Source organism: Enterococcus sp. AAFC-DPL-5146, assembly GCF_058216635.1.
Window position 1 is genome coordinate 2,133,325 of record NZ_CM177103.1, and the last position, 431,676, is coordinate 2,565,000.

387 protein-coding genes, 14 tRNA genes, 1 other RNA gene, 1 pseudogene, 3 riboswitches and 8 other annotated features (2 of these 414 cut by a window edge) are annotated in these 431,676 nt (G+C 34.9%); of the genes and pseudogenes, 76 read left to right on the forward strand and 327 right to left on the reverse strand.

Translation table 11 applies throughout. The annotated features are described in order from the left end of the window. On the forward strand, nucleotides 1–1,304 hold the 3' portion of the coding sequence (locus tag AC4BB2_RS09760) for a PTS sugar transporter subunit IIC (RefSeq protein ID WP_490472745.1). It extends 40 nt beyond the left edge of the window; 1,304 of the gene's 1,344 nt are visible here — the last part of the coding sequence; its start codon lies beyond the left edge, outside the window; its stop codon occupies nucleotides 1,302–1,304. A gap of 21 nt (nucleotides 1,305–1,325) precedes the next feature. Here the strand turns inward: AC4BB2_RS09760 and AC4BB2_RS09765 are convergent, their stop codons facing one another. The 13 genes from AC4BB2_RS09765 to AC4BB2_RS09825 form a co-directional block, all read right to left on the reverse strand. Next, entirely contained in the window at nucleotides 1,326–2,114 is a 789-nt protein-coding gene (locus tag AC4BB2_RS09765) for an ankyrin repeat domain-containing protein (protein ID WP_490472746.1), read from the reverse strand. Between the two features lie 84 nt (nucleotides 2,115–2,198). After that, nucleotides 2,199–2,933, reverse strand: a complete 735-nt coding sequence (locus tag AC4BB2_RS09770) for a MurR/RpiR family transcriptional regulator (RefSeq protein WP_490472747.1) — start codon at nucleotides 2,931–2,933, stop codon at nucleotides 2,199–2,201. A gap of 173 nt (nucleotides 2,934–3,106) precedes the next feature. After that, nucleotides 3,107–4,876: an aspartate--tRNA ligase gene (aspS, locus tag AC4BB2_RS09775; protein ID WP_490472748.1), complete on the reverse strand. Its 1,770-nt coding sequence runs from the start codon at nucleotides 4,874–4,876 to the stop codon at nucleotides 3,107–3,109. 34 nt (nucleotides 4,877–4,910) lie between these two features. After that, the gene (hisS, locus tag AC4BB2_RS09780; RefSeq protein WP_490472749.1) at nucleotides 4,911–6,209 is read right to left on the reverse strand and encodes a histidine--tRNA ligase; all 1,299 of its coding nucleotides are present in this window, start codon (nucleotides 6,207–6,209) and stop codon (nucleotides 4,911–4,913) included. 323 nt (nucleotides 6,210–6,532) lie between these two features. Further along, nucleotides 6,533–6,741 (reverse strand) — a binding site (T-box leader). A gap of 127 nt (nucleotides 6,742–6,868) precedes the next feature. Further along, nucleotides 6,869–7,564 (reverse strand): metal-binding protein ZinT, encoded by a 696-nt coding sequence (locus AC4BB2_RS09785; protein WP_490472750.1) that lies wholly within the window; start codon nucleotides 7,562–7,564, stop codon nucleotides 6,869–6,871. A gap of 213 nt (nucleotides 7,565–7,777) precedes the next feature. Next, nucleotides 7,778–9,538 (reverse strand): choline/carnitine O-acyltransferase, encoded by a 1,761-nt coding sequence (locus AC4BB2_RS09790; RefSeq protein WP_490472751.1) that lies wholly within the window; start codon nucleotides 9,536–9,538, stop codon nucleotides 7,778–7,780. A gap of 229 nt (nucleotides 9,539–9,767) precedes the next feature. After that, nucleotides 9,768–10,214: a D-aminoacyl-tRNA deacylase gene (gene dtd, locus AC4BB2_RS09795; protein ID WP_490472752.1), complete on the reverse strand. Its 447-nt coding sequence runs from the start codon at nucleotides 10,212–10,214 to the stop codon at nucleotides 9,768–9,770. A gap of 12 nt (nucleotides 10,215–10,226) precedes the next feature. Further along, nucleotides 10,227–12,440: a RelA/SpoT family protein gene (locus tag AC4BB2_RS09800; protein WP_490472753.1), complete on the reverse strand. Its 2,214-nt coding sequence runs from the start codon at nucleotides 12,438–12,440 to the stop codon at nucleotides 10,227–10,229. Nucleotides 12,441–12,615: 175 nt separating this feature from the next. Then, entirely contained in the window at nucleotides 12,616–13,263 is a 648-nt protein-coding gene (locus tag AC4BB2_RS09805) for a beta/alpha barrel domain-containing protein (protein WP_490472754.1), read from the reverse strand. Between the two features lie 17 nt (nucleotides 13,264–13,280). Further along, nucleotides 13,281–14,030 (reverse strand): 16S rRNA (uracil(1498)-N(3))-methyltransferase, encoded by a 750-nt coding sequence (locus tag AC4BB2_RS09810; RefSeq protein ID WP_490472755.1) that lies wholly within the window; start codon nucleotides 14,028–14,030, stop codon nucleotides 13,281–13,283. Between the two features lies 1 nt (nucleotide 14,031). Continuing rightward, nucleotides 14,032–14,979 (reverse strand): 50S ribosomal protein L11 methyltransferase, encoded by a 948-nt coding sequence (prmA, locus tag AC4BB2_RS09815; RefSeq protein WP_490472756.1) that lies wholly within the window; start codon nucleotides 14,977–14,979, stop codon nucleotides 14,032–14,034. Between the two features lie 12 nt (nucleotides 14,980–14,991). Continuing rightward, nucleotides 14,992–15,477 (reverse strand): DUF3013 family protein, encoded by a 486-nt coding sequence (locus AC4BB2_RS09820; protein ID WP_490472757.1) that lies wholly within the window; start codon nucleotides 15,475–15,477, stop codon nucleotides 14,992–14,994. Next, nucleotides 15,474–16,115, reverse strand: coding sequence for a DNA-3-methyladenine glycosylase (locus AC4BB2_RS09825; RefSeq protein ID WP_490472758.1), 642 nt, complete (start codon nucleotides 16,113–16,115; stop codon nucleotides 15,474–15,476). The genes AC4BB2_RS09820 and AC4BB2_RS09825 overlap by 4 nt, the downstream gene beginning before the upstream one ends. A 190-nt stretch (nucleotides 16,116–16,305) precedes the next feature. Between AC4BB2_RS09825 and AC4BB2_RS09830 the strand changes: the two genes are divergently transcribed. The 4 genes from AC4BB2_RS09830 (at nucleotide 16,306) to AC4BB2_RS09845 (ending at nucleotide 18,773) form a co-directional block, all read left to right on the forward strand. Next, complete coding sequence (locus tag AC4BB2_RS09830) at nucleotides 16,306–17,595, forward strand: replication-associated recombination protein A (protein ID WP_490472759.1); 1,290 nt, start codon at nucleotides 16,306–16,308, stop codon at nucleotides 17,593–17,595. Between the two features lie 62 nt (nucleotides 17,596–17,657). Further along, nucleotides 17,658–17,851, forward strand: a non-coding RNA gene (ssrS, locus tag AC4BB2_RS09835) — 6S RNA. 67 nt (nucleotides 17,852–17,918) lie between these two features. Then, a complete protein-coding gene (locus tag AC4BB2_RS09840; protein WP_490472760.1) occupies nucleotides 17,919–18,197 on the forward strand; it encodes a hypothetical protein in 279 nt (92 codons plus the stop codon). 99 nt (nucleotides 18,198–18,296) lie between these two features. After that, nucleotides 18,297–18,773, forward strand: coding sequence for a universal stress protein (locus tag AC4BB2_RS09845; RefSeq protein WP_490472761.1), 477 nt, complete (start codon nucleotides 18,297–18,299; stop codon nucleotides 18,771–18,773). A gap of 66 nt (nucleotides 18,774–18,839) precedes the next feature. Here the strand turns inward: AC4BB2_RS09845 and AC4BB2_RS09850 are convergent, their stop codons facing one another. The 17 genes from AC4BB2_RS09850 to ulaG all read right to left on the reverse strand — a co-directional run bounded on the left by AC4BB2_RS09850 (nucleotide 18,840) and on the right by ulaG (nucleotide 32,758). Beyond that, on the reverse strand, nucleotides 18,840–20,027 hold the full coding sequence (locus AC4BB2_RS09850) for an acetate/propionate family kinase (RefSeq protein ID WP_490472762.1): 1,188 nt from the start codon (nucleotides 20,025–20,027) through the stop codon (nucleotides 18,840–18,842). A gap of 25 nt (nucleotides 20,028–20,052) precedes the next feature. Beyond that, a complete protein-coding gene (locus AC4BB2_RS09855; RefSeq protein ID WP_490472763.1) occupies nucleotides 20,053–21,060 on the reverse strand; it encodes a class I SAM-dependent methyltransferase in 1,008 nt (335 codons plus the stop codon). Nucleotides 21,061–21,284: 224 nt separating this feature from the next. After that, a complete protein-coding gene (comGG, locus tag AC4BB2_RS09860) occupies nucleotides 21,285–21,632 on the reverse strand; it encodes a competence type IV pilus minor pilin ComGG (RefSeq protein WP_490472764.1) in 348 nt (115 codons plus the stop codon). Continuing rightward, a complete protein-coding gene (comGF, locus tag AC4BB2_RS09865) occupies nucleotides 21,622–22,098 on the reverse strand; it encodes a competence type IV pilus minor pilin ComGF (protein ID WP_490472765.1) in 477 nt (158 codons plus the stop codon). Before comGF ends, comGG begins: the two co-directional genes overlap by 11 nt. Then, nucleotides 22,064–22,387, reverse strand: coding sequence for a competence type IV pilus minor pilin ComGE (gene comGE, locus AC4BB2_RS09870; RefSeq protein WP_490472766.1), 324 nt, complete (start codon nucleotides 22,385–22,387; stop codon nucleotides 22,064–22,066). The genes comGF and comGE overlap by 35 nt, the downstream gene beginning before the upstream one ends. Further along, nucleotides 22,362–22,814 carry a competence type IV pilus minor pilin ComGD gene (gene comGD, locus AC4BB2_RS09875; protein ID WP_490472767.1) on the reverse strand — a complete coding sequence of 151 codons (453 nt, stop codon included), beginning with the start codon at nucleotides 22,812–22,814 and terminating at the stop codon, nucleotides 22,362–22,364. The genes comGE and comGD overlap by 26 nt, the downstream gene beginning before the upstream one ends. Then, a complete protein-coding gene (comGC, locus tag AC4BB2_RS09880) occupies nucleotides 22,811–23,101 on the reverse strand; it encodes a competence type IV pilus major pilin ComGC (RefSeq protein ID WP_490472768.1) in 291 nt (96 codons plus the stop codon). The genes comGD and comGC overlap by 4 nt, the downstream gene beginning before the upstream one ends. Beyond that, on the reverse strand, nucleotides 23,098–24,144 hold the full coding sequence (comGB, locus tag AC4BB2_RS09885; protein ID WP_490472769.1) for a competence type IV pilus assembly protein ComGB: 1,047 nt from the start codon (nucleotides 24,142–24,144) through the stop codon (nucleotides 23,098–23,100). Before comGB ends, comGC begins: the two co-directional genes overlap by 4 nt. After that, on the reverse strand, nucleotides 24,098–25,060 hold the full coding sequence (comGA, locus tag AC4BB2_RS09890) for a competence type IV pilus ATPase ComGA (RefSeq protein WP_490472770.1): 963 nt from the start codon (nucleotides 25,058–25,060) through the stop codon (nucleotides 24,098–24,100). Before comGA ends, comGB begins: the two co-directional genes overlap by 47 nt. Nucleotides 25,061–25,531: 471 nt before the next feature. Next, complete coding sequence (locus tag AC4BB2_RS09895; protein WP_490472771.1) at nucleotides 25,532–26,854, reverse strand: APC family permease; 1,323 nt, start codon at nucleotides 26,852–26,854, stop codon at nucleotides 25,532–25,534. 169 nt (nucleotides 26,855–27,023) lie between these two features. Next, nucleotides 27,024–27,737, reverse strand: a complete 714-nt coding sequence (locus tag AC4BB2_RS09900) for an L-ribulose-5-phosphate 4-epimerase (protein WP_490472772.1) — start codon at nucleotides 27,735–27,737, stop codon at nucleotides 27,024–27,026. Next, nucleotides 27,724–28,584: an L-ribulose-5-phosphate 3-epimerase gene (locus AC4BB2_RS09905; RefSeq protein ID WP_490472773.1), complete on the reverse strand. Its 861-nt coding sequence runs from the start codon at nucleotides 28,582–28,584 to the stop codon at nucleotides 27,724–27,726. The genes AC4BB2_RS09900 and AC4BB2_RS09905 overlap by 14 nt, the downstream gene beginning before the upstream one ends. A 6-nt stretch (nucleotides 28,585–28,590) precedes the next feature. Then, a complete protein-coding gene (locus AC4BB2_RS09910) occupies nucleotides 28,591–29,229 on the reverse strand; it encodes a 3-keto-L-gulonate-6-phosphate decarboxylase UlaD (protein WP_490472774.1) in 639 nt (212 codons plus the stop codon). Between the two features lie 52 nt (nucleotides 29,230–29,281). Beyond that, the gene (locus tag AC4BB2_RS09915; RefSeq protein WP_010763025.1) at nucleotides 29,282–29,581 is read right to left on the reverse strand and encodes a PTS sugar transporter subunit IIB; all 300 of its coding nucleotides are present in this window, start codon (nucleotides 29,579–29,581) and stop codon (nucleotides 29,282–29,284) included. Nucleotides 29,582–29,725: 144 nt separating this feature from the next. Next, a complete protein-coding gene (gene ulaA / locus AC4BB2_RS09920) occupies nucleotides 29,726–31,204 on the reverse strand; it encodes a PTS ascorbate transporter subunit IIC (RefSeq protein WP_490472775.1) in 1,479 nt (492 codons plus the stop codon). A gap of 15 nt (nucleotides 31,205–31,219) precedes the next feature. Continuing rightward, nucleotides 31,220–31,678 carry a PTS sugar transporter subunit IIA gene (locus AC4BB2_RS09925; RefSeq protein WP_490472776.1) on the reverse strand — a complete coding sequence of 153 codons (459 nt, stop codon included), beginning with the start codon at nucleotides 31,676–31,678 and terminating at the stop codon, nucleotides 31,220–31,222. Nucleotides 31,679–31,693: 15 nt separating this feature from the next. Then, nucleotides 31,694–32,758, reverse strand: a complete 1,065-nt coding sequence (gene ulaG, locus AC4BB2_RS09930; protein WP_490472777.1) for an L-ascorbate 6-phosphate lactonase — start codon at nucleotides 32,756–32,758, stop codon at nucleotides 31,694–31,696. 196 nt (nucleotides 32,759–32,954) lie between these two features. On the opposite strand from ulaG, the gene AC4BB2_RS09935 reads away from it, so the two are divergent. The 3 genes from AC4BB2_RS09935 to AC4BB2_RS09945 all read left to right on the forward strand — a co-directional run bounded on the left by AC4BB2_RS09935 (nucleotide 32,955) and on the right by AC4BB2_RS09945 (nucleotide 35,598). Continuing rightward, nucleotides 32,955–33,719: a hypothetical protein gene (locus AC4BB2_RS09935; RefSeq protein ID WP_490472778.1), complete on the forward strand. Its 765-nt coding sequence runs from the start codon at nucleotides 32,955–32,957 to the stop codon at nucleotides 33,717–33,719. Nucleotides 33,720–33,734: 15 nt separating this feature from the next. Further along, nucleotides 33,735–34,502 (forward strand): DeoR/GlpR family DNA-binding transcription regulator, encoded by a 768-nt coding sequence (locus AC4BB2_RS09940; protein WP_490472779.1) that lies wholly within the window; start codon nucleotides 33,735–33,737, stop codon nucleotides 34,500–34,502. Nucleotides 34,503–34,668: 166 nt separating this feature from the next. Beyond that, on the forward strand, nucleotides 34,669–35,598 hold the full coding sequence (locus AC4BB2_RS09945) for a LysR family transcriptional regulator (protein WP_490472780.1): 930 nt from the start codon (nucleotides 34,669–34,671) through the stop codon (nucleotides 35,596–35,598). 63 nt (nucleotides 35,599–35,661) lie between these two features. Here the strand turns inward: AC4BB2_RS09945 and rlmN are convergent, their stop codons facing one another. The 8 genes from rlmN to AC4BB2_RS09985 form a co-directional block, all read right to left on the reverse strand. Next, nucleotides 35,662–36,738, reverse strand: a complete 1,077-nt coding sequence (gene rlmN, locus AC4BB2_RS09950; protein ID WP_490472781.1) for a dual-specificity RNA methyltransferase RlmN — start codon at nucleotides 36,736–36,738, stop codon at nucleotides 35,662–35,664. Between the two features lie 188 nt (nucleotides 36,739–36,926). Next, complete coding sequence (locus AC4BB2_RS09955; RefSeq protein WP_490472782.1) at nucleotides 36,927–38,750, reverse strand: FtsX-like permease family protein; 1,824 nt, start codon at nucleotides 38,748–38,750, stop codon at nucleotides 36,927–36,929. Beyond that, on the reverse strand, nucleotides 38,740–39,489 hold the full coding sequence (locus AC4BB2_RS09960; protein ID WP_490472783.1) for an ABC transporter ATP-binding protein: 750 nt from the start codon (nucleotides 39,487–39,489) through the stop codon (nucleotides 38,740–38,742). Before AC4BB2_RS09960 ends, AC4BB2_RS09955 begins: the two co-directional genes overlap by 11 nt. Nucleotides 39,490–40,014: 525 nt before the next feature. Beyond that, entirely contained in the window at nucleotides 40,015–40,716 is a 702-nt protein-coding gene (locus tag AC4BB2_RS09965; RefSeq protein WP_490472784.1) for a GntR family transcriptional regulator, read from the reverse strand. Between the two features lie 265 nt (nucleotides 40,717–40,981). Next, the gene (locus AC4BB2_RS09970) at nucleotides 40,982–43,354 is read right to left on the reverse strand and encodes a DNA translocase FtsK (protein WP_490472785.1); all 2,373 of its coding nucleotides are present in this window, start codon (nucleotides 43,352–43,354) and stop codon (nucleotides 40,982–40,984) included. 106 nt (nucleotides 43,355–43,460) lie between these two features. Then, on the reverse strand, nucleotides 43,461–44,849 hold the full coding sequence (nhaC, locus tag AC4BB2_RS09975; RefSeq protein ID WP_490472786.1) for a Na+/H+ antiporter NhaC: 1,389 nt from the start codon (nucleotides 44,847–44,849) through the stop codon (nucleotides 43,461–43,463). 330 nt (nucleotides 44,850–45,179) lie between these two features. Further along, on the reverse strand, nucleotides 45,180–46,391 hold the full coding sequence (locus tag AC4BB2_RS09980) for an NAD(P)/FAD-dependent oxidoreductase (protein WP_490472787.1): 1,212 nt from the start codon (nucleotides 46,389–46,391) through the stop codon (nucleotides 45,180–45,182). A gap of 31 nt (nucleotides 46,392–46,422) precedes the next feature. After that, on the reverse strand, nucleotides 46,423–47,328 hold the full coding sequence (locus AC4BB2_RS09985) for a prenyltransferase (RefSeq protein ID WP_490472788.1): 906 nt from the start codon (nucleotides 47,326–47,328) through the stop codon (nucleotides 46,423–46,425). Nucleotides 47,329–47,446: 118 nt separating this feature from the next. Here AC4BB2_RS09985 and AC4BB2_RS09990 point away from each other — a divergent pair, with 118 nt between their 5' ends. Beyond that, on the forward strand, nucleotides 47,447–48,427 hold the full coding sequence (locus AC4BB2_RS09990; RefSeq protein WP_490472789.1) for a polyprenyl synthetase family protein: 981 nt from the start codon (nucleotides 47,447–47,449) through the stop codon (nucleotides 48,425–48,427). Nucleotides 48,428–48,522: 95 nt separating this feature from the next. On the opposite strand, the gene cydC is transcribed toward AC4BB2_RS09990, so the two are convergent. The 7 genes from cydC to AC4BB2_RS10025 form a co-directional block, all read right to left on the reverse strand. After that, nucleotides 48,523–50,283, reverse strand: a complete 1,761-nt coding sequence (gene cydC, locus AC4BB2_RS09995; protein WP_490472790.1) for a thiol reductant ABC exporter subunit CydC — start codon at nucleotides 50,281–50,283, stop codon at nucleotides 48,523–48,525. Then, entirely contained in the window at nucleotides 50,283–52,013 is a 1,731-nt protein-coding gene (cydD, locus tag AC4BB2_RS10000; protein ID WP_490472791.1) for a thiol reductant ABC exporter subunit CydD, read from the reverse strand. Before cydD ends, cydC begins: the two co-directional genes overlap by 1 nt. Next, nucleotides 52,010–53,035 (reverse strand): cytochrome d ubiquinol oxidase subunit II, encoded by a 1,026-nt coding sequence (gene cydB, locus AC4BB2_RS10005; protein WP_490472792.1) that lies wholly within the window; start codon nucleotides 53,033–53,035, stop codon nucleotides 52,010–52,012. The genes cydD and cydB overlap by 4 nt, the downstream gene beginning before the upstream one ends. Beyond that, nucleotides 53,032–54,447 (reverse strand): cytochrome ubiquinol oxidase subunit I, encoded by a 1,416-nt coding sequence (locus tag AC4BB2_RS10010; protein WP_490472793.1) that lies wholly within the window; start codon nucleotides 54,445–54,447, stop codon nucleotides 53,032–53,034. The genes cydB and AC4BB2_RS10010 overlap by 4 nt, the downstream gene beginning before the upstream one ends. 381 nt (nucleotides 54,448–54,828) lie before the next feature. Beyond that, nucleotides 54,829–58,869 carry an Ig-like domain-containing protein gene (locus tag AC4BB2_RS10015; RefSeq protein ID WP_490472794.1) on the reverse strand — a complete coding sequence of 1,347 codons (4,041 nt, stop codon included), beginning with the start codon at nucleotides 58,867–58,869 and terminating at the stop codon, nucleotides 54,829–54,831. A 381-nt stretch (nucleotides 58,870–59,250) separates the two neighbouring features. Then, nucleotides 59,251–59,550 (reverse strand): nucleoside triphosphate pyrophosphohydrolase family protein, encoded by a 300-nt coding sequence (locus tag AC4BB2_RS10020; RefSeq protein WP_490472795.1) that lies wholly within the window; start codon nucleotides 59,548–59,550, stop codon nucleotides 59,251–59,253. A gap of 26 nt (nucleotides 59,551–59,576) precedes the next feature. Further along, nucleotides 59,577–60,047, reverse strand: coding sequence for a nucleoside deaminase (locus AC4BB2_RS10025; RefSeq protein ID WP_490472796.1), 471 nt, complete (start codon nucleotides 60,045–60,047; stop codon nucleotides 59,577–59,579). A 299-nt stretch (nucleotides 60,048–60,346) separates the two neighbouring features. On the opposite strand from AC4BB2_RS10025, the gene AC4BB2_RS10030 reads away from it, so the two are divergent. Continuing rightward, nucleotides 60,347–60,979 carry a DUF1266 domain-containing protein gene (locus tag AC4BB2_RS10030; RefSeq protein ID WP_490472797.1) on the forward strand — a complete coding sequence of 211 codons (633 nt, stop codon included), beginning with the start codon at nucleotides 60,347–60,349 and terminating at the stop codon, nucleotides 60,977–60,979. A gap of 199 nt (nucleotides 60,980–61,178) precedes the next feature. Here AC4BB2_RS10030 and AC4BB2_RS10035 read toward each other — a convergent pair whose 3' ends face one another. Further along, entirely contained in the window at nucleotides 61,179–63,260 is a 2,082-nt protein-coding gene (locus tag AC4BB2_RS10035; protein ID WP_490472798.1) for a DNA topoisomerase III, read from the reverse strand. A gap of 187 nt (nucleotides 63,261–63,447) precedes the next feature. Here AC4BB2_RS10035 and AC4BB2_RS10040 point away from each other — a divergent pair, with 187 nt between their 5' ends. Beyond that, nucleotides 63,448–64,161, forward strand: coding sequence for a DsbA family oxidoreductase (locus AC4BB2_RS10040; protein ID WP_490472799.1), 714 nt, complete (start codon nucleotides 63,448–63,450; stop codon nucleotides 64,159–64,161). 58 nt (nucleotides 64,162–64,219) lie between these two features. Here AC4BB2_RS10040 and AC4BB2_RS10045 read toward each other — a convergent pair whose 3' ends face one another. Beyond that, nucleotides 64,220–64,585, reverse strand: a complete 366-nt coding sequence (locus tag AC4BB2_RS10045) for a DUF1033 family protein (RefSeq protein ID WP_490472800.1) — start codon at nucleotides 64,583–64,585, stop codon at nucleotides 64,220–64,222. A gap of 212 nt (nucleotides 64,586–64,797) precedes the next feature. Between AC4BB2_RS10045 and AC4BB2_RS10050 the strand changes: the two genes are divergently transcribed. Further along, a complete protein-coding gene (locus AC4BB2_RS10050; RefSeq protein WP_490472801.1) occupies nucleotides 64,798–65,184 on the forward strand; it encodes a hypothetical protein in 387 nt (128 codons plus the stop codon). Nucleotides 65,185–65,401: 217 nt separating this feature from the next. Here the strand turns inward: AC4BB2_RS10050 and AC4BB2_RS10055 are convergent, their stop codons facing one another. The 8 genes from AC4BB2_RS10055 to AC4BB2_RS10090 form a co-directional block, all read right to left on the reverse strand. Further along, nucleotides 65,402–67,333: an Ig-like domain-containing protein gene (locus AC4BB2_RS10055; protein WP_490472802.1), complete on the reverse strand. Its 1,932-nt coding sequence runs from the start codon at nucleotides 67,331–67,333 to the stop codon at nucleotides 65,402–65,404. A 665-nt stretch (nucleotides 67,334–67,998) separates the two neighbouring features. Then, nucleotides 67,999–68,403 (reverse strand): Ig-like domain-containing protein, encoded by a 405-nt coding sequence (locus tag AC4BB2_RS10060; protein WP_490472803.1) that lies wholly within the window; start codon nucleotides 68,401–68,403, stop codon nucleotides 67,999–68,001. Between the two features lie 422 nt (nucleotides 68,404–68,825). Then, nucleotides 68,826–73,466 carry an Ig-like domain-containing protein gene (locus AC4BB2_RS10065; RefSeq protein ID WP_490472804.1) on the reverse strand — a complete coding sequence of 1,547 codons (4,641 nt, stop codon included), beginning with the start codon at nucleotides 73,464–73,466 and terminating at the stop codon, nucleotides 68,826–68,828. Nucleotides 73,467–74,647: 1,181 nt separating this feature from the next. Beyond that, entirely contained in the window at nucleotides 74,648–75,772 is a 1,125-nt protein-coding gene (gene mnmA, locus AC4BB2_RS10070) for a tRNA 2-thiouridine(34) synthase MnmA (protein WP_490472805.1), read from the reverse strand. Nucleotides 75,773–75,969: 197 nt separating this feature from the next. Continuing rightward, nucleotides 75,970–76,311: a DUF1831 domain-containing protein gene (locus AC4BB2_RS10075; RefSeq protein ID WP_490472806.1), complete on the reverse strand. Its 342-nt coding sequence runs from the start codon at nucleotides 76,309–76,311 to the stop codon at nucleotides 75,970–75,972. A gap of 82 nt (nucleotides 76,312–76,393) precedes the next feature. Then, the gene (locus tag AC4BB2_RS10080; RefSeq protein WP_490472807.1) at nucleotides 76,394–77,539 is read right to left on the reverse strand and encodes a cysteine desulfurase family protein; all 1,146 of its coding nucleotides are present in this window, start codon (nucleotides 77,537–77,539) and stop codon (nucleotides 76,394–76,396) included. A gap of 77 nt (nucleotides 77,540–77,616) precedes the next feature. Next, nucleotides 77,617–78,513: an EamA family transporter RarD gene (gene rarD, locus AC4BB2_RS10085; RefSeq protein WP_490472808.1), complete on the reverse strand. Its 897-nt coding sequence runs from the start codon at nucleotides 78,511–78,513 to the stop codon at nucleotides 77,617–77,619. A gap of 121 nt (nucleotides 78,514–78,634) precedes the next feature. Further along, nucleotides 78,635–79,600, reverse strand: a complete 966-nt coding sequence (locus AC4BB2_RS10090; protein ID WP_490472809.1) for a ribose-phosphate diphosphokinase — start codon at nucleotides 79,598–79,600, stop codon at nucleotides 78,635–78,637. Between the two features lie 241 nt (nucleotides 79,601–79,841). Here AC4BB2_RS10090 and AC4BB2_RS10095 point away from each other — a divergent pair, with 241 nt between their 5' ends. The 4 genes from AC4BB2_RS10095 (at nucleotide 79,842) to efaA (ending at nucleotide 83,713) form a co-directional block, all read left to right on the forward strand. After that, a complete protein-coding gene (locus AC4BB2_RS10095) occupies nucleotides 79,842–81,035 on the forward strand; it encodes a serine hydrolase domain-containing protein (protein WP_490472810.1) in 1,194 nt (397 codons plus the stop codon). Between the two features lie 142 nt (nucleotides 81,036–81,177). Continuing rightward, the gene (locus AC4BB2_RS10100; RefSeq protein ID WP_490472811.1) at nucleotides 81,178–81,933 is read left to right on the forward strand and encodes a metal ABC transporter ATP-binding protein; all 756 of its coding nucleotides are present in this window, start codon (nucleotides 81,178–81,180) and stop codon (nucleotides 81,931–81,933) included. After that, nucleotides 81,930–82,787, forward strand: a complete 858-nt coding sequence (locus AC4BB2_RS10105; RefSeq protein WP_490472812.1) for a metal ABC transporter permease — start codon at nucleotides 81,930–81,932, stop codon at nucleotides 82,785–82,787. The genes AC4BB2_RS10100 and AC4BB2_RS10105 overlap by 4 nt, the downstream gene beginning before the upstream one ends. Then, nucleotides 82,784–83,713, forward strand: coding sequence for an Mn/Fe ABC transporter substrate-binding lipoprotein EfaA (efaA, locus tag AC4BB2_RS10110; protein WP_490472813.1), 930 nt, complete (start codon nucleotides 82,784–82,786; stop codon nucleotides 83,711–83,713). Before AC4BB2_RS10105 ends, efaA begins: the two co-directional genes overlap by 4 nt. Nucleotides 83,714–83,761: 48 nt before the next feature. Here efaA and AC4BB2_RS10115 read toward each other — a convergent pair whose 3' ends face one another. The 6 genes from AC4BB2_RS10115 to AC4BB2_RS10140 form a co-directional block, all read right to left on the reverse strand. Then, on the reverse strand, nucleotides 83,762–85,300 hold the full coding sequence (locus AC4BB2_RS10115) for an ABC-F family ATP-binding cassette domain-containing protein (RefSeq protein ID WP_490472814.1): 1,539 nt from the start codon (nucleotides 85,298–85,300) through the stop codon (nucleotides 83,762–83,764). A 502-nt stretch (nucleotides 85,301–85,802) separates the two neighbouring features. Next, a complete protein-coding gene (locus AC4BB2_RS10120; RefSeq protein ID WP_490472815.1) occupies nucleotides 85,803–87,005 on the reverse strand; it encodes an amidohydrolase in 1,203 nt (400 codons plus the stop codon). Between the two features lie 14 nt (nucleotides 87,006–87,019). Next, on the reverse strand, nucleotides 87,020–87,853 hold the full coding sequence (locus tag AC4BB2_RS10125; protein ID WP_490472816.1) for a MetQ/NlpA family ABC transporter substrate-binding protein: 834 nt from the start codon (nucleotides 87,851–87,853) through the stop codon (nucleotides 87,020–87,022). Nucleotides 87,854–87,877: 24 nt separating this feature from the next. After that, on the reverse strand, nucleotides 87,878–88,558 hold the full coding sequence (locus AC4BB2_RS10130; protein ID WP_490472817.1) for a methionine ABC transporter permease: 681 nt from the start codon (nucleotides 88,556–88,558) through the stop codon (nucleotides 87,878–87,880). 37 nt (nucleotides 88,559–88,595) lie between these two features. Continuing rightward, entirely contained in the window at nucleotides 88,596–89,666 is a 1,071-nt protein-coding gene (locus tag AC4BB2_RS10135; protein ID WP_490472818.1) for a methionine ABC transporter ATP-binding protein, read from the reverse strand. After that, nucleotides 89,663–90,511 carry a MetQ/NlpA family ABC transporter substrate-binding protein gene (locus tag AC4BB2_RS10140; protein WP_490472819.1) on the reverse strand — a complete coding sequence of 283 codons (849 nt, stop codon included), beginning with the start codon at nucleotides 90,509–90,511 and terminating at the stop codon, nucleotides 89,663–89,665. The genes AC4BB2_RS10135 and AC4BB2_RS10140 overlap by 4 nt, the downstream gene beginning before the upstream one ends. Nucleotides 90,512–90,572: 61 nt before the next feature. Further along, nucleotides 90,573–90,823, reverse strand: a binding site (T-box leader). Nucleotides 90,824–90,917: 94 nt separating this feature from the next. After that, nucleotides 90,918–91,152 (reverse strand) — a binding site (T-box leader). Nucleotides 91,153–91,415: 263 nt separating this feature from the next. On the opposite strand from AC4BB2_RS10140, the gene AC4BB2_RS10145 reads away from it, so the two are divergent. Beyond that, a tRNA-Thr gene (locus tag AC4BB2_RS10145) sits at nucleotides 91,416–91,488 on the forward strand. A gap of 261 nt (nucleotides 91,489–91,749) precedes the next feature. Here the strand turns inward: AC4BB2_RS10145 and AC4BB2_RS10150 are convergent. Continuing rightward, a complete protein-coding gene (locus AC4BB2_RS10150; RefSeq protein WP_490472820.1) occupies nucleotides 91,750–92,877 on the reverse strand; it encodes a hypothetical protein in 1,128 nt (375 codons plus the stop codon). A gap of 483 nt (nucleotides 92,878–93,360) precedes the next feature. Here AC4BB2_RS10150 and AC4BB2_RS10155 point away from each other — a divergent pair, with 483 nt between their 5' ends. Next, a complete protein-coding gene (locus tag AC4BB2_RS10155) occupies nucleotides 93,361–93,855 on the forward strand; it encodes a GNAT family N-acetyltransferase (RefSeq protein WP_490472821.1) in 495 nt (164 codons plus the stop codon). A gap of 92 nt (nucleotides 93,856–93,947) precedes the next feature. Here the strand turns inward: AC4BB2_RS10155 and rpoN are convergent, their stop codons facing one another. After that, the gene (gene rpoN, locus AC4BB2_RS10160) at nucleotides 93,948–95,270 is read right to left on the reverse strand and encodes an RNA polymerase factor sigma-54 (protein ID WP_490472822.1); all 1,323 of its coding nucleotides are present in this window, start codon (nucleotides 95,268–95,270) and stop codon (nucleotides 93,948–93,950) included. 59 nt (nucleotides 95,271–95,329) lie between these two features. Between rpoN and AC4BB2_RS10165 the strand changes: the two genes are divergently transcribed. Continuing rightward, a tRNA-Arg gene (locus AC4BB2_RS10165) sits at nucleotides 95,330–95,401 on the forward strand. Nucleotides 95,402–95,933: 532 nt separating this feature from the next. On the opposite strand, the gene AC4BB2_RS10170 is transcribed toward AC4BB2_RS10165, so the two are convergent. From AC4BB2_RS10170 to AC4BB2_RS10190, 5 genes are all read right to left on the reverse strand, one after another. Continuing rightward, nucleotides 95,934–96,911: a tetratricopeptide repeat protein gene (locus AC4BB2_RS10170; protein WP_490472823.1), complete on the reverse strand. Its 978-nt coding sequence runs from the start codon at nucleotides 96,909–96,911 to the stop codon at nucleotides 95,934–95,936. 136 nt (nucleotides 96,912–97,047) lie between these two features. Then, a complete protein-coding gene (locus tag AC4BB2_RS10175) occupies nucleotides 97,048–97,338 on the reverse strand; it encodes a hypothetical protein (protein WP_490472824.1) in 291 nt (96 codons plus the stop codon). Nucleotides 97,339–97,504: 166 nt separating this feature from the next. Continuing rightward, on the reverse strand, nucleotides 97,505–98,176 hold the full coding sequence (locus AC4BB2_RS10180; RefSeq protein WP_490472825.1) for an ABC transporter ATP-binding protein: 672 nt from the start codon (nucleotides 98,174–98,176) through the stop codon (nucleotides 97,505–97,507). Nucleotides 98,177–98,180: 4 nt separating this feature from the next. Further along, entirely contained in the window at nucleotides 98,181–99,272 is a 1,092-nt protein-coding gene (locus AC4BB2_RS10185) for an ABC transporter permease (protein WP_490472826.1), read from the reverse strand. 137 nt (nucleotides 99,273–99,409) lie between these two features. Then, nucleotides 99,410–99,991: a TetR/AcrR family transcriptional regulator gene (locus AC4BB2_RS10190; RefSeq protein WP_490472827.1), complete on the reverse strand. Its 582-nt coding sequence runs from the start codon at nucleotides 99,989–99,991 to the stop codon at nucleotides 99,410–99,412. Between the two features lie 401 nt (nucleotides 99,992–100,392). Here AC4BB2_RS10190 and AC4BB2_RS10195 point away from each other — a divergent pair, with 401 nt between their 5' ends. Further along, complete coding sequence (locus tag AC4BB2_RS10195) at nucleotides 100,393–101,289, forward strand: C40 family peptidase (protein ID WP_490472828.1); 897 nt, start codon at nucleotides 100,393–100,395, stop codon at nucleotides 101,287–101,289. 278 nt (nucleotides 101,290–101,567) lie between these two features. Here the strand turns inward: AC4BB2_RS10195 and AC4BB2_RS10200 are convergent, their stop codons facing one another. Beyond that, nucleotides 101,568–101,909, reverse strand: a complete 342-nt coding sequence (locus AC4BB2_RS10200; RefSeq protein ID WP_490472829.1) for a hypothetical protein — start codon at nucleotides 101,907–101,909, stop codon at nucleotides 101,568–101,570. A 123-nt stretch (nucleotides 101,910–102,032) separates the two neighbouring features. Between AC4BB2_RS10200 and AC4BB2_RS10205 the strand changes: the two genes are divergently transcribed. Beyond that, nucleotides 102,033–102,725: a response regulator transcription factor gene (locus AC4BB2_RS10205; RefSeq protein ID WP_490472830.1), complete on the forward strand. Its 693-nt coding sequence runs from the start codon at nucleotides 102,033–102,035 to the stop codon at nucleotides 102,723–102,725. After that, entirely contained in the window at nucleotides 102,722–104,221 is a 1,500-nt protein-coding gene (locus tag AC4BB2_RS10210) for an ATP-binding protein (protein ID WP_490472831.1), read from the forward strand. Before AC4BB2_RS10205 ends, AC4BB2_RS10210 begins: the two co-directional genes overlap by 4 nt. Before the next feature lie 54 nt (nucleotides 104,222–104,275). On the opposite strand, the gene glmS is transcribed toward AC4BB2_RS10210, so the two are convergent. From glmS to map, 38 genes are all read right to left on the reverse strand, one after another. Beyond that, a complete protein-coding gene (gene glmS, locus AC4BB2_RS10215; RefSeq protein WP_490474690.1) occupies nucleotides 104,276–106,087 on the reverse strand; it encodes a glutamine--fructose-6-phosphate transaminase (isomerizing) in 1,812 nt (603 codons plus the stop codon). Nucleotides 106,088–106,554: 467 nt separating this feature from the next. Next, nucleotides 106,555–107,391 carry an energy-coupling factor transporter transmembrane component T family protein gene (locus AC4BB2_RS10220; protein ID WP_490472832.1) on the reverse strand — a complete coding sequence of 279 codons (837 nt, stop codon included), beginning with the start codon at nucleotides 107,389–107,391 and terminating at the stop codon, nucleotides 106,555–106,557. Then, entirely contained in the window at nucleotides 107,388–109,097 is a 1,710-nt protein-coding gene (locus AC4BB2_RS10225; RefSeq protein WP_490472833.1) for an ABC transporter ATP-binding protein, read from the reverse strand. Before AC4BB2_RS10225 ends, AC4BB2_RS10220 begins: the two co-directional genes overlap by 4 nt. Nucleotides 109,098–109,230: 133 nt before the next feature. Beyond that, on the reverse strand, nucleotides 109,231–109,782 hold the full coding sequence (locus AC4BB2_RS10230) for an ECF-type riboflavin transporter substrate-binding protein (protein WP_490472834.1): 552 nt from the start codon (nucleotides 109,780–109,782) through the stop codon (nucleotides 109,231–109,233). A gap of 12 nt (nucleotides 109,783–109,794) precedes the next feature. Next, nucleotides 109,795–110,652, reverse strand: a complete 858-nt coding sequence (locus AC4BB2_RS10235) for an SAM hydrolase/SAM-dependent halogenase family protein (protein WP_490472835.1) — start codon at nucleotides 110,650–110,652, stop codon at nucleotides 109,795–109,797. A 228-nt stretch (nucleotides 110,653–110,880) separates the two neighbouring features. Then, entirely contained in the window at nucleotides 110,881–112,236 is a 1,356-nt protein-coding gene (gene glmM, locus AC4BB2_RS10240) for a phosphoglucosamine mutase (protein ID WP_490472836.1), read from the reverse strand. An 87-nt stretch (nucleotides 112,237–112,323) separates the two neighbouring features. Continuing rightward, complete coding sequence (locus tag AC4BB2_RS10245; RefSeq protein WP_490472837.1) at nucleotides 112,324–113,469, reverse strand: CdaR family protein; 1,146 nt, start codon at nucleotides 113,467–113,469, stop codon at nucleotides 112,324–112,326. Beyond that, entirely contained in the window at nucleotides 113,466–114,353 is an 888-nt protein-coding gene (cdaA, locus tag AC4BB2_RS10250; protein ID WP_490472838.1) for a diadenylate cyclase CdaA, read from the reverse strand. The genes AC4BB2_RS10245 and cdaA overlap by 4 nt, the downstream gene beginning before the upstream one ends. Nucleotides 114,354–114,642: 289 nt before the next feature. Beyond that, nucleotides 114,643–118,320 (reverse strand): pyruvate:ferredoxin (flavodoxin) oxidoreductase, encoded by a 3,678-nt coding sequence (nifJ, locus tag AC4BB2_RS10255; protein ID WP_490472839.1) that lies wholly within the window; start codon nucleotides 118,318–118,320, stop codon nucleotides 114,643–114,645. A 216-nt stretch (nucleotides 118,321–118,536) separates the two neighbouring features. Further along, nucleotides 118,537–119,646, reverse strand: a complete 1,110-nt coding sequence (locus tag AC4BB2_RS10260; RefSeq protein ID WP_490472840.1) for a DUF3114 domain-containing protein — start codon at nucleotides 119,644–119,646, stop codon at nucleotides 118,537–118,539. Nucleotides 119,647–119,772: 126 nt separating this feature from the next. Further along, nucleotides 119,773–121,113: a type I glutamate--ammonia ligase gene (gene glnA, locus AC4BB2_RS10265; protein WP_490472841.1), complete on the reverse strand. Its 1,341-nt coding sequence runs from the start codon at nucleotides 121,111–121,113 to the stop codon at nucleotides 119,773–119,775. 43 nt (nucleotides 121,114–121,156) lie between these two features. Continuing rightward, on the reverse strand, nucleotides 121,157–121,540 hold the full coding sequence (locus AC4BB2_RS10270) for a MerR family transcriptional regulator (protein ID WP_490472842.1): 384 nt from the start codon (nucleotides 121,538–121,540) through the stop codon (nucleotides 121,157–121,159). Nucleotides 121,541–121,803: 263 nt separating this feature from the next. Then, the gene (hflX, locus tag AC4BB2_RS10275) at nucleotides 121,804–123,042 is read right to left on the reverse strand and encodes a GTPase HflX (RefSeq protein WP_490472843.1); all 1,239 of its coding nucleotides are present in this window, start codon (nucleotides 123,040–123,042) and stop codon (nucleotides 121,804–121,806) included. A 3-nt stretch (nucleotides 123,043–123,045) separates the two neighbouring features. Then, nucleotides 123,046–123,966 (reverse strand): tRNA (adenosine(37)-N6)-dimethylallyltransferase MiaA, encoded by a 921-nt coding sequence (miaA, locus tag AC4BB2_RS10280; RefSeq protein ID WP_490472844.1) that lies wholly within the window; start codon nucleotides 123,964–123,966, stop codon nucleotides 123,046–123,048. A gap of 5 nt (nucleotides 123,967–123,971) precedes the next feature. After that, nucleotides 123,972–124,712, reverse strand: a complete 741-nt coding sequence (locus AC4BB2_RS10285; protein WP_490472845.1) for a glycerophosphodiester phosphodiesterase — start codon at nucleotides 124,710–124,712, stop codon at nucleotides 123,972–123,974. Between the two features lie 220 nt (nucleotides 124,713–124,932). After that, nucleotides 124,933–128,331, reverse strand: a complete 3,399-nt coding sequence (locus tag AC4BB2_RS10290; RefSeq protein ID WP_490472846.1) for a GBS Bsp-like repeat-containing protein — start codon at nucleotides 128,329–128,331, stop codon at nucleotides 124,933–124,935. Nucleotides 128,332–128,636: 305 nt separating this feature from the next. Beyond that, nucleotides 128,637–130,076, reverse strand: a complete 1,440-nt coding sequence (locus AC4BB2_RS10295; protein WP_490472847.1) for a lipopolysaccharide biosynthesis protein — start codon at nucleotides 130,074–130,076, stop codon at nucleotides 128,637–128,639. Nucleotides 130,077–130,288: 212 nt separating this feature from the next. Then, on the reverse strand, nucleotides 130,289–131,290 hold the full coding sequence (locus AC4BB2_RS10300; RefSeq protein WP_490472848.1) for a glycosyltransferase family 2 protein: 1,002 nt from the start codon (nucleotides 131,288–131,290) through the stop codon (nucleotides 130,289–130,291). Next, nucleotides 131,283–132,383 (reverse strand): glycosyltransferase, encoded by a 1,101-nt coding sequence (locus AC4BB2_RS10305; RefSeq protein WP_490472849.1) that lies wholly within the window; start codon nucleotides 132,381–132,383, stop codon nucleotides 131,283–131,285. The genes AC4BB2_RS10300 and AC4BB2_RS10305 overlap by 8 nt, the downstream gene beginning before the upstream one ends. 2 nt (nucleotides 132,384–132,385) lie before the next feature. Continuing rightward, nucleotides 132,386–132,736, reverse strand: coding sequence for a DUF2304 domain-containing protein (locus AC4BB2_RS10310; RefSeq protein WP_490472850.1), 351 nt, complete (start codon nucleotides 132,734–132,736; stop codon nucleotides 132,386–132,388). Further along, the gene (locus AC4BB2_RS10315; RefSeq protein WP_490472851.1) at nucleotides 132,736–133,467 is read right to left on the reverse strand and encodes a glycosyltransferase family 2 protein; all 732 of its coding nucleotides are present in this window, start codon (nucleotides 133,465–133,467) and stop codon (nucleotides 132,736–132,738) included. The genes AC4BB2_RS10310 and AC4BB2_RS10315 overlap by 1 nt, the downstream gene beginning before the upstream one ends. A 21-nt stretch (nucleotides 133,468–133,488) precedes the next feature. Continuing rightward, on the reverse strand, nucleotides 133,489–134,283 hold the full coding sequence (locus AC4BB2_RS10320) for a glycosyltransferase (RefSeq protein WP_490472852.1): 795 nt from the start codon (nucleotides 134,281–134,283) through the stop codon (nucleotides 133,489–133,491). 238 nt (nucleotides 134,284–134,521) lie between these two features. After that, nucleotides 134,522–135,772 carry a glycosyltransferase family 4 protein gene (locus tag AC4BB2_RS10325; protein WP_490472853.1) on the reverse strand — a complete coding sequence of 417 codons (1,251 nt, stop codon included), beginning with the start codon at nucleotides 135,770–135,772 and terminating at the stop codon, nucleotides 134,522–134,524. Between the two features lie 2 nt (nucleotides 135,773–135,774). Continuing rightward, a complete protein-coding gene (locus AC4BB2_RS10330) occupies nucleotides 135,775–137,130 on the reverse strand; it encodes a DUF2142 domain-containing protein (RefSeq protein WP_490472854.1) in 1,356 nt (451 codons plus the stop codon). Continuing rightward, nucleotides 137,114–140,212: a rhamnan synthesis F family protein gene (locus AC4BB2_RS10335; protein WP_490472855.1), complete on the reverse strand. Its 3,099-nt coding sequence runs from the start codon at nucleotides 140,210–140,212 to the stop codon at nucleotides 137,114–137,116. The genes AC4BB2_RS10330 and AC4BB2_RS10335 overlap by 17 nt, the downstream gene beginning before the upstream one ends. A gap of 75 nt (nucleotides 140,213–140,287) precedes the next feature. Continuing rightward, on the reverse strand, nucleotides 140,288–141,517 hold the full coding sequence (locus tag AC4BB2_RS10340; RefSeq protein ID WP_490472856.1) for an ABC transporter ATP-binding protein: 1,230 nt from the start codon (nucleotides 141,515–141,517) through the stop codon (nucleotides 140,288–140,290). 2 nt (nucleotides 141,518–141,519) lie between these two features. Beyond that, the gene (locus AC4BB2_RS10345) at nucleotides 141,520–142,320 is read right to left on the reverse strand and encodes an ABC transporter permease (RefSeq protein ID WP_490472857.1); all 801 of its coding nucleotides are present in this window, start codon (nucleotides 142,318–142,320) and stop codon (nucleotides 141,520–141,522) included. Between the two features lie 311 nt (nucleotides 142,321–142,631). Further along, a complete protein-coding gene (locus AC4BB2_RS10350) occupies nucleotides 142,632–143,801 on the reverse strand; it encodes a nucleotide sugar dehydrogenase (protein WP_490472858.1) in 1,170 nt (389 codons plus the stop codon). Nucleotides 143,802–144,053: 252 nt separating this feature from the next. Next, on the reverse strand, nucleotides 144,054–144,884 hold the full coding sequence (gene rfbD, locus AC4BB2_RS10355) for a dTDP-4-dehydrorhamnose reductase (protein WP_490472859.1): 831 nt from the start codon (nucleotides 144,882–144,884) through the stop codon (nucleotides 144,054–144,056). A gap of 111 nt (nucleotides 144,885–144,995) precedes the next feature. Then, nucleotides 144,996–146,024, reverse strand: coding sequence for a dTDP-glucose 4,6-dehydratase (gene rfbB / locus AC4BB2_RS10360; RefSeq protein ID WP_490472860.1), 1,029 nt, complete (start codon nucleotides 146,022–146,024; stop codon nucleotides 144,996–144,998). Between the two features lie 24 nt (nucleotides 146,025–146,048). Next, nucleotides 146,049–146,621, reverse strand: a complete 573-nt coding sequence (rfbC, locus tag AC4BB2_RS10365; RefSeq protein ID WP_490472861.1) for a dTDP-4-dehydrorhamnose 3,5-epimerase — start codon at nucleotides 146,619–146,621, stop codon at nucleotides 146,049–146,051. 14 nt (nucleotides 146,622–146,635) lie between these two features. Continuing rightward, nucleotides 146,636–147,505, reverse strand: a complete 870-nt coding sequence (gene rfbA / locus AC4BB2_RS10370; protein ID WP_490472862.1) for a glucose-1-phosphate thymidylyltransferase RfbA — start codon at nucleotides 147,503–147,505, stop codon at nucleotides 146,636–146,638. A 120-nt stretch (nucleotides 147,506–147,625) separates the two neighbouring features. Continuing rightward, entirely contained in the window at nucleotides 147,626–148,342 is a 717-nt protein-coding gene (locus AC4BB2_RS10375) for a glycosyltransferase family 2 protein (RefSeq protein WP_490472863.1), read from the reverse strand. After that, nucleotides 148,343–149,176: a glycosyltransferase gene (locus AC4BB2_RS10380; protein WP_490472864.1), complete on the reverse strand. Its 834-nt coding sequence runs from the start codon at nucleotides 149,174–149,176 to the stop codon at nucleotides 148,343–148,345. Next, nucleotides 149,176–149,958: a glycosyltransferase family 2 protein gene (locus tag AC4BB2_RS10385; protein ID WP_490472865.1), complete on the reverse strand. Its 783-nt coding sequence runs from the start codon at nucleotides 149,956–149,958 to the stop codon at nucleotides 149,176–149,178. Before AC4BB2_RS10385 ends, AC4BB2_RS10380 begins: the two co-directional genes overlap by 1 nt. 218 nt (nucleotides 149,959–150,176) lie before the next feature. Next, nucleotides 150,177–151,313 carry a glycosyltransferase family 4 protein gene (locus AC4BB2_RS10390; RefSeq protein WP_490472866.1) on the reverse strand — a complete coding sequence of 379 codons (1,137 nt, stop codon included), beginning with the start codon at nucleotides 151,311–151,313 and terminating at the stop codon, nucleotides 150,177–150,179. 133 nt (nucleotides 151,314–151,446) lie between these two features. Beyond that, nucleotides 151,447–152,361, reverse strand: coding sequence for a YihY/virulence factor BrkB family protein (locus AC4BB2_RS10395; protein ID WP_490472867.1), 915 nt, complete (start codon nucleotides 152,359–152,361; stop codon nucleotides 151,447–151,449). 24 nt (nucleotides 152,362–152,385) lie between these two features. After that, nucleotides 152,386–153,150, reverse strand: coding sequence for a type I methionyl aminopeptidase (gene map, locus AC4BB2_RS10400; protein WP_490472868.1), 765 nt, complete (start codon nucleotides 153,148–153,150; stop codon nucleotides 152,386–152,388). 194 nt (nucleotides 153,151–153,344) lie between these two features. Between map and AC4BB2_RS10405 the strand changes: the two genes are divergently transcribed. Then, nucleotides 153,345–153,788 (forward strand): flavodoxin, encoded by a 444-nt coding sequence (locus tag AC4BB2_RS10405; RefSeq protein WP_490472869.1) that lies wholly within the window; start codon nucleotides 153,345–153,347, stop codon nucleotides 153,786–153,788. 52 nt (nucleotides 153,789–153,840) lie between these two features. Here AC4BB2_RS10405 and AC4BB2_RS10410 read toward each other — a convergent pair whose 3' ends face one another. Beyond that, the gene (locus AC4BB2_RS10410) at nucleotides 153,841–154,413 is read right to left on the reverse strand and encodes a TetR/AcrR family transcriptional regulator (protein WP_490472870.1); all 573 of its coding nucleotides are present in this window, start codon (nucleotides 154,411–154,413) and stop codon (nucleotides 153,841–153,843) included. Nucleotides 154,414–154,669: 256 nt separating this feature from the next. On the opposite strand from AC4BB2_RS10410, the gene AC4BB2_RS10415 reads away from it, so the two are divergent. Both AC4BB2_RS10415 and AC4BB2_RS10420 read left to right on the forward strand, forming a co-directional pair. Next, nucleotides 154,670–155,908, forward strand: a complete 1,239-nt coding sequence (locus tag AC4BB2_RS10415; protein WP_490472871.1) for an aminopeptidase — start codon at nucleotides 154,670–154,672, stop codon at nucleotides 155,906–155,908. Between the two features lie 67 nt (nucleotides 155,909–155,975). Beyond that, nucleotides 155,976–156,617 (forward strand): uracil-DNA glycosylase, encoded by a 642-nt coding sequence (locus AC4BB2_RS10420; protein WP_490472872.1) that lies wholly within the window; start codon nucleotides 155,976–155,978, stop codon nucleotides 156,615–156,617. A 111-nt stretch (nucleotides 156,618–156,728) separates the two neighbouring features. Here AC4BB2_RS10420 and AC4BB2_RS10425 read toward each other — a convergent pair. Together AC4BB2_RS10425 and AC4BB2_RS10430 are read right to left on the reverse strand one after the other, a co-directional pair. Then, nucleotides 156,729–156,802 (reverse strand) — tRNA-Arg (locus AC4BB2_RS10425). A gap of 511 nt (nucleotides 156,803–157,313) precedes the next feature. Next, complete coding sequence (locus AC4BB2_RS10430; RefSeq protein ID WP_490472873.1) at nucleotides 157,314–157,436, reverse strand: hypothetical protein; 123 nt, start codon at nucleotides 157,434–157,436, stop codon at nucleotides 157,314–157,316. Between the two features lie 167 nt (nucleotides 157,437–157,603). Here AC4BB2_RS10430 and AC4BB2_RS10435 point away from each other — a divergent pair, with 167 nt between their 5' ends. Beyond that, nucleotides 157,604–157,750, forward strand: a complete 147-nt coding sequence (locus tag AC4BB2_RS10435; protein ID WP_490472874.1) for a hypothetical protein — start codon at nucleotides 157,604–157,606, stop codon at nucleotides 157,748–157,750. A 52-nt stretch (nucleotides 157,751–157,802) separates the two neighbouring features. Here AC4BB2_RS10435 and AC4BB2_RS10440 read toward each other — a convergent pair whose 3' ends face one another. The 15 genes from AC4BB2_RS10440 to sfsA form a co-directional block, all read right to left on the reverse strand. Continuing rightward, complete coding sequence (locus AC4BB2_RS10440) at nucleotides 157,803–158,996, reverse strand: GNAT family N-acetyltransferase (protein WP_490472875.1); 1,194 nt, start codon at nucleotides 158,994–158,996, stop codon at nucleotides 157,803–157,805. Between the two features lie 535 nt (nucleotides 158,997–159,531). Next, nucleotides 159,532–159,945: a DUF3284 domain-containing protein gene (locus AC4BB2_RS10445; RefSeq protein WP_490472876.1), complete on the reverse strand. Its 414-nt coding sequence runs from the start codon at nucleotides 159,943–159,945 to the stop codon at nucleotides 159,532–159,534. Then, nucleotides 159,945–160,145: a DUF3188 domain-containing protein gene (locus AC4BB2_RS10450; RefSeq protein WP_490472877.1), complete on the reverse strand. Its 201-nt coding sequence runs from the start codon at nucleotides 160,143–160,145 to the stop codon at nucleotides 159,945–159,947. The genes AC4BB2_RS10445 and AC4BB2_RS10450 overlap by 1 nt, the downstream gene beginning before the upstream one ends. 22 nt (nucleotides 160,146–160,167) lie before the next feature. After that, the gene (locus AC4BB2_RS10455) at nucleotides 160,168–160,386 is read right to left on the reverse strand and encodes a hypothetical protein (protein ID WP_490472878.1); all 219 of its coding nucleotides are present in this window, start codon (nucleotides 160,384–160,386) and stop codon (nucleotides 160,168–160,170) included. Nucleotides 160,387–160,459: 73 nt separating this feature from the next. Beyond that, nucleotides 160,460–161,914: a PTS sugar transporter subunit IIC gene (locus tag AC4BB2_RS10460; protein WP_490472879.1), complete on the reverse strand. Its 1,455-nt coding sequence runs from the start codon at nucleotides 161,912–161,914 to the stop codon at nucleotides 160,460–160,462. A gap of 129 nt (nucleotides 161,915–162,043) precedes the next feature. After that, complete coding sequence (locus tag AC4BB2_RS10465) at nucleotides 162,044–162,364, reverse strand: PTS lactose/cellobiose transporter subunit IIA (protein WP_490474691.1); 321 nt, start codon at nucleotides 162,362–162,364, stop codon at nucleotides 162,044–162,046. A 21-nt stretch (nucleotides 162,365–162,385) separates the two neighbouring features. Further along, nucleotides 162,386–162,706 carry a PTS sugar transporter subunit IIB gene (locus tag AC4BB2_RS10470; RefSeq protein ID WP_490472880.1) on the reverse strand — a complete coding sequence of 107 codons (321 nt, stop codon included), beginning with the start codon at nucleotides 162,704–162,706 and terminating at the stop codon, nucleotides 162,386–162,388. 208 nt (nucleotides 162,707–162,914) lie between these two features. Next, nucleotides 162,915–164,312, reverse strand: coding sequence for a glycoside hydrolase family 1 protein (locus tag AC4BB2_RS10475; RefSeq protein ID WP_490472881.1), 1,398 nt, complete (start codon nucleotides 164,310–164,312; stop codon nucleotides 162,915–162,917). 123 nt (nucleotides 164,313–164,435) lie between these two features. Next, the gene (locus tag AC4BB2_RS10480; RefSeq protein WP_490472882.1) at nucleotides 164,436–165,728 is read right to left on the reverse strand and encodes a PTS sugar transporter subunit IIC; all 1,293 of its coding nucleotides are present in this window, start codon (nucleotides 165,726–165,728) and stop codon (nucleotides 164,436–164,438) included. Nucleotides 165,729–165,857: 129 nt separating this feature from the next. Further along, nucleotides 165,858–166,178 (reverse strand): PTS lactose/cellobiose transporter subunit IIA, encoded by a 321-nt coding sequence (locus AC4BB2_RS10485; protein ID WP_490472883.1) that lies wholly within the window; start codon nucleotides 166,176–166,178, stop codon nucleotides 165,858–165,860. 32 nt (nucleotides 166,179–166,210) lie between these two features. Next, nucleotides 166,211–166,531: a PTS sugar transporter subunit IIB gene (locus tag AC4BB2_RS10490; RefSeq protein WP_490472884.1), complete on the reverse strand. Its 321-nt coding sequence runs from the start codon at nucleotides 166,529–166,531 to the stop codon at nucleotides 166,211–166,213. Between the two features lie 154 nt (nucleotides 166,532–166,685). Beyond that, nucleotides 166,686–169,394 carry a sigma-54-dependent transcriptional regulator gene (locus tag AC4BB2_RS10495; protein ID WP_490472885.1) on the reverse strand — a complete coding sequence of 903 codons (2,709 nt, stop codon included), beginning with the start codon at nucleotides 169,392–169,394 and terminating at the stop codon, nucleotides 166,686–166,688. Nucleotides 169,395–169,435: 41 nt separating this feature from the next. Then, nucleotides 169,436–170,716, reverse strand: a complete 1,281-nt coding sequence (locus AC4BB2_RS10500; protein WP_490472886.1) for a DEAD/DEAH box helicase — start codon at nucleotides 170,714–170,716, stop codon at nucleotides 169,436–169,438. 26 nt (nucleotides 170,717–170,742) lie between these two features. Next, entirely contained in the window at nucleotides 170,743–171,744 is a 1,002-nt protein-coding gene (locus tag AC4BB2_RS10505; protein ID WP_490472887.1) for a Gfo/Idh/MocA family protein, read from the reverse strand. 8 nt (nucleotides 171,745–171,752) lie between these two features. Next, nucleotides 171,753–172,490 carry a DNA/RNA nuclease SfsA gene (sfsA, locus tag AC4BB2_RS10510; RefSeq protein ID WP_490474692.1) on the reverse strand — a complete coding sequence of 246 codons (738 nt, stop codon included), beginning with the start codon at nucleotides 172,488–172,490 and terminating at the stop codon, nucleotides 171,753–171,755. A gap of 243 nt (nucleotides 172,491–172,733) precedes the next feature. On the opposite strand from sfsA, the gene AC4BB2_RS10515 reads away from it, so the two are divergent. Further along, nucleotides 172,734–173,117: a DUF4828 domain-containing protein gene (locus tag AC4BB2_RS10515; RefSeq protein ID WP_490472888.1), complete on the forward strand. Its 384-nt coding sequence runs from the start codon at nucleotides 172,734–172,736 to the stop codon at nucleotides 173,115–173,117. Between the two features lie 311 nt (nucleotides 173,118–173,428). Further along, nucleotides 173,429–174,175, forward strand: a complete 747-nt coding sequence (locus AC4BB2_RS10520; protein WP_490472889.1) for a TraX family protein — start codon at nucleotides 173,429–173,431, stop codon at nucleotides 174,173–174,175. A gap of 53 nt (nucleotides 174,176–174,228) precedes the next feature. Here AC4BB2_RS10520 and AC4BB2_RS10525 read toward each other — a convergent pair whose 3' ends face one another. From AC4BB2_RS10525 to AC4BB2_RS10545, 5 genes are all read right to left on the reverse strand, one after another. Next, nucleotides 174,229–174,597 carry an MmcQ/YjbR family DNA-binding protein gene (locus AC4BB2_RS10525; RefSeq protein ID WP_490472890.1) on the reverse strand — a complete coding sequence of 123 codons (369 nt, stop codon included), beginning with the start codon at nucleotides 174,595–174,597 and terminating at the stop codon, nucleotides 174,229–174,231. Nucleotides 174,598–174,601: 4 nt separating this feature from the next. Continuing rightward, nucleotides 174,602–174,985, reverse strand: coding sequence for a VOC family protein (locus tag AC4BB2_RS10530; protein WP_490472891.1), 384 nt, complete (start codon nucleotides 174,983–174,985; stop codon nucleotides 174,602–174,604). Between the two features lie 44 nt (nucleotides 174,986–175,029). Continuing rightward, nucleotides 175,030–175,827 (reverse strand): AraC family transcriptional regulator, encoded by a 798-nt coding sequence (locus AC4BB2_RS10535; RefSeq protein ID WP_490472892.1) that lies wholly within the window; start codon nucleotides 175,825–175,827, stop codon nucleotides 175,030–175,032. A 32-nt stretch (nucleotides 175,828–175,859) separates the two neighbouring features. Continuing rightward, nucleotides 175,860–177,365 carry a glycerol kinase GlpK gene (glpK, locus tag AC4BB2_RS10540; RefSeq protein WP_490472893.1) on the reverse strand — a complete coding sequence of 502 codons (1,506 nt, stop codon included), beginning with the start codon at nucleotides 177,363–177,365 and terminating at the stop codon, nucleotides 175,860–175,862. Between the two features lie 155 nt (nucleotides 177,366–177,520). Next, a complete protein-coding gene (locus tag AC4BB2_RS10545; protein ID WP_490472894.1) occupies nucleotides 177,521–177,712 on the reverse strand; it encodes a hypothetical protein in 192 nt (63 codons plus the stop codon). A gap of 410 nt (nucleotides 177,713–178,122) precedes the next feature. Between AC4BB2_RS10545 and efaR the strand changes: the two genes are divergently transcribed. Both efaR and zwf read left to right on the forward strand, forming a co-directional pair. Continuing rightward, the gene (gene efaR / locus AC4BB2_RS10550) at nucleotides 178,123–178,770 is read left to right on the forward strand and encodes a transcriptional regulator EfaR (protein ID WP_490472895.1); all 648 of its coding nucleotides are present in this window, start codon (nucleotides 178,123–178,125) and stop codon (nucleotides 178,768–178,770) included. An 85-nt stretch (nucleotides 178,771–178,855) separates the two neighbouring features. Continuing rightward, complete coding sequence (zwf, locus tag AC4BB2_RS10555) at nucleotides 178,856–180,376, forward strand: glucose-6-phosphate dehydrogenase (RefSeq protein WP_490472896.1); 1,521 nt, start codon at nucleotides 178,856–178,858, stop codon at nucleotides 180,374–180,376. A 44-nt stretch (nucleotides 180,377–180,420) separates the two neighbouring features. Here the strand turns inward: zwf and ileS are convergent, their stop codons facing one another. The 17 genes from ileS to AC4BB2_RS10640 all read right to left on the reverse strand — a co-directional run bounded on the left by ileS (nucleotide 180,421) and on the right by AC4BB2_RS10640 (nucleotide 199,021). Continuing rightward, the gene (ileS, locus tag AC4BB2_RS10560; RefSeq protein ID WP_490472897.1) at nucleotides 180,421–183,210 is read right to left on the reverse strand and encodes an isoleucine--tRNA ligase; all 2,790 of its coding nucleotides are present in this window, start codon (nucleotides 183,208–183,210) and stop codon (nucleotides 180,421–180,423) included. A 755-nt stretch (nucleotides 183,211–183,965) separates the two neighbouring features. After that, nucleotides 183,966–184,667: a DivIVA domain-containing protein gene (locus tag AC4BB2_RS10565; RefSeq protein ID WP_490472898.1), complete on the reverse strand. Its 702-nt coding sequence runs from the start codon at nucleotides 184,665–184,667 to the stop codon at nucleotides 183,966–183,968. Between the two features lie 19 nt (nucleotides 184,668–184,686). Beyond that, nucleotides 184,687–185,469: a YlmH family RNA-binding protein gene (locus AC4BB2_RS10570; protein ID WP_490472899.1), complete on the reverse strand. Its 783-nt coding sequence runs from the start codon at nucleotides 185,467–185,469 to the stop codon at nucleotides 184,687–184,689. 22 nt (nucleotides 185,470–185,491) lie between these two features. Continuing rightward, the gene (locus tag AC4BB2_RS10575) at nucleotides 185,492–185,764 is read right to left on the reverse strand and encodes a YggT family protein (RefSeq protein WP_490474693.1); all 273 of its coding nucleotides are present in this window, start codon (nucleotides 185,762–185,764) and stop codon (nucleotides 185,492–185,494) included. Between the two features lie 10 nt (nucleotides 185,765–185,774). Next, complete coding sequence (locus AC4BB2_RS10580; protein ID WP_490472900.1) at nucleotides 185,775–186,374, reverse strand: cell division protein SepF; 600 nt, start codon at nucleotides 186,372–186,374, stop codon at nucleotides 185,775–185,777. A 13-nt stretch (nucleotides 186,375–186,387) separates the two neighbouring features. Next, complete coding sequence (locus AC4BB2_RS10585) at nucleotides 186,388–187,065, reverse strand: YggS family pyridoxal phosphate-dependent enzyme (protein WP_490472901.1); 678 nt, start codon at nucleotides 187,063–187,065, stop codon at nucleotides 186,388–186,390. 15 nt (nucleotides 187,066–187,080) lie between these two features. Then, nucleotides 187,081–188,331, reverse strand: a complete 1,251-nt coding sequence (ftsZ, locus tag AC4BB2_RS10590; protein WP_069634444.1) for a cell division protein FtsZ — start codon at nucleotides 188,329–188,331, stop codon at nucleotides 187,081–187,083. 26 nt (nucleotides 188,332–188,357) lie between these two features. After that, nucleotides 188,358–189,680 (reverse strand): cell division protein FtsA, encoded by a 1,323-nt coding sequence (gene ftsA, locus AC4BB2_RS10595; protein ID WP_490472902.1) that lies wholly within the window; start codon nucleotides 189,678–189,680, stop codon nucleotides 188,358–188,360. 162 nt (nucleotides 189,681–189,842) lie between these two features. Continuing rightward, a complete protein-coding gene (locus tag AC4BB2_RS10600; RefSeq protein ID WP_490472903.1) occupies nucleotides 189,843–190,835 on the reverse strand; it encodes a cell division protein FtsQ/DivIB in 993 nt (330 codons plus the stop codon). Between the two features lie 60 nt (nucleotides 190,836–190,895). Beyond that, a complete protein-coding gene (gene murG, locus AC4BB2_RS10605; RefSeq protein WP_490472904.1) occupies nucleotides 190,896–191,987 on the reverse strand; it encodes an undecaprenyldiphospho-muramoylpentapeptide beta-N-acetylglucosaminyltransferase in 1,092 nt (363 codons plus the stop codon). A 9-nt stretch (nucleotides 191,988–191,996) separates the two neighbouring features. Beyond that, nucleotides 191,997–193,367: a UDP-N-acetylmuramoyl-L-alanine--D-glutamate ligase gene (gene murD, locus AC4BB2_RS10610; RefSeq protein ID WP_490472905.1), complete on the reverse strand. Its 1,371-nt coding sequence runs from the start codon at nucleotides 193,365–193,367 to the stop codon at nucleotides 191,997–191,999. A gap of 269 nt (nucleotides 193,368–193,636) precedes the next feature. Beyond that, on the reverse strand, nucleotides 193,637–194,602 hold the full coding sequence (gene mraY / locus AC4BB2_RS10615; protein ID WP_490472906.1) for a phospho-N-acetylmuramoyl-pentapeptide-transferase: 966 nt from the start codon (nucleotides 194,600–194,602) through the stop codon (nucleotides 193,637–193,639). A 60-nt stretch (nucleotides 194,603–194,662) separates the two neighbouring features. Continuing rightward, nucleotides 194,663–196,543 carry a peptidoglycan D,D-transpeptidase FtsI family protein gene (locus AC4BB2_RS10620; RefSeq protein WP_490472907.1) on the reverse strand — a complete coding sequence of 627 codons (1,881 nt, stop codon included), beginning with the start codon at nucleotides 196,541–196,543 and terminating at the stop codon, nucleotides 194,663–194,665. Then, complete coding sequence (gene ftsL, locus AC4BB2_RS10625; protein ID WP_490472908.1) at nucleotides 196,544–196,945, reverse strand: cell division protein FtsL; 402 nt, start codon at nucleotides 196,943–196,945, stop codon at nucleotides 196,544–196,546. Nucleotides 196,946–196,961: 16 nt separating this feature from the next. Next, on the reverse strand, nucleotides 196,962–197,921 hold the full coding sequence (gene rsmH / locus AC4BB2_RS10630; RefSeq protein WP_490472909.1) for a 16S rRNA (cytosine(1402)-N(4))-methyltransferase RsmH: 960 nt from the start codon (nucleotides 197,919–197,921) through the stop codon (nucleotides 196,962–196,964). 13 nt (nucleotides 197,922–197,934) lie between these two features. Further along, nucleotides 197,935–198,366: a division/cell wall cluster transcriptional repressor MraZ gene (gene mraZ, locus AC4BB2_RS10635; protein WP_490472910.1), complete on the reverse strand. Its 432-nt coding sequence runs from the start codon at nucleotides 198,364–198,366 to the stop codon at nucleotides 197,935–197,937. A gap of 283 nt (nucleotides 198,367–198,649) precedes the next feature. After that, nucleotides 198,650–199,021, reverse strand: coding sequence for a DUF3397 domain-containing protein (locus AC4BB2_RS10640; protein ID WP_490472911.1), 372 nt, complete (start codon nucleotides 199,019–199,021; stop codon nucleotides 198,650–198,652). Nucleotides 199,022–199,205: 184 nt separating this feature from the next. Here AC4BB2_RS10640 and AC4BB2_RS10645 point away from each other — a divergent pair, with 184 nt between their 5' ends. Both AC4BB2_RS10645 and AC4BB2_RS10650 read left to right on the forward strand, forming a co-directional pair. Then, the gene (locus tag AC4BB2_RS10645; RefSeq protein ID WP_490472912.1) at nucleotides 199,206–200,162 is read left to right on the forward strand and encodes a magnesium transporter CorA family protein; all 957 of its coding nucleotides are present in this window, start codon (nucleotides 199,206–199,208) and stop codon (nucleotides 200,160–200,162) included. Nucleotides 200,163–200,232: 70 nt separating this feature from the next. Next, nucleotides 200,233–200,346 carry a DUF4044 domain-containing protein gene (locus AC4BB2_RS10650; RefSeq protein WP_086280105.1) on the forward strand — a complete coding sequence of 38 codons (114 nt, stop codon included), beginning with the start codon at nucleotides 200,233–200,235 and terminating at the stop codon, nucleotides 200,344–200,346. Between the two features lie 74 nt (nucleotides 200,347–200,420). Here the strand turns inward: AC4BB2_RS10650 and recN are convergent, their stop codons facing one another. The 10 genes from recN to AC4BB2_RS10700 all read right to left on the reverse strand — a co-directional run bounded on the left by recN (nucleotide 200,421) and on the right by AC4BB2_RS10700 (nucleotide 209,464). Next, nucleotides 200,421–202,118 (reverse strand): DNA repair protein RecN, encoded by a 1,698-nt coding sequence (gene recN, locus AC4BB2_RS10655; RefSeq protein WP_490472913.1) that lies wholly within the window; start codon nucleotides 202,116–202,118, stop codon nucleotides 200,421–200,423. Between the two features lie 17 nt (nucleotides 202,119–202,135). Beyond that, nucleotides 202,136–202,585 carry an arginine repressor gene (locus AC4BB2_RS10660; protein ID WP_490472914.1) on the reverse strand — a complete coding sequence of 150 codons (450 nt, stop codon included), beginning with the start codon at nucleotides 202,583–202,585 and terminating at the stop codon, nucleotides 202,136–202,138. A 168-nt stretch (nucleotides 202,586–202,753) separates the two neighbouring features. Next, the gene (locus AC4BB2_RS10665) at nucleotides 202,754–203,569 is read right to left on the reverse strand and encodes a TlyA family RNA methyltransferase (RefSeq protein WP_490472915.1); all 816 of its coding nucleotides are present in this window, start codon (nucleotides 203,567–203,569) and stop codon (nucleotides 202,754–202,756) included. A gap of 13 nt (nucleotides 203,570–203,582) precedes the next feature. Then, the gene (locus AC4BB2_RS10670; protein ID WP_490472916.1) at nucleotides 203,583–204,473 is read right to left on the reverse strand and encodes a polyprenyl synthetase family protein; all 891 of its coding nucleotides are present in this window, start codon (nucleotides 204,471–204,473) and stop codon (nucleotides 203,583–203,585) included. Continuing rightward, nucleotides 204,473–204,712, reverse strand: coding sequence for an exodeoxyribonuclease VII small subunit (locus AC4BB2_RS10675; protein WP_490472917.1), 240 nt, complete (start codon nucleotides 204,710–204,712; stop codon nucleotides 204,473–204,475). Before AC4BB2_RS10675 ends, AC4BB2_RS10670 begins: the two co-directional genes overlap by 1 nt. A 4-nt stretch (nucleotides 204,713–204,716) precedes the next feature. Beyond that, a complete protein-coding gene (xseA, locus tag AC4BB2_RS10680) occupies nucleotides 204,717–206,060 on the reverse strand; it encodes an exodeoxyribonuclease VII large subunit (RefSeq protein ID WP_490472918.1) in 1,344 nt (447 codons plus the stop codon). A 9-nt stretch (nucleotides 206,061–206,069) separates the two neighbouring features. After that, nucleotides 206,070–206,915, reverse strand: coding sequence for a bifunctional methylenetetrahydrofolate dehydrogenase/methenyltetrahydrofolate cyclohydrolase (locus AC4BB2_RS10685; protein ID WP_490472919.1), 846 nt, complete (start codon nucleotides 206,913–206,915; stop codon nucleotides 206,070–206,072). A gap of 122 nt (nucleotides 206,916–207,037) precedes the next feature. Beyond that, nucleotides 207,038–207,487, reverse strand: a complete 450-nt coding sequence (gene nusB / locus AC4BB2_RS10690; protein ID WP_071876619.1) for a transcription antitermination factor NusB — start codon at nucleotides 207,485–207,487, stop codon at nucleotides 207,038–207,040. Further along, on the reverse strand, nucleotides 207,480–207,905 hold the full coding sequence (locus AC4BB2_RS10695) for an Asp23/Gls24 family envelope stress response protein (protein ID WP_490472920.1): 426 nt from the start codon (nucleotides 207,903–207,905) through the stop codon (nucleotides 207,480–207,482). The genes nusB and AC4BB2_RS10695 overlap by 8 nt, the downstream gene beginning before the upstream one ends. Nucleotides 207,906–208,399: 494 nt before the next feature. After that, complete coding sequence (locus AC4BB2_RS10700) at nucleotides 208,400–209,464, reverse strand: M24 family metallopeptidase (RefSeq protein ID WP_490472921.1); 1,065 nt, start codon at nucleotides 209,462–209,464, stop codon at nucleotides 208,400–208,402. A 175-nt stretch (nucleotides 209,465–209,639) separates the two neighbouring features. Here AC4BB2_RS10700 and AC4BB2_RS10705 point away from each other — a divergent pair, with 175 nt between their 5' ends. After that, nucleotides 209,640–210,449: a metallophosphoesterase gene (locus tag AC4BB2_RS10705; RefSeq protein ID WP_490472922.1), complete on the forward strand. Its 810-nt coding sequence runs from the start codon at nucleotides 209,640–209,642 to the stop codon at nucleotides 210,447–210,449. A 70-nt stretch (nucleotides 210,450–210,519) separates the two neighbouring features. On the opposite strand, the gene AC4BB2_RS10710 is transcribed toward AC4BB2_RS10705, so the two are convergent. The 3 genes from AC4BB2_RS10710 to AC4BB2_RS10720 all read right to left on the reverse strand — a co-directional run bounded on the left by AC4BB2_RS10710 (nucleotide 210,520) and on the right by AC4BB2_RS10720 (nucleotide 211,931). Further along, on the reverse strand, nucleotides 210,520–210,666 hold the full coding sequence (locus tag AC4BB2_RS10710; RefSeq protein WP_490472923.1) for a hypothetical protein: 147 nt from the start codon (nucleotides 210,664–210,666) through the stop codon (nucleotides 210,520–210,522). A gap of 230 nt (nucleotides 210,667–210,896) precedes the next feature. Further along, nucleotides 210,897–211,301 (reverse strand): pyridoxamine 5'-phosphate oxidase family protein, encoded by a 405-nt coding sequence (locus AC4BB2_RS10715; RefSeq protein WP_490472924.1) that lies wholly within the window; start codon nucleotides 211,299–211,301, stop codon nucleotides 210,897–210,899. 153 nt (nucleotides 211,302–211,454) lie between these two features. Further along, nucleotides 211,455–211,931: a DUF2798 domain-containing protein gene (locus AC4BB2_RS10720; protein WP_490472925.1), complete on the reverse strand. Its 477-nt coding sequence runs from the start codon at nucleotides 211,929–211,931 to the stop codon at nucleotides 211,455–211,457. Between the two features lie 862 nt (nucleotides 211,932–212,793). Between AC4BB2_RS10720 and AC4BB2_RS10725 the strand changes: the two genes are divergently transcribed. After that, on the forward strand, nucleotides 212,794–213,267 hold the full coding sequence (locus AC4BB2_RS10725; RefSeq protein ID WP_490472926.1) for a hypothetical protein: 474 nt from the start codon (nucleotides 212,794–212,796) through the stop codon (nucleotides 213,265–213,267). A 546-nt stretch (nucleotides 213,268–213,813) separates the two neighbouring features. Here the strand turns inward: AC4BB2_RS10725 and rpmA are convergent. From rpmA to rplU, 3 genes are read right to left on the reverse strand one after another with little or no spacing between them, the layout of a single operon-like run. Continuing rightward, on the reverse strand, nucleotides 213,814–214,104 hold the full coding sequence (gene rpmA / locus AC4BB2_RS10730) for a 50S ribosomal protein L27 (RefSeq protein WP_069634418.1): 291 nt from the start codon (nucleotides 214,102–214,104) through the stop codon (nucleotides 213,814–213,816). Nucleotides 214,105–214,116: 12 nt separating this feature from the next. Beyond that, nucleotides 214,117–214,461: a ribosomal-processing cysteine protease Prp gene (locus AC4BB2_RS10735; RefSeq protein ID WP_490472927.1), complete on the reverse strand. Its 345-nt coding sequence runs from the start codon at nucleotides 214,459–214,461 to the stop codon at nucleotides 214,117–214,119. A 34-nt stretch (nucleotides 214,462–214,495) separates the two neighbouring features. Then, nucleotides 214,496–214,804 (reverse strand): 50S ribosomal protein L21, encoded by a 309-nt coding sequence (gene rplU, locus AC4BB2_RS10740; RefSeq protein WP_069634416.1) that lies wholly within the window; start codon nucleotides 214,802–214,804, stop codon nucleotides 214,496–214,498. A 19-nt stretch (nucleotides 214,805–214,823) separates the two neighbouring features. Then, nucleotides 214,824–214,902, reverse strand: a sequence feature (ribosomal protein L21 leader region). A 172-nt stretch (nucleotides 214,903–215,074) separates the two neighbouring features. Between rplU and AC4BB2_RS10745 the strand changes: the two genes are divergently transcribed. After that, a tRNA-Arg gene (locus AC4BB2_RS10745) sits at nucleotides 215,075–215,148 on the forward strand. A gap of 100 nt (nucleotides 215,149–215,248) precedes the next feature. Here AC4BB2_RS10745 and AC4BB2_RS10750 read toward each other — a convergent pair. The 12 genes and pseudogenes from AC4BB2_RS10750 to AC4BB2_RS10805 form a co-directional block, all read right to left on the reverse strand. Then, nucleotides 215,249–215,452: pseudogene (locus AC4BB2_RS10750) on the reverse strand (ABC transporter ATP-binding protein); the annotation flags it as partial. 107 nt (nucleotides 215,453–215,559) lie between these two features. Further along, nucleotides 215,560–216,090: a hypothetical protein gene (locus AC4BB2_RS10755; RefSeq protein WP_490472928.1), complete on the reverse strand. Its 531-nt coding sequence runs from the start codon at nucleotides 216,088–216,090 to the stop codon at nucleotides 215,560–215,562. Next, a complete protein-coding gene (locus AC4BB2_RS10760) occupies nucleotides 216,090–216,374 on the reverse strand; it encodes a collagen-like protein (protein ID WP_490472929.1) in 285 nt (94 codons plus the stop codon). The genes AC4BB2_RS10755 and AC4BB2_RS10760 overlap by 1 nt, the downstream gene beginning before the upstream one ends. After that, nucleotides 216,371–216,601 (reverse strand): hypothetical protein, encoded by a 231-nt coding sequence (locus AC4BB2_RS10765; protein WP_490472930.1) that lies wholly within the window; start codon nucleotides 216,599–216,601, stop codon nucleotides 216,371–216,373. The genes AC4BB2_RS10760 and AC4BB2_RS10765 overlap by 4 nt, the downstream gene beginning before the upstream one ends. Next, the gene (locus AC4BB2_RS10770) at nucleotides 216,601–217,476 is read right to left on the reverse strand and encodes a phage baseplate upper protein (RefSeq protein ID WP_490472931.1); all 876 of its coding nucleotides are present in this window, start codon (nucleotides 217,474–217,476) and stop codon (nucleotides 216,601–216,603) included. The genes AC4BB2_RS10765 and AC4BB2_RS10770 overlap by 1 nt, the downstream gene beginning before the upstream one ends. Before the next feature lie 26 nt (nucleotides 217,477–217,502). Beyond that, complete coding sequence (locus AC4BB2_RS10775) at nucleotides 217,503–220,310, reverse strand: phage tail spike protein (RefSeq protein ID WP_490472932.1); 2,808 nt, start codon at nucleotides 220,308–220,310, stop codon at nucleotides 217,503–217,505. Continuing rightward, on the reverse strand, nucleotides 220,307–221,074 hold the full coding sequence (locus AC4BB2_RS10780) for a distal tail protein Dit (protein WP_490472933.1): 768 nt from the start codon (nucleotides 221,072–221,074) through the stop codon (nucleotides 220,307–220,309). The genes AC4BB2_RS10775 and AC4BB2_RS10780 overlap by 4 nt, the downstream gene beginning before the upstream one ends. Before the next feature lie 13 nt (nucleotides 221,075–221,087). Beyond that, complete coding sequence (locus AC4BB2_RS10785; RefSeq protein WP_490472934.1) at nucleotides 221,088–223,265, reverse strand: phage tail protein; 2,178 nt, start codon at nucleotides 223,263–223,265, stop codon at nucleotides 221,088–221,090. Nucleotides 223,266–223,280: 15 nt separating this feature from the next. Further along, on the reverse strand, nucleotides 223,281–223,583 hold the full coding sequence (locus AC4BB2_RS10790) for a hypothetical protein (RefSeq protein WP_490472935.1): 303 nt from the start codon (nucleotides 223,581–223,583) through the stop codon (nucleotides 223,281–223,283). 38 nt (nucleotides 223,584–223,621) lie between these two features. Next, nucleotides 223,622–223,963: a tail assembly chaperone gene (locus AC4BB2_RS10795; protein WP_490472936.1), complete on the reverse strand. Its 342-nt coding sequence runs from the start codon at nucleotides 223,961–223,963 to the stop codon at nucleotides 223,622–223,624. A gap of 66 nt (nucleotides 223,964–224,029) precedes the next feature. Next, on the reverse strand, nucleotides 224,030–224,539 hold the full coding sequence (locus tag AC4BB2_RS10800) for a phage major tail protein, TP901-1 family (RefSeq protein ID WP_490472937.1): 510 nt from the start codon (nucleotides 224,537–224,539) through the stop codon (nucleotides 224,030–224,032). Nucleotides 224,540–224,563: 24 nt separating this feature from the next. Beyond that, nucleotides 224,564–224,758 (reverse strand): hypothetical protein, encoded by a 195-nt coding sequence (locus tag AC4BB2_RS10805; RefSeq protein WP_490472938.1) that lies wholly within the window; start codon nucleotides 224,756–224,758, stop codon nucleotides 224,564–224,566. 400 nt (nucleotides 224,759–225,158) lie between these two features. Between AC4BB2_RS10805 and AC4BB2_RS10810 the strand changes: the two genes are divergently transcribed. Next, nucleotides 225,159–225,911 (forward strand): MurR/RpiR family transcriptional regulator, encoded by a 753-nt coding sequence (locus tag AC4BB2_RS10810; protein ID WP_490472939.1) that lies wholly within the window; start codon nucleotides 225,159–225,161, stop codon nucleotides 225,909–225,911. A 26-nt stretch (nucleotides 225,912–225,937) separates the two neighbouring features. Here the strand turns inward: AC4BB2_RS10810 and AC4BB2_RS10815 are convergent, their stop codons facing one another. The 4 genes from AC4BB2_RS10815 to AC4BB2_RS10830 form a co-directional block, all read right to left on the reverse strand. Further along, nucleotides 225,938–227,266 (reverse strand): 6-phospho-beta-glucosidase, encoded by a 1,329-nt coding sequence (locus AC4BB2_RS10815; RefSeq protein WP_490472940.1) that lies wholly within the window; start codon nucleotides 227,264–227,266, stop codon nucleotides 225,938–225,940. 161 nt (nucleotides 227,267–227,427) lie between these two features. Then, a complete protein-coding gene (locus tag AC4BB2_RS10820; protein ID WP_490472941.1) occupies nucleotides 227,428–228,762 on the reverse strand; it encodes a MucBP domain-containing protein in 1,335 nt (444 codons plus the stop codon). 152 nt (nucleotides 228,763–228,914) lie between these two features. Next, complete coding sequence (locus AC4BB2_RS10825; protein ID WP_490472942.1) at nucleotides 228,915–230,528, reverse strand: Ig-like domain-containing protein; 1,614 nt, start codon at nucleotides 230,526–230,528, stop codon at nucleotides 228,915–228,917. Nucleotides 230,529–230,553: 25 nt separating this feature from the next. Beyond that, nucleotides 230,554–232,311, reverse strand: coding sequence for an Ig-like domain-containing protein (locus tag AC4BB2_RS10830; protein WP_490472943.1), 1,758 nt, complete (start codon nucleotides 232,309–232,311; stop codon nucleotides 230,554–230,556). 311 nt (nucleotides 232,312–232,622) lie between these two features. On the opposite strand from AC4BB2_RS10830, the gene AC4BB2_RS10835 reads away from it, so the two are divergent. Further along, the gene (locus AC4BB2_RS10835; protein WP_490472944.1) at nucleotides 232,623–233,315 is read left to right on the forward strand and encodes a Crp/Fnr family transcriptional regulator; all 693 of its coding nucleotides are present in this window, start codon (nucleotides 232,623–232,625) and stop codon (nucleotides 233,313–233,315) included. Between the two features lie 101 nt (nucleotides 233,316–233,416). Here AC4BB2_RS10835 and AC4BB2_RS10840 read toward each other — a convergent pair whose 3' ends face one another. The 4 genes from AC4BB2_RS10840 to AC4BB2_RS10855 form a co-directional block, all read right to left on the reverse strand. Then, nucleotides 233,417–233,941 (reverse strand): GNAT family N-acetyltransferase, encoded by a 525-nt coding sequence (locus tag AC4BB2_RS10840; protein WP_490472945.1) that lies wholly within the window; start codon nucleotides 233,939–233,941, stop codon nucleotides 233,417–233,419. Then, complete coding sequence (gene tsaE / locus AC4BB2_RS10845; RefSeq protein ID WP_490472946.1) at nucleotides 233,938–234,411, reverse strand: tRNA (adenosine(37)-N6)-threonylcarbamoyltransferase complex ATPase subunit type 1 TsaE; 474 nt, start codon at nucleotides 234,409–234,411, stop codon at nucleotides 233,938–233,940. The genes AC4BB2_RS10840 and tsaE overlap by 4 nt, the downstream gene beginning before the upstream one ends. A gap of 126 nt (nucleotides 234,412–234,537) precedes the next feature. After that, the gene (gene pta / locus AC4BB2_RS10850) at nucleotides 234,538–235,518 is read right to left on the reverse strand and encodes a phosphate acetyltransferase (protein WP_490472947.1); all 981 of its coding nucleotides are present in this window, start codon (nucleotides 235,516–235,518) and stop codon (nucleotides 234,538–234,540) included. A gap of 152 nt (nucleotides 235,519–235,670) precedes the next feature. Beyond that, nucleotides 235,671–236,354: a uracil-DNA glycosylase gene (locus AC4BB2_RS10855; RefSeq protein ID WP_490472948.1), complete on the reverse strand. Its 684-nt coding sequence runs from the start codon at nucleotides 236,352–236,354 to the stop codon at nucleotides 235,671–235,673. 191 nt (nucleotides 236,355–236,545) lie between these two features. Here AC4BB2_RS10855 and AC4BB2_RS10860 point away from each other — a divergent pair, with 191 nt between their 5' ends. Together AC4BB2_RS10860 and AC4BB2_RS10865 are read left to right on the forward strand one after the other, a co-directional pair. Beyond that, entirely contained in the window at nucleotides 236,546–237,415 is an 870-nt protein-coding gene (locus AC4BB2_RS10860; protein ID WP_490472949.1) for a Cof-type HAD-IIB family hydrolase, read from the forward strand. Between the two features lie 42 nt (nucleotides 237,416–237,457). Continuing rightward, nucleotides 237,458–237,973: an LURP-one-related/scramblase family protein gene (locus AC4BB2_RS10865; RefSeq protein ID WP_490472950.1), complete on the forward strand. Its 516-nt coding sequence runs from the start codon at nucleotides 237,458–237,460 to the stop codon at nucleotides 237,971–237,973. Nucleotides 237,974–237,997: 24 nt separating this feature from the next. Here AC4BB2_RS10865 and AC4BB2_RS10870 read toward each other — a convergent pair whose 3' ends face one another. The 3 genes from AC4BB2_RS10870 to AC4BB2_RS10880 form a co-directional block, all read right to left on the reverse strand. Then, entirely contained in the window at nucleotides 237,998–238,567 is a 570-nt protein-coding gene (locus AC4BB2_RS10870; protein WP_490472951.1) for a GNAT family N-acetyltransferase, read from the reverse strand. A gap of 178 nt (nucleotides 238,568–238,745) precedes the next feature. Further along, the gene (locus tag AC4BB2_RS10875; protein ID WP_490472952.1) at nucleotides 238,746–239,897 is read right to left on the reverse strand and encodes a 3D domain-containing protein; all 1,152 of its coding nucleotides are present in this window, start codon (nucleotides 239,895–239,897) and stop codon (nucleotides 238,746–238,748) included. 225 nt (nucleotides 239,898–240,122) lie between these two features. Next, complete coding sequence (locus AC4BB2_RS10880) at nucleotides 240,123–240,968, reverse strand: putative ABC transporter permease (protein ID WP_490472953.1); 846 nt, start codon at nucleotides 240,966–240,968, stop codon at nucleotides 240,123–240,125. Nucleotides 240,969–241,220: 252 nt separating this feature from the next. Here AC4BB2_RS10880 and AC4BB2_RS10885 point away from each other — a divergent pair, with 252 nt between their 5' ends. Together AC4BB2_RS10885 and AC4BB2_RS10890 are read left to right on the forward strand one after the other, a co-directional pair. Next, a complete protein-coding gene (locus AC4BB2_RS10885; RefSeq protein ID WP_490472954.1) occupies nucleotides 241,221–242,939 on the forward strand; it encodes an ABC transporter ATP-binding protein in 1,719 nt (572 codons plus the stop codon). 2 nt (nucleotides 242,940–242,941) lie between these two features. After that, nucleotides 242,942–244,705, forward strand: a complete 1,764-nt coding sequence (locus AC4BB2_RS10890; protein WP_490472955.1) for an ABC transporter ATP-binding protein — start codon at nucleotides 242,942–242,944, stop codon at nucleotides 244,703–244,705. A gap of 54 nt (nucleotides 244,706–244,759) precedes the next feature. On the opposite strand, the gene AC4BB2_RS10895 is transcribed toward AC4BB2_RS10890, so the two are convergent. Further along, nucleotides 244,760–245,296: a folate family ECF transporter S component gene (locus tag AC4BB2_RS10895; protein ID WP_490472956.1), complete on the reverse strand. Its 537-nt coding sequence runs from the start codon at nucleotides 245,294–245,296 to the stop codon at nucleotides 244,760–244,762. A 165-nt stretch (nucleotides 245,297–245,461) separates the two neighbouring features. Beyond that, nucleotides 245,462–245,560: riboswitch (THF riboswitch) on the reverse strand. Nucleotides 245,561–245,633: 73 nt separating this feature from the next. After that, entirely contained in the window at nucleotides 245,634–246,056 is a 423-nt protein-coding gene (gene mgsA / locus AC4BB2_RS10900; protein ID WP_490472957.1) for a methylglyoxal synthase, read from the reverse strand. Between the two features lie 186 nt (nucleotides 246,057–246,242). Between mgsA and AC4BB2_RS10905 the strand changes: the two genes are divergently transcribed. Further along, nucleotides 246,243–247,352, forward strand: a complete 1,110-nt coding sequence (locus tag AC4BB2_RS10905; RefSeq protein ID WP_490472958.1) for an ABC transporter ATP-binding protein — start codon at nucleotides 246,243–246,245, stop codon at nucleotides 247,350–247,352. A gap of 43 nt (nucleotides 247,353–247,395) precedes the next feature. On the opposite strand, the gene AC4BB2_RS10910 is transcribed toward AC4BB2_RS10905, so the two are convergent. The 11 genes from AC4BB2_RS10910 to AC4BB2_RS10960 form a co-directional block, all read right to left on the reverse strand. Further along, complete coding sequence (locus tag AC4BB2_RS10910; protein ID WP_490472959.1) at nucleotides 247,396–248,028, reverse strand: hypothetical protein; 633 nt, start codon at nucleotides 248,026–248,028, stop codon at nucleotides 247,396–247,398. A 162-nt stretch (nucleotides 248,029–248,190) separates the two neighbouring features. Continuing rightward, complete coding sequence (locus AC4BB2_RS10915) at nucleotides 248,191–249,855, reverse strand: formate--tetrahydrofolate ligase (RefSeq protein WP_490472960.1); 1,665 nt, start codon at nucleotides 249,853–249,855, stop codon at nucleotides 248,191–248,193. 46 nt (nucleotides 249,856–249,901) lie between these two features. Continuing rightward, the gene (locus AC4BB2_RS10920; protein WP_490472961.1) at nucleotides 249,902–251,089 is read right to left on the reverse strand and encodes a M20 metallopeptidase family protein; all 1,188 of its coding nucleotides are present in this window, start codon (nucleotides 251,087–251,089) and stop codon (nucleotides 249,902–249,904) included. Nucleotides 251,090–251,241: 152 nt separating this feature from the next. Continuing rightward, nucleotides 251,242–252,624, reverse strand: a complete 1,383-nt coding sequence (gene lpdA / locus AC4BB2_RS10925) for a dihydrolipoyl dehydrogenase (RefSeq protein ID WP_490472962.1) — start codon at nucleotides 252,622–252,624, stop codon at nucleotides 251,242–251,244. 17 nt (nucleotides 252,625–252,641) lie between these two features. Beyond that, entirely contained in the window at nucleotides 252,642–254,081 is a 1,440-nt protein-coding gene (gene gcvPB / locus AC4BB2_RS10930; protein ID WP_490472963.1) for an aminomethyl-transferring glycine dehydrogenase subunit GcvPB, read from the reverse strand. Next, nucleotides 254,078–255,394 (reverse strand): aminomethyl-transferring glycine dehydrogenase subunit GcvPA, encoded by a 1,317-nt coding sequence (gene gcvPA / locus AC4BB2_RS10935; RefSeq protein WP_490472964.1) that lies wholly within the window; start codon nucleotides 255,392–255,394, stop codon nucleotides 254,078–254,080. Before gcvPA ends, gcvPB begins: the two co-directional genes overlap by 4 nt. Before the next feature lie 3 nt (nucleotides 255,395–255,397). Further along, nucleotides 255,398–255,781 carry a glycine cleavage system protein GcvH gene (gcvH, locus tag AC4BB2_RS10940; protein ID WP_490472965.1) on the reverse strand — a complete coding sequence of 128 codons (384 nt, stop codon included), beginning with the start codon at nucleotides 255,779–255,781 and terminating at the stop codon, nucleotides 255,398–255,400. A 22-nt stretch (nucleotides 255,782–255,803) separates the two neighbouring features. Next, nucleotides 255,804–256,889 (reverse strand): glycine cleavage system aminomethyltransferase GcvT, encoded by a 1,086-nt coding sequence (gene gcvT, locus AC4BB2_RS10945; RefSeq protein ID WP_490472966.1) that lies wholly within the window; start codon nucleotides 256,887–256,889, stop codon nucleotides 255,804–255,806. A gap of 198 nt (nucleotides 256,890–257,087) precedes the next feature. Then, nucleotides 257,088–257,192: riboswitch (glycine riboswitch) on the reverse strand. A 343-nt stretch (nucleotides 257,193–257,535) separates the two neighbouring features. Beyond that, on the reverse strand, nucleotides 257,536–258,417 hold the full coding sequence (rsmA, locus tag AC4BB2_RS10950) for a 16S rRNA (adenine(1518)-N(6)/adenine(1519)-N(6))-dimethyltransferase RsmA (protein ID WP_490472967.1): 882 nt from the start codon (nucleotides 258,415–258,417) through the stop codon (nucleotides 257,536–257,538). Beyond that, entirely contained in the window at nucleotides 258,414–259,010 is a 597-nt protein-coding gene (gene rnmV / locus AC4BB2_RS10955) for a ribonuclease M5 (RefSeq protein WP_490472968.1), read from the reverse strand. Before rnmV ends, rsmA begins: the two co-directional genes overlap by 4 nt. Next, complete coding sequence (locus tag AC4BB2_RS10960) at nucleotides 259,010–259,777, reverse strand: TatD family hydrolase (RefSeq protein ID WP_490472969.1); 768 nt, start codon at nucleotides 259,775–259,777, stop codon at nucleotides 259,010–259,012. The genes rnmV and AC4BB2_RS10960 overlap by 1 nt, the downstream gene beginning before the upstream one ends. Before the next feature lie 152 nt (nucleotides 259,778–259,929). Between AC4BB2_RS10960 and AC4BB2_RS10965 the strand changes: the two genes are divergently transcribed. Both AC4BB2_RS10965 and AC4BB2_RS10970 read left to right on the forward strand, forming a co-directional pair. Beyond that, nucleotides 259,930–262,101: a HelD family protein gene (locus AC4BB2_RS10965; protein ID WP_490472970.1), complete on the forward strand. Its 2,172-nt coding sequence runs from the start codon at nucleotides 259,930–259,932 to the stop codon at nucleotides 262,099–262,101. Nucleotides 262,102–262,200: 99 nt separating this feature from the next. After that, nucleotides 262,201–262,791, forward strand: coding sequence for a hypothetical protein (locus AC4BB2_RS10970; protein WP_490472971.1), 591 nt, complete (start codon nucleotides 262,201–262,203; stop codon nucleotides 262,789–262,791). A 55-nt stretch (nucleotides 262,792–262,846) separates the two neighbouring features. On the opposite strand, the gene AC4BB2_RS10975 is transcribed toward AC4BB2_RS10970, so the two are convergent. From AC4BB2_RS10975 to AC4BB2_RS11030, 12 genes are all read right to left on the reverse strand, one after another. Continuing rightward, on the reverse strand, nucleotides 262,847–264,073 hold the full coding sequence (locus AC4BB2_RS10975) for a hypothetical protein (RefSeq protein ID WP_490472972.1): 1,227 nt from the start codon (nucleotides 264,071–264,073) through the stop codon (nucleotides 262,847–262,849). A gap of 190 nt (nucleotides 264,074–264,263) precedes the next feature. Beyond that, entirely contained in the window at nucleotides 264,264–266,273 is a 2,010-nt protein-coding gene (gene metG, locus AC4BB2_RS10980) for a methionine--tRNA ligase (RefSeq protein WP_490472973.1), read from the reverse strand. Nucleotides 266,274–266,435: 162 nt separating this feature from the next. Further along, the gene (locus AC4BB2_RS10985) at nucleotides 266,436–267,614 is read right to left on the reverse strand and encodes an NAD(P)-dependent malic enzyme (protein ID WP_490472974.1); all 1,179 of its coding nucleotides are present in this window, start codon (nucleotides 267,612–267,614) and stop codon (nucleotides 266,436–266,438) included. A 28-nt stretch (nucleotides 267,615–267,642) separates the two neighbouring features. Further along, nucleotides 267,643–269,007 carry a class II fumarate hydratase gene (fumC, locus tag AC4BB2_RS10990; protein WP_490472975.1) on the reverse strand — a complete coding sequence of 455 codons (1,365 nt, stop codon included), beginning with the start codon at nucleotides 269,005–269,007 and terminating at the stop codon, nucleotides 267,643–267,645. Between the two features lie 133 nt (nucleotides 269,008–269,140). After that, the gene (locus AC4BB2_RS10995; RefSeq protein ID WP_490472976.1) at nucleotides 269,141–270,529 is read right to left on the reverse strand and encodes an amino acid permease; all 1,389 of its coding nucleotides are present in this window, start codon (nucleotides 270,527–270,529) and stop codon (nucleotides 269,141–269,143) included. A gap of 86 nt (nucleotides 270,530–270,615) precedes the next feature. After that, the gene (locus AC4BB2_RS11000; RefSeq protein ID WP_490472977.1) at nucleotides 270,616–271,479 is read right to left on the reverse strand and encodes a GRP family sugar transporter; all 864 of its coding nucleotides are present in this window, start codon (nucleotides 271,477–271,479) and stop codon (nucleotides 270,616–270,618) included. Between the two features lie 314 nt (nucleotides 271,480–271,793). Further along, on the reverse strand, nucleotides 271,794–272,819 hold the full coding sequence (gene sapS, locus AC4BB2_RS11005) for a two-component system sensor histidine kinase SapS (protein ID WP_490472978.1): 1,026 nt from the start codon (nucleotides 272,817–272,819) through the stop codon (nucleotides 271,794–271,796). Between the two features lie 13 nt (nucleotides 272,820–272,832). Beyond that, nucleotides 272,833–273,507, reverse strand: a complete 675-nt coding sequence (gene sapR, locus AC4BB2_RS11010; protein ID WP_490472979.1) for a two-component system response regulator SapR — start codon at nucleotides 273,505–273,507, stop codon at nucleotides 272,833–272,835. 110 nt (nucleotides 273,508–273,617) lie between these two features. Next, on the reverse strand, nucleotides 273,618–273,827 hold the full coding sequence (locus AC4BB2_RS11015) for a hypothetical protein (protein ID WP_490472980.1): 210 nt from the start codon (nucleotides 273,825–273,827) through the stop codon (nucleotides 273,618–273,620). A 957-nt stretch (nucleotides 273,828–274,784) separates the two neighbouring features. Then, the gene (locus AC4BB2_RS11020; RefSeq protein ID WP_490474694.1) at nucleotides 274,785–275,264 is read right to left on the reverse strand and encodes a MepB family protein; all 480 of its coding nucleotides are present in this window, start codon (nucleotides 275,262–275,264) and stop codon (nucleotides 274,785–274,787) included. 139 nt (nucleotides 275,265–275,403) lie between these two features. Beyond that, nucleotides 275,404–275,760 (reverse strand): DUF7006 family protein, encoded by a 357-nt coding sequence (locus tag AC4BB2_RS11025; RefSeq protein ID WP_490472981.1) that lies wholly within the window; start codon nucleotides 275,758–275,760, stop codon nucleotides 275,404–275,406. Nucleotides 275,761–275,974: 214 nt separating this feature from the next. Next, complete coding sequence (locus AC4BB2_RS11030; protein ID WP_490472982.1) at nucleotides 275,975–276,784, reverse strand: LysR family transcriptional regulator; 810 nt, start codon at nucleotides 276,782–276,784, stop codon at nucleotides 275,975–275,977. Nucleotides 276,785–276,890: 106 nt separating this feature from the next. Between AC4BB2_RS11030 and AC4BB2_RS11035 the strand changes: the two genes are divergently transcribed. After that, nucleotides 276,891–277,937: a YeiH family protein gene (locus AC4BB2_RS11035; RefSeq protein WP_490472983.1), complete on the forward strand. Its 1,047-nt coding sequence runs from the start codon at nucleotides 276,891–276,893 to the stop codon at nucleotides 277,935–277,937. A gap of 57 nt (nucleotides 277,938–277,994) precedes the next feature. On the opposite strand, the gene psiE is transcribed toward AC4BB2_RS11035, so the two are convergent. The 11 genes from psiE to opp1B form a co-directional block, all read right to left on the reverse strand. Continuing rightward, nucleotides 277,995–278,429, reverse strand: a complete 435-nt coding sequence (gene psiE, locus AC4BB2_RS11040; RefSeq protein WP_490472984.1) for a phosphate-starvation-inducible protein PsiE — start codon at nucleotides 278,427–278,429, stop codon at nucleotides 277,995–277,997. A gap of 224 nt (nucleotides 278,430–278,653) precedes the next feature. Next, nucleotides 278,654–279,013, reverse strand: a complete 360-nt coding sequence (rplT, locus tag AC4BB2_RS11045; protein ID WP_010763962.1) for a 50S ribosomal protein L20 — start codon at nucleotides 279,011–279,013, stop codon at nucleotides 278,654–278,656. Between the two features lie 77 nt (nucleotides 279,014–279,090). Further along, on the reverse strand, nucleotides 279,091–279,291 hold the full coding sequence (gene rpmI / locus AC4BB2_RS11050; protein ID WP_010771140.1) for a 50S ribosomal protein L35: 201 nt from the start codon (nucleotides 279,289–279,291) through the stop codon (nucleotides 279,091–279,093). Nucleotides 279,292–279,402: 111 nt separating this feature from the next. Further along, nucleotides 279,403–279,924 carry a translation initiation factor IF-3 gene (gene infC, locus AC4BB2_RS11055; protein ID WP_010762696.1) on the reverse strand — a complete coding sequence of 174 codons (522 nt, stop codon included), beginning with the start codon at nucleotides 279,922–279,924 and terminating at the stop codon, nucleotides 279,403–279,405. A 68-nt stretch (nucleotides 279,925–279,992) separates the two neighbouring features. Continuing rightward, nucleotides 279,993–280,125, reverse strand: a sequence feature (ribosomal protein L20 leader region). 107 nt (nucleotides 280,126–280,232) lie between these two features. Continuing rightward, complete coding sequence (locus AC4BB2_RS11060) at nucleotides 280,233–281,033, reverse strand: Cof-type HAD-IIB family hydrolase (RefSeq protein WP_490472985.1); 801 nt, start codon at nucleotides 281,031–281,033, stop codon at nucleotides 280,233–280,235. Nucleotides 281,034–281,047: 14 nt separating this feature from the next. Then, nucleotides 281,048–281,833 carry a Cof-type HAD-IIB family hydrolase gene (locus tag AC4BB2_RS11065; protein WP_490472986.1) on the reverse strand — a complete coding sequence of 262 codons (786 nt, stop codon included), beginning with the start codon at nucleotides 281,831–281,833 and terminating at the stop codon, nucleotides 281,048–281,050. 258 nt (nucleotides 281,834–282,091) lie between these two features. Then, the gene (locus AC4BB2_RS11070) at nucleotides 282,092–283,213 is read right to left on the reverse strand and encodes an RNA-guided endonuclease TnpB family protein (RefSeq protein WP_490472987.1); all 1,122 of its coding nucleotides are present in this window, start codon (nucleotides 283,211–283,213) and stop codon (nucleotides 282,092–282,094) included. A gap of 405 nt (nucleotides 283,214–283,618) precedes the next feature. Further along, entirely contained in the window at nucleotides 283,619–284,578 is a 960-nt protein-coding gene (locus tag AC4BB2_RS11075; RefSeq protein ID WP_490472988.1) for an ABC transporter ATP-binding protein, read from the reverse strand. Beyond that, nucleotides 284,578–285,639, reverse strand: a complete 1,062-nt coding sequence (gene opp1D / locus AC4BB2_RS11080; protein ID WP_490472989.1) for an oligopeptide ABC transporter ATP-binding protein Opp1D — start codon at nucleotides 285,637–285,639, stop codon at nucleotides 284,578–284,580. Before opp1D ends, AC4BB2_RS11075 begins: the two co-directional genes overlap by 1 nt. Nucleotides 285,640–285,644: 5 nt before the next feature. Then, nucleotides 285,645–286,697, reverse strand: a complete 1,053-nt coding sequence (gene opp3C, locus AC4BB2_RS11085) for an oligopeptide ABC transporter permease (protein ID WP_490472990.1) — start codon at nucleotides 286,695–286,697, stop codon at nucleotides 285,645–285,647. Further along, nucleotides 286,697–287,638, reverse strand: a complete 942-nt coding sequence (gene opp1B, locus AC4BB2_RS11090) for an oligopeptide ABC transporter permease Opp1B (protein WP_207111369.1) — start codon at nucleotides 287,636–287,638, stop codon at nucleotides 286,697–286,699. Before opp1B ends, opp3C begins: the two co-directional genes overlap by 1 nt. Before the next feature lie 82 nt (nucleotides 287,639–287,720). Here opp1B and AC4BB2_RS11095 point away from each other — a divergent pair, with 82 nt between their 5' ends. Then, nucleotides 287,721–288,071: a DUF3899 domain-containing protein gene (locus tag AC4BB2_RS11095; protein WP_069634351.1), complete on the forward strand. Its 351-nt coding sequence runs from the start codon at nucleotides 287,721–287,723 to the stop codon at nucleotides 288,069–288,071. 77 nt (nucleotides 288,072–288,148) lie between these two features. On the opposite strand, the gene AC4BB2_RS11100 is transcribed toward AC4BB2_RS11095, so the two are convergent. Further along, on the reverse strand, nucleotides 288,149–289,825 hold the full coding sequence (locus AC4BB2_RS11100) for a peptide ABC transporter substrate-binding protein (RefSeq protein ID WP_490472991.1): 1,677 nt from the start codon (nucleotides 289,823–289,825) through the stop codon (nucleotides 288,149–288,151). Between the two features lie 329 nt (nucleotides 289,826–290,154). On the opposite strand from AC4BB2_RS11100, the gene AC4BB2_RS11105 reads away from it, so the two are divergent. From AC4BB2_RS11105 to fni, 6 genes are all read left to right on the forward strand, one after another. After that, nucleotides 290,155–291,213: an FUSC family protein gene (locus tag AC4BB2_RS11105; RefSeq protein ID WP_490472992.1), complete on the forward strand. Its 1,059-nt coding sequence runs from the start codon at nucleotides 290,155–290,157 to the stop codon at nucleotides 291,211–291,213. A 27-nt stretch (nucleotides 291,214–291,240) separates the two neighbouring features. Then, nucleotides 291,241–291,876 carry a pentapeptide repeat-containing protein gene (locus AC4BB2_RS11110; RefSeq protein WP_490472993.1) on the forward strand — a complete coding sequence of 212 codons (636 nt, stop codon included), beginning with the start codon at nucleotides 291,241–291,243 and terminating at the stop codon, nucleotides 291,874–291,876. Nucleotides 291,877–292,153: 277 nt separating this feature from the next. Beyond that, complete coding sequence (mvk, locus tag AC4BB2_RS11115) at nucleotides 292,154–293,098, forward strand: mevalonate kinase (protein ID WP_490472994.1); 945 nt, start codon at nucleotides 292,154–292,156, stop codon at nucleotides 293,096–293,098. Beyond that, complete coding sequence (gene mvaD / locus AC4BB2_RS11120; RefSeq protein WP_490472995.1) at nucleotides 293,098–294,096, forward strand: diphosphomevalonate decarboxylase; 999 nt, start codon at nucleotides 293,098–293,100, stop codon at nucleotides 294,094–294,096. Before mvk ends, mvaD begins: the two co-directional genes overlap by 1 nt. Then, the gene (locus AC4BB2_RS11125; RefSeq protein ID WP_490472996.1) at nucleotides 294,093–295,190 is read left to right on the forward strand and encodes a phosphomevalonate kinase; all 1,098 of its coding nucleotides are present in this window, start codon (nucleotides 294,093–294,095) and stop codon (nucleotides 295,188–295,190) included. Before mvaD ends, AC4BB2_RS11125 begins: the two co-directional genes overlap by 4 nt. Then, a complete protein-coding gene (fni, locus tag AC4BB2_RS11130) occupies nucleotides 295,174–296,220 on the forward strand; it encodes a type 2 isopentenyl-diphosphate Delta-isomerase (protein ID WP_490472997.1) in 1,047 nt (348 codons plus the stop codon). The genes AC4BB2_RS11125 and fni overlap by 17 nt, the downstream gene beginning before the upstream one ends. A 40-nt stretch (nucleotides 296,221–296,260) precedes the next feature. On the opposite strand, the gene AC4BB2_RS11135 is transcribed toward fni, so the two are convergent. The 6 genes from AC4BB2_RS11135 to AC4BB2_RS11160 form a co-directional block, all read right to left on the reverse strand. Beyond that, entirely contained in the window at nucleotides 296,261–297,121 is an 861-nt protein-coding gene (locus AC4BB2_RS11135) for a VOC family protein (RefSeq protein ID WP_490472998.1), read from the reverse strand. A gap of 170 nt (nucleotides 297,122–297,291) precedes the next feature. Beyond that, on the reverse strand, nucleotides 297,292–299,889 hold the full coding sequence (adhE, locus tag AC4BB2_RS11140; RefSeq protein WP_490472999.1) for a bifunctional acetaldehyde-CoA/alcohol dehydrogenase: 2,598 nt from the start codon (nucleotides 299,887–299,889) through the stop codon (nucleotides 297,292–297,294). A gap of 191 nt (nucleotides 299,890–300,080) precedes the next feature. Continuing rightward, nucleotides 300,081–300,383, reverse strand: a complete 303-nt coding sequence (locus tag AC4BB2_RS11145; RefSeq protein ID WP_490474695.1) for a post-transcriptional regulator — start codon at nucleotides 300,381–300,383, stop codon at nucleotides 300,081–300,083. A gap of 59 nt (nucleotides 300,384–300,442) precedes the next feature. Further along, nucleotides 300,443–300,814 (reverse strand): preprotein translocase subunit YajC, encoded by a 372-nt coding sequence (yajC, locus tag AC4BB2_RS11150; RefSeq protein WP_490473000.1) that lies wholly within the window; start codon nucleotides 300,812–300,814, stop codon nucleotides 300,443–300,445. 82 nt (nucleotides 300,815–300,896) lie between these two features. Further along, nucleotides 300,897–302,042, reverse strand: a complete 1,146-nt coding sequence (gene tgt, locus AC4BB2_RS11155) for a tRNA guanosine(34) transglycosylase Tgt (protein WP_490473001.1) — start codon at nucleotides 302,040–302,042, stop codon at nucleotides 300,897–300,899. 169 nt (nucleotides 302,043–302,211) lie between these two features. Continuing rightward, on the reverse strand, nucleotides 302,212–303,303 hold the full coding sequence (locus AC4BB2_RS11160) for an iron-containing alcohol dehydrogenase family protein (protein ID WP_490473002.1): 1,092 nt from the start codon (nucleotides 303,301–303,303) through the stop codon (nucleotides 302,212–302,214). Nucleotides 303,304–303,525: 222 nt separating this feature from the next. On the opposite strand from AC4BB2_RS11160, the gene AC4BB2_RS11165 reads away from it, so the two are divergent. The 3 genes from AC4BB2_RS11165 (at nucleotide 303,526) to AC4BB2_RS11175 (ending at nucleotide 306,955) form a co-directional block, all read left to right on the forward strand. Continuing rightward, nucleotides 303,526–304,992, forward strand: a complete 1,467-nt coding sequence (locus AC4BB2_RS11165) for an ABC transporter substrate-binding protein/permease (RefSeq protein WP_490473003.1) — start codon at nucleotides 303,526–303,528, stop codon at nucleotides 304,990–304,992. Further along, the gene (locus AC4BB2_RS11170) at nucleotides 304,985–305,707 is read left to right on the forward strand and encodes an amino acid ABC transporter ATP-binding protein (RefSeq protein ID WP_490473004.1); all 723 of its coding nucleotides are present in this window, start codon (nucleotides 304,985–304,987) and stop codon (nucleotides 305,705–305,707) included. The genes AC4BB2_RS11165 and AC4BB2_RS11170 overlap by 8 nt, the downstream gene beginning before the upstream one ends. Before the next feature lie 96 nt (nucleotides 305,708–305,803). Beyond that, nucleotides 305,804–306,955, forward strand: a complete 1,152-nt coding sequence (locus AC4BB2_RS11175; RefSeq protein WP_490473005.1) for a pyridoxal phosphate-dependent aminotransferase — start codon at nucleotides 305,804–305,806, stop codon at nucleotides 306,953–306,955. 139 nt (nucleotides 306,956–307,094) lie between these two features. Here AC4BB2_RS11175 and metF read toward each other — a convergent pair whose 3' ends face one another. The 6 genes from metF to AC4BB2_RS11205 all read right to left on the reverse strand — a co-directional run bounded on the left by metF (nucleotide 307,095) and on the right by AC4BB2_RS11205 (nucleotide 318,394). Continuing rightward, a complete protein-coding gene (gene metF / locus AC4BB2_RS11180) occupies nucleotides 307,095–307,982 on the reverse strand; it encodes a methylenetetrahydrofolate reductase [NAD(P)H] (protein WP_490473006.1) in 888 nt (295 codons plus the stop codon). After that, a complete protein-coding gene (metE, locus tag AC4BB2_RS11185) occupies nucleotides 307,983–310,247 on the reverse strand; it encodes a 5-methyltetrahydropteroyltriglutamate--homocysteine S-methyltransferase (protein ID WP_490473007.1) in 2,265 nt (754 codons plus the stop codon). It lies immediately after the preceding gene. Nucleotides 310,248–310,416: 169 nt separating this feature from the next. Further along, a complete protein-coding gene (locus AC4BB2_RS11190) occupies nucleotides 310,417–311,136 on the reverse strand; it encodes an epoxyqueuosine reductase QueH (protein ID WP_490473008.1) in 720 nt (239 codons plus the stop codon). Between the two features lie 282 nt (nucleotides 311,137–311,418). Next, nucleotides 311,419–312,717 carry a hemolysin family protein gene (locus tag AC4BB2_RS11195; protein WP_490473009.1) on the reverse strand — a complete coding sequence of 433 codons (1,299 nt, stop codon included), beginning with the start codon at nucleotides 312,715–312,717 and terminating at the stop codon, nucleotides 311,419–311,421. A 128-nt stretch (nucleotides 312,718–312,845) separates the two neighbouring features. Then, nucleotides 312,846–314,855 carry a KUP/HAK/KT family potassium transporter gene (locus AC4BB2_RS11200; protein ID WP_490473010.1) on the reverse strand — a complete coding sequence of 670 codons (2,010 nt, stop codon included), beginning with the start codon at nucleotides 314,853–314,855 and terminating at the stop codon, nucleotides 312,846–312,848. A gap of 902 nt (nucleotides 314,856–315,757) precedes the next feature. After that, nucleotides 315,758–318,394 (reverse strand): calcium-translocating P-type ATPase, PMCA-type, encoded by a 2,637-nt coding sequence (locus AC4BB2_RS11205; protein WP_490473011.1) that lies wholly within the window; start codon nucleotides 318,392–318,394, stop codon nucleotides 315,758–315,760. A 683-nt stretch (nucleotides 318,395–319,077) separates the two neighbouring features. Here AC4BB2_RS11205 and AC4BB2_RS11210 point away from each other — a divergent pair. Together AC4BB2_RS11210 and AC4BB2_RS11215 are read left to right on the forward strand one after the other, a co-directional pair. Beyond that, nucleotides 319,078–319,332, forward strand: coding sequence for a helix-turn-helix transcriptional regulator (locus AC4BB2_RS11210; RefSeq protein ID WP_010762625.1), 255 nt, complete (start codon nucleotides 319,078–319,080; stop codon nucleotides 319,330–319,332). Between the two features lie 19 nt (nucleotides 319,333–319,351). After that, nucleotides 319,352–319,684, forward strand: a complete 333-nt coding sequence (locus AC4BB2_RS11215; RefSeq protein WP_490473012.1) for a hypothetical protein — start codon at nucleotides 319,352–319,354, stop codon at nucleotides 319,682–319,684. A gap of 44 nt (nucleotides 319,685–319,728) precedes the next feature. Here the strand turns inward: AC4BB2_RS11215 and AC4BB2_RS11220 are convergent, their stop codons facing one another. From AC4BB2_RS11220 to AC4BB2_RS11235, 4 genes are all read right to left on the reverse strand, one after another. Continuing rightward, on the reverse strand, nucleotides 319,729–319,905 hold the full coding sequence (locus AC4BB2_RS11220; protein ID WP_490473013.1) for a hypothetical protein: 177 nt from the start codon (nucleotides 319,903–319,905) through the stop codon (nucleotides 319,729–319,731). A gap of 81 nt (nucleotides 319,906–319,986) precedes the next feature. After that, a complete protein-coding gene (gene lanM, locus AC4BB2_RS11225; protein WP_490473014.1) occupies nucleotides 319,987–322,884 on the reverse strand; it encodes a type 2 lanthipeptide synthetase LanM in 2,898 nt (965 codons plus the stop codon). 203 nt (nucleotides 322,885–323,087) lie between these two features. Further along, nucleotides 323,088–324,092 carry an alpha/beta hydrolase family protein gene (locus AC4BB2_RS11230; RefSeq protein ID WP_490473015.1) on the reverse strand — a complete coding sequence of 335 codons (1,005 nt, stop codon included), beginning with the start codon at nucleotides 324,090–324,092 and terminating at the stop codon, nucleotides 323,088–323,090. A 109-nt stretch (nucleotides 324,093–324,201) separates the two neighbouring features. Beyond that, nucleotides 324,202–324,939, reverse strand: coding sequence for a MerR family transcriptional regulator (locus tag AC4BB2_RS11235; protein ID WP_490473016.1), 738 nt, complete (start codon nucleotides 324,937–324,939; stop codon nucleotides 324,202–324,204). Nucleotides 324,940–325,370: 431 nt separating this feature from the next. Here AC4BB2_RS11235 and spx point away from each other — a divergent pair, with 431 nt between their 5' ends. Continuing rightward, on the forward strand, nucleotides 325,371–325,769 hold the full coding sequence (gene spx, locus AC4BB2_RS11240) for a transcriptional regulator Spx (protein WP_490473017.1): 399 nt from the start codon (nucleotides 325,371–325,373) through the stop codon (nucleotides 325,767–325,769). Nucleotides 325,770–325,899: 130 nt separating this feature from the next. Here spx and queA read toward each other — a convergent pair whose 3' ends face one another. Beyond that, nucleotides 325,900–326,931 carry a tRNA preQ1(34) S-adenosylmethionine ribosyltransferase-isomerase QueA gene (gene queA / locus AC4BB2_RS11245; RefSeq protein WP_490473018.1) on the reverse strand — a complete coding sequence of 344 codons (1,032 nt, stop codon included), beginning with the start codon at nucleotides 326,929–326,931 and terminating at the stop codon, nucleotides 325,900–325,902. A gap of 161 nt (nucleotides 326,932–327,092) precedes the next feature. Between queA and AC4BB2_RS11250 the strand changes: the two genes are divergently transcribed. Beyond that, complete coding sequence (locus tag AC4BB2_RS11250; RefSeq protein WP_490473019.1) at nucleotides 327,093–327,983, forward strand: VOC family protein; 891 nt, start codon at nucleotides 327,093–327,095, stop codon at nucleotides 327,981–327,983. A 1,031-nt stretch (nucleotides 327,984–329,014) separates the two neighbouring features. Here the strand turns inward: AC4BB2_RS11250 and AC4BB2_RS11255 are convergent. From AC4BB2_RS11255 to AC4BB2_RS11280, 6 genes are all read right to left on the reverse strand, one after another. Continuing rightward, nucleotides 329,015–329,527: a hypothetical protein gene (locus tag AC4BB2_RS11255; RefSeq protein ID WP_490473020.1), complete on the reverse strand. Its 513-nt coding sequence runs from the start codon at nucleotides 329,525–329,527 to the stop codon at nucleotides 329,015–329,017. Between the two features lie 99 nt (nucleotides 329,528–329,626). After that, a complete protein-coding gene (locus tag AC4BB2_RS11260; RefSeq protein ID WP_490474696.1) occupies nucleotides 329,627–331,174 on the reverse strand; it encodes a DUF4097 family beta strand repeat-containing protein in 1,548 nt (515 codons plus the stop codon). A gap of 8 nt (nucleotides 331,175–331,182) precedes the next feature. Continuing rightward, nucleotides 331,183–331,500, reverse strand: a complete 318-nt coding sequence (locus tag AC4BB2_RS11265; protein WP_490473021.1) for a PadR family transcriptional regulator — start codon at nucleotides 331,498–331,500, stop codon at nucleotides 331,183–331,185. A 215-nt stretch (nucleotides 331,501–331,715) separates the two neighbouring features. Beyond that, nucleotides 331,716–332,234, reverse strand: a complete 519-nt coding sequence (locus AC4BB2_RS11270; RefSeq protein ID WP_490473022.1) for a hypothetical protein — start codon at nucleotides 332,232–332,234, stop codon at nucleotides 331,716–331,718. A 38-nt stretch (nucleotides 332,235–332,272) separates the two neighbouring features. Further along, complete coding sequence (locus AC4BB2_RS11275) at nucleotides 332,273–332,962, reverse strand: hypothetical protein (RefSeq protein WP_490473023.1); 690 nt, start codon at nucleotides 332,960–332,962, stop codon at nucleotides 332,273–332,275. An 18-nt stretch (nucleotides 332,963–332,980) separates the two neighbouring features. Further along, on the reverse strand, nucleotides 332,981–334,969 hold the full coding sequence (locus tag AC4BB2_RS11280) for a glycosyltransferase family 2 protein (protein WP_490473024.1): 1,989 nt from the start codon (nucleotides 334,967–334,969) through the stop codon (nucleotides 332,981–332,983). A gap of 414 nt (nucleotides 334,970–335,383) precedes the next feature. Here AC4BB2_RS11280 and AC4BB2_RS11285 point away from each other — a divergent pair, with 414 nt between their 5' ends. The 4 genes from AC4BB2_RS11285 to AC4BB2_RS11300 are packed head-to-tail and all read left to right on the forward strand — an operon-like array spanning nucleotide 335,384 to nucleotide 338,811. Next, complete coding sequence (locus AC4BB2_RS11285) at nucleotides 335,384–336,571, forward strand: betaine/proline/choline family ABC transporter ATP-binding protein (protein ID WP_490473025.1); 1,188 nt, start codon at nucleotides 335,384–335,386, stop codon at nucleotides 336,569–336,571. A 4-nt stretch (nucleotides 336,572–336,575) separates the two neighbouring features. Then, on the forward strand, nucleotides 336,576–337,211 hold the full coding sequence (locus AC4BB2_RS11290; protein ID WP_490473026.1) for an ABC transporter permease: 636 nt from the start codon (nucleotides 336,576–336,578) through the stop codon (nucleotides 337,209–337,211). Next, nucleotides 337,211–338,143 carry an osmoprotectant ABC transporter substrate-binding protein gene (locus AC4BB2_RS11295; protein WP_490473027.1) on the forward strand — a complete coding sequence of 311 codons (933 nt, stop codon included), beginning with the start codon at nucleotides 337,211–337,213 and terminating at the stop codon, nucleotides 338,141–338,143. The genes AC4BB2_RS11290 and AC4BB2_RS11295 overlap by 1 nt, the downstream gene beginning before the upstream one ends. Beyond that, nucleotides 338,143–338,811 (forward strand): ABC transporter permease, encoded by a 669-nt coding sequence (locus AC4BB2_RS11300; RefSeq protein ID WP_490473028.1) that lies wholly within the window; start codon nucleotides 338,143–338,145, stop codon nucleotides 338,809–338,811. The genes AC4BB2_RS11295 and AC4BB2_RS11300 overlap by 1 nt, the downstream gene beginning before the upstream one ends. A 234-nt stretch (nucleotides 338,812–339,045) precedes the next feature. Here AC4BB2_RS11300 and AC4BB2_RS11305 read toward each other — a convergent pair whose 3' ends face one another. From AC4BB2_RS11305 to AC4BB2_RS11335, 7 genes are all read right to left on the reverse strand, one after another. Beyond that, nucleotides 339,046–339,948 carry a prenyltransferase gene (locus tag AC4BB2_RS11305; protein WP_490474697.1) on the reverse strand — a complete coding sequence of 301 codons (903 nt, stop codon included), beginning with the start codon at nucleotides 339,946–339,948 and terminating at the stop codon, nucleotides 339,046–339,048. 148 nt (nucleotides 339,949–340,096) lie between these two features. After that, the gene (locus AC4BB2_RS11310) at nucleotides 340,097–341,920 is read right to left on the reverse strand and encodes an APC family permease (RefSeq protein ID WP_490473029.1); all 1,824 of its coding nucleotides are present in this window, start codon (nucleotides 341,918–341,920) and stop codon (nucleotides 340,097–340,099) included. Between the two features lie 234 nt (nucleotides 341,921–342,154). Beyond that, the gene (locus tag AC4BB2_RS11315; protein ID WP_490473030.1) at nucleotides 342,155–342,487 is read right to left on the reverse strand and encodes a hypothetical protein; all 333 of its coding nucleotides are present in this window, start codon (nucleotides 342,485–342,487) and stop codon (nucleotides 342,155–342,157) included. 137 nt (nucleotides 342,488–342,624) lie between these two features. Beyond that, complete coding sequence (locus tag AC4BB2_RS11320) at nucleotides 342,625–343,788, reverse strand: cation diffusion facilitator family transporter (RefSeq protein ID WP_490473031.1); 1,164 nt, start codon at nucleotides 343,786–343,788, stop codon at nucleotides 342,625–342,627. A 229-nt stretch (nucleotides 343,789–344,017) separates the two neighbouring features. After that, nucleotides 344,018–346,684: a YhgE/Pip domain-containing protein gene (locus AC4BB2_RS11325; protein WP_490473032.1), complete on the reverse strand. Its 2,667-nt coding sequence runs from the start codon at nucleotides 346,682–346,684 to the stop codon at nucleotides 344,018–344,020. Between the two features lie 241 nt (nucleotides 346,685–346,925). Beyond that, a complete protein-coding gene (locus tag AC4BB2_RS11330) occupies nucleotides 346,926–347,153 on the reverse strand; it encodes a hypothetical protein (protein WP_490473033.1) in 228 nt (75 codons plus the stop codon). Nucleotides 347,154–347,366: 213 nt separating this feature from the next. Continuing rightward, nucleotides 347,367–348,710 (reverse strand): FAD-dependent oxidoreductase, encoded by a 1,344-nt coding sequence (locus tag AC4BB2_RS11335; protein WP_490473034.1) that lies wholly within the window; start codon nucleotides 348,708–348,710, stop codon nucleotides 347,367–347,369. Nucleotides 348,711–348,894: 184 nt separating this feature from the next. On the opposite strand from AC4BB2_RS11335, the gene AC4BB2_RS11340 reads away from it, so the two are divergent. Next, nucleotides 348,895–350,376 carry a helix-turn-helix domain-containing protein gene (locus AC4BB2_RS11340; RefSeq protein WP_490473035.1) on the forward strand — a complete coding sequence of 494 codons (1,482 nt, stop codon included), beginning with the start codon at nucleotides 348,895–348,897 and terminating at the stop codon, nucleotides 350,374–350,376. Between the two features lie 221 nt (nucleotides 350,377–350,597). Here AC4BB2_RS11340 and lepB read toward each other — a convergent pair whose 3' ends face one another. From lepB to udk, 28 genes are all read right to left on the reverse strand, one after another. After that, a complete protein-coding gene (lepB, locus tag AC4BB2_RS11345; protein WP_490473036.1) occupies nucleotides 350,598–351,440 on the reverse strand; it encodes a signal peptidase I in 843 nt (280 codons plus the stop codon). A gap of 266 nt (nucleotides 351,441–351,706) precedes the next feature. Continuing rightward, nucleotides 351,707–352,090 (reverse strand): LysM peptidoglycan-binding domain-containing protein, encoded by a 384-nt coding sequence (locus AC4BB2_RS11350; RefSeq protein ID WP_490473037.1) that lies wholly within the window; start codon nucleotides 352,088–352,090, stop codon nucleotides 351,707–351,709. Between the two features lie 32 nt (nucleotides 352,091–352,122). Continuing rightward, a complete protein-coding gene (locus AC4BB2_RS11355; RefSeq protein WP_490473038.1) occupies nucleotides 352,123–353,475 on the reverse strand; it encodes a hypothetical protein in 1,353 nt (450 codons plus the stop codon). Between the two features lie 32 nt (nucleotides 353,476–353,507). Further along, nucleotides 353,508–354,212 (reverse strand): hypothetical protein, encoded by a 705-nt coding sequence (locus AC4BB2_RS11360; RefSeq protein ID WP_490473039.1) that lies wholly within the window; start codon nucleotides 354,210–354,212, stop codon nucleotides 353,508–353,510. A 399-nt stretch (nucleotides 354,213–354,611) separates the two neighbouring features. Then, nucleotides 354,612–354,992: a type II toxin-antitoxin system PemK/MazF family toxin gene (locus AC4BB2_RS11365; protein WP_490473040.1), complete on the reverse strand. Its 381-nt coding sequence runs from the start codon at nucleotides 354,990–354,992 to the stop codon at nucleotides 354,612–354,614. A 15-nt stretch (nucleotides 354,993–355,007) separates the two neighbouring features. Then, nucleotides 355,008–356,126, reverse strand: coding sequence for an alanine racemase (gene alr / locus AC4BB2_RS11370; RefSeq protein ID WP_490473041.1), 1,119 nt, complete (start codon nucleotides 356,124–356,126; stop codon nucleotides 355,008–355,010). Between the two features lie 166 nt (nucleotides 356,127–356,292). Continuing rightward, the gene (acpS, locus tag AC4BB2_RS11375; RefSeq protein ID WP_490474698.1) at nucleotides 356,293–356,646 is read right to left on the reverse strand and encodes a holo-ACP synthase; all 354 of its coding nucleotides are present in this window, start codon (nucleotides 356,644–356,646) and stop codon (nucleotides 356,293–356,295) included. Between the two features lie 306 nt (nucleotides 356,647–356,952). Beyond that, a complete protein-coding gene (gene cshA / locus AC4BB2_RS11380) occupies nucleotides 356,953–358,494 on the reverse strand; it encodes a degradosome RNA helicase CshA (protein ID WP_490473042.1) in 1,542 nt (513 codons plus the stop codon). Nucleotides 358,495–358,828: 334 nt separating this feature from the next. Continuing rightward, nucleotides 358,829–360,196 carry a UDP-N-acetylmuramoyl-tripeptide--D-alanyl-D-alanine ligase gene (locus AC4BB2_RS11385; RefSeq protein ID WP_490473043.1) on the reverse strand — a complete coding sequence of 456 codons (1,368 nt, stop codon included), beginning with the start codon at nucleotides 360,194–360,196 and terminating at the stop codon, nucleotides 358,829–358,831. Nucleotides 360,197–360,316: 120 nt separating this feature from the next. Next, nucleotides 360,317–361,393 (reverse strand): D-alanine--D-alanine ligase, encoded by a 1,077-nt coding sequence (locus AC4BB2_RS11390; protein ID WP_490473044.1) that lies wholly within the window; start codon nucleotides 361,391–361,393, stop codon nucleotides 360,317–360,319. Between the two features lie 329 nt (nucleotides 361,394–361,722). Continuing rightward, nucleotides 361,723–362,178, reverse strand: a complete 456-nt coding sequence (locus AC4BB2_RS11395) for a YaiI/YqxD family protein (RefSeq protein WP_490473045.1) — start codon at nucleotides 362,176–362,178, stop codon at nucleotides 361,723–361,725. A 28-nt stretch (nucleotides 362,179–362,206) separates the two neighbouring features. Next, nucleotides 362,207–363,217: a DNA topoisomerase IV subunit B family protein gene (locus tag AC4BB2_RS11400; protein ID WP_490473046.1), complete on the reverse strand. Its 1,011-nt coding sequence runs from the start codon at nucleotides 363,215–363,217 to the stop codon at nucleotides 362,207–362,209. Nucleotides 363,218–363,543: 326 nt separating this feature from the next. Continuing rightward, complete coding sequence (locus AC4BB2_RS11405) at nucleotides 363,544–364,554, reverse strand: sugar kinase (protein WP_490473047.1); 1,011 nt, start codon at nucleotides 364,552–364,554, stop codon at nucleotides 363,544–363,546. Nucleotides 364,555–364,684: 130 nt separating this feature from the next. Then, nucleotides 364,685–365,428, reverse strand: coding sequence for a 2-dehydro-3-deoxy-phosphogluconate aldolase (dagF, locus tag AC4BB2_RS11410; protein ID WP_490473048.1), 744 nt, complete (start codon nucleotides 365,426–365,428; stop codon nucleotides 364,685–364,687). A 29-nt stretch (nucleotides 365,429–365,457) separates the two neighbouring features. Next, nucleotides 365,458–366,552: a DgaE family pyridoxal phosphate-dependent ammonia lyase gene (locus AC4BB2_RS11415; protein WP_490473049.1), complete on the reverse strand. Its 1,095-nt coding sequence runs from the start codon at nucleotides 366,550–366,552 to the stop codon at nucleotides 365,458–365,460. After that, the gene (locus AC4BB2_RS11420; protein ID WP_490473050.1) at nucleotides 366,542–367,651 is read right to left on the reverse strand and encodes an amidohydrolase/deacetylase family metallohydrolase; all 1,110 of its coding nucleotides are present in this window, start codon (nucleotides 367,649–367,651) and stop codon (nucleotides 366,542–366,544) included. Before AC4BB2_RS11420 ends, AC4BB2_RS11415 begins: the two co-directional genes overlap by 11 nt. An 8-nt stretch (nucleotides 367,652–367,659) precedes the next feature. Further along, nucleotides 367,660–368,748, reverse strand: a complete 1,089-nt coding sequence (locus AC4BB2_RS11425; protein ID WP_490473051.1) for a DUF871 domain-containing protein — start codon at nucleotides 368,746–368,748, stop codon at nucleotides 367,660–367,662. Between the two features lie 41 nt (nucleotides 368,749–368,789). Next, on the reverse strand, nucleotides 368,790–369,053 hold the full coding sequence (locus AC4BB2_RS11430) for a hypothetical protein (RefSeq protein ID WP_490473052.1): 264 nt from the start codon (nucleotides 369,051–369,053) through the stop codon (nucleotides 368,790–368,792). Between the two features lie 26 nt (nucleotides 369,054–369,079). Next, nucleotides 369,080–370,402 carry a PTS sugar transporter subunit IIC gene (locus AC4BB2_RS11435; protein ID WP_490473053.1) on the reverse strand — a complete coding sequence of 441 codons (1,323 nt, stop codon included), beginning with the start codon at nucleotides 370,400–370,402 and terminating at the stop codon, nucleotides 369,080–369,082. A 121-nt stretch (nucleotides 370,403–370,523) separates the two neighbouring features. Beyond that, a complete protein-coding gene (locus tag AC4BB2_RS11440) occupies nucleotides 370,524–371,189 on the reverse strand; it encodes a DUF4310 family protein (protein WP_490473054.1) in 666 nt (221 codons plus the stop codon). Between the two features lie 26 nt (nucleotides 371,190–371,215). Next, the gene (locus tag AC4BB2_RS11445) at nucleotides 371,216–371,998 is read right to left on the reverse strand and encodes a DUF4311 domain-containing protein (protein ID WP_490473055.1); all 783 of its coding nucleotides are present in this window, start codon (nucleotides 371,996–371,998) and stop codon (nucleotides 371,216–371,218) included. Next, nucleotides 371,999–372,373 (reverse strand): DUF4312 family protein, encoded by a 375-nt coding sequence (locus tag AC4BB2_RS11450; protein ID WP_490473056.1) that lies wholly within the window; start codon nucleotides 372,371–372,373, stop codon nucleotides 371,999–372,001. Between the two features lie 43 nt (nucleotides 372,374–372,416). After that, nucleotides 372,417–372,770, reverse strand: coding sequence for a glycine-rich SFCGS family protein (locus AC4BB2_RS11455; RefSeq protein ID WP_069634184.1), 354 nt, complete (start codon nucleotides 372,768–372,770; stop codon nucleotides 372,417–372,419). A 184-nt stretch (nucleotides 372,771–372,954) separates the two neighbouring features. After that, complete coding sequence (locus AC4BB2_RS11460; protein WP_490473057.1) at nucleotides 372,955–373,287, reverse strand: PRD domain-containing protein; 333 nt, start codon at nucleotides 373,285–373,287, stop codon at nucleotides 372,955–372,957. Nucleotides 373,288–373,292: 5 nt separating this feature from the next. Beyond that, the gene (locus tag AC4BB2_RS11465) at nucleotides 373,293–375,161 is read right to left on the reverse strand and encodes a BglG family transcription antiterminator (RefSeq protein ID WP_490474699.1); all 1,869 of its coding nucleotides are present in this window, start codon (nucleotides 375,159–375,161) and stop codon (nucleotides 373,293–373,295) included. Nucleotides 375,162–375,683: 522 nt separating this feature from the next. Next, nucleotides 375,684–376,649 carry a Gfo/Idh/MocA family protein gene (locus AC4BB2_RS11470; RefSeq protein ID WP_490473058.1) on the reverse strand — a complete coding sequence of 322 codons (966 nt, stop codon included), beginning with the start codon at nucleotides 376,647–376,649 and terminating at the stop codon, nucleotides 375,684–375,686. 426 nt (nucleotides 376,650–377,075) lie between these two features. Further along, nucleotides 377,076–377,417, reverse strand: coding sequence for a type II toxin-antitoxin system PemK/MazF family toxin (locus tag AC4BB2_RS11475; protein WP_025873157.1), 342 nt, complete (start codon nucleotides 377,415–377,417; stop codon nucleotides 377,076–377,078). Nucleotides 377,418–377,951: 534 nt separating this feature from the next. Next, entirely contained in the window at nucleotides 377,952–378,581 is a 630-nt protein-coding gene (udk, locus tag AC4BB2_RS11480) for a uridine kinase (RefSeq protein WP_490473059.1), read from the reverse strand. A 141-nt stretch (nucleotides 378,582–378,722) separates the two neighbouring features. Here udk and AC4BB2_RS11485 point away from each other — a divergent pair, with 141 nt between their 5' ends. Further along, nucleotides 378,723–379,175 carry a GNAT family N-acetyltransferase gene (locus tag AC4BB2_RS11485; RefSeq protein WP_490473060.1) on the forward strand — a complete coding sequence of 151 codons (453 nt, stop codon included), beginning with the start codon at nucleotides 378,723–378,725 and terminating at the stop codon, nucleotides 379,173–379,175. A gap of 50 nt (nucleotides 379,176–379,225) precedes the next feature. On the opposite strand, the gene AC4BB2_RS11490 is transcribed toward AC4BB2_RS11485, so the two are convergent. Then, the gene (locus tag AC4BB2_RS11490) at nucleotides 379,226–379,912 is read right to left on the reverse strand and encodes a YjjG family noncanonical pyrimidine nucleotidase (protein WP_490473061.1); all 687 of its coding nucleotides are present in this window, start codon (nucleotides 379,910–379,912) and stop codon (nucleotides 379,226–379,228) included. Next, entirely contained in the window at nucleotides 379,902–380,657 is a 756-nt protein-coding gene (locus tag AC4BB2_RS11495) for a 16S rRNA pseudouridine(516) synthase (protein ID WP_490473062.1), read from the reverse strand. The genes AC4BB2_RS11490 and AC4BB2_RS11495 overlap by 11 nt, the downstream gene beginning before the upstream one ends. A gap of 503 nt (nucleotides 380,658–381,160) precedes the next feature. Here AC4BB2_RS11495 and AC4BB2_RS11500 point away from each other — a divergent pair. Beyond that, nucleotides 381,161–381,772 (forward strand): 50S ribosomal protein L25/general stress protein Ctc, encoded by a 612-nt coding sequence (locus tag AC4BB2_RS11500; protein ID WP_490473063.1) that lies wholly within the window; start codon nucleotides 381,161–381,163, stop codon nucleotides 381,770–381,772. 181 nt (nucleotides 381,773–381,953) lie between these two features. Further along, nucleotides 381,954–382,274 (forward strand): DUF960 domain-containing protein, encoded by a 321-nt coding sequence (locus tag AC4BB2_RS11505; RefSeq protein WP_490473064.1) that lies wholly within the window; start codon nucleotides 381,954–381,956, stop codon nucleotides 382,272–382,274. A gap of 54 nt (nucleotides 382,275–382,328) precedes the next feature. Here AC4BB2_RS11505 and AC4BB2_RS11510 read toward each other — a convergent pair whose 3' ends face one another. The 6 genes from AC4BB2_RS11510 to AC4BB2_RS11535 all read right to left on the reverse strand — a co-directional run bounded on the left by AC4BB2_RS11510 (nucleotide 382,329) and on the right by AC4BB2_RS11535 (nucleotide 386,559). Further along, nucleotides 382,329–382,577 (reverse strand): GlsB/YeaQ/YmgE family stress response membrane protein, encoded by a 249-nt coding sequence (locus AC4BB2_RS11510; protein ID WP_490473065.1) that lies wholly within the window; start codon nucleotides 382,575–382,577, stop codon nucleotides 382,329–382,331. A gap of 37 nt (nucleotides 382,578–382,614) precedes the next feature. Then, nucleotides 382,615–383,085 (reverse strand): Asp23/Gls24 family envelope stress response protein, encoded by a 471-nt coding sequence (locus AC4BB2_RS11515; protein WP_490473066.1) that lies wholly within the window; start codon nucleotides 383,083–383,085, stop codon nucleotides 382,615–382,617. 36 nt (nucleotides 383,086–383,121) lie between these two features. Further along, nucleotides 383,122–383,337: a DUF2273 domain-containing protein gene (locus AC4BB2_RS11520; RefSeq protein ID WP_490473067.1), complete on the reverse strand. Its 216-nt coding sequence runs from the start codon at nucleotides 383,335–383,337 to the stop codon at nucleotides 383,122–383,124. 13 nt (nucleotides 383,338–383,350) lie between these two features. Continuing rightward, entirely contained in the window at nucleotides 383,351–383,914 is a 564-nt protein-coding gene (amaP, locus tag AC4BB2_RS11525) for an alkaline shock response membrane anchor protein AmaP (RefSeq protein ID WP_490473068.1), read from the reverse strand. A gap of 258 nt (nucleotides 383,915–384,172) precedes the next feature. Continuing rightward, on the reverse strand, nucleotides 384,173–385,819 hold the full coding sequence (locus tag AC4BB2_RS11530; protein WP_490473069.1) for a peptide ABC transporter substrate-binding protein: 1,647 nt from the start codon (nucleotides 385,817–385,819) through the stop codon (nucleotides 384,173–384,175). A 17-nt stretch (nucleotides 385,820–385,836) separates the two neighbouring features. After that, on the reverse strand, nucleotides 385,837–386,559 hold the full coding sequence (locus AC4BB2_RS11535) for a gamma-glutamyl-gamma-aminobutyrate hydrolase family protein (RefSeq protein WP_490473070.1): 723 nt from the start codon (nucleotides 386,557–386,559) through the stop codon (nucleotides 385,837–385,839). A 254-nt stretch (nucleotides 386,560–386,813) separates the two neighbouring features. Beyond that, nucleotides 386,814–387,042 (forward strand) — a binding site (T-box leader). A gap of 122 nt (nucleotides 387,043–387,164) precedes the next feature. Beyond that, nucleotides 387,165–387,404 (forward strand) — a binding site (T-box leader). 107 nt (nucleotides 387,405–387,511) lie between these two features. Here AC4BB2_RS11535 and AC4BB2_RS11540 point away from each other — a divergent pair. From AC4BB2_RS11540 to AC4BB2_RS11550, 3 genes are all read left to right on the forward strand, one after another. Continuing rightward, on the forward strand, nucleotides 387,512–388,153 hold the full coding sequence (locus AC4BB2_RS11540) for an amino acid ABC transporter permease (RefSeq protein WP_490473071.1): 642 nt from the start codon (nucleotides 387,512–387,514) through the stop codon (nucleotides 388,151–388,153). A 167-nt stretch (nucleotides 388,154–388,320) separates the two neighbouring features. Then, nucleotides 388,321–388,956 carry an amino acid ABC transporter ATP-binding protein gene (locus AC4BB2_RS11545; protein WP_490473072.1) on the forward strand — a complete coding sequence of 212 codons (636 nt, stop codon included), beginning with the start codon at nucleotides 388,321–388,323 and terminating at the stop codon, nucleotides 388,954–388,956. 13 nt (nucleotides 388,957–388,969) lie between these two features. Continuing rightward, complete coding sequence (locus tag AC4BB2_RS11550; RefSeq protein ID WP_490473073.1) at nucleotides 388,970–389,788, forward strand: amino acid ABC transporter substrate-binding protein; 819 nt, start codon at nucleotides 388,970–388,972, stop codon at nucleotides 389,786–389,788. Nucleotides 389,789–389,936: 148 nt separating this feature from the next. On the opposite strand, the gene AC4BB2_RS11555 is transcribed toward AC4BB2_RS11550, so the two are convergent. The 10 genes from AC4BB2_RS11555 to AC4BB2_RS11600 all read right to left on the reverse strand — a co-directional run bounded on the left by AC4BB2_RS11555 (nucleotide 389,937) and on the right by AC4BB2_RS11600 (nucleotide 404,976). Next, on the reverse strand, nucleotides 389,937–390,542 hold the full coding sequence (locus AC4BB2_RS11555; protein ID WP_490473074.1) for an NAD(P)H-dependent oxidoreductase: 606 nt from the start codon (nucleotides 390,540–390,542) through the stop codon (nucleotides 389,937–389,939). Nucleotides 390,543–390,689: 147 nt separating this feature from the next. After that, nucleotides 390,690–391,007 carry a rhodanese-like domain-containing protein gene (locus AC4BB2_RS11560; RefSeq protein ID WP_490473075.1) on the reverse strand — a complete coding sequence of 106 codons (318 nt, stop codon included), beginning with the start codon at nucleotides 391,005–391,007 and terminating at the stop codon, nucleotides 390,690–390,692. A gap of 341 nt (nucleotides 391,008–391,348) precedes the next feature. Next, the gene (locus AC4BB2_RS11565) at nucleotides 391,349–392,815 is read right to left on the reverse strand and encodes a glycoside hydrolase family 1 protein (protein WP_490473076.1); all 1,467 of its coding nucleotides are present in this window, start codon (nucleotides 392,813–392,815) and stop codon (nucleotides 391,349–391,351) included. Nucleotides 392,816–393,115: 300 nt separating this feature from the next. Then, nucleotides 393,116–393,436 (reverse strand): hypothetical protein, encoded by a 321-nt coding sequence (locus tag AC4BB2_RS11570; RefSeq protein ID WP_490473077.1) that lies wholly within the window; start codon nucleotides 393,434–393,436, stop codon nucleotides 393,116–393,118. A 24-nt stretch (nucleotides 393,437–393,460) separates the two neighbouring features. Then, complete coding sequence (locus AC4BB2_RS11575) at nucleotides 393,461–394,117, reverse strand: hypothetical protein (RefSeq protein ID WP_490473078.1); 657 nt, start codon at nucleotides 394,115–394,117, stop codon at nucleotides 393,461–393,463. A 65-nt stretch (nucleotides 394,118–394,182) separates the two neighbouring features. Next, entirely contained in the window at nucleotides 394,183–394,722 is a 540-nt protein-coding gene (locus AC4BB2_RS11580; RefSeq protein WP_490473079.1) for a hypothetical protein, read from the reverse strand. Between the two features lie 11 nt (nucleotides 394,723–394,733). Next, on the reverse strand, nucleotides 394,734–397,382 hold the full coding sequence (locus AC4BB2_RS11585; RefSeq protein ID WP_490473080.1) for a fibronectin type III domain-containing protein: 2,649 nt from the start codon (nucleotides 397,380–397,382) through the stop codon (nucleotides 394,734–394,736). A 363-nt stretch (nucleotides 397,383–397,745) separates the two neighbouring features. Further along, nucleotides 397,746–399,347, reverse strand: coding sequence for a ribosomal protection-like ABC-F family protein (gene abc-f, locus AC4BB2_RS11590; protein ID WP_490473081.1), 1,602 nt, complete (start codon nucleotides 399,345–399,347; stop codon nucleotides 397,746–397,748). A 579-nt stretch (nucleotides 399,348–399,926) separates the two neighbouring features. Further along, nucleotides 399,927–402,440, reverse strand: coding sequence for a leucine--tRNA ligase (gene leuS, locus AC4BB2_RS11595; RefSeq protein ID WP_490473082.1), 2,514 nt, complete (start codon nucleotides 402,438–402,440; stop codon nucleotides 399,927–399,929). A gap of 148 nt (nucleotides 402,441–402,588) precedes the next feature. Next, nucleotides 402,589–402,831, reverse strand: a binding site (T-box leader). A gap of 51 nt (nucleotides 402,832–402,882) precedes the next feature. Beyond that, a complete protein-coding gene (locus tag AC4BB2_RS11600; RefSeq protein ID WP_490473083.1) occupies nucleotides 402,883–404,976 on the reverse strand; it encodes a LysM peptidoglycan-binding domain-containing protein in 2,094 nt (697 codons plus the stop codon). Between the two features lie 304 nt (nucleotides 404,977–405,280). On the opposite strand from AC4BB2_RS11600, the gene AC4BB2_RS11605 reads away from it, so the two are divergent. The 5 genes from AC4BB2_RS11605 to mnmM all read left to right on the forward strand — a co-directional run bounded on the left by AC4BB2_RS11605 (nucleotide 405,281) and on the right by mnmM (nucleotide 409,303). Then, nucleotides 405,281–405,937 (forward strand): DUF1700 domain-containing protein, encoded by a 657-nt coding sequence (locus tag AC4BB2_RS11605; RefSeq protein WP_490473084.1) that lies wholly within the window; start codon nucleotides 405,281–405,283, stop codon nucleotides 405,935–405,937. 1 nt (nucleotide 405,938) lies between these two features. Beyond that, complete coding sequence (locus tag AC4BB2_RS11610) at nucleotides 405,939–406,970, forward strand: DUF4097 family beta strand repeat-containing protein (RefSeq protein ID WP_490473085.1); 1,032 nt, start codon at nucleotides 405,939–405,941, stop codon at nucleotides 406,968–406,970. A gap of 136 nt (nucleotides 406,971–407,106) precedes the next feature. After that, nucleotides 407,107–407,757, forward strand: a complete 651-nt coding sequence (locus AC4BB2_RS11615; RefSeq protein ID WP_490473086.1) for a phosphatase PAP2 family protein — start codon at nucleotides 407,107–407,109, stop codon at nucleotides 407,755–407,757. A 14-nt stretch (nucleotides 407,758–407,771) separates the two neighbouring features. Continuing rightward, entirely contained in the window at nucleotides 407,772–408,740 is a 969-nt protein-coding gene (gene mnmL / locus AC4BB2_RS11620) for a tRNA modification radical SAM protein MnmL/YtqA (RefSeq protein WP_490473087.1), read from the forward strand. Continuing rightward, nucleotides 408,740–409,303, forward strand: a complete 564-nt coding sequence (mnmM, locus tag AC4BB2_RS11625; RefSeq protein WP_490473088.1) for a tRNA 5-(aminomethyl)-2-thiouridylate-methyltransferase MnmM — start codon at nucleotides 408,740–408,742, stop codon at nucleotides 409,301–409,303. The genes mnmL and mnmM overlap by 1 nt, the downstream gene beginning before the upstream one ends. Before the next feature lie 76 nt (nucleotides 409,304–409,379). On the opposite strand, the gene AC4BB2_RS11630 is transcribed toward mnmM, so the two are convergent. Further along, the gene (locus AC4BB2_RS11630) at nucleotides 409,380–411,149 is read right to left on the reverse strand and encodes an ABC transporter ATP-binding protein (RefSeq protein ID WP_490473089.1); all 1,770 of its coding nucleotides are present in this window, start codon (nucleotides 411,147–411,149) and stop codon (nucleotides 409,380–409,382) included. Continuing rightward, the gene (locus AC4BB2_RS11635) at nucleotides 411,142–412,863 is read right to left on the reverse strand and encodes an ABC transporter ATP-binding protein (protein WP_490473090.1); all 1,722 of its coding nucleotides are present in this window, start codon (nucleotides 412,861–412,863) and stop codon (nucleotides 411,142–411,144) included. The genes AC4BB2_RS11630 and AC4BB2_RS11635 overlap by 8 nt, the downstream gene beginning before the upstream one ends. 224 nt (nucleotides 412,864–413,087) lie before the next feature. On the opposite strand from AC4BB2_RS11635, the gene AC4BB2_RS11640 reads away from it, so the two are divergent. Continuing rightward, the gene (locus tag AC4BB2_RS11640) at nucleotides 413,088–413,735 is read left to right on the forward strand and encodes a TetR/AcrR family transcriptional regulator C-terminal domain-containing protein (protein WP_490473091.1); all 648 of its coding nucleotides are present in this window, start codon (nucleotides 413,088–413,090) and stop codon (nucleotides 413,733–413,735) included. A gap of 66 nt (nucleotides 413,736–413,801) precedes the next feature. Here the strand turns inward: AC4BB2_RS11640 and AC4BB2_RS11645 are convergent, their stop codons facing one another. From AC4BB2_RS11645 to AC4BB2_RS11770, 26 genes are all read right to left on the reverse strand, one after another. Continuing rightward, a complete protein-coding gene (locus AC4BB2_RS11645; RefSeq protein WP_490473092.1) occupies nucleotides 413,802–414,590 on the reverse strand; it encodes an alpha/beta hydrolase in 789 nt (262 codons plus the stop codon). Nucleotides 414,591–414,835: 245 nt separating this feature from the next. Next, nucleotides 414,836–416,299 carry an MDR family MFS transporter gene (locus AC4BB2_RS11650; RefSeq protein WP_490473093.1) on the reverse strand — a complete coding sequence of 488 codons (1,464 nt, stop codon included), beginning with the start codon at nucleotides 416,297–416,299 and terminating at the stop codon, nucleotides 414,836–414,838. An 80-nt stretch (nucleotides 416,300–416,379) separates the two neighbouring features. Then, nucleotides 416,380–416,544: a hypothetical protein gene (locus AC4BB2_RS11655; protein ID WP_490473094.1), complete on the reverse strand. Its 165-nt coding sequence runs from the start codon at nucleotides 416,542–416,544 to the stop codon at nucleotides 416,380–416,382. A gap of 83 nt (nucleotides 416,545–416,627) precedes the next feature. Continuing rightward, complete coding sequence (metK, locus tag AC4BB2_RS11660) at nucleotides 416,628–417,815, reverse strand: methionine adenosyltransferase (protein WP_490473095.1); 1,188 nt, start codon at nucleotides 417,813–417,815, stop codon at nucleotides 416,628–416,630. Next, a riboswitch (SMK box riboswitch) is annotated at nucleotides 417,813–417,910 on the reverse strand. Its footprint overlaps the gene before it by 3 nt. 179 nt (nucleotides 417,911–418,089) lie before the next feature. Further along, the gene (locus tag AC4BB2_RS11665; protein ID WP_490473096.1) at nucleotides 418,090–418,776 is read right to left on the reverse strand and encodes a winged helix-turn-helix domain-containing protein; all 687 of its coding nucleotides are present in this window, start codon (nucleotides 418,774–418,776) and stop codon (nucleotides 418,090–418,092) included. 656 nt (nucleotides 418,777–419,432) lie between these two features. After that, the gene (locus AC4BB2_RS11670) at nucleotides 419,433–419,864 is read right to left on the reverse strand and encodes a hypothetical protein (RefSeq protein WP_490473097.1); all 432 of its coding nucleotides are present in this window, start codon (nucleotides 419,862–419,864) and stop codon (nucleotides 419,433–419,435) included. 364 nt (nucleotides 419,865–420,228) lie between these two features. Further along, nucleotides 420,229–420,657, reverse strand: a complete 429-nt coding sequence (locus AC4BB2_RS11675) for a GNAT family N-acetyltransferase (protein ID WP_490473098.1) — start codon at nucleotides 420,655–420,657, stop codon at nucleotides 420,229–420,231. Nucleotides 420,658–420,739: 82 nt separating this feature from the next. Beyond that, entirely contained in the window at nucleotides 420,740–421,456 is a 717-nt protein-coding gene (locus tag AC4BB2_RS11680; RefSeq protein WP_490473099.1) for a DUF1003 domain-containing protein, read from the reverse strand. Between the two features lie 188 nt (nucleotides 421,457–421,644). Next, on the reverse strand, nucleotides 421,645–423,282 hold the full coding sequence (locus tag AC4BB2_RS11685; protein ID WP_490473100.1) for a peptide ABC transporter substrate-binding protein: 1,638 nt from the start codon (nucleotides 423,280–423,282) through the stop codon (nucleotides 421,645–421,647). Between the two features lie 20 nt (nucleotides 423,283–423,302). After that, nucleotides 423,303–423,620 (reverse strand): cupin domain-containing protein, encoded by a 318-nt coding sequence (locus tag AC4BB2_RS11690; RefSeq protein WP_490473101.1) that lies wholly within the window; start codon nucleotides 423,618–423,620, stop codon nucleotides 423,303–423,305. Nucleotides 423,621–423,781: 161 nt separating this feature from the next. Next, on the reverse strand, nucleotides 423,782–424,264 hold the full coding sequence (locus tag AC4BB2_RS11695; protein WP_490473102.1) for a nucleoside deaminase: 483 nt from the start codon (nucleotides 424,262–424,264) through the stop codon (nucleotides 423,782–423,784). Between the two features lie 26 nt (nucleotides 424,265–424,290). Further along, nucleotides 424,291–425,052, reverse strand: a complete 762-nt coding sequence (locus tag AC4BB2_RS11700) for a tyrosine-protein phosphatase (RefSeq protein ID WP_490473103.1) — start codon at nucleotides 425,050–425,052, stop codon at nucleotides 424,291–424,293. A gap of 141 nt (nucleotides 425,053–425,193) precedes the next feature. Then, nucleotides 425,194–426,012, reverse strand: a complete 819-nt coding sequence (locus AC4BB2_RS11705; RefSeq protein ID WP_490473104.1) for a histidine phosphatase family protein — start codon at nucleotides 426,010–426,012, stop codon at nucleotides 425,194–425,196. Between the two features lie 17 nt (nucleotides 426,013–426,029). Then, nucleotides 426,030–427,463 (reverse strand): 6-phospho-beta-glucosidase, encoded by a 1,434-nt coding sequence (locus AC4BB2_RS11710; protein ID WP_490473105.1) that lies wholly within the window; start codon nucleotides 427,461–427,463, stop codon nucleotides 426,030–426,032. 79 nt (nucleotides 427,464–427,542) lie between these two features. After that, nucleotides 427,543–429,441: a beta-glucoside-specific PTS transporter subunit IIABC gene (locus AC4BB2_RS11715; RefSeq protein WP_490473106.1), complete on the reverse strand. Its 1,899-nt coding sequence runs from the start codon at nucleotides 429,439–429,441 to the stop codon at nucleotides 427,543–427,545. A gap of 156 nt (nucleotides 429,442–429,597) precedes the next feature. After that, entirely contained in the window at nucleotides 429,598–430,437 is an 840-nt protein-coding gene (gene licT, locus AC4BB2_RS11720) for a BglG family transcription antiterminator LicT (RefSeq protein WP_490473107.1), read from the reverse strand. A gap of 245 nt (nucleotides 430,438–430,682) precedes the next feature. Continuing rightward, nucleotides 430,683–430,754, reverse strand: a tRNA-Glu gene (locus tag AC4BB2_RS11725). Nucleotides 430,755–430,768: 14 nt separating this feature from the next. Continuing rightward, a tRNA-Ile gene (locus AC4BB2_RS11730) sits at nucleotides 430,769–430,842 on the reverse strand. 12 nt (nucleotides 430,843–430,854) lie between these two features. Next, a tRNA-Gly gene (locus tag AC4BB2_RS11735) sits at nucleotides 430,855–430,925 on the reverse strand. Between the two features lie 17 nt (nucleotides 430,926–430,942). Then, a tRNA-Phe gene (locus tag AC4BB2_RS11740) sits at nucleotides 430,943–431,015 on the reverse strand. A 15-nt stretch (nucleotides 431,016–431,030) separates the two neighbouring features. Next, nucleotides 431,031–431,104 (reverse strand) — tRNA-Asp (locus tag AC4BB2_RS11745). A 51-nt stretch (nucleotides 431,105–431,155) separates the two neighbouring features. Further along, a tRNA-Met gene (locus AC4BB2_RS11750) sits at nucleotides 431,156–431,229 on the reverse strand. Nucleotides 431,230–431,367: 138 nt separating this feature from the next. After that, nucleotides 431,368–431,457, reverse strand: a tRNA-Ser gene (locus AC4BB2_RS11755). Nucleotides 431,458–431,479: 22 nt separating this feature from the next. Then, a tRNA-Glu gene (locus AC4BB2_RS11760) sits at nucleotides 431,480–431,551 on the reverse strand. A 9-nt stretch (nucleotides 431,552–431,560) separates the two neighbouring features. Then, a tRNA-Ser gene (locus AC4BB2_RS11765) sits at nucleotides 431,561–431,648 on the reverse strand. A 20-nt stretch (nucleotides 431,649–431,668) separates the two neighbouring features. Continuing rightward, nucleotides 431,669–431,676 (reverse strand) — tRNA-Ile (locus tag AC4BB2_RS11770); it runs 66 nt beyond the window's last position.

Consider the following 431,676-nt stretch of genomic DNA (forward strand, 5'->3'; position numbering starts at 1 on the left):
CAATTGCTCAAAAAATGAACGGTAGTAAATTTTTCAGTGCATTGTCAGAAGCATTTATGCGAACCACCCCAATTACATTAGGTGTTGCTTTGTTGATGATTATTGGTAATTTCCCCATTCCGCAATGGATTGAGTTTTTAGCTAAAACAGGAATGACAGCTCATTTTAATGCTGCTTTAGGTGCGACAATTAGCTTGCTTTCTGTTTATGTAACCTTCAACTTTGCTTATATTTATTCTAAAAAAGAAGGGCTTGATCCACTGCCGGCGGGACTTTTAGCCATTGGTTCATTTTTCATTTTAATGCCACAAATGATCCAAACCTACACCTTAGAAAAAACGGTTACTGAATTTCCAGCTCAAGCAACTGTCACAGCAAGTACTAATGTAGAAGCTTTCGCCAGTCAATATACTGGAGGAACTGGATTATTTGTTGCCATCATTGTTGGTTATTTGACAGCTGTTATGTATGCTTTATTTATCAGAAAAAATTTATCGATTAAAATGCCTGACACTGTTCCTTCAAATGTTTCTGAATCCTTAAGTCCAGCAATTTTGTCAGGTCTAATTCTAGCGGTATTTTTTGTTATCAGGGTACTTTTCTCATTCACACCCTTTGACAATATTTTCGCTTTTATTACAACATTGATTCAAGCACCATTACAATCTTTAACTGGTTCGCCAATTGCAATCATCATTATTTTTACCTTAGCAAATATGTTATGGTTTTTCGGGATTCACCCTAATATGGTTTATGGAGTTGTGATGCCAGTTATGACTGCTAATATGCTAGCGAATATGGCGGCTTATCAACAACATCAAGAACTTCCTTTTTTGGCAATGGCCGTTGTTTCATTTGTTTGCGGTAACTCTTTTGGAGGACAAGGCAGTACGTACGGCTTAGTTATTTCGATGTTCACGGCAAAATCTGAACGATATAAACAATTGTTCAAATTAGCCGGTCCACCAGTGATTTTTAATGTGAATGAACCGTTGATTTTCGGAATGCCTTTGATGTTAAATCCTTTCTTCTTTGTACCAATGGTTGCTTCGCCTATTTTGATGGGTGGTATTACTTGGGGAATGTTGTCGATTCTTGATTTTTCTAAATACAATCCGTTAATTGCGTTACCTTGGACAACACCCGCACCAATTGTTATGGCTTTGAAGGGCGGCTTTAATTATTTATTAATCTTTATTGTATTATTGATTGTTAATGTATCCGTTTGGTATCCATTCTTTAAAATGGCAGATAAAAAAGAATATCAACTTGAACAAGAAAATGCAAAAACCGCAGAGAATTAATCTCTGCGGTTTTATTAGTATCTACTTCGAATTTAGCAGGTTTAACATTTCAGAATAGCCTAAACTTCTCGCATAATCTTCAGCTGTTCGCCCTGTATTATCCTTCAGGTTTTTATTTGCTCCAGCATCTAACAAAACCTTAACGATTTGTTGATAGACGGATGAACCATCTGTTAGAGCTACTGCTTCAATCAACGCTGTGTAACCATAATTATTTTGATGATCTATAGCAGCTCGTCCATCGGTTAATAAAAGTTGAACGTTTTCTATATGGCCTTTTTCAGCAGCTGGAATCAATGCATTGCCGCCAAAACGATTAAATTTTTGCTGATCTGGAACTTGCTGCTCCAACATATATCTCAAGATTTCTGTTTTGCCTTGCGCGCCTGCATAGAGATAGGGGCTGTCAGAAATATGATCTTGCTGATTGATATCTGCTCCTCTATCAATTAACAGTTTAGCAATTTCTATAAAATTTTGATGGGTAGCAATCAACAGCGGTGATTCTCCTTGAGCGTTCACTTCATCGATTGGATAGTTTTTATCTTGAAGTATCTCTTGGACTTTTGCCGTATCATTTTCATTCACAGCCTGAATCAATGTTCCTGCTGGAAATGATTTACTGACTGACTCTGATGTCTGAGACTGGGGCTCACTGAATTGAGACTTGCTTGTATCACTTTTTTCACTTGTCATACTCGTACTCTCCTTCATTGTTTGTTTTGACTCAGTTTTCTTCGTTTGACAGGCTGAAAAAATAAGTAATAAAGAAAATAGTACAGTTATCTTTAGCATAGATGTTTTTTTCATTCTATTTATCCTCCTAACTGGGTTCTACATTCAGTATAAAGCATAAATATAAACGAATTATAAATTCCATAGTTTCGGTAAGCTTTATTTCTTATTAAAACAAAAAGCAACTAAATACTCAATCAACGCAACCGTTGGAATCTGTGAGGATAAATCGAAATTATAAGGCAGTCGCTGATTTTCAATATAATAAGGAATATTGATCGTTGAAAGTTTGGCTAAAGTATTATCATGAGTATTGGTGATGCTGATAATATGCTTGTTATTTGATTTTAATAAACGAACCAGTTCAATAATTTCAGCTGTTTCTCCAGAAGTGGAAAAAATAATAATCACGCTGTCTCCGTCTTTCATTTGTGTAGAAAGAAATGGCGCATATGGTTCATTGGAATGCATGGCTTTATAACCGATCGTATTGAATTTTCTAGCAGCATAATTCGCCATAACTCCTGATGAACCCATACCAACACAATAAATAAAACTTGATTGTTGCAATAAATCACTGACCATCTCAACTTGTTCCAGAACATTTTCAGCAAAGACTTGATTTACAAAAATTTCTTCAAGTGAAATCGTATTAGTCATTCCTTCACCAGCAAGTTTACTTACTTCATTTTTGACGTAGCGTTGAAAATCATGGTAAGAATCAAATCCACACTTTCTCACAAATCGTGTCACGGTTGAAGGAGAACAAGGAATTTGAGCTGCAATTTCTCTGGCAGAAAGGGTAAAAATAGTTTCTAAGTTTCTAAAAATGTAGTTTTGCAGTACTTCATCGGAGTCAGATAGATGTTTGACTGCTGATATTTTTTCTAGCATCGACTTAACCTACTTATTGTTAAAATTTATGTGTACATTATAGTGGAAGCGTAAACATAAGTAAAGCATGCTATTCAGTTATCCATTGAACAAACAAAAAACGAGCCCAAAATAAACTCAAAAAGTTTACTGGGAACTCGTTTTTTTATCTAAATCAAGTGTTCGTTCTTTTTTTACTCATCAATTGCTGTTACATCAATATTTAATTCAAACAATTGTAGTGGTGAAACAGTACTTGGTGCACTAGTCATTGGATCTGAAGCTTTCCCGTTTTTAGGGAAGGCGATTACTTCACGAATATTGTTTTCTCCTGCCAATAACATCACTAAGCGATCTAAACCTAATGCAATTCCGCCATGTGGAGGGAAACCGTAATCTAAGGCATCCAACAAGAAACCAAATTGTTCTTGTGCAGATTCTTTCGTAAATCCTAATGTCTCAAACATTTTTTCTTGTAAATCACGCTTATGAATACGTAATGAACCGCCACCTAATTCGTAACCGTTTAAGACAATATCATAGGCTTCGGCGTAGACTTTAGATGGATCTGTAGAAAGTAATTCTATATCAGATTCTTTAGGTTGAGTGAATGGATGATGTGCCGAAACATAACGACCAGCTTCTTCGTCGTATTCAAACAATGGCCAGTCAATAACCCATAAGAAGTTGAATTTAGACTCATCAATTAAACCTAATTCTTTTCCTAAACGAGAACGAATCGCTCCTAATGCTGCTGCAACCACTTCTGGCTTATCTGCACCAAACATCAAAATATCACCAACCTCAGCATTTGTTGCTTTGATCAATTCATCTGAAACATCCGTCAAGAATTTAGCAATTGGACCTTTTAGCCCATCTTCTTCGACTTTCAACCAAGCTAGACCCTTGGCGCCAAATTGGCTAACATACGTACCTAAATTATCCATGTCTTTTCTTGAATATTTATCCGCTGCACCTTTGGCATTTAAAGCTTTAACTTGTCCGCCATTTTCTAAAGCCATTTGGAATACTTTAAAGTCGACATCTTTTACAACCTCAGCAATATCGATTAATTCCATATCAAAACGTGTATCTGGTTTGTCACTACCATAACGAGCCATAGCTTCATCATAACTGATACGTGGAAATGGTAATGTGACTTCGATTCCTTTAGTTTCGCGCATTACTTTGGCTAACATTTCTTCTGTCATTGTTTGGATTTCTTCCGGTGTTAAGAAAGTTGTCTCAATATCCACTTGGGTAAATTCAGGTTGGCGATCTCCACGTAAATCTTCATCACGGAAACAACGAACGATTTGATAATAGCGATCGAAACCAGCATTCATCAATAACTGTTTGAAAATTTGTGGTGATTGCGGCAATGCGTAAAAATGTCCAGCATGTACGCGAGAAGGAACTAAATAATCACGGGCGCCTTCAGGTGTTGATTTACCTAAATATGGCGTTTCAATATCCATAAAATCAGTATCGTCTAAATAATGACGAATTGTTTTCGTTACTTCATGACGTAATTTTAAGTTTGCTGTCATTTGTGGACGGCGTAAATCTAAATAACGATATTTCATACGAATTTCATCACCGACATTATTTTCATCTTCAATTAAAAATGGCGGTGTTTTAGCCGTATTTAAAATCGTGATACCTGTTGCCATTACTTCAAATTCCCCAGTTTTCATTTTAGGGTTGATAGCTTCTGCATCACGATATGTTAGTTCACCAGTGATTTCGATTACATATTCACTACGGCATTTATCCGCAATTTCCCATGCTTCTTTTGAATGTTCTGGATTGAAAACAACTTGTGCAATCCCTTCACGGTCACGTAAGTCGATAAAGATAACTCCGCCTAGGTCACGACGTTTTTGTACCCAACCTTTTAAGGTGATTACCTGTCCTACTAAATCTGCTGAAACTTCTCCGCAGTATACTGTTCTTTTTGTCATTGATTATTGCTCCTCTTCATTTTTTTACTATTCATTAATCAAACATCACTGTCATCATTTCATCATAGACTTCATCAAATCTCTCATAAATATCAGCTAGTGGAAATGCTTTTTCTTTACGACTAGCCATTGATTTTACATTTACAATACCTTCTGCTAACTCCGTTTCGCCTAGAGTTAGTGCAAGTTTTGCATTTAATTTAGCGGCTGTTTTAAATTGAGCTTTTGCTTTACGATCCATAAAATCACGATCGGCTGAAAAACCAAAATTACGAATAGCTTGAACTAGTTTTAATGATTCGATATTCGTCTGTTCCCCAAGTCCTACAACAAATGCATCCACCTCATTGATTACCGGAACAACTACACCTTCTGCTTCCATTGTAATCAAGACACGTTCGATTCCCATTGCAAAACCAAAACCAGGTGTTGCTGGTCCACCAAGTTCTTCAACTAACCCATCGTATCTGCCGCCTGCACAAATCGTTGCTTGAGCGCCCATGCCAGGTGCTTCACTCATCACTTCAAAAATTGTATTTGTATAGTAATCAAGTCCTCGAACCATATTGCTGTCGACTTCAAAAGGAATATTTAACTCATTCAGCATTGTTTTGACTGTTTCAAAATGCTCTTTTGACGAGTCACTTAAATAATCTAAAATCGATGGTGCATCTGCTACGATTGCTTGGTCTTTCTTATCTTTACTATCTAAAACACGTAAAGGATTTTCATGTAGACGACGTTTGGAATCTTCACTTAACTCAGCAGATTTTGGCTCTAAATAATCGATCAATGCCTGACGATAAGCAGCCCTTGTTGCTTTGTCGCCTAAAGAGTTAATCACCAATCGAATTTGTTGGATGCCTAACTGTTTGAAAAAGTCTAAAGCCATTGCCATACTTTCAACATCTACCGCTGGATTCACACTTCCAAAAGCTTCCGCTCCAATTTGGTGAAATTGTCTTAGACGTCCTGCTTGTGGGCGCTCATAACGGAACATTGGTCCCATGTAATAAGTTTTATAAGGTTTTGCAAATTCAGGACCAAATAATTTATTTTCAACAAATGAGCGGACAATAGGAGCTGTTCCTTCTGGACGCAATGTCACGTGACGATCGCCTTTATCATAAAAATCATACATCTCTTTTGAAACAATGTCCGTTGTATCTCCTACACTACGGGAGATCACTTCATAGTGTTCAAAAATGGGGGTGCGAATTTCTTCATATTGATAATCACGGAAAATCAAGCGGGCCGTTTCTTCAACAAACTGCCACTTTTCAGAAGTTCCTGGTAATAAGTCATTGGTGCCTTTTGGTTTTTGATAACTCATTTTGTCATCTCCTACTTTATTGTTTGTTATTTTTAAGGTATTTTGGTATAGAATGATTGAGATCATAGTGTTTGGTGATTCACTAGTAAGGTAACTTCTCTCTCTTCGTTCGCCAAGTATTGCTTATCATCCACTTTGGTGAAGCTAGTCGTAGTCCTTCAATTCTTAGAGCTTTAGCTCTTAGAAATTGATGAAATCGAAACAAAGTGGCGTGATTCACTAGCACGGTAGCTTCTCTCCCTTTGGTCGCCAAGTATTGTTCATCATCTGCTCTGGCATAGCCAGTCGCAGTGATTCACAACAAAAACTCGCCCTTGTATAATTACAAGGGCGAGTGAATAGACACACGCGGTACCACCTAAGTTTTGAAAGATTGCTCTTTCCTCTAACGATTAACGCTCGCAACGGAACGGTTTTTCCCCCGTTCATCTCCAGAATGTCTTTCGAATTTCCTAATGAAGTTGCTTTCAGCCACGGCAACTTTCTCTTATACAATCAGATTGAAATCTACTCGTTCTTTCATTGATTTTTAGATATTACATATAAATTACTAAAATTTCCCAGTAAAGTCAAGGGAATTCAATAAATTTCAGTCTATGAATCAAAAAAGAATCTGAATGACGTCATGACCGTTTTCAATTCACTTCATTTGCATTTTCTTAATGATGATGGAGCATATCATGAACGATCTCTGAACCTGATAAATCACTCTTATAATAGGTCGGCCAGTTCTCCAATTCTTTTAGTAACTCCTCTTGACTCTCATCACCAAAATATAAATGAAAATGCTCCGCTTTCGTTGGTTTAATATTGTGATCACTAAATTGAATATTCTTTGGTGCACCGCTACTGTTATCCTCTGTACTGAATAAATAACGTACGCCTCTTTTACCAGATTCATAGGTTAAAATGCGATATCCATCATAGCGATAGTCAGCTTTTTGAGAAGTGCCCTCTTTAAAAAACTCTACTGTATTTCCAGTAATAACAATTCGATCAGTATTCGTTTTATATCCTGTCATATAATATTGTTTATACTCTTCCAAACTTTTATCTTTCTTTTCTTTTGCCTTATGTTCAAGCACTTCATCTAATGTACCATCCATTAAATATGGATAAACTGATTGCCAATCACCTGCCCAATCTTGCAATGTTCTATTTTCAATTTCATCATCTTTAAATTCTCCATCATGGCTGTGAGAGTGTTTATGCTTGCGTGCTTGTTTTTCTTTTGAAGATTGAATCGTTGTTTCAACTGTTTTTGTGGTACTTACTTTTGTACAACCACTAATAATTAGGACGCTCAACAAAAGAACACCTAATCCTGTATACAACTTTGCATTTTTCTTTTTCATCTTCTAACCTCAATTCTAATTTTATTGACTAAATCCAATAATAGCTTATTAGCATTTCTGGTTTGCAACCAACAAAACGTAATCATTACGATTTAATCAAGTTATTTTATACTACCTTACGAAAAAAAACAATAGAAAATAAAAAAATATTGCAAGCAATGATAGAGAAGTTGGACATTCCTATCTATTACTTACAATATAAAAAATTTTGGATCAAATACCTAATAGCTCTGTTAATGAAATAAGCGCCTTATGAATAGCTTCAAGCAATTGGTTGGCTTCATTTTCATTGGCTTTTTTTGATGAAATCGTCAGAATTATTTTTTCATCTAGAATACCATAATAAAGACCAAAACCAGCTTTATTTACTGGACCAAAGCTAAATGACTCCAATAAATCGTAAGGGATTCCTGTTGTTGATATAAAATCTTCCCCTAAAATTTTAAGTGCTTCTGCTGAAAAAAATCTTGATCCTTCTTCAGGATTGAGTACCATTTTTTTCAGACCGAAAAGATGCCGTTCTATTCCATTACCCTTTTGGCATTGGCTGATTCGATTGGAATGAGCTGATGCGGCATCATTAAATAGTTCGACTAATTCTTCTTTAGAATTAACTTCATTTTTTTCATAAAATGCTTCTACAAATACTTTTTTCTCTGTACTAATGGAACGGGCACTTTCTGTTCGTCCCTCATAAAACATTCGCATAGCGACTGGCTCATAAACCGATCTTAACTTTCTAAAAACCTTTTGTTGCGCCATTGCTAAAGCAATATGGAAAAATGCGTCTGGACTGATTTTGGCCTTTTTCATCCGTTCTTTTCCGATATCAGAGATCACTTGATGTTTAATGCTATAAGAATTATTTTCTTTCACAACGCTTTTTTGTACATTTTCAAAATCAGCGATTATTTCATCTGTTAACACCCATTTAACTCTCTCCACTAAATGATCAGAGCTATTTTCAGAAGCTACCCAATGCGCATCATTGAAGGATTTAAATACATTGGTAAGCAAATTCATGGTAGGTACACCATCGATTGCTGTATGTTCCATATTAAATCCAATATAACCGTTTTTTGTAATGATTGCCTGTGTTGTTTTTGCTAAAAATTGATGGCTTGTATTTAATAGAATATCATTAATTCGTGCATCCTCGGTATCATCATTGCCTTTGGAAAAGCTTAGAATAAATAAGGCGTCTTCAATCTGTTTTAAATTATGACTATTTCTTTCATCCAGTTTTAGTTGTTCATAAATCAACGCTGATTCTTCTCTTTTAACACCTGTAAAATAAGGAATCAAGTCTTCTCCTTTTTCAGGTAAATGTTCCTTTGATAATAGATACTGTAGATTTTCCAATAATTGTTCAACGGGATAAATTTCTCCTGACGCATTTGTCACCTCTAAACGGAAATAGATACCGTTTGCAAAAATCACAACATAATTATCTTCCGACTTCACTTCTCCTCTATAAAAAGAATCAATCTCTCTGCCAGGAATTCTGCAGCTTTTGAAAAAATTCATATAAAATGACATATCCACAGGTTTATTTTGCTTCGTATACTCAATTGGATATGTACCGTTAACTAATTGAAGATAACTATTCGTCATTTGATAAATCAATTGAGCCGCTTTTGCTTCTTTAGATGTCAATTGATCATAATAGCTTGGGTCAATGACCAAAGCAAAGTTTGATTCACTTTGTAAATAGCCTCGGCTTTCTAAATAATTCTGTTCCCAAAGGGGCGCTAACCAACTACCTGTTGTTTTCTCGGCGTAATGAACTAAATCCTTTTGCAACAGTAACCCATCAGAAAAACCAAAAGCTACAACACTTTTTTGAAAGTCTTTTAACTCTTCTAATGTCACCAAAGGTCTCATCCATTCACTACATTCACCTAAGGTTTCAAGTAAATCAGGTACAGGAAGCTTTTTTAACTTAGGTAATAGTTGTTCTTTGTATTTTTCCATTTTACACCTCAAGGCTCTCTTTTTCTTTCATTATACCAATCATTTCTTGTTTATATGTCTATTTTCTAAAAATAAAGGACAGATTGTTATAAATCAAGCATTCAAACATAGCTTTACTTGAGCCCAATAAACATTTATTCTATAAAAAAAATAATCTTGATTTCGACAATTATTATCAAAATCAAGATTATTTTCTTTTTGAGCAAAGCTATTATGCCAGACTCACCTTTTATCTATTCTTTGTATCAATAATAATAGTCACAGGCCCATCATTAATCAATGAAACAGCCATATCAGCCCCAAATTCTCCAGTTTCCACAGGAATCTCCAGTTCTTTCAACTGCTTATTAAATAGCTCATATAACGGGATCGCAGTCTCAGGTCTAGCAGCCTCAATAAAACTAGGTCGATTGCCCTTTTTAGTATCTGCATATAAGGTAAACTGGGAAACACTCAAAATACTTCCTTGAATATCTTGAATACTTAAATTCATCTTACCAGCCTCATCTTCAAAGACACGAAGCTTGCTGATTTTACGAATTAAGTAAGCCACGTCTTCTTTCGTGTCCGTTTCATGAATTCCTAACAAAATCATGAACCCTTGATCGATTTTCCCTACACTTTTTTGATCGATCATCACCTCAGCTTGGGTTACTCGCTGAATGACAGCTCTCATAATTTACGCCTCCTAGCCATTGGTACGACGGACATTATAAACGTCCGGTATATTCTTGATTTTATCCACGATGGTTTTTAAATGCGCCAGATTTTGGATTTTTACCGTCACGTGAATCATTGCCATTTTATTTTTAGTTGGTTTTGCTTCCACGCTAACTAAATTTTTAGTCATTGAACTAATGACTTGAAGGACATCATTCAACAGTCCGCTGCGGTTATAGCCATAAATTTCTAAGTCGGCATCATATTCTTTATTTGAATTATCGGTATCTTCCCATTCAACTTCAATTAAACGCTGAGCAAGTTCTTCTTGATGCTGCACATTTGGACAATCTGCGCGATGGATCGAAACGCCTCGCCCTTTGGTGATATAACCGACGATTTCATCTCCCGGCACTGGATTACAGCAACGGCTTATTCTAACAAGTAAGTTTTCTACGCCCTGAATCACGATTCCGCCTTCGTGACGAACCTTCATTTTATCCGATTCTTTTTTGACAGGTTGTGTCATCAACTCTTCTGCTTCTTGTTTTTGACGCTCCATCTCTTGTTCTTTACGTTCTTTTTCAGTTAAACGATTGAACACCACTTGCGCACTGATTTCACCATAACCAACAGCTGCGTAAAGATCATCTTCTGTCTGGAAATTAAAACGCTCCAATGCTTCCGCCATTTTGGCTTTACCTAAAAATTCTTTTGGCGCAAAACCATGTTCTAACAGAAATTTACTAATGGCGTCATGTCCTTTGATGATGTTAACTTCACGATCTTGAATTTTGAAAAATCGTTTGATTTTATTTCGTGCTTTACTTGTTGCTACCATTTTTAGCCAATCACGGCTTGGTCCAAAAGAATTAGGTGACGTTAAAACTTCAATAATATCACCATTTTTCAGTGTATAATCCAACTGAACCATTTTTCCATTGACTTTAGCACCTGTTGTTTTGTTTCCGATTTCCGTATGCACGCTATATGCAAAATCAAGCGGCCCAGAGCCTTTTGGTAATTCCGTTACTTCACCTGTTGGTGTAAAAACATAAACTTTATCGCTGAAAATATCGCCTTTGACGCTTTCCATAAAATCAGAAGCATCATAACTTTCATCTTGCAATTCAAGAATTTCACGGAACCAGCTTAATTGTTTCGTATCATTATCTTCATCTACTTTTTCAGTCTTGCCTTCTTTATACGCCCAGTGAGCAGCAACCCCAAATTCAGCAATTTGATGCATTTCATGCGTTCTGATCTGTACTTCTACTGGATTTCCTTTTGGCCCAATAACCGTCGTATGGATTGATTGATACATATTTGCTTTAGGCATAGCAATATAATCTTTAAAACGGCCTGGCATCGGTGTCCATTTCGTATGGATTGCACCTAAAACAGCGTAACAATCCTTGATAGAATCAACAATTACTCGGATAGCTAATAAATCATAAATTTCATTAAATTGTTTTTTATGATCCTTCATCTTCCGATAGATGGAATAAATATGTTTAGGACGTCCATAAATTTCGGCATAGATATCTAAATCTTCTGTTGCAACTCGGATATCCTCAACGGCTTCTTCAACATACGCTTCACGTTCGTCTCGCTTGCTTTGCATCAAATTAACGATTCGATAATATTGATTCGGATTGATGTAGCGCAATGCTGTATCTTCCAATTCCCACTTAATTCGGCTAATCCCTAAACGATGGGCAAGGGGAGCATAAATTTCAATCGTTTCTTGAGCAATTCGACGCTGTTTATCTTCTCTCAGATGTTTTAATGTACGCATATTGTGCAGACGGTCAGCTAGTTTCACCATGATTACACGCAAATCTTGCGCCATTGCTAAAAGCATTTTCCGGTGATTTTCGGCTAACTGTTCTTCATGTGATTTATACTTTATCTTCCCTAGTTTCGTCACACCGTCTACTAACATAGCAACATCTGCACCAAATTCATTCTTCAAGTCTTCCAATGTTACATCTGTATCTTCTACCACATCATGTAAAAAACCAGTTGCAACCGTATGTGGGTCCATCCGTAATTCAGCTAAAATTCCTGCTACTTGGATTGGGTGAATAAAATAAGGCTCTCCGGATTTTCTAACTTGACCTTCATGAGCTTTCTCAGCATAATCACACGCTTTTTGAACAAACGCAACATGTTGTGGCGCCATATATTTTGATACAAGTTTAATGACTCCTGGAGCAGTCATAATTTCCTCTTTTGGCATTGTTATCACTCCTTTGTCCCTATGTCAGACACTTTTACAGCGTGCCCGATTGATTTATGTAAATCACTAAAATGCGTTATGTTTTCTTAAAAAAAGAAAAGTACCACTTGAAACAGTAGCACTTCCAACATCTTTTATTATACTAAATTTTACTAGATTTTCAATTCTTCACGATTTAATTCCACTTTGAAATTAAAGGTAAAATCTCCCGACCATTACTGATTCCTATTTGAGAGGCGCCCGCTTGAAAAAGTAATTCGATTTCAAGTAAGGTTGGTGCTTTTACATTGACTTGGAAGGTCATTTTTTTTCGTCGACCTGTTCGAAAAATACTCATATCATAGATTGCCTGTTCCATCGTCAAATCTAGCCCTAAAGAAATCCTGCTAACATCCAACGCTGCAATATCCATTATCAATCCTTGTTTTTGATTATCCGTTAAATTATTGCTATCTATATAGAATCCAAGTGCATTTCGCCCAAATGATAGCGGTCCTAATGCTTGAAAATTCTGATTGCCATAACTGTTCAACTGTTCAGGCGGCATAGTTACAAAAACATCCGATGCACCATCTCTGTATAGTTGTGCTGTTTCAAATGCTTTTTTAGCCAACGTTCCACTACCTAGCGGAAAATCAACAAAACTACCTACTTGAATCATCGTTCCAGTCAATAGTTGTTTTGCTCTTGCTACATTATGAGGCAAAACCAAAATTACCCCTATAGGAAATTGTTTTAAAAAAATAATTTCTTCTGTGAACACTTGATCCGTAAGGTTTGGATCCATTAACATAACTGAAAGCTTCTGCAACCTTAACTCCATAAATAGCCCCCTATAACTTACACTAATTCAAATTGATAACTAATGGCACCAAGCGCATACAAAGGCGCTGTCTCAGCACGTAAAATCCGCGGTCCCAAACCACAAAGAATACCGCCATGTTCTTGGAATAACTCTATTTCCTTTGGTGAAAAACCGCCCTCAGGACCAAATACAATTAGAATTGAATCCCCCACAGCTAGTTCATTAAGTGCTGTAGCAAAGCTGCTACGTTCCCCAGTTTTCGCAGATTCTTCATAGGCAATCAAGACTTTATCATAGTTGGAAAAAGTCTCCATCAGTTCTTGTTCTTTTTCTAATAATACAATATCAGGTGCAAACTGGCGATGAGATTGCTCAGCTGCCTCTGTGGCAATTTTTTTCAGGCGATCTGTTTTTTTCGCCAGTTTTTTGTGATCCCATTTTACAACAGATGCTTGTGCAGGAAAGCCAATAAATTTATGACTGCCAAGTTCAGTTCCTTTTTGAACAACCCACTCCAGCTTATCGCCTTTTGGATACCCACAAGCAATCGTGACATTGACGGGCAGCTCTTTTTCTGCCTGTTCTTTTCTGATTTCTTTTAAATAAACAGTGTCTTCCGTAATATCAGTGATTTCTGCAATGATTGCCAAACGATCACTAAAGGCCAAATACACTTGCTGTTCCGGCTCCATTCGCATTACTCTTACAATATGATGATAGTTTTCTCCAGTAATTGCGTATTGTTCTTTGGTTTCATAAGGTTCAGTTAAAAAATAACGCTGCATCTTACTCTTCCTCTGTTTTCTTTAAAATAATCGCATACCAGTCTCCCTGTTGGAAAATTTGATCCACAAGAAAACCCGCTGCCGTCATTTTTTCTATAATCATCGCTTTTTTATCTTGAATAATGCCAGAAACAATCAATGTTCCATCATTTTTCAACAAACGCCAAGCATCATCAATCATCAATGTAATAATATCCGCTAAAATATTCGCTACGATTACGTCAGCTTCAATCGTTACTTCTTTTAATAAATCATTAGCTGAGACAAAAACATCACTAGCAATCGGATTCATATCCATATTTTCTTTAGCTGCCGTCACAGCTACATCATCTAAATCGTAGGCATGAACTTCTTTAGCCCCTAGATACTTACTAGCTATACTTAATACACCAGATCCTGTCCCAACATCAAGCAATGTCTCACCACCACGTAAAACAGTCTCCAGCGCTTGTAATGTTAAACGCGTTGTTGGATGCGTTCCTGTTCCAAAAGCCATGCCTGGATCTAATGTAATAATTTTTTCAGTCGTATCTTGTGGCTCATATTTTTCCCAACTTGGAACGATTGTTAGAAAACGAGTAACCCGCACTGGATGATAGTACTTTTTCCAAGCTGTTGCCCAATCACTTTCAGCTACTTCGCTAACAGTCACTTCATTCTTACCAATTTCTAGTCCAAACTCTGGTAAACGAGTAATGCTTTCTTTAATAAAAGGCAAGATTTCCGGTAAAAATGTTGTTTCAGGAAAATAAGCCATTACCAATGCGCCATCTTTAATATGGGTAAATTGCTCTTTGTCTAACAATTCGCCGTAAAGATCACTTTGAAAATTTTCAACATCTAAGGAATCTTCAATGGCGACACCACTTGCTCCAGCTTCCATCATAACATTTGAGATTGCTTCCACGGCTTCACTTGCAGTTTCAACTTTTACTTCTGTCCATTTCATATAGAAGCCTCCTTAATAACTTGGGTAAGGGATATATGTATCGCCCTCAGTTTTTTGATATTTTTCAACAGATTCATTAAAAGACTCTTGTGACCATTTCAACTCAAATACTTCTTGTTCTTCATTCGTTAAAAAGTCTAATAAATCACTTTGACCTTCTGCTAATACTTCATTTAAATAGTCTACAAAACCATCTAGAACTGACTGTTTGATTCCTTTTTTTCCTTCATAAGGAATAACAGCTAAGTAATCGTCTTCATCTACAGATGTTTTTTCAGGATTATAAAATAAAATCCCATCTTCAAATTCAATGATTTCTTCTTCTGAAACGATTCCTTGTGCATCATCGATTTTTGCCTGTTCTTTATTTTCTGCGAATAGTCGAAAAACAACTTCAATTGAATGGTTTTTCGTATTCCAATCCAATGCTACATCATACTCCGTGATTTTCTTTGTCATTTGTTCATCTAGATAAGTTAACATCGTTGCTTTTTTCATTTCTTTTCTTCCTTCCATCCAAAGGCCTTTTGATCGATATCACTTCTTCTTTGCTTCGAAATATAAGGGTTTCCTGAAACAGCATACCTCAAGGGTAAGTCCGTCCAGATCCCTTTATTTGGAATGCCGATACGAGGAAGTGAGATGATTTTCTTCGGTGTTTTTCTTTTTTCTGGAACAATTCTAAGCTTGCTGTCAAAGATTGATTGACCATATAAATCTCTAGTGATTCCTAGAGCAGAAACAAGTTTACCTGGACCGTTAGATAATTCAATTCCTATGCGGCCTTTACGATTTTCTTCCATTTTTTCGATTCCTTCAATTGGCTCGATAGCACGAATCATTACACCTTGAGGTTTGCCTTTTTCTTGGGTTACCATATTCAAGATTAAATGAGTATGCATGGTATAGAGATAGATCGTTCCAGGGTGCTCATACATGGCTTTTAATCGTGGAGTATCTCTTAGACCAAAGCTGTGGGCGGCTTCATCTTCTGGCCCTAAGTAAGCTTCGGTATCAACGATATATCCTGAAAGGATCATCCCATCTTCTGTTTCATGTTCTAAATACATGCCCAGTAGATACTGAGCAATTTCTTCTGTCGACTTTGTATTAAAAAAATGTATCATTTCATTCATTCGTTTTCACCACTTCTTATCATACACGAATCGAGCCTCATTATCCATTGAAATAACACACAATTAGTAAGGTGCGTCCATGTTTTTTTCTACTTTTAATTATCTCACATCTGTAAATCCACAACCAGATACAAACGTACGTTCTTTATGGTATAATACACTTATGAAGAACTGAAAAGGAGGTCCAACGATGCAACAACCATTAGCTTATCGTATGCGGCCGCGAAATTTAGATGAAGTCGTAGGTCAACAACAACTTGTTGGTCCCGGAAAGATCATTCGCAGAATGGTGGAAGCTCGGATGCTTTCATCAATGATTTTATACGGTCCTCCTGGGACTGGTAAAACCAGTATTGCCAGTGCAATAGCCGGTTCCACAAACTATGCATTTCGTTTGTTGAATGCCGCAACAGATACAAAAAAAGATCTACAAATCGTCGCAGAAGAAGCAAAAATGAGCGGCACTGTAATTTTACTACTAGATGAAGTCCACCGCTTAGATAAAACAAAACAAGATTTTCTACTGCCTCATTTAGAAAGCGGTCGAATTATTATGATCGGTGCTACAACAGAGAATCCTTATATTACGATCAATCCTGCGATTCGAAGCCGAACACAAATTTTTGAAGTTAAGCCACTTACTGAAACAGACATCCAAAAAGCAATTAAAGAAGCACTATCTGATTCAGAACGTGGTTTAGGAGAATACCCAGTTATTCTAGAAGAAAAAGCTCTCCAGCATTTATCTCGTGCAACAAATGGAGATTTACGGAGTGCTTTAAATGGTCTGGAGCTTGCAGTAAAATCAACACCAGAAAATGAAAATAAAGAAATTGAGATCACTCTTTCAATCATTGAAGAATGTGTACAACGTAAAGCATTGACTCATGATAAAAATGGTGATGCTCATTACGACGTCATTTCAGCTTTTCAAAAATCAATCCGCGGCAGCGATGTGGATGCCGCACTTCATTACCTAGCAAGATTAGTAGAAGCTGGTGATTTGCCAATTATTTGCAGACGCTTAATGGTCATTGCCTACGAGGATATTGGTTTAGGTAATCCCCCAGCTGCAGCTCGCACCATCACCGCAGTTCAGGCAGCAGAAAAGCTTGGTTTTCCGGAAGCAAGAATCCCTCTTGCCAGTGTCGTAATTGATTTATGCTTATCACCAAAATCGAATTCTGGTATTGTTGCGATTGATGCTGCGCTAGCAGATATTCGCGATGGAAAAGCAGGCGATGTTCCTGATCATTTAAGAGATAGTCATTATTCAGGTGCAAAAGACCTAAATCGAGGAATTGGTTACCAATATCCTCATAATTTTGAAAATGCGTGGGTCAATCAACAATATCTTCCTGACAAAATAAAAAATGCCCATTATTACAAACCAATCGATACAGGAAAATATGAACAGGCTTTAAACCAACAGTATCAACGGATTCAAGAGTGGAAAAAAGAAAAGAATCCTAAAAAATAATCCGCTTCCAAACGCAAGCGACCTCGTTGCTGTTTGCACTAGGTTGTGCTATTATAAAGATGGTAAATCTGTGATGTACGAGTTGTCTTTTTTCTGTGTTGACCGAACATTTTATTGATATCTAGGGATCCTTCTGGTACTTAAGCTGGTAACATGCCTTATCATTTGGTAGTTCGAAGCTGTCAGTCGTGGAACCCACCTGCTTTGTTTGCGGGTTCAATACTATAAGACGAATAACGGCATCGACGGATTTTACCATTTTTATTAGATTACCGAACAATTTGCAACATGCAAATTGTTTTTTATTTGATGGAGGGGCTTATATGGTTCGAGTACTTATTTTTATAGCTGTCATATTATTGCTTATTATCGGCGTTTATCTATTAAAGAAAGCAACTGTTTTTCTACCTATCATGCATAATGGTGAACCAGAAGAAAACAAACAGTTTTTACATCAGTTTGGTGTTTTTTATTTGATTCTAGCTGGTATCGGCATTTTAGTAGGGCTTTTTAACTTGAAGTTTTTTTCATTGTTCTACATATTCGGTTTACTAGTAATTTCAGCCGTGTTTAGTATTATGTTTGCTAAGAAGATTCTATAACAGTCTCTTCTTTTTTTGTTTTCCTTTTTTAAGTTTTTGTTCTACAATTAAGTAAGTAATAAGATTATCGTTTCAAAAGATTTGAAAGGAGTGGTCACAATGTTACAAAATTATCGTAAAATCATGGTTGCTGTAGATGGATCATCTGAAGCTGAACTAGCGTTTCAAAAAGCAATGAATGTTGCAATGAGAAATGATGCAGAATTATTATTAGCTCATGTTATTGATACACGAGCATTTCAATCTGTTTCTTCTTTTGATGGTGTCTTGGCAGAACAAGCAACCGAGATGGCAAAACAAACGCTTGAAGGATATAAAAAGCAAGCAAAAGAACATGGTTGTGAAAAAGTATCTAGTATCATTGAATACGGTTCTCCAAAACCATTAATCGCAAAACAAATACCTCAAGATCAAGAGGTCGATTTAATCATGCTAGGCGCTACAGGATTAAATGCTGTTGAACGATTATTTATTGGCTCAGTTTCTGAATATGTTATTCGAAACGCTGCTTGTGATGTGTTAGTAGTTAGAACTGATTTAAAAAATAAAGTTCCCGTTCAAAAGGACGAAGACTAATCATTTAACAAACATCAAAAAAAGAAGCAACTCGACAAAAAATCGAATTGCTTCTTTTTCTATTAATTATTTTCTTAAACGCTCAACGTCACGAGCAATCATCAATTCCTCGTCTGTTGGAATCAATAAGACTTTAACTTTTGAATCTTCTGTAGAAATCACTGATTCTTTTCCACGAACGTTATTTTTCTCAGCGTCTAATTCGCAACCAAACCAAGTCATACCTTTGATTACTTCACTACGTACGTGTGAATCATTTTCACCGATTCCAGCAGTAAAGACAATTGCATCTACACCATTTAAAACAGTTACATAGCTACCGATATATTTACGGATACGGTCAGTAAAGATATCATAAGCCACTTGAACAGCTTCATTATCCATGTTTTCTTCTAAATCACGCATATCACTAGAAATACCAGTTAAACCAAGTAAACCTGATTTTTTATTTAAAATATCAATCATGTCTTTGATATCAGTCAATTCAAGTTTTTCCATTAGGTAAGCTAGTAAAGAAGGATCAATATCCCCAGAACGAGTGCCCATTGTTACACCTGCAAGTGGTGTGAAGCCCATTGATGTATCAACAGATTTACCACCATCAACAGCTGTGATTGATGCTCCGTTACCTAAGTGACAAGTAATGATTTTTAGCTCTTCAATCGGACGTCCTAACATTTCAGCTGCACGATTAGCAACATACATATGGCTTGTTCCATGTGCGCCATATTTGCGAGCTGCATATTTTTCATAGTATTCAGTTGGAATACTGTATAAGTAATTATGTTTTGGCATTGTTGTATGGAAAGCTGTATCAAAAACAGCAACACTGATAATCTCAGGCAAGATTTTCTTAAACGCTTTGATTCCCATTGCATTGGCTGGATTGTGTAATGGTGCAAGATCTGCTAATTTTTCGATTTTTGCTAAAACTTCGTCATCGATAATAACAGACTCTTTGAAGTCTTCTCCACCAGCAACCACACGGTGCCCAACACCAGTAATCTCATTATAAGATGCTAAGATATTTAACTCAGTTAATTTATCTAATAACATTTTTACAGCAACATCATGATTATTGATGTCAATTACTTCTTCATATTTTTCGCCATCTCCATACTTGATTGTAAAGATCGAATCATTTAAACCGATACGTTCAACGATTCCTTTAGCGATTACTTCTTCATTTGGCATTTGGTATAATTGCCATTTTAAACTTGAACTTCCAGCATTGATTGCAATTGTTTTAGACATAATACTCTCCTCTTTGTCAGTTGTTTTATTTTAAATTTGAAGACTTCCAAGCCTCAAATTGTTGAAAAAATTGTGTCACTTTCGCAGGATCTTTCAATGAACCTAATTTTGCAACAAGTACTTCTTTTACCTGTTCACTGTTTGCGCCTTTATTTTGTACAAACAAAATACTCTTTCTGGACTGAACAGATTTGAACAACTCATCAGGCAATTGAATCATGCCTTGTAGGTACACATTTTTTTGCAACCAATTTTTGAAAAACTCGCTCTGTTCTGTTTCTAAAATATTGGTTGGTATTAGAAATAATCCGTAGCCATCTGGTTTTACAAACTTCATAGCCTGTTCCATCAATAAATGATGTGCATAGCTATGCCCTTCTTTTGCCACTGAATCAAATTCTTTAGCTTTTTCATCATTTGGATAATAACCAATTGGCAGATCACTAACAGCTACATCAACAGGATCAACAAGTAAATCTTGCAGCCCATCTTGATGGAATAACTGTATCGAAGCCTTGGTCCATTCATTATTAGTAGCTGACACAGATAATAATGTATCATCAATATCTACTCCAAAACCTTGAACAGTATATTTAGCTAGATCCAAGTTAAGAATGATCGTCAACAAGAGATTCCCCATACCTGTTGCAATATCTAATATTTTTAACGGCTTTTTGGAACTATAAAGCTGTTCAATCAAATAGACAAATAAAAAGCCAATACTGTCTGGGGTCAACTGATGATTTGCTTGTAGGGACTCTACTTTATTGCCTTTAAGTAAAATCAACTGGGATAAACGTCTGATTTCTTCTGGTTCCAATTCGATTGCTTGGAGTTGTTGATAAATGGTTTTAAGTTGTTGAACGGTTTGCTCATCCGGCACTCCATCTAATACACGTACTTGATAATTATCGATGATGTTTTCACCATTTTCAGTATATGCATCCAAAAAAGAAGTGTCTAACGATTGTTTAAGCAGTTGAATAGCCTGCTCCATCAAATCGAAAGCCTTTTCTATTTTCTCAGGGAACAAAAGAAACACCTCAATCTCTATCTATAATATAACAATTTTCATACCTGTTCTATTTTAACGAAAAAATGGACAATAATCAATCAATTTCCCATGAATATTTATAAAACACTGAACTAATCTTATTTTTACAAAAATATTAAAAAGAATCTTCTTTCTCAACTTATCATCTGTATTAGTTTATATCAGTATTAATTTGATACACAATTCACAGATTTTTAATTTGTTCACTGAATACTTATTTTATTATCCCCAACTTTTGGATAGTTTTCTTGAAATTTATACGTTGTTTGCCTTAGATTCAGCGTAAATTTTAATGTTGTTTGGTCATATTCATAATACAACATTCCTGTTGAATATTTTTGTTGACCTACTTTTTCAAGTCTACCTTTTTCCTGCTTAACATCATGAAGAAACATACTTACCATTGTTTTGGCAATATAATAATCTCTAGTCTTTTTCGAGAAACGTTGTGTCAATTGAAAATCTTTTAAAACAAGCTGAAATATAAAACTAAATAAAAATAGAAATAGTAAAGTAGTAAGCAAAATACTACCATTATATTTATTGTTCATTTTCCTTCTCCTTGGGAATAATCCATTTTGCTGCAACATTTGAATTATTTTCAAGGGTTGCTTTTATCTCGACTGAGTTATTTTCCTCTGAAAAGCTTGCTTCTTTTACTCCTGTTAAAAGAGGATGATATCCACCATTTTCGACTTTTACAAATTTCCCTAATTTATATTCAATCCAAACCTTCTTGTTATTCCTTTTATTTTTAAGAATAATTTTATTTTTTTGCGTTTCTTCATAGCGACAATCCTTTAATTCATTTTCTAATTGAATCATAAATATTTGCCATTCTTTCTTCCTTTCACGCTCTAAATGATTTGTTATCACAGATGCATATTTAACTGCGGCTGAAAAAAGCATACAAATGACGGATAACACAAGAAGAGCAAGCAAACATTCTACTAAAGTAAAAGCTAAATAATTTTTTTGAAAACTACTCTTTTTTAACTGTAACACTCTCTTCCCCATCTGTGATCTCCACTTCCATCAACGTATCATTGGTTTGATAAAATTGTAGCTGATAATTTTTATTTTCTGAGTGTACTTCTTGAAAAGACTGTCCCCCATAATTTTCATAACGTTTTATTTCTTCATACAAAATTTGATGCATCACTAGTTTATCTTCTATTTCTTTGTTCTTCGTTAACAAAAATACATTCAAGGACATATAGCTACCTAAAATCAGACATAACAAGCCTAATGCAACCAAACTTTCCAACAAAATATAGCCTTTATAATGGTTTGATCTTTTTAACATAGCGACCGCTTCCCAGTTGAAATTGGAATTCAATTAACTGCTTTTTTTCTGTCCATGAAAAAGAAAATTTTGATAACAATCCATTATTTCCTGAACCTTTTTTAAAAATAATTTTGTTTGGTCCAGTAGCTTTTAAAGAAGTTGGAACTTCTAATACTTCCTCTATCATTTCTTCGTTTTGAGGAAATAAAAAATAAAGTTGTTGCTGCTCTTCCAAAAAGGTAACTTGTGTATCAACTACATTTACAATTGCCATCTGCTGTGTAAACAATAGTTGCTTTTCGAAAAACGATAGAAATTGTTCGACTTCTAATACTTGCTTCCATTTCTTAATTGCAAGGGTAGGAAGTAAAATAAAAATCATGCAAATAAATAAAACCACCAACGTCTCTATTAACGTAAAAGCTTTCATATTTTTTAAGATCATTTCTTACTAGCCTGATATTTTTCATATTGTTCTTGTGTAATGTATTGCTCTTTTAGCAGCTGATCAATTGTTGGCGTTTGATTTTTTTCCATGGTGTACAAGTCCATTTGTGTCTCTATAATTTTGACAATCGCTTCGTTTCCTTTTTTATCGACACCTTCTTTGTGTTTTGAAAGATTTGGAACGAATAATAAGATTAAAACGGAAATGATCAATAGTACAACTAACATTTCTAATAAGGTAAAGCCATAATAATTCATTCGTTGTTTTTTCTTTTTTATATTCATAAAAACTCCTCCATTCCGCCATAAATCGGCAACAACATTGCAGCATATACACTAACAACCAGTAATGCAACGATTAAAAAAATAATTGGTTGAATCCATTGAATCACCTTTTCCATCCGCTTAAAAAAACGTTGCCAACACAACTCACTATATAACATTAACTCCTTACCTAAATTGCCTTTCACCTCTCCTTGTTGGATGATTAAAGATAACTCAGGAGAAAAAAATGGAAATGTTGGTAGCTGTTCATAGAATGTATGACCTAGTATTGACTGCTCCTCAATCATTTTAGCAAGTTCACTCATAAGAGAACGTTGCTCTACAACTTGCATCAACTGAATAACCATCTTGATTTCCATTCCTTGAGAAAATAGCTTCCCCCATTCAAGTGCAAAAAAAGCAGAGCTGTACTCCTTATAAAACGTTCCTATAATGGGCAACCTAGAAAAAAATGTAGCTCTTTGTAAAAACGTTCTTTTGCTTAACTGCCAACGCAACAGGCCAAATGTCAATCCTGAACTACTCATGAATGCAAGTAAGTAATAAGGACTTTTCTGAATAAAATGAATCCCTATATTGTCCGCTTGAACCGCTCCGTTTGTCATAAGTTGAGGGAGCAAAACTTGACGAATACTTATTAAAACAACCGTTAAAAAAAGTAAAAGTAACAACGGATAGCTGATTACTTTATAAAAGTTTTGCTGCTGTTTATCAACCATACTCATATGTTGATTGATTTTTTTTAGCGTTCCTGCCAAATCTCCATGAGTTTGCGCAAATTCAATTTGTGTAATAATTACCGTCTTAAATCCAAGATGAATTAAACCACCATGAAGCGGCACTCCTTGTTCCATCAATGTAATCAAATAATTAATCGCTGATTCTGAAATAGAACGAGATTTTTTCATAAACAGCAAACTCTCTTTAATAGTAAATCCATTCCTCAATAAATCTGCCAGTAAATGAATAAATAGTTGCTGTTGTTGTTTCGATAATTTAATACTCTTTTTCTTCTTCAAATGTTTGATCATCAATAAATCCATACGCCCAAACCTTTCTTAATTCTTGCGACCACTTAGAATCCATTTTTCTAGAGAAATCATAATCCATAAGTAATCCGCTAATTTCTTCATCACCTCTAGTCAGAAAAGGCAATAATCTCTGATAAATAACTCCTGCCAAACATTCAGCAATCTCTCTTTTCTTTACACCTAATTCGGCTAAGCGTTCATAGACTCCATTGATACTCCTAGCATGAATTGTTGCAAATACCGTGTGTCCTGTAAGTGCTGCCCTGATCGCAGCTTCAGCAGTAAGTCCGTCTCGGATTTCTCCAATAATCAAAATATCTGGTCGATGACGCAAACAAGCTTTAATCAATGCGTCATAGGTCAAATCAATTTTGGTATTCGTTTGTAACTGAAGAAACGATTCTTCTTCAATTTCTACTGGGTCTTCTATTGTAATCACTTGCTGAAATTGATCTGTTTCTTTCGCTAATTTATACATCAATGTTGTTTTTCCTGAACCAACAGGTCCACAAAATAAATGTAAACCGCGCTGTTTAACATGATCCCTAATAATTGTTAGTTGTTGTGGCAAAAAATAGTTTTCACGGCTGTTTCCAAAAACATGCAAAAAACGAATAACCAAACTTTCCCTTTGCCTAAAATCACCTACTGTGGACAAACGCAAACGGATATCATCCCCATCAATCCTATAAGTTGCTGCTCCAACCTGAGCCTTCCTACGTTCACCAACATCCATGCTGCCAATAAACTTAAAATGGAAAATCAATTTCTCACCTTCATTTTCATTTAACTCTTGGAAAAGCACCCTTTTTTTGCCTTTTCTTCCAAATATTTGAATCCTGTTCTCAGTAGGTAAAACATACACATCTTGTAAACATTCATTTATCCCCCATTCGATTAAATCAAGAGATAACTGCTTAATATCCATCCTCTTCCCTCCTCAAAGTAATATACGCAGTTAAATAGAAAATTAATAAAAAAACAGAAACAAAACTAAAAAAAGTTTTGTTTCTGTTTTTAATGCTAAACCAACTTTAGTTGGTTCCTATTTCAATGGCAATAAATGCGTTCCCACTGAGTAATTGAAAAAAAAATAAAGCTATAAGCGTAAAAAATACGCTTATAGCTTTATTAAGAGTTCTGATGCACTATCTTCCCCAAAATAGTTTATCGTTTTGATATATTCATTATACTAAAAAATTAGCCGGAATAACTTTCAGAAATTGTGAATTTTATTAAAATTTTTGAGAAAAACAAACTCCTACTTAAAAGGGTTAAGTAGGAGTTCGTGCTTTGTCAAAAGACAAAGACTTAGATCATATTCATTATAGCAAATAATTCCTCGTAAATCTCTAAAAACTCAACCAAAAAGAGATATTTTTTAATCAATAAATAAAATTTATTTATTTTTCGATTTTATATTCATCATATATACCGGAATCCCTAATAAAGTAATCCCGATACCAATACTAGCTAAAAGGGTTTGCGTAAATAATGTAGTAACTAGAATAAATAAACCACCTAAAATTGCTATGATAGGAATAACAGGATAAAAAGGGACTTTATAAGGACGATTTAGTTCTGGTTCTTTTTTTCTCAAAATCAATACTGCAATAAAAATCAATAAACTGAAAAGCCACATGACAAAAATCAACATATCAGTTAATAAATCAAAACTTCCTAAAAACATCATAATCGCCGCAATACTAAATTGAAAGATCCCAGCGATATAAGGGACAACAAACTTTTTAGATAGTTTTTGAAATTGCTGACTAAATGGAATCATATCTTCTAAAGCTAATGCATACGGTACACGAATACCAGTCATCGTATAGCCATTTAAAGCACCATATACTGAAATCAAAATCCCAATCGTTACTAATTTACCACCCATTGAACCGAAAATTTGATTAGATGCTTCTGAAGCTGCATTTAAATTTCCGGAAAGTTGCTCGATTGGCAAAGTTTTAAGAAATACAATATTGATTAAGATATAAACGATAGTAATAAACGTTAGTCCAAAAAAAATTGCTTTAGGCAAATCTTTTTCTGGTCTTTTCATTTCACCAGCTACAGTACCAACTCCCAACCAACCATCGTAGGCAAACATGGTTGCCAGTAACGAACCACTAAGTGCGTGGATAAACCCACTATCCCCGCCAGTCTCAACAGGAAATAATGATACCTCGACATTAGCTGGCATGAACAAACCAACTACTACAATTAATGCAATTGGAATCATTTTTATGATTAATGTAAATGATTGTAAATGCGATGCTATTTTAGCGCCTAATAAGTTAACTAAGGTCACGCTTAAACCAGTTCCTAAAGCTATCGGTAAAAGAAATTCACTGGATAAATGAAATAAGTGAATAAACTGTGTACTGAAAATAATTGACAACGCAGCAATATTAGCTGGAAAGTAAATCACACTTTGAGCCCAGCCTAATAAAAATCCAGGTAACTTTCCATATGTATATTCAATATATTTGACTGCCCCACCAGTCTTTGGAATAGCAGTTGCTAATTCTGCACTTGTCAAACCAGCACATACTGTCAAAACACCACCTAACAACCAGGCAAAAATCGTTAAACTTGGTGACTGAGCGAAGCTAACCACACTTGCAGTTTTAAAAAATACGCCCGCACCAATGACAGTTCCCATAACTGTTGAAAAAGCGCCAAATGATGAAATTTCCCGCTTCAATTGATTTTCTCCCATGATCATCCTCTTTCCCATTTTATGTTATTTTTCTAGTATAGCTTTTCTGAAATTAAATTCAAGTATTTCAGAAAATAATCATCGTTTTCTTTCAAAAATAAAAAAAGTGTGAATAAAGTCAGTATTAGACTTATCCACACAATTACTTCAATCAACCTATTTTATATTCCTATGCTTGCCCATAGTAAGCATTTTTTCCATGCTTTCTAAAAAAGTGCTTATCTAAAAGATATTGAGGAATTGACTGACTTGCGTTGTTCACAACTTCTGTTGCACAAGCCATCTCAGCCACTTCATCTAAAACAATACTATTTTCCACAGCTTTTTGCGGTGTTTGTCCCCATGTAAACGGACCGTGACCATAAACCAATACCCCTGGAACAGCTAAATGATCAAGCTCTTTTTCTTCGAAGGTTTCAACGATCAATTTTCCTGTCTCATATTCATATGCAGAAGAAACTTCTTCTAATGTTAATTGACGAGTACAAGGAACAACACCATAAAAGGTATCCGCATGAGTCGTGCCATATGCTGGAATTTCTCGTCCTGCTTGTGCCCACATCACTGCATTTTTTGAATGAGTATGCACTACTGAATTGATTTCTTTAAAAGCTTTATATAATTCAACGTGAGTTGCTAAATCAGAAGAAGGTTTCATGTTGCCTTCTAAAACTTCACCATTTAAATCTGTTACAACCATATCAGAAACTATCATCTGGCTATAAGGAACGCCACTAGGCTTGATAACAATGACTCCTGCCTCTCGGTCGATTTCACTAACGTTTCCCCAAGTAAGCTTTACCAACCCTGCTTCTGGCAAGGCCAAATTAGCAACGAATACTCGTTGTTTCATCTCATCTATCAGTCGTTTATTTGATAACATATCCAACCTCCTTTAAATAAGGCAAAAGAAACGTTTTCGCTTGTTCAATTTCTTTTTCAGGTGACTCACTATTTTCACTCCACATTTCTATTAGAAAAGGTCCATTGTATTCTAAACGCTTTAATGTTTTGAGACATCCTAAAAAGTCAACACAACCTGAACCAAAAGGAACTTCTTTAAATTTACCTGGAAACACATCAGTCACAGCAAGCGTATCTTTCAAATGAATGGCAGAAATCTGATTGATTCCGATTTCTAATTCATAACCAACATCATTTTCAGGCCAAGCAGACAAATTTCCTAGATCAGGATATACCTGCAAATAAGGTGAAGAAATCTGTTTCTTGATTTTTAAAAATTTTGAGATCGAATTAATAAAAGGATCGTCCATAATCTCTATTGATAAAACAACCTCTTTAGCAGCAGCCATCGCTACCGATTTTTTTAAATTCTCAATAAAATATGCTCGTGATGACAATGTCTTCTCTTCATAATAAACATCATAGCCAGCTAGTTGAATCGTACGGATTCCTAAATCCGAAGCCAAATTTATCGCTTTTTCCATAATCAACAACGCTTCGACACGCTTTTGTTGATCCATTGAACCCAATGGAAAGCGACGGTGTCCACTTAAACAAATTGATAATATCTGCACATTGGTTTCATGAATTGCTTCTCTCACTTCTTTTCGCTCTTCATTTGTCCAATCTAGTCGTTTAAGTCGCTCATCTGTTTCGTCAATAGACATCTCAACAAAATCAAAATTTAGCTTTTTTGCTAATAATAATCTCTCTTTCCAACTAATATTTTTTGGGAGTGCTTTTTCATAGATTCCTAATGTAGTCATATGTTTTTACCCCCAAATACGCTGGATTTCATCTTGAAAATCTTGTGCTGCTTTTTTGGGATCTGTAGCGGCTGTAATCCCTCGTCCCGTGATAAAGGTGTACACATCAATACCTTTGAATAATGTTAATGTCTCTACACTTAATCCACCTGTAACAGAAACTCTAAATCCCATTTCAATTAATTTTTTAACTTTCGCTAAATCTTTTTCTCCCCATGTTTCGCCTGCTAAAAGTGCATCTCTGCTTTGATGATAAATCACCTGAGAAATCCCTGCATCCAACCATTTTTGAGCTTGCTCATATGTCCAATCTCCATAAAGTTCCACTTGAACTTCATCAACTTCTTTTGCAGCAGCTTTCATTGTTGGAATTGTCGCACAACAAATCACCGTCATCCAATCTGCTCCAGCATCTCGACAATTTTTTGCTACCGTTCCACCTGCATCGGCGCACTTAGTATCAGCAACGACTTTTTTATCAGGATATAATGCACGAATACAACGAACAGCCTCTGCTCCTGCCTGCAAACAAAGAATCGTTCCAACTTCTAAAATGTCTACAATCTTACCCACTGCAACAACATCTTTTATTGCACTAGGTAAATCTGAATGATCCAAAGCTACCTGTAAGTTAGGTCTACTCATTTATTTCTCTCCTTTCTTTTTATCCATAAAGATTCACGTTATTGGGACATAACTATTTAAATTTTGCAGCTAATTCTGTTTCTTGTACTCGTTCACTAATTTCTTTAGCTGACATAACATTTCTTACGCCAACAACAGTAATCCCTTTTTTCTTCGCATCGTCAAACATATTCAAAAAATTCATTGGACAAAAAACAACATCATATTGCCCTGCTGTACTTTTTCCTTCTGAAATCGCACAATGGTGGATATTGGTAATATTAAATCCTAGTTCTTTCAATGCTTTTTCCACACTTTTCTTCATCATTAAACTTGTTCCTGATCCATTTGCACAAGATACTAATACTCTCATTTTAATTTCCTCCTAAATTTAAAAATGTTGTGGGGTTATCCAGACTCGTAGAAAAATAGGAAAATACGTTTGTGATACTTTTTGTTACAAGCAGATTTTATCTTTTTCCCAGAGACTAGTCCCTATAGTTAGTTAATAATATGATTAAGCACCTTTAGCTGCCATTTTCTTTACATACTCATCATAATCTTCCGCAATCAAGAAATACCCTTGTGGATTTGCTCGATATTGTAATTGTGGGATTGCTAATAGCAAAACGACAACTAGCCCAACACCAAAGTATCCTAGATATTTCATTAATATTGTCATGACTGGCCAAACAGTTGCCCAGTCAAACATACCGATGTATCCTCCATACTGAGATAATCCGATAAACGCTGCAATCAACGCAGAACCCAAAACTTGAACAACACCTGAAATGAAGGGGAAGATACATGCTGCTTTAAAACCACCACGGTTATTAGCATAAACAGCAATCACAGCATTATCAAAGAATAACGGAATGAATCCTGCGATAACAATTACAGGAGATTTAAATAGAATCAATAAGCCAATTGTAATAAATTGTCCTAAAGCTCCAAACAAGAACCCAATTGTTACAGCATTCGGAGAGCCAAAACCAAATGTAGCTGCCACATCAATCCCAGGAACAGCACCAGGTAACAACGTATTGGAAATTCCTTGGAACGATTCTGTCAGTTCTGAAACGAATGTTCTTACACCTAATTGTAAGATAGCTAAATAAACAGCAAAATATAAAGCCGTTTGTAAAATATAGAAGAAGAAACTCTGCCCTTCTACCATAAACCCTGCTTCAATCAAATAGTCAGGCCCTAACACAATTAAAATAATCCCAAAGAAAAAGAGCATTAAAATTGACGTTGCGACCATATTTTCGTTAAAAATTGACAAGAATCCAGGAAGTTTTACATCTTCTAATTTCCGATTATTCTTATCTTTTTTCATTTTTTCAGCCAATCGAGCAAAAATATAAACACCAAACATCTGTTGATGGGCGATTGCAAATCCTGCGCCTTCAGTCAAATCTTGTGTAATATCAACTGTTAGATTAGACCCAACTGCCCAATAACACCCTAATATAAGTCCCATGATTAATAAAATTTGAATTTGTCCTAAATCAGGAAAACAAAACAACAAAATCCAAAACGCTGTTGCGGCTTGTTGAATTTGAACGTTCCCAGTAGTGAACACTGCCCGTAATTTTGTATACTTTTTAAAACGAACCAATAAAATATTCATGACAAACGCAATTAGTAACAAGATCATCGTATCGCTAAATGTTCGTCCAAAGGTCTCTTCAATCCCAGCGGTCACAGCATTCTGACCAAAATAAGGATCAATGACCATGGCATCTAAATCAAAACGTTCTTTCAGCCCAACTAAAATTGGACGAAAATTATCAACTAAGCCTCCTGAACCCACAGTTAAAATCAAATAACCGACAGTTGCTTTTAGAAAGCCAGCGATACTTTCGTATATCGGTTTTTTCAATAGAACATAGCCTAACAGAACAATAAACCCAATTAAAAATGCTGGTTGAGTTAAGATATTTGCGGCAAAATAATCCCAAATTCCCATTAGAAAATCTAACACTTGTGTCATATACTCCCCTTCTTTCTACAGATCAAAAGTAGCCATTACTTTTTGATAATCCTCCATTGTTTCTATAGTCATCAATGCATCAATCAACCCGTCGGTCATCAACATTTCAGATAGCTTTGAGATATTTTCTACATGCTCTTCACTATTTTTAGCAGCCAATGTAAAAAATAGACGTGCATTTTTTTCATCATTTCCTTCTTCGAAAACTACATCGTCATTCATTTTGGTAAATGAGACCGCAGTTCCTAAAACACCTTGACTGTCTTCTGAAGAATGAGGCATAGCAACACCAGGAACGATGACAATGTAGGCACCATATTTTTGAACGCACGACACTATCTCATCTACATATTGTTGAGTAATAATATTTTTTTCCAGTAAATTCTGACAACTAAGTGTAATCGCTTCTTCCCAATTAGAAGGTGTTTTTTCACAAAGTCTGACTAAATCGTTCTCATAAAAATACTTTAGCATCTGCTTTCTCCTTTCTTATAAAAATGATGGAAATGGTGTGTCATTATCCGTTGTAAAGACATCATCGAACCCACGATAAAAATTAAATTCTAGCTTGTCTTTATCATTTGGATACGTAAATTTCCCGCCAACTTGCCAAATAAATGGCTTAAATTGATAATTTAAACGATCTTTTTTAAACTTCCATATTTCAGTAATTTCTTTTGGGTCCGCCATAAAGTTAGCCCAAATATCATAGTGAACTGGAATAACAACATTCGTATTTAATGACTCTGCCATCCGCAACATATCAACAGAGGTTACTTTATCAGTGATCCCTCGTGGATTTTCTCCATATGCTCCCAAGCAAACATCGATTTTATGTTCATTTCCGTGCTTAGCAAATAAGTTAGAATAGTGAGAATCTCCCGCATGATAAATGTTACCGCCACTTGTTTCAAATAAATAATTTACAGCGATCTCATCCATATCTTGTGGTAATTTTCCTTTTAATGTTACTTCTGGATCTTCACAAGTAACTAGGGCAGTTCTATCAAAAGCTTCTAAAGCCACAATTTCTATATCTTTAATCGCTACTCGATCACCAGGTTTTACAATCATCGTTTTTGCTTCTGGAATTCCCCACTTTAACCAAGTATTAACAACTTCTTTTGGTCCGATAAAACGAGCATCCGGACAATTCTGATGAACCGCAGCTGCAGTGTTGATATCTAAATGATCTGAATGAATATGGGTAACAACTAAAGCATCAACATTTTTCACAGCAAATGGGTCAATAACGAAAGGCTGTGTTCTTAGATTAGGCTGCATGTTTTCACAACCACTCATTCGCATCATTTGATGCCCTTTTTTCATTTTGCCATCACCATGTGCTCTTTTTCCTGTGCCACACCACAAATCACATAAAATATTCGTACCTTCATGAGATTTCAGCCAAATCCCTGTACATCCTAACCACCACATGGAGACAGTCCCTGCTTTGACTTTTTCTTGCTCGATTTCTTCATTCAAATAAGTTCCCCATTCAGGAAATGTACTTAAAATCCAACTTTCTTTTGTTACATCATGAATTGTTGCCATATGATCCCTCCGTAGTATCTTAATCTTGATTACACTTTTCATTCTACAACAAAATAAACCGTTTTCAATCGTTTTATAAGATTGTTTAATCCATTTTAAGATCGTTTGTAACTTAAAAAGATTTTTTTAGTTAAACATAGTATATTTTATGTTCATATAATCATTTTTATGATATAGTTGCGGTGAGGTGATGACTATGAATAATTTTTTTTGGAAAAGTATTTACTTTGGTAAAAAAGGACTCTTATGGCTTGTTTACTTACTCTTTTCAATGTACATTGGATACCTGGTACTTACAGCGCAAGAATTAGGAACAAAGCTTATTTTTGGCAGTATCGGCTGTGTCGTTTTAAGTATCACTTTTCTTTTTGAATACCTAAAAAATATATACGAAAAAATGATTTATGCCTTAACTGTTAATTGTGATTTAAACGCAGCAATCGAACTTAAAACAATACTAAAGAAAAAAGATTTGTTTAATGGCTTTAAACAGTCTATTATTATTTTTGACAGCTTACTTTTGCTAGATAAGGGAAAGTATGATCTTTGTTTAGAGCATTTACATAAAAATCAATTGTTTTTTCATTCCACACTTGATTACCTCTTCATCTATTATCATACGCAAATGTACTGCTATTCTTTTTTAAATGATGAAGAAAATGTAAAAATAGCGATAGAACATTTATCTAAGTTGAAGAATGTGAAAAAGAAACAGATGCGAGGTCTATTTTCATGGCACGAAATTGCAGGAATAAAATATTTCCATCAAAAAAGAAATAAAAAATGTTTAAGTGAATTAGAGTTAATTGATAAAAACCGACTGAATAATCGAGAATTGACGTATCTTTTGTATCTAAAAGGTCAATGTTTACTTAAATTAAATGAAACATCCGAAGGTCATCGTTTATTGAAAAAAGCAAAAGAGCTGGGAAATACACTTGCGGTTACCCAAGTGATTTAGAGTGGAGGAACTTAAATGAAGAGCTCACACAAAACAATCAAAGAACGTCGCGATAAACTTCTCAAATTATTGACTGCCCAAAAAAGCTTGCTAGTAAAAGATATAAGCCGCGAATTGGCAGTTTCTGAAATAACCGTACGCCGTGATTTGAGTGCTTTAGAAAAAATGGGATTAGTCCAAAGAGAACACGGAAAAGCCCGATCAGTTGAAAAAACTGGAACAGAGGATTATAACGAAGAAATTGAAGTTTTAAAAAATACCCTTGCTAAAAAAGCGGCGGAATTTGTCAAAGACGGAGATACCTTATTTATTAACACAGGTTCAACCGCCTTGTCATCATTGAAACATTTAGGAAACAAGCGTGTGACCATCGTCACTAACAACGTAAAGGTTGCTAGTTTGGATCATAATCCAAATGCGACCGTCATTTTATCCGGTGGTGAGATTCGTTTTCCAAAAGAAGCTTTGGTTGGTGATATTGCAATTGATTCATTTTCAAAAATGTCTTCTGATATTTCAATTATCGGCTGTTCTGGTCTCAGTGTTGAAAACGGCATTACAACCCCAGTTTTACATGAATCTAAAATCAACTCGCTGATTATTGAACGGACGAACGGTTTAGTGATCGTCGTAGCTGATTACCGGAAAATCGGTTTTTCTTCTAATTTTACCAGCGGAAATATTAAAGATATCAATTATTTAATCACGGATACATTTGCTCCACCTGAGGTTATTCGTGAAATCGAAAAGCAAGGAGTTCAAGTGATTCAAGTAGAAATTTAAAAATGAGTGCGAAACAAAACTGATCTTTAGTTTTGTCCCGCACTTATTTTTAATTAATAAAAAAACAGAACTTATGATACAATTTAGTTGCAAATAACTTACATATTCAAAAACAAATCAGCAACAGTTTATTTAACTTCAGCTTCTAAAACCAAGGAGAGATAATATGCAAATCAAACAATTGGATTATATTATAAAAATCGTTGAATTTGGTTCTGTCAATGTTGCAGCAAAACATCTTTTTATCACTCAACCAAGTCTTTCGAATGCGGTTAAAGAACTCGAACAGGAAATGGGCATTCAAATTTTCCAGAGAACACAAAAAGGAATGGTTCTGACTACAGAAGGAACGGAGTTTTTATCCTATGCCCGACAAATTTTAGAACAAGTGGATTTGATGGAAGAAAAATATAAAGGTACTGAAACAAGACGAAGACTATTCTCTGTTTCTGCTCAACACTATGCATTTGCTGTTCATGCTTTTGTTCAGTTAATTAAATCTTTTGAAAAAAATGAATATGAATTTACCTTTCGTGAAACCCAAACAAACAATATTATTGAAGATGTTAGTAATTTCCATAGCGAATTAGGCATTCTCTATTTGAATACATTCAATGAAAAAGTAATTCGTAAACTATTAAAAGAAAAACAACTGACCTTCCATCCCCTATTTACTGCCCATCCTCATGTTTTTGTGAGTAAAAAAAATCCTTTAGTCGGGAAAAAATCGGTAAAATTAGCAGATCTAGACGACTTTCCTTATCTTTCTTTTGAGCAAGGACAGCTAAATTCTTTTCATTTTTCCGAAGAAATTTTAAGCACGCTTTATCATAAAAAAAGCATCCGTGTGAGTGATCGAGCTACGTTATTTAATTTTTTGATTGGACTGGATGGATATACAATTAGCTCTGGTGTTTTAAGTCGTGAATTAAACGATGAAAATATTGTTGCTCTCCCATTAGATGTCGATGAAACTATGGAGATTGGCTGGATCCAATCGAATCAACTGTCTTTATCTCCATTAGGGAAAGAATATTTACGTTATTTAAAGGAACACATTATTGATTATGGGTTTACCATCGCCAAAGAAAAATAAAAAGCACGGATAAAATCTATTCGATTTTATCCGTGCTTTTTATTTTTTTAATCTTATCAGTGTTTAACGAATTTTCGTTTTCTTCTCTTTTTTTATTTGCTTGCTTCTTAACTGTCCACAAGCAGCATCAATATCTGTACCGTATTCTTTTCTGATTACACAGTTGACCCCATTTTTCTTCAAAACATCGTAAAATTTTAACACGTCTGCTTTTGTACTACGGCTATATTGATCATGTTCACTTACCGGATTGTAAGGAATCAAGTTGACAAATGTTAACTTTTTCTTGTCCTTCAATAAATCCGCTAGCTGTTGCGCATGTTCTGGTCGATCATTTACATTACTCAACATGATATATTCAAATGTGATTCGGCGATTTGTTTTCTCCAAATATTCATCTACAGCATCCATCAATTTTTCAATTGGGAAACTACGATTGATTCGCATAATGGATGTTCGAACATCATTATTTGGAGCATGTAAAGAAATGGCTAAATTGACTTGCAAGCCACTGTTGGCAAATTCTTTAATTTTTGGCACTAAACCACTTGTAGACACTGTAATGTGACGAGCGCCAATTGCCAAACCTTTTGCATCGTTAATTGTATGTAGGAAATTCATTAGATTGTCATAGTTATCAAACGGCTCTCCAATCCCCATTACAACAATATGACTTACTCGTTCCCCTTCACCACGTTCATCAAAATAGTGTTGAACTAACATAATTTGAGCAACGATTTCTCCTGCAGTTAAATCACGTTGTTTTTTCAGTAAACCACTTGCACAGAAGGTACACCCAATATTACAGCCAACTTGTGTTGTTACACACACAGACATTCCATATTCTTGACGCATCAATACTGTTTCAATCATATTTTTGTCAGGTAACTCAAATAAGTATTTTACAGTACCATCATTAGCTTCTTGAATAATCACTTGACGTAATGGATTGATAATAAAATTTTCTTCTAATAGCTTAATTGTCTCTTTTGATAGGTTCGTCATTTCATTAAATGACATTACACGCTTGATATAAAGCCATTCCCATACTTGGGTAGCTCGGAACTTTTTCTCATCGTGTTCAATAAACCATGAAATAAGTTCTTCTTTTGTTAAACCATAAATGGATGCTTTTTCCACTAGTTTTCTTCCTCATTTCTTCTAAACATTCGCTTCATACTATAACTTATTGTACCTGATTTGTCCATACACTGTCTAGGTTATATCTTTGTCGCTGTAGTTAAAGATTGAAGGCTCTCATAAAGAAAAAAAACATTCAGATTGATTCCTAAAGAACCTGAATGTCTTTTCTCCTACTCTTTTATATTTTATGCTTGAACCAAATGATAGACCTTTTTAAAATAGAACACACGAGCAACCAGATAATAGACTATCTGAATCAGGATAAATACCCCCAATACTTGCCAACCAGCCATTTGCATCCCTTGGTTAAACATGTGATACATAGCCGTCAATGCTACTGCTCCATGAATAACAGAAACAATAATTGGTGTAAAGAACAGAATTCCAACTTGCTGATAAATCATTTTTTTCAATTCTTTTTTGGTCAAACCCATTTTATAGATCATCTTGAATTTTTCTACATCCACATCCATGTCGCTATATAACCTGAAATATAAGAAACTTCCAGCAGAAACAAAGAAGACGATTCCGATAAAAATTCCAACAAGTAAAATTGGTGCAAAACTATCCGTGATGGATTGTTTTGTATAGCTTTTTGCCATGAAAGGTCTATTTTTTTCTTCAAATTTACCAATTGATACTAATTTATCGTAACTTGCATTTTGTGGTTGCCAAACAGTCATTGTTGTATTTTCCATGTTTTGTACATTTGTCTCATCTGGTACAACTACCATCGCTCCATAGGCAGAGACGACTGCAGTTTTTTCCTTTTTATTAACCGTTAATATTGACCCATCCGATAATTTCACTTCATTTATATAGGGGGCTTCTACTCCGATCGTATTTGTTGATAATAACTGAACGGCTTGTCCTTTTGTTTGAATAGGCGCTTTTTTGATTATTTTAGCTAAGCGATTATATTCAGACTCTTTAATAAAATTAACTTGGTCTGGATTTGTATAAGTGGTTAATTCCCCTTCATCCACTTGAATACCCTTATTGGCCAGTAATTCCGTAAATTTCTCTTTTATTGGTGCTGTTTCTTCAACAGTTCCTGAAATTTGAAACTCATAAGGTACTTGATTTATTCCATCTAAAATCATATTTTGAAATCCGTACAATGTACCAATCGCGGCAAAAGCAACTGTCGAAATGATTGATACCAAGAAAAATGAACGGGCATTATCCTTCATTCGGAAAGCCAAATCAGAAAAAACGACCATATTCGTTTTTTTCCAAAAAATAGACTCTTTCTTTTTTAACCGCTCAATAACTGAAACACTTAACTGATTGAATAAAAAACGTGTACCTACCACAACTAGAAAAATCACAGGGATCATGACCACTGGCACTAACATTCCTTGCACCAGTAAAGCAATCCCATAGCCGATACCAATCAGCAAAATAGCCAAAATAGTTTTGGCACGAGAGCTTTTGATTGTTCCTTTCCCTAAATCCCCAGCCTTTAATAGGTCTTGTAAACTTAGTTTTGGCAAACGGAATTGAATGAAAAACGAAATAGCTAAAAATAAAACCACAAAAGAAATCACGGTTAATACGAAGGCTTTTGTCGGAAAATAAAAGCCAAATCTTACATGCATTAATTTATTACTTAGCCATAAAATAACTTGTGAAAAACCAATCCCTGCAAGGCTACCGATAATCGTAGCAAAAAAACCAATGACTAAATTTTCAATAAAAACCATTTTTTTCAATTGTTTAGGACTCATTCCTTGAATCATTAACAAACCAAATTCCTTTTTCCGAGACTGAATAAAAACATCCATGGAATAAAGAACGAAAAAGAATGCAAAGCCATAAATAATGATTGCTGCAGCCAACATTCCCATTTGAGCATTTTTATTTAATCCACTTGATAAGGCTGGATGAAAAGCAAATACTGTAAAAGTGAAGAAAACCATCACAGAGAACAATGTACTTAGAAAGTAAGCCATATATAAATGCTTATTTCTTAAAGTATTTCGAATAACAAATTGACTAAAACTCATTATCGACACCTTCAATCTCAGATAATTTTATCATGATCTCATCATAAAACATCTTTTGATTTCCATTGTGGTGGATTTCATCAACTAATTCACCATCTTTAATAAAGACAATCCGTTTGCAATAACTTGCTGCTAAAGGATCGTGAGTCACCATTAAGATTGTAGCTTTTTCTTCTTCATTTAATTGTTGTAAAAGCTGCATAACATCTTTAGATGATTTAGTATCTAAATTACCTGTTGGCTCATCTGCTAATAATAATTGTGGTTGATGAATCATTGCTCGCGCTACTGCTACACGTTGCGCTTGTCCGCCAGAAATTTCTGCAATCCGTTTTTTTAACAAACTAGCAATTCCTAATCGTTCAGCTAAAAGATTAAGCTTTTTCTTCATAACCGAGATTTTTTCTCCATCCAATGTTAACGGCAAAACTATATTTTCTTCTACTGTCAATGTTGGCATTAAGTTAAAACTTTGGAAAATAAAACCTAGCTCTCTGCGTCTAAATTTAGCAATTTCTTCTTGGTTTAACTGATTTGGGTCTTTTCCATTCATTAAAATTTGTCCTGAAGTGGGTTGATCAATTGTTGCTAAAAGGTTCAAGAAGGTACTTTTCCCACTTCCAGAAGGTCCCATAATCCCTATAAATTCACTGTCATTAACGGTTAGGTTTAACCCTTTTAGCGCGTCATATTTTATTTCAGATCCGTATGTTTTTGATAAATTTTCAACTTGTAACATCATTATCGCTCCTTCTTTTCTACTGTATCAGTTTAGTCTAAATACAACTATCACACCATAGAAAAAAATAACAAGTTGCTTACACTTTTGTAAGCAACTTGTTATAAAAAATGGTACGTATTTTATTTAAGGTTTAGTATTAATCGGATGAATTGATTTTACTGCAATACTTTGTTCCTCGTAACCTGCTATTTATTCCATCGTAATCGTCGTTTCTCCAACTTTTTTCTAACCAACTATCTGATACAACAATGATTCTACGTTATTTGTTGATTGATTTGGCTAACATCCTTCTCCTGGGATAAAAAAAGTATCTACGCGTTACAAAAATAAGGTTGAAGTGCATGTTTTCCTTTTTTAGAAGTACATTTATTGAAAAAATTCTCTCTCTTCTAACTATGAACTAATGGAAGAACTACCTGAAATGTTGCTTTAAAACAGTAAAATAAGGAGCATATATCTATTCTAATCCATGGATACAACATGAATGAAGACAAGTTTAATGTTTACTTTGTTTAACTGATTCTATGCTTCATACTCAATAACATAAGGATAAAGTGCTGTATTATAAATTGCTTCTGAATACTCAACTACTTTTCCTGATGGACTCATTGATTTTCGTATTCTTTTTAACCCGTTTTGTTCAGAAGTATCTAGGATTTTTCGTTGCTCCGCTGTCAATTCAATCGTTTGGAAACTATCTTCAAACTTAACAATCTCAATACCATTTTGATCCATTAAACGGTACAATGATTCATTTTCAAATTCTTTCAAGGAAACATCTGCTAACGTATTCGGTAAAAAGTAATTAAAATAAATATATGGTTGGTTATCCAGAGTATATAAGCGTGAAACTTTCACTGCTTTTTCTCCCAAATATTGATATACTGGGGAATCAGGACTTACTATCACATTTTCTAAATTTAAAATTTTCTTTGCCACTTTTTGTCCTGATTCATTTAGATATTCCGTAAATGTCCCTGCTTTTGATAGTCTATTATATGGACGATTACTTAAAACAGTCGTACCTTTTCCACTTTTTTTCTCTACCAACTCTTCTGAAGATAATAATTCAATTGCTCGACGAACCGTGATTTTACTCACGTCAAACAATTGTTCAAGTTCAGCTTCTGTCGGTAATAATGAACCCACTGGATATGTACCATTCATAATATCTGCTTTAATTTGATCCGCAACATCTAAATATAATACGCTTTTTCTTCTCATATCATCCATCCTTATATTTTTTTGTCTATCTTTTCATTTTTTTTATTAGTTATTGAATTAAATTACTCTAATTTTAATCGCATTTATGATTTTATTCAACTTTTCATCTGTCTTTACTTGTTTAATAGTATTTCATACATTATACCAAATTTTACTTTTGTAACAACTATCTTTAACGATACAATAAAAATATGCTTTATTTTAACTATAATACAAAATGGAACAAGCTTTTTCAGCCTGCTCCATTTCTTTAATAATTATCTTTTTACTCAGAATCATAATCCATTGATGCATCATCCAAAGCAGGCTCTAGGAAAACTTTTCTTGGCTTACTACCTTCTGAAGGTCCTATCACACCATGTTCTTCCAACTCATCAACCAAACGAGCCGCTCGGTTATAACCAATTCTAAAACGTCGTTGCAGCAAGGATATACTGGCCGTTTGCATTTCTACCACCAAGGATTTAGCTTCTTCATACAATTCATCCTGTGGCGCTTCACTATTGCCACTAGTGGTTTCTTCTGTCGGCATCATACTCTCCTGATAATCCGCTTCTTGTTGCTCGGTTACAAAGGAAACAATTCGTTCAACTTCATGATCCGAGATAAAGGCTCCTTGAACTCGGATCGGCTTATTCTCACCCATTGGCAAGAACAACATATCTCCACGTCCTAAAAGTTTCTCCGCTCCATTACTATCTATAATTGTTCTTGAATCCGTACCACTAGAAACGGCAAAGGCCATTCTTGAAGGCACGTTTGCTTTGATGATCCCAGTAATAACATCCACACTTGGACGCTGTGTCGCTAGAATCATATGGATTCCTGCCGCTCGTGCCATTTGCGCTAAACGAATAATCGCATCTTCCACTTCATTACTGGCAACCATCATCAAATCAGCTAACTCGTCAACAATCACCACAATAAACGGTAATATCGGTCGATTTTCACCGTCTTCTAAATTTTTTTGAATGACTAATTCATTGTAGCCAGAAATATTACGAACCCCAGTTGCTGCAAATTTTTCATAACGGAATTCCATTTCTTGAACAACTTTTTGTAAAGCTTGTGCTGCCTTACGTGGGTTTGTAACTACTGGTGTTAATAGATGTGGAATACCATTATAGACATTCAACTCCACCATTTTCGGGTCAATCATCATCAATTTTACTTCATGAGGTTTTGCCCGCATCAGAATACTAGAAATAATGCCGTTAATCGCAACAGATTTCCCACTACCAGTTGATCCAGCGATCAACAAGTGAGGCATTTTAGCTAAATCGGCTGACTGAACCATACCAGAAATATCTCGCCCAAGGGGTACTTCCAGTAGTTTATCAGGATGACTTGGCTGAGCTTCAATAATGTCTCTAAATGAAACCGTACTTACCGTACTATTAGGCACTTCAATCCCAATCAATGATTTTCCTGGAATCGGAGCTTCCATCCGTACATCTTTTGCAGCAAGTGCTAATGCAATATCATCTGTCAGACTAACTACTTTACTAACTTTTACACCCACTGCTGGCTGAATTTCAAACTTTGTTACAGCAGGTCCTAAACTAGCTTTTACAACTTTCGCATCTACCCCGAAACTTTTGAATGTTTGTTCCAGTACACCAATATTTTTTTCGATTTTTTGATACTCCCCGCTTTGGTCTGCAGAAGGAATCGAATCTAATAAAGTTGATGGGGGTAGCTCGTAATCACGATCTTCAGCTTCTTCTGAAATTTCAAAATCTAAATCATTGCCTTCTTCATCCATCTCTGGTTCAGCAATTGGTTTTGGTTGGACAGGCGGTGTTTGTGCCTGACTTTGAAAACTATCGATAGGAACCAATGTTAACTGTTCTGGTTCTTGCACTTCTTTTTCTTCTTGCTCCCATGCTTCTTGCGCTAATTTTTCACCTGGAGTTAACTCTCGGACATCATTTTTCAAACGTTCTTGAGCCATTTGTTCCAATTCAGCTTGTTTAGCTGCACGTTTTTCTGCACGTTTCGCTTCTTTTTCTATCTGACGTTCTTCACTTCTAGCTGTTAACCCACTGAGTTTTTCACGAATGAACTGCAAGCCATTCATCACTTGTTGAAAATCAAGCATACTCATTAAAAATACACCCATCAATATCAGCAGTCCAGCAATCAAGTAACTGCCAAATTGTGCCACTAAAAAGAACGTCATACTATAAAGTGCTGCACCAATCATGCCTCCACCAACATTTTCAGCTACGGTACTTGCTCTCAGATCTATTCTAAGAAAATCCCATGTCGTACCTAAAATATCTGGTGTCTGGGTGCCCACATTACGAAACATATATGCTTGTAAAAATAGTAAAACACCTAAATATACAAATATACCACCAAAAATAGGACGAGCTTTTTTGATAGGAAATTCTTTTCCATAAATAACCAAAGAAAGACCATACAGCATTAGTAAGATAGCAGCAATTGGAAAGGTATTTCCTATAACTACACGTAAACCATTGGCAATCAAAGTGCCAAGAAATCCTAATTTTAATAGTCCGAATAATCCGAAGAAGATAAAAAAGATACCAAGAAAAATGAAATTAAGATGTTCTTGTTGTTGTTGCTGTTTTTTTGTCTTTTTCTTTTTTGCACTTTTCCTTTTTTGTGCCATATAACATCCCTCTTTTCAATCAGTATCCATTATACCTAAAAATCGAGCCGAACAAAAGTACCCCCATTGTTTCTCTTACAATTTTAATGAATTGGTTTATTTTTTTCTATTTATTTGACTCTATCTTAGCTTTCTTATGAATACCAATACCAGTCATTCCAGAAAGAATCGATAAAATCGGACATAATAGAATAAAGAAACTAAAAGGTGCATAACTCAATGTAGAAACTTGCAGCGTACTTGCCATAAAAACACCACTTACGCCCCAAGGAATCAATGAATTTAAAACAGTTCCTGAATCCTCTAATGCCCTAGATAAAACTTCTGGCTGTAGGTCCGCTTTATCGTAACTTTCTTTAAAAGCGCGCCCAGGAAGAATAATTGATAAATATTGCTCACCAATCATCACATTTGCTAATGCGCCACTAAAAACCGTAGCGGCAACTAAACTGCCAGTTGATCTTAGTTTACGCGCAAGAGGTGCCATCAGAACTGTAATCACATCCATTTTCATCAGTAAACCACCTAATGATAAGGTCAAAAGAATCAACGAGACTGACCACATCATACTTTGGATACCTCCTCGAGTCAACAAAGCATCAATTTGCTCCATCCCAGTTTCCGAAACAAAACCATTTTCTAAAATCGTGCTTAATTGTTTTAAATCAACGTTCCCCGTTTGAATCATGTACATTATACTTGAAACAAAGATTGTGACTAGTAATGAAGCAATGGCTGGAACTCTCTTTATTGAACAAAATACTAGCAAGAGAATTGGTATAATTGCCCACCAACTAATCGAAAAATTTTCTTTCAATACTTCTAAAAATTGCTTCGTTTCTAACTCAGTTTGTCCAATCTTCGTTTGAAATCCAATAACTGCGTATAGAACAAAAGAAATAATAAATGCCGGAACAGTTGTCCACATCATATTTCTAATATGTTTAAATAAATCCGCGCCAGCAACTGCTGAAGCTAAATTGGTGGTATCGGAAAGAGGAGACATTTTATCGCCAAAAACTGCACCAGAGATAATCGCACCTGCTAATATAGCAGAGTTAAATCCCATAGAAATCCCCATTCCCATCAAAGCCAAACCAATCGTCGAAACAGTCGTAAATGCACTTCCAATTGAAATCCCTACAACTGCACAGCTGACAAACGCAGAAGGTAAAAATATTTTCGTGCTAATGACTGAAAATCCAGCGTACATCATTGTTGGGATTACGCCGCTTGCAATCCAGACGGCAATCAATGCACCGATTAAAATAAAGATGACCATAGGAATGATTCCTGTTTTTACACCATCTATGATTCCTTCGTGGATTTTATCCCAAGATGCTTTTTTCCATTTACTCCAACCAATTAATAAACCTAATGCGCATAAGACTGGGAAAATCGGACTCATACCAACCCCAATCACACAAACACTAATAATCAATAACAATGACAAAAATACAACTAGTGCTTCTTTTACACTCAATTCTTTTTCCATTTACTTTCCTCATTCTTCTTATAAATTTAATTGTTGAATACAAAAAATCCCTGACAATCAGAAATAGACTGTCAGGGACGAATAAACGATGAAACAAACGTTTTGTTTTTGTCTCATACGCATAAATACACGCGGTACCACCCATAGTTGAAATTAAAAAATAATTTCCTCTCAAAAGACGCTAACGGATCTTACCCGAATATGGCAATCATGCTCTAGATTTGTAATTCAAGAATTTGCTTTGGTTAACTTTCATCAGCCGTTAACTTTCTATTAGTTCAAAACAAGTCTCTACTGTGAATCCTTCATAGCATTTTTTTATTTTTAATTTTAACGGTAAAAATCAAAGCGGCCTTTTGCCAGCATTTCTTTGATTCCACCTGTTTCAAATAATGAACGATCCATGATTACTTTTTTGATAACAGATGCTGGATATCCTTTGACTTCCATTTTTCCAACTTCACCAAAGGCATGGCTGTTTCCGATTGAAGCAACAGAACCTAATGATTTAAAGGTAAATTCTTTGGTCGCTTCACCTTTTAATTGTGCTTTGATATTTTTCCCTGCATGTTCACCCATTTTAAGTGAAATTTGTGCTGTTGTTGCATAAGGACGGTTTGCTTCTTTATCCATAACTGCAGAACAATCTCCGATGATGTACACATTACTGTAGTTAGCATCAGTTAAATCAGGCTGCACCATTACACGTCCGCGTTTCGCTGCAAAACCAGAATCACCTACTACATGGCTGCCGCTGACACCAGTCGTCCAAATAATTGTTTTAGCTGCTAATTCATTCAATTCATTTGTTTCTTGGTTATCTAAATAAACAACTGTATCTTGCTTGATTTCTTTGATTGGTTTTCCAACTAAGAAATTTACACCCCATTTTTTCAAATGATCGATTCCATAGCCGCCTAATTTTTCACTAAACATTGGTAATAAACGAGTCACAGCTTCAACACAGTATAATTGAATCTTCTCAGGTTCAACTCCTGCGATTTCAGCTAATTTTTTCTTACCTTCATGCAATGAACCTAATAATTCAATCCCAGTAAAACCAGCTCCACAGACAACGATTTTCAGACAATTTTCGTCTTTCGTTTCCTTATAGGCTTCCATTTGCTCTGTTAAATGTTGATAGACCTTTTCAGATGTTGGAATATCTACCATTTTTAATGAAAAGTCTTCAACACCTGGTATGCCGAATGATTCTGATTCATAACCTAATGCTACAATCAAATAATCGTAAGAAATCGCTTCTTGATCTTTCAAATGAACCAATTGGTTTTCACTATCAATTTTCTCTACTCTTCCTTGTACAAATGTCGTGCATTCTTTTTTTACAACATCTTTGATTGGATAAGTAATTCTTTCTGATGTTTGAATTCCTGCGGCCACTTCGTGAATGTCCGTTGCTTCAAAGTGGTAATCATTTTGATCTACCAATGTGATTTTTATATCATTGTTGCCTTTTTGTAACTCATGTAACGCTCTTAAACCGGCATAGCCAGCGCCTAAAATAACGACGTGCTTACTCATTTTAAAATCCCCTCTTGACCTTTTTATTTTATTATTTAAGCCACAATCCTATGGCAAAAAATACAACTTGTGCAAGTGCACCGACGGCTAAAATCCGTATGGCACAAATAAATGTTTTTGTTTTGACCTGTTCTTTTAAAAATAACTTCGTTTGTTTCCAGACAAATGGTAAAACCAAAATAGTCAGTAACATCGTAATCGGCGTTAATCCTAAAACAACACTCAAAACAATCGAAGCAAAAGCAATTACAATTAAACCAACAAACAATCTAATTGATACTTGCTTCCCTAAATAATGAACCAATGTAAAACGATGATTTGTCTCATCTTCTTCTAAATCACAAATATTATTAGCTAACATTAGATTAGCAATTAAACAAGTATTAGGCAACGAAACTAAAAAGATACTACCAATATTACTCATTGTCCACTGAAAAGAATCATACGTATTGATATAAACACAAATCAGCATAATCATAAAGCCCATTGTAAATCCAGAAAAAATTTCACCCAAAGGTAAGCTCGATAGTGGTTTAGGCCCAGAAGAATAAAAAATTCCAATCAGGTAACAATACAAGCCAAGCCATAACAAAGGCCAACCTACAACCATTGATAAGCCAATTCCCATTAACGCTGAAATAACTACCATCCAGATGATCCAACGGCGAATCATCGACAACGATAAATTCTCCCGCCCAATAATATTAGTTTTCTCTTTATAATCATGCCCTTCCTTGGCATGGTGGTAATCATTATAGTTATCTAAAATATCAACAGCCATATTAAAAATAAACATCGCAATAAAATAAATAATAACATAAAATAAGTGTACATTTCTATAGTGATACCAACTAAAACAAATCCCTAAAAGAAAAGGTAAAACACTGGCTGTCTTTGCTTTTAGTTCTACTAATTCAAAAAATATTGCTCTATTCAAATTATACTCCTCCCTCCTTTCAAAATTTAGTTTTATGCTCACAGAATAATTTACTGTATTTCTTCGCCAAATTCGTATACAATCAATAGTATTGAACTACTGAAAGGAATATTGTGTTATGAATGATTTTTGGAAAGAGTTTCCTATTATCCAACAACAATTAAATGAAACCTGCGAATTGATCCAGCACCAAGTCAAAATACGAAATAAAGATATTGAACAAGCATTGATCGAGCTAACCTATTCAGGTGGAAAATTATTGCGACCAGCTTTCTTTTTTTTGTTTACTCAAATTGGTGATGAACAAAAACAAAATCATGAACAATTGATTAAGATTGCTGCTTCAATTGAAATCTTGCATATGGCAACACTTGTACACGATGATATTATCGACGACTCTCCTTTAAGAAGAGGAAATGTAACGATTCAATCTCGCTATGGAAAAGATATTGCTGTTTACACTGGTGACTTATTGTTCACCGAATTCTTTAAATTACTCGCTGAAACAATGAATGGCTCTGATTTCTTACATACGAATGCATCAGCCATGAAACGTTTACTACTTGGCGAATTAGATCAAATGCATACACGCTACAAAAAAGATATGACTGTTACTGATTACTTACGAAGCGTCAACGGAAAAACCGCTGAATTATTTTCTTTAAGCTGCCTCGAAGGTGCACATTTTGGCTACGCATCATCAGAAGTGCAACGTTTGGCAATGCGTATTGGCCGTCATATTGGTATCGCTTTTCAAGTCTATGATGATATCTTGGATTATACAGCCGATATAGAAACCTTGAAAAAACCTGTTTTAGAAGACTTAGCCCAAGGTGTTTATACACTCCCGTTAATCTTTGCCATGGAAAAAGCACCGGAACGCTTCTACGATTATCTAGAAAAAGGTGCAGCGATAACAAATGAGCAAGCAGCTGAAACTGCACAATTGGTTCACGAGCTAGGCGGTGTTAACGATGCAAAAGCCTTTGCTAAAAAAGTAACTGAAAAAGCCTTGACTGATATCGAAAAACTGCCTGATTGCTTAGGCAAAGAGCACTTGACTCAGTTGACTCAATTATTACTGCAACGTTCTTTCTAAAATAATACAATAAATTCATAAAAGATTGAGGCAAAGCTTTCAGAGTTTTGCCTCTTTCTTTTTTTATTTTATTCTCCAACAAGTACTTTCGTCAATCAATTCTTATTGCTTCCACGATCAATTGCATATAATTGTTGGTAATGCTCATTTGTTGCTAATAACTCTTGAGGTGATCCACTCATTTCCAACTGACCATCCTCAATGAAAATCACACGATCCATCATATGAACCCCTTGCAGATGGTGAGTGATCCAAATAAGAGTCTTGTCTTCCAATGTACTGAAAAATGTATTCAATAATTGTTGCTCTGTAATCGGGTCAAGACCAGTTGTTGGTTCATCTAACAATACGACTGGTGTATCTTGTAGTAAAATACGAGCCAAAGCCAAACGATGACGTTCGCCGCCAGAAAAACGTAAGCCAGCTTCATCCACCATTGTCTCTAAGCCATCTGGCAGCCCTTCAATCATTTCTTTTAAACCAACTTTATCTAAAACTTGCCAAACTTCTTCTGTAGATGCTTCTTCCCGTCCAATTCGCACATTATTTAGAATCGTCGTTCTAAATAAATACGGTGCTTGATGAATCACACCAATTGATTTTGTGATTTGATCACCAAAATCAGTGGTTGGAATGCCTCCTAAAGTAATACTTCCTTTATCTGGTCGCAAATCCCCACGAATTAAAGTTGCTAACGTGCTCTTACCTGAACCACTTCGACCTAAAATCGCTAATTTTTCTTTTGAATGAATCGTCAAATTTAGATCTTCTAGCACATTTTTTGATGTACCATCATAAGCAAAAGATACATCACTAATGTTGATTTCAGTACTTGTAATCGTTAAATCTTCCAGCACTTCTTTTGCTTCTTCTGGTTCTGGCAAATCATTTAAACGTTTGATGGAATCTTTATAAATGTTCGTTTCTTGCGCCGCATCAGGTAGTGGAGCAAAAGCATCAATCAATGGAAAAACAGTCAAAGTGAATGCTGCAATCCAGTTAGCCGCGCCACCATGATTACCAGGAAAACGTACGCTAGTCCATGCTAATATTGCTAGCGTGATTACACCAAAAGTAACTTGTAAAATAAAATCTCGAAAACGATTAAACCCTTTGATTTTTTCGTCTAGCTGACGTAATTTTGCTTCTTCTTTTTCATAAGAATGAACAAACTCATGTCCCCGTTGGCTAAACACCCAATCAGAAACGCCTAAAATATTATCTGTTAACGTTTTATACAATTCATTTTTAGACACTTTTTGTTTCTCTTGTCTGGCACCATTCACTAAAACGGAGACCAAAGGCAATAGAAAAACAACCACGCCTAACATCAATAACATGCATAAACCGAACCACCAAGAGAAAAATCCTAAACCAATAATAATGAAGATATACAATAACCAAGCAATTACTGTAGGAAAAACCGTACGTAGATATAAATTCTGCAAATGATTGATATCTTCTGATAATAGACCTAAAATATCTCCTGTTTGATATTTTGATTTAAAGAACATCGCATCTTTTTCTAAGACTAAATACAATTTTAATCGTAAATCAGACGTCATCTTCAAAACCCAATTGTGGCTAACCAATCGCTCTATATAACGAAAAACTGGTCTGCTGATTCCAAAAGCACGAGTCAACACAATTGGAATATAAATCATTAAAATATTTTCTGGAAGAGAGGCCGCTCGGCTAATTAAATAACCTGAATTAAACATCAAAGCTCCCGCACTGAAGAAGGTCAAAAAACCTAAGAACAGCGCTAAGTACAATAATCCTTTATACTTTTTCAAAAAGGGTTTGACCCATTGATCTTTTTCATATAATTCTTTATTTGTTGGGGTATTTTCCATTATTCGTTCCCCCTCATTTGATTCATTAATTTCACATAGTAACCATTTTTAGCGATTAATTCATCTAATGTTCCCGCTTCAACAAGTTGACCCTTATCCATGACTAAAATATAATCCATCTCCGCCATCCAATGTAGTCGATGTGTGGCAAAAAAGACAAGGTGGTCTTCCATTAACGGTAACATTTTCTCTTTTAATTCAACTTCCGTTTCGATATCTAAGTGAGCTGTAGGTTCGTCAAACAGTAGAATCCGTCGCTCTTTGTCTAAAAAGGCTCTAGCTAACGCTACACGCTGTGCTTGACCTCCACTTAACATTCGACCACTTTCACCAATCACCGTGTTTATACCGTCTCTAAGACCTGTTACCAACGTTTCTAGCCCAACCAGTTGAACAGCCGCTAAAACTTGTTCATCTGTTGCTTCTGGTGTATAAAAACGCACATTATTAGCTAAAGTATCTTGGAAAATATAAGGTGATTGCGGAATATAGAGTACTTGCTTTTGCCATTCTTTTTGTAGAAAATGTGGAATCACTTGTCTATCAACTTCGATTGTTGTTGACTCAGCATTTGGCTCTAGAAAACCACTTAATACGTTAATCAATGTAGACTTCCCTGAACCACTAGCACCAATGATCCCAATTTTTTGATATCCTTTTGCTTTAAAATCTAACCCTTTCAAAGCTGGCAGAACTGCATCTTCGTATTGGAACGTTAGTTGTTCAGCGGATAATTCGCTTAATGCTGTCCAATCCCCTAATGAAAGACGATCTGTTTCTGCCATTTCAGGTAGATCTAAAACTTCTTGGATTGCTTGAAACGAGTTTTTCCCATCTAAGGTCGCATGATAATCACTAGCAAAATCTCGAACGGGTAAAAAGAATTCCGGAGCTAAAATCAAGGTCGTTAAAGCTGGAAATAATAATATCCCGCCTTCTAACAAACTTAATCCCAAGAATACCGCTACAACAGCAACCGATAACGTAGTAAAAAAATCTAATGCAAAGGTAGATAAAATAGCAATTTTCAACGTGCTCATCGTCGCTTCTCTAAAACGCTCACTGGTATTATAAATACTGCTGGCATATTTTTTACTTAAACCAAACAATTTTAATGTATCTAATCCTCTCAATGAATCAATAAAGTGATTAGACAAAAGTTGAAAGGCTTTATATTGTTTGTCCGCTTTACTTTGAGCTGCATAACCTAAAATAATCATAAAGATGATAATCATAGGAAACACAACTAGCAAAACAACACCTGAACGAATATCTAAGGTAAAGACAAAGATTAAAATAATCCACGGAATAATCATCATATTCATGATTTTCATCAAAATCAAGTGAAGATAGTTCTCTGCCTGACTGATCCCTTCAAGTGCCATGGTAATCATGTTTCCTGTCCCGTTTTTTTGAACAACAGTTGGGCCTAAACGGAAAATCTTTTGCAATAATGCTTCTCTCAATTCACGAGAACGATCATAACTAAATTGATCCAGCATTTTCTCACGAAGATAAGTAACCACATGTCTGCCAGTATAAAACAAAAAGAACACCAAAATATTCAACAGCTGGTCGTTTAGCTGACCACCTTCCCATAACCCAACAACGGCTTTAGATAAATAAAATGCTTGTCCTATAATAAATACTGCTTGCAGGAAAGAAAAACCTGCAAGCAAGATCATAATATTTTTGATTTTCGGCATTTTTAAGATGGCTTTGTCAATCATCCTTCATACCCCTCAGCAGCAATTGCTGGATGTTTGATACGTTTTCTAAAGACATAATATGACCAACTAGTATAGGCTAAAACAAATGGTAAAATTGTTAATGATAACCAAGTCATTGTTTTTAGCGTATAAGGAGTACTTGATGCGTCTTTGATCAAAATGTCATAATAACCCTCGCTACCAATCATTACACGCGGGAATAAACCGCTGAACAATAAAGCAACTAGAAGAATCAATGTCAAACCACTAGCAATAAAAGCTGTCATTTCTTTTTTCTTAAAGACACTTACATTGGCAATAACCGTCAATACAACGATCCCTACAACTAATAATAAAGTCACTAAGAAGTGATTATCAAAGAAGTCTGTTTTAAAGTACAATAACGCTGCAAACACAACTAATCCAACATATAAAATCCAATAAAAGAATGACGCATAATTACGTGCACGTTCTCTAACTGGTCCTTCTGTTTTCAAAGTGATGTAGTTTAAACCATGTAAGTAGCATAATAATGTCAGAGCAACACCACCGACAACTGAAAACACATTAATGTAATCAGTAAATGAAGCAGTCATATCTCCATTTGCATCAATTGGCATTCCTTGAACTAAACTAATAAACAAAATACCAAAGAAAAATGGAACAATAAAACTACCAATCGATAATGTCCAATTCCACATTCTGCGTCTTTTACCATCCGGCATACGATGACGGAATTCAAAAGAAACACCACGAATGATCAAACCAACTAAAATAATAAATAAAATCAAGTAAAACCCACTAAATAATGAAGCATACCAGTATGGGAAAGAAGCAAACATTGCCCCACCAGCTGTTAACAACCACACTTCATTACCATCCCAAACCGGTCCAATTGTTTGGATGATTTGTTCTTTTTCTTCTTCATCATGAGCTAATGTTTGAACCGACATACCCACGCCAAAGTCAAAACCTTCTAAGAAGAAGAAGCCTGAGAATAAAATACCAATTAGTACAAACCAAAGTAATTGCAACGTACTCATTCGCCAAAGACCTCCTTATCAAATGGATCTACATCAGTAGAGTTTGCCTCTGCTAATTTTTTTTCTTCGTAATCTGGCCCTTTTTTTAGTTCAACAGTAATCAAGTAAACCATCACTGAACCAAGACCTGCAAATAAAATAAAGTAAATAATATTCGATGTTAATAATGAAGCTACTGATACATTTGGTGACACGCTATCTTCAATCGTAAATAGACCATAAACAGTCCAAGGGTAACGACCAAGTTCTGTAATCAACCAACCAGTTGTATTAGCAATGAATGGGGCAAATGTGCATAATGCCACGATCCAAACCATCCAACGTTTTTCATAAAGTGATGGTTTCTTCTTCCGAGTAAAGAATAATCCTAAAGCTGAAACCAATAACATTAATACACCAAATCCAGCCATTAATCTAAAACTCCAGAATAATGTATTAACTGGCGGGAAGTAATTTCTATCGCCATATTTTTCGATTAATTCTTTATTTACTGTATCCATTCCATCAACAGAACCAGAAAGACTGTTGTAAGATAAAATACTTAATACATATGGAATTTCAATACCAAATACCTGTTTGTGCTTGGCTTCATCCGCCCAAGCAATCAAGGTCCAAGCTGCTGGATCTCCTGAATCTTCATATGCGCCTTCCATAGCTGCAAATTTCATCGGCTGATCTTCGATCAGTGCTTTCATTTGTAAATCTCCAGCAAGTAATACACCTAGAGAACCAAATAATCCAACCCACAAACCGATACGCATAGAAACTTTATGAAAGCTAACATCGCGTTTTTTCAGAATTTGGAACGCAGCAAGACCTGCTACGATCATTCCTCCCATTACAATTGCGCCAGCTAATACGTGAGAGAATTCATACCAAACTTTTGGATTGGCAATTACCGCACCAAAATCAATTAATTCTGCACGACCATTGTTTAATGTGTAACCAACTGGATGTTGCATGAAACTGTTTGCCGCTAAAATCCAGAATGCTGACATCATAGAACCAAATACAACCAACCAAATAAATGTTAAGTGCAGTTTTGAACTTGCTTTATCCCAAGTAAAAATCCATAACCCCAAGAATGTTGACTCTAAAAAGAATGCCAATAGGGCTTCAATCGCTAATGGAGCACCAAAAATATCCCCAACAAAACGTGAATAATCCGACCAGTTCATACCAAACTGGAATTCTTGAATAATACCTGTTACGACTCCTACTGCAAAACTTAGTAGAAAAATATTTCCCCAAAACTTCGCCATTTTACGATAACGTTCATCTTTTTTTACAACATACAACGTTTCCATGATTGCTACAACAAGAGCTAATCCTATTGAAAACGGTACGAAGAAGTAATGAAAGACTGTCGTCATTGCAAATTGGAACCTTGCTAATGTTACAATATCAAACATCAATAATCCTCCTTGTTTTTTAGCGTTTCCACAAAAAGAAAGAAGCTGATTTTATTCAAAATAATTACTCATTTGCACAGTTGGTTGGCGCTGCAAAAATGAATCCAAATCAGGAATAAAATAAACCTATATACATTATTATGTGTGGAAACTCTTTTTATTAAATTTAGAATGATTCCAATTAAAGTATACTCTTTTATTTGCAAAATACAAATGTTTCTGTGCTTTTTTCATTAAAATTTCCAATGATTCTTGGGGAAAAATAAGAAAAGTGGGGTTAAATGATGATATAGACAAAAAGCACTTCATAATGAAGTGCTTTTTGTCTATGGTGAAATTTTGTTTAAGTTACTAATACGTTGCGTTATAAAAATAAAATTATTATTTTGTTTCTCGGATATACGTTCCACCTGTACCGTCATATGTTTCCAAAAATTCCCTGGAGGTTTCATAGACTTTTTCTATTTCGCCACCTTCGGTTTGTTTCACCCATCTTCCTGTATAAGGCAGGTTTCTTTTTTCCGGAAGTGTTGTTTCTTCTTTATCGTATAGCTTGAATGTATCATTGAGTACTAGCTTATCTAACGCTTGATTATTCTCGAATATTCTTCTATTTTGAGTCACTGCACTCGTATCCCAATTTGATAGGTTTAGTTCCGTCACCTGTTTCATTCCGGAAAAAATTAAATCCATTTGTTTTAAACTGGTAGTCTTCCACTTCTCTACATTCACAGTTTTTAATGCGCTTGCGTTCCAGAACATACCGCTCATCGACCATGCTTTTTCTACATTCCATTTACTTACATCTACCGAACTTAAGGCAGTATCATAATAAAACATATACCCCATATTTGTTACTTTACTTGTATCTAGGTAATCGGCTCCTTCAATTGTTTCTAGTTCATATAAGTGGGCAAATAAATTACTTGAACTTTTTGCTAACTCAATCGGTTCTGTAAAGATTATTTTCTTGATTTTTTTCCCTTCTAGTTGTGTTTGTTTCTCTATTCTATTTTTAATAGTATAATCATTATCTGTATCGAAGAACTTTCCACCTTTAAAGGTTACAGTCTGACTTTCTTTGTCCCAAGCCCATGGAACATTTCCAAATATTGTGCCTTGTTTTTCTCTAGTATACGTTCCACCTGTACCGTCATATGTTTCCAAAAGTTCCTTGGAGGTTTCATAGACTTTTTCTATTTCGCCACCTTCGGTTTGTTTCACCCATCTTCCTGTATAAGGCAGGTTTCTTTTTTCCGGAAGCGTTGCTTCTTCTTTATCGTATAGCTTGAATGTATCATTGAGTACTAGCTTATCTAACGCTTGATTATTCTCGAATATTCTTCTATTTTGAGTCACTGCACTCGTATCCCAATTTGATAGGTTTAGTTCCGTCACCTGTTTCATTCCGGAAAAAATTAAATCCATTTGTTTTAAGCTGGTAGTCTTCCACTTCTCTACGTTCACAGTTTTTAATGCGCTTGCGTTCCAGAACATACCGCTCATCGACCATGCTTTTTCTACATTCCATTTACTTACATCTACCGAACTTAAGGCAGTATCATAATAAAACATATACCCCATATTTGTTACTTTACTTGTATCTAGGTAATCGGCTCCTTCAATTGTTTCTAGTTCATATAAGTGAGCAAATAAATTACTTGAACTTTTTGCTAACTCAATTGGTTCTGTAAAGATTATTTTCTTGATTTTTTTCCCTTCTAGTTGTGTTTGTTTCTCTATTCTATTTTTAATAGTATAATCATTATCTGTATCGAAGAACTTTCCACCTTTAAAGGTTACAGTCTGACTTTCTTTGTCCCAAACCCATGGGACATTTCCAAAGGGTTCATTTTTTTTCTCTACTTGAACAATACATGTTGCTATTTTATTGCCATCAGCCGTTGTTACAGTAATTTTAGCACTTCCACTTTTATGAGCTGTTACTTTTCCTTCTTGTGAAACTGTTGCGATTGATTCATCACTTGACTTCCATACTATTTTCTTATTGGTCGCATTATCTGGGCTAATTTTCGCTGTCAATTGTTGACTAGCTTTTTCTTCCATCTCAATTTTATTGGGCTCAATCGTCACTTCTGTTACTGGAATTGAGGTTTCAATTACAGTAACTTCTGACGTCGCTGTTTTTTTACCATCTTCAGTCGTAGCTGTAATTATAGCTTTACCAACTTTTATTGCTTCAATTTTCCCTTCTGAATCAACTCTTGCAATTGATTCATCCGAACTAGTCCATACTATATTCTTATTTGTCGCATTTTCTGGACTGATACTCGCCTTTAATTGCTGACTAGCTTTTTCTTCTAACAGAATATTTTGGGGTTCCATAGTTATATCTGTAACGTGAATTAAAGGTGCTGTAACTCTTAATCTATAAGTACCTGTTCGGGATTTAAATCCATTTATGCCAATGTAATATTCATTCCCTTTTTCTAACTCTTTTATCAACTTAAATTGAGCATTACCGTTACCATCGTCATCGTACCCTATTATCTGTTCTTTAGAATCATATAAAGTGCCTTGAGTGTCCGTACTTCCTTCAGATACTATCGTATAAGTTCCTGTTTTAGTTGCTTTGAATTTGAAAAAGTCTTTATCCTTAGAATAGGCTAAATTCCCCTCTGTCAGACTATTGTCTTCCACCGAAGTTGCTGTTATAGCATTACCACCATGATCATCTATAATTACTGTACTCGTAGCTGTTTTCCCACCATCCTCTGTTGTTATAGTGACAGAAGCGGTCCCTTTACTTCCAGCCCTAATCCAGCAATTATCTGAAAAATATTTAGCAACAGATTCATCTGAGCTTTTCCAACTTACTCTTTTGTTTAATGCATTAGATGGTTCAAAAACTGTTGCTACATAATTAAAAACATCTTTTTCCAAATATATTGGATTCGGAAGACTCACCTTAGAAACAGCAATATCTTCTTCTACACGTATTTCATAGGATCCAGGGTGATGACCGGTCACACGAATATAGTACGTTTTCCCCTTTTCTAGTTCATGAGAAATATTAAATTGCTTATTTTTAACATCAATATCATCCTGCTCTTTTATTAATTGGTTCTGGTCATCTAGTAACGCTCCCACTACATCGGTTTTTTTCGTAGATTCAATAAAAAAACGTGTTGTTTTTGTTGCTACAAATTTAAAGTAATCAACATCACTGTCATCAAGTAATTCACCTTTTGTATTGCTTCTATCGGTTACAATCGTGGCTGTTTCAGGAATATTTCCATGATCGTCTACAGTGATTATACAACTAGCTGACTTAGTATCATTTTTTGTTTGGACTTTAATAGTTGTTTTTCCTGATTTTAACGCTTTAATAGTGCCGTTTTTTACCGTAGCTACTTCTTCATCTGAACTACTCCAAATGAGATTTTCATTAATAATCTCATTCTTTTGAATAGATGCTACTAGCTGTTTATTCTGTCCCTTTTCCATTACTGAATTTCCAGAATCTAGTTCTAACCCATTATTTAACGGGTCGTTAGGATTCCATCCGTTAGCAAATTGATACAGCATAGAAAACTTTTCTCTAGAAATCCGCGCCGCCCCACTACGATCTTTCCAATGTATAGAATGCACACCGTGTATTCTATTTTGACTATCATATACAGGAGACCCACTACTTCCTAATATACTATCAAAAGTATACAGTAAAAAATCCTTATTCCATGCAGATTCGCCAACAACCGTTTCAGAAAGCTTATCTGATTGAGTATACATGAATCCATTCTTATCGCTATGATAACCAGTCAAACTAAATATATCTTCTTTTCGGTCTAAATAACTCATGCCAAAATACCCTGCTTGATTCCCTAAAGGTCTATCCAATTTTAAAACAGCAATATCAAATTCTGCATCTTCGGTTTCATAATACTTCTTCATTATATATATTTTGACAACCTTAGCTTTTCCAAATGGTGCTTCGTAAGTAGCGTTTATACCTCCTATAGTAGATGGTTTATTCGCATAGGCTGGAACCACTACCAAAGCTGGTGGATATTTGGATTTTGACAATGCACCCGTCACATGAGCATTCGTTATCACTGTATCACTCCCTATTAAAGCTCCACTTCCTCTCCAAACTCCACCATCATTTGAAAATCCTTCTATCCTAGCTACTGCAGAATAAGGAAATTTTTTTGCATCTTCTACGAGATGTCGATCATCTGCCCCTATTATATCTCTAAAACTTGGACTAGACCTTCCTCTATAAGGATTTGATTCTTCAGGTAGTCCTTCCATGTAACTTTCACTAAAAGAAACTAATTTTTTCTCATTCGTTTTAAAATCATACTCTACAAAATCATATTGACTTTCCGCCCTATTTATTTCCGGACATAAATATAAAACTCCAATAAAAACCATTATTCCCAACATTAATCGCTTCATTTTTACCTCTCCCAAACATTCATTTTTTTCTACTATATTGTAACATGTTAAATACTTTTGTTTTTTTCATTTTTTACTATTTTCAAATGATAAAATAACATAATCAGAATTTTCAACACATAAAAAGTAATATGCAAACCCTCTAAGAAGCGTCGAAGGAAACTATTTACCTATGTTGTAAATTTTCTGATTTAAAACTTAAAAGTTCTTTATAGTTTGGCAAAATTCTTTTTCAACTAAAAGAAAATCCCAGAGGTATTTCCCTCTAGGATTTACAATGATTATCTAATTGAATTTTTTTGTATTAATTTACAATAAATGAAAAGGATAGTTATACATCGATGTATCTCTGTTAAGATCTTATAATTGTTGTTCCTTCTCTCAATCCAACAGCCCAATTCCCTCAGAATACTCCATATATTTATAAACTTTCTTAATTTTATTCTGTTTCACTCTTTCAATTCTATCTTGTGTAAAACCTTGAATAATCCCTTGTTTTTGCAACTCTTCGATCATTGCAGTCAGTTGATAAAATTCTGTCAACATTTGTTCTTCATTGGTTTCATCTGCCCTAGAAGGATGATGATCGTCAAAGCCAAATCTAAGGGCTTTTGACAATGCTTGTTGTATCTCAGCACACTCTTCCATCGCAACTAAAGCTAGATATTCATTTTTTTTCATCGTGATGTTCCTTCCTCTTCTTGTTGCTACTTTTGGAAGTAATTGACATAAACAGGTACTGCTTCTTTCTTTAACACACCTTTAGAAACCTCAGGTCTATTTGGGCTTTTGGAAAAAATCTCTTCACTGCCAATCATAATATTAAATCCTGCAATCTCTGCTAGTTCATCATGTCCTAGACTGAACACCATTCTACCCAAACTGCTCCAAACCATCGCTCCAGCACACATACAACAGGGTTCACAACTTGTATAAAGTGTGTATTCCGATAGATCTGTTATTTTTTGACTAGAACAAAAATCGCGAATAATTCCTAATTCAGCATGATACGTAGGGTCACTTTCCGTATGAATCTGATTTTCACCAGTCAAAACAACTTTATTGTCTTTTACAAGTAATGCACCAAATGGTTCGTTACCATTTTTTGCAGCTTCTTTGGCAAGTTCTAATGCTTGTTTCATGAATTGATTATCAAATTCTACCTGATTATGTTTCATTATCCTCGTCCTTTCCCAATCGTGTTACTATTATTATTTTTCTATCAATAAATTATAACATGGATTCGCATTCATTCCTGCCTATCTAAAATATATTCATTTTAAACAGCAATAGTATTGAACTAAGAATATATTTATATATATTTTTGTTATAATTAGATGCATAATTTTTTTATGTTGTGGTATATTCGCATATCGAGTGGCTTGAGTAAGTCAGGAATATTTCTTTTATTTGGGGGAGTGTTACTTTTTTAGGCATTACAAAAGATACGTTTGTTGATTGGAACACTGAATATGCATTGTATGTTTTCATTGGCGGTGGTCTATCGCTTTTTACTGATTCAATATCAAGTGATGAAAATCAACAAGAAGATTTTCTCTTTAAAAACATTGCTCCTGAGAACAAACGCAAGTATTTAGCTGTCAGTGCTTTGTATTCTCTTCATCCTTATCGAACCATTGAATGTTTAAGCAAATTCTTTTTACAAGACCCTGATGATAGTGAAAATGGTAAAAAAAACATTGAAGAATCTTGGGGAATTGTAGACACAATTTCTGCCAAAAATAAACTTGAGTGGTTATTGAATTCTGGTCATAGAAATGATATTGCTATGCTTAAAGAAAAGGAAGCAATTATCACTCAATTAAATAATCCTAGTGAATTGACCGATGAAATTTCATTATTGATTGAAAATGTAAATAAAATTACTTATTCGATTCACAAGAAACACACTGATTTTATTAATCCTAATGAAGTTTATACTTTTAAGAATCTTAGTTGTTGGGATTACCTTCGTGGAGCAAGCATTGCGAAAGATTGCTATAATTTAGGTTACTTAACTACAAATGAGGTTTGGGAATACATTATTTCTTTTTGGGGTTGGTTAAAGAAGACTTTTCTTCTTGGGAAGAGCTTGCAGTATCTTTTTTAATCGGTCGTTACATCTGATCTGGAGATCCCATTCAAGAATGGTATATTGAACATTTTTCATAGCTATTCTCTTTTTATCCAGAAGAAGAAGAAGTTAACGAATTCAAAGAAAATATTTGGAAAAAATATTCGATTAGTGAGCTATAAAATATAGCAAAACATACTAAGTTTATCCTCTAAACTTAGTATGTTTTGCTATATCAATCTTGTTTCATAGCCGCTTTTAGCGCTTGTGCTAACGCACTTTCTTCCGGTTCTTCTTTTTGTGAATATTTCTTCATCAACTTACGTTCTTCATGTTTCGTAAGTTTCTTATTGCGCTCTTTTTTATCCTGCATTTTCTCAGTGATTGAGCAGTATTTACATTTGAAATAAGCTCCATTTTTCCCATCAATGATTTCCATTTTCCGGTGACATTGTGAACAACGGTGATTAGATACTTTGGGATCTTTTCTACGGCGGTAGCTACAATCTTGATTAGAACAAACATAGATTTTCCCGTCTTTGGTATTTTTCTCCCGTAAGTTTGAACCGCATTCTGGACATTTCTTTTGCGTAATTGAAAAATCCTGGTATTTACTTTCACTTTGTTTGATTTCGTTAACTAATTTTTTGGTATCCTGCTCGATTTCTTTTAAGAAAACCGTACTACTTTGTTTGCCTTTTGCAATTGCTTCAAGTGTTTTTTCCCATTTTTCGGTCAGTTCAGGTGTGACTAATGATGGGTTAACCAACTCTAGTAGCTGCTTTCCTTTTGGTGAAACATTTAGTCCGTTTGTTGTACGTTCCATCAACTCTGATTTGATTAGTTTTTCAATAATTTCTGCACGTGTAGCTGGTGTACCTAAGCTATGCTTTTCCATCAAACCTAACAGTGTTCCTTCAGTTAATGGCTTTGGCGGTGCGGTAAGTTCTTTGTTAATAGTGAAGTTTGGCGGTATAATCATACCTAATTTCCAATCAACAGATGGGACAATCTCTTCTTTTTCTTGCTTCCAACCAGCAACTTCCACTTTACTTTGACGGAAGATAAATTGTTCTTTACCAAAGCTTACGGTTACTTTTGTTTGTTTTGTACGATGAGATTCAGCAAACATCCCTAAAAATCGTGTGACGATCATATTATAAATCTTTTGCTCATCTCCACTTAATTTTTCATAACGTGGACGTTGTTCAGTTGGAATTAACGCATGGTGGTCTGTGACTTTCTCATTTTGGAAAACTTTTGTCAGTTTGACTAGGCCGCCATCTTTGATATAGGTTTTGACCTCTGGAGCAAAATCACTTACTGCTTGCAAACGTTCTTTCATTGTAGCTTTCATATCAGTCGTTAAATATTTACTATCTGTTCTTGGATAGGTTACGATTTTATGGAATTCATAGAGACTTTGAACTAGTGAAAGAGTTTTCTTCGCTGAGAATTGATAGCGTTGATTGGCTTCTCTTTGGATTTCGGTCAAATCATAGGGTAATGGCGCTTGTTCTGTCTTACTTTTTTCTTGAATATCCGTTACTTTTCCTTTGCCTTCACTTAACTTTTTCACAAAAGATTCTACATCATTACGCTCTTTAAACGCATATGGATTACTTTGAACTAGCTTGGCTTTTTCTTTTTGAACTTGCAGCTCTACTGAAAAATACGTTTGAGGTCTAAACCCTTCAATTTTCTTTTCTTGTTGACGAACTAAAGACAATGTTGGTGTCTGCACTCGTCCTGCTGAAAGACTATCTTGATACTTTACAGTCAAAGCTCTCGTAACATTTAAGCCTACTAACCAATCTGCTTTTGCACGAGCTAAGGCTGAATAATACAGATTATCATATTCTTTTGCTGGTCTTAATTTTTTAAAACCATCTTTGATAGCTTTGTCTGTTTGAGATGAAATCCATAGTCGTTTAACTGGTTTATTGAAGTGGACATATTCTAAGATCCAACGTGCAACAAGTTCTCCTTCTCGCCCAGCATCAGTCGCGATAACAGCTTCCGTAACATCTTTGCGGTTTGCTAATTGTTTGATTGCCTTTAATTGATGACCCGTTTTTGGTAAAGGTTTGATTCCTAGATTTTTTGGAACCATAGGCAGAGTCTCCATTTGCCAAGATTGCCATTCTTTGTTGATATCTTCTGGCATTTTTAAACCTAAAAGATGTCCTAATGCCCAGGTAACAATGACAGTTGGACCTTCATAATAATTTTTATTTTTTTGATTTGCTCCTAGTACTTTACTTAAATCTTTGGCAACACTAGGTTTTTCAGCAATGATTAGTTGTTTATTTGCCATTTATTTCACTCGCTTTCTATGCTTCTATATGTACATGGATGTAATTTTAAATGCGTCAATAAGATAATTTTACCACATTCTCCTTGTTCTTCGCGCCTTTATTTAAAGCATTTTTATTGAAATGCGAAAGAAAGAGTTTTATACTTACGAATAGTAAGTGTAAAATAATGCCTATCAAGGAGAAACTATGATTACAATTGAATTTTTTCACGATGTTATTTGCAGTTTTTGTTTTCCAATGTCTTACCGAATGAGACAAGTCCAAAAAGAATTACCTGAAATAAAGATCATTCATCGTTCCTTTGCTTTAGCTAGAGATGAAGAAGATCATGTTCAAATGTTTGGTTCCAGAGAGAATGCAAAAAATGAAATTTTATCTCACTGGGTTCATGCTAATCAAAATGATGATCTCCACCGTTTTAATATAGATGGAATGAAAAAAACTGACTTTCCCTTCCCTACCTCTATGAATGGTTTACTTGCTGCAAAAGCTGCTGGCATTGTTGCTGGAGATACTGGTTATTGGGATGTATTTGATGCGTTACAGGAAGCACTATTTGTGAATAGCCAAAATATCGATGATTCTGCTGTAGTTGAATCAATTATAAAAAACAGTTCTATCGATTTTCAAAAATGGCAAACAGCCTTTAACGATCCTGCAACCTTAACAATGGTAGAAGATGACTTTGGCATAGCAAACGCTTATCAACTTACTGGTGTCCCTGCACTAATTGTGAATGGAAAATATCTAATTAATGGCGCACAGCCTTTGGAACAGATCATCCAAGCAATTCAAACAATCAAAGAAAAAGAAACAACTATTATCGAAGTCATTGATAATGACCAAACAAAAAAGGGTTCCTGTGATATGGAAGATGGAAAATGGGTTTGTAAAGATTGATAAAAAAGTTATGAGGGTAAGATACGTATCTTACCCTCATAACTTTTTTCAACACCATTTAAACAAGACTAGATTTACAACATTTTGGTTTGGCACAATCATTATGCCGTTCATGAAAGTCATCGCCACTTTCAAAGGTAACAGCTTGTTGATCTTTTAACATAGCTAGTCCTTTGTACTGTTGCAAATCTTCATCACATTCTTCGCACCAGCGTTCATCACCATCATTCCAGAATGCTGCCAAATAATTAACTTTTGTATTTATGTACTCGTGCGCTGAAGAAAGCTCTCGCCATTTTTTTATGTAGTAACGTTCTGCATCTTCTAGACAATCAAATGATTTTTCTTCTTCGATATCTTCTTGCCAATCTTCAAAAAACCACCAAGGCTCATTATCGCCATACATGGTAACAACTTGGTACATTGATCAATCACTCCAATTCTTTCTACAAGAGCTATTCTAGTCACTTACAGTAAAACTTTCAACTTAACTGCTTGTGAAATACTTTTATATTAACGTTCCTTTATTTTAATTTACCATACCTTACACCCGTTAGAAGTGGAAATTTTATTTCATTGCGAATAAAACTGACTTTTGCTACACTATGGGATGAATAGAAAGGAATGTTGCTTCGTATGAAAAAACCTGTATTTTGGAACTCTATTGGGATTTATTTACTCCTGTATAATAATATTTTAATCATTATCGCTTTGATTATAGCTTTAAAAGCAGTGGTTGAAGGTCATGCTTCTTTCACTTCAGAAATTTGGTACCAAATATTTATTTTTCTTGTATACATTCTTGTAATTGCGGGAATATTATCTGGAGGAAAAAAAGGGTATGTTCTATCAATTCTTTTCATTCCATTTATTTTTTTACAATACTTTTATCCACCAATCATGGTCGGTATGTTTCCAAAATCCATCATGTCCGCTTTTCGTGTAATTGAACTAGGTTCGTTTATTTATTTAATTTTTTCCTCTGAATCAAGAGCTTACTTAAGTAATTACAATAAAAAATAAAGATTAAATTAACTCCTTTTTCTACAGACCCACCAAAATTAGTGTGCATAAATAATGGAAGTAGAAGCGATAAATCCCATCTTATTTCTCGGGATTTATCGCTTCTGTTCCAACCTCATTTTAGTTCAAATCTATGATCGGTATATTAATCACATAGACCTACTAATTTTTCTTCTTTTATTACTTTTTACTTCTACTTAACATCAAATATGTTTTTCTACACTACTTCAACTAAAATATTTAATGAATAGTTATTGTCTTCTGCTGTTACCGTCACATATGCTAGTCCAGGAGTGCGGCCACGTAAAATATTACCATTTCTAACTGAAATGAAAACTATATTATTAGTTGACCAAGTAACCTTTTTATTTGTTGCATTAGTTGGTATAACAAATGCATGATCTGGGGTTTTTAACTCTATTTCTTCCCCTGCTTTAACTCTAATTCTATTTACTGAAGGCATTACCTCCCATACTCCAATGTACTCTTTAACTGTAACTTCAGTTGTTGCTTTATAGCCACCATCTTCTGTTTCAACTGTTACTGTAGCCGTTCCTGATTTCAAGCCTTTTACTTCACCAGTACTTGTTACACTAACTACCGATGCATCACTTGATGACCATTTCATCTTTTTATTTGTTGCTGTTGTCGGTTGAACTTGTGCGTTCAATTTCGCTGTTTTATTTTTATCAAGACTCAATGTTTGAGGTTCTAATGTTACTCCTGTTACAGGAATTGTTTTATCTTCTTCTATAACTGTGATTTCACTTGTTGCTTTAAAGCCACCATCTTCTGTTTCAACTGTCATTGTCGTTTTGCCTGCTTTTAAGGCTGAAAATATTTCACCAATTATAACTTCGGCTATTGTAGGGTCAGCTGATGTAACCTTGAACTTTTTATTTGTCGCTGTTGCTGGTAGAACGGTTACGTTTAATGATGATGCTTCACCTTTTTCAACAGTCAGCGTTGGTGACACTATTACTCCTGTTACTGGAATCTTTTTGTCAGTAACTGTAATATCAGTTTTAGCTGTTTTTCCACCATCATCTGTCGTAACTGTCACTGTTGCTTTTCCAACTGCTAGAGCTTTCACTTCACCAGTATTGCTTACACTCACTACAGCGTCATCACTTGATGTCCATTTAACGCTCTTGTCTGTTGCATTATCCGGTTGGATTTTCGCGTTCAATGTCGTCATTTGATCTTTCTCAAGGCTTAACGTTTGAGAATCTACTGTTACTCCTGTTACAGGAACCTTCTTGGCAGTAACTGTAATATCAGTTTTAGCTGTTATTCCACCATCAGCTGTCACTGTCACTGTTGCTTTTCCAACTGTTAGAGCTTTCACTTCACCAGTATCGCTTACACTCACTACAGCGTCATCACTTGATGTCCATTTAACGCTCTTGTTTGTTGCATTATCCGGTTGGATTTTCGCGTTCAATGTCGCTGTTTGATCTTGCTCAAGGCTTAACGTTTGAGGATCTACTGTTACTCCTGTTACGGGAATATTCTCTTTCCAAACTGTAATTTTACTTGTTCCTGTCTTACCATCTGCTGTTGCAGATATAATTGCGTCACCTTCTTTTAAAGCTGTTATTTCGCCAGTATCGCTGACACTCACTACACTGTCATCATCTGATGTCCATTTGACTTCCTGATCAGTCGCATTGTTAGGAGCGATAATTGCATTCAATCCAATTACATCACCTTTGTCAAGTGTCATAGCTTTAGGAGATACTTTTACTCTAGTAACTGGAATTTTTTCTACAACGGTAATTTCGCTTGTTACTTCAGTGCCATTTATTTTGGCTTTAACTGTTAATGTCATTTTTCCAGCACTTAATCCTGTTACCACAAAGGTATCACCTTCTCTTTTCACGCTAGCTACTTTTTTATTATCGGTTGTAAAGGTAGTAGGATTCCCAGGATCAGCTGTTAATTCTATGTTAGTTTCTTCACCTATGCCAATTGTTTTACTAGATGGAGCCAATTTAAGATCGTCTGTAGTGTCGGACTCTTTTGACATTGATTTTGTAACTTTTACTCCATTTTCCTCAGCTAATGCAACGTTGCTTAATGTAGCTGATGTAACTCCACCCGCAATAACTAAACTAAAAAATAATTTTTGCAACCTTTTCTTATTCATTTAATTTTTTCCTCCTAATTTTTACTATTTGAAACTTACTTTCTTCTATCCTCCTTTTCTAGACCACTCTATATTTTTAGTAATAAATAATCCACATTCTTACGTTAACTATTTTAAATGAAAAATTATTTATTATACTAAAACCCAAAAATATTCACCTTATAAAAATATAAGTTACACAAAGTTTATTTTAACATATTCAAGATAAAATAAATATAATAAAAAGATAAATGTATAAATCTTATTGAATTTTAATCCATTCTTAAAAAAACACAAAAGATAATATCGATAAAATATGGTACAAAATATCAAAAAAATTTATTTTATATTATAGTCCAATTCGGGATAAACAGCAGAAAGCACTGGGTGATGGGATATCCACCCCTATCGAAATAAATATAGAAACATGTCAAACTGAGTTCGTCTTGATTTATTTCGATAAACGAAAATCATAACTATCTTCTTAATCACACAGAAATGTTTTTTATCTTACTATTTATCTAAACCACTAAAATGACCGTATAACTGCTTTAATATCCATTCAAAAGTATACGGTTATTTTTATTTTTCACCAATGCTATCAATTAATTTCTAATCTAGAATCTTCTTCTGTTGTTATTATTTTTCCTGTATCAAGTGTTAACGTTTAGGTTCTTTCTTGCTCCCTACGGATCAACAGTAACTGAACATTCCGCTGTCTTGTGACCATCTTCTGTTGTCATAGTAATGAGTACTTCTCCCTCTTTCAAGGCTTCGATTTCACCTTCTTGTGTCACACTCACTACGGTTGGGTCATCTGATTCCCATTTCACTTTTTTATTTGTTGCTGTCTCTGGCTTGATTTCACCTTTTAAACTTGCCGTATCACCTTTATCAAGTGCTAGAGCTCTAGGTAATATTTTTACTCCTGTTACTGGGACTGAGTTGACTTTGCTTGTTGTCGTCTTTTCATCATCTGCAATAGTTGGATCATTTTTTCCAGCTAGTGCAAAGTAACCAAAAATAGCTACTATTATTCCACCAACAATAATTAAACTAAAGAATAATTGTTTTACTTTTGTTCTTTTCATCTAATTTACCTCCTATTTCTTTAATCTTTAAAGCCTTCTTACTTTTTCTATCCTTCTTGAATAATCCTGAAGATAATATTTTATGCCTAAATAAAATCCTTTTTTGAGTTCATAATCATTACAATTAGAAGCATTAATGATTTTTCTTCGTGCTATTTCATTTAAATCAATAAAATAACCGTATAACAGATTTAATGTCCATTCAAAAGTATACGGTTATTTTATTTTTTACTAAATACTGCTAATTAATTTCTAATCAAGATACGTATTGCTTCTCTGTTAACCAACTTACAGTTCTATTTTGTGCATTTATAAGTCTGTTTCACTTATTTATTTTCAGCGTTTACAGACTTAACTTTCTCTCTCAACATCGTTGCTTTTCTTACTATCAAGCGTTAACGTTTTAGGCTCTTTCTTACTTCTTATGGATCAACGGTGACTTTGCATTCCGCTGTTTTCTTGCCATCGTCTGTTGTAACAGTAATGATTGCTTCTCCTACTTTCAAAGCTTCGATTTCACCCTCTTTTGTCACACTCACTATAGTTGGGTCACTTGATTCCCAGGTTACTTTTTTATTTGTTGCATTGGTCGGATTGATTTGCGCTGTCAATGTTACTACCTCTTCTATATCAAGTGATATAGATTTAGGCAATACTTTCACGCCCATTACTGGGATTGGATCTACAACAGTAATTTTGCTTGTTGCTGTCTTTTCACCATCTTCTGTTGTCACAGTTACCGTTGCTTCTCCGGCTTTCAAACCTTTCACTTCACCCGTTTGGGTTACGCTAATTATGCTCTCATCACTTGATGACCATTTCACCTGTTTATTTGTAGCATTTTCAGGATTAACTTGCGCTTGCAATGTCGTTGTTTTTCCTGTATCAAGTGTTAATGTTTTCGGATCTACTGTTACTCCTGTTACATTGATTACTTCAACATCCGAATCAACGGTGACTATACTTTTCGCTGTCTTTCCACCCTCTTCTGTTGTAACAGTAATAATTGCTTCTCCAGCTTTCAAGGCTTCAATTTCACCCTCTTTTGTCACACTCACTATAGTTGGGTCACTTGATTCCCAGGTTACTTTTTTATTTGTTGCATTGGCAGGCTGGATTTGCGCTTTCAATGTTACTATATCACCTTTATCAAGTGACATAGATTTAGGTAGTACTTTTACTCCTGTTACTAAGACTGGATCTACAACAGTAATTTTACTTGTTGCTGTTTTTTCACCATCTTCTGTTGTCACGGTCACAGTTGCTTCGCCAGCTTTTAAACCTTTCACTTCACCCGTTTGGGTTACACTAACTATGCTCTCATCACTTGATGACCATTTCACTTTTTTATTTTCAGCATCTTCAGGCTGGATTTGCGCTTTCAATGTGGCTGTTTTGCCTGTATTAAGTGTTAATTCTTGAGGATCTACAGTTACTCCTGTTACCTTGATTGTTTCATCTTCTATTGGATCAACTGTAACTTCACTTTCCGCTTTCTTTTGACCATCTTCTGTTGTCACAGTAATGGTTGTTTTTCCAGCTTTCAAGCCTTTGACTACACCCTCTTGTGTCACACTCACTATAGCTGGATCAGTTGATACCCAGGTTACATTTTTATTTGTTGCTGTTTCTGGCTGGATTTGTACTTTCATAGTTGCTGTCTCATCTACATCAAGTGATAGCGATCTTGGTAGTAGTTTTACTCCCGTTACTTTGATTGTTTCATCTTCTATTGATTCAACTATAACTTCACTTTCCGCTTTCTTTTGACCATCTTCTGTTGTCACAGTAATGGTTGCTTTTCCAGCTTTCAAGCCTTTGACTACACCCTCTTGTGTCACACTCGCTATAGCTGAATCACTTGATTCCCAGGTTACTTTTTTATTTGTTGCTGTTTCTGGCTGGATTTGTACTTTCATAGTTGCTGTCTCATTTACATCAAGTGACAGCGATCTTGGTAGTAGTTTTACTCCCGTTACTTTGATTGTTTCATCTTCTATTGATTCAACTATAACTTCACTTTCCGCTTTCTTTTGACCATCTTCTGTTGTCACAGTAATGGTTGCTTTTCCAGCTTTCAAGCCTTTGACTACACCCTCTTGTGTCACACTCGCTATAGCTGAATCACTTGATTCCCAGGTTACTTTTTTATTTGTTGCTGTTTCTGGCTGGATTTGTACTTTCATAGTTGCTGTCTCATCTACATCAAGTGACAGCGATCTTGGTAGTAGTTTTACTCCCGTTACTTTGATTGTTTCATCTTCTATTGATTCAACTATAACTTCACTTTCCGCTTTCTTTTGACCATCTTCTGTTGTCACAGTAATGGTTGCTTTTCCAGCTTTCAAGCCTTTGACTACACCCTCTTCTGTCACACTCGCTATAGCTGAATCACTTGATTCCCAGGTTACTTTTTTATTTGTTGCTGTTTCTGGCTGGATTTGTACTTTCATAGTTGCTGTCTCATCTACATCAAGTGACAGCGATCTTGGTAGTAGTTTTACTCCCGTTACTTTGATTGTTTCATCTTCTATTGATTCAACTATAACTTCACTTTCCGCTTTCTTTTGACCATCTTCTGTTGTCACAGTAATGGTTGCTTTTCCAGCTTTCAAGCCTTTGACTACACCCTCTTCTGTCACACTCACTACAGCTGGATCACTTGATTCCCAGGTTACTTTTTTATTTGTTGCTGTTTCTGGCTGGATTTGTGCTTTCATAGTTGCTGTCTCATCTACATCAAGTGATAGCGATCTAGGTAGTAGTTTTACTCCTGTTACCTTGATTGTTTCACCTTCTGTTGGATTAACTGTAACTACACTTTTCGCTGTCTTTTTACCGTCTTCTGTTGTGACAGTAACATTCGCTGTTCCAGCTTTTAATCCTTTGACTTCACCCAGTTCTGTTACACTTACTATGTCCTCATCACTTGATGTCCATTTTATCCGTGGATTGCTAGCATTTTCAGGCTGGATTTTTGACTTCAAAGTCATTGTTTTTCCTATATCAAGTGTTACTTCTTGAGGATCTACCGTTACTCCTGTTACATAGATTGCATTATTTTCACCTGTAACTGTCACTTCACATGTCGCTACTTTCCCACTATCTACACTTTTCACAGTAACTGTCGCTTTTCCTGGTGTAACTCCTTCAATTATTCCATAATCGTACACTCTAACAATATTTTCATCACTTGATTCCCAGATCAATTCCTTATTCGATGCATTCAATGGTAAAACTTTTGCGTCCAAGGCTCCCGCTTTTACTGTGTTTATCGTTATTTCTTTTGGCGTCAGTTCCACGCTGGCTACAGGAACACTTTCTTTATCTCTAATTCTTTGCCATTGATACATCAAATGATCTTTTTGTTCACTAGTAACTTTCTCAATTCTACCTCTTAATTCTTCTAATTTTTCTGGTGTCGCTTTTTCTGATATTGCCCCAGATTTCTCAACTAAGTCTTTTAATTCCTTCGCTATCTGATTGTTTTTCTGTGTGCTATCAAATAGTACTTGGGTTCCATCAGCACCTCTTAATTCAATTCGAATATTATCATCTGGACTAACAGAAATCTCTGTTGCCCATTTATTATCTGTAAATGAACTGTAATAAGAGCGTCCTTTAGTCAATTCGCTAATATAGCTATCATTTTTAAGTAGAACAATTTTTTCGTTTCTATATGGCTTTGTCTCATATCCAGCCATGTCAATTTCAATTTTATCATTCTTAATTTGAACATCATTAATCATTCTCACTGGCAATTTATGCTTAACATCTTTATCATTTTCCCAAATTTCTTTTTTCAATGGATTCAAATACATTATTTTGTTTGTCGTGAGTGGATCATCTAAAATCCCCCATTTTTCAAAGTACGGAGTTAAATCGAATCCTGTAGTTTCAGAAGTTGTCACAATCAGGTCTTGTATGATTTCGTATTCCCGCTCTTCTTCTAATTCACTATTTAACATTTTAGTTGATTCACGGTAAGCTTGATGTAAAATCGGATAAAAATCATCCCCAAAGCTATTTCCTAGTTGAGCAAACAAAGTAAGTTTTACAAAATCTTCTAATTTACTGTAATTTTTATCTTCTTTATTTTGATTAAGGTAGTTATGCATTTTTTCATAATATGCATCAACTCTTGGTGAACCACCTTGAACTTTTTTTTCAGAAGCTAATGAATAAATATTTACCGTTGTCTCACCAACAGCATTCCATAACATTGGCGTCAATTGTCTTTGATGGCCCGCTTCATGCCACGGTCCCCAAGCTTCGTTTGTCGTTAAAAGTCTTTTTACAGCTGCGTCTCCATTAAATCCTAAAAATTCATTGGTAGCATACATATACAGCTTATTAGTCTCAACAAAATGCTGATAGTGTTTATCTGGTGCGTGAATCCCAGCACCTTCAACAATGCCTGATACATCATCTTGCGCTGTAAGAAATGCGTCAAAATACTCCATCAAAGTTTGAGGATTTCCCATGTATTTTTTTGCCTTCTCATAACTTACAGAAACAATTGCTTTTTTACTAACTAATTGAACCTTTTCAGCATCTTTGTAATTTTCCATTTGATTATTAAACTCATCTACGGATGTGTTTCCAAGTTCAAAATAAGGCATCTTACCTGTTGCTCCTGAAACGGAAACATTCGAATTTCCATCTTTGTTACTATTTATAATAAAAATTGGTCCATCATTTTCTGCAATAATAGTCTGTGTACCAACAGTTAAAGAATAAGTATTTTGTATTTCTTCTGGTAAGCCAATCTGCATTGAAAGATTACTTTGTCCTTTTACCTCAACAGTCAGTTGATCCCCTTTTTTTGCATATACACCAACTGGATCTAAAGAACTAAATTTTAATCTGCGCTTTAAGCGCTCCATATCATCAGCTACATTTCCTCTACCAATAAATTCTTTCGTAATCACTTTCTTAGTCTTAGCATCTGTAATAGCTGAGTCATTTTTTTCAGCCAACGCAACATCACCAATAATAGCAGAAGTTACTCCACCAACAATAACTAAACCAAAAAATAATTTTTTTAACTCTTTTCTTCTCACGTAACTTTCCCCCTTAATTTTTAGTTTTCTCTTTCCTTACTACCTTTGTTCCTCCTTCATACTAATTTCAAATATATATATGTAATAAATATCTATTTTTGGCAGACATTACCAAACCACTCCGTAAAAACAAAATAAAGAACTTTTTATAATCTATTTATCACATATAAATATAATATTAACACAAAACAACGATATAACAAAGATATATATTTCTTTTTTATATCGTTATTATATTTTGGAATCATATATACGAAGCTAAAACTAAATTATACCGTCAACTACCTTCTTATAATCAGTTCAACTTTCTTCGCTCGCATATTATAATAACCCCTCTTTTTTCATTTTATGACTCACTTGATTTTTTAACAGTTATCCATAATTACTTCATTTTTTATACCGTCCTACCTAGGATAGTCGTCCCTCTGGATAAAGTTTCATTTTTTATACTAAAATTTCAGTTTCATGAATATGAGGATGGAACATGTCAAATTACACTGTTCAGTTTTTTGTGATATGATTAACAAGTTAGAATTTCCAATACTGTCTTTTCGTATCTTGACTAATGTTGACAAGATACAACTTTTTTTCTTATTTTTATCAAAATTTTTAATTATTTTTTTCATTCATATTGTTAACTATTATTAACCTTCAATAACTGTACGTTACTTTTAATATGTCTCTAGTCCATTATTTACTGGTGCTGCTTCGCTATAATAACTACCCTGAAAAAAATATAATATCTTTCAAAAATCAAGGTTTTTCTTCAATATGTAAGATAAAACCGTTTCGCACGATAAAATTTGTTTAATTTCTTTTTAAGGTTTTTATCGGAAACCGTAACCTACCTTTGCATAAGCTGGTATTGTTGCTGTCGTTAACGAGGGATAGTAAAAGAACCATCAATTCTTTGAAAGTAATCATTCCTGTCGAAAAATCAAACGCTATCCAGATCATCGGTACCGAAAACCTTGTATCTTGTTTACATCATAAGCATGCAGTGCTAATCGTATTGTCTTTACGAGTGACTTTACTTGTTGCTAGCTTTGTTATCTTTACGATGTTTCCAATTAATAACAGAAAGTCGATAAAAAAACAGATAGTGATACACACTATCTGTTTGATAAACGTTTGCTATTATATTATGTCTAGTATAAATATATTTAGTTTAATAACTAAAATTAAATATACTGTAAAAGCTTTTCTTCTTGATATGCTCGATCAATCAATCCACCGCCAAGACATTCCATGCCATCATAAAAAACAACTGCTTGCCCCGGAGTAATTGCTCGAATAGGTTCAGAAAAAATCACTTTTGCTGTCGTTCCATCGTCGGTTAAAATAACTTTGACTGGTACATCTTGTTGACGATAACGAAATTTTGCTGTACAGTCAAATTCTTTTGGCATCTCTGTATCAACAGTAAAGTGGATCTCACTGGCATCCAAATGCGTAGCATATAATCGTTCATGATGGAATCCTTGTCCAACATATAACGTATTTGTTGTCAAATCTTTTCCAACTACAAACCATGGTTCTTGTGATCCTTTACCACCGCCTATGCCTAAGCCTTGGCGTTGACCAATGGTATAGTACATTAATCCATCGTGCTGCCCTTTGATTTCTCCATCTAAAGTTACCATGTCACCTTTGTTAGCAGGTAAATAATTACTTAAAAATTGTTTAAAGTTTTTTTCCCCAATGAAACAGATCCCTGTTGAATCTTTTTTCTTCGCTGTGGCTAAATCAGCCCGTTCAGCAATCGCTCGAACTTCTGACTTTTCCATACCACCTAAAGGAAACATTGTTTTTGCCAATTGAGCTTGAGATAATTGACTCAAGAAATAGGTTTGATCTTTATTATTATCGACACCACGTAACATGCGTACGCTTCCGTCTTCTTTTCGTTCTACTTGAGCGTAATGTCCAGTTGCGACATAGTCTGCTCCTAATTGCATTGCGTAATCCAAAAAAGCTTTGAACTTAATTTCCTTGTTACACATTACATCAGGGTTCGGTGTGCGGCCTAGACGATATTCTGAAAGAAAATATTCAAATACTCGATCCCAATATTCCTTCTCAAAATTTACCGAGTAATAAGGAATACCGATTTGATCTGCAACCTTAGCCACATCTTTGTAGTCTTCGGTGGCAGTACACACACCGTTTTCATCCGTGTCATCCCAATTTTTCATAAAGATACCCACGACATCATAGCCTTGCTCTTTTAAAAGCAACGCTGTAACAGAAGAGTCTACACCTCCGCTCATGCCTACAACGACACGAGTTTTGCTGTTATCTGTCATTTGATCACCATCATTTCAACTTAGATTCTGAATGCATCTACGATTTGAAGGTCGTAACTTTTCAGTGATTCTTATTATACTAGGATTTTAAAAGAAGTAAAGGTATTAAATGTGAACAACTTACTTCTTATGAAAACTTTTCTTCATAAAAAATAAGGATGACTCTTTTAAGCCATCCTTATTTTTGAATTGAGACATTAGACTCTTTCTAGTACTCCGCGGCTAATCATGCCATCCATCAAGAAATAAAACTTCTCTTGACTCATTCCATGAGATTCGCTTTTGAAAATATTCATTGATTTTAAACCATTTGCTGTTGTTACTGACATTTTCAGTGTTTTTAAATCTTCAGCAATTGTAATTTTCAGTTTGAACCCTTCCTTACTTTGCGGAGTTGCATCCAATGGACGAATCAATTGGAAATTCCCTGAATTTGTTTCAGTAAAGCCATTGTCTTTCAATGTGTATTTCTTTGCTTGTTCATTTACTTTATAAAATACCTCAGAACCTTCTACTGTTGCTTTTTCTTTAAATGCCATTTTTCCACCTCTTTATTTATTGTCTCTTTTATTATAGTAGTTACGCTTTCTTTTTGCTAGTTCTAATCGTTGTTTCTTTTGATTATTGTTTGATTTTTTTGATTGTTTCAATCAATATTGTCACAAATCGTTGAATTTGTTCTTCATCATTGTACAGACCAAAGCTGATTCTCACTGATTCTTTGATTGCAGGATGTTCTTTACCATACATCGCTTCTAAGACATGAGAAGGATCAACAGTTCCTGCTGTACAAGCTGATCCTGTGGAAATTGCTATCCCTTGAAGATCCAAATGCATCAATAATAAGTCACTTGATACACCTTTAAACCATAAATTCAAAATATGTGCCAATTTATTTTCAGGATTACCATTGATTTGATAATCAACCTCAGCTTTATCCAATTGACTTAAAATGACTTGTTGAAAATAATCATATTTATCATGGCGTTGTTTTTTTTCACTTTCGGTCAAAAGCGCAACAGCTTTACCCATACCGGAAATGCCAGCTAAATTTTCAGTTCCTGCCCGACGTTTTTCTTCTTGCTCACCACCATGAAGAAATGAAGGTAAAGAAATCTCATCATTTTTATATAAGAAACCGACCCCTTTTGGACCATTAATTTTATGAGCAGAAATGCTTAATAAATCAATCCCAAATTCATGAGGTAAAATCACTTCAGAACCATAAGCTTGTACAGCATCTGTATGAAAAAATGCTTGATGTGTCTTAAGGAGCTCCCCTATTTCTTTGATTGGTAACAGATTGCCTATCTCATTATTGCCGTACATCACAGAAACTAAAATCGTATCTTCACGCAAGGCTTTCTTCACATCAGAAAAAGCTACATCACCTTTCTCATCAACAGGTAAGTATGTGACTTCAAATCCTAGACTTTCCAAATACTTCATTGTTTCTAAAACAGCTGGATGTTCGATTGCTGTGGTAATCAAATGCATTCCTTGATCTTTTCTAGAAAGAGCCGTCTCAATGATTGCTGTATTATCTCCTTCTGTGCCTCCGCTGTTAAAGATAATTTCATGGGGCTTGACTTTTAAACTGGCTGCAACTACTTGCCTAATATCTTCTAATTTCCGATGGGCTTGTCTACCAAATGTATGGATGCTGGAGGGATTACCAAAAGTATTCGCCATTTCATCTGCCATTATCTCAATAACCGCTGGATGAGCTGGTGTTGTTGCTGCATGATCTAAATAAATCGATTTCACGAAACTCGTCCTCTCTGAATCATTTTCATTGGCATTAGTTTACCATAACTGGAAGTGTTCCTCAAAGATTGATTCTTTCACTTTTCAAAACGTTTTCCTTTTCGATAAGTATAAATATTTCCATACGTAAAAACAGCAATTCCCAACCAAATAAAACTAAATGCTATAAATTGGTCTACCGAATAAGGCTCATGATATAAAAAGATGGCAGATATTAACATTAATGTTGGACCTACATATTGAATGAAACCTAAAATAATATAAGAAATTTGTTTTGCAGCTTCTGCAAAAAGTAGCAATGGGATTGCTGTAACAATTCCCGCGCCAATCAACAACAAATTAGTAGTTATTTCAAAACTCATAAATCCTTGCTGTGAAAAAAATAGCAGATAAATCATGGCGATTGGTAAAATGACAAATGTTTCAATCGTCAAACCAGTATATGAACTGACAGAAACACCTTTTTTAATCAATCCATAAAAACTAAATGTAACAGCCATAATCAATGGTGCAAAAGGTATTTCTCCTGTTTGAACCGTTAGTAACGTTACACCGACCAAAGCTAACCCACAAGCAATCATACCTGAACGACTTAATTTTTCTTTTAATATCAATGTTGCCAACAACACATTTACTAACGGATTCATGTAATAGCCTAAACTAGCTTGAGTAACATGTCCTTGACTGACTGTATAAATAAATGTAAACCAGTTTACTGAAATCAAAATAGCGGCACAAATAATAGCAAATAATTTTTTCTTATCTTGTAATACAATCTTAACCTCTGATAAAAATAAAGACCATTTTCTTGTAATTAAAATGTAGACCATCATAAATAAAAATGACCAAACAATCCGGTAACATAAAATATCCAACGGATCAACAGTAGGCATCAACTTCCAATAAATTGGAATGATCCCCCAAAATACATAAGCAATAAATCCTAATAAAACACCTTTCTTCTGTTCTTTCACACATATAACCTCTTTCTTTTATCAGTACGTAACTTACTCATTTGATTAAGTTAAATGAGAAAAAGAAGTCCAGAATAAAATACTAGCTGAACTTCTTTCTTTATTTAAGCAGATTGATTATTTATTTTTCTTCTAAACGAAATAACGGGCTCATTGGAGTATTTTCATGGATTCGTTTTACTGCTTCCCCCATCAACTCAGCACAAGAAACAATGCTTAAAGCTTTTGGTTTACGTTCTTCAGAAATGAAGACGGAATCAGTCACACAGATTTGTTCAATTGGAGAGGCATCTAATATCTCTTTTGCTCCTTTTGATAGCAAACCATGAGACGCACAAGCATAAATACTTTTTGCTCCATTTTCTTTTAAAATTTCTGCAGCGGTCGCAATTGTTCCACCAGTATTTAAAATATCATCAACTAAAATACATGTCTTGCCTTTAACTTCGCCAATCACATAGCCTGAACGAACACCATCGATTTCATCTTGATCAACAATCGCTAATGTGGCATCTAAATATTCAGATAAACTTCTAGCGCGTTGAACGCCGCTGTTTTTTGGAGAAACGACAACTATATCTTCTCCTGTTAATTTCTGCTGACGATAATTATGCGCAAAAAGAGGCATTGTAAATAAATTATCTACTGGGATATCAAAGAAACCTTGTACTTGAACTGTGTGCAAGTCAAGTGTCAAAACACGAGTTGCTCCTGCTTCTTCCAATAAATTTGCGACTAATTTTGCTGTAATGGGTTCTCTTGGTTTCGCTGTTCGATCTTGTCTAGCATAACCATAATATGGTAATACCACATTAATTGTTTTGGCACTTGCTCGTTTTAATGCATCAATCATAATCAACAATTCCATTAAATGATCATTCACTGGAAGGTTGGTTGACTGCACAAGAAAAACATGGTCCCCACGAATACTCTCTTCAATATTAATTTGAATCTCTCCATCACTAAATTGACGCACCGTACTTTTTCCCAGTTCAGTCCCGACAACTTCAGCAATTTTCTCTGATAATGGGCGATTGGCATTCAAACTAAAGATTCGTAATGTTTTATCTTGGTATTTTTGGGTCATGATTTCCTCCGTGATCTAGATATTTTCTATTCATATAATTGAAAACTTCAATTTACATTCTAACATTGATTCGCTAAAAAATCATTGATCTTTTGCTTTCCTGTGATAATTTTTTGAAACTTCAGCAACTTTTAAATGAAGTTTTCTATACTTACAAAACTGTTCGTTAAATCAGCCTAGTTTCACCTTGCTTTTATCTCCTTGACGAGTAAAATTAAATAATAATCGGAGGTAACTGAATATGAATCATAGAAAACATCAGAAAAAAAATAACCCATGGATACCTACATTAGTCATTTTATTGTTGATTATTCTTGTCGCATTGGAGCTATATCTTTTATTTTTCCAAAGTCATTCTAATTCTATCTCCGAAAAAAATACAAACGAGACAACATCTGAAACCTCCCAATCAAGCGAACCTCTCACAAAAGATGCGCAACGTTTGGAAAATTTCAATCAAGAGGTAAAACCGACTTCTGATTTAGCAAAACAAATAAATCAACAATTAGATGATAATCAATTTATTGGGACAGCTTTAGTCATCCAAAACGGACAGATTATTTTGCAAAAAGGATTCGGCTATGGAAATTTCGCAAAAAATCAGCCAAATACTTATCAGTCTCTTTTCCAAATTGGCTCGATACAAAAAGCCTTGACAGCTGAACTAGTTCTACAGCAAGTTCAGGCTCAAAAACTTTCGCTAGATGAAACTTTGGATCGTTTTTATCCAAATGTTCAGGATAGTCAACGGATAACCATTCGACAGCTACTTTCGATGTCTTCTGGTCTGTATCAAAAAGTAAAACCTGAGTTCATGATGACTGATGATGCCTTTCTCCAATTTGCAATCTCCAATGCTCAAATGAGTACATATGGGCAGTATAAGTATGATGCGATTAACTATTACCTTTTAGTTGGTATTATAGAGCAATTAACTGGAACTTCTTATCATACATTATTCAATCAAACATTTATCCAAAGATTACAACTCTCCCATACTCTTTTTTATAATGATTTCTTAAATTCATCCAATCGAACATACGCCTATGAAAAAGTAAATGGTAAAAACTATGGTTCTGAAATTGCTGATAAGCCTATCCTTTTCAGACAGGAAGTTGGGACTGGTAGTGTGGGGATGACTGTCGGTGATTTATATTTATTTTTCTCTACTTTTTTATCAGGAAATACTATAAATAAAAATACATTTAATTCACTCTGGACACCTGCAACACAAGATAAATATATGGGTGGTTTTTACAACTATAGTAATTATATTCGCGGTCATGGAGTTGAAGAAGGTTTTGAACCTAACGTCTATATTTCAAAAGATAGACAAAACGCAGTAATTTTGTTCACTAATCAAAACCCTAAAAATGGTGCCTATACACAATTAGGTAAAACTATTTTCAATCGGTTAGGTTCTTATCTGAACTAAATACTCTACGCTAAAACTAGAAAGTGGTTGACCGCTTTCTAGTTTTTTTATTTATTTTTAGGCTAACCTAAAAAATGGATTGATTTTAATCTTAATTTATCATATACTAATTTTAAGGTAAACCTAAAAAGGAGGTTTTTTTATGCCTATAAATAAAAATAATCTTACAATAGAACATTTAACGGTTAGTTATCAAGGTCAAAAGGCCTTAATTGATATTTCTTTACAAATACCCGCTAGAAAAATCACTGGCATCATTGGACCAAACGGTGCAGGAAAGTCAACTTTCCTAAAAGGAATGTTGGGATTGATTAAAACGGATTCCAGAACAGTCCTTTTAGGAGATCAAGCAATTGATACTCAAAAAAAGCGTATTGCTTATGTAGAGCAACGCAGTGCTTTAGACCTTTCGTTTCCAATCAACGTATTGGAGGTTGTTCTTTTAGGAACATATCCTAAGTTAGGTTTATTGAAACGTCCAAAAAAACAGGAGAAAGAAAAAGCTTTAGCCGCTCTTAAAACCGTTCAATTGGAAGACTTTGCTAAACGACAAATTGGTGAGTTGTCTGGTGGTCAGCTACAACGGGTCTTTATTGCCCGAGTCCTTGCTCAAGGAGCGGATGTTATTGTCTTGGATGAGCCTTTTGTTGGCATCGATATGACAAGTGAGAAAGTAATTATGGACATTCTCAAACAATTAAAAGATGCTGGAAAAACGATTGTGATCGTTCACCACGATCTCCACAAAGTAGCTCATTATTTTGATGATGTCATTATCTTAAAGAAAAAATTAATCGCTTGCGGTCCTGTTATAACAACATTTACGAACAAAAATATCCAACTAGCTTATGGAGAAACAATGGGTGACATTATTATCAAAGGAGTGGCTGATGCATGATTGCAAATTTTATTGACGGATTGGTTCGCTACCAGTTTTTACAAAACGCTTTGATTACTTCTATCATTGTAGGATTGGTTTCAGGAATCATTGGTTCATTTATTGTTTTACGAGGAATGTCTCTGATGGGAGATGCGATTTCACATGCAGTATTACCAGGGGTTGCGGCATCTTATATGTTTGGTGTCAATTATATCTTTGGTGCTTCTATTTTTGGTATTTTGGCGGCTTTATTGATTGGCTTTATCACACAAAAAAGTCAGTTGAAAAATGATACAGCTATTGGCGTTGTTTTCAGTTCCTTTTTTGCTCTAGGGATTATCATGATCTCATTTGCGCAAAGTTCTACTGACCTTTACCATATTCTCTTTGGTAATGTATTAGCTGTTCGTGATTCTGATATTTTGATTACTATAATTGTTGGAATTATTGTGCTGATTTTTGTTGGTCTTTTCTATAAAGAATTACAAATTACATCCTTTGATCCAACGATGGCACAAGCCTACGGATTAAATGTTCAATTTTTCCACTATGCCTTAATGTTTTTATTAACCTTAGTTGCTGTTTCGTCTTTACAAACCGTTGGAACGATTTTAGTAATTGCTATGTTGATTACCCCTGCAGCTACTGCTTATCTATTAACGAATCATCTACCTACAATGATTGCTTTAGCTTCTCTTTTTGGAATATTAAGTTCAATCATTGGTCTATTCTTTAGTTACTCATATAACTTAGCATCAGGAGCAACAATCGTTTTGACTGCTGCCGCATTTTTCATTTTAGCCTTTCTATTTTCACCTAAAAAAGGATTATTTTTTGTTAATAAACAGAAAACGGAGGAATCTACATTATGAGAAAAAAAATACTGATTATTTCAGCTTTAGCTAGTTTATTTCTACTAGCTGCCTGCCAAGGCAAAACTTCTGACAAGTCAGATAAAGAAAAAATCAATGTCGTTGCCACCAATTCGATTCTTGCTGACATGGTAGAAAACGTTGGAAAAGAATTAGTCAATTTGCATAGTATTGTCCCAGTTGGAACAGACCCACACGAATATGAACCTTTACCCGAAGATGTTGCTAAAGCCTCAGAAGCGGATGTTTTATTCTTCAATGGGTTGAACTTAGAAACTGGCGGTAACGGCTGGTTTAGTAAATTAATGGAAACGGCGAAGAAAAAAGAAGATCAAGACTATTTTTCTGTAAGTAAACAAGTAAAACCAATGTATTTAACAAGTGCAGGGCAAGAAAATCAACAAGATCCTCATGCTTGGCTAGATATTCAAAATGGGATTTCTTATGTAGAATCAATCAGAGATACCTTAAGTGAAAAAGATCCTAAAAACAAAGAAACCTACGAAAAAAATGCCAAGGAGTATATAGAAAAACTGTCAGCCTTAGACAAAGAAGCAAAAGAAAAATTTGCTGACATTCCAGAAAACCAAAAATTATTAGTTACTAGTGAAGGGGCCTTTAAATATTTCTCTAAAGCATACGGTTTAACCGCTGCTTACATTTGGGAAATCAACACAGAAAACCAAGGAACCCCAGACCAAATGAAACAAATCATAGATAAGATTCATACAACTAAAGTTCCTGCCTTATTTGTTGAAACAAGCGTCGATAAACGAAGTATGGAAAGAGTATCGAAAGAAACTAAATTGCCAATTTACAGTACGATTTTTACTGATTCCATTGCTAAAAAAGGTGAAGACGGCGATAGTTATTATGCCATGATGAAATGGAACTTAGATAAAATCCATGATGGATTAACAAAATAAAAGAAAAACTGCGACTCACACCTTAAACAGTGTAAGCCGCAGTTTTTCTTATTGAATCATTTCTTCAATGTTAATCACACGATCTGTAATATCGGTATAAAATTCTTCCTCATGGGAAACAATCACAATCGTTCCTTGAAATTGCTGAATTGCTTGACGTAAGCTTTCTTTGGCTGTGATATCAATATGATTTGTAGGTTCATCTAAGAAAATAATATTGCTGGTGTCCATCGTCAACTCACACAATTTTACTTTTGTTTGCTCTCCCCCGCTTAATAATCGCAGTTGTTGATTCACCAATTTATCAGGTAAACCACATTTAGCTAAATAGGTACGAATTTCTTTAACTGTTTTTTTAGGAAAACGGTCACTTAAATAAGCTAAGGGCGTCAAATAATCATTTTCCCAAGTTAAATCTTGAGAGAAATAGGCGATTTTAGTGTTGGCTGGATATTGATATTCACCACTAATAGGTTTGATTTTTCCTGTCAGCGTTTTGATCAATGTTGATTTACCAATTCCATTAAACCCTTTAATAGCAACTTTTTCTCCACTATGAACAGATAAATTGATTGGTGCTAACAATGGTTTAGTATAGCCAATGACTAAGTCATTAGTAACTAATGCCAGACTTGCCACAATCGATTGATATGGAAATAAGATTTGCGGTTTCATCAAACTTCCCGGAGGAGCCATTCGCTCCACTCTATCCAGTTGTTTTTGACGACTTTTCGCCATGGTTGCCCGATTTCCAGCTTTATATTTGCGTATATAAGCTTCGGCTTTTTCAATTTTTGCTTGTTGGGCGTGGTACTGTTTTAAATAACTTTCTTTGTTTTGCTCTTTTTGCGCAAAGGATTTTTCAACATTTCCAGTATATTTTGTCAATTTACCAAACTCAATATCACAAATACAATTGGTTACAGCATTTAAGAAATGATAATCATGAGAGACGATGATGAATGTTCCGTCAAAGTTGTTTAAATAATCAATCAACCATTGGATATGTGTATCATCAAGATAATTTGTTGGTTCATCTAATAGTAAAACATCATGCTCTTCTAAAAGTAGTTTTGCTAAAATCACTTTTGAGCGTTGGCCACCACTTAACTCTTTCATCGACCGATCTAGTCCAATTGCTTCAATGCCCAAACCATTAGCAAGGTCATTGATAATTGTATCAATTTGATAAAAGTCACTTTCATCCAATTGTGTTTGTAGATTTCCTGCCCGTTCTAGTAGTTTGTTTTCACCAGTCTCACCAAACTCAGCATATAATCCATTGATTTTCTTTTCTATCTCATAGAGTGGTTTGTACGCTTGGTGCAAAAATTCATTAATTGTACTATTTCCAATAACTTCCACATATTGATCTAAGTAACCGATTTTGATATTATTTTGCCAAGTAATGGTTCCATCATCTGCTAAAATTTCACCTGTTAAAACTTTGACTAACGTTGATTTCCCGACACCATTTTGACCTGTTAATCCCATATGGTCACCTTTATTGACGCGAAGTGATGCATCTTCATACAAGATTTTTTCACCAAATCGTTGCGTTAAGTGTTCAATTGTTAATAAACTCATTTTTTCTTCCTCTTTCCTTTATCTTTATTGTAAATTTCATTAAGTACCTGCTTGTCTTTTCCGCAATTTAAGTTGCTTTAAACAACGTTTTAGTACGTTTTATGTAACAAGTCTCATTATCAAGACAAAAAAACAAGCGATCAAATAGGCTTCCCCATCTTATCCCTCGTTTTATATCAACAAAGGACAACGTACGAAACACGTTGTCCTTTAATCAGCGCTATTAAAAATTCATGATCCACCGTTAAAACAACACTAAATAAGACTACTTGATAGTCTAAAAAAATTTAGTATTCGCCTTAAACGATGAAGCGTTCATTTTATTAGGCTCCGCAACAATGCTTCATCACATTCATTTGTCGGGAGCTGATTCTTTTTACAAATTTATCTGAAAGAACAAACATTCTTAATCACCTTTCTTTACAGAAGATATTTTAACATAATTATTTTGAAAAGCAAGAATTGCTAGCGAATTTTTTTAACTTCATTCTTCCCCTTTTTATCATTCTTCAAATGAATTCAAATACGTCAACGCATAACCTACATGAAATTCTGTCGCTAATACTAATCCAGCTTCATCAATATCAAATTTTTCATGATGATGACCATATTGAGTGTCTGGATTATCTACGTTTCGAGTACCAACACGTCCATATACACCTGGTGCTTTAAGTAAAAAATCTGCAAAATCATCTGCGCCTAAACTCTTTGTATAATCCGTTATCACATTATCACTACCAACGATTTCAGTTGCTACTTTTTGCGCTAATTCTGTTGCTGTATCATCATTGATTAATGGCCCTGCTGCATCGTGAATATGAAATGATGCAATTTTTGTTCGATGCGCTTCAGCAATTTGTTTAGCAATTTCTTCCACACGTTTTAAAACAAACGCTCGCGTTTCATGACTAAATGCTCGAACTGTTCCTTCTATTTTTGCATGATTTGCTACAATATTATATCTAGTTCCAGCATCCAACACACCAATACCCACAACAACAGGATCTAGCGGACTGATTTCTCGTGACGCTATTTTTTGCAGCTCCACGACAATACTTGCAGCAGCTAAAACAGCATCTCGTCCAACATTCGGTTGAGCCACATGACTGCTTAATCCTTCTACTTCGATTTTAAAAATATCACAAGAAGCATTGGTCGCACCTTTCGTTGCGACTAGTTTTCCAACAGGAACAGTTGAATCCAAATGAATACCAAAAACTTGATCGATATTTTCTACAAAACCACCTTCTACAAATTGACGGGCACCAGCACCGATTTCTTCTGCTGGTTGAAACGCGAGCTTTATTGTTCCAGAAAATTCGTCTTCACGGTTTTTTAACACTCTGGCAGCTCCTAATAATGCCGCGGCGTGTCCATCATGACCGCATGCGTGATTTAATCCTGGATTTTTAGATTGGTATTCTTTTCCTGTAGCATCCTCTAATTCCAGTGCATCGATATCCGCTCTTAAGATGATCGTTTTTCCAGAACCATTTTTACCTTCGATCGTCCCTAGAACGCCTGTTTCTCCTACTTCTTCAAAAGGAATGGCCAACTTATTCAATTCTTCTTTAATTCGTTTGATTGTTTCAAATTCTTTCAAACTTGCTTCTGGATATTGATGAAAATGGCGTCTTAAGGCAACCACATCAGCTGAATTTCGTTTAATCTCTTCTTGAATCGATTCTCTTATTAATATAGTCATTACATTCCCCCCTTTTATTTTCTGCCAAATGTTTCCCAAGCTGGAATACTCGAACCTTTTGACGTTTTCTCAATGACTTTTTTTGTTTCTTCCTGTTGATAAGCATCAATTACTTTGTTGTATGTTTTATTGTCTTCATCCGCCTTACGGGCAACGATAATATTGACATACGGTTTAGATGTGTCATTTACCGGTTCTAAGAAAATGGCATCTTTTGTTGGTGTAAAACCAGCATCGACAGCCATGCCGCTATTAATTACAGAAGCATCAATATCTTGAAGTGCTCTTGCAGTTTGTGATGCATCCAATTCAGTGATTTTCAAATCTAACTTATTTTCTGTAATATCATTCACTGTAGGCGTTTGTTTTTTTGCTGAATCAACTTTGATCAAACCCGCAGTCTGTAATAATAGCAATGCTCGTCCACCGTTTGTCGCATCGTTTGGAATAGCGATTTCAGCGCCTTGTTTTAACTCTTTCACATCTTTGATTTTGGAAGAATAAATTCCTAAGGGCGCGCTGACAGTATTACCGATTGAAACAAGATCTGTCTTGTGTTCTTTATTGTAATTATCTAAAAATATTTGATGCTGAAATGAATTCAAATCGATTTCTTTTTCGGCTAAAGCTGCATTTGGTTGCGTATAATCAGAAAATTCTACTAGTTGAAGATCAATCCCTTCCCCTTTTAAACGTTCTTTTACAGATTCTAACACTTCATTATTTGCACCAACTACACCTAATTTTACAACTTCATTTTTTTCACTTTTCGCACTTCCGGTAGAGCATCCTGCTAATACAAACCCGATTGTTACTGCTAAACCGATAATTTTAACTATTTTTTTCATTATAAATTCCTCTTTTCTTATTTTTTAATGTGATATTTTTTTGATTAATGTATTACTAATAAACTGGCTGGCAAATACTAAAACTAAGATAATCACTGTTGCAACAACTGTAACATCTGTTTGAAAACGATTATAGCCTCTTGTGATTGCTAAATTTCCTAACCCTCCAGCACCAATTGCACCAGCCATAGCCGTTAAACCAATCAAATTAATGATTGTAACCGAAGAGACCCGAATAATACTTGGTAAGCCTTCAACTAAATAAACTCTAAAAATAATGCCCAACGGACTGGTTCCCATTGATTCTGCTGCTTCAATTACACCAGGATCAACTTCTAATAACGCATTTTCAATCTGTCGCGCAAAAAATGGAATTACCCCTATCACCAGCGGCACCAAAGCAGCCGTTGTCCCAATCGTTGTTCCTGTTAAAAAACGAGTGATTGGCTGAATCAGTGCCAGCATGATGATAAAAGGAATGGATCTGCATACATTGATGATTTTTTCTAAGATACTGTAAATGAAACTACTTTTTAAAATACCTTGCGGACCTGTTGCCACCAGAATTACACCAAGAAGTGTTCCCAGCGCCCCCGCGATAATCGCTGTCCAAAAAACCATATAAAGTGTTTCAATCGTACTGTTGATAAATTCTTGTTTTAACTGTAAAACATTTGGAAAATACTGTTGTAAAAAATTTTGCATGTAGGACACTCCTTTTCTTATTCCGTATTTACTTTTTTTAAATCACATGTAACGGTACAATTTTTTCTTTCGATTCCACTGCTTTTAAAATTTTTATTTTTACTCCTTGTTCTTGTAAAAAATCCAATGCTTTTTCCCTTTGATGTTCTTCTCCCGAAAGAATTACAATTAAATTTCCAATAGGCACTTGCTGTAAAATTTCAACATTTCCGTATAAAATATTCGTCACAACATGATACTTACTGTATAACTGAGCAATCAGCGGTTCACTTGTCTGCTCGCCTACATAAGAAAATTCAACTAACACTTCATTTCCACCTAAATCAGTCAAACTAGGATGTTGAACAATCGTTTCTAACGCTTGATCAATATGTGTTGCCGTGCGTATGAAGTCCTTCGTCAAGGCTTCTTTTGGTTGACTGAATATCGATACGATATCATTTTTTTCAATGACCTGTCCGTCTTCCATCACAGCTACTTTATTACAAATTTCTTTAACCACCTGCATTTCATGGGTAATCAAAACAATTGTTAACCCTAACTCTTTATTTAATTTCTTTAATAAGTCTAAAATTTGAATCGTTGTTTTAGGATCTAAAGCACTAGTCGCTTCATCACATAATAAAATTTCAGGATCATTGGCTAACGCTCTAGCAATTGCTACTCGTTGTTTTTGTCCTCCAGATAGTTGGCTTGGATAGGCTTCTATTTTATCTGAGAGGCCGACAAGTTCTAGTAATTCTTCAATTTTTTTCCTTCGTTGTTCTTTACTTAATCCAGAATATTTCAATGAGAAATCAATATTCCCAAAAATCGTACGTTCTTTCATTAAATTAAAATGTTGGAAGATCATGCCAATTTTTTTACGTTGTCCACGTAACTCTTTTGCTGAAAAGTCTAAAATATTCTTGTCATTAATAATGACCTCACCAGAACTTGGACGTTGCAATAGATTAATGACACGAACCAACGTGCTTTTTCCTGCTCCTGAATAGCCGACAATTCCAAATACGTCTTCTCTTTCAATTGTTAGTGAAACATCCCTTACTGCATTGATTTGCTGTTTTTTCTGATAAAAGGTGACATCTATATTTTTTAATTCAATCATTTTTTCTCCTCCTCTAATTCTTTTGGAATAAACCAATAATTTTCTTGATTATGTTCATTTAAATATTTTTTAAACTCATTGGATTGGTAGGCTTTGACTACTGCATCAGCCCAGTGACTCTCTTTATTTTTTTCATCAACTGTCACAACTAGTTCGTAGTCTTTTAACACATCTTCTGAAAGTAAGCTAGTTTTAGGATCAAGCTTGGCACTGTAAACGATACTTCCTGGAATCACCGCAAAGTCTAAGTCTTCTAGACTCCTAGGAATTTGTGCTGAAGCCATGGGTATGAGTTTCAAATTTTTAGGATTACTGACAATGTCTTCTTTCGTTGCCTTAACTGGGTCAATCCCTTCTTTTAATTGTATCCATCCGGCTTTTTGTAATAAGTTGAATGCCCGAGCAGTATTTGAAGGATCATCTGGTATACCTATTTTGTCACCTGACGAAATGTCGTTTAATCTGTTTTTCCCCCCTGAAAAAAGTCCTGCTGGAACGGTGGGGATTGGTATGATTCCAATCAAGTTAGCTCCTTTGTTCTCATTAAAATTATTAATATAGGCAGTATGCTGATCGACATTTAGATCAATTGCTCCTTCTGTCAATGCAACATCAGCTTGAATTACTTCTGTGAACTCTGTTTGTTTTATTTGATAACCATCATTTTCTAAGATTGGCTTTATTCCTTCTAAAAATAATTCACTGTAGGGACCTGGTGATGTCCCAACTCGAATAATTTTATTTTCTTTTTCTGTATTTATAGCAGAGCCACCACCCTTGCCACAAGCTGAGATTGTGAACATACCTATCAAAACTAAGAATGTAATCCACACACTTTTTTTCATCTACTATCCCTCCATTTATTTATAAAAAAGAAAAAGCGTCCTCAAATGTAAAAACTATACATTTGAGGACGCTTTTGCGTGCTACCACCTCTATTTGATATCTACTCACATAGATATCCTTATCAAGTACGTCAATGAAAATTGATTATACTCTAGCATGTTAACGGGTGCATCCGTCGCTTTCTTATGAACTATTCACTCGAAGCGCTGCTCAATGGCCATTTTCCAGATTTCATTTATCGCTTGTTTTCAGCTACCCAAGCTCTCTGTTAGATAACATTCCATCTGTACTTTCCATCTCATTGCTTTATTTATTTAATTGTATTACTTAGTATTTATAGACTTGTCTCGTTCACTAGCTAAATTAGTTATGAACAAACAAAAAGCCCTCTACTAGTCTACACTAGTAAAGGGCGAATAATCGCGGTACCACCTTTGTTTTAAAGTAATCGTGATTACTTTTCTTAAACCAAGTCTTCTAACTTGTCGCTTTGATAACGGGTGCTTTCCCGAAGCTGCTTACTTATCAACAGCTTATCCTCTTGAGGCCATCTTCAACTCTTTTGCACTTGTCTCTTTTCACCAACCGAGACTCTCTAGTAAAGCACATCCAAATTTACTCTTCTCTTCAACGGATTATTATTCATTTGTTGTTAAGATGTATTCTACTGGAAAATAAAATTCCTGTCAAATGTTTTTTTAATTATTTCCTGCAGCTTGACTATTGTTCTCAAAAAAACTTTAGATAGTTCTTTTTTTCAACTGCAGTTATAGTCATCTTTATTCCTTATGGGTATTTTAAATCCTGTACATACACCTAAGCAAGTCTATTGATTCTACTCACGAAAATTTATTGACAAACTATAGTATCTGCGGTAATCTGGTATCTGTGTTACATAATTATGCCGCCTTAGCTCAGCTGGTAGAGCACCACCATGGTAAGGTGGGGGTCGACGGTTCGAATCCGTCAGGTGGCTCTTAGGGAACCTTGATATATCAAGGTTCTTTTTTCTACATAATTTTCTATAGAACAACATCCTCTTGAAAATCATTGTATTGATTTTTGGTGAAAATTTTTATTTATTGTATGGTTCAATAAGCTATTCCTTCATCTAGGGTATTATGGAATATAAAATAAACCATGTACGTTTCCCATTTTAGATCAAGTAACGTACATAATTTATTTTACACTTTCCAATCAAAGTTTATTCATGACGTAAAACTTTGCAGCCTATTGATTATTTTGTGGGTAATTTTGCTTCGTAGTCCTCTAGTAATATATCAAGTAACAATTCACCCTTCTCTACTCTTTTCTGCCAATCTAAATTATCGTTATGCTTTTCTAATAACATACCAGCAAATCCACCTAGTTCATAAGATTCATCCGGTCCTCTTAAGTCTTTTTCTTCTGTAAAGTCTAGCTTTACCATCTTCTGATAGGCTTTAAATATCTCGTCTTTCGATGCATTCATACCAAGAACAGAGCGTACACTCATTGCATCATCAAAATACCTTGCTGATCCTTCATGTAAATCAGTTCCTCTTACAAATTCGGCATCCTCACTATGTTCTGTCTGATATTTTGTGTGCCAATATTTTGCCTCATCTAGATATTCTTTTTCTTTTTCCGGAAGTAAAATTGCTTTTCGTAAACTATGCATCAGGTTCGCTCGTATTTTTCTCGCTTCTTTATTTGCAGCAGATTTTTCCATTTTCTCTGAAAAATCTGCATCCATAACATTAGCATAATTATTTTTCTTCAACTCCCAAGTTCCTTGAAATCCATGGAACAATTCATGGGTATTGATTGCAAAATGAATGGTTGATTTTGGTAATGCTTCCAATTCATTCTTTTGATAGGGTTGATCAAAATAGTTATCTTTTTCAATCGTTGCAGCAAGAGGTTGTCCATTGTAGGTATCCTCTATGAACAGTAATGGTATCTCTATTTTCTTACGTATATCATCCGGTAAATCCTTCGTATAGATTTTTTCAATCGTTTGATCAGGATGGGCAATCCAAGTGTATGTCTCAGTTGCAAGCCCATACCCATATTTAGTATAGTCAGCACCTTGCCAAACTTCACCTGCGTGTGGCCAAGCTTCCCATGCTTGTTGAGCACCCATCAAAAAATAACGATCAAAATCCATTGAATCCCAATCTTTCTTCAAATCTTTAAATGGAGGTTTGTTTTTATCTAAAGTAAATTTTAATGAAGAGGCTTTCTTTTTAGAACTTGGGGTAGAAGATTCTTCTGATTGAATTTTTGAAGGGTTAGTTTTATTCTTAAAATTATAAACTGTAAGTGTCCCAATCGATATAACTAATATTAAAAGTAAAACCAGATATATGTTTCTTTTTTTCATAATAACGTCTCCTTCTATTGTGTATTTTAGAATGATAAACAAGATTTTTAAATGTTCAAGAATAAACGTACTCTACTTCGATATGATTACCCTTATGATGAAATCGTTATCATTTAGAAGTTTAATCTTCGATTAGAGGAAACCTTTTTAATAGAACTAATTTTCTGAATAAAATAGGATCAATACATTCTTTCCATGAAACTATTTCGTAAAACTATATCATACCAATCCCTCCTTTTAACCACTCATTACTGACAGACAAGTCTATAATAACAATTCCAGTGTTAGATTATGGTTAGTTTTTTTAGAAAATAGCAATAATTTATCTATAATAAGTTAATCCTTTGTTATACTATTTTGATTAAATCTAAATTCATTCTTTTATACAACACTTGGCTGTCAAAGAATCCTTATACTTTTTCATATTCTATTTTTCTTGAAAACAAGTATAATAAAAATAAAGACTTTCAAAGAGGTGAAAAAATGTTTGTAAATAGCAATATAACTATTGATTTTTATCAAGAACAGGATCAATCACTTTATTCCATTCTCACTAAAGATATTCGTGTTATGCGTTACATCACAGAAAAAGCCGAAACGGAAACTGAAGTTGCCGAAAATTTCAAAAAAATTCTTGCATACAATGCCTCTCATAATGATCAAACTGGCTACTATAAAATCTTTGATCAAGAAACCTATATCGGCTTTGGTAAACTTTCTTGGGATGAGAATCATAAAATAGAAATTGGCTATATGTTGTTACCGGAAAAATGGGGTAAAGGCTATGCCACTCAAATTATTGTTACTTTGTTGAGCCTAATAAAACAGTCAAAGGTATTATCTAAATCTACCGTTTATGCCATTATTGATCCAAGCAACAGTGCATCAAAGCACCTATTAAAAAAATATCATTTTGTTTCTGTTTGGCAAGGAATTGAAGATGGTTTACCTTCTGAACATTTGGTTTGGCGTCCATAATTTTTTTACAAATCACTAACAGAGGTTGCTATTTCCACTATAGATAAAAAAAGAAGAGCTGCTAGCAGCTCTTCTTTTTTTATCCTATCTAATCAATCATATCTCTTTCGCTTAGAAGATGATGGGATTCCTAGTGCTTCCCTATATTTTGTAACGGTACGGCGAGAGATTTCGATTTCCTGTTCTTTTAGTAAATCAACTAATTTTTGGTCGGATAAAGGTTTTGCTTTATTTTCATTATCGACTAGCGCTTGTAATTGTTTTTTTACACTGCCTGTCGAAGTTTCTTCACCAGTACTTTCATTTGATAAACCGTGTGAAAAAAACGACCGAAGTTCAAAAACACCAAAATCTGTTTCTAAGTATTTTCCATTAACCGTGCGGCTAACTGTTGATTCATGAACATTCAATGCTTCTGCAATTTCTTTTAAAGTCATTGGTTTTAGTGGCCGATCCTCTTTAAAAAAGAATTCCTGCTGGCGTTTAACAATCTCTTTACCGACTCTTAAAATCGTGTCCCCACGTTGAATAATTGTTTTTTCTAGCCATTCAAATTCATTTTTCTTTTCCTTGATATACGCTTTAACTTCTTTGTCATCAGTTGCTTCCATTCGTTCAAAATAAGCTTGTTGAAACTGAATCGTTGGTGCACCGGTTTTATTAGAAAGGATCGATAACTGATTTTCTTTAATCCTCACAGTTAAATCAGGGCGTATATAAAGTCCTGACGTAGATTCAAATATGCTTCCAGGAGCTGGCGTCAAAGTTTGAATATAGTCAAAAATTGTCTGAATATCTGACAATTCCACTTCAAATTTTTTAGCAATCAATCCCCACTTACGATTCGCTAAATGATCAAACTCTTCTTCAATTACGATATAGGCTAAAGCTGGTGCAGTATCATCACGCTCAACTTGCAACATTAAACACTCTCGTAAGTCTTTAGCACCCACACCTGCCGGATCTAATTGCTGGATCAAGGTCAAAGCGTCCAGCATTTCGATTAATTTTGCTCCTGTCTTTTCCGCCGCTTCATCTAAGTCAATCATCAAATAACCGTTCAAATCGATATACTCAACTAAAAATAACACTAAAGTTCGAAGATATGTATCTCGATAGTTCAAATGGATTTGATCAATCAAATACTCAAAGAGCGACATATGATTATCAGGAATCTGATTTATATAATTATTTTCTTCATTAGTATACGTTCGACTGCCAGAACTTGCATAATCTCCATAGTTTGTCTCTGACTGAATATCAATTAAAGGATTTTCCAATGCTTTGGCTTCTATATATGAATAAAGTTCTTCTGAATTATATTGTAAAATTTGGATAGATTGCTGTAATTGTTGGGTCATTGCAAGTTTTTGGACTTGTTTTTGTTGTTGGGATAAATGTTGTTCAAATTTCATTATTTTTGTCCTTCCCCTTGTAATTTATCAAAATATCAGCTAAACTAATAAACGTGCTTGCGCCCTTAGTGTAGTGGATATCACGTAAGATTCCGGTTCTTGAGACGGGGGTTCGATTCCCTCAGGGCGCGTCATTTTCAACTAATAGTAGATTGCTATATATAGAATTATAGCATAATTTAAAAGTTGATGTATCTATAGTATGTTATATTAACAAGATAATTAAAACCTAATCACTATAAATAAAGTAGTGATTTTTTATTTATTCCAACTATAATTTACCATGATTTTCTACATGATTACACCCATCTATAGAATTCATCTAAAAATCAAATTTTTTTGTGTTATTATACTTTTCCAACAAATAATTTTAGTTAGGGTAGTTGATCTTATTGAGTCAGTATCATTCAAGGCTATTAGTTGTATCCCTTCTTTTAGCTTGTTCAGAATTTATTTTCAGTCATTATTTAAATCAGTTTACGACTATTGATTACCAGTTTTTATTTTTAGTCATCACCTTTTTGCAAGGAGGAATTCTCTTGTATTTTATTCTTTCATTTGCCCTCCTAGTATTTATTAAACTTAGGTCTAAAAGATAGATTTATCCATCATTTCTAGATAAAAAGAGTATAGGAATTTTACTTTCCTTTACTCTTTTTCCATCTATAAAGCCATTTTTTCAAGCTCAATGCGAATTTTGCTTTGCAACTTCTGGATTTTTTCTATCTCCGTTTGCTCTTCGTCCAATTCATACTTTTTTGCAATAGACTGATTATAGGAAATAATATAAGTAATCGCCCATAGTTTCGGATTTTCAATGATTTCGTCTGCTAAAGGATATAATAAGGCAAAATGTAACCTGATTTCTTCCATAATATCTACTAATAAAATAGGATCATCATTAATCAGTTCTTTCTCTAAAAACAATAAGATTCTTTGATAAGCTGCACTGTCTAACGGTGTACCCACAGTAGCTGGGATAATTGTATATTTTTTGTTATCTCTCCAAAGAAAGTTGATTTCTTCTTTAACATGGAGATTGGCCAGTTCTTCTAATACCCATGACCGAACCAAATTATGTACTCGAGCGTCTAACACAATCTTTTTTCCCATCATAATAAATTCGTCTTGAGGGAGCTTTCCAGCTTTTTTTAAGATAGCTAACTGTTCATAGTAATTATGTGTATTTAAGTAGCTCATTTCTTCTTTTAATTCTTTGATTTTACTAACTTCATATTGTTGGTACATCAATTCAACATGACGAACCTTCTTTTTCAAAGAAATCAATTTCCTCATTTCTCCACTTTTCTCCATCATGATGCGCTCATTGATTATGCTATGTGCCTGAATAAACATATGATTTTTGATCAAAATTTGTATATAAAGTTCCAAATAATCTAAATAAGCAAAATAATTTTCTTTCATCTCAGATGCTAAAGATAAAGCTTTCTCATTTTCATTCACTTGTAAATACGTATTTACAAGCACCAAATTCAGTGGAAAATCCTGTTGAATTGCATAAGCTTGTTCAAAATAGCCTACTGCTTCATTTAATTTATTCTGTTTCATAGCTTCTTGTCCCAACTCAATAAACCGCTCATAATTCTTTGGAAATGGAATTTTATTTGTCAATAGAAACACCACCTTCCTAATGGTTATTTCTCATGATATAGCACTTATTCTAAGTAAATGACATCGAAAAGAAATAGTGTGTATACTTTAAAAAGGGAAAACTTTTACTTCAAGCTTGATATATTCTAACGAGAACTACTATTTTTTAATATAAGTTTCTTATAATAATAGCCGTTTCCTCTTGTCCTTGTGCCTGCATACGCTCTGCTTTTTCTATCAAAGTAAAACCAACGTAAAATTCTTTTGTTAGCTCATCTTGTACTTTAAATTCTACAACTTCCTCCACATGAAAGGCATTTGGTTCAACCTCTTGAACACTGTCCCAACCAGTATCAATAAATATTTTTGTGTCCTCACTGATAAGCTCATTTGCCTCTAACTCACTCACAAGATTCTTTAATTGCGAAAAAGTCATTACCTCTACTCGATTATCCATTGCCTTGCCTCACTCTCTGCTATTTAATTCTTTTTACCAACTAAAATTTTTCAACCATTTACTTTTTCTCCACTCTCATCATAACCTAAAATTCAATTTTATAACACTTAAAATTAAAAAGAAAAGAAATAAACTTTTCGTCTATTTCTCCTCTCATAATTTCTTATTATTCCTTTGTTAATTCACCATCTTCAATACGATAAACGTTGTCACTCCACTCAATCATTCTAGGATCATGTGTAACCATTATCGTGGCTTTTTGTTTTTCGTGTGCTTCTTTTGCTAAAAGTTTTACAACCTCATACGCATGCTCTGTATCCAAACTAGCAGTCGGTTCATCGGCTAAAATCAAACTTGGTTCATTGAACAATGCACGAGCAATAGCCACTCGTTGACGTTCTCCACCAGATAAATCTCTTGGAAATTTATGAATTAAATCTGCGATATCTAACGAAGACAATAACTCGTTGATTCGTTGTGTTTCTGTTTTTTTCTTTTCAATTTTATCTACTAAGGTAAATTGTTTTTCCACCGTAAGAAAAGGAATCAGATTAGATGCTTGTAAAATAAAGCCAATTTCTTCAAATCTTAGTCTTGAACGTTTTTTTTCATTTAAATTGGTAAAATCTTTGCCGTTAATTCTAATAGTGCCCGATGTAGGGGTTTGTAATCCTCCAGCAATTGTTAGAAACGTACTTTTGCCGGAACCAGAAGGACCAATGATACTGACAAACTCTCCTGCTTCAACTTTTAAATCAATTCCTTTTAGCGCCTCAACTTTTGCATGTCCTTTGCCAAAAGTTTTACGAATATCATCCATTACTAAAATATCAGTCATTTTATTACCCTCCTATCGCTTTCATTGGGTCAACATGAGTAACTGTACGAATTGAGAAAACTCCGCCTAATACAGCAACAAAGACCAACACAATACTGTATATTCCTAAATTAACACGATCTAATTCAAATGGCATAGCAGATGGTAATACTAGATTTGTAAGCAGTGTTAAAACGACACCAATTGCAACGCCAATCACTCCTAAAATAAATGTTTGAGCAATAATTGATTTTATAATGTATCCATTAGAAATCCCTTGTGCTTTCATAACACCGAATAAACTAATTTTTTGTAAGGTCATTACATAGATAAATATCCCAATAATCGCCGCTGTGATCACAAATAGGAAATAGATCATTGCATTCAACGTAAGATTTTGTTCACTGTATCCAGGTAATTTTTGGATAAACGCTTCAATATCGTATTTAGTTAAATTATCGTTATCATTTTTAAACTTAATTTTATTTGTTGGAGTAGATCGAACAACAATTCCATTGATAGGTGCTTGATCTCCTTCGATAATTTTTCCAAATTTAAGTTCTTGCCATTGATCTATAGACGTGTAGATTAATGGTACGATACTAAAACTATTTTGTTTGGTGATGCCGACAACTTTTAGTTCTTTATCAAATTTCCCGATTTTTACAGTATCACCTAACTTGATTCCTTTATCCACTAAATTTTTGGGAATAATGATTTCTCCCATATTTTCAAAATAACGGCCCTCTACTAGTTTGGGTTTGATTGAACTATTCTCATTCACACCAAACAGAGAAATATTGATTTTATCAGACTCTTTATTTTGACCGACTTTATTCAAAGCACCTGCATATTGTCCCAGTGCTTCTTTCTGTTTTGCTTCGACTTGATTCAAATCACCCATAACTAAACTTGATGCATTCAAACTTTTATTTGCATCTTCCGATAAGATGATACTTGTCGCATTCCAATTGTCTACACCTTGTCGTACACCTTGAGCAAGACCATTCGCTAACCCAGACAACATAAATGCAACATAAGCCACTAAAACAATAACACCCACCACTAAAGTATAGCGAAGTTTAAAATATTTCATCTCTTCTAAACCTAAAAACATAGATTCCACCTCTTTTTTATCAACTGATAAAAAAATGACCAAAAAAAAGCACTTTTTTATCGCTTGATAAAAATATTACCATGAAAAAAAGAATTAAACAACTTTTTTATCAACTGATAAAAACATTGATTAATTCTTTAAGATAATACACCATGTAAAACCATTTCCATTAAATCTGCGATTTGTTCGGATCGTTCTTTTTCTGTAGAAATTTGGTGAATGGTTGAAAACAATAAGGACAAGCTCATCAGATAAAACTGCGCAGCCTTTCGTGACGTAATTTTAGCACTCAATGTACTTTGGCTTGATTCAAAAATAGACTGCAATGGTTCTAGATAATAATCATTTAGTATATGAAACAATTGATTTTTATTTTCCTGTTCCATTTCAGCAGCACTTTGATGAATAAAAGAAAAAATATCTCTATGATATACATTTAATAGTGTGTTTGTACATTTAATCAATTGATTTTCCAAAGAATCTGGACTTTGCCCAATTTGCTCTATCTCACTTTTCAACTGGCTTCCAATTTGTTTGTTAATTTCGATAAACAACCGTTCTTTCGTGGAAAAATGATAATACAATGCTGGCTGTGTAATATTTGCCACCTTGGCAATATCACGAGTTGAAGTATTTCTATACCCGTTTTCTAAAAAAAGTTCTTTCGCAGTTTCTAAAATCGACTGATGAGTGACTTCAAACACTTTCTCTTTTTTCATTCCCTATCCTCCAACCTTTCACACATTTACTTCCCAAAGACTTTATGGACTATTTTAAATCAAAATCAAAAAAAAAGATAGTGACTTAGACAAACATCCCATTTTTACGCTTAATTTCATCTTGTTTTATACCTACTAAATGACTATTAGATGTCAACTCAAAATAATAACTGATGTTATCGAAATTTAACAACGTTTACATTACAATTATCATTTATATCGAAATAAATGATCGTTTTTTGTAACTATGGCAACAAACATTTAACCTCCCTTTTACAGACTATTTATGTTACCTATGTTTAAATACTAGTTGGTCTTAGAAAAATAGAAGCAATTTTATAGCTTTTCTGTTCTACTAACTAACGTATAGACACATTTTAACTTTTAAGGAGAGTATTTTTTTGAAAAAAAATAAATTTATTACTAAATTATTTCTGAGCTGTTTAACCCTCTCTACGGGTCTACTATTAAGTAATCAAGCATTTGCAAACCCTGCTGAGGAAACAATTACTCCAGAAAAAATCATTACGGAGTCTTCGCAAAAATTATCACAACTAAAAGAAACAAAACAGAAATTTTCAGAACAACAAAACGAAACTAATAATCAATTATCTACTTTAGGTGAAAAGATTCAAAAAATCCAAATTGATCTGAATCAGTTAGAAAACCTGAAGTCTATTGGAAATATTGTTACCACAAATAATAGCAAACAAACTGGTGATCTTAACTCATTCTTTTCACCAATTGTTATTAAAGATGATTTAACAGTCAACATTCTAGATGAAAAAAAAGAGCAGTTAGCTGAATTAAAACATCAACAAGAATCTTTAAAAATTGATACACAAACCATTTCAAAACAACAATCACAAATCAATGAACAAGAAACTCAATTATCAAAACAAGTAGTACAAGCAAAGCAACAACAAGCTGAACAAACAAAACAAACGGATACTGGTTCTGCTATTGTCGCTGCAGCAAAAACACATTTAGGCAAACCCTATGTCTATGGTGCAGCCGGCCCTGACTCCTTCGATTGTTCTGGATTGGTTCAAGTTGCTTTTGCCTCCGCAGGAAAATCTATAGGCAGAACGACCGTTGACCAAGAAACAGCTGGAGCCACAATTCCAGTATCTGAAGCTAAAGCCGGTGATTTAGTTTTTTGGGGAAACCACGGTGGAACCTATCATGTAGGTATCTCAACAGGTGATGGCTCTTACATTCACGCTCCCGTTCCTGGTGATGTTGTACAAGTTGCTACAGTTGCTTCTTTTTCACCAGATTTTGCAGTACGAGTTTAATAATTGACACTTAAATAAAAAAATCATTGCTTTCAAGAATGAGCAATGATTTTTTATTTACCCTTTCACAAAAATTCATATAAAAATTGACAAAAAAAATAGAATATTAAACATTTTATGTTTTCACTCTAAAAATATTCTCATTTTTTTATATATAGGTCGAAATTATTGAGAATTATAAGTAAATATGGTATTTTATTCTTGTGTGTAATTTGATTTGTGTTCCCTCCATTAATCTAATGGGGGAACATTTTTTTTTGCGTATTTTAACTGTTTTTTTACCGGTAAGAATTATTCATCCTACTAGAACATCTTGTATTGTCTTCATACATATGACTACGTTCTCTACTCTCTCTTCGATGTAGATAGTCAGTTGATTCTTGACCCTCATTTTGAATATCAGAGGCATCTTCTTTCGACAATCCACCCGATTTGATTCTATTCTTCAATACATTAACTTTATCATTTTTCAAGTCCCAGTTTTTATCAGCTCGATGTCTCATATCAACTGTATGGTCCCTGTTAGAATCAAAATTTCCAATAGCTTCGGTTACTGTCACAAATCCGAATAGACCTGTAAATAAAACCATGGTGAGCCCACTAATTATTTTTTTCTTCATTTCTTTATTCCCCCAATCTTTTCTATAGTTTATCCGCTAATTGTGTCGAATTTGTGTCGAAAAAAAATCCCCCAAATTCAGAATTATTGACTATAATAAAAGAAGACTATAGGAGGATATTTCATGAAAAACATCTTGATTGTTGATGACCATTCACAAATTACGGAAGTCCTAAAAGAATATGCTTTAAAAGAAGGTTTCTTTCCAATTATTGCTTCTGATGGGCAAGAGGCTCTAGACAAGTTCTCTAATCACTCGATTGAGCTTATCTTACTTGACGTCATGCTTCCAAAACTCGATGGATTTGGTGTCTGTGAAAAAATAAGAGAATACTCAAATGTACCAATCATCATGGTTACAGCTAAAGGTGACGACTATCATCGAATCATGGGATTAGATATTGGTGCCGACGATTACATTGTTAAACCCTTCTCTCCGAGTGAAGTCATGGCTAGAATCAGAGCTATTTTAAGACGAATTGAGCGGACTGAAGATAACCAACATAAGATGGAACAATTAACGTACGATAATTTAATTGTCTATTTAGAAGAAAAAAAAATAACTATCTCGCAACAAGAAATTATATTAACCAAAAGAGAATTAGAACTTCTTTGGCTACTTTTGGCCAATCGAGAAAAAGTATTTTCTAGAGATAATTTACTGGATAGTTTATGGGGCATTGATTACTATGGTGATTCTAGAACCGTTGACACTCATATCAAACGATTACGTGCTAAATTAGATGAAGTTAACCATCAAAATTGGGAAATCGCTACGGTCTGGGGACAGGGATATAAGTTTGAGGGAAAAAAATGAAAAATAAATTAACTAGAAAACTCATTCTTTATTTTTCACTTACTTTATTACTTTTTTCGCTAGTGATTGGTGTGGCATTTGGTATATTATTTTCTAAACAAACAATCACTATTCATAGTGAAGAAATGACTCGACGCGGGGTGGTTATTGCTGACACCTTAACTGATTACTTTTCTGAACAAGAAAAAACAACCAGAAAAAATAGTTCTTCTATGCATGACATGATGGAATCTGGCTCCAAAATGAAGATGGGAATGGGTTATTCTTCTTTTCTGAAGTTCATGGATGAATTAGCAATGGATGACATTTGGATTGTTGATGAAAATGCCAATACTATCACGGTTGGTCACGGCATGCACAATAAAGAGTACAATAAATTGCCAACAAATGCTCGTGATGTTATAAAAAAAGTGTATACTGGCAAAACAACTACTAGTGATGCCTTTAGTAATTTCATTGGAGAACCCACTGTTACAGTTGGTGCACCTATTAAAAACAGTAACGGTGATGTGCTAGCCGTTGTATTACTCCATTCAGCAGTATCAACTGTTCATAAAGAAGAAAAGCAAGGCTACATATTGCTTTTCATTAGTATTTTGATAGCTTGGAGTATTGGGCTCTTTATTTCCATTTTACTATCAAAAAAATTCATTGCGCCGATCAATAAAATGAGTCATTTCACTGCAGAACTTGTTGTGGAAAATTATGAAGAATCGTTGGATATTGTTGAAAAGAATGAAATAGGTCAATTAGGAGAAAAATTAACGATTTTAAAAAATAGACTTGCTGAAGCCAAATTTCAAAGAGAAAATCGAGAACAGGCACAAAAAAATTTCTTATCTACAATTTCTCACGAACTTCGGACACCTGTAACTGTGATTCGTGGATCTCTTGAATCTTTAATTGATGGATTGATTAATCAACCCGATAAAATCCAGCAATACCACCAACAACTGTTAACTGAATCAATAGTTTTAGAACGCTTAATCAATGACTTACTAGAACTATCAAGACTAGAAAACCCTGAATTTATAATAACAATGGAACCTGTGGCAATCAATGATATTTTATCTGATAGCTTAAGAAGCCTACGCTTGAAAGCATCGGAAAAAGAACAAAAATTACTATTAGAAAATTCAGTAGAACAACCAATTATTGTAAATGGAGATTACGGTAGAATTAGACAGTTGTTTGTTATATTGATTGAAAACGCACTTAAGTTTTCACCAAAGCAAGAAACAATAACTATCCAGTCCAAAATTGATATGAATAACTTGATAATTAGTATTCATAATCCGGGTTCTTATATTTCTTCAAAAGAGCAAAAAGAAATTTTTCAACGTTTCCATCAAGCACCGTCAAAAGAACAATTAGATGGCACAGGACTCGGACTAGCAATAGCTAAAGAAATAGCCCAACGACATCAGTTTGATTTAACGGTTAGTAGTGACAAACAAACCGGAACTACTTTTTATGTTAAAATTCCCTTTCAATAGAAAGAAGCAACTGGAATCATGCTAAATGCAGATGATTTCAGTTGCTTCTTTCATTTATTCTACTGTTACACTTTTCGCTAAATTACGTGGTTTATCCACATCGTAGCCTCTTTGTAATGTTGCAAAATAAGCAATCAATTGTGTTGGTACAATACTAACTAATGGAGTCAATAGTGGATACACATCTGGTAAAATCAATTGATCCGTTTCTTTAGACAATGAAGCCAACGCAATGACAAAGTTATGTGCCCCACGACTTTCAACTTCTTTTAAGTTTCCGCGAGTATGGGCTGCTGTTTTTTCATCTGTAATCACACCAAAAACAGGTGTCCCCTCTTCAATCAGTGCAATTGTACCATGTTTTAATTCTCCCGCAGCAAAACCTTCCGCTTGAATATAGGAAATTTCTTTTAGCTTCAATGCTGCTTCCATTGATACATAGTAATCTACACCACGTCCAATATAAAATGCATTTCTTGTATCTGATAAATAGTCTTCCACTAACTGACTGATGATCATTTTTTCATCAATGATTGTTTCCATAACAGCTGCAATTACACTTAATTCGTGAGCAATATCAAAATCAATAGATACTTGATTTTCTTTTTTATCTCCTACTGCCTTAGCTAAAATGGCTAAAACAGCTATTTGTGCAGTATAAGCTTTTGTAGAGGCTACAGCAATTTCTGGTCCTGCATGAAGAAGTAACGTATAATCAGCTTCTCTAGATAACGTAGAGCCTGCTCCGTTCGTTACTGTTAATGACGGTAGTCCAAGAGCATTTGTCTGTACCAATACCTGACGACTGTCTGCTGTTTCGCCACTTTGACTTAAGAAAATAAAGAACGGTTTCTCTGATAATAATGGCATATTATAACCAAATTCACTTGAAAGATGAACTTCAACTGGAATATTAGTCATTTTCTCGATAATTGTTTTACCTACCCAACCAGCATGATAACTAGTGCCACAAGCAATAATATAAATACGATCACTTTCAGTCATTTTTTTGATGATTTTCTCATCAATCATAGTTTTTCCAGCTGTATTTGTATATTCCTGAATGATTCGGCGCATAACCGTTGGCTGTTCATCGATTTCTTTTAACATGTAATACGGATATGTTCCTTTTTCAATATCACTTAAATCCAATTGCGCTTCATATGATTCGCGATAAACCAAAGCACCTTTTTCATCTTCAATAACTATTTTATTCGATTTTACTGTCACTAGTTCACCGTCAGCGATTTCTACAAACTGATTCGTTTGGTTCAGCATAGCCATAGCATCACTACAGATAACATTGAAGTCTTCTCCAAGCCCAATCAATAACGGACTTTTATTTTTTGCTACATAAATTGCCTCTGGATTATTTTTATCAATTAAAGCAAACGCATACGAACCTCTGACTACAGTTAAAGTTTTTTTCATGGCTTCTTTTGCTGACAACCCACTTTGTGAAAAATATTGAATTAAGTTCACAACAATCTCCGAATCTGTATCTCCTTGTAATTGTTCATTTTGAAGAAATTCTTGTTTGATTTCTTCAAAATTTTCGATTACACCATTGTGTACCAAAACAAACTGGTCGTTACTTGATGTATGAGGATGTGCATTTCCTTCACTTGGTTTCCCATGAGTTGCCCAACGTGTATGGCCAATTCCCATAGTCCCTTGAACTTCTGGCTTGATTTGTGCTTTTAAATCAGCTATTCTCCCAAGAGACTTTACCAAATACTCTTGCTTTTCATCCCCTGATACAAAAATACCGGCTGAATCATATCCTCTATATTCTAATTTTTCTAAACCTTGCACCAAAATATCCGTTGTATTTTCTTTTCCTATAATCCCTACGATTCCACACATAATAATCATTTCCTACTTTCTCAATTGTCTTAAGTTAATAATCAAGAAAAAAGAAGTTAATGAATATACAATTTAGATTCAGTCATTTCCTGTTAAAAGACCTTTCAATAAAAAAGTATCAATAAGTTCCATTTTCTTGATTTTTCATCATACGTTTCTATTCTGCGTAGCTAGACTTCTGTTGTAATTTTGCAATTACTTTTTCCTTCTAACTTGTAGAGTGCAGTCCCTAGAGCTATCCGCCGAATCTTTCGATAAGCTCTCTCCTCGTCACCTGAATTTCCAGGCCTGGCGCTATTCCATCATTGGTCTAACTATCCTCCTTGAAATAAATTTCAATAGAAACTCCATTAATAATAACTCAAACGAAATATAAATGTCAACACATTCATAGAAATCCAAAATTGGTATAGTCTAAAAAAACTGAAATAAAACTCTACGAGTCATATCCCAGTCTCTTTAAAAAATTATAATACAAACGGATTGTAAAACCTACCTCCATTAACTTTAAATAGTGCAAAGCTAATTACTGTCAATAGAATGGCTAAACTTATAACTACAAAGTCAACTCTATGAAATGGTCTTTGAGCATACCACGTTCTCTTCTTCTTTTCTCCAAAGCGACGTAATTCCATTGCTGTACTGATCGTTTCAATCCGATCTAAACTAGAAAAAATCAATGGAAAAACAATTTGAGCCGTTCCTTTCAATCTTTGTAAAAGTTTGCCTTTTTTAGACATTTCAAATCCCCGTGCTTGTTGAGCAAGAGAGATATTGATAAAATCTTCTTGGATATCTGGAATATAACGTATTGCTAATGCTACAGCATAACTAATTTTATAACTAACACCAATCCGGTTTAAACTTGAAGCAAATTCACTTGGATTAGTGGTTAAAAGAAAAATCAATACTAAAGGAATGGTACAAAAATATTTCAGAACTAAATTGAACTCATAAAATAATTGCTCTTGCGTCAGTGTGAAACGGCCTATTCCTTGCCAAATAACTGTTTTAGAATGATATAATTCCACTCCATATTCTGGAGCAAACAGATAGACAGCAATGATATTCAGTAGTGAAAAAATAAAAATAAATTTTACTACAAATGATATTTGATGCCACTTAATATTCGACAGCTTAAATAAAATCAACGACAATACCGTCATACCAATAAGAAAACGCGTATCGTAAGTTGTCATACAAGCAATTGATAAGAGAATTAAAAAGACCAATTTAGCTGTTCCATTCAACTTATGGATGATTGTATTATCAGGTATATAGCCTAACATTTGATGTTCATTCATTTCAAACGGACCTCCTGATCGTATTTCATAAAATTCTCTGTAAACAAAAATGGATCTTTCATCCCTAAATGCTGAGCAAAGGTAAATAAACTTGTTTCTTTCAACGAAGCTTGTTCCACTAACTGAGAATCAGTCAAGACTTTCACCGGCGTTGTATCGGCGATGATTTTACCATCAAACAAAACCAATGCTCGATCTGTGTATTCTAACATAAGATGCATATCATGAGTAATCATGACAATTGTTATTCCCATACCGTTCAGTGTTTTCAAAAAACTCATCATTTCAGTATAATGTTTAAAATCTTGCCCAGCTGTTGGTTCATCTAAGATGATCATTTCTGGTTCCAAAACTAAGATAGAGGCAATCGTCACCCTTTTCTTTTGTCCAAAGCTAAGAGCTGAAATCGGCCAATGTCTAAATGAATATAAACCACAAATTTTCAAGACCTTTTCAACACGGTTTTTAATTTCCTCTTCTTGAATCCCCTTCAAAACCAATCCCAAAGCAACTTCATCAAAAATCATTTTCTTAGAAATCATTTGATTTGGATTTTGCATAACAAAACCAATTTTGTCAGCACGCTCTTTGATAGAAAACTGTGAAAAATCCTGTCCCTCCCAAAGCATTTTTCCTGATTGAGGAGTAACAAACCCGCAAATTGCTTTACTTAGTGTAGATTTTCCAGCACCATTTTTTCCAACAATACTAAGAATTTCTCCACGGTTAAACGTTACTGAAACATCTTTCAAAACACAACGATCATTTTTCTTATATTGGTAGGTCACCTTCTTTAGTTCCAATAAAGGCGATAACAATTTGATTTCTGAGAGTAGTGACTGTTTTTTCATAAACTTTTCCATTTGTTCTTTTAGGTTTGGTGCTTGAACTTTTTCAATATCAGACAAATAATCAACTGTTTCCAAGTCTACACCGGCGTACTTCATGGCTGTTATGTATAACGGCTCCCGAATACCTTGCTCTGTTAAAATACTTGTTTTTAACAATTCGTCTGTTGGTAAATCTGCGACTATCCGACCATCATTAAAAACAATCACACGATCAACCTTACGATATAAAACATCTTCTAAACGATGTTCAATAATCAAAACGGTTGTTTTTGTGTTTTGGTGAATTTCATCAATCAAAGCAATCGCTTCTTTCCCTGCTTGAGGATCAAGATTAGCTAAGGGTTCATCAAATAATAAGATTGGCGCTTCATCAATCAAGACACCTGCCATCGACACACGTTGTTTTTGCCCACCAGATAAATCTTGAGGACGATGCTTTAAAAAATCTTTCAGTCCAACAACTTCAGTCCACCGAGCAACTTCGTTCTTCATTTCTTTTTGCGGAACTTCATCATTTTCCAACGCAAATGCAACATCTTCGCCTACAGTCAATCCGATAAATTGACCATCTGTATCTTGCAATACTGTTCCCACATCAAAAGATAAATCAAATAAACTTGTTTCAGTTAGATCTTTATCTCCAATTTTTACCTTACCTGTTATTTCTCCTTCATAACTATAAGGAATCAGCCCATTGATACATTGTGCAAAAGTTGATTTACCACTGCCACTTGGACCAACAACCAAAATTTTTTCACCTTCATAAATTGTTAAATCAATATTATGTAATGTTGGTTCAGCTTGGCTATGGTATTGAAAAGTAAAGTTATCGAAAGAGATTAATGGTTTTTTCATCGACGCCGCTCCTTTATTCTATGTAAAAAGGACAAGAAAAGGTCATTAAACTTAAAAACTCAAGCTTGCTTTTTCTCGCCCTTGCTGTTATTTTAAAAAATCGTATTTGTTCTATTACTATTTTACTACATAATTAATCTTTTGTTAAACTGCCTTTTTTTGTACGAGTTGCTGCATAGGCTGCCATCAATAATGTCCCAATAATTCCTACAGCAATGACATTTAAGACTACAGCAATCACGCCTTGTGTATATACTTTGCTAGCAGGTTCGCTATAAATCAAAACATCTAATGTTGGCGCAATCAATCCCCAAACTACAGCATTTCCAATTACTTGATAAATATTAAAACGAATAATGTCTTTTTTATTGAACTCACCATGCTGAAGATCAATTTTTCTGCCAGCAAAACCATAAACTACTCCTATGATACCAGAACAAAGGATCCAGCTCCACCAGGCACTGCCATAAGTTGTAAAATCTTTTAAGGTATGACCAATTAATCCAATCAATCCACCTGCAACAGGCCCAAAAACAACAGAAATTAACGCTAAAAATGGATAAGCGGTTTCTAAGTTTGTATTAGGAAATCCTGTTGGAATAACGACAAACCGACCTAAAATAACAAATACTGCTGATCCGATACCAATTGCTACGATTGTTTTTACAGAAAAATCTTTTTTCATGTTTTCCCACTCCTATTCAAAAATAATCTTTGGTGCTTTTCTTAATTGAATCGTCCAATCTGTCCCTGTTCCAATATGATACAGTTTAGAAAAAGAATCCTGATTAACTGCTACACCAATATTTACTAAGGAATTAACATAAACTAATGGTTCCCCAATATTAACATCTGCAAAAGATTTAGCAAAGGTCATGATATTCTGATAAACTTTTTTCCCTTGGTGATAGATTGTAACCTGTAATTGATCACCGTGAGCAATCTTCGCCGTCTTCATAAAAGCCAATGGAATATTAGTCCATAAAGAACCAAAACGGATATCCAACACATCAATACTACCTTCTAAAATCTGTTCGTCTTGTTTTGCTTCAAGTAATGGTAAACTTTCGATAGAATCCATCGAAACGATGCTACCAAGTGCTTCAAAAGTGATTTCACCACTAGCCAAACGCGCTCCATTATAAGCATAAATATCTCTACCATGAAACGTATGACTCTCTTCTGAATGAGGTAAGCGGCTAGTTACTTCATCAATCAAACGTATTTCTTCAATTCCTTGATAGTGGAAAATATGTGTCAAAGAGCCGTTATCTGGTGTAATGATATAATGTCCAGACTTTGTTTTTGCTACAATACTTCTTCTTGCACTCCCCACACCTGGATCAACAACTGAAACGAAGACCGTTTCTTTAGGCCAATATTTTACTGTTTGATATAGGCGATAAGATGCCGCCCAGATATCATAAGGAGGAATCTCATGGGTTAAATCACCTATGGTAACCTCATCACTAACCATATGCGCGACACCATACATGGCACTTACCGCTCCATCACCAAGACCAAAATCTGTTTGTAAAACTAAATACTTTCCCACCTCATTACCCCTCTCTAAATAAATGTATCGTCTAAAAAAAAATAGGTTAAAATAACTATTTTCTCCTATCATTTCTCAAACATATTACCTTTTTATTAATCATCTGTCAATTCAATTGTCGAACAATAAATAGATAAAAATAAAGATCGTTCGTCATTGTCAGAAATAGAAAAATAACCTGCTACATAATTATGTATACAGGTTATCTTAGAAACTATAAATAATGTACTAACCTACACCAATCTCAACCTTTACTACATCAGCAATTTTATCGACATAGTAATCAACTTTCTCTTGCGTTGGAGCTTCAGCCATTACTCGTAATAATGGTTCTGTACCTGAAGGACGAACCAAAATACGTCCGTCACCATTCATTTCAGCTTCCATTGTTTCAACAATTTCTTTGATTGCAGGAACTTCCATGGCACCATGTTTGTTAGTTACTCTAATATTCACTAATTTTTGTGGATAAACTGTCAGCTCAGAAGCTAGCTCAGATAATTTTTTACCTGTTTGCTTCATTACGTTTAATAATTGAATACCAGAAAGCATTCCATCACCGGTTGTATTATAATCCAAGAAAATCATATGGCCAGATTGTTCCCCACCAAAATTATAATCATTCTTACGCATTTCTTCTACAACATATCGGTCACCTACTTGAGTAATCACATCTTTCATACCTGCTGCTTCAACAGCTTTACGGAAACCAAGATTGCTCATAACTGTGGTTACGACCGTATCTTTTTTTAGACGGTTCTTTTCAGCTAAATATTTTGCACAGATGAACATAATCTTATCGCCATCGACAATGTTTCCTAACTCATCAACAGCAATAATTCGATCACCATCTCCATCAAAAGCAAGACCCGCATCAGCACCTTTTTCGACAACCATCTCCGCTAATTTTTCAGGATGTGTCGAGCCAACACCATCATTGATATTTAAACCGTTGGGAGTAGTTCCCATTGTATAAAAATCTGTTTCTAAATCTGCGAATAAACGGTTGACAGAAGTTGCAGTTGCTCCATTTGCTGCATCAATACAGACCGATAGTCCAGATAAATCTCCAGGGATTGTTTGAACAAGGAATTGTGAATACTTCAATAGACCTTCTGGAAACTCATCAAGTGACCCTAAACCTTCTGCTGAAGGGCGTGGTAAATTGTCCTCTTCTGCATCTAGCAATGCTTCAATTTCAAGTTCTTGGTCATCAACTAGTTTAAATCCATCTGCTCCAAAAAACTTAATCCCATTATCTTCAGCAGGATTGTGTGAAGCTGAGATCATTACACCTGCAGACGCCTTTTGTAATCTTGTTAAATAAGCCACTCCTGGTGTTGAAATAACTCCTAATTGAAATACTTCGATACCCACTGATAGCAGACCTGAAATTAAGGCTTGTTCTAACAATTGGCCTGACATACGAGTATCACGACCAACTAATACTCTTGGGCGTCTTGTTGAATCTTCATGCTGACTTAATACATATCCGCCAAAGCGACCTAATTTAAATGCTAATTCTGGTGTTAACTCTTTATTTGCAATTCCTCTAACACCATCTGTTCCAAAATATTTACCCATTATAACTCTCCTTCTATTTGCTAAGATAGTATCGTTCAACCTAAAGAGAAATACTCATCCATATGAAACCTACCTTAGTCACTTAACTTAATTCGCAGGAACTGAACTACTCCCATTTTCTGTTTCTTTTTCAGCAGTACTTTCTGAACTAGATGAACTTGATGAGTTTGATGTACTGGAGGAACTAGCTGGTTTTTCACTAGAAGGATTTGGTGTCAACGTTTGTCTTGAAAAAGATGTTGTTGTACTTTGTCCAATAGTTTCAGAAAAACCTGTATTTATTCCTTCAAAAACAGGATTGATTGTCACTTCTACTTCCTCAGGTGAAACAATATACTCCGCATTTGTCGGTATTTTTATTGTTCGCTTCGTTGATGTTTTTATGTTACTCACATCAATCGGCAACTCAATTGTATCAATTGCATCTAATACTGATTTAGATCCTTTAATTTCCACTTTTTGCTGAGAAAGACTAAATGTATAATGCGCAACACTAGCTGCTGGAGAACCAGTTGGGCTAATTGTTAGTCCAACTTCTTTTAAAGGCAACGATAAATTTGCCACCACTTTTACTTGCGGTGCTGGATTTTCAATGCTCAATACTTGTCCTTTATTATCAAGTGCTTGAATATTGACCGTTTGTTTGATTGTATCCACTGATTGTTTCACATTAGATAATGGTGCAATCACACGATCAATGGCTTTCGCAGTCTCTTCTCCTGTAGTGATTTCGACTTTTTTAGGACTAACGTCTATTTTCTCTACTTTGTATCCTTCTGCTTCAACAGAATCTGGTAGTTGTGGCTCTACATTAAATGATTTAGTTATTTTTTTCTCTTTTGTTACAGTTATCGTTTTAGGTTCGATCTCAGCGGTTACAGCTGTGCTCAATCCTTTTACTGCCAACTTAATTTCTGAAGTTCCAAGGGCTGTTTTAGTCAAATCTGCGACTACTTGAAAATTCCTCGTGTCTTCATTAGATTCTAAATTTAATTGAATTCGGTTGGCACTGCTTAAATGGACATTAACTGTCCCTTCAAAACCAGAAACAAAATACTTATCATGGTCATAATCTACTTGAACTGGAACATTATCAAGCATTTCATCATATACTTGATTTGTGTTGACCACATTAATAGTACTCCCTTGTGCATTAGCATTGAAAAATAATAATAAAGAAAAAAGCAATGCTAACAATCCTGAAAACCAATTACTTTGAGTGGGCTTTTTCATTTCTTTTTCGCCCCTTTCGACACACCTTCAATAAAGTGTTGTAAAAGATTCTTTTTATCTTTGCTATCTTCTTTTGGAACTAATTCTGCTCTGAGAATTTTTAGATATTCTTCTTGAGTCAATCGTGGAATCAAATCATTGTTTAGCGTCAAGCTAACATCTCCTGTTTCTTCTGAAACAATAATGGTCACTGCATCACTAACTTCACTGATTCCAACAGCCGCTCTATGACGTGTACCGAATTCCTTGGGTATCAAGTTACTTTCTGATAAAGGAAGGTAAGCACTCGCTACTGCAATTTTCCCTTGTTTTACAATGACTGCTCCGTCATGTAAAGGGGTATTAGGTATAAAAATATTAATCAATAATTCTCCTGAAATATCAGCATCTAAATCAATACCTGTTTCAATATACTCATCTAATCCGGTATTTCTTTCCACAGTAATGAGTGCACCGATTTTTCGCTTAGACATGTACTGAATGGCTTTATCAAAAGCCAGAATCATTTTCTCATCTTCCTGCTGCTCGGACTTAGTCGTTCGGAAAAAGGAGCTTCGTCCCAAATGTTCCAAACCACGCCGGACTTCCGGTTGAAAAATAACGACTGCAGCAATCACACCGTACATGATTACCTGATTCATCAGCCAAGATAATGTATGTAAACCAATAATTTCACTTAATATCCGAATCACAATAAAGACTGCGACCCCTTTTAATAACTGGACCGCTTTTGTTCCTCTTACAAGCATAATCAGCTTGTAAACAAGGTACCATACGACTAAAATATCTATAATATTGATTATATAATCACGGGACAAAAAATCTGAGGAGATCAATTGCCGCCAATAATTTAAATCAAATAATTGACTTAGTTGAAAAGACATCATAAACCTCACTTCTCTCTGAAGATTTCTTAATTAGTATACCATAATCTTTTACTTGGTTACAGGATGAGAGTGAAAGATAGAAAAAATTAAAGAAAACAGAATGAGACTGAAACAAAAGTACTTGTTTCCAACGTCCTTCAACACTTAGAGTTTTAGCTCGTATAAATTGATGTGATTGAAACGAAGCCTAGTTTGATTTTTCTTACTATTTATCCAGCCAGATTTAAAGTGCGAAACAAAACTAACACTCAGTTTTGTTTCACACTCATTTTAAATAAAAATTTCTTTAATTCTCTGATTTTTCTCGTTTAGCAGCTCGTTCTGCCCGTCTTGCTGCTCTTCTGGCTTCAGCTTCCGGATCCACAACACGTTCTTTTTTGACACGAGGTGCTTTTTCAACGATTGCTTCATCTCTTGTTTTTTCTAATTTCGCTCGAATTTTTTCTTCTTGACCGGCCATACGTGCGTAATTGTAGAAACGATTTTTCGCATCATCTACAGTCTTCTCAAAAAGCTTTCCCGCAAAATCAGGCTGTGTAGACTCTAAGGATGAGAAGCGAACTTGTTTACGCATAAACTGTTGCATCTCATCAAAATTTGGTTTTTTATAGTCTAATGTCATTGGATTTTTTCCTGATTCTCTCAATTCAGGATTATAACGATATAGTGACCAATACCCAGAATTAACGGCTTCTTTTGCCTCCTCTAACGTTTTGCTCATACCGCCAGCCAAACCATGAGTAATACAAGGTGTGTAGGCAATAATAATTGATGGTCCAGGGAAACGTTCTGCTTCTTCAAAGGCTTTGATTGTCTGCATCTGATTCGCACCTGAAGCAATTTGGGCAACATAGACATTACCATAGGTCATTGCCATCATGCCCAAATCTTTTTTAGACACATATTTCCCACTAGCAGAAAACTTAGCAATTGCTGACGCTGGTGTAGCTTTTGACGTTTGTCCACCAGTATTAGAATAAACTTCATTATCTAATACCAACATATTAACATCTGCTCCACTAGCAAGAACATGATCAATCCCACCATAGCCAATATCATATGCCCAGCCGTCTCCACCAATCATCCACTGACTATTTTTCACAAACAAATCATTGTCTGCATAAACTGCTTCTAGTAACGACTGCCCAGCTTTTTCATCAATTAAAGCTGCTTTCAATTTTGCAGCACGCTGTTGCGTTCCTTCTCCTGTATGCATATGATTGATCCAGTCTTTCATCAATAACTTCAGTTCAGAAGAAGCAACAGTCATTGCTTCACTCATTTTCATCGCTAAATGTTCACGTCGAGTCTGGTTAGCTAACAACATGCCGTAACCAAATTCAGCATTGTCTTCTAGTAAGGAATTAGACCATGCAGGTCCTTGCCCCTCATCATTTATCGTGTAAGGAGCAACAGGAGCTGCTCCGCCCCAGATAGAAGAACAACCTGTAGCATTAGCAATCATCATTCGATCTCCAAACATTTGTGTCAACAATTTTACATAAGGGGTTTCTCCACAACCAGAACAAGCCCCTGAAAACTCTAATAACGGTTTATTAAACTGCGTACCTAAAACAGTATTTGGTTTCGCTGGATTTTCTTTTTGTTTTAATGTCATTGAAAAAGCCCAGTTCATTGCTTGTTCTTTTTGCTCTTCATAGGGTTTCATTACTAAAGCTTTTCCTTTAGCTGGACATGCATCCACACAAAGTCCACAACCCGTACAATCCTCTACAGAAACCTGAATTCGGTATTTTAATCCATCCGCACCGCGCATTTCTCTTACAATATAGCCTTCTGGTGCTTCTTCCATTTCTTCGTCATCCGCTAAAAATGGGCGAATTGCTGCATGAGGGCATACAAAAGCACACTCATTACACATGGTACAACGGTCACTGTCCCATTCGGGAACTTCAACAGCAATCCCTCTTTTTTCAACTGCTGTCGTACCAAGGGGCATCCGTCCATCTGTCATATCATTTCTTATGAATGCACCAACCGGAAGTTCATTACCTTCTTGGCGATTGATTGGTTCAACAATTTCATGGACATAATCCGTAACATTAGCTTTACGAACTTTTGGTTTTACTTCAATCGTTTTCCAAGCGTTTGGCACTTCAACTTTATGCAATAATTCAACTGTACGTTCGATTGCTTCAACGTTTTTTTCTACAACAGACATTGATTTTCTAGCATAGCTTTTGAATGCTTCTTCTTTTAAAATTGGTAACACTTCATCAAACGGCATGATATCAGCTAATTTGAAAAAGGCGGTCTCCATAGCCGTATTGATTCGACCTCCTAAACCAACTTCACTAGCTAATTTCACTGCATTAATTGTGTAAAACTGGATATTATTTTCAGCTAAATAACGTTTCAGTTTATTCGGTAAAAAGCGGTCTAATTGCTCATCATTCCAAACGGTATTTAGTAAAAATGTACCGCCTTTTTTCAACCCTTTGACTAAGTCATAGGTATTCAGATACGCTGCCGTATGGCAAGCAACAAAATCTGCATGTTCAATCAAATAAGTGGAACGAATTGGTGTATCACCAAAACGCAAATGAGAAACAGTTAAGCCACCAGATTTCTTTGAGTCATAATAAAAGAATCCTTGTGCATATTTATCTGTATGATCTCCAATAATTTTAATCGCCGACTTGTTCGCTCCAACCGTACCATCTGAACCGAAGCCCCAGAATTTCGCCTGATAAGTTGTTGGATTCGTCAGGTCCAAGGCTTCTCCTGAATCAAGAGAAGTATAAGTAACATCATCTACAATACCGATAGTAAAGCGGGATTTAGCCGTTTTTCTCTCTTTCAATAGCTCATCGTAAATCGCAACAATTTGATTTGGCAAGACATCTTTTGAGCCTAATCCATAACGTCCGCCAATAATCATTGGACGTAAATCAGATTCATACATCGCACTTTGAACATCAAGTAACAACGGTTCTCCCCCTGCTCCTGGCTCTTTCGTACGATCCATAACCGCAATTGATTTCACTGTATTCGGCATTTTTTCTAAGAAGTTTTCAATAGGAAATGGACGATACAAATGTATATTCAAGAAACCAACTTTTCGCCCTTGCTTTGTTAAATAGTCAATGGTCTGTTCAATTGCTTGAGCCGCAGATCCCATTGAAACAATTACTTCTTCTGCATCTTCTGCACCATAGTAAGTAACTAAATCATAGTTTGTTCCTCTTAACCCATTGATCTCACCCATATATTTCTTCACAATTGCTGGAATTTTATCGTAATAGCTATTAATCGTTTCACGTTGTTGAAAATGAATATCCGGATTTTGATTCGTACCACTAACAGACGGATGATTTGGATTCATGCTTCTACTACGGAATTCGTCTAATTTTTCTTGATCTAGTAAAGGAGCTAATTCATCGTATTCCAACACTTCGATTTTTTGAATTTCATGACTTGTACGAAAACCATCAAAAAAATTCATAAAGGGAACACTCGACTCAATTGAAGCAAGATGCGCTACAGCTGATAAATCCATCACTTCTTGCACACTGCTTTCGCATAACATAGCAAATCCTGTCTGACGAGCAGCCATAACATCTCCGTGATCCCCGAAAATATTCAAGGCATTTGTCGTCAGTGCACGACTAGCTACATGAAACACAGAAGGAAGCAATTCTCCCGCAATTTTATACATATTTGGAATCATCAGTAAGAGTCCTTGTGAAGCAGTATATGTAGTCGTTAACGCACCCGTTTTCAGAGACCCATGAACAACACCGGCAGCTCCTGCTTCTGATTGCATTTCAACGATTTTAACTGGTTGCCCAAAAATATTTTGTTTCCCTTCAGCTGACCACTGATCAACTAGTTCAGCCATTGTCGAGCTTGGTGTAATTGGATAAATAGCGGCTAATTCTGTGAACGCATATGAGATGTATGCTGCTGCCGTATTTCCATCCATCGTCTTCATTTTTCTCATTATAATAGTCCTCATCCTTCTATCTAAAAGTAGAATAGTTGCACGCATATTCTTTTTCATTATAACGGAATCAGCAGAAATTTGAAACAAGTTGTGACAATTTTTCACAAACTTATAGATTTTACAACATTTTTTCTTTTAAATGGAGATTTTTTCAATAAAACACAAGGTTACGACTTAAAGAAATAAAGAACAAAGTAAACGCCATCTTCTGATTCATTTTCTGTCATTTCTTTTCTTTTTATAACGGATTCCCTTTTCTGACAACCTTCTAATCAATTGATAAAACAAATTATCTGTTGGAGATATCCATTTTTGTTTACACTCATTTCGTTTGTGGGTATCAAAATATCTAGGTGGATTGCCATCTAATTTATCATGCGTGCGATATTGATCAAACCTTGGTCGCTCTCCGTAATTAAAACTTTCACCATTTACAATCGTACTCTCCCAATGCTCATTTGTTTGAACTTCCTTCGTCCACTGACTTAACAGATTCCCTTGTTCATCGATAATAAATTCACTATGATAATCACCAGAAAGAATTTTTCGATAAAATCCTTGCTTCCTGATTTTTTTCCATAGTCCTTTGTTGGTAAGTGTCTTCTTCCCGTTCTTTAAGTCTGTATCTAGTACGGAAACGCCTAGATGAGCACGATTATGATACTGAGGATCTGCATAAAACCAATCATTTTTAAAAATCATTTTTATTGCTTCTTCGTCATTTCTCAATCCGAGTTTTTGCTTGTAGGTCTCCACATATTCAATATTATGTTTATCAAGTTGATTTCTAAATTGATGGATTTTAGTTTCATCTGCATATTTCTTCTTAATTGCTGTCTTTGATAATTTTTTATCTTTTTTAGCAATGATTAAACCCTCAGGATATGCCTGTTGCACAGTTTTTGAATACAAATTTAAAAAAATATCCCCTGGAGGCATTTGAGAATAAAATTTATACCTCGCCTCTGACGAAAGATGTAAGTCTCCTTTATAATCAAGATAACCACCTAAATGACAGATAACAAGCATCACTTTATCTTTATCAGAAAGCTGGCTTCTTACAAACATTTCTGTGTAGATATCGGAACCGATGAAAAAAACATTATAATGATGCTTATTATTCTGTTTTTTGATATAGGTGTTCTTATGGTTATTAATTTCATTTATGTAAGCAAAAAGCGCTCCTTGATCCCAACCGTCTTTTTGGAGGCTTTGTACTTGCTCTATAATAGTTATTTTATATTCAATAAATTCAGCAGTTGACATTTCTCTTGGTCTTTCTATTTTTTCAAGAATCGTTGTACAACTCTTTGATTCAGGCATCTGTCTTCTCCTTAGTATTCATTTAAACTCTACTATACATGCTTTTCTATTAAATTCACACTTATTCGTATGTGTCTAAACAAAAAAATAGACAAACCCTTTTTCAGGTTCGTCTACACTCACTAATTAATATAATTCTAGATACTGTTCTCTTTCCCATTCAGAAACTGTTTGACGAAAAGCAGCCCATTCCATTCGTTTCGCCTCAACAAAATTGGCGTAAATATGACTACCTAATGCATTGATCATCACTTCATCTTTGCGTAATTCTTTGATAGCATTATGAAGAGTGGAAGGTAAATCATGAATTTGTGCTTCTTTTCGTTCTTCTTCGTTCATCACATAGATATTGCGATCAACAGCTTCTGGCGGCACGATTTCATTTTTAATCCCGTTTAATCCTGCTTGTAAAAGTACAGCCATTGAAAGATAAGGATTTGCAGATGGATCAACTGAACGTAACTCTAAACGAGTAGACAAACCTCGTGATTCCGGCACACGTACAAGCGGCGAACGGTTACGGCCACTCCATGCAACATAAACAGGTGCTTCATAACCTGGTACTAGACGTTTATATGAATTAACTGTAGGATTACATACCGCTGTATATGCACGAGCGTGTTTCAATAATCCACCAAGAAAATGATAAGCTGTTTGACTTAATTGCATCGGGCCATTTTCATCGAAAAAGACATTCTCGTCCCCTTTAAATAATGACATGTTGCAATGCATACCCGAACCACTAATACCATATAATGGTTTTGGCATAAATGTTGCGTGCAAACCATGTTTACGGGCAATCGTTTTTACTACCAATTTAAACGTTTGGATATTATCACATGCTTCAATAACATCTGCATATTTAAAATCGATTTCATGTTGTCCTGGCGCTACTTCATGATGAGAAGCTTCCACTTCAAACCCTAGGCTTTCCAACTCAAGAACAATATCTCTACGACAATTTTCACCTAAATCAGTTGGTGCAAAGTCAAAGTAACCTCCGCGATCATTTAGGTCTGTAGTGATTTTCCCATCTTCATCTAGTTTGAATAAGAAAAATTCTGGCTCTGGTCCTAAATTAAATGAAGTAAATCCTAGTTCTTTCATATCTGTAAGTGCACGTTTTAAGTTTCCGCGAGGATCTCCAGCAAATGGTGTGCCATCTGGATTATAAATATCGCAAATCAAACGAGCAACCTTCCCATGAGTACTCTCCCAAGGAAAAACCATCCATGTAGAGATATCTGGATATAAATACATATCGCTTTCTTCAATTCTCACAAAACCTTCAATAGAAGACCCATCAAACATCATTTTATTGCTTAACACTTTGTCTAATTGGCTTACTGGAACTTCCACATTTTTGATCGTTCCCATAATATCTGTAAACATTAATCGTAAAAATCGAACATTTTCTTCATCGGCAATTCGTTTGATATCTTCTACTGTGTTTTGTTTTTTCGTCATTTTCTTCCTTCACGTCCTTCATTTTTTGTGTAAAATTCAACTATTACAATTTCGGTCCTCTGGATTGGAATGGATTTTGTTGAGTAAGTCCACCTTGAGAAATAAGTTCGTCATATAAAATCTTACGTACATCTTCATCTGTCAGCGGTTTATTTAATTCTTGAGCATGCATTTGTTCTTCCAGCTTCATTTCATAAACGCGTTTGATCCCTGCCATGTTTAGACCATCGGACAAATAATCTTTAATTTCCAACAATACATCAATGTCATTCAGTGAATACATACGTCGATTACCTTCACTTCTTTCTGGATGAATCAAGTCTTGCTCTTCATAATAACGGATTTGACGTGCTGATAAGTCTGTCAGTTTCATAACTGTACCAATTGGAAAAACTGACATGGACCGTCTCAGTTCCTTCTCTCTCATATCCACCCCCCTCTCTTTGATAAATATAGAATATCAATACTTTTTTCTATTGTCAATCATTTATGTTAGGTTTTCTAACATAAAAATTTTTTTGAAGAATTTTTTATAAAAAACAACGGTAATAAACGTTTTTGACACTATCTTATGTCATTTATTTTTTTTACTTACTTTTTCTGTAGTGAAATAGACCTTTTCTAAAAAAAAGGATGAAGTAAAAGTAAAAAGCACTTTTTCCTCACCCTATATTATTCTAGTTTGAATGATTATTCTGATGAACCCTTCCATTTTGAACCGTTTTTAGCAAAGCCTTTAACATGATAAGCATTTTTATCTTCATCAAAGTTTTCAGATAAAAGTAATGTATGACGTGTTAATTCGCTCAGTTGCTGTCCTTGATCAGATGATATCTCTAGCTCATAAGGAACCAATAATTCCATCATTTTCTCTCTAACAGCTTTTGTCAGCTGTTCTTTCCCTAGCGTACTTTTTGCGGAAACCAATACATTTGGAAACAAGGTTGGCACAAATTCATCTTCATCAATTTGATCGCTTTTATTATAAACTGTAAGTACCGGAATCTTCTCTAAATCCAGATCATTCAACAGTTCAACAACTGTTTGCTCATGCTGCAAACGATCTTCAGCACTTGCGTCCACAACGTGTAATAATAAATCCATATTTCGGCTTTCTTCTAAAGTAGACTGGAAAGCTTCAATCAATTGCGTCGGCAGATCTTGAATAAAACCAACAGTGTCAGTAATTGTGACAATCATACCTTGGGGTAGCTGCCATTTTTTTGTCAAAGGATCTAGCGTTGCAAATAATTGATCTTCTGAGTATGTCCCAGCTGTTGTCAATAAATTCAAAATTGTTGATTTTCCAGCATTCGTATAACCAATCAACCCAATTTGAAAAATATCAGATGCTCGACGTTTCTGTCTACTTCGTTCTCGGTGCGCAGTTACTTCTTTTAGCTCACGTTTGATTGCGGTAATTTTATCACGAATATGGCGACGATCCGATTCAAGCTTAGTTTCCCCAGGTCCTCTTGTACCGATCCCACCGCCTAAACGGGATAATTGTTTCCCTTGACCAATCAAGCGAGGTAATAAATAATTCAATTGTGCCAACTCAACTTGTAGTTTACCTTCTTTTGAACGTGCTCGCATCGCAAAGATATCTAAAATTAACTGCACTCGATCAATGACTTTAACACCCACAGCTTCAACAATCAACTGATTCTGTCTCGGCGTAAGTTCATGATTAAAAATAACGATATCTGCTTCATAAGCATCAACTAATTGAATCAGCTCTTCTACCTTCCCCTTGCCAATCACAGTCTGTCGATCTACACGAGGACGCTTTTGTGTTAATGAAAATACTACATCTCCTTGGGCTGTTTTAGTTAAATTTTTCAATTCTTTCATGGAGCCTTCAAATCGAGGGTAGTTATCTTCTGTTTCTACACCGACTAAAATGACCTTTTCTGCTATTTTATTCATTTTTTATCCTTCCGAAGACTGCAGCCAAGCCTCTATTTCTTTTTCTAAATCTAAAATAGTTTCAGGAGATTGTACTAAATCCCACCAGCTGGCATTCATGCGATTTCTAAACCATGTCAATTGTCTCTTCGCATATCTTCTTGAATTTTGCTTTACTTGTTCGGTTGCTTCTTCTAACGTTTCTTTTCCTTCAAAATAAGGGAAAAATTCTTTATAACCGATCCCTTGAAGCGATTGTTTGGCCTGACTTTTATAAAGTATGTCTGCTTCATTTAAAAGCCCCTCTTTAATCATTAATTCCACACGAGTATTAATTCTCTCATACAACAATCCACGATCTGTTTCTAAGCCCAGCAAAAAGTAATCATAGAGTTTCTTAGGTTTTTCTTTAGGCGTTAAAATACTGTAACCCGTTTTATCAAAAACTTCAAGTGCTCTAATCACTTTCTTTTGATTATTAAAGTGGATACTTTCAGCTGCTTGAGGATCTTTTACTTGAAGTAAGTTCCATAGCTGCTGATTACCATGTTCTTCAGCAAATTTGTGATATTTATCTCTAATTTCTGTTGATTCATCCTGAGAACCTAGTTCAAAATCGTAAAGAAGTGCTTGAACATAGAGACCGGTCCCGCCTACAACGATTGGCAATTTTCCTTTTGCAGTAATAGCAGCAATCGCCTGACGACCTTCTTTTTGAAAATCTGCTACTGAATATGACTCCGATAGTTCTCGACAATCAATTAAATGATGCACCACTCCATCACGTTCTTCTGTTGTTACTTTGGCTGTACCAATATCCAAACCTTTATATACCTGCATCGAATCACCACTAATAATTTCTCCATTTAGTTTTTTAGCTAATTCAATACTTAACGCTGTTTTTCCAACCGCTGTTGGTCCGACGATTACTAATACTTTTTTCAATCTATTCATCCTTTATTTTGTATTGACTCACGTATCTGTAATGCTTTGGCCGGAAAATCTGTATGAATCCCCGCTAATTGACGATTGAAGCAAAGAATCATTTGTTCTTCATCATTTACAGTCCAAGGTCGAATGTTTTTTGGAAAATCTCCTAAATCACCTGTATGCTCTAAAACCCAATTAATGTTAGGATGAATCCCTTCAATAAATTCTGATTGAAGGGCTCGTTGTTCATCTTTCTCAGACATTTCAAATATCGAAGCAATCTTCTGATTTTTTTCAATTTGCCAGATTTTTTCCAAACTTGGGAAATAAAAACTTGAGTACATATAGTCAAAAGGCCAAGGTTTTGACTGCATGAGTTGAATAATCAATTCTTCGATTCCTACATAATGTATCTTATCTGTTTTGATTTCAATATTCAATAGACCACGAAAGTTTGCTTTCTTTAGCAGTAATAAAACTTCTTCTAAAGTAGGTATTTCTTGAAACATTGGATTTGTTTTAAACCAACTGCCAGCATCTAATTTTTTCAACTCGTTTAACGTTAGATTGACAACTTCTCCATAACCATTTGTTGTACGATCAACAGTTTCATCGTGAATCACAATCAATTGATTATCCTTTGATAAGTGTACATCTAACTCGATTCCATCGGCACCAATAAGGATAGCTTCTTTGAAAGCTGCTAATGTGTTTTCTGGATGGGTTCCTTTACTACCACGGTGAGCGATTATTTTTGTCATGGTTGTCCCTCCGATCGAAATCATTGTATCATTCATAGGAATGAGTATCAAACAATTGAAAGTATTAGCATTTAAAGTCTCTATAACTCTATATATAAGAAGAAAACCCTAGAAAAAATTCACTCTAGGGTTAATAAACATTGATTTAATTCTTTAGATTCTCTTACTTTAGCAAAAAAATTTATCAATAATTCAAATTTATTCTCATTAGTACAGATTTTCAAACTATCACAGAACTAGCTACAATACTGGTTGTAAGACCATTATTAGAATACATATATACATGTACTTTATATGTTCCTATATTATGATTATGATTTTTGATATCTACAGTTGTTTTATACGTTCCATCAGATTGTTTTACTGCATCATACCATTTGATATCTGATTGATTACCTTTACTCCATACTGGAACTGATACTCGTGTTATTCCCGATTGGCTTAGCCCTTTTACAGTAACATCGAATGTTCCTTTGCTGGCATTATATTTTCCTACTTCCGCACTCAGTGTGGGAGTAGAAACGGTAAATTGGTTACTCGTTACAAATTTATTTGTACCATTTGACAGTTGGATATACGTATGCACATTATATTTACCTGCGTCTTTGTGGTTTTTTATGTCTATGTCTGCACTATATGTTCCGTCATTATTCTTTTTGGCTAAATACCATCGAAGATCATCTTGGCCATTTTTATCCGACCACGTTACAAAATAAACTGGTCTATTTTCATAGGTACCCATTGAGATGTCTGCACTTGCAGTGTATGTTGTCTCTTGCCCATTTGAATCTTTAATCACTGTTGTTCCACCCACTTCTGGCAATGTAGCATTTACCGAATTAGATGCAATACTCGTTGTAAGACCGTTATTAGAATACATATATACATGTACTTTGTATGTTCCTATGTTATGGTTATGATTTTTGATATCTACAGTTGTTTTATACGTTCCATCAGATTGTTTTACTGCATCATACCATTTGATATCTGATTGATTACCTTTACTCCATACTGGAACTGATACTCGCGTTATTCCTGATTGGCTTAGCCCTTTTACAGTAACATCGAATGTTCCTTTGTTGGCATTATATTTTCCTACTTCCGCACTCAACGTGGGAGTAGAAATGGTAAATTGATTACTCGTTACAAATTTATTTGTACCATTTGGAAGTTGGATATACGTATGCACATTATATTTACCTGCATCCTTGTGGTTTTTTATGTCTATGTCTGCACTATACGTTCCGTCATTATTCTTTTTGGCTAAATACCATCGAAGATCATCTTGGCCATTTTTATCCGACCACGTTACAAAATAAACTGGTCTATTTTCATAGGTACCCATTGAGATGTCTGCACTTGCAGTGTATGTTGTCTCTTGCCCATTTGAATCTTTAATCACTGTTGTTCCACCCACTTCTGGCAATGTAGCATTTACCGAATTAGATGCAATACTCGTTGTAAGACCGTTATTAGAATACATATATACATGTACTTTGTATGTTCCTATGTTATGGTTATGATTTTTGATATCTACAGTTGTTTTATACGTTCCATCAGATTGTTTTACTGCATCATACCATTTGATATCTGATTGATTACCTTTACTCCATACTGGAACTGATACTCGCGTTATTCCTGATTGGCTTAGCCCTTTTACAGTAACATCGAATGTTCCTTTGTTGGCATTATATTTTCCTACTTCCGCACTCAACGTGGGAGTAGAAATGGTAAATTGATTACTCGTTACAAATTTATTTGTACCATTTGGAAGTTGGATATACGTATGCACATTATATTTACCTGCATCCTTGTGGTTTTTTATGTCTATGTCTGCACTATACGTTCCGTCATTATTCTTTTTGGCTAAATACCATCGAAGATCATCTTGGCCATTTTTATCCGACCACGTTACAAAATAAACTGGTCTATTTTCATAGGTACCCATTGAGATGTCTGCAGTCGCAGTGTATGTTGTCTCTTGCCCATTTGAATCTTTAATCACTGTCACTCCATTCACTTCCGGTAATGTAACATTCACCGAATTGGATGCAATACTCGTTGTAAGACCGTTATTAGAGTACATATACGCATGTACTTTGTATGATCCTGTGTTATGACCGTGATTTTTGATATCCGCGGTTGTTTTATACGTTCCATCAGATTGTTTTACTGCATCATACCATTTGATATCTGACTGATTATCTTTACTCCATACTGGAACTGATACTCGCGTTATTCCTGATTGGCTTAGCCCTTTTACAGTAACATCGAATGTTCCTTTGTTGGCATTATATTTTCCTACTTCCGCACTCAACGTGGGAGTAGAAACGGTAAATTGATTACTCGTTACAAATTTATTTGTACCATTTGGAAGTTGGATATACGTATGCACATTATATTTACCTGCATCTTTATGGTTTTTTATGTCTATGTTTGCACTATAGGTTCCATCATTATTCCTTTTACCTTGATACCATTGAAGATCATCTTGACCATTTTTATCCGACCACGTCACAAAATAAACAGCTTTAGGATTACGACCACTCAATTCTAAACTTGCTGTTGCGTTATAAAGAGTCTCCGAACCTGTTGTATCTATAATTGACGTAGTACCTGTAACAGGAATAGTTTCATCCCACTGTATATCTTCAGTAAATAACCCTGTATAGTCTGTATTTATATCAAATGGATGGGCAATTCCTGGAAAATAGAAATTTGATGACCATTGCCATGAAGAAAAATCACTATTCCAATTTTGAGAAGCCGTAGGTGAATATGGATATTGTGCTACCCAAATATTATTTTTGCCGAACAGTCCAGTATTAAAAATACCTCCTTCAACATCTAACCAACTTCTTGATAAATAGTAGGCAACTTTACCATATCCCAAATTATTCAATTTATTTTTGAATGCTACTGTGTTGTTATTTAGGGAATTAATACGCATAATAGGTTCTTCAATATCAGATACCATAACCGTCTCTTTAGAAAGACCTAAAGCATTTGCATTGCTTGCAAAATATGCCGCTTCTGCTTGAGCTCCCGATACTGAAGTGTAATGACCATAATGATAAACTGAAACTTTTAAACCTGCACTTTGAGCATTTTTTATTTGTGAGTCTGCGAAAGGATTTAGGTAGGTTGTTCCTTCTGTCAGTTTTACAATCACACCTTTTACCCCATAGTTTTTCATCATTTGATATTGAGCTACAGTAATCGTACTGTTATGTGAGGAAATATCAATAAAACTAACTGTTGGACGATTAGCTTCACCTGCTGTCACTCTATCTATTTCAGTTCTGGTTTCTCTTTTTCTTCTCCCCTTTGGAGCTAAATCTGAACGGTCTGAGGGAGAGGGTTCATAATAATCTAGCTTTTCATCTACTGAAGAACTAGTCTCTTCAGTAACAGTACTAGATGTTTCCTTTTGTACCTCATCAGAACTAACTGTAGTCGAACTTTCCATCAAGGTATTATCTGTATTTTCATATGTACTAGATGTATTTTGTATAGATGCTTCCCTGTCAGAAGTCTCTTCTGCTAATGCTTGCATAGGAGTATATGCATATGTCGATAAACATAAAAAAACAGCTCCAATTGAAAAAAATTTCTTCATAAAATCAATCTCCAAACCTTTTTATAGTAAATTTAGATGGATAATCTAATAATTAATTCTACAATATTGAAACTGATAAATCAATTACATAAAAAAAATATTAAAATATACAAATAGATTATAATTATTCCATCTAACGTTGTTCATGCTTCAATCAAATAAATATCTAGAAAATTAAACCAAGTTTTTATTCATAAAAAACCTTACAAGATTCACCAATGGATTTTTTAAAATCCTCAGATGAATTTTATAAGGTTTATTTTAACTCATAATTCAGCTGCAACTCGTTGATTGCTTTCCAAAAATTAACTTCTATTTTTTTCTTTCATAAATAAGGTTTTGATTACTTTAATTTCACCAAAAATATACATACAAATAAATACTACCCCTAGCCAAACTAATCCTCTAAGCAACAAGGTGATAAATAAATTAGAAAAACTAAGAAAAGGATTTGTCATGAAAACTACTATTGCTACTAGTATGCCTATAAAAGCAGGAATAATTAGTTGTTTCAAAGCATCTTGTAGTCGACCATCTAAAACTTTAGTCATTAATAACCAATAAGATACAGTAAAATTAACAAGATTAGCAAGACATACGAAAATAGAGACATAAATAATCGTTCCTAAACTCACACCAACTATTATACTAGGAATCATTATTAGAATAGAGATGATTCCATTTACTAGTAACTTATTAGAATGATTTCTCGCCATAAATATACTGCTTGTTACTGCGTTTAACATTTGAGCCCATAAACTAAATGATAGAATAGAGAACGGAAGTACTGCACCATACCACCGTGAACCAAATAACAAAAAGATTATTTCTTTTGCATTTAACATCATAAAAACAGTTAGAGGAAAAGCAATTAAAGCTAATACACGGATAATTTTAAAAAATGTTTCCCTAATTAGTTTTACATTATCTTGATGTTGTGAAAGTATTGGCTGCAATACAGGTGTTATAACCCCCAAAAACACTGTAGTGGGCATTGTCAATAATTGATAACTTTTTTGATAGTTAGCAATAGAAACTGGTCCTAAAAATTTCCCCACTAATAAATTATCTGAATTTCTTGAAAGGTAATTAAAAATAGTAAAAAACAATTGGTTTCTTGTAAATGCCTGAATAGATAAAAAAGGTTTAATACTTAAACTTCTAGTAAATTGAATTTTTACTGCAGAAAAATTTAATACCAACGAAATAATTGCTGGTATGGCGCTACAAATCACTAAAGCATATACACCCATCCCTGCGTAGGCAGCTCCAATACCAAATATAGCCCCAACAAAGCTTGAAAAAAACAAACGCAAGTTCAACTCTCGAAAACGAAGATTTTTATTCAAGATCGCTCTAGGAACCGTATTTATACCTTCACAAAGCACAACGACAGACATTGACCAAAATAATGGTTTATACATTTCATTATGATAAGCTAACGCAACTAAACTACCTGAAAAACCAAAAATGATACTTAGTAAGATTGAAAAAAGGAATGTGTAATTAAATAATATACCATAATCTTTCTCATTCAATTCTTTTCTTTGGATAATAGCTGGTCCAATCCCAGCAGTTACTATCAGTTGAAAAAAAAGCAGATACACTTGTGCATTTGCAACTATACCAAACTCCTCGACTGGAATTAGCCTAGAAAGTATAATATTTATAAGTAATTGAATTAATATAACACTGTATTGTCCAACTGCTGTAAATATCATACCTATGCGAAAAGTACTATTCATTAAAAAATCCTTTCCTTTTTACATTTTTATTTCTAATGTAGCAGATTCAAACACGAGAATCTAAAAAAGGCATATTTGTAAAAAAAGCTATATTAAGAATACATCAAAAAATAAAAATACTTGTAGTAATTTTTTTTGATTGTTAGCATAGCCAAAATATATTCCACACTTTTTAAAACTATCCATACCTTTAATGTCTGTTACAACAACTATTATCTTATGATTTTTTTTATTATTTTCTTAACAAAATTTTCCTTTTCAGGTTGATTAGTTTTATACACTTTACTAATAATAAAAACAAAAAAATAATAACTTCCCCAAGTTAAATAAACAGCATTTCTTGGAAAAAAACCTTTTGAGTATTTTTTATTTTGTAGATATAATTTTTTTAGTAATTCTTTAGATAACATCGTTTTATCTTCTATACATTTAACAGCCATAAAGTCATTTACATTCATCGCTTTTTGATAAAAGTGTTTTAAAGCTTCCGGATGTTTTTTTTCAAAAAATAAAAAAGTCAATTCATTTTTTTTTAAAATATCAAAATTTTTCTCACTTATTTTAGAAGTTAGTGTCGAATTTTCTGTTGTTCTATAATAATAACCCACAGAATCAATTAAAACGATCTCATCTATTTTATCAATTATTTCATAGAAAAAAATACCATCTTCATAAATAATTCCTTCATGAAATTTTACCCGATCAATAAGTGTATGATGATAGATTTTGCCAGATGCTGATACAGCGTGATAATCTGATGCATATAACTTTTCTACTAACGATAGAAAGTCTCCTTTTAAAGAAGTCATATTCACTGATACATCATCAGATAGCTCTTTAATATCTTTAGTAAATTTACTCATAGCAAGTTTTACACTCATTTTACTCACTGCTCTAAAAAGAACTTCTACATGAGTCGAAGAAATCAAATCATCACTATCAACAAAAATAAAATACGTTCCACTAGCATGTTGAATCCCAACGTTTCTCGCACTAGATTGTCCACCATTTTCTTTTACAAGCAATTGAATATTTTTTTCTGGATGATCCTCACAAAATTTTTGAGCAATTTCTCGTGAACAATCTGTTGATCCATCATCAATCAAAAGTATTTCAATATTCTTATATGTTTGAGAAACTAAACTCTCCAAACATTCTATCAAGTATTTTTCCACATTATAAATGGGAACAATAATACTAACTAGTTCAGTCATGGATGGCTCCTTTCAGATAGTCAATTACAGGAGAAAATGTTTTGTCAAACGTAAAATTTTCTTTCCCATAAAGATAAATTTCCTGTGAAAGTTGTTGTTTTTCTTTGTCTTTTAGAAGATTTTTATACCAAATTTCTATATCAGAAATTTCTATTGGAGTGTCATCACTAGTGACACGATAATAAAAAGGTAAGTTACGTTTATCCAAGTCTGTCGTTACACCAGAAATGATCGGCAACCCATTAGCAAGATACTCTTTTCCTTTTAAACTACTATTATAAGAGACTCCCGAACGGTGTCTAGCTAAAGAATCGACTCCCACATCTGCGGCTTGATAATAATCTGTTAATTCAGAAAGTTTCTTTCTCCCTTTTAAATATACAACATTCTCCAATTGGTAATCACTAACCATTTTTTGATATTTTTTTAAAACAGGTCCATCTCCAATAAGAGTAAAAGTGATTTCAGTTTTATTATTGTCATTTGCATAATAATTCCGTAACCCTTCAATAAGTCGGTCATATCCATGATAAAAACAAAGAGTCGCCACACCTAATAAATTGATTGATTGATCCGCTTTTGGTGCTATGTCATTCAGATTAGAAAACTCGTAGGCATTGGAAATATTAATACACTTTATTCCAAATATTTTTTGGTCATCTGAATAAGTAACCACTCTATCAATATACTTCGATAATTCACGAGTCCAAATTTTTTCCTTCATCATAATATCAAATTTTACTAAACTGTTAAATTCATTAAGATACGGATATGTAGGGATTTCGAGGATTATTATTATATCAGGATTAAGCATCTTCGCTTTTTTTACTAATTTAACGACACTCTTATCTAACACAGCACCTTTTCTCATATAAATAAAATCATAGTTTTTCCAGTTTATATTCTTCGTATTAAAATATTGCTCTGAAAAAAAAGGAACTACATTTCTTAATAAATGAATAAGATTCCTTTTTCCATTTATATGTTTAGTTATATGTAAATCATTTTTTTCAAATTCATCAATTTGTTTATTGATTTTTTCCAAAATACCATATGCATGAGTCAAATCTTGAGACAAATAAATTCCGTTCATAACTAATCCTCTTCTATTTCGTTCATCTTTTTCTTCAAAAGAGATAATTCTTGTGTCAGTACCTTTAATTGCTTCTCCGTATTGATAAGCGTAATTTGTGTTACCAAAGAAAAAAATAAGAGCATTCCCGTTAATACAAAAAGAGCAAGTGATGTTAATGTGGAAATACCTAAGAATTTAGCTATACCATTACCTATAGGAGGAAATAATGCACCAAATATCATAACAATTCCTAATAAAAGCCATTTATTCATTTGACGAACTTCCGCATGACCTTTTCGAATTAAATAAACAGTAAACGTAAAAAAAACAATTGCTATTATAACAGCTAAAATTTGTAATTGAACGGGCATTATTTAGAATCCTCCTTATCAATCAATGAAGCAATAACTATTGATAGTGAAACATTAATCATATAGCTAACAGAGTTTATGATATTAATACTAGACTTCCCTGTTTCTCGCTCAAACATTTTTACACCGACTTCTTTAATCTTATATCTATTAGCTATAAGGTACATATAACTTTCAGGTTCAGGATATTGGCTTGGATATCTATCCACAAATTGCTGAATTATTTTTCTATTTCCTGCTCTGTATCCACTAGTAACATCCTTAATGTTCACACCGGTCAGTATTCGAATTAGATTAGATAAAATCTTAATACCTAGTTGCCTTGCACCAGATGATTTAAATTCAGAATCACTATCTAAAACAAATCTTGAACCAACAGTAAAATCAGCTTGATTCGAGATAATCGGGTCAATTAATTTAGGTAAGGAGTGAATATCATGTTGGCCATCACCATCAAATTGAACTGCAATATCGTAACCTTCATTTAGAGCATACTTATATCCAGTTTGAACGGCTCCGCCAATACCTAAATTGTAGACAAGCTCAATATGGTTAATATTGTTTTCCTGCAAAATTTCTTCTTCATTGTCCGTGGAACCATCATTAATCACAACATAATCAAGATGATACGGACAACCCTGTCTATATACTTCTACTTTTTTTATTACCTCTACAATTCCATCGGCTTCATTATAAGCTGGAATGATCAATAAAATTTTATTAGTTTTCATTTTACCGTCCCTAAACGTTGATTATGTATTGTTTGATTTTTGATTAAAAGTATAAAACTTCATTATAAGTTTTGATATGCTTTTCCCCCAATAACGTTCAAACAATATCTGTTCTTCGATTTCCCTAGTTCTATCTACCGTATTATTCGTTGTTTCAGAATCCTCATGTATTCGGTGATGCATTAATCTTTTAGAAATATATTTAATGCTGCCTTCTTTTTTCATGATTCTTTCCCATGCATCCCAATCTAATGTCATCTTGAGACTCTCATCAAACTTGAATCCTTTTAACCGTGTCATGTTATATGAAACTGCAGGACAAGAAATAAAATTACCAAAAGCGTAAATTCGTCTTTGATACCATTTAAATGGAAAAATAGATAACATATGAAGTCCAAATGTTTTGATATACAAGTTAACATTTCTCTTCCTAAAATTTCCCAAGTTATCTATCTCACTATAATCAGTAAAAACGATATTAGCATCTGTATTTTTTTCAAAAGATCTAAACACAAATTCGCCATATTCAGACATATATATATCATCTTGATGTGCTATTGTTGCATAGTCTGTTTCAACAAACGATAAAGAGTTATTCCAATCTTTACCAATACCACCACCTTGAAGAGTATATATAGGAATATCAAAATCTTTACATAATTCTTCAATATAATCGTTGGGTGTACTTGTATATAGTTGTACTTGTGATATGCCAGCTTCTACCAGAGTTTGACTAACACAAGATTCAATGCATGCTTTTAAATAAGGAGATTCTCCATAAGCGCATATCATAAAAGTATGTTTTAATTGTTCCATACTGTTCCTTTCTTTATTACCATTTGTTACTAAAATAAATAATACACAGAAAAAAATGAAGCTATCATCTTCAGAAAACTGAGTATTTTGACTACAAATCCCTCAATTGTATTGTACTATTTAAAATCGGGATATTCAAGTTAACTTAGCAAACACTCATTATTCTGCATGAGTATTACTTAACAGAATAATGAGTGTTTCCTATGTAATGTTAAAAAGAGATACTTTAAAAAAATGATTATTTACGAAAAATTCTATAGGTGATCCTTTGTAACTTCTGTCGAATTTTAAATTCTAAGCGTGACAGCTTACTCTTATTTTCATCTACAGTTAATAAATTACCAATATGTCGAACCGAATTTTTTTGATAGTCATTACTACTATTTATTTCTTCAATGATTTCTCTGTAAACAACAGAAACTTCATAGATATTTTTCGCTTCTGATACAAATGCTAACGCATCTTCTTGAACTTGTTTAAAGTTTTCTAATGTTGTTTCAATTACGGAAGTTAATTCATCTATATTACCTGTTTCATACATTTGACCAAATTTAAACATTTCGAACGCAGAAGAATGTCCAGGATTATCTGATAAGATTACAGGAATACCATTTAACAACGCTTCAACATAGACTAAACCGAATGTTTCCATAGCAGAAGGAAATACACATATATCTTTATCAGTTATATTTTCCCAAGGGTTCTCCATGTTCCCTGTGAACGAAATGTTTTTCAGACGACACTTTTTGATATGATCCATACATTCTTTTTTATACTCTTCATCCCAACCACCAATAAAAACAAGTTCTACATCAGGGCGATTCATTTTTTCAAAGGCTTGAATGAGTTCAAGTTGATTTTTTCTTTTAGATATTCGCCCTATAGATACGATTCTTTGTTTATTTCCAACTTTTGGCTTTATTGTTTCAATTTCTGTATAGGGAGAAAAAGATTTTATTTGTCTATTAGGGAACAACTCTGCTATTTTTTCACTTAGTTGACCATTAACTGCAAAAATTTCAGCAGAATAATCATCAATAAAATCTAACTTATTTATATAATAAGCAAATTCATTATCCGGAAATTCATGAATCAACCAAAAATGTGGTGTATCCATTATTGCTGCAGCAACAGCGCCTTGAAAAATATTCACTGTGTTGCTAATAACAACATCAACTTTATTTTCTTCAATTACGTCGCTTATTTTCTTGATTGCTTCTCTATATGATGCGGCTCTCTGGGCTTCTGTACCAAATAAATGCCCCGGCGCATCTTCCCACCACCAACGTTGATTATTTATCAGAACACAATCAATACCATGTTCTGTAAATCGTTTTGAATAGTCATTTTCAGTTACTTTTTGTTGGGTAGGGGCGATATTTATCACTTTGTATCCCTCAAAAGACAAAAATTTCATTAAATTAAAAATCGAAACTTCTGCTCCATTATCTAATGTACCTGTTGGTGAAACAAAGAGAATTGTTTTCATAATCATCTTCCTATCAATTGTCTTAGATTTATCAACCATTCAGCTTCTTGTAATGGGAACCAATACGAAAGAAGAATTAAATACAACATCATAATATAATTTATTATGATAGTAGTTACCGCAAGCTTAGTTAAACTATTTTTTTTGAAAATTACAGTCATATTTTCTTTGTAGCTAATAAATAGGGGAACTAGATATATTAAAAATGGTGTAAAATATCTTCCTTGTGCTCCTTGAGATATTAACGCGTTGTCTCCTAAAACAAGAGGGGTCCAAGCAAAATACATACCACCTATGATAACAATTATTTGCAAAGGTAACATTACACCTGATGTAATTCCAAAGGTTTTATTTAAACTATACTTTTCATTCTTCATTAATAAAATTGTTAATACAGCAATATCAATAAATATTAGCCACATTGGAATTTGAAAATCAAATATTCCTAAATATCCAAATATTCCCGTAGTCAAGTAAGTATTCAAGTGAGAATTTAAGTTATTATCCAAAATAGTATTCAGCATAACTTGTGCAAAATTTGTTATTCCACCTTTATCTTTCAAGTAAATCACTGAAAATATTAGTAAAAGAACGGTAAAAAATCCCATAAAAATGTATTTATACTTCTTTATTAAATATTCACACTTCTCAAACCATATATTTATTTTCTTAAATTTTTCTGGAAATCTTAATCCTAAAGGTAATAATAAACCTAATAAAAACAAATTATTTATCTTCGTTATATATAACCCTACTGTAGCAATGAATAAAATAATCAAATATTTTTTGGTTAACAGCTTATTCACAGACAGATTACTTAAAATAGAAAAAAAACCTGTAATAGCAACAAAGTTCATTACATCATAAGAAAGAGATGCGCTTTGTTGAATCATTATTGGTAAAAGAGAGATGAACATTAATGCTAATTTCCCGTATTTTAAATATTTTATTACAAAATACATCATCAAAATATAAAATATAGCATTAAATATACGTCCAAAAGTAATCATAACCCCGACGGAAGGATAAAGAAATTTTCCTAGTAACATTCCTAAGAGTTGCGGCAATTGCATTATTCTTTTTGGCGGAAGAGCAAGCTTGAGCTTCTCATTACTAAAATCTACTTTCTTACTAAATAACTGCGAATATGCTTCTCTATCAATTTCTCCTTTAGTACTATCAATTTTCTGCCATTTAAAACTATTCCCAGTTTTTTCATATAAAATTCCCCAAGCCATTCTAGCATGACTTGCCTCATCAGGCACTCTAGCTATTGGCATCAAAAAAATGTTTATAGTAATAAATATGGAAGCTAATAGTAAAAAAATTTTTTCTGTTTTTTTATATTGTTTTTTCATTAATATACCCTACTAACTCGTCTATTTTCTGCTTAGTTATACATTGATCTAAAACATAATTATATGCGTTTCCAGCGATTTCTTTTCGCTTGCTTTTAGATTGAATCAACCAGTCTAATTTAGTCTGCCACTCATTGTCATCAACTAATATCCCAGTTTCATTATCTATAATCATTTCTTTAAAAGCACCAATATTACTAGCAACCGTAGGTACTTTTACCAAAGCAGCCTCAATCCATTTAATTTCAGATTTCGCTTCATTAAAAATAGAATCCACTAAAGGTGCTATATTAATATCAACTTCACTGATTAAATTAGGAAGCTTTTGCCAAGACACATAAGAATGTGTTGTTATTCTACTAGTATAAGGTTTCATTTCAGATGGAAGATCTAAATGCCCAACCAAATGAAGTTCTAGATTATCATATTTTTCTAGTAATTTTATGATAGCATCCTTGACAAGTTCAAAGTTCTCATTATGTGTAATAGATCCAGAAAAGTAGCCAATTTTCACTTTTCCATCTGATTTATCATAATTTTTCGTCGTTTCTTGACTTAGTTGAACTAATTCTATATTCGCCAAATTACGATTTAATAATACTAAGTCTTTGTATTGTAAAAGTTCACTTTGCATTTTTTGTGTTGAAGTAACAACGCCATCACATAACTTTAGCATTTCTCCGTAACTTATGACACCATTATCATAATTTTGCTTTTCAGATGTTGATAATCCCTGAACGTAAGTTAATTGGTCAGTATATTTTGTATCAATCACCAAATCATCTATATCATACAAAATCACTTTATTATATTTCCGAGCCAAATGGATTAACTCAATTAATTTATTATCAAGTGGCGCCCGATAAATAATTATATGACTTGCGTGTTCTGCATATCCCATTTGAAAAGAAGATAAATTTATACTCCAAACCTTATGTCCTAGTGATTCTAATTGTTCTATTTTGTTTTGTACTCGATATTTAGTTAGTTGCGGAATCGCATTTTCCACTCCATCAATGATCAGTATATGCTCTTTTACTTTTTTAGTTTTAACGTCATCCATAATCTGCTCAATGACCTCTATTGGATAATCCGTTTCTGATTCTATATATTCTATCAAATCAGGGATTTCCGTTTCTCTAAGTAATCCTTGCCATGCAAACTTATCATTATTATAGTTAGAAAAAGCAGTGTACTTAATTAACGGCACACCTTCTTTGACCATTTTTAAAGGATGGATATACATTGGACTGTCCTCATTATTTTCATTGAGTGCGCCATGTTTGAATCCTAACTCTTCAAAATGTTTAGTAAAGACCGTTTCATGCTTACCTATTGCTTTATTTCTTGAATCAGTATCATCTAATGCTGTCCAATAATCATAAAATCCGTTATAGCTTAACAATGATTTTTCAATAATTAAAAAGTAAGATTGTAAGTGGATAGGGATAAAACCATATTTGTTATACTGAGTGAAATCATTTTGTTCTTCTCCATATGAAATTCCCCAAAAATCTAATTTCTTACTTGCCATTTTAGAAAATACTGGTGAAAAATCACTAATTGGTCCCACATTTGTATCATTGACTAATAATAGCTCATCATATTTACTCAACTTATCTTTCCCAAGATAGTTGATGCCATAACGAAATGCAGCTGTATCATACCCTTGATTACTTCTTAACTCAACATGACCTATCTTTGATAATTCTTCGATATCAGTCTCTGGTAAAGTTCCATTGACAACTATCAATACATTATCAACAATCTCAGCGAGTGCCTTTAAAAAGACTAACTTATATGCTTGAAGATTTTCTTGATTTTCATAAATCACAAAAATCAACATTCTACTTGGTCGATCATAATTATTTTTCTTTCTCTGAACATCTCTTACACGTTTCAGAAAAATCGTTTTCAGATTAGGTATTTGTTTTACCTTTCTTGCTAAAAATCTGTTTACTTTACGAATGCCTTTAATAAGCAATCGAGGATTTTTTAAGACTTTTGCTCCCAAGCTAAGCGGTTTAATTATATAGTTTCCTAATCTAAATGATTTGGAATTCAAAATCTGATTCTTTTCGACTTCCAACAATGAAATTATATTATTTAAATGTTGATTATCATTTGATAAATTCGTGCGTTCATTTATCAGCATCGTATTTTCATCTATCAATTTTGAATTTTCTAGGTTTACTTTTTCTTCAGAGTTTATTCTAACAACAACTTCATTTTTTAACTCTTCCACTTGTTCTAGAAGTTTCCTTATATCCGCATCTTGGTTATGAATATGGTTGGTTACATCTTCTAGATGATTTATAAGATCACTCAATCTATCCGACAATACAAATATATTATTTTTCACTGCCGTCATAATTTCTACTGGGAAAATACTTACATACTTGCTTAATATATACAAATAAACGTCAAAGTAAAATTTTTCAGATATGTGATTTCCTTTTCTGGAAATGGAATCATCCAATACTCGATAATTCAACTTTGTATTATGGCACTTTTTAGGCACGGCATTATTCATCAAAATCAAACCCATAATAAAATCATAGTCAACTAATTTTTTCCGATTCAACTCTACATCATACTTGTTATCTTTAATTTTTGATGTTCGGATCAATGAACAATTATCAATGTAATTCGATGATAAATAAGACTCTAATTCAAATTCTTTTGCTTCCATAAATACACTATCCGTATCCACATCAAATAAATCTGAATAGATTATGTCTGAATTTTCATTCTGCGCTGTAGAAATCAATTTCTCAACATAGTCATCATCTAGATAATTATCACTATCTACAAATAAAATGAATTCTCCATTCGCCCATTCTAAGCCCTGATTTCTAACTATACAAATACCAGCATTACTTTGAGAAATGAACTTTGTATTTTCATAGGTCGAGCTTGGCAACAACTCTGTAATAATTTTATGGGAATCATCTGTTGATCCGTCATTTATAATCAAAAGTTCTATATTGCTGTGTGTTTGCGAAAAAACGCTTTTTAGGCATTGTGCAATATACTTTTCATGATTATAACAAGTTATAATAATAGATACTAAATCTTCCAATGTCAACTTCACCTTTACCTAAGTTTTATCATACTTCCAAATTTTTTTTACAAATCCTTACAGGATAAACGAGTATTATTCTGATAGCCAAGAACCATTTCTTTTTAAAATTCCACTACTTGAAATCCGTTCACTTTTGCTCATATTGTCTTTTTTAGCCACAATAATTACAGGTGAATTTTCTTTATCGGCAAAAGCACATGGTTCATCATCGTCGTTACGAATTGAAACATTTAACTTTATTGTACAACCGTTAATGCTATTCAAATTGCATTTATACCTTAATTTTTTCTTACCTTTACCTGAAGTCATTGTATCAAATGAATTATCATTATATAGCCAAACATTTCTATCAATGTCTACCATTGAAAATGCTACATAAGTTCTCATATCATCAATGACATCATAAGCAACTGTGAATTCAACCAAAGTATTGTTATTATCTATAATTGTCTCTGAAAGTAATTCTACCTCTAAATTTTCAATTCGTTTAGTTTCTTCTTCTTTTTCAGTTTGCTGTTCTTCATCATTAGATCCTTCAATTACAGTTGCTGAACCAGTTTCCATAACATTGGATAATGAGTACTGATTAGCAACATCTTCTGGTGTTCCAATAATCTTCACTTCACCTTTGTCAATCATCATTGCTTTATTACAATATTTACGGACAGCATCCATTGAGTGAGTCACTAATATAATTGTCTTTTTATCTTCTCTTGCTTGCATGAAATAATCATTACATTTACGTTGAAAAGCTTCATCACCAACTGCTAATACTTCATCTAGTACTAAAACATCACTTTTCGACTGAATAGCCACAGAAAAAGCCAATCGAACTTGCATACCACTTGAATAATTTTTCAATTTTTGGTTCATAAAATCTGATAACTCTGCAAATTCTACAATTCCATCATACATATCGTCAATTTCAGCAGTTGAAAAACCTAATAAAGCTCCATTCAAATAAACATTCTCTTTTCCAGATAGCTCTGGATTAAAGCCAACCCCTAATTCAATAAATGAAACTAGTTTACCATTAATCTCAACTTGTCCTTTTTCTGGCACATAAATTTGAGAAATGATTTTTAATAATGTTGATTTGCCGCTACCATTTCGTCCAACAATACCAAAAAAATCTCCTTTTTCAACTTCAAACGAAATATCTCTGAGTACTTTTTGCTCTCTATACCCTTTAATTCCTTGAAAATAATTAACAATTGTTCGCTTCAGACTAGTCGTGTTTTCAGTTGGAAGTCTGAAACTCTTACTTATGCCATCTACTTTTACTGCAACTTCATTTTTCATAATTAAAGAATCTCCGCAAACTTCTTAGAATTTTTATTAAAAATCAAAAATCCGAATATCAATACAACGAACGGTATGATATAAGGAATGACCATAATAAATTTATTATCAATCAACTGCCATACTGTGACATTCTTGGGACTTGTAAACCAGTATCGCATATCCTGAATCATCTGAGCCATAGGATTTAATAACAATAATTTGGCAATTCTAATATCCGCTCTTTCAATAATTAATGTTACCGGATAAATAATTGGTGTCATATATAATCCTATTTGTAAAAGGACTTCCCATATCGGACCAATATCTCTAAATTTCACATAAATCGTGGCTAAGATAAACGCAATTCCTAATGAAAAGGCATATAGTTCAATAAAAAGAAGCGGTGCTAAAAAACCAAATACTGATAAATCAACTTGATTGATCAATCCAAAGATAAACACGATAACTAAGCTTATCATTAAATTGATGAACGCATTTATTGAAACAGAGACAACAACAATGTATGTTGGAAAATTGAGTTTTCTTAACAAATCCCCTCTGTTAACAATTGATGCCATTCCTAAATTGGTTGTTTCATTAAAAAATCCCCATAACACTTGCCCTAAAAGTAATGCTACAGCAAAATGCGGTACATCATCTCCAAAACGTAGAAAATAAATAAACACAATATACATTACCGCAAACAGCATAACAGGTCTTAAAACCGACCATAAATAGCCTATGACGCTTCCTTGATACCTTAATTTAAAATCAGTCTTTACTAGTTCTTTTAATAAGATTCTATTCTTTTTTTCAAACATTAATAAATTCTCCCTCAAATATCTGTTTTTGAAGAATGACAACAATAGTACCTTTATCATCATACATTCTAAACAGACATTAATAAAATAGCCTAGCAAAAAAACACCTTTGCTTTTGTATCCGTTAATTTGTTTATTATACTAAATTTTTGAATTCAATGCTACTAGTGTAAAAATAACGTTGACTAGTATATGCAATTAAAGTTTATCACTTAATAACGCTAGTCAGAGCTTGTACAATTCTATGCTATAACGCTTTTTGTAATTGCCTCTTTAATTGATAGTGGTAGGCATCATGCTGCCCATCATTATCAATCTCTCTTAAAAATATCTCTTGTATAAATTTTTTCTTCAACATCAAATAATGCTTCTTCCATTCTATTTACAACAATTACATCAGAAGAACGCTTAAAAGTGTCTAAATCTTTTTCTACTTTTGAATTGTAGAACTCTTTTTCAGCCAAGTTTGGCTCGTATACAATAACTTCTATGCCTTTCGCTTTCAATCGTTTCATAATTCCCTGAATTGAAGAATACCTGAAATTATCTGAATTAGCTTTCATAGTCAAGCGATAAATCCCTACTACTTTAGGTTTTCGTGCTAATATTTGTTCGGCAATAAAATCTTTTCGAGTTGTATTTGCGTCCACGATAGCACCAATAATATCATTCGGCACTTTATCATAATTTGCACGTAATTGCTTTGTATCTTTTGGTAAGCAGTAACCACCATAACCAAAAGATGGATTATTATAATGAGAACCTATTCTTGGATCTAAACCAACACCTTCGATAATCTGTTTTGCATTTAAACCTCTTACCTCAGCATAAGTATCTAACTCATTAAAATAAGCTACCCTCAGTGCTAAATACGTGTTAGAAAATAGTTTTATTGCCTCTGCTTCTGTTGCGTGAGTTAATAATATCTCAGCATTTTTTTCAACTGTATTCTCTAAAAACATTGCCGAAATTTCTTCTCCACGCTCTGAACATTCTCCAACAATAATTCTCGATGGATAAAGATTATCATATAACGCTTTACCTTCACGTAAAAATTCAGGTGAAAAGATAATATTCTCCGTTTGATATTTTTTCTTGATTGTCTCTGTGTATCCGACAGGAACAGTTGATTTTATAATAAATACAGCATCTTTTCGAATAGCAAGCGCTCGTTCAATTACATTTTCAACAGTAGATGTATCAAAATAGTTTTTATCCTCATTATAATCAGTTGGCGTCGCTATAATCAGATATTCCCCGAATTTAACAGCTTCTTCAAAATCTTTCAAAAATTCGATATTTAAATCTTTTCTATCTAAAAAAGCGTGTATTTCTTTATCTTCTAGAGGAGAGATACCTTTGTTCAATAAATCAATTTTTTCGTCAACAATATCATAGGCTTTCACTTGCTCTTTTTGACTTAACAATAGAGCATTGGCAAGTCCAACATATCCTAAACCAAATATAGAAATTTTTTTCATTTTATATTTCCTCCAATCAACGTCACTTCATGGTTTCAACTCAATAATTATAACATTAGATACTATAACTTTCCATTTATGTCTAAGTGTTATAATAGCTATGTATACAAGAGATATAAAACTAAAAATCAGTTTTACATTCTCTTTAAAGACAGAACAAGAGGTTACTCAATCAACAAACTTTTGTAAGTTTTTAATAATACTTTTTATGGATTTTTCTTATCTTCTTAAGCTAAGACTTCTTAATTCCTACTATTTCAACATCATTTCCAGTGCATCTTGCCAAGTAGGAATATCAAACCCTAATTCTTGAGCCTTACTGATATCCATCACTGAATGCTTGGGACGAATAGCTTTTTGAGGAAATTTACTTGAATCCACAGGTAATACTTCCACTTTAGTATCTTTCAAAATTTCTTTAGCAAATTCATACCAGCTACAACTATTATCATTTGATAAATGATAGACACCATAAGGCGCTTTTTCTTTTATAACAAATACCATAAATTCGGCTAACGTTCTGGTCCAAGTAGGGCGACCAAACTGATCGTTAACAACGGTTAGTTGATCACGAGTTTCAGCTAACTTTTGCATTGTAAAAACAAAATTGTGTCCATATTGACCAAAAACCCAAGAAGTACGAATAATGTAATATTTTTCCATTGACTCTTGAACAATTTGTTCACCTAATAATTTAGTCCGACCATACTCATTTTTAGGATTAGTTTCATCATCTACTTTATACGTATCGTCTTTTTTTGTACCATCAAATACATAGTCTGTACTTATATAAACTAACACAGCATCTACTGATTTTGCAGCATTAACTACATTTCGTGTTCCATCTACATTAACTTTTTCATCTAATTCTTTGCCTTCATCTTCTGCTTTATCCACAGCTGTATATGCCGCACAATGATAAATCAGATCAGGCTTTAAATCAGTAATAAATGTCATTGTCTGTTCAGCATTGGTGATATTCAGTTCTGTTGAATCAGTTGAAACGTATTCTAATCCCTGCTCATCCAATAAATGACATAATTCTGTTCCTAGCTGTCCATTACCACCAGTTACAAGTATCATTGTTATTTCCTCCTTCAAGAAAAAAGGCAGGACTGCTCCTGCCTCACAAATTATTATTTCAATCAAACTGCTTCCAAGGAACATCCCCGAAACTCATCTATAGAGACTTATTTATTGACCATTTTTCGCATAATTAGCTTCTACAGCTTCTTTATCAGCTGACCACCAATCATTATTTTCTGTATACCATTGAATCGTATCAGCTAAACCATCACGGAAGTTAGTAAACTCTGGAACCCAGCCTAGTTCTTCACGTAATTTTGTCGAATCAATTGCATAACGTAAATCATGACCTGGTCGATCATTTACATGCTCATACGCATCTTTAGGTTGACCCATTAACTCCAAAATCAGTTCCATGACTGCTTTATTGTCTTCCTCACCATCAGCACCAATCAGATATGTTTCACCTAAGCGACCTTTTGTTAAAATCGTCCATACTGCTGAAGAATGATCGTTCGTATGAATCCAGTCACGAACATTTTTACCAGCACCGTATAATTTAGGTGTAATTCCACTTAAAACATTCGTAATTTGGCGTGGAATGAATTTTTCAATATGTTGATACGGACCATAGTTATTTGAACAATTTGAAATCGTTGCTTTCAAACCGAAAGAACGTCCCCAAGCTTTTACTAGTAAATCTGATCCTGCTTTAGTTGAAGAGTATGGGCTTGATGGATTGTAAGGAGTTTCAGCTGTAAATTTCTCTCCTTCTCCTTCACCATGTCCAGGCAAATCCTCACGCAATGGCAAATCACCGTATACTTCATCAGTTGAAACATGATGGTAACGAACATCGTGTTTACGACATGCTTCGATCAATGTATAGGTTCCAATAATATTTGTTTGCACAAATGGAAATGGATCATTTAAAGAATTATCATTATGAGATTCTGCTGCATAATGAACCACAGCATCTGTCTCTTTAACTAAACGATCAACTAATTCAGCATCAGCAATGTCACCGACAACTAATTCGACACGATCAGTTGGTAATCCTTCAAGATTTTTTTCATTTCCCGCATAAGTTAATTTATCTAATACAGTTACATGAACTTCTGGATGATTATTCACTACATAGTGAACAAAGTTTGATCCGATGAATCCAGCTCCACCAGTAACAATAATTTTTTTCATCTTTAAGGTCTCTCCTAAATATTCTTAGATTTCACCATAAATAAATGGATTTTCTGATTCAAATTCTTTTAATGTCGGATGATTTTTATCCTTTTCAGACGTAATTGCTTTTTGGATATCAATCGGCCAGTCGATCGCTAAATCAGGATCATCAAAGGCAATTCCACCATCTGCTGGTGCATTATAATAATTGTCACACTTATACATGAAGTTGACATTGGGCGTTAAGGTTACAAAACCATGGGCATATCCTTTAGGTACTAATAATTGACGGTGGTTATGCTCTGATAAAATATAGCCTTCCCACTGCCCATATGTCGGACTACCTTTGCGAATATCCACGATTACGTCTAGCACCGCTCCTGTTACTACACGAATCAATTTTGTTTGTGCTGCTTCGCTTTTTTGGAAATGCAATCCTCGTAACACACCAGCTTCACTAGAAAGTGAATGGTTATCTTGTACAAAGTCGAAATCCAATCCATGTTCAGCAAATTTTTCTTTAGAATAACTTTCAGTAAAGAATCCACGATGATCTCCGAAAACGTTCATCTCAATGATTTTTACATCTTGTAATTTAGTATCAATAACTTTCATTTTATTATTCGCCCCTACTCTGTTTCTGCCAAACGTAACAAATATTGTCCATAGCCATTTTTCTTCAATGGTTGTGCTAATTCAACAAGTTGGTCTTTTGTGATGTAATTCATTCTGTAAGCAATTTCTTCTAAACAAGCAACTTTTAAATTTTGACGTTTTTCAATGGTTTCAATAAAAGTAGATGCTTCTAAAAGTGATTCGTGGGTACCTGTATCAAGCCATGCATACCCTCTACCCATCAATTCAACAGATAATTTATTCTTTTCTAAGTAAACTTTGTTCACATCCGTGATTTCTAATTCTCCACGTTCAGAAGGTTTGATATTTTTCGCAATCTCAACAACTTCATTATCATAAAAATAGAGACCAGTTACTGCATAATTTGATTTTGGTTCAGCTGGTTTTTCTTCAATAGATAGAGCTTGCATATTGTCATCAAATTCAACAACACCAAAACGCTCAGGATCATTTACGTGATAGCCAAAAACAGTTGCACCATTTTCTTTTGAGGCTGCTCGTTGTAACATATTAGACAAACCGCCACCATAGTAAATATTATCTCCTAATACCAGGCACACACTATCGTCTCCGATGAATTCTTCCCCGATAATAAATGCTTGAGCCAGTCCATCTGGATTTTCTTGCACAGCATATTCAATTCGAATGCCCAAATCTTTCCCATCGCCAAACAAACTTTCAAAACGAGGGGTATCATCAGGTGTAGAGATAATTAAAATCTCTTTGATCCCTGCCAACATCAATGTTGACATTGGATAATAAATCATTGGTTTATCATAAATCGGCATTAATTGTTTTGATGTCGCTTTTGTTAGTGGATACAGTCTAGTCCCACTTCCTCCAGCTAATATTATTCCTTTCATGAAAAAACTCCTTTAAAATTATTTATTTCTTTTAATCAATCATGTCATTAAACATTATCGCATTATCACTATGACTTGTCATGTCTTTTGAAATTATTTTACATAACTGTAAAATAATTCTCATTTTATTTTTAGCACACCACGTTTTATAAGAGCAGTAATCAGCTCATATCGCCATTTAAGCTGTTGAGCTAAACTGGCTTTAGTCTTGATTTCACTAGCATTACTATCATGTCTACGGTACAATGTAAGCTTTTGCGGTATCAACGCACTCTTATTCTTATATGCTGCACTCAAACCAATCCACATATCATGCATTGGCACATTAACTGGTATTGGCAAAATTTTGGCTTTAAGATTGCTACGAAAAGCCATTCCAGCACCAATGTATTTATTTTTTATTATATTATGAAGAAAACCAAGTTTTACTTTTCGATAGTCAAAGTAGGAAGCTTCTATTACATCTAAGTGCTCATCTACGATTATCAAATCACTAATTACTAAATCGATTTTAGGTTGTTTTTGAAAAAAATCCAGTGTCGTTTTAACTTTCTCTGGAAGCCAAACATCATCTTGATCTGCTAAAAAAATAAATTCTCCCTGACTTCGTGTAATTGCAAATTCAAAATTAGCAATCACCCCTTTACCTGGACCTTTAAAAAAATTTATTCGAGAATCCTGAGCTACATAGCTATTAATTATGTCTATCGTTCCATCTGTGGATCCATCGTCAGATATAATCAACTCATCTTCTACTTCCAATTGCGGTAAAATACTATCCAACTGCTCTTTCAAATATTTCTCTCCATTGTATGTAGCAATACAAACTGAAATCATTTATTTTCCTTTCATCAGCGATTGATATTCCAGAAACGTACGTCGCCATATCTTTCTGTTTTTTACACTTAAAAATTGTTTCATTGTTCTTAGAAGCAGATGTTTTCTATGTGTAAGCAACTTTTCTTGATCATACTTTTTATAAAACAACGTTTCTGATTTAATAATAGACTCATATCGTTGACTATTTACCATTCGATAATCCAACACTGATAAATCATGATCTAAATGAAAGTCTAACACACAGATTTTTTTACGCAATTGATGAATCCGCCAAAAAAGCCAATGGTCTAAAAAATCTAAAGGAAAATCTAAATTAAACATGCCAATATTTTCTAATGTTTCTTTAGGTAAAACAGTTCCTGAATTTATACTCATGACCATCTCTGAGTAAACACCTGATTTAGGCAGTTCTGATTGACGACCAATGTAATTGTCAGAAAACACTGGAGATATCTGCCGACCATGAGAACTTACAATTGGAACATATGCACCTATTTCCGTATCCAACGTCATGGACAAAAGTCTCTCCAGATACGATGCATCAAACAGAGTGTCTTGGTCAAGTAACAGCATTAAATCACCTTTAACCTCTGCAAGATACCGGTTTCCAGCATTATAAGCCTTAGCTAGACCAGGATTGGTCTGATCATGGATGTAACAGACATTTTCTAGATGAAACAATTCATTACTTTGCTCTTTCTTACTATTATCATAAATAAATAAATACAGGGTTTCTTTTTCCGAAAGTAATTCCTTTAAAATAGAGTAACTTGGTGTTTTTGAGAAGTCCATTTGATATAAAACCATGGTAATAACTAACTTATTCTCCACTAAAAAAACCTCCAGCCCCATTTATTAAAGAACTTACCCATAGATTGTAAAAAGATTTTAAATAGTTTCTTATTTTTATGTGCCCCTTTTTCGTACAAATGAATCACCGTTTCAAAAGGCGTATATAAAATCTTATACCCTACTTGTCCAAAACTCAAACAGAGATCATTATCTTCAAAATACATAAAAAATCGCTCATCAAATCCATCTATCTGCTTAAACTTATCAACATCTATCACCATTAAACAACCCGAACCCATTTTAATATAGGAAGTTTTGTCATCTGGTAAATCTCGGCATTCGTAATAACTTAAACGCTTATCAAACAATTTTTTAACAAATTGAAGCGGAACAAACCGCAACATATAATCAAAAACATCTAATTTTTGGCGTACCAAATATTGTATTGTTCCGTCAGAATTTAATACTTTAGGACAGACCGCGGCTAACTGGTCATCTTCTTTCATTCGCTGAATCATTTTATTCAACACATCTTTTGTAATTAAAACATCGGGATTAAAAATAATACTATATCGCGTAGTAACATTTTTTAAAACCTGATTATGTCCATATCCAAAGCCTTTATTTTCAGCGGACTTGTGCAATATAACAAATGAGCCATAACTCTCCAGTTTGTTTATATAGCTTTGCTCCGAAGCATTGTCAAATATATGTATATCATACTGTGATTCTAGTCCTAATTCACACTTTAAGTTATCAAGCACATCAAAAATATGACGGCTATTGTGAGTAACAATGGAGATTGTTATTCTATCATTCATATTTTGGCACCTCATTATAAGATAAGATGAATCAAACAAGCATTTCTTTTACTAACTTATCTACACCTAATTTGAAACAACAATTGTTTTGATTTGTCATTATTCAGAAAGTGGGGCAAAAACCTTAAGAGTTTCGCCCCACTCCCTCTTTTTTCTTATTTCTTAATCAATGAATTATAACACAGCTTAAAATTTCAGCAAAGATAGTCATTGATTATTTACTTTTTCTTAGAATGTTTCCCTAATCGCTTTTCTATTTGCTGCTGACGAAATTCACGATTTCCAAATATACGTAAAATATACATCAATGGTTGATGATTCTCGCCAACCAATCCAATCATTTCAATAAACAACTCTAAACCAATTGCACTAAAAACAATTAGCAAAATCGATGCTACATTGCTTGCGTAACTAAACAATAATGCTACAAATGAGAAAACCAACGCCAAACCATAAATCGTCATTACGGCTCCTTTATGGCTAAACCCTAACGACAATAACCGATGATGTAGATGCATTTTATCAGCAGATGAAATCGGACGTTTATTCATTAAACGGCGAATAATCGCATAGACAGTATCAGTAATCGGAACACCTAAAATAATCATCGGTGTAATCACGGTTATAAACGTAGCGTTTTTCAATCCTTGTAAAGACATGACCGCAATCATAAATCCTAAAAACAACGCTCCTGTATCCCCTAAAAAAACTTTGGCTGGATAAAAATTATAAGGAAAAAAACCAGCAATACTAACAACTAAAACAAAAATCACAATTGGAATATAAACTGTTTTTGCATGAAGGAAAAAATAGCCAATCACACCAATCGTCGTTAAGCTAATAATGGAAACCCCAGAGGCCAACCCATCTAACCCATCAATTAAATTAACTGCATTTGTAATAGCTAATATCCAAAATAAAGTCAAAGGTAAACTAAACCAACGTAAATCAATATGTCCAAAAAACGGCAATGTAACCATATCTATACGAATATCCGCCACAAAGTAAATGACTAATGCTCCTAACAAGATACCCAAAGTTTTTTTCTTTGGTGATAATTCATAAATATCATCAATTAAACCTGTTAAAACAACAATCCCTGCACCTAATATAATCGGCCATATGTAATCAATCGGAATGATTGACTGAAACAAGACTAAGCAAGAAAATGCAAAAACAAAATAGATACTCAATCCGCCAGCTGTAGGCATAATTTTCGTATTAATCCTTCGTTCCCCTGGAGAGTCATAAGCTCCTATTCTAAACGCCAACAACTTAACAATCGGCGTTACAATCAGCGATAAAATAAACGTCAAAAAAAGACGAATAACAATTTCATAAATAAACATAGACATGAATGAACCTACTTTCTTAATGTACATCGTATATTATACCGAATCATTTCACATTTACAAGTTGGAACAGGTGTTTTCACTTAATAGAAACCCCAAACCTTCAACTCTTTTATTAAAAGTAAGAGCATTCGGTCTACTTCTTTAATTTTTCTTTTATTTTATCTGTTAGTCGATTGATTAACCCATAACGATGTTGAATCTTTTCATTTGATAGATATTCTTTAACAACAGCATTGATAATACCGCCTAAAATAATAATCGTTGCTGCAAAATTCAACCACAACATCAAGATGATAAAGCTTCCTATAATCTGATAGCTAGCAATCTTTGAACTGAAATATTTAATGTATAGACCAAAAGCCTGTGATAATAACATCCAGCCAATTGTTGCAAATATAGCTCCTGGTATAATTGAACGAAAGGTCAGCTTGGCGTTAGGAACAACACGATAAATCAAACACATAATAACAAGCAACACGAGTGAGGTAATTGGCCACTTCAACGCTTGAAAGGTTTCAATAAAATCTGTAGAAAAATGTAGAATTGGCTGCAGCACATCTAAAATCGTTTTACCTAAACCTAAAACACCAACAACGCCGACGATTGCTGTTAAAAATAAAACAATCACAAATAATGACATTAGCCGAACAATCACAAAATTTTTGCGCTGTTCAACACCAAAAGCCTTATTCATTGCGGTTTGAAGAGCATTGATACTTTGACTTGCACTCCATAAAGCAGCTAATGCAGAGATAGATAGCAAACTGCCAGAACGTTGAGTCAACAAGGACTGAATGGCTGGCTTCAAATCATTAAATATTGCTTCTGGAATTGCGGATGCGATATAAGGCAAAACTTCGTTTGGATCAATATGTAAGTACGGTAGAAGATTTCCTACCGCAATCAGGAGCGGAAACAAAGACAAAAGTAAATAATAAGCCACAACTACAGACGTATTTCCTATCTCAGAATCGACCATCCTCCGTTGTGTTGTTTCAATAAAACGCATTAGGTTTTCATTATTTTTTACTTTGTCTGCCAGTTTCATAAAATTCTCCTCTAGTTCAGTTGATTAATAAGTCAATTCTTCCCCTTGAGAGGTCAAAATCTTCGGTCCTTCTTTAGTAATAGCTAATGTATGTTCAAATTGACAACTAATACCACCATCTAAAGTATACGCTGTCCAGCCATTTGGGTCCATTTTCATGCGCCAAGTTCCTGTATTGACCATAGGTTCGATCGTGATAACCATCCCTTCTTTTAAACGAAGGCCTTTGCCAGCTTCACCATAATGAGGAATGACAGGACTTTCATGAATCGTTGGTCCAATACCATGTCCTACAAAATCTCGAACAACTGATAGATTTTCACTTTCAACGTAGGTCTGAATCGCATGACCAATATCTCCGATACGGTTGCCCACTTGAGCTTGTTCTATCCCTAAGTATAATGCTTTTCTTGTTACTTCCATTAAATGATCCAATTCAGGTGTTGATTTACCTACCACATAAGCCCAACAAGAATCTGATACAGCTCCTTTTAAATCGATACACATATCTACCTTAATTAAATCACCATCTTTTAATGGTTTTTTTCTAGGAAAACCGTGACAAATTTCATCATTAATACTACAGCAAGTGGCATATTTATAGTCTTCAAAACCAATTTGCGCAGCAATCCCTCCATGGCTTTCAATAAAGTTTCTAACAAATACTTCAATATCCCAGCTAGTTACGCCTGGTTTAATAAACGTACGTAAATGACGATGGACATCTGCCAATAAGTCTCCAGACTCATCCATCATTTCAATTTCTCTTGGTGATTTTAGTGTAATCATTCATTATCGTCTCCTAATCTTTATACTAAGAGTATTTTATCATAATTTATGAAAATTTCACTGAAAAGTAGTTGTTAAATTCTTTTTCTGTTAATTATTGCCCTATTTATGCTATTTAAACTGACTTTTGTAATTTACACAACCTTCGTTCTTCTGATATAATCAAGATTGTATTACTTGAAGGAGGAAATCTAATGACCTTAGCTAAAATCGTTTATGCAAGCATGACTGGAAATACAGAAGAGATCGCAGATATCGTTGCTGAAGCTTTAGAAAACTTAGATATTGAAGTTGAGATCAACGAATGTACACAAGTTGATCCTGAAGATTTTGAAGATGCAGATATCTGTGTTGTCGCTACATACACTTATGGTGATGGTGAATTACCTGATGAAATCGTTGATTTTTATGAAGAATTACAAGAAATTGATCTGTCTGGAAAAACATACGGTGTATGTGGTTCTGGTGATACTTTCTACGATGATTTTTGTAAATCAGTAGACGACTTCGATGCTGTTTTCACAAAAATTGGTGCTTCAAAAGGAGCAGACAGCGTAAAAGTTGACTTAGCTGCTGAAGAAGCAGACATCCAAAATCTGGAAGCCTTCGCAAAAAAATTAGCTGAAGCTGCAAAGTAGATAAAAATATAAAAAAATTCACCAATCATATGAATGGTGAGTTTTTTTGTATTTAGCCATCAATATCAATCGGTTCGTTCCGTTCTAAAATCTGGTCAATGGCTTCTTTCATCAATCGTTCAATTTGTTGATCACTTGGGTGAATGATACCAGAAGTCATCAAGGCTGCTATTCCAGTTGCAACAATCCACGTTCCCATGTGAAGAGAATTGATTTCCATATCGTTTAATTTTTCATAGACTGGGTCTTGTTTTACTGCGTTAGAAAAATAGCTGTACGAAAATTCCTGCATTCTTTTTCCACCGCCATATTCTTCTAAATAGAGTGCGCGATATAATTTGCTTTCGTTTTTGGCAAAATGAATATAATTTAAAGCTAAGTCCACAATTGTATTATCTGTATGGGAAACAGGAAATACTTCTTTTGCCAAATATAAATGAATCCTTTCAAAGAGTTCTTCTTTTAAGTCGTCCATATTTTTAAATTCTAAATAAATAGGTTGTGTTGAGCATTTCATTTTGGTTGCAATGTTTCGTGCGGTGAATTTCGAAAAGCCTTCAGTGGCCACTACTTCGTATGCAGCATTTAAAATCTGATCTTTAGTAATTGTTTTTTTTCTTGCCATAATCTTTCAATCCCCTCTACCTATACTTTACAACGCTTTCTCATCTATACTAAAGTTATTGTAACATGATTTGTTTATTCTGCAAAATACTAGTCCTTCAAACTTATATTATTTTATTTATTTGATTACACGGGACTTTAGAGACGTTTTTTCTATAATTAAATAATCCTCAAATGCTGCTGGATTATTTGAGTTCACACACTTAACGTGTTATGATATGGACGATTATGCAAATGAAAATCTAGGAGGTTATTCTATGAAAATACCAAATTTTGACGAAACATTAAAAAAATATGCACGGCTAATTGTCGAGACCGGTGTCAATGTTCAAAAAGGTCACAGCATTGTTTTACAAATTAGCGTGGACCAAGCCCCTCTGGCTCGATTAATTACAGAAGAAGCCTATAAATTAGGCGCAGGTGAAGTCATTGTTCAATGGAATGATGATATCATTCAACGTGAATTTTTATTACATGCAGATGAAACATACTTAGAAAATGTTCCTCAATATAAAATAGATCAAACAAATGACTGGGTTAATAAAGGCGCTAGCCGTATCAGTGTGGTTTCATCCAATCCTGATGCTTTAGCTGGTGTAGATACAGATCGTGTAGCAACGTTCCAATCTTCTTCTGGAAAAGCTTTAGTAAACCTAAGAAAAGCAACACAAGCCAATAAAGTCAGCTGGACAGTTGTTGCAGCTGCTGGCAAAGAATGGGCAGCCAAAGTCTTTCCAGAATTAAAAGATAGTGAACAGCAAGTTGATGCACTTTGGAATGAAATTTTTAAAACGACTCGAGTTTATGAAGCAGATCCTGTTGCAGCTTGGAAAGCTCATGACAACAAACTAGCCACTAAGGCAGATGAATTAAACAAAGAACAATTCAAAGCTTTACACTACACAGCACCTGGTACAGACTTAGTAATTGGCTTACCTAAGAATCATTTATGGGAAGGTGCTGGCAGTGATAATGCACGTGGTGAAAAATTCATGGCCAATATGCCCACAGAAGAAGTTTTCACAGCACCTGATAGAAACCATGTCGATGGCGTTGTTTCTAGTACCAAACCATTAAGTTATGCTGGAACGACGATTTCTGGTATGAAATTTACATTTAAAGACGGAAAAGTCATTGATTTCTCCGCAGAACAAGGTGAAGAAGTATTAGGAAAATTACTAGAAACAGATGAAGGTGCGCGTCATTTAGGTGAAGTTGCTTTAGTTCCTGATCCATCACCAATTTCTCAATCTGGAATTATTTTTTACAATACCTTATTTGATGAAAATGCTTCAAATCATTTAGCTTTCGGCTCAGCCTATGCTTTCAACTTACAAGGCGGTACTGAAATGAGTGAAGAGCAATTGACAGAAGCAGGTTTAAATCGAAGCCATACTCATGTTGATTTCATGATTGGATCAAATGAAATGGATATTGATGGGATTAGAGAAGATGGTACACTTGTCCCAATTTTTAGAAATGGTGATTGGGCTTAATTTGACAGACGAACGCACTGATTAAATAAATCAGTGCGTTTTTTGGATTAGAAAGGAGAGGATTATAATGGACTATCCAAAAAAACTCGTTGAAGCAGTTACTGAAAAAATGTCTGAACATAATTTAGAAGGCTTCCTCTCTGGACAAGGTCCTAAAGGTGCAACACTAATGCTAGTAGGGGAAGCTCCTGGCGAAACAGAAATAAAAACAAGTATTCCATTTAGCGGTAAATCTGGAAAAAAACTTGACGGTTGGCTAGCAAATGCTGACTTAAAACGAGAAGATATTTATATTACTAGTACCGTTAGAAGCAGACCTTTCAGTATAAAAAGACAACTCAATAAACGAACGAGCATTGTAGAAACAAAATACCCAAACCGACCGCCAACAAAAACAGAAGTATTGGCTTATGCACCTTTGCTTGACTTTGAAATCCAAACGATTCAACCTAAAATTCTCGTACCTATGGGAAATACTGGTTTAAAACGATTATTGGGAAACAAATATACGATTTCAGATTATCACGGAAAACTACTAGAGTTACCAATTTTAGAGTATTCTCAAAAAGAAAATAAACTAATTGAATCGACTAGAATATATAAACTATTCCCAATCTATCATCCCGCTGCTGTTTTTTACAACAGGAAACTTGAAGTAGATATTCAACAGGATTGGACTTATTTAGCTTCTATATTAAAGAAGCTTTAGTTTGTTTACTGATGAAATTAGTTGTGCCAAATTTCTAAGCATAAATTTGACACAAAATTGGCACAAAATAAAAAAAGACCTTTGAAATCAGCGTTTCAAAGGTCTTTTTTACGTTCCCGACTGGAATCGAACCAGCGGCCTATCGCTTAGGAGGCGATTGCTCTATCCTACTGAGCTACGAGAACATTCTTTAGCTATTTAACTATTAGTATTACTAGATTTCTGGTAAAGCTCATGTAGCCTATTTTACTTTGAGAGTATGGATCTGTCAATTTACTGTTCTCAATGTCTATTTACTTCGTAATTCGAGTTGATATTGTATTTTGTAAACTAATTTGTTTAAATCGAATTGGATAATTAAATTTGAATCAACTGTTACAACTACATATCAAGTACCCGTTTCTTTTATTTGAGAAGATCTACTGAATTCAATTTGTTTTATTGAGTGATGAATAATGCAGTTACTTTCTTGTCAATCAAAAAAAGAAGTGCCCAATACAACTGAACACTTCTGTAATATTTTGTCTCCATTAATTTTTCCACAACTATTTTATTCTTAAGAATATCTCAATGTGCATAATATCATCCATTCTGATGATGAACTTCAATAAATGGCTTTAGCATCATTGAATACAGTAACCATTACGCCTTATGAGCATTTAACAGAATCACCAACATCTCATTCTTCGTAACCTTTTACTTTTTAACATTCATCTTTCCCTTTAACATCTTAATTAAGTAAAGCCCGCCAACCACAATGGCTAAATTTTTACCGATTTTACCATTTCTTGCAACTTTTTCTTCTTTTGTCTTACTCATACTTTTCTCCGCCTTTCGATTTTTGATTTCTACTCACTTCTATACTTCAAATTATAAGAATTTCCAGTTATTTTTGCTAATCATCCGCCTATGAACAAAAAATTCGTAAATGCTTTCAAAGGATGTTACCCTTGAATAATACCGCTAAGAATAAGGGAGGTGTAATTATGCTTGATAAATCTAAAGAAAAAACATTTGCGGAACGTCAAGATAGTTATAAACAAGAAAAAGAAGAAATTTTTAAGAAAGCTTTAGAAGAATACCATGAACAATCTACTGGAGAAACGATTGAAAATGACCAAAACAACGTATAAATATGAATAGGCTAAGTGAGTATGTTAGACAACAAACTCACTTAGCCTATTTTTAAAAATAATCTTCTAAAACAGGTATTCCTTTTACTAAACGTTTATCTAGTGAATCGACCAATTCTTCTTCTCCAGTAATTTTTCCATAAAATCTTAGTTCACTGATTGTTCGATAGCCCATAAAAACTTGAGTCAACGATTGAATCGTGCTTACAAGTAATGCTTCGTCACTTATCAGGTCGGGTTGCTCCTCTAGTTTTCTTACAGTACTTTTTCCTTCTTCGTTAATCAATAATTCCCAGAATCCCTCGTTCCATGAACCATAAGTATCTTCTATCTTAAGATAATATCTTTCGTTATCCCCTGTTTTGAAAGGATATTTATTCAAGAAACTCTGTAAATCAATAATTCTTCCCATCATAAAAGGATCAATTTTCATGTCCACTAAAGGTGCTGGCATCAAATAACTCAAGTTATGACCATCAAATCCTGTTTCTAAGTAAAATTCTTGCGACGATCCATTGTGGGAACCAACAAAACGAGCGATTGATTTAAATGCTTGTTCAGTTAAATATCCCCATTCTTTTATAACAAAACGTTCCCCGCTTGATTGATAAATCAAGTAACCTTTTGCTATCCCTTCTTCATCCTCATACAAAGCAAATTGATTTTCCTGATCCATACCAAAAGTGTATTCTAACCACCAAGATTCTCGAATCACTGCGCCCCGTTGATTTTTTGTTGAAGCGGCATATATGTTTTTGCAAATACTTTTTGCTTCTTCAAAAGTTACACGTTTCATCTGACCAGGAACCGATTTTACATTGGGCCAATCAGCTGCTTTTACTGTATATTTGGTTTGTTCAAATAACTGTTCAAAACCATACTTCCTGTAAAAAGGGTAAGAAAATGGAGCTAAGTAAGCTAGCTCAACCTTATTTTCAGTCAGTTCTTTTAAGAGTTGTTTCATAATAGTCGAGACACCACCTTGTCCGCGGTATTCAGGATAGGAAGAGACACAGCCAATGCCTGCCATTTGATAGCTGGTTCCGTGAAATGCTACTTTAAATGGAGTAGCAATGACTTGACTCGTTAAGAGATTTTCTGAAAAACAACCATAATTCCAAGACTGTTTCACTAGTTTTTTAAACCGTTCTTTACGTTTTTCTGTTTTTTCTACGTTGAATGCGTAGGCGGCCAATTGAAACATTTCTTCGATTTGGTCTTCATTCATTTTTTTCACTTGACTCATTGACCTTACTCCTCCTTGTCTTTCGTAGTTAAGGATAACGCAATAAGGGATTTGTTTAAATAGTTTTGACTTATGTAGTTTATTTGAGTTGCTTTTGCTTGCAGAATATTGGTTAGTATACTCTTCAGCAGTTTGTTTAGTTTGAGAGCTTTTGGTGATTCACTAGTACGGTAACTTCGCTCCCGTTGGTCGCCAAGTACTGTTCATCATCTGCTCTGCGAAGCTATCGCCTATCTATAATTCTTAGAACTGTATCTTTTTGATATTAATGTGCCCGACACTTTATATAGTGATTCTCTAGTACGGTAACTTCGCTCCCGTTGGTCGCCAAGTACTGTTCATCATCTGCTCTGCGAAGCAATCGCCTACCTATAATTCTTAGAACTGCATCTTTTTGATATTAATGTGCCCGACACTTTATATAGTGATTCTCTAGTACGGTAACTTCGCTCCCGTTGGTCGCCAAGTACTGTTCATCATCTGCTCTGCGAAGCAATCGCAGTGATTCACAGCAAAAGAGTGCCCTCAGACACTCTTAATAAGATTCTTCTATCATTTGCAACATTTTACTAAATTGACGTTTTTTAAAGTACATCAAAATCGTTCCTAACACTGCATCATTTATTTTTTGCAAAAATCCGAATGATTCCATTTTTTCGGTATAATGAATTTCACATGAGTTATCATCAATTGGCACGATTTCATAGCCCACTGAAAAATTGTTTTTAGTCGTTGATGTTCGGAAGTGGTACGATGAATTGTCGACGATTTTTTCGACCTTGATTTTTGCTCGGCTGTTTTTAGAAAATGATTTTACATATTCAAAATTATTCAATTGTTTTTTTGTTAAACTTTTCCCAGTATGCTTACGGATATCAAAAAGAACAGAATCAATCACTTTATCATAAAAGTAAGGTGCTGGAATATTTAATTTTTTAGTAATCTCCATTATTTTTTCACCTCATTATTTTGTTTCTTTGCTTTTTCTTCTTCAATTTTTTTCCCTTTGAAAAAGAAATAACCGCCAACAAGCACTAAGAAAATCCCTGTTGTCATGCTTAACAAATCATAGTTCATTGAAGTAGGATTTACTGTATATAAAATTATTATAAAACCGATACTGCATATAAACAAGCCGTTTCTAACCATCTGTCATCCGTCCAATCTTTTTTTAAACTGCTACCGCTTGGAAATATAAAACACCGCCCCAAGGTTGTGCTTTGATTAATTCTTTTGCTTTTTTAGCCGCTTCTTCTTTATCTCCAGTGACATCAAACGCTAATTTAATCCCTTGTTTTTGTTTAAATGTATACGTGAAATCACCACCGTCATAGTTTTCTAATAAGTTTTTGATTTCTTCTTGTTGCATTGCACTTGCGATTGTAATCATCTTAACTTCTCCTTACAATAAGCAGTTGCTTTCACTCCATTTGAAGTGAAAGCAACATGCTATTCAATTTTTTTTATTCGAAATCTGTTGGTTCCATTTTATTAGCCGCAATGACAAATGGTGCCCAGATAAGGAATGTTGCAACCATAGCCACGATCGTTACGATTGGCGCTCTCCAGTCTCCACCTGTTGCTAAGAATGATAGCAATACCGGAGGAACAACCCATGTTATTTGTTGTGTAACTGGTGCTACCAATCCCAAGTAAGTCGCTAACCATCCAATTGTAGTTGCTACTACTGGAGCTACTAAGAATGGAACAAACATGATTGGATTTAATACGATTGGTAAACCAAACATGATTGGTTCGTTAATATTAAAGATACCAGGTCCTAATGATAATTTACCAACAGTTAGGTAGTCTGCACGTTTAGAGAACAACAAGATTGCGATAATCAATACAATTGTTCCCCCAGATCCGCCAAACCATGCAAATGCATCGAATGAACCACGAACCCACATATAAGCTTTTCCATCATCGATGGCTTTCAAGACTGCTGGTGTACCAGTTAATCCTTTGTATCCTTTTTGGAAAATATCAATATTGATTAATTGCGCTTGTCCCCAGATACCTTCTAAAACTGGTGCCAATACGTTTGGACCATGAATACCGAAGAACCAGAAAATTTGAACAAAAATCGTTACGATTAATACCGCGCCAAGCCCTTGAGATAATCCTAAGAATGGTTCCGCAATATATTTTTGAACTAGATCAATAATCAATTGACCATTTGTAAATTTACCAACTACATAGTTAATAATTGCAATAACATATAATGCGATCGTTGCTGGTAAAATTGCAGCGAACGCTTTTGATACTGCCGGCGGAACTGAATCAGGCATTTTGATTGTGATATTCGCCAACATTAATTTACAGAAGATAATAACGGAAATAGCACCCATAATCATTACCGTAAAGTATGCGTTTCCATTTAAGTGATCTAATTTTAACCAACCCCAACCGCCTGCTGTTAAGCCTTCTGCTGTTGCTGACCAACCACTTGTTGCGGAGTTTTCATTGATTTTATTCATCAACTCTTTTGGAACAGCTGTTTCTAATGTATTAGAGTAAGAAAAAGCAATTCCTTGAATTAAAGTTGCCAAACCAACGATACCACCAGCTAGGTCGTTTACTTTATATGCTCTTGCTAGATTATATCCCCAAGAAAAGGCAAAAATCAAACCAGCAATCGCCAACGTACCATTCCAAACAAACCCGTTGATACCAATAATAACATTAATAACTGAAAAAATTCCTTTGTCTGCCGCAAGATTTGCTGCATAGTCAGAGAAAAACTGCTGAGGTAAGTCACGAATCATCGCATTAATCATTACTGCGATTGATCCGGCCATCGTTGCCGGCATTGTTCCAATAAAAGCATCCCGTAACGCAACCAAATGTTTCTGCCCACCGATTTTACCGGCTACTGGCAGAATGTACTTCTCCATCCAGGCTGTTAATCCATTCATTTTTTGTTCCCCCTATAAGTAATATTTATCCAAAGAGTTATGATACTCTTTAAACCAAATGTTATTAAAGTCCCGTTCAAAAAACTTTAATCTCTACTTTCTTCCGTTCAAAAAAGAAAATAATACAGCTTACTCGTTATTCATACGACGATACAAATCAATCACTTCTTTTGCTAAATCAGTGAATGCAATCGCTGTCATTAAATGGTCCTGACTATGAACTGTTAACAACGTCACTTGGATATGATTCCCTTGCGCTTCTTGTGTTAACATTCCTGTTTGAGAATGGTGGGCATGTACTAAGGATTCTTCAGCATCAATAATTTTTTGATCTGCTAATTCAAAGTTTCCTTCTTTAGCAGCCGCTATCGCTTCCATTGCATCGCTTTTTGCATTCCCTCCATACATAATCAAACCCATAATCGCCTCAATATTTTGTTGCTCTTCCACTTTTGTAGCTCCGTTCATTTTTTATTTATCCATTAAAGAAATTGCTTGATCTAGAACTTTTTCACCGTTCATCATACCATAATCAGACATATTGATTACGTCAAAAGGAATTCCTTTTGGTGCTAATTTTTGCTCGAATTGTGCTTTCATAAAACGAACTTGCGGGCCTAAAAGTAAAACGTTTACATCTTTTGCTTCTAAGTTGTTATCGGCATCTGATGCGGATACTGCGAAGATATCTGCTTCCATTCCACGTTCTTCTGCTGCTTTTTGCATTTTCGTTACTAATAAACTTGTACTCATTCCTGCTGAACATACTAACATAATTGTTTTTTTTGCCATTTTTTACACTCCCTTTAGTTAATTGTCTTTACACTTTTATATAAAGCAAGAAGTGTGCCAAAAACATGTATAGACCAAAACCAGTAATAACAAGGTTTTGGTCTATACAGATTGTGTACACACTATTATTTTTTTATTACACACTGATTTTTGTGTGCGCTTTCTTTACTTATATAGATGGGTTTCTTGATTAAAAAACTAATTTTTTTTAATTGAAGCCATTATTCTCAGTTAACTCTTTAAACCAATAACCACTTTTCTTAATCGTTCTTTTTGCATTTTGATCTAGGTCGACTGCAATAAATCCGTAGCGATTTTTATATGCATTTAGCCATGACCAGTTATCCATACATGTCCACATGTGATATCCTTGAACTTGGCTACCTTCTTGAATGGCTTGATGCACCCATTTCAAGTGATCCGTTACAAATTCGATCCGGTAATCGTCTTCAATCATTCCATCAGCATTGACAAAACGTTCTTCGCCTTCTACTCCCATACCGTTTTCAGAAATATAGCAACGGATATTGTCATAGTTTTCTTTGATATTCATCAATGTATCATAAATACCTTTTTCATATATTTCCCAACCACGATAAGGATTCATTTTTTTCCCAGGCATATCGTACACATCATAAAAATCTTCTGGTAAAATGCTGTTTCCAGTTATCTCAATAGGCGTTTCTTTGGCTTTTACTCTACGTGGCTGATAATAATTCACACCTAAAAGATCAATCGTATTTTCGGCTATTACTGCTAAATCTTCTGATGTTGTTTCCGGCATCAAATCGTTTTCTTTAACCCATTCTACGATATCTTCTGGGAACTTTCCTTTGACAGCTGGATCTAAAAACGAACGATTAAACAAGCCGTCTACTAAACGAGCTGCTTTAACATCTGCTTCGTTTTGAGGATCTCTTGGATAGCTAGGAGTCAAATTAAGAACAATCCCAATTTCGCCAGTCAAATTCATGCTATGGTATACTTTGATGGCTTTTGCACTTGCCAAGGCTTCATGATAGGCAACTTGAACCCCATGTTTTAAGTTTACTTCATCAGGATAATGCCACCCATATAAGTAACCACCTTCAACTGGTACAATCGGTTCATTGTGTGTAAACCATTTTTTCACGCGATCTCCAAATAGTTCAAAACAAGTCTTCGCATAAAAAACATACTGGTCAACAACCTCTCGATTAAGCCAACCACCTTTTTCCTGTAGAGCCATCGGCATATCAAAATGATATAAGTTAAAAAATGGTTCAATATCATTTTCTATTAATTTGTTGATAACATCATTATAAAAATCCACCGCTTTTTGGTTGACAGCTCCAGTTTCTGGATCAGGGATCAATCTACTCCATTGAATCGATGTTCTAAAGGAATTATGACCTGTGGCTTTCATTAATTGAATATCTTCATGATATTTTTTATAAAATTGAGAGGTTTTGTCTGGACCTACTTCGTTAAAAAATTTTTCTGGTTTTTCCTCATACCAAAAATCCCAGATATTTTGAGCTTTTCCATCTCCTTCAAAAACACCTTCCGTTTGTGGACCGCTGGCAGCAGAACCCCACCAAAAACCTTTTGGGAACTGATAATTCATAATAGTCATCTCCTAAAATAAATTCATTTGAAAATAGATAAAATCTCCTAGAGATTGAGATCAAACTGTTGTTTAGTTTTATCTCAACCTCACTTAGGAAGATTTTATCTATTCGTTCTTTCATTATGCTTGAGCTTGTTCTTCCTTAGCTAATGCTTCTGCCTCTTCTTTTAAGAATTGAGCAGTCGCTACTTTAACAAATGGAATATAAATCAAGATAGAAATCACTAAGTTCACTGCGGCCAATACTCCACCTGCAATACTCTTAGTTGCTAAGAATCCACCAATGATCGGTGGTGTTACCCACGGTGGCATAAATGTCGCACCTGGAACTAGTCCTGTTGACGTTGCAATATAAGCTGTTGTTACAAGAACCATTGGTGTAATGATAAATGGAATAAACATGATCGGATTCAATACGATCGGAAGTCCAAACATCACTGGTTCGTTAATGTTGAAAACACCTGGCGCTAAACTTAAGTTTGTAATCACTTTAAATGGTTTATTTTTACGTCCTACTAGGAAAATTGCAATCAATAAACCTAAAGTAGCACCAGTTCCTCCTAAGTTTACAAATGAATCAAAGAAAGGTTTGTTTACGATATAAGGAATTTTTTCTCCTGCTTCTAAGGCTTTGATATTTGCATCAATCGCTGGTACATTGATTGTTTGCATCAAAGGATCGATCATGTTGGCACCGTGTAATCCAAAGAACCATAAGAATGGTGTAATAAATGCTAATAGTAACGCAGATGGGTAGCTATTTGCTAATCCCATAAATGGTTTTTGAACTGCTTCGTAGAATGATACGACGATATTTTCAATCCCAAATCCAAATAAAATTGATGTGATTAAACTAAAAAGACTGATTGTGATCATTGCAGGTAATAATGCTGCAAATGATTTAGCAACAGCTGGTGGAACACCATCTGGCATTTTGATAACTAATTTATCGTTTCCTACTAATCGTTGGAAAATTTCTCCTGAAATAAGTGCAATAACTAAAGCAATAAATAATCCTGTTGCGTCTGTTCCGCTTAGTCCGCCTACTGCAAAGAATGAGGCAACTGACACAGTTCCTGCTGCAATACCATCTTTCCCGTAAGATTTAACTAAGTTATAAGCAACTAAGAATGCAATTAAAATTGAAAAAATTGCGAATGTCCCATTCCAGATATTTCCACCAAAACTTTTCCAAATCGGTGCATCATTAACGATCATTGGAAATAGTTTATCCATTAATTCTGGAAATCCAGGAATCGGTAAGTTATTGATAAGCACAGCTAGCGCTCCTAAAATCATTAATGGCATCGTAACGACAAATGCATCACGAATTGCCACCAAGTGACGTTGAGCTGCAATCACTGAAGCTTTCGGCATAAAATGTTTTTCCATCCATTGAACAAATCCGTCCATTGTTGTATATCCCCCTAAACAATATTTATTTAAAAAGCACTTAGGCTCTTCAAATCAGTTTTAAAATTGTGCTCCTAATGTGAAGCGTTCTCATTTCTGTTACTTTTATTCAAAGAGTATTATTTCTCTTTACTCGTTGTCCATACGACGATATAAATCAATAATCTCTTTTGCTAAATCAGTAAATGCGATTGATGTCATCAAGTGATCTTGACTATGGACTGTCAATAGCGTTACTTGGATATGATTTCCTTGTGCTTCTTGTGTTAGCATTCCTGTTTGAGAATGATGTGCTTGTACTAAAGATTCTTCTGCATCAATAATTTTTTGATCTGCTAATTCAAAGTTTCCTGCTTTCGCTGCAGCAATCGCTTCCATTGCATCGCTTTTGGCATTTCCTCCATACATAATCAAACCCATAATTGCTTCTAAATTTTGTTGCTCTTCCATAGTCTAAAACTCCATTCATTTTTATTTTTTAATTAGTTATCCATTAACTCAATTGCTCGGTCTAGAACTTTTTCACCGTTCATCATACCGTAATCAGACATGTTGATTACATCAAAAGGAATTCCCTTTGGTGCTAATTTTTGCTCAAATTGTGCTTTCATGAAACGAACTTGCGGGCCTAAAAGTAATACGTTTACATCTTTAGCTTCTAAGTTATTATCAGCATCTGATGCGGATACTGCGAAGATATCTGCTTCCATCCCACGATCTTCTGCTGCTTTTTGCATTTTTGTTACTAATAAACTTGTACTCATTCCTGCTGAACAGACAAGCATGATTGTTTTTTTAGTCATTATTAGTCACTCCTTCTAATTAGTTGTACTTACACTTTTATATAAAGCAAGAAGCGTGCCAAAAAAAATATAGACCAAACCCAGTAATAACACGGTTTTGGTCTATACGTTTTGTGTACACACTAATTATTTTTCGATTACACACTAACGAATGTTAGTTATATTCTGTCATTAATTCAATTCTATTTTCTAAAAACAGTTGCGTTAAGTGTGCAATATCTGACTCCGTAAAAGCAATACGATAGGCTTTTTCAATCACCATCAAATTGGTTCTAGTGACATCTGTTTCTAAGCGATTTTTTTTCATAAATTCACCAAGGTTCTCAAACTCTTTTGATTTCTCGCCTTTTAAAATAGCATCTACCAAGAATGCCAGATGAATCACAATTCCAGCATCTACTCCTGGTTCTACTATAATATGCATATCTGTTTGGATTTGATGCACTGTTTTTTGCAATGTGACAATCAATTTTTGCAGTGAATCGACTGCTGTGATTGTTCCACCTAATGATTTGACGATTTTCTCTGTGGGAACGTCATCACCTGCTATTCGCTTAAGTACATTTAGTTTTTCGTCATCAAATATGTCATAGGCTGAGAAAAATGGAATGTTCTGGTATTCTACATCAACGGTACCAGCAATTGCTTTGATTTCATAGTCTTCCATTAAACTGTCAATATGTTTTTTAAATGCTTCACGCTCTAAAAACTGCATTTGAATAATTTCTACTTTGTTTTCATCAATGACAGGTAAAATCCGCTGATATAATTTTGCAGCAACACCTTCACCAGTGAAACAAGTTACTACAACAGCTTTTTTAATTTCCTCACGATTTTGCGGACTGGTGCGGAACTGTTCTCTGATAATACTTTCAAATGACATTTGAATGTTTTGATAGATATCTTCTAAACTTCGTCCTACACTAGCCATCCGAATTGCTTCTAAGACAATCATTGTACTCGTCATCGTAATGGCTTTCGTACGGATGCCTGTTTCTTCAAAAATCAAGTGTCCAAAAGAATTCAATGAGCCCATATCTGTTAAAAGCAACATACCGTTCGCTAAATCTTCACGATGACTCAATACATAGCTTTTTAGTTGCTCATACATTGTTTGGACTTCCATCGTCAAGGGCATATTCATTGCTGCACCTGTTTGTGTTCCAAGTAGTTCTTGGGCCGTTTTCAACATACTTGAAGCAGTAGAATCACCATGCATCAAAACAACTACGCCAACATTATTAGCATGAACGATTTCTTTATTTCCAACATTAATGGATAAAAACATACTGATAAATCCAATCTCATCAAAGGGGATTTCAATGTTGTTTTCTTCTTCAATAATAGCGGATAAATCCATTGCTACCTGAAACTCTCTCTTCATTTTCTTTCTGACATTGTTTAAGTCAGGATGAACAATGACATGGCCTTCTTTTACTCGTTCAATTGTACTTTGCAGATGCAAAGCAAAAGCAAAACGAGCTTTTTCGTTATACTTACGCTCTAGTCTTTTTTCTGCAATATCGTATAACTGATCGGTTAGCTTCCAAATAGGTTCTGGTAGTAATTCTTTATGGACAGGATTTTGTGTAAGTTCGTCTACATAGGTTTGGAAATAAGCATCCATATCGCTAGAAATCAACTGCTCTAAATTCACATTTTCCAATTCATTCGCTGATAGTTTCGCTACTTTTTCTTCGATTTCGTTATAGACTTGCATATCGCGAGCGGGATCTTGAGACCAAACAACTTCATTCGTTCCAGGTTCAAAACTCAAATAATTACTTTTACTATCGACAAAACGATCTAGACGATCTGCAACTTCTTTGATTTTTAGCAAGCCTTTTTGCACTTGTAAAGGTAAATCACGTTTTCGTATAACTAGACTCGACTCATCATGGGTACGATAATGAAGAAAAGATTTAGCGCAAACAAGCTTCAAATCCCGTTTGACTTGACCAATATTACCTTCTGCATCATATAACATAAAGGCTAGAATCGCTTCTCTTTTAATATCAATCCGTTGATTTAAACGGTTTGCTTCTTGTTTGATAAACAATGAAATAATATCATAACGTTCGTCTAATGAGCGGGCATCTAAAGATGGCAAAGTAATCGCCATCGGTATTCTACGGTTAAAGGTTGTCAAAAAACTTTCCGAAGATTCTGTCGTTGCACCAATGATTTGAACTGATGCTTCATAGGTTTGACCGCTTTCTCCTAAAGGACGATAAATCCCTTTATCAATAAAGGTAAACAGCATTTCTTGTCCTTCAGGCGGTAAACGATGAATTTCGTCAAGGAAAAGAATACCGCCGTCTGCTTTTGACATCAAGCCTGGGCTATCTTCATTTGCACCAGTATAGGCTCCTTTTTTCACACCAAAAATATGACCAAAAAGCAATTGAGGATTTTGGGCATAATCAGCACAGTTAAATGAAACAAAAGGTGCATCTATCGGCAACGTTTTAGAGTCAACAGCAAAATGATACATGCATTCTGCAAACAAGGATTTCCCAGTCCCTGTTTCACCAAAAATAATTGTATGTAAGCCCCGCGGCGGATATAAAATCGCCGCTTTTGCTTGTTGGATGCTGACTTTTAAGGAGTCTTGGGCCCCGACTAAATTATCAAAAGTGACTTCACTGGAATTATCCACGTGAACTTTGTCCTCTTCTGTGACAACTGAATAGATGACTGGACGTCCATCACTTTTATTGATTTTTCGTTCCTTGAACAATTCACTTAAATAGCGGCTTGCATTACTTCGGTCAATTGCCAGTTCTTCTGCAACATCTGCCGCTGTCATGCCTTGTTTTTTTAATTCTAAAACTGCTAAAATCTCATCTTTTCTAGATTTCATGGACAGCCTCCTCAACTCATGACATTCTTACTTGTACGCTTTTAATCTGGCGTAGACGGTTTACGTCTGGCACCTTTATTTTTATTGTTTTTAGGTCGTTTTTTAGTCTTCTCTGTCCGTTCCTTAGGTGCTTTTTTTTCTGTTGATTCTTTTTTGACCGTTATATTTGAGCTGCTGTTTTTCTCTTCTGCGGAAGGTTTTTCTTTTCTAGTTAGATGGATCGCGCCATCATAAAGAAAAATTTCCTTTGAAGGTAACTCTATTTTTTTCATTAGTCGTTGATAATCTCTCTTGGTGGCGTCATTGACAAATGTAATAACAGAACCCGCTGCTCCCATTCGTCCAACTCGTCCAGCTCGATGGATATAACTTTCTTCTGACAAAGGAACTTCAGCATTCACAACAAACGGAATGGCATTAAAATCCAATCCTCTGGCAGCAATATCCGTTGTCAAAAGCATGACTGCTCGTTCTTTCGAAAATTGATCAATTGCTAATTTACGTAACGTTTTATTCTGATCTGAGGCAAGCCCTGCAACTGAAAGTCCTTCATAAATCAATTTTTCTTCTACTGAACCTAAATCAGCTACTTGATTGAAAAAAACCATTGCACGAAAATTAGGTGTATAGGCTAAACTTCTTAAATAGTCACTTTTCTTTCTTGGAGACAAGGCCATAAAATAATGATTCACAACACCACTAGACTGATCTTCCTCCGTTACATCAATAACTGTCAGTTTATCTGTTAATTTTTGAGCTTCTTCAGCTACACGATCGGCTGTTGCGGAATAAAAGGCAAGCTGAAAGTCTGTTGGTGCACTAGCCAAAATTTGTTTTGTTAAATTTAATTCTTTTTCATGAAAAAGCTGATCCACTTCGTCCATAACAATCGTTTGTAATAAGTGACTTTTTATTTTCTTTGTTTTGATTAACTCTAATACTCGACCAGGTGTTCCAACTAAAATCTCTGGTTTCTTTTTTAATTTTTCTACCTGTCGACCAACATTAGCGCCACCAATTAATGATTGTGTTTTCAATTGAAGTAATGTCGCCCAGTCACGTACAACTTGACTGATTTGAACAGCTAATTCTTGTGAAGGTGCTAAAATCAATAATTGACTTCCTTGATTTTTTTCCACATTTAAAAGTAACGGCAACACATATGCCAAGGTTTTACCAGAACCCGTTGGGGAAATACCTAACACATTTTCTTTTTCATACAGAGGCATGAAGCTTTTTTCTTGAATCATTGATGGCTTACTAAAACCAGAAGCTTGCCACTGTTCTTGCCACGCTTCTGGTAAATTTTCGATAACTGTCATAATAGTCCTTTCTTCATTGAAGCTGTTTATTCTTTGTCAGCATCAAAAACAATACCGGCACTTTTTCTTAATGTGGTTAATACTTTATTTACATTGCGTGATAATTCTACCCACTCTTCATAACGCACACCTATTGCCGGATCGTTAGGATTTTCAAGTACATCTGCAAAATCATGGGCTTCTTCAATCATTGGATTTTCTTCAGTGGTTAAAGAAATAATATCACGTTCTTGATGATTTCGATCATGGAATTCTGCTTTAGAGATTGCATTTACACTATCTAAAATTAGAGTTCCACCGTCGAAATAAATTTCAGAATCCAGGAAAGAATCGGCGTTTTTTCCTGTTTGTAGTGTTACATCAAATAAATCATATCTTAAAATCGCAGTGCCGATCCCATCTACATTTGTTGGGATTTTTCTTGCAAAATAATGGCTTTCATTAGGCATACCAAACCAGCCAACTGCGGCATAAACTAAATACACACCTAAATCAGCCAACGCTCCTCCTGAAAAATGTGGAGAAAAGATATTTGGTTCTTGACCGTCAAGTACTTGGTCATAGCGTGAAGAATATTTTGTATAAGTAAAGTTTGCACCGATAATTTGATTTTTTAATGGTAATAGATCACCTATTTTTTTGAAACTTTTCTCATGAATATTACGAGCAGCTTCAAAAAAGAAGACTTTTTGCTGATTCGCTAACTCAATGATTTCTGCTATTTCATCTGGCGTTGAGAAAGCGGGTTTTTCAACAATAATATTTTTTCCAGCTTGAATTGCTTGTTTCGCTTGTTCAAAATGTAGCGAATTCGGCGAAGCAATATAGACCGTATCCATATGAGCGATACCAAAAAATGTTTTTAAATCCGTTGCATATTCAACATCCCCGTAATCTTTACCAAACTCTTGAGCCGTTTCCAGCTTCCTAGAAAAAACGGCTGTTAAATCATAGCGTTTTGTTTCCAATGCTGCCTTAACAAATTGATGACTAATCCAGTTTGTTCCAATAATACCTAAGTGAATCATATTTACCCTCACCTTTCTGAATTTGGATCTTCAAACGTTTTTGCGACATCAAATGGTATCTGATGTTCTATTGCTATTGTATCAGGGGTAACACAACAATTGTAAGCAATGACCCTTAGACCTTGCTTTTGCCCAGATAAAATCATTTCTGCTAAAGCTGGCTGCATATCTGTGTGTATCGTTGCAGCTTCAACTTTCTCAAATTGAATCACAAACAATACATAGCTTTGGTAACCTTCTTTCACAGCCTCCATCAACTCAGTAACATGCTTTAATCCTCGTATCGTCGGCGCATCAGGAAACGCACCTAAACCATGATTCTCTAATGTCATTCCTTTAACTTCAATAAAAGCCTGATTGCCAGTATCTGTTTCTACTAAGATATCAAATTTTGACTGAGCGAATCGTTGTTCTCTCTTTAGTGAAACAATGTTTCCATTTAAATCTGGCAAGACGATCGTTCCATCCAGTATCCCTTGGCTAGCTAAAGCATTAGGAACTTGGCTATCAATATTAAACCAGGCTTGGCCTTTTTTGACCGCAATTAAATCGTAATCTGTTTTTCTCTTTGGAGAAGGCTGATAAGACAACGCCACTTCAACACCAGAATAAAATAGTTCTTTGCAACGACCCGTATTTTTCACGTGAACCGTTACCATTTCACCAGTTTCAAGTAATTTACATTCTGCAATAAAACGATTTGGTCTATGGATAAAATGTGCGAGATGCACGTTCGGATATGTGATCATTGTAACACCCTTTCTTCAAAACAATACCATATTTTGAATGAAAATGCATCGTCAAAATTTCCAATTGACTCTTCCTAAGTTTAACTTAAAATCAAATGAAAAAAATAGATTGGTTTCCACTACAATAGGTGTGAAATAGGCACGGTTTTACAACTTCCTTAAATTTCTTTATAGGAAATGGTTTCCCAATAGTTTGATTTTCTATTTCATGCTATGATTGTTTTGGAGGAGAATGATCATATGAAAAAACATTGGACTTTATTTCTAGGTGCATCACTTATTACTGGTATTGCTGGTTCCCTATTCTTAAAAAAGAAACAAGAACAACAGCAGTCAACCCAGGATATCCCTAATTTATATAAAAATTATTTAGGCAGTTGGTGGTTTATTAACAAACAAAAAGCCACCCAACACACATTACAGATTGAAGATGATCTACAAATTATTATCGACGGTAAAAAGTTAAATTATATGTTGGTGGAGTTAACAACTAAGCGCTTAGTTGCTCAAGATGAATATGGCTATCACTTGATTGTTCAATGTATAAATGAAAAACCTGCCTCGTTGTATGATGAAGCAGATGACGCTACTTATGTTATAGAATCAACAGAATCTTTAGATTAGTCTACAAAAAAATAAAAAAGCAAGTCTCATATATTTCATGAGGCTTGCTTTTCTATTTCCTTTTTGTTTGAAGTCGCTACGTTATCATTAATTAACTTTGGTTACTATTAAAATAAATATCCTATCTTTAAAGAATTAATTAATTGCTTAATCTCTAGAGGGAATCACGTAAAATGACATCCCCGATAAAGAATCACCTTACTATCACCTATCATTTTTGTAACCTATCTGTTCGTTCATTCCCACGCCAAATAGAATTATTTTTTTTATACTATAGAAAGTAAAAAATAACATTTATTTAGGAGAATGAAATGAACGGAAATCAATTAAAACTTATAATGATCGGTTTGATGACACTTGATCATCTTGTCCCTCTTTTACCACCACAATTTAGTATTCCTTTTCATATAATTTCACGTTGTGTAGCTGTATTTTTTGGTTTTATGGCTGTGGAAGGATTCCATTATACAAGAAATAGAAAAAAATATCTCGTAAGACTTTATGGTTTTTCCGCTATTATGTTTGTGGGAAATACGTTAATCAACACATTAATCATTAAAAATTCAATGTATCAGATTCACAATAATATTTTTCTAACACTAGCGATTGGAGTCACAATTTTATGCTTACTTGACTTTGCTAAAGGGATTAAAGAACCTTTTATTAGGATTTCTACAATTGTACTGGCAATACTATTGATACTATCATCTTTTTTAAGTTTACTTCCCGTAGAAGGTGGCTCTATAGTCATTCCTTTTATGCTACTTAGCTACTTATTTAGAGACAATGCTAAAAAGAGAGACCTTTCTTATCTTATCTTTTCTATTTTTTTGATTATAATCACACTAATTGGTTTACCTGACTATTCTTTTGAAATAATCAAAATGCAGCTTGAAGTAAATCCTGAATTTCTATTTATTACAGTTATTCCTTTTATTCATCTTTATAACGGTGAAAAAGGAAGTAATAATCCAATCTTTAAATATTTATTCTATGTATTTTATCCAGCACATATCTGGCTCATTATGGTGATTAACTTTTATCTAAATCAAGCTTAATTCAGTAAAAACGCAACGTTAAGACTTTTGTCTATACGTTGCGTTTTTACGTTTTAATTTTCTTTATACTTTGTTTGGATTTTTTTCGGCAATTTTCCAAGGACTAGTTCATAAGATTTCCTTAAAAAAGATGCAAGCTGTTCTTCTGTAAAAGATGAATTTTCTAGTTTAAATGAATTCCAATGGGTTTTATTTGCATAGTAGCCTGGTACCACATCTTGATATTGCTCTCGTAATAATTCATTTTCTTCTGGATTCCCTTTGACTGTCATGATCTTTTCACCTGCTTTATTTGTTCCAAGCATACAAAAACATTTTTTCTCAATTCCGAAATAATCACAATCCCAGTCTTCCCGATAGTCAACCGTCGCCCCTGGCCATTTCTTTGCTTCCGCTTTTAAATAGGTTATTTTCTTATCCATCTATTTACACTTCCTGACTATTACAGAAAAAGCTCAATAAATTACCGTCTATGTCCTTGATGATTGCATAATATTGTCCCCAAAAAGCTTGCCACGGCTCACGAAAAATCTCGTAACCAAAACTTTTCATTCTTTCACATAACTGATCGATTTCTGCAGGTGATTCACATAGAAAAGCAAGTTCAATTTTGTCACCTTCACTTTTCGGCAGATAACCATATACTCCTTCAATCATCTTTTTAGTATTTAATGAGATTCGCATACCTTCATTGTTCAGTTCTACATAATCGGCAGCCTTTTCACCTACCACCTGAAATCCTAAACGTTCATAAAACAAAATCGCTTGTTCCATCGACTCGACAATGATTCCAATCATATCTAGTTTCATCTTGATCTTCCTCCATCTCTTTTTAGAATAGTATACTCTGATAGTCACCCTTTGTCTTGTATAATTCCGACATGCCATCTAATTTCTTGCGGTGTTAAACCTGTCATTTTCTTGATTTTTCTACTATAATGAGCCTGATCAAAAAAATGATATTTCTCTACTAAATCCAAATGATTAATTTTAGGCTTCATTACTATTTCTTGGTAAACTTTTTGAAAACGTAAAACCTCAAATACTTCATAAGGCGATAGTCCTGTTTCTTCTCTAAACAATCGTTGTAGATTGCGTTGGGATATTGAGCTGTCTGCCATGCTTTTTGAATAATTTTTCCCATGATATTGACTTTCTATAAACTCTTGAACTGGTAGAGAAATTATTTTAGTATCTAATTGATTTAATCGCTCCAAAAAATAAAAATCAGCACTCTGAATCAGTTCGTTAATCGAGTTTTTTCCTGTTAACTTACCGATTAACTCTTTAGCCATTCTTTTCTCAAGCAAATCTAAAGACAGTAATTGATTTTTCATCTCTTTAAAAGAGTGGTTAAAAAATGGATACATACCGCCTAGATAATAGCGAATCCCAAAATGAAAAACTGGCTGCTTAACAGTAGAATTAAAAAAAATGGTTGATGGTCCACAAATAGTGGCTGATAAAATCTCTAAGTCTGGAGTCAGTTGAAGGACTAAATCCGAACATAAATCTGGAATAATTCGTGTAGGAGTACTTGTTTGATCGCTGTAACTAAACCAATAGGCTTGGACATATGAATGCAAACGACGATCAGGTTTTATTTCTTGATAGTCACTCGTTAACTCCTGCCAAATTTTTGGTTTATACATTATTTGCCTCCTTTAAAAAGTCATTTTAAATCCTATTCTTCCACTTTATACGCCATTGTTGCATGTACTGCTCGTTTCCAACCAGCGTATAGTGTACTTCGTTGTTCCTCTGTGATATCGGCTTCGAACCGTTTTACATTATGAGTAAAGCTTTTGATTTCAGCTAAATCTTTCCAAAATCCTATAGCCAAACCAGCTAAATAAGCCACACCTAAAGCAGTTGTTTCGGAAAAAGTTGCGGCTTCAACAGGTTTATCGATAATATCTGCTTGAAATTGCATCAATAAATCATTTTTTGAAGCTCCGCCATCAGCTCTTAATAACTTGATTTCGATCTTAGAATCATTTTCCATTGTCTTTATCACATCTGCGCTCTGGTAAGCAATGGAATCTAAGGTTGCACGAATCAGATGTTCCTTTGTTGTTCCTCTGGTGATACCAAAAACTGCGCCTCGCGCATCTTGATCCCAATATGGTGCACCTAAACCAGTAAATGCAGGCACAACATAAACCCCATCGGAATCAGTAACTTGATTGGCGAGATCCTCTGAATCACTCGCATCTCTAATCAATTCCAACCCGTCACGTAACCACTGAATCGCTGAACCAGCTACGAAAATACTTCCTTCTAAAGCATAGGTCACTTTACCATCTATACCATACCCAATCGTCGTCAACAATCCATTTTTAGATAAAATCGCTTTTTCTCCTGTATTCATCACAATGAATGCTCCAGTACCATAAGTATTTTTGACCATTCCTTCTTCAAAGGCAGCTTGACCAAAGAGAGCAGCCTGTTGGTCTCCAGCCATTGCAGCTATTGGAATATTCTCTCCATAGAAATGATAGTCTTCAGTATAACCATAAATTTCTGCATTTGAACAAACTTTTGGAAGCATATTGCTAGGAATTCCTAAAATATCTAAAATTTCCTGATCCCAATCTAATGTATGGATATTAAACATCATGGTTCGGCTGGCATTCGTATAATCCGTTTTGTGTACTTTACCGCCTGTAAGTTTCCATAATAACCAAGTATCGATAGTTCCAAATAGTAACTTTCCGGATATGGCTTTTTCTTTCGCACCTTCAACATTATCCAGCAGCCATTTGACTTTAGTCGCCGAAAAATAAGAATCAATAATCAAACCTGTTCGTTCTTGAATAAATTCTTGGTAGCCTTTTTCTTTCAGTACATTGGCAATCTCATTGGTCTGCTTAGACTGCCACACAATTGCAGGATGAATTGGTTCGCCCGTTTGTTTATCCCAGACAATCGTTGTTTCTCTCTGATTTGTAATACCGATTGCTTTGATTTGAACTGGTTTTAACTTTGATTCAATCAATACATCTGCAATGACTGATTGAACAGAATTCCAAATTTCATTGCCGTCATGTTCTACCCAGCCTGGATTAGGAAAATATTGTGTAAACTCTTTTTGTGCTTTAGCAATTTCTTGTCCCTCATGATTAAAGAGAATGGCTCTTGAACTTGTGGTTCCTTGATCTATCGATAAAATGTATTGATTTTTAAACATGTTTTGTTCGCTCCTCAGAAATGATAGTTTTATTATAAAACAAACTCTCATTAAAAGTCTTGTTCTATTATAAAATAAAAAAACATGCTATGATTTTTTCCAATCTTAGCATGTTTTGGGTTTATTTATTTTTCACTCATAATAAACGCTATCAATCAAAATATAATATGTGTACTCAGTATTTCAAGCAAAAAATCACTTTTTAAAATTTTGATTCTATCAGCGAAATAACATCGCTCAATATTTGAGAGGTAAGGTACAGAAATGATTCCTTTGCTAAGAGCAGCCATTTCCATATTTTGACGTTTTCGCAAGTTAGCAATCCTTAAACCAATAAATTTATACATCAACAAATACTCCTTTGAACTTTCTAGTGATCACTTTCCTATCACTCCACGTTCTCATTACTTTCATTTTAAAACCCCTTTATTTTTATTACTCTATCAGTTTATAGATTTTAATAAAAACAATCAATACTTGCTTTGTTACCTAGCTCGTCGACAATCTATTTTCAAACAACCCAAAACTCTAATCTTATTTTAATAATATTTTTTTTAACAACGTGAGTGTCAGTAACTATTCATAGCAATATCACAAAAAAGCGACTAGAAAACGTTATCATTTCTATGTTTGTTTGCTTTTTTTTAGAGTGAAAAATAAAACTTATTTTTTTTTAAGATTAACAAATTATTAAATGGTCAAAAAAACGATTTTCTGATAAACTTATTCTGATGGCTTCTTTGAAAGGATGAACTATATGACCCCAAATCGCGAAGACTACCTAAAACTTATTTTTGAATTAGGTGGCGATGAAAATAAAATCAACAATAAACAAATCGTCTCTGGCCTGGATGTTTCAGCAGCTTCAGTCAGTGAAATGATTTCAAAGTTAGTAAAAGAAGAACTCGTTGAACATTCCCCTTATCAAGGTGTTCAACTCACTGAATTAGGACTAAAAAAAGCAAGTACACTCATTCGCAAACATCGATTGTGGGAAGTATTTTTAGTAGAACATTTAAATTATTCATGGAACGAAGTTCACGATGATGCCGAAGTGTTAGAGCATGTTACCTCACAAACTTTAGCTAATCGTTTATCTGCGTATCTGAACCAACCTAAGTTTTGTCCTCATGGTGGTGTTATCCCGGGAGATAATCAGCCTGTACACGAAGAAAAACGTCAAACGTTAGTAGATTATCCTGTTGGAGCGACCATTCGAATTGCTCGTGTATTAGATGAAAAAGAGTTGCTGGACTATCTAGTATCGATTGATTTACAAATTCATGAAGAATACAGAATTGATGAAATTGCAGCTTATGAAGGGCCCATCAGTATTAGTAATGATAAAAAAGAACTAGCAATAAGTTATAAAGCGGCAAGTACAATTTTTGTTGATCAATTATAAAAAGGATTCCTATATGGCAGGATTAGAAGCTACTCCATTTTAAACACTTCTGTCCTAGCCTTCACTAAGAAAGCGGGGAAATGCAATGAATGAAAAAATAGCTCTATTTACTATCTTTGGCGGCACTGGTGATTTAGCAAAAAGAAAACTTTATCCTTCGTTATTTCGATTATATCGTAAAGGGAATTTAGCTGAACATTTTGCAGTTATCGGCACAGCAAGAAGAGAATGGTCTGACGATCACTACCGTGAAATTGTTCGTGAAACAATTAAAGAGTTGAATCCAACAAAAGAAGAAGCAGAAGCTTTTTCAAGTCACTTCTATTACCAAGCACACAACGTTAATGACTCTGAACATTACGATACATTAAAAAAATTATCTGATTCTTTAAATGATAAATACCAATTAGGCGGCAATCACATTTATTACTTAGCGATGGCTCCTCAATTTTTTGGCACAATCGTTCAACACTTAAAATCACAAGAAATTTTAACAGATAATGGTTTTGACCGATTGATTATTGAAAAACCATTTGGCTCTGATTATGACTCTGCTTATCAGTTAAATGAAGAAATTCGCGCAGTTTTTCCTGAAAAAGATATCTTTAGAATTGATCACTATTTAGGAAAAGAAATGATTCAAAATATTTCTGCAATTCGTTTTGCGAATAACATTTTTGAATCGCAATGGAATAATCGCTATATTGATAACGTACAGATTACTTTTGCTGAAAGTCTTGGTGTTGAAGATCGCGGTGGTTATTATGACCATAGCGGGGCGTTAAAAGACATGGTTCAAAACCATATTCTCCAAGTTGTCGCTTTACTGGCTATGGAACCTCCAGTCGCTTTTTCAGAAGCTGAAATTCGTGCAGAAAAAGTCAAAGCTTTACAAGCTATTCGTCTGTATTCAGAAAAAGAAGCTTTAGAAAACTTTGTCCGTGGTCAATATGGCCAAGGCAAACTAGACGATCAAGAATTTGTTAGTTACCGAGAAGAGCCAAATGTCGATGAACATTCTCAAACGGAAACATTTGTCGCCGGCAAATTCCTAATTGATAATTTCCGTTGGTCTGGGGTACCTTTTTATATCCGTACAGGAAAACGACTAACAGAAAAAGGTACGCGTATCAATATTGTCTTCAAACAAGTTCCTGTTAATGTCTTCAAAGATGATATTGATAAATGTGGTGAGAAGACAGACTTACCACCTAATGTCCTAACCATTTATATTCAACCGACAGAAGGTTTCTCAATGACTCTCAACGGAAAAGAAATTGGACAAGGTTTTACCACAACTCCTGTAAAATTAGATTACCGTCACAGTGCAGAAACAACTGGAAATAGCCCAGAGGCCTATGAAAAGCTCTTATTAGACGGTTTAAATGGTGACGGTACAAACTTCTCACATTGGGATGAAGTCGCTCAATCTTGGCGTATCGTTGATATTATTCGTCAAGCTTGGGATAAAACAACAGTTGACTTTCCAAATTATGCGGCAGGCTCAATGGGACCTGATGCAGCATTTAACTTATTAGAACAAGACGGCTTTTCTTGGGATTGGCAACCAGATACTTGGTACCGTGAACGAGGAAAATTAGATTAAAATAAAAAGGCTCTGGAATTTTTTCCAGAACCTTTTTTATTATTCTACTCTTCAAATCCTTCTGCTACAGCTTCTGGATAGTTTTCTTCGACAATTGTTGCACAACGTCCGCATAAATGTGGTAATTTTTCATCTTCCCCGACATCCGTACGTACTGCACGACAACGATCACAGGTTTCACCTGCTGCTTTTTCCACAAGAATCGACATATCATCAAATTTTTCAACATTTTCAGGAATATCTGCTGTTTTAGCAGCTATCTCAAAATCAGAAATGATTAATAATTGAGCTACATCTGCATCTACAGCTGTTAATAACTCGCGGATTTGTTCATTTGGATAAACCGTCACTTTTGCTTCCAACGATTTACCAATCAATTTAGAGTTACGTGCTTCTTCCAAAGCTTTTAAGACATCATCTCTAAAGTCCAAGAAGGCTGCCCATGTATCTAATAGCTCTTGTTGATTTGCAAATTCTTCATAACCTGGGAATTCAGACAATTGTACGTACTCTTCTTCTTCTTTTAAGTAACTCCAGATTTCCTCAGAAGTATGTGGAATAATTGGTGTTAACAGTTTTGTTAAAGCAACAGCCGTTTCATAAAATACTGTTTGCATGCAACGACGTTGATAGTTATCTTCAGCCTCAATATAAACAACATCTTTGGCAAAATCTAAATAGAATGAAGATAGATCGACAGTTAAGAAATTCATTACTGAACGATAAATTTGCATGAAATTGTATTTTTCATAGCCCTTTTCACGGATTTCTTTAATTACTTGGTTTAAACGAACAACCATGTATTTATCCACAGAACGCAATTCGTCATACGCTACGGTATGTTCTTTTGGTTCAAAATCACTTGTATTAGCTAGTAAGAAACGCATCGTATTACGGATTTTACGGTATACTTCAGACACTTGATTTAAGATATCCATCGAAACACGCACATCAGCTTCATAATCCACACTACTTACCCACAGACGTAAAATGTCTGCACCCATTTGTTTGATTACTTTATCCGGTAAGATCGTATTTCCTAGTGATTTACTCATTTTACGACCTTCGCCATCCAATGTAAATCCTTGAGATAATACAGCTTTGTAAGGAGCTACACCATTTATAGCAACACTTGTCGTAATACTTGAGTTAAACCAACCACGGTATTGATCAGAGCCTTCTAGATACATATCAGCTGGGAAAGTCAGTTCTGGACGTTGACGCAATACTGCTTCATGAGACGAACCAGAATCAAACCAAACATCCATGATGTCATTTTCTTTCGTAAATACACCATTTGGAGAATCTGGATGTGTAAAGCCTTCTGGTAATAATTCTTTTGCTTCACGTTTGAACCAAACATTTGATCCATGTTCAGTAAATAAATTCGCTACATGTTCAATCGTTTCTGGTGTAATAATCGCTTCCCCATTTTCAGCATAGAAAATTGGCAATGGTACACCCCAAGCACGTTGACGAGAAATTACCCAATCACCACGGTCACGAATCATATTGTAAAGACGTGTTTTACCCCAAGGTAGTATCCAATCCACTTTTTCTACTTCGTCTAGGATATTTTGACGGAATTTATCGATTGATGCAAACCATTGTGGTGTTGCACGATAAATAACTGGTTTTTTCGTACGCCAGTCATGTGGATAACTATGTGTAAAGAAATCTAATTTTAATAAGGCATCTTTTTCGTCCAGTAATGCTGTGATCATCGGATTAGCTTTATCATAGAAAATCCCTTCAAAACCAGGAGCCTCATCCGTAAATACACCACGATTATCCACAGGAGAAAGAACATCAAGGTTGTATTTTTTACTAACGATATAATCATCTTCACCATGTCCAGGTGCTGTGTGAACTAAACCAGTACCAGCTTCTAATGTGACATGATCGCCTAACATTACTAAAGATGTGCGGTCATAAAATGGATGTTGCGCTGTCATATACTCCATATCTTTACCAGAAATTGTTTCAAGTACTTCTACATCTTCCCAGCCAATAGCTTCTTTAACAGTGTCTAAAAGATCTTTTGCAACAACATATTTTTTGCCATATGCTTTAACAACAACGTATTGATAATCAGGGTTTACAGATATTCCTAAGTTTGCTGGAAGTGTCCATGGAGTTGTTGTCCAGATTACTAATGAAGTATCTGCATCTAAAATACCTTTACCATCAACTATTTTGAAAGCTACATAGATTGAGGCTGATTTAACATCTTTATATTCAATTTCTGCTTCTGCTAGTGATGATTCACTTGAAGGGGACCAATAAATTGGTTTTAAGCCTTTGTAGATATAGCCTTTTTCAGCCATTTTTCCGAATACACGAATTTCAGCAGCTTCATAAGAAGGATCTAATGTAATATAAGGATTTTCCCAATCTCCAGCAACACCTAAACGTTTAAAATCTGCACGTTGTGTATCTACTTGTGAACGCGCATATTCTTCACATTTTTCACGGTATTCTGCTAAAGTCATTTCTTTTCTTTTGACCCCTTTATTTGTCAAAACTTGTTCAATTGGCAATCCGTGTGTATCCCAACCAGGCACGTATGGTGAACGGAAACCTGACATTGATTTTGAACGGATGATGATATCTTTACTGATTTTATTTAACGAATGGCCTAAATGGATATTTCCATTTGCATATGGCGGTCCATCATGAAGGACAAATGTCGGTTTTCCTTCATTTAGTTCTTGACGTTTTTCATAAATTTTTTGTTCTTCCCAATCTTTTTGCCATTCTACTTCACGATTTGGCAAATTGCCTCGCATTGGAAAAGCCGTTTTTCCCAACTGTAACGTTTCTTTCATTTTCATTTTTATTTCCTCACTTTCATTGATAGGTGTTGATTAATAAAGAGTTTGCTGTATTAACTAGTGTAAAACCATCCTTACTAAATTCTTCAGCGAGTATTTTGGTAATTCACTATTAAAGGGACTTCTCTCATTTCCGTTCGCCAAGTACTGTTCATCATCCACTCTGACAAAGCCAGTCGTGGTGATTCAGAACTTTGGATACTTCTCTCACTTCCGTTCGTCAAGTACTGTTCATCATCCACTCTGGCAAAGCCAGTCGTGGTGATTCAGAACTTTGGATACTTCTCTCACTTCCGTTCGCCAAGTACTGTTCATCATCCACTCTGGCAAAGCCAGTCGTGGTGATTCAGAACTTTGGATACTTCTCTCACTTCCGTTCGCCAAGTACTGTTCATCATCCACTCTGGCAAAGCCAGTCGTGGTGATTCAGAACTTTGGATACTTCTCTCACTTCCGTTCGTCAAGTACTGTTCATCATCCACTCTGGCAAAGCCAGTCGTGGTGATTCACAGCAAAACAAAAAGTACCTTCATCCCAAGGGACGAAAGTACTCGTGTTACCACCCAAATTTAAAATAATCAATACATTCGATTATTTCCTCTGTAATTGTTAACGAAATCACTCGTCAAGTTTTACTTGATTCAAACTTGAGTAAAATAGAGGATCTTTTCAATACCAGGGTCTGTCAAACTTTCACTATCATTGACTCGCTAAAAGAATGGTTATTGACTTTTCTGTTCTATTTATTTACAACATTATTTAGGATCTTTATTTAGTAGATCAAGCATTGCTTTTGGATCAATTGCCGCTTGTTCAAGAGTCGGTTGCTCAGCTACTTCTGGTTCGCTTGTAACAACTTCTTCTTTATCAAGTTCTTTTGCAAGAACTTCTTTGATTACTGTATGTGAATCACTTACATAACTTGAGAATGGTTTTAGTAGTTCATTCCATTCTTCACTTTTAACTTGTTCTAATTGTGCTTCTAACATTAAACTTAGACGTTGATGGAAGACACGAGTCTTCTTCTTCAAGTCATCTGTTTCAGCAGCTAATTGACGTGCACGGTCAGTTGCATCTGTTAGAATTTCTCTCGCTTTTTCCTCTGCAGATGTAATAAGATTACTTGAGCGTTTTTCAGCAGAAGAAATCATTTCGTTTGCTGTATTTTCAGCTGAGGTAACGATTACTTCAGATTCTTTATTAGCGCTAGTTTTTACTTTATCTGCTGTATCTTGAGCGACAATAATTGATTGGTTCAATGCGTCTTTTAATTCATTGAAATATTGTAATTTTTCTTCCGCATGCTTTAATGATTTCTCAAGCTCACGTCTTTTTTGAAGAGAGTCTTCATAATCTTTCGTCACTTGATCTAAGAAATCATCGACATCATCTTGATTGTATCCTCTCATTTTCGTAGAAAAATTCTTATTTTGAATATCTAATGGAGTTAATGCCATATTCCTTCACCTCTTTGGATTATTTTCGTAGAACACCCAATAACAAACGAAACTTGTCCTTTTTCGTCTTACCTTCTAACTCTTGAATTTGGACTCGACCAAAACCTCTAATGGACACAATATCTAATAGATCAACTAAGAAATCAGGTCTTGTATTCTCCGTCCAATTCACTTTAACTTTTCCAGATTCAATCAATTGTTTTGATCTCTGTCTAGATATATTATAAACGCTAGAGATCAAATTATCCAGACGTAAAGAACTTAATGTTGTTCGTTCCTGCGTCCAGTCATCCTTAGGAAGGACCATTTCTGTATATTTTCTTTTTTCTAATCTTACAGATATTTTCCCGATTTTTTCTACCTGTGTCAAAATAAAATTTGCTACTTCTTTAGCGACAAAGACTTGCCATCTATCGCCGTCAGAAATAATGTCCCCAAAATATTCTCGCTTAATCCCTGTGTTAACTAGCGTCCCTAAAATTTTACCATGGGATAGCGTAGAAAATTTTACAGGATAAACGATTTCGACTAGTTCGACTTCAAAATCATCCTGCTTAGGCTCATAGTAATCAGGATAAATTAGACAACGTCTACGCTCAGCTTGTTCGTATCCACCGTAAAATTGAAATTCTAACTCACTATTTTGTCTTATCAACGTTTCTAAAATGTAAGACTGCCTAGGATCTAAAAAATCTGATAAATAAGGAGCATATTGACTTTCGACTTGTTCTAGCCAATCACCAATAGAATCAATAAAAGGATGCTCATCTTTTCGAAAATGTTGATACACATTTGCGTTCATAGACAAATCATCCCTTCTTTTATTAATACATGATTGACTGCAAAATTCGGCCTAATCCGCTTGCTGCTAAATTCAACACGATAATTGCAATCATTACATTAAAACCTACCATACCGATTCTTAAATTTAGTCGATCGAATAAGCTTAAATACGGCTCACAAATACTTGCGATCAAACGACCAAATGTAGAGTCATAGGCTCCAGGAAACCAAGATAATAATGCATATATAATTAAAATTCCTGAATAGATTTGAACACCTTTGTATAGTATAAATATAAATAGAGCGATAATAATTACCTCCTAACTAGAAATCAAACATTTGTTTTTTTGCTAACGATTGAGCTGTAGCACTATCGATTTCTATGTTTGATGGTGTGCATAGAAAAATTTCATCGCCTACACGTTGAATGTCCCCATCTAATGCATAAACTGTTCCTGTAAGAAAGTCAACAATTCTTCTTGCTTGATTTTCTTCTACTAAATGAAAATTAACTAGTACCGCATCACTTGCTATAATATGTTTAGCAATATTCATTGCCTCAGAATAAACTCGTGGCTCAATAATTGTAATTTTACCTGGTCTACCTGAGTTATGTGTGTCTTGCGAACGTTTAGAACTTGAGTTATTAGAACTACGCATAGAGACAACCTTTTTCTCATTAAATGCTGTTTCCTGACGGCTTTCTTGTTTGTTCTGATGTGTTTCTGTTGAACGATAACGAGCAGATGGTTTTTCGGTCAAAGGTTCAGTTGGTTTTTGTGCCTGTACTGATGCTTGTCGAACCGTCTGTCTTGGTTGCTCATTAACAACCTTTTGCTCTTCGTATTCATCATAATTATCATATTCATCTTCACCAGATAATCCAAAAAAGCTCGATAACGCATTTTTACTAAAAATTGACATAGATTCCCCTCCTTTACGCACCTCTGAAAATTGCTGTTCCGATTCGTACAAAAGTTGCACCTTCTTCAATAGCAATTGGGAAATCATTACTCATTCCCATGCTAAGCTCTGTACATGGCGCATATGACAGATGCTGATTATTTATTGCTGTTTGCAGTTTTTTTAACTGAGAAAAAACTTCGCGAAGAACTGGTTCAGAAGCATCTAATGGTGCCATCGTCATCAAGCCTACAATCTTGATCTTATCAAAATTTTCTAGCTGATGGATGAAGTCAATGACTTCATCTAATCTGAAACCATGTTTGCTTTCTTCACCGGTTACATTCACCTCAACGAAACAAGAGATTTTCTTCTCTGCTCGTTTTTGAATTTCCTCTGCCAATTTCAAACTGTCTAAAGCATGAAAATAATCTATCTCATTTATTATTGATTTTACCTTCCTACGCTGTAAATTACCAATCAAATGCCACTTAATAGACGAAAAACTTTCCAGTGCCATCTTTTTGTCAAGTAATTTATCCACTCGGTTCTCAGCCATATTCTCAATACCAAGTTCAGCAAGTTCCTTGGCTTTATCATTTCCCACTGATTTAGTCACGGCAATCATGGTTACATCATTGTCTGACCGAGATGCTTCATAACATGCTAGTCGAATCTCTTGATTTATTTTTTCTAAGTTATCAACTAGCATGGTCAAAAGTCTCTCCTATCTTTTTCTGCGGAAAAATGGTGGTGTGTTTAATTCATCGTCATTGTTTTGCGATGGTTCTTCACGATGAAATGTTTCAAAATCTTTTTTCTCAACATTTTCAAATGTTGTATCTTCTACTTTAGGTCTTACGTTTTGTTCACGTCGGATATCCCAGTCACCAAAAGCACTAGTCTCTTCTTGTGGTTGAGGTTGTGATGGTTTTGATTGCTCCATATCCAACACAGGCGCTTGTTGCACCGCTTGGATTTGAGTTGGTCTATTTTGACGTTGAGGTTTACGATCTTTTTTTGAAGGGTCGATTCCTGTCGCAATAACTGTTACACGAATTTCATCGCCTAAATCTTCATTAATAGATGTACCTAAGATGATATTCACATCACCTGTTGCAGCATTTGTCACGATATCTGAAGCATCTTGCGCTTCAAACAATGTCATGTCTAAGCCACCAGTAATATTTAACAATACTTGCTCAGCACCGTCAATAGATGTTTCAAGTAGTGGAGAAGAAATTGCTTTTTTCGTTGCTTCTATTACACGATCTTCACCGCTAGCAACACCAATTCCCATCAAAGCTGTTCCTTGGTTTTCCATAACTGTCTTCACATCAGCAAAGTCCAAGTTAACGTAACCAGGAGCTGTAATCAAGTCTGAAATCCCTTGTACTCCTTGACGTAATACATTGTCAGCTTCACGGAATGCTTCAAGCATCGGTGTCTTTTTATCAACCACTTCTAATAAACGGTTATTAGAAATAATCAATAATGTATCAACATTTTCTTTTAAAAGTGCGATTCCTTCAGCAGCGTAGCGTCCACGTTTTGGTCCTTCAAAACTAAATGGTCTTGTTACAACACCAACTGTCAAAGCACCTAATTCTTTGGCAATTTTTGCAACTACTGGAGCGGCTCCTGTTCCTGTTCCGCCACCCATACCAGCAGTGATAAAAATCATATCTGCCCCTTGTAAGGCATCTGAAATTACTTGTTCACTTTCTTCTGCAGCTTTTTGGCCAACTTCTGGTTGTGACCCAGCCCCTAAACCACGTGTATATTTAGGTCCAAGTTGAATCACTGTTTCAGCTTTTGAGTTTTTTAGGGCTTGTACATCTGTATTTGCAGCGATGAATTCTACGCCTTTAACGTTTTCATCAATCATGCGATTAACAGCATTACCGCCACCGCCGCCTACACCGATAACTTTGATGACAGCGCCATTGTTAATGTTATTATCTAAAGAAAATTCCATAGTATCGTTTCCTCCTGTTTTAATTGTTAGTCAAAAATGTTTGAGAAGAAGTCTTTGATCTTACCTGTAACATTTTCACCAGATTCGTGTATCTCAGAATCGTTATAGTCATCTTGGGGTGTATCTGCATAAGTGTCATATTGTACTTCTTGTTGAACTGAAATTGGCTGTGATGATTTAATCTTTTCGCCTGGGATCGCACCTTTAGCAATATGATAAATATCATTTAATTGAGCTGAGTATTCTACGATACTAATCACATTTGTAAATACTGGGTTACGTAAACCCATATGATTAGGAACATACAATTTCACACTTGCATCAAATATTTCTTGTGCCAAGTCAACAACACCTGGAAGGCTTGCTCCGCCACCAGTTAAAATCACTCCGCCAGGAAGTTCCAAAGCGTCGATTTCGTCTAATACTTCTTTAGATTTTTTAAAGATTTGTTCAACTCTTGCTTCAATGACTTCTGAAAGATAACGCTCATCAACTTTTACAGGCTCAGATTTACCAATTACATCAACTGGAAATTCTTCGCTTACAGATGTTCTTTCAGGGTATGCATCACCATAATTAATTTTCAATGCTTCTGCATTATTGAATGATGTATTCAATACAATAGAAACATCTTTAGTAACAAATTCGCCGCCTTCTTGATTGACATGAGTAAACTTCAATTGCTTATCATGCATTACAGAAGTCGTTGTTTGACCGCCACCCATATCAATAACAATCGTACCAAAATCTTTCTCACCGTCAGAAAGAACAGTTTCAGTTAGTGCTAACGGCATAATTACTAGTTCATTTACAATTAAACCTGCTTTTTCAACACATTTTCTAGTATTATGAATAATTGTTTTCGGACCTGTGAATACCACTCCGAACATTTCTAAACGAACGCCAATCATTCCTCTAGGATCTTTGATCCCTTCAAATCCATCAACTGTAAATTCTTGAGGTAGGATTGCTACGATTTGACGTTCAGGAGGAGTTGAACGAACCAGAGCTGCAGATGCTACGTTTCTTACATCTTCATCAGTGATTTCTTTTGACTCACTACTTACAGCAATCATTCCTTGACAATTTTCTACTTCAAGTAAGTTTGCTGGCAACCCCACATTCACACTTTTAATTTGAATTCCCGCTTTTTCTTCTGCTTGTCTAACTGCTCTTTGAATCGCATTTACTGTCTTATCAATATCGACAATGATTCCTCGATTTAATCCATCAGATTTTGCGTTTCCTACGCCAATGATATTCATTTGACCTTCAATAAATTCAGCCACTACAACTTTTACTGATGTTGTACCAATATCAAGGCCTACATACATTCCTGTCTTTGCCATGAATGGGGTTCCTCCTCCTATTAATTCCAATATGTAAACAGACAAGAAATGCCCATTTTCATATGTATTTTTTTATGAATACTCACTTCTTTCAATTTTACCATAAACATAGGCTTTTTAGAAAGCAGATTCTATTATTTTATTCTTTTATTTTTATTCTCCTCATTCTAACGGCTGTGAAGATTCTCCTACACTTTCCTCAGTAACTTCATTATTAAAAGGATATGAGAAAATCCCAACTTCCATATCAATGATTCCAGGCTTATCCATTTGACTTGCTACTTTCCCGTAATACGCCATTTTCTCCTCTAACTGGGAGATATTTACAATGACTTCATTCGCATCTTTCATGTGAAGATTGATTAATTCTTTATTTGCATTAGATGGTGCATAACGAATTTCTGAGATATTTTGCTTCAAATCCTCAGGAAGTTTGTTATAAGAATTCATTAAGTTTTTAATTATTGACTGATCCTTAAAATTTTGGAAAACCGGCATACCGCTTATAGGTGCGTTCATTTCTTCGGGTAAAATTTTTCCATTTTCTAAAATAGGATGATAAACATTATTTATTGATTCTAAAGCAACTACTTTATACTCATCAATTTTGATATTGAATGAATTAATGCCGCTTAATGAAATCGTTGCTTTTTTCACGCGTGGTAATTGGCGTTCAATTTTTTCTTGATAGATTTTTCTATCTCCAAATTGCTCCCATAGACTCACTCCGCGCTCTAACTTTGACTGAGCAATGATCTTTTGGCTATCTACAGATTTATTTCCTGTTACGCTAACAGTACCTAGCTTACTTAATGGAGAAACAAAATATAACACAATCACAATCGCTATCATAAAGATTGATACAATAAGAGTTAAGCGACGGTATAAACGTTTATTTCGCACTTTTTTTATATTGGGTAAGCGGTCTGCAAAAGATTCGTAAGTTTTCTTTGGTATTTCTTCTGATTCTTGATTTTCTGAAGAAGTTTCTTCTGTTTCGGCTTCGATATTTTCTTCAACTTTTTCTTGCTTCTCTTCGTTAGATAATACAGAAGGATTCCATCCTGGCTGATCGCCTTGTGTTTTTAAATACTCTAGATTTTCTTTTTGCCAAGGGGTCAATTCCTGTTCTTCTAACTCTTCAGTTGAATCCAACTCTTTCTCGTCTTTTTTCTTTGGATCGTCTTTTTTCTTACTAATCTTTCACACCCCCCATCAAGTAATCTCTTTAACCACTTTATATAGTCGTTCACCAGCATCTGGAATACCTTCTTTTTTAGAGGCCTCTGCCATCATTCTATGACGTTCCTCATCTAATAAGATATTATCAACTTCCGTTACCAATTTAATCCCCGTAAGCTCTTGGTCACTAATCATTTCAACAGCGCCTGATTTGACTAAACTTTGAGCATTCTTTGTTTGATGATCATTTGTAACGTAAGGACTTGGTATTAAAATAGCTGGTAAACCCAATGCTGTAAACTCTGCGATAGATGTTGCTCCAGCCCGACCTACCATTAGATCCGCCGCTGCTAAAACTTCTGCCATTTTATCAATATAAGGCTGAATACTTACATTTGTCAATTTTTTTTCGGTAAGATTTAATTTTTCTTGTAATTCTTTATAGTATCGTTCACCGGATGCATAAAGAACTTGATACTCTCTTTGTTCAAAGAGAGGTAATGCTTCTACAAAAGCCTGATTGATTTTCAGTGCACCACGACTTCCACCGAAAATAATTACAGTTTTTTTATTAGGATCTAAACCATATTCTTTTAGAACATCTGTCTTTTCAATGGCTACTACTTCTTGAGCTCTTGGATTTCCTGTCAAAACAACTTTTTCTTTTGGGAAATACTCAGCAACATCTGGAAAACAAATTGCTACCTTCGTTGCATACTTACTTAAAAATTTGTTTGTAATTCCAGGTATGCTATTTTGTTCATGAACAATCGTTGGTATTTTCAATTGCTTGGCTGCATATACAACCGAACCTGATACATAACCGCCTGTTCCAATAACAACATCTGGTTGAAAATCTTTAATTATTTTTTTAGCTTTTCCAATACTGCTTAAAAAAAGGTAAACTGTTTTAATATTCTGAGGGCTTAGTGAACGACGAAATCCTTGAATTTTAATTGTTTTAAACGGAATGTTGTATTTCGGAACAATTTGACTTTCTAGACCCGTTTGCGTTCCCACATACATAAATTCTGTATCTGGATCTACCTGTTTTACGTAGTTCACAAAGGCCAAGGCTGGATAAATGTGTCCACCTGTTCCGCCGCCGGTTATTAGTATTTTCATATTTTATTCTCACTTTTCTATGTCTTTTAGCTGGTGCATCGCTTCAATAAACGCCTCTCCCCGCAGTTCAAAATTAGGATATTGATCCCAGCTTGCACAGGCAGGCGATAATAGAATAGTATCATTTTTTTCAGAAAAATCATAGGCATCACCTACAGCAGTTTGGACATTTTCAGTTAACTTAATTGTTTTTATGCCTGCTTCACGTGCTGCTTTGTGCAGTTTCTCTTTTGTTTCACCAAAAAGAACAATTGCCTTAATTCCTTTTAATGAAGGAATTAATTCATCAAAGCTATTTCCTCTGTCTAAACCGCCAGCTAATAAAATAAGTGACGAGTGATCAAAACCGCTAAGTGCCATCTCAGTTGCTAATATGTTTGTTGCCTTTGAATCATTATAAAATTTACGTTCAGCTATTTCACCTACATATTGCGTCCGATGCGGTACCCCGCTAAAAATCATCAGTGTTTGTCTAATCACATCTGTTGCAACATTTTTTAATTTAGCTACACAAATTGCAGCTAAGGCATTCTCAATATTATGACTACCTGGAACACCTAATTCTGTTGCCAACATGATGTATTCGTCTTTATAGTATATTTTTCCATCTGCAAGATATGCTCCTGCGACTTTTTCTTTTGTTGAAAATGGAATAATTGCTGCTTTCGTTGTTTTGCTTAATTCTTGTAATTCTTGTTGATTCCAATTTAATATAAGAAATTCATTTTCTTGCATATTACTTTGTATTGCCCATTTGGCTTTTACATATTCTTCTCTCGAACCATGATAATCTAAATGCGCCTCATAAATATTTGTGATTACAGCTATTTGAGGCTGAAATGTTTGGATTCCCATCAATTGAAAACTTGATAGTTCCATAACAATATCATCGACTGAACTTGCTTCTTCAGCTACTTCACTGGCTGGATATCCAATATTTCCAGCTAATCGAGCAGTTCCAGTTTTACGATCAGCATTTAGTAAAAGTCCGATCATTGTTGTTGTTGTTGTTTTGCCATTTGTTCCAGTAATTCCAATAATCGGACACTCTGCAATTTGATAAGCTAATTCAACTTCAGTAATCACAGGTAAATTCATGCTTAGAGCCTTTTCTACTAAAGGATTAGTGTAAGGTATTCCTGGATTTTTAACAATCAGAGAAAAGTCTTCGTCTAAAAGTTCAATTGGATGTCCACCTGTAACAACACGAATACCCAAGGTTAATAAATCTTGGGCTTCCGGGTTTTGATCAAATTGTTTAAAGTCATTAACTGTTACTAATGCACCTAGTTCATGTAGCAACTTCGCAGCACTAACACCACTTTTAGCTAGTCCAAGAACAAGGACTTTTTTGTTTTCATAATTTGTAATTTTCTTCATTATAATTTCCCCTTATCTTAGAAAAGCTGAAAGAAGCGTATAGCTCTGTAGAAAGTTAGGGATTTTGATGTGGAATGTTTCTTTATTCCATTTCAAAATTATCTACTTTCCTAAGAGCTGCTTCTTGATGCTGGATCATACTGAAAAGCTGAAAGAAGTATATAACTCTGTAGAAAGTTAGGAATTTTGATGTGGAATATCTCTTTATTCCATTTCAAAATTACCTACTTTCCTAAGAGCTGCTTCTTGATGCTAAAGTGTATAACAATTTAAAAAATAATCCACAGTGTAATACCTGAACAAATGGCACCTGTTAACCAAAAAACAATATCGATTTTCCATTCCGACCAACCACACATTTCAAAGTGATGATGAATCGGTGACATTTTAAAAATTCGTTTTCCAAATAATTTAAATGAAGCAACTTGTAAAATGACGCTCGCCGTTTCACACACATAAACAAGCCCAATCAAAAGCAAGGTCCATTCTTGACGCAATATAATAGATATAGCTGCCAATAAACCACCTAAAGCAAGTGAACCAACATCTCCCATGAAAATCTTTGCTGGTTTTTTATTGTAAGGAAAGAATCCTAATAAACCACCAATCACGCTCAAACAAACAATAACGACATCAAATTGTTGTTGTTTCCAAGCAATGATTGCATATGTCGCAAATGAAATAGTTCCTAAACCTGCAACTAATCCATCAATACCGTCAGTTAGATTTACAGCATTTGAAAATCCAACTAACCAAAAAATAACAAATACGCCATAAAAAACACCTAAAGGCAACGAAACTAGACCAAACAAATCTAATGAATCTGGTAAACCTTCAGATCGATAAACAAAATAAAAAACTAATCCCCCAATAATTTGTCCAACTAATTTTTGGCGGGAATTTAACCCCATATTTCTTTTTTTAAATACTTTGATAAAATCATCTAAAAAACCTAACAATCCATATAGTACTAGGATAAATAAAATAATCAGTAGAGACGGAGTAAGCTCTTGTTTCCATAATCCCACTAATACCGCGGTGATGAAACTTGCAACTAAAAAGACTAACCCGCCCATTGTTGGCGTACCAGTTTTTACGTTATGCCAAGTCGGACCATCTTCACGTGTTGTTTGACCTTGTTTTTTCATTTGAAAATAACCAATAAACATTGGCATCACTGCCACCGTTATAGCAAAACTACATACTATAGGAATAAAAATTTGTGTCCACTCCATGATATCTCTCCTAATTATTCAACTCGCATTGAGTTACTTTATCATTCATTTTTTAACGCTTTATTTAGCTGGATTTACTGTAGCAGTTGAATCACTGTCCATCGAATCCATTACCACTTGCATCAACGGATTTGCGATTTTTCCAAGTGCATCTCTCGTGTATGTCTGAGGTTTTTTCATTGTAAGATATAGAATATATTCTGGATTGTCGGCTGGCACAAATTCTACTACTGAATAGGTATAATCTGTCAAGCCTTCCATATAACCATTTTCCCCAGTTATTTGCGCTGTTCCTGTTTTAACCCCGACATGATAACCTGGGACTGAGTAAACACCGTGAGCAATACCATAATTTGGATCTTCTACCGTATCAATCATATATGTGCGAATATCACTCGCAGCTTGAGGCGTTATGACTGGTTGTCCTACTTTTTCTGGTTTTGTTACTTTTTCTTCACCAGTATCTTTATCAACGATTTTACTAATGTATTGAGGCTTGATCATGGAACCATCGTTAGCTATTGCTGTATAAGCCTGCATCATTTGGAAATTCGTTACAGAGACTGCTTGACCAAAAGATGACATTGCTAAATCGACCCAGTTATTACTAGGCAATTCTCCAGCAGATTCCCCTGCTAAACCTGAATTTGTCGATTTTCCAAAACCGAACTTCTCTAAATAACTTTTCCAAACTTCCCCTGTAGGATCCATTGCTTGTTCTAACGTAAGCATCCCCACATTACTTGACCAAGAAATAGCTTGACGGAACGTTAATGGACCAACAGCACCAAAGTCGTGATCATTTACTGTTCTATCATCTAACTTATATCCGCCAGCTGGATAAACAAAGGTTTGATTAGGATTAAACTTGCCTTCTTGCATTGCTGCGGCCGAGGTAAAGAGCTTCATAGTAGAACCTGGTTCGAATTTATCTTCTACTAAAATATTACGCCATACGGTATCTTTTCCTAAACCTTCTTTAGTTTCAGGATTGAAAGAAGGGCGTTGAGACATAGCTAAAATTTCACCCGTCTTTGCCTTCATCAGCATAGCAGTCATATCTTCTGGTTTAAATTCTTCCATAACTGGATCTAACAATGATTCTAATCGACTTTGAATGCGATTATCTATTGTTGTATAGATATCTTTACCATCAACAGCCTTCTTCTCACTAGCAACCGTTCCAGGCAATGGATTTCCATATACATCTTTTTTATAATCAACTTTACCGTCTTTTCCACTCAAAATATCATTATAAGATTTTTCTAAGCCCATCTTACCAATTAAACCTTTGGAATCATCCTCTGCATCAGCAGAACCTGTATAACCGATAAAATGAGAAGCAAATACGCCATTCGGATAAATTCTAGCTGGATGACCTTCAAAATATAAACCTGAAACTTTATTTTGTTTTAATTCGTTCTCAATTTTTTGTCTGGTTTCTAACGTAATATTTTTCCCTTTAGAACCAAACTCAACTTGAAACTTCACAGATCCGTCTTCATTCACACCACTATTTAAAAAGCGTAATGCTTCATCTTTAGTGAGTTCAGTATTTCTATCTAAAATTTCTGCTAATAATGAAAAATCTTTTTTCTGGGCATAAAGCTTTTTATTTTCTTCACCTAAATAAGTCTCAGACAAAATTGCATAAACAGAATAAGAAGTCGCATCTTCTGCAATTACATCTCCGTTGCGATCTAAAATAGCTCCTCTTTTTGCCTTGACAACACTGCTTCCCTGATAAAGATTAGCAGTTTTTTCTGGTAAAGAGACACCTGCCACTTTTCCTACAGCTACTATGTACGTTAATCTAAACGCAAACAAAAAGAACAATCCAATACTCGTAGCAAATAAAATAATGCCTACTTTTTTACGATTGTTCATTGGGTTTAAGTTCTTCTTTTTGACAAAATTCTTTATTTTAGTTTTTATACTCATTTATTTCACTTTCCTTATATTATCAAGGTTATCTGAAAGGCCTTTGTTTTTCGCAACATCCTTAATCCGGTCTGCTTTGGATAATTCATTTTTTTGTTGTTCTAATTTCAAAGCTGATTCTTCTTTCTCTTGGATCGTTGCTTGCGTTTCAGTGATTTCATTAGTCATTTGTGTAATGGACGTACGTACTTGAATGGTGAGAACTGCTATTCCAATAATCGCTACTAACAATAAAAAGCCGATTGTCTTTTCTAAAAGTGAGATATTTCTCAGCTTCCTTTTCGGAGATTGGGGTAGGTTCACATTTTTTTGAACTTTAGGTTCATTTATTGGCTCTGTGAATGGTTCATCCATTAACGGAACATCGTATTGAAAATCATCCACTTTTTTTAATTCAGCCATGTCCTTACCCCTTCCTCTATATAATTAGTTTAACTTTTTCGGCAATTCTTAATTTAGCACTTCGCGAGCGATTATTCTCAGCCAATTCAGTCTCACCTGGTAAAATTGGCTTTCTTGTAATTACTTTTAACTCTGGTTGAAATTCTTCAGGCACCATTGGAAGTCCTGGTGGTAAATCCTGCATTGTACTATATTCTTTAAACATGCTTTTCACAATTCGGTCTTCTAACGAGTGAAAGGTAATCACACTGATTCGACCATTCTTATTGAGTAAAGCAATTGCTTGTTCTAATGATTCTTCCACAACACCTAATTCATCATTTACAGCAATGCGAATAGCTTGAAAAATTCGTTTTGCTGGATGTCCGCCTTTGCGTCTAGCTGGCGCTGGTATTGCTGTTTTAATAATTTCTACTAATTCACCAGTTGTTTCAATCGGTGCTTTAGCACGCACACGTTCAATCTCTCTGGCTACTTGTTTAGAAAATTTTTCTTCGCCGTAACGAAAGAATATCTTCACTAATTCATGATAACTATAATTGTTAACTACATCATAAGCAGATAATTCCGCTTGTTGATCCATCCGCATGTCTAACGGTGCATCTTGATGATAGCTGAACCCTCGCTCTGCTTCATCTAGTTGAGGCGAAGAAACACCTAAGTCGTATAAAATTCCATCCACATGATAAATTTCATGTTTCGCTAATTCTTGTTTAAGGTATCGGAAATTTGACTTAATAAAGGTTACCATGCCTTGATCAACATATTTTTTTAATCGTTGAGCCGCAAAATCCAATGCTTTTTGGTCTTGGTCGAACGCGTATAAGTGTCCTTGTTCGCCTAGTTGCGAGAGTAAGTACTCACTATGACCTGCACCACCTAATGTGCAATCGACATAGATGCCGTCTTCTTTCACATGTAAGCCGTCAACTGTTTCTTTTAGTAAAACAGTATAATGCTGAAAGTCTTTCGTCATAATGCTCCTCTTTCTAAAAACCAAAATCAATCATTGTTTCTGCAATCTCATCAAAATTCTCTTCAGCTTCTGTAGAAAATTCTTGCCAACGTGCTTCATCCCAAATCTCGATTCGATTTGAAACCCCGATGATTACACAAGCTTTTTCTATACTACCGTGTGTTCTCAATGCAGCAGGAATATTTATCCTGCCTTGTTTATCAATCTCACACTCTGTAGCTGCCGAATAAAAAAAGCGGACAAATGTACGGGCATCCTTCTTAGCTAGAGGCATTTCTTTTAACTTTTCCTCTAGTTGTTCCCATTCGGACATTGGATAACCAAATAAACAGCCATCCATCCCTCTAGTAACCACAAACTTCTCACCTAATTGATCTCGAAATTTAGCTGGTACGATGAGTCGGCCTTTGGCATCTATATTATGTTGAAATTCACCCATAAACATAGCCAATTTACCCCACTTTTCCACTTGATAGAAACAGTCTACCACATCCTACCACTTTCTACCACCAAAAACGGTGAATCTTGCTTTATTTAATGGTTATTTAAAAATTTTGTAATATTTCAAAATGCTATTCTTTTAAAAAAAAAGCGATATCAATACCTATTTAATCGGTTTTTAAATGGATTTTTATACTTTTTTTTATTTTTATTTTCTCATAAAAATATTACAAATAAATTTGGTGGGGGAAAGTGGTACGATTCCTTTCCCTTCTCAAATTTCAATTTTATGAAAAGTAATGAAGAATATTCAACAAAATAAGTACACCATATAAAACTAGACTAAATAGAAAAACTAACCGCCAGAACATCTTAAAATATCTACCATACAGAATCTCGCCATAATAATACGCTTGAAAAACAGCTACGCAGATCCCTAACAATAAAACTGAGATGACCATGTACGGAACAATTGATTGACCGTAACTATCTTTTGATAATTCGTTTAATCCTATAAATAAAAATGGAATTGAGATATCCGGTGCTTTTACTTTAAAACGTTCTGTTAATGAGAACGTTGAAATAATGAAATTACACGCAAATAAGACAACTACTGGAAAAACATACCAAAAAAGCATAATGACTGAAAACGACACCATTTATTAACAATTCCTTTCGTAACACACTTAATTAACTATACTTCATTTACTTTACACTGATGTTTCATTTCCTTTAAAAGTTCATGCCTAAATAATACCAAATGACAAGAGTTTTATTCCCAAAATCTGCTCTCATCTATTATAATGGACATGAAGAGATTCTTAAAAAAAACGAGGTGGCATTTTGATTACTTATTTTAAAATAGAAAATGGGCATTTTACTTCTTCCCAAACAGCTGTATCTGATGCAGTTTGGCTTAATGTGGAAAAGCCCACAGAAGAAGAGATTAATCAATTAGTTCAAGACTATGAACTTCCTAAAGATTATATCACAGGTGTACTCGATGACAACGAAAATTCTCGATTTGAAGGGCTGCATCAAAATACATTAGACAAACCTGCACTGATGTTGCTTCAATATCCTCATGCAACAATCAGTCCCAGCGGATATACTCAATTAAACACCTTTCCTTTTGCAATCATTTTGACAACAGACGGAAAAGTAATCACAGTTATCAACAATTCGGCTGATTTTTTAAAACAAATTTTTACTCAGCCAATTCCAGATAGCAAGTTACCCATTCAAGAGACCTTGATTTTATATCTATCTTGGCAAATTTCAACGACTTATAACCGCTTTTTAAAAGAGTTGATCAAACAAACGAATAAACTAGAAGGAGAATTACAAGTCTCAACTGAAAATAGTCAACTTTATCAAATGATGGATATTCAAAAAAGTTTAGTTTATTTTGACTTTGCCATCGCTTCTAATTTAGAAGTTTTAAACATGCTTTACAACGCTAGAATTTTTAGAGATCCAAGGGCGCACCTTCCTCATCTTCATGATATTCTTGTGGAAACGAAACAAGCAGCAACGACTACGAACATCCAGTTAAAGCTAGTAGATAAAGTCAGTGACACATTTTCCGCAATCGTTTCTAACAATCTAAATAACGTAATGAAGATATTGACTTCTTTAACGATCGTTCTAACAATCCCTACAATCATCGGCGGTATCTTCGGAATGAATGTAAAGTTACCATTTGCCAACAGAGCTGATGCCTTTTGGTGGATATTTGTTGTCACGACGGCAACATGTATCTACGTCATTCGAAGACTAAAAAAACGGAACCTTTTGTAAAATTTTAGTTGCCGATTCTAGTAAAAGGATGTAAACTATAGGAAGTACATAATAAGGATGTGTAGAATCAATGAACGATAAGAAGACAAGTACTTTTTCCAAAGTCACTAAAATCGTTGTTTGGTTGATGCTAATCGCCATTGCGGGCTCAACAATATTGACTGCTATAATGAGTTTAAGATAATCAACTAAATAAACATTTATGGAGAAGACGAATGGCGTATATTGCCATCAGTCTTCTCCATTTTTGATTAGCTTTTATCTTACATCGTCCCGTTCTTTACCCGCCATCTTCAATAATTCTTCTGCATGCTCAGTCGTCAACTTAGTAATTTCACTTCCTGAAAGCATACGCGCAATTTCTGCTACCCGTTCATTCTGTTTCAATCTTCTAACCTTGGTTTCTGTCCGTTCACCAATAATTTCTTTTTCGATAAAATATTGATAATCTGCCACTGCTGCAACTTGAGGTAGATGAGTGATGCATAGTACTTGAGAGTTTTCAGATATCTGATAGATTTTATCAGCAATCGCTTGGGCAACGCGACCGCTAACGCCTGTATCAACTTCGTCAAAAACAATACTAGTGATTCCTTGTGATTTAGAAAAAATTGTTTTCAATGCTAACATCACACGAGAAAGTTCTCCGCCAGAAGCCACTCTTACCAAAGGTTTTAGCGGCTCTCCCGGATTCGTTGTAATATAAAACTCAACTTGCTCCAATCCTTCTTCTGTAAATTGTTCTTCTGATAATTCTGTAAAACGAATGTCAAATACCGTTCTCTCCATATAAAGTTCTTTCAGTTCTCGTAAAATATTTTTTTCGAGTTTTTTTGCAATTTTTTTCCTAATATCCCGCAATTTCAAACCTATTTCAAAAACTTGGTTCTTCTTTTCAACTAATAATGTTTCTAACTGGCTAGTTTTTCCTTCTAGAAAATCTGCATCCGCCAATTCACGTGTGATTTCTTGGTAGTAATCAAGAATGGATTCAATCGATTCGCCATACTTTCTTTTCATCTGACGAATAAGTTCCAGTCTTGTTTCAACTTCGTTCAAGCGATTTTCATCGAGTTCTAAGCCATCAATATGTCGTGACAAATCCCCACTAGCTTCTTGTAATAGGTAGTAACTGTTTTGAACTGCATCTGATAGAGCTTTGTATTCTGGATCAAGTGTTTCTATAGATAACAGTTCATTCATTGCATAGCCGATTTTATCTAAGCTACTATCACCTTCTCCGTTGATAGCTTCATAACTTGCAGCTAATGCATCCGCAATTTTTTGGAAATTCCCAAGCTTATTCCGCTCTTCCATCAATTGTTCTTCTTCCCCTAAAACCAGTTCAGCAGCAGCAATTTCATCACTTTGAAACTGCAACATATCCATACGCTGTGCGAATTCTTTTTCATTCTTTTGACGATTTCTAACTTTCTTTTCAATGATACGATATTCAGAGTAAATTCCTTCATACTGCTCTTTTATCTTGAATAGCTCTTTGCCGCCAAAATCATCTAACATACCTAAGTGCTTTTCACTTTGCATTAATTCTTGATGCTCATTTTGACCGTGGATATCAACTAGAAATTCTCCTACTTTTCGTAAATTCGCAATATTGATGATTCGTCCATTCACACGGCAAACATTTTTTCCAGAAGTTGATATATCTCTTTGAATGACGATGGATTCTTCATCCATTTCAATTCCTAATTCTTCTAACAAGTTAAACAACTCTTGATTTTTAGGCATCGTAAACAGACCTTCCAATGTACATTTCGACGCGCCTTGACGAATGTAATCACTCGATCCTCTTCCACCTGTTAAAAGTCCCATTGCATCTATAATAATTGATTTACCAGCACCTGTTTCTCCTGTTAAAACGGTCATTCCCATTTGAAACTCTATTTGTAAAGAGGAAATGATCGCAAAATTCTTTACGGAAAGTTCTTGAAGCATGTTTATCCACCTCGATTTTATAAATATCGGAACAGTTCACTTTTTAGAAATTCAGCATTTTTTTCAGTTCGGGCAATAATCAATACACTGTCATCATCATTGATTGCCGCGAATACGATTTCTTTGTAGTGTTTCTCTATTAAATTAGATGCAGCAGCAGCATTCCCTGGTATAGTACGCAAAATAACATGCTTTTCCATCTGGTCAACTGAAACAAATGCATCTTTCATTAATTTTTCTAATTTTGCAGATGTATCTTCTTTTGTTTCTGCTGGAATACTGTAACGATAACCGCCGTCGATTGAAGGCACTTTGATTAATTTCATTTCTTTAATATCACGAGAAATCGTCGCTTGTGTTACTTCGATCCCTTTTTCTTGAAGATAGGTCACAAAGTCTTCTTGTTTTTGAATATTTTTATCAGCTAATAAACGAGTAATCAGACGGTGCCGATCTTTTTTCCTCATAAGATAATGTACTCCTTTTTCGGTTCATTTCTATTTTTATCATAGCGTATTTTTATGCATTTTGAAAGGATAAAAAATAAGACTGAACTAAAACGCTAGGCGTTCTTTTCCAGTCTTAGTTATGGTGATCGGATTTATAAGAAAAAAATTAGGTATTTGTTTGACGAATTAGCCTTTTAACTTCTTGTGAGCTGCATCTACAACATCTGTGATTTCATTTGAAAGGTCTTTAATCTCTGCTTCTTCTACTGAAGTTAGATAAGCCAAAAATTCGATATTTCCTTCTCCACCTGTAATGGGTGAATAGTCCAATCCACTGACTGAATATCCATGTTCTTGAGCAAATGAAAGAATATCCGTTAATACTAACTTGTGTGTTTCTGGTTCACGAACGATTCCTTTTTTACCAACTAACTCTTTCCCCGCTTCAAATTGAGGTTTAATCAAAGCAACCACTTTACCACCTTGTTTTAGTATCTTGTGTAACGGCGGTAAAATTAATTTAAGAGAGATAAACGAGACATCAATCGTCGCAATATCTGGCACGCCTTCATGAAAATCCTCTGGTGCACTGTAACGGAAATTCGTACGTTCCATCACAACTACTCGCTCATCTTGCCGGATTTTCCACGCTAACTGATTGTATCCAACATCTAACGCGTAGCTTAAACGAGCTCCATTTTGCAAAGCCACATCGGTAAATCCACCAGTCGATGCACCAATATCCAACATCGTCTTATCTGTTACATCTAATTGAAAAACATCTAGAGCTTTCTCTAATTTCAACCCGCCACGGGATACATAGGCCAAAGTTTGCCCTTTTACATGGAGTGGTGTCTCAATAGCTATTTTTTCACCAGGCTTATCCAATCGTTCATTCTTGTCATTGTAAACTAGGCCTGCCATCACTGCTCGCTTGGCTTTTTCTCTTGTTTCAAATAATCCTTGAGTAAACGCTAAAATATCAACGCGTTCTTTTTTCATAAGTGCCTTCTTCCTATCCTAATCTCAATTGTTCTACTAATTCTTGCAATAGTTCTTCATGAAATTCACTACTTGTTTGTTTGATTTTTTCTAATGTACGAGTCCCAAATGTTAACTGTTCTTCCAACGCTTGCTTTGCACCTTCTAAGCCCAGTAAACTTGGATAGGTACTTTTATTTAAAGCTTCATCTCGTCCAACTTGCTTGCCCAGCTCTTCTTCAGAACTTGTTGCATCCAGTAAGTCATCCTTGATTTGAAACGCCAAACCTAAATGTCTAGCAAAAATCCCTAATAACTCAACGACTTCTTCCGGCTGCTCCGCTAAAATTCCACCAGCTAAAAGAGCGAACTCAATCAAGGCTCCTGTTTTCTTTTCATGAACATCCGCTAATTCAGTTAGTGAAAGCGATTGGTTTTCCCCTTGCAAATCACCCGCTTGCCCTGCCACCATTCCTTGTGTGCCAGAAGCTTTACTTAACAATTGAATCAATAATACTTTTTGATCCAACTGAATTTGGCTAATTGCTAATAGTTGAAAAGCCGCCGTAAGCAGACCATCTCCTGCCAAAATTGCATGAGCTTCACCAAATACTTTATGGTTTGTCGGCTTACCGCGACGTAAATCATCGTCATCCATCGCTGGCAAATCATCATGAATCAATGAATATGTGTGGATCATTTCTAATGCTGCCGCCACTTGATAATCATGAGCTTCGGGCATTTTTCCAAATGAGCGAATCGTTGCTAAAACTAAAAGCGGTCGAAACCTTTTGCCTCCAGCATGGATCGAATATATCATGGCTTTTTTTAATTGATCGTTTGCTGTATATCCATTGATAAAATCTTCCATTTCTTTTTCAATAAGCGGTAAACTTTGCTTACGAAAATCATTGAAATCTTTCATCAATTGGCCTCACTTTCTTCAAAAGCAACCTCTTCGTTATTTTCTGTCATGACTTTTGTCAATGTCTTTTCAGCTTTTTCCAATGTATCTTGGCATTGCTTGCTTAAAACCATTCCTTCTTGAAAAGCTGCTAGCGCTTCTTCTAAAGGAACATCTCCACGTTCTAATCGTTGGACGATTTCTTCTAATTCAGTTAATGATTCTTCAAATGTTTTTTCGACTACTTTTTCTTTGGCCATCTTTTTACTCCTCTTCAATTGGTGATACATGATCGATTATCGTATCTACTACACCATCCACATAATGGATTTGAATTTTTTCTTTAGGTTTTAATTCGTTAACTGACTTTACTACTTGTTGATCTTTGGTTGTATAACTATATCCTCGTCCCATTATTTTTAGTGGACTTAACAAATCCAGTTGTTGAACAGCAGAAGTAAATTGTTTTTGTTTATCTTTCATGTACTGCTCCATGCGATCATGAAGTGTTTTGTTTAAAAACGTTAGTTGCTGCTGTCCTTCTCTGATTTGACCTTGAGGTGTTTGTTGCCTAAATTGGGCAATAATTTCTTGTGCTGTTCGTTGTTTTTGATGATAAACAGTTTCCATCGACTGAATCAAACGCTGAGTGATTCGATCTAACTTGATTGTTTGACCTTCATATAAACGATCCGGTTGCTTAAAGACGTAAGAGTTTTTCAAGCGCAGATAGCGATCATTTTTTTGCTGTAATTGGTAGAGAAAGCTCTGCTCTAAACGAGTTTGTCTCTCCTTGATTTTTAACAATTCTTCATTCAAAACCGGTACAGCTAATTCTGCCGCTGCAGTTGGTGTAGCTGCTCTTACATCAGCAACCATATCGGCAATTGTCACATCCGTCTCATGTCCAACAGAAGAAATAACTGGCGTTTTTGCTTGATAAATCGCTCTAGCGACACGTTCTTCATTGAACGGCCACAGATCTTCGATCGAACCGCCTCCACGACCAATAATCATCGTGTCAAAGTTTCCTAACTCTTCAATGCGTTGAATATTGCGAACAATATCATCTGCCGCTTGATCTCCTTGTACTAAAGTAGGAAATAAAACAAGCTGTGCAATTGGATATCTTCTTTTTACTGTCGTAATGATATCTCGGATGACCGCTCCACTAGGACTTGTAACCACTGCAATTCGTTTAGGATATCTTGGCAATATTTTTTTTGGTCCTTCAAATAACCCTTCATTTCCCAACTTTTCACGCAATTCCGCTAAAGCTTGGTACAGTGCGCCAACACCATCTGGTTCCATATGCTCCACATAAATCTGATAAGACCCGCCGCTTTCATATAATGAAATACGACCCACTACCAAGACTTTCATTCCTTCTTTTGGTTGAAATTTCAACTTTTGAAAGGCTGATTTAAACATAATTGCTGAAATTTTTGCACCATCGTCTTTTAAACTAAAGTATTGATGGGCATTAGGACGCAAACGAAAGTTGGACATTTCACCAGTTAAATAAACCCGTTCTAAGTATGGGTCAGCATCAAATTTACGTTTTAAATATTTTGTTAAGGCAGTTACTGTTAAATATTGCTGCTCCATCTTCTCACCTTACTTTTGCTTTTTAGCGGCTTCCACCGTTTGGTACATCAACATCGTGATTGTCATTGGCCCCACACCTTTTGGCACAGGTGTGATAAAACTTGCGATTTCAGAAACTTCATCGAATTTTACATCGCCAATCAGTTTACCATTTTCGTCACGATTCATACCAACATCGATTACAACCGCACCAGGTTTAACAAATTCTTTGGTCACAAAATGACCACGACCAATCGCGACCACTAAAATATCCGCTTCTCTGGCCACTGCTGGCAAGTCAACCGTTTTTGAGTGAGCGATCGTCACAGTCGCATTTTTCATCATCATCAATTGTGCCATTGGTTTTCCAACGATATTGCTTCGTCCAATCACCACCGCACGTTTGCCTTGTAAATCAATATTATAGGCTTCAAACATTTTCATAATGCCATATGGCGTACAAGGAATCATTGTAGGCTCTCCAATAAATAAATGCCCCATATTCATTGGATGGAAACCATCAACATCTTTTTTAGGATCAACTGCTAACAACACTTTTTCTTCATCGATGTGTTTTGGTAGCGGCAGTTGAACTAATATGCCATGATAATCTGGATCTTGATTGTATTGTTCAATCACGGTAAGTAATTCCGCTTCAGAGATTGTTTCAGGTAAACGTTCAATTTTTGAGCGAATACCGATTTTAGCTGCTGCAATGTCTTTGTTTTTTACATATGTTTGACTTGCCTGATTTTCACCAACTAATAAAACAACTAAACCTGGACGAATGCCTTTTTTTTCAAGTTCTTGTACTTCTGCCTTGATTTGCGCCTGCATGTTATCTGCTAGTTCACGACCGTTGATTAACTCTCCCATAAGATCACTCCTCATTTTCGTTATATTCTTTTATTTTAGCATAAGTCAGCTAGTCTTGACACTCTATAATCTTTTATCATTTCTTCTATAAATATATAATCAAAAAAGATTAAAAGTATTTTCTACTTTGAATCAATATCTTTCATCACATTAGCCAAAACACCATTAACAAACTTTCTAGAACGGTCATCGCTATATTTTTTTGCTAACTCAATCGCTTCATCTAAAGCAACTGTATTCGGGACATCCCCAACATAAAGCATTTCAAAAATAGCCATACGTAAAATAATCAGATCCATTTTAGCAATACGTGTGATCGACCAGTTGTTACCTAAATGTTTTTTGATAATCTCGTCTAGTTCTGCTTTTCGATCACAAACGCCGCCTACCAATAAATCTAAGTATGTTGGGACAAATTCTTCCCCATCTTCACTAATGATTTCTTGATTATCTAACTCTAATGCATAAGAAATCGCATCTTGTTTTGTTAAGTCAACATTAAAATCTAAAGGAAATAACGCTTGAAGCGCCTTTTCACGAATCTCGTGACGAGTGAAACTTGGCTTACTCATTTTCTCCCTCATCTTCCGGGAATAATTCATCAAAATCTGGTTCAGGCAGTTTTTCTGGTACTACTGCTACTACATGAACATTCACTTCCACTAAATCGATATCTGTCATAAATAATACTTGCTGTTTTACACGATCTTGCATTTCCAAGGCTACTTTAGGTACTGAGATACCATAATTTAAGTAACAGTAAATATCGACTTTCAAGCCCTCTTCTTCTGCTCTTAAATAAATACCTTTACCGTGAGCAGCACGCCCAAGAAATTCTGTTACATTATTAGCAAAAGTTCCACGCATACCGTATACGCCGTCTACTTTAGATGCTGCAATACCAATAATGACTTCAATTACTTCCGGTGCAATAACGATTTCGCCTAGAGAATCTTTTGTATTGATTACTAGATTGTTTTCTTCAGTCATTTTAATCCTCCTTATAATAAAAGCGTAGTGGGCTCATTCAGCTTTTTCTCGAAAAACTAGCCCGCGAAGCTAGATAACACATAAGTAACAACGTTCCGCTTGGCTACACTTTCTGCTTTTCAACATCAGTTCATTTCATTCACTGTATTTCAAATTAAAAGCGTAGCGGACTCATTCTGTCTCGACTAAAAAATAGGAAAATCTGAGAGTAACGCTTTTCGTCACAATCGGATTTTATCTTTTTTCCGAAGAGTTAGCCCATATAGCTAGAAACAGTACACAGGAAACTTTTTTATTTTCAAAGCTTCTGTTTACTTACCTATCCATGTTTACAATCATCTTTAGTTTATCATTAATTCGATCATTTCGCTACCAAAAAAACTAAGAGAAAGTGAGTCTAAAACAGTTTATTCTTTGAAAACAGTCATACATCAAAGCGATTCACCATTTCTTTTTTGACAATCATTTTTTTGCCTCTCATCATTTATAACAATTTATAATATAATCAACTCTTTGGGAGACTGAGTCAATACTCGATTTCCTTCTTTGGTAATCAATAAGTCGTCTTCGATTCTGACACCGCCAAGACCTGGCAGATAGATTCCAGGTTCATCAGTAATGACATTTCCAGGAACAAATTGTTTGTCTGCTCTAAAGGAAACATTTGGTCCTTCATGAATCTCAAGGCCGATTCCATGACCTGTGCTGTGCCCAAAGGCTTCCCCATATCCGTAAGAAGCAATGTGATCACGAGCAATGGCGTCCAGTTGAATCCCTGTTAAGCCTGGTTTCGCTTCATCTAATACTTTTAATTGTGCTTCTAAAACGATTTGATAAATGTCTTTAAGTTTACTGTTAGGCTCACCAATCGCAAATGTTCGAGTCATGTCTGAAACATAACCTTGATAATAACAACCAAAATCCAAGGTAATCAAGTCACCTTTTTCAATAACTTTTTCACTTGCAACACCATGAGGCATCGCTGAACGGACTCCACTGGCTACGATCGTTTCAAAGGACACGCTCGTTGCACCTAAAGAACGCATGTAAAAATCTAATTGGTTCGCAATTTCAATTTCAGTCATGCCAGGTTTGATTACTGTTAGAATGTGTTTAAACCCAAGATCTGCAATACTACAAGCTTTTTCAATAATTGCAATCTCTTCTTCATCTTTCACTTCACGTAATTCTTCGATTAGTCCTGCAACCGGAACCAAGTCACATGGGGTGATTTCTTCTAACAAACTATACTCCGCAAAACTTACAAACGTTTCTTCAAAAGCCAAGTTACTTAATTGTTGTTTTTCTGCAATAGTCACCACTTCATCGAAAATTGGTCCTGCATTTTGAATAATTTCAAAGCCTTGCGCTTGTTCTGCAGCTTGTTCTGTATAACGAAAATCTGTTACAAAAAAAGCTTTATCTAAAGTAATAACTGCTAATCCAGTTGTTCCAGTAAAATTTGTTAAATAACGTAAATTGTATGGACTTGTAATCAGAAAACCTGAAAGATCATTTTTTTTCATTAACTCTCGTAACTTATTTACTCTTACCATCATTTTATTCGTCCTTCTTTCCTAATTAAGTTCTTCTCTATTATAACAAATATTGATTTTGAAAAACACCGAAGACGCGCAACCTCTAAATTATTCTAAAGTTTTTACAATTATAGAAGACATTTTACCTTTTTTTAATCTATTTCAATTATAGTAAGCATTGAAAGCGAGGTCACTAATGAAAAAAAGATACTTTGTCTACCTATCATTCTTAGCAATCATCGGTATGATTCTTTATGCCTTCTTTATAGAGCCAAAAAGAATTGTCACACATAACTACACTATAGGAAATAACGAAGGACAAAAACCAGTCAAAGTCGTTCAAATTTCAGACATTCATATCCAAGAAAAATACCCCGTAGCTCAATTAGAAAAAATCGTGACAAAAGTAAATAATGAAAAACCAGATATCATTTTGTTTACAGGTGATTTATTTGATAACTATGCTGAATACGGACCTGATGAAGAAGTAACTGCTGCTTTAAGCCGTTTAACTGCCCCTTTAGGAAAATATGCGGTATGGGGCAATCATGATTATGGCGGAGCTGCTATTCGTGTTTATCCAGAAATACTAGCCGCTGCTGATTTTCAACTGTTGGAAAACTCTGGTACCAATGTTTCGCTGCCTAACGGAAAATCTATTTACATAGCAGGCTTAGATGATTCTTTACTGGGAAATTCTTCTGTTACTGATTCACTAGCTGAGCGCCAAAGCGACTACACAATTTTACTAAGCCATGAACCTGACAAAGCTGATGAAGCAGTTGATCAAAATGTTCAACTAATCTTGTCTGGTCATAGTCATGGTGGTCAAGTCAAACTCCCATTTTTTACAATTAAAAATACTATGGCTGAAAAATATTCTGAAGGCTTCTATAATTTGGCTAATGATACAACGTTATACGTCAATACAGGATTAGGTACAACAAAAATCCCTGTACGTTTTAGGGTTCCTCCGGAAATTGCTGTTTTTGATATTTATGTTTAGATTTATACTATAAACGACTACCCCAAAAATATAAATTTTTGGGGTAGTCGTTTCCTGTTAATTTATCAATTTATCCAAGTTCTTTGACTCGTCCGCCTATTTTATCAGCGAATTTTTCTGCATAATTTTTATTCGGAAAGATTAGAACACGTTTTTTATCCCTTGTACGTTGTCCGTCTTTACCAATATATCCATGTAATACTTTTACAGCGTACATCACCATCTCTCCTTTCCTTTTAAGCTAATCTGTCAGTGTTTGCAAATTAGCGATGAATTAACTATACCGAAAAAAGCTTAACTGAAACATAAAAATGTTCGAATAAATTGTGAACTCTTATTAAGAAAAAATAAAAGAGCAGAGATTCTTGTTTCTCGTCCCCACTCCTTTATCGTAATGATTTTGTATCTACTCGCTTTGCTAAATCTTCAATACAATGCTTACTTTTTTTAAACAATAATGTCTTTCGTTTTTTTATCCATATGTATTCTAGCTGTCCAAGTTTCAAAAGTAACCATCACAGGCTCTTTATGATTTAGTTCTTTTTGGTAAACTGATAATTTGGGCTCGATTATTTCTAAAGATTCAATCGGTTCAACCTTAAATTTCCCCTTCAAAAGCAAGCTCTCATTTTCAATTTCCTCGTAACAACAGATAGATCCATTAGGATTACATTGAATATTTTTAACTGTTTCACCATTTCCATCCAAATAAAACTGCAATTTTAATAATCCTTCTCTCCATAAAGGTTCAGAAACTGCGATGACCGTCGGAAAATCACGTTTATCAATTGTTGAAATCAAAAAGACCTTGCTTGAATTTAATAATCTAACAATACGATCATGTATTTCCATTGTAGAAAGCCCCCATAATCAAGATTACATTAATTATAACAATTTTTTATATTTTTTAAAAATTTATACTATTTTCATTTAAATCCAATCTAAATAGCAAAAGAAAAGATCTGGAAACCTATTGTTAGATTTCCAGATCTCGTCTTAAATTATCTAGTCTTTTACAGAAACATCCTCTCTTAACCAATTGCTTTGGCGACTCTTACTTAAAATCACTCTGCAAATCGGACCTACTAACAACAGTTGCAACGGCAATGCCATAATAAGATTTTTGATAAACCCATCAATGTAATAATTCAAAAAATTTCCCGTAAAACCAAATTGAATAATAACTCCGTACATTGACATGAAAAAGACCATTCCTAAAACCATACAGCTAGAAACAGCAATAATCATTTGGATTTTTTTCTCTTTATTCACAGGTAAGGAAAAAGCGATTTTTTTTGCAGTTGTCGCAACAACTAATGTATCAAGTAAAAAAGCAACTACGAATCCAGGCACCAGACCTCCGAATAGATTGCTTAATGAAAATTGTCCATGTAATAAGAGATTATAAGCACTCATAGAAAACACCATAGAAAAACAGACAATTGTTGTGAAAAATAGACCTTCTTTTTTATTTTGCGGCATAAGACACTCTCCTTTAATTTTTGTAGCAGAGTTTATGCTATCATAAAAAAAAATTTCTCGTAAGTTAAATTTTTCAAATTAGTTTCTAATGAGATAAGTTTGAGCAAAATAATTACTAACTACTCCTACTTGGTTCATAATTTACTTTTCAAGGTAAACTTAGTTGCTATTCAGAAATTACTTTTAACATATGAACAAAATTTAACTTGCTCACTTTTTACAAATCTGGATTTAAGACCGCATTCAAGCATCGATTCATCTGAAAAAAATCTCCATCCTTTGATAGCCAATGGATAGAGTCGATCAGTTCAATTATTATTGAGAGACTGAGTATAAATTTAAAGAAATCTACACGACAGCCCCATCCCCGCACCTGTCCGTTACCTCCACATGGCACTTCCTAGGTTACAACTAAAATAACAGGATTCGAACCTGTGACAATACGATTAACAGTCAGCTCAAACATCGAGATAGGCAACTCCTCGGCTAATTTGACTAAAATTTGCTCTTTGGTTATTTGTTGTTGGGTTGATAGTGATGATTTGAGTTGTCGCTCCCTTTGTATTTGCTTTAAATCCTTTAGCTTAACTGCACATAACTTCTCACTAGTTAAATTATTTACGGTTACAGGTGATTTATCAGCCTTCTTTAACAATAATCGCCAACAGTTACTCTCTAACATTACGAATCACGAATTCCCTATTTAACAGCACAATTATTGCGTTTTATATCCAATTTTTCTACAATTCCCGCAGTATAATTTTTCTTCCAGATTATGTGCAATTGTCTCTTGTTTTAATTTCTTTTTCTTTTATTCTCCTTTGGGATACTTGTGATATAATTATCTAGGGAGGGAAGTATTATGAAAAAAATAGCTTTTACTTTATTACTATCTTCATTATTATTGCTTACTGCTTGTAATTCAAAAAATGAAAAATCTGTTTCAAACAGTAGCTCAAGCTCTAATACAACCACATCATCTATACTAAAAACATCTGAGTCTACACTTTCTACATCAACTTCAGAAACTCAGATACCTTTAAGCTCTGTTTCATCCGAGGAACAGATTGTTGGATTATCTGAAGAGTCACAAAGTAGTACAACGATTCCTGAAATGTCACAGGAACAAGCTCTGCAACGAATATTAGAAACGTATCCTGAAACAAACAATGAAGATACTAGCTTAATCTTTTGGCAAATGATTGATACCGACTTTTTGTTCAAAGCTTATAGTAAAAGTATTTCTAGTCAAGGCGGATCAGGTACCTTAGGTTTTTTCCGCGTATCGCCTCAAGGTGATGTATATACAACCGATGCAAATGGAAACCTATTTTAGATAGCCTTTCAGGCTATCTTTTTTTATTCCGCCCCGCTCTAAACTTTGGTTTATTCATTCAGTTCAATCTTTTTAACTATTTTTAGTGCATCTTCAACTGATCGCACTAAGCCGTATAGGGCGAGCTGTAATTTTAGAAATTCGCCGAACCAGATTTGTTCCTCTTGAAGTTTTCCTTTTTCGTTCTTAACGTCAACGAAAAATATTTTTTCTATCTACAGCACGCCATCCGAACAAATCCGGCCATCCTTTTGGTAGTCCTGCATCAAAACATCCATCATTTTTACTTTACCGACATTTCCTCAATAAACGAAACAGCGATTTGTGCTAATCATCTTGCTTTTCGAATCGCTTCAGGCGGTATTCCCCCTCTAGGTAACTTTCGACTAACCAATTTAAAATACCTAGTAATTCTAAACGCAATTTACTAGATAGATTTTTATCAACGTTTGCAAATTTTTAGCTGTTCAAGGTCAGTCGAAAATTAAATAAAATAAAAAAACTCTAATCCCTATTTGACAAGGATTAGAGCAATTTTTTTAATTATTATTGAGCTACTGCTGGGTAAACAGACACTTGTTTTTTGTCACGGCCTTTACGTTCGAAACGTACTACACCGTCTACTTTAGCAAATAAAGTGTCGTCGCCGCCAATACCTACGTTAGCACCTGGGTAAATTTTAGTTCCGCGTTGACGGTATAAAATTGATCCACCAGTTACAGTTTGTCCATCAGCACTTTTAGCGCCTAAGCGTTTAGATTCTGAATCACGTCCGTTGGAAGTAGAACCTCCACCTTTTTTGTGGGCGAATAATTGTAAATTCATGTTTAATAACATAGTCTGCACCTCCTATTTTTCGTTTATGGTTTTGACTTGAATAAATTCAAGATTTTCTTGCTCGACTGCTTGTAGACCTAATAAAAGGTTTTCCAAGAGAATTTGGGCAATGTTGGTTTGTTCCTGATTGGCATTAGAAATCACTTCAACATAAAGGTAACCACCTTCATCTTCGTTGGTTTCGACAATCGGTTCAAAACCAGCTAGCGCATCGATACCATTGACTGCGCTAATCGTTAAAGTAGACACCGCTGCACAAACGATATCACTGCCATATGGACCTGCTTCAGCATGCCCTGAGACTTCAAAAGAAACGATTTGACCTGCGCCATTTCGTTTAAAAGAACTTTTAATCATTGATAGGCCTTCTTTCCTATGCAACTTAAAAGAATTATGCGTTGATTGCGTTGATTACAACTTTTGTATATGGTTGACGGTGACCTTGTTTGCGGTGAGTGTGTTTTTTAGGTTTGTATTTGAAAGTCACGACTTTCTTTTGTTTGCCGTGTTTTTCTACAGTTCCTTCAACAGTTGCACCTTTAACAGTTGGAGCTCCTACTTTCGTAGATTCGCCACCCACTAAGATAACTTCGTCAAAAACAACTTTTTCGCCAGCTTCTACGTCTAATTTTTCAACGTAAATTGCTTGACCTACCTCAACTTTTACTTGTTTACCACCAGTTTTGATAATTGCGTACATGCTATACAGCACCTCCTTCTTCTAGACTTAGACTCGCCATCCCAAGTGATAACATGACGTCATGCTTAAAAACTTGTTCTGTGCGGTTGTAGCTGTGGAGTCCACAATTACAACATTAATATCATACCAAAAGAAGGTTTAATAGTCAATAAAAACTTAGCTTTCAAGACGTATAAACGACTTTTGGAAAAAACTTTGTTGTTATTTCTAATTTATGATTGACTTTGTTTTCTATGTTCATTATAATAAATTCTGTTGCGTTAACATTTTGCGCCAATAGCTCAGCTGGATAGAGCACTCGCCTTCTAAGCGAGCGGTCGGGAGTTCGAATCTCTCTTGGCGTATTATTTTAAACGTTTATATGAAAAATACCAACCCTTGGACTTTTCCAGTGGTTGGTATTTTTGTTTTCTTTCTAAGAAAGTTCAACTTTCTCTGTGTAAATGTGTACAACTGATGATAAATTCCCTTTTCCTCATGTAAATCTTCATGGCTGCCTCGTTCAATAATTCAGCCATGATTCATTACCATGATGGCATCTGAATTTTGGATAGTCGATAAACGATGGGGAATAACAAACACCGTTTTTCCTATCATTAAACATTCCATGCCTTCTTGAACATGTTTTTCTGTTCATGTATCAATAGCTGTATCGTATTTATCGAGTAATGGGAAATAATTGATAATACTTTTTTAATAACATTCATATTTCGTAACTACTTCCCAAGTATTTAAATCGTTTATTTCATTTGTAATTAGTTAAAAATAGGAACAAAAAATGAGACTCTAACTCCTGTCCAATCACCTGTTGCGTTAAATGAAGTACCTCCATCTCGGCCTAAACTAAATAATCCGACTACTCCATTATCTAGACAACTTAAAGGGATTTCAAACATAAACGGAATTGTATTACCATGTTTTATAAAAGAATAAGCTGTTTTGGCGCTCCCTTTTCCAGTGCCTTTCCACTTGACAATTCCTTTACTTTGCATAAAGTTCAAACCATTTATCGTTACTATTCGCCACATCGGTTTATAATTAACTGAATCATCGTATTTTTGAAAATCTGCTCCTAGATTCCAATCTTTCCATTCCCCTACTTGAATTGGCTGCAAATTGATATCTTTCCCCTTGATTTGAAGCCCGTCTTTAAAATTCTTAACTCCAGCAATCGTTTCATTTCCGGTTTTCTTCACCACTGCTTCATCAAAATTATCAATAGCACTTGTATGCGTCTTTGGATAAAGTAAATTTCCTTTTTCTTCTAATTGTACAATATCTGCCATTATACTGATCCCACCTTACTAAAAGTTATTGTTGGTAATGTATCTAATTTTTTCTTATCTAACGCACTCATTAGTCCGTTAGCTGTTTGTGTTGCTGCAGTAGTCGTTGTTGCATTTGTTCCCGCTGGTCCTTGGGGTCCTGTAGCTCCAGTTGTACCTTGTGGGCCTGCTGGTCCTACATCCCCTTTTTCACCTTTGATCGTTGTAAATCCTTCCACAGCGTTTACATGTGTTTTTGGATAAACAACAACGCCATCACTCTTTAATTCAACGATATCTGTCATACTGTTCCCACCTTATCTATTGTTATTCCTGTTCCTTGTACTCCTAAATCTTTCGCTGTTAATGTAATATCTCCCGTTTTTCCATTGATTGATGTCACACCTGTTCCTACTGTTCCGGTTTTATCTAAACCAAGGATTGCACTGACATGTGTTTCAGGGAAAACTTGACGCTGAACACCAGATTTATCGGTTTCCATTACTTTTTTAATCTCTACTTCATTTGCCATTAAACTGAACCTACCTTTCTTAGGAAGAAAGTATTTTGTTTTTCATTATCGATTTCAGCTACGACTAAAGCCGAAGCTTCTTTTTTATGAGTAACCGTTCCTAATTTTGTCACGCCATGATTCAAACTAAATTTATCATCTCGGATTGTTCTTAGGATACCAAGTTCTCCACTTTTTAATGTAAAATGCGCTTGTTTCAATTCTTCAATTAAGTTCAAAAGATTGCCTGCAGCATTTCCATCTAAGATTTCTTTGATAGTAGCAAACCATTTGTCAAACTCTTCTCTTTGAGTTTCTGTCCACTGATCATATTTCTGCTGACTAGTTGTGATCCACTCTTGAAACTCCCCAATAACCCGCTGTAGTTCTTCTTGTGCCTCTATATACCAGTCATCATAAACCTCTTGACATGTTTTCACCCATTCAGTGAAATAGCGTAGGATTTCTTCAAAAGTCCAAATATAGTTGCTGTCTTTGATCCCGTCATCATAGATACTTTCTTTGACTTGATAAATAAAATCTCTTGTTGAAAATTGTTGCCTCCAATTTAGATCCTTTTGAAGTTCTCTAAAACTGAAATAAGCGGTATTTTCTCCGATATTTTGCATATCGTAATTCGTTAATGTGTATTGAAATTTCCCTTTTTTTGCATCAATGATTTTATTGACTTTTTGCTCAGACAAACCGAGTCCAGCATGATGTCCTTGTTTAACGCAGAAAAATGGGGTTAAATTTGAAATGTCTTTTGGTTTTCCATTTTCTGTTATGGTCACATCCAAGACTTGTGTTCCTTCGTCGAATTGACGAATCATAATTGAAGGGATATTGTCATTTGGTTGTGTAGTTGATAAAAAAATTGGATAGATAATTGACATTTTCTCACTCCTTTCTATTGAATTAATTATTTGGGCGGTATAATAATTGAGCTTATCTCGCTTGATCCAACCCATGGACGTTCGTATCTTTCGATAATTTGACCTTTTCCGATATTTTGCTCATACGTTTGGAATCCACCAGCAGTTAATCCTCTGATGATGCCTGTATGTCCATAAGTATAGTCAACATTGAATCCGCCAATATTTCCACCACGTTTCCAATTGATTATGGCTCCTGTCAGCAAGTCTTTATACTCAGGTTGATAGATAACTTTCCAACCAACTGCTGACCAATCATACGAGCTACCAATATCAGCCGCAGCTTCAGTATTTCCGATCACATGACTTAAAGGATAACTCGTTTGGGCACCCAAACCACAACCGCCTAGAAAACCTGAATATTCTGCCGGTACAGCATAACATTGACCATTTCCCCAATAGCGACCAACTAATGATTCTAAATGATTCAATCCTGCTTTGCCTGTTCCAGTTGACGCTTTTAAATCTTTAAATTTGTTATACCATTCTCGTGCATAGCCTTGTCTTTCTGGGTGTGCATTTTTAGGGCGTTCAAAATTCATTTCAAAAGCATAAGCAGCCGTTGCTGGATCTGTAATGGCCTTAAAAACACTAACACTAGTTGGGTTAACTACACCGATCCACTGTCCATTGTACATACACCAATCAATTAGTTTTGCTTGCGCTAATGTTGATTTGTAATCATTTGTAATACCCGCTGCTCCAATCAAACGTTTAACGTATTCACGACCATCCCAAGTCGGACTACCAATTAGCGGATAGCTTGAACCATCCCATTGTACTAAACCATATGCTGGTCCACCGATTTGGTCTGTATCAGGATTCATCGTGCTGCCTGTTTCTTGTTGAACGTTCCCTAAAATACCCGCTGCTGCTGCTTGGCTATAACCATTGGAAGTTAGAAAACTCCACAAATCCCAAGCAAATTTATCTGTTTGAGTTGTCACCTCAGGTGGATATCCACCACCAGTACCTCCGTTACCACCACTGCCATTCCCATTACCGGTGATTTCTTTGCCATTTAGGAATAATTTCCCTTTAATGTTTAGATTACCAGTGATGTTTAAGTCACCATTAATTTCTCCTTGTCCATGTAATCGCCATATTTTCTTATTGGCGTTTGATTCTTTAGGAATTTCAAACACTGCACTTGGTGCTCTTTCTTCTTTAGAAACCGCTGAACCAATTGAAAACTGATATCCCGGAATTTGACAAATGGCAACGCCAACTGGTTCTTTGGTTTTCCCATCTACTACTGCACCAATCCAGCCTTCTTCTTCATTCTTTTTTTGATTTCTAAAAGCAATCGTTCCATTGGACTGTAACTTGATTTGAAAATTATTATCTTTCTTTGTTTGAACTGTAACGCCCTCTAAGGTACCAGCTTGAATGAAATCAGCGTTAAATTTCCCATCAATCGTCCAAGCTGTTTTAGGTTTGTTTGTAAATTTGTCTTTAACAAATCCAATCCCATCAGAGTTCATTATTAAAAAATGTTTACTATTCTCTAACGAGTTTCCATTCATAAAGACTTGTTGATACGGTTCACGACTATTGGATTTTCCTGTTTCAATCCCGTTCATCAGCTTTATAGAACCGCCTTTGGCTCCACGAATAATGTCATCTTGCCATTTAGAAATTTCTTCAGAATCGTAAAAAGTCATCTTTTTTTCTTCTAAAGACTCTACATTTCCTTTTAGATCCGATGCGGCTTTTGAAATACTTTTTGTAATATTATCCCCTAGACCTGCTTCGACTTTTCCTGTAAGACGATCGATTTTAACTTTGAAAATTCGTGTTTTATAATGATAGTTACGGTCATGTCTATGAATAGTCACTGTATTTCCAATAGTGTCTCCACCTAAAATCTCCGTTTTAAATTGAGTCAGCGGGCGAGAATATTCTACAAGGGAATCATAGGTATGTTTTAGTAATGTTTCCGGATTCTCATCTTCATCAAATACAATTACTTTCTCTCGTTTTCTCATACCGCCATTTTTCAATGGAATACCATATTGTTTCGTCATTTCAGGAAATTCTAGCCAGTTTTGTCCTTTGGGTTTATTCAATGGTTTACCATTTGTTTTTTTCCATTCTACATTTGTAAATTCGATCCGTTTTCCTTTTCCATCCCCAACATCTTCTCCACGACCACGGCCGATTAAACTTGTATACACTTGGTTACGGTCTTGTTCTTTTACAATACTTAACGCTTTCTCACCATAAGTGAAACGCTGCTTGCTCTGTTCACCGATTTCATGATAAACTTCCAACCATTTTTCTGTAATACCAATCCCATCGATTTTATATTTAAATAGAATTTCGCATCCCTGTGTTTGGATATTTTTTAATGCATCCCTTACAGAAAGAAAACTGAAATCCTCTGTGATTAAAGGTAAATTAGCGTCGATTTTTCCTAAACGCCATTCTGTTTCTGCTAATAATTTTTGCAATGTATTTTTTATTGATTCATTCTTCACTTGTACATTTTTAACCACATAAGAATCTAGCTCGTCTGGTGCAAAACTAATGCCTGTAAAGGATAAGAGGTTCTCTGACTCACTGTCTAAAATAATTCTATAAAGACTATATGAAGATGACTCTTCTTTTACAGCCATGTATGCGGCGGTTTTCAACTCTTCGTCGTAAATTGTTGATACGCTTAAAGTATCGTTCATTAATTCAGCTTTATTCGAAGTGATTTCTTTTTCTTGAATCACTTCTATTAATTCATTTTCCTTAACGATCCGAATTAAGTGCTGACGTTCATCAAAGAAATAAACACTTTTGCTCACAACTGCACCTCCCGATAAGAAATAATCATCTGTCCATTGGTACAATGGATTGTTTGTCCTTCTTTGATCGTAAAATTCTCAAAATCACTTTCTAAATCAAGTAAAAAAGTCTGGTCAATATCGTTTACATAGACCTTCCCTTTTAAAAAATCAAAAATAATTCGATCGCCAGTATTTAAATTGTAGCTAGTGATTTTAATCGTTTTTTCGCCATTTGCTATCATCAAAGGACCGAATTTTTCAATAATTACTTCAATTTTTTCAGGTGTTGTCTGATAAGGTAAATACGTTGTGATCTCTCCATCTGTTTTTAATAAAACCGAATACTTTTTCGGATCAGTACAAAGAATTTCAAAACTTGAAATGATACTATTCGTATCTCCCCGTACTTCGTCAGTTGTTGTATATTGTCCATAATAATGATAATCTAACTCATCTTTAAAGCGAATTTCGACATCCGATTCTTTATAAAGTAAACACATCAACTGATGGTATTTTTTCTGAACATCTTTTGCGTCTTTTCCAATCAATTGATAGGTCACTTTGATTGTTCGAGATGGTAATTTTTGATTTAATTTGATACTTCCCACTTGAGTCTCTTGGGTTTCTATATCAAGAGATAGCATTTCTCTGCCTGTTATCGCTAATGTACGATAACCGTCGATCATTTTTTCTAGATAAACACCGTCATACATCATGGCTGAGGAAGGAAGGATCAAATCATCTTTGTGGACTTTTTTTGTTGTGTCTTCAAAATAATACATTTTTTCCCTCCTTCTAAAATGCTAAGTTAATTGCAGAATCTTGTCCCATTGCTTCTGAAATATCTGAAACAAAGGCTTTGAATTGTTGATTGCCGAGTTTGATGTTGAATGTTGCGGGTTGTTTTTCTACTTGTAGGGTTTGTGTGCTGCTCGATTGAGTCGAAAGTTTTTGAACACTATCCACCTGCTGATCAAGACTGTCTAAACTTGGTAAGAAGACTTTAGAAGCTAAATCATCCATTGGTTTGTCTACAATATGCGCATTTCTTTCGATACCAATCGCTAAACCAGCTGGAAGCATTGCACCAATTTCATCTCGCATCCAGCGGGATGGTGAATGAATTTTGAAAAGACCTTTGAAGGCATCACCAATACTTTTACCAATGTTCATGACTGCGTCTAATGCTGCTTTAGCCATGCCTTTGATACCATCAATCAACCCTTTAATCATGTTTTCTCCAGCTTTATATAATTCTACAGGAGCTTTTATTAACGCTCCTAATATTACACCAATAATTTGTGCCCCAGCGATTACAATTTTAGGTAAATTTGTTATGATCCCTTTAACAATTTCAAATATTAATAAAGCCGCTGCACCTAAAATTTGTGGTAAATTCGCAAGTAATCCTTCACAAAGTTTTCCTACAATCTCTACAGCTGCATCTAATAATTTCGGTAAATTTTCAGAGAGTGTTTTAACTAACGTCGTAATGGCTTGTAACGCTACTGGCACTAAAGCTGGTAATACTGAAGCAACTCCTTCTGCCAATTTAGTTAAAATCTCAATCCCTTTATCGATAATCATTGGTAAGTTATTCGTAATGTTTGTAGTAAATGCTTCAATTATATTGGTGACTGTGTCAATTATTTGATCTTTATTTGCTAAAATACCATCTACTAGTGCAAGTAATAAATCTAAACCAGTATTCAACAATTGAGGTGCAGCTTCTAATAAACTAATCGCCAAAGATTCAATAATCATTAGAGCAGAGCTAATTAATGTTGGTAAATTTTCAATCACACCTTGAACCAACGTATTGATTAAATCAACTGCACTTTGCATAATCACAGGCAAATTCACAGCAATTGCTTCTGCAAACCCTGCTATTAATTGTGTACCAGATGTCATTAAATCTGGTAATTTTGAAATTATTCCATTCACAAAACCAGTAATGATTTCTGGTCCTTTTTCTATAGCTGTAGTAACCATCCCTTGTAGCTCATTGCCAAATTGACTATTTGCTAATCCAAGCCCTGCTAAAGCAAGCCCGATTATTGCTGCAGGCGCTAAAGCTTTTATAGCTATCCCCATGATAGAAGTCAGTCCCTGAACCATTCCTCCTAATGCCTTTGTTCCCACATTAAATGATGATCCCAATTTTTCGCCTACACCACTACCGACTTTTACAATTGTCCCTAAAGCCGTTTCTGAATTTTGAGCTGCATCTAAAACTTTATTCCCAAATGTTTCAACAATCGGAACTTTATCCATAAAAGCTAGTCCAAAAACGTTCATTTTATCTTTAGCATCCGAAACAAAAGTCCCGTATTTTTCTTTTGTACCAGCAATTTTTTCAACAAATCCTTGCATGCCGTCCTCAAGTTTTTTGAATGAAGAGTCATCAACTTCCAATTTCCCTGCCATCACTTGTTTTGCTAAAGAATATTTTTCTTTGACATCACTGATTGTTTTACCTAGCTGACCATTTTTAGATATAAGTCCCGAATAGGTTGTGCTGACACCTATAATCATTTCTTTTAAATCATTTAAACCACTTACATCAGCTATATCTTGAAATGCCTTAAAGCCATTAGAAAGTGAATCAAATTCTTTGCCAAACACAGATGCTTCTTTCAATCTCTCTGTAATTCTTTCTAAGTTTGTAGATAATTCATTCGTAGCTTCAGACGCATTATTCATCGTGCTTTGGATAGGAATAATTTCTTTCTGTGCATTGGCTAACGTTGCATATTGAGAGATAATTTGACTCAATGATGCACTTAAAACAGTTACAGAATCAGCAATTAAAATAAAAGAAGCTGACCCAATAGACATTTGTGATATACTTTCTGTAAGCATATCCGCTGATACTTTAACTTTATCTATTAAGTTTAAAACATTCGATAACGATTTATTAAATTCTTTATCGACAGCTGTTAAAACTGCTATCACATCAATCTTTTTCTCCATTTCCTCCCTCCTTTCCTATGAATTAAAATTCGCTATCCAATTTTGAAGTCTCTCCTTATCAGGAGACGTTGTTTTCTGTCTTCCCAGTATTTTCTCTTCTGCTTTTCGATAATCAAAGAATTTATCAAATGTCCTAAACACTGGTTTACCTTTACGTGTTTGTCCCGCCATGACGGTTGCCCAAGCCTGCATATGAATTTCATATTGCTTATCTAATTGCTTTAATTGGTAGGCTTTCATTCGCAATTCATAATCTGGAATCGTTAAACGATCAATTTCCTTAAAATCGTCAATTTTCAAAAAACGTAAACAGTTCAAGCGAACTTGTTCATATACTTCATCAAAATCAATGGTCGTTACACCTGTGCTTCTTCCAACATCTTGTTGGTCATCAGTCCGGTATATTCCGACTTTTTTAGCTCATTAATCACTTCTTCAAACAGATTTTTTGTACCATGTTCCTCGATGTATTCTTCTAAGAACTTAACTGTCATTCGAGGTTTTTCTGTCACATTTGCAATCAATAACGTTTCAAATAACGTATCCACATCAGATAAAAGAAGATTTGAAACAATTGCTCCAATCCCTAATTTCAACTGCATTCCACCACGTTCTACTGAATAGCGCTTATTAATTTCTTTTAAAAATCCGTAACCGAATTTACAGTCAAATGTTTTTTCATTCATTGATAATTCCATTTCTATTCCTCCTATTTTAAAAGAGGTCAGTTATACTAACCTCTTTATCTACTCAAATATAATTTATTATGACGCTGCTTCTGCTTTCACTGTATCTTTAAATTCATAATCTCCACCTTCAGAAGTATCAAGTTCTAAAGCTGCAAATCCATTTTTCCCAGCACCTTCAATTGCCCACTCCAAAGAGTATTCAACTTTATTTTCTGCTGAATCTGTTTCTTCAAATGAAGTAAAAAAGCCTTCAAAATATTTTGCTTTATATTTCCCTTCGTCTTTACCCGTACCAATTTCTTTGGTATTGATACGCCAAATTTGAACACGTTTATTTTCGTCCATTGCTGTTTCTAATTTATCGATTTGAGTCGAACCAATTTTATATAATGTTGTTGCCGTAACAGTGGTTTCAGTCGCTCCTGGTGTAACCACGCTGCCGTCTTTTGTAACAGTTGATTCACTTTCTTTTGATTTTGAATAACCATTTTCTGTACTGTAGGCTAACCCCCATGCACGTTCATTTCCTTCGTCTTCGGCTAAACGAAAACGCCAAACGACATCTACTCCGCTTAATGCTGTCATATATTCATTTCCTCCTTTAATGTTTTACTGCTGTTTTAGTTCTTCTACATGTTGGAACGATCGCTTTAATTGAGATGCCAATTGATTTTTTCTTCGTTGTTCTTCTTTCACTCTTTTTTGCAGCTTTTTGATAATTTTCAATTGTTTTTGGATGGTCTTATCCTGCTGCAGAAAAGTTAAATACATGTTATCTTTCAAAAAAACATCGCTCTTTTCCACCTTGACATCTCCTCTCATTTAAAGTCACGGGCGACTATAATCATCGAACTTTTGTAGCAGTTATTACTTGATGAACCTAGTATACAAGGAAATATTAATCATAAACTCCCAGTTTCCTACCAACATTGTTCCAATTTCCTTTTACTTTTCTTTCACTAAATGGATTTTGGAAACTTATTTTCCTCTGCCATTGCCAGTTACTATGGTAAAATAATAGAAGTTCTTCCTAAAGCAAAAAAAATTAGTTCAATCATCCGAGATAGCAATCTTGCTTCTCAAAAGATAGCTAAAAAAATGGAATGAGAATCATTAAAGAATTTAATAAAGATTATTCCAAACAGCCAATCAAACAGTTCGTTTGCAGTATTGATTTAAATAAAGATAGAAAGTAGTGGAGACCTTGTTATTTTTAGATCACAGTCCAGATTTAAGCCCCATCGATTTAGAAATTTATAAATATATTGCTTCTCACATTGATGAAGTCGTCTATATGAGAGTTCGTGAGTTAGCGAAAGAAACCCATAGCAGTACCGCCAGTATTTTGCGTTTTTGTCGAAAGTTTGGTTGTGAAGGGTTTTCAGAATTTAAAATCAAGTTGAATTTATATCGAAAAGATTCAGCTAAAGTCGTTGCCACACATGCGGTTGATGAAACATCTTTCACGAATTTTATTCAACGTTCTACAGAAAGCTTTTATCAAGAACGAATTCAGGCAGCGGCAAAATTGTTATCTGAAAAAGATCTTGTGTTGTTTATTGGAACGGGATCGTCAAATATTATTGCTGAATATGGTGCGTTGTATTTTTCTTCTATTTTCAGTATGGCTTTTCATATTGAAGATCCTATCAATCATCCAGTGAATTTTTTTAATAAAAGTATGGCGAAAAATGTTTGTGTGATTGCTCTTTCTGTCAGTGGCGAGAATGAAGCCATTATTAATTATCTGAACCATTTTATTACGAATGACAGTTCAATTATTTCTATTACGAATAGTGAGAAGTCTCCAATTGCTGCACTTTCTGATGTAAATATTCCTTATTATATTTCGACAGAAAGAATCGGGGATAGTGATATTACCTCTCAAGTACCAGCTCTTTATACAGTAGAATATTTGGCAAAAGAAGTTCAAAAACAAAAGCAAGACAACTCATAAAAAATGAGTTGTCTTGCTTTTTCAGATTATTTCCCTTCTTTAAAGAAAGCTGGTAAATATTGTTTATGTGCTTCCAATAATTCATCCATTACTTCTTTAGCACCATCTCCACTAGTAATCAATGGATTCATGGTAAAGGCTTGTAACAATGTTCCGTAATCACCTGTAACAGCCGCTTCGATCGTTAATTCTTCCATTGACTTCATCACTTGCAACAATCCGCGTTCTTGCGGTTTGAAGCCGCCAAAGTTGTAAGGTACTGGACCTTTACCAGTAATCGTACATGTAACTTCTACTGCACTCTCAGCTGGTAAATCTGTGATTGTCCCGTTATTTCTAGTGCTTACAGTCATCGTTGTGCGTTTATCATTATGAATAGAGTTGATGATTTCGCAGGCTGCATCACTATAACGAGCGCCACCACGTTCTGCTAATTGTTTTGGTTTATAGTCTAGATTAGGATCTTTGTACAATTCAAACAATTCATGTTCGATCTCTTTGACCTTTTCAGCACGTGTACCGTTATTTTTGAAGTCTTCCAATTCTTCTGCCAACATTTTATCTGTGTAGTAATAATAATTGTGATATGGACAAGGAACCATGTGTAAGTTTTCTACTTGTTCCCAAATCAAGTTATTATCTTTAATATTTGCCACGATTGATTTAGCTTCATCTTGGCCATACATCACTTTAATTAATTCATCTGTACGGTCATTTCCATTTTTGTCTGTAATGGTATGCCAATGTAAATGATTGATTCCTGCAAACTGGAAGAATAGATCACGATTATTTTCACCTAGTAATGCCGCTTCTTCAAAGACCGCATTGACTGGAATATTACATAAACCTACAACTTTATCCCACTGACCATAACGTAAAACGGCTTCTGTTACCATACCTGCTGGGTTTGTAAAGTTAATCAACCAAGCATTTGGGCAAAGTTCTTTCATGTCTTCTACGATATCTAAAATCACCGGAACAGTTCTCAAGGCTTTGAAAATACCTCCAGCTCCATTGGTTTCTTGACCGATCATGCCATGGCTCAATGGAATTCGTTCGTCTAAAATACGTGCATCTAACAATCCTACACGTAATTGTGTTGTTACAAAATCTGCATCTTTTAATGCTTCACGACGATCCAAGGTTAAGTGAACTTCGCAATCCACACCTGCTGCTTTGACCATGCGTTTTGCCATTGCTCCAACAATTTCTAATTTTTCTTTTCCTGCTTCAATATCAACAAGCCATAATTCACGTACTGGTAATTCATCATAACGTTTAATGAAACCTTCCACTAATTCAGGTGTATAACTTGATCCTCCACCGATTGTAACGATTTTAATTCCCTTTGACATGTTGTTTTCCTCCTATGCACTTTTCTTTGACTTAAGTATAGCTACTAGCCTACTTAATGTATAGGGTTCCTCAACACGTTGTTACATCGTTTAGAAAGTGTTACTGGTTTCAAATTAGTTACACCTTGTTACACTCATTGAAATGACACAATCTTTTAGCACTATTTTTTGCGCTTTTTCACAATATAAAAGGTCAATAGAGCGGCTAAAATCACTGCACCTAATATCTGTAATATACGTTTGCCACTTTCCCCAAGTAAAGGTATTTGCTTTGGACTTTCAACAAGTGTCTGATTTGTTGAAGAAACAACTGCTTGTTTTACGTAAACACATTTGACCACTTGATCATTTTCAGTATATTCACCTTGATGGTCATCCTTTACTTCTTTTAAAGAATACCCAGGTATATCTTTGATATCAACATTATACGTTTGTCCCAATAGCCCATTTTTGACTACTTGATCTGCTAGATTATTCCCATTTTCATCTTGATAATAAATCGTAACTCTTGAATCAGATATAGAAGTCTTAACTTGTTCATAGATATATACGATGGATTGATTCTCTTGTTTAAAGGTTCCTGCTTGTTCTCCTTGGATTGTTTTTAATGTATAGCCGTCAATTTCTTTTTGTTCCGTTTGATATTTTTCGCCAATCAATCCCTGTTTGGTGGTAGGCTCTGCTAAATTATTACCCGCCTCATCTTGATAATAGGCTGTTATTGATCCACGTTTTTCTGCATTTTCTGTGTTTTTGGAATAGATAAACGTCAATTCTTTTGGATCATTTGTAAATTGCCCAGAGCTCTCTCCTTGTACATCTTTCATAGTATAACCGTCAATTTCTTTTGGTGAAATAGAGTACGGTTCCCCAACCTTCCCTGTAACAACTTCATTTTCTATGAGGGGTCGCCCATCTTCTGAAGCATAGTGGACGGTTACAGAAGAATCAATAGGTTCTGGAATTTCTTCTATTCCCTCATTGTCCATTGAATAACCTAACTTCAAATAACCATTTTCCTTTGTTTTTACTTCAAAATGAATCGTAATCGTATATGTAAAATCTTCTTCCGGAATAATTGTTTTCTTGTATTCTTTGTCTGTTGGATAAGGTTCCATCTCTGAATAAACTCTATCGCCATTGAAATCAATCCATCCTCTTTGTGCTTCGTTAAATTTCATTGCATAAATCAAATTTAAATTATACTCATAGCCTTTTTTCATTGGAATTGATTTAGTCGCTGTCAGTTCTGCGTTCCCTATATTAGCAAAATTATTAATAATCATTTTTTGATTTAAAGAAGGATTTACATGATTTTGAATGAATATGTCATCTTTATCAAAATTAGGATAACTTGCACTAAAATCAATTGTCCAACCATTTGCAACGTCTAATTCATTATTATTTCTCTGTTCTTCAGCATAACTGACTGAACCAATCGTTAAAAAAAATAAAATAATTAGCAACGAAAGAAGCCCGCACCTATTTTTTTTCATCTATTCCATCTCCTATCTAATTTAATCCAATTTTGCCAGAGTATTTTCTAGCATCTATTTGATTTTAAGGTCTGAGATAAAGCAAACTTGTCGCTTTATCTCAGACCTAAAATTCATATTTTTTGTGTAAATTAAGACTGGTTACTAGTTACTTAAAAAGAAAAAATCCCTTGATATGTTGTTTCTGATTCCATACCTAATTCTTCAAATACGGACTTGATTTCTACTGAGTCACCCACGCTTAATGCAAATGGTTTGTCTTCATCATCTTTTAACTCAATAGTATAATTACCTTCTTTATCAGACATCACTTCAAATTCATAAGTATTTTCGCCATGATTAACAGTTGCTTTGATTTTAGCATCTGGATCAGCATTCCCTGTAATCAACTTATCGCCTGATGCAAGACTTGAAAGTGAAGGTGATCTAGGTGTCACAATTGTTTTGGCAGTTTTGTCTTGTCCATATTCATCTACTACTTTTGCGTTTATCTCTGTTCCTACAGGATATGCACGCGCTAAATCGACAACAAACTGTCCATTTTCATCTGACGTAACTTTGAAAACTCTAGAATTGATTTTAATTTCAACTTCTACATTTCCTCTTGTTGTTTCACCCATTAACTGCGTGTCATTACTTGTAATCGTTTCAGTAAATTTCACGTCCAATTCCGTAGCGTAGACCACAATCATATCAGTTGCTTCACTAACATTCCCTGCTAAATCTGTAGCAGTTGCAGATACTTTTGTTCCAAAATCATAATTTTTTTCTAGATAAATCGTGAAATTGCCTTTATCATCCGCATATTCTTGGTAAGTATCTGAACCCATACTTAGATTTACTAACGCATTTGGTTCTGTCTTTCCACGCACTTCGTTACTTTCATTCGTTACTTTCTCTAAAGTAGGTGCGTCTGGAGCAATCGTATCAATCACTTTTGTTGTCGTTTCCTCACTACGAGCACCAGCTTCTGTGACTTGTATACCTTTGATCGTTTCGTCATAAACGAAAGGGCGTTTAGCTGTTACAGAAAAACTACCGTCTGCATTTATTTTACTTGTACCTAAAACTGTTGCAGTTGAATCTTGGATTTCAATCGTATTCCCTGACTGACCTTTTCCAGTGATGACTTTTTGATTTGCTTCGGGTGCATCTAGTACAGGTGCTTTCAAGTCTGCTGTTTCTACAATCCCTCCTTCACCTTCTGTATCAAATGCTAATTTTAAATAAACATTAGAAACTTTTGGAATTTTGTAATCAATGGTAATGACGTAATTCATGTCTTTATCTGGTGTGATTGTTTTTGTGTAAAAATGATCTTTTGCATCGTTTCCATTTGGATCGGTATTAGAAACTTTGTCACCGTTAAAATCGATTGATCCTGTCCCTGTTTTAGTAAACTGCATTGCATAGATTAAATTAACTTTATATTCATGTCCTTTTTTCATAGGAATTGTTTTCGTTGCATGTAACTTAGCTTCACCAATATTTGCAGCATTATTGATTAGCATTTTTTGATGAAGTGATGCATTCTCTCTTCCTTCCAAAAACACATCTTCTACATGAATATTTGGTAAGCTACTTTCAAATTCGATATCCCAACCAACCGTTACATCTAATGGGTCAACGGCTTTATTTAATTGGCTACTAGTAATTAACATATTTTTTAATGGAGATTGTGTTGCTGAAACTTCCGTCGTATTTAATAGGAATGCTCCTAAAAGTACCGCAATTGGGATTGTCGTTTGTAAGACTTTTTTCTTCATAAAACACCTCTTATTTTTATAGTTGTTACTGTACAGTAATCGTAATTGCATCACTATCTATTCCATTACTTGTTTGGTATACAGATAAAATGTTCCCTTGCTTCAATCCACTAACTGGGATTCTGAAATTCCCTGCCGCATCCGCTTCTCCTTTGAAAAATAAACCGTTATTTGAAGAAACTTTGATAGAAGCATTAGGATCAGCTGTTCCAGTTAATTCTCTAGAGACTTCATTGATAGTATTGACAGTTGGAATTTTTGGATAAACAATGACTTTCTTACTTTTTTTAGTTCCATCTGGGAAAAAGACTGTCACTTCAACTTGAGTTGCTGCAGGATATGTTTTTCCTTTCATGTCTATAATGAAATTACCTTGGGAATCTGAGGTGCCTTCATAAATGCGTGCACGCATATTTTCAACACTTACTTCTATTTTAGCGTTAGGAATTGTTTTACCTGTTATGATTGAGTCTGATGTATAAATCGGGTTAACTCCGATCTCGTCATTTGCTGCTTTTACAATTGTTTTGGTACTTTCACTTTTATTCCCTTGATCATCAGTAATGAATGCTTCGACACCAGTCCCAGCTGGGTATGTTTGATCTAAAGCAATAGAAAATGTTCCATCACTTCCGACTTTTTCACGGTATTTGTCCACTCCCATAATCAAATCGATTTGAGTATTAGCCTTAGCACTTCCAGTAACGACTGTATCTTTATCTGTGATTTCATTTAATACAGGTTTTTCTAATTCAATTTGAGCTGGTTGAACTGTGCTAAAAGCAGACTCGCTTCGGTCTCCTTGCTCATTTTCGACATAAGCTTCAATTTGAGTTCCTTTTGGATAAGCTTGCTCCAAGTTGATAGAAAATTTTCCTGATTGTGACACTTTGCTTCGGTATTTTTCTTGACCAATAGTTATATTTATCGATGTATTTGCAACCGCCGTCCCCGTAACAAGAGTATCTTCTTCAGTTACAGTATCCACTATAGGTTTCTCTAAGTGTTCAGGTTCAGGTTTAAAAACAGTTACATTAATTGTTTTAGTAGCTGTTAAATTATTTTTATCTGACACCATATAGGTGATGAAATAATTTCCTTCCTGCGAAGTATTAACCATTCCAGAATAGCTAATCAAATGAGAGATATCTTCTCCATTTTCATCATGGGCAGAAACCCCTTCCATATAATCAAATGAGCTATTCAAAGGAACTTTACGGTCCGAGGCTTCAATAGTTGGTGGTGTATGTGTTTGACCAGCGGAAACATTGAAATAACCTAGTGGATAGCTGTCAGCAATGATTCCTGTAAGTAACCAACGTTCATTTACACCAAGTAAGTATGTTGTATTTGGTTTTAAAACGCCAGGTTTTAATGAAATATATGTTTCTTTGCCATGTACATTGATTCGCCCACTGGCATAGGATGTTTTTCCACTCTCATCTAAAATAATCACATCTACATAGCGATCCCAATAACTATTCTGTTTAGTTACACGAATCATTGTTGTTCTAGTTGATATTTGACCTTCACTTAAAAGGTCTCCTTCAAATGTACCATAGTTATATCTGTCCCAATTTGCTGATTTCTGAATTTGTGCGCCAGAAACAGTTGCTCTTCCAGACTTCTCTAATTTTGGGATTAATCCAAGTCCATCAGTAAAACCGTCCTGTTCTTTAATTGTTTCTGCACTTGCTTCATTTGCAATACCACTACTAACAAAAAAACAAATAAATAAAAAAGAAAAAAGAATTAATTTCGTTTTATTATTTTGACTAAACATTTAACTATTTCCCTCCGACTGTTTATTTTTGAATTAACCTTTCCTTGCCTTTTCAATCTCCACCTTCCGAAATATCTTAACAACCCATTGTTTATAGGGATAAAATAACAATACTGTTGTTATAAGTTATATTAATATAAATAAAAATGATAACTATGTTCCTGAGTAACATTATGCTACTTTTTTAATCTTATTTAAATCTACCACTAATTATATTGGCTTTTTGTAAAAAATAACAATTAAATAAACAAAAATGTGTTAATCTTATTCTTTAAGATGGAATTCAAAATTAATTATTTAGGGAGATAAGTATGTTTATAGACGATTTATTTAACTATCACATGTACCTCAAAGAAAGAAATTCAAAATTATTTCTGCGATTATCTGAAAAAGAAACAAATACAACTATAATTATCAACGAACACACAAACTTTACCCATAAAATTTTGCCCAATCACTTATATTATATTAAGTCTGGGTATGTGAAATCCTCAGTAATAGACAAACAAGGAAATCTTAAATCATTTGATATACTGGGTCCATCTGAATTTCTAGGTTTAAACACTTTATTTCACAGCTCTAAATCAGACAATCCATGGCTTTTTATATCACTTGAAAATGTTACATTGGAAGTCGTTCCTTTCTCAAATCTAGATCCTACAGATAAAGAAATTTTTGATATTTTCTATAAAAATTTTTACCATCAAACACAAAAAGTTCACCTTTCTTGGTATCTATCGTCATTATCTGGATATGAACGTGTCTTCACTTCACTTGTTCTGCTCGTTCAATATTTAGGGAAGAAATCGAAAAATTATTTCATATTGCCTAAATTCGTGACTCATTCACTTTTAGCTGAATTTTCAAATGTTTCACGCCCTTACGTTACAAAAGTCCTTTTAAACCTTGAGAATAAACAATTAATTCGTTATCGCCATCATATAATTAAATTTTGCAACAACAATGATCTACTCTCTAAATATCTGGATGATCTTCTTTTTTAAGCGATATCGTTTAACATTGCTAAAACAAAAATAACCTCCCAAAGTTGCACTCTCTAGCAGCAACTTCGGGAGGTTAAAACTATTTAACCAAAGCAATCCTATTATTTATCAATCATCATACTCATCAAATGAACATCTAAAAATTCGCCATCGTCCGTTTTTGCTCCACGAGCCATGATTGCTTCTGTTTTAAAGCCAATTTTTTCATATACGTGGACAGCACGCTTATTTCGATGCTGAACAGTCAGCTCTAAACGACGAATAACGTTACTTTCTTTCCCCCACAGGATTAGGTCTTCTATCATTAAACTGCCTAAACCAAAGCCCCAATACTCCTTTAAAATACTGATGCCAATCTCTCCTATGTGCTCTATACGTTTTTTAGAAGAGGCCTTTACAGAAGCTGTACCAACCACTTTTTCGTCTGCTAAGGCAACCATCAAAACATTGTTAGGAGATTCATAAAGGTTTGCCAAATTCTCACTCATTTCTTCTGGCGTCATTTCCATCCCTTTTTCATCCATTACCAAGTAAGGTGTTTCACTACCAATAACTTTTAATGCATGTAAAATCTGAGTAGCATCAGTTGGAACGGCTTCCCGAATCGTAAATTCAACTTCTGTCATACATTTTCCTCCATTTTTTTCTGGATACGTTTTAAGAACTTTTCTGATTTCGCTCCTAAAGCTTGCATTGAAACTATTCTTTTTTCCATATCTTCAGAATCTTTTGTGATAGTGATATCTAAATAGTCTGTTGGTAAAAATTCACCTAATAATTTCCCCCACTCTACAACAGATAATCCGTCGCCTTCAAAATACTCATCTAAGCCTAAATCATCTGCACCAGATTCGATACGGTAAACATCCATATGATACAAAGGTAGACGTCCTTGTTGATACTCGCGAATAATCGTATAAGTGGGACTTTTGATCATTTGTTTGATCCCTAGGCCTAAAGCAATACCTTTAGTCATCGTGGTTTTCCCTGCACCTAAGTCTCCTGAAAGAATGATGGTGTTACCTGCCTCAGCAACTAAACCAATCATTTTTGCTAGCGTCTCTGTTTCTTCTGGCGTATTGATTGTACTATCCATTTCTTCACCTGCCTACTTAAGCTTTCAATGTTTCTATGTAGTGTAGTATACCGAATTATTCAAAAAAAAACTAGCGTACCAAAGAAAACGGTAAACGTTATACTTTGATACGCTAGTTAAGTGTAATTAGCTCATTAATGTTTGTGCAGCAGTGATAATTGATAATTTGTAGATATCTTCTTCATTTGCTCCACGAGACAAGTCAGAAACTGGTTTGTTTAATCCTTGTAAGATTGGACCGATTGCTTCAAAGTTGCCTAAACGTTGAGCGATCTTGTAGCCAATATTTCCTGATTGTAATTCAGGGAAAACAAAGACTGTTGCTTGACCAGCGACAGGTGAATTTGGTGCTTTTAATTGAGCTACAGACGCTACGTAAGAAGCATCAAATTGTAACTCCCCATCAATTTCAAGTTCAGGTGCTAAGCTTTTAGCAATTTTAGTTGCTTCAACAACTTTATCAACTTCAGGTGCTTTTGCAGACCCTTTTGTTGAAAAACTCATCATTGCTACTTTTGGTTCAATATCGAATAATTCAGCTGTTTTCGCACTATCAACAGCAATCTCAGCTAATTCTTGAGCTGTTGGATTTACATTGATTGCGCAATCTGCAAAGATGTATTTTTCTTGGTCACGTCCACGAACCATAATCATCGCACCACTTGTGCGGCTGACACCTGGTTTTGTTTTGATAATTTGTAATGCTGGACGAACCGTGTCACCAGTTGAGTGAATTGCTCCACTAACCATGCCATCAGCAATGCCCATATAAGTTAGCATTGTACCAAAGTAGTTTACATCTTTTAAAATTTTACGTGCATCTTCATCTGTGACTTTTCCATTGCGGCGTTCAACAAATGCAGCAACCATTTCTTCCCATCCGTCGTAATTGTCTGGATCAACGATTGTAAAGCTAGACGCTTTAATTCCACGAGCATTAGCTGCTTCAATAATAGCTTCTTTTTTTCCAATCAAGATTGGTTCCATTAATTCTTCTGCTTTCAAACGAGCAGCAGCTCCTAGAATACGAGGATCTGTTGCTTCTGGGAAAACAATTTTGATGTTACGGCGAATGACTTTAAATTTTAAGCTATCGAATAATTCCACGATATACCCTCCAATGATTATTTATACAAATTAATCATACACCATTCTTCAAGAAAATAACAGTTATTTATAGCTGTATTAGTGTAAAAAATACTGATTCTGATATCACTTTCACAAACTCTCCTCACTGCACTATAACAGAAAGACCTGTTTTAAGACACTGTATCAGGTAATTGCCAGTTGATTGGTGCTTCACCTAACCCCTCTAAAGCTTGGTTTGTTTTCGAAAATGGTTTTGAGCCAAAAAAACCACGATGAGCAGCTAATGGACTTGGATGAGGTGACTTAATAATGATATGTTTATTCGTATCAATCATTTTTATTTTTTCTTGTGCTGGTTTCCCCCATAAAATAAATACGATTGGTTTTGAACGTTCATTTAATTTTTTGATGATTGCATCCGTTAAGTTTTCCCATCCCTGCCCTCGGTGTGAGTAAGCTTGCCCATTGCGAACGGTTAAAACGGTATTCAACAATAAGACGCCTTGCTTTGCCCAGCTTTCTAAAAAACCGTGTGAAACTGGTGGGTAGCCTAAATCATCTTGAAGTTCTTTATAAATGTTCATTAAAGAAGGAGGTGTTCGCACACCAGGCTGCACAGAAAAACTTAATCCATGCGCTTGATTAGGTCCATGATAAGGGTCTTGACCCAGTATCACTACTTTTACCTCTTCGTAAGGTGTCAATTCCAACGCTGAATAAATATGATACATGTCTGGATAAATTGTTTGTTCACTGTATTCCTGCTTTAAAAATTCTCGTAAACGCAAATAATAATCCTTTGTAAATTCTTCCTCTAAAACATTCTGCCAACTATTTTGAATAATTGCTTTCATTCTTTATCCTCCTTTAATTCTAACTAATTCATGTTTGTATATACTAATTATATCATTACTCTAACAGTTTTCTTTTACACTTTTAGCATATCGGATTTTTTTAAAAGTGACAAGAGATTTTTTTCTGCACTGAAATGGAAAAAACATGGTAAAATATAGATACGTTAAATAGACGAGGGGTAGAAAATTTTATGATTAAATTGATTGCTTCAGACATGGACGGTACACTATTAGATTCAAAAATGGGTATTTCAAAAGACAACGCTTCTGCAATTAGAGAAGCTGAGCGTCTTGGTATTGAGTTTATGGTAGCTACTGGACGAGCGTACACAGAAGCCAAACCAGCTTTAGAAGAAGCTGGGATTGAATGTGCGATGATTACATTAAATGGCGCCAAAGTTTTTGACAAAGCAGGTAACTCACTCTTTACCGCAGGAATCGAAAAGAAAACTACATCAGAGATCTTGGATATTTTAGATGCTCATAATATTTATTTTGAAGTTTCTACTAATAAAGGGATTTATTCTGAAAAACAAGAAAAAAGAATCGAAAACTTCGCTTCACATATCGCAACAACTATGCCTCATTTGACCTATAAAGTGGCTATTGCTATGGCGGCAGCTCATTTATCTTTATTGGATATTACTTATATAGAGGATATGCGTACCCTTATTAAACAAGAGGATATTGAAGTTTTAAAAATCATTGGTTTCAGCATGGATGGGGCAAAAGTATTAGCTCCTGCAAGTACCAAAATCAGACAATTAGCAGATTTAGCAGTTACTTCATCTGCCCAAAATAATATTGAAATCAATCATAAAAACGCTCAAAAAGGAATCGCCGTTGCACATGTCTCAAAAGATCGCGGGATATCTAAAGAAGAAGTTATGACAATCGGTGACAATTTTAACGATGTTAGTATGCTGCAATGGGCTGGAGTTAGTTTTGCTATGGGAAATGCTGAATTAGAAGTGAAAGATCATGCAAAATATGTCACTTCTACCAATTTAGAGAATGGCGTAGGAGAAGCTATTTTAAAAGCAATCAGAGAAGATTTATAGTACTGTCAGCGACTAAACACTACTGAAAAGAGGTGAGAGATTGTGTCTGAGTTTTTTATTCAAGAACAACAATTAAGCAATGTCACAAGAACCTTGGTCAAAGATGAAGAGGGCAAGTCTCTTTTCTTACTTGTTGGTCGCTGGGGAACACGTGGAGACGCGCTTACTCTTTATACAATGGGTGGCGAATTAGTTGCTAGTATTAAACAAACATCTTTCGCCTTTGGTTCTAGATTTGAATTGTATAAGGGATTCAAAAAAGTTGGTGTACTAAGAAAAATTTTAAATTTAAACGCTGATTTTTATTATATCCAAGGTATGCATTGGACTGTTTTAGGCGACATAAGAAATCACAAGTATGCCATTTATCAAGTCAATCGCAAAATTATGGAAATGAATAAAGCAACTCTTTTTTCAGGAGATTACTTTTGTTTAGATGTAACAAATGATGAAGATGCTCCTGTATGTATTTGTGTTGCAGCGGTGTTAGATTATTGGTTGTACAACAAGAAAAAAAATCAAGACAATAGACCCATAATAGGTTGGGGCAGTAGCTAAAGTTATTAAAAAAATCAGCGATTACTATTCGCTGATTTTTTTCTGCATATGATCATATAAATGTCCGCTAATCATCATTTCGGCTACATCTTTAAAGCCTTTTCTACTATACAATTTTTTCGCGTTAGGATTTCCTTTATCTACGCTCAACCCAATGACCTCTTTGCCATCTCTTTTAGCGATTTGTGGTAAAGCATCTAATAATTTAGAACCAATACCTGATCCACGATGCTTTTCATCAACTGAGATTGAATCTAAGTACCACTCACCTGGTAATGTTTCTGGATCAGTAAATATTCTGATTTCTTCATCCAAGTTGTATTTACGTAATACTTTTTTTAGCGGTTCATCAATTAGCGTCTCATCTTCGTCCGGATAACCAAAAGCAATTCCAGCTACTTCTCCATCTTGTTCATAAACCAACCCTCGTTGATAACCATAACGATACGTAGGATCTGATACAGCTTCAGCTAAGACTGCCAAAATCGTTTCTTCTGGAATGATTTCTAATAGAGGCAATTCCATATCTTTTAATATAACTAAAATTAACGGAGCAATAGCCTCTCCGTCTTCTTTTGTTGCAAAACGAATCATTGTTATTCCTCACTTTCTGTATTGAGTGTATCATTTATTGTAACATAACGCATTACATATACTTGTTTTTTATTTTGTTTTAATAATTAAACATCGCTATATGTACATTTGTAAAATAAAATGCTTGAAAATTAATTTTGAGAACAAAAAAGACACTCAAATGAGTGTCTTCATCTTTTTATTGAATTGTAACTTTGACATTGTTTCTGCGACCCCAGACTAAACATTGATCAACAGTTGGGAAATGCACATCAATAATGTTCCCTTTGATTGCGCCACCAGTATCCCCAGCAACCGCAAATCCATATCCTTCTACTTCAACAAATGATCCTAAAGGAATCACACTTGGATCAACTGCGATCACATTACTTTGTGAACGAAGATCAATTCCTGTTGCAGTAATGAATCCAGATCCTGCTTCTCTCCATGAATAAGCTGTTGATTGCATATAAAGTACTTGACCATTCCCATTACCTCCGCCAGTACCTGGTACTTCTTCTGGCTGTGATGGCGGTGTAATAATTGGCTGTTCTTCACTGCTTGAGCTACTACTTGAATCACTACTTGATGATGAACTGCTGCTTGAGCTTGACGTGACAGTAGCAGAAGTTTTTTTCTGTGCTTCTTCTGCTTCAGCTTGTTTTCTAGCTTCAGCCGCCTTCTTCTCATCTGTAATGCGTTTTTCTTCGGTTTGTTTCTTACTGGCGATTTGTTGTAATGCAGCTTGATTATCAGATAATTGCTGTTTTAAGGTTACAACTTGTTCATCCATTGCCGATGCTTCATCCTGTAATTTAGATTCGTTGGTTTGTAATTCTTCTTGTTTATTTTTTACAGTTTCTTGAAGTTCAGACAATTTTTCTTTATCTTTAGATAGTCTATCAATTTTTTCTTTTTCCGCATTTTGTAGAATAGTCATCGCATACGCTTTATTAAAGAAATCTGATACACTTTCAGCATCTAATAATACTTGCCATGTACGCTGTTCCCCACTTAGCTGGATATCTTTCATACGATTTCCAACGACTTCTTTACGGCGTGCAATACTTTGCTCTGTCACTGTAATTTCAGCCTCAGAGTTTTTGATTGTTTCTTCAGCATTTGAAATATCTACTTTAAGTTTTTCAATTTCAGCGTATTTTTCATTAACATCATTCAAAGCTGTATTGATATCTTTGCTAAGTGATTCTTCTGTTTGTGCGGCTTGTGTTTCTTTTGCCTTCAGCTCGTCTAATGACTCTGCTGCAGCACCAATTGGAAGAGCAACATTTACTAGCATGATAGCAGCTAAAAATGGTATCAATTTTTTTACTTTCACTGAATCCAACACCTTTCCTAACTAAATCCAACTCCACCTATTATACTAATCTATCTGGGTTATATTATTTCAATATCGTTACAATTTATTACATTTTAGAGAAAACACCCTTTTTTCTGTAACATTCCTAAGGAAAAGCACTCACTTTTTATAGCTATAATGCTCAATAAATCCTTTATAAATAAGAGTTTATCCAATTTATGAGACACAGAAATAACCTGTTATACTTCGGATACATTATTTAACATTTTTTTGATTTTTATTGATGATTTCTTGGACTTCCATTGGATTTTTCACATTTTTCAGCTTTAAATGAGGATAATTACGTATCCAACGTTTTTGATTGAAGCTCATATGGCTAACTATTTTTTTAATTGTTTGGGTATCTTTAAGCTCTTCCAACCAAGGTGTTTTTTCAACAATTTTTGCCAGTTTCCCTTCATTGATTTCTTCCGATACAGACTCTTTTAGCTCCGTAATATTTGCTACTAGTTCATTGCGTTTTGTATTTAATGTAGTAGATAACTCTTGTTTCCGTTCTTCCACTGCTGTACTGATTTGTGCGGTTACTTTTTTGAATGACTGCATATTGGCTATTGTGTAGAGCAAGTCACTGGTAATAAGTACCACTAAAATAATAGGTAGACTAATGCCAAATTTCTCAGATAAAAAGGTCTCAAAGAGCATCACTTGAGGATGAATCACACGTACAATCAGCACACAACCGATGCCCCAAAATAATGATACAGGTAAAGCGACGCGACCATTGATATTTAAAGGCACCTCTTTATAGTCCCACCAAGAAGCGTGGAATAGCTTCTCTAATCCATAACTGGTGATGTACTCTAAAACTGTTACCATAATCGTGGATAATAAATATAAGAGGACAATATTTTGTCTAAGCGGTTCTAAAAAATACAATACACCTAAAATACCGAAACCATAAATTGGACAATACGGTCCCACTAAAAAACCTCGGTACACAAATTTGCCTGCTTTCACTGAACAATAAACAGTTTCCCATAGCCAACCGATAAACGAGTAAATAAAAAATAATAAAACAAATTTGATTAGTTCATTCATAGATTTTCTCCTTCTAAACAGCATCTACTATTTATTGTAACAAATACCATGCATTCATGCGAGCAACTTTCTTCTCTGGAAAGATTGATATACAATAGAAGAGAAAACTTAAGCTAGTTAAAATAATATTTATCTCCAGATGCTACTTTTTCCGAAAAAAACTGATTGCGGCTACAAGTTCCGGCCTCAACTTTTCTTATTTACAGTCAAGACTGAACAAATTCGTTCAGCTTTATAATCAAGGAGGACACTATGATCGCTTTACTTAAATATGCGAAAAATTATCGGAAACAAATTATTCTCGGGCCTTTTTTTAAATTTTTAGAAGCTTGTTTTGAACTAGTTTTGCCATTATTTATGGCCCGTTTAGTCGATCAAGGGATTCGAAATAATGATCCTGGATATGTTTTACAAATGGCTGGTTGGATGTTCTTGATGTCAGTCATCGGACTGATTTGTGTGTTGATTTGCCAATATTATTCATCAATTGCATCACAAGGATTTGGAACAGAGCTGAGAAATCAACTGATGAAAAAAATCAATCAGCTTTCTCATGCTGAATTAAACAGTTTTGGAACAGATACATTAATCACACGTATGACTAATGATATTAATCAATTGCAGTTAGCTTTGGCAATGTTGATCCGTCTCGTGATTCGTGCACCATTCTTAAGTATCGGTTCAGTTATCATGGCTTTTTATATCAATGTACAAATGGGACTGATTTTTCTGCTGATGTTGCCGATTTTTTGCCTTATTCTTTATTTCATTATAAAAACAACTGTACCTTTATATAAGAAAGTTCAGGAAAAGCTAGATTTGCTCAATCGACAAATCAGTCAAAATCTAAGCGGTGTTCGGGTTATTCGGGCGTTTGCTAGAAAGCAAACAGAAGAAAAACATGTTAATGAAGTAACCGATGACCTTTCTAGTATTTATATCCGTGTCTCAAATATTTCAGCTTTACTCACTCCTGCTACAACCTTAGTAATGAATCTTGGTATTTTAGCACTACTTTATCTTGGTGGTGTCAAAGTAGAGATTGGCGGATTACAGCAAGGTGAAGTCTTGGCGTTAATTAATTATATGAATCAAATGCTCTTAGCTCTGATTGTTGTTTCAAATTTAGTGATTATTTTTACCCGTGCATCTGCCTCAGCTTCTAGAGTCAGCGAAGTATTATCGGTTTCCCCTAGCATTCAATCTGACGGAAATGTAACTTCTAGTGACAATCAAACAAAAGAAATTGTATTCGATCAGGTCTCATTTCGTTACCAGCCAACAGCTGGGCTAGCTTTGAGTGATATTTCATTAACGATACCGAAAAACTCTGTTCTTGGTATTACTGGACCTACTGGTAGTGGAAAAAGTACATTAACGCAATTGATTCCTCGATTTTATGATACAAGTGAAGGAAATATCTTCGTTGACGGAATTAATGTCCGAGACTGGTCTATAGATAAACTACGCAAAAAAATTGCTATTACACCTCAAACAGCGGTTTTATTTAGCGGTACGATTCGAGAAAATCTCCAATGGGGCAAGGAGAAAGCAACCGATAAAGAATGTTGGCAAGCTTTGGAAACCGCTCAATGTAAAGAGTTCGTTGAAAATTTAAGCGATGGTTTAGACACACAAGTCTATGAAGGTGGTAAGAATTTTTCCGGTGGCCAAAAACAACGATTAACCATTGCTCGTGCCTTAATTCATAGACCAGACGTGCTAATTTTAGATGACTCATTAAGTGCATTAGATTATCAAACAGATTTAAACTTACGAACGGCATTACAGCATGATTTAAAAGAAACTACATTGATTTTGATTTCTCAACGAATCAGCTCAATTCAACAAGCTGATCAAATTTTAGTTTTAGCTAGTGGGAAACAAGTTGGTTTAGGTACCCACGAAGATTTATTACGTCATTCTACAGCGTATCAAGAAATTGTTGCTTCACAAGAGGAGGAAAATTAATTATGGAGACGAAAAAAACTGCAAGCAATTCATTTAATCGTTTCATGCCTTATTTACTCCGTTATCCCAAAGAAATGATAGCAGCAATTATTCTTGGTATCGTCAGTGGTCTAACAACGGTTTTGATGACGTATTATATGGGAAAATCGGTGGACACAATGATCTCTAAGGGTAATGTTGATTTTATGATTCTCTTACAATTACTTAGCACCTTAGCTAGTATTTTAGTCATCACCGTTATCAGTCAATGGTTGATTCAGCGATTAGGAAATCGTGTTTCTTATCTTTCTGTCGCCCAACTGAGAAAAGATGCTTTTGCTCATTTGAATCGACTGACATTGAATTACTACGATCAAAACTCTCACGGTAACATCGTCAGTCGTTTTACCAACGATATGGACAATATTTCAGTTGCCAGTTCAGCCATTTTTAACCAATTATTTTCTGGGTTATCGGTTGTGATTATTGCTTTCTTCTTTATGTTAAAACTGAGTCCCCTACTAACAGCTGTTGTTTTGGTTGCTACACCAATCATTTTTCTAGTCAATTGGTTAGTAGCTAAATCGTCTCAGAAAAATTTTGCCGCACAACAAAAAATCGTAGGAGAAATTTCTGGTTTTGTTTCTGAAATGGTAGGAAATCAAAAAATCGTCAAAGCGTTCCAGCAAGAAAATGTTTCTCAACAACGTTTTGAAACATTGAACCAACACTTGTATGTCAAAGGGCAAAAAGCTCAGTTTTCGTCTTCATTAACCAATCCACTTTCTCGTTTTATTGACCATTTGAGCTATTTGTCTATTGGTCTTGTAGGAGGATTGTTATTGTTAAGCGGGAATCAAGCAATCACGATTGGTGTAATCTCAAGTTTTACTATCTACTCTAGTCAATTTTCTAAACCATTTATTGAATTATCTGGAATCACTACTCAAATTCAAACAGCTTTGGCTGGATTAGATCGTACCTTTGAAATCATCAATCAGCCAGAAGAAAAACCTGATGGTAAACATGCATTTGTTTTAAGTGATGTCACTGGAGAAGTTATTTTTGACCATGTTGATTTTTCATATATTCCTTCAAAACCATTGATCCAAGATTTTAATTTAACAGCATCACCTGGTGAAACAATCGCAATCGTCGGTAAAACAGGAGCTGGTAAATCAACCTTAGTTAATTTATTGATGCGTTTTTATGAAGTGGATAGCGGTCAGATTTCAATCGATGGTCATAAAATCACTCACGTCACAAGAGACAGCTTACGAAAGAGTTTTGGAATGGTTTTACAAGATACTTGGTTATTTGATAGTACGATTCGTGCTAATTTAACTTATGGAAATTCGGAAGCGACAGAGGAAGAAATAGAACACGCAATGAAAAAAGCGTATATTTTTGATTTTGTCACGCGTTTGCCTAAAGGCTTAGATACTCTGATTGGTGCCAGTGGAATTAAAATTTCAGAAGGCCAACGACAACTGATGACAATCGCTAGAACAATGATTAGTAATCCACCCATGCTGATCTTAGATGAGGCCACAAGTTCTGTTGACACCTTGACCGAAAAAAACATTCAGGATGCCTTTTTGCAAATGATGAAGGGACGGACAAGTTTTGTGATTGCTCATCGCCTTTCTACCATTAAAAATGCAGATAAAATTTTAGTAATGGAACAAGGATCCGTTGTAGAAATCGGTAGTCATGATGAATTAATCAATAAAAAAGATGGTTACTATCATGCATTATATGAAGCACAATTTAAAAATCAATTGTAAGTTGAATAAAAAACCTCAAACTTCCTTGGGATGTAGGATAGTTTGAGGTTTTTTTTATTTAAAATTGGTTAGTGATTTATTTAAAAATTGCTTATAAGGTACTTTATTTCCTAAGTAATATGTTGCAACTACTTGGATTGGGAAAAAGATAATATTCTTGATGATTCTAGGCGCCCACCAAGCAAGATTTGATATATTAACTCCATACATCAATCCCAGCCATAACGGCGTTAAGAACATATGAATAATCAACGTAACCGATAAAGTAGCCAAGATTACTCGTTTCCAAGTTAATTCCTTTTTATAATAGAAGAAACCATATATCGCCCCAGAAATAAAGGCATTTAAGGTGAAACCAGGAAAATAGGGTCCTTTAGGAAACAGCAGCATCCCCACTGTATCAGCTACTGCACTACCAATTCCTGTCCAGAATGGACCAAAAAGAATCGCCATCAATGATTCTGGAATAAAGGTAAAACTAATTCTTAAAAATTGGGTTTCAAACGAAATAAATCGTGTAAAAACCACCATTAACGCAATCAGTAAACTCATTAGCGTAATGGTTCGAGTATCAAGTCTCTTTTTCTTCATTTCTAGCATCTCCTCTAAGAGTTGCTACACAAAATATGCAGCGAATGCGAAAACAAAACCGCGGATACAAGAAAAGCGGAATGAAGTATCTAGCCTTTTAGATAATTAGGAATCTGAATATGGAACGTTTTTTGTTCCATGTGAAGATTATCTATTTTCCTCAAAGGCTGCTTCATGCAGCTAGATCAATGTTCTTATATATCCTTCGTCCGAAAGGCAACATCCCATCCTTTCAGCACTTAACGCTTTATTTCCTACTCTGTTTTATTTAGGCGTAAGCCTAAGTGCAATATAGCATATTCCTTCTCTTGCCGCAACAAACTTTGCTGAAAAAAGATTAGAAAGACAAGGGTTTATTGTCTAATTCATGAACCACATTTCTAAAATCCGCAAAACCTGCCTGTAATCCTCTTAATAAAATTTCAGCTGTTCCAATATTTGTCGCTAAAGGAATTTCATAAACATCACTTAAGCGAATCAATGCTGTAACATCTGGTTCATGAGGTTGTGCCGCTAATGGATCTCGTAAAAAAATCACCATATCCAGTTTATCTTCTGAAATCATCGCGCCTATTTGCTGATCACCGCCTAAAGGGCCAGATTTAAAACGGTGAACGGATAGACCTGTAGCTTCTGAAATTTTTAAACCTGTCGTTCCTGTAGCAAATAATTCGTGTTCTTTTAAAATAGGTTGATACGCTAACGCTAACTTGACCATCAATTCTTTTTTTCGATCATGGGCAATCATTGCAATTTTCATCCTTTATCCCTCAATTCAGTTCTTTTCCTCATTATAACAAAGTCCTTAACGAATAAGTAACATGTAAGATTCGATCTTTGTCACTTTGACGAAAAAATGATTTTTTTCTTGTGCAATCTTCCGTTGAGTTTATATAGCGCTTTCATTTATACTCAGAATATAATAAAAAAGAAAAGAGTGACGACGATGGTAGAAATGGCGTTAAAACATGTCTATAAAAAATATGATAATGCAGAAAACTATTCTGTAACAGATTTCAACTTAGAAATTGCAGACCGTGAGTTTATTGTCTTTGTAGGACCGTCTGGTTGTGGTAAATCGACAACATTACGTATGATCGCAGGTTTAGAAGATATCTCAGAAGGTGAGTTATCTATTGGTGATAAAGTAATGAATGATGTTGCACCAAAAGATCGTGATATCGCCATGGTTTTCCAAAACTATGCTTTATATCCTCACATGACTGTTTTTGATAATATGGCTTTTGGTCTGAAACTTCGTAAATATGACAAAGCTGAAATCAAACAACGTGTGGAAAATGCCGCAGAAATTTTAGGTCTAACTGAATACTTAAAACGCAAACCAGCCGCCTTATCTGGTGGTCAACGTCAACGTGTAGCTTTAGGTCGAGCAATCGTTCGTGATGCAAAAGTATTTTTGATGGATGAACCTTTATCTAACTTAGATGCAAAATTGCGGGTAGCCATGCGTGCTGAAATCGCTAAATTACATCGTCGTTTAGAAACAACAACTATCTACGTAACACATGATCAAACTGAAGCTATGACGATGGCAGATCGAATCGTCATCATGAAAGACGGCTTTATTCAACAAATTGGTTCACCAAAAGAAGTCTACAATACACCCAATAATGTCTTTGTCGCAGGTTTCATCGGCTCACCTGCAATGAACTTCTTTAACGTAACATTGAACAACGGTGTGATAAGTGACGGACATGGCTTAGAATTAATGATTCCAGAAGGAAAAAACAAGTTATTAGTTGAAAAAGGTTATGAAGGAAAATCCGTAATTTTTGGTATCCGGCCTGAAGATATTCACAGTGAACAAGTGGCTCTAGATACAATGAATGATGCCGTTGTTCGTTCCGAAGTGGTTGTTTCTGAACTTTTAGGTGCTGAAACGATGCTTTATACAAAGTTAGGAGACACAGAATTTATTTCAAAAGTTGATGCTCGTGATTTCCATAAACCAGAGGAAATGGTTGATTTAGCTTTTAATATCAGTAAAGCTCATTTCTTTGATCCTGAAACAGAACAAGTTATCAAGTTACCTTAATTAATAAAAAGCTGAGCAGTGTCTAATCTCACTGCTCAGCTTTTTATATAACTGGTTTATTTTCTTGTGGAAGAATATCCACTTTTACTTTTTCCATTTTCTTAGCCTGACTAAATACTGGAATATCAAACTGTTTACTCAATGCATTTGCCACAAAATAAGCAATATTATAATCAATCAAACTATGAAGCAGTCCTCCAACTCCCATCAAGAGAAAGATCGAATATATATATCCTTGTGAATAATAAGTTTCTGGCATATTCCCCATTGTATAAAAAACACTTACCACAGCTAATTCTGCTACAGAATGTATTATGCCAATTACTAAATTAAATAATTGAAAACGACCATTAAACAAAACAAATTTATTTTTAGTTAAAACAATCGTCGGATGGTTCTGTAAATAAAAAGCTCCAATCACCGCAAACAATACATGCGAAAGTGCTCTTAAGGCAATGATCGGTGTTGCTGAAAGAAAAAAACCAAATCCCGTACCTAAACTAACGGCCACAGCTACCCCTGGTGAAAAAAACATTGCTAAAAAAAGCGGTACGTGACTAGCTAAAGTAAACGAAGCCGGTCCTATCGTAATTCTTGGCATAACCATGGGAATAATGATCCCCATTGCCACCAATAAAGCCGCAATCGTTAAATGTCTAACTGAATTCTTTTTCATATTCTCCTCCGATGTGTCTTGACATATCTGACGTTGTTTATTTTACGAGAAAAACATCTAGGTGTCAAGACACATAGATGCTGTTTTTTATTTAGAAATTTATACAGTAAAAATCCCTCAAATGATCTGTTTCATTCAATCATTTGAGGGATTTATTTTATTTTAGAACAGACCGACAATTTTCCCGTCAGAATCTACATCGATTTTTTCATATGCTGCCTTTTTCGGTAAGCCCGGCATTGTCATTACTGTTCCTGTGTAGGCAACAATAAATCCTGCTCCGGCAGATATTTTGATATTACTAATAGTTATCGTAAAGTCTGTTGGTCTACCTAATTTTGTCTGATCATCTGAAAATGAATATTGCGTTTTCGCCATACATATAGGTAAATTGCCAAAACCTAATTTTTCCAATTTAGCGATTTCTCTATCTGCAATGGGCTCGTACCGAACACCATTTCCGCCATAGACTTTTTCTACAACTGCACTGATTTTTTCTTTGATTGAGTATTCGTCTGGATAGGCAAATGAGAAATGATTTTCCTCCTCTGACAAACGAACAACTTCTCTTGCTAATTCTTCACCACCAGCACCGCCATGTTCCCAAACATCAGAAAGAACGACATTGACATTACGTTTTTGGCATTCTGCTTTTACAAGTTCAAGTTCGGCATCTGTATCTGTTGGAAATTTATTGATTGCAACAACTGTTGGCATACCAAAAACGGTTGTTGTATTTTCAATATGTTTTAATAAGTTGGGTAATCCTTTGGTCAAAGCTTCAACATTCTCAATACCAAGTTGGTCTTTTGCTACTCCACCATGCATCTTCAATGCTCTGACAGTTGCTACAACTACCACTGCTGAAGGACGAATACCTGATTTCCGACATTTGATATCGATGAATTTTTCTGCACCTAGATCTGCGCCAAAACCACCTTCTGTCACTACATAATCTGCTAATTTTCTAGCTGTATTTGTTGCGATGACACTATTACAGCCATGAGCGATATTTGCAAATGGTCCTCCATGAATCAGTGCTGGATTATTTTCTAAGGTTTGGACTAAATTAGGTTTGATTGCTTCTTTTAATAAAGCCGTCATCGCTCCTTGTGCATTAAATTCTCTAGCCGTTACTGGTTCATTCTCATACGTATAACCAATAATGATATTACCTAAATTCTTTTTTAAGTCTTCAATGTCATTAGATAAACATAAAATCGCCATGATTTCCGATGCAACAGTAATTTCAAAACCATCTTCTCTAGGTACACCGTTGACACGAGCCCCTAAGCCATCAACAATATGTCTTAATTGACGATCATTCATATCGACTGCTCGTTTCCAAGTAATCCGACGATTATCAATGCCTAACTCATTGCCTTGAAATATATGATTATCAATAATTGCTGCCAACAAGTTATTCGCTGCACCGATTGCATGAAAATCACCTGTAAAATGTAAATTGATATCTTCCATCGGAACCACTTGTGCATATCCACCACCAGCAGCGCCGCCTTTTATACCAAATACAGGTCCTAAAGAAGGTTCTCTTAAAGCAATAATCGTATCTTTTCCAATCCGGTTAAGGGCATCTCCTAAACCTACGACTGTTGTTGTTTTTCCTTCTCCAGCAGGTGTTGGTGTAATGGCGGTGACCAGAATGACTTTACCTTTTTTATTGTCTTTGATTTTGTTGACTTCGATTTTTGCTTTATATTTTCCATATAATTCAAATTCCTCTTCAGTCAAACCGATTTTTTCTGCTACTTTTTTGATAGGCAGCATCGTTGCTTCTTGAGCGATTTCAATATCCGTTTTAACCATTATTTCCCCTCCGTTTCATTTTAATTTTTTCATTTAAGAATAGATTTTAGTCTTTTTTCAACCACGACATTGCCGTATCTGCGTAAACTTTTGCCCCTTCAACTAAGACTAACTCATCAAAAACAATTGCGGGATTATGGAGATTGATATTTTCTTCGGACGCAACTAAAAGAACCGAGGTTGTTGGAATCAGCTGACTGATTTCTCCAAAATCTTCACTACCCATCAAGGGTGTTGAGGTAGGAATACTGACAATGCGATCGGCTCCAAATGTTTCTGTCAACGATTCTTTAGTAAATTTCGTTAATTCTGGGTCATTGACATTAGTTGTACAACCATTTGTAAAGACAACTTGTGCTTCTGCTCTGAAAGCTTTGGCAATGTTTTCTGCCATTTCTGTCATACGTTTTTTCACTTCTACACGAACTTCTTCTTTCAAAGTACGCAAGGTGCCTTTCATCACTGTTGTTTCTGGAATAATATTTGAAGCTCCTGATGTGCCTCCTATAAATTCTCCAATTGTCAGTACAAAACGTTCTTCTGAACCTATTTCTCTTGCAGAAAGTTCTTGTAAAGCTGTATAAATATGAACCGCTACATTGATTGGATCAATAGCAGTTTCTGGTTGAGAACCATGTCCGCCCCGACCTTTGATATTAATTTCAAACCAATCCGCACTGGCCATAAACGTGCCTTCTGGTGTTGGCATAATTTGCCCCGCTTTTAATCCTTCGAATGGGAAAACATGGATCATCATTCCTGCATCTACCTTTGGATTTTCCAATACATGATTATTGATGCAGTCTTTCGATCCTGAAAGAATTTCTTCACCTGGTTGGAAAAGTAACTTTACTTGTCCTTCTAATTCATCTTCAAATTCTTTTAAAATTTTAGCAGCACCCAGCAACATCGTTGTGTGCATATCATGACCACATGCATGCATATAGCCATTTTCAGATTTAAATGATAGATCCGTTAGTTCTCGAATCGGTAAAGCGTCCATATCCCCTCTTAATAAAAAGGTTTTTCCACTTTTTTTCCCAGCAAGCACGGTAATCCCTGATTTACCACAATCTTGAGGTTCATAACCGTATTGTGTTAATTTCTCTTTTACAAACGCTACCGTATTTGGTAAATCCATCCCAATTTCTGGATTTTGATGCAGATGTCTTCTAATTTTAATCAGTTCTTCTTCTAGATGGTCAGCAAATATTTTTTGTTTTTCAGTAAGCATTTATTTGTCTCCTTTTCGTTTACCCTTTGATTCATTTGTCTCAATCAATTGTGAGTGCTTCTCCCCACTAACCAACACCACAAAGAAAGCTAACGAATCAGAATCTTCACTATTATAGTACCAAACATATCACATTATTTTCCATCTTTCTATCATTTTTTAGGCATTGTATGGATACCATGACCTAAAAGATTTTCATAGGCTTCTCCCACACCTTCATTATAGGTTGGATGAGGATGAACAATTGCTGATACTTCACTTATTGATAAACCGTGAACGATTGCTGTTGTAAATTCACTAATCATATCCGTTGCCCGTTCACACATCAATTGGGCACCGATAATTTTTTTGGTCTTAGCATCCGCTATTACTTTAATGAAACCTAACGAATTACCAGAAATCATTGTTTTCCCATTACCGGACATCATGTATTTACCAACGATTACGGAAATATCTCTATCTTTTGCCTCCACTTCCGTCAGTCCAACAGCCGCAATTTCTGGTGTTGTATAAACACAGGACGGAATGATCTCTAAGTTATATTCTGGTGATTGTTGGTTCATTGCCAAAACAGCATTCACTCCTTGAGCAGAAGCTAAATGAGCTAATTGAACCCCACGGCTAGCTACATCTCCAATGGCATAAATCCCTTTAATGGATGTTTCAAAGCTTTCATTTACCCAGATGCTTTGTTTTTCCATTTTTATCTCTAAATCCGCAGCAAAGAGTCCTTCAACATTTGCTTTTCTTCCTGTTGCAATCAAGATTGCATCGCTTGTTACAGCCTCTTCTTTTCCTTTAGTAGTATAGCTGCATGTCATCAGCGGATCATTGGAGATGTTGGTAACAATTGACTTTGTAACTATCTTAATCCCTTGTTTTTTTAAGACCATTGCTATCTTTTTAGAAATCTCACTGTCAAAATTTGGTAGTAAATTATCTGCTGTTTCAATAATTGTAACTTCACAGCCAAAATCATTAAAAATCGTCGCAAACTCTACGCCGATAACACCCCCACCGATAATTGTCAGCTTTTTATAGTTATTCGGATGTGCCAATAACTCATTGCTTGTCAACACACCGGCTAAATCACTACCAGGAATTGGCGGAATTACTGGTTTTGAACCTGTCGCAATTATTATTTTTTCTGTTTCGTATGTTGTATCAGCTATTTTAACTAAACCAGATTTGATGATTTTAGCTTTACCAAAGATCAGCTGAATTTTGTTTGCTTTGACTAAGTTTTGGATTCCTTGAACTAGTTTATCGACTACTTCGTTTTTCTTTTCATAGGTTTCTTCCATATTTATCTGAATGTCACTGACATGGATACCATATGCACTGGCATTCTTTATCTCACGGATGCTTTTGGCAGAATGCAACAATGATTTAGTTGGAACACAGCCTCGATTTAAACAAGTTCCACCAACACGATCACCTTCAACAAGTGCGACTTTCATTCCAAGCTGGGCAGCTTTAATCGCTGCTACATAACCGCCAGGACCAGCACCGATTACGATTAAATCATAGCTCATTTTTCTGCCTCCTCCCCTCACTCACTCTTAAACTCATAGCGGACAATCGGATGTCGTGCAGCTCTGACTTCATCCACTCGGTGAATTTGCGCATGCAGTGGATACTCATGAAAGACTTCTGGTTTTTTATGGGCATCCTCATAAAGTTTACGATAAACGGCAATCGCATCATCCATTCGTTCTTTTGATTCCGTCTCAGGTGGTTCCACCATTAGTGCTTCTGGCACAGTTAATGGGAAATACATCGTTGGTGGATACATTTTATGATCCAAAATTCCTTTGGCTACGTCTAAAGCTGTGACGCCTGTTTCCTTTTTCAATTTATCTAAGCTCATAACAAATTCATGCATACATGTATCACCGTATGGTACTTCAAAGATATCTTTTAATTCATGCAGCATATAATTAGCATTTAATACGGCACCTTTAGAGGAGGACGAGATACCTTCTGATCCTAAAAATAAAATATAGGTCAATGCTCGTAAAAATACTGAGAATTGTCCATAGAATCCCTTCACCATACCAATAGAATGCTCTGGTTTAGTAAAAGTAATTTTCTCTCCATCTATGACTGGATAATAATTAGGTAAAAATGGTTTTAAGATTGTTTTACAACCAACAGCGCCTGAGCCTGGGCCGCCACCGCCATGAGGAGTTGAAAATGTTTTATGCAAATTCAAATGAATAATATCAAAGCCCATATCTCCTGGACGAGCAACTCCCATAATGGCATTTAAGTTTGCGCCATCATAATAGTTCAAGCCGCCAGCATCATGAACAATCTTCGTAATTTCTAGGATATTCTTATCAAAAATACCTGCTGTATTAGGATTCGTCAGCATTAAACCTGCTGTATCTTCACCAACAGCTTCTTTTAACGCGTCAATATCAACACAACCATATTTATCGGAAGGAATGTTAACAGTAATCATTCCAGTCATTGCAACACTAGCTGGATTTGTGCCGTGAGCTGAATCAGGAACAATGATTTTATTGCGCTGCGGTTGACCATTTCTTTCATGATAAGCTTTGATCATTAACAAGCTAGTAAACTCACCGTGTGCTCCTGCTGCGGGTTGGAAAGTAATAGCATTCATTCCAGTAATTTCTTTTAACAGCATTTCTGTCGTGGTAAATACTTCTAATGAGCCTTGTACAGTATCTTCTGGCTGTAATGGATGAATTGCAGCAAAAGCTGGATAAGCTGCCATTTCATCGTTGATCTTGGGATTGTATTTCATAGTACATGAACCTAATGGGTAAAAACCGTTATTGATGCCAAAAGTTGCATTCGCTAATTCGGTATAATGACGGCTGATTTCTGGTTGAGGCAGTGATGGTAAGTGCAACTCTTTTTTACGCTTTATTTCATCTGGAAGTGGGACATCTGGCACATCACAAGGGGAAATCATTTCATTATAATAACCTTCTACACTTCGTTCAAAAATCAATTTCATTGATTACACGCCTCCTTCACCAATAACACGACTTCATCCATTTGTTCTTTCGTATTCATTTCAGTTACACACCACAAGATTCCTTTATCTGTAGGATAGCCGCCAAGAATATCATGTTCTTCAAGTTTAGTTAATATGATTTCATTTGCTACAGGAAATGTCAGTAAAAATTCATGGAAAAATGAGCTATCAGAACTTCTCTTAATTCCTTCAATTTGAGTCAATTGATCCTCTAGATAATGAGCTTTACTGTAACATTGTTCTGCCACTTCTTGAATTCCTCTGGCACCCATCGTACTCATATACACTGCGTTTGTTAAAGCACATAGCGCTTGGTTGGAACAAATATTAGATGCCGCTTTTTCCCGACGAATATGCTGTTCTCTAGCCTGTAAGGTTAATACAAATGCTCTATTATCTGCTTCATCCACTGTTTCTCCAGCGATACGTCCAGGTAATTTACGAATCATTTTTTCTTTTGTTGCAATAAAACCAATATACGGACCTCCGAAAGCTAGTGGTATACCAAAGGGTTGTGAATCGCCAACAGCAATATCAGCATTTACTTCTCCAGCTGATTGAAGTACGGTACTGGCTACAGGATTTACACTCATGATAAATTTAGCTTTTGCTTCATGAACCATTTCTTCAATTGCTTCAACGTTTTCAATGCCACCATAATAATTTGGTTGTTGAACAATAAAACAAGCAGTTGTTTCATCTAGCTTCTCTTTTAAGACAGACAAGTCTGTTAATCCATTTTTTTCTGGAATCATCACAAATTCGATATCTCTAGAACTGAAATACGTTAATGCTGTTTCGATTGTCATTGGATTTGTTGTCTCTGAAATAAGCACTTTTAAGCGTTTTTTCTCCAAACACATATTAATTGCTTCAGCAGCTGCTGTTGCTCCGTCATAAACAGAAGCATTCGTAGCATCCATTCCTGTTATCTCACAGATCATTGTTTGATATTCAAAAATAGACTGCAGCAAACCTTGACTGATTTCAGGTTGGTAAGGTGTATACGAGGTCATAAATTCTTCTTTTGCTGAAATTTGTTTAACAATAGCGGGAATGTAATGATTGTAGGCACCGGCACCACGAAAAATAGAGGAAAATACTTTGTTTTTCTTTCCCATATTTTCTAAAATTCGTCGAACCTCAAACTCTGATTTTCCATCTGGAATATCCAGTTTTTCTACCAACATTTCTTTGGGAATACCTTGGTAGAGATCACTCATATTTTTTAAGCCAATTGTGTTTAGCATGTCTTGTTGTTGTTGTTCTGTAGACCCAAGATAATTACCCATTCATTACGCCTCCTCAGATTCTTCGCAGAATTTTTTGTATTCCTCAGCAGTTAATAACTCCTCAATGTCTTCGACTTTTTCTACTTCAATCAACCATGAATCCAGTGGTGCTGAATTAATCAATTCTGGGCTATCAATCAACTCTTCATTAATTGCAGTAACCGTCCCTGTGATTGGTGAATAGGCTTCTGAAACAGCTTTAACTGATTCAATATCAGCAAATGATTCTCCTTTTATTACCTCATCGCCTTCATCTGGAAGATCTATAAAAACGATATCCCCTAACTGATCTTGTGCGTAATCAGAAAGACCAATCTTTACTTTCTCCCCATCAAAAAGTACCCACTCGTGCGATTTTGAAAATTTCATTTCTCCTGTTTTTGTCATAATAACCGTCTCCTTTTTCCAATTATTTTTTTATAAATGGTAATGCTACAACTTCAGCTGCAATTTTCTTCCCTCTAACTTCAACTTCAATAGGTGAACCAATTTCGACAAATCCTTTTTCTACAATTGCCATTGCGCATGCTTTATTGATATAAGGGCACATTGTGCCAGAAGTTGTTTGACCAATTTTCATCCCATTAAAATAGACGTCTGCATCTTCACGGACAATCCCTCTTTCCGTTAGTTGCAAACCGATTCGGGTAATTTTTGGCTCTCCTTTATCAATCAATGCTTTTTTCCCGATAAAGTCTTCTTTTTTCAATTTCACGGCAAAGCCTAAATCTGTTTCAAGAGGCGTGATTTCTTCGTTCATTTCATGACCGTACAATGGCATTCCTGCTTCTAAACGTAAAGTATCACGAGCTCCTAAACCGCACGGAATAAGGCCATAGTCTTTGCCAGTATCTAATAATAAATTCCATAATTTGACGCCATCTTCAGCAGAACAGTACAACTCATAACCAAATTCTCCTGTGTAACCAGTTCGTGATAAAATACATTTCACACCGCCAACATCAGCGCTTTCAGTAAAACTATAATATTTTTTAGGAATGTCTTCTTCAGATGTTAGTTTTCCAATAATTTCTTTTGCTTTTGGACCTTGTAATGCTAGTTGAACAAACTGATCTGACTGATCTGTAAATTCAACTTCGCCAAATAAATGCTGTTTCATCCAAGCCACGTCTTTGGCTCTATTTGCTGCGTTAATAACCAATAAGTATTTTTCTTCAGCACATTTATAAACTAATAAATCATCAATCACGCCACCATTTTCGTTACACATCAAAGTGTATCTGACACGACCTATTTCTAAATTACTAAAATCATTTGTTAACAAATACTGCAAATTGGCTAAGGCATCTTTCCCTTCATAAACGACTTCACCCATATGGGAAACATCGAATAATCCTACTTGATTTCGAACAGCTAAATGTTCTTTAATCACACCGCTATCTTTATATTGAACAGGCAGCGTGTATCCTGCAAAAGAAACCATTTTTCCACCTGCTGCAAGATGTGCGTCATATAAGGGGGTTTTTAAATCCATTTTTCTACTCCTTTGCTTTTTCGTATTTTTAAGTCAGCTGTTTCTTCGTTAACTAAATGACACCTCCAAATCATAAAACTATATAAAAAACAGAGGAACGGGCACCTGAAAAAAGTGCCTGTTCCTCTGTACAAAACCTGAGAGATTCGTCTTCTTGTTGAAGAGTTGCTCCGTCGGTGCTTTCGCTTTCCAGAGTGATGTCCTATTACGGTCCTTTTACCTGAGATCTTCACAATAAATGAATTGCATCATTTATTATTTATTCCTTCGGTGCTATAAGCTAGTCTCTCCCGCAATTCTCTTCCATCTACTTTATTTAATAAGCTATCAAACTACCAATGTTGCCCTTAAAACAGATAGTACAACTATTCTAAAAAAAAGAAAGCCTTCTCATTAAAAACAATCCATCAATCCTTAACAATAATTCCTTCCAATAAAAGTTCTACAACCATTTTCTCATATCCTTTTATTTTTTTCAAAACTTGGATTTACAATAATAGGAAATAAATCAAGAAAGCGTTTTCTAACTTTAATTATCCTTTATATTTGTTAAAAGTCAATAACACATTTCAATTATTTTATAAAAAAAGAAAACAAAAGAAACAGATGCATCTCATCTGCTTCTTCTGCTATTCTTTTGAATACTTTAACGATTTTTTTCCAAGATATTACTTAAACGTCCAAACTCTTCTAGTGATAATGTTTCTCCTCGACGTGAAGGATCAATTTCAGCTTCAGTTAAACTTTCTGTTAACCAAGCCTTTGTTTGATCATCTTTGCCGTAATAATGGATCAAGTTGTTCCACAATGTTTTACGACGTAACTGGAATGAAGCTTTTGTTAATTTGAAAAATTCTTTTTCGTTTGTTACTTCAACAGCGGGTTTATCTCGTTTCGTTAATTTGATGATTGCCGAATCAACGTTTGGTTGCGGGATAAAAACTGTTTTTGGTACGATAAAGGCAATGCTGGCTTCCATAAAATACTGGACAGCGATTGACAGCGAACCATATGCTTTTGTTCCAGGTTTTGCAGAGATTCGATCTGCTACTTCTTTTTGCATCATGACGATCATTTCTTCTACTTCTAAATCAGATTCTAGAAAATGCATCATGATGGGCGTTGTAATGTAATATGGTAAATTTGCTACCACTTTAATTGGAAGATTTTCTTCAAAAACTTCTTTGGTAGTTCCAACTAAATCCGCTTTTAATACATCATTGTGGACAACTGTTACATTTTTGTAGGGACTCATGGTATCTTCTAAAACTGGAATCAAACGATCATCAATTTCAAATGCTAGAACTTGCGCCGCATTTTTAGCCAACTGTTCAGTTAAAGCTCCAATACCCGGACCAACTTCAACTACATTAGTTTGGGGGTCGATTCCTGCTGTCTCTACGATTTTACGTAAAATATTCGGTTCTGTTAAAAAGTTTTGCCCTAAGCTCTTTTTAAATGAAAAGCCATGTTTCTTCAAAATTTCTTTGGTTCTTGAAGGGGTGGCTATTTCTTTATATTCTGTCAAATTGATTCCTCCGATTTTTCACTAGGTAACAAGTTTAAGTCTTTCATTGCTTTTGTCAGTTCCTTTTCAGTGATGCGGAACATTTTTAGTCGTTTCGTTAATTGTTTACTGTTCGTATACCCAATACGCAGTTCATCGCCTAATTTTTCTCGACGTTCCTTGGCATGAGCTCCCGCTATTAAACCATATTCTACTAAGGTTTGTCTAGGGATTTCTTGATAATTATCTTCCCCATTGACTGGCGTCACAATTTTTTCCAGTGCTTCTAAAATTGCTTCATCACTAGCATGTTCAACGCCTAAACTACTGCCACGCTTTTTCGGTGCAGCTAAACGCCGTGAAAGAAAGGCATGCTTAGCATCTGGAACAACATCCATGATTGTTTTACGGATTTTTTCACCTGAATAATCTGGATCTGTAAAAATAATTACGCCTCGGGTTTCTTGGGCGTGTTCGATTTGTTCTAAAATATCATCATTAATAGCTGAACCGATTGTTTCGATGGTATCTGCATCCACGACTTCTTGAATGCGTCTTGTATCGTCTTTTCCTTCAACGATAATGATTTCTTCAATTCTCAGTTTATTTGTCATTAGACTAACCTGAATAAACGGTGGGCATTATCTGTTGTTTGCTTCGCTATTTCTTCAAATGGCATTTCACGTAATTCTGCGATCTTTTCAACGACATAGCGGGTATAACCAGGTTCATTCCGTTTGCCTCGATAAGGAACGGGTGCTAAGTATGGTGCATCAGTTTCGACTAATAAACGATCTAGCGGAACAGATTTAGCCACATCTTGAACTTCTAGTGCTTTTTTAAAGGTCACTACGCCACTTAATGAAATATGCATTCCCATATCTAAAAACTTCTTCATCCACTCAGGATCTCCACTAAAACTGTGCATAATCCCGCCAATATCACGGATATCTTCTTCTTTCAAAATCTTATAAGTATCTTCCATCGCATCTCGAGTATGAATGCTGATAGGTAGATTCATTTCTTTTGCGATAGCAATTTGACGTCTAAAGACACGATCTTGAACCTCTTTAGGATCTTCCATCCAATAATAATCTAAGCCAATTTCACCTAAGGCAACGACTTTAGGTGTTGTTAATAATTGTTGTAATTTCTTTTCTATCTCAGGCGTATAACTTCCTGCCTCTGTTGGATGCCATCCGATAATACTTTGGATTTCTTTATATTGCTGGCTAAGCTCTAGAGATTTTTCTATCGTTAGTGTATCAAATCCCACCACTGCCATCTCCGTTACACCTAATTCTTTTGCACGTTCGATTGTTTCTGGAATATCTTCATTAAATTGTTCTGCGTTTAAATGGGTATGAGAATCAAAAATCAAGAACAATCCCTCCTTTGTCTTCTATACTTTATCATATTTTAGCGAAAAGCTGAATGGACAGCACTAATAAATTATCAACTACTTATCATTGCTTTATAAAAAAAAATAGCTTATACTATTCGGTCAGAGCAATTCATGTCAGGAGGAGCCACATGTCCAATGATCGCATACAAGAAACCAACCATCTACATCAAATTTACGAAGAATTAACTCAAGCAAAAGACACCTATCAAACTGCTATCAACGAAGTCAATACTACAGGAAAATCTGTACTAGAGCAATTTAGCGGAGATACTAAACTGAATTTTGACAGTTATTCCGATAACTTAGAGACTTTTGCTATGATGGAAATGAAAAATAGAGAAATTGATCAGCTAAACATCCAAACTGCAACGGCTGCCAAACAACTGGAAAAAGTTGAACGTTTACTGAAAGTTCCTTATTTTGGAAAAATCGATGTAACGTTTTTAGACGCTGATTCTGATCGTGATGTTTTTTATATCGGCATGAACGATTTTACAAATCTAGAGGGTGAATCACGAATCTACGATTGGCGTTCCCCGATTGCTTCACTTTTTTATAATAATGTTTTAGGTGATAGCAGTTATCTTGTGAACAAAAATGAAATCCCTGTTACTTTGAATCTGAAAAGACAGTTGATTATTGAAGAAGACCGTTTGATTAATTTTTTTGATACAAGTCTTGCTATTCAAGATGATATTCTACTTCATTCGCTAGAAGCTGATTCTTCTCAGTATATGAAAGATATCACTACAACGATTCAACAAGAACAAAATGAGATTATTCGGGATGAAAGTCATCCGTTGCTTTTAGTCAATGGAATTGCCGGCAGTGGAAAAACATCGGCAATCATGCAGCGAATTGCTTATTTACTTTATAATCATCGAACACAAATCACAGCTGATGATATTTTATTGCTGTCTCCAAATTCGACATTTATTGATTATATTTCTCAAGTATTGCCAAATTTAGGTGAACGTAATCCATTGAATTTAACTTTGTTGCAATTTCTTAAGTTTACCTTCCGAGAAAAAGCACCAATCGAAAGTGAATCCACGTATTTTAAACGAATCACTGCTGAACTGGTAAACAGACAACAAAAAGTGATTCAATCACAAGAATTTGTTGAGTTCATTCAAACGTTTAACGATCCTTCACTGATTCAACAAGCTCTTTTTCAGCCGATTTTATTTAAACGTAAACCATTATTTACTGCTGAATTGATTTTTAATTTATATCAAGAAACGCCAGCTACTTTATCAATCAGAGATCGACTTTCTGCTACTAAAGAAAAGCTATCGAGCCTTTGGAATCGTTATTTAATCAAACAAGCAAAATCTAAAAAGATGCTTGATCAGATGCAAGATTTAACAGAAGCAGAACAATTACGTTATTTTGATACCACATTTACGGAAGATGATGAAGAACAACTAGCAGAATTTGCCTTACAACGATTGCAAAAAAAATACCGCAAAGTGGTAGACGATATTGCTAATGTTGCATGGTTCGATCAATGGCTGCTTTTTGAATCCTTGTATCAAACTTATCAACAAGAGGCGTATCAAAAAGTAACGCCTGCTTATACAGCAGATGAAGTAGTGATTTTATTATTAATCAAAGATAGATTTATTGAAGATTTATCCAATCGTCAAATGGCCTTTATTTTAGTGGATGAGGTGCAAGATTATACGGAAGCTCAAATTCTTTTACTACTGAAATTATTCCCACAAGCGAACTTTACGTTGGCTGGTGACGAAAATCAGGCAATTTTTAATACGTCGATTAGTTTTAATAGTTTGAAAAAATTATTATCTACTTCTAGCCGATCTGTTACTTCTTATCAATTATTAAATAGTTACCGCTCAAGTAAAGAAATCACTCAGCTATTTCAAACACTTGTCACGAATCATGAAAAACTTAAAATCGTGCCGATTCGAAAAGATGGTGAGAAGCCAGCATTTATTTTTTGTGAAAATGAAGAAGCGTACTTAGATACACTTACTTCCCTTTTGGATACTTTAGCTGTTGAAGAAGATACTGCGATCATTACAAAAACAGCTTATGAAGCAGAGTTGTTAGAACAACAACTTTCACAAAAAAACAGCTCTGTTACCGCTCAAATCCTTTCAATTGATATGGCAAAAGGGCTTGAGTTTGATAATGTGATTATTCATGATCCTTCAACCGTGCGTTATGGGACGACTGAAAGAGAGAAGAAAATTCTTTATACAGCGATTTCTCGTGGGATGAAGCAGGTATTTCTGCCTTATGTGGGGGAGATTTCTGAATTGTTTAAACTTTAATATTTAAATAAAAACCGACTTTAGCCCGATGTTTTTTTCTCTATCTAGCAGTAAACTTAACTCCAGTCTGATTTTTAATTTGATAGGAGTGAGTGCTGTTTGAAAAATTTCTTCGAAGAATCTGACTTTTTAAAAACAACGATCCAAAAGAATGTAACCATTCAAAGAAAACCACAAGTCAATACGATTTGGCATTGGTTTTTACTTATTCTCTTTGGTTTGTTGGCTTATGGAACTATGACTCAGCAATTTCTTCTGATTGCTATTTTTGTGGCTGTTGCAGCGATTGTAAAAGGTCCGCTGATGATTTTATGGGGTGCTGTTTATTCTGTTTTGATCGCTTTTTTCCCGCCGTTAGGTATTCTACTGTCTATCTTATTTTTCTTGATAAACCTTGGAACAGTGGCAAAAAGTTGGCGTATTTCATTAACAAGTGCTTATTTTTATTTGGTTCCTTTGATTGGCGGAATCTTTCGAGTTGCTATTAAAAATGAACCTAGTTATGCCGTTTTAATGTTTGTAGCACTTAGTATCGTGGGCTTACATTTTTTACTTAATTGGCTGTATAAAAACAATACTTTGAGTCGAAGTTTAACTTGGTCAATCATTAGTGTGCCTTATGGGATATTAATTATGCTTTTGCCTACTCGTTTCCGCAGGTTTAAATCAAATAAAAAGTTAAAGCTCTAATGTGTAGATACAAAGACAGCAGCCTATGATAGAGGCTGCTGTCTTTGTATCTACTTTAAACTGTTCCAGCTTTTAACGCGTTGTCTATTGCTTCGTTTAATCTCTTCATTTGTTCTTCATTAAAGATATCTTTCACTTTTTCACGAATTACTTTTGCAGAATCATCCGTCACTATTTCAGGGTTTTCTTCGATTTGTTTGATTATTTCATTTAATTGCTCATCCATCATTTTTTGAAGTTCTGGATCGTCTTTTAAACCACTATAATCAATGGAGCTATCTTCTAAATCTTTTTTAGTTGAATTTGTTCCAGTGATATCAGATAAAATACCTTTTAATTCAGCATCACTGATTACCTCTTTTTTACTTGGTAACTTAATTTTTTTGTCATTCTTTTGTGGCTTGATTGAAATAGTCATACCCATTCCGATGTTTGCTTTCTTATTATCCACAGCTGCCATAGAAATGTCCAGATCTGTCGCTTTTGTCTTTTGGTTAACACTTACCTTTACGTCCATTTTTTTTATGTCTTTTTTGACTGTGTTGATTGCATCTTTCAGTTCTTTTTCATTACCTGATTTTTTGTAGTCTTTATCTTCTTTGGATACTTCATCCATTTTTTCCATTATTTTAATGATTTCATCTTTTGTAAAGGTATGAGTAATGATATCTTTTTCATGTGTAAATGATTTTTTATCGAAACTTTCGATTAGTTTTTTCATTTCTTTGCCCATTTTAGCGTCTTCAGAATTTAAAAATAGTTTATTCTTCAATGGATTTTGCTTCTTGTCTACTTTCCCAGAAGAAAGTGTCTCACCGGCCTCAGCCACATCAATATATTTTCCTTTTAGCTTGTTTAAATCAGCTTTTTTTAGTTCCCCTGGATAGCCTAAAGAATTTGCTAGATTAAGTAATCCAGAAACAAAACTAGTAGACATATAAAACGTGTCTTTCTTACCGACAAATTGAAACGGCAATTTTTCACCAAACGCATTGGCTGTGATTTCCATTTCCATGCTCTCTTCTTTTTCGTCCGTAGCATAACTCCCAGTGATGCTCAGATCTTTTAACTGGCTGGCAAACATTTTCACATAGGCTCCACCCTCATCACCATCATACGTCAAATCTTTGATTTTCATCTCAAAAGTTGCGGCATTGTACTGCTCACTTTTTGCATTCAAGAGTTCGTTTGTAAAATCTTTTCTCGGATCTGCCCCACAAGCTGCTAAAAAAAATACAGTAACTACTGAAACTATTCCCAACACATATTTTTTCATTTTCATTCTACTATTCTCCTTATTCATTTACTTGAGTTTTTTTCGACTTTAAATAATCATACCGTAAGTTCTAGTTTATTCCCACTTTTGTTTGAGCCATTTTTGATTTATAAAGTAAAAAACGATCCCAGTATCCGCCTATCATTTATAGATAAACGTACTTTCTGTGGATCGTTTTTTTCTGATGTTGAATCAATTAAGCAATGCTTGCTCCATTTGGCATTTCTTTTGGTGCATCTACAAGTTGTAATTTACCTTCTGGAGATTCAGCTGAAAGAATCATTCCTTGGCTGATTTCTCCTCGCATTTTTCTTGGTGTTAAGTTTGCTACAATCACAACTTTTTTGCCAATCAAAGCACTTGGATCTGGATAAAATTCAGCGATCCCTGAAAGGATTTGACGATCTTGTTCGTCTCCTGCATCTAGACGGAATTGTAATAATTTATCTGCGCCTTTGACCTTTTTACAATCAACGACCTCAGCTACTTTTAATTCCACTTTATCAAAATCATCATATTTGATTTGTTTTTCTTTTGTTGAAACAAGTTCCGTTTCTTCTGGGTTCCATTTGATTTCTTCCGTTGTTGTTTGTTCATTGTTAGACATTTTCTTTTGAATATAAATCACTTCTGTTTCGATTTCTAAACGTGGGAAAATAGGTGTTCCCTTTGCAACAACTTTGATTCCAGTTGGAAACTCACCGAAATGGATTTTTTCCATATTCATGGTTTCAGGATCTAAGCCTAATTGTTCAAAGATTTTTTTCGGGGTCTCAGTCATTACTGGTTGCAACAGAATCGCTACAATACGAAGACTTTCCGCTAAATGAACCATAACACTATCTAGTTCATTTTTCTTTTCTTCATCTTTAGCTAAAACCCAAGGTTGTGTTTCGTCAATATATTTATTTGCACGAGAAATCAAGGTCCAAACTTCAGCAATCGCTGTGTTGAATTCCATTTTTTCCATTGCTTCATGATATTTACCAATGACATTTGCAGCTGTTGTTGATAACTCGCTATCAAATGGTGTTACTTTTGACGCATATGTTGGTACAAATCCATCACAATATTTATTAATCATGGCAATTGTACGATTTAACAGGTTGCCTAAGTCATTAGCTAAATCATAATTCAACCGTGAAACAAAGTCTTCTGGTGTAAAAACGCCATCGCTACCAAATGGAATCGCACGTAATAAGTAATAACGCAAAGCATCTAAGCCATAACGTTCTACTAACATTTCAGGATAAACCACATTGCCTTTAGATTTCGACATTTTTCCGTCTTTCATCAATAACCAACCGTGACCGAAAATTTTCTTAGGTAATGGTAAATCTAGTGCCATCAGCATGATTGGCCAATAAATCGTATGGAAACGTACAATTTCTTTTCCAACCATATGAACATCCGCCGGCCAATATTTTTGGAATAGGCTATCATCTTCTGAACCATAGCCTAATGCTGTGATATAGTTTGATAATGCATCAATCCATACATAAACCACATGTTTTGGATCATTAGAAAGAGGAACTCCCCATGAAAATGTTGTACGTGACACAGCTAAATCTTCTAAACCAGGCTTGATGAAATTATTAATCATTTCATTTTTACGTGATTCAGGTTGAATAAATTCTGGGTGTTCATTGTAATATTCCAACAAACGATCTGCGTATTTACTCATACGGAAGAAATAAGATTCTTCTTTTACTAATTCAACTTCGTGACCGCTTGGTGCTTTTCCGCCGATTACATTACCTTCGTCATCACGATAAACTTCAGCTAATTGAGTTTCAGTAAAGTATTCTTCATCTGAAACAGAGTACCAACCTTCGTACTCACCAAGGTAAATATCTCCTTGTTCCAATAAACGGTCAAAGATTTGTTGTACTGCTTTTTTATGATAATCATCTGTTGTACGAATGAATTTATCATAGCTAATATCAAGTGTTTTCCATAATTTTTGAACATCTGCCGCCATTTTATCGACATATTCTTTAGGAGTTACACCTAATTCTGATGCTTTGTTTTCGATTTTTTGTCCATGTTCATCCACACCCGTTAAGTAAAATACGTCAAAACCCATCAAACGTTTGTAACGGGCCATCGCATCACAGGCAATTGTTGTATAGGAATTGCCGATATGTAGTTGTCCGCTTGGATAATAAATCGGGGTGGTGATATAAAATGTTTCTTTTTCTGACATAATAGAAACATCCTCCTTTAGCATTCTCTTGAATTTACTCCTAAATAGTATACCATACTTGGCTTTATTGAACTAGAAATCCTTGTATTTTCTCTACATAAAAAAGCTTCTATCAGCATCATTTTTGATAAAACTGACGGAAGCTTCCATTTGATTTTCTTCTTAGTCTCTAATAACACCATCTTGAACGGCCATTTCAGCGACTTCTCTAATAATGACCTCTACTAATTCTTGGTTAAAAGCGGATGGAATAATGTATTCACTGGTTAACTCAGATTCTGGGATGATTTCTGCAATTGCTTTGGCTGCAGCAAGTTTCATGTTTTCAGTTATTTTCGTTGCACCTGCTACAAAAGCTCCTTTAAATAATCCTGGAAAAGCTAATACATTATTAATTTGATTTGGATGGTCAGAACGTCCTGTTCCAACTACGGCTGCACCTGCATCAATTGCATCTTGATAATTGATTTCTGATTCAGGATTAGCCATTGGAAACACGATAGCTCCTGAATTCATGGAAGCCACCATCTCCTTTGAAACCAATTTAGGGGCAGAAACGCCAATAAAAACATCTGCACCTACCATTGCTTCACTTAGCGTACCTTGAAAATTAGTTGTGTTCGTAATTTCAGCAATCTCTTTTTCTAAAAAGTTCATGGGTCTTTCCATCGTTTTACTTAAAGCTCCATCGATGTTAAAAGCAATGATATTCTTCACGCCAAAATGATTCAGCATTTTAATAATTGCACTGCCGGCAGCCCCTGTTCCAGATACTACAACTTTGATTTCATCGACTTTTTTATCTACAATCTTCAAAGCATTAATTAAAGCTGCAATCGTAACAATCGCTGTCCCGTGTTGATCATCATGGAAAACAGGAATATCTAATTCTTCAATCAATGTCCGTTCAATTTCTACACAGCGAGGAGCAGAAATATCTTCTAAATTAATTCCCCCAAATGTCGGCGCCATTGCTTTGATGATGCTGATGATTTCTTTTGGATCTTTTGTATCCAGACAAATCGGGATTGCATCGATACCGGCAAATTCTTTAAATAGTAACGCTTTGCCTTCCATTACAGGTAATGCTGCTTTAGGTCCAATATCACCTAAACCAAGGACAGCTGTTCCATCGGTCACTACGGCTACCGTATTTCCTTTCCATGTATAATCATATACTTTATTTTGATCTTCATGGATTTTTCTGCAAGGTTCAGCTACACCTGGTGTATAAGCTAAGGACAAATCCTCTTTTGTTTTTACTTCGACTTTTGAGTGGATATCAATTTTTCCACGCCACTTGGCATGTGCTTTTAAGGCTTCTTCATAAATATCTGTCATGGTCTATTCCTTTCAAAATTGGTTTAATTTAGTTTCCTAACATCTGCTCTGGTTTAACCCATCTTTCATAGTCTGCTTCTGTAACTAATCCAGTAGCTAATGCCGCTTGTTTTAACGTAAGATTTTCTTCAAATGCTTTTTTAGCAATCTTCGCTCCATTATCATATCCGATATGAGGATTCAATGCTGTAACCAGCATTAAAGATTTCTCCACATATTGATTCATTTTCTCTTGATCTGCCTTGATTCCAGTCAAACAATTCTGATCAAAAGAACGTAACCCGTCTGCCAATAACTCAATACTTTGGATCAAATTATACGCTAAAACCGGCATATAGACATTTAATTCAAAATTCCCTTGTGAAGCGCCGATTCCGATTGTTGAATCATTTCCCATAACTTGAATAGCAATCATCGTTAATGCTTCACATTGTGTTGGGTTGATTTTCCCAGGCATGATCGAGCTTCCTGGTTCATTGGCAGGAATCGTAATTTCACCTAAACCACTGCGAGGACCACTAGCCATCCAGCGAATATCATTTGCCATTTTCATTGTATTAGCGGCAAGTGCTTTTAAAGCACCCGAAGTAAAAACAATCGCATCTTTACTTGCTAATCCATGAAATTTATTTGGATCTTCTGAAAATTGATTATTTGTCTCTTCATTCAAGCTTTTAAGGAATGCATCAATGTATGGTTTTGAGGCGTTCAAACCAGTACCGACTGCCGTCCCACCGATTGCTAGCTGTTTTAGCTCAGTCAGTGATAACTCCAACATACGATAGGCATGTTCTATTCCTGAACGCCATCCGCTGATTTCCTGAGCAAATGTAACTGGTGTCGCGTCTTGTAAATGGGTTCTGCCGATTTTTATGATTTTTTCATTCTGTGATTCTAGTGTTTCTAACGTTTGAATCACTTGTGTCATTACAGGAAATAACTCTTTTTCAATCAAGAATACTGCTGCAACATGAATTCCTGTTGGAAAAACGTCGTTTGAACTTTGAGACATGTTGACATGATCGTTTGGATGAACAAGCGTATCCGTTTTAGCAGCTAAATGAAAAATGACCTCGTTGACGTTCATATTTGTCTGAGTTCCGCTTCCTGTTTGCCATAAAGATAAAGGAAAATGTTCATTTACTTCACCTTTAATGATTCTATCTGCTGCATCTTGAATGGCTTGACTGATGGTTGGATCTAGTTTTCCTGTTGTTTCATTCGCTTTTGCAGCAGACTTTTTCACTAATGCCAAAGCTTTAATAAGAGAAAGGGGCATTTTTTCCGTGCCAATATTGAAATTTTGTTTACTGCGCTCCGTTTGAGCTCCCCAAAGAGCCGTTTCGGGTACTTGAATTGCTCCCATAGAATCTTTTTCGATTCGGTATGACATTCTTTTGATCCACTCCTTTTCCTGACTATTTACTCTTACTATACTGCAAACAACACTTTTTTCATAATGAAATTTCGGATAATTTTGTTTAAATAAAAAAATCAGTCATCATTACGATTACTGATTTTTTAGCTTATTTTTTAGTTTGACCTTCACTACTATGTTTATAGCCATATGCAAAGTAAATAACAAATCCTAAAACTAGTGCAACAACAAAAGCTTTCCATGTAGCTGCCTGTAACTGTAACATCAGCCCAATACTTACAATCACTAAAAGTATCGGTACAAATGGTACAAACGGAATTTTAAATTCATCTGGTTTTGGATCGCCAGCAATTTTTCTTAATCGAATAATACCAATCGCCATCACGATCAAATACATCAATGTGACAATATTCGTCAATTCAGCTAAAAGCTCCATCGGTACTAACCCTGCAAAAATCATTGAACACACACCAGCTACATAAGTCGCATTTCTAGGTGTCCGATGTTTTTCATCAATTTTACTCATGAATTTGGGCAGCAAGCCATCTTTACTAATAGCATAAATAATTCGAGCAAGGCTGTACATCATCGAAATAGTTACTGTTAATAGCGTCAAAATTGCCCCCACGGATATCACAGCAGCTACTCCATCACGTTGTACAAAACGCATCGCAAAGGCTACTGGGTCTTTTACCCCTAGCGCTTCAAAAGGCACGATACCAGTTAAAATTAACGTCACGATCACATATAACACTGTAGTTATGATGATTGAACCTATGATACCTCTTGGAATATCTTTTTGCGGATTTTTAACTTCTTCTGCTGTCATACTAACTGCATCAAAACCTAAAAAGGCAAAGAAAACCACAGCTGCACCACTAACCACTCCCGAAAACCCAAACGGCATAAAAGGCTGCCAGTTATCTGGTTTGATATAAAAAATTCCTACAACCAAAAAGAGTGCAATAATACCAAACTTAACAAAAACCATCACATTGTTCAATCGTAACGCAGTTTTTGCTTCCAATGACACCCAAAATGTAACAGCTAACAGAACCAGCATAGCAATCAAATCCACATAGGTTCCTTTGGCTGGATTATACGCACCACTCAACGCTTTTGGTAAATCTACACCTAGACTGTTTAAAAAGCCATGAACATAACCAGACCAACCAGAAGCAACGGAAGAGACTGCTAGAAAAAATTCACATATTACTAGCCAACCAGTCATCCAAGCAACGATTTCACCAAATACAACATACATATAGGCATACGGTCCGCCAATTGCAGGAATCCTCGAAGCAAACTCTGCATAACATAAACCTGCTAAAATAATTGCCCCTGCTGCTACTAAGAATGAAAGTGATAATGCAGGTCCTGCATATTGTTCAGCCGCAACACCAGTCACAACAAAAATCCCTGTTCCAACAATTGCACCGATCCCTAACATGATCAAATCCATTGTTTTTAAATCTTTTTTCATTGAACTCGGCTCAGCTGATACATCCGTTAGTCCTTTTTTTCTAAACATCGACATTTCTTTTCCTCCAATAAAATCAACACATTTGATTATACAAATAATTGCAGTCATTTTTTTCGTAAAAATAAGCGTAAATAATACATTTACGCTTTCATGTACCCTAAAAGAATACCACCAAAAATGACGAATAGGCAACCAATAATGACATATCTCATTTCTTTTTTGGTTTTTCTTTCACCTAAAATGTAAATTCCGCCTAAAGTAGAGATAATAATCCCCATTTGAGATAAGGAGAAACTGACAGCTAAACCAAGTTGGCGCATCGTCAACAACATACAAATGTTTCCTAAGCCCCATAAAAGCCCACAAATCATATTCATCCAAACATAACGATCCACTTTTATTTTTTTATACGCAAAGAAACTAGCACCAATCACCATTCCAATACTTTGAGGCAAAATAATCCCCATCGGATCAAGTTCAGCTGCTTTGATGATGATTGTATATGCGCCATAACCAACTGTTGATACAAATAATGCCCGTAAACCTTTATTAAAACTCAACATTGAATTAGTCGTTTTCACACCACCGTCATCATCTTGTCGAGCAGTCAAATATGCTCCTAAAACCAATAGAGCCAATGCAATAAAGCCGATAAAATAATCTCTACTACCTTTCCACTCATGAAAGAATACAGCTCCCGCAACCGTATTAATAATCAACTGCATCCCCGTTGAAACAGGCAGACCAACGGACACGCCTAAATATTTCATCCCATGAAACTGCTGATTTTGTCCGACACTCCAGAATAAACCTGACAAAGCGCCTACAACAATCATTTGAATATTGATTGTTGGTTGAATGATAAAAAAGAGAATACTTGAAAAGAACAATGCGCCGATAGTCATGCCAAGCGTTTGCTGGTTGGCACTACCGCCAATCTTACCACTTACTAATCCAATACTCCCCCAAGCAAACATTGGGATCAAAGCCACTAATATCTCCATAGTATACTCCTATCAAAACCTATTATATAGTAAGTCTAACAATAAAAGTGTTCTATATACAACCATAAGAAAGAAAAAAATTCAATAGAATTTCTCTCATTATTCGAGTTGATTAGCGTTTTAGTTCTGATGATAACCCATCATCATCTAACTCTACCTCATTATAAAAAATTAGACATTAACGAAATTTGTCTTCCAAACCGCATTCTTTTTTACCCTTTAGTCAATAAAAAATTTCTTTGAATTACAGATCTTCTCATTTTTTTAATACAAAAATAGCGCTGAGAAATTAAACAAACATTTCTCAACACTACTTATCTTCGCTCATTAAAATAACTCAAAAATGGAAACAACAGTTTCATCGTTGTTCCTTCACCTTCCACAGATTCCACTGTCAGCTTATGTCCTAACTTATCTGCTAGGCTTTTGGCTAGATACAACCCTAATCCGGTTGAATGGTGCTCGCTTGTCCGACCATTTTCCCCAGTAAAGCCTTTATCGAAAATACGTCCTTGATCACCTTCTGGAATCCCAATACCTGTATCTTTCAATGATAGCCACGCACCTTCTTTTGTACGTGAAAAGGTAACCGTGACCTCTCCACCAGTAGGTGTATACTTGATAGCGTTACTAACTAATTGCTTAAAAATAAACACTACCCACTTTGCATCTGTCAAAACCATCTGGTCATTTCCTTCAATTGAAAACCGCAAGTTCTTTTGGATAAAGTAACTCCCTTGTGTTCGAATCACCGACTGAACGATTTCTTTCAACGAATGTTCTTGAATCAAATAATCTCTGGAAAAGCTGTCTAATCGGGCATAATAAAGAACTTGCTCTACATACTCATCTATTTTATTTAACTCATTTTCGACTAAATAATATTTTTTTTCAGGAATATCATCTTCTATAGATTGTAAAATTAAATTCACAGCTGCAAGAGGGACTTTGATTTCATGGACCCAAGAATCGATATAATCTTTTTGGTCTTGTTGATTATTGATTGCCTGTTGCATGACTTGCTGGTGCTCCACCAGTAAACCATTAATATAATCTTGAACCAGCTTTTCTTCTGACTTTGACGCATCTCCAAAATACTGCTGCAAAGAAGGCGGATGTTCTGTAACATCCAAAGAGTTCCACCAACGTTTTTTCAATGAATAATCAATTGTTAAAAATAGCAGAAGAAACAACCCTTGTAATAATACCAAATAACTAATGACTGATGGTTTCATAACCATATCTGGGGATAACCATAAAACAAAACAAGTTACTCCAATAAAAAACAGCCAGCCGACCAGTAAAAGCCAATGATCTTTTAAATACTTACGAACTGTCATTTTTTTCTCCTATCTATGGTACGATGTATCCTTGCCCAACTTTTGTTTCAATATAGCCTTCAATACCTGCTTGTTCGATTTTTTTTCTTAAACGATTGATATTAACAGTCAGCGTATTATCATCAACAAATCGCTCATCTTCCCACAAGGCACGCAATAATTTCTCTCTCGTCAAAATTTTCCCGTGTTTCTTAATTAAAATATACAATAAACGATATTCATTTTTGCTTAAATCAATCACTTCTCCATCGATCTCCATGCTTCCATTATCAACGTTTAAAGTGATTCCATTGTGAGACATGACTTCACTACCTACTTCTGAATAATTATAAGAACGACGCAGTAATGCATTAATTTTAGCAATTAACACATCCAACTGAAACGGTTTAGTGACAAAATCATCTGCCCCCATATTCATCGCCATAATCATATCCATATTCGTATTTCGACTAGAAATAAAAATAATCGGAATTTTAGAAACTTCACGTATTTTTTGACACCAGTAATAACCGTCAAAAACAGGAAGATTGATATCCAATAAAATCAATTGAGGATCTTCACGCTGAAAATCTTCTAAAACATTATTAAAATTCGTCGTTCCAAACGCTTCAAACTGCCATTTCTGTAATTCTTCACTGATTAGATCACGGATGGTTGTTTCATCTTCTATAATCATGATTTTTGCCATATTCACCCTCCAGTTGTTTCTTTCTATTGTACCTTATCAGAAATCACTCGTCATTCATATAGGACTTTTAGCCGAATTTTAAGAAAAAATGATGCCAACCCAAAAAACACTCACTCCAAAACAGCAATTCCACTATCGGCAATCATCTTTCCAATAAATAAAAAGATGCCATTTAACAGTAAAATCGTCATATTAATACCAAAAATGATCGACAATTTCTCGACCCCTTGTATTTTTTCTTTTTGCTTAAGAACCATATATAGAATAAAGTTACTGCCATAGGTGAAAATCGTCAGTACTATAACCAGTTCCATTACCATCTTCTTTTCCTCACAACTATCTTTTATTTTTGTATCCACTTACATTTTACGCTATCAAATCCTTTTTTTAAAGTAAAATAAAACTCATTTCTTACTCTATCAATGAGTTATATCTGTTTCCTCAAAAGATCTTACTCGACTTTTTATCACTAAACAATTATAGATAGTATTTTTTTCTTATTAATAGAGAAAATTTATACTAGAAAAGCAATTATCTAGTTAATAAGTAATTTTTTTCAAACACTTTATTGACCAAAAAAAGGTTTTCCTATAAAATGGATGATAGATAGAAACGAATAGGATAAAAAAAAGCACTTCATGATTTAGCTACCAACTAAACCACGAAGCCCTGAACAGTCAGTGAACACCTGACCAATCAAGTTGCTTAAGCCAATATTTATACATTGACATCTTCCATTTTACTCAATTTTTGCGAAAATTTCTAGAGGTTTTACTAGTTTTTTTCAGAGTAAAGAATGTTTATGCTTATTTATTGTACTTACAATGGCATTGGACGTGTATCCAATGCCATTTTTTTATGTATTCGTTTCTATCTGGAGGGAATTGCTTACTTACTTTTTAATCATATTGTAAAAATTGTCGACCAACCATTGACTATACTAAAAGCTGATCCCAACCAGCTTTTTACCCATTCTCCTGGATGTTTTAATCTGTAAGGAAAGCAACCCTCTAAAAAATAATAGTCAACTACTACTCCCAAGTATTCTTAAGAAAACACAATGAATAAAATGAACACAACTTTTTTTCGTACTTCCTTTTATACGAATATCATTGTTTGTATTTTCTTTATTGATGACTATTAGAACTGGAAATAGGCTTTATTGCTTATTTCCAGTTTATTTTTTACAATCTTTAAATGATTGTTTTTTTACTATAGTAAAAGTTCTCTTTTTTATTATCGAAAAGTTTATCTTCTAATCAAAAAACTTTATGTACTTATTCCAAGTACAACTTTTTCAATGCTAACAGATCCCGAGTATTTGTTAGGTCTATAAAGAATGGACTTTGCCATTTTTGAGTTGCTCGTGCTGTTTTATTCAATCCAGTCACCCACTCTGGATATACTCTAAGAGCCATTTTCCCTTTATTTTCTCCATTATTCAAAATGTTCTTTTCTGCTAAAAGTTCTTTTGGAAATACAAACTGACCGATTTTATTTTGATCGACTATTGTAATAATCAACTTGTTAGGTGCAGTGCAAAAATCATAAGGCTTATTTTTCTTAGATACATCTTTCTCCCAAAAAACAACAAAATAACCAAGCTTTTTTGTCGTTTTTTTCGCCATTCTGCTTCGAAATGATTCATCAGCGACTGAAAATGATGTTCCTTCATAGTCTTTATTTTGTTCTTCTAACGTGACGTTTGTTACCGGATAATCACTGATGTCTTGAATAATACTTATTATATAACTCATCGATTCCAAATCGTTACACCCCTCAATAAAAAAAAGAGAACTTTTGCTCTCTCTCAATCACACTATTTATTGGTTTTCTATTATTTTATAACTAGTTTATAGAAACATCCCTCTGTATGTAATGATTTTTATATAAAGATTATACAATTCGTTGCGAAATTGACCAAGTTTCATATTCAGGCATATCAAAAATATATTTTTCTCTATGCGTTTTTTTGTACTCTTGTTCAATCAGCTGAATCGTATCAGACACGGTGCCATTTTCTAACGCATAGCCATTGAAAATATAAAAAATAACTAGTGTACATTTTTCGTCTATAGCCATCAATCTCGGTAAAATTGTTGATAGTGATTTACCATCAACATTTTCAACCAATTGATTGGCTTTTTCGGCAAGACTTTTATAATAATTAATAAAATCTTGTTCAACTTTGATTGTTTGATCGACTGTTGCAACATATTCTTCTAACTGAATATTCCATAAAAATGCTTCCATTCTACTTCCTCCTAGCGTACAACTCATCGCAATAGCCTCAATTTATCAAACTAACAAAAGTAATATATCCTTATTGATTAATTTTTATAGCAATTTTGATATAGCATTTCTTAATATCTCCTAATAAGATAGCACAAGATACCTATTTTTTTCCATTAAAAAGTCTATTACATATCGTGAGATTAAAAAATAATAATATTTTCTCCAATTTTTATCAATAATAGTCATTAATATACAAGTCAATTTCAGCTAATTTAAGAGATGTAATCTGGTTTCTTTTGATGAAATAAAAATTTCTTTGATACGATTGAGGAAGAGAGCGCCATGATATATTTTTCGTCAACGCCTTTTTTGAGATAATGGATTGTCCTACTCCTTGCTCCAAAAATCTAACAATCATTTCATTATTTTTGATTATCATTTTTTTAGGACTTAAATTTTGTTCTAAAAAGTAGCGTTCTGTGTAATGAAAAACACCAGAATTCTCTTCTCTAACCAACCATAATGATTGGGAAAAATCTCCAGCATGAACCAGCTCATCGGATAAAATTTCTTGACGAACGATTGACTCTGTTATTAGTGGTTTTTCAATAAATCCAAAATGTGCTTGATGTTTCTCAATTTTGTTCAAGACTTCCTCAGAATTATCCATCTCTAAAATAAACGAAACTTCTGGAAACTGGCTAACTAGTTGCGCCATCAATTCAGGTAAATAATAAACAGCAAATGTATTTGATGCAACGATTTTACAGATTTCTTTAGGAACCGTTGGTATCTGGATAGCTTGCAGTGTATCTTCCCAATCATCTGATAGGTTAAGTAGATGATTGTACAAAGTATCTGCTTGTTTAGTAGTGATAATTTCTTGACGTCCATTTCGAACAAATAACTTAATATTAAGTTCTTCTTCTAATTGTTTGATTTGATTTGAAACAGCTGGTTGAGAAATAAATAACTGTTCAGCAGTTTTTGAAAAATTTTTTGTTTCATAAGCGACACGAAATGTTTTCAGTAATTTAAACATAGAGAGCCTTTCCATTCGTTTTCATTATAGATATCATTTTAACTATTTATTTCTCAAATGCAAATTATTCGGTTATACTTGATTTACAGATAAATAAGGAAAGAAGATGAACGAATTAGTGAAGAATAATGATACAACACTATCTTATATAACAAAAGCCATGACTATTTTACCTGGATTAATAACAGCCTTTGTCGTAGCCGTTATTAGTAAAGTAGCAGCAATTTGGCTACCTACTTTAGGTGCTGCGACCATTGCGATTTTACTTGGTATTGTGTTAGGTAATACTTTTTTGAAAAATCCAGTTTTAGAAAAAGGAACAAAAGTGGCAGAAAGTCTATTATTAGAATTTTCGGTTGTGTTATTAGGCGCAACGGTTACCTTTCAAACAATTGCTCAAATTGGAATCAAAGGCGGAATGTTTGTTCTTTTACAAATGAGTTTAACCATTGTCGCTACTTATATGCTTGGAAAAAAAATGCTGTTTTCAGATAATATGTCTTTGTTGATGGCTGGGGGAAATGCAGTCTGCGGCTCATCTGCTGTTGCGTCAATTGCACCTTCAATCAACGCAAAAGAAGAAGAAAAAGGACAGATTATTACATTAGTTAATTTATTGGGAACTATCTTGATGTTGCTGTTGCCAATTATTGCTTCTATTATTTATGGGACTGACATTCTAACAAAAAGCGCCTTAATTGGTGGTATCTTACAATCAGTCGGACAAGTCGTTGCAAGTGCTAGTATGGTTAACAGTCAAGTCGTAGAGCTTTCTATGTTGTTTAAAATCATGCGTATTATGTTGCTTGTAGTTGTCGTTTATCTTTTTGGTAAATTTAAGCACAAAAAATCCGTGGTCTCGAGCACTTCTGAAACGCATCCGAATAAAAAGAAGTCCGCTTTACCTTGGTATATTGTAGGATTTGTTTTATTTTGTATTTTAAACAGTCTCATCCACTTGCCAAAAGAATTAAGTCAAAGCGCTCATTTCCTTAGTGGCTGGTTTGAAATCACCGCTTTAGCTGCAATTGGTTTACGATTAGATTTTCAAAAATTCTTCAAAGAAGGTAAACGCTTCTTAATTTATGGCTTATCAGTTGGGTTGATTCAAGTGATTTTAGCGATTGGATTAATTCGCTTACTAAATATTTAGTTAAACAAAAAAGATCACTCTCATTTTTTAATCGAGTGATCTTTTTCTTTAGTGACGTTATTCATCTTTTTTTGGTTTGAATCCAGCATATGATTTATTGCCGCTTAAATTAAGTACGTACAACACAATAACTAAAGATAAAATTGCTACAGCTAATAATAACGTTTGGACAGCTTCACCATGTAAAACCATCAACTGCCTTAAGATAGCTGTAATACAGATGAGGATCAGATACCTAATTGGTATATGATGTCCTTCTTGAATATACCTTATTATCATCATAATAAACTCAAATAACATAAAAAATGCCACGACTTCCTGCATCACAAGAGATAAATTTTTAGCTGTCATGGGCTTAACGACAAACATACTGATATCCATCAGTTGACGTATCATAAAAATCAAAATGAGTATCGCAAGTAGTCCTAAAACTACATCCAAAACTAGATTGATATATTTTTGCATCTCACCAAATCTTTCTTCTTGTTTCATCACTTTCCTCCTTTGTTTCAAAAGTAGCAACATTCGTTTCGTTTAAAAGCCTTTGCTACTCTTTCTTTATAGAAATAATATAGCATTTTTTTTAAGCGATGTAAAAATCTAAATCTGGCAAAAACTCTGGAAAACAATCGATTTATAGCTCTATTTAAACAAATTATCTATAGAATGGAACAAAAGACCTCTTCTTAACTTAAAAGAAGAGGCCAAAGTATTAATTATTTTGCTAAAGCACCTTTAGCTTGGTCAGCTAATGCAGTAAATGCTGCTGCATCGTTAACTGCTAATTCAGCTAACATTTTGCGGTTGATATCAATCTCTGCCAATTTCAAACCGTGCATTAATTTAGAATAGCTCAAGCCATTCATACGAGCTGCTGCGTTGATACGAGCAATCCATAATTTACGGAAATCACGTTTTTTCTGACGACGATCTCTGTATGCATAACTATAAGATTTCATTACTTGTTCTTTTGCTGTTCTAAATAAAGTATGTTTTGATCCGTAATAGCCTTTCGCTAACTTAAGGATCTTTTTACGACGTTTACGGCTTACTACGCCACCTTTAACACGTGCCATGGTTAATTCCTCCTAAATATCTGTTATCTCTATGAGTTATTTTAATTGCTAGCTTAGTACAAGAATTTTCAGCTTGCTTATTTCATTCTTGCTAATTGTTGACGAATACGTTTGAAATCGCCTGCTGATACCATTCCTGCTTTACGCAATTGACGGCGTTGTTTTTTTGTTTTACCGTGGAAACGGTGACTTGTAAACGCACGGAATCTTTTTAACCCGCCGTTACCAGTACGTTTGAAACGTTTTGCTGATCCGCGGTGTGTTTTTTGTTTTGGCATGACTAATTTTCCTCCTACATTTTCATTTCGTATACAGTTCAACTAAATTAGTTGAAAAAGTTGAACTAGCATCCTCAAAAAATTTCATTAACTAATTATCAGCTTGTTAGCTTAATTTTCATTCTTCGGTGCCAGCGTTAGAAACATGCTGCGTCCGTCCATTTTCGCTTTTTGTTCCACTGTAGCAATATCTGCAGTTTCTTCTGCTAAGCGATCAAGAACTTTCTGACCAATTTCTTTGTGGGTAATGGCACGGCCTTTGAATCGGATAGAAGCTTTCACTTTATCGCCTTTTTCTAAGAATTTACGTGCATTACGAAGTTTTGTATTAAAGTCATTTAAGTCAATTGTTGGACTTAAGCGAACTTCTTTTACGTTGATCACTTTTTGTTTCTTACGAGCTTCGCGCTCTTTCTTTTGCGTTTCGAAACGGAATTTTCCATAATCCATAATTCGCGCAACAGGAGGTTTCGCAGTAGGTGCTACTAGAACTAAATCCAGGTTGGCTGTTTCAGCAATTTGTAATGCTTCCACTTTTGTTTTTACACCTAATTGTTCGCCGTCTTGTCCGATCAAACGTAACTCGCGTGCACGAATGCCGTCGTTCACCATCATATCCTTTGCTATGGTCATTCACCTCCAAGTTTATTACGAGAAAATCATCGCTGAAACTTTTTCCTAAACGTCCATTATCGTAAAAATACAATAAAAAAACAGGCTCTGTTTACAGATCCCGCAATAACTTGGACTTATATCAATTGATACAAGGAATCCAATATCCAGCCCAGTGACAATGTCAGCTAAGGCGAGAAGCGGGTGCTTCTGCTTTCATTTCTCAACTTTATTAGTATATAATCTTTTTTCTTTTTTGTCAATGTTTTTTTGTAATAAAGAAAGAAGCCTTTTCTTTTAAAAATGGCTTCTTTCCTACAGAATTTTTTTTACTTTCCAAGTAATTCTTCCATTTTAACCAATACCCCATCTTCATCATTGGATAAAATGATTTCTTTAGCAGCAACTTTGACAGTTGGTTGTCCGTTACTCATTACATAGCTGTATCCTGCATGTTTCAGCATTTCTAAATCATTCCCACTATCACCAAAAGCTGCTATTTCATGATTTTGTATTCCCCATAATTCTTGTAATTTCATCAATCCATGAGCTTTGTGTATGCCTGGAATAATCAAATCAATATCCCCATGTCCACTTGAAACAGGTACGACTTTATCACCTAACACTTCTGACAGCTGTTCTAACACTTTACCTACTTGTTCAACAGGAAAACTCAAAGCAAACTTAAACAAAGTATCATCTTTCACTTCAAGTAAATCAGGAACCTTTTTCAATCGATGGTAATATTTACTGCCGTGTTCAATAAATGAGGCCGGTTCATCTTCTCTAACGTAGGCACTGTTTTTCCCACAAAGAATTGTATGTCCTTCTTCAAACGCAGTTAAGATAGTCAACACTTCTTCAATGATGGCAGGATCGATTTCTCCACAGAAAACTTCTTTCCCTTCATTAATAACATAAGCACCATTTTCTGATACAAAAGATAATTCATTTTCAATTTCTGGAAAAAAAGATTTAAGTTGATAGTATTGATTCCCACTTGCTACTACAAAACGAATGCCTTGGTGTTTCATCTGCTGATACAACTGAGCAAATTTTTCTCGATCATAGTCTTGCTGGCTATTTAAAAAAGTACCATCCATGTCTACTGCAATCATTTTTACTGCCATTTTATCGCGTCCTTTCAATCTATTAATCCAAAATGTTTTAACCCAAAAGAAATCCCGCCATTCATATAAGACTTCGTAATAAAATCTGCATGACTTTTCACATAATCTGAAGCATTCCCCATAGCAATCGCTGTGTCTACAGCTTCAAACATACCTAAATCATTGTTTCCATCACCAAAAGCATAGGTTGGTAGATGTTCTAAATTTAAACTTTTAATAACTTGTTGAATCCCTGCTTTTTTCGATTGCCCCTTTAATACAACCGCCATTGAATATGGACTATCTCTATAGAAGGTAACTACATCTGAGAATTTCTCTTGATACAAAAGATCTTTTTCTTTATCCTCTGAAAATAGATAGACCATGTAAATTTCATTTTTTTCGTAGAAATCCATAGAAATCTTTGGTAACGGAGCATTATCTAATTGATATAATTTTTCCATACTACCATTTGTATAACAAGCGCCATAGTCATTTTCTGTATAGCAAGCTAATGAATGACCCAATGATTTAGAAAAAGCCATCAATTCTTGAATGACCGCAACAGGTATGACATGTTTTGAGAGCACTTTATGTTCTACCACATTAAATTGTCCATTCAAACTTACATAAGAATCAATCGATGTTGCTGATGTGATTTGTTTAATCTCGTTTGGAGAACGTCCACTTGCAATCAAGGGCAAAACATTGTTCTGTTTTAACTCTAAAATCACCTGATGATTTTCTTTTGAAATTTTTGACTCATTATTTAGCAAGGTTCCATCTAGATCAAAAAATACAAGTGCACTAAAATTTTTCATAGCTGTCCTCTCTTTTTGTTAACTCACTACTATTGTACTACACTTTTATCACATGCAGAAAAAACTTCATTCTACTTGCTAAGTAAATATGTACACAAGCATAATAGAATGAAGTTAAACTTTTCAATCAACTAATAATTAGTGAACTATTTCTAGTCTCTAGAAATTTCCTAGAAAAAGACAAATGATCGAATAAACGCTATATCTATCTTATATGCCCTAGGCTATCCCTGTAGTCCCTACAGTTCTTTGTTTCTTTTATAGTAGTGTTTCTTTTAATCCTTGAGTTAGTATTTGGATACTAGCAGCAGTCTCTAAGTCCTCCATCCCTCTTTTCTCATCAATATCTTGAAAAAAAAGTTGACTTCCTTTTGTATTATCTGAATGTTCAGAAGATTCATCGCACAAAGAAACCTTGATTAATCTTTTGTTATACCATGATGCTTTGTATTCAAGTTTGGATACAAATAATGCCCATGAAACATCTGAAACACCGCGATGTAATTTGTTATTCCTAAAAAACTCTGATTGATGAATATCCTCAATGCAAATCAAATCATACTTACTCACAATTTCTGTAGTGATTTTATTTAGAAAATCGATTCGTTGATTCATTAACTTTTCCCGCATTTTTGCTACTTTCAGTTTTTGTTTTTGATAATTTTTTTGCTGTGAAAGTTCTGTTCCTTTTGTTTTAGCAATTTCCTTACGCCGTGTCAATTTTCTTTCTTCTCTGTTAATACGAGTTTCAAATTCTTTCGTATATTTATCATTATCTATACATTTTCCATTCGATAACACCGCAAATTCAGAGCTTCCTAGAGTTATTCCAATTGCAGAATATGTCTTCTCAACTGTCGGTACTTCTTCTTCACAAAGAATCGAAACAAAGTACTTTTGACTAGGAGTTACAGAAATCGTTGCCGACTTAATTTTCCCTATTACTGGTCGATGCATTTTCATTTTGATCAACGATTTCAATTTTGGCACTTTTAAATATTTCCCGTCAATAATTTTAACTGTGCCATTCTGATTATTCGTTGTATAAGATTTTACAGCGTTTTTCTTTTGTTTCAACTTAGGAAAACCAACTGCTTTTTCTCTATGAAATTTTTTAAATGCTCGATCTAAGTATACTTGTGCATTTGCCAACGCTAGACTGTCGATCTCCTTTAAACAAGGATGCTCTTTTTTATAGTGAGCCGGTGTCGGCAGCTTCACATTTAAATCAGGATTTTCTTTCAACGTCTTGTAAAGCTGAATCCTGTCCTGCAATAAAAGATTATACACAAGTCGAACACAAGAAAAAGTTTTTTTGATAAATTCTTCTTGCATTGAAGTAGGATAAAGTCTGTATTTATACGCTTTTAATACCTTCATTAGAATACCACCCTACCTATAAAAAGCTGAATGAGCTCGATCAGTACTGACAGAAAAATAGGAAATAATGATGAGGATGTTCTTTATCATCGTTATTATTTATCTTTTTTCCGAAGTGCTAGCTCATGAAGCTAGATTGAATAAAAAGCTACATGAGACGCCTAGCTCTTGAGCAAGTTAGGAAATATATTTAAAGATGCTTTTTATCTTTCAATATATTTGTCTACTTGTCGAGAGAGCTGTCTCATACTGCTAGATTGAATAAAAAGCTGAATGAGCTCGATCAGCACTGACAGAAAATGATTACGTCACAATGCAAACTGATTCATTCATCTACCATTTTAAAAATTCTAGCTAAGAAAAAATCATTCTTTTTTCCTAGCTAGTATTTAATTTACAAAGCAACTACTCGTGATTTGCTCTGGCTTTTTTCTCTTCAATTTTTTTACGATACACTTCGACTTCATCTTCAGAACAATAAACATAATGTTCTGACGTGATTTCTCTTAATTTACGCTCTTTATTATCTTCTGGTTGAGGTTTATAAACAATACGTGTACGTGTACGTTCATAATCTGGATCAGGTAATGGAATCGCTGATAATAAGCTTTCAGTGTACGGATGTACGCCAAAGTTATACACATCATCACTTGAACCCATTTCCAACAATCTACCGCTATGCATAACACCAATACGGTCACTGATATGTTTAACCATTGACAAGTCATGGGCAATAAACAAATACGTCAAACCAGCATCTTTTTGTAAGTCTTGTAGTAAGTTAACAACTTGTGCTTGGATAGATACATCTAACGCTGAAATCGGCTCATCACAAATGATAAAACGTGGATCAACTGCTAAAGCTCTAGCAATCCCGATACGTTGGCGTTGCCCACCTGAAAATTCATGCGGATAACGTGTGCCATGACTTGGATCAAGACCAACGACTTTTAACAACTCGTTAACTTTTGACTCACGTTCAGCAGCATCTTTAGCCAAATTGTTGATATCAATTCCTTCAGCGATAATATCATTAACTTTCATTCTTGGGTTCAATGATGCATAAGGATCTTGGAAGATCATTTGAACTTCACGACGGAATGCCTGCATTCCTGCTTTCGAACGAATCTTACTAATATCTTCGCCATCAAAAATGATTTCGCCATCTGTTGGATCATATAAACGGATCACACTACGGCCAGTCGTTGATTTCCCACTACCAGACTCTCCAACTAATCCGAAGGTTTCGCCTTCATAAATATGGAAACTGATATCATCAACGGCTTTAACTTCATCAGGACGTCCTACGTTAAAATATTGTTTTAGTCCTTTAACATCTAAAAGTACTTTTCTTTTTTCACTCATTATTTAACGCCTCCTGTTGTTACTTTATGACGCTCAGCGTAAATCGCCCAACGTCTTACAATTTCAGCTGGAGGTGTGATTTTTGGTGCTTGCGGTGCTAATAACCACGTTGCAGCTTTATGAGTCGGTGACACTTCAAAATATGGTGGTGCTTCTTCTGCATCGATTTTCATTGCAAATTCATTTCGAGGATAGAAAGCATCTCCTTTTGGCGGATCTAATAAATCTGGAGGTGAACCAGGAATAGCATATAATTTATCCTCAGTTCCTTCCATTGTCGGCATTGAGCCTAATAAGCCCCACGTATATGGATGTTGCGGGTTGTAGAAAATCTCTTCTGATGTTCCTACTTCTACTAATCGTCCACCATACATAACTGCTACACGGTCAGCGACATTAGCTACTACACCTAAATCATGTGTGATAAAGATGATTGATGTGCTGATTTTTTGTTGTAAATCTTTTAATAGTTCTAAAATTTGAGCTTGGATAGTTACATCCAAAGCCGTTGTCGGCTCATCAGCAATCAGAACTTCTGGATAACAAATCAAAGCAATCGCAATAACGATACGTTGACGTTGCCCACCTGAAAATTGGTGAGGGTAATTTTTCAAACGTTTTTCAGCGTTTGGAATCCCTACTAATTTCAATAATTCTAAGGCTTGATCTAGTCCTTCTTTTTTAGATACTTTATTGTGTTTGATTAATGATTCAGCTACTTGTTTGCCGATTGGCATTGTTGGATCCAATGATGTCATTGGATCTTGGAAAATCATTGCAATTTCTTTCCCACGAATGGTTTGCATTTGTTTTTCCGTTTTGTGTACGATATCTTCACCTTTAAACAGAATTTCTCCATTATCGATGTTTGCATTGCTGCTTAATAATCGCATGATACTTCTAGTCGTTACTGATTTCCCACTACCAGATTCTCCCACGATTGCAAGTGTCTCACCTTTAAATAGGTCAAAACTAACACCACGAATAGCATTTACTTTTCCAGCAAACGTATCAAAAGAAATCTGTAAGTCTTTTACTTCTAATACTTTTTCCATAGTCATTCACTCTACTCTTTCATCTTAGGATCGAAGGCATCACGTAGTCCGTCAGCTAATAAGTTAAAACAAATCATTACAACTGACAGAGTTACGGCAGGAATCCACATCAAATATGGAAGGAAACGGAAGGTTTTGTATCCTTCATTCAATAATGTTCCAAGAGAAGCGGTCGGCGGTCTTAATCCTAAACCGATGAAACTTAGAAACGCTTCGAAGAAAATTGCCGATGGAATACTAAACATCATTTGAACAATGATTACGCTAGAAATATTCGGCAAGATATGCTTGATAGCAATCTTCAAGCGAGATTCACCTAGTGTTTGGGCAGCTAAGACAAATTCTTGATCTTTTAGTTTCAAGGTCTGAGCCCGAACAATTCTGGCCATTGAAATCCAGTTAGTAATAACCATCGCTAAAACGATTGACAAAATACCTGGATCAAAAACTGTCAGCATCAAAATCATAACAACTAAGTTAGGAATTCCTGAAAGAACTTCCAAAACACGTTGCATCACTGTATCGACACGTCCGCCTAATAATCCTGAAATCAATCCGTAAGTTACTCCGATTGTAATATCAAGTAAAGCAGCGATAAACGCGATTAATAATGAGATACGAGTTCCCATGAATAAACGGCTTAACACATCACGGCCTAAACCGTCTGTTCCTAAATAGAAATTAACGCTATCTGGAACATTTGCTTGAGCATATTTATCAACAATTTTACCAGCAACAGTTGCTGTACCGTTAAATCCGTTGATACTATCTAAAAACGGAATACGCGGTGGTAAATTGATATAAGCAACATTTTGCTGCGTTGGGTCATGAGGCGAAACCCAAATTGTAATAATAGAAATAAAGATGATGATTCCTAATAAAATTAAAGAAATTACAGCCGCTTTATTCTTTTTCAAACGGCGCCAAGAATCTTGTAAAAAGCTCAATGACGGCGTTGCAATTCGTTCTCTTTCCTTAGTTGTAGATGTATCCAAAGGTTGGAATTCACCTACCGGAATTGTTTTGATTTTTTCTGGTACATTGTTTAAGTCAACTGTTTCCATTAACCTTTGGCACCTCCTGAAACACGAATTCTTGGATCAATTAATCCATAAAGTAAATCAACAATTAAGATAACAAATACTAACAAAGCAGAATATAAAATCGTTACTGCCATAATTGTTGGATAGTCATTGGTCATAATTGATTTTACGAATTGCTCCCCAATACCTGGGATAGCGAAAATATTTTCAACAACTAACGATCCTGTCATCAAACCGACCGCTAAAGGTCCTAATAAAGTGATCAAAGGAATCAAACTGTTTCTAAGTCCATGTCTTACGGCAACTTGCCAACGGCTCAAGCCTTTTGCACGTGCTAACTCTACATAATCACTATGTAAAACTTCAACCATTTCGGTTCGTATAAACCTGGCGGAATCGGCCATCGGACTCATTGCCAAGGCAATCGTCGGTAAAATCGTATAAGCAAAACCGTTCCACATTGCAATCGGTAGAACTTTCAATTTCATAGCAAAAATATATTGTAATAATACGGCAAAAACAAAGTTAGGAATAGAACGTCCTAAGATAGCCATTAATGTAGCTAATGTATCTACCCATGTATTTTGACGCATCGCCGCAATGATTCCTAGTAAAATACCCACTAGTGTACCAAAGATGATGGCTTGTGCACCTAATTGTACTGACGGTCCGATACGACCTGCCAAAAGTTTTGCTACAGGTTGATTTTTAAATTGGAAGGAAATTCCAAAGTCACCCACAACAAGATTTTTTAAGTAGATTCCATATTGAACGATTACTGGTTTATCTAAACCTGACTGCTTGTTCAACATAGCGATTGTTTCTGGACTAAGTTTCTCTTGGTTGGTATAAGGAGTACCTGGTAATAATTGCATTAGGAAAAACGTAATCGTTGCGATCAACCACAATGTGACGATCATAAAGAAGACCCGTTTAAGAAAATATTTTCCAAAACTGTTCAAGAATGACACCTCCGAGATTATTTTGACTTCATCAGTTATTTTCGATAAAGTAAGGATAGAAAATTTAAGTAAGGATGAGCACATGAAAAATTTTAAATGGCCCTTGATTACCTCAGCGGTCTCAAGCATCGGTATTTTCACTTACCTACTATTAATAAAACAGTCACTAACTATCCGTTCTGTATCTGATACCTTTTTCATCGTTTCATTGTTCTTTTTAATTATCGGTTTAGCCTTATGGATCATGTCCTCAGGATTTTTCGATAATTTCCAACGTTTTATGAAAATGCATTTTCGTTTTAAAAAGAAAAATGAACCGAAAGAATTCATTCCATTTTCAGAAATTGGCAAAGCACATCAGCTTTACTGGATTGAAACTGGCGGTATTTTACTGATCGTCTCTATTGTTTCTTTATTATTTTACTTTTTCTAAGCAAAGATAGCAAGAGGACCGTTGCCTTTTTATTCAAAGAGGGCAAAGGTCCTTTTACTATTGACAACTATTTCAGACTATTCTGAAATGTATGTCCATTTGTAATCGTATTGCGCACCTGCTGGATGGAAACCAACATCTTTAACTTTTTCAGCACGTAAGTGAGCTTCAGCTTTTTGATAAAGAGGAATTACACCCATGTCGCCCATGATTGTTTTCTCTGCATCAACCATATTTTCCCAACGTTTTTCAGGATCATTCGCATTTGTAGTTGAAGCTTCTTTTATTGATTTGTCGTATTCAGGATTACTGTAACGTCCACGGTTATATGGAACGCCTGTTTGAAATAGATCTAAGAAACTACTTGGATCTACATAGTCAGCTCCCCAGCCTCCGATAACAGTTTTGAAATCACCTTTATTTGAGCGGTCTATACGTACAGAAAGTGGTACTGGACTAACAGTAACTTTGGTACCTTCTAAGGATTCTTGAATCGCACCTTGAATGTACTCAACTGTTTTCTTAGATGAATCCGCATCAGAAGATAAGATATCGATGTCTAATGTTTTAATTCCTAATTCTTTCTTCGCTTTTTCCCAATGTTCTTTAGCTTTTTCTTTATCGTAGGTAATCTTGTCTTCAGCTGCTACAGTAAAGTCTTCTTTTCCATCTGGAGATGTAGACATGTCAGCTGGAACTAGACCTTTAGGTTCTACTGAACCGTCACCTAAGATTTGTTCAACTAGAGATTTACGGTCAATAGAGTAAGAAATTGCTTTTCTTAAATTTTCGTTTCTATATGGAGATTTTTCGTCTTTTTGGTTTAATTCCATATATTGTGTTGATGCTTCTTTTTGAATTACAAGTTGTGGATCATTGGCAGCTTGTTGCGCTAATTCACCAGTCAATGTAACATCATCTGCTTGTCCATCTTGGAATAAGTTGTATGAAGTTGGCGCTTCTTTTACAACATTCGTTTTTACTTCATCCAATTTTACAGTATCTGCATCCCAATATTCTTTATTTTTCTTATATGACCATTCTGTATCTGTTCCTGGTCCATCAAAACCAGCTAAGACAAACGGTCCGTTATAAACTGATTTTTCGCTAGTTGAAGCGTAGTCTTTTCCATATTTTTCCACGATGTCTTTTCTTTGTGGGAAGAATGATGGGAATGCTAGTAGATAATCAAAGTATGGCGTTGCTTTTTCTAATGTGATTTCTAATTCGTAATCACCAGTTGCTTTGATTCCTAATTCAGCTTTGTCTTTCTTACCTGCTGCAACATCAGCACCATTTTTTACAGATTCGTAAAGATAAGCATATTCTGAAGCGGTCGCAGGATCAACTGTACGTTGCCATCCATAAACGTAGTCTTCTGCTTTAACAGGTTTTCCGTCTGACCATTTTGCTTTTTCGTTTAATTTAATCTTGTAGGTAATCCCGTCTTCACTAATTTCTGCTTTTTCACTTGCTCCAGCAGGTTCTGGTTTATTATCTAAGTTCAAACGATAGATTCCTTCATATACATTGTTTAAAGCAGAAAAGCTGATCGTGTCAGTTGCTACTGATAAATCAGCACTTGGCATCTCCTGTAAAACATTCACACGGAAAACTTGCTCACCGCTTGGTTTTCCACCAGACCCTTTTGCGCTATCTGAATCAGCTGTTTTACTGCCTCCGTTACCGCATGCAGCTAGTGTTAAACTAAATAAAGTGATGAATCCAAAAGTAAGTGACTTTTTTAACTTCATTCTTTTTTCCTCCCTAAAAGACTCTCAGTATTTTCTGAAAAATCAGAATTTAATAATTATTTATTGTTCTGAGGTATAGTTTACAATTTTTAAATTAAAAAATCAAGAATAATCTTATTTTTTCTTAATGATGGCATCATTAAATTATATCTTGACTGGAAGGTATTTCTTAGAAACCAGTTTTTATAGAGCCATTGTCTTCTTCTAAAAAAGTATGTTAAATTAAGGAGTAAGCAAAAACTGTAGAGCAACTTTCACCTGCGACAAGTAGGTTCAGGTTCACATTTTTCTGCGACGAATAACAATCGCAGAAGCAAAGGAGTGATTAGATGCATCGTTCATCTTTTTTTAAAGAATTAATTGTATTTCATAAACCAGAAAAAACACCTTTTCGCTTAATTGGTGCTGGCATATGTATGGCAATTCCTTTATTCATTGGTTATTTTTCAAATAATTTACTAATTGGAAGTTTTGGATCTCTCGGAATTTTTACCTTTCTTTACTATCAAACTCTTCCATTGAAAGAACTAATGATTCGTTTAAGTTCTGTTGGCGCCTTTTTACTCTTTGGAAATCTTATTGGTGTCCTTAGTACTCATATTCCTTGGATTATTCCTTTTGCAATTGCCATAATTGCCTTTTCTGCTCGCATTATTTTTAGATTATACAGAATCGCTAAGCCTGGAGCTTTTTTTATTGTCATGGTTACCGCAATGGGGACTGGGACTAAAATACCGTTAGAAAAAATTCCTATTATGATGAGTTACGTTCTGTTGGGTATTTTAACGTCACTTATTGTAGCAGTTATCCTTTATTTTATTGAAGGAAAACCTAGCACACCGCAAAAAAAAGTTTCTTTGCAAGAACGCTTATATACCGATCCTGCGGCACTACTTGACGCCTTGCATTATGCTACTATCTTATTTTTAGCAACATATATCAGTCAATCCTTACATTTAACCAATGCTTATTGGATGGTTGTTTCAAGCGCTGCTGTTTTACAAGGAGATAATTTACGAGCAATTATGCATCGGAATGTTCAAAGGATTCTCGGTTCAATGATTGGACTATTGATCGCTGCTCTTTTATTAAGCATTGCATTCACTTCTTTAGAAATGATTTTACTCATTTGCTTTTTCTTTGTAACAGTAGAATTTTTTATTCGACGAAACTATACGATTGCAAACTTTTTCACCACACCTATGGCTTTACTATTAGCGAATTTAGCCCGCCACCAGTATTTAATAAGTTTATTAAGTTATCGTTTGATTGGTATTGTTCTTGGCAGCCTTTTGGGATTACTTGGTGCCTTCGTATTAACGACTTGTTTGAAATTTTATAATCGTGCGTACCAACTGGATGAACATTTAGACAAAGAAACAGAATAATTTTCTAATTATCATTGGAGGTTTAGTATGAAAACGAAAAAACCGATTGCTCCTTTATTACCACAACTTAGCCAAACAGATTTCATCTCTATCGATGATGAAGTCATCATTGAAGGTATGTTATTACAGGATCAAGATCTCAGTTATCAGGATGTACGCAACTTAGTATTTAGAGAATGCCAATTTGAAAAAATTACAATGAATCGCAATCATCTAGAACGTTTCGAGTGCAGCAATGTAGTTTTTGACCATTGCGATCTTTCTAATACGGAATGGATTGGAGCTAGTTTTCATCAAGTGCATTTTCGACAATGTAAATTGACGGGGACAAATTTTGCTGAAAGTTATTTGCGGGATTGTCTCTTTGAAGATTGTTTGGCAGATTACGCTTCATTTAGTAACACCAATCAAAAGGTAGTTGAGTTCAAGGAAACAAGTTTAACTGATACTGAGTTTGTCGAAGTCACTTGGAACAATCTTATATTTGAAAATTGTTCCTTAACTGGAAGTAACTGGTTCCATACAAAATTAGCAGGAATTGACTTAACTAAGAGTACCTTTGAAAAAATTGCTTTTTCACAAGAATTACTTAAAGGATTAACTGTAACTCAAGAACAAGCGATTACGATTGCTGCAGGTTTAGGCTTGATTATTGAAGACTGAATAAGAAGAGATGTTGGATCTTGATGTTTTGTTCCAACTCTTCTTTTTTTTGTGTATCTCTTAATGATAAGTTAATTCTTTCCTAAAACAGAATCTAACCATTTTACTTCACACTCTTTTTTGGTAAACTAGTATGGGTTGAAAATACTTTTCGATGAGTGTTTAGCTTAATGACTATCTATTTGAAGACTACTTTGGTGTTTTGCGGGCTAGAATCATTTATGGTACTCTTAATAACGACGTATCTGATATTTTAAATAAAGGACTGTTTATTAAAATGAATAAAGAAAAAATCGGTCATGGGCTTGCGACCGGAAAGATTATTTTAATGGGTGAGCATTCTGTGGTTTACGGCGAACCTGCCATCGCTTTCCCTTTTAAAGAAACCTACATATCAACAAAAATTGAGCCTGCGACTGTAATGACATTAGACTGTCATTACTATTCTGGAGATTTTTCAAACATTCCACAGCATTTACAAAGTGTCAAAGAAGTCATCACTCAAACGTTGATCGCACTTCATCAAGAAACTACAACGTTAAAAATCACGATTACTAGTACGATTCCAGCAGAACGAGGTATGGGTTCAAGTGCTGCTGCTGCGGTCTCTGTCGTTCGTGGGTTATTTGATTATTTCGATGTCCCATGTCCACCAGAAACTTTACTTTCTTTAGTTACTCAAGCAGAAAAAATCGCTCACGGTAACCCTAGTGGCATCGATACAGCAGCAACTAGCGGAAATAAACCCTTGTTTTTTATAAAAGGTCATCCATTAGAACCATTCCCTATGAATGTTTCTAATGCTTATTTGATTGTTGCAGACACAGGCATCAAAGGTCAAACAAGAGCTGCCGTTAGTGATGTAGCACATCTTTTCGAGGAAAATAAACAAAGAATTTCACAGCATATCACTGAGTTAGGCCGGTTAACTAGGTTAGCCAAGCAGGCGATTTCAGCAGATGATGCTCATACATTAGGAAATGCTATGAATCAAGCTCAAGAACAACTTCAAGCCTTGACAGTCAGTAATCAACAACTAGACCAACTAGTCCAAACTGCCAGAGAAAATGGCGCTTTAGGAGCCAAATTAACAGGTGGCGGCCGTGGCGGGTGCATGATTGCATTAGCTGATTCAAAGGAACATGCAAAAAAAATCGCCTCAGCCTTGGAAAAATCTGGAGCTGTAGCGACTTGGATACAATCATTAGGAGTGAAAAATTAATGTACACTGGAAAAGCACGAGCATATACAAATATCGCTTTGATAAAATACTGGGGTAAAAAAGATGAACACTTAATATTACCAATGAATAGCAGTCTTTCTTTAACATTAGATGCTTTTTATACGGAAACTAGTGTGCATTTTGATGAAACACTGACAGAAGATTGTTTCTTTTTAGATGGAGAAAAGCAAAACGCTAAACAAACAACAAAAATTTCTACATTCTTAGACCTTGTTCGGCAACAACATAACATAACATTATTTGCTAAAGTCGACAGCCAAAACTTTGTTCCAACAGCAGCTGGTCTAGCCTCTTCTGCTAGCGGCTTAGCGGCACTTGCTGGTGCATGTAGTGAAGCGTTAGATTTACAGTTAACCGAAACAGAATTGTCGCGCCTAGCCCGTCGTGGTTCCGGTTCTGCCTGCCGCAGCATTTTCGGCGGATTCTCTGAATGGCAAAAAGGCGATTCTAATCAGACATCTTATGCTAAAGCAATTCCTTCCGATAACTGGGAAAAAGAATTAGCTATGCTTTTTGTTTTGGTTGATGATGGTAAGAAAGATGTTTCCAGTCGAGACGGCATGAAACGAACGGTTGAAACCTCTAGCTTTTATTCTGGTTGGTTAGAAACGGTTGAAGCTGATTTAGAAACGGCTAAACAAGCCATCGCAGAAAAAGATTTTCATAAGTTAGGTGAAGTGACCGAAGCAAATGGATTACGAATGCATGGAACAACCTTAGGTGCAGTACCACCGTTTACTTACTGGTCACCTGAAAGCTTAAAAGTCATGCAACTAGTGCGTTCTGCTCGTCAACAAGGCTTACCTTGTTACTTTACAATGGATGCTGGTCCAAATGTTAAAATTTTAGTGGAAAAGAAAAATCTGACTGCTTTAAAAAGTTTTTTAGCAGATCATTTTTCTGAAGAACAGCTAATCACAGCCAATGCAGGACCAGGAATTCGTTTGATTCCTACAGAAGGGTTGGAAGAATTATGATAGAAGTATCAACACCAGGTAAATTGTTTATCGCTGGTGAATATGCCGTTGTCGAACCAGGTCATCCAGCGATTATTGTTGCGGTAGATCAATTTGTAACAGTCACACTTGACGCAGCAGAAAATGTGGGTAGTATTCAGTCTGCTCAGTTTAGTTCGTTGCCCGTACGATGGACGAGACGAAATAATGATCTTGTTTTAGATATTCGCGAAAATCCATTTCATTATGTGCTGGCGGCTATTCGTTTAACAGAAAAATATGCTCATGAACAAAATAAAGAGCTGGCTTTTTACCACTTGAAGGTTACTAGTGAATTAGATAATTCTAACGGGCGAAAATATGGACTTGGTTCCAGCGGTGCGGTAACAGTAGCAACAGTTAGAGCTTTAAGTTTATTTTACCAGTTAGAATTAACAGAAGAAGAAATCTTTAAATTATCTGCATTGGCTCACCTAGAAGTTCAGGGAAACGGCTCTTGCGGAGACATCGCGGCAAGTTGTTACGGTGGCTGGATTGCTTTTTCAACATTCGATCATGACTGGGTCAATGAACAGTCTCAAAAACAAACGCTGACGGAATTACTCCAAGCAACATGGCCAAAATTAATGATTCAACCGTTGACGGTTCCAAAAAAATTACGTTTGCTAATCGGTTGGACTGGCAGCCCTGCTTCCACTTCTGATTTAGTGGATCAAGTCCACCAATCTAAAGAAGTGAAAGAAACAGCCTACCAAGAATTTTTGCATGACAGTAAAGTTTGTGTCGAAACAATGATCACAGGTTTTCAATCACAAAATATTTCCTTGATTCAAACTCAAATCAGAAAAAATAGACAATTATTGCAACAATTAACCTCAATTACAGGTGTTGCCATTGAGACTCCTGCACTAAAAAAATTATGTGATCTTGCTGAAAACTATGGTGGATCAGCTAAATCATCAGGTGCTGGCGGTGGTGATTGTGGAATTGTCTTATTCAAACAAAAATCAGGCATCTTACCTTTAATGAGTTCTTGGGAAAAAGAAGGAATCACTCCTTTGCCATTACATGTATATTTTTACGGAAAGCAGGAAAAAGATGAATCGAAAAGATGAACATATTTCTTTGGCGAAAGCCTTTCATAAAGAAAAAAACAATGACTTCGACCAAATCCGTTTTGTCCATCATTCATTTTCAGAAATTTCCTTGGATGAAGTTGATCTTTCAACCACTTTTCTTGATTTCACCTTTAAACAACCGTTTTATATCAATGCTATGACTGGAGGCAGCCAGCGGGCGAAAGAAATCAATCAGCAGCTAGGTATCATCGCCAGAGAGACTGGTATGATGACAGCTACTGGATCGGTTAATGCAGCCTTAAAAAATCCTGAGTTAGCTGACACTTATCAAATTATGCGCAAGGAAAATCCTGATGGGATAATTTTTGCCAATATTGGAGCAGGTCTTTCTTTAGAGGAAGCCAAAAGAGCTGTTGACCTTTTTCAAGCTGACGGATTACAAATTCATGTGAACGTTCCTCAAGAGTTGGTAATGCCTGAAGGAGATCGTGATTTTCACAACTGGCTGGATAACATTGAAGATATTGTTTCTCACCTGTCTGTTCCAGTCATCGTCAAAGAAGTTGGCTTTGGTATGAGTAGTGAAACAATTGAACAATTAGTCTTGCGTGGTGTGAAAGCTGTAGATGTTAGCGGTCAAGGCGGAACAAGTTTTACCCAAATCGAAAATGCCCGTCGTAAAAAAAGAGAACTAGGCTTTCTAACTGATTGGGGTCAATCCACGGTGATTTCCTTATTGGAATCTGTAAATTGGCAACGCGACTTGACTGTATTAGCTTCTGGCGGTGTTCGGCAATCATTGGATATTGTCAAAGCCCTTAGTTTAGGAGCCAAAAGTGTCGGGATTGCAGGAACTATTTTGAATCATTTAATGACAAATAGTGTAGATGAAACACTTGAACTTGTTAGACAATGGGAAGATGAACTTAAAATGTTGTATACTTTGCTTGGGAAAAAGACAACCGAGGAGCTTCCTACAACGGATCTTATTTTTTCAAGTGAGATTATTCACTGGTGTGAAAGTCGTGGGATTGCTTATCAGCCTTACGCTAAGAGAAGCAAATAATAAAGAAGCTTGAGCGTTTAGGCTCAAGCTTCTTTTTGTATTACCCTTCATAAGCTTTTCTCAACAAAGCTATGTCAATTCGTTTCATTTTATACAATTCCTGCATCACACGATACGCTCTGTCTGGATCTGAGTTGTCGAATAATGTATCCATATCAGTTGTGACTGTTTGCCAACACACACCATATTCATCTTCCATCCAGCCACATGGCCATTCTTTTCCTTTGGCAGTCACAGCATCCCATAAATAGTTGATTTCTGTCTGATCTTTACAATACACATAAAATGATGTGGCCATCGAAAACGTAAAGCCATGATCAATTCCACTATCCATCACACGAAAAGGTTGTCCATGCATAGTGAATAAGGCCTGTAACACAGTTCCGTCTGGATTTTTTTCAATATATTCTACCTTACCATCACCGAAAATCTCTATCCATTGATTCATCGCCGCTTCTGCTTTTCCAAACTGATCTCCAGTAAATAAAAAACTTGGTGCAATAGATTGAGGTGTTCCTGATAAAATCAGTTGCCATGATACGCCATATTGATCCTCTAACCATCCATATTTTTCACTGAAGGGATAAGAACCAAATTCCATCAATACCTTTCCATTATGGCTTAAGGTTTCCCACAGCTTGTTGATTTGTGTTTCTGTCTCGCACTCTACAAAAAGAGAAATTGCCGGTGTAAAATTAAATTCTGGTCCGCCATTCAATAAAACAACCTCTTGACCTGCAAGTGTCATCGTTATCGTCAATACGGAGCCTTTTGGCTGATGTTCACTATCAACATAATAATCAACTTTATTGATTTTACCCTGTTCAAAGGCGTTCACATAAAACTCAGCTGCTTCTTCTACTTTTCCGTTAAACCATAAACATGGAGAAAATTTTGACATGATCCGTCACCCTTTCTGAGATAAAAATTCCTATATTTTTATTATATAGGTCCAACGATTTATTTGAAAAGACAACGCTCTCATCATCCTACGGATTACTTTTATGGAAAGCTAGGAAATGGTAACAAAAAAAGAAGAACAACAATCAAGCTGCTCTTCTTTTTATTCAATTAACCATTATAAGCATCAATAATGATTTGTTTCAATTCACTAATCAATGGCTCTTTTGGATTTGCGGTCGTACATTGGTCTTCATATGCTAATTCAGCCATATGATCAACAGTGGAATCTAATATTTTTTGTGTTACACCTTGAGCTTTCAAGTTCATATCGATTCCAACAGATACACCTAAATCGTAAACAGATGTCGCTAATGCGTCCACTAATTCTGCGGTATTTTTACCTTTCAACCCTAAGAATTTCGCGATATCAGCATAATCTGTGTCTGCACGGAAATAGTCATATTTAGGGAACATTGCATGTTTTGACGGATCTTTAGCATTGTAACGGATAATATGCGGTAATAAAATCGCATTGGTACGTCCGTGAGGAATGCCATATTCTCCACCAATTTTATGTGCTACTGAGTGACAAATTCCTAAAAATGCATTGGCAAATGCCATACCAGCCATTGTTGATGCGTTATGCATTTTTTCACGACTCTCTGCATCAGGACGTTTCACTGAGTTTTCTAAATGTTCAAAGACTAATTTGATAGCTTGTAAACTTAATCCGCGAGTGTAATCAGAAGCCATTACTGAAACATAAGATTCAATCGCATGTGTTAATACGTCCATACCTGTATCGGCTGTGACAGAAGCTGGAACTGACATGACAAATTGAGGATCAATGATCGCAACATCTGGTGTCAAAGCATAATCAGCTAATGGGTATTTTACATGTGTATCACTGTCAGTAATAACCGCAAATGGTGTTACTTCTGAACCAGTACCTGATGTTGTTGGGATACATACAAATTGTGTTTTAACTGCTTTTTCAATTTTGTAGGTACGTTTACGGATATCTAAGAATTTTTGTTTAGCACCAAAGAATTCTGTATCTGGGTGTTCATAGAACATCCACATGCCTTTAGCCGCGTCCATTGCAGATCCACCACCTAAAGCGATGATTGTATCTGGCTCAAAATCAACCATGACTTTTGTTCCAGCATAAACTGTATTTGTAGATGGATTTGGTTCTACGGCTGAGAATACTTCGATTTGTACGTCGTTTTTACGTTTTTGTAATTCTTTACGAACCGTATCCGCATAGCCAAATTGAACCATTCCTGGATCACAAACGATCATAACACGTTCAACATTTTCCATTTTTTGTAGATATTGTAATGAATTTTTTTCAAAGAAAATTTTTGGCGGTAATTTAAACCATTGCATATTATTTCTCCGTTTCGCTACAGTTTTGACGTTGATCAAGTTAACAGCAGATACGTTTTTAGAAACTGAGTTTTTACCGTAAGATCCGCAACCTAATGTTAGTGATGGAATCATTTCGTTGTAGATATTTCCGATTCCGCCTTCAGCAGATGGAGAGTTTACCAGAATACGGCAAGCTTTCATACGTAGACCAAACTTCACTTGTAGATCTTCATCTTCTGTATGGATCACCGCTGTATGTCCTAAGCCACCTAATTCAAGCATCGCTTCACATAAATCAAAGGCATGATCTGTGTTTTTCGCTTTCATCATGGCTAAAACTGGAGATAATTTTTCACGTGAAAGTGGATATTCCGCACCAGCACCTTCAATTTCAGCTACTAAGATTTTAGTTCCATTTGGTACTTTGATACCTGCAAGTTCTGCGATATGTTCCGCAGAGTAACCTACGATTGCTGGATTTACTGCATATTTTCCTTCGTTCATTACGGCATCTTCTAATTTTTGTAATTCGTTTGGCTTAACGAAATATACTTGATGCGCTTCAAACTCAGCTTTCACTGCTGCATAAACTTCTTTATCTACAATTACAGCTTGTTCAGAGGCGCAGATCATGCCGTTATCAAATGATTTAGAAACGATCAAGTCATTGACTGCACGTTTGATTTTTGCTGTTTTTTCAATATATGAAGGAACATTTCCTGGGCCTACACCTAATGCTGGTTTACCTGTTGAATAGGCTGATTTCACCATGCCAGCTCCACCAGTGGCTAAAACGATTGCGATCCCAGGATGATTCATCAAACCCGAAGTTGCTTCTAATGAAGGATGTTCGATCCACTGTACACAGTTTTCAGGAGCGCCTGCTTTAATTGCTGCATCACGAACGATACGAGCGGCTTCTGCAGAACATTTTTGTGCACTTGGATGAAAAGCAAATATGATTGGGTTACGTGTTTTAATTGCAATCAAAGCTTTAAAGATTGTTGTTGATGTTGGATTTGTTGTCGGTGTAACACCACAAACCACACCAACTGGTTCGGCGATTTCAATCAAACCTGTTTGGTCATCTTTATTAATGACGCCAACTGTTTTATCATGTTTGATACTATTCCAAATATATTCTGAGGCGTACATATTCTTGATTGCTTTATCTTCATAAATTCCACGGCCAGTTTCTTCTACAGCCATTTTTGCTAAAGGCATATGTTGATCTAAAGCAGCCATTGCCATTTGGTGTACAATGTGGTCAACTTTTTCTTGATCAAAATCTTCCATTTCTTTTAAAGCTATATTTCCTTTTTTTGCTAACTCGTCGATCATAGCTGTTACATCAGTCTTTTTAGTATCTTCTTTCTTCATTGTTTTAGCCATTGTGATCCTCCTAGAAAAATAAATTATTTATTTTTTAACTTGTTAACTTTTTCACATACTCATCATACAACATTATTTTTTTCTTGTAAATAGTTTTTTGTGATATTTTTCACATTCAAAAAAACTTTTATCCCTACACGAAAAACGTAAACGCTTTTACAACTTAAAAAGAAAAAGGATTTATCCTATTATCAGAATAAATCCTTTAAGTCCTGCCAATCTTTGATCGTTAAGCTGCTTGTTTGCGCAATTAATTGTTGATAATCAAAGAATTCATTTGGCTCAATATGTAAGATGTCTTCACGACACTCTTTGATAGATGATGGCGCATTCTTTTTCCATCGATAAGAAACAAGGTAGTTCATCAATTCTGTTTCATTCACTGATGAATAACCAAGTTGCCGAAAAGATTGGCATTTAACTTTTAATTCTTTTTTCAATAAGAACTTTTGATGCCAAGATAACTTTTCGATGATCCTCCCCTTCTTTCTAATGAATAATCTATGTATATTTTCCTTATATGTTAGAAAGAAAAAATTCCAGCAAGCTGGAATTATTCTTTCGTTTCGTTGTTTTCAGAAGTTACTTCTGTTGTTGCATCTTCAACAACTGTTTCTTCTTTTGTTTCAACCGTAGTTACGTTGTTGTCATTTGCAACAACTGTACCTGGTTTCACTGTTTTGATTGCTGCACGATCAAATCCAAGGATAATTCCTTCACAGTCGATCAATACTGTTCCTTTGCCATTGTCGATTTCAGAAATTACACCGTGTAATCCGCCAATCGTTACAATCTCATCGCCCACTTTCATTGCATCTAAAAGTGTTTGACGTTCATTTTGTTGTTTCTTTTGCGAACGTGTCATAAAAAACATCATTCCTGCTAAAAGAATTAATGGTAAAATAAACGAAAGTCCTCCGCCCATTATCTATTCACCTCTCTATCATATAATCACTAGTTTACTGTACCAAAATTTCTGTTACAACACTAGTCTTTTGATTGTTTTTTTAGAAACTTTTCGCATTCTCTTTGTTGAATCCGTATTCTTCAAAAAAGGCTTGTCTAAATTCCAATAAATTATCATCCATAATTGCTTGACGAACTTGTTTCATCAAATTCAATAGGAAATATAAATTATGATAAGATGTTAAACGAATACCAAAGGTTTCATCAGCTTTAATCAAGTGACGGATATATGCACGTGAATAATTTTTACAAGTATAGCAATCACATTTCTCATCCAGTGGACGGAAATCTCTTGCATACTGGGCATTTTTAACAACCAGACGCCCTTTAGAAGTCATACATGTTCCGTTTCTTGCAATTCGAGTAGGCAATACACAGTCAAACATATCAATCCCGCGAATCACACCATCAATCAATGAATCAGCTGTTCCTACACCCATTAAATATCTTGGTTTATTATCAGGAATCAACGGTGTAGTAAAATCTAATACACGATTCATTTCGGCTTTAGGTTCACCAACAGATAAACCTCCAATTGAATAGCCTGGAAAGTCCATACTAATCAAATCTTTTGCACTTTGACGACGCAAATCTTCAAATCCTGCACCTTGGATGATGCCAAATAATCCTTGACTATCAGGATTAGCATGCGCTTTTAAGCCTCGTTCTGCCCAACGTGACGTACGTTCGATCGATTTCTTCACATAATCATAACTTTCATCAAATGGCGGACATTCATCAAAACTCATCATAATATCAGAGCCTAGATTATTTTGAATGTTAATTGCTTTTTCAGGAGAAAGAAACAATTTTGATCCATTCAAATGATGTCTAAAATGAACGCCTTCTTCCGTGATTTTACGCATATCACTTAATGAAAATACTTGAAAACCGCCAGAATCTGTCAAGATTGGCTGATCCCAATTCATAAATTTATGTAAGCCGCCAGCTTCTGCAATTAAATCATCGCCGGGACGAAGCCATAAATGATACGTATTGCTCAAGATCACTCCTGCCCCCATCTCTTTCAAATCTTCTGGTGACATTGTTTTTACTGTCGCTAACGTTCCTACAGGCATAAACATTGGAGTCGGAAATGTACCGTGAGGGGTGATTATTTCTCCTAAACGGGCACCTGTATGTTTTTCTTTTTTTATTAAACGATAACGAATGGCTGGTTCCGTCATTCATTTCCCTACTTTCTTTTGTAAATTTACGCTTCAATCATCATACTTTTTTTTACTTGACTTTGCAAGGTCTTACGGCGTTTCTTTATCATATCCTTAGACGATGAAAAAACTGGAAACAATCTAAAAACGATTTTCTCCCAGTTCTTTCATTCTATACTATACTTGATTATTTATCACTCATTGCTACTTCTAAGGCAATCATGGCGTTTTTCACTATATCTGTCGTAATTTCTTCTTTCATAAAGTGAATCGTTTCATGCGCTTCAGTCGCTCGCTCAGCTACACGTTCATAATCAGCGGCTGACAGCTCCATATTCATATCTTTTAATGAGATAGGTAGATTTAAGCTGCGGTAAAATGGAAGCAACTGCTCAATTTCCGTCCATTTATCTTCAATCACTAACTGAACCAAAACACCGTATGCAACTTTGTTCCCATGAAGTTGGTGATGACTCTCTGGTAAAATAGTCAATGCATCATGAATCGAATGCGCTCCAGATGTTCGACCATAATCATCACCAAATCCGCCAACCATTCCGCCTAATAAAATATTCGTTTCTACAACGTTCAAAAAAGCTTGATTGATTGTTTTATTCTCCATCGCAATAAGTGCATCCTGACTGTCTTCCAACAAAACATCTCTACATTTTTTTGCAGCGAAAGCAGATACTTGGACTTCGATTGGCAGAATATCTAACTGAGAAATCATTGCATCTGCTTCATACCACTTTGCAACAGTATCTCCAATTCCTGCAATCATCAACTCGATTGGTGAGTCTAAAATCACGTTAGGTTCAATCAAAACCAACGCATTGCTACGAGGAAAGACATCATAACGATCCATTGCACCATCCGACTTATTATACATTACGCTTAACGGTGTATACGCAGCACAAGTCGCCGCTAATGTCGGCAAAATCAAAATAGGCACACCGCACTGGTTCGCTACCGCTTTACCTAAATCTGCAATCTTTCCGCCTCCAACAGCAATGATTCCTTCTGATTGTTCTTCCTTGAGCAACTGCTTTAATTCTGCAGTTCTTTCATCTGTACACTCTCCGCCATAATCGACAAAATATGTATCAATATTCATTAATGAAGGAAAATACGGTTTAGCTGCTTCCCATGAATTTTTTCCATATAATACCAGAACCCGCTGAATATTTCTTCTATTTAAATGTTCTTCCAAATCATTCCATGCGCCTTCTCGGCATTCATATTCTTGTGGTGCCCCTCTAACTATAAGCGATTGATTCATCTTACTCGACCTTCCATTTTTCTTATTTTTATGCAAAAGTGAAATTTTATAAATTCTTTGATAAAATTCACTTTTCCTTTCCCTTAATCTATGATATGATAAAACACATCCAAAAACAATAAATTTTTATACATTTATTCATCATTTTTAGAATATTTATTGAAAAACTAAGCAATCGAAATTTTCCGATTGCTAGCAATCTATTACAAAGGAGAAAAACAAATGAAATTATGCAAAAAAACGTTAGCACTTATCATCCCCATATTTCTGACATTACTCACTTTTCTTCCAGTAACCACAGTATTCGCCGAAGAAAAAGATCCAGTCTATGACAGTATCATGAAACGAGGAGAATTGATTGTTGGTTTATCTGCTGATTATGCCCCTTACGAATTTCATGCAGACGTTGATGGTAAAGACCAGATTGTTGGTTTTGATATCTCCATCGCTCAAAAAATCGCTGATGATCTTGGCGTCGATTTAAAAATCGAAGAATTGGGTTTTGATGCATTATTAGGTGCTTTAAAAACAGGGAAAATCGATTTGATTATTTCTGGAATGGCACCAACACCCGAACGTTTACAGGAAGTAAATTTTTCCCATCCATATATGACTGTTCAACAAAAAGTAGTCGTTAGAAAAGACGATAAAGATAAATTCCAGTCAACAAAAGATTTTGATGGCATAAAAGTAGGTGTTCAAAAACAAACCACACAAGAAGAATTAGCTAAAACAGAATTAGTTGGTTCTATTCCAACTTCACTACAAAAAGTTCCTGACATCATTATGAATCTGAAAAATAAAAAAGTTGACGCGGCTGTTTTAGAAGGTCCCGTAGCTGAAGCTTACGTAGATCGCGACAAGGGCTTAGCATTTGCTGATAATGTTACATTTGAACAAGGAGAAAAAGACGCAGCAGTGGCTATTCCTAAAAATGCGCCTGTTTTAGAAAAAAAAGTCAACGCTTCAATCCAAACTATCAATGACAACAATCTATTAGATGGATACAAAAAAGAAGCCGGTAAATTAATGTTTACCGATGATGAAAGTTTCCTTGGAAAATATGGGAAGTTTTATATTACCGGCGCTGGTTATACGATTTTCCTAGCCTTTATGGGGGTTTTATTTGGAGCTATTCTAGGTGGATTATTAGCTTTAATGAAATTATCAAAATCAAAAATCTTACGTGGCATTGCGATTTGTTATATTGAATATGTTCGCGGTACCCCTTTATTAGTACAAATTTTCATCGTTTACTTTGGAACTGGCGTGTTAGGTTTAGATCTTTCAAAAATTGCTGCTGGTTGTATTGCATTAGCTTTAAATAGTGGCGCCTATGTTGCTGAAATCGTCCGCGCTGGAATTAATGCAGTCAACAAAGGACAATTAGAAGCGGCTCGCTCTCTTGGAATGAATCAACCCCAAGCAATGCGTTTTATCATCTTACCTCAAGCAATCAAAAATATCTTACCTGCTTTAGGAAACGAGTTTGTAACGGTAATCAAAGAATCTTCTGTTGTTTCCGTTATCGGCGTTTCTGAATTGATTTTCCAAGCCGGCAATGTTCAAGGTGCCAGCTTTAAACCATTTTTACCTTATTTAGTTGTATCATTGATCTATTTTGTTTTAACCTTTACCATCTCTCGCCTATTAGGTGTTGCTGAAAGGAGAATGAGCACTAGTGATTAATATTAAAAACTTACACAAAACCTTTGGAAAAAACGAAGTCTTAAAAGGGATTGATCTTGATGTAACAGCCGGCGAAGTCGTCGTGATCATCGGTCCTTCTGGAAGCGGAAAAAGTACCTTCTTACGTTGCTTGAACTTATTAGAACAACCAACCGATGGAGTCATTGAATTTGAAGGAAAAAATTTATTGGATAAGGATACAAATATCGATGCTCTACGTCAAAAAATGGGCATGGTATTCCAAAATTTCAATCTATTTCCTCATAAAACAGTATTAGATAATTTAACTATCAGCCCAATCAAAGTAAAAAAAGAAACACCGGAAGCAGCGAAAGATAAAGCTCTCTCTTTATTGGAACAAGTCGGCTTAAAAGATAAAGCATCTAGTTATCCTTCAAGTCTTTCAGGCGGCCAGCAGCAGCGGGTAGCCATCGCACGTGCTTTAGCTATGAATCCAGATGTCATGTTATTCGATGAACCAACATCTGCACTTGATCCAGAAATGGTTGGCGAGGTTTTATCCGTTATGAAAGCTTTAGCGGTTGAAGGAATGACCATGGTGGTTGTTACCCATGAAATGGGCTTTGCCCGTGAAGTTGCGGATCGTGTGATTTTTATGGATGCAGGTGTTATACAAGAAGAAGGTACACCAGAAGAAATTTTTGGACAGCCAAAAAATCCACGAACACAGGATTTCTTAAGAAAAGTATTATAAAACTAAAAGAGGGCAGAGCATGTAGAAACGAAGTTGCTTTGTCCTCTTTAAATAGTATAAAATAAAATGAAAGTACCCAATATCGGAGGAAAGAATATGGATAACTCAACTATTGCAAAACGTCATCAGCACCCTGCAGAAAATATCTTAATGGATATTGCTACCTTAGCTAAACAAGTCCCTGATTTACTAGATTTATCGATCGGTGATCCAGATTTAATCACTGACGAAAGAATTATTGAAGCGGCTTTTACAGACGTCAAAAATGGCCATACAAAATATACCGCATCTGGCGGCAGTCAGGAATTTATTGATACAGTTGTTGCATTTTATCAAAAGCAATACGGTTTAGCCTTTAACCCAAGTCAAGTTCGGGCAACAGTAGGTGCATTGCATGGGATGTATTTAACCTTGCAGGTGATTTTAGATCCTGATGATGAAGTAATTATCCATGAGCCTTATTTTTCTCCTTATAAAGATCAAGTCATTTTGGCTGGTGGTAAACCGGTATTTATTCCAACGTACGAAGAAGATGGTTTTCAAATCAATATTGATGTTTTGAAAGCAGCGATTACAGATAAAACAAAAGCAATTATTATTAATTCGCCAAATAACCCAACTGGCGCAGTTTTTTCTCCTGAAACATTTAAAGCAATTGCTGACCTTGCTATTGAACATAATTTTTATATTCTCTCTGATGAGGTTTATGAAGCCTTTAGTTTCTATGATGATTTTGTTCCAATGGCTACTTTTGCGCCTGAAAATACGATTACTTTCAGCAGCTTTTCAAAAGCGTTTGCCATGACTGGCTGGCGGATTGGCTATATGATTGCTCCTGATTATATCAATGATGCTGCAAAATTAATCAATGAAAGCATTACCTACTCTGCTCCAAGCCCTTCCCAACAAGCGGGAATTTATGCCTTAAACCATGCAGAAGCTTTGGTACCAAAAGTGGTTTCTGTCTTTAAAGAACGTCTGGAATATCTGGAACAAAGGATAGAACGTATTCCGTTTCTTTCACTCCATCCAGTCAAAGGCAGTATGTATGCCTTCATTAATATTTCTAAAACAGGACTCACATCTGTTCCTTTTGTTGAAAAAGTCTTAAAAGAAACAAACGTATTAATGATTCCCGGAAAAGCTTTCGGTGAAACAACTGGCGATAATTATGTTCGCTTAGCAGCGACTCAAGATATTGAAACTTTAAAAGAGGCTTTTGATCGAATCGAAAAAATGAGTTTTTAAATAAAAATAGTGTTGCTTATCTCGTTAAATCAACGGGATAAACAACACTATTTTTATGGGTTTGTCTTTTATGGGTTTGTCTTTTATGGGTTTGTCTTTTATGGGTTTGTCTTTTATGGGTTTGTCTTTTATGGTTCAATTAATTATACACTTTCATTTTTGGCTGAACTTCAAATAAACTACGTGTTGCTTCACGAATTTTTTGTGCTACATATGGATTATTCATGGTATATAAATGAATACCATCTGCACCTTGAGCAACTAAATCAACAATTTGATTAATGGCATAGGCAATTCCTGCATCGCGAATGGCTTCTGGATTATGTTCATAACGTTCCATCATTTTTAAAAATTTAGGCGGTAAAGTAACGTTAGACATTTTTACCATGCGCTCAATCTGCTTTTTATTTACTACTGGCATAATTCCTGCTTGGATTGGCACATCAATGTTCGCAATATCGCATTTTTCTTTGAACGTATAAAAGTATTGATTGTCAAAGAAAAGTTGCGTAATCAACTGGTTCGTTCCAGCATCGACTTTACGTTTTAGATTTCTGATATCTTCTACTGAACTGGCGGCATCCCCATGTGTTTCTGGATAGCAAGCACCAATAATATTGAATTCTCCTTGTTCATGAATGAAGGAAACCAAATCGTTCGCATATTCAAAATCTTTTTTCGGTTCTTTATTTGGTAAAATATCTCCTCGTAAAGCCAAAATATTTTCAACTTTCTTCTGCTTCAATTCTTTCAAAATCGAGAGAACTTCTTCTTTTGAAAAATTTACAGCAGGTAAATGTGCAACGCTTGGTAAAAACTGTTCATCTTGAATTTTTTGTGCAATATCTGCAGTACTTAAATTATCTCCTGTTCCGCCAGCACCTAACGTCACACTAATAAAATCCGGCTGCTGCCCCTTCAATCGATCTAACGTGTGATAAATCGTGTCAATTGATGCCGTTCGTCTTGGCGGAAAGATTTCATAAGAAAAAACAGTTTTTTCCCTGAATAAGTTATCTGTCCTCATCTAAACCCCTCCACGTACCTTTTTCGCTGCAAGTACTAAGTTTTTCAAACTAGCTTCTGTTTCTGGTACACCCCGAGTTTTTAAGCCACAATCAGGATTGATCCAAACTTTTTCAATCGATAATTTATTTAGAATATTATGAATTGTTATTTCGATTTCTTCCACTGATGGTACACGAGGTGAGTGGATATCATATACACCTGGCCCTACTTGTGTTTGGAAGTTAATCGCCTTTAATGCATCTAAAATATCTAAACTTGAACGAGAGGCTTCAAAGGAAATAACATCCGCATCCATATTATCGATATCTTGGATAATATCCGAAAATTCGCTATAACACATATGAGTATGAATTTGAGTCGTTGGTTGGACTTTACTATGAACAAGTCGAAAAGCCGGTATTGCCCAATCTAAGTATTCTAAATGCCAGTCTGTTTGGCGTAATGGTAATTTTTCACGTAAAGCTGCTTCATCGATTTGGATGATTTCAATACCATTCGCTTCTAAATCTAACACTTCTTCTTGAATCGCTAATGCCAACTGCAATGTTGATTCTCTTAGACTAATATCCTCACGAGGAAATGACCAGTTTAAAATCGTTACAGGTCCTGTCAACATGCCTTTCATCGGCTTATCGGTTAGCGTTTGAGCATATTTAGAGTAAGCTACAGTGATTGGTCTTGAGCGAGAAATATCACCCCAAATGATTGGCGGCTTCACACAACGAGTTCCGTATGATTGAACCCAAGCTTTTTCGGTAAATAAATAGCCATCAAGACTTTCACCAAAATATTCCACCATATCATTTCGTTCAAATTCACCGTGAACTAAAACATCCAACCCGATTTCTTCCTGAAAGGCGACACATTCAGCGATTTTTTCCTGATTAAAAGCAGTATATTCAGCTTCAGTGATTTCACCTTTTTTGAATTTTGCACGGTTTTGTTTGACTTCCTTTGTCTGTGGGAAAGAGCCAATCGTTGTCGTTGGCAATACTGGTAATTTTAATTTATTTTTTTGAATACTTGCACGTTCAGCCAATTGCGGTAAACGAACAAAATCTTTTTCCGTCAAAGCGGCGACTTGTTGAGCGACTTGCTCATTTTTAGAAAAACGATCTTGATTAAACAACGCAATATTAGCAGTCAATAACGATTGATTTTCCACTTTACTTCCGACAATTTTCTTTAAATCATTTAGTTCAGCTAATTTTTCCACGGCAAAAGCGAAATGATCCTTTTCTTCTTTTTTCAATGCAGATTCATTAGCGATTGTAAATGGCACATGCAGCAATGAACAAGATGTGTTCAATACAACTTCACCTAACGACTGGATTTTTTCAAGAAGTGTCAATGTTTCCTGATAGTTGTTTTTCCAAATATTTTTTCCATTCACAATACCAGCAAATAATAACTTGTCTTCTGGAAAACCATACTCTTCTAGCAAGTTGAGTGTTTTTCGACCTTCAACAAAATCTAAACCAATCCCGTCAAAAGGTAATTCAACTAACTCCTGATACGCATCTCGAACGTCTCCGAAATACGTTTGTACGAGTATTTTTAGCGCTCCTTTTTTAGCTAATAATTTTTGATATAGTTTCTTAAATTGCTGAACTTCTTCGGGAGTTAAATCTAAAACTAAGGCAGGCTCATCTATTTGAAGCCATTCACAGCCAAGTTGCGTTAGTTTCTGGATAAGTTGCCCGTATGCTGTAATCGCAGCTTCATAAAAATCTTCTGCCTTTTTCGCTCCATGATAGGTAGCTAATTTCAATAAGGTAAATGGGCCAAGTATCGTTGGACGTGTTTTAACGCCTGCCTCTTTTGCTTCATTAAAAGCGGTAAATAAGCTATCGCCAACCAATTTCAGTTCTGTTTCATCATCTATTTCAGGAACCATATAATGATAGTTGGTATTAAACCATTTTTTCATCGCTAAAGCCGTGACATCACCAGCCTCACCTTGATATCCTCGAGCTAATGAAAAATACGTTTCTAATGGTGGTAATTGTAATGTTTGGTATTTTTTAGGTACGATATTCAATAAAACTGCTGTGTCTAATGTTGTATCAAAAAAAGAAAAATCTCCACTTGGAATGAAGTCGATTCCTTGATTGACTAAAAGCTGCCAATGTTTGTTCCGCAAGTCTTTCCCTACGGCTTCTAATTCTTTTGCTGTAATTTCTTTTCTAAAATATTTCTCTGTTGCAAATTTTAACTCTCTCAATTCTCCCACTCGTGGGAACCCGATAATTGATGTTTTCATACGTCTCCTCCTTTAAAAAGGTATTTCACCTACTCTACCACAGGAAAGAAATATAGAATAACACTTATTTTCTATCGCTTAATATAGTTTCAAACTATATTAATATGTATTCCACAAAAAGAGGATGATTTCGTAAAAATAAGAAATCATCCTCTTTTTCAACTAATTTTTATTGTTCAGCTAAAAATGCTTTTGCTTCTTTGTTTACAGCTTTCAAATCAATTCCTTGTTTTGTAGCAGCAAACATACAGCCACAGTAACATTGACGATAGACATCATATTCTTGACATAACTCAATCGATCGTTTGTACCCATTGTTCTTCTTAAAATCACTTGGTAAATAATTGGTTGCATAGAATTTTTGAATATCAATCCCAATCTCATTAATTAATTGACTGTTTTTCTTTGGGGATAGTGTTAATGCACTACCAAAATAATCATATCCCAATTCCTGTGCCTTTTCTGCAACAATATCCAAACGCATTTGGAAACAGGCCGAACAACGTTTTCCGCCTTCTGCTTCTTCTGTCAGCTCTTTTTCCTGAACCATTTGAATGAATTTATTTGGTTCATAAGGTGCAGCTAAAAATTGCACTTGATTGTTTGTTCGTTCATTGAAGTCCTCGACAAATTTTTTCTGAACGATTTCTCGGCGCTGATATTCTGCTCTTGGATGAATATTGGAATTAGCAAAGAAAATCGTTACATCTGCGTATTGAGTTAAATATTCAAGTGTATACGTACTACAAGGAGCGCAGCAACTATGAAGTAAAATAGTTGGACGTATAGCTGATTTTCCCCATTCTGCAATGACCTTTTGCAGTACACGATCATAATTAATTTTTTGATTTGGAGACATCTTCTCCGTAATTTCTGTTAAGTTTATCAATGCTTCACCTCCAAATATAGTCAACTGAGTTGATTTACTCTTTTACAGTGATTTAACCAGAGCTGTTTTTATGATTTAAAAAGAACTGGCTAAATACTTATTTTCTTTTTGATAGCAGATAATCTATTCTAAGGTTTTATTGGTACCTATCTTTTACTTAATCCTAGCTGAATAGGATCTTCACGTCAATCTTATTTAAATCATTTCTATTAGTACAATTCCTTTGTATAAACAAAAAATGCCCCCAAAGAATATCAACCATTCTTTGGAGGCTTAATATCTTTATTTACTTGTCTTAGTTACTTTAAAATAATCAATGTGTGCTTGTTCATAATCCATCACTTCAATTATAAATCCATCAACTTCAACCTGATCACCAACGGCAATCTGATTGTTTTTTTGTTCCACAACAAAACCAGCCAATGTAGACATATCTGAATCTCCAAATGAAGTGATTTTAACTTTAAAGAACCGTTCAAAATCATCAAGGGTAATTTTCCCAGAAACGATGTAAGAATCCTCCGATGTTTTAGAAATCAAGGCATTTTCCAAATCTGTTTCATCCCGAATATCTCCGACTAGTTCTTCCAAGATATCTTCGATTGTTACCATCCCAGTTGTTCCGCCATATTCATCTTTTAAGATGGCAATATGCTTGCCTTCTTTTCTCATCATTGTCAATAAGGTTTTTATTGGAATTGTCGCTAAAGCAATGATTGGTTCTTCCACCATTTCGCTGACTTTTTTCTGGTCATTTATAAATGATTCTTTAATCAGCGCTGGTAAAGCAACGTATCCAAGCACATTATCTTTCGATCCTTCAGTGACAGGATAACGGGTATGTCCGCGCTTTAGAGAATGCTGGATTGCTTGTTCTACCGTTTCATCTGACTCAAAAACTTCCATAGATGTCCGATCAACTTGAATATCTTTTGCTAATGTATCATCAAACTCAAAAACATTTTCCAAATATTGATATTCTTCTTTTGTTAGTTCCCCTTTTTTATAGGAATCATCTGCTACATACAATAACTCTTCTTGAGTTAACGTTTCTTCTCCTTCAGATACTAATCGAATGCCAAACAATTGACCCAATTTAGCTGCTGAATGATTTAATAACCAAATAAATGGATACATCACTTTATAGAAATAATGGAGAGGCTTAACAACTGCCAAAACCACTTTCTCTGGTTGAGCGATACTATAACTTTTAGGAAATAATTCTCCTACCACAACCACAACATACGTGACAATTACAAAACCTAATACAATGGAAATTGTACTGCTGATTGCACTACTGATTGGCAAATCACCTAACAATGGATGCAGCAGTGCCGCTACTGAGCCTTCTCCTACCCAACCAATAATCAGCCCTGTCAAAGTGATACCTAGTTGACTTGTAGATAAATAGGCATCTAAGTGATGTGTGACATGAATAGCCAATTCCGCATTTTTTACTCCATCTTTTTTTAACTGCTCCAATCGTGACATCCGAATTTTTACTAATGCAAATTCACTGGCCACAAAAAATGCAGTAATTGCAATCATTAAAAGTAATATTAAAAAATTTATTGCAAGCATTTTTTACACCTCGTCTTTTCTTTATTCATTTATCATTATACTTGTCCTTCCACAATAGTGCGAACAAGAGCTGTTAAATCTAAACAAAAAATCTCTAAGTTCTTGTATCAGACTTAGAGATTTTTCATTTATAATATAGCTTTTCTTTCCCTTAATCTCGTTTTCCGGGTATCACCAATGATTAATGGAACAGATTCGTATTTCACTTCACTGTACTCTAAACCAAACCAATTTTCCGGAGACGTCGTTCTTTTTTTGATGGCTAATTTTAATTGCATGATTTGACGATCCCATTTTTTCAGTTCCGTTACTTTTGATAACTCTTCTTGGATAATGATAAATTGGAAATCGCCCACTTCACGACCAGGTGTTAATGAATATTTCTGTGGTTGTTTAGGTAAACGTCCTTCTTTCATAAGATCATGAACGATTTGACGAATATAAACATTGACTTCTTGAGCTACATGGAAACCAAGATAAAGTTGAACTTGAACAATAAAATCTGTGTCCATCATATCAACAGTATATTCTTTCGTAAATGGTTCATCCGTTACTTCAACGTTAACAAACCAGTAAACATTCGCTCTTTTTGGCTGTTTATCTAAAATCGAATAAATGATTTGACGTCCGATTTCGTCCCCAATTTTATCTGGTGTCATGAAAACCACATTTGTTTGAGATTTTGGAACTGTCGGATCATCTTTTAGCATTCTTAATTGTTCTACGTAATGTTTAAGTGGAACAGTATCAGATGTTTTCTCTTTGATAATATTGCCCCATTCCCAAATCGTCATGACAGACAAGATTAGTAAGGCAATGCCTACAGCAACATACCCACCGTGGAAGAATTTCGCAATACTTGAGACAAAGAAGATAGATTCAATACTTCCAAAGAACAACGTAACCAAATAAGCAACCCAACGTGGAGCACCTTTTTGCAATAGATAAAACATCAGTAAAATAGTCGTCATAAGCATAGTTACAGTGATTGAAAGACCATACGCTGCTTCCATATGAGTGGATGTTCTAAAGGTTATGACAATCAACGAACAAACAATCCATAGCATCATGTTAACTGCTGGAATATACATTTGACCAATATTCGCACCTGGATAGATGATTTTTAATCTTGGTAGTAATTTTAATTTGATTGCTTCTGAAACTAATGTAAATGAACCTGAAATCAATGCTTGAGAAGCAATTACCGCTGCAACTGTTGCAAAAACAACACCCATTAGCATAATACTATTTGGCATCATTTGGAAAAATGGGTTCAAATTTTGTATCGCCAATGTTGTTGGATCATTTTTAACGTTTAAGATCCAAGCAGCTTGACCTAAATAGTTAAGAATTAGACAAACCTTGATATACGGCCAACTAGCTCGAATATTATGTTTCCCAACATGACCTAAATCAGAGTACAATGCCTCTGCACCTGTTGTTGCCAAGAAGACATTTCCTAATACAAATATCCCTAATTTGTTATCAGGACTAAGCAACAAGTGAATCGCATAATACGGATTCAAAGCTCTAAGTACTGTCCAGTCCTGCCCAAAATTAATTAGCCCCATCACACCTAAAAAAGTGAACCAAGCGAACATGATTGGGCCAAAAGCCTTACCAACAGCATCCGTACCAAAACGCTGAACAGAAAACAAGATAAGAATAATCACTAATGTAATAATAACGATAATATTTTGGTTATTACCAAATCGGTCAAAGAAAACAGGAATTCCCCTTAGACCTTCAATAGCTGTAGTAACAGTTACTGCCGGTGTCAACACCCCATCAGCCAGCAATGCCGCTCCACCAATCATCGCGGGAATGATTAGATACTTCCCTTTTCTACGTACCAATGTGAATAAAGAGAAAATACCACCCTCACCATGATTATCTGCATTTAAAGCAATGACAACATATTTGATTGTCGTTAGAATCGTTAATGTCCAAAAAATCAATGATACCGCACCAATAATGAAACTTTCTGACACATTTTTAAGACCACCATTGTCTCCAACGATCGCTTTCATTACATACAGCGGACTTGTTCCAATATCACCATAAACCACACCCATTGCAACCAATAATCCAGCAGCGGTCAATTTCTGATGATGGGAAACTTTTGAATTCTCTACCACAAAATTCTCCTCCTAAATTTAAAAGCTGAGCAGGCTCGATCAGCTCTGATTGAAAAATAGAAAAATTAGAGAGTGATGTTTTTTGTCACTATCGAATTTTATCTTTTTTCTGAAGAGCTAGCCTGTGAAGCTAGATAATGCGAAAGCTGAGCAGGCTCGGTCAACCTCGAATGGAAAATAGAAAAATTTGAATGTGACGCTTTTGGTCACAAACAGATTTTATCTTTTTCCCGAGAGGTTAGCCTGTGAAGCTAGATAATGCGAAAGCTAAGCAGGCTCAATCAGCTCTGATTGGAAAATAGAAAAATTAGAGAGTGACGTTTTTTGTCACTATCGAATTTTATCTTTTTTCTGAAGAGCTAGCCTGTGAAGCTAGATAATGCGAAAGCTGAGCAGGCTCAATCAACCTCGAATGGAAAATAGGAAAATTTGAATGTGACGCTTTTAGTCACAAACAGATTTTATCTTTGTCCCGAGAGGTTAGCCTGTGAAGCTAAATATTAAGACAAAGACAACTTCATCCTAATCTCTTAAAAAATAAAACAAGAGACCTAAGTGAAACGCCACTTGGCCCTTACACTTAGGTCTCGCAATTATCATTCTTAGACATCCGTGCTTTCACACTTGATGTTGAACTAAAATATGCTGTTGCTTCCCTAAGGCTTTTACTTGGCTATCCAAATAAAAACATCGGTCGTGATTTTCATTTTATTAAAGAAAACTAAACTTAAAAAAAAATTAAAACAACTGATTTTGATAACAACTATAATACTCCTTCACCATTTTAGCAAGTCTTTTATGTAAATAATTTCAACAGTATTTTCAAGCAAATCTTTCACCTGTCTAAATTTTATAAAAAGAAACGGAAAAATGCTGAAAAACCAAGCATTTCTCCGTTTCTTTTACTCTACCTCTTCCTCTGGTGAGTAATGGAATTTAATCATCTCATTTACAAAAATCGGTATGATTGATAATCCCATTACCAATAACCAATGATTAATGCCAATCGGAACTAAACCAAACAACTCTTGTGTGAATGGCAGTAACGCAATTACTGTTGTAATAATAATTGCCAAGACAGCCATTTCAAAAAGTGATTTGTTCGTTGATAATTTTACTCTAAAAATTGATTCCGTACTTCTTACATTGAAAACATGCAAAATCGATGAATACGCTAAAATCAAAAAGGCTACCGTTTGACCAATTTCGTAACTTGCCTCGAAAAAGTAAGAGACAGAATCAACATTTGCACCTAAATAAAATCCAAACAATGTAATGACAGTAAAGACAAAGGCATTGATTCCAATTTTCTGCCATAATCCTCGGGCAAAAATCCCTTCATTTCTAGGAATCGGCGGTTCATCCATAATCCCATGTTCCGCTGGTTCTTTTCCTAAAGCAAAACCTGGAAGACCATCTGCAACAACGTTAACAAACAATAATTGAACAGCAGTAAATGGTGCTCCCCAGCCAAGCAACATAGCAATCAAAACAATAAATATCTCTGAGATATTACAACTCAGTAGAAAGTTTACCGCTTTACGAATGTTTCGATAAACAGCACGACCTTGTGCCACAGCATCAACAATTGTTGCAAAATTATCATCAGTTAAAATCATATCCGCTGCACCTTGCGCTACGTCAGTTCCCGTGATTCCCATGGCACATCCTACATCACTTGCTTTCAAAGCAGGCGCGTCGTTAACCCCGTCACCTGTCATTGCAACAACAGCACCTGTACGCTGCCATGACTTAACGATTCGAATCTTATCTTCTGGGGTAACACGAGCATAAACAGACAATGACTTCACTCGTGAATCCAATTCTTCATCTGACATTTTTTGTAGTTCGGATCCTGTTAAAGCTTCACTTTTATCTTTTAAAATCCCTAATTCTTTAGCAATCGCACCAGCAGTTACGACATGATCTCCTGTGATCATAACTGTTTTGATACCAGCTTTCTTCGCTCTGGCAATTGCGCCTTTACTTTCAGGTCTAGGTGGATCAATCATACCAACTAATCCTAGCAAGCGCAGATTCTTCTCTAAAGCCTCTGAAGTGATTTCTGTAGGTTCTTCATCATAAATCGCATAACCTACCGCAATCACCCGTAAAGCTTTTTTCCCGAAACGATCATTCACTACAGCAGCCTGTTCAACATCACCAAAACGAAAACGAGTCAGCAAAACATCAAAAGCGCCTTTAGTAACTGAAATATATTTTTTCCCCATTTTATGAACAGTGGTCATCATTTTACGCTCTGAATCAAAAGGGATCTCACCGATTCTTGGGTATTTTTCTTCAAGTTCAGCTTTAGTATGATAATTCTCCTCTACCGCACGAACAATTGCCGCTTCAGTAGGATTTCCTTGAATAACTAAATCATCTCCATCTTTGTCAACGATAACATCTGTACAAAGTGAAGCCATTTTTAATACTTCCATTGCTTCGTCAGTCATGGCATCTTCGGTATCAGTTACTTCATCTCCACGAGACCAAACACGTCTGACCCGCATTTTATTTTGTGTCAGAGTCCCTGTCTTATCTGAACAAATCACATTAGCGGTTCCAAGCGTTTCTACAGCTGGTAAGCGACGAATAATCGCATGTTTTTTCGCCATCTTCTGTACACCATATGCTAATGTCAGCGTAACAATTACCATCAGTGTTTCAGGTACGGCTGCAACAGCCAACGACACTGCTGTCATAAACATTTCCAGCATCGGTTCCCCTTGCAACTCACCAATAATAAATACGATTACCGCTGCAGCCAAAGCAATCAAGCTGATTCTCTTACCTAACTGGTTCAAACGTTTTTGCAGTGGTGTTTGCTGAGTCACGTCATCATTCAACAATCCAGCAATTTTCCCCATCTCAGTTTGCATGCCTGTCGCCGTAACAATCGCTCTACCACGACCGTTAGCTACAGTACAACCTTTAAAAATCATATTTAGTTGATCGCCAAGAGGTGCATCTTGCTTCCCTATGTACGCGGAATCTTTTTCAACTGGCTCGCTTTCTCCAGTCAGTGCCGATTCTTCCACTCTAAGCTGGCTTGCTTGAATCAGACGTGCATCTGCTGTAATCATGGAGCCTGACTCTAGTACAAGTACATCGCCCACAACAACATCTTCTGCATCAATGGTCTCAACTTTACCATCACGTAAAACTGAGCTACTTTGTTTGTTCATATCTTGCAATGCTGATAACGATTTTTCTGCATTTCCTTCTTGAACGATCGCTAATACGGCATTAATGATCACAATGGCAATAATCAAAATTCCTTCAAAATAATCACCATGATCTGTCGCAATCGCTGTGTAAAATGAAATAGCTGCAGCAACTAATAAAATAATTGTCGTAAAATCAGACAAACTATGTAAAAACTTTTTTAGTACAGAGTCTTTTTTAGCTTCGTGAAATTTGTTAGCCCCATATTCAGCCAATCGCTGTTTTACTTCTTGTTCCGTTAATCCTTGTTCTTTATTTGTTTTCATATCTTTGATAACTGTTTCGATAGGTTGTTTGTATACTTCCATCCTATCCCCCCATTCTTAATTTTTCCTTCTATTAATATAGTATCTATATTCACTATACCATGTTTTTTTTTCAAACTTCAATAGATATGGCTAAATTTTTATTTTTCTATTAGTTTTTTAGCTAATAATAGTAACCTTAATTAAAATTAAGTACCTCTACAAGATCTTTTACTTGAAAACGCTTTCTTTATATGGTACTATGTTTATAGAAGGAAGGAGGAAAAGTCAGTTTTATTGAAGAATTTCTCGAAGCATGAAATGAGTAGACACAAAATTGTTAACAAAACACGATTCACCTTTCAAAAAAATTATATGTGCAGAGTATAAAAACCACAAAAACATCTTTAAAAATAGTGAATATGTGTGAAAAATTGGAAATTTAGTCAAAAAAACACATATAAAGATAGTTTGATTAAAAAAATTTTTAATAAAGAAAAGTAGATAATGTTATGAAAGCAAAATTTGGTTTATGAACAAGAAATTCAACTAATTACTTTGCATGTGTAACCAAAAGTAAAAAAAATGTCATTCAATAAACTGATTCCTTCCAGAAACACAAGCCAAGCTAATCGAGAAGCTTGGCTTTTTCGTTGCATGATATTTGTAAGTGAAAGTAAGATATGGTATAGTGACTATGCGCTTTTTATTTGATACATAATTTTAGACTATTGGAGGGATTTGCATTGCCAAAAAAGAAGAACTCATCTTTTGAGAGTTCCATTCACGTCTACAGAGCCATGAAACGCATGACCCAACAGGAACTTGCTGATAAGGTGGGAGTATCTAGACAAACAATCATTCAGTTAGAAAGAAATAGGTATAATCCTTCCCTTTTACTGGCTCACGACATAGCAGACGTCTTCGAAGTGCCGATTGAACAAATCTTCACTTTCAAGAAATTGACTGAAGACGAGCAAACGAACGAAGAAACCGACTAACGGAAGGAAAGGATAAATTATGACCGAATCACTAAAATCTTTTTTTGATAACTTGCCTGTAAATCACTGGAGTAGTTTATTGATTATGGCACTTTCTTTGGTATTTATCATCTTCTCAATCTATTTTTTCTTTAGCAAAGAAGGGAAAGATGAACGTGGGAAGAAAATTATTTCAACAGCAAGTTTCATTTCTTTTATTGTTACCATGGTTCTACTATTCACTTTAAGTAATTTGTTTTATGAAATTGCTTCTTACAGTAAAATTTCATACTACTGGATATTAAACTTAACAGTATTAATTATATCTGGAACTGAAGCGTTTGGTATAATGATTTTAAAGAAAACTATCTAAAATAAAAAAGAACTAGTAATAAATACTAGTTCTTTTTTCGTTATTTATCTTGGCCAGCAAACAATAACAGACCAACCGCCAACAGTATTGGCAACGATTGTTTCTGATCTGTCTACAGTATCCTCAGAATTTTTACATCTTTCAAATGAAGCTCCTACTACTGCATCCACTTTTTTTAAGTCCTTTGCTGTTTCCATTTTTTCAATTGATAATTTTCTCATGATATTATTTCTCCCCCTTGCGTTAATAATTAAATTATAAAGTGTTATCCTAAATAAGTAAAGTTCTTTTTTCAGATTGTGTCAGTTAATGAATAGAAGGGATCGAACATTGAACGAATCGTATGCTCGCAAAAGCTGGTAACCAACACCTGATAACCCACAAAAAAGGCTGACAGGAGTACTTTCTGGATCAGATTTTAATTTAACAGCCTCATCTCTTAATAAATAAATATTATTTAAATGATTATCTGCATTTCCATACGTACCATGACACAAACAAGCCTCTATTAACTCTTCATTCTTTGTTTTTTTAATTTTTTCATCAGGTAAAGAGAGGTTACTCAATTGACAAACTTCTTGAATTCCCATTAATCCACGACACCATGACATATTCGGTATTTTCTCGGTTTCAAGTTTCTTTTTAAATTTTTCTTGATACCAGTTAATCTTCTCTTCAACCTCAATGTTTTTAAGTATTTCATTAGCTTTGATTAAACCATATAGCACACCAGCGTATCCATGAGCAAAACTGTTATCTTCCATTTCTTGACACTCTAACAACTGTGCATAATGTAAAAGTAGTTCATACGCCTCTTCATTTTGAAAGGTTTGATATATTGCTGCTAAAACAGCTAGCAAACTAGCTTTCCCATAAAGCCACTCCTCCAACTGACTCTCTTTTGACCTAGGAGCGTTTTTTAGCGCTTTTAAGCTGTGTTCCATATATATTCGATGTTTATCATCCTTAAGCAAGTTCCTCCCGTAAAAAGCGACTGTCAGGCGCATTCCTTCATCGAAAAAGGCACTTTCATACGTATTTTGTTCGTCTTCCACCAAGAATAGTTCTTTTTCCAATAAATTGATCACGTCTTGATAACCTGTTTTAGGGATAAAATAGTTCAAATAAACGAAAAATAAATACACACCACCACTGCCATTATAAAGATCTTTGCCAGGATAATTAATACCTATTTCATCATTAGATTCAGGAAGAACTGACATCCACTCCACTTCACTAACATCTTTATTTAAAGCAAGTTGCTCCATAATTCTATCACCAATATCTGCAGCTTTTTGCAATAAAGGCTGTTCAATTGAGCTATTTCTTGATGGAATAACTATTTCTTGTTCTTCATATTCTAACGTGCCTAAACTCTCTTTCAACAAAAGATAAGAAAAGTTGCTTGTTGTTTCAGTAATTTGCTCCATATGTGCAACTGTATCTTGTAGAGGAGTCTTTTTTAATAGTTTAGCTATCTCTTGACCGTCTGTATAGACGTTTGTTTCTGAAGTATTTGCTGTAAATAAAGGGACATCATGGTCCTCCATCGCTTGAACTTCAAAAGGAATTAGTTCTTTAGGAATAATTTTGCTAGCCCAAAGATTTTCAATAATTTTTTCACGTTCAATGTAATTAGACATACACTCAGTATGCAATGTATAGTGCAGTAAATTTCCATAGTCCTGTGTATCTCTATAAATCAAACGAATCGTTTTATCAGCAAATAATTCTTTGACTTTTTCAATGAATATTATTTTATTTTCTAGTAAAAGTTGATTCATGTCTTTAAATGCAGCTTGAATTACCTCACAGTATAATTGATAGTCAACTTCTTCCCCATCTAGACGAGGAATATTTTGAGCACCTTCCAAATATGCTTCTTCTAGTTGGAAAGCGACCTCGCTAGATTGTTCATTTCTTAGTTTTCTAACTTTTTCAGGTAATTTTTGTTTTGTGCCAGACAGAGCATCCATCTCTAGTTCTCGTTTCCATTGTTTTTTTTGTGGTAATAAACCGGAAACGATCACAGAATGCTTTTCTATTCTGGTTTGTTTCGATAATTTTTTTGATAAATTAAACATCTCTGGGCGAATCAATGTTTCTACATCAATCAACACTGGATATGGACCATGAGCAATCAAATTTTCCATATGTAAATCTGTTGCCCCAAGCCAATAAACAATTGCTAGAAGTTGACCATAATTTTTATAAAAGCTCGTCACTTCTGTTTCATCTTTACATTCTTGATAAGTGACTTTTTCTTCAATCGTATAGGTCGGTTGAATGATTCGCTTGATTTTATAAAAAGATGTTGCTGGATTCAACTCTTCGATATATCCTAACAACTTGTTAAAGCCCTCACCTATTTCTAAATTCTTATGTTTAAAAATCAGCTGTGTCTCCTGTACTTGAAACTGAATGACTGTTTTTCCACGGTCATGACTATCTCCTTGTCCTAACTTTATTTCAGTTAGCTCAAACGGTTTTGATAAAGCAAATGTCTCAGCTAATTGTTCTGCTGAATCACTTAATGAAGAAACAACTTCCTCCATCATTTCACAAGCAAACATCAGTCTTACCGCAAGAAGTTTAGCCAGCGTTGGATACTCCCCGTAAAAAAGATAGGTTCGCTGTTTATCTCCAAGAAATTCTTCGATATATTTAGTAAACTCTTCCTCTTTTGATTCTGCTTGCAATTGATATTCTTCAACCATTTGATGAACATCCCATACTAATGTTTTTTGCGCTAAGAAAAAGAAATCATCTCTTAGTTGTTCCACCAATTCATCAATTATTTTTTCAGATAGCTGAATCATTGGAAATTGTAGTAAAATAGTCCGAATATGATTTTTATAATAATTTGTATGAAAACGCAACGCCGCTTTTAATCCCAATTCTTTGACTGGAACTTCACTTGTAAACAAGTATTTATGCAACTGGAACCAGTCACTTTTTTCAATAGTTGGCAATAATAATTCTGCTCGTTCTTCAGTGAATGGCAAAAGCCCTCTACTAAACGTACGTTCATTTAACTGGTAATACTGAAATATTTTTTCATAGTCAGCAACTTTTAATAGGCTTTTACGTGCTTGCCATTGCTTTAAATAGATCTGTTCATCTTCTACGCTAAGATCTTTCCAATCTTGGATTCTTTCTGAAATGTTTGTAGCATATGTATACGTCAAATCTTCACTCATTTTTTTCTCTCCTTCAACTTCGATCCTCTCTTTAATAATAATAAAAAAATAGTAGAAATACTATGGTAATTTTATTTAAGTTTTATTCTGATAAAAAAAGAAATATCTAAGACAAGGAACAAGCAGTTTTTGTCTTAAATATTATAATGAAAAAAGAACTTTATCGCTTACCTAACTTCATTATCAGATTATATTTAGCTTCATCAATTTCCATTAACAGATTCATAACATTGCTGTAAAAAAGCTTTATTAATCAGATAATCTTTAGGTGCCAGTAGATAAACTCCGGCAGTTAACCAATCGGACTGGGAAACATCAAACCGCATCATACTATGAGCAGCATTTTTTATTTTAAATACGGTCAATAATTCTTTAGGTAGTATTTTTGAATATATTTTTTCAGTATCGTTTATGTCTACATTTTGATCATGATCAGCGAGTACCAAGTCTACCGGCACGCGAATTTTTTTCAAATCTGACTGAACATCTGCATCAAAATTTTTTTTAATAAAATTCCAACGATCTTTTGACATCGGTTGTCGTTCTGATGTACTCGTTAAATATTCTTCATAAGAAGCATTCTTTTTCAATAATGCATTCACTCGCTCTTCCTTTTTTAAAGCTTGCTGTATTTGTTCTTGCGTTTTTCCTGCCTGTTTTAATTTTTGAGTTGTAAAATAGGTGTTTTGATCCAACCAATTGACTGCAGGTGAAACTAGCATTACTTTAGAAATCGGTACTTTCCTTTGCCCAGCTACTTTCGGTACTACCCAACCGCCTTGACTTACTCCCCACAGAATAATCTTATTGGTATTTAGATCAGATTGTTTCATTGCCCATCGAATCACCTCTGTGACTTCATCTGCCCGATCATCCATCGATTGATTTAACCAATTTCCAACAGAACCAGACACTCCTGGTTTCGACCAAGATATCGTAGTAAATCCTGCTTTGGCGAATTGTTCCATCATCGGTTTATAACCGCCATCATTTGTAGCGTTAACTGGTGCATCACCATGAACCAACACTACGATTCCTTTAGATTGACGTTTCACTGGTTTGGTCAAAACAGCTGAAAGCTTCCCTTTCGGTATTGAAATCCATAGTCTTTTTTCCAACATATCATACGTATGTTCATACCAAATAAAACTGCCTACAACGATAAACAAACAGAGTAAAAACAATAAAATTTTTTTAAAGAAATTCATTTTTATTAACTCCATTCCATCAAAATTCAACTGGATTCATTTGCCAACTAGATCCAAATAAAGTTTTTTTACACTAGTAAAAGTACAATTTTAATACGTCTAGTAGCGCTCACCCTTTCATCAAGACAAAAGACTGTAATTCATATAAAAGTTTATCATTCATTAAAACCGAAGAATAGCTGGTTTCTTTAATAACGATTTTAGAATTCCCCAAAAATAGCTGCTCCATTTCCTTACTAAAGATGTCGATTTCTTCTAACAGTTCAGACTCTTCTTTTATCCAGACTTTCTTTACCAAATAATCACCAGCTTGCAAGATAATTTCTTTTGAACACTCATCTTCAATACAAACATCAATCTGCTGACCATTAATAAAATAATACAAAGAATCAGAAAATAAAGAGTACGGGCTTCTAATATCTTTTATCGTTTTAAAAAATTCTGACAAATTTAATGTTTCGCCTAACGGATAAGAATAAATTTTACTCAGTCTTCTTTCTGTAAAACTGGAATATTCTTTCTCGTTTTGCTGAATTTCTGATAGTAGACTCTCAATTTTCTTTTTAGCGTAAACTAGCTTTTGAATCTTTTCTTCTGTTGCTTCTAATGTTTCTTTTAAGGTTTCTTCAGCAAAAATGGTATCTCGATTCGTTACAAATTGAGTAATTTGAGCCGTTGATAAACCTAGGTTCCTTAATAATAAGATATTCGCCAATTGATACACTTGGTCCATTCCATACTTATGATAGCCATTATCATCTATAAAACCAGGCGTAAGCAAACCTTTTTCTTCGTTATATCGTATTTTATGTTTAGAAATCGCCATTAGTTCAGCTAATTGTCCCATAGTTAAATACGTTTCTATATTGATCCCCTTCTTTCCTCTACTTTATCAGAATAAACTATAGGGTTACCCGACAGTCAAGCAAAAGTATTCATTATACTCTGATATGTTTTTTCCACAACCTTTCAATAAACGTTCATTATTTTAAAAAAAGCCCTAATTGTGTGTTTTGAAAAAACGTAATCCCTCTTGATAAAATAGTTGCTGATAAAACTAAAAAGTTGACATAACAATGTCGACTTCCAATGTTCTCAGCTAAGAGTACACTTTCTCTATCATAAATAACAATTTCTACCTCATTTTAAAGTTATTTCTATCATTTAATAGAAATAAATATCCATTTTGAATGCATTTATTTTGTTATTTTTTTACTTTTAGTATATTATGGGTATTAATAGGTATGTACCAATATTTTCGAAAGGATATGAAAACATATGTTAAAACTATATACGACAAATAGCTGTACATCGTGCAGAAAAGCAAGAAGATGGCTGATTGATCATGATATTCCATTTGAAGAAAAGAATTTTGGCACTACTCCAATTACATTAGATGAACTAAAAAATATATTAATTCTTACCGAAGAAGGTACTGAGGATATTATTTCAATTCGTTCTAAAATATTCCAAAAGTTAGATGTAGATATCAATGACTTGCCATTATATGAATTATTGGAGTTAGTAAAAGACAATCCTGGACTGCTACGTCGTCCTATTATGATTGATGAAAAACGATTACAAATTGGTTTTAACGAAGATGAAATTCGTTGCTTCTTACCCAGATCAGTCCGTAAAAGAGAATTATCACAGACCTTACTTTTAAGCGGATTATAAATGCTACTATCACAAATAAAAAACTCTTTCTCTACTAACTTAAAAGTGTAGAATACGCAAGCTGAAAATTATAAGCTTACGTATCCTCACCTATCAAAGTTAGAATCAGAAAGAGTTTTTTTAGTCTGTATTACTTCACAAACATTGCATCTCCAAAACTAAAGAAACGATATTTCTCATCAATAGCATGTTGATAGGCAGCAAGTGTCAAGTCTTTCCCAGCAAATGCGCTGACTAGCATTACTAATGTCGACTTAGGCAAATGAAAGTTAGTAGAAAAAGCTTGTACGACCTTAAATTCATAGCCCGGTGTTATAAAAATATCCGTCCAACCACTATCTGCTTTGATTTGTCCATCGAATTTCGTTCCGATTGTCTCCAGTGTACGAATTGAAGTTGTCCCCACCGCAATGATTTTCCCACCACTTTTACGTACTTCATTTAATTTTTCTGCGGCTTCTTCAGTTAAACGGTAAAATTCACTATGCATTTCATGTTCAGCAATATTATCTACACTAACTGGTCGGAATGTCCCTAAACCGACGTGTAACGTCAAATAAACGAGATTCACGCCTTTAGACTGGATTTTATCTAGTAGTTCTTGGGTAAAGTGCAAACCGGCTGTAGGAGCCGCTGCAGAGCCATTTTCTTTTGCATAAACCGTTTGATAGCGCTCTGGGTCTTCTAGACGTTCTTTAATATAAGGTGGTAACGGCATTTCTCCCAGTGATTCTAGGATTTCCAAAAAGATTCCTTCATAATTAAAAGTCACGATTCTTCCGCCATGTTCCAACTCTTTAATAACAGTCGCGGTTAAACGTCCGTCACCAAAACTGATCTGTGTTCCGACTTTTGCCCGTTTGGCTGGTTTGATCAAGGTCTCCCAAGTATCTCCTTCTGTATTAGTTAAAAGCAGAACTTCCAAATGTCCACCTGTCTCAGGTTTTTCTCCATACAGGCGAGCTGGCAATACTCTTGTATCATTCATAACCAATGCATCTCCTGCATTTAATTCATCAATGATTTCATGAAAGTGTTTATCTTCGATTTCTTGTGTTTCACGATTCAAAACCAAAAGTCGAGAGCTTGTTCGATCTTTTAAAGGCGTCTGAGCAATCAACTCTTCTGGTAAATCAAAATCAAAATCTTCTGTACTAAGCATATTTGTCACTCTTTCTACTGGATTTGTCTTGGCTATTCTACCATTTTTTAAGTTATCTGGCTATGAAGAAAACCTCTTATTCCAAGACAGAATACTTGAAACTATTATTTCTAAGGATTATACTTACTTTTAGTAAGTATAAATTTCAAGGAGGTCTTTTAATGTTTGCACCTATCCATCATGTATCGTTATTAACAAGGTTTGCTGATGAAAATCAGTTTTTTTACACACACATCCTTGGCCTGCGTTTTGTAAAAAAAACCGTTAACCAAGATAATCATAAAATGCTCCATTACTATTACGGAAATTACACTGGTGCTCCTGGTTCTGTTATTACTTTTTTTGTCGTTCCATTACTCGCTCAACGATACGATAATGAACATTATTTAGGCACGATCGGTTTAAAGATACCTAAAGGCAGTCTTTCATATTGGGAACACCGTTTAAATCATGCCCAGATTCCATTTACTAAAGAGGAGCATCAACTTCACTTTATTGACAACGATAAAGTGGCTCTTCGCTTGGTTGAGGTAGAACAAGAGCCTTTAGCAAAAGAGTTCCAAGTACAAAATGAAATCCCTGGAGAAAAACAAGTTCTGGGTCTTTTATCTACAGAAGTTCACGTTTCTAATCCTAGCAAAACAGCTGATTTTTTCTCTCAATTATTAGGTTGGAAAGCGAAACAAGGACGTATTCAGTTAAATGAAACTGATTTTATTCAAATTGTACCGACGATAACATCTGAAAAAATGCGGATGGGTCGAGGAAGTATGGACCATATTGCTTTTTCAGTTGAAGATGAAAAAACGCTCGATGAATTATATGAAAAAGCGAAAGCCCAAGAATGGAACGTTGAAAAAATCGTTCATCGCGGTTACTTTAAAAGTCTATATATTAAAGAACCTGGTGGAAATCGTATTGAATTTGCTACTTTAAAACCTGGATTTACAATTGATGAACCTTTGGATTCTTTAGGTGAAAAGCTTGCTCTACCAGACTTTTTAGAAGAAAGTCGAGCAGAAATCGAGGCAACAATTTATCAAGAAAAATAATGAAATAAGAGAGCTTGATATCAAAAATCAAGCTCTCTTATTTCAGTTTTTTAAGCTAAGAAATGTTAGACTTTCTACCTTAAAACATACAAAACCACTTAAGTATGCCGCATTCAACCATTGGATACAAACACATTTAATCATTTTTGATTGTTAAAAAAAGTGTTTTAGTTGAAACTTTTTGTTATAGGATGTTAAAATCTAATTAGCTTTTTTTACCTCATAAGGTTACCTACTTACTCGACTGATAATAAAAGTAAGTACATAACCCTATTTTAATCAAAGATACAAACAGGTACTCAGAGAAAAATAACCTGACTTGCTCTGAATAAGTCAACTCTCTTTTTCTTCCTTCCCCTGTTCGTATCCCTTGAAGTATCAAAGACATACAATTGACTAACAAGAACATTACCTCTTCAACGATTCTATCAGTACTTGTCTATCTTTGATCCTTCTAAAGTTGCAGAAGTTGTATTTACAGTATAACTACAGACTGTCGGCTTCAGTCATTAGCTATCCTCAACACAGCTCTTGCCTACTTTTCAGATAGAAACAAATTAAAAAAAACGGTGCTGGTAGACTCTACCAACACCATTGCATGTTCAATAAATAGGCATCACATTATCCATCTCACAGTCTAGAGAAAAAAGTTCTAGATATTTACCTAAAAATTGAGTAAAATGGAATATGTCGATGTTACGCATTGACATGGGCAACTTGATTGGTCAGCGTTCTCTGACTTTTCAGGGCTTCATGGATCAGCGCCAACTGATCTGTGAAGTGCCTTTTTTTATTCGATTCGTTTCTATCTATTACTCATTTTAAAGAAAAACAATTTCATAGTCAACAAAGTGTCAGCAGATTTTTTATTTATCTTGTTTTATTATGAAAATAAATCAATTTTACGCTAACTTTTATTACTCTAAAGTATTTTTTCCCTTTTCATAGAGATAATAAAAAAAGTCTGGAATAAAGCGAAAGAAAAAGAGTTTCCCTCTAGACGATAAACTTTTTTAATACTTATCTATTAATTAAATAGTCGGTGTATCAAGATAATCTTCATAAAGCCAGAAAGTATCCGCTTCTACCACTTCTTGTACTGCATTTTTTGTTATTTTGGAAGCTATCTTTGTTTTATAATTGATCTCCTCTTCTTCAATAAGAGATGTCCAGTTCTTACTATTTTTGGATTGAATAACATCTGTAAAATCAATCATATTTTTTTTCAACCATTTCTTTTTATTTCCTTCATAGTTTGAATCATCATGAAACAATTCTTTTTTCAACAAAACAAACTTCGCTGAAAAATCCATTCCAGCTGCCATGCGATAAAATAATTCGGCTTCTTCAAAACACATTTCTTCGTTATAAATATCGCCCAACAAGACGAATGAACTGAAACAATCATCTAAACGAATCCCGCCATGTTTCATGCTCGTTTCAATAACCAACTTAAAATAATAAACAGCTTGCTGATGATCTCTTTCATTCAAGGCTAGCAGTCCTTGTTTAAACCACTTTTTTATTTTACTCTTACTAAACATCTTTCTCTCCTTAAGCTTTTTTATTACCATTTATTCATGTTTAGAGAGCGAAACAAAACTGATATTTAGCTTTATCCCGCTCTCCTATATTCAACTGTTTTATTCAACTTTTTCGAGAATTTTGACATCTCCAGTTTTTGATTTCACGTCAATAGTATACTTTCCACTATCTGAAACCTTAGAAAAATCATTTTTCAGTTCTCCACTCTTTGTGAGGGCTGTAATTTTAACCGGTTGACTAGGATCTTGCAGCCATTTGATAAATCCAGATTGACTTGAAACATTTGCATTCACCTTACTACTTTGGATAGAAATTGTTGGTCCAGATCCATTTTTTAATTCTAATGTTCCTTGATTTTCTTCTGAAACAATTTTCCCATGTTCATTTTCCATCAAAAGATCGCCTTTTGTTCTTTTAACAATCACTTGACCATCTGTTGCCGTTGCTGCAAGTTTCTTTGTTTCAGAATCTTCTAAAATCATTCGACCTGAATGATTATTTAAAACAACACTATCTGAACGTAAGAATTTCAAAATTGATAAGCCTTTATCTCCCTCAATCGTTAAATCCCCCAGCATCCCAGTAATGACTGTTTTTCCAGAAGTACTTTTGACATTTAAATTCATTGCAGACTCTTCTATAATGACATCTCCATAATTGCTATCTATATTTCCTTCATCTGCGATAATATTTTTAGCATAGACATCACCTGAAACCAAATCTAAATCAAACTTCTTTGTTTGAATGCCTAATAAACGTAAGTCTCCCTTGCTTAATCCTAAGTGAAAATCATCAAGAATGGTTCCTTTTGGAATGAAGAAAATCACTTCTGAACGGCCTGTTCGAGTAAATGTATCAAAGATATTTTCTTCGTCCAAATTTAAGTTGACCTTGTTGTCATAGGAACCATTTTCGATTTTTTGAATGTCGCTTTCTTTAAATCTCCCTTTGACTATCAAACTTGGCTTTTCTGTACTAGATACTTCTACCGTCGTAAGTTCAACATCCGCATCTGAATCAAAACTGAACACTGCATGCTTACTGGAAGACAGACTGATTTCTTTATAATATTGTCTTCCTGTATACATCAATTCCCCAGTTACTGAAAAGTACACTAACATCAGCATACCGAGTCCTAAAAAGCTAATTGATATTCCGTTGATTAAACGTCTCTTTTTACTAACCCAACCTTTTATTAATTGTAAAATAATCGCTAATAATAATAAGCATAAAACCGTTGGAATACCTGCTAGATTTCGCTCCTCATTTAACTCTTTCACTGTATATACCATGAAAAAAGCAAACACAGCTATAAGCACTAACAATACTAACGGCTTTAACGCCTTAAATACTGTCTTTACAAATTTTTGCATTCTTTTTTTCTGAGTTTGAATAAATACCTCTTGAATTTCTTCTCTCGGAACAACAGAGGTTTTAGCATTCATTGCAGCATCTAAACTTAAATCTGCATAATAATCTGCTGCCATCTCTTCTGGAGGTGCAAGCCTAGCAACTACTTCCGCTTCTGTCTCTCCTTCTTCTATACAAATTGACAACTGCTCCAACAAATCTTCTTTTAACTCATTAAAATCCTCTATATCTTCTTCAGCAAAAGCAGCTTTTAGTTGGTTTAAATATCCTTCCATCGTGCTCACTAATCTGCCTCCCTCAGTTTACTTACTTGTTCAACGAATTCATCCCAATCACGCTCTAAATTTTCCAAATATTCTGTTCCTTTATCTGTCATCTGGTAATACTTTCTGGAAGGACCATCTGGCGATTCTTTCGTATAAATGATGCAATATGACTCCTTGACTAATCGACGCAAAACTGGGTAAAGCGCCCCTTCTGTAATTGGTATAAACTGATTCACTCGTTGTGTTAATTCGTAACCATATCTATCTTCTTTTTGAATAAAATGGAGCACACACATTTCTAAAGCACCTTTTTTAAATTGGCTTGAAGCTCTCATCGCTCAATCCCCTTATCACAGTTTTGATTGACGAATTACCCGCCGTTTATATATCCACTGAAATAAATAGACTCTGAGATGAGTATTTACGGCTAATTAATTTGATTTCCTTTTAAAAAGAGCATTCAGAATTTAAAAATGACGCCTCTTTTCAATTAGCCATGCCATCATGTATCTACATGCTTTTTGCTTTAGACATAATGGTGGTCAGTCCTTTACCGGTGGTTATTGCGGTTGTAATTCTTTTTCTCTTGAATGATACCTTGACGCTCTTCTTGTGTCAAATTAGGGTCCCGCAATTGTTCACCCCATTCCCTATTTTTCTCGCCTCTTTCACGTCCGTTAGCTGAAGCACCAGAAACAGCCTCGCTTCTTTCCTCATTAGTTGGAGTTTCCTCTACTGGTGTTTGTTCTAACGTTTGGTTTTGCGTTGCATCCTGTCCTTTTTCTGACTCTTGTACTGCTTCCTGTCTTTCCTCTGTTACCTTTTTGTCTGTCTCTTCTTTTTGTTTTTTTACTTTATTTACCTCTTGCTCTTTTAATTTAGTCTTGATCGATTTTTCAACATGAGCAAGTTTCTTTGTGACGATTTCAGCTAACCGTTCTTTTTTTAGTGCAAACCGTTTTCTAACTACTTCATCTTTAGAAAAAGTTGCATCCGCAATATTTGTCATCTGAGTTGCTCCAATCCCTATCATCAAAAGAGCTACGCAAAATACTATAAATTTTTTCATTCTAACTTCTCCTTAATCAACATATTTCTTTACTGTCGTTATCCTTGGAAAGCATCTAGTAATTCATTAAAACGCTTCTCTTCATCTACAATAGTCCAATACTTTCTCTCTTTCTTATCTGGTTCCAATTCTAAACGAATCGTTTTCGGCTTATTTGTCGCTTTTAATTCTTTAAACGTCTTTTTAAGTGCTTCAAATTGGATTTGATTAAGGTCTTTGTCAGTTAATTCGTTTAAATCTGTTAAAATATCATTTAGCCTCTTTTCATCGGAAATATTATCAAGATCATCTAAATGATTGATTTTATCGTGCCCTTTCTTATTTAACCATTGAATCAATTCGTCATCTGTCTTTTGATTAACAATTTCATCAAATTTTGTCTGATCCAAACCAATAACACTCACTTGAGCTTCTTGTTTTTTAGATGTGCTATCTTTTATTTTTACAGAAAAACTTGTCTCTTTTTCAAGCCGATCTTGATAAATCGTTACTAATTCTTCTGCTTGTTCTTTTGATAAATCAAATAGTTCAGAAAAATCCTGAACCAAATTAGCTTCACTAGGTATATCTAATTTATAAAAATACTTCTCTGCCTTTTCTTTATCTCTAGCATAAATGACATTATTGATAAAAGCTGTAGCAACATCTTTAGAATCTGCTGGCTTTTCACACCCAGTCAAAACAACAACAATAAAAGCTAACATAATAAATATTTTTGGTTTTTTCATACGTTTAATCGGCTCCTTTTATGACAACAACTGTTGATTTTTATGTGCATCTTTTCTATTTTTGAATATATATTTAAAAATCGTATAAAATTTCATTCTGATTGAATGGATATCTCCAACTCCATACTTTGTATCTGAATAAATCATGCCTAACCAACGGTAATGATTATTACGTGAAAATTTTTGAATCTTGAATGTGATTTCAACTTTCCCTGCTATATTAACAATACGCGAACGAACCACGTTTACATTTTTTATTTTTTGAAAAGAAAGAGACGCCTCTGTTTGATTCAGCAATAGACTCAAAAATGGATCTTGTTGATTTACTGTGAGAATCACGCTACGTTCTCCTAAATAATTAATTTGAACTGGAATAACTTGATTTTCCTTAACTAGCTTTCCTTGATAGTCAACAGGGACATTCATCGGCAAACGTGGACGCTCATAAGCAACGCAAACAGCCACAGTTAGACTAACAATATTGTAAAATAGCCAGTAAATATTGATAGAGAAAATTTGCCACCACTGCACATGTTGCCAATCTAATTGTAAAACGTAATAAATCAACGCAAAGCAATTTGCTCCCAATAACAGGATTTGAACTTTGCAGTTACGCCAATCAAAATAGCTTCTTTCTCCTTGAATTCCTTTAATTGTCACATGAAATTTTTTATTCTTTTTCGCACTGAACAATGTTTCTTTCCAAACTGCCCATGAAACTTGTGGTGCTGTAACTAATTCATAAATATTACTTATAAAGGAATTGTACTTTTTTCTGGCTACTGATTTATACATTAAACTTCCAGAAAGAAAAGCTGGCAACCAAAAAATAACTAGTTGAGCTAGCGTCGTTTTCAAGCTTGAAATGTTTAATACTAAATATAAAAATGGACAAAGTAAATAAATCAGTTTATACATCCCAGAATACCAATACATCACACCATCTAAATAAAACCATTTTTGAATAAGAGTTAAATTTCTTAATTTTTTCAATGTATACTTTTTGGCAACTTGAACATTTCCTCTTCCCCAACGATCACGTTGTTTTACATAATCAGCTAACGTTTCTGGGGAAAGACCTGAAGCTAACGCTTCATTAACAAACACTCCTTGCCAACCATTATTTTGTAACAACAATCCCGTAGCCATGTCTTCTGTGATTACACCAGTAGTAAAACCGCCAATAGAATCAAGTGCCTCACGTTTAAATAGTGCATTACTTCCGACATACAAAACAGCATTAAATTGATCTTTCCCTTCTTCTAAACTACGCATAAAAAAATCTTGTTCATTATTAATTTCACTATCTAAATACAGATTATGTTGAAAAATATCTGAATTAAAGAACGTTTGAGGTGTCTGGATAAAACCAACTTTACCATCTGAAAAATACCCCAATGTCCGTTGTAGAAATTCTCGTTTCGGTACCATATCAGCATCTTGCGTTACAATTATTTGGCCATTTGTTTTTGTTAAGGCATAATTTAAATTCCCTGCTTTCGCGTGTTCATGAGTGGGACGAGCAATAAATTCAACCCGATGTTTTTCAGCTAATTTTTTTACCATTGTTCGATTTCCATCATCACAAAGGTAAATCTTCAACAATTCTTTCGGATAATCAATTGACAAACAGCCTATGACTGTTCTTTCTAAAATATCAATATTTTCATTATATGTAGCCACCAAAATATCAACGGTCGGTAATTCTTTCAAATTATCCAACGATTTTTCAGGCCGTTTATATGGTTTCCAAAATAAGAAAACCAAAGTAAAGGACTGAACAAATCCCATAAATTCTGCCAAATATAAAAAACTTCCCGCAATCATTTCAGAGATACTCCCTGTAGGAATCGTAAAAATAAAACGCCACCCTAAGTAAACAAGCTGAATAATGACAAAACCTAATAAAACAAATTTCCGATAATTTTCATTCTTCTTAGAAACAATGTAAAACAAAAATAAATAACTTAAACTACATACCAAATAGACTAACCCAATTTTTTCCATTTCTTTCTCCTTTTCACTCCCTATTATTCATAAAACAGTAGTTGTTAATCAACAATATACTAAGATTCCCTACTATTGTCAATAGAATAATAGTTAATAAAAAAACTACTGCTATTTTTTTCCTTATTTAAAGATAGAAACATTTATTTTTTTATAGGCTATTGTTCATTTCATTTATTATTCATCCTTACTTTTTTTTACCTAATGTAACTGAAAAAAACCTCTGATTTGTCCAAATCATTGTTTTGTAGCATACTAGTAGTAGAAACGTTTGTTAGGAAAGACCGAACAAGCCTAATGATTTTGGAAAAGAAAACAATAGAAAAAGACCATAATAGTCGTTCTTTCTATAGTTTTCTTCACTACATTTGATTAGGAAACGAAATCAAGAAAAAAGAATTTGGGGTGAGAAAGTTGATCGAATTTCAACATGTTTCAAAGATTTACAAAGGCGGTAAAATCGCTGTAGATGACATCAATCTGTCTTTTGATAAAGGTGAATTTATCTGCTTTATCGGAACCAGTGGTAGTGGAAAAACAACTTCAATGCGGATGATTAATCGGATGACTGATCCATCGAAAGGAAAAATTTTAATCAATGGTGAAGATATTCTAACAATCAATCCAGTAGAATTACGTAGAAAAATCGGTTATGTTATTCAAAATATTGGATTGATGCCACACATGACAATCCGAGAAAATATTGTCCTTGTACCAAAGTTATTAAAAGTTGATTTAGAAGAACGTAATAAAATTGCAGAGAAAATGATTGATTTAGTTGAATTACCTAGAGAAATGCTGGATCGTTATCCAAATGAACTCTCTGGTGGTCAACAACAACGAATCGGTGTGGTTAGAGCATTAGCTGCAAATCAAGATATCATTTTGATGGATGAGCCTTTTGGCGCTTTAGACCCAATTACAAGAGACTCTTTACAGGATTTAGTCAAAGACTTACAAGAGCGCTTAGGGAAAACCATTGTTTTTGTAACTCATGATATGGATGAAGCCTTAAAATTAGCCAACCGTATCGCTATTATGAGTGAAGGAAAAGTCATTCAATTTGATACGCCAGATAATATTTTACGTCATCCCGTGAATGAGTTTGTTGAAGAATTAATTGGTGAAGATCGCTTGATTCAAGCTAAACCAGACATTACAACAGTTGGTGAAGTGATGCTAAACAATGCCATTACAATCACTCCAGAAAAATCATTATCAGAAGCAATCAAGCTAATGAGAGAAAAACGCGTGGATACGTTATTAGTTGTTGATGGTGCAGGTGTCTTAAAAGGCTTTATTGATGTTGAAACCCTTGACCGCCGTAGAAATACCGCAACAAGTGTTAGTGATATCATGAATCCAAAAGTCTTCTTTGTAAAAAAATCTTCTTTACTACGGGATACTTTGCAACGTATTTTAAAACGCGGATTAAAATATGTCCCCGTTGTAGATGATAAACAAAAAGTTGTTGGTATCTTAACTAGAGCTTCTCTAGTTGATATCGTTTATGATGTTATCTGGGGTGAAGAAGAGTCAGAAATCGCCACACCTAGTGAAACAGAATCAACTGATGTCAAACAACCTCAAACGGAGGTGTAGACGAATGAATCAGTTTCTTTTAGAACGAGGAAATGAACTTATCACAAAAATAGGTGAACATATTTTCATATCTGGTGTGGCACTTATTTTAGGAATTTTGTTTGCAGTACCAATCGGGATTTTACTAACCAGAACTAAAAAAACAGCAGCAATCGTTATTGGGTTAACTAGTGCCTTACAAACCGTTCCATCATTGGCATTGCTCGCTTTAATGATTCCACTTTTTGGTGTTGGAAAAATCCCAGCAATTATCGCTTTGTTCATTTACTCCTTACTACCTATTTTACGAAATACGTATATTGGTATCAAAGAAGTCAGCTCTGATTACAAAGATGCCGCAAAAGGTATGGGTATGACAAATGTACAATCGATTTTCCTGGTTGAACTGCCCATTGCAATGCCTACTATTATGGCTGGGATTCGATTGGCCGCAGTTTATGTAATTGCTTGGGCAACATTAGCTTCTTACATTGGCGCTGGTGGCCTAGGAGACTTTATTTTCAGCGGATTAAATAATTACCAACCTGATTTGATTTTCGCTGGAACAATACCTGTTACCATTTTAGCTTTAGCTGCAGACTTATTACTTGGTCTCTTAGAGAAAAAATTGACTCCTAACGCGCTAAAGGAGGCAGAATAATGAAACGAGCTGTAAAATTAATATTCATTGCACTTAGCAGTGTGTTCATCTTAGCTGGTTGTTCCTTACCAGGATTATCTTCAAATTCGGACGACTCTACAATTTCAATTACTGGAGGAATAACTTCTGAAGCACAAATACTAGCAAGTTTAGTTGCTGGTATGATCGAACATTACACTGATGAAAAAACCAATATCATCAATAACTTAGCTACTACAACCATCAATCACCAGGCAATGATCAATGGTGATGCTCAAATCTCAGCAGCTCGATATACCGGAACAGATTTAACAACGACGTTGAATATGGAACCCATCAAAGATCCTAAAAAAGCATTTGACGTAGTACAATCAGAGTTTCAAAAAAGATTTCAGCAAAAATGGTTTAATTCTTATGGGTTTGCCAATACCTATGCATTTATGGTCACTCAAGAAACCGCCAAGAAATATAATTTGAAAACAATTAGCGATCTAAAAAAAGTCGGCGATCAATTGACTGCTGGCGTAGATACTTCTTGGATTGACCGAAAAGGTGACGGCTACAAAGGGTTCACAGAAACCTATGGCTTTGATTTCAAACGTGTCTTTCCAATGCAGATTGGTCTTGTTTATGATGCTGTAGCTGCAAATAAAATGGATGTTGTTTTAGGTTATTCAACAGATGGCCGTATCGGTAGTTATGATTTAGTCATTTTAGAAGACGACCTTCACTTCTTTCCTCCATACGATGCCTGTGCAGTAGCAACAGACGCTGTGCTAAAAAAACATCCTGAATTAAAAGATGTTCTTGCAAAACTATCTGGGAAGATTTCTACAGAAACGATGCAAAAACTCAACTATCAGGCAGACAATGACTTAATGGAACCTGAAACTGTGGCTGATAACTTCTTAAAAGAACACCATTTCTTCGAATCCGATGGAGGTGGAAAATAATGCAAAATTTACAAGATATGAATTTGTTGCAGCAGTTTTTCTATTACTTTGAGCAAAACGGCAGCTATGTGTTAAGTCAATTTGTTAGACATTTTCTAATTTCTATCTATGGCGTATTATTCGCCGCTATCGTCGGCATACCTATTGGTATTTTCATCGCTCGCAGAAGAAAAATGGCTGGCTGGGTTGTTAGTGTTGCAAACTTGATTCAGACTGTCCCTTCCCTTGCTATGCTTTCGATTTTAATGCTCGGTCTAGGTCTTGGTGTGAATACAGTTATTGTCACGGTCTTCCTCTACTCTCTTTTACCGATTATCAAGAATACTTATACTGGAATGATTCAAGTCGATCGAAATATTTTAGATGTTGGTAAAGGAATGGGTATGACAAAATGGCAGCTTCTTTACATGGTGGAATTACCTCTGTCCGTTTCTGTGATTATGGCAGGTATTCGTAATGCTTTGGTTGTTGCTATCGGAATCACAGCGATCGGTGCTTTTGTAGGCGCTGGCGGCCTCGGTGACATCATTATCCGTGGAACCAACGCGACAGATGGTACAGCCATCATCCTTGTAGGCGCCTTACCTACCGCTTTGATGGCAATCATTACAGACTGGGTATTAGGCATGATCGAACGACGATTAGACCCAGCAAGTAAACATTCATAGAAAAGCGAAATAAGCCGTTTAGCTTTGATTGAAAAATAGGAAATCCTGTTGGTGATACTTTTTATCACTTACAGGATTTATCTTTTTTCTGAAGAGCTGGCTTATGTAGCTAGACCATAGAAAAGCGAAATAAGCCGTTTAGCTCTGATTGAAAAATAGGAAATCCTGTTGGTGATACTTTTTATCACTTACAGGATTTATCTTTTTTATTAGCTCAATTTACGGTATATCCGTTCAATTAAAATAAGTACCCATCAAATAAATAATAGGATACCCCAACATCATTAAAGACATTCCTTTAAGAACTAGAGGAAAGGTTTGTTTTTTTATTTGCTGTTTAAAATATGGTCGTAGTATTCCCAATGTTACAGGCAATAACAAAATCAACAACAACGTCAACGGTGGTGCTTGTTTAAGATAAACCGCCACTAAAATTGATGCATAGCTTAAACAAGTCAAAACAATGAGCAGTTTTACACTATTCTTCTTTCCAATATAATAAACTAACGTTTTTCGTCCGTTTTTGATATCTTCTTCAAGATCACAGGTATTATTTGCCAGTAAATTATTAAACATACAAAAAAACATCGGTATAAAAGCAGTTAACATTCCAACAAAAGAATCCATTGTCATTTTCACTTCTCCATAATTTACCAAATAAGCACTTATGATCGGAATCATAAACCCACTTAACAAAGCAGGAATAGTTTCAGCAATTGGTAAACTATTTATTGGTCTTCGACCATAAGAATAGCCAAATCCAACATAATAACCTACTACCCCTAGAAACAAAACCAAAACATCTGTATAAAAAACTAAAATAGCTCCAAAAAATAAAGAAAGACTGAGAGAAATTAAGAAAATCCTTTTGACTGTCTTTAAAGAAAGATTCCATTTACTGATTGTACTTGTTTGTTTTTTATATTCATCATCTTTTGCATTTTGATAGTCCATATAGTTATTAAACGTGTTCATAGCAATATGATAGAAAAATAAGATCACTAAAAAAATTAAGATTCGCCAATTGAACAAACTTCCTTGTGTATAGTAACCATACCCCATCCCTAGCAAAACTAAAAACCAATCTAAAGGCGTTGTATAAATCTCCCCTAATTCCCATAACATTTTAAACAACATACTCTCTCCTATCTGAATCACCATTTTTATTTATCCTTTAAAAACGATTATACCTTCTTTCATAATAGAAGAATAACATTACCTATCTAGATATAATAAAAAAGCCATCAGGTCATTCAACTAAATGAACAAACTAACAGCTTTTAGACTACTTTTTCAAACGATAACTAAACGTCGAAACAACTATATTTTCTCGCCAAGATAAACGAAGACGTAAACGGAGACTTGTCTGATTATGCAAAATATTCTGCCAACGTCTGTTAGGAACAAATTGTGGGATCAAAACAGTGGTCGTATAGTTTCTTTTTGCGGAATTTTTACTAACAATATCAACATAACGCAAAATCGGATTAGTAATCGAACGATAAGAAGAATGAACAATAGAAAAACGAATATCTGGAAAATGTTTTTTAAACTCTGCTTCGATTTCTTTTTCCTTCTCAACATTCTCATCTAATGATACATGCATAGCAACAACATAATCACCGATTGAACGGGCATAATTGACTGCCCCAACATTTGCCTGAGTCGCATTTCCAATTAAGACGATGACGGTATTACCATAAAAATTTTGCTGTTTTACTGTTTCTTCCAAACGCAATTGTTCAGCAACATTTTGATAATGTGCGTGGATGCTATAGAAAATAAAAATCAAAACAGGCATAATGATAAAGAACGGCCAGATATCGCCTAAACGATACAAGAACAAAATAACTATGATTCCATAAGAAATGGTTGCTCCAACAATATTAGCAATTGATTTAGATAACCATTTTTTTGTTTCTTTTCGCCACTTTATGACCATCCCTGTCTGAGATAAAGCGAATGGGATAAATACACCAATCGAATAAAGTGGAATGAGTCGTTCTGTTGAACCTTGAAAAATCAGCAACAAGAAAATAGAACCTGCCGCCAGAGTCAAAATCCCATTAGAATAACCTAAACGGTCTCCACGATCCATGTACATATGAGGCATAAATTTATCTTTTGCTAAATTATATGCCAAAACGGGGAACGCTGAAAAACCTGTATTAGCTGCAACTGCTAAAATCAAAGCTGTTGTAAACTGTAAAACATAATAAAGTAGATTTTGACCGAATACCGCTTTTCCGATTTGAGCCAACACAGTAACTTCTGTTTGAGGAACAATTCCATACCAATAGTTGATAAAGGTAATTCCTACAAAGAAAAAACCTAAAATCGTAGCCATTAAAGCTAGAGTACCAGCAGCATTTTTTGCTCTAGGTTTCTTGAAAAAAGGTACTGCGTTGCTAATTGCTTCTACCCCTGTCAACGAAGATGAACCTGACGAAAATGCCCGTAAAATCAAGGCAATCGTGATTCCTGGCACTACAGTTCCTGGTATTGCAGTTGCATGGAGAGGAACAGCACCTGTAACAATTTTAATTAGCCCCGTAATAATTAGTAATGTGATGACTGCAATAAAACTATATACAGGAAACATCAAAAAGCCTGCTGACTCTCTTAATCCCCGCAGATTCATCAACATAATCAGTAAAACAATCCCAATCGAAATAGCCACTTGATGCCCATATAATGCAGGAACCGCAGAAATAATCGCATCTGATCCAGCAGAAACTGAAACCGCAACAGTCAACATATAATCGACTAATAACGAACCACCTGCTATCAAACCAGCATTTTTTCCTAAGTTTTCACTACTGACTACATAAGCACCGCCTCCATGAGGATATGCATGAATTATTTGTCGATAAGATAACGTTAATGAAATAAGTAAAATAATAACAAAAGCAGCAATCGGCAACGAATACCAAATAGCGGCTGCAGACAAAGTGACAAGTACAACAACGATTTGTTCTGTTCCGTAAGCAATTGATGATAACGCATCTGATGATAACAAGGCCAAAGCTGCAAATCGACTTAATTTATGCTCATCATTTTCAGCAGATTTTAGCGGTTTTCCGATAAATAATCGTTTTAAATAATCCAATTTTTTTAACCTCTCCTTCTTTGATTTTTTCAGAAAAAGCATATTTTTCTATAAACAATCACATATGCTACGCTTCTAGTCTAAAAATGTCAATTATTTACTTGTTAAACTATTTAAATATTCATTCCTTCCTTTTTTCTGTTTAAGAAATTCTCAGCCCCTTATTTATTGTAATTGATAATTGAATAAAAAGACTGACAACATCGCTAAACGATCCTGTCAGTCTCGATTTTTTTATAATTGATAGTAATCATGATTCATACTTTTTAATTCATCTAGATGCCATTCTTGAACCGCTGATTCGTCTAATGAATAACTCTTTGGATGGTCTAGTTTTCTAGAATCGTTCACCTCTGAATTCAGCATTTGAGAAATTTTTTCATCCTGAATTCTTATTATATGTTTCAAACGGACTTTCTCTAACTTTAAATCCATTATTTCTTCTTGTTGCACATCTTTTTTTACCAATAAGCTTCGTAATAATTGTCTATCCCTAACAAAAACTAACGTCAAAACAACGATTACAACAACCATTAAATATATAATAACCAATAAATCTACATCCATTTATACTCCTCCTAACAATACATACCTATGGTAACATGTTAGAGAAGTCCGTTTTTCCAATTTTTTAGTTAAAATAACTGATTTGAGTATTTTTTTGAGAAAAAATTGATTTGAGTTTTTTATTATTCAAAATATATCTAAAGCAAATAATTATGATCAAACGTCACTTCAACTATATAATCTCCAATATTTCTATAAACTTGTTCTTGTATACGAATTTTCAATTCTTGGTCTGTAGCCTTAAAATGATTTGGAACAACTAAATCAAACAAAATACGCGGTTTTCCACCATGATTCACCAAACGAATATCATGACCTTTTAATTCGCTATTGATTGTTTTAATAATTTTTTTCAATTCTTGATGAATAAACTGTTGTGTTTGATCGTATAAGTTTACTGGATCAATATGACAAACAAGATCGACACCCAGCTGCTTTTTAAATTTATTTTCGATTCCGTCTATTGTTTCATGAGCCTGTGTTAAATCCCAACGATCATCGATCTCAATATGAACTGAAGCGAATGTCTTATTTGGACCATATTGATGGATAAGTAAATCATGATAACCAACGATTTCTGGGACAGAAGATAAATATAACTTCATTTCATCAATAGCCGCTTGATCAGGTCTTAGTCCCATCAACTCATTCACAAATTCCCGAATCAACTGCAGACCACTAAAAATAATATAACAAGCAATCAACAACCCAACATAACCATCGATTTTAAGCCCTGTAATTCCTTCTACAGTCGCTGAAACCAAAACAGCAATTGTTGTATATACATCATTCAAACTATCTTTAGCAGTCGCAATCAACGTATTAGAATTAATTTTCTTAGCAACCCTCTGATAAAAGACACCTTGCCAGACTTTGATTAAAATTGACACTAACAACACAAGCAAAATCACAGGTGTCACCTTGATACTTTGCGGTTCTCTGATTCGATCGATTGATGTCATAAAAAATTGAAAGCCGACAAATGTAATCAACAATGAAACCAGCATTCCACTAATATATTCAAAACGTTCGTGCCCATAAGGATGCTCTTTATCCGCGGGTTTCCCAGCTATATAAAAGCCCACTAAAGTCAAAACAGAAGAAACCGTATCTGATAAGTTATTCATCGCATCTGCCATGATTGATACACTGCCTGAAACCAAACCAATAAATAATTTACTTACAAAGAGCAACAGGTTTGATAATAAGCCGACAACTCCGGCAAAAATGCCAAACGCTGTTCGAATATCCGAATTTTTTTGCTGTCTCTTTTCAAAATGATCAATTAAAAAATGTATCATCACAATCCCTACCTCGTTTTAGCATATCTTAACACTATAAAATGATTTCAACTGTTTGTATAGTAAAATACTTCGTTTTTTAGTGACTTTTTATTGTTTAGAACAACCCAATTTGATTGATTGGAAGTCTTTGCTTTTTTATTAGGGATACCTTGAAATAATATTTTTAGCAAAAAAAAGATTGAAACGTCCTTATAAGAGGAACGTATCAATCTTTTACTACTTATCTTTAATGGAAAATATGACTTTCATGAGAAACATTCGCCAATTTCTTCGTTTTTTCTTCAATATAAGGATATAAGAAAATTCCTAATACGCAGAAAACAACACTAATCATAACTAAGATAACGATTGCTTTCCAAGCGTTCGGCCAATAAATTCCTCCAGCAGATTCCCTCAACAGATTCACTGCATGAGTAAATGGTAAAAATGGATTGATAAATTGGAAGAATTTCCCAGAAACTTGAATCGGATAATTTCCTCCGCCACCAGAAATGGAGAGAACTAAGATAATAATCGCAGCACCTTTACCAACATTTCCAAATAGTCCTACCAACACATAAACCATCATCATAAAGGCAAAACCAATCAACAGGGCAAACAAGATACTATAAACAGGTTGCCTTACATCTACACCTAACAAGAAATAATTCCCTAAAGTAACGATTAAAGACTGAGCCAGCCCCATCACTAAGAATGTCATCATTCTTGCAGAGAATTGTTCTCGTTTAGAATATTTCCCACGATCCTTCTCATCTAGATAAAAATCAGTTGTAGCCACACTTGAAAATAAAACGGCTCCTACCCATAAACAAAGAGCAGTATAAAACGGCGTACTAGCTGATCCATTATTAGCAATTGGGTAAATTTTATTTTCGGCAATTTCAACTGGTTTCGTAAAGAAGTCACTTTCAGCATTAGCATCCAGTTTAAGCAGTTTTATAACTTGCCCAAGGTCAACATCCTTTTCACCTTTACGGATCGCTTCTGCAGCTTTGTGGAGCCCTGTTTTGATGTTTGGCCAGTCATTTTGAATTAAGTCATTGGCTTTATCCAAAGCAGCTTCAAGATCCGGCATTTTTTCGTTCACTGTTTTTAGTGTACCAGTAATATTTTCTTTGATTCCTGGATAGTCATTTTGAATGAATGAGGCAGCTAAACCTAATTTTTCTTGTATAACTGGTAATTCATTATTGTATAATTCTGCCCCTTTGTTGATGCCATTTACAATTGTATCCATATGACCGTTCAAAAGAACATTTGCATCATGGATTTCTTGTTTGATGGCAGGTAATTCTGCTTGGTATTTTTCTAATATTCCAATTGCATTAGACACAGTGGCTTCAGTTGAATTCAGTAACGCTGCAAAATCGATTTGTTTCGCTTTAGCTAAGAGACCTTGAGCTGTGCTGATTGTGTTAATCAATTTAGTTAAAATATCATTGATCATCGTTGCAATTGCATCAGCATCGATACTTCCTGCAGTTGCGGCAATCTCATTTGCACCATTTTGAATTGCTTCTAAATCAGCATCCGTGATTGCATTTACATCCAAACTATCAACTTTAGCTTTTAAAACTGATATCATACTGCTAATTGTGCTTAATTTATCAATAGTAGGCTGTAGTTCTTGATTTCCAGCAGCTTCTTGAATCTGAGTCATCGTTTGAATCAATTGTTGAATGACTGCTTGTTGACGTCCTAAGCTATCAGATAACTGTTGTTTTAATACTTCACGCTCTGCGGGTGTCAAATGACTATCTCTTAATTGTTCAACGACTGATGCAACACTTGAGCTTATGGTAGAAATTGCTTGGAGGGTTACTTTCATACTGCTAGTGATTCCTGGCAATGCTTCTTGTAATTTCGCAGCACCTTCTGCCGTTGCCGTTGCTAAACTGTCTGCTTGATCTCCTAATCTTTGAATATCAGGCAATGCGCTCTGAACACCTTGGATGATGATTAAGCCTTGTTTAGCTTCATTAATTCCTTCATTCATTGTTTGTTCAACTGAAGTAAAATCTTCATCAATCATTGCTAATTGTTTACCTGCATTTTGAATTTCAGGAATTTTTTCTTGCAGTGTCAAAATAACTTTCGCTTGTTCTTTGATAGTCGGCATTTTATCGTTCAGATCTACTAATTTTGTACCTAAAGCATCAACTTGAGGTAAGTATTCCGTAAATTCATTAGCTTTAGCTAATTTTGTTTTTAATTCTGGTATTTTGCCATGAAGTGCAACAACTTCTTGCGTATACTTGTCAATTTGATCAATATTTTCATCCGTTGAAAGAATCATGTTTTTAACTTTTGTGATGCTGACTAAATTAGAATCTAAATTATACCCAATATCATTAAACACACTCACTAAAGTACTACTTGCCGTTTTAGTAAATTGATCTGTGATTTGAGCTTGTAAAGACGAGGCACCTTTATCTGCAATTTTTGGTGCAATTGCATTTATTTTCTCATTAATCGAATAGTCTATTTTAGGCTTGGTAATCTCTCCAGTAGTAAAACTTAGTAAGTCTTTAGAGAAATCCTTGGGTAAATAAATACCTGCGTAGTACTTACCTGATTTTACTCCTGTATCCAACTCCTGTTTTGACTCTACAAACTTCCACCCCAGCTGCTTATTCTCATGAAGTTCTTTAAGAACTTCATCTCCAATGTTCACTTCTTTTCCTTTGAAACTAGCGGCTTTGTCATCGCTATATACTGCTATTGGCAATTCTCCTGTATTTGCATATGGATCCCATAATGCTTTGATATTGAACCATGCATAAAGTGATGGGATAATCATCAGTGCAATAATCAAAAATGTAGCGATTGGATTTTTAAAAATACGTTGCCAATCTAATCTAAATAACTTCAATGTGTTTTTTATATGTTTCATTCTGTTCACCTGCTCTTTTTAATGACTGATTTACTTTAGCATAATTTTTTTATCAATAACAAATGAAAAATTCAATTCTTGTCTATTTCTACGACAATTTAAGAAACCTGTCGTAGAAATTACCAGATATGTATTTAACCTTATACTTAAAATTAATAGATTTTTCTATTATAGATTCTTCCTTACACCCAAAAAAAAGACAAACTCATCCAAATGAATCAGCTTGCCTTCATTATTTAGCTTACAATTTTGCTGAAAATTCTGAGACTACTTTTTTCACTTCATTAACTGAATCAGGATCTAAATAAGAAAGGGCTCTAGGAACCACACTCATAAGATACATCTTATCGAGTTTATCCGTTGACCTTCTTTCCATTAATTCTGCCAACAAATGTTTCATGTCTTCTTGATGCTCCGCTTTTGTTCGATCCATTATGAAGTCATAGAATTTTTTTTCTTCTGCTTTCATCGGCCATGCCCCCTAGAATTTTATTCTATTATAAGCTTAAATGATGATAAGTAGAAGTGTTTTGCTTTTATTTCAAAAAATATTAAATTATATAAACAAGGGCACAAAAGAATAATGTTTAGTAAATTTAAAACTAATTTTTAACCTTCTCTATTTCTATGCATTTATTTAATAAATTTAAATAAACTCTAGTAAATCCCTGTTACTAAACCTTTACTTTCGATTCTTTTTGATTAAAAATTCATATGCTGCTCGACTGATAATTCCCATGGGCTGATTGATTCCCGGATTAAAATAAAAATCCATCGTGACTAATTCCTCTAAAGTTACCTCTTTAGCAATTGCTAAAGAAAGAGTGTTGATTGATTGAGTAATATCTTTTTCAGACATCAATTGACCGCCAATCAATTTCTGAGCGTCTTTTTCGAAGACCATCTTGATATGTACTTCATCTTGTACTTCAAGAAAAGGAAATTGACATGGTAATGTTAAAAAAACACTTTCTACTTCAATTCCTTCAAACCTTGCTTCTACTTCTGTCAAACCTGTACTGGCAACATAACTATTAAAAACTTTTGTTGCTGTTGTTTTTTGAGTTCTACCATATTTCATAGGATGACCCAATATATTCATAGCCGCAACCGTGGCACTTCTTACAACATTGTTAACCAATGGAATAAATGATTTTCGATAACTATTGCGGACTGGGTAAGCAATAACATCACCTATTGCAAAAATATTCGAATCACTTGTTTGCATACATTCATTAACACGAATTGTTCCATTTGCATTTAAATCTAAAAAATCTTTTACTAAAGATGCGTCTGGACGAGCATTTACAGCTACAATCACATAATCATTTTTGATTTCTTCATTTGTTGTTTTCGTTATAAACATCTCTTCAGTAGTATCTGAAAAACCAATGACACTTTCGTTAAGATGAAGAATTATTCCAGAATCTTTCATTTTTTGTTCAATGATTGAAGAAATTTCCTTTCCTAAATAACGGAAAAGCACTGAATCTGCACTTTCGATTAAATGAATTTCTTTTCCTAAACCTTTTAACGCATCACACAATTCTACTCCAATATATCCACCACCGATAATTGAGATAGATTTAGCTTTTTCCAATTTTTTTAATACTTCCACAGAACTAGAATAGTTTTTAAAAACCGTTACTTTCTCTTTGCTTGGTAATGTTAAATTAGTCGAAAATTGATTTGATCCCGTAGCAAGAATCAGCTTTTCATAGCTTATTTCTTGAATTTTATCATGATCATCTTTATAAACAATTGTTTTTTTCTCTGGATTAATTGCAGTCACTGTTGCATTAAGTAAAACATCGACACCTTGACTAGCCAATTCTTCTGAAGTAAGATATCTTACTTTATCCAATTCATCAACCATTTGATTCATCTTCAAAACAATCCCGCTTGATACAAAACTGAGTTCACTCCTCTTATCAATTAAAATAACCTCAGTTTGATTATTTAATTTTTTTAGCGTTAATGCAGCCTGAAGACCACCATGTGAGGCTCCGATAATTACTACCTTCACCAAGCTTCCTCTCCTTCCAATCAGATAAATCATTGTTGTAATCATATAAAAAAAGGAAACAATCTGTTTCATTATATCTATAAATCAATTATTTTTAAACATTCATTCATATCATATTTCTTTTTATAAGTTGCGTATTGCCATTTTCTTATGAATCAAGTATCCTTAAAGTGAGGTGTCTATTATGCTAAAACGAGATTTTTTAGAAAAGCCCTTCGATTATATGAATGATATATTATTATTTTTATACAACAATCAAGGCAACGCGACAAAAAACGAGCTAGTCAGCGAGTTTCAGATTAGCTTACCAACTTTAAATGAATATTTATCTTTTCTGCAAAGTTTTCTTGAAGAAAATAACGTAGATAAACAAGTAGAAATCACTATGCAAGGTGAAAATATTTCTTTGAAAAAACAGCCAACTTTCCCATTAAAGAAAGTTGTTGTTCTTTTTCTAGAAAAATCAATTAAATTTCAAATGATCAATCAATTATTCACTAAAGGTGAGTTGACATGTGATTATTTTCAACTGAATTATGCTATTAGTTCTGCGACCTATTATCGCAAAATCACTGAGCTGAATGAACTTCTAAAAGAATTTCATTTGCAAATCAAGCGTGGAAAACTAATTGGCGAAGAAAAACAAGTACGCTATTTCTTCTTTAGCTTCTTTTGGTTTCTCTTTGAAGATAAATCTAGCTTAGAAAAAGAAACAGCTAATCAGTACCTAGGTTTTGTAGATATCCTAAAGGAATCTCTTAATCTAGCTTTTGACCCAACCGAAGTCCTTCAAATCAAATTGTGGATGAAAATTTCCTTTAGACGACTGACCACTGAATTCAATCCCGTCATCAGTCCAAATTATGATTATCCTGATCGCCCGTTATTTGAAGAAATTAATTTAGCCTTACATACATATATGAAAAAGATCGATCGTCCATATACTATTTACGAAGCCTATATGTTTTATGACTTCTTTTGTTCTATGCATAACTTTTCGCCCAATTCTTCTTTTGCATATAGGTTGGCGGAGAAACAACGCAGAGAAAGTTCTTACTTAAACTACATGAATAAAGTTATCTTAAAATATCTAAAACAACAAGGCTATTTATCGAGCTATGCTTCATCAGCCCGTCTTTTGTATATTGAAAATTTATTATTCCAACTGCACTCTCAACTTTATTATTTTGATGGCTTTATTCTTCCGTTTGATAGTTGGACCATAAAGTCAATCGTCCATGCACACCGTCATCCTTTTTCTGGTAATGAAGTTTTTGAATTAATGGATATCGCTACTAAAAAATTTGATCAAGATGGCGAAAAAGGCAGTTTTAAAAATAAATTTACTGAGATTCATTATACGATTATTTTAAATCACATTGCTGAACTAAATGAAGAAAAAATTGCCATTGGCGTCTATCATTCTTTAAATCCTTTTATTGGTGATTTAGTTATCCAGCATTTAACAAATGTTTTAGGCCATAAATATCCTATAAAAGCAGAAGCTTCTAAGGAAGATAGCCACTATGATATCTTGCTATCCAATATTTATAATGAAACAGTATCTGAAAAACAAGAATTAGTCTATATATTTTCAGATATTGGCAATAGTTACGATATGATTGAAGTCGAAAAACTAATTATCAAACTAATTGATACAAGATAAAAGTGTTTTCTTCACTTATCACTACTTGAAATTATAACAGAGAACTCTAGAGTGATGTTCTCTGTTTTCTCTGCATCTATTAAATTTAATGAGAATACTCATAGTTACATGGTAACATAAATCCTTGTTTTATTTGTTTTTATTTTTCTGATTATCGTAAAAAACAACCATAACTGAATTTTTTCATAAAATAAAAAAAACAATAAACGTTTATTGTTTTTTTATTTTATCCAGCCTATATGATTAAACGGTGCAAATCTAAATGAAACCACACCTTCGATGGCTTTACCATCTACCAATCCAAAAGCTCTACTATCACTGGAGTTATTGCGATTATCCCCTAATACAAAATAATGTCCCTTAGGAATTTTTTTCAATTGTGACATTTGATCCAAACAGTCTTCGGATACATTTACTTTGATTGTCCCATCAGGTAGTTCACTTGCTGCAGATAATTCTGACGCTTTTGGTAAAGCTTCTGCCTGATGGTTGATGAACAAATCATTTCCTTCTGTCCAAATTAGGTCGCCAGGCATACCTATGATCCGCTTAACGTATTGAAACTCACTTTTTACAGGTGGTTTAAATGTAATAACCTCGTATCTTTTGGGTTCCTTCGTACGACGAACTATGACTCTGTCTCCATTTAATAAGGTTGGTTTCATCGAATCTCCATCTACCATATGAGGAGATGTATTTAAGATGAAGAAAAAGACAAATACTGCAAACAACACTATTGGAAACATAAATTTAATGATTTCAACAACATTTTCTTTTCTTTTTTTCTTTTTCCTTTTTAAAAATTCTTCTTTTGTCAGCTTTTTCTTTTTTCTTTTTTTATTAGTAGGAACAGCCTTCCTGATTGGCTCAGTCTTAGGTTTTGATTTAATAGTACGATCTTCTCTTGCAAAATCAACTCGTTCTCTATGTTGTGGTCTTTTCTTTTTAGATACAAGCTGCGAACTTTTTCTCTTTTTATTTTTAGCTTTTAGCTTTTTATTCTTATTAAATTTCCTTTTTAATTGCCGTTTTAATAGTTCAAAACGCTCTTTTATTTCATCCATGACACACCTCAATCATACCGATTAACACTCCAAATTAAGAATAACAGACTGCCGTAAAATTATCCATATAAAACCCAGCTTGAATAAAAGGGCTTTACTGACCTTCTAGTTACTCAGCTTAGACACTGTACATGCCCCTTATATTTAAAAAAAGGCGAGCGGAACAAAACTTTAAAAGTTTTGCTCCCCCCACCAAACATTTCGTTGAACATCGAATGAAAAGCGCGGAATATTTCAACCTCAGCGACTTAACAATACTCAAATGCTCAATCAAATACTAATTCTTGTCCTTCAACAATGACACTACTACTAAGCTGATTTTTATTCATTAACGATTGAATAGACAACCCTGAATTTTGAGCAATTTCCCATAATGTCTGACCGTCTTCTACGACATAGACTTCTTTAGGAACTTCATTCTTCTTACTTTCAGTTGTTGCTTCTTCTTTATTTGAGGCTTCTGATTGCTGAACTGATGGAGCAACAGGCACCTCTGACACAACTTCTCCACCAGCAGTAGATACAGATGGTGCTCCACCTGCCGATGCGCCTAAAATTAATGAACCAGACATAAAGTAAATAGCAGTACTAAACAATATTGTCGAAAAAATCAACAGGATATGGTATTTTTTATTGATTCGTTTTTTCATATTGTTCTTCCCTTCATTTGTCATGTAGTGGATTAGTTTCCAGTTTTATCTAAGCGTGATAACTTACTTAAACGTTCTTCTAATTCACGATAAATCGTCATCACTTCGTTCTTAGATTCTTCTACTTCATTAGAGATATTCTTCGCACGATTGCCAATATTAAGCATTTCAAGCTCTGCTGAATTAATCATGTGTTTCGCTTCAACTTGCGCTTCACTGATAATACGATTTGCTTCTTTCTTAGCAGAAACCATTACTTCACCAATCTCTTGTTGTGATTTCAAGGCTTCTTCTTGTAATGATTGGTTTTTCAATAACAAATCATTGATTTGTTGTTTTGCTTGTAATAGTTCAGCTAATTGATTGCCAGAAGCTTCACCTGTTGCTGACATACTGCGCATTGTTTCTAATTCAGCATTTAAGTTTTCTAGTTCTTCTTCTTTTTCTTTGTAGATACTTCTTAATCCAGCTAGTTCAGATTCAAATACATTCTTTTGAATTGAGTATTTATCATTCAAGCCTTGGATACGACCTAAATTGATTTCTAATTCGCTCTTATCTTTTAGAACTGTTTCCAATTCTTTTTTCAATTCTCCAACACGACTATTATCAACAGAGATATCGCTGTTTGTTGATAATGAAACTTCTTTGTCTTTTAGTTCTTGATTTTCTTGTTGTAATTGGCGCATTTGTTCTTGAAGATCAGCAAGTTTTTGTGTCAATTCTTGTTTTTCTTTATCAGTAGTTTGAAGTTTTTCATTCAATGATTCTAATTCCATCTTCACCGTCTCCAATGCTTCTTGTTTTTCTCCGATTGTGCCTCGGGCAGCTAGGTCAGCTTGTAGTTTTTGTATTTCTTTATTCTTTTCAATAATTTGAGCTTCCAATGCTTTATCTTTTTCAACAAGAGCTGTCTCAAGATAAGCAATTTGTTCTTGCCCACTTATATTTTCTTTCTTCAGTTCTGCTATTTGTGATTTTAAACGATTGATTTCTTCAGTAGAACCTGCAGTTTCATTTGCATCTTCCAGCTCAAAAATCTCTGTTTCTTTTTGATTCAGCTGAGTAGCTAATTCGTCGTTTTTCTCTTTCAATTGTTCAAGTTCATCTTGATTGCTTTCAACTTTGATAACTAATTGCTTATTTTGTTGAGACAAGCGGAAATTTTCTTCTTTATTTTGTTCAAATTCAGATTCTTGCATTCTGTATTCTTCAATTAATTCTCTTAAACGAGTAATTTCTTGTTCTTGTTCTGCCATCAAACTACTATTAGTAGCTGTTACTGCAGCTCTTGGTTGCTCGTTTTCCGAACTAAAGTCTACATCTTGCGATAATTCTTCTTCGGAAACTTCGTTAATCTTTTTAATTAACCGTCTCTTTGCCATACTTTTTACACCCCGTCTTTTATTTCTCTACTCTATTTGTCTAGTTTTAATTTTTCTAAGTTGGCGTCTTTCGACTCTCTCGAATAAACCATTGACTGTTTAGATAGTTTGTTTGTTTTATCTCGATATGTAAAGTTAAAATCAATCATCTTGATTTCTTTTACTGGTTGTAACTCTTTTATAAATGTTTCAATATTTTTTTCAGCTGTCTGAAAGTCACTAACTGTCAATGCTGTTGGAAAAACTGAAACTGTTAATGTCTCTGTTTTTTGGCTGATCATAATTGCCACATTTGCCTCTCCAAAGAAGGGCTGCCAATCTCTTATAAGCTGAAGTTCATAATTATCTAAGGCTTGCGCATCTCGACTTTCTACAACTTTTTTCCAAGGAAATTGGGTCAATTTCAATGCATTTTCTTTATAACTCTCAATTTCAGCGCCAGAAGAAGCTCCTCCTCTGGCATCTTTAATTTCTTCTATCTTTAATTCTAAATCTTTATTGTCTTTTCTTAAACTATCTTGATTGTAAAGTATGCCAAAAAGTATTAAGCAAAAAATAATTGCTGCAATCATCAAAAACAATAAAGATCTGCTATTTTCTTGATACTTATAAAAATTGATCTTACGTTTCATTTTTGGACTATCAGAATCCAAGCTCTCCAACTGGAATCGAACATACAACTGATAACTGAAAAAAAGAAACAGTATTACTACTAATACAAACATAAAAATCGTCATCAAATATAAACTCCTTTATCCCTTAATAAAAAAACACTAAATATATCTACTTTTTTGAAAGTTATTCACTTTCCACCCAATTATACATAGTTTATTGTAACATCCCATTGCGTTATTGCCAACTTTTTTTTATAAAAGCTAGTAAAAGTCAATAAAAGAAACTAGTTACTTAATAAACTTTAGCATTTTTTTATTATTTTAACCAAGAAAAACAATTTATATAGTATACTTTCTCTGTTTTCATTTCTTATTTAGCAGTGTTTTTGCTATTTATTAGCAAATAACAAAAAATAACAGTGTATAAGTAGTCAACAAAATGATCATTGTACTATTCCGTTGAATCAAACAATTGTCTCTACGAGACTTGTTCTATGTTTTCAATTAAACGTCTCGATACAATTAACGATATGTACCTAGATTTTCTTCCTCTAGCTCCGCTTCCACAATGCCTACGCTAACGCCCAGCGCTCGATTCACAGAATCCATGATATCAATACTCAAATGACAAACTTTTTCTTTTAAACGTATTTTATCAATGGTCCGAATCTGTTCTAATAAAATGACAGAATCACGTTCTATTCCAGTTTCTTCCGAATTAATTCCTATATGTGTAGGCAATTTTGGCTTAGCCATCTTCGCTGTAATTGCAGCTACAATGATGGTTGGACTAAAATGATTCCCTAAATTATTTTGTATGACAAGTACTGGTCGTACTCCCCCTTGTTCTGAGCCTACAACAGGGGATAAGTCTGCAAAATATATGTCACCCCTTTTGACCATTTGAAACCTCCTGTTCTATTTATATTCTCTTGGTAGGCGTTCAGAAAACACACACGCCACTTCATAGTGAATTGTTTCTAGTTTGTCTGCTACCATCTGCATCGTGATATGTTCTCCATGATCGTTTCCAATAAGCGTAACTTGTGTACCTACATTCATTTTTTCTGGCAATCGAATCATACATTGATCCATACAAATTCTTCCGACAATTTCACATTTTTTCCCATTAACTAGTACTGAAAATCCTTGTAAATGACGCAACCAACCATCTGCATAACCTATTGGTACAGTACCAATCCATTCACTTCCAGTTGTCGTATAGGTATTCCCATAACCAATTCCTTCTCCTGAAGAAAGTTCTTTCACATGAATCAATTTCGATACTAAACTCAAAGCTGGTTTCAATGAATAAACTTCCGGCAACTCATGTCCAGATGGATTCAATCCATACATTGCTATACCAAAACGAATCATATTCCCAACGTTTTCTGGATGCCAGAGTGCTGCAGCACTATTACTTACATGAACATATCTTGGCAACTCAAAAAGCACAGATAAAACTGCTTGGAAGCGCTCATTTTGTTTTTCAAAATAGGTTAAGTCTTTCTCATCTGCTGTAGAAAAATGAGTAAATAAGCCTTCCCAAAGTAGTTTATTTGATCCTTTCACTAATTCAATTGCTTGCTTTGCGGCCTCTGGTGTAATAAAACCAATGCGCCCCATACCTGTATCAATTTTTATATGTATTTTTAATGGTCCTTGTGTTTCTATATGGTTCAAATATTCGATTGCTTGTTCCAGCCATTCTTGCGTTGCAACAGTAACTGATAAATCATATTTTAGTAGCAAGTTTATGTAAGAAACATCTACGATACTTAATATGAGTATTGGCTCTGTTATGCCAGCTTCTCGTAGTTCTATCGCTTCATCTAAGATTGCCACACAAAAACCCGTAGCCCCTCCTCTAATAGCTGCTTTTGCTGTGTGAACCGCTCCATGTCCATAACCATTTGCTTTAACAACAGCAAATAACTCTGTTCCTTGCGGCATTCGTTTAACTTCATTAGAAACATTTTCTTGAATTGCCTGTGTATCAATTACTAATTTTGTGGGACGATGCCATCCTACAGCCATATATGTCCTTCTTTCTTAAACAGCCAGAGCAGAAACAGCCAAATCAACTTACAAGTATTATAAACTAATCCACAGTAACTGAGGAATTTGATTAACTATTTCTTGTGTCAGACTCTATTCAATTTTAGTATATAAAACAAAAACTTTTTCTGCAGCTCCTCTTCTTTTAAACTGTCTCTAAAATAATTTGAGCAACGGCAAAGGTATCTGTATGTGAGATGGAAACAAATACACTACCTTCATGAGGAGATTTTGTCACTATAGGAGCGCCACTATCTTCTTTTAAAACTTCCACATCCTGCAAACCTACATTGCCTATGCCTGTCCCCCACGCTTTAGAAAAAGCTTCCTTACAAGCAAATCGCCCTGCTAAAAACTCAACTTGCCGTTTATGGGGCAACTTTTGTAAAATGGCATATTCTTTGTCGGTGAGAACCCTTTGAATAAAAGAAGACTTATTTATAATAATTTTTTCGATTCTTGAAAGTTCCACCATATCTATACCAATTCCTTTTATCATTCTTTCAAGCCCTCTTTTTTTTATTTTATAAATTACTCTTATTCTATCAAATTTCAGCAAATTTTCCACATAATAATGTAAAATTTTAAAAAAAGGTGAATGAGCACCTTCAGCTCTGACCAAAAAATAGGAAAACAAGCCTTAGACGCTTCTTTCCTCAATCATGTTTTATCTTTTTTCTGAGGAGTTCGTTTAAATAAAAGAAAGGTACAACAAAGCGTGAAAGCCTTGTCGCACCTTTCTATAATCTTATAAACCCAGACACAGAAATACGGTTAACTCTTATTTCTCCCGCTTATGGATTCATTAATTTGAATTGTCTCTAATAACAAAGCTGCGTTTTTTATCGTTATGACGTTTTGCTGAGCGATTGTCTTTACTCTTATTGTAGCCGCCACCGTTTCCAGTTCCGCCTGTTCCTTTGTTATTTTTATTGCCACGATAGCCACCGCCACCGTTTTTGTTGCGATTACGACTGTTTCCACCGCCACCACTACGATTATTCTTATTGAAGCCTTTTTTATTTGATGGTAAAGGACGCTCTGGTGTAATTTTAACCGGAACAGCATCTGACGGATCTTTAGAAATAGTTTTTAGTAATAATGCTGCTAAGTCTTCAGCAGAATATTTTTCTGCAAGATCTTTAGCTGCAGGTAAATAGTTGTCTAAACCATTTTCTGCCATTTTTTCTTCAACAGTTTCGATTGCTGCACCTAATTGTCCTTTAAATGCTTCTTGTTCATTTGGTGGACGTAATGGTGTCATGCGTTTTTTCGTTAATTCTTCGATAACATGCAAGTAGCCCATTTCGTTTGGTGTAACGAAAGTAACGGACATTCCGCCTTTTCCAGCACGGCCAGTACGACCGATACGGTGAACATAACTTTCTGGATCTTGTGGAATATCATAGTTATAAACATGTGTCACACCAGAGATGTCTAACCCACGAGCTGCAACATCGGTTGCTACTAAGATATCTAAGTTTCCACTCTTGAATGAGCGTAAAACACTCATACGTTTTTGTTGAGACAAGTCTCCGTGAATTCCTTCTGCTTTGTAACCACGAGCTTCTAGACCACGAGCTAATTCATCTACACGACGTTTTGTACGACCAAAAACAATTGTTAATTCTGGTGTTTGAACGTCTAATAAGCGTGTCATTACATCAAATTTTTCAAAGTCTTTTGAACGTACGTAATATTGATCGATTAAATCAGCAGTCATTTCTTTTGCTTTAATTTTTACGTGTTCTGGATCTTTCATAAATTTAACGCCGATTGATTTGATTGCCGGTGGCATTGTTGCTGAAAATAGTAACGTCTGACGTTTTACTGGTATTTTAGAGATAATTTTTTCGATATCTTCTAAGAATCCCATGTTTAACATTTCATCAGCTTCATCTAAAACTAATGTTTCGATTGTTTCTAGTTTTAGTGTACGACGATTGATGTGATCTAATAAACGTCCTGGTGTTCCTACAACAATATGTGGATTTTCTTTTAGTCCACGAATTTGGCGGCTAATATCTGCTCCGCCGTAAACTGCTTGAACACGAATTTTTTTATCGCGTCCTAAACGGTATAATTCTTCTTGTGTTTGAATTGCTAACTCACGTGTAGGCGCAATAACGATTCCTTGTAATACACGGTTTGATGTATCAATTTTTTGCAACATAGGTAAGCCAAAAGCAGCTGTTTTACCAGTACCTGTTTGAGCTTGTCCAATAACATCTTTCCCTTGTAATGCTAGAGGAATTGTTTCCTCTTGAATCGGTGTTGCTTCTTCAAATCCTGAACGTTCAATTGCTGCCAATAATTCTGTTTCTAATCCAAGTTCTTTAAATTTCAAATGATATCCTCCTAAATAGTGTTTGTTCCAGAAGAAATTTTTTCTTCTTAATTTGTGTTACAGGTGATTTGACTTTCACTAATTTCAAAAATGTTCTGGGTGTTCGTAAACCTTCAACATAGGTTTATTTATTTTTTCATTAGTGTTACCGAAAAATCCACCTTATGAAGCTACAGGCACTAGAAAAGCCAAACGACTTCGTTCAGCTTTTTTAATCTTTATATTCAATAGAGTATTCTCATTGAATGAGACAATCTATTTTTTTACTTCGATCTTTCGGCAATAGGTTATTCTAGCATAGTTTTATATTTTCAGCAAGTTTTATGAAAGCTTGTTAACTTTCAAGAAGTTCCCTAACGACTTCATTTAATCCCATACCATTACTAGCTTTTAAAACGACCATGTCAGTAGGTTTAAGAAGTGATTTTAAAGTATTCATCAAGTCTGTTTTTTCTTCTTTATTGAAATAATGAACCTGATTTTCTTGATATTTTCCTTTAAGAGATTCGTGCAAAGCTTTCATTTCACTACCATATAAAATAACTTCTGAAATTCCATCTGGATTCAAGTTTTCACTGACTGACGCATGCATTACAGAAGAATCTGGACCGAGTTCAAGCATATCACCTAAAACCGCCACTCTTTTTCCTTTGACGGGCATTTGACTAAAGCTATCTAGTACTAATTTCATGGCCGTTGGGTTGGCATTATAAACATCACTGAGAATTTCAATACCTGTACTTGTTTTTAACCACTCTGTGCGATTCTTAGTCAATTGAAAACCTGCTAATCCAATTCGGATTTTCTCTTCTGATATCTTTAGCCATTGTCCAATACTGATAGCAATCAAAGCATTCCCTACATTATATTTACCTGGAACTGGAATAGTAAATACTTGATCTGAGCCCTTGATTTTAAAGGTAGTTTGTTCTTTTTGTTCCTCAATGATCTCTGCTTGACAGTCCGCTTGCGCCCAGCCAAATGTTTTAATGGTTTGAGTTAACCCATTAGTTAACGGAACTAACAATGGTTCTGCGGCAGGAATAAGTAACAACCCAGTATCAGAAAGTCCAGAAGTGATTTCCATCTTAGCTTTCGCTATCCCTTCTCTGGAACCAAGATTTTCAATATGTGCTTCACCAATCATAGTGATTGCAGCTATATCCGGCTGGGCCAATTTTGATAGAAAATCGATTTCATCGGCATGATCCATCCCCATTTCTAAAATCAGCTTTTCAGTTTCATTTGGCATATGTAAAATGGTATACGGTAAGCCAATATCATTATTATAGTTTCCTTGGGTCTTATATGTTTTGAACTGTTGAGCTAAAACTGCTTCTGTCATATCTTTCGTTGTCGTTTTACCGTTACTTCCCGTAATTGCAATGACCGTAGGATTCATTTTCTGTAAATAGTAAACAGCTAAATCTTGCATCGCTTTTAACGTGTCTGTTACTTGTAAAATTGGCAATTGTCCAGACGGTGCTTCTGGTAAACTCCAAAATGCAGCGCCTGCACCTTTTTCTATAGCATTTTTAATAAATGAATGACCGTCATTCTCTCCTTTTAACGGAACAAATAAATTTCCATGTGTAATTAAACGGCTGTCAAATTCAATACCTGTCAACTCAAAATCTGTCCATTGTTTCCAATCATTGCTGGCTTTGGTTACTTTAGCAGCTTCCCAGAAAGTTAATTTCATTGGTTTCTCTCCTTTTAAACTAATAATAGCTTTTCTCATCAAACACTGTTTTACAACACGGCTAACCATAAAAGGGCTGAGACAAAACCTCTAGTGTTTTGCCTCCTCCCTTTTGTGATTCTATCTTTCGTAAAAACTTTGTCTTTGTTTAAAACGATTTAATGCTAATTGAATCAATTCTTCGATTAAATCATTATATTTCAAGCCCATATTTTCCCATAATAATGGATACATACTAAATTCTGTAAAACCAGGCATTGTATTTAACTCGTTTAAAAATAGTTCGTTTTTGCTAGTCAAAAAGAAGTCACATCGACTTAAGCCGCTGCCATCTAAAATAGTATACGCTTTTTTAGCATATTCTTGTGCTTTTTGATGTACTTCGTCTGGCACTTCAGCTGGAATCTGCATCGTAATTTGATTATCAATATATTTTGAATTGTAATCATAAAAATCAACATCTTTAACGATTTCCCCTGGCAATGTTGTTCGTACATCTTCATTACCTAAAATCGCTACTTCGATTTCTCTAGCTTCGATTCCTTGTTCAACAATTGCTCTAGAATCATAACGATATGCTTCTTCTAAAGCATTTTGTAATTCCTCACGATTTTCAGCCTTGCTGATTCCAACACTTGAACCCATGTTAGCTGGTTTAACAAAAACTGGATAAATCAATGAACCTTCACATTGTTCGAAGACTTTTTTAGGATTTTCTTTCCAGTCGCTCTTCAATACAGGAACAAAAGGTACTTGAGGAATACCGGCTGTTTGCAGTAAATATTTTGTCATAATTTTGTCCATTGCGTTTGCACTTGCCAAAACACCTGCACCTACATAAGGTAGTCCTAATGTTTCTAAAAAGCCTTGGATTGTTCCGTCTTCACCATTAGGTCCATGAAGTACAGGAAAAACAATGCTATCTTCTTCTTTAATTTCACAAGGTGTGATTACCTTACCTGTGAATTCTCCCCACTTATCTACTTCACCATTATCAGACCATGTTAATTTAAGAACATCCACACTTTCTGGTTTTTCTGATAAAAGCGGTCCTTTGACCCATTCACCTTCTTTACTAATAAAAACCAGTTGGACTTGATAATAATTATAATAAATCGCATTTAAAACGGAATAGGCAGACAATATTGACACATCGTGTTCTTCACTTCTCCCACCATATAGCAATGTAATCTTCAAATGCTTTTCCTCCTAAATTTTAAAGTGTAATGAGCTCATTCAACTTCGACCTAAAAATAGGACTGCGGTACGTTAGGCCTCATTCACATTTTATCTTTTTTTCCAAGATGCTAGCCCATGAAACTAGATAGAATAAATTACTATATTGTTTTATCCAATAGAAAAACTCAAAATAGCTCTTTCATATTTTAGCATAAAAGTGTTAGTCCGAATAGAATCAAATAACGAAATAGATGAAAAAATTTTATATTGTTATTTTTTCAATAGAGGATAGACTTTTAAGTTACCTGACAACACGGAATTTATTATAAAAAAGAACATACTTATTTTTAATTTGAGTTGCTTTCTTGCTTGAGTAGTGCCGTAAGCTTTTCTTTAAATTTTTCTCTGTCTGCTTCCGTAAAAGCTTTTGGTCCTTTAGTGTGCCCACCGCTTTTTCGAACTTTCGCACTAAAATAGCGTTGTTCTAATAATCCATCAATATTTTCTCCTGTGTATTCATAGCCTAGCTGATGTAAAACTCGTACACCTTTAGGAAGCACTAGAGATGCCAAACCATAATCTTGTGTAACTAAAATATCATTGTGTCTAATCAATTGAACAATCCTGTAGTCCGCTGCATCTGCGCCTTTATCTACGTAAACAAAAGAAACGTTCTTAGGATATTCTTTCAATGAGTAATGATCAATACTCGTCACAATTATTACCTCAATCGAATAAACAAGAGCAATTTCAATCGTACTGTCTTTCACCGGTGACCCATCACCATCTACAAAAATTCTCATACTTACACCTCTCAGTCGTTCTTACCAGTTAGGTTAAATACCAAGCAGGATGACGTTTCAAGAATGTGGAAACTTCAATAAATACTGCTTCTTTTACAATTTTATATAACTCAGGATTTCTGATTTTCTTTTTTATCGCACCCGTGTATCTTGGACGCTTGACCTTAATTGAAAGAACCATGTCAAACCTTTCGGTAAAGTTGTCTGTTGTAAGATATTTCAAACGGTTCGTTTCTTCTAAAAATTGATTGATAGCTTCAACTGTTCCTTGAACAAAACCATCCAAATGTGTGCCTCCGTCAGAAGGTAAATGCCCGTTCACAAAACTGTCTTTGACACTAGTTGAACCATTTTTTGAAATAACCGCTTGAATTGATACACCTTCACTGACTGTGTTGATAATCAGAGGTTGCCCACTTCTTGTGATACTGTCATCTTTTTGGAATATATACTCCACCAGACCTTGCTCATAGCGGAAATAATTTTTTTGTTTTTTGCCATCTGTCAATGAAATTGTTAAACCGCTGTTTAACATCGCCAATTCTTGGCTACGGTTAAATAAAATAAAATAGGATAATGGCTTATTGCCGAATAATGTTTCATCTGGTGTAAAAGCTAACTCGATTCGCTGCCCCTCATCTTCCGATGGGATTAATGCTTTTTTATTCAACTGTCCATTTTGATAAATCTGAATGGTTCTTTTCCCTAATTTTTCTACCCCAAACCCCACCTGCTCGGACAAGGCATTGACGACAGATAGAAAAAGATAGGGAGAGGTGTACTGCTCTGTTGGTGTTTTATCTAAAAATAACCCTTTTTTACTAAAAAAAGAAAAAATAAATTGTTTCTCTGAAAGTTCAATAGAAAGTTCTGCTTGTTCTATATCAACTGCCAACTGCAATAAATGATCTAGTACTTGCAACACCATACTTTCCAAACCAGTCGGACCAATTCCCCCAATGTATATACTTGGTCGTTTTCGAATACTATCTTTTAGAACATCATCGTCTAGCGCTTTCCAAATATTTTCATTGGTCATGTTGATCTCCTCCTGTAAACAGACTTATTTTACTGATATAAAAATTACAAATGTAACTATATTGACAACTTCATAAGCATAACAATTTATCTAGTCCACGTAAATGTTTTATCTAAATTTCCTTATCTCCTCTATTATAAAGAAAAATAGACTAGAACGAAAGAGGTATGAGATAAAGTCTTTAAAATTAAACCAATTACGTTATTCTAAAAATATGTTCATTATGCTAGTTCATGCTATCAGAATTAACAGAAAACACAAAAAAGATACAAGTTGGCAACTAACATCCACTTGCACCTTTTTTATTCGCCCATACAATTCTTTCTTTAGCGAACAATATCAACTTTTGGTTGTTCCATCATAAGTTTAACTTGTTCAATTGTTGTCAACGGTACATCTCCTTGAATCGTGTGAGCTAAAACACCATTAGCAGTCGCAAACTCTACTGTTTCCACTAACGACCAAGACTCACTATACCCCAGCAATATCCCTGCAGCATAACCATCTCCTGCACCAATTCGATCTAAATTAACGATTTCTCTCGGTTCTGCCTGAACATAGTTTTTTGGATCAAATAAAAAACCAGCTAAGTAATGTCTATCCTCTTCACTTTGACGAATCGTTCCAGCAAAATAATCAATTTGGTATTTAGCCATAAATCGATGAACCAATTCTTCAAACTGTTTAGAAGAATCTAGCACTTCATTTATAGGCATTCCTAATAGATCCGTCAAGTCCCGTTGACTCCCGAAAACTAAATCACAATATGGCAGTATATTTTCATATTGTTCCTTCATAAATGAAGCCTCATGATCTTCATTTAAACTTGGACGAAAATTAAAATCAAAGCATACTTTTTTCCCCTTATCATGTGCTTTTCTAGCCAAATCAAATGCAGCATCACGAGTCTCTTCCGTCAAACTTAATGAGATTCCGCAAATATGCACTAAATCAATATCCTCTAAAAACGTATCAAAATCATAACTTGACGCATCGCTCACACCAAATGAACTGCTCCTACGATTTTGATACGTTACTTGAGTTGGTCTGGGGCCAAATCCCATTTCAGCGAAATAAGACCCTATATGGTCACCAGCGTTCCCAATCCATTGATCTTGAATACCCAACTGACGCATATTCGCTTTGGCTGCATAACCTAAACGATTACTAGGAAGTTTTGTTATTAAACTTGTTTGACAACCAAAATGAGCTAAATTACTTAAAATATTCACTCCAGTACCTGTAAAGTCCAAACGTAACTCTTTGGTCTGCTCCAACATCAGATATTCTGGCGGAGTCAAACGCATCATTATTTCACCAAAAGCTGCAATTTTCATTATGATCCCTACCTATTTCCAGCTTCACGAGCTTGCACTTCGGAAAAAAGACAAAACTTGATTGCGGCAGAAAGCGCCACAGTCAAGTTTTCCTATTTTTCTGTCCGTGCTGAACCAGCTCATTCAGCTTTTATTTTTTCAATGTATTTTTCATCATCCCAAGCAATGTTTTCACATCTTCTGGTCTGGTATCTCCTGTTGTTGAATCGATAATTGAGCTGTAAACGTGTGGAATGATTTTCTTCACCCCGGCATCCACTGCGATTTGCACGATTTCTTCAAAGTTTTCTAGATCAATGCCTCCTGTTGGTTCTAGGTAGAAATCATATTTGGCACAAGCCTTTGCCACTGCTTTGTATTCTTCGATATGAGCTAAGCCTTTCATTGGGAAAAACTTGATCGAACTGCCTCCCATATCTTGTAATAAACGAATTGCTGTTTCAATCGTCACTTCTCCTGCTGGTGTTTGTGAGCTTAGTGGTCCGGTTGCGATGTTTACGATGCCTACTTTTCCTGTTGGTGAAACTAATCCGTTAACAATGGTGTCATTTTGTCCTAATAACGCGCGAGAAGTCCCTACACCTGTGAAGACTTGGTTCACATGTTGCGGTTGTAATTCTTTTGAGATTCTTGATACCATTTGGCTTTGATTTGGATCTCCTGCTCCTAGACCAACGGATAAGGCATTGTTGGTTTCAGCGGCGTATTTTTTCATCGCTTCGATTGCGGCTTCATCCGTTGGATAGTTTTTCGAAAGAACGCCTAGTACGATATGGCCTTCTGCGGCTTCATAACAGTCTTTCGCATTTTCTACTGAGTTGGCTAAAACATTTAAACAGATACGGTTTTCTAAATAATTTGGTGTTAATGACATGGTTGGTTCACTCCTATTTTCTCTTTTTTTTAATTCATGATCGCAGTTAAGCGTGTCACGATTTTCTTCATTTCTGCTTCGTTTACGGAACGGATATCAAATTCAATGATCCCATTGTTGGCTTGGTATTCTCTAGTGTAAATTGCTGGACTCTCCGCTTTCAGTTCTTTAATCACTTCTTTCGCTGATTTTGAGCCATTAACTTTGATACTTCCTCGGTATATGTCTCTTCCGGCACCATCTTGAACGACTTTGGCTTCGATGTTTTTGATTTGGTTTAGATTTGTGATAAACGGGGCTAGTCGTTCTTTCATGGACTCTCCTGATTCACTGCCATTTTTTACATAATCTTCTACTGCTTGAGTAAAGCCTAGAATGTTGTCTTTTCCAATCTTCATAGCACGACCGATTCCTTTGCCTTGAAGGCGAATCCATTCGATGTAGGCTTTTTTACCAATTACCAGTCCCGCGCTTGGGCCTTCGATTGCTTTAGCTCCGCTGTAAATGACCAAATCAGCGCCTGCTTCGATGTATTTAAATAACTCTTCTTCCGCTGCGGCATCAACGATCAACGGGATGTTATACTTTTTGGCAATCGTTGCGGCTTCTTCCACGCTTAACATACTTTTTTGAACGGTATGGTGGCTTTTGATATACAGAATAGCGGCTGTTTGATCCGTAATCATCATTTCAATGTGTTCTGGCGAACACATATTAGCGTAACCAGCCTCTACAACTTGTCCGCCGCCTTGTTCCACCATCACTTCAACGGGTGTACCGTAATCTACATTATGCCCTTTTGGCAGGATGATTTCACGTTTCGTGATTTTTTCTGTATATGGATGATAGGCGTGATAAGCGGAGCCTTCACCGATTAAGGCTGCGACACTTTGCGCGATGCCGGCAGAAGCAGAAGAAACGACTTGAGCATCTTCCACCTTTAATAAATTGGCTAAGTAGGCGCCTGTTTGCTTGCTTAGTTCGCTCATTTCAAAGAAATGTTCCCCACCGAATTTTTGTGCGGCTAAGACATTTTCAGAAACTTTCGATACACCTAAAATCGTCATTCTTCCTGAGGCATTGATGACTTCTTTTAGGTTGAATTTTTCATAACTAATTGTCATAAACAATTCCTCCAATAATGGTTTTTACAGGTTTGATGACTTCTTTTGCTTCTCTAGTAAATCCATTTGAATCAGTTAATGTCTTCTGACCAGCTTCAATAGTAAAGATTGTGATATCTCCGTCATACCCTTCTTTCAACTGACCTTTCGTATCAAAATGGAAGGTTTCAGCTGGAACTGTCGTAACTTTTTCAATTATTTCGACCCAATCATAGCCTACCACACGTAATTTCTCCATCGTCGTGGCTAAATCATAAACGGGTCCATTTTCACGATTACGGATATAAATGTCTGTACTAATCGAAGTTGCTTTCATATCATCTTTTAAAGCTGTTTCAGCAACATGAAAATTAAAACTGTCTGTTCCATGTCCAATATCAAAAACAATCCCTTTATCATATGCATCCCAAACAAAATCTTTTATTTTATCTGTTGCTTGGTTCAAGATACCATTAGGTTTACCATTGAAACAATGAGTCAACACATCTCCTTTAGACATATTTGCTAAAATTTCGTCTAATTCTGGAGGTGCGGAACCAATATGAACCATCAACGGCAGGTTATTATTTTCTTTTTGAATTTTTTTAGCCATTTCTAAAGGAGTAATGCCATTGTCACCAATTACAGTTTTACTCATTCTAGCTTTGATTCCTACGACAAAATCAGGTAGTTCAGTCAACGCTTTATGAACCAGCTCTTCTTTAACTTTACTTAAATCAGCTAATTCATCCTGTTCGACAATGCCCCATTTTGAAATATTCACTAATGCATAGACATTGGTTTTTGCTTGTTTGGCTAAGTCATAGAATTCATGAATATTTTCAGCACCTGTAGTACCAGCATCAATAACCGTTGTCACACCTTTTTTAACACCAATTTCGTCTGGGAAATCATAGTACAAAGTCATCTTCTCAAAGCAATGAACATGATCATCGATCCAACCAGCTGACACATACGTATTAGCATCCAGCTCAATCAACTGTTTACTTTCTGCTTCGATTTTATCTGCAACTTTTGCGATTTTCCCAGCATTGATTGCTATTTCTATTGGTTTACCTTCAATGGTTTTTCCATTTTTTATGATTAAGTCGTAACTCATTTTATCCCCTACTTTTCTTTAAATCTAAATTTTGTCCAGGGTTTTACAAAATCCAACAACAACAATTCTTTCTCTGTTATTTGACCTACTTTGTTTTTACGGTCATCCTTATGTGGCTGTAAAACAATTTGCAGTTCATTTTTGTATTTCCCGAATGTATCATTACCTATCACAACATCACCAATTTGAAATTCTTGTGTATTATCATGTGCTTTATTGGCTTGTTTTTTATATTTTTTTCGTACCTCAGTGGAACGAACCACTTGATCTGTAATGTCACCACGACGAAAGTGCTGTTCAGTCAAAGTAATTTCTTTTTCAACATCACTAACATCACTTGTAAACTCAACCGCTAATTCAAGCTGATAACGATTTAAATTACCTAATAGCTCCAACTCTTCATCGGAAGCATACGCATTACCAATAATCACATCATCAATCAATCCTGTCGCAAATAAATGTTTAGTTTGAACCTCTACTGGTAAATGACGATGCAGTTCAAGCGTTGGCAAGCCATCATTTACATCCCACGGACCAATTGTGCCAACTTGTGAATTGATAAAGGCAGCTGTCCTAATCCCATGTTTTTTAAAACGAACACTACAGCGCTCAAAGAAATCATAGGGTAAAGCTGTGCCCTCTTGCGGATAGAAGTTGTGGCATCCATAAAGAAATGGAACGTTCGCTTCATAGGTCAGTATATTGTCCAAATAAGCCACATCATTACTCATATTTAATTCAATCGCTAAATCAAATGGATTAAATGTTAACTTCGCTTCTTTATTGCCATCAAATCCAGCATCTAAACGAATTCCATCCGCACCCGTTTCATAAAAGAAAGTTAAATCATCGTATGAAATTTGCAATTCATCAAAAATATTCGGAGCGACATCCAAAATTGTTTCATAACCTAACTCTTTTCCGTAAGCAATTAATGATTTGAACTTTTCCTTTACAATTTCTTTTCCTTCTGACACTTCTAACATACTCATAAAAATTCGCGAAAAGCCACATTCGCTGGCTTTTTTTAAATACGCTTTATCTTTTTCTATATCACTATGATCTGGGTAAACTGATACACCTAATGCTCTTTTCATCGATTATTCCTCCGCTTTGTATGATCGTATTTATTTCTATATTATCTTAAAGCTAGATATTTCCAAGAAAGTACTGAGCTGCAAAAAATAGTTACTGTTCCTATTATAAATAAAGGCTGCTTGATTAAAATCCCAATAACAATTGCAACCGCAATCAAACAAATTGAAGCTATAAATAGATGTAAAAACCTCAAATCAGTATATTTTTCAGGCAACCATTTTCTTTCAATCATCACTTGACTAATAATGAAAAATACTACGAACCAAATTAACATGACTTTAATCACCAAAGAGGATAGTAACACTACTACCCTCCCTCTCTTATTCTTAATTATGCAGCAACTTCTTTTGTTTTCTTTTCTGCTGCCAACTCTTCTGCTTCTTTGTCTAACTGTTGTTTTTCATATACTTTGAAGAACGGGTAGTAGATCGCCAAAGTAATCGCGAAATTGACACAGACAAGCAGTGCTGCCGGAACGCTCCAATTTGTACTCATCCAAGCCGCCACAGGAGCCGGTATGGCAAAAGGCAGGCGAGCGGCCATCATTGGAATCACATTTGTCACTGTTAAAAAATAAGAAAATGTTGTTGTAATTAGCGGTGCAACAATAAATGGAATCCCTAAAATCGGATTCATCACGATTGGTGTACCAAAAATCACAGGTTCATTGATATTAAATAGTCCCGGTAAAAAGGACAATCGTCCTAAACTTTTCAAGTAAGTTGATTTAGAAAACATCATTAATACGACCAAAGCTAAGGTAGTTCCTGCGCCTCCAATCCAAATGAACCATTGTAAAAATTGTTCAGTAAAGATATTTGGTAATTGATGAACAGAAGCTCCTTCTTGAAAGGCTAATGTATTTTCAGCAATTGACATATCCCAAAAGGGTCTGATAACAGGACCCATAATTGCAGGGCCATGAATCCCTAAAACCCAGAAGAAACAAATCAAGAAAACTGTTAGCAAGCCGCCAAATAAGCTATTACCTGCTAGCGTATCTTTTAAAGGCATTAACAAGGTACTTAAGAAACCATTCAAATCAAAACCAATCACATGGCGAATTACCCAGAACAATAATAAGATCACAGCACCTGGAATCAATGCAATAAATGAATTTGAGACTTCTGGTGGAACCCCATCCGGCATTTTGATTGTAATATTCCTTTGAATAAAGAAACGATAAATTTCTACAGAGATAAGTGCAGTCACGATTGCACCAAATAACGAAGAAGAGCCCAAATTAGCCAAATTGATATAACGACCAGCTAAAATCACATCTTTGACCTCTTCAAAAACTCTCGTTGGCGGTGCTGCTGTTACTAAAAATGCCATAACTGCCAAAATCCCGCATGTTAAAGAATCTAACTTATAACTTTTTGCCAATGAAGAAGCAATCCCAAATGTCGCATACAACGCTAAAAGTCCCATAGTGTAACGTGATGGAATATCCAAAACAGCCTGATATGGTTCGATAAATTTCATATAAGAATCAATCGGAATATTCTGAAACACTGTAAAAAAAGCACCGACAATCGTCAAAGGCATAGTCGCAATAAGACCCTTTCTAATTGCTGTCATATGCCTTTGCGAACCGAACTTGTTAGCAATCGGCATCAATTTTACTTCCATCCACTGCACAAAACCATTCATTTCTTTTCCCCCGTCCAAAAGTTATTATGAATAAAAAATCAGATTATTTCCCACTCATAATAACATGGTAACATTATAATGTAAACGGTTTTCAAAAAGAAAAGTGCATTGTAGATCCGCTTTAGCTAGGTAAATCTACTGGAAATATTGCACCAAATATCATTGCACCTAAAATTGCACCACCAGCAATTGGTTTTTTCCATACATAGAAAATCACTGCACCAATGATTGAACCAATACCGATTGGAGCAGAAGCTCCACATGCACTAATGATGATTAATGGACCTAAGAAGCGACCCGAAGCATTTCCTGCCCCCATCATCACATCCGCACCAAATGTAGAATTTGATTGATTGATGGTAAATTTACGAATCATAATAATGATTCCGCCAATAATTAATCCAAGAACTGCTCCCGTTAACAATGCCAAGCCAAAGTTTTCAAGTGGCGCTTTGATTCCCATACTTAAAAGAATTGCTGGAACGCCAATCCCAACTCCTGTTAAGATTGCACCGCCGATATCCAAAATACCAACAAGCGAACCCTCTAAAATACGTGCAAACAAGAAACTTGCACCGAATGCTGCTGCAGCACCATACGAACCGCCGTCCATTCCAGCTTTCAACATAGCAACGATTGCTACTTCGTTAAAAGCTCCTACGCCATATTCAATATACATATGTGTTCCAGCAAATACCCCTGCCGATAGCAAACCGACTAAAATCGGAAATGACCAATCAGCAAACCAAAAACTCTTTTTTCCTTCTAATTCCAATGTTTCTTCCATTATTGTTCCCTCTCTTTCTACTTAAATTATTTCCCTACACTGAAAACATCATGCATATTTTCCAACCAACCTGGAATCTGTAGGCGGAAACTTTCAATCATTTGTAAGTCAAATCCTCGGAAAAAGGCACTAAATACAAATAATAAAATGACTGCAACCATCATACTCTTCGTAACTCTATTCCAACCGATTTCATCGACACCTTTTCCAATTAAAATCCCCAAAACAACTCCTGGAACCGCATTTCCCATGATCATTGTTGCGAGACCACCAAAAATTGTTGCCCATAAACCTGAACGTTTTCCAGCATCAATCGCTGCTAACCAGAATAATACTGGCATAACTGTATTAATCAATAAATTTGCTGCTGGTACTAAAACAGCAACTGCTGTTACTTGTAAGGATTCTGGAATCGCTGAAGCTGTAGTATTTAAGAAAGCAACAACTAACATCCCCACGACTGCACCTGTTATCCCCATTTTTTTAGGATTATGCATTGTTTGTGCAACATTTTTATTTTTTACCAACAAAGCTGCAGCAGCCCAGTTAGGAATCACACGGTGATCCACATCTTGTGTAAATGCTCCAGCTCCAACAGTTGATGCCCACGCATTGAAAAAGAAACCTAATCCAAATGAGAAATGACTAGCAGCATCTCCTTCACAAGCATTCATTTCACCTAACGTTCTAAATGCACCTAATCCTTGAGTACTTGGTGCATGGAACATTCTTGCAGCCCCTGCTCCTGCTGCAAATCCAACAACTCCCCCAATCAATAATGACTTGAGTAAAATAACTAAAACATCCATTTAATTTGCCTCCTTATGCATTCTTTTTTTCTTTCCAAAGGGGATGGGAAGACCATTTGGATCAGTAACTTTTTTTTCTACAAACGGAATGGTTTCCATCTCAATCAATGTAATCTCCACTTCTACATTCAGCAAAACACGATAATCCGCACGGGTACGGGGCAAAAAGAAAAAGAAGAAGCGTTCTGTATAGGTCTCTTGCTCTGCTTTTACCACCTGAATATCTAACGGCTCAATACGCACGATAACATCATTTTTTTCTTTCAGTACACGATTATGAATTTGATTCAATGCATTAGCAAAGGCTAAATTCTTTTCTTTTCCCGTCCCTTCAACCTGAATGACTTGGCGTTGTTTAGTTGTTACTTTTTCCATTTGATTTTCCTCCCCGTATTATAAAGCTACACAGACTCCTTATTTATCCGTTCTTTTTCATATAAGCTTCAACAATCCGTTTACCTAATTCTTCTTGGTCCATAAAACCAAAACCTAAAACAGTTTTTCCATCGTTGATTGCCGTCACACCTTCATCAATCGAACGCATACCATGGCGTTCTGGATAACCATACTTCGTTGCTGCTGTTAATGCACCTGCACCGCCGCTTCCACAAAATGAAATGCCTAAATCAGCATTTTCTTGCTGCATTACATCACCCAGACGCATATCTGCACCCATCCCTGGGACAACAACCGCTTTCCCCCCAGCTGCTTCTACACCTTTTGCGACATTTTGACCTTTACCTAAACGATCTGCGATTACTACTGTTACCATTCTTTATTCCTCCTAATTTTTAAAGCTGAGTAGGCTCTTTCAACTCCGACTGACCAATAGGAAATTATGATTGAAGTACCTTTTCCCTCATTCATAAATCATCTTTTTTAAGTCGGAATTAGTCTACGAAGCTAGATATTTTTACAATTGCTACTACTTTTATTTCAACTCTTATTTTCAATACTTAATTTTGTTTCGCTGCTTCAAAATGAATCGATAAAACATACATTTCATCTTGTGGTAAATTCCCAATATGCTGAACGACTTCATCAGCAATCCCTAAGGCTTCTTTAGAAACTTCTTCAAACATCACTGGATCAACACCCGACATTTTTTCATCAGCCTTTGATCGTTTGATCATCTCATTGACATGATTAATCAAAATTGTCCATTGTAGTTCTGTAGGCTGTATCTTTTGCTCCTCCAACAACTCACTGATTTTTTTCAGCGACGCTTCTAACTCGACTTTATTCAAACTTTCGTCAATTATTTTTTGAGCATCGTCAGTTACCTTCATGCGTACTACCCCTCTCTTATATAATTCAATAAAGCAGTAATTTCTGCTTGATTAACCATTAAATCATTTTTCGCAAAAATCTGTTCGATTTTCTCTACTAATTCCTTCTGTGCCAATAACGTTTCTTTCACAATATTGCCCTCATTCTCGTACTGACTGTCAAAAGTGATTCGATGAACCATCAACATCACATGAAGTAAAAATGCTTCCTTGTATTCTTGAGTCAACTTTTCAGCAAAAGTTTTTAGTAATTCTTCATAGATTACGTAAGTACGCACAATTATGTCTCTACTCTCTGATTCGATTCCTTGTTTTTCTTTGATCGGCTGTCGAGGAATCAAACGAGGAACTTTCCCTGTTCGGGTATGAGTTAAAATTTTATTTACCTCTTCTTGAATACTTTGTATATCAGCTGTCGTAGGCAATGGATTAACTTTGATAAACGGACGATTTACGATCTCAATTGGAAAAATACTCAAAACCAAGTCTGGATTTTTTTCTTCTATAACATCCACTGCATTCAATACAGAAGCAAACCCTGCAATTTCAACATTGGAAACTTCTTCCATAATTTTTTGTTCAATCAGACTCGTTACCCCCAGTCCCGTTGAACAAACATAGACGATTCTTACTACATTAATTTCATGAAGATTTTTTTCGTAAGCAACTAGAAAATGCAGTGCAATGTATGCAATGAATGAATCATTAATCAACAATGCAGAGCCCACAATATCACTTTGGCTAGCAAGCTGAATCGCTGAAAATAGTTGCGGATACTTGGCCTTAATATCATCAACAAAAGGATTATACTCATTAATAAAAAGATGTTTTTTTGTTAGCCGTAAAGATAAATGAGCAAACAGATTCGTAAACAGCTGTCGATCTCGGTAAAAAGGAAAATTGATTTCTTCTGAAACGTCTTTAATCAACTCCTCTGTCAACCCAACGATATCTTTTTGATTATTCGCTACAAATACATCACTATAAATGTAAAGGTATTCATCTGCTAACAAGGGCAATTCATAATGATCAAATACTTGTTTCATCAATAGAAATGGCAATTCTTTTTTTTGTTGCAGTACTTTTTGGTTTGTCAGCATTTTATAACCGCCAACAGTATGATGCAACTGCATTCTAGAAGCTGCTATAGCAACTCTTAATGTTATCGAAAGGATCTCAGAATAGTTAAATTGATCAAATAACGACGGGTCCAAAAGGTTGGTCATTTCTTTTAAAGCTACTTGGTAAATCTTTTGGAAAATTGTATTGACTCCAACATGAACTTCCTGCATTTTTTTCTTTTGACCCGATTGAACAAAATAACTCATGATTTGATAAATGTCATATTCTGTTATTTCTTTTTGCGTAATAAATTCCATTAACAAGCGAATTTTACTTTCCTCACCAATAATAGAAAAACCCTGTCTACTTTGACGGTTTAACGCAAGACCATAAATTTGTATTTGTTCTTCCACACGATCCAAATCACTGATAATCGTATTTCTGCTAACCTGTAATCCATCCGCCAACTCCTGTGAGGTCAAACAATTCGGTGCTAACAATAAGCGGAAAATTAGTTGATTTACCCTTAATTCCTGATCAGGGTATGTTTCAAAACGTTCTACCTCAATAATTTCGTTTTTCAAGGTCAATCGTTCTGAATCGGGTATTTCCAACCAAATTCCTTTGTTGCGACGAGTCTGTAATACAACGTTTTGTTCTTTGAACCAGTCACGAACGTTTTCTAAATCGTATTTGATTGTCCGCACACTAACATGGAAGGTTTCTGCCAATTCTTTTGTTGTAATACTGTCCTCTAAATCTAATAACAACAACAAGATTTTTATTTCTCGTTTTGATAAGTGCAGTGACATTTTACTCACCAACTTTCTTTCCCTTACACTTGAACTATAGCTTGATTTTTATTGTATAACAACACAAAAAAGTTGCACTTACACAAGTGCAACTTTATTAGTATACTATTTTATTTTCAAAAATAAAATCCTTTGAAAAGTTATTTTATATAAATATTCCAGCCTAAACTAACGGTTTTAATAATGTTTTTGCTTAGTGCAACTAAAAATATGCATTATTAAATACTGTTTGCACCACTTAGTGCAATGGTTTTAGTCACAGAAAAATACATAACAAAAAAGAAGACCTAAGTCTTCTTTTTTGACACAGTATTTATAAAAATAAATAGATAACATCTTCTCCACAAAAATATTTATCCGACACGCCTACATCCGGTAGGTATGATTAAACATATGTGCCTCTGTTGTTTTGTTAATCACTAGCCGTCAAAACGGAACAGCCAAAGCTGTCTGATTAAGTCAACTCGTCGCATGAGGATTACTTTAACACAGATATGTGTTGATTGCAACTCCTTCTATTATCTAATTGTCTTCTTTCAACCATTCATCATATATATACTCTACCAAACGCACAGTTTCTAAAGTCATTTTTTTCGTCATCACGGGGCTTTCCAGTAATCCTTTTTGAAGACATTCGTTGACATGATCAATTTCAAAAGCGAATTCACTTTCAAAATCACCAATTAACTCTTCTTGATTGCCACTGTCATCATAAATCATAGCCTGCTTGGCTTTCCAAAAAGAAGGGATTTCTATTCGTCCGTTTTCACCATAAATCGTCATCTGACTTGGAATAGCCAATTTAACTGAAATGAATAGGTTACCTAATATTTGATTTTGAAACTTCAAGGCTAAGTTTACCTGATCGTCCGTTTCCCCTTGTTTTCTCGTCCCACTACCATAATATTCTGTGATTGGTTGATCCAATATAAATTGCATATATTGAATTGGATAACTTCCTGATCCATGCAGCGTTCCGCCACCAGCATCTAATGAATGAAACCAACTGATATGGTCAACAGTAGGATACGTCGTTACTGACTGGAGCCAATGTACCTTGCCGATTTTATTTTGCTGAATTGCTTTTTTTACTTGTAAACTAATCGGCAAAAAAACTGATTTTTGTGCTTCCATTAAGAAACACCCATTTGTTTTCGCCAATTCAAAAAGTTCTTCTGCTTCCGAAAACTTCAAAGTAAAAGGTTTTTCAACTAAAACATGTTTATGGTTTATCAGCGCCATTTTTGCGGCTTCATAATGCCCTTTGTTGTAGGTAGCAACATAAACAATATCTATCTGTTCATCTTGACATAATTCTTCATAAGTACCGTATGCTCTAGGAATAGCCAATTCTTTAGCTACTTTCTCAGCTTTATCCAGCTTTCGTGAAGCAATTGCAGTAACTTCTCCTACTCTGCTTTTTTTGACACCTTCTACAAAACGTGGAACGATTTGAGCAGTACTTAAAATCCCATAACGAATGTTCATTCTTATCGACTCCTTTGTTCATACTATATCGATAAATTCCGAATAGTTCAAAAGGATTTGTTTATATTCCATCATTGACAAAAAAACGTGACTGAGATAAAACTCTTCGATTTTTATCTCAGTCACCGAAAATACAAGTGAACGATATGAACAAATCAGATTCTTCCGCAATTTCAGAAAAATCACACAACGTATAAACTGTTTTATACGTTTTTTAGTCCAATTGACAAGAAACACAACGAAGGAACGAGTTGATATAGAACCTACTTGATGCTCGAGCCTAAACGATTTTTGTCCCCTTTTTAGCCTTAAACAGCCTAAAATTAATACTCGCGATTCGTCTGGTTCAATTTATTTCTCAACTCTTTTTTCAAAACCTTAATTACGAATATTTATGTATATCTTTATCTATGTACTACTCCCCATTTAACGAATGCCAATACTTATTTTTAACGCTTGATTAACCTTTAACATATCGTCTTCTTGTAACTGACAAATCTTGTGAAGAATCCGTTCTTTATCCAACGTTCGGATTTGCTCTAACAATACCAGTGACGGTGTCATTCGATCGTCATGAGGTATATCCACTTTAACCTGTGTTGGCTGCATTTTCTTATTCACGTTCCTAGTAATAGGTGCAACAATCAACGTTGGACTAAATAAGTTTCCCTTATTATTTTGAATAATCAATACTGGTCTAATTCCTCCTTGCTCTGAACCAACAACCGGCGAGAGATTTGCATAAAAGATTTCTCCCCTTCGCATCATAATACTTTATCACCCCTAACTTAACAAACTCTTCTTCATTGTAAATTATATCATGCTTTTATCGTAACATTTTTCAATATTTTGTACCAATCACTTAAAACTTTGATAAACTCATTTAAAAGAATATTTCATGAGAAAAAATGTTTGCCATTTATTTCTTTAAAAAAATTTCAGTTTGTTAACTATATATATTTATATTCAGAATAATGTATAGAAAAATAACATTCGTTTCTTTCCTGATAATAAAAAAAAGCAATTCCCTTTGCCAAAACACTACATTCCAAACAAAAAAATAACTATAGATTATAACGTTTGTTCACCGGTTCTTTCTTTTTTTTATACAAAAAAATTTTTTTAATATAAAAACAATATTCGTAATCAATTATTAGGTTCCTCTATCCAACACATAAAAAAATTTACTCTCACCAATTTTTTATTTAAATGTAAGCTGTCACTTGACAAAAAAATCAGGAACCATACTTGATCAACTCAAATATAATACCTGATAATCTACTATTAATTTAGTTTTCAATATTATAATTCATTCAAAATACTAGCAACTTTAGTTGTAATCAAATCAATAGCTACGTGATTTTCTCCGCCTTCTGGAACGATCACATCAGCATAACGTTTAGTTGGTTCGATAAATTGATGATACATTGGTTTTACTACTGTCAAATACTGTTCAATAACAGAATCCAATGTTCTCCCGCGTTCTTCCATATCTCGTTTGATTCTACGAATAATGCGTATATCATCATCTGTATCCACATATAATTTAATATCCATCAATTCTCTTAAACGAGTATCTTCCAAAATCAAGATACCTTCCAAAATAATAACTTCTTTCGGTTCTTGAATCATCGTATCTGAACTTCTTGTATGAGCTACATAATCATACACTGGTTTTTCGATTGTCTGATAGTTTATCAGTTGCTCTAAATGCTCAATCAACAAATCCGTATCAAAAGCAAATGGATGGTCATAATTAGTTGCCAATCTTTCTTCAAAACTCAGATGGCTTTGATCTTTATAATAAGAATCTTGTTCCAACATCATGATAGAATGATTCGGAAAGTGATTGAAAATCGCCCGACTAACACTTGTTTTGCCACTGCCGGAACCACCAGTAACACCAATCACGATTGGTTGATTATTTTTCATTCAACGAAACCTCTCTCTTATGTAATAGTCATGATAACCTTTTTCTATTATAATAGAAACTAGAAAGAAAGCTACAATTTTATGCAATATTTTTTAAAAATCCCTTCATTTATGAATACGCTCATAGAAAGGAAAGATAATATGATTATTAGAACCCTTGAAAAGTTACACTCCGCTCATTATGACTTATTATTATCAGCTGATCCCAGTAAACGTCTAGTTGATGACTATGTACAACGCGGTTTGTGTTTGGAATCCATTATTAATGATACAATCGTTGGTATTATTGTATTACTTCCCACTCGACCAGAAACACTAGAAATCGTGAATATTGCTATATCTGAAACTTATCAACAACAAGGTTTTGGCGAGAAATTAATTCAATTTGCACTAACTCATGCTAAAAAAAATCACTATAAAACTGTAGAAATAGGTACTGGAAGTACTAGTTTCGGACAATTATATCTCTATCAAAAATGTGGTTTTCGTATAACTAGTGTTGATCGAGATTTTTTTCTTCGTCACTATGAAGAAGAAATCATCGAAAATAAACTTGTTTTGAAAGACATGGTTCGTTTGAGTATTGATATATAAAATAAAAATAGCAATCAAGCTTTTTTGAAAAATGCTTAATTGCTATTTTTTTATTGTTCCAATACGTTGAAAATATCATCTAATCGGCTGATTTCATAGGTTGGTTTAATTTTTGAATCTGCTGGTTGTTTAGATGGATTCAGCCAAAGGGTTTGAATCTCAGCTAAGTTTCCGCCGTGAATATCTGAAGCTAACGAGTCCCCAATAATCAGCGTTTTTTCCTGCTCAAAATTAGGAATTCGTTCAAAAACATACTTGAAGTATTCTTTCATCGGTTTTTGATACCCCACTTCTTCTGATACAAAAATATCGTTAAAAAAAGAGGTTAACTTCGAATCATTCAGTCGTTGATACTGTGTTTTAGCTACTCCATTTGTTACAATATACAACTCATAATCTGGTTTAAGCTGTTGAATAATTTCTTTACTATTCCCCAATAAGTCATGACCTTGACTTAAATGATAACGGTATTTTTGTCCTAGTTTTTTACCATCTACCTTTTTATTCAACTGTTGAAATAATAAACTAAAACGGGTATCTGTAATTGTTTCTTTGTCTGTTTTTCCTTGTTCAAAATCCCGCCATAATCGGCTGTTAATTTTCTTGTACGTAGCTTCTAGTTCTTCTGTCAACACTATTCCTTCTTCTTGAAAAAGTGCTTGCAAGGCTTTTTTTTCTGTTAATTGAAAATCTAATAACGTATCATCTACATCAAATAATAGTGTTTTAAATTTCATGTTCCACGCTCTTTTCTTTTTTATGTGTGGTAAAGTATGGCAACAACATCTGTAATTCTTCTTGATTCAATGAGCGATACTCGCCTAAAGCAAGCGTTGGATCTAACACGATTGGTCCCATTGTCAATCGTTTTAAATACATTACTTTTTTGTTAACAGATAAGAACATTTTTTTGACCTGATGAAATTTGCCTTCCGTAATATCCAAATAGGCACGGCTTTTATCTTTATTAGAAGATAAAATCATAAGTTCTGCTCCTTTGCATTTTGTACCGTCAGAAAACACGATTCCTTTAGCAAATGCTTCGCAATCATCTTGTGTCAGCTGTTCATTAACACTTACTTCATAACGCTTTAAGACTTTTTTATGAGGCAGCAATAATTGGTATCCTAATTGTCCATTATCTGTGATTAACAGCAAACCTTCTGTGTCACGATCTAATCTGCCTACAGGATATAAACTAGCTCTTTGATCATTTTCTTTTATTAAATCAATAACCGTTTGATGTTGCGCATCTTTGACAGCTGTCACAACACCTTGAGGTTTATTCAACATATAGTATACATGGGTTTTATTCTGAATTTTTTTAGTTCCAACTAAAATTTCCTGTAACACAGCATCTACATTCAAACTTTCATCCATGATAATTTGACCATCAACCCTCACTTGCTTGCTGCGGATTAAGGCTTTAACTTTTCTTTTAGAACCTACTTTTTCTTGTTCCAATAATTTATCTAAGCGCATTTATTTTCCTCATTTCAACTAATATTCTAGTATAAACATTGGATAATGAAAAGAAAATAAGATAAAATCGCTTCTCATTTCATCAAATCAATCTTTAAGTAATAATTAAAATACGTCTTTTCTCTTTTCACTTCTCTTGACTTAGCTTTTGTTTAGGGGTATGGTTGATATAGAAAGTGAATAAGGTTTCTCAAAAACAGCGTAATGACCTGGGAGAGAATAAGGTATCATATGGAATTTCCCCTGGATGATTGTGCACAATTATTCGGGATTTTTTGTTTTTGCTGTCCGTTTTGTAGAAGCTGCTTGTTCTTTTCAACTTATGAACAAGAGAACCTTAGCTAAGTTAAAGCTTTTACATGTTTACAACAAACATCAGCAAAACTCCTGTTTCCATCATGTTGCGTTTTGCAGATAACCAAATATAAATTCATTTTGATTTATTTAGCTTCACAGGCGGTATAAGCCTGCACAGCTTTTAAATTTAAGGAGGAATTTAGGTTATGTCAGTATCATTAGAAGTTAAAGAAAGAGCTGTCCGTCCACGTTCACTAAGAAATCAACTACGTCACTCTGGTCAAGTTCCCGCAGTCGTTTATGGGTATCAAATTGAAAGTACGCCTATTTCAGTTGATCAAAAAGAGCTAACAAAAATTTTACGCGATAATGGTGCTAATGCTGTAATCACAATGACAGTTGGTAGTAAAAAAATCAACACATTGCTGTTTAAAGCGCAATTAGACACTTTTACTAATCAAATGAAACACGTCGAATTTCTTGCTGTAAACATGAAAGAAACAACCGAAGTAGAAGCAGAAATCGTTCTTGTGGGTGAAGCTGAAGGGGTAAAAGCTGGTGGCGAGCTAACACAAAACTTATACAACGTTCTTGTCTCAGCAACACCAGATAAATTACCAGAACGTGTTGAAGTTGATATTACTAAACTTGCTATTGGTGATGCCATTACTGTAGCTGATTTAACTAAAAACAAAGATTACGACATCATTACTGAGGGTGAAGAACAAATCGCGGCTGTTACAGAAGCGAAAGCTGCTGCTGAAGAAACGTCAGAAGAAGCTGCAGAACCAACTGTAATTGGTGAAAAAACAGAATAGATTATTTTAAAAAAATAGATGTAGGGAGATAAGGTTTTTATAACCTTGTCTCTTTTTTAGATCCTTTCTCCCTTCATTTTCAAAAGCTTTATGTTTGCTATTTTAACGAAACATGACAGAAGCGAGTTTTAAATAAATAATGTATACTATTGATAAGAGATAGATAAGGGAGGTCAAATAAATGGTTGAAAGTTTTGATAGTGAACGTAGTCGTTATGCTTCTCTAGGTGTTGTTGAAAGCTTGCCTAGTGCTTTGATTGACAGTATTTGGTTGATTATTGATTTAGATTTAAAAGGAGTTATTCCACTTACTAACATGCTTTATTTTGATTTAATTGACAATGCAGGAAAAGTAACGATTCATTTTTCACAAGAAATGAACGATGTCCAAATGGCCGTTGATTTGCCTTTTCCTTATTATGAAGAGTATCCATCTCAAGTTTTTGCATTTGATGATGGAAATAAAGAAACTATTTTATTACCCGCTGAAATGTTAGAATAACAAAAAATAGTTCTGGTAAGATTTGATAACCTTACCAGAACTATTTTTTATTTACTAAGCCATTCGTTTAGCAATGAAAGAATAGATAGCAATTAAAATAATTGCCCCAATCAAAGCTGAAATAATTGGAAATCCGCCAATTACTGGTCCGAAGTTTCCTAAAAGCATTGTTCCTATCCAACTGCCGATAAATCCTACAATAATATTACCAATCATACCGCCTGGTACATCCTTACCTAAAATTGCTCCAGCGATAGCACCTAATACACCGCCGACAATTAATGACCAAATAAAGCTTAACATAATAATTTTCCTCCTCTAAATTGATTTTACTTATTGCTTACGCTAAAGTTCGTGTATTGTTCTCTTTAGTTTTATTCTCTTCGTTATCCTCTTTTTTCTTATTTTCGAATTTTTCTTCATATTGTTCTTTGGTCATAATATCATCAACATTCATATTGAACTCAATCACATCTAGACCCGTCATGTTTTTCACTTCTTCAGAAACTTTTTTGGTAGCTGTATCAAATACTTGAGCAATATTTTTACCATATTCACCAATGACATCTAAATCAATCGCTACCTGTTTTGTCCCAACTTCGGCACTTATTCCTTTAGTCGGGTTATTCCCATTCGTAAATTTATCGGTCAAGTTAGTGATTGCATTGCCGCTCAATCCTAAAATACCAGGAATTTCTGATACGGCGATACCAGCAATTTTTTTCACGACTTGATCATCAAATGTCAACTTTGTTTTGATTCCATTTGCATTTGTTCCTTCAGTTGTGTTTTCGTTTGCTTTGTTATCCATTTTTTTCTCAACCTTTCTTGTTTATTTAAATTTATTTTATCCTTCAAAAATAGCCTGTATAGAAGCTAAAATTGAAGAGATAGAGCGCTTTTCATCTTGCATCATTCCAATCAAATAACCGATTTCTGTTAAGAGTATAAGCAAGAGTGTTTTCCAAAGTCCGATCATCATAAAAAATATAGCGACTAAAATAAATAAACTTGTGAATATAATTTGATTACGATAAGGAGCTAATACCGTTAATTTTTTCAACGTACCCCCTCCTTCAAATCACTTGAGAAGTTTTTTTATTCATGGGTAGTATAAACGATTCGGCTTTTTTCTTTTTGAAAATCACTCTCGTTTTATTCGTCTCAACCATCGCAATTTGTTGCAGTGCTTGTGTGACTTTATCCTGGATTTCTTTCCCTCTACTTAGAAACAGCTGTTGCTTCTCAGCTGCTGCAATTATTTCTACATCTGCCATTTGCCTCTTTGTTAATCGTATCTTTACCTGTATGTTGTCAAGAGTCACAATTTCTTGTAACGAGGTTCTGGCAATTGACTCCAACGTATGAATCGGCAAGTTAATTTGGCCTATTTCCTTTTTTATCTGTATTTCTTTTTTAGTAATTGGTTTGAATATGACCAGAAAAAAAGTCACTAACAATAATACCAATAAAACAAGGAGAACTACTTGATAAAAATAAACTAACCAATCATATTGAAACCGCAGACTTCTGTAAAAAGTAGTCACAACGCCTAAATTCATCATTTGAGAATATAAACCAACGATTCCAAAAATACCAGCTATTAATAGTAATGAAACAAGTCCTTTTATTACTCGCATAGTTTTTTCCCTCCAACGTTGTTTGCACTTTTGCAAAAGTTTTTTCCCTGTTTCTATAGTTTATGTTAAACGCATATTCTAGCAATTACAAAAGATACGCATGCTCTTTCTTGAATTCCCCCATTTTTTTCATCCCTATTTTACTTCGAAAAGCCTAGCATGAATGCACTCTTCAAATTATATTAAATACTCAAAAAAGCAAGTTGACCACCAAAGGAATTTCTTTGGTGGTCAACTTGCCTTCTCTTACTTCATACATTACTCAACATAAGCTAAGCGATAAGAAACTGTTCTTCCAAACGGAAAAACTTGAAGCTCTTTTAATTGATCTGCTTTCAAATAGCCAATTGCTCCTTGATAAAGCGGTAAAACAGCTGCATCTTTTTCAATGAGTGTTTTTTCTAATTCCTTCAGCTTATCCCATCTTTTTTCTGGTTCATTCGCTAGAGTAATTCTCGCATCATTCAATCCTTTATCATATTCTGGATTGTTATAACCTGCTGTATTCAATCCACTTTTAGAGTCATAAAACTCTAAGAAATTGATTGGATCAGCATAATCTGGTGTCCATGTACCAAACACTAAATCAAAGTTACTAGCCGTTTGTAAATCCAAACGATTTTGTAATGGGACTGATTTTAACTTGATTTTTAATCCCGGTAAGTTTTGTTGTAACTGTCCTTGAACATACTCAATCGTCTTTTTCGCAAGAGCTGAGTCAGCTGAAAGTAATTCCAGTTCAATTTCTTCTTTTCCTAATTCTTTCTTTGCAGTTTCCCAGCTTTTTTGAGCTGCTTTTAAGTCAAATGGAAGAAAGCTACCATTTTCTTTACGGAAGTCTTCTCCTGTTTCAGGATCTTTCGCAAAGTCTTTTGGCACGAAGCCATTAATTGCAGTCGAACCATCACCTAAAATATCTTTAGCAAAAGTTTCTTTATCGATTGCCTGTAAAATTGCTTTACGAGCATTCACATTACCTGTTACTTCTTTTTTATGATTAGGACTTAAGTACCCTACCATCGCTTTAGGTGTAAAATAAGCTTGAGGAGAATCTTTATATTGCAATGCATAAGTATCTGCTAAAACGGTATAATCTAAATCCCCCGCATCAAACAGATTGGTCCCTGTACCGATTTCTTTAACTACTTGAACATCAATTGTATCTAGTTTGACATTTTTTTGATCCCAGTAGTCTTTGTTTTTTGTTAACGTCCAGTCTTCTGTATTACCATCCCAACCAGAAATCACAAATGGTCCATTACCAACAAAGTTATCTGTAGAAGTACCATATGCATCGCCTTTTTCTTTGACAAACTTTTCATTTTTAGGCATAAATGGCGTTCCTACTAATACTTGAGCTAAGTACGGAATTGGGTATTCTAACGTCATTTCTAAGGTTTGGTCATCAACTGCTTTTACACCAAGCTCATCTAATTTTGCTTGACCTTCACGGATTTTCCGACCATTTTTGAAAATATCCATTTGATTACTGCTACTTGACCCAAAACTTGGATCAACAACATTTTTGAATGCTGAAACAAAGTCACCGGCCACAACGGGGTCACCATTGCTCCACTTGGTATCTTTCAGTTTAAAGGTGTAAACTAGTCCATCTTCACTAACAGTTGGTTCACTTGCTGCCACGGCTAATTCTGGATCATAATTTTTGTCCATACGATACAGACCTTCCACCACTTGACCAATCATATCCGAACTATAAACATCCGTATAATGTGCACTATCTAATGTAGATAGTTCTCCACCTGAAGCTACTTTAATTACTTGCTTCTGCGAGGTGTTATTCCCATTATTTTTTCCATCAGTTGAACTTGTCCCTTTACCTGTACTGCAAGCAGCCAGCAAAATCATAGTTACCAAAACCAAAACGCCAAATTTTTTCTTCATTATCTAATTCCTCCTCTTTATAATTCTTTAACTACATAACGAAAAATAGCCATTTCTTGTTCTAAATAATCGTAAGCAAAATCCGGATGCCACTGAACACCTAAAAATACTAAACTAGAATCGTTACTTTCAACACCTTCAATAACACCATCCGGACTTAAAGCCGTTACCTTTAATTCTTTTGCTAATTTTTTTACCGCTTGAAAATGGAAAGAATTAACGGTTGTTTCTTTACCATAGATTTTACGTAAAATACTTGCTTCTTCTGTTTGAATCTGATGTGTCGGAATTTCTCTTGGAATTGGTATTTGCATATGAGCAATTTTGGGTTGATTCAACTGACTGATCTCTTGGTATAAGCTACCACCAAGAGCTACATTAACCAATTGCAAACCACGGCAGACAGCAAAAATAGGCTTCTTCTGTATAAAAGCTTCTTCAATCAACGCTAGTTCAAATATATCTCTTTCTTCTGATAGTGACGCTTCTTCAACTTGAATTTCTTCTCCGTATAATCTTGGCGACACATTTTGCCCACCAGCCAAAATCAACTTATCTATTTTGGAAATATACTCTTTAGCAAATTTTGGAGAACCCACTGGTAGTAATAATGGCAACCCACCAGCATTTTGAACTGCCTTTACATACCCGGAAGGCGTATAACTAATCGGTAAATGGTATAATTTTGATCCTGCATCTTCAATTTCATTTGCTGCAATTCCAATAATCGGGCGTCCCAATCCACATCGCTCCTTTTCACTTTCCGACAATAATTGTACCTATTTTATCAGATATGTATATGAAAGGACAGTAGGAATAGCGACGATGCGATAGTTTTTAACTATCACCATTTACTTACTTTTTGATAGAGAATAACTATTTATATTTTAACTCAACTCGACTTATACGGTAACTTTTATGCTTGTGAATAATTATTTTCTGAATTTTCTAAACAACATGTTGTTGACAAGTAGAAAAACTGGTGGTAAAGTTATACAAAACAAAGAACAGAAGAGTACCTTTATTATTTCTCCAAGAGAGTCTTTGGCTGGTGGAAAAAGACAGAAAGATAAAGCGAACCACATCTGGGAGTTAACTTTTTGAAGAACAAAGTAGGAAAGTTCGGGAATGCCCGTTACAGCATTCGAAGTCTATGACTTCATGAGGTTATCGTCGTGAGGCGATAATAAAAAAAGGTGGAACCACGATTTTACGTCCTTTGGCAATAATGCCAAAGGACTTTTTCTTTTTCATCATTACAACTGCATTATACGAGCAAAAATAGAGTCATACTGATTCAATTCTCTTCACTGAATGAGAACGATTCATCAAAATAAAACTAAAACACAAAAATAGAACAAGTAATCACTGATCCTTTCCTGACAGAGACTTTTTTATTCGCTGAGAAAAAAAGCTGGAAACCTTTGATGAACACATCTGTTTCAGTCATCTTCTGAATCAAGTAGGAATATGCGGCATTCTCCGTTATCAGAAAAGAATCTTTATCTAAGATAGAGACTCTATGAGGTTAATACTGTGAAGTATTAACAAATTGAGGTGGAACCACGATTCATTCGTCCTCTTGGCTAATAGTCAAGAGGACTTTTTTGTTATTCCACGAATCTCTTCGACTATAGCATAAATACCTATCGGCACAAATACCAAAAAAATAAAAAAACTGGAGGAAACATTATGGACTACATTTTAGAAATCTTGCCTGCTTTGATTGACGGCGCAATCATGACATTTAAAGTTTTTATTTTTACTCTACTGGGTTCAATCCCATTAGGAATTTTAGTTGCCTTCGCCTTACAAACTAATTTTAAACCACTAAGCTTTTTGATCAATATCTATATTTGGTTGATGCGGGGAACGCCATTATTACTACAACTTATTTTTGTTTTTTACGGATTACCATTGATTGGAATCGTCTTCGAAAGATATGATGCGGCATTGTTTGCTTTTATTTTAAATTATGCAGCGTATTTTGCAGAAATTTTTCGAGGTGGAATTCAGTCAATTCCAGAAGGTCAGTACGAAGCAGCTAAAGTTTTGCGATTGACCAAATTCCAAACAGTCTACAAAATTATTTTACCCCAAGTAATCAAAGTTGTATTACCTTCTATCGGTAATGAAGTGATTAATTTAGTGAAAGATACTTCGTTGATTTACGTACTTGGATTAGGTGATCTATTACGTGCAGGGAAAATTGCTATGAGTCGTGATGTGAGTTTACTACCGTTAGTTTTAGTCGGTATCATCTATCTCTTATTAACTGCTGTATTAACACTTGCATCTAAAAAATTGGAAAAACACTACCAGTATTATAAATAAACTGGGCTTAAACGAGCCTACTCATCTTTTATTTATCTAGATTCATAGGCTAATCTCTCTGGAAAAAGATAAAGATGATTGTGGTACATAACACCACCCTCATTTTTCCTATTTTCCTGTCAAGCTTGAACGAGCCTACTCATCTTTTAAACTAGGAGGAAATAACTATGTTAGTAATCAAGAATTTAACCAAAAGTTTTGATAATCGTCGCATCATCGATCAATTGAATTTAGAAATTAAGGATGGAGAAATTCTAACGATTGTTGGACCATCTGGTGGAGGAAAAACTACCTTATTGCGTTGCTTAGCTGGTCTAGAATCAATCGATTCTGGAGAACTACTTATGGATGGTGTACCGTTTAACCCTGTTGAAATGGACAATGCTGATCAAGTGGTTGGTATCGTTTTTCAAGATTTCCAATTATTTCCTCACCTTTCAGTATTGGATAATATTACGTTAGCACCTGTCCTTTCTTTGAAACAATCCAAAGAAGCTAGTGAAGCAGAAGCGATTGATTTACTGGCTAAATTTGGCTTAGGCGGAAAAGAGCATTTATATCCTTATCAATTATCAGGGGGGCAAAAACAGCGTGTTGCTCTCGCTCGAGCACTTGCTATGAAACCAAAAGTATTAGGATACGATGAACCAACTAGTGCTCTTGATCCTGAGCTTCGTCAACAAGTAGAAGAAGTAATCTTAACACTAAAAGCACAAGGTATGACACAAATCGTGGTCACTCATGATATGAATTTTGCTGAAAATATTGCCGATAACATACTGACAGTCACACCTGTTCAGTAGAAAGGATACCTTTATGAAGAAGAAAAATTATCTACTATTTACGATAACTGTTCTATTCGCTTTTCTCTTGATCGCCGGTTGCGGCAGAAAAAAAACAACTACCGATCAATGGTCACGTATTGATTCTGAAAAAAGAGTCATTGTTGGATTAGATGATTCTTTTGTTCCGATGGGCTTTCAAAATAAAGCAGGGGAAATCATCGGTTTTGATGTTGATTTAGCTCGGGCAGTTTTTGACTTATATGGAATTAACGTTGACTTTCAACCAATCGATTGGTCAATGAAAGAAAATGAATTACACAATCAAACGATCGACTTGATTTGGAATGGTTACTCTAAAAATGCTGAACGAGAAGAAAAAGTGTTGTTTAGTGATGAATATATGAAAAATGAACAAGTCGTAGTTTCTTTGAAAAAGAATCGTATCAATCGTTTTTCCGATATGAACGGCAAAATTTTAGGTGCTCAAAACGGTTCCTCTGGATACAATAGCTTTGAAAAACAGCCAAATATTTTAAAAGATTTCGTCAAAGACAAAACAGCTATTTTATATGACGGTTTTAATGAAGCTTTTATGGATTTAAAATCTGGGCGAATTGATGGATTATTAATTGATCGTGTTTACGCAAATTATTATCTTTCTCACGAGGCTAACTTAGCCGATTATTCCATTGTCAGTGGTGATTTTGAAAGTGAAGCTTTCGCAGTAGGATTAAGGAAAAGCGATACGAAGTTAGCTGAAAAAATAAATATGGCTTTTAAAGAACTTAGAAAATCTGGCAAACTTTCGGATATTTCTAAAGAGTGGTTCGGAGAAGATGTAACGAAGTAATGCAATCCATTACTAGTAACTAAAGTCCCAGCACTTCCAACTTGATTATTCTTGTCAAAAATTTTTTTGTCTAAGCATTACTTTTTCACAACTAAAAAAATAAAAAAATCGTCGGAGTAATTCCTGACGATTTTTTTACGTTATGTTGTTAACTTAAAAATTTGCTTGTCACATCAACCAAACGATTTGTTTGATCTTGGATAGCAGCTTTCACTTCATCTGATTTCAGCATGTTGCCTTCTCCATCAATGGAAGCACTTGTTCCATAAGGATTACCGCCAGCTGCAAAAGTTGATGGATTTACGTATCCTGCTGGTACAATAATTGCACCCCAATGTTGCATTACTGTATAAATCCCTTGAATAACTTGTTCTTGTCCGCCATTTGGATTTTGCGCAGAAGAAAATGCTGTAACAAATTTATTTGCTAATTTACCTTGTGCCCATAGTCCACCTTGTAAATCAAAGAATTGTTTTAATTGGCTAGCCATAACGCCAAAACGTGATGGTGAAGAGAATATATATGCATCCGCCCATAACAAATCATCACTTGTCACTTCTGGAATACCAGCCGTTTCTTCCACATTTTTACGCCATAGTGGGTTAGAATCAATAGCAACATCTGGTGCTAATTCGTGAACTTTTCTTAAACGAACTTCTGCTCCATTTGCTTCTGCTGCTTCTTTGGCCCACGTTACCATTTGTGTACCTGTACCTGTTGAACTATAGTATGCAATTAATAATTTTGTTGCCATGATTTTCTCCTCCAATAACTGTTGTTTTTTATCTACATTTATATACTAACAAAAAGTAAGTGAATATGCAACTATTTTTGCTTACTAAAAATAAGTAATAACGAAAATAAAAAAGCGCAACAAGCTTCAAGCCTATTACGACATCTTTCATCTATTCTTATTTTCTTTATCTTTCCCATCCCAAACTGACATTCCCTCTGAAACAGAAATAACGTTATACCCATAATTTTCAAGAAAAGAACAGGCATGTTCTGAGCGAACACCGTGCTGGCAAATCACATAATGAGGTTGTTCCCGATCAATTTCTGACATCGTTTCTGGTAATGTAGATAAAGGATAATTCTTTGCCGTAGCAATATGACCTTTTGCAAATTCATCTACTTCTCGAACGTCAATGATTGAAACTGGTTCATTAACTGTTAATTCAATTAATTGTTTTAATTCTTTTATTGATACTCGTTTCATCTTAACCAAATTCCTCCTGTGGCTTTTCAAATGCCAAACTTCTATAACGCAATAGATCACTTCAATTTCATGATTCTATATTTGCCTTATTAGCAGTATACCACTGTTTGTTCTCACCACAACATTTTACTGTTTTTTTGTGAATTAGATTAAAATCATCCTAGAAGCATTGACTATCATTATATTTTGATAATTAATAAAAATATTTACTTTATGCCTCGATCATCCTAATCATGAGTGACTCTCATAAACGACTTTGCCATAGATTACTGTCTATCAAAAATGGGTTTATTCAACAATCTAATGACAATTGTTGAATAAACCCATTTTCCTAATTTTTCTTAACCATTAATACCATTTGATTCAATCAATGATTTATACCAATAAAAAGATTTTTTCCTTGATCGGGCTAGTGTTCCATTCCCTTCATCATCCATATCAACATAAATAAAGCCATAACGTTTTTTCATTTCACCTGTTCCAGCACTGACTAAATCAATACAGCCCCATGGAGTATAGCCAATTAAATCAACACCATCTAACTCAATCGCATCTTTCATGGCCGCCACATGTTTACTAAAATAATCAATACGGTAATCATCTTGAATCGTTCCGTCAGCTTCCACTTTATCAACGGCTCCAAAACCATTTTCTACAATGAATAATGGCACATTATAACGATCATACAGTTTACATAATGAAATACGCAATCCCAAAGGATCCACCGCCCAGCCCCAATCAGATTCTTGTAAATAAGGGTTCTTGACTGCTGGCATTTGGTTACCGCCTACATATTTCACCTCATCTGGATTCGCTGCCGAAACAGTCGACATGTAATAACTAAAGCCAATATAATCAACGGTTCCTTCTTTAATGACCTCATCATCACCTACTTCTTTCTTAATCACAACATTTTCTCGTTCAAATTCTTTTAACTTATGTGCTGGATAATATCCTTTAACTTGTACATCCATATAAAATTCTTGTTCACGATTAAATTTAACCGATTCCATTACATCTTCTGGATTACAACTCATAGGATAACTGGGAATATATGCCACCATCATCCCAATATTAAAATCTGGATTGATCTCATGCCCTAATTTAACGGCTTTAGCACTTGCGACAAATAAATGGTGGGCAGCTTGATATTTTGCTTGTTTATCATTTTGATGAATCCCAATTTGAGTCCAGCTCCGTAAAAAATTAATTTCGTTAAATGTCATCCAATACTTCACTTTATCTTTATAACGAGTAAATAGTGTTTCACAGAAAAACAAGAAGTAATCAATCACTTTTCTACTAGACCAACCATCTAATTCATCTGCTAAATACATGGGAATATCAAAGTGATTAATCGTAACAACCGGTTCAATGCCATAACTTAATAGCTCATCAAAAACTTTATCATAAAAAGCTAGCCCCTCTTCATTGACCTCCATCGTTCCTTTGGGACAAATCCTTGACCAAGCAATTGATAACCTAAAACACTTAAAGCCCATTTCAGCAAATAAGGCAATATCTTCTTTATAATGATGATAAAAATCGGTTGCTACATGACTTGGATAGTATCGATTGGGGTCAACATAACCGACAGCACCTTCCGGCAAAGCTTCTCCTCTGCTACTCGTTTCAATTTTACCTTCTTTAGTTTTATAAGTAATCATCCTAGGTGTTGTATGATTGCCTCCTGTGATTGCATCTAGCGTACTTAATTCTTTACCACCAGAAAGATACCCGCCTTCGTATTGATTCGCAGCAGTTGCGCCACCCCATAAAAAATTTTCTGGAAATACTGATTTACTCATTTATCATTTCTCCTTACTATAAATTTAAGGGAGCATCGTTCCCTTAGAAAAATAAAAACCATAATATAGCAAACACGACAAAAATTATTGTCATCTTTACTATATTATGGTTATGCCCGAAAAATTTCAGTTACATTCCTTTGACTATAATACTAGCATAGAAAGAAAGCGCTGACAACTTTTTTTGTAGATTTCTCAAAAAAAGAAACTGAAGTGAAATCTATTGAATTTCACTCCAGACTTTTCATGCATAAATATTAATTTAAAGACGTGGGGCTAAATTTTCTTTACCACAATATCTCATACGTTTTTTCTATGTGCTTTCCATCTATTCAGAAGTAAGTAGATTAATACTAGTAGTAGCCCAAGTGGCGTCACTTTTTCGACTACACTTCCGGTATTTGGAAAAGTTTTTAGTGCTATGTGCGTTTGTTTAGGTTGCGCCAAAGTTACATCTGTTTTTGTTTCTGATTCATTTGGCGGTTGAACTATCGTTTCATTGCCACCTATTTGCCCATGTATTTCAACTTCAACGGCATTTACATAAATTGTACTTTGATAAAAAATTATAAAAGCCACTAAAATAATGAGTGTAACGATGTAACAAGTAAATCGTTTCATTGTTCATCACAGCCTTTTATTAAACTATGGAGTTACACCAATTGTCGTACCATCTTTTTGAATGGATGTGAATTTCAGCGTTAGTGTGTAATTTTCCGCAGTTGTATTTTCGTTAACGTCTGAAGGTAAGCTTGCTGCTGTTTTCCCCGTATAATTAAATTTTGCAGTATTGCCATAGGTGGCAGCAGCATCATTGTCAATATCTAAACGACCATCTTTGTTGGCTAATTTCATCCAAATAGGGGCACTCGTCAAATCAACTAGCGCACTGTTTTCAACTAAATTAGTTGCAGTAGGTGTCGCAACTAGTCCTGATCCTTTTGCGTTGATTGTTAACGTATCAACATATTTCGGCGTTCCAGCCATTTTGTTCAACGTCACCGCAACACCACGACCTGAATTGTTCGCAATACTATAATCAGCAGACTCAATATTTTTATGTGCGCTAGACGTCGTAGTATGGAATGCTGTTGCTGTATCAACAGTAACATTGATCCACTCATCTGAACCTTCTGGAATAGTTGCACCTGGATCAGTATTGTCTAATTTACCAATTGTCCCATTAATAATAACATCTGCAGAATTTTCTCCATCAATTGTTTCCGCTAAAGCTAACTGAGTTATTCCTGATACACTAAGACCTAACATCATTGTTGCAATTAAAAAGTTGGTTTTCTTCATTATTTATTCTCCTTCTGTGTGTAAAATGATTTATATTTAAACAGAAACTCTGTTAAATAACTTTGTTAGTTGTTGATCTGAATTGTAATTCCCGCTTGGACTTGCCCACGCTTTTTATTTGTTTTCGAATCATAAATATCAAATGTAGCGGTTGCTGGATAGTCTCCTTTTGGAAGCTTTTTATCTAGCTTAGTTCCATTTATTTCATATCCAGGTTGGATTGCCCCCGAGGAATAAACTTGTTCTTTGCTGCTATCTAAATGTATCACTACATTAATGGGGTAGCCGTTTTCCACTGGATTTTGAATATAAAGACTCCCTTCACTATCACCTGTTTCAAATACAGCTTGTGATTTAATGACCATATTGAACTTACTAGCATCAACAGCTTTTTGTTCAGTTGCTTTGACTTCTTTATCGCTCATTTTTTTTGCACCTTTTGTATCAGGTAAGTAATCTCCGGAAACAACTTGTATCGGTTCTGGCTTATGAGAATAGTAATAATATGCTCCTCCTGCGCTCACTGCCAAAATAAAAAACAGCAATAAAATCAGTCGTCGTTTCTTTCTCTTTTTTTCATCGTTCACTTGATTATTTTTATCCATTTTTTTCCTCCTTAATCCTCATTCTTTTCGATTTTAAACGTTATTTTATAGCTTGGGAATTTCGCTGCAGCATTAGGATTGAAATATTTCCCACTCAGTTTCAGTTTTTTTTGTTCACCAGTTTCCAAGACACCAATTGACAAAGGATTGTTTACTAATTCACTAGTCAAAAAATTAGATTCTACTTGCTTGTTGTCCACAATCATTTGCAAAGCAAGTTCATCCTGTCCAACATTTCCTGAAAAATGATCTAATAAGACAAGTTGATTTGCAGTCGCATTCTCATTTGTTAGATTGGTTATGGATACTTTCGTTGACGTATTGCCTTTATTTATGACTTGATAGTCCTCAGATGTTAGTTCACCTTCTTTTGATGTTCCAATATCTTTGTTTTGTGTCTTAAAAGTCATTTCAATAGGAACTTCTACTTTGATGACTTCTGTCACCGTTTGAAATTCTGTTAGAGGAGTCATTGCTAAAACAACTTCAGTCCCTGAAACACCCATAACCTTTGCACGAACGTAATAAGTAACGTCCCCTTCAAGTCCTTTTAATTTAGTTGTAAATTTTTGATTCTTTTTGCCCGAAAGGTTGGCAATTTGTGAATTTGTTTCATTATCCGGAAAATTTTTATTCTTACTATATTCAACCTTTACTTGTTTATAGGCACCGCCATAATACGCTTTTTGCCCCGGAACGGCTTCTTCTTCTCCATTTGTATAGTCTGTCCACTCGCCTGTATCACTTCCCAATTCTCCATTAATTATTGCTGAAGTAGTTGTAACATCAGCAGTAATACTTGTTAACTGGGGCTTGGTGCTAATCTTATAGCTATCAGAAAACTCACTTTCTCCTGCTGCATTTATAACAACCATTTGTGCCCAATATGTTGTATTAGGGTTTAGATCATTTATTTTTACTTTGTACTCTGAATTTAAAGGGGTATTTACTTGTCCATCGAATTCATCCAACGTTACAATGTGTTTTGCTTTTCTTAAATCATTTAGATCCTCTTCTGCAGTATACAGAAAAAATTTAACTGCTGTAGCTGGACTTCCGTTATTGACAGAAATTCCTGAAAGTGAAATTGCTGTATCTGTAGCATCATACGCTGCAAGACCTAGTTGATTTGGTACTTCAATAAATGCACTAAAAACCATTTTCTGTGAATTTTTTAAAGCTAATAGTTCTTGATTGGTAAAGGGATGAGGCGAACCGATTATATTCGTAAAATTATTTCCCTGAATGCTTAAATCGGAATTTTCTTTAAATATTTCTTGGGTAGGAGTATTGTTTGTCTTACTGGAAAATGTCTCTATTTTTTGTACATAATTACTTGTAAAGGTTAAGTTTTTAGCTCCAGTAAGACCATTTAACCCTAAAGTTCCAAGACTAGTACTAGAAAAAGAAACATATTTTGCTTTATTCATATTGATTGAAAAGGTACTGGAAGACCCTGTTGTGAAAATCGCACCATCCGCAACATCAATTGAAACATCCGCATTTTCTCCAACAACCAGTCCTCCTTTAGCTGTATTAAGGTTAATTGGCAGCGGTAATGTAAAGTTCACTTGAGACTGCTCTTTAAAATCGAAGGTAACTGGTTGTGTTAGATTATTCGCAAAAAATTTATTTTTTAATCCACCTGTTGCAAGTGTTACCTTATCTAAATTAAAAATACCATTTTTTTCTACAATATAGCTTGGCGAAAGTGAACCATACATCACATTACCATTTGTCTGCACATCAAGTCTGGCATTTTCTCTTACCACAATCTGGGAGGTTCCTGCGTGAGGATTTCCTGAAGCATTCCCCGCTGACCAAATAAATGCGTTGGTCGTCCCCGAATGTTTGATTGAAGTTTGACCACTCTGAATCTCAACATAATTGATTTCTGCCCATTCTTGGGAATATGTATTCGTACCTCTTTGGTCGATCGTATTTTGTCCTCTCATAATAACCGAACCATTTATGTTATAAATCATTTGTCCATTGGTAGAATAATAGTCGACATTATCAAAGATAAATGTCATATTCGCAGCAGATCCGCCGGTCAATATACCATAATAACCAACCGCGCCTGATCCATCACTGTTACCAAATTGAGTATTGCGAATTTCTATAATGGCATTCGCTTGATTAGCATAAAAACCGCTGGTAGCTGAACCGCCTTTATTATATGTAATAATATGATTGGCACCATCGATAATCATATTATTTTTAAGCTGGTAACCTGAGGAACCTAAATCGATATCATTTGTCAAACGAAAATTTAGCTTTTGACTATCTTTTAAATATTCAGTCAGGGTAGCTGCCGAATCGACAAGCCAGAAACCATCTTCATCTTGTCTAACATCTGCGTTTAGTATATTTTCATTATTAATTCCATATGTTTCTTCCTTTATCTGTTTATTTATATCAATAAAATCAGTTATTTTTTCATTTTCTACTTGTAATTCTTTCGTAGTTGATTCTAACGTTAATGAGGACTCAGTTTCAGAAATTTTTGAAGAACTTGAAGTTTTTTCTTCTTCCGATGATTGGACCGTCGAGATTATTTCCTTATCAATTCCTTCTGATTCTAAAGCGTAGGACCAATCAAATGGAACAATTGTCAATATAAAGATACTAATAAAAATCAATCGACTGTTTTTCTTCATGATGGTCCTCCCTTGCTTTTTATAAAAATCATATAGAGAATATTTCTCGCCTCTATTCCATTGTATTGTACTTTTAGTGTGATTTCAATTTAATAACGATAGTTTTTTTATAAATTATATATTTATTTTATATTTAAACGAAATTTATTTTTAGCTTTATATCTAAAAAGTACACTCTAGACACCTTTATCCTTTTTTCTGTAAATATTAAGTTTTCTTTAAGCTGTTTTACTCACCTTAATTCCACAGTAACATTTTTATTTATTTCTTTCATATTGGTTTTTAAACGGAACATAGTGACGGAGTAAACTACATAAAGAGTAGACTAAAACTATCTATATTTTAGTCTACTCTTTATATTTTTTATTTTAATGCAAGTATGTCCAGATAATTTCCTATCTTTTTAACTACTTGTTGTTGATTAACGATTAAAAATGTGTCAAACATTTTTTGTAGAAAAAATCGATCATGAGAAACAACTAGCATCGTCCCTTTGAATTCTTCTAATATCTCTTCGATTTCTTCTCTAGTTTCAATATCTAAATGGTTCGTTGGTTCATCTAGAAGCAGAAAATTAATTTCACTATACATCAGTTTAGCTAATTCTAAACGAATCTTTTCACCACCACTTAAAAATCGAACTTGTTTCATGACATCATCACTATAAAATGAATACTTTGCCAAAAAACGCCGACTTTCTTGTTCACCTAGTGAACAAGCTTGACTGAATACTTGTAAGATTGTCTGCTTAGGGTTTTCGTATTCAATAATTTGAGGTAAATAACCGATACGAAGATTTGTCCCTTGTTTGATTTCACCGTTATCTAGTTGTTCTAATTTTAAAGCCAGTTTCAGTAATGTGCTCTTTCCTACACCATTTTCTCCTATGATCGCTGAATGATCTTTCCAAAATAAAGAGAATGTTGCTTGATCAAATAGTTTCCGCCCATCATAACTTTTGGTGACGTCTTTAAATTGCAAAACTTCCTTACCAGAACGCTCTGTTTCTTTAAATTTTTTTCCTATTTTGTTTGTTTCTTCTTTAGGTTTAGGGATTTTCTGGATTTTTTCTAAGCGTTTTTCAAGTTCTTTGGCTTTTTTAAAGAATTTTTCATTATCTCCCTCATGTCCCCACTGTCTAAAACGACGAATAGCTAGCTTCATTTTTTGAATTTCTTTTTGTTGAGTAGCAAAATCTCTTTTCAATTTTTCAAGCTGAACTTCTTTTTGTTTTTTATACTCAGAATAATTCCCTTTATACTCAAGTATATGCCCGTCTTCTATTTCCATAATTTTTTCCACTGTATGATCTAAAAATAAACGATCATGAGAAACAATCAAATAAGCCGTTTTCTCATGCTTCAAGTAGCCTTCCAACCAATTAATTCGTTTAACATCTAGATGATTAGTCGGTTCATCCAATAATACAAGATCATTTTCTTGCAATAAGATTCTGGCTAATGCAACGATTGTTCGTTCACCACCGCTTAATTCTGAAAGTTTTTTTGTTAATACATGATTAATCGTTAAACCATTGGCAATCATTTCCAATTTACTTTCCATCTCATAACCGCCAGCCTGTTGAAACTCTTCTTGTTTTTGACCATAACGAGTCAATATTTTTTCCAAGTTACATTCTGGATCAGCCATTTGGCTTTCTAATTGTACTAATTGTCTTTGAATCTCCTTTAATCTTGTAAACGTTTCTAATAAATATTCCTCTACAACTTGTTCAATAGCTTCAGGCATCTGGGCTAAGTAACCAATTCGTCCATATTTTTTACAACTGACAGTTCCTGAATCAACTGTTTCTAATCCTGCAATAATTTTTAAAATGGTTGATTTACCTGAACCATTTGCACCAATCAATCCAATTTTTTCACCTTTATTGATCTGTAAATTTAATTCCTTAAAAAGTGGCACAGTACTATAATTTTTTGTGATTTTTTGTAATTGTACTAACATTTTTCCCTCTTTCTGCCATTCAGACAGATAAACATACATGAATTTTATTGTCTTTTATAAACACTATAGCTATTTTTAAAATACACAAAAAAAGCTGAACAAAATCTTCTGCTCAACCTTCACTATTTACTAATTAGCTATAAATCACCTGCCGTTTGATTATCCACGGTCTCTTTTTATCTACTGAAATCAGTAAAACAAAAACTGATTTTCCTTGTTATTTTATGACTAATTATATTTAAGTAAATAAGTCTGAATGGTCTGTTTTATTCAATTAATTATCCCTTTTTAGGCACACTTGTCCCTTGAGATAAAAAATTGGAAATTATAACATGACAAAAAGCTAGATACGCTATGACATACGAAAAGCTTGCTGTTATTTTTGACATGTTGACCATTGTACTTATTCACCACCTTTGCCATTTCTTATTAGTATTGTAGCATGGTACGTTAAATTACGCAAAATCAGTTTGTTACTTTCTCTTTGAATAGCATTTTCGACAATTTTCTAGCGTTCTTTTTCGTGAATATAATAAAACAGAGATACCGATTTTATTCAGCATCCCTGTCTGTACTTCATTAATTAGCTACGATATTCACTAATTTATCAGGAACAACAATTACTTTACGAACCGTTTTACCATCGATAAAAGATTGAATTTCTTCAGTTGCTAATGCTTGTTTTTCTAATTCTTCTTTACTTAAACCTCGTGCTATATTTACTTTTGCACGAACTTTTCCATTCACTTGGAAAACAACTTCGACTTCATCTTCAATTAAAGCTGATTCATCAAAAGTTGGCCAAGGAACATTCGTCAAACTTTCTTCATTACCAAGGATTGCCCAAAGTTCTTCCCCAATGTGAGGAGCAATCGGAGCTAATAATTGGACGAAACCTTCAATATATTCATATGGTAGTACATCAACTTTATTGGCTTCATTAACAAAGACCATCAATTGAGAAATAGCTGTATTAAAGTGTAGATTTTCCATGTCTTCTGTCACTTTTTTTACTGTTTGATTATACACTTTAGTTAAACGCCCATCATTTACTGTCGTGATACGGTCACGCATTTTATCATTTTCATCAACGATTAAACGCCATACTCGATCCAGGAATTTGCGGCTTCCTTCAAGACCGTTTTCACTCCAGGCAATTGAAGCATCCAGTGGACCCATGAACATTTCATACATTCTTAGGGTATCTGCACCATATTTTTCAATGACATCATCAGGATTTACAACGTTTTTCAACGACTTACTCATTTTCGCTGGCGCTTCTTCTAATTCTTCACCCGTTTCACTATTTACCCAAACAGCATCCCGTTTTTCTACAAGATCCGTAGGAACTAATACACCACGGCTGTCACGGAAGCTTTGGCCTAAAATCATTCCTTGATTATATAGCTTTTGGTATGGTTCTTTTGTCGGTACAACACCGATATCATACAAGAATTTATGCCAAAAACGAGCATACAACAAGTGAAGTACAGCATGTTCAGCTCCGCCGATATAGATATCTACTGGCAACCAGCGTTCTAATTTTTCATAATTAGCAAGCTCATGTTTATTATGTGGATCAATATAACGCAAGTGATACCATGAACTTCCAGCCCACTGAGGCATTGTATTGGTTTCACGTTTGCCTTTTTTTCCTGTTTCAGGATCAACAACATTAATCCATTCAGTGATATTTGCAAGGGGAGATTCGCCTGTCCCACTTGGCTTAATATCATCTGTTTTTGGAAGTGTCAATGGTAATTCAGATTCTGGAAGAGTTGTCGTTGTACCATCTTCCCAATGAATTACTGGGATTGGTTCTCCCCAATAGCGTTGACGAGAGAACAACCAGTCACGTAAACGATAACTGATTTCTTTCTTCCCTACGCCTTTTTCTTCTAGCCAGACATTCATTTTAGAGATTGCTTCTTCTTTGTTTAATCCATTCAGAAAATCAGAATTAATGTGGCGTCCATCACCTGTGTATGGTGCTTTTTCTACATCTCCACCTTCCACTACTGGAATAATATCAATGTTGAATGCTTTGGCAAATTCATAGTCACGATCATCATGAGCAGGAACAGCCATAATTGCTCCTGTACCATAAGAAGCTAGTACATAATCAGCAATCCAAATTGGGATTTCAGCACCATTTACAGGATTCACTGCATACGCTCCTGTAAACACACCAGTCTTTTCTTTTGCTAAATCTGTTCGGTTTAAATCAGATTTTTTTGAGGCAGCATCAATATACGCTTCCACTGCAGCTTTTTGTTCTGGTGTAGTAATTTTTTGAACTATCTCTAACTCAGGAGCCAAAACTGTATACGTTGCGCCAAACAAGGTATCTGGACGAGTAGTGAAAACTGTAAATTCTTCCTCTTTCCCAGCTACTTTAAATGTTACATTAGCGCCTTCTGAACGACCAATCCAATTACGCTGCATGTCTTTGATGCTTTCAGGCCAATCAACTAAATCTAAATCATCTAGTAAACGGTCTGCGTAAGCGGTAATTTTCAGCATCCATTGACGCATTGGTTTTCTCACAACATCATAGCCGCCACGCTCACTTTTCCCATCAATTACTTCTTCATTTGAAATAACTGTTCCAAGTTCTGGTACCCAGTTTACAGCCACTTCTGCTTCATAAGCCAAACCATGTTCATATAATTTAGTGAATATCCATTGTGTCCACTTGTAATACTCTGGATCTGTTGTATTGATTTCTCGATTCCAATCGTAACTAAAACCTAGAGAATTGATTTGACGTTTAAAGGTTTCAATGTTTTTTTTCGTAAATTCTGCAGGATCATTCCCTGTGTCTAGTGCATATTGTTCTGCTGGCAAACCAAAAGCATCCCACCCCATTGGATGTAACACACTGTATCCTTGGCTTCTTTTCATTCGCGATAAAATATCTGTTGCTGTATATCCTTCTGGGTGACCTACATGCAGACCTTGACCAGATGGATAAGGAAACATGTCTAATGCGTAAAATTTCTTTTTATTTAAATCATCATGGGTAGTAAAGCTGTTATGCTTCGCCCAATATTTTTGCCACTTTTTCTCGATTTTCTTGTGATCGTAACTCACGTATTTTCTCCTCCTATTTTGTATAACTTTTTATTAACGTTGGTTAATGATTGTCACTTTTATTGTATGTAGATTCGCCTTCTACACTTTTGAGAGACAATAACTTGATGGTGTTTAACAATAAAAAACGTCCTACAGGAAAAAAATCCTATAGGACGTGTGACTAACAACGTGGTACCACCTAAATTTACTTACATTTATAAATGTAAGCCTCAACGCTGTAACGGTCGTCACCGATTTTACTTACTAAAGATCAGACGAATGCCTAGTTTAATCTAGCTATTCAGTAAAATAACTCAAAGGCGAGTTCGAAAGCTTCTGTGCGTATTTTCACCAACCATACGCTCTCTAAAACATGGTTCTTTCTACTATTCCTTCTCACTGTTTATCTATCATTGTGTGTTACTATACTACCAAACTTCTCTGCTGATTTCAATCGTTTTTATTTAACTTTCAGTTTTTGTCCGATATAAATTGTATCACCAGACAAACCGTTCAATTGTTTGATTCGCTGGACACTCGTACCATAATTTTGTGCAAGACCCCAAAGTGTGTCGCCACTTTTTACTGTATGAGTTGTTCCGTTTTGACTACTACCTTGATTATTAGAAGTATTACCAGAACCTGCTGTATTGCCTTGACCTTGTTTAACAATCAAACGTTGACCTGGATAAATAATATCTCCGCTTATCTTGTTCCACTGACGTAAGTTCGCAATACTTACCCCATTTGCATTAGCAATAGCCCACAAGGAGTCTCCTGATTTGACTGTGTAATACGAGTTTGTTGTCCCTGTACTTCCAGTCCCACCTGTATTGCCGCCTGAATTACTGTTGCCAGTATTTCCACCTGTGTTGCCTCCGCCGCCTGTACTGCTGCCTTGTTTAACAATTAAACGTTGACCTGGATAAATAATATCTCCGCTTATCTTGTTCCACTGACGTAAGTTCGCAATGCTTACGCCATTTGCGCTAGCAATTGCCCATAAGGAATCTCCTGATTTTACAGTATAGTACGTATTTGTTGTACCTGTATTACCAGATCCGCCTGTGTTACCTCCAGTGTTGCCTCCACCGGTATTTCCACCTGTGTTGCCTCCGCCTGTATTACTACCTTGTTTAACAATCAAACGTTGACCTGGATAAATAATATCTCCACTTAACTTGTTCCATTGACGTAAATTGGCAACACTTACGCCGTTTGCATTAGCGATTGCCCATAAGGAATCTCCTGATTTTACAGTATAGTACGTATTTGTTGTACCTGTATTACCAGATCCGCCTGTGTTACCTCCAGTGTTGCCTCCACCGGTATTTCCACCTGTGTTGCCTCCGCCTGTATTACCAGAACTTTTACCAACAATCAGTTTTTGACCTACATAGATAACATCACTAGAAAGTTTATTCCAGCTTTTAATATTTGCAATTGATGTTCCATACTTGGCAGCCAATCCCCATAAACTGTCACCAGCTTTTACTGTGTGAACTACATCTTGGGTTGTGTTTCCACCGCCTGTATTGCCGCCAGTGTTACCTCCACCAGTATTTCCACCGGTATTGCCGCCTCCAGATGAAGGCGTGTCATATTGCGTTAAATTATACGTTGTAATAATATTATTCAACTTCGTATTATAGCTTGGATCCGTTGCATAACGTCCTGTTAACCATGCAGTTGCATCTTTATATGAATTTGTATTGCTTTTCCATGCACCAGAATAGTAGTAAACACCAGCTTGGAATGAGGTGTTTTTTAAAACGTATGCATTATCGCCAAATGATTCTGAATATGAAGGATATTTTCTAAAGGCAGCATCGACTTGAACCCACTGTCCATTGATTACTTCCCATGTTTTCATAGTAACAGATTGACCTTGATAACTTCCCTTGATCCCAAATAAATTATGATTTGGTGCCGCAGATAACGTACTTCTTCCCCAATCACTTTCAAGAATCGCTTGGGCCATCATCACGGAAGCATATAAATCATTCGTTGCAGCAACAGATCTTGCATGACCTGCTATTTCAGCGATAAAAACATTTGTATCAATGTTTCTAGTTTGCGCTGAAAGTCCTGAACGCATCATAAGTTCAGGTGTTTTAGCTTCTTGTACTTCAGTCGTAGAAGAATCAGTTGTTTCAGTTGTTTTTTCGGTAGGCATAGTTGACTCAGTACTTTGTGTTGTTTCTGATGTATTTAATTCTGATGATTCTTGTGTTTCAGACAGTTCCTCGCTTGAAGAAGTCTCTGATGTTGTTGTCTGATTTTCTTGTGTCATCGAATCGTTAGAGTCAGTCGTCGTTTGTTTTTGAACGGCTTCTGTATGTGTGTTTGCATTTGTTTCTGAGTAACTTACTTGTGCACTTGGTGTCTGCTCTTCTGCTGCTTCAGCGATTTTTGGTGCTGCAATCGGTGCTGCAATAGACGAAACCACTAACGCAGAGCTAAGCACAGTTGTTCCTTTTTTTAACTGATCGTAAGCAAGCTTGTTCTGTTCCGCTTTCCTCCGCTCTTTTCTTGATGTCTTGTACTTATCCATAATATGTCCTCCATATTTTCTAAAAAAAGTATACCTTGAATTTTATTATACCCTTTTTTTAAAGAAAATAGAAATACTTTTTAATTTTCTGTTCCATAATATATAAATAAACATGTAATTTATTTCTCCCTTATTTTTTTATGATACGCTTCTCCTTTTATTCTACTTAAGGAATACTAGGTCTCAAGACTGATGACTTTCTTTACCTTAGGCTGATTTTTTTATTAAGTACTTGTTATTACTTCCAAAAAAAATTATAGTTGATAAGAAGCAACTGAGTTACAAAGTGAAATGGGGGAAAAAAATGAACAAGGAACACTTTTTAATCGAATTGAAAATTTACTTAAAACCTCTGACTAATCAACAACAAATGTTTATCTTAAACAAGTACGAAACAATTTTTGATGAACGTTTGGCTAATGGCGAAACAGAAGAACAGATTGCAAAAAATTTAGGTAAACCAAGGAGTATCGCTGAAGAAATCTTACAAGAATTTGATATAACTGTGCCTGAAAAAAAACTTGAACGTAATGGTTGGCAAGAAATTCAGCCAAACATAAATAATAGCTATTATCATGAAGAAGCACCTGAACATCCATATGATGATACTTATCAATCGTATGAACGACCTCATCGTAGTGGTTTCGCTAGATTTTGCCAGGTTATGGGGATACTCTCACTTAACTTCCTTTTAGTATTTTGGTTTATTTTTGCTTTTGTTATGGTCTTTTTTTCTTGTTGGTTAATTGCTATTGTTTTTTTATTCTCACCAATTTTGGGAGGAATCTCAGTCATTGCTGGTGTTAATGATGCAACAATGTTCCAGCTTTTCTTTAGTATTTTCCTTGCTGGCGCTGGAGTTATAGGAATATTAATTTTAACGCCCTTAACTAAATTGTTTGGAAATGTGCTAAGACGTTATCTGCAATGGAATATTCAAGTTTTAAGAGGAGAGATTTAGTATGAAAAAAACAACTGCTTTTTTTCTAAGTATCGGTGTCGCAACTATGATTATCGGCGGCATAGGCAGTGCTGTTTATTTTAAACGGGCAGAACATTCTATGACTGACACAAAAAAACAAAGTTACGAGTTAAAAAATAAAGAAAGCATCAAGGAGATTCATTTAACACTTTCAGGAAATGCCGATTTTTATATCTATACTGAGCATTCAACTAAAGTTGAAATGACTACCCGAAGCTCTGTGCCCATTTCCTTGAGCAGTTCTTTAGATGTGAAAGAGCAAAAAGATCAGTTACTGATTTCCACAAATAGCGATAAAAAAAAGGCGGATTTTGAAGGATTTGAATTCGAGCTTTTTAATAGAGGATCAGCTGTGACATTATCGATCCCTGAAAGTACTGAACGCTTGATTATAGATGGCAACGCTAAAGGTATGATTAACCTTTCAAAGGTGACTACAAAAGATGTATCTATTAAGCTGAATGATGCAGATATGGCTATTAACAACATCAACACTGAAAAATTAGCACTTGAAACCAGTAACGGAGATCAGAACGTCTATGCAGATGTACGTACAGATAAAGCAACTTTCACTTCAAAAAGCGGAGATATTCAAATCAGTGAATTCACCTCACCTGATTGGATTGCCACTAGTAAGTCAGGCGATATTTCGCTAAATACAGTGAATGGAGTCTCAAAAATAAACAGCACAAATGGAGATATCCAAGCAACTAATCTTAAAGGAGAGGTTGCAGTAACAACGACTAACGGAGAATTTTCACTATTTGGAACAGCAATTCCTAAAAAGTTAACAGTTGAATCTCAGCAAGGTGACATCACATTACATACTGAAGAGATTTTGTATGATATTATGATTAAGACTAAAACTAACTTAGGTGATAGTACTATTTTTGGGAAAGAGAGCACTTCTTACAAACGGGGAAAAGGATCGAAAATAGTTGACTTACAAACCAAATCTGGTGATATCTCTGTCGAGGGTCCTTCAAATTTTGAAGACGAAGAGAATGAATAATTTTCGGTTAACTTAATTCAAAAGCCTATACAAAACTTTTAATGTTTTGTATAGGCTTCTTTTTTGAAATGCCTCAGATGTGTTCTTATTTATTTGATGTTATAATTAAGTTTATTGGAATCTGAAAGGAACGATTATGAAAAATAAATTATACTATCAATTTGCAGGAAGTTGTTTTTTAGTTGTCTTTATGTTTTTAGGCTACGTAGTTCGTTTTTACCCTGAATGGATAAATGGTTTCGATCAATCCATCACGACCCTTGTAAGGGCACCATATCCTTCTGCAAATCAATTTTTTATTTGGTATACAAAGCTTGCTGATCCTTTAACCATTGGTATCCTAACTTTAGCGATTGCGTTTATACTGTTTAGAGGAAAATATTATGCGGAAATGCTCTGGCTTTTTATTAACACAGCGTTAATTGCAGGTTTAGCTAACCCTGCAATTAAATTATTATTTATGCGCCCACGTCCAACTTTAAATCATTTAGTAACTGAACATAGTTACAGTTTTCCTAGCGGACATTCTACTGGAAGTACGCTATTATACGGAACGATTATTTTATTACTGCCACAATTTATTAAACAAAAAAAACTTTGCCTGTCCCTACAGATTTTACTAGGCCTAGGTATTTTTCTAATTGGAATTAGCCGTATTTACGTAGGTGTTCATTTTCCTAGTGATGTACTAGGCGGTTTTTGTTTTGGTTTAGCTTGGCTATTGATGACATATCCGATCTATTTAGAAAAACGATTTGTTTGGCGCTTTAAAAATAAACAAAAATAGAAAGAAGAAGAAGAATGGCTGAATTTATCTATACAGAAGATCCAAATAAACGATACAACACATGGAATTATGCCTTACGCCAGCAGTTTGGCGGAAAAATTTTTAAAGTTCCTTTAGATGGTGGATTTGATTGTCCAAACCGTGATGGAACTGTTGCTAAAGGCGGCTGTACATTTTGCAGTGTTTCAGGATCTGGTGACATGATTATTGCTCCAAAAGATCCATTACCCATTCAATTTCAAAAAGAAATTCAAATGATGCATAAAAAATGGCCGAATGTGGATCAATATATCGTTTATTTTCAAAATTTTACAAATACTCATGCACCAGTTGATGTGATTCGCCACCGTTTTGAACAGGTTCTAAATGAAAAAGGCGTTGTGGGCATTTCAATCGGCACTCGTCCTGATTGTCTTCCAGATGATGTTGTTGAGTACCTGGCTGAACTGAACCAACGTTATTATTTATGGGTGGAATTAGGCTTGCAGACGACTTATGAAAATACTAGTAATACGATCAACAGAGCACATAATTACCAAACCTATTTGGATGGTGTGGCAAGATTACGGAAACACAATATCCGGGTTTGTACTCACCTAATCAATGGTTTACCAGGGGAAAATCTAGAAATGATGCGTGAAAATGTCCGTCGAACGATTGTTGATTCAGATATTCAAGGAATCAAACTACATCTACTGCATTTAATGACTAATACACGTATGTTAAGAGATTATCACGAAGGACGCCTACAATTAATGACCAGAGAAAACTACGTTAATGTAATCTGTGATCAATTGGAAATGATTCCGCCTGAAATCGTGGTTCATCGTTTAACTGGTGATGCACCTTCTGATACTTTAGTTGGTCCTATGTGGAGTTTGAAAAAATGGGAAGTCTTAAATGCCATTGATGATGAAATGAAACGCCGTGAAAGTACCCAAGGTATTTATAATGTACGAAACACAAAGGAGGTTCTGACCTAATGCTACAAACAGCACTCCGTTTTAGTCACACACTGCTAAAAGAAGTGATAAAAGAAGGAGATACCGTCGTTGATGCTACAATGGGAAATGGCAACGATACGGCTTTTCTAGCAGAACTAGTAGGTTCAACTGGTTTCGTGTATGCCTTTGATGTACAAGAACAAGCATTGATGAATACGGAAAAGAAACTTACTGATTCAGGCCTAAAAGATCAAGTTGGCTTATTTCAACAAGGACATGAAACAATTGACATAATCGTCCCAAAAGAAACATCATTAACTGCTGCTATTTTTAATTTAGGTTACTTACCTAAAAGTGATAAGCAGATTATTACAAAACCTGACACAACAAAAAAAGCCTTAGATGCTTTACTTCCTAGATTAAGCAATAAAGGACGTATTGTTATAGTGGTTTATTACGGTCATGTTGGTGGTGAAGCAGAATTAGCTCTTGTACAAGAGTATTGTCAACAATTACTTCAAGAAGAGTATAGTGTTCTTACCTATCAATTTATCAATCAGAAGAATAACCCGCCTATTTTATTTTGTATTGAGAAAAAATAACTTAATTCAACATATTCATTTTCATCAAAAAAACTGATTCTCATAAATATGAGAATCAGTTTTTTTGTATGTTCGTTTATTCAAATACAAATTGATTGTGATAAAGTTCAGCATAAAAACCATCTTGTTTCAATAATTCATGATGATTTCCTTCTTCAATCACTTCGCCATTTCTTAAAACAACGATTCGGTCCGCATTCAAAATGGTTTTCAATCGATGAGCAATCACAAAACTCGTTCTGCCTTTGATTGCTTCGTCCATCGCTTTTTGAATTTTTGCCTCTGTTACCGTATCTACATTACTTGTTGCCTCATCTAATATCAACAAAGATGGATTTGTAATGATGGTCCGGGCAATGCTAATCAATTGCTTTTGACCTGTACTAAAAATGTTATTTTCTTCAGTTATTTCTGTATCATAACCTTTTTCTTGTTCCATAATAAACTCATGAATATTCGCTTGTTCGGCTGCTGCAATGATTTCTTCTTCAGACGCTTCTGGCTTACCAAATGCAATATTCTCTCGAATCGTTCCAGAGAATAAAACTGAATCTTGCAAAACGATTCCTACATGCGTTCGTAAGCTACTTAATTCGATCTCACGAATATCGATTCCATCAAATGCAACTGAACCGCTATTTACATCATAAAAACGATTCAATAAGTTCATAATGGTCGTTTTACCTGAACCTGTTGGACCAACTAATGCTACCATCTCACCTTTTTTAACATCAATTGAGACATCTTTTAATATAGGAACTTCTGGATCATAGCCAAAGTCAACGTGATTCAATGTAACTGATTCTTTGATACCGTTGATTTCTTTTCCATCTTTTGGATTGATCTCATCGGGTTCGTCAAACATTTCATTCAAACGGCGAGCTCCTGTGATTGCTAATTGAATCATGCTGTAACCAGAAGAAATCTGCATCAATGGTTGATAATATTGTTGTGAATATTGAACGAATGTCACCACTAAACCTAACGCAACCGTTTTTTCTAAATCACCGTTTAATGCTAACCAACCACCAAAGAAGATTACGATTGCTGTATTTACAAGAGACATCCCTTGCATCATTGGAAATAGTAAACCTGAGTAAACTTGTCCTTTGAATGTTGCTTTACGTACTGTTTCATTGTGTTCTAAAAATCCATCAATGGTTTCTTCTTGCAGACCATTTGTGATAATCACTCGTTGTCCGCTGATTTTTTCATCCATATAACCATTTAATTTTCCAACTTCATCCTGTTGAATATCAACATATTTACGCGCTTTACTGATAACCACTACCGCAATCAAAATTGCCACAGGTGTTGATGCAATCGTTGCCCATGCCAATTCAACATTTTGACGGAACATCATAATCAAAATCCCCACAAATAAAGCAATATTTGTCATCACTTGTAATAAGGCTTGGTTCAAACTATTTTGGATATTATCTAAATCACTTGTAAAACGACTTAAAATTTCTCCATCTTGATGAGAGTCAAAGAAACGAATCGTTAATTTTTCTAATTTATTAAATAAACCAATACGCATACGATTCGTTGATTTTCCAACAACTTGCGTAAATAGTATGCTATAAATAAAGTTTGCTGCACTTGTCAGTACATAAAAAATCAATAGCTTCCAGATAATATCAATAAACTTACTCTTATCATCGTTCCCTTGCATCAAAGCTCCCACATAATTTGCCAATTCTTGAATCGCTTCACCAACAAATTGAGGTGCTTTTACTTGTAAATAAGTTGCAATGACAATCGTCACAAAGATAAATAAGAAGGAAAGTTTATAACGTTTTAAATAATGAAAAAAGAATTTACTTGCTCTTATTAAATCAGTCATTATTTTCATCCTTTCCTTTTTGTGTTTCGTAAATTTCTTGATAGATTGGATTTGTTTTTGCTAACTCTTCATGAGTACCTTCTCCTACTAACTGACCTTTATCCAAAACTAAAATACGGTCTGCATGAAGAACAGAAGAAATCTTCTGAGCAATGACGATTGTTGTGGTTTCTTTCAAATCCTTATCCAACGCTTCTCTAACTAATCGTTCTGAACGAGCATCCAAAGCACTTGTACTGTCATCTAAGATCAAAACCTTAGGATCTCCAATAACGCCTCGTGAAATAGATAGACGTTGTTTTTGTCCACCAGAAAAATTGTTACTCCGTTCAGCTACTGGTGCTTCATATTGTAGTGATAGTTTTTCAATAAATTCTTTTGCTTGTGCAATTTCAGTTGCACGAGACATATCTGCTTCACTAGCATCTCTTTTTCCTTGACGTAAATTTTGAGAAATCGTCCCTGAAAAAAGAATTGCTTTTTGCAAAACAAATGAAACTGTTTTACGTAAACTGTGCTCATTAACCTCATGTAAATCGACACCGCCGACTTTTACCGTTCCCTCTGATGGATCAAATAACCTAGGAATCAATTGAGCTAAGGTAGATTTCCCAGCACCTGTAGCACCAACTATACCAATCATTTCACCAGGTTTAATAGAAAACGAAACATCTTTCAATGTATCTGTATCCTCTCCTGGATAACGGAAACTAACATGATCAAAAACTACACTGCCATCTAAGTCTTGTTCTGGCACATCTTTATAAGTAAGCGCAGGAACTGTATCCATTACTTCTTTGATTCGTTTAATGGAAACCGCAGCACGAGAAGTCATCATCATCATCATACCGCCGATAATGATTGCCATCATGATTTGCATCAAATAACTCATAAATGAGGCAATACTACCAATTACAGTCGGATCATCTTTCACTAAATTACCTACAAGAAAGATCGATCCTACAACAGCTAAATTAGCTGCCAACATAAAAGATGGAATCATCACTGAAAATAATGTTCCTACAATCAAATTATGTTTAGTCAACTCTTCACTTACTTTTGTGAAACGGTTCAATTCATTTTTCTCTTGAACGAATGATTTCACTACGCGAATCCCTAAAAGATTTTCTTTCGCTAAACCATTCACTTTATCAATCAACTTCTGAATAATCATAAAATGTTTACCCATTTGAGAAAAAGATAATGCTGTAATAATAAAAACTGCAATGACTAATAAGACAATCACCCACCACAACTGCGGTAATGTCATCATCGCTAAAATAAAACTACCGATAAAAAGAATCGGAATTCTAAAAAGCGATTGCAGTGCAATCATGATTACATTTTGAATTTGAGTCACATCATTTGTTAAACGAACGACTAAGTTTCCAGCTGAAAATTCTTCAATATTTCCAAACGAAAATGTTTGAATTTTTCTAAAAGTCGCTTCACGAATATCAGCACTGACACCTTGTGCGACTTTTGCAGAATAAATCGTATTAAAGACCCCTGCGATCAAACCTAATCCTGCGATTCCAATCAAATACAAACCAAGTTCTTTCATTTGGCTCTTATCCTCTTTAATTATTGCTTCAAGTACTTTTTGTAATAGTTTTGGCTGCCATAAAGCTGACATAACCATTATAATAACAGTAATCAATGCTATAGTAACTTCCAGTTTGTACTTTTTGACATGTTCCATAATAATACTCATTTAATCCCAACTTTCTTTTTAGAACTAGCCCAGTTTGATTCGTTGTGCAACATTCAACGGATATTTAGTGTTATCATCAGATAACAAGTTGATGAGTGAGGCATATACGCCTTCATTGACTTCATCAATTTAACACTGTAAAATTAGGCTGCATAACAATTTACCATTTTTAGAAACGAAATTCAAGAAGTTAGCCTATATTTTTTATAAAAGGATGAGAAAATTTGGAAGATAAGTTATCAAAGAAAAAAATCGTTCAGGCAGCATTTGAGTTATTAAAAGCAACACCTGAACTGGAGAAACTTTCCATGCGTAAAGTCGCTAAAAAATTAGACGTTCAAGCTCCTGCTATCTATTGGCATGTTGAAAATAAACAAGCTTTGTTACAAAGTATGGCTGAAGAAATAGAAAATCACTTCATCCCTCCAAAAGAACAAGATACTTGGAAGGAAACTATATATGCTTACATGGAAAACTATTATGAACTGTATTTGCAATATCCTTGCGCTATTGAAATCGAAATTCACACAGTACCAGCCTATCCTTCACGATTACGAAATCTTGATAAAATGCTTGGGATTCTACATAATGCTGGTTTTTCGATTGAGCTAAGTTATATGACGATCACATCTTTGCAGCATCTCTTATTTGGTATGTTGATGGATTCAACAGAGGAGAAAAAACTATATAATAAAGTGATTGATGGTGATGATTACTTAAAGCAGCAAGTGATATTAATGAAGCAATATGTTCAAGAACATGAATTAGATAATATCAACAACAGCATTCAATATCGACATAAAGAACGGCAAAAAGACTTCTTTATGAAAACCTTGCGGATATTTTTGAACGGTTTGGATTCTTTTATTTGATTCTTCTCTCTATATATACGAAAAAAACTTAGACAATTTTTTTATTTTTGTCTAAGTTTTTTATTTTTACCTTTCTAGCGGCAACCACTCAAGTACTCGTTGAATCCAAGTATCCCAGAATACCCAGTCATGGCTACCTGGGCCTGTCTCAAATATGTGTGCTATATTATGCGTTGTCAGTAGACCATCCATTTTCTTATTAGCATGCAAAAGTAAATCTTCCTCACCGCAACAAAGAAAAATATTTGGTGCTTTTTTCTGATTTTTGACTAATTGTTCAAGTAAGAAGACTGGGTCATTGATTGAACCTTGAACATTTTCTAATGGACCAAAAATACCTTCCCAATAGCTTCTGCTTCGAATCGACAACAAGTCATCCACTCTTCCAGCAAGATCCACAGCTCCAGATAAAGAAGCTACTGCTCCATAGTTTTCTGGTTTAGCTAACCCAAGTTTCAATGCACCATACCCTCCCATAGAAAGGCCTACAGCAAAAGTCTTTTCCCGTTTAACGGTTAGCTGAGGAAATAATTCATGACAAATATCAGGCAATTCTTCAGCAACAAATGTCCAGTACTTCATATCATAAGCAGTGTCAGTATACCATCCCAGATCTGTAGACGGCATAATAACAGCCAGACCCAAATCTGAAACATAACGTTCAATGGATGTTCGACGTTCCCAAACACTATGATTTCCACCCATTCCATGAAGTAAATACATAACTGGAACATCTGTCATGTTACCTTTTGTTGCTGTACCGATTGTTTTCTCTGTTCTTTGAGGTAAAATGATATTTAATGATACTTCCAATTCTAGTACGTTCGAATAAATATTAGCTTGTAAAAAAGCCATATACCAACCCTCATTTCTTTTTTCTATTATTGTAGCATTAAATCTATTTTTTTGACTACATATAGAAAAAAATACCCGTTCTTCAGTGAAGAACGGGAGGAGGAGTTAAAAATGAAAAAGTGTGTTTAGTTTTTGCTGTAAGTTGTTTTCTCTTGGTATGTTTATATAATACAAGCAAAATATGAATGTTTTATGTTAAAACAGCGCTCACTTTGGTCATTTTTTGTAAAGAAATTCTATCCCCACTAATTGCTGACTTTCTTTTTAACCATTGCATTTAAAATAATAGCTACTATAATCAAGCCAATTCCAACTATATAAACATTATGAAGTCCTGCATATAGCATTCCTCGTAAAGGTTTCAATAAGTCAGCTGAAATGGTATTAGCTGTATGAGGATTCACTAATTGATTCATCACATCTGAATCGACTTTTAATGAACTTTTCGCTAATTCTGATGTCGTAACAGCATTGATGATAACACCGAAAATTGAGACCATCAGAGTTTGTCCGATTGTTCTAGCAAGTGTATTAAATGAAGTCGCAACACCCATTTCAGATGGATCAACACTGCTTTGAGCATTAACCGTTGTTGTTGTAATTGTAATACCAAAACCAATCCCTAGGACAGAAGAAATCGCAAAGAACCACACAAATGAAATTGAAGCTGGCACTAATACAAGAAAAATGCCACCAAGTAAAGTGATACTCAAACCAATTGTTAATACTTTTTTCGTTGAATGCTTCTCCATCAAGCTACTGGCAACAAAAGAGCCCGCCATCCACAGAACAGACATTGGTGCGAGCACAAGCCCGCCAATACCAGCACTTTTACCTAGTACACCTTGCATCCACATTGGAATATAGACTTCCACACCCATTAAAAATCCACTGATTAAAGCCGCCACTATATTAACAATCACAAAAGTAGAATTTTTGAAAAGCATCAAATCAATAACAGGATCTTTTGCTCTTTTTTCCACAAAAATAAATCCGATAAAAAATAAAACAGATGCGCCCAAACAAAGGAATACTTTTAAATCAAAACCAACATCACCAATTAATTGAAATCCTAATAACAATGTCAGTAAAACAAGCATCAGCTGAACACTACCTAAAATATCCATTGGCACTTTTGTTTTCTCTCTTTTTGGTTCAACTAAAAAGTAAGCAATCAAGCCCATTAATACAAGACCGATCGGTACGTTAATGAAGAAAATCCAATGCCAACCAACGGTATCTACAATAAATCCTCCTGCAAGCGGGCCAAAAATACTAGCAATTCCCCATGCAGCACTGTTTAATCCTAACATTTTTGCACGTTTATCAATTGAATAAATATCTGCAAGAATCGTTAGAGCCACTGGCATAATCGCACCAGCACCAATCCCTTGAATTGCGCGAGCAATAATTAATGTAATCATATTTTGCGCCAATCCACAAAGGGAAGAACCAATAATAAAAATAATTATTCCAATCATAAAAATCGGTTTACGTCCGATTTTATCTGCTAATTTCCCATAAATTGGTGTTAGCATTGCATTTGTAAGTAGGTAAATCGAAAAGACCCAGTTCATAATTTCCATACCGTGTAGTGATCCTACAATTGTCGGCATAGCTGTCGAAACGATTGTCCCTTCAATTGCAGTCATAAACGTTGCAACAAAAACACTAATTGTTACAAGTTTAACGTTTGTTTTTCTTTCCATATATCTCCATCCTTTTAAATAGTTTGCAGTTTTTAGTTAAAATAACATAACTTACACTTATTTTACATGTTCTGTTGGGTTTAGTAATTGTTTTTGCTTTGGCTCGTTTTGGTAATGCTCATCACCTGCTCTAATCTAGGCAAGATCCGTTCAACATTTCTTTCGTCTTTGATTGTCACTTGTTTTTCTCTGAAGGTGTTTGTTAATTCATTAGTAAGGAAACTTGCTCTCCTTTTGGTCGCCACGTCGCCACATCTACACTGCGCTAAAGTCGCAGTGATTCGCAGCAAAACGGCGCCACTAATTTCCATTAGTAGCGCCGCCTCTTTTACTCCATCAAACTTTTCTTGATTGCGTCAACTTTATCTGTCTGCTCCCAAGGTAATTCAATGTCTGTACGACCAAAATGACCGTATGCTGCCGTCTGTTTGTAAATTGGACGACGTAGGTCAAGCATTTCAATAATACCTGCTGGACGCAGGTCAAAATTTTCTCTAACGGCTTCAATCAACTTACTTTCAGGTACTTCACTTGTCCCGAATGTATTGATGGAAATAGATACAGGTTGTGCTACGCCAATTGCGTATGCTAATTGGACTTCAACTTTTTCAGCTAATCCAGCTGCAACGATATTTTTTGCAATATATCGTGCTGCATAACTAGCAGAACGATCAACTTTAGTCGCATCTTTCCCAGAAAAAGCACCACCACCATGACGAGCGTAACCGCCATAGGTATCAACGATAATCTTCCGCCCAGTTAAACCAGCATCTCCTTGTGGTCCGCCAATAACAAAACGACCTGTTGGATTAATAAAGTATTTTGTTTCTTCATCTAATAATTCGGCTGGTATCACTTCTTCAATAACAAGTGCTTTCACGTCTTTTTGAATTTGCTCCAGCGTAATTTCTTCATCATGTTGTGTACTGATTACAACTGTGTCTACTCGTTGCGGTTTACCATGTTCATCATATTCCACAGTCACCTGTGATTTCGCATCTGGACGTAAGTATGGAAGTTTCTCCTCTTTACGTAATTCTGCTAAACGACGAACGAGTTTATGACTCAAAGAGATTGGTAGAGGCATAAGTTCAGGGGTTTCGTTAACTGCAAAACCAAACATTAACCCTTGATCTCCAGCACCAATATCATCTTTGGTATCTTTTTCACCACGTGTTTCCAGTGCATCATCAACGCCTTGGGCAATATCTGGTGATTGCTCATCAATTGCAACAAGAACTGCGACTGTATCGCCATCAAATCCATATTTTGCTCGAGTATAACCAATATCTTTAAGTGTTTGTCGAACGATTTTTTGGATATCTACATATGCTGTAGTAGAAATCTCTCCAAAAACTAAAACCAAACCTGTTGTAACGCTTGTCTCACATGCCACACGTGCTAGCGGATCTTGTTCTAAAATCGCATCTAGAATTGCGTCACTCACTTGATCGGCAACTTTATCCGGATGTCCTCCTGAAACAGACTCTGATGTAAATAAATGTCTCTCTGTCATAATGTATTCCCCCTAGTTATATTCGGTTACAAGGCATCTTTGTGAAGAAAGGTTACTCCCTCTCTAACAAATCCTTTCGGGAACTTGCAACGCTTACTAGTATAACAGATTATTTAAAAAAAGACTTGCTATTTGTAAAAAAAGACTAAGCTCTTCCACTTTCCTTATTTAATTAGTATCTATTGTACTCATTTTCACTTCAGTAATTAGTTTTTATCCACACTTTTAATAAGCTCATCAGCACTGCCAGCACTAATCTTAAATTAGCACCCATTTATACGGTTAATTTATATCCTTTTGAACGAACTGTTTTAATAAATTTTGGTCGTGCCGCATCTTCTTCAATTTTCTGTCTTAAATGAAAGATTAAATTTGATACACGGTACTGTTTATTGCTTCCTTTATTTTCCCAGACATGTTCATAGATATCTTCGTAGGGAACTGCAATGCCCTGTTGTGTTTGTAAATATTCCATAGTTTTGAATTCTAATTTTGTTAAGCTAATCTCTTCTCCATTCAACACAACACTAAAGTTACTTGGACGTAATTGAAAATTTGATTTATCAACTGTTTTTTGTATCGACACATCTGTATCCATATGCATTCTATTATATCTAGTAAGTGCATTTGTCATTACAAGTTTACAGATCTCTGGATCAGAATCCTGGTCGATAATTCCATCTGCGCCCAGCTGTAAATAAACTATATGATTCATCCTATTAGGCTGTTCTGAAATTATCCATATAAATGTATCCTGTTTTTTCTTTAATAAAATCAATAGTTCGCAAACTACTCCAATATTCTGTATATGATGTTCCTTGATGATAATACCGTCATACATTCCCATTGTGGCAACTTCATTTCTAGTAATTGGATGTACTTTTAACTGATCACTATTTAGTGAATCTATATATTTTTGTTCGTCTATTTCATCTAGTAAAACAAATGCTATATTGTACATGTAGTAATCTCCTTTATAATTTTATTCTTAGCTCATCAATTTTAACTTTTTTTCACAATTTAGAACCAACTCCATTTAAATTTAATTTCATTTTATTTATATAATATATACATATACACATATTTAAAACAAGTTTAATCTATTTTATTTATTAAGTCTATAAAAAACCAATCTTTTATTAATAATATATTGATAAATATGAACAAAAAAATACGAATCATGTGATTTATTATTTTTAATTCTATCTTATCTGTTTTATTGATAGAATCTTGATTTATAAAACTTTATAAACAACACATTCTTATGTTCTGAGACTTGAAAAATAGTGAGATTAGAATAATCTATACCACTGATAATTATCTTTACATTATTAGTTGTATAATTGAGGAACAACCGTTAACTTTTTTAAGTCTCTTAACAAAAGGATGGGATATAGTAAAATAAAAAAACACCAAGATGAGTATAATCACCATCTTGATGTTTTTATAAATAATAACTATTACAAATTTTAAAAAAACTTTTATATAATATATTTTTTTGTACTCACTTTATCTCAGCTAAATAATTTCATTTTTTTTAACAAAAAAAACTATGAAACGCTTTATAACCATCCTATTAATTGAATACACTATTGTTTTTACTAAATAAAATAAGCCTCACATTTTATGCACACTATGAGCACTTTGAATACCACCACATGCTTCTTTACACGCTTGATTAATTAATCTGAATGAGCTTTCGGTACTATTTAACCCACGTTTGTATTTGACTTCATCAGTTACTTCACAATTGTCATTTAAAGCTTCCAACCAAAAATAGATTCCTTCTTTGTAGGTATCTAAACCTTCCAACAAGATTTTTGTCGCTTCTTTTTCACCATAAAATACTAAGTTTTTTCTAAAGTTAGCTTCTTCTATAAAGAACCGATTAACATTGGTCCGACAAAATGAATAAGTGTCCTTTCCTCTTCTGTTAATGGCTTGACTACAGCTGTTCTCTTGTACTTCCTTAGAAATGGCATTAAAAATCTCATTGTAGACTTCAACTCGTTGCATTACCGACAAAATCATATCTGTATAACTAAACATAATGCTCTCTCCTCCCATAACTAAGCAGCTAAAACCGCTGACTTATGCCTATTATAGTATCTCTCAATCTTTTATATCAAGTAATATGCTATTAAAATTAAATTTTTTTGTCATTTTTTTCTTTCCAATGTCTATTTTTTTTCGACTTTTAAATATAAAAAGAGCCCACCCGCTAGTGTTCACAAGGGGTTGGACTGTTTTTTTTTATTTATTCACATTTAAATAAAGTTATTTTCCGACAAAAATATTAATAATCATAAAAAGACCTGATTTCTAAAAAACCTTAGAGCACTAACATTAAATAGTATACATTATTATCCTCAGAATATTAAATAAAACAGTCCCTTTTGAAAAAATATTTTTTCTATTTTCTTTTTAAATGTAATATTGGGTATGGCCTTCTTGCATCATCAACTTCACTTCGATCAAATGTTTCAAATCCCATCGCTTCGTAAAACAACTTCGCAGAATGATTTTGTTCATTAACATCAATAAATTTAATCTCGTTTTCTTCAAATAAATTCATCAATACTTGTCTACCATAGCCTTTACCAATATATTGAGGATCTAAAAAAAGCATCTCTAGCTTATTTCCATCTACTCCAGAAAAACCAATTACTTTTTCCTTCTCTGTCCAGACCTTTACATCTAAATGAGGAAAATAAGTTGGTAATTCAGTTTTTATGGTTTCAAAATCTTCTCCATCTAAGAATTCATGTGTCTGCTTAACTGCTCTTGCCCAAATATCAATCAGTATGATGTATTCACTTTGTTTTGCTTGATGATAATTCATTTTATTCTCCTGAACATTTTGTAATTTTAAATCCATTTGATTATACCATTGCATGGCCTTTACTTTAGATTGCTGAATCCCTTCATTTCTTATCATTCAGTTCGTTGATTTGTTCTTGCAATTCTCCTAGTAATTCAATTTGCATATTTTGCATTTGAACCAAATGTTGCCACTGACTATCAATCAAATAATCCATTTTTTCGTGTAGCAAATTAACTTCTATTTCTGATTTCAAATTGATTTGATAATCATTATTTGCTTCTTCTCGGTCTCTTGCTTCTTGTCGATTTTGACTCATCATAATAATGGGTGCTTGAATTGCAGCTAAACAGGATAATGCTAGATTAAGCAGAATATACGGATATGGATCAAACGGCTTAAAAAAAATCACAGTAGAATTGATAATGATCCAGACAGCTAATATAAAAATAAATATAAATATAAAAGGCCAGCTACCCCCAAACTTAGCAATTCCATCTGCTGTTTTTTGTCCTGTGGTCAATTTTTTGACAGCCGGAGGATTTAACTTATCGGTGATTGTTTGGTTGCCTTTAATACTTTCAACGATTGTTTCATTTAATTGTTCCATTTTCCCGGAATCAGATGAAATCATCTGTTTAATATAATCTAAACGATAGTTTAGCAATGCTTGAAAGGTAATTTTTGACTCTTCTGTTAGATCTGGACGCATCTTAAGAATAAATAAACGAATTTCTTCTTCTATATTTTTCAGAATCACTTCACTGCTATGTTTTGAGTTCGTTTGATCTAATTTTTCATAACGATTCTTTTTAGCCATTTTTTTCGACTCCTTTATTTCTATTTATATCTATCATACTATGTTCTAGCCATTTGTCACATTGATTTGACTAAAAAAGCTTAAAACAAGACTAAAAAGTCAGTCTTGCCTTAAACTTTTAATCAATAGAAAAAACTAAAAAAAGTATCCACTAGATCATAGAAACTAGACTTTCTTGTTCACTCCTACTATTCAGTTTCTTTATATACATTTTTTAACGTCAGTGGTGCCGCAAAAGTATGATAGCTTAATCCTTGGATTTGCGGATTTTGTAACACAGACTGCTGATTCTGACTGATAATAATCATCCCAGCCGTGTTTTCAATCCCTTCTTTTTCAGCAGCAATCAACGTCTGCCAACGCTTGTTTAAATCTGTAGCATATTTTTGTGAAGCCTCATCTAACAACGCATCATACTTAGTATTTGAGTAATTGCGATCATTGCCTGTCCGTAGCATATTTAGCGTAGAGATTGGGTCTTGATAGTCCGGTGTCCAGTAAATCAAGAACATATCATAATCACTTTCCCGACTAAGATTCAATGCGGTTTCCGTTGGTAGAGCAGTCATTTTTATTGTTAAACCAGAAAATAATTTTTCCAGACTCCCTTGTAGACTTTCTCCCATTTTTTTATATGAACCATCATCTGTGACCATCAAATCAAGAGTAATTTTATCTCCCAACTCTTTTTTCGCTAGTTCCCAATGCTTCAAGGCTTCCTCTTTATTATAAGTCATTAAATCACCGGCATCTTTTCTGAAATCTTCACCCGTTTCTGGATTACTTACAAAACCTTCTGTAACTGCTCCATACAAGGGTTTTGAGCCATCGGCAATAATATTATTCACTAGATTTTCTTTATCGATTCCAAGGGCTAAGGCTTTTCTTAAATTTTCATTTTTTAAAGGTGTATCTTTGCCTTTACGTTTTTGGTTTAGACGAATGTAGTTCATCGTAGCAGTAGGATACGAGTGATACTCTGGATTGTTTTGATTTTGTTTGGCTAATTCTCCAGTGATTGTCGCAACATCCAATTGTCCATCTTCAAAAAGATTCAGAGCGGTTGATGCTTCTTTTACTACTTCATAGTGAATCTGATCTGATTTTACATTGGATTGATCCCAATAGTTTTCGTTTTTCTTTAAATCCCAGCTTAAATCTGTTTGTTTCCAGTTTTCTACGGTAAACGGACCATTATAAACAACATTTTCACTTGTTGTTCCATAATCTGTACCCATTTTTTCAACAAATTTTTGATTTTGCGGGAAAAAAGTTGGAAAAGCTAAAACAGAGGTGAAATACGGTTTCGCTTCTTTTAACTTCACTTCTAATGTCTGATCATCAAGAGCTTTTACGCCCAATTCATCCACTGTTTTTTTGCCATTAGAGATGTCTTCTGCATTTAAAATGGTATCTGCTACTAAGAAACTATAAACGAATCCGTTTTTAGGATCAATCATTTTTTTCCAAGCATATTCAAAATCTGAGGCTGTTACAGGATCGTCATTACTCCATTTAGCATCTTCTCTTAATTTGATGGTATACGTTTTACCATCTTCTGATATTTCTGGCATTTCTTTGGCTGCCGCCGGAATCAATTGGTCTTTGTCATCTAATGCGTATAAACCTTCAAAAGCTGCAGTCTGTACGATTGCATCTGGAAAGTCCAGCATGACTGATGTATCCAGTGTTGTTAATTCAGAAGGTGACATTAAGTTCAATGGTTTTGTCTCTTGTGTCTCTTTTGCTTGTTTACTACCAGAACATCCCGAAATGATAATTAGCATCAGTGCCAGCCCGATGATTGATTTGATTGTTGTTTTCATACATTTCCCCCAATTTCGTTTTACTTACGCTCAACCAGCATCCACACAACAACTGCTGCTTCTTTTCCATCATTATAATTGATATGACCTTCTCCAGCTTCGATAAGTTGTGCATCTCCAGGTTTACCTACAAGATCCTGCCCATCTTCTAAGATTGTGTGTGCTTCACCTGAAACAACATAAGAATATTCATCTTGATCATGTCGGGCAAATCCTTCTAACGGTCGTTTTTCTCCTGGTTGTAAAATAACTACCCCCATTTGAACTTTTTCATTCGGCTGGTTTTCAGCATCGAAAAAAATTGTCATTTCTTGAGGTAGAGATGGTTTAATAATCATTATTTATCGCAACTCCTTTTATTTTTTTATAAGTGATTTTATTTATTATTGCCTTAACCATTTGATAAGTCAATAACATTTTTGAAAATTCTGACTTTTAGTTCATATTAAAAATAAAAAAATAGAAATGATTCATAAATACCAATCATCTCTATTTTTTATTAACTCCAATATCCCTTATGGACAGCAGCTGCTGCTTGTTCAACTTCTGGAAAAGGTCCAATCACTTGAATATCTTTTTGCCCGTGATCCAAAATTTCTTTTGATGGTAAATCGAAAGTTGGGTTTTGTTCGTTGTCACCAGTTAATTGCAACAGTCGTTTCTCTGTCATTGCATAAACAATTGTTCCAATATTTCCCCAATAAATCGTTCCTGTACACATAGCACATGGTTCTGCCGTCGTATACAATAAGCAATCCCATAAAAATTCTTTGCTATATTTTTGAGAAGCCCTTGCTGCTAAAGTTGTCTCCGCATGACCTGTACAGATATTTTCTGTGATTTCGATATTTTCTTGTTCTAAAAGAATGTTGCCATCTTTGTCTGACAGTAATGCACCAAAAGGCGTATTTCCATGTTCACGAGCATTTTGAGAAATTTCGATGCAACGGGTCAACAATTTAATATGCTTGTCTTTCTTCATAAAAACTCCTTCTCTATTCATACGTTTTACTCTAAAATAAAACGATGATTTAGCGTTTCTTTTGTTCCTTTGTCAATACCGATTGCCTGTTTTAAATACGTGTCAACATTACCATAATGTTTTTCAACGGTTTGATAGAAGTTATCTAGATAACTCTTGTCAACATTCAAGGCAACATGCAACGCTTCTAAATTCGCCTCTTCCAAATCAGCTTTTTTCGCTTGTTCTAAAATCATCGCATTTTCTTTTTTTCTTAAGTCATTTGTTAATAAATAATCATTATAAATGGCTTCTTTGGGTACACCCAATGTTTCTAGAATCAATACTGCTGCAATTCCTGTTCTGTCCTTACCTGCAAAACAGTGGAATAGAATGCTCTCTTGTTTTTGCAGAGCTAAGATTTCTTCAAAAAATTGATTGTAACCTTTTTGTGCTGTTGTATTTAAAGCAATATCTTCATAAAGTTTTTTCATGTAAGACGCTGATTTTTCTGGTGAACCAATTTTAACAAAGTCTCCGATCGATGCTCCTTCATCTTGAATATCCTCTAAGATATCAATATGAATGTACTCTGTTTTAGGAACCGTCATATCTGGTCTTTCTTCTACCTCAGCTTCACTTCTTAAATCAATTATTTTCCCTAAGCGATAGGTTGTTTCCAAACGTTTCTCATCTTCTTTTGTTAAACTAGATAACTCGCCAGATCTTAAGAAAACATCCTTCTTGATTTGTTTGCCTTCTTTATTTTTGATACCGCCAATGTCTCGAAAATTTGTAATAGTCACCATAATAGTTTATCCCTTTTCCTTCTTTTTGTTCTTATTATACACAAAAAATGCTTAAAAATGTTTCTTTCATCTACTTTCTTTAGAATAAAGTTTTGAGACAGAAGTATGCAAGCCTTCTGTCTCAAATTTTTACTTTTTCAATTATTTTTGACCTGCTTCAACATAGCTTAAATCATTGACTTTATCCAGTGTATATTTTCCCTCTTTATATTTAACCGTACAAACGCTAGCATTTTTTAAACCGCCTTCTGGAATTTTATAATCATCGAATAATGTTGCTAGCAAAGCGGAAATGCTTAAACCATGAGAGGCAATCAACACGTTACCGCTACCTTCATTCTTCATTTCTTTTTTAACAATATCATCTAGTCCTGCTTTAAGCCGGGTAGTGATCGTCTTGTAGTCTTCTGCAGGCCAGTTGACCTTAGCTTCTTCTACATTTTTAGCATCTAATTTGGCTACACTATTCGCAAATGATTCTGGCGTCATATTCTTCAAGAATTCTTCCAAAGTAACTCCTTGATCATCAGCAATGTCTTGCCACATAGTATGATTTAAGTCGCCTTCATACGTCCCAAAATTAAATTCTCTTAGACGTTCGTCTGTAATGACTTTTAAATCAGATGATTTTTTATTTTCTTTTACGATTAAGTTTGCAGTTTGAATAGCTCTGCCACTGTCACTGCTGTATGCGTTTTGAAATTCAATATCTTTTAAGCCTACACCTGCGGCCGTTACAACTTCTTCACCAGCTTTCGTTAAAACCGCATCTGACCAACCTTGAACACGGTCAGTTGTGTTTAACATCGTTTTACCATGGCGAACAATGTAGAATGTTAATTCTTCTGGTGTTTTTTTAGCACCTGATGCTGTTTCTTTCTCTTTAGTTCCATTAGTACATCCCGCAACTACTAACAAGCCTAGTATTAAAACCCCTAACAGTTTTACCACTTTTTTCATTTAATTTCATCCCCCTCTTATGCGTTAGTCAAATCTTCCCCATTTGTAGCAATGACTTTTTTATACCAGTTAAATGATTTTTTCTTCGAACGTTTCAACGTACCGTTTCCTTCGTTATCCCGATCGACATAGATGAAACCATATCGTTTTTTCATTTCTCCCGTTCCAGCTGAAACTAAATCGATACAGCCCCATGTGGTGTAACCTAATAAATCTACTCCATCCAGTTCTACCGCATCTTTCATCGCTTGAATGTGGGCTGCTAAATAATCAATACGATAATCATCGATTACATTCCCATTTTCGTCTGGTGTATCCACTGCTCCTAAGCCATTTTCTACGATAAATAATGGTTTTTGGTAACGGTCATACAAATCATTCATTGTTGTTCGTAAGCCTAATGGATCAATCTGCCAACCCCATTCACTGGCTTGTAAATAAGGATTCTTCACAGAGGCAAAGATATTACCGGCAGTTTGTTCGTTAACGGCTGGATCTGTAGATTGCACTCTTGAAGAGTAGTAAGAAAATGAAATAAAGTCTACTGTATGTTCTTTTAATAGCTCTAAATCCCCATCTTCAATCGGTAATTCAATTCCTTCACGTTCTAATTTTTTCAACGCATAAGCTGGGTACTCCCCACGAGATTGTACATCAATAAAGAAAAAGTTTTCCCGATCCGCTTGGCGAGCTGCCCAAACGTCTTCTGGTTTGCATGTATAAGCATAGTTTGTCCCTGCCGCTAACATACAACCCACTTGGTTTTCTGGATCCACTTCATGCGCAATTTTTGTTGCGATGGCACTGGCTAATAATTCGTGATGTGCCGCTTGATATTTCACTTGTTCTTTGTTTTCACCTTCTTCAAAATAAAGACCAGCCCCCATAAATGGTGCATGCAAAATCATATTGATTTCATTGAAGGTCAACCAGTATTTAACTAATCCTTTATAACGATTAAAGATCACATGACACAAGTTTTCATAAAAACCAACTAATTCACGACTGCGCCATGCGCCATATTTTTCAACAAGATGCATCGGACAATCAAAGTGTGTAATCGTTACAAGAGGCTCGATACCGTGTTTGCGGCATTCTTTGAACAAATCTTCATAGAACTTCAACCCTTCTTCATTTGGCTCAGTTTCGTCTCCTAGAGGGAAAATACGACTCCAGGCAATCGACAAACGATAGGTTTTAAAACCCATTTCACCAAATAAAGCAATATCTTCTTTATAACGGTGATACATATCAATCGCATTTTGAGCTGGATAGAAATGTTCCTCATCAAATACAAACATTTTTTTCTCTCCAGTGATTACTGGAAAACGATCGGATCCAACTGGTGCTAAATCCACATTGGCTAAGCCTCGTCCGCCTTCATTATAGCCGCCTTCACATTGATTGGCAGCCGTTGCTCCGCCCCATAAAAAGTCTTTTCTAAATGACATATCAAAATTCCTTCCTCTCATAGAGTCTGCAATAATATAAATCAAGTTTCACAGCAAACTCTATCCCCATCTCTTATTTTTAAGTCAAACCAGTAATTAATGTATCATTTGATGTTACTTCCTGATCTTGAGTTTCTACTATATCTAGATAATCTCCAGTATTTGTAACGATAACTGGCGTTTCTACACTATAACCAGCTTCTTTTATTGCATCGATATCAAAAGTAACTAGAACTTGCCCTTTTTTCACTTTATCCCCTTGCACTACTTTCCCTTCAAAGCCTTTCCCTTCCAACTGAACTGTGTCCATACCAATATGAATCAATAATTCCATCCCTTGATCAGAAATCAAACCAATGGCATGCAAAGTTGGAAATAAGGTCATTACCGTTCCATCAAATGGTGCTCTTACAACACCTTCTGTCGGTTCTATCAAAACTCCTTTGCCTAATGCACCTTGAGCGAATGCTTGATCACTTGCTTTGCTTAAAGGTAAAACTTTTCCTTTAACAGGACTCAAAACTGCTTCTCTTATAGCTTTTTGTGCCTTATCATTAGTAGCTGTTTCTACAACGGTATCATCTTTCCAAAAGAAGAATGTTAATACAAAACCGGTAGCCATCGCAATCAGAATTGCTACAAAAGAATGCACAACTCCGCTTGCATTATCACCATTGATAAAGTTTAAAACACCGAATATTCCTAAACCACCCATTGTATAAGAAGTGACCTGGTTGATCATCAAGTATAAACCACCAATTGCACCACCAACCATTGAAAAAATGAAAGGTGTTTTTTTAGGTAATGTAATTCCATAAATTGCCGGTTCAGTGACACCAAAGATACCTGAAATAATTGCTGGCGGGCATAATGCTTTGATTTTTTTGTCTTTCAATTTGAAGAACATCGCCATAACCACAGCAGTTTGAGCGAAACTAGCTGCAAAGGAACCAACTAATACTTGGCTGAATCCTTCTTGCGTAATCTGCATGATTGCAAGTGGTACAACGCTCCAGTGTAAACCGAAAATAACTAACACTTGCCAGAAAAATCCAAGAATTACTCCATACAATGCAGGTGAGAAGCCCATCAAAGATTGGAATCCTGCGCTTAATAGATCCGTTAACATGCTGATAATCGGACCAATGACTAAGAACCCAACCGGTAATGAAATCAATAATACGAAAAATGGCACTAAGAATGTTTGGACAACTTCAGGAATAATTTTTTTGAAAAGCTTTTGAACTTTAGCTGCAAATGCAACAATGAATATAATTGGAACAACGCTACTTGTATATCCAGCACCTACCCATGGAATACCCAAAAATGTGTCATAAGCAGGTAAGCCTAACAAACTATACGGTGCTGCAGTTCCTGCACCTGCTGTTTTTTCAAATGCCGCTTGTAGTGCACTTCCTTGAACCGCTGGATAGCAAAGAGCTGCTCCAATAACGATTCCAACCATGGGGTTTAGGTTAAACTTTCTAGCAGCAGTATAACCAAGAATCACAGGCATAAAGTAAAAGATTGCGTCACCAATACCATTAAGCATTGTATAAGTTCCAGAAGTAGCTGAATATAATTTCAAGAAAACTAGCAAAGCGTTTAAGCCTTTTACCATCCCAGCAGCAGCTAAAGCACCAAGAAAGGGTTGGAAACATCCACTTAAAATGTCAATCAAACGATTAAAAATATTCCCCCCTGATGACTCTTGCTCTGTATCTCCAGAAAGTCCAGCGATTCCAACAACTTCTTCATACACTGCAGGCACATGATTCCCGATGACTACTTGATATTGTCCACCGCTCTTCATCACAGTAACAACACCATCCATATTTTTCAGTACATCGTCATTTGCTTTTGACTCATCTTTCAGCTTAAATCGTAAACGAGTAATACAGTGCGTCAAACTATTAATATTTTCTTTTCCACCTACATTATTAACAATTTTCTGTGCTAAATCATGATATTTCCCCATTTTTTTGTTCCTCCAAAGTTTAGTTTTTTTAAATACAATACATTTGAAGGTTTAGCCAACTTAATGTCACTACCCAAAAGGTTTTCACTGTTATATATTAACGCCCCACCTTTCCTTATTTTCTTGTAAAAATTTATTTTAAGATTTAAAATCTTACTAACCATTTGTCTGTATAACTCTTGCAATATGAATCATTAAATACATCTTTTCTTCCTTTGAAATAGTATAATAATAATTTTTAGTTAAAAAATCAGCAATTTTTTTTACACAATTATATGCATTAGGGTATTTTTTTTTAATCACTTCATATAATTCTCCATCTTCTTCATCACGAAATTCTCTGTTATTCAATAGACGATATGCAAAGAATTTTAAATGAGTGCTAAAACGATAAAAATAAGCAGAATCTTCATTAAAAGTGATTTTAAAATGGTATTTCACAATATTCGTAATTTCTTGCATAATTTTTGTTAATTCATAAACACTACCCGCTTCTTCATCCATCTCCGCATTAATTAAATGCAAAGCAATAAATCCTGCTTCATCTTCGGGTAACACAACCCCAAATGTCTCTTCCACCATTTCTAATGCTTTATTTCCAATAAGATATTCATCTGAAAAAAAACGTTTGATATCCCATAATAAAAAGTTCTTGACTTCAACTCCTAATTTTATTCGCTCTAAAGCTGTATGAAGATGATCTGTTAAGGAAATAAAAATGGTGTCATTTAAGTTTCTGCCAAGTTTAGTTTTTGCATATTTGATAATCTCATCAGATAATTGCATTACCTCTAAAGGCAGCTCTTCTAATAACTCTTGAAATTTTAAAGAAGTATCTTGATTTGCTAAATAAAATACTTGATCAACTTGCTTCTCAGGAATAAAATCTCCTACTTTTCTTTTAAATGCTATACCACGTCCCATCACAATTTGTTCTTTTTCATTCATATCCAACGTAATCACAACATTATTATTCAAAATTTTTTGAATAATCATTTTTTCGCTCCCTTCTTCACACCATACTCCTTTAATTTGTAAAAAAGAAAAAACCCAACCTTTCCAAAAAAGAAGATACTCATCTACTTTGGAAAAATTAGGTTTAGCTTGTAATTAAACAATCACTATCCAATATTCATTTGTTGTTTACAAACATAGAATACCTTATTACACACAGAATGTCAACGCTTTCAAGATAACAAAAAAATAAAACATTTGGCAATAAGCTAAATGTTTTGCAAACATGACCCGTACGGGAATCGAACCCGTGATACCGCCGTGAAAGGGCGGTGTCTTAACCGCTTGACCAACGGGCCTTTTATAAAAATTATGGGCCTAAATGGACTCGAACCATCGACCTCACGCTTATCAGGCGTGCGCTCTAACCAGCTGAGCTATAGGCCCTTAAAGAAAAAAAGCGGGTGACGAGAATCGAACTCGCGACAACAGCTTGGAAGGCTGTGGTTTTACCACTAAACTACACCCGCATGTTTCTTCTTTCAAATGGCGCAAGACAGAATCGAACTGCCGACACACGGAGCTTCAATCCGTTGCTCTACCAACTGAGCTACTGCGCCAAAAATTATTTAAAACGGTCTGGACGGGACTCGAACCCGCGACCTCCTGCGTGACAGGCAGGCATTCTAACCAGCTGAACTACCAAACCATCGTTATTGTGTTGCGTCACTAATAACTTTTTTTGCTTCTTTAAAAGCAATTGCGGGGGCAGGATTTGAACCTACGACCTTCGGGTTATGAGCCCGACGAGCTACCTGACTGCTCCACCCCGCGATAATAGTATCACTTCTCATAGAAGTTTTAAGGGTTGTTACTGTTGGCGATTCCTAGTAAAGCTACTTTGCTCACTATGTTCGCCAAGCATTGTTCAACATCTACTCTGACAACATCAAACGCAGTGTTTCACAACAAAGGAGGATAAGGGATTCGAACCCTTGCACGGTTTTACCCGCCTGACGGTTTTCAAGACCGTTCCCTTCAGCCGGACTTGGGTAATCCTCCGAAATAAATAATTATAAAAAAATGACCCGTACGGGAATCGAACCCGTGATACCGCCGTGAAAGGGCGGTGTCTTAACCGCTTGACCAACGGGCCGCTATGAAACGGAGAAGGAGGGATTTGAACCCTCGCGCCGGTTTCCCGACCTACACCCTTAGCAGGGGCGCCTCTTCAGCCACTTGAGTACTTCCCCAAGAAAAAATAATAGATAAATGGGCCTA

Bases quoted from the DNA above. Each gene is read 5' to 3' on its own strand.
- AC4BB2_RS10225 (WP_490472833.1), bottom strand. From the start codon at position 109,097: ATGAAAAAACCATTAATCTCTTTCGATAACTTTACTTTTCAATACCAT.
- AC4BB2_RS10530 (WP_490472891.1), bottom strand. From the start codon at position 174,985: ATGAAACTAGATATGATTGGAATCATTGTCGAGTCGATGGAACAAGCG.
- AC4BB2_RS10700 (WP_490472921.1), bottom strand. From the start codon at position 209,464: ATGATGGTAAGAGTAAATAAGTTACGAGAGTTAATGAAAAAAAATGAT.
- AC4BB2_RS10870 (WP_490472951.1), bottom strand. From the start codon at position 238,567: ATGATTCGTTTTGCAACAAAAGAAGACGGAGAGGCTATTGCTCCGTTA.
- rpoN (WP_490472822.1), bottom strand. From the start codon at position 95,270: ATGAAATTTGAACAACATTTATCCCAACAACAAAAACAAGTCCAAAAA.
- AC4BB2_RS10910 (WP_490472959.1), bottom strand. From the start codon at position 248,028: ATGAAAAAGAATTCAGTTAGACATTTAACGATTGCGGCTTTATTGGTG.
- opp1D (WP_490472989.1), bottom strand. From the start codon at position 285,639: ATGACTATGGAAAAAGTATTAGAAGTAAAAGACTTACAGATTTCTTTT.
- metK (WP_490473095.1), bottom strand. From the start codon at position 417,815: ATGACAGAGAGACATTTATTTACATCAGAGTCTGTTTCAGGAGGACAT.
- mvaD (WP_490472995.1), top strand. From the start codon at position 293,098: ATGTACACTGGAAAAGCACGAGCATATACAAATATCGCTTTGATAAAA.
- AC4BB2_RS10055 (WP_490472802.1), bottom strand. From the start codon at position 67,333: ATGAATAAGAAAAGGTTGCAAAAATTATTTTTTAGTTTAGTTATTGCG.
- comGG (WP_490472764.1), bottom strand. From the start codon at position 21,632: ATGAACAATAAATATAATGGTAGTATTTTGCTTACTACTTTACTATTT.
- AC4BB2_RS09955 (WP_490472782.1), bottom strand. From the start codon at position 38,750: ATGAGTTTTAGTCAATTTGTTATTCGAAATACTTTAAGAAATAAGCAT.
- rpmA (WP_069634418.1), bottom strand. From the start codon at position 214,104: ATGTTATTAAACATGAATTTACAATTATTCGCCCACAAAAAAGGTGGA.
- ulaA (WP_490472775.1), bottom strand. From the start codon at position 31,204: ATGACACAAGTGTTAGATTTTCTAATGGGAATTTGGGATTATTTTGCC.
- AC4BB2_RS11235 (WP_490473016.1), bottom strand. From the start codon at position 324,939: ATGGGACAATTAGCTGAACTAATGGCGATTTCTAAACATAAAATACGA.
- adhE (WP_490472999.1), bottom strand. From the start codon at position 299,889: ATGGCTAAAACAATGAAGAAAGAAGATACTAAAAAGACTGATGTAACA.
- rplU (WP_069634416.1), bottom strand. From the start codon at position 214,804: ATGTACGCAATTATCAAAACTGGTGGTAAACAAGTAAAAGTTGAGGTA.
- AC4BB2_RS10770 (WP_490472931.1), bottom strand. From the start codon at position 217,476: ATGTCAATTATCTATCCAATTTTTTTATCAACTACACAACCAAATGAC.
- AC4BB2_RS10720 (WP_490472925.1), bottom strand. From the start codon at position 211,931: ATGCCGCAAAATAAAAAAGAAGGTCTATTTTTCACAACAATTGTCTGT.
- cdaA (WP_490472838.1), bottom strand. From the start codon at position 114,353: ATGTCTTTTCAACTAAGTCAATTATTTGATTTAAATTATTGGCGGCAA.
- nusB (WP_071876619.1), bottom strand. From the start codon at position 207,487: ATGAGTAAGCCAAGTTTCACTCGTCACGAGATTCGTGAAAAGGCGCTT.
- AC4BB2_RS10245 (WP_490472837.1), bottom strand. From the start codon at position 113,469: ATGAAAAAGCCCACTCAAAGTAATTGGTTTTCAGGATTGTTAGCATTG.
- AC4BB2_RS11690 (WP_490473101.1), bottom strand. From the start codon at position 423,620: ATGATTATTAAACCATCTCTACCTCAAGAAATGACAATTTTTTTCGAT.
- AC4BB2_RS11630 (WP_490473089.1), bottom strand. From the start codon at position 411,149: ATGACTGATTTAATAAGAGCAAGTAAATTCTTTTTTCATTATTTAAAA.
- AC4BB2_RS11715 (WP_490473106.1), bottom strand. From the start codon at position 429,441: ATGGGGAAATATCATGATTTAGCACAGAAAATTGTTAATAATGTAGGT.
- sapS (WP_490472978.1), bottom strand. From the start codon at position 272,819: ATGACAGTTCGTAAGTATTTAAAAGATCATTGGCTTTTACTGGTCGGC.
- AC4BB2_RS11195 (WP_490473009.1), bottom strand. From the start codon at position 312,717: ATGCTTGCAATAAATTTTTTAATATTACTTTTAATGATTGCAATTACT.
- AC4BB2_RS11325 (WP_490473032.1), bottom strand. From the start codon at position 346,684: ATGAAACATATAAAAAACACATTGAAGTTATTTAGATTAGATTGGCAA.
- AC4BB2_RS11270 (WP_490473022.1), bottom strand. From the start codon at position 332,234: ATGAAAAAATTTATAGTATTTTGCGTAGCTCTTTTGATGATAGGGATT.
- AC4BB2_RS11420 (WP_490473050.1), bottom strand. From the start codon at position 367,651: ATGAGTTACGACTTAATCATAAAAAATGGAAAAACCATTGAAGGTAAA.
- AC4BB2_RS10785 (WP_490472934.1), bottom strand. From the start codon at position 223,265: ATGGAGAAAAAGATTGATGTGATAGCAGTTTTAACAGCTGTCGATAAA.
- AC4BB2_RS10905 (WP_490472958.1), top strand. From the start codon at position 246,243: ATGGTAGAAATGGCGTTAAAACATGTCTATAAAAAATATGATAATGCA.
- AC4BB2_RS11220 (WP_490473013.1), bottom strand. From the start codon at position 319,905: ATGAGAAAATTATCAATTGAAAAAATGGAAACAGCAAAGGACTTAAAA.
- zwf (WP_490472896.1), top strand. From the start codon at position 178,856: ATGAATGAAAAAATAGCTCTATTTACTATCTTTGGCGGCACTGGTGAT.
- mraY (WP_490472906.1), bottom strand. From the start codon at position 194,602: ATGGAGTGGACACAAATTTTTATTCCTATAGTATGTAGTTTTGCTATA.
- AC4BB2_RS10670 (WP_490472916.1), bottom strand. From the start codon at position 204,473: ATGAAAGATTTCAATGATTTTCGTAAGCAAAGTTTACCGCTTATTGAA.
- AC4BB2_RS11385 (WP_490473043.1), bottom strand. From the start codon at position 360,196: ATGAAATTAACTTTCTGGGAAGCTGCTAAAGTAACCAAAGCCAGCAAT.
- AC4BB2_RS11575 (WP_490473078.1), bottom strand. From the start codon at position 394,117: ATGAAGAAAACCAACTTTTTAATTGCAACAATGATGTTAGGTCTTAGT.
- AC4BB2_RS10685 (WP_490472919.1), bottom strand. From the start codon at position 206,915: ATGGGAGAGTTAATCAACGGTCGTGAACTAGCAGATAACATGCAGGCG.
- AC4BB2_RS09905 (WP_490472773.1), bottom strand. From the start codon at position 28,584: ATGACTACATTAGGAATCTATGAAAAAGCACTCCCAAAAAATATTAGT.
- AC4BB2_RS10115 (WP_490472814.1), bottom strand. From the start codon at position 85,300: ATGAGTTTATTAACAATTGAACACTTAACGCAACGATTTGGTGAAAAA.
- AC4BB2_RS11350 (WP_490473037.1), bottom strand. From the start codon at position 352,090: ATGAAAAAACGAATCAATAAAAAATACCATATCCTGTTGATTTTTTCG.
- AC4BB2_RS10815 (WP_490472940.1), bottom strand. From the start codon at position 227,266: ATGTCAAAGGGAATTAAAATCGTTACAATCGGTGGAGGATCAAGTTAT.
- licT (WP_490473107.1), bottom strand. From the start codon at position 430,437: ATGATTATTCAAAAAATTTTGAATAATAATGTTGTGATTACGTTGGAT.
- AC4BB2_RS10765 (WP_490472930.1), bottom strand. From the start codon at position 216,601: ATGGCAAATGAAGTAGAGATTAAAAAAGTAATGGAAACCGATAAATCT.
- AC4BB2_RS10020 (WP_490472795.1), bottom strand. From the start codon at position 59,550: ATGAAAAAAAATGAATATCTAGCTTTAGTTGCGATGGAAGAGTGTGCT.
- AC4BB2_RS11530 (WP_490473069.1), bottom strand. From the start codon at position 385,819: ATGAAGAAAAAATTTGGCGTTTTGGTTTTGGTAACTATGATTTTGCTG.
- AC4BB2_RS11705 (WP_490473104.1), bottom strand. From the start codon at position 426,012: ATGAAAAAAGTGGTAAAACTGTTAGGGGTTTTAATACTAGGCTTGTTA.
- AC4BB2_RS11675 (WP_490473098.1), bottom strand. From the start codon at position 420,657: ATGAATTATCATCAAGCAAAACAAAGTGAATACATCATACTGATTGAT.
- AC4BB2_RS10840 (WP_490472945.1), bottom strand. From the start codon at position 233,941: ATGACAGAAGTTGAATTTACGATTCGGGAAGCCGTTCCAACTGATGCT.
- mraZ (WP_490472910.1), bottom strand. From the start codon at position 198,366: ATGTTTATGGGTGAATTTCAACATAATATAGATGCCAAAGGCCGACTC.
- AC4BB2_RS10175 (WP_490472824.1), bottom strand. From the start codon at position 97,338: ATGGATAATCGAGTAGAGGTAATGACTTTTTCGCAATTAAAGAATCTT.
- AC4BB2_RS09965 (WP_490472784.1), bottom strand. From the start codon at position 40,716: ATGAGAAGAAAAAGCGTATTATATTTAGATGTTGCGGATCAAATTAAA.
- AC4BB2_RS11330 (WP_490473033.1), bottom strand. From the start codon at position 347,153: ATGAAAGCAGAAGAAAAAAAATTCTATGACTTCATAATGGATCGAACA.
- AC4BB2_RS09990 (WP_490472789.1), top strand. From the start codon at position 47,447: ATGAATGATTTTTGGAAAGAGTTTCCTATTATCCAACAACAATTAAAT.
- AC4BB2_RS11400 (WP_490473046.1), bottom strand. From the start codon at position 363,217: ATGACCAATGAAAATATTTGGAAAGCGCTAGACGATGATGTTCTAAAA.
- rpmI (WP_010771140.1), bottom strand. From the start codon at position 279,291: ATGCCAAAACAAAAAACACACCGCGGATCAGCAAAACGTTTCAAACGT.
- AC4BB2_RS10495 (WP_490472885.1), bottom strand. From the start codon at position 169,394: ATGAAATCTAGAAAAGATGAGATTTTAGCAGTTTTAGAATTAAAAAAA.
- comGE (WP_490472766.1), bottom strand. From the start codon at position 22,387: ATGTTAAAAAGATCAAACCATTATAAAGGCTATATTTTGTTGGAAAGT.
- AC4BB2_RS10230 (WP_490472834.1), bottom strand. From the start codon at position 109,782: ATGAAAAAAGATTTTTCTGTAAAAACAATCGTAGCAATTGGTATCGGA.
- AC4BB2_RS09810 (WP_490472755.1), bottom strand. From the start codon at position 14,030: ATGCAGCGTTATTTTTTAACTGAACCTTATGAAACCAAAGAACAATAC.
- AC4BB2_RS10675 (WP_490472917.1), bottom strand. From the start codon at position 204,712: ATGGCCAAAGAAAAAGTAGTCGAAAAAACATTTGAAGAATCATTAACT.
- AC4BB2_RS10620 (WP_490472907.1), bottom strand. From the start codon at position 196,543: ATGAGTATAAAAACTAAAATAAAGAATTTTGTCAAAAAGAAGAACTTA.
- AC4BB2_RS10405 (WP_490472869.1), top strand. From the start codon at position 153,345: ATGACCTTAGCTAAAATCGTTTATGCAAGCATGACTGGAAATACAGAA.
- AC4BB2_RS11035 (WP_490472983.1), top strand. From the start codon at position 276,891: ATGAACGAATTAGTGAAGAATAATGATACAACACTATCTTATATAACA.
- fni (WP_490472997.1), top strand. From the start codon at position 295,174: ATGAATCGAAAAGATGAACATATTTCTTTGGCGAAAGCCTTTCATAAA.
- rfbC (WP_490472861.1), bottom strand. From the start codon at position 146,621: ATGAAAGTTATTGATACTAAATTACAAGATGTAAAAATCATTGAGATG.
- hisS (WP_490472749.1), bottom strand. From the start codon at position 6,209: ATGAGTTATCAAAAACCAAAAGGCACCAATGACTTATTACCAGGAACT.
- AC4BB2_RS10075 (WP_490472806.1), bottom strand. From the start codon at position 76,311: ATGGCATTTAAAGAAAAAGCAACAGTAGAAGGTTCTGAGGTATTTTAT.
- AC4BB2_RS10830 (WP_490472943.1), bottom strand. From the start codon at position 232,311: ATGTTTAGTCAAAATAATAAAACGAAATTAATTCTTTTTTCTTTTTTA.
- AC4BB2_RS10440 (WP_490472875.1), bottom strand. From the start codon at position 158,996: ATGAGTCAAGTGAAAAAAATGAATGAAGACCAAATCGAAGAAATGTTT.
- AC4BB2_RS09830 (WP_490472759.1), top strand. From the start codon at position 16,306: ATGCAACAACCATTAGCTTATCGTATGCGGCCGCGAAATTTAGATGAA.
- rplT (WP_010763962.1), bottom strand. From the start codon at position 279,013: ATGGCACGTGTTAAAGGTGGCGTAGTAAGCCGTAAACGTCGTAAAAAG.
- AC4BB2_RS11100 (WP_490472991.1), bottom strand. From the start codon at position 289,825: ATGAAGTTAAAAAAGTCACTTACTTTTGGATTCATCACTTTATTTAGT.
- AC4BB2_RS11305 (WP_490474697.1), bottom strand. From the start codon at position 339,948: ATGTTGTTTAAAATGTTATGGGAATTAGGGGAGATTTATACAACGCCT.
- AC4BB2_RS09850 (WP_490472762.1), bottom strand. From the start codon at position 20,027: ATGTCTAAAACAATTGCAATCAATGCTGGAAGTTCAAGTTTAAAATGG.
- ulaG (WP_490472777.1), bottom strand. From the start codon at position 32,758: ATGGCAACAATTCATGATGTAACAAAAGAAAGTTGGATTTTAAGTACA.
- AC4BB2_RS10185 (WP_490472826.1), bottom strand. From the start codon at position 99,272: ATGTTTTTAGGTTTAGAAGAGATGAAATATTTTAAACTTCGCTATACT.
- AC4BB2_RS11565 (WP_490473076.1), bottom strand. From the start codon at position 392,815: ATGAGTAAATCAGTATTTCCAGAAAATTTTTTATGGGGTGGCGCAACT.
- AC4BB2_RS10820 (WP_490472941.1), bottom strand. From the start codon at position 228,762: ATGAAAAAAAATAGGTGCGGGCTTCTTTCGTTGCTAATTATTTTATTT.
- AC4BB2_RS10995 (WP_490472976.1), bottom strand. From the start codon at position 270,529: ATGTCGATGTTTAGAAAAAAAGGACTAACGGATGTATCAGCTGAGCCG.
- AC4BB2_RS10010 (WP_490472793.1), bottom strand. From the start codon at position 54,447: ATGTTTGATATTGTAACATTAGCAAGGTTCCAATTTGCAATGACGACA.
- gcvT (WP_490472966.1), bottom strand. From the start codon at position 256,889: ATGGATTTAAAAACCCCCTTATATGACGCACATCTTGCAGCAGGTGGA.
- AC4BB2_RS10385 (WP_490472865.1), bottom strand. From the start codon at position 149,958: ATGAATGATAGAATAACAATCTCCATTGTTACTCACAATAGCCGTCAT.
- murG (WP_490472904.1), bottom strand. From the start codon at position 191,987: ATGAAAATACTAATAACCGGCGGCGGAACAGGTGGACACATTTATCCA.
- cydD (WP_490472791.1), bottom strand. From the start codon at position 52,013: ATGATTGACAAAGCCATCTTAAAAATGCCGAAAATCAAAAATATTATG.
- AC4BB2_RS11070 (WP_490472987.1), bottom strand. From the start codon at position 283,213: ATGAAGGTATTAAAAGCGTATAAATACAGACTTTATCCTACTTCAATG.
- AC4BB2_RS10015 (WP_490472794.1), bottom strand. From the start codon at position 58,869: ATGAAGCGATTAATGTTGGGAATAATGGTTTTTATTGGAGTTTTATAT.
- metF (WP_490473006.1), bottom strand. From the start codon at position 307,982: ATGAGGACAGATAACTTATTCAGGGAAAAAACTGTTTTTTCTTATGAA.
- AC4BB2_RS10665 (WP_490472915.1), bottom strand. From the start codon at position 203,569: ATGAAAAAAGAACGCGTTGATATTTTAGCGTTTACTCAAGGATTATTT.
- AC4BB2_RS11300 (WP_490473028.1), top strand. From the start codon at position 338,143: ATGCAAAATTTACAAGATATGAATTTGTTGCAGCAGTTTTTCTATTAC.
- AC4BB2_RS11025 (WP_490472981.1), bottom strand. From the start codon at position 275,760: ATGGAAGCATTTTTATGGAATATTCAGTTAGAAGAATATGTTGCAACA.
- AC4BB2_RS11205 (WP_490473011.1), bottom strand. From the start codon at position 318,394: ATGGAAGTATACAAACAACCTATCGAAACAGTTATCAAAGATATGAAA.
- glmS (WP_490474690.1), bottom strand. From the start codon at position 106,087: ATGTGTGGAATCGTAGGGATTATAGGAAAAGAAAATACAACGGATATT.
- AC4BB2_RS10260 (WP_490472840.1), bottom strand. From the start codon at position 119,646: ATGCCTGAATCAAAGAGTTGTACAACGATTCTTGAAAAAATAGAAAGA.
- AC4BB2_RS09945 (WP_490472780.1), top strand. From the start codon at position 34,669: ATGCAAATCAAACAATTGGATTATATTATAAAAATCGTTGAATTTGGT.
- AC4BB2_RS11485 (WP_490473060.1), top strand. From the start codon at position 378,723: ATGATTATTAGAACCCTTGAAAAGTTACACTCCGCTCATTATGACTTA.
- AC4BB2_RS10325 (WP_490472853.1), bottom strand. From the start codon at position 135,772: ATGAAAACAATTCTCTTTGTTTCACCAACAGGTACATTAGATAATGGA.
- AC4BB2_RS10795 (WP_490472936.1), bottom strand. From the start codon at position 223,963: ATGGAATTATCAATGAATGAAAAAACATTTGACTGTAAATTCGGTTAC.
- AC4BB2_RS10470 (WP_490472880.1), bottom strand. From the start codon at position 162,706: ATGGCAAAAAAAACAATTATGTTAGTATGTTCAGCAGGAATGAGTACA.
- AC4BB2_RS09970 (WP_490472785.1), bottom strand. From the start codon at position 43,354: ATGGCACAAAAAAGGAAAAGTGCAAAAAAGAAAAAGACAAAAAAACAG.
- AC4BB2_RS09940 (WP_490472779.1), top strand. From the start codon at position 33,735: ATGAAGAGCTCACACAAAACAATCAAAGAACGTCGCGATAAACTTCTC.
- AC4BB2_RS09790 (WP_490472751.1), bottom strand. From the start codon at position 9,538: ATGGAAAAATACAAAGAACAACTATTACCTAAGTTAAAAAAGCTTCCT.
- spx (WP_490473017.1), top strand. From the start codon at position 325,371: ATGTTAAAACTATATACGACAAATAGCTGTACATCGTGCAGAAAAGCA.
- AC4BB2_RS10350 (WP_490472858.1), bottom strand. From the start codon at position 143,801: ATGAAAAAAATTTCTATATTTGGTTTAGGATATGTTGGACTTGCCAAT.
- AC4BB2_RS10505 (WP_490472887.1), bottom strand. From the start codon at position 171,744: ATGATTCACTTAGGTATTATTGGAACAAACTGGATTAGTCATCAATTT.
- AC4BB2_RS11710 (WP_490473105.1), bottom strand. From the start codon at position 427,463: ATGTCATTTAGAAAAGACTTTTTATGGGGCGGAGCAACGGCTGCCAAT.
- AC4BB2_RS11340 (WP_490473035.1), top strand. From the start codon at position 348,895: ATGCTAAAACGAGATTTTTTAGAAAAGCCCTTCGATTATATGAATGAT.
- mgsA (WP_490472957.1), bottom strand. From the start codon at position 246,056: ATGAAAATTGCAATGATTGCCCATGATCGAAAAAAAGAATTGATGGTC.
- AC4BB2_RS11580 (WP_490473079.1), bottom strand. From the start codon at position 394,722: ATGGATAAAAATAATCAAGTGAACGATGAAAAAAAGAGAAAGAAACGA.
- xseA (WP_490472918.1), bottom strand. From the start codon at position 206,060: ATGGAGCAGCAATATTTAACAGTAACTGCCTTAACAAAATATTTAAAA.
- AC4BB2_RS10500 (WP_490472886.1), bottom strand. From the start codon at position 170,716: ATGACAGTTATCGAAAATTTACCAGAAGCGTGGCAAGAACAGTGGCAA.
- AC4BB2_RS11425 (WP_490473051.1), bottom strand. From the start codon at position 368,748: ATGAAAAGAGCATTAGGTGTATCAGTTTACCCAGATCATAGTGATATA.
- AC4BB2_RS10965 (WP_490472970.1), top strand. From the start codon at position 259,930: ATGTCCAATGATCGCATACAAGAAACCAACCATCTACATCAAATTTAC.
- lanM (WP_490473014.1), bottom strand. From the start codon at position 322,884: ATGAGTGAAGATTTGACGTATACATATGCTACAAACATTTCAGAAAGA.
- AC4BB2_RS10800 (WP_490472937.1), bottom strand. From the start codon at position 224,539: ATGACAGCATTAAGCGGAGTAGATGTCGTTTGGCGTTTTCGTTTAGCC.
- AC4BB2_RS11440 (WP_490473054.1), bottom strand. From the start codon at position 371,189: ATGGAAGAAACATTGGAATTAGAAGGAAAAAAGAGTTTTTGGTTTGCT.
- AC4BB2_RS10825 (WP_490472942.1), bottom strand. From the start codon at position 230,528: ATGAAGAAAAAAGTCTTACAAACGACAATCCCAATTGCGGTACTTTTA.
- AC4BB2_RS11510 (WP_490473065.1), bottom strand. From the start codon at position 382,577: ATGTTAAGCTTTATTTGGTCATTAATTGTCGGCGGTGTATTAGGTGCT.
- comGD (WP_490472767.1), bottom strand. From the start codon at position 22,814: ATGATCTTAAAAAATATGAAAGCTTTTACGTTAATAGAGACGTTGGTG.
- AC4BB2_RS11465 (WP_490474699.1), bottom strand. From the start codon at position 375,161: ATGTCACTGCACTTATCAAAACGAGAAATAAAAATCTTGTTGTTGTTA.
- AC4BB2_RS10285 (WP_490472845.1), bottom strand. From the start codon at position 124,712: ATGACAAAAATAATCGCTCACCGTGGTAGTAAAGGAACCCATCCAGAA.
- recN (WP_490472913.1), bottom strand. From the start codon at position 202,118: ATGCTTCAAGAACTTTCCGTAAAGAATTTTGCGATCATTTCCTCTTTA.
- AC4BB2_RS11360 (WP_490473039.1), bottom strand. From the start codon at position 354,212: ATGACGATTTTTATGTTTGTATTAGTAGTAATACTGTTTCTTTTTTTC.
- nhaC (WP_490472786.1), bottom strand. From the start codon at position 44,849: ATGGAAAAAGAATTGAGTGTAAAAGAAGCACTAGTTGTATTTTTGTCA.
- AC4BB2_RS11470 (WP_490473058.1), bottom strand. From the start codon at position 376,649: ATGAACATTCGTTATGGGATTTTAAGTACTGCTCAAATCGTTCCACGT.
- mvk (WP_490472994.1), top strand. From the start codon at position 292,154: ATGAATAAAGAAAAAATCGGTCATGGGCTTGCGACCGGAAAGATTATT.
- cydC (WP_490472790.1), bottom strand. From the start codon at position 50,283: ATGGAAAATACCCCAACAAATAAAGAATTATATGAAAAAGATCAATGG.
- AC4BB2_RS11460 (WP_490473057.1), bottom strand. From the start codon at position 373,287: ATGAAGGTAACTGACGATGCTCAAAAAATAATTGACGAAAGTTTGAAT.
- AC4BB2_RS10735 (WP_490472927.1), bottom strand. From the start codon at position 214,461: ATGATTAAAAGTTCTTTTAAACGAAATGGCGCAGGTCAAATCGTTTCT.
- AC4BB2_RS11405 (WP_490473047.1), bottom strand. From the start codon at position 364,554: ATGAAAATTGCAGCTTTTGGTGAAATAATGATGCGTTTGACTCCGCCA.
- AC4BB2_RS10190 (WP_490472827.1), bottom strand. From the start codon at position 99,991: ATGAAAAAAGAGAAAGTGTTTGAAGTCACTCATCAGTCGATTTTAGAA.
- AC4BB2_RS11435 (WP_490473053.1), bottom strand. From the start codon at position 370,402: ATGAATGGTTTTGTGCAGTGGATGGAAGTAAAATTGATGCCGATTGCT.
- AC4BB2_RS11540 (WP_490473071.1), top strand. From the start codon at position 387,512: ATGGACTACATTTTAGAAATCTTGCCTGCTTTGATTGACGGCGCAATC.
- ileS (WP_490472897.1), bottom strand. From the start codon at position 183,210: ATGAAAATGAAAGAAACGTTACAGTTGGGAAAAACGGCTTTTCCAATG.
- AC4BB2_RS11365 (WP_490473040.1), bottom strand. From the start codon at position 354,992: ATGGTCAAAAGGGGTGACATATATTTTGCAGACTTATCCCCTGTTGTA.
- tsaE (WP_490472946.1), bottom strand. From the start codon at position 234,411: ATGGATAGTACAATCAATACGCCAGAAGAAACAGAGACGCTAGCAAAA.
- ftsL (WP_490472908.1), bottom strand. From the start codon at position 196,945: ATGGCTGAATTAAAAAAAGTGGATGATTTTCAATACGATGTTCCGTTA.
- AC4BB2_RS10300 (WP_490472848.1), bottom strand. From the start codon at position 131,290: ATGACTGAACTAGTTAGTATTATTGTTCCCATTTATAATGTGGAAAAA.
- AC4BB2_RS11445 (WP_490473055.1), bottom strand. From the start codon at position 371,998: ATGGATGTTTTAGTTATTTTACTCAAGTCATTATTGATTGGGGGAGTT.
- AC4BB2_RS11605 (WP_490473084.1), top strand. From the start codon at position 405,281: ATGAACAAGGAACACTTTTTAATCGAATTGAAAATTTACTTAAAACCT.
- AC4BB2_RS11555 (WP_490473074.1), bottom strand. From the start codon at position 390,542: ATGGCAACAAAATTATTAATTGCATACTATAGTTCAACAGGTACAGGT.
- AC4BB2_RS11500 (WP_490473063.1), top strand. From the start codon at position 381,161: ATGTCAGTATCATTAGAAGTTAAAGAAAGAGCTGTCCGTCCACGTTCA.
- AC4BB2_RS10515 (WP_490472888.1), top strand. From the start codon at position 172,734: ATGAAAAAACATTGGACTTTATTTCTAGGTGCATCACTTATTACTGGT.
- AC4BB2_RS09845 (WP_490472761.1), top strand. From the start codon at position 18,297: ATGTTACAAAATTATCGTAAAATCATGGTTGCTGTAGATGGATCATCT.
- AC4BB2_RS11545 (WP_490473072.1), top strand. From the start codon at position 388,321: ATGTTAGTAATCAAGAATTTAACCAAAAGTTTTGATAATCGTCGCATC.
- AC4BB2_RS10330 (WP_490472854.1), bottom strand. From the start codon at position 137,130: ATGAAAAAACAATATAAAAAAACAGAAAAAATTTTTTTACTATTAGCT.
- AC4BB2_RS10890 (WP_490472955.1), top strand. From the start codon at position 242,942: ATGGAGACGAAAAAAACTGCAAGCAATTCATTTAATCGTTTCATGCCT.
- AC4BB2_RS11515 (WP_490473066.1), bottom strand. From the start codon at position 383,085: ATGGATAACAAAGCAAACGAAAACACAACTGAAGGAACAAATGCAAAT.
- AC4BB2_RS10345 (WP_490472857.1), bottom strand. From the start codon at position 142,320: ATGTTTGAAAAAAAGAATAGAATCTTATTAAAAGAACTAGTAAAGACT.
- AC4BB2_RS10650 (WP_086280105.1), top strand. From the start codon at position 200,233: ATGAACGATAAGAAGACAAGTACTTTTTCCAAAGTCACTAAAATCGTT.
- opp3C (WP_490472990.1), bottom strand. From the start codon at position 286,697: ATGGAAACAGTTGACTTAAACAATGTACCAGAAAAAATCAAAACAATT.
- AC4BB2_RS09915 (WP_010763025.1), bottom strand. From the start codon at position 29,581: ATGAGAGTATTAGTATCTTGTGCAAATGGATCAGGAACAAGTTTAATG.
- metG (WP_490472973.1), bottom strand. From the start codon at position 266,273: ATGTCAGAAAAAGAAACATTTTATATCACCACCCCGATTTATTATCCA.
- AC4BB2_RS10855 (WP_490472948.1), bottom strand. From the start codon at position 236,354: ATGAAAGCAATTATTCAAAATAGTTGGCAGAATGTTTTAGAGGAAGAA.
- AC4BB2_RS11550 (WP_490473073.1), top strand. From the start codon at position 388,970: ATGAAGAAGAAAAATTATCTACTATTTACGATAACTGTTCTATTCGCT.
- comGF (WP_490472765.1), bottom strand. From the start codon at position 22,098: ATGGGGAAGAGAGTGTTACAGTTAAAAAAGAGTAGTTTTCAAAAAAAT.
- AC4BB2_RS11125 (WP_490472996.1), top strand. From the start codon at position 294,093: ATGATAGAAGTATCAACACCAGGTAAATTGTTTATCGCTGGTGAATAT.
- efaA (WP_490472813.1), top strand. From the start codon at position 82,784: ATGAGAAAAAAAATACTGATTATTTCAGCTTTAGCTAGTTTATTTCTA.
- murD (WP_490472905.1), bottom strand. From the start codon at position 193,367: ATGAAGAAAATTACAAATTATGAAAACAAAAAAGTCCTTGTTCTTGGA.
- AC4BB2_RS10270 (WP_490472842.1), bottom strand. From the start codon at position 121,540: ATGAGAGAGAAGGAACTGAGACGGTCCATGTCAGTTTTTCCAATTGGT.
- AC4BB2_RS11315 (WP_490473030.1), bottom strand. From the start codon at position 342,487: ATGGATGTAGATTTATTGGTTATTATATATTTAATGGTTGTTGTAATC.
- AC4BB2_RS11295 (WP_490473027.1), top strand. From the start codon at position 337,211: ATGAAACGAGCTGTAAAATTAATATTCATTGCACTTAGCAGTGTGTTC.
- AC4BB2_RS10565 (WP_490472898.1), bottom strand. From the start codon at position 184,667: ATGGCATTAACTCCATTAGATATTCAAAATAAGAATTTTTCTACGAAA.
- mnmM (WP_490473088.1), top strand. From the start codon at position 408,740: ATGCTACAAACAGCACTCCGTTTTAGTCACACACTGCTAAAAGAAGTG.
- AC4BB2_RS10860 (WP_490472949.1), top strand. From the start codon at position 236,546: ATGATTAAATTGATTGCTTCAGACATGGACGGTACACTATTAGATTCA.
- dagF (WP_490473048.1), bottom strand. From the start codon at position 365,428: ATGTCATTAACACCAAATTATTTAGAAAACCGTATCTGTTTAAATGTT.
- AC4BB2_RS11160 (WP_490473002.1), bottom strand. From the start codon at position 303,303: ATGAATCAATCGCTTATAGTTAGAGGGGCACCACAAGAATATGAATGC.
- AC4BB2_RS11230 (WP_490473015.1), bottom strand. From the start codon at position 324,092: ATGAATTTCTTTAAAAAAATTTTATTGTTTTTACTCTGTTTGTTTATC.
- AC4BB2_RS11455 (WP_069634184.1), bottom strand. From the start codon at position 372,770: ATGGTAACAGTAGTAATCGCAGATCGTTTAGGTAAAGGTCAAAATGTC.
- AC4BB2_RS09805 (WP_490472754.1), bottom strand. From the start codon at position 13,263: ATGGAGTTAAGGTTGCAGAAGCTTTCAGTTATGTTAATGGATCCAAAC.
- AC4BB2_RS10220 (WP_490472832.1), bottom strand. From the start codon at position 107,391: ATGAATGAACATCAAATGTTAGGCTATATACCTGATAATACAATCATC.
- AC4BB2_RS09825 (WP_490472758.1), bottom strand. From the start codon at position 16,115: ATGAATGAAATGATACATTTTTTTAATACAAAGTCGACAGAAGAAATT.
- AC4BB2_RS11665 (WP_490473096.1), bottom strand. From the start codon at position 418,776: ATGTACAATATAGCATTTGTTTTACTAGATGAAATAGACGAACAAAAA.
- AC4BB2_RS10340 (WP_490472856.1), bottom strand. From the start codon at position 141,517: ATGAAAAATGAAGTTGCAGTAAAAGTAGATGGCATAAGTAAGAGTTTC.
- AC4BB2_RS10100 (WP_490472811.1), top strand. From the start codon at position 81,178: ATGCCTATAAATAAAAATAATCTTACAATAGAACATTTAACGGTTAGT.
- AC4BB2_RS10320 (WP_490472852.1), bottom strand. From the start codon at position 134,283: ATGGAACAATTAAAACATACTTTTATGATATGCGCTTATGGAGAATCT.
- AC4BB2_RS11695 (WP_490473102.1), bottom strand. From the start codon at position 424,264: ATGAAGAAAGACAAGCATATTAAATTGTTGACCCGTTGCATCGAAATT.
- efaR (WP_490472895.1), top strand. From the start codon at position 178,123: ATGACCCCAAATCGCGAAGACTACCTAAAACTTATTTTTGAATTAGGT.
- AC4BB2_RS09895 (WP_490472771.1), bottom strand. From the start codon at position 26,854: ATGGGAGAAAATCAATTGAAGCGGGAAATTTCATCATTTGGCGCTTTT.
- AC4BB2_RS10880 (WP_490472953.1), bottom strand. From the start codon at position 240,968: ATGAATGAACTAATCAAATTTGTTTTATTATTTTTTATTTACTCGTTT.
- AC4BB2_RS11670 (WP_490473097.1), bottom strand. From the start codon at position 419,864: ATGTTTAGTTATACAGATATGATTTTGTCGGTAATGCAACGAGTTGAA.
- AC4BB2_RS10835 (WP_490472944.1), top strand. From the start codon at position 232,623: ATGTTTATAGACGATTTATTTAACTATCACATGTACCTCAAAGAAAGA.
- AC4BB2_RS10760 (WP_490472929.1), bottom strand. From the start codon at position 216,374: ATGACAGATATCGTTGAATTAAAGAGTGATGGCGTTGTTGTTTATCCA.
- AC4BB2_RS11215 (WP_490473012.1), top strand. From the start codon at position 319,352: ATGACCGAATCACTAAAATCTTTTTTTGATAACTTGCCTGTAAATCAC.
- AC4BB2_RS10025 (WP_490472796.1), bottom strand. From the start codon at position 60,047: ATGAAACATAATCAGGTAGAATTTGATAATCAATTCATGAAACAAGCA.
- hflX (WP_490472843.1), bottom strand. From the start codon at position 123,042: ATGAATAAAATAGCAGAAAAGGTCATTTTAGTCGGTGTAGAAACAGAA.
- AC4BB2_RS10310 (WP_490472850.1), bottom strand. From the start codon at position 132,736: ATGCCCGTTCAATTACAAATTTTAGCTGTTATAATAGCAATTGTTTTT.
- AC4BB2_RS10580 (WP_490472900.1), bottom strand. From the start codon at position 186,374: ATGTCAATTTTTAGTAAAAATGCGTTATCGAGCTTTTTTGGATTATCT.
- sapR (WP_490472979.1), bottom strand. From the start codon at position 273,507: ATGGCAAAAATCATGATTATAGAAGATGAAACAACCATCCGTGATCTA.
- ftsZ (WP_069634444.1), bottom strand. From the start codon at position 188,331: ATGGAATTTTCTTTAGATAATAACATTAACAATGGCGCTGTCATCAAA.
- AC4BB2_RS09785 (WP_490472750.1), bottom strand. From the start codon at position 7,564: ATGAAAAAGAAAAATGCAAAGTTGTATACAGGATTAGGTGTTCTTTTG.
- AC4BB2_RS10155 (WP_490472821.1), top strand. From the start codon at position 93,361: ATGTTTGTAAATAGCAATATAACTATTGATTTTTATCAAGAACAGGAT.
- AC4BB2_RS10315 (WP_490472851.1), bottom strand. From the start codon at position 133,467: ATGAAAACTAATAAAATTTTATTGATCATTCCAGCTTATAATGAAGCC.
- gcvPB (WP_490472963.1), bottom strand. From the start codon at position 254,081: ATGAAATTGATTTTTGAACGAAGTGTAGAAGGTTATTATAATGAAATG.
- yajC (WP_490473000.1), bottom strand. From the start codon at position 300,814: ATGGGCGGAGGACTTTCGTTTATTTTACCATTAATTCTTTTAGCAGGA.
- AC4BB2_RS11280 (WP_490473024.1), bottom strand. From the start codon at position 334,969: ATGGAAAAAATTGGGTTAGTCTATTTGGTATGTAGTTTAAGTTATTTA.
- AC4BB2_RS10150 (WP_490472820.1), bottom strand. From the start codon at position 92,877: ATGAAAAAAAGAAACATATATCTGGTTTTACTTTTAATATTAGTTATA.
- AC4BB2_RS10200 (WP_490472829.1), bottom strand. From the start codon at position 101,909: ATGAAGAAAAAAATAATTAGTGGGCTCACCATGGTTTTATTTACAGGT.
- AC4BB2_RS11395 (WP_490473045.1), bottom strand. From the start codon at position 362,178: ATGAGAATTTTTGTAGATGGTGATGGGTCACCGGTGAAAGACAGTACG.
- rfbA (WP_490472862.1), bottom strand. From the start codon at position 147,505: ATGAAAGGAATAATATTAGCTGGAGGAAGTGGGACTAGACTGTATCCA.
- AC4BB2_RS11635 (WP_490473090.1), bottom strand. From the start codon at position 412,863: ATGAGTATTATTATGGAACATGTCAAAAAGTACAAACTGGAAGTTACT.
- AC4BB2_RS11030 (WP_490472982.1), bottom strand. From the start codon at position 276,784: ATGTTTAAATTACTGAAAACATTTCGTGTCGCTTATGAAACAAAAAAT.
- AC4BB2_RS11415 (WP_490473049.1), bottom strand. From the start codon at position 366,552: ATGACAATTAGTTATGAAAAATTCAACCTAAAAGAAGTCATCAATGCC.
- AC4BB2_RS11495 (WP_490473062.1), bottom strand. From the start codon at position 380,657: ATGCGCTTAGATAAATTATTGGAACAAGAAAAAGTAGGTTCTAAAAGA.
- AC4BB2_RS10710 (WP_490472923.1), bottom strand. From the start codon at position 210,666: ATGTACGCTGTAAAAGTATTACATGGATATATTGGTAAAGACGGACAA.
- AC4BB2_RS11065 (WP_490472986.1), bottom strand. From the start codon at position 281,833: ATGAAAAATTTTAGTGCACTTGTATTTTTTGATCTAGATGGAACCTTG.
- AC4BB2_RS11700 (WP_490473103.1), bottom strand. From the start codon at position 425,052: ATGGTGACTATTACAAATTTTCGAGACATTGGCGGTATCAAAAATAAA.
- AC4BB2_RS10780 (WP_490472933.1), bottom strand. From the start codon at position 221,074: ATGTATTATTTTGAAGACACAACAAAAAAAGTCCACAAAGATGATTTG.
- AC4BB2_RS10485 (WP_490472883.1), bottom strand. From the start codon at position 166,178: ATGGAAGAGCAACAAAATTTAGAAGCAATTATGGGTTTGATTATGTAT.
- nifJ (WP_490472839.1), bottom strand. From the start codon at position 118,320: ATGAGAAAAATGAAGACGATGGATGGAAATACGGCAGCAGCATACATC.
- lpdA (WP_490472962.1), bottom strand. From the start codon at position 252,624: ATGAGCTATGATTTAATCGTAATCGGTGCTGGTCCTGGCGGTTATGTA.
- AC4BB2_RS11645 (WP_490473092.1), bottom strand. From the start codon at position 414,590: ATGGCTTTTTTACAAGCTAATATTTATTCGAACGTACTAGAATTGGAA.
- alr (WP_490473041.1), bottom strand. From the start codon at position 356,126: ATGGCTGTAGGATGGCATCGTCCCACAAAATTAGTAATTGATACACAG.
- abc-f (WP_490473081.1), bottom strand. From the start codon at position 399,347: ATGTTAGTACAATTACAAAAAATCACAAAAAATTATAGTACTGTGCCA.
- AC4BB2_RS10640 (WP_490472911.1), bottom strand. From the start codon at position 199,021: ATGGTGTCGTTTTCAGTCATTATGCTTTTTTGGTATGTTTTTCCAGTA.
- AC4BB2_RS10135 (WP_490472818.1), bottom strand. From the start codon at position 89,666: ATGATTGAATTAAAAAATATAGATGTCACCTTTTATCAGAAAAAACAG.
- AC4BB2_RS11610 (WP_490473085.1), top strand. From the start codon at position 405,939: ATGAAAAAAACAACTGCTTTTTTTCTAAGTATCGGTGTCGCAACTATG.
- prmA (WP_490472756.1), bottom strand. From the start codon at position 14,979: ATGAAATGGACAGAAGTAAAAGTTGAAACTGCAAGTGAAGCCGTGGAA.
- AC4BB2_RS10755 (WP_490472928.1), bottom strand. From the start codon at position 216,090: ATGGCAGATATTGTACAATTAGAAGAAAAAGGAAATTTACTTTATCCA.
- mnmL (WP_490473087.1), top strand. From the start codon at position 407,772: ATGGCTGAATTTATCTATACAGAAGATCCAAATAAACGATACAACACA.
- AC4BB2_RS10920 (WP_490472961.1), bottom strand. From the start codon at position 251,089: ATGCTTACTGAAAAACAAAAAATATTTGCTGACCATCTAGAAGAAGAA.
- AC4BB2_RS10450 (WP_490472877.1), bottom strand. From the start codon at position 160,145: ATGGTTAGAAACGGCTTGTTTATATGCAGTATCGGTTTTATAATAATT.
- AC4BB2_RS11020 (WP_490474694.1), bottom strand. From the start codon at position 275,264: ATGAGTTATATAATAAGTATTATTCAAGACATCAGTGATTATCCGGTA.
- AC4BB2_RS10460 (WP_490472879.1), bottom strand. From the start codon at position 161,914: ATGAATGGATTAACAGCCTGGATGGAGAAGTACATTCTGCCAGTAGCC.
- AC4BB2_RS10985 (WP_490472974.1), bottom strand. From the start codon at position 267,614: ATGACAGATATTTATGAAGAAGCCTTAAAAGCACATGCCAAGTGGCGT.
- AC4BB2_RS10545 (WP_490472894.1), bottom strand. From the start codon at position 177,712: ATGTATAAATTTATTGGTTTAAGGATTGCTAACTTGCGAAAACGTCAA.
- AC4BB2_RS09820 (WP_490472757.1), bottom strand. From the start codon at position 15,477: ATGAAAAAAGCAACGATGTTAACTTATCTAGATGAACAAATGACAAAG.
- AC4BB2_RS10915 (WP_490472960.1), bottom strand. From the start codon at position 249,855: ATGGTTAAAACGGATATTGAAATCGCTCAAGAAGCAACGATGCTGCCT.
- AC4BB2_RS11290 (WP_490473026.1), top strand. From the start codon at position 336,576: ATGAATCAGTTTCTTTTAGAACGAGGAAATGAACTTATCACAAAAATA.
- AC4BB2_RS11450 (WP_490473056.1), bottom strand. From the start codon at position 372,373: ATGGAAAAAGTAACAACTAAACAACGCCAAGTCATTCAGGTTGAAGGG.
- AC4BB2_RS09935 (WP_490472778.1), top strand. From the start codon at position 32,955: ATGAATAATTTTTTTTGGAAAAGTATTTACTTTGGTAAAAAAGGACTC.
- AC4BB2_RS10035 (WP_490472798.1), bottom strand. From the start codon at position 63,260: ATGGCAAATAAACAACTAATCATTGCTGAAAAACCTAGTGTTGCCAAA.
- AC4BB2_RS11250 (WP_490473019.1), top strand. From the start codon at position 327,093: ATGTTTGCACCTATCCATCATGTATCGTTATTAACAAGGTTTGCTGAT.
- AC4BB2_RS10975 (WP_490472972.1), bottom strand. From the start codon at position 264,073: ATGAAAATGAAAAAATATGTGTTGGGAATAGTTTCAGTAGTTACTGTA.
- AC4BB2_RS11275 (WP_490473023.1), bottom strand. From the start codon at position 332,962: ATGAAAAAACCAAAAATATTTATTATGTTAGCTTTTATTGTTGTTGTT.
- AC4BB2_RS09765 (WP_490472746.1), bottom strand. From the start codon at position 2,114: ATGAAAAAAACATCTATGCTAAAGATAACTGTACTATTTTCTTTATTA.
- gcvPA (WP_490472964.1), bottom strand. From the start codon at position 255,394: ATGGGTAATTATCTTGGGTCTACAGAACAACAACAACAAGACATGCTA.
- AC4BB2_RS11570 (WP_490473077.1), bottom strand. From the start codon at position 393,436: ATGAAACGATTTACTTGTTACATCGTTACACTCATTATTTTAGTGGCT.
- udk (WP_490473059.1), bottom strand. From the start codon at position 378,581: ATGAAAAATAATCAACCAATCGTGATTGGTGTTACTGGTGGTTCCGGC.
- AC4BB2_RS10095 (WP_490472810.1), top strand. From the start codon at position 79,842: ATGAATCATAGAAAACATCAGAAAAAAAATAACCCATGGATACCTACA.
- AC4BB2_RS11615 (WP_490473086.1), top strand. From the start codon at position 407,107: ATGAAAAATAAATTATACTATCAATTTGCAGGAAGTTGTTTTTTAGTT.
- AC4BB2_RS11560 (WP_490473075.1), bottom strand. From the start codon at position 391,007: ATGAAACGAGTATCAATAAAAGAATTAAAACAATTAATTGAATTAACA.
- glmM (WP_490472836.1), bottom strand. From the start codon at position 112,236: ATGGGTAAATATTTTGGAACAGATGGTGTTAGAGGAATTGCAAATAAA.
- AC4BB2_RS11600 (WP_490473083.1), bottom strand. From the start codon at position 404,976: ATGGATAAGTACAAGACATCAAGAAAAGAGCGGAGGAAAGCGGAACAG.
- AC4BB2_RS11095 (WP_069634351.1), top strand. From the start codon at position 287,721: ATGAAAAATTTTAAATGGCCCTTGATTACCTCAGCGGTCTCAAGCATC.
- AC4BB2_RS10375 (WP_490472863.1), bottom strand. From the start codon at position 148,342: ATGATTTCAGTTTGTATTGCTACATACAATGGAGAGAAATATTTGAAA.
- AC4BB2_RS10060 (WP_490472803.1), bottom strand. From the start codon at position 68,403: ATGAAAAGAACAAAAGTAAAACAATTATTCTTTAGTTTAATTATTGTT.
- infC (WP_010762696.1), bottom strand. From the start codon at position 279,924: ATGACCATAGCAAAGGATATGATGGTGAACGACGGCATTCGTGCACGC.
- AC4BB2_RS10520 (WP_490472889.1), top strand. From the start codon at position 173,429: ATGAACGGAAATCAATTAAAACTTATAATGATCGGTTTGATGACACTT.
- AC4BB2_RS09900 (WP_490472772.1), bottom strand. From the start codon at position 27,737: ATGTTATCAAATAAACGACTGATAGATGAGATGAAACAACGAGTATTC.
- AC4BB2_RS10455 (WP_490472878.1), bottom strand. From the start codon at position 160,386: ATGATTACAATCGCAAGTGCAATGCAACAAGAAGAAATCAAAAACTTA.
- AC4BB2_RS10125 (WP_490472816.1), bottom strand. From the start codon at position 87,853: ATGAAAAAAATAGTTAAAATTATCGGTTTAGCAGTAACAATCGGGTTT.
- AC4BB2_RS10490 (WP_490472884.1), bottom strand. From the start codon at position 166,531: ATGACTAAAAAAACAATCATGCTTGTCTGTTCAGCAGGAATGAGTACA.
- AC4BB2_RS10210 (WP_490472831.1), top strand. From the start codon at position 102,722: ATGAAAAATAAATTAACTAGAAAACTCATTCTTTATTTTTCACTTACT.
- acpS (WP_490474698.1), bottom strand. From the start codon at position 356,646: ATGATAAAAGGAATTGGTATAGATATGGTGGAACTTTCAAGAATCGAA.
- AC4BB2_RS11260 (WP_490474696.1), bottom strand. From the start codon at position 331,174: ATGGAAGGATATTTAAACCAACTAAAAGCTGCTTTTGCTGAAGAAGAT.
- cydB (WP_490472792.1), bottom strand. From the start codon at position 53,035: ATGAGTACGTTGCAATTACTTTGGTTTGTACTAATTGGTATTTTATTC.
- AC4BB2_RS10090 (WP_490472809.1), bottom strand. From the start codon at position 79,600: ATGACCCAAAAATACCAAGATAAAACATTACGAATCTTTAGTTTGAAT.
- AC4BB2_RS10040 (WP_490472799.1), top strand. From the start codon at position 63,448: ATGATTACAATTGAATTTTTTCACGATGTTATTTGCAGTTTTTGTTTT.
- AC4BB2_RS10390 (WP_490472866.1), bottom strand. From the start codon at position 151,313: ATGTCTATGTTTATTTATGAAATTGTTATTCGTCTTTTTTTGACGTTT.
- AC4BB2_RS10050 (WP_490472801.1), top strand. From the start codon at position 64,798: ATGAAAAAACCTGTATTTTGGAACTCTATTGGGATTTATTTACTCCTG.
- AC4BB2_RS10660 (WP_490472914.1), bottom strand. From the start codon at position 202,585: ATGAGGAAAAAAGATCGGCACCGTCTGATTACTCGTTTATTAGCTGAT.
- map (WP_490472868.1), bottom strand. From the start codon at position 153,150: ATGATTACACTAAAATCACCAAGAGAAATTGAAATGATGGATGAGTCT.
- AC4BB2_RS10120 (WP_490472815.1), bottom strand. From the start codon at position 87,005: ATGACTATATTAATAAGAGAATCGATTCAAGAAGAGATTAAACGAAAT.
- gcvH (WP_490472965.1), bottom strand. From the start codon at position 255,781: ATGACAAAAACAGGAGAAATGAAATTTTCAAAATCGCACGAGTGGGTA.
- AC4BB2_RS11165 (WP_490473003.1), top strand. From the start codon at position 303,526: ATGAAATTATGCAAAAAAACGTTAGCACTTATCATCCCCATATTTCTG.
- AC4BB2_RS10895 (WP_490472956.1), bottom strand. From the start codon at position 245,296: ATGAAGAAAAAGAGACTTGATACTCGAACCATTACGCTAATGAGTTTA.
- AC4BB2_RS10885 (WP_490472954.1), top strand. From the start codon at position 241,221: ATGATCGCTTTACTTAAATATGCGAAAAATTATCGGAAACAAATTATT.
- AC4BB2_RS10105 (WP_490472812.1), top strand. From the start codon at position 81,930: ATGATTGCAAATTTTATTGACGGATTGGTTCGCTACCAGTTTTTACAA.
- AC4BB2_RS10420 (WP_490472872.1), top strand. From the start codon at position 155,976: ATGGACTATCCAAAAAAACTCGTTGAAGCAGTTACTGAAAAAATGTCT.
- psiE (WP_490472984.1), bottom strand. From the start codon at position 278,429: ATGAAACAAGAAGAAAGATTTGGTGAGATGCAAAAATATATCAATCTA.
- AC4BB2_RS10290 (WP_490472846.1), bottom strand. From the start codon at position 128,331: ATGAAGAAATTTTTTTCAATTGGAGCTGTTTTTTTATGTTTATCGACA.
- AC4BB2_RS11320 (WP_490473031.1), bottom strand. From the start codon at position 343,788: ATGATACATTTTTTAATTGATCATTTTGAAAAGAGACAGCAAAAAAAT.
- AC4BB2_RS10305 (WP_490472849.1), bottom strand. From the start codon at position 132,383: ATGAACGGAATTTATTTGTCTCAAGATTTGACTCATGCATATGGTATT.
- glpK (WP_490472893.1), bottom strand. From the start codon at position 177,365: ATGTTTAAAAATCAATACATTTTATCGATAGATCAAGGAACCACAAGT.
- AC4BB2_RS10535 (WP_490472892.1), bottom strand. From the start codon at position 175,827: ATGTATAAACCAAAAATTTGGCAGGAGTTAACGAGTGACTATCAAGAA.
- AC4BB2_RS11505 (WP_490473064.1), top strand. From the start codon at position 381,954: ATGGTTGAAAGTTTTGATAGTGAACGTAGTCGTTATGCTTCTCTAGGT.
- AC4BB2_RS09980 (WP_490472787.1), bottom strand. From the start codon at position 46,391: ATGAGTAAGCACGTCGTTATTTTAGGCGCTGGCTATGCCGGTTTAAGA.
- AC4BB2_RS11015 (WP_490472980.1), bottom strand. From the start codon at position 273,827: ATGGTAATGGAACTGGTTATAGTACTGACGATTTTCACCTATGGCAGT.
- AC4BB2_RS10585 (WP_490472901.1), bottom strand. From the start codon at position 187,065: ATGCTAGTTGATAACTTAGAAAAAATAAATCAAGAGATTCGACTAGCA.
- AC4BB2_RS10130 (WP_490472817.1), bottom strand. From the start codon at position 88,558: ATGCAAAATTTTTTACAACAGTATTTTCCAAATGTTTTACAGTTAAAA.
- AC4BB2_RS11685 (WP_490473100.1), bottom strand. From the start codon at position 423,282: ATGAAAACAACAATCAAATCAATCATCGGGCTGGCACTGATGCTAATT.
- AC4BB2_RS09910 (WP_490472774.1), bottom strand. From the start codon at position 29,229: ATGAGTAGACCTAACTTACAGGTAGCTTTGGATCATTCAGATTTACCT.
- AC4BB2_RS11110 (WP_490472993.1), top strand. From the start codon at position 291,241: ATGAAAACGAAAAAACCGATTGCTCCTTTATTACCACAACTTAGCCAA.
- queA (WP_490473018.1), bottom strand. From the start codon at position 326,931: ATGCTTAGTACAGAAGATTTTGATTTTGATTTACCAGAAGAGTTGATT.
- AC4BB2_RS11000 (WP_490472977.1), bottom strand. From the start codon at position 271,479: ATGGAGATATTAGTGGCTTTGATCCCAATGTTTGCTTGGGGGAGTATT.
- AC4BB2_RS10295 (WP_490472847.1), bottom strand. From the start codon at position 130,076: ATGAATAGTACTTTTCGCATAGGTATGATATTTACAGCAGTTGGACAA.
- AC4BB2_RS10705 (WP_490472922.1), top strand. From the start codon at position 209,640: ATGAAAAAAAGATACTTTGTCTACCTATCATTCTTAGCAATCATCGGT.
- rfbD (WP_490472859.1), bottom strand. From the start codon at position 144,884: ATGATACTTGTAACTGGTGGTAATGGACAGCTAGGAACAGAATTATGT.
- comGA (WP_490472770.1), bottom strand. From the start codon at position 25,060: ATGGATATTAAGCAGTTATCTCTTGATTTAATCGAATGGGGGATAAAT.
- AC4BB2_RS11135 (WP_490472998.1), bottom strand. From the start codon at position 297,121: ATGTCAAAATTTTCTCCATGTTTATGGTTTAACGGAAAAGTAGAAGAA.
- glnA (WP_490472841.1), bottom strand. From the start codon at position 121,113: ATGACGAAAAAACAAAACACAGTAGAAGATATCAAACGAATTGCCGAT.
- AC4BB2_RS10570 (WP_490472899.1), bottom strand. From the start codon at position 185,469: ATGAACGCAAATGTGTATCAACATTTTCGAAAAGATGAGCATCCTTTT.
- AC4BB2_RS11355 (WP_490473038.1), bottom strand. From the start codon at position 353,475: ATGGCAAAGAGACGGTTAATTAAAAAGATTAACGAAGTTTCCGAAGAA.
- AC4BB2_RS11490 (WP_490473061.1), bottom strand. From the start codon at position 379,912: ATGAAATTTAAAACACTATTATTTGATGTAGATGATACGTTATTAGAT.
- AC4BB2_RS10045 (WP_490472800.1), bottom strand. From the start codon at position 64,585: ATGTACCAAGTTGTTACCATGTATGGCGATAATGAGCCTTGGTGGTTT.
- AC4BB2_RS10140 (WP_490472819.1), bottom strand. From the start codon at position 90,511: ATGAAAAAAAGTGTGTGGATTACATTCTTAGTTTTGATAGGTATGTTC.
- AC4BB2_RS10715 (WP_490472924.1), bottom strand. From the start codon at position 211,301: ATGGAAATACATGATCGTATTGTTAGATTATTAAATTCAAGCAAGGTC.
- AC4BB2_RS10475 (WP_490472881.1), bottom strand. From the start codon at position 164,312: ATGAATTATCAGTTCCCAAAAGGTTTTTGGTGGGGTTCTGCTGCCAGC.
- ftsA (WP_490472902.1), bottom strand. From the start codon at position 189,680: ATGGCAAAGACAGGAATGTATGTAGGCCTTGATATTGGTACAACATCA.
- AC4BB2_RS11650 (WP_490473093.1), bottom strand. From the start codon at position 416,299: ATGGAAAGAAAAACAAACGTTAAACTTGTAACAATTAGTGTTTTTGTT.
- AC4BB2_RS10395 (WP_490472867.1), bottom strand. From the start codon at position 152,361: ATGAAACTGGCAGACAAAGTAAAAAATAATGAAAACCTAATGCGTTTT.
- AC4BB2_RS09800 (WP_490472753.1), bottom strand. From the start codon at position 12,440: ATGCCAAAAGAGGAAATTATGACTGCTCCAGGAGTCATTAAACTTGTA.
- tgt (WP_490473001.1), bottom strand. From the start codon at position 302,042: ATGACGGAACCAGCCATTCGTTATCGTTTAATAAAAAAAGAAAAACAT.
- comGC (WP_490472768.1), bottom strand. From the start codon at position 23,101: ATGAATATAAAAAAGAAAAAACAACGAATGAATTATTATGGCTTTACC.
- AC4BB2_RS11585 (WP_490473080.1), bottom strand. From the start codon at position 397,382: ATGAAGAAAAACAGTCGATTGATTTTTATTAGTATCTTTATATTGACA.
- lepB (WP_490473036.1), bottom strand. From the start codon at position 351,440: ATGGATGAAATAAAAGAGCGTTTTGAACTATTAAAACGGCAATTAAAA.
- dtd (WP_490472752.1), bottom strand. From the start codon at position 10,214: ATGAGAGCTGTCATTCAGCGAGTAACCCAAGCTGAGGTGATGATCGAT.
- AC4BB2_RS10180 (WP_490472825.1), bottom strand. From the start codon at position 98,176: ATGACTGATATTTTAGTAATGGATGATATTCGTAAAACTTTTGGCAAA.
- AC4BB2_RS11680 (WP_490473099.1), bottom strand. From the start codon at position 421,456: ATGGCTAAAAAGAATCGTTATGAAAAATTAGATCAAACGAACTCAAAA.
- AC4BB2_RS11060 (WP_490472985.1), bottom strand. From the start codon at position 281,033: ATGGCAGTAAAAATGATTGCAGTAGACATGGATGGTACTTTTTTAAAT.
- AC4BB2_RS10480 (WP_490472882.1), bottom strand. From the start codon at position 165,728: ATGGACGGATTTGTTCAATGGATGGAAAAACATTTTATGCCGAAAGCT.
- AC4BB2_RS09925 (WP_490472776.1), bottom strand. From the start codon at position 31,678: ATGCTAAAGTATTTTTATGAGAACGATTTAGTCAGACTTTGTGAAAAA.
- AC4BB2_RS09840 (WP_490472760.1), top strand. From the start codon at position 17,919: ATGGTTCGAGTACTTATTTTTATAGCTGTCATATTATTGCTTATTATC.
- AC4BB2_RS09770 (WP_490472747.1), bottom strand. From the start codon at position 2,933: ATGCTAGAAAAAATATCAGCAGTCAAACATCTATCTGACTCCGATGAA.
- AC4BB2_RS10415 (WP_490472871.1), top strand. From the start codon at position 154,670: ATGAAAATACCAAATTTTGACGAAACATTAAAAAAATATGCACGGCTA.
- AC4BB2_RS11265 (WP_490473021.1), bottom strand. From the start codon at position 331,500: ATGAGAGCTTCAAGCCAATTTAAAAAAGGTGCTTTAGAAATGTGTGTG.
- aspS (WP_490472748.1), bottom strand. From the start codon at position 4,876: ATGACAAAAAGAACAGTATACTGCGGAGAAGTTTCAGCAGATTTAGTA.
- comGB (WP_490472769.1), bottom strand. From the start codon at position 24,144: ATGGATTTATTGATGATCAAACATTTGAAGAAGAAAAAGAGTATTAAA.
- metE (WP_490473007.1), bottom strand. From the start codon at position 310,247: ATGAAAACATCAATTATCGGGTTCCCACGAGTGGGAGAATTGAGAGAG.
- rnmV (WP_490472968.1), bottom strand. From the start codon at position 259,010: ATGACAAATAAACTGAGAATTGAAGAAATCATTATCGTTGAAGGAAAA.
- AC4BB2_RS09960 (WP_490472783.1), bottom strand. From the start codon at position 39,489: ATGTTACAAGTTGAAAATTTATCAAAAACATACGGATCTGAAATAAAA.
- rsmH (WP_490472909.1), bottom strand. From the start codon at position 197,921: ATGACGAAAGACTTTCAGCATTATACTGTTTTACTAAAAGAAACAGTT.
- AC4BB2_RS10725 (WP_490472926.1), top strand. From the start codon at position 212,794: ATGAAAAAAATAGCTTTTACTTTATTACTATCTTCATTATTATTGCTT.
- AC4BB2_RS10205 (WP_490472830.1), top strand. From the start codon at position 102,033: ATGAAAAACATCTTGATTGTTGATGACCATTCACAAATTACGGAAGTC.
- AC4BB2_RS10410 (WP_490472870.1), bottom strand. From the start codon at position 154,413: ATGGCAAGAAAAAAAACAATTACTAAAGATCAGATTTTAAATGCTGCA.
- amaP (WP_490473068.1), bottom strand. From the start codon at position 383,914: ATGCGAGTAATAAAAGGACTTGTTTCATTACTATTAATAGCTGGTATT.
- AC4BB2_RS10445 (WP_490472876.1), bottom strand. From the start codon at position 159,945: ATGGAGATTACTAAAAAATTAAATATTCCAGCACCTTACTTTTATGAT.
- AC4BB2_RS10695 (WP_490472920.1), bottom strand. From the start codon at position 207,905: ATGACTGAAGAAAACAATCTAGTAATCAATACAAAAGATTCTCTAGGC.
- rfbB (WP_490472860.1), bottom strand. From the start codon at position 146,024: ATGAAAAAAATTATTGTTACTGGTGGAGCTGGATTCATCGGATCAAAC.
- fumC (WP_490472975.1), bottom strand. From the start codon at position 269,007: ATGTCATACCGAATCGAAAAAGATTCTATGGGAGCAATTCAAGTACCC.
- AC4BB2_RS11255 (WP_490473020.1), bottom strand. From the start codon at position 329,527: ATGTTTAGTAAGAGTAAAATAAAAAAGTGGTTTAAACAAGGACTGCTA.
- AC4BB2_RS10525 (WP_490472890.1), bottom strand. From the start codon at position 174,597: ATGGATAAGAAAATAACCTATTTAAAAGCGGAAGCAAAGAAATGGCCA.
- mnmA (WP_490472805.1), bottom strand. From the start codon at position 75,772: ATGACAGATAACAGCAAAACTCGTGTCGTTGTAGGCATGAGCGGAGGT.
- AC4BB2_RS11075 (WP_490472988.1), bottom strand. From the start codon at position 284,578: ATGAGTGAAAAAAGAAAAGTACTTTTAGATGTTAAAGGACTAAAACAA.
- AC4BB2_RS11175 (WP_490473005.1), top strand. From the start codon at position 305,804: ATGGATAACTCAACTATTGCAAAACGTCATCAGCACCCTGCAGAAAAT.
- AC4BB2_RS10435 (WP_490472874.1), top strand. From the start codon at position 157,604: ATGCTTGATAAATCTAAAGAAAAAACATTTGCGGAACGTCAAGATAGT.
- AC4BB2_RS10430 (WP_490472873.1), bottom strand. From the start codon at position 157,436: ATGAGTAAGACAAAAGAAGAAAAAGTTGCAAGAAATGGTAAAATCGGT.
- AC4BB2_RS11475 (WP_025873157.1), bottom strand. From the start codon at position 377,417: ATGATGCGAAGGGGAGAAATCTTTTATGCAAATCTCTCGCCGGTTGTT.
- AC4BB2_RS11105 (WP_490472992.1), top strand. From the start codon at position 290,155: ATGCATCGTTCATCTTTTTTTAAAGAATTAATTGTATTTCATAAACCA.